The organism is Streptomyces sp. TLI_053 (genome assembly GCF_900105395.1).
Classification (GTDB): Bacteria; Actinomycetota; Actinomycetes; order Streptomycetales; family Streptomycetaceae; genus Kitasatospora.
Genome location: NZ_LT629775.1, coordinates 3,370,001 through 3,831,373, shown reverse-complemented (window position 1 = coordinate 3,831,373; position 461,373 = coordinate 3,370,001). Strand labels below are relative to the sequence as shown.

355 protein-coding genes, 5 tRNA genes, 6 rRNA genes, 5 pseudogenes and 1 riboswitch (2 of these 372 only partly in view) are annotated in these 461,373 nt (G+C 73.2%); of the genes and pseudogenes, 283 read left to right on the top strand and 88 right to left on the bottom strand.

Annotated elements, in window-relative coordinates; all coding sequences use genetic code 11:
- Positions 1–314 carry the start of a hypothetical protein gene (locus BLU95_RS15135; protein ID WP_093860470.1) on the bottom strand. 361 nt of this gene lie to the left of the window's left edge, so 314 of the gene's 675 nt are visible here — the first part of the coding sequence; its start codon is at positions 312–314; its stop codon lies off the left edge, out of view.
- Positions 315–456: 142 nt separating this feature from the next.
- Here BLU95_RS15135 and BLU95_RS15130 point away from each other — a divergent pair, with 142 nt between their 5' ends.
- Positions 457–1,005 carry a SigE family RNA polymerase sigma factor gene (locus BLU95_RS15130; RefSeq protein ID WP_093860469.1) on the top strand — a complete coding sequence of 183 codons (549 nt, stop codon included), beginning with the start codon at positions 457–459 and terminating at the stop codon, positions 1,003–1,005.
- 67 nt (positions 1,006–1,072) lie between these two features.
- Complete coding sequence (locus BLU95_RS15125; protein ID WP_093860468.1) at positions 1,073–2,050, top strand: hypothetical protein; 978 nt, start codon at positions 1,073–1,075, stop codon at positions 2,048–2,050.
- A 55-nt stretch (positions 2,051–2,105) separates the two neighbouring features.
- On the opposite strand, the gene glgB is transcribed toward BLU95_RS15125, so the two are convergent.
- From glgB to BLU95_RS15105, 4 genes are all read right to left on the bottom strand, one after another.
- Positions 2,106–4,586 (bottom strand): 1,4-alpha-glucan branching protein GlgB, encoded by a 2,481-nt coding sequence (gene glgB, locus BLU95_RS15120; RefSeq protein WP_231978579.1) that lies wholly within the window; start codon positions 4,584–4,586, stop codon positions 2,106–2,108.
- 180 nt (positions 4,587–4,766) lie between these two features.
- Complete coding sequence (locus BLU95_RS15115) at positions 4,767–6,257, bottom strand: maltokinase N-terminal cap-like domain-containing protein (protein WP_107452560.1); 1,491 nt, start codon at positions 6,255–6,257, stop codon at positions 4,767–4,769.
- 241 nt (positions 6,258–6,498) lie between these two features.
- On the bottom strand, positions 6,499–8,223 hold the full coding sequence (gene treS / locus BLU95_RS15110; protein ID WP_093860467.1) for a maltose alpha-D-glucosyltransferase: 1,725 nt from the start codon (positions 8,221–8,223) through the stop codon (positions 6,499–6,501).
- The gene (locus BLU95_RS15105) at positions 8,220–10,175 is read right to left on the bottom strand and encodes an alpha-1,4-glucan--maltose-1-phosphate maltosyltransferase (protein ID WP_093864890.1); all 1,956 of its coding nucleotides are present in this window, start codon (positions 10,173–10,175) and stop codon (positions 8,220–8,222) included. The genes treS and BLU95_RS15105 overlap by 4 nt, the downstream gene beginning before the upstream one ends.
- 1,038 nt (positions 10,176–11,213) lie before the next feature.
- On the opposite strand from BLU95_RS15105, the gene glgP reads away from it, so the two are divergent.
- Positions 11,214–13,877: an alpha-glucan family phosphorylase gene (gene glgP / locus BLU95_RS15100; protein WP_093860466.1), complete on the top strand. Its 2,664-nt coding sequence runs from the start codon at positions 11,214–11,216 to the stop codon at positions 13,875–13,877.
- Positions 13,878–13,956: 79 nt separating this feature from the next.
- Here the strand turns inward: glgP and BLU95_RS15095 are convergent, their stop codons facing one another.
- The 4 genes from BLU95_RS15095 to glgX form a co-directional block, all read right to left on the bottom strand.
- Positions 13,957–14,709 (bottom strand): class I SAM-dependent methyltransferase, encoded by a 753-nt coding sequence (locus BLU95_RS15095; RefSeq protein WP_093860465.1) that lies wholly within the window; start codon positions 14,707–14,709, stop codon positions 13,957–13,959.
- Positions 14,710–14,835: 126 nt separating this feature from the next.
- Complete coding sequence (locus BLU95_RS15090; RefSeq protein ID WP_093860464.1) at positions 14,836–16,689, bottom strand: ABC transporter ATP-binding protein; 1,854 nt, start codon at positions 16,687–16,689, stop codon at positions 14,836–14,838.
- Positions 16,686–18,545: an ABC transporter ATP-binding protein gene (locus BLU95_RS15085; RefSeq protein ID WP_093860463.1), complete on the bottom strand. Its 1,860-nt coding sequence runs from the start codon at positions 18,543–18,545 to the stop codon at positions 16,686–16,688. Before BLU95_RS15085 ends, BLU95_RS15090 begins: the two co-directional genes overlap by 4 nt.
- 128 nt (positions 18,546–18,673) lie before the next feature.
- Positions 18,674–20,929 (bottom strand): glycogen debranching protein GlgX, encoded by a 2,256-nt coding sequence (gene glgX, locus BLU95_RS15080; protein ID WP_093860462.1) that lies wholly within the window; start codon positions 20,927–20,929, stop codon positions 18,674–18,676.
- A gap of 221 nt (positions 20,930–21,150) precedes the next feature.
- Here glgX and BLU95_RS15075 point away from each other — a divergent pair, with 221 nt between their 5' ends.
- From BLU95_RS15075 to BLU95_RS15035, 9 genes are all read left to right on the top strand, one after another.
- Positions 21,151–22,584 (top strand): L,D-transpeptidase, encoded by a 1,434-nt coding sequence (locus BLU95_RS15075; protein WP_197698762.1) that lies wholly within the window; start codon positions 21,151–21,153, stop codon positions 22,582–22,584.
- Between the two features lie 185 nt (positions 22,585–22,769).
- A complete protein-coding gene (locus tag BLU95_RS15070; protein WP_231978578.1) occupies positions 22,770–24,056 on the top strand; it encodes a L,D-transpeptidase in 1,287 nt (428 codons plus the stop codon).
- 175 nt (positions 24,057–24,231) lie between these two features.
- The gene (locus BLU95_RS15065) at positions 24,232–25,500 is read left to right on the top strand and encodes a L,D-transpeptidase (protein WP_231978577.1); all 1,269 of its coding nucleotides are present in this window, start codon (positions 24,232–24,234) and stop codon (positions 25,498–25,500) included.
- A 178-nt stretch (positions 25,501–25,678) separates the two neighbouring features.
- Positions 25,679–26,176, top strand: coding sequence for an ATP-binding protein (locus BLU95_RS15060; RefSeq protein WP_231978576.1), 498 nt, complete (start codon positions 25,679–25,681; stop codon positions 26,174–26,176).
- 559 nt (positions 26,177–26,735) lie between these two features.
- On the top strand, positions 26,736–28,133 hold the full coding sequence (locus BLU95_RS15055; protein WP_093860458.1) for an AAA family ATPase: 1,398 nt from the start codon (positions 26,736–26,738) through the stop codon (positions 28,131–28,133).
- On the top strand, positions 28,130–28,876 hold the full coding sequence (locus tag BLU95_RS15050; RefSeq protein ID WP_093860457.1) for an HNH endonuclease family protein: 747 nt from the start codon (positions 28,130–28,132) through the stop codon (positions 28,874–28,876). Before BLU95_RS15055 ends, BLU95_RS15050 begins: the two co-directional genes overlap by 4 nt.
- A gap of 122 nt (positions 28,877–28,998) precedes the next feature.
- A complete protein-coding gene (locus tag BLU95_RS15045) occupies positions 28,999–29,469 on the top strand; it encodes a VOC family protein (protein ID WP_093860456.1) in 471 nt (156 codons plus the stop codon).
- Positions 29,470–29,579: 110 nt separating this feature from the next.
- The gene (locus tag BLU95_RS15040) at positions 29,580–29,849 is read left to right on the top strand and encodes a hypothetical protein (protein ID WP_093860455.1); all 270 of its coding nucleotides are present in this window, start codon (positions 29,580–29,582) and stop codon (positions 29,847–29,849) included.
- Positions 29,846–30,175: a hypothetical protein gene (locus tag BLU95_RS15035; RefSeq protein ID WP_093860454.1), complete on the top strand. Its 330-nt coding sequence runs from the start codon at positions 29,846–29,848 to the stop codon at positions 30,173–30,175. Before BLU95_RS15040 ends, BLU95_RS15035 begins: the two co-directional genes overlap by 4 nt.
- A 58-nt stretch (positions 30,176–30,233) precedes the next feature.
- Here the strand turns inward: BLU95_RS15035 and BLU95_RS15030 are convergent, their stop codons facing one another.
- The 4 genes from BLU95_RS15030 to gcvT all read right to left on the bottom strand — a co-directional run bounded on the left by BLU95_RS15030 (position 30,234) and on the right by gcvT (position 34,733).
- Positions 30,234–31,601 carry an L-serine ammonia-lyase gene (locus BLU95_RS15030; protein ID WP_093860453.1) on the bottom strand — a complete coding sequence of 456 codons (1,368 nt, stop codon included), beginning with the start codon at positions 31,599–31,601 and terminating at the stop codon, positions 30,234–30,236.
- 190 nt (positions 31,602–31,791) lie between these two features.
- Positions 31,792–33,060 (bottom strand): serine hydroxymethyltransferase, encoded by a 1,269-nt coding sequence (glyA, locus tag BLU95_RS15025; protein WP_093860452.1) that lies wholly within the window; start codon positions 33,058–33,060, stop codon positions 31,792–31,794.
- 80 nt (positions 33,061–33,140) lie between these two features.
- The gene (gene gcvH, locus BLU95_RS15020) at positions 33,141–33,524 is read right to left on the bottom strand and encodes a glycine cleavage system protein GcvH (RefSeq protein ID WP_093860451.1); all 384 of its coding nucleotides are present in this window, start codon (positions 33,522–33,524) and stop codon (positions 33,141–33,143) included.
- Positions 33,525–33,611: 87 nt separating this feature from the next.
- Positions 33,612–34,733 (bottom strand): glycine cleavage system aminomethyltransferase GcvT, encoded by a 1,122-nt coding sequence (gene gcvT, locus BLU95_RS15015; RefSeq protein ID WP_093860450.1) that lies wholly within the window; start codon positions 34,731–34,733, stop codon positions 33,612–33,614.
- Between the two features lie 218 nt (positions 34,734–34,951).
- Positions 34,952–35,058: riboswitch (glycine riboswitch) on the bottom strand.
- Between the two features lie 196 nt (positions 35,059–35,254).
- On the opposite strand from gcvT, the gene BLU95_RS15010 reads away from it, so the two are divergent.
- The 8 genes from BLU95_RS15010 (at position 35,255) to BLU95_RS14975 (ending at position 44,455) form a co-directional block, all read left to right on the top strand.
- Positions 35,255–36,049, top strand: a complete 795-nt coding sequence (locus BLU95_RS15010; RefSeq protein ID WP_093860449.1) for an enhanced serine sensitivity protein SseB C-terminal domain-containing protein — start codon at positions 35,255–35,257, stop codon at positions 36,047–36,049.
- Positions 36,050–36,223: 174 nt separating this feature from the next.
- Positions 36,224–37,171, top strand: a complete 948-nt coding sequence (locus BLU95_RS15005; protein ID WP_093860448.1) for an enhanced serine sensitivity protein SseB — start codon at positions 36,224–36,226, stop codon at positions 37,169–37,171.
- Positions 37,172–37,646: 475 nt separating this feature from the next.
- Positions 37,647–38,636 (top strand): ABC transporter permease, encoded by a 990-nt coding sequence (locus BLU95_RS15000; protein ID WP_093864889.1) that lies wholly within the window; start codon positions 37,647–37,649, stop codon positions 38,634–38,636.
- Positions 38,637–38,692: 56 nt separating this feature from the next.
- Complete coding sequence (locus BLU95_RS14995) at positions 38,693–40,471, top strand: ABC transporter substrate-binding protein (protein WP_093860447.1); 1,779 nt, start codon at positions 38,693–38,695, stop codon at positions 40,469–40,471.
- Between the two features lie 101 nt (positions 40,472–40,572).
- Positions 40,573–41,583, top strand: coding sequence for an ABC transporter permease (locus BLU95_RS14990; RefSeq protein WP_030392717.1), 1,011 nt, complete (start codon positions 40,573–40,575; stop codon positions 41,581–41,583).
- Positions 41,580–42,653 carry an ABC transporter ATP-binding protein gene (locus BLU95_RS14985; RefSeq protein WP_093860446.1) on the top strand — a complete coding sequence of 358 codons (1,074 nt, stop codon included), beginning with the start codon at positions 41,580–41,582 and terminating at the stop codon, positions 42,651–42,653. The genes BLU95_RS14990 and BLU95_RS14985 overlap by 4 nt, the downstream gene beginning before the upstream one ends.
- 34 nt (positions 42,654–42,687) lie before the next feature.
- On the top strand, positions 42,688–43,752 hold the full coding sequence (locus BLU95_RS14980) for an ABC transporter ATP-binding protein (protein WP_093860445.1): 1,065 nt from the start codon (positions 42,688–42,690) through the stop codon (positions 43,750–43,752).
- A 43-nt stretch (positions 43,753–43,795) separates the two neighbouring features.
- Entirely contained in the window at positions 43,796–44,455 is a 660-nt protein-coding gene (locus BLU95_RS14975) for a trimeric intracellular cation channel family protein (protein ID WP_093860444.1), read from the top strand.
- Here BLU95_RS14975 and BLU95_RS14970 read toward each other — a convergent pair.
- The gene (locus BLU95_RS14970; protein WP_093860443.1) at positions 44,391–45,146 is read right to left on the bottom strand and encodes an IclR family transcriptional regulator; all 756 of its coding nucleotides are present in this window, start codon (positions 45,144–45,146) and stop codon (positions 44,391–44,393) included. The genes BLU95_RS14975 and BLU95_RS14970 overlap by 65 nt on opposite strands.
- Positions 45,147–45,482: 336 nt before the next feature.
- Between BLU95_RS14970 and BLU95_RS14965 the strand changes: the two genes are divergently transcribed.
- On the top strand, positions 45,483–46,664 hold the full coding sequence (locus tag BLU95_RS14965; RefSeq protein WP_093860442.1) for a cysteine desulfurase family protein: 1,182 nt from the start codon (positions 45,483–45,485) through the stop codon (positions 46,662–46,664).
- A gap of 63 nt (positions 46,665–46,727) precedes the next feature.
- Complete coding sequence (gene mnmA / locus BLU95_RS14960) at positions 46,728–47,867, top strand: tRNA 2-thiouridine(34) synthase MnmA (protein WP_173862055.1); 1,140 nt, start codon at positions 46,728–46,730, stop codon at positions 47,865–47,867.
- A gap of 55 nt (positions 47,868–47,922) precedes the next feature.
- Here mnmA and BLU95_RS42270 read toward each other — a convergent pair whose 3' ends face one another.
- The 3 genes from BLU95_RS42270 to BLU95_RS14950 all read right to left on the bottom strand — a co-directional run bounded on the left by BLU95_RS42270 (position 47,923) and on the right by BLU95_RS14950 (position 49,453).
- Positions 47,923–48,075, bottom strand: coding sequence for a hypothetical protein (locus BLU95_RS42270; RefSeq protein WP_159424889.1), 153 nt, complete (start codon positions 48,073–48,075; stop codon positions 47,923–47,925).
- The gene (locus BLU95_RS14955; protein ID WP_093860441.1) at positions 48,072–48,512 is read right to left on the bottom strand and encodes an ATP-binding protein; all 441 of its coding nucleotides are present in this window, start codon (positions 48,510–48,512) and stop codon (positions 48,072–48,074) included. The genes BLU95_RS42270 and BLU95_RS14955 overlap by 4 nt, the downstream gene beginning before the upstream one ends.
- A gap of 161 nt (positions 48,513–48,673) precedes the next feature.
- The gene (locus BLU95_RS14950) at positions 48,674–49,453 is read right to left on the bottom strand and encodes a GntR family transcriptional regulator (RefSeq protein ID WP_093860440.1); all 780 of its coding nucleotides are present in this window, start codon (positions 49,451–49,453) and stop codon (positions 48,674–48,676) included.
- Positions 49,454–49,470: 17 nt separating this feature from the next.
- Here BLU95_RS14950 and BLU95_RS14945 point away from each other — a divergent pair, with 17 nt between their 5' ends.
- The 27 genes and pseudogenes from BLU95_RS14945 (at position 49,471) to cimA (ending at position 89,948) form a co-directional block, all read left to right on the top strand.
- Positions 49,471–49,935, top strand: a complete 465-nt coding sequence (locus BLU95_RS14945; protein ID WP_093860439.1) for an NUDIX hydrolase — start codon at positions 49,471–49,473, stop codon at positions 49,933–49,935.
- Between the two features lie 15 nt (positions 49,936–49,950).
- A complete protein-coding gene (locus BLU95_RS14940; RefSeq protein WP_093860438.1) occupies positions 49,951–50,520 on the top strand; it encodes a Uma2 family endonuclease in 570 nt (189 codons plus the stop codon).
- Positions 50,521–50,565: 45 nt separating this feature from the next.
- On the top strand, positions 50,566–51,090 hold the full coding sequence (locus BLU95_RS14935) for an LOG family protein (protein WP_093860437.1): 525 nt from the start codon (positions 50,566–50,568) through the stop codon (positions 51,088–51,090).
- Between the two features lie 13 nt (positions 51,091–51,103).
- The gene (locus BLU95_RS14930) at positions 51,104–51,793 is read left to right on the top strand and encodes an SDR family oxidoreductase (RefSeq protein WP_093860436.1); all 690 of its coding nucleotides are present in this window, start codon (positions 51,104–51,106) and stop codon (positions 51,791–51,793) included.
- 164 nt (positions 51,794–51,957) lie between these two features.
- Positions 51,958–53,265 carry a hypothetical protein gene (locus BLU95_RS14925; RefSeq protein ID WP_093860435.1) on the top strand — a complete coding sequence of 436 codons (1,308 nt, stop codon included), beginning with the start codon at positions 51,958–51,960 and terminating at the stop codon, positions 53,263–53,265.
- Positions 53,266–53,474: 209 nt separating this feature from the next.
- On the top strand, positions 53,475–55,835 hold the full coding sequence (locus BLU95_RS14920; RefSeq protein ID WP_159424888.1) for a hypothetical protein: 2,361 nt from the start codon (positions 53,475–53,477) through the stop codon (positions 55,833–55,835).
- 184 nt (positions 55,836–56,019) lie between these two features.
- Entirely contained in the window at positions 56,020–58,356 is a 2,337-nt protein-coding gene (locus BLU95_RS14915) for a right-handed parallel beta-helix repeat-containing protein (RefSeq protein WP_093860433.1), read from the top strand.
- 111 nt (positions 58,357–58,467) lie between these two features.
- Positions 58,468–59,496, top strand: a complete 1,029-nt coding sequence (locus BLU95_RS14910) for a methionine synthase (protein ID WP_231978575.1) — start codon at positions 58,468–58,470, stop codon at positions 59,494–59,496.
- A gap of 24 nt (positions 59,497–59,520) precedes the next feature.
- Positions 59,521–61,971: an NAD-dependent DNA ligase LigA gene (gene ligA, locus BLU95_RS14905; RefSeq protein ID WP_093864886.1), complete on the top strand. Its 2,451-nt coding sequence runs from the start codon at positions 59,521–59,523 to the stop codon at positions 61,969–61,971.
- A 374-nt stretch (positions 61,972–62,345) separates the two neighbouring features.
- A pseudogene (locus BLU95_RS14900) lies at positions 62,346–63,998 on the top strand (putative bifunctional diguanylate cyclase/phosphodiesterase); the annotation flags it as partial.
- Between the two features lie 187 nt (positions 63,999–64,185).
- A complete protein-coding gene (gene gatC / locus BLU95_RS14895) occupies positions 64,186–64,482 on the top strand; it encodes an Asp-tRNA(Asn)/Glu-tRNA(Gln) amidotransferase subunit GatC (RefSeq protein WP_030302932.1) in 297 nt (98 codons plus the stop codon).
- 3 nt (positions 64,483–64,485) lie between these two features.
- Positions 64,486–65,979: an Asp-tRNA(Asn)/Glu-tRNA(Gln) amidotransferase subunit GatA gene (gene gatA / locus BLU95_RS14890; RefSeq protein ID WP_093860431.1), complete on the top strand. Its 1,494-nt coding sequence runs from the start codon at positions 64,486–64,488 to the stop codon at positions 65,977–65,979.
- The gene (locus BLU95_RS14885) at positions 65,976–66,236 is read left to right on the top strand and encodes a hypothetical protein (protein WP_369826134.1); all 261 of its coding nucleotides are present in this window, start codon (positions 65,976–65,978) and stop codon (positions 66,234–66,236) included. The genes gatA and BLU95_RS14885 overlap by 4 nt, the downstream gene beginning before the upstream one ends.
- Positions 66,237–66,317: 81 nt before the next feature.
- Positions 66,318–67,826, top strand: a complete 1,509-nt coding sequence (gene gatB, locus BLU95_RS14880) for an Asp-tRNA(Asn)/Glu-tRNA(Gln) amidotransferase subunit GatB (RefSeq protein WP_093860430.1) — start codon at positions 66,318–66,320, stop codon at positions 67,824–67,826.
- A gap of 233 nt (positions 67,827–68,059) precedes the next feature.
- Positions 68,060–68,221, top strand: coding sequence for a hypothetical protein (locus BLU95_RS42265; protein WP_159424887.1), 162 nt, complete (start codon positions 68,060–68,062; stop codon positions 68,219–68,221).
- A gap of 131 nt (positions 68,222–68,352) precedes the next feature.
- Positions 68,353–71,388 carry a helix-turn-helix transcriptional regulator gene (locus BLU95_RS14875; RefSeq protein ID WP_231978574.1) on the top strand — a complete coding sequence of 1,012 codons (3,036 nt, stop codon included), beginning with the start codon at positions 68,353–68,355 and terminating at the stop codon, positions 71,386–71,388.
- Between the two features lie 638 nt (positions 71,389–72,026).
- Positions 72,027–74,915 (top strand): putative bifunctional diguanylate cyclase/phosphodiesterase, encoded by a 2,889-nt coding sequence (locus BLU95_RS14870; RefSeq protein WP_231978573.1) that lies wholly within the window; start codon positions 72,027–72,029, stop codon positions 74,913–74,915.
- A 310-nt stretch (positions 74,916–75,225) separates the two neighbouring features.
- Positions 75,226–77,079 (top strand): acetolactate synthase large subunit, encoded by a 1,854-nt coding sequence (locus tag BLU95_RS14865; RefSeq protein ID WP_093860428.1) that lies wholly within the window; start codon positions 75,226–75,228, stop codon positions 77,077–77,079.
- A 35-nt stretch (positions 77,080–77,114) separates the two neighbouring features.
- On the top strand, positions 77,115–77,639 hold the full coding sequence (gene ilvN, locus BLU95_RS14860) for an acetolactate synthase small subunit (RefSeq protein WP_030392698.1): 525 nt from the start codon (positions 77,115–77,117) through the stop codon (positions 77,637–77,639).
- Between the two features lie 136 nt (positions 77,640–77,775).
- Positions 77,776–78,774, top strand: coding sequence for a ketol-acid reductoisomerase (gene ilvC / locus BLU95_RS14855; RefSeq protein WP_093860427.1), 999 nt, complete (start codon positions 77,776–77,778; stop codon positions 78,772–78,774).
- Positions 78,775–79,029: 255 nt separating this feature from the next.
- A complete protein-coding gene (serA, locus tag BLU95_RS14850) occupies positions 79,030–80,613 on the top strand; it encodes a phosphoglycerate dehydrogenase (protein ID WP_093860426.1) in 1,584 nt (527 codons plus the stop codon).
- A gap of 318 nt (positions 80,614–80,931) precedes the next feature.
- Positions 80,932–81,090: a hypothetical protein gene (locus BLU95_RS43020; protein WP_173862054.1), complete on the top strand. Its 159-nt coding sequence runs from the start codon at positions 80,932–80,934 to the stop codon at positions 81,088–81,090.
- Positions 81,091–81,356: 266 nt separating this feature from the next.
- A complete protein-coding gene (locus BLU95_RS14845) occupies positions 81,357–84,758 on the top strand; it encodes a S8 family serine peptidase (protein ID WP_093860425.1) in 3,402 nt (1,133 codons plus the stop codon).
- A gap of 88 nt (positions 84,759–84,846) precedes the next feature.
- On the top strand, positions 84,847–85,416 hold the full coding sequence (locus BLU95_RS14840) for a Uma2 family endonuclease (protein ID WP_093860424.1): 570 nt from the start codon (positions 84,847–84,849) through the stop codon (positions 85,414–85,416).
- A gap of 77 nt (positions 85,417–85,493) precedes the next feature.
- Complete coding sequence (locus tag BLU95_RS14835; protein WP_093860423.1) at positions 85,494–86,531, top strand: 3-isopropylmalate dehydrogenase; 1,038 nt, start codon at positions 85,494–85,496, stop codon at positions 86,529–86,531.
- Between the two features lie 219 nt (positions 86,532–86,750).
- Positions 86,751–87,863, top strand: coding sequence for a branched-chain amino acid aminotransferase (locus tag BLU95_RS14830; RefSeq protein WP_093860422.1), 1,113 nt, complete (start codon positions 86,751–86,753; stop codon positions 87,861–87,863).
- A gap of 441 nt (positions 87,864–88,304) precedes the next feature.
- A complete protein-coding gene (gene cimA / locus BLU95_RS14825; protein WP_093860421.1) occupies positions 88,305–89,948 on the top strand; it encodes a citramalate synthase in 1,644 nt (547 codons plus the stop codon).
- Between the two features lie 78 nt (positions 89,949–90,026).
- Here the strand turns inward: cimA and BLU95_RS14820 are convergent, their stop codons facing one another.
- From BLU95_RS14820 to BLU95_RS14785, 8 genes are all read right to left on the bottom strand, one after another.
- Complete coding sequence (locus tag BLU95_RS14820; RefSeq protein ID WP_045944348.1) at positions 90,027–90,611, bottom strand: GTP-binding protein; 585 nt, start codon at positions 90,609–90,611, stop codon at positions 90,027–90,029.
- A complete protein-coding gene (locus BLU95_RS14815; protein WP_093860420.1) occupies positions 90,592–91,326 on the bottom strand; it encodes a DUF742 domain-containing protein in 735 nt (244 codons plus the stop codon). The genes BLU95_RS14820 and BLU95_RS14815 overlap by 20 nt, the downstream gene beginning before the upstream one ends.
- A gap of 161 nt (positions 91,327–91,487) precedes the next feature.
- Entirely contained in the window at positions 91,488–91,901 is a 414-nt protein-coding gene (locus BLU95_RS14810) for a roadblock/LC7 domain-containing protein (RefSeq protein WP_043468791.1), read from the bottom strand.
- Between the two features lie 10 nt (positions 91,902–91,911).
- Positions 91,912–95,358 (bottom strand): nitrate- and nitrite sensing domain-containing protein, encoded by a 3,447-nt coding sequence (locus tag BLU95_RS14805; RefSeq protein WP_231978572.1) that lies wholly within the window; start codon positions 95,356–95,358, stop codon positions 91,912–91,914.
- 404 nt (positions 95,359–95,762) lie between these two features.
- Positions 95,763–96,347, bottom strand: a complete 585-nt coding sequence (locus tag BLU95_RS14800) for a GTP-binding protein (RefSeq protein ID WP_093860418.1) — start codon at positions 96,345–96,347, stop codon at positions 95,763–95,765.
- Positions 96,328–96,753 (bottom strand): DUF742 domain-containing protein, encoded by a 426-nt coding sequence (locus BLU95_RS14795; protein WP_030396694.1) that lies wholly within the window; start codon positions 96,751–96,753, stop codon positions 96,328–96,330. The genes BLU95_RS14800 and BLU95_RS14795 overlap by 20 nt, the downstream gene beginning before the upstream one ends.
- 161 nt (positions 96,754–96,914) lie before the next feature.
- On the bottom strand, positions 96,915–97,328 hold the full coding sequence (locus BLU95_RS14790) for a roadblock/LC7 domain-containing protein (protein WP_043468791.1): 414 nt from the start codon (positions 97,326–97,328) through the stop codon (positions 96,915–96,917).
- Positions 97,329–97,338: 10 nt separating this feature from the next.
- Positions 97,339–101,250: a nitrate- and nitrite sensing domain-containing protein gene (locus tag BLU95_RS14785; protein WP_231978571.1), complete on the bottom strand. Its 3,912-nt coding sequence runs from the start codon at positions 101,248–101,250 to the stop codon at positions 97,339–97,341.
- A gap of 624 nt (positions 101,251–101,874) precedes the next feature.
- Between BLU95_RS14785 and BLU95_RS14780 the strand changes: the two genes are divergently transcribed.
- From BLU95_RS14780 to BLU95_RS14750, 7 genes are all read left to right on the top strand, one after another.
- The gene (locus BLU95_RS14780) at positions 101,875–102,096 is read left to right on the top strand and encodes a hypothetical protein (protein WP_093860417.1); all 222 of its coding nucleotides are present in this window, start codon (positions 101,875–101,877) and stop codon (positions 102,094–102,096) included.
- Between the two features lie 228 nt (positions 102,097–102,324).
- Positions 102,325–103,125 (top strand): fumarylacetoacetate hydrolase family protein, encoded by an 801-nt coding sequence (locus BLU95_RS14775; RefSeq protein WP_093860416.1) that lies wholly within the window; start codon positions 102,325–102,327, stop codon positions 103,123–103,125.
- A gap of 230 nt (positions 103,126–103,355) precedes the next feature.
- Positions 103,356–103,427: transfer RNA gene (locus BLU95_RS14770), tRNA-Gln, on the top strand.
- Between the two features lie 39 nt (positions 103,428–103,466).
- Positions 103,467–103,539: transfer RNA gene (locus BLU95_RS14765), tRNA-Glu, on the top strand.
- 27 nt (positions 103,540–103,566) lie between these two features.
- Positions 103,567–103,639 (top strand) — tRNA-Glu (locus tag BLU95_RS14760).
- A gap of 26 nt (positions 103,640–103,665) precedes the next feature.
- Positions 103,666–103,738 (top strand) — tRNA-Glu (locus BLU95_RS14755).
- A gap of 48 nt (positions 103,739–103,786) precedes the next feature.
- Positions 103,787–103,861, top strand: a tRNA-Gln gene (locus BLU95_RS14750).
- Positions 103,862–104,059: 198 nt separating this feature from the next.
- On the opposite strand, the gene BLU95_RS14745 is transcribed toward BLU95_RS14750, so the two are convergent.
- A complete protein-coding gene (locus BLU95_RS14745) occupies positions 104,060–104,773 on the bottom strand; it encodes an IclR family transcriptional regulator (RefSeq protein WP_030306825.1) in 714 nt (237 codons plus the stop codon).
- Positions 104,774–105,004: 231 nt separating this feature from the next.
- Here BLU95_RS14745 and leuC point away from each other — a divergent pair, with 231 nt between their 5' ends.
- The 4 genes from leuC (at position 105,005) to BLU95_RS14725 (ending at position 108,443) form a co-directional block, all read left to right on the top strand.
- The gene (leuC, locus tag BLU95_RS14740) at positions 105,005–106,426 is read left to right on the top strand and encodes a 3-isopropylmalate dehydratase large subunit (RefSeq protein WP_093860415.1); all 1,422 of its coding nucleotides are present in this window, start codon (positions 105,005–105,007) and stop codon (positions 106,424–106,426) included.
- A 5-nt stretch (positions 106,427–106,431) separates the two neighbouring features.
- A complete protein-coding gene (leuD, locus tag BLU95_RS14735) occupies positions 106,432–107,028 on the top strand; it encodes a 3-isopropylmalate dehydratase small subunit (RefSeq protein WP_093860414.1) in 597 nt (198 codons plus the stop codon).
- A gap of 184 nt (positions 107,029–107,212) precedes the next feature.
- The gene (locus BLU95_RS45840) at positions 107,213–107,560 is read left to right on the top strand and encodes an SCO5555 family protein (protein ID WP_400753583.1); all 348 of its coding nucleotides are present in this window, start codon (positions 107,213–107,215) and stop codon (positions 107,558–107,560) included.
- Positions 107,561–107,693: 133 nt separating this feature from the next.
- Positions 107,694–108,443, top strand: a complete 750-nt coding sequence (locus BLU95_RS14725; protein WP_093860413.1) for an HU family DNA-binding protein — start codon at positions 107,694–107,696, stop codon at positions 108,441–108,443.
- Between the two features lie 170 nt (positions 108,444–108,613).
- Here BLU95_RS14725 and BLU95_RS14720 read toward each other — a convergent pair whose 3' ends face one another.
- On the bottom strand, positions 108,614–108,835 hold the full coding sequence (locus tag BLU95_RS14720) for a hypothetical protein (protein ID WP_093860412.1): 222 nt from the start codon (positions 108,833–108,835) through the stop codon (positions 108,614–108,616).
- Between the two features lie 43 nt (positions 108,836–108,878).
- Positions 108,879–109,598: a 2-phospho-L-lactate guanylyltransferase gene (gene cofC / locus BLU95_RS14715; protein ID WP_093860411.1), complete on the bottom strand. Its 720-nt coding sequence runs from the start codon at positions 109,596–109,598 to the stop codon at positions 108,879–108,881.
- A gap of 215 nt (positions 109,599–109,813) precedes the next feature.
- On the opposite strand from cofC, the gene BLU95_RS14710 reads away from it, so the two are divergent.
- From BLU95_RS14710 to BLU95_RS14700, 3 genes are all read left to right on the top strand, one after another.
- Entirely contained in the window at positions 109,814–110,638 is an 825-nt protein-coding gene (locus BLU95_RS14710; protein ID WP_093860410.1) for a lysophospholipid acyltransferase family protein, read from the top strand.
- Entirely contained in the window at positions 110,635–111,636 is a 1,002-nt protein-coding gene (locus BLU95_RS14705; RefSeq protein WP_093860409.1) for an NAD(P)H-dependent glycerol-3-phosphate dehydrogenase, read from the top strand. The genes BLU95_RS14710 and BLU95_RS14705 overlap by 4 nt, the downstream gene beginning before the upstream one ends.
- A gap of 88 nt (positions 111,637–111,724) precedes the next feature.
- Entirely contained in the window at positions 111,725–112,867 is a 1,143-nt protein-coding gene (locus BLU95_RS14700; protein ID WP_093860408.1) for a D-alanine--D-alanine ligase family protein, read from the top strand.
- Between the two features lie 98 nt (positions 112,868–112,965).
- Here BLU95_RS14700 and BLU95_RS14695 read toward each other — a convergent pair whose 3' ends face one another.
- Together BLU95_RS14695 and BLU95_RS14690 are read right to left on the bottom strand one after the other, a co-directional pair.
- On the bottom strand, positions 112,966–113,478 hold the full coding sequence (locus BLU95_RS14695) for a DUF3515 domain-containing protein (protein WP_093860407.1): 513 nt from the start codon (positions 113,476–113,478) through the stop codon (positions 112,966–112,968).
- Positions 113,479–113,497: 19 nt separating this feature from the next.
- The gene (locus BLU95_RS14690; protein ID WP_093860406.1) at positions 113,498–113,731 is read right to left on the bottom strand and encodes an Lrp/AsnC family transcriptional regulator; all 234 of its coding nucleotides are present in this window, start codon (positions 113,729–113,731) and stop codon (positions 113,498–113,500) included.
- Positions 113,732–113,946: 215 nt separating this feature from the next.
- Here BLU95_RS14690 and BLU95_RS14685 point away from each other — a divergent pair, with 215 nt between their 5' ends.
- The 3 genes from BLU95_RS14685 (at position 113,947) to thiD (ending at position 116,984) form a co-directional block, all read left to right on the top strand.
- Positions 113,947–114,912 carry a thiamine-phosphate kinase gene (locus BLU95_RS14685; protein ID WP_093860405.1) on the top strand — a complete coding sequence of 322 codons (966 nt, stop codon included), beginning with the start codon at positions 113,947–113,949 and terminating at the stop codon, positions 114,910–114,912.
- A gap of 230 nt (positions 114,913–115,142) precedes the next feature.
- Positions 115,143–116,168 carry a 6-phosphofructokinase gene (locus tag BLU95_RS14680; protein WP_093860404.1) on the top strand — a complete coding sequence of 342 codons (1,026 nt, stop codon included), beginning with the start codon at positions 115,143–115,145 and terminating at the stop codon, positions 116,166–116,168.
- Between the two features lie 18 nt (positions 116,169–116,186).
- Positions 116,187–116,984 (top strand): bifunctional hydroxymethylpyrimidine kinase/phosphomethylpyrimidine kinase, encoded by a 798-nt coding sequence (thiD, locus tag BLU95_RS14675; protein WP_093860403.1) that lies wholly within the window; start codon positions 116,187–116,189, stop codon positions 116,982–116,984.
- Between the two features lie 136 nt (positions 116,985–117,120).
- Here the strand turns inward: thiD and rpmB are convergent, their stop codons facing one another.
- Positions 117,121–117,306, bottom strand: coding sequence for a 50S ribosomal protein L28 (gene rpmB / locus BLU95_RS14670; protein ID WP_073813963.1), 186 nt, complete (start codon positions 117,304–117,306; stop codon positions 117,121–117,123).
- 283 nt (positions 117,307–117,589) lie between these two features.
- Between rpmB and BLU95_RS14665 the strand changes: the two genes are divergently transcribed.
- The 10 genes from BLU95_RS14665 (at position 117,590) to mutM (ending at position 127,679) form a co-directional block, all read left to right on the top strand.
- A complete protein-coding gene (locus BLU95_RS14665; RefSeq protein WP_231978570.1) occupies positions 117,590–119,221 on the top strand; it encodes a DAK2 domain-containing protein in 1,632 nt (543 codons plus the stop codon).
- A 52-nt stretch (positions 119,222–119,273) separates the two neighbouring features.
- Positions 119,274–121,508 carry an ATP-dependent DNA helicase RecG gene (gene recG, locus BLU95_RS14660; RefSeq protein ID WP_093860401.1) on the top strand — a complete coding sequence of 745 codons (2,235 nt, stop codon included), beginning with the start codon at positions 119,274–119,276 and terminating at the stop codon, positions 121,506–121,508.
- 223 nt (positions 121,509–121,731) lie between these two features.
- On the top strand, positions 121,732–122,265 hold the full coding sequence (locus tag BLU95_RS14655; RefSeq protein ID WP_030396714.1) for a hypothetical protein: 534 nt from the start codon (positions 121,732–121,734) through the stop codon (positions 122,263–122,265).
- Between the two features lie 128 nt (positions 122,266–122,393).
- Entirely contained in the window at positions 122,394–122,978 is a 585-nt protein-coding gene (gene rsmD, locus BLU95_RS14650) for a 16S rRNA (guanine(966)-N(2))-methyltransferase RsmD (protein WP_093860400.1), read from the top strand.
- 51 nt (positions 122,979–123,029) lie between these two features.
- Positions 123,030–123,521, top strand: coding sequence for a pantetheine-phosphate adenylyltransferase (coaD, locus tag BLU95_RS14645; protein ID WP_093860399.1), 492 nt, complete (start codon positions 123,030–123,032; stop codon positions 123,519–123,521).
- A 227-nt stretch (positions 123,522–123,748) separates the two neighbouring features.
- Positions 123,749–124,942 carry a hypothetical protein gene (locus tag BLU95_RS14640; RefSeq protein ID WP_093860398.1) on the top strand — a complete coding sequence of 398 codons (1,194 nt, stop codon included), beginning with the start codon at positions 123,749–123,751 and terminating at the stop codon, positions 124,940–124,942.
- A 171-nt stretch (positions 124,943–125,113) separates the two neighbouring features.
- Complete coding sequence (locus BLU95_RS14635; RefSeq protein ID WP_093860397.1) at positions 125,114–125,758, top strand: YceD family protein; 645 nt, start codon at positions 125,114–125,116, stop codon at positions 125,756–125,758.
- 2 nt (positions 125,759–125,760) lie between these two features.
- The gene (rpmF, locus tag BLU95_RS14630) at positions 125,761–125,934 is read left to right on the top strand and encodes a 50S ribosomal protein L32 (protein WP_030056747.1); all 174 of its coding nucleotides are present in this window, start codon (positions 125,761–125,763) and stop codon (positions 125,932–125,934) included.
- Between the two features lie 20 nt (positions 125,935–125,954).
- Entirely contained in the window at positions 125,955–126,743 is a 789-nt protein-coding gene (gene rnc, locus BLU95_RS14625) for a ribonuclease III (RefSeq protein ID WP_093860396.1), read from the top strand.
- A gap of 57 nt (positions 126,744–126,800) precedes the next feature.
- Complete coding sequence (mutM, locus tag BLU95_RS14620) at positions 126,801–127,679, top strand: bifunctional DNA-formamidopyrimidine glycosylase/DNA-(apurinic or apyrimidinic site) lyase (protein WP_093860395.1); 879 nt, start codon at positions 126,801–126,803, stop codon at positions 127,677–127,679.
- A 79-nt stretch (positions 127,680–127,758) separates the two neighbouring features.
- On the opposite strand, the gene BLU95_RS14615 is transcribed toward mutM, so the two are convergent.
- The gene (locus BLU95_RS14615) at positions 127,759–128,682 is read right to left on the bottom strand and encodes a DMT family protein (protein WP_093860394.1); all 924 of its coding nucleotides are present in this window, start codon (positions 128,680–128,682) and stop codon (positions 127,759–127,761) included.
- 310 nt (positions 128,683–128,992) lie between these two features.
- Here BLU95_RS14615 and BLU95_RS14610 point away from each other — a divergent pair, with 310 nt between their 5' ends.
- The 5 genes from BLU95_RS14610 (at position 128,993) to ftsY (ending at position 136,572) form a co-directional block, all read left to right on the top strand.
- Positions 128,993–130,357 carry a hypothetical protein gene (locus BLU95_RS14610; RefSeq protein ID WP_093860393.1) on the top strand — a complete coding sequence of 455 codons (1,365 nt, stop codon included), beginning with the start codon at positions 128,993–128,995 and terminating at the stop codon, positions 130,355–130,357.
- 121 nt (positions 130,358–130,478) lie between these two features.
- A complete protein-coding gene (locus BLU95_RS14605) occupies positions 130,479–130,778 on the top strand; it encodes an acylphosphatase (protein WP_093860392.1) in 300 nt (99 codons plus the stop codon).
- A 413-nt stretch (positions 130,779–131,191) separates the two neighbouring features.
- Entirely contained in the window at positions 131,192–131,395 is a 204-nt protein-coding gene (locus BLU95_RS14600) for a hypothetical protein (protein ID WP_093860391.1), read from the top strand.
- Between the two features lie 198 nt (positions 131,396–131,593).
- Positions 131,594–135,220 (top strand): chromosome segregation protein SMC, encoded by a 3,627-nt coding sequence (gene smc, locus BLU95_RS14595; RefSeq protein ID WP_093860390.1) that lies wholly within the window; start codon positions 131,594–131,596, stop codon positions 135,218–135,220.
- A gap of 155 nt (positions 135,221–135,375) precedes the next feature.
- Entirely contained in the window at positions 135,376–136,572 is a 1,197-nt protein-coding gene (ftsY, locus tag BLU95_RS14590; protein ID WP_093860389.1) for a signal recognition particle-docking protein FtsY, read from the top strand.
- A 199-nt stretch (positions 136,573–136,771) separates the two neighbouring features.
- Here the strand turns inward: ftsY and BLU95_RS14585 are convergent, their stop codons facing one another.
- On the bottom strand, positions 136,772–137,443 hold the full coding sequence (locus BLU95_RS14585) for a bifunctional DNA primase/polymerase (protein ID WP_093860388.1): 672 nt from the start codon (positions 137,441–137,443) through the stop codon (positions 136,772–136,774).
- A gap of 576 nt (positions 137,444–138,019) precedes the next feature.
- On the opposite strand from BLU95_RS14585, the gene nsdA reads away from it, so the two are divergent.
- The 7 genes from nsdA to ftsH all read left to right on the top strand — a co-directional run bounded on the left by nsdA (position 138,020) and on the right by ftsH (position 148,843).
- Complete coding sequence (nsdA, locus tag BLU95_RS14580) at positions 138,020–139,474, top strand: transcriptional repressor NsdA (protein ID WP_030396728.1); 1,455 nt, start codon at positions 138,020–138,022, stop codon at positions 139,472–139,474.
- 484 nt (positions 139,475–139,958) lie between these two features.
- Positions 139,959–141,332: an ammonium transporter gene (locus BLU95_RS14575; RefSeq protein WP_093860387.1), complete on the top strand. Its 1,374-nt coding sequence runs from the start codon at positions 139,959–139,961 to the stop codon at positions 141,330–141,332.
- Positions 141,329–141,667, top strand: coding sequence for a P-II family nitrogen regulator (locus BLU95_RS14570; RefSeq protein ID WP_093860386.1), 339 nt, complete (start codon positions 141,329–141,331; stop codon positions 141,665–141,667). Before BLU95_RS14575 ends, BLU95_RS14570 begins: the two co-directional genes overlap by 4 nt.
- Positions 141,668–141,824: 157 nt before the next feature.
- Positions 141,825–144,404: a [protein-PII] uridylyltransferase gene (locus BLU95_RS14565; RefSeq protein ID WP_093860385.1), complete on the top strand. Its 2,580-nt coding sequence runs from the start codon at positions 141,825–141,827 to the stop codon at positions 144,402–144,404.
- Between the two features lie 123 nt (positions 144,405–144,527).
- Complete coding sequence (gene ffh, locus BLU95_RS14560) at positions 144,528–146,093, top strand: signal recognition particle protein (protein WP_093860384.1); 1,566 nt, start codon at positions 144,528–144,530, stop codon at positions 146,091–146,093.
- A gap of 173 nt (positions 146,094–146,266) precedes the next feature.
- A complete protein-coding gene (locus BLU95_RS14555) occupies positions 146,267–146,806 on the top strand; it encodes a GNAT family N-acetyltransferase (protein ID WP_093860383.1) in 540 nt (179 codons plus the stop codon).
- Positions 146,807–146,923: 117 nt separating this feature from the next.
- The gene (gene ftsH / locus BLU95_RS14550) at positions 146,924–148,843 is read left to right on the top strand and encodes an ATP-dependent zinc metalloprotease FtsH (RefSeq protein ID WP_093860382.1); all 1,920 of its coding nucleotides are present in this window, start codon (positions 146,924–146,926) and stop codon (positions 148,841–148,843) included.
- Positions 148,844–149,023: 180 nt separating this feature from the next.
- Here ftsH and BLU95_RS14545 read toward each other — a convergent pair whose 3' ends face one another.
- Positions 149,024–149,824, bottom strand: a complete 801-nt coding sequence (locus BLU95_RS14545; protein WP_093860381.1) for a class I SAM-dependent methyltransferase — start codon at positions 149,822–149,824, stop codon at positions 149,024–149,026.
- A 220-nt stretch (positions 149,825–150,044) separates the two neighbouring features.
- Here BLU95_RS14545 and proS point away from each other — a divergent pair, with 220 nt between their 5' ends.
- From proS to BLU95_RS14455, 18 genes are all read left to right on the top strand, one after another.
- Positions 150,045–151,457 (top strand): proline--tRNA ligase, encoded by a 1,413-nt coding sequence (gene proS, locus BLU95_RS14540; protein WP_093860380.1) that lies wholly within the window; start codon positions 150,045–150,047, stop codon positions 151,455–151,457.
- A 511-nt stretch (positions 151,458–151,968) separates the two neighbouring features.
- Entirely contained in the window at positions 151,969–152,547 is a 579-nt protein-coding gene (locus tag BLU95_RS14535; protein WP_030306744.1) for a hypothetical protein, read from the top strand.
- 511 nt (positions 152,548–153,058) lie between these two features.
- Positions 153,059–153,481, top strand: a complete 423-nt coding sequence (gene rpsP / locus BLU95_RS14530; protein ID WP_030396738.1) for a 30S ribosomal protein S16 — start codon at positions 153,059–153,061, stop codon at positions 153,479–153,481.
- Between the two features lie 2 nt (positions 153,482–153,483).
- Positions 153,484–153,723 carry an RNA-binding protein gene (locus BLU95_RS14525; RefSeq protein WP_030056773.1) on the top strand — a complete coding sequence of 80 codons (240 nt, stop codon included), beginning with the start codon at positions 153,484–153,486 and terminating at the stop codon, positions 153,721–153,723.
- A 132-nt stretch (positions 153,724–153,855) separates the two neighbouring features.
- A complete protein-coding gene (gene rimM, locus BLU95_RS14520) occupies positions 153,856–154,479 on the top strand; it encodes a ribosome maturation factor RimM (RefSeq protein WP_093860379.1) in 624 nt (207 codons plus the stop codon).
- A 131-nt stretch (positions 154,480–154,610) separates the two neighbouring features.
- Positions 154,611–155,429 carry a tRNA (guanosine(37)-N1)-methyltransferase TrmD gene (gene trmD / locus BLU95_RS14515; RefSeq protein ID WP_093864883.1) on the top strand — a complete coding sequence of 273 codons (819 nt, stop codon included), beginning with the start codon at positions 154,611–154,613 and terminating at the stop codon, positions 155,427–155,429.
- 153 nt (positions 155,430–155,582) lie between these two features.
- Positions 155,583–155,933 (top strand): 50S ribosomal protein L19, encoded by a 351-nt coding sequence (rplS, locus tag BLU95_RS14510; RefSeq protein ID WP_030396741.1) that lies wholly within the window; start codon positions 155,583–155,585, stop codon positions 155,931–155,933.
- Positions 155,934–156,359: 426 nt separating this feature from the next.
- Positions 156,360–157,013, top strand: a complete 654-nt coding sequence (gene lepB / locus BLU95_RS14505) for a signal peptidase I (RefSeq protein ID WP_231978569.1) — start codon at positions 156,360–156,362, stop codon at positions 157,011–157,013.
- A gap of 160 nt (positions 157,014–157,173) precedes the next feature.
- Positions 157,174–158,022, top strand: coding sequence for a signal peptidase I (gene lepB / locus BLU95_RS14500; RefSeq protein ID WP_231978568.1), 849 nt, complete (start codon positions 157,174–157,176; stop codon positions 158,020–158,022).
- A 240-nt stretch (positions 158,023–158,262) separates the two neighbouring features.
- Positions 158,263–159,270, top strand: coding sequence for a signal peptidase I (lepB, locus tag BLU95_RS14495; protein ID WP_093860377.1), 1,008 nt, complete (start codon positions 158,263–158,265; stop codon positions 159,268–159,270).
- A 148-nt stretch (positions 159,271–159,418) separates the two neighbouring features.
- Positions 159,419–160,168 (top strand): signal peptidase I, encoded by a 750-nt coding sequence (lepB, locus tag BLU95_RS14490; RefSeq protein WP_093860376.1) that lies wholly within the window; start codon positions 159,419–159,421, stop codon positions 160,166–160,168.
- Positions 160,169–160,286: 118 nt separating this feature from the next.
- Positions 160,287–160,760, top strand: coding sequence for an NUDIX hydrolase (locus tag BLU95_RS14485; protein WP_093860375.1), 474 nt, complete (start codon positions 160,287–160,289; stop codon positions 160,758–160,760).
- Positions 160,761–160,815: 55 nt separating this feature from the next.
- Positions 160,816–161,142 (top strand): DUF2469 domain-containing protein, encoded by a 327-nt coding sequence (locus BLU95_RS14480; protein WP_030056781.1) that lies wholly within the window; start codon positions 160,816–160,818, stop codon positions 161,140–161,142.
- 408 nt (positions 161,143–161,550) lie between these two features.
- Positions 161,551–161,937 carry a YraN family protein gene (locus BLU95_RS44085; RefSeq protein WP_107452678.1) on the top strand — a complete coding sequence of 129 codons (387 nt, stop codon included), beginning with the start codon at positions 161,551–161,553 and terminating at the stop codon, positions 161,935–161,937.
- Complete coding sequence (locus BLU95_RS14470) at positions 161,938–163,698, top strand: YifB family Mg chelatase-like AAA ATPase (protein ID WP_093860374.1); 1,761 nt, start codon at positions 161,938–161,940, stop codon at positions 163,696–163,698. It abuts the gene before it with no gap.
- On the top strand, positions 163,695–164,879 hold the full coding sequence (gene dprA, locus BLU95_RS14465) for a DNA-processing protein DprA (protein ID WP_093860373.1): 1,185 nt from the start codon (positions 163,695–163,697) through the stop codon (positions 164,877–164,879). The genes BLU95_RS14470 and dprA overlap by 4 nt, the downstream gene beginning before the upstream one ends.
- 416 nt (positions 164,880–165,295) lie before the next feature.
- Positions 165,296–166,186, top strand: coding sequence for an RNA polymerase sigma factor WhiG (gene whiG / locus BLU95_RS14460; RefSeq protein ID WP_093864880.1), 891 nt, complete (start codon positions 165,296–165,298; stop codon positions 166,184–166,186).
- A 279-nt stretch (positions 166,187–166,465) separates the two neighbouring features.
- Positions 166,466–167,038 (top strand): TetR/AcrR family transcriptional regulator, encoded by a 573-nt coding sequence (locus BLU95_RS14455; protein WP_093860372.1) that lies wholly within the window; start codon positions 166,466–166,468, stop codon positions 167,036–167,038.
- A gap of 178 nt (positions 167,039–167,216) precedes the next feature.
- Here BLU95_RS14455 and BLU95_RS45560 read toward each other — a convergent pair.
- A pseudogene (locus BLU95_RS45560) lies at positions 167,217–167,504 on the bottom strand (hypothetical protein); the annotation flags it as partial.
- Positions 167,505–168,442: 938 nt separating this feature from the next.
- Between BLU95_RS45560 and rpsB the strand changes: the two are divergent.
- The 6 genes from rpsB to rlmN all read left to right on the top strand — a co-directional run bounded on the left by rpsB (position 168,443) and on the right by rlmN (position 174,715).
- Positions 168,443–169,339 carry a 30S ribosomal protein S2 gene (rpsB, locus tag BLU95_RS14445; RefSeq protein WP_093860371.1) on the top strand — a complete coding sequence of 299 codons (897 nt, stop codon included), beginning with the start codon at positions 168,443–168,445 and terminating at the stop codon, positions 169,337–169,339.
- Between the two features lie 129 nt (positions 169,340–169,468).
- Positions 169,469–170,308 (top strand): translation elongation factor Ts, encoded by an 840-nt coding sequence (gene tsf, locus BLU95_RS14440; protein WP_093860370.1) that lies wholly within the window; start codon positions 169,469–169,471, stop codon positions 170,306–170,308.
- A gap of 261 nt (positions 170,309–170,569) precedes the next feature.
- Positions 170,570–171,334, top strand: a complete 765-nt coding sequence (gene pyrH, locus BLU95_RS14435; RefSeq protein WP_030396754.1) for a UMP kinase — start codon at positions 170,570–170,572, stop codon at positions 171,332–171,334.
- Between the two features lie 97 nt (positions 171,335–171,431).
- Positions 171,432–171,989 (top strand): ribosome recycling factor, encoded by a 558-nt coding sequence (gene frr, locus BLU95_RS14430; RefSeq protein ID WP_030396755.1) that lies wholly within the window; start codon positions 171,432–171,434, stop codon positions 171,987–171,989.
- 344 nt (positions 171,990–172,333) lie between these two features.
- Positions 172,334–173,539 carry a phosphatidate cytidylyltransferase gene (locus BLU95_RS14425; RefSeq protein ID WP_231978567.1) on the top strand — a complete coding sequence of 402 codons (1,206 nt, stop codon included), beginning with the start codon at positions 172,334–172,336 and terminating at the stop codon, positions 173,537–173,539.
- Positions 173,540–173,614: 75 nt separating this feature from the next.
- Positions 173,615–174,715 carry a dual-specificity RNA methyltransferase RlmN gene (gene rlmN, locus BLU95_RS14420; protein WP_093860369.1) on the top strand — a complete coding sequence of 367 codons (1,101 nt, stop codon included), beginning with the start codon at positions 173,615–173,617 and terminating at the stop codon, positions 174,713–174,715.
- Between the two features lie 202 nt (positions 174,716–174,917).
- On the opposite strand, the gene BLU95_RS14415 is transcribed toward rlmN, so the two are convergent.
- From BLU95_RS14415 to BLU95_RS14400, 4 genes are all read right to left on the bottom strand, one after another.
- Positions 174,918–176,069, bottom strand: coding sequence for a hypothetical protein (locus BLU95_RS14415; protein ID WP_093860368.1), 1,152 nt, complete (start codon positions 176,067–176,069; stop codon positions 174,918–174,920).
- Positions 176,070–176,082: 13 nt separating this feature from the next.
- Positions 176,083–176,838 (bottom strand): ABC transporter ATP-binding protein, encoded by a 756-nt coding sequence (locus tag BLU95_RS14410; RefSeq protein ID WP_093860367.1) that lies wholly within the window; start codon positions 176,836–176,838, stop codon positions 176,083–176,085.
- 289 nt (positions 176,839–177,127) lie between these two features.
- Positions 177,128–178,522 (bottom strand): aspartate aminotransferase family protein, encoded by a 1,395-nt coding sequence (locus BLU95_RS14405; RefSeq protein WP_093860366.1) that lies wholly within the window; start codon positions 178,520–178,522, stop codon positions 177,128–177,130.
- The gene (locus BLU95_RS14400) at positions 178,519–178,992 is read right to left on the bottom strand and encodes an Lrp/AsnC family transcriptional regulator (RefSeq protein ID WP_030396761.1); all 474 of its coding nucleotides are present in this window, start codon (positions 178,990–178,992) and stop codon (positions 178,519–178,521) included. The genes BLU95_RS14405 and BLU95_RS14400 overlap by 4 nt, the downstream gene beginning before the upstream one ends.
- Before the next feature lie 270 nt (positions 178,993–179,262).
- On the opposite strand from BLU95_RS14400, the gene BLU95_RS14395 reads away from it, so the two are divergent.
- The 3 genes from BLU95_RS14395 to BLU95_RS14385 all read left to right on the top strand — a co-directional run bounded on the left by BLU95_RS14395 (position 179,263) and on the right by BLU95_RS14385 (position 183,554).
- The gene (locus BLU95_RS14395; RefSeq protein ID WP_093860365.1) at positions 179,263–180,738 is read left to right on the top strand and encodes a gamma-aminobutyraldehyde dehydrogenase; all 1,476 of its coding nucleotides are present in this window, start codon (positions 179,263–179,265) and stop codon (positions 180,736–180,738) included.
- Between the two features lie 171 nt (positions 180,739–180,909).
- Complete coding sequence (locus BLU95_RS14390) at positions 180,910–182,268, top strand: aspartate aminotransferase family protein (protein ID WP_093860364.1); 1,359 nt, start codon at positions 180,910–180,912, stop codon at positions 182,266–182,268.
- 68 nt (positions 182,269–182,336) lie between these two features.
- The gene (locus BLU95_RS14385) at positions 182,337–183,554 is read left to right on the top strand and encodes a polyamine ABC transporter substrate-binding protein (protein WP_093860363.1); all 1,218 of its coding nucleotides are present in this window, start codon (positions 182,337–182,339) and stop codon (positions 183,552–183,554) included.
- A 59-nt stretch (positions 183,555–183,613) separates the two neighbouring features.
- Here the strand turns inward: BLU95_RS14385 and BLU95_RS14380 are convergent, their stop codons facing one another.
- Positions 183,614–185,263 (bottom strand): PucR family transcriptional regulator, encoded by a 1,650-nt coding sequence (locus BLU95_RS14380; protein WP_093860362.1) that lies wholly within the window; start codon positions 185,261–185,263, stop codon positions 183,614–183,616.
- A 325-nt stretch (positions 185,264–185,588) separates the two neighbouring features.
- Here BLU95_RS14380 and BLU95_RS14375 point away from each other — a divergent pair, with 325 nt between their 5' ends.
- The 20 genes from BLU95_RS14375 (at position 185,589) to BLU95_RS14280 (ending at position 213,420) form a co-directional block, all read left to right on the top strand.
- Positions 185,589–187,100: a gamma-aminobutyraldehyde dehydrogenase gene (locus tag BLU95_RS14375; RefSeq protein ID WP_093864878.1), complete on the top strand. Its 1,512-nt coding sequence runs from the start codon at positions 185,589–185,591 to the stop codon at positions 187,098–187,100.
- Positions 187,101–187,152: 52 nt separating this feature from the next.
- On the top strand, positions 187,153–188,409 hold the full coding sequence (locus tag BLU95_RS14370) for a polyamine ABC transporter substrate-binding protein (protein ID WP_093860361.1): 1,257 nt from the start codon (positions 187,153–187,155) through the stop codon (positions 188,407–188,409).
- A gap of 38 nt (positions 188,410–188,447) precedes the next feature.
- The gene (locus BLU95_RS14365; protein ID WP_093860360.1) at positions 188,448–189,590 is read left to right on the top strand and encodes an ABC transporter ATP-binding protein; all 1,143 of its coding nucleotides are present in this window, start codon (positions 188,448–188,450) and stop codon (positions 189,588–189,590) included.
- The gene (locus BLU95_RS14360) at positions 189,587–190,531 is read left to right on the top strand and encodes an ABC transporter permease (RefSeq protein ID WP_093860359.1); all 945 of its coding nucleotides are present in this window, start codon (positions 189,587–189,589) and stop codon (positions 190,529–190,531) included. The genes BLU95_RS14365 and BLU95_RS14360 overlap by 4 nt, the downstream gene beginning before the upstream one ends.
- On the top strand, positions 190,531–191,334 hold the full coding sequence (locus BLU95_RS14355; RefSeq protein WP_093860358.1) for an ABC transporter permease: 804 nt from the start codon (positions 190,531–190,533) through the stop codon (positions 191,332–191,334). The genes BLU95_RS14360 and BLU95_RS14355 overlap by 1 nt, the downstream gene beginning before the upstream one ends.
- An 81-nt stretch (positions 191,335–191,415) precedes the next feature.
- Positions 191,416–192,810, top strand: a complete 1,395-nt coding sequence (locus tag BLU95_RS14350) for an NAD(P)/FAD-dependent oxidoreductase (protein WP_093860357.1) — start codon at positions 191,416–191,418, stop codon at positions 192,808–192,810.
- Between the two features lie 208 nt (positions 192,811–193,018).
- On the top strand, positions 193,019–193,450 hold the full coding sequence (locus tag BLU95_RS14345) for a bifunctional DNA primase/polymerase (protein ID WP_093860356.1): 432 nt from the start codon (positions 193,019–193,021) through the stop codon (positions 193,448–193,450).
- Between the two features lie 73 nt (positions 193,451–193,523).
- Complete coding sequence (locus BLU95_RS14340) at positions 193,524–194,384, top strand: nucleotidyl transferase AbiEii/AbiGii toxin family protein (protein ID WP_093860355.1); 861 nt, start codon at positions 193,524–193,526, stop codon at positions 194,382–194,384.
- A 171-nt stretch (positions 194,385–194,555) separates the two neighbouring features.
- The gene (locus BLU95_RS14335; RefSeq protein WP_093860354.1) at positions 194,556–196,079 is read left to right on the top strand and encodes a CoA-acylating methylmalonate-semialdehyde dehydrogenase; all 1,524 of its coding nucleotides are present in this window, start codon (positions 194,556–194,558) and stop codon (positions 196,077–196,079) included.
- Between the two features lie 678 nt (positions 196,080–196,757).
- Positions 196,758–198,281 (top strand): 16S ribosomal RNA (locus BLU95_RS14330).
- Between the two features lie 283 nt (positions 198,282–198,564).
- Positions 198,565–201,687, top strand: a 23S ribosomal RNA gene (locus BLU95_RS14325).
- Positions 201,688–201,773: 86 nt separating this feature from the next.
- A 5S ribosomal RNA gene (gene rrf / locus BLU95_RS14320) occupies positions 201,774–201,890 on the top strand.
- The 16S, 23S and 5S rRNA genes sit together here, the layout of an rRNA operon.
- A 285-nt stretch (positions 201,891–202,175) precedes the next feature.
- Positions 202,176–203,546 carry a sensor histidine kinase gene (locus tag BLU95_RS14315; RefSeq protein ID WP_231978566.1) on the top strand — a complete coding sequence of 457 codons (1,371 nt, stop codon included), beginning with the start codon at positions 202,176–202,178 and terminating at the stop codon, positions 203,544–203,546.
- On the top strand, positions 203,498–204,163 hold the full coding sequence (locus BLU95_RS14310) for a response regulator transcription factor (RefSeq protein ID WP_093860353.1): 666 nt from the start codon (positions 203,498–203,500) through the stop codon (positions 204,161–204,163). Before BLU95_RS14315 ends, BLU95_RS14310 begins: the two co-directional genes overlap by 49 nt.
- Positions 204,164–204,383: 220 nt before the next feature.
- The gene (locus BLU95_RS14305) at positions 204,384–206,069 is read left to right on the top strand and encodes a DUF2637 domain-containing protein (protein WP_093860352.1); all 1,686 of its coding nucleotides are present in this window, start codon (positions 204,384–204,386) and stop codon (positions 206,067–206,069) included.
- Between the two features lie 140 nt (positions 206,070–206,209).
- Positions 206,210–207,502, top strand: a complete 1,293-nt coding sequence (locus BLU95_RS14300; protein WP_093860351.1) for a DUF6986 family protein — start codon at positions 206,210–206,212, stop codon at positions 207,500–207,502.
- A gap of 137 nt (positions 207,503–207,639) precedes the next feature.
- On the top strand, positions 207,640–208,296 hold the full coding sequence (locus BLU95_RS14295) for a YigZ family protein (RefSeq protein WP_093860350.1): 657 nt from the start codon (positions 207,640–207,642) through the stop codon (positions 208,294–208,296).
- A 226-nt stretch (positions 208,297–208,522) separates the two neighbouring features.
- A complete protein-coding gene (locus tag BLU95_RS14290) occupies positions 208,523–210,472 on the top strand; it encodes a hypothetical protein (protein ID WP_159424886.1) in 1,950 nt (649 codons plus the stop codon).
- Positions 210,473–210,600: 128 nt separating this feature from the next.
- Positions 210,601–212,259, top strand: a complete 1,659-nt coding sequence (locus BLU95_RS14285) for a restriction endonuclease (RefSeq protein ID WP_093860348.1) — start codon at positions 210,601–210,603, stop codon at positions 212,257–212,259.
- 354 nt (positions 212,260–212,613) lie between these two features.
- The gene (locus BLU95_RS14280) at positions 212,614–213,420 is read left to right on the top strand and encodes a ZIP family metal transporter (protein WP_093864876.1); all 807 of its coding nucleotides are present in this window, start codon (positions 212,614–212,616) and stop codon (positions 213,418–213,420) included.
- A 90-nt stretch (positions 213,421–213,510) separates the two neighbouring features.
- Here the strand turns inward: BLU95_RS14280 and BLU95_RS14275 are convergent, their stop codons facing one another.
- On the bottom strand, positions 213,511–214,416 hold the full coding sequence (locus tag BLU95_RS14275; protein WP_093860347.1) for a LysR family transcriptional regulator: 906 nt from the start codon (positions 214,414–214,416) through the stop codon (positions 213,511–213,513).
- 111 nt (positions 214,417–214,527) lie between these two features.
- Here BLU95_RS14275 and BLU95_RS14270 point away from each other — a divergent pair, with 111 nt between their 5' ends.
- Positions 214,528–215,481 (top strand): EamA family transporter, encoded by a 954-nt coding sequence (locus BLU95_RS14270; RefSeq protein ID WP_231978761.1) that lies wholly within the window; start codon positions 214,528–214,530, stop codon positions 215,479–215,481.
- A gap of 124 nt (positions 215,482–215,605) precedes the next feature.
- Here the strand turns inward: BLU95_RS14270 and BLU95_RS44080 are convergent.
- A pseudogene (locus tag BLU95_RS44080) lies at positions 215,606–215,827 on the bottom strand (MarR family winged helix-turn-helix transcriptional regulator); the annotation flags it as partial.
- A gap of 315 nt (positions 215,828–216,142) precedes the next feature.
- Between BLU95_RS44080 and BLU95_RS14260 the strand changes: the two are divergent.
- A complete protein-coding gene (locus BLU95_RS14260; RefSeq protein ID WP_093860346.1) occupies positions 216,143–216,481 on the top strand; it encodes a DUF2218 domain-containing protein in 339 nt (112 codons plus the stop codon).
- Positions 216,482–216,527: 46 nt separating this feature from the next.
- Here the strand turns inward: BLU95_RS14260 and BLU95_RS14255 are convergent, their stop codons facing one another.
- Both BLU95_RS14255 and gabT read right to left on the bottom strand, forming a co-directional pair.
- Positions 216,528–217,181 (bottom strand): phosphatase PAP2 family protein, encoded by a 654-nt coding sequence (locus tag BLU95_RS14255; RefSeq protein WP_231978565.1) that lies wholly within the window; start codon positions 217,179–217,181, stop codon positions 216,528–216,530.
- A gap of 441 nt (positions 217,182–217,622) precedes the next feature.
- Complete coding sequence (gabT, locus tag BLU95_RS14250; protein WP_093860344.1) at positions 217,623–218,978, bottom strand: 4-aminobutyrate--2-oxoglutarate transaminase; 1,356 nt, start codon at positions 218,976–218,978, stop codon at positions 217,623–217,625.
- A gap of 240 nt (positions 218,979–219,218) precedes the next feature.
- Between gabT and BLU95_RS14245 the strand changes: the two genes are divergently transcribed.
- The 3 genes from BLU95_RS14245 (at position 219,219) to BLU95_RS14235 (ending at position 224,690) form a co-directional block, all read left to right on the top strand.
- Entirely contained in the window at positions 219,219–221,282 is a 2,064-nt protein-coding gene (locus tag BLU95_RS14245) for a hypothetical protein (RefSeq protein WP_093860343.1), read from the top strand.
- A gap of 150 nt (positions 221,283–221,432) precedes the next feature.
- On the top strand, positions 221,433–222,998 hold the full coding sequence (locus BLU95_RS14240) for a PucR family transcriptional regulator (protein ID WP_093860342.1): 1,566 nt from the start codon (positions 221,433–221,435) through the stop codon (positions 222,996–222,998).
- A gap of 249 nt (positions 222,999–223,247) precedes the next feature.
- On the top strand, positions 223,248–224,690 hold the full coding sequence (locus BLU95_RS14235; protein WP_093860341.1) for an aldehyde dehydrogenase family protein: 1,443 nt from the start codon (positions 223,248–223,250) through the stop codon (positions 224,688–224,690).
- 72 nt (positions 224,691–224,762) lie between these two features.
- Here the strand turns inward: BLU95_RS14235 and BLU95_RS14230 are convergent, their stop codons facing one another.
- The gene (locus BLU95_RS14230; protein ID WP_093860340.1) at positions 224,763–225,428 is read right to left on the bottom strand and encodes an NAD(P)H-binding protein; all 666 of its coding nucleotides are present in this window, start codon (positions 225,426–225,428) and stop codon (positions 224,763–224,765) included.
- A gap of 129 nt (positions 225,429–225,557) precedes the next feature.
- Here BLU95_RS14230 and dxr point away from each other — a divergent pair, with 129 nt between their 5' ends.
- From dxr to BLU95_RS14205, 5 genes are all read left to right on the top strand, one after another.
- Complete coding sequence (dxr, locus tag BLU95_RS14225) at positions 225,558–226,787, top strand: 1-deoxy-D-xylulose-5-phosphate reductoisomerase (RefSeq protein WP_093860339.1); 1,230 nt, start codon at positions 225,558–225,560, stop codon at positions 226,785–226,787.
- Positions 226,788–226,896: 109 nt separating this feature from the next.
- A complete protein-coding gene (locus tag BLU95_RS14220; protein ID WP_093860338.1) occupies positions 226,897–228,201 on the top strand; it encodes a M50 family metallopeptidase in 1,305 nt (434 codons plus the stop codon).
- 140 nt (positions 228,202–228,341) lie between these two features.
- The gene (gene ispG, locus BLU95_RS14215) at positions 228,342–229,502 is read left to right on the top strand and encodes a flavodoxin-dependent (E)-4-hydroxy-3-methylbut-2-enyl-diphosphate synthase (RefSeq protein ID WP_030397739.1); all 1,161 of its coding nucleotides are present in this window, start codon (positions 228,342–228,344) and stop codon (positions 229,500–229,502) included.
- A gap of 155 nt (positions 229,503–229,657) precedes the next feature.
- A complete protein-coding gene (locus BLU95_RS14210; protein ID WP_093860337.1) occupies positions 229,658–230,533 on the top strand; it encodes a GNAT family N-acetyltransferase in 876 nt (291 codons plus the stop codon).
- A gap of 113 nt (positions 230,534–230,646) precedes the next feature.
- A complete protein-coding gene (locus tag BLU95_RS14205) occupies positions 230,647–231,249 on the top strand; it encodes a GNAT family N-acetyltransferase (RefSeq protein ID WP_093864874.1) in 603 nt (200 codons plus the stop codon).
- Here the strand turns inward: BLU95_RS14205 and BLU95_RS14200 are convergent.
- Entirely contained in the window at positions 231,222–232,136 is a 915-nt protein-coding gene (locus tag BLU95_RS14200) for an aminoglycoside phosphotransferase family protein (RefSeq protein ID WP_093860336.1), read from the bottom strand. The two genes, BLU95_RS14205 and BLU95_RS14200, sit on opposite strands and share 28 nt — an antisense overlap.
- A gap of 99 nt (positions 232,137–232,235) precedes the next feature.
- On the bottom strand, positions 232,236–233,315 hold the full coding sequence (locus BLU95_RS45555) for a ferritin-like domain-containing protein (protein ID WP_093860335.1): 1,080 nt from the start codon (positions 233,313–233,315) through the stop codon (positions 232,236–232,238).
- A gap of 298 nt (positions 233,316–233,613) precedes the next feature.
- On the opposite strand from BLU95_RS45555, the gene rimP reads away from it, so the two are divergent.
- The 10 genes from rimP (at position 233,614) to BLU95_RS14145 (ending at position 247,208) form a co-directional block, all read left to right on the top strand.
- Positions 233,614–234,144: a ribosome maturation factor RimP gene (rimP, locus tag BLU95_RS14190; protein ID WP_093860334.1), complete on the top strand. Its 531-nt coding sequence runs from the start codon at positions 233,614–233,616 to the stop codon at positions 234,142–234,144.
- A 57-nt stretch (positions 234,145–234,201) separates the two neighbouring features.
- Positions 234,202–235,203, top strand: coding sequence for a transcription termination factor NusA (gene nusA, locus BLU95_RS14185; RefSeq protein WP_093860333.1), 1,002 nt, complete (start codon positions 234,202–234,204; stop codon positions 235,201–235,203).
- Positions 235,204–235,328: 125 nt separating this feature from the next.
- Complete coding sequence (locus tag BLU95_RS14180; RefSeq protein WP_043471274.1) at positions 235,329–235,574, top strand: YlxR family protein; 246 nt, start codon at positions 235,329–235,331, stop codon at positions 235,572–235,574.
- A gap of 212 nt (positions 235,575–235,786) precedes the next feature.
- Positions 235,787–238,975 carry a translation initiation factor IF-2 gene (gene infB, locus BLU95_RS14175; protein ID WP_093860332.1) on the top strand — a complete coding sequence of 1,063 codons (3,189 nt, stop codon included), beginning with the start codon at positions 235,787–235,789 and terminating at the stop codon, positions 238,973–238,975.
- 136 nt (positions 238,976–239,111) lie between these two features.
- Complete coding sequence (locus BLU95_RS14170; RefSeq protein ID WP_030397729.1) at positions 239,112–239,408, top strand: DUF503 domain-containing protein; 297 nt, start codon at positions 239,112–239,114, stop codon at positions 239,406–239,408.
- A gap of 154 nt (positions 239,409–239,562) precedes the next feature.
- Positions 239,563–240,006 carry a 30S ribosome-binding factor RbfA gene (rbfA, locus tag BLU95_RS14165; protein ID WP_093860331.1) on the top strand — a complete coding sequence of 148 codons (444 nt, stop codon included), beginning with the start codon at positions 239,563–239,565 and terminating at the stop codon, positions 240,004–240,006.
- 2 nt (positions 240,007–240,008) lie between these two features.
- Entirely contained in the window at positions 240,009–241,121 is a 1,113-nt protein-coding gene (locus BLU95_RS14160; protein WP_093860330.1) for a DHH family phosphoesterase, read from the top strand.
- Between the two features lie 126 nt (positions 241,122–241,247).
- Positions 241,248–242,177 carry a tRNA pseudouridine(55) synthase TruB gene (gene truB / locus BLU95_RS14155; RefSeq protein ID WP_093860329.1) on the top strand — a complete coding sequence of 310 codons (930 nt, stop codon included), beginning with the start codon at positions 241,248–241,250 and terminating at the stop codon, positions 242,175–242,177.
- Between the two features lie 244 nt (positions 242,178–242,421).
- On the top strand, positions 242,422–246,165 hold the full coding sequence (locus BLU95_RS41485) for a hypothetical protein (protein WP_107452555.1): 3,744 nt from the start codon (positions 242,422–242,424) through the stop codon (positions 246,163–246,165).
- A gap of 65 nt (positions 246,166–246,230) precedes the next feature.
- Positions 246,231–247,208, top strand: coding sequence for a bifunctional riboflavin kinase/FAD synthetase (locus tag BLU95_RS14145; protein WP_093860328.1), 978 nt, complete (start codon positions 246,231–246,233; stop codon positions 247,206–247,208).
- A 149-nt stretch (positions 247,209–247,357) separates the two neighbouring features.
- On the opposite strand, the gene BLU95_RS14140 is transcribed toward BLU95_RS14145, so the two are convergent.
- From BLU95_RS14140 to eccE, 3 genes are all read right to left on the bottom strand, one after another.
- Positions 247,358–249,700: a MinD/ParA family ATP-binding protein gene (locus tag BLU95_RS14140; RefSeq protein ID WP_093860327.1), complete on the bottom strand. Its 2,343-nt coding sequence runs from the start codon at positions 249,698–249,700 to the stop codon at positions 247,358–247,360.
- Positions 249,701–249,851: 151 nt separating this feature from the next.
- On the bottom strand, positions 249,852–250,625 hold the full coding sequence (locus BLU95_RS14135) for a hypothetical protein (protein WP_231978564.1): 774 nt from the start codon (positions 250,623–250,625) through the stop codon (positions 249,852–249,854).
- The gene (gene eccE / locus BLU95_RS14130; protein ID WP_093860326.1) at positions 250,625–252,022 is read right to left on the bottom strand and encodes a type VII secretion protein EccE; all 1,398 of its coding nucleotides are present in this window, start codon (positions 252,020–252,022) and stop codon (positions 250,625–250,627) included. Before eccE ends, BLU95_RS14135 begins: the two co-directional genes overlap by 1 nt.
- A gap of 169 nt (positions 252,023–252,191) precedes the next feature.
- Between eccE and BLU95_RS14125 the strand changes: the two genes are divergently transcribed.
- The 4 genes from BLU95_RS14125 (at position 252,192) to mycP (ending at position 256,084) form a co-directional block, all read left to right on the top strand.
- Positions 252,192–253,880, top strand: coding sequence for a type VII secretion protein EccB (locus BLU95_RS14125; RefSeq protein ID WP_093860325.1), 1,689 nt, complete (start codon positions 252,192–252,194; stop codon positions 253,878–253,880).
- A gap of 206 nt (positions 253,881–254,086) precedes the next feature.
- Positions 254,087–254,389 (top strand): WXG100 family type VII secretion target, encoded by a 303-nt coding sequence (locus tag BLU95_RS14120; protein WP_093860324.1) that lies wholly within the window; start codon positions 254,087–254,089, stop codon positions 254,387–254,389.
- Between the two features lie 77 nt (positions 254,390–254,466).
- Positions 254,467–254,760, top strand: a complete 294-nt coding sequence (locus BLU95_RS14115) for a WXG100 family type VII secretion target (protein ID WP_093860323.1) — start codon at positions 254,467–254,469, stop codon at positions 254,758–254,760.
- Positions 254,761–254,848: 88 nt separating this feature from the next.
- A complete protein-coding gene (gene mycP / locus BLU95_RS14110; RefSeq protein WP_093860322.1) occupies positions 254,849–256,084 on the top strand; it encodes a type VII secretion-associated serine protease mycosin in 1,236 nt (411 codons plus the stop codon).
- 101 nt (positions 256,085–256,185) lie between these two features.
- Here mycP and BLU95_RS14105 read toward each other — a convergent pair whose 3' ends face one another.
- Positions 256,186–257,598 carry an APC family permease gene (locus BLU95_RS14105; RefSeq protein ID WP_093860321.1) on the bottom strand — a complete coding sequence of 471 codons (1,413 nt, stop codon included), beginning with the start codon at positions 257,596–257,598 and terminating at the stop codon, positions 256,186–256,188.
- 473 nt (positions 257,599–258,071) lie between these two features.
- The gene (gene eccCa, locus BLU95_RS14100; RefSeq protein ID WP_093860320.1) at positions 258,072–262,022 is read right to left on the bottom strand and encodes a type VII secretion protein EccCa; all 3,951 of its coding nucleotides are present in this window, start codon (positions 262,020–262,022) and stop codon (positions 258,072–258,074) included.
- A 435-nt stretch (positions 262,023–262,457) separates the two neighbouring features.
- On the opposite strand from eccCa, the gene eccD reads away from it, so the two are divergent.
- The 12 genes from eccD to BLU95_RS14035 all read left to right on the top strand — a co-directional run bounded on the left by eccD (position 262,458) and on the right by BLU95_RS14035 (position 279,407).
- A complete protein-coding gene (gene eccD / locus BLU95_RS14095; protein ID WP_093860319.1) occupies positions 262,458–263,921 on the top strand; it encodes a type VII secretion integral membrane protein EccD in 1,464 nt (487 codons plus the stop codon).
- 185 nt (positions 263,922–264,106) lie between these two features.
- Complete coding sequence (rpsO, locus tag BLU95_RS14090) at positions 264,107–264,397, top strand: 30S ribosomal protein S15 (RefSeq protein ID WP_093860318.1); 291 nt, start codon at positions 264,107–264,109, stop codon at positions 264,395–264,397.
- Positions 264,398–264,860: 463 nt separating this feature from the next.
- Positions 264,861–267,068, top strand: coding sequence for a polyribonucleotide nucleotidyltransferase (locus BLU95_RS14085; RefSeq protein ID WP_093860317.1), 2,208 nt, complete (start codon positions 264,861–264,863; stop codon positions 267,066–267,068).
- Between the two features lie 69 nt (positions 267,069–267,137).
- On the top strand, positions 267,138–268,526 hold the full coding sequence (locus BLU95_RS14080; RefSeq protein WP_093860316.1) for a M16 family metallopeptidase: 1,389 nt from the start codon (positions 267,138–267,140) through the stop codon (positions 268,524–268,526).
- A gap of 14 nt (positions 268,527–268,540) precedes the next feature.
- Positions 268,541–269,287 (top strand): 4-hydroxy-tetrahydrodipicolinate reductase, encoded by a 747-nt coding sequence (dapB, locus tag BLU95_RS14075; protein ID WP_093860315.1) that lies wholly within the window; start codon positions 268,541–268,543, stop codon positions 269,285–269,287.
- A gap of 7 nt (positions 269,288–269,294) precedes the next feature.
- Positions 269,295–269,771 carry a hypothetical protein gene (locus tag BLU95_RS14070; protein WP_093860314.1) on the top strand — a complete coding sequence of 159 codons (477 nt, stop codon included), beginning with the start codon at positions 269,295–269,297 and terminating at the stop codon, positions 269,769–269,771.
- 349 nt (positions 269,772–270,120) lie between these two features.
- A complete protein-coding gene (gene dapA / locus BLU95_RS14065; protein WP_093860313.1) occupies positions 270,121–271,020 on the top strand; it encodes a 4-hydroxy-tetrahydrodipicolinate synthase in 900 nt (299 codons plus the stop codon).
- Between the two features lie 172 nt (positions 271,021–271,192).
- Complete coding sequence (locus BLU95_RS14060; protein WP_093860312.1) at positions 271,193–272,878, top strand: ribonuclease J; 1,686 nt, start codon at positions 271,193–271,195, stop codon at positions 272,876–272,878.
- 464 nt (positions 272,879–273,342) lie between these two features.
- A 16S ribosomal RNA gene (locus BLU95_RS14050) occupies positions 273,343–274,866 on the top strand.
- Positions 274,867–275,149: 283 nt separating this feature from the next.
- A 23S ribosomal RNA gene (locus BLU95_RS14045) occupies positions 275,150–278,272 on the top strand.
- An 86-nt stretch (positions 278,273–278,358) separates the two neighbouring features.
- Positions 278,359–278,475, top strand: a 5S ribosomal RNA gene (gene rrf / locus BLU95_RS14040).
- Between the two features lie 95 nt (positions 278,476–278,570).
- Positions 278,571–279,407, top strand: coding sequence for a phosphatase PAP2 family protein (locus BLU95_RS14035; RefSeq protein ID WP_093860310.1), 837 nt, complete (start codon positions 278,571–278,573; stop codon positions 279,405–279,407).
- Between the two features lie 69 nt (positions 279,408–279,476).
- Here the strand turns inward: BLU95_RS14035 and BLU95_RS14030 are convergent, their stop codons facing one another.
- Positions 279,477–280,040: an acetate uptake transporter gene (locus tag BLU95_RS14030; protein WP_079008255.1), complete on the bottom strand. Its 564-nt coding sequence runs from the start codon at positions 280,038–280,040 to the stop codon at positions 279,477–279,479.
- 331 nt (positions 280,041–280,371) lie between these two features.
- On the bottom strand, positions 280,372–282,930 hold the full coding sequence (locus BLU95_RS14025) for a SpoIIE family protein phosphatase (protein ID WP_093860309.1): 2,559 nt from the start codon (positions 282,928–282,930) through the stop codon (positions 280,372–280,374).
- Positions 282,931–283,345: 415 nt separating this feature from the next.
- On the opposite strand from BLU95_RS14025, the gene BLU95_RS14020 reads away from it, so the two are divergent.
- The 9 genes from BLU95_RS14020 (at position 283,346) to BLU95_RS13980 (ending at position 297,086) form a co-directional block, all read left to right on the top strand.
- Positions 283,346–288,070: a hybrid sensor histidine kinase/response regulator gene (locus BLU95_RS14020; protein WP_159424885.1), complete on the top strand. Its 4,725-nt coding sequence runs from the start codon at positions 283,346–283,348 to the stop codon at positions 288,068–288,070.
- A gap of 347 nt (positions 288,071–288,417) precedes the next feature.
- Entirely contained in the window at positions 288,418–289,053 is a 636-nt protein-coding gene (locus tag BLU95_RS14015; protein ID WP_030396687.1) for a response regulator, read from the top strand.
- A 157-nt stretch (positions 289,054–289,210) separates the two neighbouring features.
- Positions 289,211–291,910: a DNA translocase FtsK gene (locus BLU95_RS14010; RefSeq protein ID WP_093860308.1), complete on the top strand. Its 2,700-nt coding sequence runs from the start codon at positions 289,211–289,213 to the stop codon at positions 291,908–291,910.
- Between the two features lie 305 nt (positions 291,911–292,215).
- Positions 292,216–293,088 carry a helix-turn-helix domain-containing protein gene (locus tag BLU95_RS14005; protein ID WP_093860307.1) on the top strand — a complete coding sequence of 291 codons (873 nt, stop codon included), beginning with the start codon at positions 292,216–292,218 and terminating at the stop codon, positions 293,086–293,088.
- 96 nt (positions 293,089–293,184) lie between these two features.
- Entirely contained in the window at positions 293,185–294,657 is a 1,473-nt protein-coding gene (gene rimO / locus BLU95_RS14000; protein WP_093860306.1) for a 30S ribosomal protein S12 methylthiotransferase RimO, read from the top strand.
- Positions 294,654–295,292, top strand: a complete 639-nt coding sequence (gene pgsA / locus BLU95_RS13995) for a CDP-diacylglycerol--glycerol-3-phosphate 3-phosphatidyltransferase (protein ID WP_093860305.1) — start codon at positions 294,654–294,656, stop codon at positions 295,290–295,292. The genes rimO and pgsA overlap by 4 nt, the downstream gene beginning before the upstream one ends.
- Before the next feature lie 95 nt (positions 295,293–295,387).
- Positions 295,388–295,957, top strand: coding sequence for a CinA family protein (locus BLU95_RS13990; RefSeq protein WP_093860304.1), 570 nt, complete (start codon positions 295,388–295,390; stop codon positions 295,955–295,957).
- A 384-nt stretch (positions 295,958–296,341) separates the two neighbouring features.
- Positions 296,342–296,710 carry a helix-turn-helix domain-containing protein gene (locus BLU95_RS13985; protein WP_045940221.1) on the top strand — a complete coding sequence of 123 codons (369 nt, stop codon included), beginning with the start codon at positions 296,342–296,344 and terminating at the stop codon, positions 296,708–296,710.
- Positions 296,711–296,762: 52 nt separating this feature from the next.
- A complete protein-coding gene (locus tag BLU95_RS13980) occupies positions 296,763–297,086 on the top strand; it encodes a hypothetical protein (RefSeq protein ID WP_231978563.1) in 324 nt (107 codons plus the stop codon).
- 234 nt (positions 297,087–297,320) lie between these two features.
- On the opposite strand, the gene BLU95_RS13975 is transcribed toward BLU95_RS13980, so the two are convergent.
- The gene (locus tag BLU95_RS13975; protein WP_093860302.1) at positions 297,321–302,075 is read right to left on the bottom strand and encodes an Lhr family ATP-dependent helicase; all 4,755 of its coding nucleotides are present in this window, start codon (positions 302,073–302,075) and stop codon (positions 297,321–297,323) included.
- A 202-nt stretch (positions 302,076–302,277) separates the two neighbouring features.
- On the opposite strand from BLU95_RS13975, the pseudogene BLU95_RS13970 reads away from it, so the two are divergent.
- The 8 genes and pseudogenes from BLU95_RS13970 to rny form a co-directional block, all read left to right on the top strand.
- Positions 302,278–303,651: pseudogene (locus BLU95_RS13970) on the top strand (S8 family peptidase); the annotation flags it as partial.
- A gap of 116 nt (positions 303,652–303,767) precedes the next feature.
- On the top strand, positions 303,768–303,947 hold the full coding sequence (locus BLU95_RS45085) for a hypothetical protein (RefSeq protein WP_286158650.1): 180 nt from the start codon (positions 303,768–303,770) through the stop codon (positions 303,945–303,947).
- Between the two features lie 85 nt (positions 303,948–304,032).
- Positions 304,033–304,593, top strand: a complete 561-nt coding sequence (locus BLU95_RS13965; protein WP_093860301.1) for a GNAT family N-acetyltransferase — start codon at positions 304,033–304,035, stop codon at positions 304,591–304,593.
- 64 nt (positions 304,594–304,657) lie between these two features.
- A complete protein-coding gene (locus BLU95_RS13960) occupies positions 304,658–304,852 on the top strand; it encodes a DUF3046 domain-containing protein (RefSeq protein WP_093860300.1) in 195 nt (64 codons plus the stop codon).
- Positions 304,853–304,954: 102 nt separating this feature from the next.
- Entirely contained in the window at positions 304,955–306,244 is a 1,290-nt protein-coding gene (locus BLU95_RS13955) for an AI-2E family transporter (protein WP_231978562.1), read from the top strand.
- A gap of 154 nt (positions 306,245–306,398) precedes the next feature.
- Positions 306,399–307,517, top strand: coding sequence for a recombinase RecA (gene recA / locus BLU95_RS13950; RefSeq protein WP_093860298.1), 1,119 nt, complete (start codon positions 306,399–306,401; stop codon positions 307,515–307,517).
- A gap of 4 nt (positions 307,518–307,521) precedes the next feature.
- Positions 307,522–308,556, top strand: coding sequence for a regulatory protein RecX (locus tag BLU95_RS13945; RefSeq protein WP_353653561.1), 1,035 nt, complete (start codon positions 307,522–307,524; stop codon positions 308,554–308,556).
- A 270-nt stretch (positions 308,557–308,826) separates the two neighbouring features.
- Complete coding sequence (rny, locus tag BLU95_RS13940; protein ID WP_093860297.1) at positions 308,827–310,278, top strand: ribonuclease Y; 1,452 nt, start codon at positions 308,827–308,829, stop codon at positions 310,276–310,278.
- A 60-nt stretch (positions 310,279–310,338) separates the two neighbouring features.
- Here the strand turns inward: rny and BLU95_RS13935 are convergent, their stop codons facing one another.
- The 5 genes from BLU95_RS13935 to BLU95_RS13915 all read right to left on the bottom strand — a co-directional run bounded on the left by BLU95_RS13935 (position 310,339) and on the right by BLU95_RS13915 (position 315,745).
- Positions 310,339–312,219, bottom strand: a complete 1,881-nt coding sequence (locus BLU95_RS13935) for an FAD-dependent monooxygenase (protein ID WP_173862051.1) — start codon at positions 312,217–312,219, stop codon at positions 310,339–310,341.
- Between the two features lie 134 nt (positions 312,220–312,353).
- On the bottom strand, positions 312,354–313,205 hold the full coding sequence (locus BLU95_RS13930) for an amino acid ABC transporter permease (protein WP_093860296.1): 852 nt from the start codon (positions 313,203–313,205) through the stop codon (positions 312,354–312,356).
- Positions 313,202–313,855 (bottom strand): amino acid ABC transporter permease, encoded by a 654-nt coding sequence (locus BLU95_RS13925; protein ID WP_093860295.1) that lies wholly within the window; start codon positions 313,853–313,855, stop codon positions 313,202–313,204. The genes BLU95_RS13930 and BLU95_RS13925 overlap by 4 nt, the downstream gene beginning before the upstream one ends.
- 71 nt (positions 313,856–313,926) lie before the next feature.
- Complete coding sequence (locus tag BLU95_RS13920; protein ID WP_093860294.1) at positions 313,927–314,835, bottom strand: glutamate ABC transporter substrate-binding protein; 909 nt, start codon at positions 314,833–314,835, stop codon at positions 313,927–313,929.
- Positions 314,836–314,971: 136 nt separating this feature from the next.
- Entirely contained in the window at positions 314,972–315,745 is a 774-nt protein-coding gene (locus BLU95_RS13915; protein ID WP_093860293.1) for an amino acid ABC transporter ATP-binding protein, read from the bottom strand.
- 414 nt (positions 315,746–316,159) lie between these two features.
- Here BLU95_RS13915 and BLU95_RS13910 point away from each other — a divergent pair, with 414 nt between their 5' ends.
- Both BLU95_RS13910 and BLU95_RS13905 read left to right on the top strand, forming a co-directional pair.
- Positions 316,160–316,915, top strand: a complete 756-nt coding sequence (locus tag BLU95_RS13910; RefSeq protein WP_093860292.1) for a response regulator transcription factor — start codon at positions 316,160–316,162, stop codon at positions 316,913–316,915.
- Between the two features lie 6 nt (positions 316,916–316,921).
- Entirely contained in the window at positions 316,922–318,361 is a 1,440-nt protein-coding gene (locus BLU95_RS13905; protein ID WP_093860291.1) for a sensor histidine kinase, read from the top strand.
- 78 nt (positions 318,362–318,439) lie between these two features.
- Here BLU95_RS13905 and BLU95_RS13900 read toward each other — a convergent pair whose 3' ends face one another.
- Entirely contained in the window at positions 318,440–319,447 is a 1,008-nt protein-coding gene (locus tag BLU95_RS13900; RefSeq protein WP_093860290.1) for a TAXI family TRAP transporter solute-binding subunit, read from the bottom strand.
- 83 nt (positions 319,448–319,530) lie between these two features.
- Here BLU95_RS13900 and miaB point away from each other — a divergent pair, with 83 nt between their 5' ends.
- Both miaB and BLU95_RS13890 read left to right on the top strand, forming a co-directional pair.
- Positions 319,531–321,033: a tRNA (N6-isopentenyl adenosine(37)-C2)-methylthiotransferase MiaB gene (gene miaB / locus BLU95_RS13895; protein ID WP_286158630.1), complete on the top strand. Its 1,503-nt coding sequence runs from the start codon at positions 319,531–319,533 to the stop codon at positions 321,031–321,033.
- Positions 321,034–321,156: 123 nt separating this feature from the next.
- A complete protein-coding gene (locus tag BLU95_RS13890) occupies positions 321,157–321,855 on the top strand; it encodes a class III extradiol dioxygenase subunit B-like domain-containing protein (RefSeq protein ID WP_093864869.1) in 699 nt (232 codons plus the stop codon).
- Positions 321,856–321,879: 24 nt separating this feature from the next.
- On the opposite strand, the gene BLU95_RS13885 is transcribed toward BLU95_RS13890, so the two are convergent.
- Positions 321,880–322,215 carry an antitoxin gene (locus tag BLU95_RS13885; RefSeq protein WP_093860289.1) on the bottom strand — a complete coding sequence of 112 codons (336 nt, stop codon included), beginning with the start codon at positions 322,213–322,215 and terminating at the stop codon, positions 321,880–321,882.
- A 139-nt stretch (positions 322,216–322,354) separates the two neighbouring features.
- Here BLU95_RS13885 and miaA point away from each other — a divergent pair, with 139 nt between their 5' ends.
- The 5 genes from miaA (at position 322,355) to hflX (ending at position 329,417) form a co-directional block, all read left to right on the top strand.
- A complete protein-coding gene (miaA, locus tag BLU95_RS13880; RefSeq protein WP_231978561.1) occupies positions 322,355–323,314 on the top strand; it encodes a tRNA (adenosine(37)-N6)-dimethylallyltransferase MiaA in 960 nt (319 codons plus the stop codon).
- A 226-nt stretch (positions 323,315–323,540) separates the two neighbouring features.
- The gene (locus BLU95_RS13875; protein ID WP_197698759.1) at positions 323,541–324,089 is read left to right on the top strand and encodes a hypothetical protein; all 549 of its coding nucleotides are present in this window, start codon (positions 323,541–323,543) and stop codon (positions 324,087–324,089) included.
- Positions 324,090–324,194: 105 nt separating this feature from the next.
- Complete coding sequence (gene dapF, locus BLU95_RS13870; protein ID WP_093860287.1) at positions 324,195–325,106, top strand: diaminopimelate epimerase; 912 nt, start codon at positions 324,195–324,197, stop codon at positions 325,104–325,106.
- 214 nt (positions 325,107–325,320) lie between these two features.
- Complete coding sequence (locus tag BLU95_RS13865; RefSeq protein WP_093860286.1) at positions 325,321–327,801, top strand: RelA/SpoT family protein; 2,481 nt, start codon at positions 325,321–325,323, stop codon at positions 327,799–327,801.
- A 107-nt stretch (positions 327,802–327,908) separates the two neighbouring features.
- Complete coding sequence (hflX, locus tag BLU95_RS13860) at positions 327,909–329,417, top strand: GTPase HflX (protein WP_093860285.1); 1,509 nt, start codon at positions 327,909–327,911, stop codon at positions 329,415–329,417.
- A gap of 104 nt (positions 329,418–329,521) precedes the next feature.
- Here hflX and BLU95_RS13855 read toward each other — a convergent pair whose 3' ends face one another.
- Positions 329,522–330,709, bottom strand: a complete 1,188-nt coding sequence (locus BLU95_RS13855) for a trypsin-like serine peptidase (protein ID WP_093860284.1) — start codon at positions 330,707–330,709, stop codon at positions 329,522–329,524.
- A gap of 329 nt (positions 330,710–331,038) precedes the next feature.
- On the opposite strand from BLU95_RS13855, the gene BLU95_RS44075 reads away from it, so the two are divergent.
- Genes BLU95_RS44075 through BLU95_RS13830 form a run of 5 tightly spaced genes read left to right on the top strand, consistent with a single transcriptional unit; the run spans position 331,039 to position 338,964 of the window.
- On the top strand, positions 331,039–332,937 hold the full coding sequence (locus BLU95_RS44075; protein ID WP_159424884.1) for an IucA/IucC family protein: 1,899 nt from the start codon (positions 331,039–331,041) through the stop codon (positions 332,935–332,937).
- Entirely contained in the window at positions 332,934–333,536 is a 603-nt protein-coding gene (locus BLU95_RS44070) for a GNAT family N-acetyltransferase (protein ID WP_231978560.1), read from the top strand. Before BLU95_RS44075 ends, BLU95_RS44070 begins: the two co-directional genes overlap by 4 nt.
- A gap of 15 nt (positions 333,537–333,551) precedes the next feature.
- Positions 333,552–335,015, top strand: coding sequence for a lysine N(6)-hydroxylase/L-ornithine N(5)-oxygenase family protein (locus BLU95_RS13840; protein WP_093860282.1), 1,464 nt, complete (start codon positions 333,552–333,554; stop codon positions 335,013–335,015).
- Positions 334,993–336,819, top strand: coding sequence for an IucA/IucC family protein (locus BLU95_RS13835; protein ID WP_231978758.1), 1,827 nt, complete (start codon positions 334,993–334,995; stop codon positions 336,817–336,819). The genes BLU95_RS13840 and BLU95_RS13835 overlap by 23 nt, the downstream gene beginning before the upstream one ends.
- Positions 336,820–336,831: 12 nt before the next feature.
- Entirely contained in the window at positions 336,832–338,964 is a 2,133-nt protein-coding gene (locus tag BLU95_RS13830; protein ID WP_093860281.1) for an ATP-dependent DNA helicase, read from the top strand.
- 189 nt (positions 338,965–339,153) lie between these two features.
- Here BLU95_RS13830 and lexA read toward each other — a convergent pair whose 3' ends face one another.
- Positions 339,154–340,035, bottom strand: a complete 882-nt coding sequence (gene lexA, locus BLU95_RS13825; RefSeq protein ID WP_369826377.1) for a transcriptional repressor LexA — start codon at positions 340,033–340,035, stop codon at positions 339,154–339,156.
- A 345-nt stretch (positions 340,036–340,380) separates the two neighbouring features.
- Between lexA and nrdR the strand changes: the two genes are divergently transcribed.
- From nrdR to BLU95_RS13750, 15 genes are all read left to right on the top strand, one after another.
- Positions 340,381–340,878 (top strand): transcriptional regulator NrdR, encoded by a 498-nt coding sequence (gene nrdR / locus BLU95_RS13820; protein WP_030396649.1) that lies wholly within the window; start codon positions 340,381–340,383, stop codon positions 340,876–340,878.
- A gap of 202 nt (positions 340,879–341,080) precedes the next feature.
- On the top strand, positions 341,081–343,981 hold the full coding sequence (locus BLU95_RS13815) for a vitamin B12-dependent ribonucleotide reductase (protein ID WP_093860280.1): 2,901 nt from the start codon (positions 341,081–341,083) through the stop codon (positions 343,979–343,981).
- A gap of 135 nt (positions 343,982–344,116) precedes the next feature.
- Positions 344,117–344,356, top strand: a complete 240-nt coding sequence (locus tag BLU95_RS13810) for an RNA polymerase subunit sigma-70 (protein WP_093860279.1) — start codon at positions 344,117–344,119, stop codon at positions 344,354–344,356.
- A gap of 3 nt (positions 344,357–344,359) precedes the next feature.
- Entirely contained in the window at positions 344,360–344,914 is a 555-nt protein-coding gene (locus BLU95_RS13805; RefSeq protein WP_093860278.1) for a Clp protease N-terminal domain-containing protein, read from the top strand.
- 302 nt (positions 344,915–345,216) lie between these two features.
- Positions 345,217–346,926 carry an ATP-binding protein gene (locus tag BLU95_RS13800; RefSeq protein WP_093864866.1) on the top strand — a complete coding sequence of 570 codons (1,710 nt, stop codon included), beginning with the start codon at positions 345,217–345,219 and terminating at the stop codon, positions 346,924–346,926.
- The gene (locus BLU95_RS13795; protein ID WP_093860277.1) at positions 346,923–347,369 is read left to right on the top strand and encodes a roadblock/LC7 domain-containing protein; all 447 of its coding nucleotides are present in this window, start codon (positions 346,923–346,925) and stop codon (positions 347,367–347,369) included. The genes BLU95_RS13800 and BLU95_RS13795 overlap by 4 nt, the downstream gene beginning before the upstream one ends.
- Positions 347,366–347,755, top strand: a complete 390-nt coding sequence (locus tag BLU95_RS13790) for a DUF742 domain-containing protein (protein ID WP_093860276.1) — start codon at positions 347,366–347,368, stop codon at positions 347,753–347,755. Before BLU95_RS13795 ends, BLU95_RS13790 begins: the two co-directional genes overlap by 4 nt.
- Positions 347,736–348,401, top strand: coding sequence for a GTP-binding protein (locus tag BLU95_RS13785; protein WP_093860275.1), 666 nt, complete (start codon positions 347,736–347,738; stop codon positions 348,399–348,401). Before BLU95_RS13790 ends, BLU95_RS13785 begins: the two co-directional genes overlap by 20 nt.
- Positions 348,398–349,642 carry a cytochrome P450 gene (locus BLU95_RS13780; RefSeq protein ID WP_093860274.1) on the top strand — a complete coding sequence of 415 codons (1,245 nt, stop codon included), beginning with the start codon at positions 348,398–348,400 and terminating at the stop codon, positions 349,640–349,642. Before BLU95_RS13785 ends, BLU95_RS13780 begins: the two co-directional genes overlap by 4 nt.
- 189 nt (positions 349,643–349,831) lie before the next feature.
- Positions 349,832–351,043, top strand: a complete 1,212-nt coding sequence (locus BLU95_RS13775; RefSeq protein WP_093860273.1) for a cytochrome P450 family protein — start codon at positions 349,832–349,834, stop codon at positions 351,041–351,043.
- 227 nt (positions 351,044–351,270) lie between these two features.
- Positions 351,271–352,692 carry an ABC transporter substrate-binding protein gene (locus tag BLU95_RS13770; RefSeq protein WP_231978559.1) on the top strand — a complete coding sequence of 474 codons (1,422 nt, stop codon included), beginning with the start codon at positions 351,271–351,273 and terminating at the stop codon, positions 352,690–352,692.
- Between the two features lie 267 nt (positions 352,693–352,959).
- Positions 352,960–353,952, top strand: coding sequence for a carbohydrate ABC transporter permease (locus BLU95_RS13765; RefSeq protein WP_093860271.1), 993 nt, complete (start codon positions 352,960–352,962; stop codon positions 353,950–353,952).
- Positions 353,949–354,866, top strand: coding sequence for a carbohydrate ABC transporter permease (locus BLU95_RS13760; protein WP_093860270.1), 918 nt, complete (start codon positions 353,949–353,951; stop codon positions 354,864–354,866). Before BLU95_RS13765 ends, BLU95_RS13760 begins: the two co-directional genes overlap by 4 nt.
- A gap of 296 nt (positions 354,867–355,162) precedes the next feature.
- Positions 355,163–358,360: an Ig-like domain-containing domain gene (locus BLU95_RS13755; protein WP_093860269.1), complete on the top strand. Its 3,198-nt coding sequence runs from the start codon at positions 355,163–355,165 to the stop codon at positions 358,358–358,360.
- A 232-nt stretch (positions 358,361–358,592) separates the two neighbouring features.
- Complete coding sequence (locus tag BLU95_RS13750) at positions 358,593–360,353, top strand: DUF4153 domain-containing protein (protein ID WP_093860268.1); 1,761 nt, start codon at positions 358,593–358,595, stop codon at positions 360,351–360,353.
- Positions 360,354–360,519: 166 nt separating this feature from the next.
- Here the strand turns inward: BLU95_RS13750 and BLU95_RS13745 are convergent, their stop codons facing one another.
- Positions 360,520–362,067, bottom strand: coding sequence for an MFS transporter (locus tag BLU95_RS13745; RefSeq protein WP_400749995.1), 1,548 nt, complete (start codon positions 362,065–362,067; stop codon positions 360,520–360,522).
- A 158-nt stretch (positions 362,068–362,225) separates the two neighbouring features.
- On the opposite strand from BLU95_RS13745, the gene BLU95_RS13740 reads away from it, so the two are divergent.
- The 3 genes from BLU95_RS13740 (at position 362,226) to BLU95_RS13730 (ending at position 364,680) form a co-directional block, all read left to right on the top strand.
- On the top strand, positions 362,226–362,951 hold the full coding sequence (locus BLU95_RS13740) for a TetR/AcrR family transcriptional regulator (protein ID WP_231978558.1): 726 nt from the start codon (positions 362,226–362,228) through the stop codon (positions 362,949–362,951).
- Between the two features lie 207 nt (positions 362,952–363,158).
- Positions 363,159–363,869: a ribonuclease HII gene (gene rnhB, locus BLU95_RS13735; protein ID WP_093860266.1), complete on the top strand. Its 711-nt coding sequence runs from the start codon at positions 363,159–363,161 to the stop codon at positions 363,867–363,869.
- Positions 363,870–363,969: 100 nt separating this feature from the next.
- The gene (locus tag BLU95_RS13730) at positions 363,970–364,680 is read left to right on the top strand and encodes a hypothetical protein (protein ID WP_093860265.1); all 711 of its coding nucleotides are present in this window, start codon (positions 363,970–363,972) and stop codon (positions 364,678–364,680) included.
- A 375-nt stretch (positions 364,681–365,055) separates the two neighbouring features.
- On the opposite strand, the gene BLU95_RS13725 is transcribed toward BLU95_RS13730, so the two are convergent.
- Complete coding sequence (locus BLU95_RS13725) at positions 365,056–365,712, bottom strand: hypothetical protein (protein WP_231978756.1); 657 nt, start codon at positions 365,710–365,712, stop codon at positions 365,056–365,058.
- Positions 365,713–366,212: 500 nt separating this feature from the next.
- Entirely contained in the window at positions 366,213–368,420 is a 2,208-nt protein-coding gene (locus BLU95_RS13720; protein ID WP_502689839.1) for a RecQ family ATP-dependent DNA helicase, read from the bottom strand.
- A gap of 222 nt (positions 368,421–368,642) precedes the next feature.
- Here BLU95_RS13720 and BLU95_RS13715 point away from each other — a divergent pair, with 222 nt between their 5' ends.
- Positions 368,643–370,187 (top strand): DUF4192 domain-containing protein, encoded by a 1,545-nt coding sequence (locus BLU95_RS13715; RefSeq protein WP_093860263.1) that lies wholly within the window; start codon positions 368,643–368,645, stop codon positions 370,185–370,187.
- Positions 370,188–370,344: 157 nt separating this feature from the next.
- On the opposite strand, the gene BLU95_RS13710 is transcribed toward BLU95_RS13715, so the two are convergent.
- Positions 370,345–371,661: an alpha/beta fold hydrolase gene (locus tag BLU95_RS13710; RefSeq protein ID WP_093860262.1), complete on the bottom strand. Its 1,317-nt coding sequence runs from the start codon at positions 371,659–371,661 to the stop codon at positions 370,345–370,347.
- A gap of 689 nt (positions 371,662–372,350) precedes the next feature.
- Between BLU95_RS13710 and BLU95_RS13700 the strand changes: the two genes are divergently transcribed.
- The 7 genes from BLU95_RS13700 to BLU95_RS13670 all read left to right on the top strand — a co-directional run bounded on the left by BLU95_RS13700 (position 372,351) and on the right by BLU95_RS13670 (position 382,876).
- Positions 372,351–374,483 (top strand): amylo-alpha-1,6-glucosidase, encoded by a 2,133-nt coding sequence (locus BLU95_RS13700; protein ID WP_093864864.1) that lies wholly within the window; start codon positions 372,351–372,353, stop codon positions 374,481–374,483.
- A 160-nt stretch (positions 374,484–374,643) separates the two neighbouring features.
- Entirely contained in the window at positions 374,644–375,402 is a 759-nt protein-coding gene (locus BLU95_RS13695) for an NUDIX hydrolase (RefSeq protein ID WP_093864863.1), read from the top strand.
- Between the two features lie 299 nt (positions 375,403–375,701).
- Positions 375,702–377,435 carry an ATP-binding cassette domain-containing protein gene (locus BLU95_RS43285; protein ID WP_107452551.1) on the top strand — a complete coding sequence of 578 codons (1,734 nt, stop codon included), beginning with the start codon at positions 375,702–375,704 and terminating at the stop codon, positions 377,433–377,435.
- A 3-nt stretch (positions 377,436–377,438) separates the two neighbouring features.
- Positions 377,439–378,353 (top strand): hypothetical protein, encoded by a 915-nt coding sequence (locus BLU95_RS13685; RefSeq protein ID WP_159424883.1) that lies wholly within the window; start codon positions 377,439–377,441, stop codon positions 378,351–378,353.
- Positions 378,354–378,462: 109 nt separating this feature from the next.
- Entirely contained in the window at positions 378,463–379,395 is a 933-nt protein-coding gene (locus BLU95_RS13680) for a FadR/GntR family transcriptional regulator (protein ID WP_093860259.1), read from the top strand.
- Between the two features lie 713 nt (positions 379,396–380,108).
- Positions 380,109–381,755 (top strand): RNA polymerase sigma factor, encoded by a 1,647-nt coding sequence (locus BLU95_RS13675; RefSeq protein ID WP_286158629.1) that lies wholly within the window; start codon positions 380,109–380,111, stop codon positions 381,753–381,755.
- Positions 381,756–382,063: 308 nt separating this feature from the next.
- Complete coding sequence (locus tag BLU95_RS13670; protein ID WP_400750103.1) at positions 382,064–382,876, top strand: S1 family peptidase; 813 nt, start codon at positions 382,064–382,066, stop codon at positions 382,874–382,876.
- A 232-nt stretch (positions 382,877–383,108) separates the two neighbouring features.
- Here BLU95_RS13670 and BLU95_RS13665 read toward each other — a convergent pair whose 3' ends face one another.
- Positions 383,109–383,339, bottom strand: coding sequence for a DUF7455 domain-containing protein (locus tag BLU95_RS13665; RefSeq protein ID WP_030396621.1), 231 nt, complete (start codon positions 383,337–383,339; stop codon positions 383,109–383,111).
- Positions 383,340–383,887: 548 nt separating this feature from the next.
- On the opposite strand from BLU95_RS13665, the gene BLU95_RS13660 reads away from it, so the two are divergent.
- The 6 genes from BLU95_RS13660 (at position 383,888) to BLU95_RS13635 (ending at position 390,896) form a co-directional block, all read left to right on the top strand.
- Positions 383,888–385,999, top strand: a complete 2,112-nt coding sequence (locus BLU95_RS13660) for a DNA gyrase/topoisomerase IV subunit B (RefSeq protein WP_093860257.1) — start codon at positions 383,888–383,890, stop codon at positions 385,997–385,999.
- A 150-nt stretch (positions 386,000–386,149) separates the two neighbouring features.
- Entirely contained in the window at positions 386,150–386,635 is a 486-nt protein-coding gene (locus BLU95_RS13655; protein WP_093860256.1) for a DUF1453 family protein, read from the top strand.
- A gap of 30 nt (positions 386,636–386,665) precedes the next feature.
- Positions 386,666–387,832: a sensor histidine kinase gene (locus BLU95_RS13650; protein WP_093860255.1), complete on the top strand. Its 1,167-nt coding sequence runs from the start codon at positions 386,666–386,668 to the stop codon at positions 387,830–387,832.
- Positions 387,829–388,551, top strand: a complete 723-nt coding sequence (locus BLU95_RS13645) for a response regulator transcription factor (protein ID WP_093860254.1) — start codon at positions 387,829–387,831, stop codon at positions 388,549–388,551. Before BLU95_RS13650 ends, BLU95_RS13645 begins: the two co-directional genes overlap by 4 nt.
- A 201-nt stretch (positions 388,552–388,752) precedes the next feature.
- Complete coding sequence (locus BLU95_RS13640; protein ID WP_231978556.1) at positions 388,753–389,142, top strand: DUF485 domain-containing protein; 390 nt, start codon at positions 388,753–388,755, stop codon at positions 389,140–389,142.
- On the top strand, positions 389,139–390,896 hold the full coding sequence (locus BLU95_RS13635) for a solute symporter family protein (RefSeq protein WP_093860252.1): 1,758 nt from the start codon (positions 389,139–389,141) through the stop codon (positions 390,894–390,896). The genes BLU95_RS13640 and BLU95_RS13635 overlap by 4 nt, the downstream gene beginning before the upstream one ends.
- Positions 390,897–390,975: 79 nt before the next feature.
- Here the strand turns inward: BLU95_RS13635 and BLU95_RS13630 are convergent, their stop codons facing one another.
- Together BLU95_RS13630 and BLU95_RS13625 are read right to left on the bottom strand one after the other, a co-directional pair.
- Complete coding sequence (locus BLU95_RS13630) at positions 390,976–391,884, bottom strand: ferredoxin family protein (protein ID WP_093860251.1); 909 nt, start codon at positions 391,882–391,884, stop codon at positions 390,976–390,978.
- Between the two features lie 246 nt (positions 391,885–392,130).
- Complete coding sequence (locus BLU95_RS13625; protein WP_093860250.1) at positions 392,131–394,581, bottom strand: DNA gyrase/topoisomerase IV subunit A; 2,451 nt, start codon at positions 394,579–394,581, stop codon at positions 392,131–392,133.
- A gap of 263 nt (positions 394,582–394,844) precedes the next feature.
- On the opposite strand from BLU95_RS13625, the gene BLU95_RS13620 reads away from it, so the two are divergent.
- The 3 genes from BLU95_RS13620 to BLU95_RS13610 all read left to right on the top strand — a co-directional run bounded on the left by BLU95_RS13620 (position 394,845) and on the right by BLU95_RS13610 (position 399,157).
- The gene (locus BLU95_RS13620) at positions 394,845–396,203 is read left to right on the top strand and encodes a M16 family metallopeptidase (RefSeq protein WP_093860249.1); all 1,359 of its coding nucleotides are present in this window, start codon (positions 394,845–394,847) and stop codon (positions 396,201–396,203) included.
- Positions 396,204–396,223: 20 nt separating this feature from the next.
- Positions 396,224–397,591 carry a M16 family metallopeptidase gene (locus BLU95_RS13615; protein ID WP_093864861.1) on the top strand — a complete coding sequence of 456 codons (1,368 nt, stop codon included), beginning with the start codon at positions 396,224–396,226 and terminating at the stop codon, positions 397,589–397,591.
- 372 nt (positions 397,592–397,963) lie between these two features.
- Entirely contained in the window at positions 397,964–399,157 is a 1,194-nt protein-coding gene (locus BLU95_RS13610; protein WP_093860248.1) for an RtcB family protein, read from the top strand.
- A gap of 73 nt (positions 399,158–399,230) precedes the next feature.
- Here the strand turns inward: BLU95_RS13610 and BLU95_RS13605 are convergent, their stop codons facing one another.
- Entirely contained in the window at positions 399,231–399,668 is a 438-nt protein-coding gene (locus BLU95_RS13605) for a MarR family winged helix-turn-helix transcriptional regulator (RefSeq protein ID WP_231978555.1), read from the bottom strand.
- Between the two features lie 213 nt (positions 399,669–399,881).
- Between BLU95_RS13605 and BLU95_RS13600 the strand changes: the two genes are divergently transcribed.
- Positions 399,882–400,583 carry a DUF4386 domain-containing protein gene (locus BLU95_RS13600; protein WP_093860247.1) on the top strand — a complete coding sequence of 234 codons (702 nt, stop codon included), beginning with the start codon at positions 399,882–399,884 and terminating at the stop codon, positions 400,581–400,583.
- Positions 400,584–400,966: 383 nt separating this feature from the next.
- On the opposite strand, the gene BLU95_RS13595 is transcribed toward BLU95_RS13600, so the two are convergent.
- Positions 400,967–401,596, bottom strand: coding sequence for a TetR/AcrR family transcriptional regulator (locus tag BLU95_RS13595; protein ID WP_093860246.1), 630 nt, complete (start codon positions 401,594–401,596; stop codon positions 400,967–400,969).
- A gap of 169 nt (positions 401,597–401,765) precedes the next feature.
- Between BLU95_RS13595 and BLU95_RS13590 the strand changes: the two genes are divergently transcribed.
- Both BLU95_RS13590 and BLU95_RS13585 read left to right on the top strand, forming a co-directional pair.
- Positions 401,766–402,788, top strand: coding sequence for a medium chain dehydrogenase/reductase family protein (locus tag BLU95_RS13590; protein WP_093860245.1), 1,023 nt, complete (start codon positions 401,766–401,768; stop codon positions 402,786–402,788).
- Positions 402,789–402,988: 200 nt separating this feature from the next.
- Positions 402,989–403,258 carry a DUF6059 family protein gene (locus BLU95_RS13585; RefSeq protein ID WP_093860244.1) on the top strand — a complete coding sequence of 90 codons (270 nt, stop codon included), beginning with the start codon at positions 402,989–402,991 and terminating at the stop codon, positions 403,256–403,258.
- A 179-nt stretch (positions 403,259–403,437) separates the two neighbouring features.
- Here the strand turns inward: BLU95_RS13585 and BLU95_RS13580 are convergent, their stop codons facing one another.
- Positions 403,438–404,094 (bottom strand): response regulator, encoded by a 657-nt coding sequence (locus tag BLU95_RS13580; RefSeq protein ID WP_030396604.1) that lies wholly within the window; start codon positions 404,092–404,094, stop codon positions 403,438–403,440.
- A 132-nt stretch (positions 404,095–404,226) separates the two neighbouring features.
- Positions 404,227–405,126, bottom strand: a complete 900-nt coding sequence (locus BLU95_RS13575) for a sensor histidine kinase (protein ID WP_093860243.1) — start codon at positions 405,124–405,126, stop codon at positions 404,227–404,229.
- A 362-nt stretch (positions 405,127–405,488) separates the two neighbouring features.
- Between BLU95_RS13575 and BLU95_RS13570 the strand changes: the two genes are divergently transcribed.
- The 4 genes from BLU95_RS13570 to BLU95_RS13555 all read left to right on the top strand — a co-directional run bounded on the left by BLU95_RS13570 (position 405,489) and on the right by BLU95_RS13555 (position 408,889).
- Positions 405,489–406,475, top strand: coding sequence for a thiamine pyrophosphate-dependent dehydrogenase E1 component subunit alpha (locus BLU95_RS13570; protein ID WP_197698758.1), 987 nt, complete (start codon positions 405,489–405,491; stop codon positions 406,473–406,475).
- 22 nt (positions 406,476–406,497) lie between these two features.
- Positions 406,498–407,487 (top strand): alpha-ketoacid dehydrogenase subunit beta, encoded by a 990-nt coding sequence (locus BLU95_RS13565; protein WP_093860242.1) that lies wholly within the window; start codon positions 406,498–406,500, stop codon positions 407,485–407,487.
- Between the two features lie 71 nt (positions 407,488–407,558).
- Positions 407,559–408,065 (top strand): quercetin 2,3-dioxygenase, encoded by a 507-nt coding sequence (locus tag BLU95_RS13560; RefSeq protein WP_231978554.1) that lies wholly within the window; start codon positions 407,559–407,561, stop codon positions 408,063–408,065.
- Positions 408,066–408,250: 185 nt separating this feature from the next.
- Positions 408,251–408,889 carry a TetR/AcrR family transcriptional regulator gene (locus BLU95_RS13555; protein ID WP_093860241.1) on the top strand — a complete coding sequence of 213 codons (639 nt, stop codon included), beginning with the start codon at positions 408,251–408,253 and terminating at the stop codon, positions 408,887–408,889.
- Positions 408,890–409,091: 202 nt separating this feature from the next.
- Here BLU95_RS13555 and BLU95_RS13550 read toward each other — a convergent pair whose 3' ends face one another.
- The 4 genes from BLU95_RS13550 to BLU95_RS13535 all read right to left on the bottom strand — a co-directional run bounded on the left by BLU95_RS13550 (position 409,092) and on the right by BLU95_RS13535 (position 412,742).
- Positions 409,092–409,964 (bottom strand): LLM class flavin-dependent oxidoreductase, encoded by an 873-nt coding sequence (locus BLU95_RS13550; protein WP_093864858.1) that lies wholly within the window; start codon positions 409,962–409,964, stop codon positions 409,092–409,094.
- 5 nt (positions 409,965–409,969) lie between these two features.
- Positions 409,970–410,350: a SchA/CurD-like domain-containing protein gene (locus BLU95_RS13545; protein WP_030396597.1), complete on the bottom strand. Its 381-nt coding sequence runs from the start codon at positions 410,348–410,350 to the stop codon at positions 409,970–409,972.
- A 68-nt stretch (positions 410,351–410,418) separates the two neighbouring features.
- Entirely contained in the window at positions 410,419–411,156 is a 738-nt protein-coding gene (locus BLU95_RS13540; protein ID WP_286158648.1) for an SDR family NAD(P)-dependent oxidoreductase, read from the bottom strand.
- A gap of 446 nt (positions 411,157–411,602) precedes the next feature.
- Positions 411,603–412,742 (bottom strand): amidohydrolase family protein, encoded by a 1,140-nt coding sequence (locus tag BLU95_RS13535; protein WP_093860240.1) that lies wholly within the window; start codon positions 412,740–412,742, stop codon positions 411,603–411,605.
- 409 nt (positions 412,743–413,151) lie between these two features.
- Here BLU95_RS13535 and BLU95_RS13530 point away from each other — a divergent pair, with 409 nt between their 5' ends.
- The 13 genes from BLU95_RS13530 (at position 413,152) to BLU95_RS13470 (ending at position 423,275) form a co-directional block, all read left to right on the top strand.
- Positions 413,152–413,616 (top strand): anthrone oxygenase family protein, encoded by a 465-nt coding sequence (locus BLU95_RS13530; RefSeq protein WP_231978553.1) that lies wholly within the window; start codon positions 413,152–413,154, stop codon positions 413,614–413,616.
- Between the two features lie 148 nt (positions 413,617–413,764).
- Entirely contained in the window at positions 413,765–414,220 is a 456-nt protein-coding gene (locus BLU95_RS13525; RefSeq protein ID WP_030301382.1) for an ester cyclase, read from the top strand.
- A 111-nt stretch (positions 414,221–414,331) separates the two neighbouring features.
- The gene (locus tag BLU95_RS13520) at positions 414,332–414,664 is read left to right on the top strand and encodes a TcmI family type II polyketide cyclase (RefSeq protein ID WP_093860239.1); all 333 of its coding nucleotides are present in this window, start codon (positions 414,332–414,334) and stop codon (positions 414,662–414,664) included.
- Between the two features lie 109 nt (positions 414,665–414,773).
- Positions 414,774–415,043: an acyl carrier protein gene (locus tag BLU95_RS43280; protein WP_030301380.1), complete on the top strand. Its 270-nt coding sequence runs from the start codon at positions 414,774–414,776 to the stop codon at positions 415,041–415,043.
- Positions 415,044–415,046: 3 nt separating this feature from the next.
- Positions 415,047–415,529: an SRPBCC family protein gene (locus tag BLU95_RS43275; protein WP_030396591.1), complete on the top strand. Its 483-nt coding sequence runs from the start codon at positions 415,047–415,049 to the stop codon at positions 415,527–415,529.
- Between the two features lie 5 nt (positions 415,530–415,534).
- Entirely contained in the window at positions 415,535–415,963 is a 429-nt protein-coding gene (locus BLU95_RS13505) for a cupin domain-containing protein (RefSeq protein ID WP_045942344.1), read from the top strand.
- On the top strand, positions 415,960–417,246 hold the full coding sequence (locus BLU95_RS13500; RefSeq protein ID WP_093860238.1) for a beta-ketoacyl-[acyl-carrier-protein] synthase family protein: 1,287 nt from the start codon (positions 415,960–415,962) through the stop codon (positions 417,244–417,246). Before BLU95_RS13505 ends, BLU95_RS13500 begins: the two co-directional genes overlap by 4 nt.
- Complete coding sequence (locus BLU95_RS13495) at positions 417,243–418,478, top strand: beta-ketoacyl synthase N-terminal-like domain-containing protein (RefSeq protein ID WP_093860237.1); 1,236 nt, start codon at positions 417,243–417,245, stop codon at positions 418,476–418,478. The genes BLU95_RS13500 and BLU95_RS13495 overlap by 4 nt, the downstream gene beginning before the upstream one ends.
- 61 nt (positions 418,479–418,539) lie before the next feature.
- Positions 418,540–418,905 (top strand): antibiotic biosynthesis monooxygenase family protein, encoded by a 366-nt coding sequence (locus BLU95_RS13490; RefSeq protein ID WP_030396587.1) that lies wholly within the window; start codon positions 418,540–418,542, stop codon positions 418,903–418,905.
- A gap of 4 nt (positions 418,906–418,909) precedes the next feature.
- Positions 418,910–420,337, top strand: a complete 1,428-nt coding sequence (locus BLU95_RS13485) for an FAD-dependent oxidoreductase (protein ID WP_093860236.1) — start codon at positions 418,910–418,912, stop codon at positions 420,335–420,337.
- 132 nt (positions 420,338–420,469) lie between these two features.
- A complete protein-coding gene (locus BLU95_RS13480; RefSeq protein WP_030301365.1) occupies positions 420,470–420,868 on the top strand; it encodes a nuclear transport factor 2 family protein in 399 nt (132 codons plus the stop codon).
- Positions 420,869–420,900: 32 nt separating this feature from the next.
- A complete protein-coding gene (locus tag BLU95_RS13475; protein WP_093860235.1) occupies positions 420,901–422,079 on the top strand; it encodes an RCC1 domain-containing protein in 1,179 nt (392 codons plus the stop codon).
- 146 nt (positions 422,080–422,225) lie between these two features.
- Complete coding sequence (locus BLU95_RS13470) at positions 422,226–423,275, top strand: ArsR family transcriptional regulator (protein ID WP_093860234.1); 1,050 nt, start codon at positions 422,226–422,228, stop codon at positions 423,273–423,275.
- Between the two features lie 142 nt (positions 423,276–423,417).
- Here BLU95_RS13470 and BLU95_RS13465 read toward each other — a convergent pair whose 3' ends face one another.
- The gene (locus tag BLU95_RS13465; RefSeq protein WP_093860233.1) at positions 423,418–424,170 is read right to left on the bottom strand and encodes a GNAT family N-acetyltransferase; all 753 of its coding nucleotides are present in this window, start codon (positions 424,168–424,170) and stop codon (positions 423,418–423,420) included.
- A 172-nt stretch (positions 424,171–424,342) separates the two neighbouring features.
- Complete coding sequence (locus BLU95_RS13460; RefSeq protein WP_093860232.1) at positions 424,343–425,221, bottom strand: SDR family NAD(P)-dependent oxidoreductase; 879 nt, start codon at positions 425,219–425,221, stop codon at positions 424,343–424,345.
- A gap of 187 nt (positions 425,222–425,408) precedes the next feature.
- On the opposite strand from BLU95_RS13460, the gene BLU95_RS13455 reads away from it, so the two are divergent.
- From BLU95_RS13455 to BLU95_RS13405, 11 genes are all read left to right on the top strand, one after another.
- Entirely contained in the window at positions 425,409–427,115 is a 1,707-nt protein-coding gene (locus BLU95_RS13455; protein WP_286158628.1) for an MDR family MFS transporter, read from the top strand.
- Positions 427,116–427,418: 303 nt separating this feature from the next.
- The gene (locus BLU95_RS13450) at positions 427,419–428,393 is read left to right on the top strand and encodes an NAD(P)-dependent oxidoreductase (RefSeq protein ID WP_078896849.1); all 975 of its coding nucleotides are present in this window, start codon (positions 427,419–427,421) and stop codon (positions 428,391–428,393) included.
- A gap of 31 nt (positions 428,394–428,424) precedes the next feature.
- Positions 428,425–430,071, top strand: a complete 1,647-nt coding sequence (locus tag BLU95_RS13445; RefSeq protein ID WP_231978552.1) for an outer membrane protein assembly factor BamB family protein — start codon at positions 428,425–428,427, stop codon at positions 430,069–430,071.
- Positions 430,072–430,146: 75 nt separating this feature from the next.
- Entirely contained in the window at positions 430,147–430,776 is a 630-nt protein-coding gene (locus BLU95_RS13440; RefSeq protein ID WP_093860229.1) for an NAD(P)-dependent oxidoreductase, read from the top strand.
- A gap of 172 nt (positions 430,777–430,948) precedes the next feature.
- Positions 430,949–431,587: an NAD(P)-dependent oxidoreductase gene (locus BLU95_RS13435; protein WP_030396577.1), complete on the top strand. Its 639-nt coding sequence runs from the start codon at positions 430,949–430,951 to the stop codon at positions 431,585–431,587.
- Between the two features lie 291 nt (positions 431,588–431,878).
- Positions 431,879–432,547, top strand: a complete 669-nt coding sequence (locus tag BLU95_RS13430; RefSeq protein ID WP_231978551.1) for a DUF2269 domain-containing protein — start codon at positions 431,879–431,881, stop codon at positions 432,545–432,547.
- A 13-nt stretch (positions 432,548–432,560) separates the two neighbouring features.
- Entirely contained in the window at positions 432,561–433,784 is a 1,224-nt protein-coding gene (locus BLU95_RS13425) for a sensor histidine kinase (protein ID WP_093860228.1), read from the top strand.
- On the top strand, positions 433,781–434,446 hold the full coding sequence (locus BLU95_RS13420; protein ID WP_093860227.1) for a response regulator transcription factor: 666 nt from the start codon (positions 433,781–433,783) through the stop codon (positions 434,444–434,446). The genes BLU95_RS13425 and BLU95_RS13420 overlap by 4 nt, the downstream gene beginning before the upstream one ends.
- A 384-nt stretch (positions 434,447–434,830) precedes the next feature.
- Positions 434,831–435,040 (top strand): SHOCT domain-containing protein, encoded by a 210-nt coding sequence (locus BLU95_RS44060; protein WP_231978550.1) that lies wholly within the window; start codon positions 434,831–434,833, stop codon positions 435,038–435,040.
- Positions 435,041–435,078: 38 nt separating this feature from the next.
- Positions 435,079–435,831 (top strand): ABC transporter ATP-binding protein, encoded by a 753-nt coding sequence (locus tag BLU95_RS13410; protein ID WP_093864855.1) that lies wholly within the window; start codon positions 435,079–435,081, stop codon positions 435,829–435,831.
- 73 nt (positions 435,832–435,904) lie between these two features.
- Positions 435,905–438,475, top strand: coding sequence for an ABC transporter permease (locus BLU95_RS13405; protein WP_093860225.1), 2,571 nt, complete (start codon positions 435,905–435,907; stop codon positions 438,473–438,475).
- Between the two features lie 82 nt (positions 438,476–438,557).
- Here BLU95_RS13405 and BLU95_RS13400 read toward each other — a convergent pair whose 3' ends face one another.
- Positions 438,558–438,839, bottom strand: coding sequence for an HPr family phosphocarrier protein (locus BLU95_RS13400; RefSeq protein ID WP_030396570.1), 282 nt, complete (start codon positions 438,837–438,839; stop codon positions 438,558–438,560).
- Positions 438,840–439,068: 229 nt separating this feature from the next.
- On the opposite strand from BLU95_RS13400, the gene BLU95_RS13395 reads away from it, so the two are divergent.
- The 4 genes from BLU95_RS13395 to BLU95_RS13380 all read left to right on the top strand — a co-directional run bounded on the left by BLU95_RS13395 (position 439,069) and on the right by BLU95_RS13380 (position 444,682).
- A complete protein-coding gene (locus BLU95_RS13395; RefSeq protein WP_093860224.1) occupies positions 439,069–441,948 on the top strand; it encodes a bifunctional acetate--CoA ligase family protein/GNAT family N-acetyltransferase in 2,880 nt (959 codons plus the stop codon).
- 92 nt (positions 441,949–442,040) lie between these two features.
- Entirely contained in the window at positions 442,041–442,640 is a 600-nt protein-coding gene (locus tag BLU95_RS13390) for a DUF5998 family protein (protein ID WP_093860223.1), read from the top strand.
- Positions 442,641–442,807: 167 nt separating this feature from the next.
- A complete protein-coding gene (locus BLU95_RS13385; protein ID WP_093860222.1) occupies positions 442,808–443,992 on the top strand; it encodes an alkaline phosphatase family protein in 1,185 nt (394 codons plus the stop codon).
- Between the two features lie 33 nt (positions 443,993–444,025).
- The gene (locus BLU95_RS13380; protein ID WP_093860221.1) at positions 444,026–444,682 is read left to right on the top strand and encodes a thymidine kinase; all 657 of its coding nucleotides are present in this window, start codon (positions 444,026–444,028) and stop codon (positions 444,680–444,682) included.
- A 9-nt stretch (positions 444,683–444,691) separates the two neighbouring features.
- On the opposite strand, the gene BLU95_RS13375 is transcribed toward BLU95_RS13380, so the two are convergent.
- Positions 444,692–445,441 (bottom strand): VOC family protein, encoded by a 750-nt coding sequence (locus tag BLU95_RS13375; protein WP_093860220.1) that lies wholly within the window; start codon positions 445,439–445,441, stop codon positions 444,692–444,694.
- Between the two features lie 165 nt (positions 445,442–445,606).
- Here BLU95_RS13375 and BLU95_RS13370 point away from each other — a divergent pair, with 165 nt between their 5' ends.
- A complete protein-coding gene (locus BLU95_RS13370) occupies positions 445,607–446,467 on the top strand; it encodes a sulfurtransferase (RefSeq protein WP_093864854.1) in 861 nt (286 codons plus the stop codon).
- An 86-nt stretch (positions 446,468–446,553) separates the two neighbouring features.
- Here BLU95_RS13370 and sepH read toward each other — a convergent pair whose 3' ends face one another.
- On the bottom strand, positions 446,554–447,633 hold the full coding sequence (gene sepH / locus BLU95_RS13365; protein WP_093860219.1) for a septation protein SepH: 1,080 nt from the start codon (positions 447,631–447,633) through the stop codon (positions 446,554–446,556).
- 516 nt (positions 447,634–448,149) lie between these two features.
- On the opposite strand from sepH, the gene BLU95_RS13360 reads away from it, so the two are divergent.
- Positions 448,150–449,091, top strand: a complete 942-nt coding sequence (locus tag BLU95_RS13360) for a hypothetical protein (RefSeq protein ID WP_159424882.1) — start codon at positions 448,150–448,152, stop codon at positions 449,089–449,091.
- Here the strand turns inward: BLU95_RS13360 and BLU95_RS13355 are convergent.
- Both BLU95_RS13355 and BLU95_RS13350 read right to left on the bottom strand, forming a co-directional pair.
- The gene (locus tag BLU95_RS13355; RefSeq protein ID WP_093860217.1) at positions 449,088–450,410 is read right to left on the bottom strand and encodes a D-arabinono-1,4-lactone oxidase; all 1,323 of its coding nucleotides are present in this window, start codon (positions 450,408–450,410) and stop codon (positions 449,088–449,090) included. The genes BLU95_RS13360 and BLU95_RS13355 overlap by 4 nt on opposite strands.
- Positions 450,411–450,503: 93 nt before the next feature.
- The gene (locus tag BLU95_RS13350; RefSeq protein WP_093860216.1) at positions 450,504–451,760 is read right to left on the bottom strand and encodes an MFS transporter; all 1,257 of its coding nucleotides are present in this window, start codon (positions 451,758–451,760) and stop codon (positions 450,504–450,506) included.
- Between the two features lie 133 nt (positions 451,761–451,893).
- On the opposite strand from BLU95_RS13350, the pseudogene BLU95_RS13345 reads away from it, so the two are divergent.
- Both BLU95_RS13345 and BLU95_RS13340 read left to right on the top strand, forming a co-directional pair.
- Positions 451,894–453,035, top strand: a pseudogene (locus tag BLU95_RS13345) (ferrochelatase).
- Positions 453,036–453,089: 54 nt separating this feature from the next.
- On the top strand, positions 453,090–453,896 hold the full coding sequence (locus BLU95_RS13340) for an inositol monophosphatase family protein (RefSeq protein WP_093864853.1): 807 nt from the start codon (positions 453,090–453,092) through the stop codon (positions 453,894–453,896).
- Between the two features lie 225 nt (positions 453,897–454,121).
- Here the strand turns inward: BLU95_RS13340 and BLU95_RS13335 are convergent, their stop codons facing one another.
- A complete protein-coding gene (locus BLU95_RS13335) occupies positions 454,122–454,307 on the bottom strand; it encodes a hypothetical protein (protein WP_030301315.1) in 186 nt (61 codons plus the stop codon).
- A gap of 503 nt (positions 454,308–454,810) precedes the next feature.
- On the opposite strand from BLU95_RS13335, the gene BLU95_RS13330 reads away from it, so the two are divergent.
- From BLU95_RS13330 to BLU95_RS13315, 4 genes are all read left to right on the top strand, one after another.
- Positions 454,811–455,464, top strand: a complete 654-nt coding sequence (locus BLU95_RS13330; RefSeq protein ID WP_030396557.1) for a response regulator transcription factor — start codon at positions 454,811–454,813, stop codon at positions 455,462–455,464.
- Positions 455,465–455,520: 56 nt separating this feature from the next.
- Positions 455,521–456,840, top strand: a complete 1,320-nt coding sequence (locus BLU95_RS13325; RefSeq protein WP_093860215.1) for a sensor histidine kinase — start codon at positions 455,521–455,523, stop codon at positions 456,838–456,840.
- Between the two features lie 382 nt (positions 456,841–457,222).
- On the top strand, positions 457,223–458,131 hold the full coding sequence (locus BLU95_RS13320) for an acyl-ACP desaturase (protein WP_093864852.1): 909 nt from the start codon (positions 457,223–457,225) through the stop codon (positions 458,129–458,131).
- A 508-nt stretch (positions 458,132–458,639) separates the two neighbouring features.
- Positions 458,640–458,939 carry a DUF4193 domain-containing protein gene (locus BLU95_RS13315; protein WP_030396554.1) on the top strand — a complete coding sequence of 100 codons (300 nt, stop codon included), beginning with the start codon at positions 458,640–458,642 and terminating at the stop codon, positions 458,937–458,939.
- Positions 458,940–459,175: 236 nt separating this feature from the next.
- Here the strand turns inward: BLU95_RS13315 and BLU95_RS13310 are convergent, their stop codons facing one another.
- On the bottom strand, positions 459,176–459,625 hold the full coding sequence (locus BLU95_RS13310) for a DUF3093 domain-containing protein (RefSeq protein WP_400749871.1): 450 nt from the start codon (positions 459,623–459,625) through the stop codon (positions 459,176–459,178).
- Positions 459,626–459,740: 115 nt separating this feature from the next.
- Here BLU95_RS13310 and BLU95_RS13305 point away from each other — a divergent pair, with 115 nt between their 5' ends.
- The 3 genes from BLU95_RS13305 to BLU95_RS13295 all read left to right on the top strand — a co-directional run.
- Positions 459,741–460,358: a PaaI family thioesterase gene (locus BLU95_RS13305; RefSeq protein ID WP_231978753.1), complete on the top strand. Its 618-nt coding sequence runs from the start codon at positions 459,741–459,743 to the stop codon at positions 460,356–460,358.
- Complete coding sequence (gene dut / locus BLU95_RS13300) at positions 460,355–460,822, top strand: dUTP diphosphatase (protein WP_093860213.1); 468 nt, start codon at positions 460,355–460,357, stop codon at positions 460,820–460,822. Before BLU95_RS13305 ends, dut begins: the two co-directional genes overlap by 4 nt.
- 69 nt (positions 460,823–460,891) lie before the next feature.
- Positions 460,892–461,373: the 5' portion of a DUF3710 domain-containing protein gene (locus tag BLU95_RS13295; protein WP_093864850.1), read on the top strand. 322 nt of this gene lie beyond the right edge of the window; 482 of the gene's 804 nt are visible here — the first part of the coding sequence; it begins with the start codon at positions 460,892–460,894; its stop codon lies beyond the right edge, outside the window.

Sequence of the window (461,373 nt, the reverse complement as noted above, 5' to 3'; positions counted from 1 at the left end):
CCGAGCAGCGCGTGCGCCGCGGTCAGGGCGATCGCGGCGGTGGTCCGGCCGGACCCGCCGGCCGGCCGGTGGCCGCGCCGCAGGTGCTCGGCCAGGGCGCCGAGCAGCACGACCAGTCCGGCGGCGAGCGGATAGCCGGCCTGCGACTCCGCGACGGCCCGGCTGTGGAACCAGCCGTACTCCAGGCCCACCGGGACGACCGCCAACGCGGCCAGCCCCCCGGCGACCGCCGCCCCGACCGCCCTGGTCCGCGCCAGCACCGCCCAGCAGACCAGCGGCAGCAGCACGTACCCCCACCCCAGCACCGTCCCCACGAAGCTCCCCCCGGTCCCCACCGACGTCCCCGGCGGGGAGCCTAGCCGCGGGGCGGAGGGAATTCGGCGGGTGCCTGTAACGTGCCCGGCCGTCCGCAGGTCATTCAGGTGTAGGGGAAAACGAGGCAGGGGAGCCCGGCGGATGGCACGAGAGAGTCAGCTACGGACGAAGGCGGGCCGGGACGAGGACTTCCGGGCCTTCGCGACGGCGAGGACCCCGCACCTGTACCGCACCGCCTGCCTGCTCGCGGGCGGTGACACCCACCTGGCGGAGGACCTGGTCCAGGAGACGCTCGGGCGGATCTACGCCCAGTGGCACCGGACCTCCTGGTTCGCCCCGCGCGAGCGGATCGACAACCCGGCCGGCTACGCGCACACCGTGCTGGTCCGGGCCTTCCTGTCGCACCGCAGCCGGCGCAGCAGCGGCGAGCAGCCGGTCGACGCGGTTCCGGACACCGCCGCCAGGGAGGGCGACCCGGCGCTGCGGCTGGCGCTGGTCGACGCGCTCGCCCGGCTCTCGCCGCGCGACCGGGCGGTGCTGGTCCTGCGCTACTGGGAGGACCGCAGCGTCGAGCAGACCGCCGAGATCCTCCGCCGCAGCCCGGGCGCCGTGCGGACGCAGTCCGTCCGGGCGCTGGCCCGGATCCGGGCCGTGCTCGGCGACGACCTGCGCGCCCTCGCCGACCACTGAGCTCCCGCTCCACCTCCATCGACCGACCTTCATCGACCGACCGACCGACCCGAAACGGTGGTTCAGCATGCCCGCAGACCGGGACCTTCCCGAGACCGACACCCAGTACGAGCAGGACCTCTCCGCGGCGATGGCCCGGGCGGGGGAGACGTTCCACACCGAGCCCCTGCCGCTGGTCGACACCGGCTGGTCGTACGGGCGCCGACTGCGCCGCCGCCGGCGGGCGTCGGTGCTGGCCGGAGCCGCCGCGCTGGCCCTGGTCGGCGTCGGCGGGGTGGCGCTGGCCGGCCTGCCGGGCGGTGGCACCGGCCGGGTCGCGGCGGCGGGCGCACCGTCCGCCGGGGCGACCGCGGCGCCGGTGTCCGGCCAGGAGTTCCTCGACCTGTTCACGCCGCTGCTGCCGGCCGGGAACATCGTGAAGGTCGAGGAGGCGCGGGGGACGGAGAGCGGTACCCCGCAGCTCCGGCTGACCCACGACGACGGGCACGGCCTGGCGTACTACCTGTTCTGGATCACCGGCCCCTCGGTGATGCCCGATGACGCCAAGGGCTGCGCGTACGCCGACGGCCTCGATGTCTGCACCTCCGCCACCACGACGGACGGCTCGCAGTTGGTGGTCTACCAGGCCGGCACCCGGGACGGCGAGCCGGACGGGTCGAAGACCTGGTCCGCCTCCCTCTACAGCAAGAGCGGGTACCACCTCATGCTCCAGGAGTGGAACCGCAATCCGCTGGAGCCGGGGTCCGGCATCACCCGGGTCGACCCGCCGATGACGACCGGGCGGATCGCCGAGGTGGCGGCGGACGAGCGCTGGAAGACGGTCGCCGCCGCCATCCCGGAGCACCCCGTCATGCCGCAGCCGACCGGGGCGGACGGTGGGCTTGCGACGGTCCGGCCGATGAGCCCCTCCGACCTCGCCTCCCTCCGGGCAGCCGCGACCGGCCCGGGGAAGGAGGGCGCCGTACCCGCGCCGTCGCTCCCGTCGACGGAGGGGGCCCTCTCCGGCCCCCTGACCCTGCCCGCGTTCCCCCCGCCCGGCCCCTGACGCCGTCGGGCCGCCGCTCCGCACCACGGGGGCGGAGCGGCGGACCACCGGCGGCTCAGGCCGGGCGGAGCCAGACGGTCGACAGCGGCGGCAGCACCAGCTCGGCACTGCGCGGCTGGCCGTCCCACTCGACGGCCTCCGACTTCACCGGGTGGGAGTTGCCGATCCCGCTGCCGCCGTAGGCCGCGGCGTCGGTGTTGAGGGCCTCCTCCCACAGCTGGTCGCGGCCGTTCAGCTCGGGCAGGCCGACCCGGCGGCCGTGCCGCACCACGGGGGAGAAGTTGCAGACCGCGACCAGCGGTGTGCCGTCGGCGGCGTAGCGGACGAAGGAGAGCAGGTTGTCCTCGGCGGCGCCGCCGTCGAGCCAGCTGAAGCCGGCCGGGACGCTGTCCTGCTCCCACAGCGCCGGGGTCTCCAGGTAGCGCCCGTTGAGATCGGCCACGAGGCGGCGCACGCCGAGGTGGTCACGGTGGGCCGGCCACTGCTCGTCGAGCACCCACCACTGCGGGCCCTGCTCGTGGTCCCACTCGGCACCCTGGGCGAACTCCTGCCCCATGAAGAGGAGTTGCTTGCCGGGGTGGGCCCACATGAAGCCGAGGTAGGCGCGGTGGTTGGCGCGCTGCTGCCACCAGTCGCCGGGCATCTTGGAGACCAGCGCCTGCTTGCCGTGCACCACCTCGTCGTGGGAGATCGGCAGGACGTAGTTCTCCGACCAGGCGTACACCATCGAGAAGGTGATCTCGTTGTGGTGGAACCGCCGGTGCACCGGGTCCTTGCCCATGTAGACCAGCGAGTCGTGCATCCAGCCCATGTTCCACTTCAGGCCGAAGCCGAGACCGCCCCGGTCGGTGGGCCGGGTGACGCCGTCCCAGGCGGTGGACTCCTCGGCGACGGTGATCACGCCCGGGCAGCGCCGGTAGACGGTGGCGTTCATCTCCTGGAGGAAGGCGGCCGCGTCGAGGTTCTCCCGCCCGCCGTACTGGTTGGGGGTCCAGGCGCCGCCCTCGCGCGAGTAGTCGAGGTAGAGCATCGAGGCGACGGCGTCCACCCGCAGGCCGTCGACGTGGAACTCCTCGCACCAGTAGACCGCGTTGGCCACCAGGAAGTTGCGCACCTCGACCCGGCCGTAGTCGAACTCCAGGGTGCCCCAGTCCGGGTGCTCGGCGCGCAGCGGGTCGGCCGGCTCGTAGAGCGGCTCGCCGTCGAAGCGGGCCAGCGCGAAGTCGTCCTTGGGGAAGTGCGCGGGCACCCAGTCGACGATGACGCCGATGCCGTGCCGGTGCAGGGTGTCGACCAGGAAGCGGAAGTCGTCGGGGCCGCCGAGCCGGGAGGTGGGCGCGTAGTAGCCCGACACCTGGTAGCCCCAGGAGCCGCCGAAGGGGTGCTCCATCACCGGCATGAACTCCACGTGGGTGAAGTTCAACTCCTTCAGGTAGGCCGGGAGTTCGGCGGCGATCGCGCGGTAGTCGGTGAGGTCGGGCCGCCAGGACGCCAGGTGCAGCTCGTACACCGACATCGGGGCGCGGTGGTGCGCGGTGCGGGCCCGGCGGGCCATCCACTCGCCGTCCTGCCAGCGGTAGGAGGAGCTGGTGACGACCGAGGCGGTGCCGGGCGGCAGCTGCGCGGCCCGGGCCAGCGGGTCGGCCTTGTCGAGCACCCGGCCGTGCCGGGTGTGGATCTCGTACTTGTACTGGGCGCCCTCGCCGATGTCGGGGACGAAGAGCTCCCAGACGCCGGAGGAGCCGAGCGAGCGCATCGGGTGCCCGGTGCCGTTCCAGTGGTTGAAGTCGCCGATCAGCCGCACCCCGGCGGCGTTCGGCGCCCAGACCGCGAACGCGGTGCCGGTGACCCCGCCGACGGTGCGCACGTGCGAGCCGAGCGCCTGCCAGAGCTGCTCGTGCCGGCCCTCGGAGATGAGGTGCAGGTCGAGCTCGCCGAGGGTGGGCGGGGTGCGGTAGCCGTCGTGCTGGCGCAGCGGTTCGGAGCCCGGGTAGTCGACCAGCAGCCGGTAGTCGGGGGCCTCCGCGGCGGCCAGCAGACCGGTGAACAGGCCGCCCTGCTGGTGGGTGAGCTCGACGGAGCCCTGGTCGGTCTCCACCAGGACCCGGTCGGCGAACGGGCGGAGCACCCGGATCGCGGTGCCGCCGTTGACGGGGTGGGCACCGAGCAGGGCGTGCGGGTCGTGGTGCTGGCCGCCGACCAGCCGGTCCACCTCACCGGGCGGCAGCGGGGCCTCGGGCAGCCGCAGCGCCCCGGAGGTCACCGGGGCGGCGTCGCCGCCGGCCGGGGGCACGGGCGCGGCCGCGGGCGGCGGCACGGTCGCCGGAGCCGGAGCCGGAGCCGGAGCCGGAGCCGGGCCCGGAGCCGGGGCAGCAGGGACGGTCGCAGTCGGGGCGGTCGTGGCGGGGGCGGTCCCGGTGGGTTCCGACTCGGCCCGCCGGGCGGCCGCGGGTTCGCGCTTCGGGGCGTCCGGGCCGGCCAGGAAGGTGGCCGGCACGGTGCGGATGGTGCGGCCTGGCGGATCGAGCGGCGTCACGGCGAGGACCTCCTGGAGCGGGGCGCGGATTCGGGGGCGGGGCGGCGGAAGCGGGGCGGCGGCGGGCCCGTCGGCGCCGGGGCGGGGAGGGAGGGGCTCCGGCGGCGGAACGGGGGAGGAGGAGGGGGTGGCCCCCGGTGGGGCGGGGACCGGACCGGCCGAGCGAGGGGGAGCGGAGGGTCAGACCGTGAGGGCGAGCCGGTTGATGGCGGCCAGCGGGATCGGCAGCCAGCTGGGCCGGTGCCTGGCCTCGTAGACCACCTCGTACACCGCCTTGTCGATCTCCAGCGCGCGCATCAGCTCCGGCGACGCCGCCGGGTCGGTGCCGCCGCCCGCGGTGTAGCCGGCGCAGAAGGCGGTGCGGTTGCGCTGCGCCCAGGCGGCGGCGAGGTGCGCGAGTTCCGGGTCGGACGGCCCGCCGGCCAGCAGGTGGGCGGCGGCGTAGTCGAAGGAGCGGAGCATCGCGGCGACGTCCCGCAGAGCGGTCTGCGGTTCGCGCCGCTCGGCCACCGACTTGGCCGGCTCGCCCTCGAAGTCGAGCAGGACCCAGCCGTGCGGGGTGCGCATGGCCTGGCCGAGGTGCAGGTCGCCGTGGATCCGCTGGACCGCCAGGCCGTCCGGGTGGGCGTCGGCCATCTGGCCGAAGGCCGAGCGCAGCGCACCCCGGTAGCGCATCAGCCCCGGGACGGCGGCGACCGCGCTGTCCAGCCGGTCGGCCATCGCGGTGGCCAGCTGCCTGGTCTGCGCCCGGTCCAGCCGGGCGACCGGCATCGACCGGGAGAGCACCCGGTGCACCTCGGCGGTGGCGCGGCCGAGCCGGTGCGCCTCGATCGCGAAGTTGCCGGGGGAGGGGTCGCCCTTCAGCCGGCCGACCTGGTCGAGGGCGAGTTCCCAGCCGTCCTCGGCCTCCGGGAGGTAGCGCTGGAGCAGGCCGAGGGTGGCCGGCTCGGTGCGCTCCAGCCGGCTCTCGAACCAGGCGGCGACCCGGGGGATGCGGGTCGAACCGGCCCGGGAGAGCGCGAGCGAGAGTTCCAGGTCGGGGTTGGTGCCGGGGTGGACGCGGCGGAACAGCTTCAGGATGTACGAGGTGCCGTAGATGACGGAGCTGTTGGACTGCTCGGCGGTGGAGGCCCGCCCGGGCAGGTTGGTGGGCAGTCCGGAGCCGGGGGTGCGCCGGAACGACAGCGCGCCGAACCGGTCGCCGGTGGCCAGGTGCTCCAGCAGCCGCCCGGTGAGCTCCGGGTCGTGCACCGCGTCGAAGAGCGTGGCCCCGTCGTACGGGCCCTGGGTGAGGCGGCCGAGGACGGCGGCCGGCTCGATGCCGGCCGGGCCCTTCGAGCGGATGCCGAGCAGCAGTTGGTACAGGTCGCCGTGCGGCACGCCGGCGGTGGCGGCGTGTTCGACCCGGAGCAGCAGGTGCAGCAGGGCGGGGTCGCCGACCTGGAGGGGGGTGCCGACCACGGGGACGAGGCCGGTGATCGGCCGCCCCTTCCCGGCGTACCAGCGCTGGGTGGGTAGCCACTCGGCGATCAGCGGCAGCGCCGCCTGGACGAGTTCGCTCACCCCCAGGGCGGTCCTCCGGACCCCGGTACCCCGCGGGACGGCCGGCGCGGCGGAGCCGGCGGGGGCGTCCTGGTGCAGGGGGACTTGCGAACGGGAGGTTTCGGACATGACTCCCTTTCCCCGGAGGAGCTGGGCGGATCGCCCGACGGGTCTGGCCGGGTCCGTCAGTCTTCCGGATTGCGGCGGCGCGGCGGCGCGGCACGCGAGCGAGGGGCCCGGGTGTCACGCCTTCGTGTGGGTGGCCGTTGGGCTGTTCTCCGTACGCGGTGGTGCAGAGACGACCGGGGGCGCGGGGTACGAACTCGCGCCCCCGGAGGGTTCGGTGGGACCCGCGGCGGCTGCCGGATCGTTACTTCGGCCGCACGGTTCCGGTCGGCCGGGCGGGCCGGCGGAGCTGGAACCAGTAGAAGCCGTGCCCGGCCAGGGTGAGCAGGTACGGCCACTCGCCGATCGAGGGGAAGCGCACCCCGCCGATCAGCTCGACCGGATTCCGTCCGCCGTACCGCCGCAGGTCCAGTTCGGTCGGTTGCGCGAACCGCGAGAAGTTGTTCACGCACATGACCAGGTCCCCCTCGTACTCACGGACGAAGGCCAGCACCGCGGGGTTGCTGGAGGGCAGTTCGGTGTAGCTGCCGAGGCCGAACGCCGGGTTGAGCTTGCGGATCTCGATCATGCGACGCGTCCAGTGCAGCAGTGAGCTCGAACTGCTCTGCTGCGCTTCGACGTTGGTCACCTGATAGCCGTACACCGGATCCATGATGGGCGGCAGACTGAGCCTGCCCGGGTCGGCGGAGGAGAAACCCGCGTTGCGGTCCGGGGTCCACTGCATCGGGGTCCGGACGCCGTCCCGGTCGCCCAGCCAGATGTTGTCCCCCATGCCGATCTCGTCGCCGTAGTAGAGCACCGGCGAACCGGGCAGGGAGAGCAGCAGGGCGGTGAAGAGCTCGATCTGGTTGCGGTCGTTCTCCAGCAGCGGGGCGAGCCGCCGGCGGATGCCCACGTTGGCGCGCATCCGCGGGTCCTTGGCGTACTCCGCGTACATGTAGTCGCGCTCCTCGTCGGTGACCATCTCCAGGGTCAGCTCGTCGTGGTTGCGCAGGAAGATCCCCCACTGGCAGCCGTGCGGGATGTTGGGCGTCTTGGCGAGGATCTCCGAGACGGGGTAGCGGGACTCCCGGCGGACCGCCATGAAGATCCGCGGCATCACCGGGAAGTGGAACGCCATGTGGCACTCGTCGCCGCCGGAGGCGAAGTCGCCGAAGTAGTCGACGACGTCCTCCGGCCACTGGTTGGCCTCGGCGAGCAGCACGGTGTCCGGGTAGTCGGCGTCGATCTCCTTGCGGACCCGCTGCAGGAACTCGTGGGTCTCCGGGAGGTTCTCGCAGTTGGTCCCCTCCCGGGCGAACAGGTACGGCACCGCGTCCAGCCGGAACCCGTCGATGCCGAGGTCCAGCCAGAACCGCAGCCCGGCGATCATCTCGTCCTGGACCCGGGGGTTGTCGTAGTTGAGGTCGGGCTGGTGGGAGAAGAACCGGTGCCAGAAGTACTGCTTGCGCACCGGGTCGTAGGTCCAGTTGGAGGTCTCGGTGTCGACGAAGATGATCCGGGCGTCCGGGTACTGCTTGTCGTCGTCGGCCCACATGTAGAAGTCGCCGTACGGGCCGTCCGGGTCCTCCCGGGAGGCCTGGAACCAGGGGTGCTGGTCGCTGGTGTGGTTCATGACGAAGTCGATGACCACGCGCATGCCGCGGGCGTGCGCCGCGTCGACGAACTCCATGAAGTCGGCGAGGTCGCCGAACTCGGGCAGCACCGACTTGTAGTCGGACACGTCGTACCCGCCGTCGCGCAGCGGCGAGGCGAAGAACGGCGGCAGCCAGAGGCAGTCGACCCCGAGCCACTGCAGGTAGTCGAGTTTGGCGGTGAGCCCCTTGAGGTCTCCGACCCCGTCGCCGTTGCTGTCCTGGAAGGACCGCACCAGCACCTCGTAGAAGACCGCACGCTTGAACCACTCCGGGTCCAGGTTCTTCTTCGAGGTCTCGGGGAAGGTGTCGGGGACGGGCTCGTTGACTGTCACGCTGGGTTCCTCCGAACCGTGAGGAGGTGGGCCGGCTCGGCTGAGGGGTCGAGCCGGACGTAGTTGTGCCGGCCCCAGGTGTAGGCGGCGCCGGTGAGCTCGTCGTGGACCGCGTACGGCCCGTCCCCGTCCAGGGTGACGGTGGCCTCCTGGGCGTGGTGCGGATCCAGGTTGACCACGGTGATGAGGTGGTCGGTGAGGCCGTCGGGCGTCGGGGCGGTCTTGGAGTAGGCGAGCACCTGGTCGTTGTCGGTGGGGTGGAAGCGCAGTGAACGCAGCTGCTGGAGTGCCGGGTGACGGCGGCGCAGCCGGTTCAGGACGGTGAGCAGCGGGGCGAGGGTGTCGGTGCGGCTCCAGTCCCTGGGGCGCAGTTCGTACTTCTCCGAGTGCAGGTACTCCTCGGAACCGGGGTGGGCCGGCTCGTTCTCGTAGAGCTCGTAGCCGGCGTACACGCCGTAGCTGGGGGAGAGGGTGGCCGCCAGGACCGCGCGGATCGCGAAGGCGGCCCGGCCGCCGTCCTGGAGGTAGGCGTGCAGGATGTCCGGGGTGCTGGCGAAGAAGTTGGGGCGCATGTAGGCGGCCGCGTCGCCGGTGAGCTCGGTGAGGTACTCGGTGAGTTCGGCCTTGGTGTTGCGCCAGGTGAAGTACGTGTACGACTGGTGGAAACCGATCTTCCCCAGGGTGTGCATCATCGCCGGACGGGTGAAGGCCTCGGCGAGGAAGACCACGTCCGGGTCGGTGCGGGCGATGTCCGCGAGCACCCGCTCCCAGAAGACCACGGGTTTGGTGTGCGGGTTGTCGACCCGGAAGATCCGTACCCCGTGCGCCATCCAGAACCGGAGGACCCGGATCGTCTCCTTGACGATTCCGTCCATGTCCTGGTCGAAGTTGATCGGATAAATATCCTGATATTTCTTCGGAGGATTCTCGGCGTAGGCGATGGTGCCGTCCGCCCGGTGACTGAACCATTCCGGATGCTTGTTCACCCACGGGTGGTCCGGCGAACACTGGAGCGCGAAGTCCAGCGCGACCTCCAGGTGCAGCGCGGTGGCCTCGGCGACGAAGTGGTCGAAGTCCTCGATCGTGCCGAGGTCCGGGTGGACGGCGTCGTGGCCGCCCTCCGGCGAGCCGATCGCCCACGGCGAGCCGACGTCGTGCGGGCCGGCCGTCAGGCTGTTGTCCGGGCCCTTGCGGAAGGCGCGGCCGATCGGGTGGACCGGCGGCAGGTAGACCACGTCGAAGCCCATCGCGGCCACCGCGGGCAGCCGCTCGGCGGCGGTCCGCAGGGTGCCCGAGCGCGGCGGCTCCACCCCGGACGGGTCGACCACCGCGCCCTCGGAGCGGGGGAAGAACTCGTACCAGGAGCCGAACAGCGCCCGCTCCCGGTCCACCTGGAGCGGCACCGGCCGGGAGGCGCTCACCAGTTCGCGCAGCGGGAAGCGGCCCAGCAGCTCCTGCACCTCGGGGGCGAGCGCGGCGGCCAGCCGGGACAGCGGCGGCAGGGCCGGGTCGCGCAGCGCCTCGGCGGCCGCCAGCACCACCGCCCGGCCCTCCTTCTTCGGGACCCCGGCGGCCGCGCGTTCCAGCAGTTGCGCGCCCTCCTCCAGGACCAGCGCGGTGTCGATCCCGGCCGGCAGCTTGATCGCCGCGGCCTTGCGCCAGGTGGCCACCGGGTCCGACCACGCCTCGACCACGTACGACCAGCGGCCGGGGGCGGTCGGGGTGACGTGCGCGCCCCAGCGGTCGGAGCCCTCGGCCAGCTCGCGCATCGGCGTCCAGGGGCCGCCGCGGCCGCGCGGGTCGCGCAGCACCACATTGGCGGCGACCGCGTCGTGGCCCTCACGGAACACGGTCGCGGAGACCGGGAAGGACTCGCCCACCACCGCCTTGGCCGGGCGGCGGCCGGCGTCCACGAGGGGGCTGACGTCCAGGACGGGGATGCGGCCGATCACGGTGTCGCTCTCTGTCGTCTTGCGGGCGGTCTTGCGGGTGGTGGCGGGCTTCGCGCGGGCCCGGCCGGCGGCGGGGCGCGCGGTGGACGCCCCGGCGGGTGCGGCGCCCCCGGCCCGGCCGGTGGCGGGTTCGGAGGCGCTCGCGCCGCGGGCGGTGGTGCGCCCGCGCGGGGTCGCGGCCCCGGTCGGGCCGGAAGCGGTCCGGCTGTCCTCGGCCCCGGGTTGTCGGGCCGGCTCGTCCGGTCGCTCCGTACGGTCTGCCCCGGCACCCCGGGGTCCCGGCATCGCCGCGTCCGTCCGAGCGTCAGAATCCATCCGTCCGGCGGATTCCGCGACCGCTGCGTCGAGGGTGTCGGCCACCGGTGTGGACTGGTCCCGCGTGTCGCCGTGCATGCCAAACTCCTGCCCGAGATCGGCGGCAGCTCCCGCGGGCCGGCAGGGCCAGGGGAGTACCGGGAGGACTACTGGGTGGGGAGGACCTGCGACCGGAAGCCTGCCCGCGCCGCCGTTCCGGGCAACCTGCCCCGCTCCCGCCGAGCCCGTGGCGGAGGGCCCGAGAGCCCGCGCGCGTCCCGGCGCACGCCTCTCGGAGCGCGCCCCCGGAGGACCCGACCCACCCGTGAACGAGCGGGGTGATCGCGAGGACACGCGGCGGTCCGCGATGGGCGCCGAATGGACCAATCAGGATGACGAACGATCAACACGAAAAGGATTCGGACGTGCTGCTTCGCGGGGGAACGCCACCCGTCTCCGCACTCCCCGCAGCATCGACGACCGCGGTTCATCCTCGCACCGGTCGAGCGGATTCCGCACCGGTCCGGCCGGAGTTTCGGAGGTGATCGGGCGCGGGCCCGCCGGCGGAAATGGATCTGTTCCGCCGCGTTCACGTATTGGTGGCGCGGTGCCCCGGAAAGTGCGCCTCGTGCGCCCCCCGTGCAGTCCAATGCGCCGAATGCGATCTCATCAATAGGCCGAACGGATGTCGAATAGCCCAACTGACGCACCATCATGCCATCGGGCGAGGCTACGCTTCACGCCGTGAAGGCAATCCGCAGATTCACCGTCCGCACCGTCCTGCCCGAACAACTCCAGCCGTTGCACGAGCTGGCCCTCAACCTGCGCTGGTCCTGGCACCCCGAGACCCGGGACCTCTTCCGGTCCGTGGATCCGGACGTGTGGGCCGCGACGGGCGAGGACCCGGTGCGGCTGCTCGGGGAGGTCCCGGCCGCCCGGCTCGCCGCGCTCGCCGCCGACCGCAGGTTCCTGCGCCGGCTCGGCGACCTCGCCGACGACCTGCGGGAGTACCTGGCGGGCCCGCGCTGGTACCAGACGGCGGGGCAGCAGGCCGCCGCGCCGCCCCCCGCCGCCATCGCCTACTTCTCGCCCGAGTACGGCATCGCCGCCGCGCTGCCCCAGTACTCCGGCGGCCTCGGCATCCTCGCCGGCGACCACCTCAAGGCCGCCAGCGACCTCGGGGTCCCGATCATCGGTGTCGGGCTCTTCTACCGGCACGGCTACTTCCGGCAGTCCCTCGACCGGGACGGCTGGCAGCAGGAGCGCTACCCGCTGCTCGACCCGGACGAGCTGGCCGTCACCCTGCTGCGCGAGCCCGACGGCACGCCCAGCCGGGTCGACCTCGCCCTGCCCGGCGGCCGCACCCTGGCCGCGCACATCTGGAAGGCCCAGGTCGGCCGGGTCCCGCTGCTGCTGCTGGACTCCGGCATCGAGGCCAACTCGCCCGCCGAGCGCGACGTCACCGACCGCCTCTACGGCGGCGGCAGCGAGCACCGGCTGCTGCAGGAGATGCTGCTCGGCGTCGGCGGCGTCCGGGCCGTGCGCGCCTACCAGCGGCTCACCGGCCACCCCGCGCCCGAGGTCTTCCACACCAACGAGGGCCACGCCGGCTTCCTCGGCGTCGAGCGGATCCGCGAACTGGTCGCGGACGCCGGGCTCGACTTCGCGGCCGCCCTGGAGTCGGTCCGGGCCGGCACCCTCTTCACCACCCACACGCCCGTCCCGGCCGGCATCGACCGGTTCGACCGCGAGCTGGTGGCCCGGCACTTCGGCGGCGAGACCGCGCTCCCCGGCGTCCCGGTCGAGCAGGTGCTCGCGCTCGGCGCCGAGACCTGGCGCGGCGGCGACCCGAAGCTGTTCAACATGGCCGCCATGGGCCTGCGGCTGGCCCAGCGCGCCAACGGCGTCTCCACCCTGCACGGCGAGGTCAGCCGCTCGATGTTCAACGGCCTCTGGCCGGGCTTCGACGCCGCGGACGTGCCGATCACCTCGGTCACCAACGGCGTCCACGCGGCCACCTGGATCGACCCGGCGGTGGTCCGGCTCGGCGCCGCCGAGATCGGCGCCGACCGCGCCGAGGAGGCGATGACCACCGGCGAGACCAAGCGCTGGACCGGCCTCGAGCGGATCGGCAACACCGAGGTCTGGGACCTCCGCCGCACCCTGCGGGCCCAGCTGGTCGACGAGGTCCGCCGGCGGCTGCGCGCCTCCTGGCACCAGCGCGGGGCCGGCGAGGCCGAGCTCGGCTGGGTCGCCTCGGTGCTCGACCCGGACGTGCTCACCATCGGCTTCGCCCGCCGGGTGCCCTCCTACAAGCGGCTCACCCTGATGCTCCGCGACCCGGAGCGGCTGCGCGCGCTGCTGCTGCACCCGACCAGGCCGGTGCAGATCGTGGTGGCCGGCAAGGCCCACCCGGCCGACGACGGCGGCAAGCGGCTGATCCAGCAGATGGTGGCCTTCGCCGACGACCCCGCCGTCCGGCACCGGATCGTCTTCCTGCCGGACTACGACATGGCGATGGCCCGGCACCTCTACCCGGGCTGCGACGTCTGGCTGAACAACCCGCTCCGCCCGCTGGAGGCCTGCGGCACCTCCGGGATGAAGGCCGCGCTCAACGGCTGCCTCAACCTGTCGGTGCTGGACGGCTGGTGGGACGAGTGGTTCGACGGCCAGAACGGCTGGGCGATCCCCACCGCCGACACCGGCGACGGCGTGCTCGACCCGGACAGCCGGGAGGCCGAGCGGCGCGACGACATCGAGGCCGCCGCGCTCTACGACCTGATCGAGGACCAGGTCGCCACGCGCTTCTACGACCGGGGCTCGGACGGCCTGCCGCACCGGTGGATCGCGATGGTCCGGCACACCCTGGTCACCCTCGGGCCCAAGGTGCTGGCGGGCCGGATGGTCCGCGAGTACGTCGAACGGCTCTACGCCCCGGCCGCGCAGGCCCAGCGGGAGCTGGCCGGCGGCGGGGAGCACCGCGCCGCCCGCGAGCTGGCCGGGTGGAAGGCCCGGGTGCGGGAGGCCTGGCCGGCCGTGCGGGTGGAGCACGTCGAGGCGGACTGCCCGGACGAGGCGCAGGAGCTGGGCAGTGCCCTGGCGCTGCGGGTGCAGGTGACCCTGGGCCCGCTGGAGCCGGCCGACGTCGAGGTCCAGGTGGTCTCCGGCCGGGTGGACGAGTCGGACCGGATCTCGGACGCCTGCCTGCTCGCCCTCAAGCCGGTCGGCGGGCCCGACCTCGACGGGCGGACCAGGTACGAGGGCTCGCTGGAGCTCGGCCGCACCGGACCGTTCGGCTACACGGTGCGGGTGCTGCCCTCGCACCCCCGGCTGGCCTCGCCCGCCGAGCTCGGACTGGTGGCGCTGCCGCCGGAGGTGCCGGGCATGGACGCGGTCCTGCTGCGCTGAGCCCGCCGGGCGGGGTGCCGGCCCGGCCGGTGCCCCGCCCGACGGACGATCCGCCCGGCGGATCGTCCGTCGGGGCGCTTCAGCGGACGGCCGCCACCATGGCGTCGGTGACCGAGCGCCAGGCCACCCCGGCCTCGGCGAAGCCGGACGCCACCAGCCGCTCGGTGTGCCAGCCGGCCGGGTGGGACTCGCCGTCGGCGTGCGAGCCGTACAGCGCGTTGCGGGCGGCGACCTGGTCGGCGAGCAGCGGGTCGGCCGCGGCGGCGAGCCACCAGGACTCCCAGTCCAGGACGCCCTCGGCCTTCTCGCGCTCCTGCCGCCCGTGCCGCTGGGCCCGTTCGGCGGCGTTGAGCAGCGGGACCTCCGGGTCCGGCATGTGGTCGGCGTTGAGGAACACCCCGCCGGGGCGGACCAGGCCGGCCAGGTCGGTGTAGAGCCTGGCGAGGTCGGTGGCGGGAAGCCAGTGCAGGGCGGTGGCGGTCACCACCGCGTCGAACGGCCCCGGCGGGAGCGCGTCGGCCCACCGGGGGTCCTTGAGGTCGGCGGTCACCAGGCTGAACCGCTCGTCCTCGCCGAGCACGCCCCGGGCGATGGTCATCAGCGCCGGGTCCTGGTCGACGCCGACACTGGTGGCGCCGGGCAGCCGGGCGAACAGCCGCTCGGTGATGCTGCCGGTGCCGCAGGCGAGGTCGAGCACGCGCGGGGCCGGGCCGGTCACGGCCCCGACGAGGTCGATCATCACCCGGAACCGCTCCTCGCGGTCGGGCAGGTACCACTCCTGCTGCCGGTCCCAGCTGCGCTGCCACTGCTCCCAGTGCTGACGGTCGACCATGTTCGTTCCCCTTCGCGGACCCGGGGGCGGTAAGCCCTGGGGACGACCATAGACCCTTTCGGTAATGGACGAAAGGGTCTATGGACTATTACCCGCCGGGGGTGCGGCCGGGCCGCGGGCGGGGGGTCAGACCAGGCTGTCCCGCCAGGCCCGGTGCAACCGCGCGAAGCGCCCGGCGCCGTCGATCAGCTCCCGCGGGCTGCCGTCCTCCACGATCCGGCCCTGCTCCATCACCAGCACCCGGTCCGCGATCTCCACGGTGGAGAGGCGGTGGGCGATGATCACGGCCGTCCGTCCGGCCAGCACGGTGCGCATCGCCCGCTGCACCGCCTGCTCGCCGGGCACGTCCAGCGAGCTGGTGGCCTCGTCCAGGATCAGCACCGCCGGGTCGGCGAGCAGCGCGCGGGCGAAGGCCACCAGCTGCCGCTGGCCCGCCGAGATCCGCCCGCCGCGCTTGCGCACATCGGTGTCGTAGCCGTCCGGCAGCTCGGCGACGAAGGCGTGCGCCCCGATCGCCCGGGCCGCCTCCTCGACCTCGGCCCGGGTGGCGCCGGGCCGGCCGATCGCGATGTTCTCGGCGACGGTGCCGGAGAACAGGAAGGACTCCTGGGTCACCATCACCACCCCGCGCCGCAGCTCGGGACCGGCGAGGTCGCGCAGGTCCACCCCGTCCAGGGTGATCCGGCCCTCGGTCGGGTCGTAGAACCGGGCCAGCAGCTTGGCCACCGTCGACTTGCCGGCCCCGGTGGCGCCGACCACGGCGACGGTCTGCCCGGCGGGCAGCACCAGGTCGAACGGCGGCAGCACCTCCTTGCCGGTGCGGTACGCGAACTGCGTCTTCTCGAAGCGCACCTCCCGGCCCGTCACCGGGGTGGCCGGCAGCTGCTTCGGCTCCGTCGGCTCGGCGACGGTCGGTTCGTGGGCCAGCAGGCCGGCGATCTTCTCCAGCGCGGCGGCGGCCGACTGGTAGCTGTTCAGGAACATCGCCAGCTGGTCGATCGGGTCGAACAGCCGGCGCAGGTAGAGCACGAAGGCGGTCAGTACGCCCAGCTCGACGGCGCCGTCGGTGACCAGCCAGGCGCCCAGCAGCAGCACCCCGGTGGTCCACGCGTTGGCCGTCCCCCGGGAGAGGCCGACGTACCGGGCGATCTCCAGCAGGCCGTCCGCGGTGGCGGTGGCCGACTGCCGGTTCACCACGCCGAACGCCGCGTTGTTGGCCCGCTCGCGGCGGAAGGCCTTGACCGGGCGGATGCCGTTCATGGTCTCGGTGAAGCGGACGATCAGCGAGGCCGCGGCGGTGCGCGAGCGCCGGTAGACCCGGCGCGAGCGGCGGCGGAACGAGCGGGCGATCAGCCACAGCGGCAGGAAGGAGGCCAGTGAGGCCAGGCCGAGCCGCCAGTCCAGCACCAGCAGGACGACCGAGATGGAACAGACCGAGAGGAAGACCGTCAGCAGCTCCTGGAGGCCCTCCGAGAGCAGCTCGCGCAGCGCGTCCACGTCGCTGGTGGCGCGGGAGATGATCCGGCCGGAGGTGTAGCGCTCGTGGAAGTCCAGGCTGAGCCGCTGGGCGTGCCGGAAGATCCGCCCGCGCAGGTCCAGCAGGATGTCCTGGTTGACCCGGGCACTGATCTTGATGAAGGCCCACTGGAGCAGGGTGCCGAGCAGCGCGCAGCCCAGGTAGGCGACCACCACCGCGACCAGCGGCCCGGAGTCGTGCTCCCGCAGTGCGGGGATGCCCCGGTCCATCGCGAAGGCCACCAGCAGCGGTCCGGCCTGCAGCGCGGCCTGCTGGAGCAGGATCACCGCCATGGCGGTGGCGATCCGGCCCCGGTGCGGGCCGAGCAGCGAGCGCAGCAGCGCGCGCGGCGCGCCCGGTGGGACGGGGATGTCCTCCTCGTCGGCGGGCGGGGCGGGCAGCTCCTCCTGGTCCGGTGCGGCCGGGTCGGTGCGCGTGGCGGCGGGTTCGACGGTGGTGGTCATCGGGCGGTGCTCCCCTCGGGGACGAGGGCGGCCTCGCCCGACATCAGTTCGCGGTAGCGCGCCGAGTCGCGGAGCAGCTCCTGGTGGGTGCCGACGGCCTCGATCCGGCCCTCGGCGAGGACGGCGACCCGGTCGGCGAGCAGGACGGTGCTCGGCCGGTGCGCGACCACCAGAGCGGTGGTGGCGGCGAGGACCTGGCGCAGGGCGCGCTCGACCAGGGCCTCGGTGTGCACGTCCAGCGCCGACAGCGGGTCGTCGAGCACCAGGAAGGCCGGGTCGCCGACCACGGCCCGGGCCAGCGCGAGCCGCTGGCGCTGGCCGCCGGACAGGCTGAGGCCCTGCTCGCCGACCTCGGTGGCGACGCCCTCCGGCAGCTTCTCGACGAAGCCGGCCTGGGCGGTGGCGAGCGCGGTGCGCAGCCGCTCGTCGTCCGCGCCGGGGGCGCCCATCAGCACGTTCTCCCGGACGGTGGCGGAGAACAGGGTGGGCTCCTCGAAGGCGACCGCGACCAGCTCGCGCAGCCGGGTGCGGTCGAACTCGCGGATGTCCCGGCCGTCGAGGGTGATGCTGCCGCCGGTGGCCTCGTAGAGGCGCGGGAGCAGCGCGGTGAGCGTGGTCTTGCCGCTGCCGGTGGCACCGACCAGGGCCATCGTCTCGCCGCTGCGGATGTGCAGGTCGACGCCGCGGAGCAGGTCGGGGGTGCCGGCCGGGGCGTCGGGGTAGCGGAAGCGGACGCCGGTCAGCCGGATGCCGTCCTGGGTGTCGGCGGAACCTGCGGGGAGGCCGGCGGGGGACCCGTCGGCCTCCGCCTCGGGCTCGTCCAGCACCTCGAAGAAGCGGTCGGTGGCGGTGGCGGCCTCGTTGGCGTAGGCGAGCAGCCAGCCCAGCGACTCGACCGGCCAGCGCAGCGAGAGCGCGGTGGACAGGAAGGCGACCAGGGTGCCGGCGGACAACTGGTCCTGGGCGACCAGGTGGACGCCGACCGCGAGGGCGCAGCCGAGGGCCAGCTCGGGCAGGCCGACGATGACCGACCACAGGTTGGCGAGCAGCCCGGCCTTCCGCAGCTCGGTACGGCGCAGCTGCCGGGAGTGCTCGCGGAAACGTTCCGCCATCGAGCGGTGGCGGCCGAAGGCCTTGAGGATCCGGATGCCGAGCACGGACTCCTCGACCACGGTGGCGAGGTCGCCGTTCTGGTCCTGGGCGCGGCGGGCGGCGCCGGAGTAGCCGGCCTCGAAGCGGCGGGTGAGGATCAGCAGCGGGACGGCCGGGCCCAGCACGATCAGTGCCAGTCGCCAGTCCTGGGTGAACATCAGCGCGGTGCCGACCAGGAAGGTCACCGTGTTGACGATCAGGAAGACCAGCGGGAAGGCCAGGAACAGCCGCATGGTGTACATGTCGGAGGTGGCGCGGGAGAGCAGCTGGCCGGAGCCCCAGCGGTCGTGGAAGGACACCGGCAGCCGCTGGAGTTTGGCGAAGAGGTCGCCGCGCATCGCCGTCTCGACGCCGGACAGCGGCCGGGCCAGCACCACCCGGCGGGTGTAGAACAGGGCGGCCTCGGCGAGGCCGAGCACGAGCAGCAGTGCCGCCGGGGCCCAGAGGCCGTCGAGGTCGCGCTCGGCGATCGGGCCGTCCACGATCCGGCCGAGCACGGTCGGGACCATCAGGGCGCTGAGCGAGGCCAGCATCGCGGCGCTGACCGAGACGGCCAGCCGGGCGCGGATCGGGCGGACGTAGGGCCACAGGCGCAGCAGCGAGCGCACCGTCGACCGGCGGGGGGCGGGCGGCCCGCTGCCGGGCTCGGGGTCGGAGCCGGTCGCGGAGTCGGGGGCGGCGTCGGGGGCTTGGTTCTCGGCCATCGCGGTGAGGGTAGGCCGGGTACGCGTCATTTCTCATCCGGTTTTTCGGACCTGTCGTCGAGAACCGGCCAGCTTGGGCCGCCCGTCGGTGCCGGAGCGGATGCCGGCCCGGTCGGGGAACGGCCCGGTCAGGGAACGGCCCGGAGCAGGTGCAGGGCGCGGGCGCCGAGCGGGACCGGGTCGCCGGGGAGGTGCCGCCCGGCGGGCCCGCCGTCCGCCGCCGCCGTGTCGACCACGGTCTCGTAGCCGCTGCCGTCACCCGCCCGGGGAGTGCCGGGCAGGACGAAGGGGACCGGTTCGGGGCCGGCGTTGAGCAGCAGCAGGAAGCTGTCGTCGAGCAGCGGGCGGCCGCGGGTGTCCCGTTCCGACATCGCGGTGCCGGCCAGCAGCATGCCCACGGCGGCGGTCGGCGCGAACCAGTCGGCCTCTGTCATCTCCTTGCCGAGCGGGGTGAACCAGGCCAGGTCGGGCCGCCCGCCGGGGGCGGTGGCGCGGCCGGAGAAGAACGCCCGCTGCCGCAGCACCGGGTGGTCGCGCCGGAGCCGGACCAGCCGGGCGGTGAAGTCGTGCAGGCTCCGCCAGGCCGGGTCGTCCAGCAGCGACCAGTCCAGCCAGCTCACCTCGTTGTCCTGGCAGTAGGCGTTGTTGTTGCCGCCCTGGGTGCGGCCGAACTCGTCCCCCGCGGTGATCATCGGGACCCCGGCGGAGAGCAGCAGGGTGGCGGTGAGGTTGCGCAGCTGGCGCCGGCGCAGGGCGGTGACGGCGGGGTCGGCGCTCTCCCCCTCGGCGCCGTGGTTCCAGGACCGGTTGTCGTCGGTGCCGTCCCGGTTGGCCTCGCCGTTGGCCTCGTTGTGCTTGCGGTCGTAGGAGACGAGGTCGCGCAGGGTGAACCCGTCGTGCGCGGTCACGTAGTTGACGGAGGCGTACGGGCGGCGGCCGTCCCGCTGGTAGAGGTCGGAGGAGCCGGAGAGCCGGTAACCGAGCTCCCGGACGTCCGGGCGGGCGCCGCGCCAGAAGTCCCGCACGGTGTCGCGGTAGCGGTCGTTCCACTCGGCCCAGGGCGGCGGGAACCCGCCCACCTGGTAGCCGCCCGGGCCGACGTCCCAGGGTTCGGCGATCAGCTTCACCCGGCTGAGCAGCGGGTCCTGGGCCACCGCGGAGAGCAGCGGGTGCTCCATCGTGACGCCGCCGTCGGCGCCGCGGGCGAGGGTGGCGGCGAGGTCGAACCGGAAGCCGTCCACGCCCATCTCGTGCACCCAGTAGCGCAGCGAGTCGGTGATCAGCCGGACGACCTGGGGGCGACGGGTGTCCAGGCTGTTGCCGCAGCCGGTGTAGTCGGCGTAGCCGCGGGGGCGGTTGGGCGGCAGCCGGTAGTAGCCGGCGTTGTCAATGCCCCGCAGCAGCAGCGCGGGGCCGAGTTCGGCCCCGTCGGCGGTGTGGTTGTAGACGACGTCGAGGATCACCTCGATGCCGGCGGCGTGCAGGGCCCGGACCATCCGCTTGAACTCGCCGACCTGGCCGCCGCGCGAGCCGGCGGCGGAGTAGCCGGCGTGCGGGGCGAAGTAGCCGACCGTGTTGTAGCCCCAGTAGTTGACCAGGCCGCGGGCCTGGAGGTGGTCCTCGCTGACGTGGTGGTGGACCGGGAGCAGCTCGACCGCGGTGACGCCCAGACCGGTGAGGTGGGCGATCGCCGCCGGGTGGGCGAGTCCGGCGTAGGTACCGCGCAGCTCGGGCGGGACGTCGGGGTGGCGGCGGGTGAAGCCCCGCACGTGCAGCTCGTAGAGGACGGTCTCGGCCCAGGGGGTCTTCGGCCGGTGGTCGTCGGACCAGTCGTCGTCGTCCCGGACCACCACGGCTCTGGGCACGTACGGGGCGGAGTCGCGGTTGTCCCGGACGGTGTCGGCGACCTCGGCCTCGGGCCAGTTGCGGACGGCGGAGCAGACCGCGTCGTGCGCGGTGTAGCCGCCGTCGATCGCCCGGGCGTAGGGGTCGAGCAGCAGTTTGGCCGGGTTCCACCGGGCGCCGGTCCACGGGTCCCAGCGGCCGTGCACCCGGTAGCCGTACCGGGTGCCGGGCAGGACCCCGGGCACGAAGCCGTGCCAGGTGTGGGCGTCCTGCTCGGTGAGGCGCAGCCGGCTCTCCCGGCCGTCCTCGTCGAAGAGGCAGAGGTCGACGGCCTCGGCGCCGCCGGCCCAGAGCGCGAAGTTGGTGCCGGGGCGGCCGTCCGGGCCCGGGTGGAAGCGGGCGCCGAGCGGCAGCCGGCTGCCGGGCCAGGGCGGTGCGCCGTCCGGCCGCTCGCCGGGGTGTCCGTGCGCGCGGTGCCCGTTGACGGTCGCGGGGGCGTGCGCGCGCACGGCGGCCGCCGACTCCTGCCCTGACGCCATGGCGGTGCCCTCCCTGGCGGGGTGTCCCGGACCCCGTGCGGTGTCTCATTCCCTGATCGCACCGGACGGAAGCGGCTTAACACCGTGTTACCGGCGGATGGCGTCCGGGCGCGGCCGTGCCGCTGGGCCGTCGGAGTGGGTGCTTCCGGCGTGTCGGCGTGTCCTGCCGGGGCCGCCGTCGTTGTGCGGGGTATCGGACGGCTACGGCGGGAGGCCCCGGGATGCGGCCCCGAGGACGGATGTGGGCACGGCGGCTGGCGGCGGCGGTCTGCTGCCTGGCCGTGCTGGCCGGGTGCTCCGGCGGTGGCGGTGCGCCGGGGAGCACGAGCGCGGACGCCGTCCGGGCGGAGCCGTCCGGCCCGCCGCCGGTCTCCCGGGCGTCGATCACCGCGCTGCCGGCCGACGACACCCAGAACCTGCCGCCCGAGGGCCCGGTCCGGGTGAGCGTCGCCCAGGGCCGGCTGGTGTCCGTGCGGCTGGCGGACAGCCGGGGCGGCGAGGTGCCGGGATCGCTCTCCGCGGACGGCACCGGCTGGGCGCCGGACGGTCCGCTGCCGCTGGGCACGAAGTTCACCCTGGACGCGGTGGCCGAGGACGACCAGGGGCAGCGGGCGGTCCAGCACGCCGACTTCTCGACCATGGCCCGGGCGCACACCTTCGTCGCCTTCTTCACCCCCGAGGACGGCTCCACGGTCGGGGTGGGGATGCCGGTCTCGCTGCGGTTCAGCCGCCCGGTCACCGACCGGGCGGCGGTCGAGCGGGCGATCGCGGTGACCGCGGACCCGCCGGTGGAGGTGGCCGCGCACTGGTTCGGCGGCCAGCGGCTGGACTTCCGCCCCCGGGCGTACTGGGCACCCGGCACCAAGGTGGCGGTCGCGCTGCGGCTCAAGGACGTCCAGGGCGCCCCGGGCGAGTTCGGCACCCAGAACAAGGACGTCCGGTTCACCGTCGGCCGGCCGCAGGTCTCCACCGTCGACCTGGACGCCCACACCCTCACCGTCCGGGCCGGCCAGGGCGGCCGGGTGGTGCGCACCCTCAAGGTGTCCGGCGGGGACGCCAAGCACACGACCTACCGGGGCGTGCTGGTGGTGTCCGAGAAGTACCGGGTGACCAGGATGAACTCGCAGACCGTCGGGATGGGCGACGAGTACGACATCAAGGACGTGCCGCACGCGATGCGGCTGACCAACTCGGGCACCTTCGTGCACGGCAACTACTGGGCCGACCCGTCGGTGTTCGGCACCGCCAACACCAGCCACGGCTGCATCGGGCTGGCCGACGCCAAGGGCGGGACGAGCGGCGAGACGCCGGCGGGCTGGCTGTTCGAGCACACGATCCCGGGCGACGTGCTGGAGGTCAGGGCCTCGACGGGGGACACGGTGCCGCCGAGCAACGGACTGAACGGCTGGAACCTGCCCTGGGCGCAGTGGGTGGCCGGGAGCGCCCTGCAGCCGGGCGCGAGCCCCTCCGGTGCTCCGGCCGCCGGGCCGGGCGCCGCTGCGTCCCCGGTGGCGTCCCCGCCGGCATCGCCGAGCGCGTCGCAGGGTCCGTCGCCGACCGGGGCGCCGGGTCCGGTGCCGAGCCCTTCCCCGGGCCTCCCCCCGGGCGCTTCCCCGGCCGTCCCTCCGACTCCGTCCCCCGGTTCCAGGCGCTGACGACCGGGTGACGGCGGTGCGGACGATCTTCACGTCCGTTCACCGGCAGCCCTCCCAGGATTCACCCGATCGGCCCAGCTATCCTGCTTGCCGCGCCGAAGCCCGGCGCGGAAGACCGCCGGTCCGGTGCAACCCGTCCGGGCAGCAGCGCGTCCACAGTGATGGACACCGGGAGGGGAAAGACCGTGAAGCAGGTTAGGGCGGCCGACGCCGCGATACGTACCACTGTCACCAGCCGCCGTCTGCGCCGGAGCGCGGTGGCGTTGGCGATGGGCGGGGTGCTGCTGCTCACCGCGGCCTGCAACAGCGGGGGCGACGACAAGGCCGCCGGCGGGGGTGACGCGACCGCCACCGCTGGCGCCGCCGACGCCGGCGCCGCGGGCGGGGGGACGCCGGCGCCCGGCCAGACCTCCGCCGCGCCGAAGACCTCGGCCGCCGTGCTGAACGTCGAGCCCAAGGACGGCTCCCAGGACGTCGCCCCGGACGGCGCGCTCAAGGTCGGGGTGACCGGCGGCAAGCTCACCGCGGTCGAGGTGACCGACAAGGAGGGCAAGCCGGTCGCGGGTGCCATCGCCGCGGACGGCAGCGGCTGGAAGCCCAGCGCCCCGCTGGCCGTCGGCATGGCGTACAAGGTGAACGCCCAGGCCACCGACGCCGAGGGCCTGGTGGCCGCGTCGACCACCTCGTTCACCACGCTGACCCCGGCGAAGAAGATCTCCACCAACGACAACATCGCCGACAACGGGACCTACGGCGTCGGCATGATCGTCTCGGTGGTCTTCAACAAGGACGTCAAGAACAAGGACGCGGTCCTCCAGGGCATCACCTTCGAGGCCAGCGACGGCACCACCGTGAAGGGCCACTGGTTCGGCACCAAGCGGCTGGACTTCCGCCCCGAGAAGTACTGGAACCCGGGCACCAAGGTCGTCATCAAGTACCGCCTGAAGAACGTCGAGGTCTCGCCGGGCGTCTACGGCGACATCGACAAGGACGAGCCGTTCACCGTCGGCCGCTCCCAGGTCTCGGTGGCCGACTCGGCCACCCACCAGATGACGGTGACCCGGGGCGCCGAGAGCCACACCGTGCCGGTGACCCTGGGCGACGAGAAGAACCCCTCCTGGAACGGCACCATGGTGGTGATGTCCAAGGAGAAGGTCACCCGGATGAACTCGCAGACCGTCGGCCTCGGCGGCGAGTACGACATCCCGGACGTGCCGCACGCGATGCGGCTGACCAACTCGGGCACCTTCGTGCACGGCAACTACTGGGCCAACCCCTTCGGCAAGACCAACGCCAGCCACGGCTGCATCTCGATGCAGGACGAGAAGGGCGGCAGCGACGCCTCGGTGGCCGGCAAGTTCTTCAACGACTCGATGATCGGTGACGTGATCACCATCAAGAACTCCAAGGAGAAGGTCGTCTCCCCCGACAACGGCCTGGGCGGCTGGAACATCGCCTGGGCGAACTGGTAGTCGTACCCGCCGGTAGCCCCTGCCAGTCACGGAACGTCCACGACCGGCCCGACCCTCACTCGTTGGGGTCGGGCCGGTCGTGTTCTCGGTGCCGATGCCCCCCGAACGGCGCAACCTTTCCGGTGCACGGTGCGTGTAAATGTCGAACACCGTGACACGAACGAGGGGGACGACGGTGAAGTCGATACGCAAGGTGGTGGCCGCGGGGCTGGTCGGCGGGGCGCTGGTGCTGACCAGTGCCTGCGGGGGGAGCGGGGGCGGGACGGCCGCCAGGGCCGAGCTGGGGGCCGCCGGGACCGCGGGGGTCCCGGCGTCCGCCGCCCCGACCGGCGGGCAGGCGGCCGGGGCTCCGGCCGCCGGTGCCGCCGCCGGTACCGCCACCGCCGCTCCCAAGGTCTCGCAGGCCGTGGTGGAGATCCAGCCGAGGAGCGGCGCCGTGGACGTCGCCCCGGACGGTTCGCTCAAGGTCGCGGTGTCCGGCGGGAAGCTCACCACGGTCAAGGTGAGCGACCGGACCGGCAAGGAGGTGGCCGGCACCCTCGCCGCCGACGGGGCCAGCTGGAGCCCGTCCGGCCCGCTGGCGGTCGGTACCGCGTACCAGGTGAGCGCGCTGGCGGCGGACGCCGGCGGTGCGGTCGCCTCGGCCGACAGCAGCTTCACCACGCTGACGCCCGAGCGGGAGGCGAAGGCCGGCGACAACATCCAGGACAACGCCACCTACGGCGTCGGCATGATCGTCTCGGTCACCTTCGACAAGGACGTCAAGAACAAGGACGCGGTGGCCCGCGGCATCTCCTTCGAGACCAGCGACGGCACCGTGCTGAAGGGCCACTGGTTCGGCAGCCGCCGGCTGGACTTCCGTCCGGAGAAGTACTGGAACCCGGGCACCAAGGTGGTCGTGAAGTACCGGCTGAAGAGCGTGGAGATCGCGCCGGGCGTCTACGGGGGCGTCGACCGGGACGAGCCCTTCACTATCGGGCGATCCCAGGTTTCGACCGTTGACGCCAAGACGCACCGGATGACGGTGGTCCGGGACGGGCAGAGCTCGGTCGTGGAGATCACCTCCGGCTCGACCGAGCACCCGACCTGGAACGGCACCATGGTGGTGATGTCCAAGGAGGGCGTGGTGCGGATGCAGTCCAGCACCCTGCCCGGGATGACCGGCGCCCCCTACGACCTGCAGGTCCCGCACTCCATGCGGCTCACCGACACCGGCACCTACGTGCACGGCAACTACTGGAGCAACGCCTTCGGCGAGGACAACGTCAGCCACGGCTGCGTGGGTCTGAAGGACGTCAAGGGCGGCGGAGCGGCCACCTCGGCGGGGCAGTTCTACGACGGCTCGATCATCGGGGACGTGGTCACGGTGCAGAACTCCGCCCGCGGACAGGTCGCGCCGGACAACGGCCTCAGCGGCTGGAACATGGACTGGAGCGCCTGGTAGGCCTTCGGCGGGCCGGCGACCCGGGCCTTGCGAACGCGGGTTCGGGTTGCACCCGGCATATGCCGAAAGAGTAGTGATCGTTTGTTCATTGTCCGTACGCGGCCGCTTGCGTTCCGCAATGATGGGGCGCATGGCGGGTTGGGGCGAAACAGATCAGTCATCGATTCAGGGTTCCAGCTTGGTCGCCGAAGCGTCGTGGGGGTCGTTCCAGGACTCCCTGGCGGCGCTGGAACGGCTCAGCTGCGACGAGCTGGAGCGGCTGTACGCCGGCAGGCTGTGCGACCGGACGACGCCGGGCGAGGTGCGGCTCCCGTCCCGGCCGGAGACCGGGCCGGTGGCGCGCCGGCTGGTGCTCGCGGTCCTGGACGCCTGGGAGCTGCACCAGCACCTGGAGGTGTGCGAGTTACTCACCAGCGAGCTGGTCGCCAACGCCGTGCGGCACGCCGCGGGGCGGACGATCGGGCTCCAGGTGGTGCGCAAACCGGGCTGGCTCCGGGTCGAGGTGCGGGACTCCTCGCGGGCACTGCCCTGCATGATCCTGGCGGAGCCGCTGCCGGTCACCGAGCGCGGGCGCGGGCTCCAGGTGGTCGACGACCTGGCTGACCGGTGGGGTGCCGACCTGCTGCCGCGCGGCAAGGGCGTCTGGTTCGAGCTGAAGGTCCGCGAGCGGGTCTGAACCGCACCGCGCGGACGGTCGGGCCGAAAACACGCAGGGCCCCCGATATCGCCGTGGTCCGGCGGCTGGGGGCCCTTGCAAGTCATCGCGCGGCCAAGGGGGTGCGTGCCGTGCGATGGGTGTCGGCCGTGCCAGGTCGGGCGGGCCGAAGATCGGTTGTCCCCGACGGGCTCTGTCAACTGGTGACGCGCGCCGTCGGACAACACGACTATCGCATGGATCTCAGCATGTGGGCAAACCCGGTGGCTTCGAATGGAAGGTTTGTAACTTAGTTCACCTTCGGAATTTGCATAGGTTCACGTCGGCGCCTGAGATTATTCACGATTGCTCCCTGGGAGGAGCCGCGCTGTCGGCGATCCGCCCCAGGCCGCGGCCTCGCCGCTGCGGGGGGCGTTGGCGGGTCGGTGGGACCGGGTACTGTCGCGTGCATGCGCGCGGGGGACGGGGGAGTGGTGGGGGGTGGCGGACCTCGCCGCCCGGCGCCGACCCGCGCGTCTTCGTCCCCGGAACCGGGGACGCCCGCTCCACCCTGTGCACCGCGCCCGACGGAGATCGTTGAATGTACGTGAAGAGACTGACGATGAACGGGGTCCGCGGCTTCGACGGTCGGCGGAGAGTGGACCTCGACTTCACCCGCCCGGACGGCAGTTACGCGGGCTGGACGGTCCTGGCCGGGCGCAACGGGTCCGGCAAGACCACGCTGCTGCGTGCCATCGCACTCGCCTGGGCCGGGGAGCGGCTGGGCGTCCAGCTGGAGGACCGGCTGGAGGGGTGGCTCTCCGAGCGGGCCGACGCGGGGAGGATCGGACTGGAGATCCTGAGCGACCCGCTCTGGGACGCCGGCTCGCACGAGCCGCTGGTCGGGCGGTTGACCGTCCGCTGGTGGATGGGTCCGCGTTCGGCGGGCCCGACGCTCTTCGAGCCGGAGGTCGTGAAGAGGCTCGAGTTCGCGCGGGTGCGCTTCGAGGCGGACTCCGATCTCTTCGAGGAGATCCTGTGGTCCGGAGCCGACATCCCCGGGTGGTTCGTCGCGGCGTACGGGCCGTTCCGTCGGCTCTCCGGCGGTGATGCCGGTGCGCGCCGCACGGTCGACATGGACCGGATGCCGGACTTCTCCGCGAAGCAGAACGCCGTGCAGACCCTCTTCGGCGAGAAGTTCTCGCTCTCCGAAACGGCCAGTTGGCTGCTGCGCCTGCACACGGAGCGGCTGGAGGGGCGGCGGGACGCGGTCGAGCTCGTCGAGATGATCATCGCCCTGCTGCAGGACGGGCTGCTGCCGGACGGACACCGGGTCAGCAAGCTGGACGGCGGGGGGCTGTGGATCGAGAACGAGGAGACCGGCCGGACGGCGCCGCTCGCCCGGATGAGCGACGGCTACCGGACCGTGGTCGTTCTGGTGCTCGACATCATCCGCTCCATGTTCGAGGCGTACCCCTACCTGGGCGAGCGGGCGCTGGTCTACGAGAACGAGGTGCCGACGCTCCGCCACCCCGGGGTCGTGCTGATCGACGAGGTCGACGCCCACCTGCACGTCTCGTGGCAGCAGCGGATCGGTGAGTGGCTGAAGCGGCACTTCCCGCAGGTGCAGTTCATCGTCACCACGCACAGCCCCTACATCTGCCAGGCGGCCGACGCGAACGGCCTCATCAGGCTCCCCGGCCCCAGCGAGGAATCGGCGCCGTGCGTCGTCGAGGACGAGCTCTACCGCCGTGTCGTCCACGGCACGGGTGACGACGCCGTCATCTCGGACCTGTTCGGGCTGGACACGCCCTTCTCCCCGGAGTCGCAGGAACTCAGACGGGAGCTCGTGGGGCTGGAGAAGGCGCTGGTCCTCGGCCGGGCCACTGACGCGGACAAGCAGCGGCTCAGGGACCTCAAGGTGAGACTGGCCAGCTCGCCCGTCACCCGGGTCGACGAGATCTCCGCACGACTCCTCGGCGACGGTGACGCACGGTGATTCCGCTCCAGCGGGGCGACCTGCCTCCCGAGGTGGAATCGAGCCTGCACCGGCTGACCGCCGAGGTGATGGGCTCCGGCGACCGTCTCAGGACGGCGAAACTCGCCTGGAAGCGGGAGAGCTTCCGGCGGGACACCTATCCGCCGGTCCTGGAGTGCCTGCGGACGATGGCCCACGGCACCGACTGCTGCATGTACTGCGGGCACGACCTGGCCGACCAGATCGACCACTTCGTGCCGGTCGTGATCGACCCGGCGCGGACCTTCTCCTGGCCGAACCACCTGCTGGCGTGCGGCCCCTGCAACACCAGGTTCAAGAACCGGCTCTTCGAGGTCGACGAGGCCGGGCGGCCGCTCCTGATAGATCCCACGGCCGAGGACCCGTTCCGCCACCTCCACCTGGTGCTGAGCACCGGGGAGTACCTGGGCATCGACGACCGCGGCGACTACACGATCGCCACCGTCGGCCTCAACCGGGAGAAGCGGCCCGAGGCCAGGCGGCAGGCGATGGCGGTGACGGCGTTCGCGATCGAGAAGTGGTGGAGCGCGCGCACGGACGGGGACCGCGCCGCCGTGGACACCGCCGCGAGCGTCGTCCGGGGCCAGCCGTTCGCGGGCGTCTTCCAGTCCATGCTGCGGCAGGCCGTGCGGGCCGAGGCGGACCTGTTCTTCGAGGGCGTCCAGGGCCGGGAGCGGCTGCTGACCCTGCTCCGCGACCCGGTCCTCCGGAGCGCCTTCGCGTAGTGGGAAGCCGGGCGGGCCGACTTCCCACTGCCGATCATGCTTGACCTGAAGCCGACTTCAATTCCTACCGTGGTCCCGAGGCCGCCCGGCGCACCGCCGGGCGGCGACATCGAGGGGGATCCGTGACGACCACCACCGCCGACAACGTCGTGCCCGAGCGCTACCGCTACGCCGTCGTGCCGCACATCTTGGTCGAGGACGCCGCCGCGGCGATCGACTTCTACCGGCGGGCCTTCGGTGCCCGCCAGGACGTCCGGATCGACGCGCCGGGCGGCGGCGTGCTGCACGCGGAGATCAGCATCGGGGCGTCGGTCCTGATGCTGGGCGACGCCGGCGGGGACGGCGCGCCCTTCACCGCCCCGGCGGCCCTCGGCGGCACCAGCGTCGCCCTGCACGTCTACGTCCCGGACGTCGACGCCCTGACCGCGCGGGCCGAGGCCGCCGGCGCGGAGATCCTCCAGCCGCCGACGGACCAGTTCCACGGCGACCGCACCGCCGTGCTCAGGGACCCCTCGGGTCACCTGTGGATCTTCCTGACCCACCTGGAGGACCTCGCCCCCGAGGAACTCCACCGCCGCGTGCCCGCCGGCTGACCGGGCCGCGTGGGACCGCCCCCGCCCCGACACCGGGAGTGGCTACGGTGGAGGCCGGTCGGCGGGGAGTTCCGCTGCTGTCGCCGGCCGCCACCGCAGCAGGAGGACCGATGACCGCACGACCGGTCGAGCCGCACCGCCCGCACCCCCGCACCCAGGACGAGATCGGCGCCGCGCTGCCGCCGTCCCAGCGGATGGCGTTCTACCGCGACATGGGCTCGGCGGACGAGCACGAGATCGCCGGTGTGCTGCGCCGATGGCGCCTGCGGCTGGAGATCTACAGCGACCCCGCCACCGCTCGCGTCCACGCCGAGGTCCAGCAGGGCACGGCGCCGGGCCGGGCCCTCTCCGCAGTCCTGCGGGAGCACGGCCGCCCATGAGTGACTGGGACGATCCGTACGACGGCGACGAGGAGCACGACCCCATCGTGCTGTCCCCCCAGGTCGAGGCGGTGTTCGACTTCGCGGTGACGCCGCCGGACGTCGTCCCGGCACTCGCCGCGTTCCTGGTGGGCCTGCGCGAGGTGCTCGACGGCGGCCCGCACCCCGACCGTGCGGAGGCCGTTCCCGGACTTCCGGGCGCCTACTCGGCCCCGCTGGCCCGTGACCTCGGACTCGTTCAGTACCACGCGACCGACACCCCGTACGGGCCCGGTTTCTACGTCGCCCGGGTCGTGTGGACGGACGGCGCCTCCGGGGAGTTCTGAGGGCGAAACACCCGCGCCCCCGCCGGTGGGCGGGGGCGCGGGCGTCGGCGGGCCGGTGTCAGCACTCGATGACGTTGACGGCGAGGCCGCCGCGGGACGTCTCCTTGTACTTGATCTTCATGTCGGCGCCGGTCTCCTTCATGGTCTTGATCGCCTTGTCGAGGGAGACGTGGTGGCGGCCGTCGCCGCGCAGGGCCATCCGGGCGGCGGTGACGGCCTTGACCGAGGCCATGCCGTTGCGCTCGATGCAGGGGATCTGGACCAGGCCGCCGACCGGGTCGCAGGTGAGGCCGAGGTTGTGCTCGATGCCGATCTCGGCGGCGTTCTCGACCTGCTCGGGCGAACCGCCGAGGACCTCCGCGAGACCGCCGGCCGCCATCGAGCAGGCCGAGCCGACCTCGCCCTGGCAGCCGACCTCGGCGCCGGAGATGGAGGCGTTCTCCTTGAAGAGCATGCCGATCGCGCCCGCGGCGAGCAGGAAGCGGACGATGCCGTCGTCGTCCGCGCCGGGGATGAAGTTCAGGTAGTAGTGCAGGACGGCGGGGATGATGCCGGCCGCGCCGTTGGTCGGGGCGGTGACCACCCGGCGGCCGGAGGCGTTCTCCTCGTTGACCGCCATCGCGTAGAGGGTCACCCACTCCATCGCGTTGGCCGGGCCGATGCCCTCGGCACGCAGCGCACGGGCGCCGGAGGCGGCGCGGCGGCGCACCTTGAGGCCGCCGGGGAGTATCCCCTCGCGGGACATGCCGGCCCGGACGCACTCCTGCATGACCTGCCAGATCTCCAGCAGCCCGGTCCGGATCTCCTCCTCGCTGCGCCAGGCCTTCTCGTTCTCCAGCATCAGGCCGGAGATCGACAGGCCGGTCTCCCGGCTGAGCCGGAGCAGCTCGTCACCGGTGCGGAAGGGGTACTTCAGCACGGTGTCGTCGGGCTTGACCCGGTCCGCGCCGATCGCGTCCTCGTCCACGACGAAGCCGCCGCCGACCGAGTAGTAGGTCTTCTCCAGCACGGTGGAGCCGTCGGCCCGGTAGGCCCAGAGGGTCATGCCGTTGGCGTGGTACGGCAGCGAGCGCCGCCGGTGCAGCACCAGCTGGGTGTCCCGGTCGAAGTCGATGGCGTGCGTGCCGAGCAGGTTGAGCCGCTTCTCGGCGGTGATCCGCTCGACGTCGAGGTCGGCCCGGTCGACGTCCACGGTGCGCGGGGAGTAGCCCTCCAGGCCGAGCAGGACGGCCTTGGGGGTGCCGTGGCCGTGGCCGGTGGCGCCCAGCGAGCCGAACAGTTCGGCCCGGACGGCCGTCACCTCGTCCAGCAGGGCCTCGGACTTCAGGCGGCGGGCGAACATCCGGGCGGCGCGCATGGGGCCGACGGTGTGGGAACTGGACGGGCCGATGCCGATGGAGAAGAGGTCGAAGACGCTGATGGCCACGGAGTGACGTCCTTGTCTGGTCTCGTGGGTGGTGCCGGCAGGGAGGGAGGGACGGCAGTGGCGGAGGTGGTGGGTCGGGCGACCGACACGGGTCGGGGCACCGCGCGCACCTTCCAGTGTGCGCGGTGCCCCGGAATCCCCGGTGTCCGGGCGGCGTGAGCCCGGTCACCCGCGGCCGAACAGGAGGGACCTACAGGTTCGGGTACAGCGGGTACTTCTCGGCGAGGGCGGTGACCCGGGCCTTCAGGGCGTCGGCGACGGTCTCGTCGTAGGCCGGCTTCAGGGCCTCGGCGATGATGTCGGCGACCTCGCGGAAGTCCTCGGCGCCGAAGCCGCGGGTGGCGAGCGCCGGGGTGCCGATCCGCAGGCCGGAGGTGACCATCGGCGGGCGCGGGTCGTTCGGGATCGCGTTGCGGTTGACGGTGATGCCGACCTCGTGCAGCCGGTCCTCGGCCTGCTGGCCGTCGAGCTGGCTGTTGCGCAGGTCGACCAGGACCAGGTGGACGTCGGTGCCGCCGGACAGCACCGAGACGCCGGCCTCGGTGACGTCGGCCTGGAGCAGGCGCTCGGCCAGGATCCGGGCGCCGTCCAGGGTGCGCTGCTGGCGCTCCTTGAAGTCCTCGGAGGCGGCGACCTTGAAGGCGACGGCCTTGCCGGCGATGACGTGCTCGAGCGGGCCGCCCTGCTGGCCGGGGAAGACCGCGGAGTTGATCTTCTTGGCCCACTCGGCCTTGGAGAGGATGACGCCGCCGCGCGGGCCGCCCAGGGTCTTGTGGGTGGTGGTGGTGACCACGTCCGCGTACGGCACCGGGTTGGGGTGCAGGCCCGCGGCGACCAGGCCGGCGAAGTGGGCCATGTCGACCATCAGCAGCGCGTCGACCTCGTCGGCGATCCGGCGGAACGCGGCGAAGTCGAGCTGGCGCGGGTAGGCGGACCACCCGGCGATGATCAGCTTCGGCCGGTGCTCCTTGGCCAGGCGCTCGACCTCGGCCATGTCGACCTGACCGGTCTTGTCGTCCACGTGGTACGCGGCCACGTTGTAGAGCTTGCCGGAGAAGTTGATCTTCATGCCGTGGGTCAGGTGACCGCCGTGGGCCAGGGACAGGCCCAGGATGGTGTCGCCCGGCTGGATCAGCGCGAACATCGCGGCGGCGTTGGCCTGCGCGCCCGAGTGCGGCTGGACGTTGGCGTGCTCGGCGCCGAACAGGGCCTTGATCCGGTCGATCGCGATCTGCTCGACCACGTCGACGTGCTCGCAGCCGCCGTAGTAGCGGCGGCCGGGGTAGCCCTCGGCGTACTTGTTGGTCAGGACCGAGCCCTGGGCCTCCATGACCGCCACCGGGGCGAAGTTCTCGGAGGCGATCATCTCCAGGGTGGTCTGCTGGCGGTGCAGCTCGGCGTCGACCGCGGCGGCGATCTCCGGGTCGAGGGCGTGCAAGGACTGGTTCAGAACCGTCATGGTGGGGTCTTCCCGGGAGTGAGAGGGAGGAGGGCCGGCGGGCGGGGCGGCCGCCGCGGGCGGGCCGCCCCGGCGGTGGCTCAGGCCGAGGGGTTGGTGAGCTTGGTGTACTCGTCGGCGCTCAGCAGGGCGCCGGTCGACTCCACGCGGACCTTGAACAGCCAGCCGCCCTCGAACGGGTCGCTGTTGACCAGGCTGTTGTCGTCGGCGACGGCCTCGTTGACCTCGGTGATCTCGCCGGTGACGGGCGAGTACAGGTCGCTGACCGACTTGGTCGACTCCAGCTCGCCACAGGTCTCACCGGCGGTGACGGTGTCGCCGACCGCGGGCAGCTGCACGTAGACGATGTCGCCGAGGGCGTCCGCGGCGTGCTTGGTGATGCCGACCGTGGCGACCTCACCGGCCTCGGCGGTGGTCAGCCACTCGTGCTCCTCGGTGTACTGCAGGTGCTGGGGGTTGCTCATGGCGTCATTCTCCAGGATGGGAAGCGGGTACGACGAAGCGGCCCGAGGGGCGGACGAGCCTCGCGAGGGAAAGGTGGGGGAGCGGCGTCAGCGGGCGCGCTTGTAGAACGGCAGCGCCACGACCTGCACCGGCTCGTGCTTGCCGCGCACGTCCACCGCGACGGTGGTGCCCGGGGCGGCGTGGGCCGCGTCCACGTAGGCCATCGCGATCGGCTTCTCGAGGGTGGGGGAGGGCGCGCCGGAGGTGATCAGGCCGATCGGGGCGCCGTCGGTGGAGACCACGGTGTACTCGGCGCGCGGCACCCGCTTGCCCTCGGAGACCAGGCCGACCAGGACCCGCGGCGGGTTGGCCTCGGCCTCGGCGGCGGCCCGCTCCAGGGCCTTGCGGCCGACGAAGGCGCCCTCGTTGGTGGTCTTGTCGAAGCGCACCACCCGGCCGAGGCCGGCGTCGAACGGGGTCAGGTCGGTGGACAGCTCGTGGCCGTACAGCGGCATGCCGGCCTCCAGGCGCAGCGTGTCGCGGCAGGACAGGCCGCAGGGGATCAGGCCCCGGTCGGTGCCGGCGGCGGTCAGCGCCTGCCAGATCTGCTCGGCGTCGCCCGGGTTGCAGAAGATCTCGAAGCCGTCCTCGCCGGTGTAGCCGGTGCGGGCGAGCAGCACGTCGCGGCCGGCCACCTGGGCCGGGAGGATCGCGTAGTACTTCAGGCCGGGCAGGTCGGCCTCGGTGGTGTCGGCCAGGATCGCGGTGGACTCCGGGCCCTGGACGGCGATCAGCGCGTAGGCGTCGCGGTCGTCGGAGACGACGGCGTTGAAGCCCTTGGCGCGGGCGATCAGCTCGTCCAGCACCAGCTGGGCGTTGGAGGCGTTGGCGACGACCAGGAAGGCGTCCTCGCGCAGGCGGTAGACGATCAGGTCGTCCAGGATGCCGCCGTCCTCGGCGCAGATCATGGTGTAGCGGGCGCGCAGCACGCCGAGCGCGGAGACGAAGCCGACCAGGGCGTGGTCCAGCATCTCGCCGGCCTGCGGGCCGGTGACGGTGATCTCGCCCATGTGCGACAGGTCGAACAGGCCGGCCCTGGTGCGGACGGCGAGGTGCTCCTCGCGCTCGCTGCCGTAGCGCAGCGGCATGTCCCAGCCGGCGAAGTCGGTCATGGTGGCGCCGAGGGCGCGGTGCAGCGCGTCGAGCGCGGTGAGGCGGAGGGACGACATGGCCAGGAACTCCTCGGTCGGGGCACTCAGGGGTGCGCGCGCCGGGACCGGCCCTGCAGGGGGCGGCGGACCCTGCGCGCGGGCATGCGGCGGCTGGGTCTCCCCATCTGTCGTCGTACCTGAGAGCTTCACCGGCCACTGCCCTGTCAGAGGACAGCATGGCGGCTTGCACCGTGGGTGGGCGGACGGCAGGGCCGTGCACCGCTTTCCAGATCTGCCTAACCCGTGCGGTAGGGGGGCCTGAGAGATTCCGGGGAGGACTTGCTCCTTCGGCGCCGGCTGTGCCGCCAGGACGGGGCACTCCGGACTCTCCCGCGCGGGTTCGAGCGGCCGGTATGGAGTTGGAGGGCCTGGGTGGATGCCACCGCAGACGGGCACATCATGGCACGTCCGCACCGATGGCGGGAGAGGGGGCTGCCTCACACGTCCCTCCCCGTTCTCTGTCGCGTTCCGCGTCCCGCCGTGCCGCGCCCGGACGCTAGGCTGCGGGAATCGGCGAGCGGAGGGCGGTACAGGGGCGGATGGGCAACCCGGAGGAGCAGCAGGGCTGGGGCGGGGCGCGGTCGGCGCCGGCCGGCGGTGCGTGGCCGGCCAACGAGCTGGAGCAGGTGCTCACCGCTGCGCTCGGCGACCCGGGCGCGACCCCGCGGGTGATCGAGGTGCTGGCGCGCAGCCAGGTGTGGATCCCGCTGCCGTCCGGCGGCGACCCGCAGGGACGGGCGCTGGACCTGCCGACCCTGGAACTGGCCGGCGGCCCCTATGTCCCGGTGTTCTCCTCGCAGGAGGTGCTGCTCCAGCAGGCGCCGGGGATGGCGTTCGCGGTCGCCCCGGTCTGGGAGTTCGCCCGCGGCCTGCCGCTGGGCGTCGGCATCGCCGTCAACCCCGAGGCCCCGGTGGGCATCCCGGTCCCGCCGGAGGGCGTGGCCGAGCTGCGCCGCGGGCCGCGCGAGGACCGCTGGGAGGCCGCCCAGGACGCGCCGTCCGGGGGCCGGGTGGCGCTGCGCGAGCCGGTGCCGGGCGAGGACCCGGAGCTGTTCCTGGCCGCCTGCCGGGCCGAACTGGCACTGCTGCCCGGGGTGCTGACCGCCCGGCGGGCGCTGGCCAGCGTCGAGGGCGAGCCGACCGTGATGTTCGTGGGCGTCCAGCTGGACCCGGCGGCCCCGGCCGACCCGGGGGCGGTGAACGAGGCGCTGGGGCGCGCGCTGGGAACCGCGCCGCTGCCCGGTGGCGTCCATCTCGTACTGCTCGACCTCGCGGACGATCCGGTGGTCGAGTGGATGGTGAACCGGGTCGCGCCCTTCCACGTGCGGGGCTGAGCCGGTCCCCGGCCGTTCGTCCGGCGCCTGTCGGGCCGGGCACGGGCGGGGGAGCGGCGGGGGCCCTGGCACGTCGGCGTGGCGGTGGCCGACGGTGCCCCATAAGGTGCGTGCTGACGGCCGCCGGGCCGCCGGTGACGGACGAGGAACGAAGAGGCGCAACGAGGTGGGCGCATGAGTGCGGGATCGGTAGCTGGCGGTGCACCGGGGCCCTGGGGCCAGGCGCCCACCGGACGCCCGGATCCGGGCGCGCTGGAACGCGCCCTGCGCGAGGTGGCGCCGGAGCGCTACGAGGCCTACGAGACGATGCTGAACGCGCTCGCCGAGGGCCGGGTCTGGATGCTGCTGTGGCACGGGACGCCGGGCAGCGCCGACGCCCAGTACGGGAACATGGAGATCAGCGGCCACGGTTACGCGCCGGCCGTCACCTCGCCCGAGCAGCTGGCGGCGTCCGGCTGGGCGCGGGCGCACGAGGTGATCTCCGGCCGGGAGATCGCGGCGTCGCTGTACCGGACCCGCTGGGGGCTGTGGCTGAACCCGCACGCCCCGGGCGGCGGGGTCGGGGTGCCGTGGGCGGACCTGCGCCGGGTGGCGGCGGGCCTGGACCGGCTGCCGGCCGGTCCGCTGAAGCTGAGCGAGCCGCAGGTGCCGGCCCAGCAGTTCTTCGCGCTGCTGGAGCGGCAGGCGGCCGAGGTGCGGGCGGTGCGGGCGCTGCGCCGGGCCTGGGTGCGGCCGTCGGTGGGCGAGCCGTACCTCGCCATCGGTCTCGAGCTGTACGAGAGCTCGCCGCCCACGGTGGAGGCGGTGCGGGCGCTGATGCAGCGGGCGATCGCGGTCGCGCCGGAGGGTCTGGCGGTCTCGACGGTCGCGATGGCGGACGAGTTCGACCCGGTGGCGCTGTGGATGCGGGCGCACGCGCGCCCGTTCTACGACCGGGAGGCGGCCGGTCACGGCCGTCCGCAGACCGGCCCGTACCCGCCGGTGCCCCCGCCGCCGTACGCCTCGCAGCAGGGCCCCGCCCAGGGGCAGGGCTTCGGTTACGGCACCCGGCCGTCGGCTCCGGCCTGGCCGGGGCAGCAGCCTCCGCCGCAGCAGCCGTGGCCCGGCTACCCCGGTCGCTGATCGGGGCGGAGTCGCCGAATCCGGCCCCACGAAACCGGCTTGACACTCTGTCAGGCCGGTTTCGGCGTTTTTTCGGACGTTCTCCCCGAACCGGATGGAACACATCTTGACATGGCTGTTACAGCTGTGTGAAGAGGGATATGCCGATGGTCGTGGAGGTGCATGCACACAGATCACAGTTGGGCATCTGTCGGTGGTCAGGGCTGGCGTAAGCCAGTTCGGATGGCAGAGAGTTCTGCAACAGCCCGCCGCGCGTGGTTGGCGTCCCACAAGGGCGAACGCGCTGGCGGACCGCATGATCCACGTGACGCCCATCCCGCGTGGCAGCAGTACTGAGCCAGTCGTACCGCTGGAAAGACTCCGCTCCTGCACTTCCGCACGTCCGCACCCAAGCACGTCCGCACCAGCCGCGCCGCCGATCCCGGTGCCCGGCACCCGTGGGCCGGCCACCGTCGGCGAGGGGACCGAACTGACCATGACCGCACCCATCAAGACCGCCGGCAGCACACCGGAGGCAGACGCCGCCGCGAGCCCGGCCAAGAAGATCGAGGGCCGCTCGCTCGGCCGGATCGCCTGGACCCGCTTCAAGCGGGACAAGGCCGCCGTCGCCGGCGGCGTCGTGGTGATCCTGCTGATCCTGCTCGCCGTGCTGGCCAAGCCGATCGAATCGGCCTTCGGCCTCGACCCCGACGCCCTCAACCAGGACCTCCTGGACGCCGACCTCGGCGGTCTGCCGTTCGGCGACTGGGGCGGCATGAGCTGGGACCACCCGCTCGGCGTCGACCCGCTGCAGGGACGTGACCTGCTGACCCGCGTCATCGAGGGTTCCTGGGTCTCCCTGCTGGTCGCCTTCGGCGCGACCGTGCTGTCCAACACCATCGGCACCGTGCTCGGCATCATGGCCGGCTACTACGGCGGCTGGGTGGACACCCTGATCAGCCGGGTGATGGACGTCTTCCTCGCCTTCCCGCTGCTGCTGTTCGCGATCGCGATCTCGACCTCGCTGCAGGGCGGCGCGTTCGGCCTGCACGGCCTCCCGCTGCACATCATGGTGCTGATCTTCGTGATCGGCTTCTTCAACTGGCCCTACATGGGCCGGATCGTGCGCGGACAGACCCTCTCGCTGCGCGAGCGCGAGTTCGTCTACGCGGCCCGGAGCCTGGGTGCCCGCGGGCCGTTCATCCTCTTCAAGGAGCTGCTGCCCAACCTGGTCGGTCCGATCCTGGTCTACTCGACCCTGCTGATCCCGACCAACATCCTCTTCGAGGCCGGGCTGAGCTTCCTCGGCGTGGGCATCCAGCCCCCGCAGGCCTCCTGGGGCGGCATGCTCCAGGACGCGATCCGGTACTACCAGGTGGACCCCCAGTACATGGTGGTCCCCGGTGTGGCGATCTTCGTCACCGTACTCGCCTTCAACCTGCTCGGCGACGGGCTGCGTGACGCCCTCGATCCCAAGAGCAACTGACGCCGCGTCAGGATCCCTCGTTCGGCCAACACTTCCTCAAGGGGTTGATCTCACCCATGCGTAGGTCCCGTACCGTCGCGCTGACCGCCGCGGCCGCTGCCGCGGTCCTGGTCGTCACCGGCTGCTCGTCCGGCACGAAGAGCAGCGATGCCAAGTCCACCGCCTCCGGCTCCGCCACCGACGCCGCCGGCGGCTCCGGTGCCAACGCGGCCACCAAGGGCATCGTCAACGCCTCCGACAAGAAGGGCGGGACGGTGACCTTCGAGATGAAGGGCACCCCCGACTCGCTCGACCCCGGCAACACGTACTACGCGTACATCTACAACTTCTCGCGCCTGTACGGCCGTCCGCTCACCACCTTCCAGCCGGGCGCCGGCGAGGCGGGCAACAAGCTCGTCCCGGACCTCGCCGAGTCGCTCGGCCAGGTCAGCGCCGACGGCCTGAGCTGGACGTACAAGCTGCGCAAGGGCCTGAAGTACGACGACGGCACCCCGATCACCTCGAAGGACGTCAAGTACGCCGTCGAGCGCTCCAACTTCGCGCCGGACGTGAACTCCAACGGCCCGACGTACTTCAAGGAGCTGCTGGTCGACAACCCCACGCCGTACGAGGGTCCGTACAAGGACAAGACCGGCGACCTGAAGTCGATCGAGACCCCGGACGACACCACCATCGTCTTCCACCTGACGCACGCCTTCGCCGACTTCGACTACCTGGTCAGCGCCCCGCAGACGGTCCCGGTCCCGCAGGCCAAGGACACCGGCGCCGAGTACGTCAAGAAGATCGTCTCCTCCGGCTCCTTCAAGTTCGAGTCCTACGAGGACGGCAAGCAGGCCGTCCTGGTCCCGAACACCAACTGGGACCCGAGCACGGACCCGATCCGCAAGCAGCTGCCGGACAAGATCGTGCTCCGGATGAACATCGACCAGGCCACCATCGACAAGGACCTGCTGGCCGGCAACGCCCAGGTCGACCTGGTGGGTGGCGGTGTCGACCCGCAGACCCAGGCGCAGATCCTGCAGAACCCGAAGCTGAAGGCCAACACCGACAACGCCTACGGCGGCCGTCTGGTCTACATGGCCATCAACACCGATGTCGCGCCGTTCGACAACATCGAGTGCCGCAAGGCCGTCCAGTACGCGGTCGACAAGGTCTCGGTGCAGACCGCGCTCGGCGGCCCCGTCCGCGGCCAGGTCGCCAACACCGTGCTCCCGCCCGACATCCCGGGCCACCAGGACTTCAACGTCTGGGAGACCAAGGACAACAAGGGCGACGAGGCCAAGGCCAAGGCCGCTCTGAAGGCCTGCGGCAAGGACAGCATCACCACCGTGCTCTCGGCCCGCACCGAGCGCGCCACCGAGGTCGCCGCGGCCACCTCGATCCAGGCCGCGCTGAAGAAGGTCGGCATCAACGCCGAGATCCAGCAGTTCCCGCAGGGCAAGTACCTGGCCGACAGCGCCGGCGCTCCGAAGTTCGCCAAGGAGCACAACATCGGTCTGATGATGATGCAGTGGGGCGCCGACTGGCCGACCGGCTACGGCTTCCTGCAGCAGATCGTCGACGGCCGCGCGATCAAGGCCTCCGGCAACAGCAACCTGGCCTCGCTGAACGACCCCGCGGTCAACAAGCTGCTCGACGACGCCGCCACCAACCCGGACCGGGCGGCCCGCGAGAAGATCTACGGCGACATCGACAAGAAGGTCATGGAGGCCGCGGTCTACGTCCCGCTGACCGACTTCAAGGTCTTCCTGTACCGCCCGGACAACGCCACCAACCTCGCGTCCACGCCGGCCTTCTCGGGTGAGTACGACTACCTGAACATCGGCACCAAGTAAGAGCCTGGCTCTGCATCCCTGAAGGCAGGTGAAGGCAGCGGCAAAGCCCGCCGCCGTCCGGAGGATCCCGGACGGCGGCGGGCGGCCGGAGCCGACCAACTGTGTTTGCCTACATCATCCGCAGGATCCTCGCCGCCGCGGTGCTGCTGCTGGTCGTCAGCGCGGTCACCTTCGCGATCTTCTTCCTGCTCCCGCGCCTCGCCGGCGAGACGGTCGACCAGCTGGCCACCCAGTACATCGGGAAGAACCCCTCTCCCGACGCGATCGCGGCGGTCAAGAAGAACCTCGGCCTCGACCAGCCGCTGTACACCCAGTACTGGAACTTCCTCAAGGGGCTGGTCAGCGGCGCCGAATACAAGTTCGGCCCGGAACCGGCCACCTGCCACGTGCCCTGCTTCGGCTACTCCTTCAAGAACCACCTGGAGGTCTGGCCCGAACTGTCCAAGCGGATCCCGGTCACGCTGTCGCTCGCCATCGGCGCGGCCACGCTCTGGCTGGTCTCCGGCGTCGCCACCGGCGTCGTCTCCGCCCTCCGGCCGCGCTCGATCTTCGACCGGATCTCGATGGGCATCGCCCTCGCCGGCGTCTCGCTGCCGGTCTTCTTCACCGGCGCGCTGCTGCTCACGGTGTTCAGCTACGAGTGGCCGATCCTGGACAACCTGCAGTACGTCAACTTCACCGACGACCCGCTGATGTGGGCCCGCAACCTGATCCTGCCCTGGATCTCGCTGGCCTTCCTCTACTCCGCGCTCTACGCCCGGCTCACCCGCGCCGGAATGCTGGAGACGATGAGCGAGGACTACATCCGCACCGCCCGGGCCAAGGGCCTGGCCGAGCGCAAGGTCGTCACCCGGCACGGACTGCGCGCCGCGCTCACCCCGATCGTCACCATCTTCGGCATGGACCTCGGTCTGCTGCTCGGCGGTGCGCTGATCACCGAGCAGGTCTTCTCGCTCCAGGGCGTCGGCCAGTTCGCCGTCCAGGCGATCTCCGACAACGACCTGCCGAAGATCCTCGGCACCACGCTGCTCGCCGCGTTCTTCATCGTCCTCTGCAACCTCGTGGTTGACCTCCTGTACGCCGCTGTCGACCCCCGGGTGAGGCTGTCGTGACCGAGCTCCAGAAGACCCCGGCCGCCCGCGCGGCCGCCCCGGCCGGAGGGGACCCGTACCTCTCCGTCCGGGACCTGCGGATCCACTTCGACACCGACGACGGCCTGGTCCGCTCCGTCGACGGGGTCAGCTTCGACCTCGCCAAGGGCCGCACCCTCGGCATCGTCGGCGAGTCCGGCTCCGGCAAGTCCGTCACCTCGCTCGGCATCATGGGCCTGCACCGCTCCAAGCGGGCCCGGATCACCGGCGAGATCCGGCTCGACGGCGAGGACCTCGTCGCGGCCGGCCCGGACCGGGTCCGGGAGCTGCGCGGCCGGCAGATGGCGATGATCTTCCAGGACCCGCTGACCGCGATGCACCCCTACTACACGGTGGGGCAGCAGATCGTCGAGGCCTACCGGGTGCACCACCCGCAGGCGACCAAGAAGCAGGCCCGCGCCCGCGCCGTCGAGATGCTCGACCGGGTCGGCATCCCGCAGCCCGACCGCCGGGTCGACGACTACCCGCACCAGTTCTCCGGCGGCATGCGCCAGCGCGCCATGATCGCCATGGCCCTGGTCAACGACCCCTCGCTGCTGATCGCCGACGAGCCCACCACCGCCCTGGACGTCACCGTGCAGGCGCAGATCCTGGACCTCATCCGGGACCTCCAGGAGGAGTTCGGCTCGGCCGTCATCATCATCACCCACGACCTCGGGGTGGTCGCCGAGCTCGCCGACGACATCCTCGTCATGTACGGCGGCAAGTGCGTCGAGCGCGGTCCGGCCGAGACCCTCTTCGACTCGCCCGAACACCCCTACACCTGGGGCCTGCTGGGCTCGATGCCGCGCCTCGACCGGGAGCTCCAGGACCGGCTCGTCCCGGTCAGGGGCACCCCGCCCAGCCTGATCAACGTGCCGTCCGGCTGCGCCTTCCACCCGCGCTGCCCCTACGCGGAACTGACCGGCGGGCGCTCCACCGAGGAGACCCCGGGGCTCACCGAGGTCGCGCCCGGCCACCACGCGGCCTGCCACCTCGCGCTCTCCGAGCGGCACCGCATCTTCACCGAAGAGATCGCGCCCCGGCTGTGAGCCCGGACTCGTACCACCTTTCTGGAGAGAACCGATGACGGACACCCAGGCGGCGACCATCCCCGCGCCGGCGCCCGCCCCGGACCGGCAGCCGCTGCTCCGGGTGACCGGCCTGACCCGGCACTTCCCCATCCACAGCGGCCTGCTGCGGCGCCAGACCGGCGCCGTCCGGGCGGTCGACGGCATCGACTTCACGGTCAACGCCGGTGAGACCCTGGGCGTCGTCGGCGAGTCCGGCTGCGGCAAGTCGACGATGGGCCGGCTGGTCACCCGGCTCGACGAGCCGACCGGCGGGACGATCGAGTTCGAGGGCACCGACATCACCCACCTGGGCGTCGGGGCGATGCGGCCGCTGCGCCGCGACATCCAGATGATCTTCCAGGACCCGTACTCCTCGCTGAACCCGCGGCACACCGTCGGCACCATCGTCGGCGCGCCGTTCCGGCTGCAGAAGGCCGAGCCCGAGGGCGGGACCAAGAAGGCCGTGCAGGAGCTGCTGGAGCTGTGCGGGCTCAGCCCCGAGCACTACAACCGCTACCCGCACGAGTTCTCCGGCGGCCAGCGCCAGCGCATCGGCATCGCCCGGGCGCTCGCCCTGCGGCCCCGGATGATCGTCGCCGACGAGCCGGTCTCGGCCCTGGACGTCTCCATCCAGGCCCAGGTGGTCAACCTGCTCGACGACCTCCAGCGCGAGCTCGGCCTGACCTACCTGATCATCGCGCACGACCTCTCGGTGGTCCGGCACGTCTCCGACCGGGTCGCCGTGATGTACCTCGGCAAGATCGTCGAGATCGCCGACCGGGACTCGCTCTACAGCCGGCCGATGCACCCTTACACCACCGCGCTGATGTCGGCCGTCCCGGTGCCCGACCCGCGCCGGCGCCACAGCGCCGGGCGCGAGCGGATCCTGCTCAAGGGCGACGTGCCCTCGCCGATCAACCCGCCCAGCGGCTGCCGCTTCCGCACCCGCTGCTGGAAGGCCCAGGAGATCTGCGCGAGCCAGGAGCCGCCGCTCGTCGCGGCGACGGCCGGCCACCAGGTGGCCTGCCACTTCCCGGAGAACGCCGTCACCGCGGACGCTGCGGCGGCCTCCGCCTGACCGCGCGGTCGGAGGGGAGGCCCGGCCGGGTCACACTGGTGCGGTGACCTCGCAGATCTTCCCCTCCGACGTGCAGCAGTCGCTGGACCTCGTCGGTATCTTCGTCTTCGCCCTCTCCGGAGGGCTGCTCGCCGTTCGCAAGAACATGGACATCTTCGGCATCGCCGTCCTCGCCGAGGTCACCGCGCTCGGCGGCGGAGTGATGCGCGACCTCGTCATCGGCGCCACCCCGGTCGCCGCGTTCAGCAACCTCGGCTACTTCGTCACCCCGCTGCTCGCCGGACTGGTGGTCTTCTTCCTGCACCCCGAGGTCGAGCGGATCAACCGCGCCGTGCAGACCCTCGACGCGCTCGGCCTCGGCCTGTTCTGCGTCACCGGCACCGCCAAGGCGCACGACTACGGGCTCGGCGCGGTCTCCGCGGTCGCCCTCGGCATGGTGACCGCCGCCGGCGGCGGGGTGATGCGCGACGTCCTGGCCGGCGAACTCCCCTCGCTGCTGCGCTGGGACCGGGAGATCTACGCCGTGCCGGCCCTCGTCGGCGCCGCGCTGGTCGCCGTGCTGATCGCCCTCGACAGCCTCACCGCCGCCACCGGCACCGCCGCCGCGCTGACCGCGTTCGGCCTGCGGATGCTCGCGCTCAAGTACGGCTGGCGCGCGCCGCGGGCCTGGCACCGCAACGGTTCTCGCACCAGCGAGGAGTAGGCGAGCCGCCGTACGCCAGCGAGACCGCCTCCGCGGTGCAGAGCAGCTCCGGGACCAGCCGCAGCAGCTCGGCCGGCGTCATCCGGCCGACCGGCGCCGAGATCGCGCAGGCCGCGACCGCCCGCCCGTCGCTGCCCGCCACCGGCGCCGCCACACAGGTGACCGCCTCCCGGTGCTCGGCCGACTCGGCCGCCCAGCCCCGGCGGCGCACCGCCGCCAGGTCCTCGGCCAGGCCGTCCGCCGCCGGGCCGTCCGGCGGGAGTCCGGCCAGCAGTACCCGGCCCACCGCCGTCCCGGCGGCCGGCACCCGGCGCCCGATCCGGGTCGGCCGGCCAGGGTCGGTGCTCCAGCGGCCGGCCAGCTCGTCCAGGTACAGCACCTCGTCGTCCTCCAGCACCGCCAGCCGCACGGTACAGCCGCAGCGCTCGTTCAGCGCGGCCAGGTAGGGGGCGGCGACCTGCCGGACGTCGATCTCCTGGAGCGCCCGCTGGGCCAGCGACAGCACCCGGCCGCCCACCCGGTAACGGCGGTCGGACAGCCGGTGCACGAAGCCGTGCTCCTCCAGGGTGCGCAGCAGCCGCAGCGCGGTGGACTTGTGCACCCCGATCGAGGCGGCGGCCTGGTCCAGGGTCACCGGTCCGTCGCCGAGCGAGCCGAGCAGGGTCAGCGCCCGATCGACCGACTGCGACATGGTGCTCCCCGTTCCTGGTTCCGGCCGGGCCGCGGGGCAGGGGCCTTCGCGCCGGGTGGTGGTGGCGGTCGGGCCGCCTGCTGGTGGCCGTGGGGCCGCTCGCCGGTGGCCGTCGGGCCGCCTGCCGGTGGCGGTCGGGCCGCCTGCCGGTGGCCGTCGAGCCGCGCGGCGATGGCCGTCAGGCTAACCGTTCGGGGGCCGCGTCCCGTACCTGGGCTGCCCGGAGGGGCACCGGCCCGGTGACCGCCGTCCGGTGGCCGGATCGGTGCGGTGCGCCCGGCCGTGCCGGGTACGCCGGTCCGGTGCAGGCCGGAGGGCCACTACAATCGCATGGTTATGCCATACCTGGACCATGCGGCGACCACGCCGATGCTGCCCGAGGCGATCGCCGCGATGACGGCGCACCTGGGGGTCGTCGGCAACGCCTCCTCCCTGCACGCGGCCGGCCGCCGGGCCCGCCGGGTGGTCGAGGAGGCCCGCGAGTCGCTCGCCGAGTCGCTCGGCGCCCGGCCCAGCGAGATCGTGCTCACCGGCGGCGGCACCGAGTCCGACAACCTGGCGGTCAAGGGCCTGTACTGGGCCCGCCGCGGCGCCGACCCGGCCCGCACCCGGGTGCTGTGCAGCCCCGTCGAGCACCACGCGGTGCTGGACGCGGTGCACTGGCTCGCCGAGCACGAGGGCGCCACGGTCGACTACCTGCCGGTGGACGCGCTCGGTCGGGTGCACCCGGCGGCGCTGCGCGAGGCGATCGAACGCGACCCCGCCTCGGTGGCCCTGGTCACCGTCATGTGGGCCAACAACGAGGTCGGCACCGTCCAGCCGGTCGCCGAACTCGCCGCCGTCGCCTCGGAGTACGGCATCCCGATGCACGCCGACGCGGTGCAGGCGCTCGGCCAGGTGCCGGTCTCCTTCGCCGGTTCCGGGCTCACCGCGCTCACCGTCACCGGCCACAAGATCGGCGGCCCGTTCGGCATCGGCGCGCTGCTGCTGTCGCGCGGTGCCACGCCCGTCCCGCTGCTGCACGGCGGCGGCCAGGAGCGCGACGTCCGCTCCGGCACCCTCGACGCACCCGCCGCCGCCGGGTTCGCGGCCGCCGCGGCCATCGCCGTCGAACGCCGCGAGGAGCACGCCCTGGCCCTCGGCGCGCTGCGGGACGAACTGGTCGCGACCGTGCTCGCCGCCGTCCCCGACGCGGTGCTCAACGGCGACCCGGCGGGGGAGGGACGGCTGCCCGCCAACGCGCACTTCTCCTTCCCCGGCTGCGAGGGCGACGCGCTGCTGATGCTGCTCGACGCCCGCGGCATCGAGTGCTCCACCGGCTCGGCCTGCTCGGCCGGCGTCCCGCAGCCCAGCCACGTGCTGCTGGCGATGGGCGTCGACCCGCTGCTCGCCCGGGCCTCGCTGCGGTTCTCGCTCGGCCACACGTCCACCCGCGAGGACGTCACCGCCCTCGCGGAGGCCATCGCCCCGGCCGTCCAGCGCGCCCGCAACGCCGGTCTCGCGGCCGTCCGGCGCTGAGCCCGCCCCGGGGGAGAAGTCCCGGCGGAATGCCGGGCGGCACCACGTACGCTTGTTGTCATCATGACTGACTTCCCGGGTGCCCCCACCGCTCCGTCCACCACCGGCCGCCTGCGTGTGCTCGCCGCGATGTCCGGCGGGGTGGACTCCGCCGTCGCCGCCGCCCGCGCCGTCGAGGCCGGCCACGAGGTGACCGGCGTGCACCTGGCGCTGTCCAGCAACCCGCAGTCCTTCCGCACCGGCGCGCGCGGCTGCTGCACCCTCGAGGACTCCCGGGACGCCCGCCGCGCGGCCGACGTGATCGGCATCCCGTTCTACGTCTGGGACCTCGCCGAGCGCTTCCGCGAGGACGTCATCGACGACTTCGTGGCCGAGTACGCGGCCGGGCGCACCCCCAACCCGTGCCTGCGCTGCAACGAGAAGATCAAGTTCGCGGCGCTGCTGGACAAGGCGATCGCCCTCGGCTTCGACGCCGTCTGCACCGGCCACTACGCCCGGATCGTCGACCTGGCGGACGGCTCCCGCGAACTGCACCGGGCCGTCGACGCGGCCAAGGACCAGTCCTACGTGCTCGGCGTGCTCGACGCCGACCAGCTCGCCCACTCCCTCTTCCCGCTCGGCGACACCACCAAGGACGTCATCCGCGAGGAGGCCGAGCGGCGCGGCCTGGCCGTCGCCAAGAAGCCCGACTCGCACGACATCTGCTTCATCGCCGACGGCGACACCCAGGGCTTCCTGGCCCAGCACCTCGGCACCGCCACCGGCGACATCCTGGACGTCGACGGCACCAAGCTCGGCGAGCACGACGGCGCCTACGGCTTCACCATCGGCCAGCGCAAGGGCCTGCGGATCGGCCGCCCGGCCGCCGACGGCAAGCCGCGCTACGTGCTGGACATCTCCCCGGTGAACAACACCGTCACCGTCGGCCCGGTCGAGGGCCTCGACGTCACCGGCCTCACGGCCATCCGCCCGCGCTGGTGCGGCACCGAGCCGCTCGCCGACGGCCGCTACACCGCCCAGCTGCGCGCCCACGGCGAGGAGGTCCCGGTCAGCGCCTCGGTCACCGGCGACACCCTCCGCGTCGAGCTCGACACCCCCGCCCGCGGCATCGCCCCCGGCCAGGCCGTCGTCCTCTACGACGGCACCCGCGTCGTCGGCTCCGCCACCATCGCGACGACGCACCGCCCGGCCGTCAACGCCTGAGGCCGGGCGCCGTCCCTGACCGCCCGCGCCGCCGACCCGGCGACGCGGGCGGCGTTCAGCGGGAGCGGTTGACCAGTACCAGCGCCGCCACCGCAATGTGGAAGGCTGCCGCCACCGACACCCCGTACGCGGCCCAGACCTGGGCGGGATCGGGGCGGGGTGGCGCGTCGTCGGTGTCGGGGTCGTCGTCCGACGCCCGAGGGCTCATCGGGTGACCCTCAGGTCGGCGTGGACGACCTTTCCGGCGGGTTCGACGGTGGCGCCCCATCGGCCACCGGTCAGGCGGTCCACCAGGGCCAGGCCGCGGTGGCACTCCTCATCGGGGGAAGCGCGGATCAGCACCGGCAGAACACACGAGCCGTCGCGCACCGCGATCCGCACGGTCGCCTGCGAGACGTACCGGACCGTGACCGTCATCCGCTGCCGGCACCCGGTCTTCGCGGCATTGGTGACCAACTCGCTGCCGACCAGCTCGGCCACGTCGACCAGCCCGTCCAACCCCCATTCGGCGAACGTCGTTCGAAGGAACCGGCGGGCCTGACCGGCGGCTTCCGGGAGGTAGGGCAACAGCACTTCGGCCGGTGCCGGGAGCGAGTCCGGGGAGGCATCGGAAGACGCCTGGGTCTCCAACAGGACGTGCCGCATGGGAGCTCCAAGATGCGGGCCTTCGCAGGCCATCTCCTGTGAATGAGATTCTGCCATGCACTCATGTACATGAGTGCATGGCAGAAGAGTGCCCGACTCCTGTACATGAGTCAACCTGTCGCGAGACCCCTTCGCGACAGATTGACAGATGTGACTTCTCCTCAGTCCCGTGCGGGGAAGCGGTAGTCGAGGACGAACTGATCGGCGGCCATGACGGTGTCGCACACTTCGACCACCCGGCCGTCGGTGCGGAGGGCACTGCGAACGAGGTGGATCACCGGTGCGCCGGGGCTCAGCGCGAGCGCCTTGGCCTCCGCTTTGGTCGCGAGTCGGGCCCGCACGGATTCGGCGAACTCGGCGAGGGAGTGGCCGTGCTCTTCCAGGCGGGCATAGATGCCGCCTCCGCCCGGATTCTCGGCGAAGACCTCCGGGATGTCCTTGGCGACGTCCCACGGCAGATAGGAGACGGCCTCCTCCGTCGGTACCCCGTCCCGGAAGTACCGGCGCTTGCGGGCCAGCACCTGGGTGTCGGCGGGCAGGCCCAGGCGCTCGGCGATGTCCGGTGGCGCCGGAGTGGGTCCCACGAACAGCACGGCCACGGACGGGACGCCACCGGAGGTCTCCGCCTCCGCGAGGTAGGCGGCCTTGCCGGCCTTGCGGTGGGCGCGGCGGAAGCGGTCCGCGGACTTCCGTTGAACCGGTGGACGGGAGCGGACGAACGAGCCGCGGCCGTGGTGCGTCTCGATCAGCTGGGTCGTCCTGAGCTCGGCGATGGCCTTGCGCACCGTCCCGGACGCGACTCCGTACCGCAGCATGAGTTCGGCCTCACTGGGTACGGTCGCGCCGGGGGCAAGGACGCCGGAGGCGATCTGTGCGGCGAGATCGGCCGCGATCTGCAGGTACTTCGCGGTGGCCGACGAGGCCACGTCATCATTCGCCATAGTCCTTCAGGGCTCCTATTCTCCTGCACATGAGTAACAGCGCCGGGAAGCCTCGGTCAACGCCGCTCCACTCGGTGTCCGTCGCGGGGGTGGTGGTGCGGGAGGACGGCCGGGTACTGGCGATCCGGCGGGCCGACAACGGGACCTGGGAGCCGCCGGGCGGAGTGCTGGAGGTGACCGAGGCCGTCGAGGACGGCGTACGGCGCGAGGTGTTCGAGGAGACCGGGATCAAGGTCGGCGTCGAGCGGCTGACCGGTGTCTACAAGAACGTGAGCCGAGGAATCGTCGCCCTGGTGTTCCGTTGCCGCCCCGAGAGCGGGGGCGAGCGGCTCTCCGAGGAGTCGACCGCCGTCGACTGGCTCACGCCGGGCGAGGTCTCCGACCGGATGGCCGAGGTGTACGCCGTGCGCGTGCTGGACGCGCTGCGGGACGGTGCCGTACCGGCTGTCCGGGACCATGACGGGCGGCATCTGCTCGGCTGACGGGAGAAGGACGGCATGGGCTTGTTCGAGCAGCACCGGGACTTCGTGGCGGAGCTGGAGCGGACCGCACCCGACGGCGTCCGGATCGAGTGGTCCGGCGACAACCTGGTCGTGCAGGCGTCGCCGTCGAACATCCACCAGCTCAACCTCGCGCAGGTGCGGCGGCAGTTCGAGCGGCACGAACCCGAGGGGTACGTGCCGACCGAACGCGCTGTGATCGTCGCTCCCGACGGTTCGGTGGGGCGCGGTCCGGACCTCACCTACCTTCCGGTTGCCGTGCTCTCGGAGCCCGGCAACCGGGCCCCCGCCGCCGAGGCGCTGATCGCGGTGGAGGTGGTCTCCCCGTCGAACCCCGGCAACGACTGGATGGACAAGCTGCACGACTACGCCGTGGTGCGGATCCCGCTCTACCTGATCGTGGACCCGCGCGAAGGCACGGTGACGCTGTTCTCCGAACCCGACCACGACCGCTACCACACCCGCAGCGACCGGAAGTTCGGCGACGAGATCGGCATCCCGGAGCCGTTCGGCTTCACCCTGGGCCTTTCGGCGCTGGTGCCGTACGGGGACGGGTCCGCCCAGTAATCGAAATGAGCGCAGGCCCGGAGGCGTGATAGACCGGGGACCACTATGAACATCACTGTCTTCTGCTCCGCGTACTCGCTCGACGACCGCTACTCCCTTCCCGCCGCCGAATTCGCCCGACTGCTCGGGGAGGGCGGGCACACACTGGTGTGGGGCGGCTCCAACGCCGGGCTGATGGGCCTGCTCGCCGACGGGGTGAAGGACGCCGGGGGCCGGCTGGTCGGGATCTCGGTCGAGTTCCTGAAGCACAAGGCGTACGACGGGGCCGACGAGCTGATCACCACCGCCGACCTCGCCGAGCGCAAGGCGAAGCTGCTGGCGCGCGCGGACGCGGTCGTCGTCCTGGTCGGCGGCTTGGGCACCCTGGACGAGGTCACCGAGGTGCTGGAGCTGAAGAAGCACGCGCTGCACGACAAGCCGGTGGTGGTGCTGGACACCGAGGGTTTCTACGCGGGGCTGCGCACGCAACTGGAGCGGATGGACACCGAGGGCTTCCTGCCCCGTCCGCTGCCCGAGCTGATCACCTTCGCCGACACCCCGGCCCAGGTCTTCGAACAGCTCAAGGGCTGAGAGGATCACGGTCATGGCCTCTCATCTGATCACCGGTGCCGGCTCCGGCATCGGCGCCGTCCTCGCCGCCCGTCTCGCCGAGCGCGGGGACGAGCTCTGGCTGCTGGCCCGCGACGCCCGCCGGGCCGCCGAGCTGCGCGAGCGCTTCCCCGGGGCGCGGACCCTGGTCGGCGACCTCGCGGACCCGGCGAAGCTCTCCTGGGCCCTCGGGCACCAGACGCCGCCGGTCGAGCTGGACTCGCTGCTGCACGTGGCGGGCACGGTCGAGCTGGCCCCGGTCGGCGAGCTGCCGGTCAAGGCCTGGCAGGACACCCTGAACGTCAACCTGGTCGCCCCCGCCGAGCTGACCCGGCTGCTGCTGCCCTCGGTGCGGCTGGCCAAGGGCCACGTGGTGTTCGTCAACTCCGGTGCCGGGCTGCGGGCGAGCGCCGACTGGTCGGCGTACGCGGCCAGCAAGCACGGGCTGAAGGCCCTCGCCGACTCGCTGCGGCTGGAGGAGCACGGCAACGGCGTACGGGTCACCTCGGTCTACCCGGGCCGCACCGCCACCGCGATGCAGGTCAAGGTGCACCAACAGGAGGGCAAGGAGTACGACCCCGGCCAGTGGATCGAGCCGGAGTCGGTGGCGAAGGCGGTGCTGGCGGCGCTGGACGCCTCCCGGGACGCCGAGATCACCGACATCACGGTCCGTCCGGGCCGGTAGGGGCCCGCGATCGGGGCGCCGGAAAGTCCGGCGCCCCGATCTTCCGAGCGGTGCAACCACGACGGGGCGAGGGCCGTCCCTGGAGGTGTCCGTTCGTTCTCGGCCCTTCCGGGCACGGAGAATTGATGCATAGTCAGGCCATCGGCCTGTCGGGGGGATTTGAAATGTACAAGCTTCGTACCGCGCTGGCCGTCGGCGCGACACTGCTGGGCACGGTCGGCCTGCCGGTCGTCGGCACGGTCGGCGCGCACGCCGCGTCCGGCCCGCTCCAGGCCGACAGCACGGTGCAGGACCGCTCGGCGGCAGCCGCCACCGGCAGCGGCTACACGCCGGTCGGCCCGGTGCGGCTGCTGGACACCCGGGAGGGGACCGGGGTCCCGTCGGCGCTGGCCGTGGCACCGTGGGGGACGGTCGACCTGCCGGTCACGGGGGTGGCCGGGGTGCCGCTGGAGGGTGTGACGGCGGTGACGATGACCGTCACCGCGACCGATCCGACGCAGGACGGCAACCTCCTGGTGCGCCCGTTCGGCTACGTGTGGACGAACCCCTCCTCGCTGCTCGGCGAGGCGGAGACCACCTCCACCCTGAACTGGGCGGCGGGCCGGACGGTCCCGAACCAGGTGACGGTGGCGGTGAAGGACGGCAAGGTGTCGTTCGACAACCACTCCGGCGGGACGGTGCACGTGATCGCCGACCTGGTCGGCTACTACAGCGCCACGGGCGCCCTCTTCCACGCGCAGGAGCCGGTCCGGGTGCTGGACACCCGGGGGCCGGTCGGGGTGCCGCAGGCCCGGGCGGTGCCGGCCTTCGGCACGCTGGAGCTGCCGGTCGCGGGCGTGGCCGGGGTGCCGGCCACCGGGGTCACGGCCGTGACGATGAACGTGACGGTCACCGAGCCGGAGCAGGACGGCCATCTGACGGTCCACCCGCACGGCGACCCGGTGCCGGGCACCTCGAACCTCAACTGGACGGCGGGCCGGACCGTCGCCGGCCTGGTGACGGTGCCGGTGAAGGACGGCAAGGTGTCGTTCTACAACCACTCCGGCGGGACGGTGCAGGTGATCGCCGACCTGGCGGGCCACTACAGCGCCGACGGCGGCGCCGCCTTCTACCCCTACGGGCCGGCCCGGATCATGGACACCCGGAAGTCCTGGGGCCGCCCGCAGTACCGCAACGAGGGTGTCGTTCCGGCCTGGGGCACCCTGACCGTCGACGCCTCCTGGGGCAGCTCCGAGTCCGCGACGACCCTGAACGTCACGGTGACCGGGCCGGGCGCCGAAGGACACCTCAAGGTGTACCCGCAGACCAGCCCGCGCCCCGACACGTCCGCCCTCAACTTCGGCCCCGGCGACACGGTCGCCAACCAGGTCGTGGTCCCGACGAAGCAGGGCAGCAGCGTGACGACGTTCTTCAACGCCAGTGGCGCGCCGGTGCACATCGTGGTCGACCGCTACGGCACGTACCGCCCCTGACCGGTCCCACCTCGCCCCACCCCGCGGCCCCGGCGCCGAGCATCCCTGCTCGGCGCCGGGGCCGCCGCGTGACGGGGTGTCCGGGCGGAGCGCGGGCCCGCGTGGTTCGGGGGCGCCCGACTGTGGCATTATCCGTGCGTCCTCCGGGGCCGACCGGGGTCGGAGGGCAGGACACGGCACCGGACCACAGGTCCGTCAGGGGGAACTCCATGCCCAGACTTCGCACCACAACCAGCACCAGAACCAGGACCGGAACCAGCACCGGAACCAGAGCCCGCGCCGCGCTGGCCGTCGGCGTGACACTGCTCGGGACGCTCGGCCTCCCGGCCGTCGGCGCGGGCGGCGCGCAGGCGGCCGTCACCACGCTCTACGTCGACAACACCGCGGCCGGCTGCGCCGACGGCGGTCCCGGCAGCAAGAGCGTCCCCTACTGCCACATCGCCGCCGCGGCGGCGGTGGCCGGGCCGGGGCAGACGGTCGAGATCGCCAGGGGCCAGTACGAGGAGACCGATCTGACGGTCACCCGCTCCGGTACGGCCGGGGCACCGATCACCTTCCGCGGCCCGTCGCCGTACGAGCCGGGCTACGGCGGCAGCGCCGTGATCGGGTCCTCCGCCCACCCCGGGGGCGGCCTCACCGTCCGGGGCGCCCGCTACGTCGTGTTCGAGTACCTCGAGGTCGACGCGGCCGCCGGCCGGCCGGTCGTGCTGGCCGACGGGGCGCGGGACGTCTCGTTCACCGGGGTCAGCGGCACGGGCGGCACCGGCGTGCGGATCACCGGCGGCTCCGAGCGGGTGCGTTACGCCCGGGCCGGCCTCTGGGGCGCGCAGGGTGCGGCCGTCACGGTCGACGGCGGTTCGACCGGGACCGTCGTCAGTACCAACTACGTCGTCTCCAGCGTCGGTGAGGACCACCCGGCCGTCCTGGTCGACGGCGCACCGAACACCGTGGTGGTCGCCAACAGCACCCTCGGCTCCTGCTCCCCGGGCATCGTGCTGACCGGAGCCTCGGGCGGTGCCACGGTCGAGAACAACGCCGTGAACGCGGGGCGCGACATCGATTCGCCGTGCGACACCTGGAGCTACATGGCGACCGGCATCACGGTCGCCGCGAGCGCCGTCGCCGGGACGAAGGCGGACTACAACGTCGTCGACTCGCGCAGCGGCGGCACCCCCTACCGGTGGGCCGGCGCCGACTACGCCGACCAGCCGTCGTTCACGGCGGCCAGCGGCCAGGGCGCGCACGACTTCGTCTCGCCCACGACCTTCTGGCGCGGGCCGGACCGGCCGGTCAACCACCTGATCGACTCGGCCGACGAGAACGCCCCCGGCATGCTCCCCACCGACCGCCAGGGCAAGTCCCAGGTGGACGACCCGACGCTGCCCAACACCGGTACCGGCGGCGGCACCCGGGACCGGGGCGCGCAGGAGTACCTGACCGTGGGCAGCGCGTACACGCCGGCGGGCCCGGTGCGGCTGCTGGACACCCGGGAGGCGATCGGGGTCCCGTCCACGCAGGCGGTGCCGGCCGGGGGCACGCTCGACCTGCCGGTCACGGGGGTGGCCGGGGTCCCGGCGACCGGTGTCACCGCGGTGACGCTGACCGTGACGGCCACCGACCCCACCCAGGACGGCGACCTGACGGTGTACCCGCACGGCCAGGACCGGCCGGGCGTCTCCACCCTCAACTGGACGGGCGGCCGGACGGTGCCGAACCAGGTGACGGTGCCGGTGAAGGACGGCAAGGTGTCGTTCTGGAACCACTCGGGCGGCACGGTGCACCTGATCGCGGACCTGGCGGGCTACTACAGCCCGAAGGGTGACCTCTTCCACCAGCAGGGCCCGACCCGGCTGCTGGACACCCGGGCGCCGATCGGGGTCCCGTCGGCGCAGGCGGTGCCGGCCTTCGGCACGCTGGAGCTGCCGGTCGCCGGTGTGGCCGGGGTGCCGGCCACCGGGGCCACGGCGGTGACGATGAACGTGACGGTCACCGAGCCGGAGCAGGACGGCCATCTGACGGTCTACCCGCACGGCGGCGCCGCGCCGGAGACCTCGAACCTCAACTGGACGGCCGGCCGGACCGTCGCCAACCTGGTGACGGTGCCGGTGAAGGACGGCAAGGTGTCGTTCTACAACCGCTCCGGCGGCACGGTGCACCTGATCGCCGACCTGGCGGGCTACCACAGCGCCGAGGGCCGGGTCGCGTTCTACCCGGGCGGGCCGTCGCGGATCATGGACACCCGGCAGAGCTGGGGCCGTCCCTACTACCGCCCGGCGGGCACCGTCCCGGCCTGGGGTTCCCTGACCGTCTTCGTGAACGGCGGGAGCTACCCGGCCTCGGCGACCCTGAACATCACGGTGACCGAGCCGGGCGCCGCGGGCCACCTCACGGCGTACTCCGGCGTCGGACCGGTCCCGGACACCTCCACGCTCAACTTCGAGGCCGGGCAGACCGTCGCCAACCAGGCCGTGGTGCCGGTCAATCCGAGCGGCAACTCGGTCGTGCTGTACAACGCGAGCGACGCGCCGGCGCACTTCGTGGTCGACTCCAGCGGGACCGAGAGCTACTGACCGTCACCCGGTCCGCACCCTCCGGCGGCCCCGTACCGAGCTACCGCTCGGTACGGGGCCGCTGCCGCAAGATGCCTGATGACGCGTCGGCCACCCTGTGGAATGATCCGTACGCCCTCCACCTCCGCTCGGTGAGCAGGGCCGGAACCGCGGCCTCCGGCCGCGACTCACAGGGGGAATTCTCATGTCGAAAGACATCGCCAGATCCCGCACGCCCGGATCCCGCACGCCCGGATCCCGCACGCCCGGAACCCGCGCCGCGCTGGCCGTCGGCCTGACGCTGCTCGCGACGGTCGGGCTTCCCGCCGTCACGACGGGCGGCGCGTCCGCCGCCGCCGCAACGCTCTACGTCGACCGCGCGCCCGGCTGCAGCGACACCACCGGCGGCACCCAGGCCAGGCCGCTCTGCACCGTGGCGGCCGCCGCGGCCGTCGCGTCCGCCGGCCAGACGGTCGAGATCGCCTGGGGGACCTATCCCGAAGAGCTGGTGATCACGCGCTCCGGCCGCCAGGGTGCGCCCATCGTGTTCCGCGGTCGGCCCCATGACGTCAACTCGCAGAGCTCGGTGCTGATCGGCTCGGTGGAGGGCCCGTCGAACGGCCTCACCGTCCGCGGCGCCGAGTTCGTCGAGTTCGAGAACCTGGGCGTGCTCACCAACTCGCCGGCACCGAGCGTCACGGTCGACGGCGGGAACCGGGTGAAGTTCACCGCCGTCGGCGCGTACAACACCCTGCGGATCACCAACGGCTCCCGCCAGGTCACCTTCGCCCGCGGCGCCGCGAACGGCACCTCCGACAAGCCGGGCATCACCGTCGACGGCGGCTCCACCGGGACGGTACTGACCACCAACAGGGTCTCGACCGACGCCGCCCCGGCCTCGGTCCTGGTCGACGGCGCACCGGGCACGGTCGTCGTCAGCAACACGGTCCTCGCCGAGTGCACCACGGGCATCGCACTGGCCGGGGCCTCGGCCGGCGCGGTGGTCAAGAACAACGTGGTCGACACCGCGCGGGCCCAGGCCGATCGCTGCGCCGACACCGCCGCGGCCACCGGCATCGCCGTCGCCCCGACCGCGACCGCCGGCACCGCCGTCGACTACAACGTGGTCGACCCGCGCGGCGGCGGCTCGCCGTACCGCTGGGCCGACGCGGACTTCCCGACCCGGCCCGAGTTCACCGCCGCCAGCGGCCAGGGCGCGCACGACTTCGTGGCGAAGATCTACGAGCCGCACAGCCCGGACGGCCCGCAGTCGGCGTCGATCGATTCGGCCGACGAGACGGCCCCCGGGATGCTCCCGGTGGACCAGACCGGTCAGGCCCCCGCGGACGACCCGACGGTGCGCAACACCGGCACCGGCAAGGGCTACCGCGACCGCGGCGCCGTCGAGAGCCACGACTTCGGCAGCGTCTTCACCCCTGCCGGCCCGACCCGGCTGCTGGACACCCGGGAGGCGGTCGGCGTCCCCGGCACCGAGGCCGTGCCGGCCTTCGGCCAGGTGGACCTCCAGGTCGCGGGTGTGGCCGGCATCCCGGCGAGCGGGGTGACGGCCGTGACGATGAACGTCACGGTGACCGGGCCGACCGAGAACGGCCACCTCCGGGTCTACCCGCACGGCGCGGAGCGCCCGGACACCTCCAACCTCAACTGGACGGCCGGACGGACCCTCGCCAACCAGGTGACCGTCCCGGTGAAGGACGGCAAGGTGTCGTTCTACAACCACTCCGGCGGCACCGTGCACGTGATCGCCGACCTGGCCGGCCACTACGGCGCCAAGGGCGACCTCTTCCACCCGCTCAGCCCGTCCCGGCTGCTGGACACCCGGGTGGGGGTCGGCGTCCCCGACTGGCAGGCCGTCCCGGCCTTCGGCCAGGTGGACCTCCAGGTCGCCGGCGAGGGCGGGGCGCCCCCGGAGGGCGTGACGGCCGTGACGATGAACGTCACGGTGACCGACCCGACCGAGGACGGCCACCTCCGGGTCTACCCGCACGGCACCGGGCTTCCGCAGAGTTCCAGCCTCAACTGGACCGCGGGCCGGACCGTCCCGAACCTGGTCACGGTGCCGGTGAAGGACGGCAAGGTGTCGTTCTACAACTCCTCCGGCGGCACCGTGCACGTGATCGCCGACCTGGCCGGCTACTACAGCGCCGAGGGCCGGCTGACCTTCACCCCGACCGGCCCGGGGCGGGTCATGGACACCCGCCAGGACTTCGGCACCGGTTGCTGCCCGCGCCCGGCCGGCACCGTCGGGGCCTTCGACGCGCTGGACGTCGAGATCGTCGCGCCGAACATCGCCGCGGCGACCCTCAACGTCACCGTCACCGAGCCCGGCACCGACGGCCACCTGACCGTCTACCCGGGCAACGAGCTCATGCCGGCCGTCTCCAACCTCAACTTCCAGGCCGGGGAGACCGTCGCCAACCAGGTGGTGGTGAAGGTGAACGAGGGCCGCATCACCGTCCGCAACGCGAGCGCCGCACCCGTCCACATCATCGTGGACCTGTTCGGGATCCAGACCTACTGACCCGGGCGTCCCGGCGGCACCCGCCGCCGGGACCCGGTGCCACGGCCCCGCCACCGAGCCCCGCGCCCGGTGCCGGGGCCGTCGGCGTTCCCGACCCCATAGGCTTCCGCCGTGAGCAACGGACTTCCCTTCCCCGACCTGGTCGGCGCCGCCACCGGCGTCGGATCGCTGCCCGGCACCGACGCCCGGGAGGCCGCCAGGACCTCCACCGGCGCGCTGGAGCACCTGCCGTTCCTCCCCGAACTCCCCGCCCGGGGGCCGGGCGCCGACATGATCGGCCGTTCCGCCGGGCTGCTGGTAGAGCTGTTCGCGCAGACCGAGCCGAGCGGCTGGCGCTTCGCCGACCGTCCGGGCCGGGACACCCGGCGGGCGCACTCCTGGCTCGGCGAGGACCTCGACGCGCTGGAGGAGTTCACCCAGGGGTACACCGGCGCGCTGAAGGTGCAGGCGGTGGGGCCGTGGACGCTGGCCGCCTCGATCGAGCTCAAGTACGGCGAGAAGGCGCTCGCCGATCCCGGCGCCTGCCGGGACATCGCCGGTTCGCTCACCGAGGGCCTGCGCCGCCACCTCGCCGAGGTCCGCCGCCGGGTGCCGGGCGCGGAGGTGGTGCTCCAGCTGGACGAGCCCTCGCTGCCCGCCGTGCTGGCCGGCGAGGTGCGGACGGCGAGTGGCTTCCAGCGGCTGCGCTCCGTCGACCGGCAGCTCGCCGAGGAGGCCCTGCGGGACGTGATCGGCGCCCTGGACGCGCCCGTGGTGGTGCACTGCTGCGCGCCCCGGGTGCCGCTGCCGCTGCTGCGCCGGGCCGGGGTCGCCGGTGTCTCGCTGGACTTCTCGCTGCTGACCGAGCGTGAGGACGAGGAGCTCGGGGAGACGGTCGAGGCCGGCACCATGATCCTCGCGGGTGTCGTCCCGTCCACCGAGCGGGCGCTCGCTCAATCAACGGCACTGTCGGACCCGGCCGGTAGTGTCCAGGGTGTCAGGGCGTTGTGGCGCAGGCTCGGGTTCGCCCCCGAGCTGCTCGGCCGCCGTGTACTGGTGACGCCCACCTGCGGGCTGGCCGGGGCCTCCCCGGACCACGCGCGTCGGGCGCTGTCACTCAGTGTGAACGCGGCCAGGAGCCTGGTGGACAACCCGGAATGAGAGATTGACGGAGGGCTTGCGGTGGTGGCTGTCGAGGGCTGGGAGGACGTTCCGGCGGAGGTGCGCAAGCGGCACGCCGAGCTGGCCGCCGAGATCACGGACCACCGGGCCCGTTACTACGAGCAGGACGCGCCGGTCGTCAGCGACGCCGAATTCGACGCGCTGATGCGCGAGCTGGAGGGGCTGGAGGCGGAGCACCCCGCCCTGGTCACCCCGGAGTCGCCCTCGCAGCGGGTCGGCGGCGCGCCGACCCTGCTGTTCGCCCCGGTCGAGCACCGCGAACGGTTGCTCAGCCTGGACAACGCGATGGACGACGAGGAGCTCGCCGCCTGGGCCGAGCGGGTCGCCGCCGAGCTGGCCGGGATCGAGTACCACTACCTGTGCGAGCTGAAGGTGGACGGCCTGGCCGTCAACCTCACCTACGAGAACGGCCGGTTGACGCAGGCGGCGACCCGGGGCGACGGCCGGGTCGGCGAGGACATCACCGCCAACGTCCGCACCATCGAGGAGATCCCGCACCGGCTGACCGGCGAGGACGTGCCCGAGCTGGTCGAGATCCGGGGCGAGGTCTACTTCCCGACCGAGGCGTTCGAGGCGCTCAACGCCTCCTTCGCGGAGGAGAACGAGCGCCGCCGGCTGGAGAACGAGGAGCGCGCCAAGGAGGGCAAGCGGCCCCGGGCGATGATCCGGCTGTTCATGAACCCGAGGAACGCCGCGGCCGGCTCGCTGCGCCAGAAGGACCCGCTGATCACCGCCTCCCGCCCGCTGCGGATGGTGGTGCACGGCATCGGTGCCAGGGTCGGCTTCGACATCGACAACCAGTCGCACGCCTACGACCTGCTGCGCGGCTGGGGCCTGCCGACCGCGCGGCACAACCGGGTGGTCGGCACGCTGGCGGAGGTGCGGGAGTTCGTCGCGCACTTCGGCGAGCAGCGGCACTCGGTCGAGCACGAGATCGACGGTGTGGTGGTCAAGGTGGACGAGATCGCCCTGCAGGGCCGGCTCGGCTCCACCTCGAAGTCCCCGCGCTGGGCGATCGCCTGGAAGTACCCGCCGGAGGAGGTCACCGGGAAGCTCGCCGCGATCAAGGTCGGGATCGGCCGCACCGGCCGGGCCACCCCGTACGCGGTGCTGGCCGAGCCGGTGAAGGTGGCCGGTTCGATGGTGCAGTACGCGACCCTGCACAACCAGGACGTGGTCAAGGCCAAGGACGTCCTGCTCGGCGACACCGTGGTGCTGCGCAAGGCCGGTGACGTGATCCCGGAGATCCTCGGACCGGTGTACGACCTGCGGGACGGCACCGAAGAGGCGTTCGTGATGCCCTCGCACTGCCCCGAGTGCGGCACCGGCCTGCGGCCGATGGCGGAGGGGGACATCGACCTGCGCTGCCCCAACGCCCAGTACTGCCCGGCCCAGATCCGGGAGCGGATCGCCTTCCTCGGCGGGCGCTCGGCGCTGGACATCGAGGGCCTCGGTTATGTCGCCGCCACCGCGCTGACCCAGCCGCTGGAGCCGGTCGAGGCGCCTGTGGGGAACGAGGGCGACATCTTCGGTCTGACGGTGGAGCGGCTGCTGCCGATCAAGGTGCTGGTGCGCGACCAGAAGACCGGTATGCCGAAGCTGGACGACGAGACCGGCGAGGAGAAGGAGGTGTTCTTCTTCGCCACCACCGCCGGTGCGCCGAAGAAGAACACCGGGCTGATGCTGGAGAACATCGAGAAGGCCAAGGACCGCCCGCTCTGGCGCTTCCTCAACGGCCTCTCGATCCGGCACGTCGGCCCGGTCGCCGCCCAGGACCTGGCCCGCGAGTTCCGCGACCTGGACGCGATCTTCGCGGCGAGCGAGGAGCGGCTGGCCGCCACCGAGGGGGTCGGCGCGGGCACCGCGCGTTCGATCGTCGAGTGGTACCAGGTGGACTGGCACCGGGAGATCGTCGAGAAGTGGCGTGCCGCCGGGGTCCGCTTCACCGAGGAGGCCGCCGAGGAGGAGGGCGAGCGCCCGCTGGAGGGGCTGACCGTCGTCGTCACCGGCACCCTGGCCGGGCACACCCGGGACGGCGCCAAGGAGGCGCTGACCTCGCGGGGTGCGAAGGTGACCGGTTCGGTGTCGAAGAAGACCCACTTCGTGGTCGCGGGCGACAATCCCGGGTCCAAGTACGACAAGGCCGTTCAGCTGGGGCTGCCGGTCCTCGACGACGCGGGCTTCACGATCCTGCTGGAGCAGGGGTCGGCCGCCGCCCGGGTCCACCTGGGGCTGCCGGCGGAGCCGCCGGAGGAGCCGGCGAAGAAGGCGCCGGCCCGGAAGAAGGCCGCCGCCAGGAGCACTGCCGAGGACGCCGGGGACACCGCCGGGGACACCGCCGGGGGTGAGGCGGCGGACGCCGGGGCCGCCGTCGCGGCGAAGGATCCCGAGGTGGGGGCACCGGCCGGCGCCGAGGCCGCCGCGGCGCCCGTCGAGGAGGGCGCCGCGGGCTGACCCCGCGCGCGGAAGCCCCGAATCCGGCTTGTTATCGTCCTGATGCAACGTCATCGGGTGCCGCACAGTGATAGCGGGCATCGTGACACTGTGCGGCACCCAGCGCGGTGGCGTATGTCCGGTTGTCCGAAAGTCTGCCCGTCGGGTGAAGCCGCGCATACCCTGGAGCGCAACAGAGTGTCAGCAGGGGTGGGGGTACCGGCCGAGCCGGACTCCGCGGGGCCGATCCATGCCTGGCAGGCTGCCGGCACCGGTGCGGTGCCTCACCGCTAGGCGGCCTGACGGGGCGGGCCCGACGGAGGACTGGGCTTATGGATCGTACGACCGGCGGTGCGCCCACACGCCCGCCGCAGGGGGTGGCGGGAGCGGTCCTGCTGCTCGGCGTGCTGCTGGCCGGCGCCGCGCCGCTCATCCCGCTGGCCGTGCTGGTCTACCGCTACGAGGCGGAGCTGCTGCCACTCTTCGCGGTGCCGCTGGCCGTCCTGGTCGCGGCCTGGCGGATCGCCCGCGACCGGGCGCGCGACCAGCTCACCGACCCGCTGACCGATCTGCCCAACCGCCAGGCGTTACTCCTCGCCGCCCAGGAGTCGATCGCCGAGCACACCGAGGGTTACAGCGTCGGACTGATCCTGCTCGACCTCGATCGCTTCCGGTCGCTCAACGACACCCTCGGTCATACCGCCGGCGACCGGCTGCTCGTCCACATCGCCCGCCGGCTGCACCGGGCGCTGCGCTCCGGCGGGGCCGCCGGCAGCGCCACCCGCGAGTCCATCGACGACGTCTTCGCCGGGCTCCCCCGGCACTACCGCGGCCGCCCGATGGTGGCCCGGATGGGCGGCGACGAGTTCGCCGTCCTGCTGCCCGGCATCGGCTGCCCGGACTCGCTGGAGAAGGTGGCCAAGGCGCTGATCGCCGAACTCGCCGCCCCGATCCGCCTGGACGGACTGCTGCTGGTGCTGGAGGCCAGCGCGGGCGTCTGCGTCTTCCCCCAACACGCCCAGGACGCCGAGTCGCTGCTGCGCCGCGCCGATGTGGCGATGGGGCACGCGCAGCGCGGCCGCACCTCGGTCGAGCAGTACGACGAGGCCCAGGACGCCGACACCCCGTACCGGATCGGACTGCTGGGCGACCTGCGGCGGGCCCTGGAGACCGGCGAGGTCCAGCTGCACTACCAGCCCAAGGTGGCCTTCGACGGCCGGGTGGTCGGCCTGGAGGCGCTGCTGCGCTGGGAGCGCCCCGGCCAGGGCCGGGTCTCCCCGGACGAGTTCGTGGGCCTCGCCGAGTCCAGCGGGCTGATGCCCCGGCTGACCGACTACGTGCTGGAGGCCGCCGTCGGTCAGCTCGCCCAGTGGCGCGAGCAGGGCCTCCAGGTCCAGGTCGCGGTGAACGTCTCGCCACGCGACGTGCTCAACCCCGGCTTCGCCCAGCGGGTCGCCGGCCACCTCGTCCGCCACCAGGTGCCCGCCCACGCGCTCCAGCTGGAGATCACCGAGCGGCTGCTGCTGGACGACTCCCGCCGGGCCGCCGACACCCTGGCGGAGCTGCGCGGCTACGGGGTCGGGATGTCCCTGGACGACTTCGGGACCGGCCACTCCTCGCTGGTGCGGCTGCGCAGCCTGCCGGTCGGCGAGCTGAAGATCGACCGCTCCTTCGTCTCCCGGATGGCCACCGACGACCACGACGCTGCGGTGGTCCGCTGCTCGGTCGAGCTGGCCCACTCGCTCGGCCTGACCGTGGTCGCCGAGGGGGTCGAGGACGACGAGACCTGGGAGCGGCTGAACTGCATGGGCGTGGACGCGGTGCAGGGCTGGCTGGTGTCGGCGGCGCTGCCGGCCGAGCAGGCCACCGCCTGGCTGCGGGTGCACCGCACCGGCGCCCCGCCGGTGGAACGGCTCGGCTCCGGCGCCGACCGGCTGCCGCCCGCGATCCAGCCCGTCCTGCCGCCGGTGATCCAGGCGGCGCAAGCGGCGAAGCTGGAGATCCAGGCGCCCAAGCAGCAGAGTTGGGCGCCGACCCGCCCGCAGTGAGGGTGCCGCGCGGCGAGGGTGACCGGCCCCCGCCGCCGGTCGTTGGCCGGTGGTGGCACCGTGCCCCATAGGATGGGGACCACAGACCACGAGGACGGGAGCGCCGGACCGGCCGCTTCCGGCCCGGGCCCGGCGCCGCCGGAAGGCGGATCCGGGCCTCACCAGAACTCACCCTGAGGATCGCTGCATGCCTGGCATCACGCGCGAGGAGGTCGCCCACCTCGCTCGGCTGTCGCGTCTTGAGTTGCAGGCCGAAGAGTTGGACCACTTCGCCGAGCAGCTGGACGTGATCATCGGCGCGGTCGCCCGCGTTTCCGAGGTCGCCGGACAGGACGTCCCGCCCACCTCCCACCCGCTGCCGCTGACCAACGTCATGCGCGCGGACGAGGTCCGGCCGTCGCTCACCCCGGACCAGGCACTGGCCGGGGCCCCGGCCGCCGAGGAGCAGCGTTTCCGTGTGCCCCAGATCCTCGGGGAGGACTGACCGATGACCGAGCTCATCCGTTACACCGCGGCCGAGACCGCCGCCGCCGTCGCCAAGGGCGAGGTGTCCGCCGTCGAGGTGGCCCAGGCGCACCTGGACCGCATCGGGGCCGTCGACAAGAAGGTCAACGCCTTCCTGCACGTCGACACCGAGGGCGCGCTGAGTGCCGCCCGGGCCGTCGACGAGAAGCGCGCCAAGGGCGAGGAGCTGGGCCCGCTGGCCGGCGTCCCGCTGGCGCTGAAGGACGTCTTCACCACCAAGGGCGTGCCGACCACCTGCGGTTCGAAGATCCTCGAGGGCTGGATCCCGCCGTACGACGCCACCCTGACCACGCGTCTCAAGGACGCCGGTGTGGTGATCCTCGGCAAGACCAACATGGACGAGTTCGCGATGGGCTCCTCCACCGAGAACTCCGCCTACGGCCCGACCGGCAACCCGTGGGACCTCTCCCGGATCCCCGGCGGCTCCGGCGGCGGTTCGGCCGCCGCGCTTGCCGCCTTCGAGGCGCCGCTCGCGATCGGCACCGACACCGGCGGCTCGATCCGCCAGCCCGGCGCCGTCACCGGCACCGTCGGCGTGAAGCCGACCTACGGCTCGGTGTCGCGCTACGGCCTGGTGGCCTTCTCCAGCAGCCTGGACCAGGGCGGCCCGTGCGCCCGCACCGTGCTGGACGCGGCGCTGCTGCATGAGGCGATCGCCGGTCACGACCCGCTGGACTCCACCTCGATCGACGCCCCGGTCCCGGCCGTGGTCGAGGCCGCGAAGCTGCGCGACGTGCGCGGCATGCGGATCGGCGTGGTGAAGGAGTTCTCCGGCGAGGGCTACCAGGACGGCGTGATGCAGCGCTTCCAGGAGTCCGTGGAGCTGCTGCGCGAGCTGGGCGCCGAGGTCGTCGAGGTCTCCTGCCCGTCCTTCACCCTGGCGCTGCCGGCGTACTACCTGATCGCCCCGAGCGAGGCCTCGTCCAACCTGGCCCGCTTCGACGCGATGCGCTACGGCCTGCGGGTCGGCGACGACGGTTCCCGCTCGGCCGAGGAGGTCACCGCGCTGACCCGCGAGGCCGGTTTCGGCCCCGAGGTGAAGCGCCGCATCATCCTGGGCACCTACGCGCTGTCCTCGGGCTACTACGACGCCTACTACGGCTCGGCCCAGAAGGTGCGGACGCTGATCTCCCGCGACTTCGACGCCGCCTTCGCGGGCGTGGACGTGCTGGTCTCGCCGACCACGCCGACCACCGCCTTCCCGATCGGCGAGCGTGCCGACGACCCGATGGCGATGTATCTGGCCGACCTCTGCACGATTCCGTCCAACCTTGCGGGCAACGCGGCCATGTCGCTGCCGGTCGGCCTGGCCCCGGAGGACAATCTCCCGGTCGGCCTGCAGATCATCGCACCCGCGATGGCGGACGACCGCCTGTACCGCGTGGGCGGCGCCGTCGAGGCCGCACTCAACGACAAGTGGGGGCACACCCTGCTGGAGGAGGCACCGGCACTGTGAGCAAGATCGAGAACGCCAAGGCGCAGTCGGCATCGCTGAAGGGGTGGAAGCACTCCAAGCCCGGGCTCTGGCTGTCCATCGGCACCAGCGCCTTCGGCGCGGTCTCCATCGTCAAGGACGTCCGCAAGGCCCGCGGCGAGAGCGACACCCTCAAGCTGGTCAACGCCCTGGTCGGCGCCGCCGCCCTGGTCACCGGCACCGCCCTGCTGGTCCGTGAGCTGCGTCGCCTCGGCGACGACGACGTCCTGCTGGGCTGACCCAGCCCGTGAGGCCCCGGCCTGCACCCGAGGTGCAGGCCGGGCCCGCACCACCGAAGACTTTTTAGTGAAGGGGACGCTGTGAGCGTCAAGAACCTGGTCTCCTACGAGGACGCGCTCGCGTCGTTCGACCCGGTGATGGGCCTGGAGGTCCACGTCGAGCTGGGCACCAAGACCAAGATGTTCTGCGGTTGCTCGACCGAGCTGGGTGCCGAGCCGAACAGCCAGGTCTGCCCGACCTGTCTGGGCCTGCCGGGCTCGCTGCCGGTCGTCAACGCGGTCGGCGTGGAGTCGGCGGTCAAGATCGGCCTGGCGCTGAACTGCGAGATCGCCGAGTGGTGCCGGTTCGCGCGGAAGAACTACTTCTACCCGGACATGCCGAAGAACTTCCAGACCTCGCAGTACGACGAGCCGATCGCCTTCAACGGCTACCTCGACGTGCAGCTGGAGGACGGCTCGACCTTCCGGGTGGAGATCGAGCGCGCCCACATGGAGGAGGACACCGGCAAGTCCAGCCACGTCGGCGGCGCGACCGGCCGGATCCACGGCGCGACCCACTCGCTGCTGGACTACAACCGGGCCGGCATCCCGCTGATCGAGATCGTCACCAAGCCGATCGAGGGCGCCGGCGAGCGCGCCCCCGAGGTCGCCCGCGCGTACGTCGCCGAGCTGCGCGAGGTCATCCGTTCGCTGGGCGTCTCCGAGGCCCGGATGGATAAGGGCCAGATGCGCTGCGACGTCAACCTGTCGCTGCGTCCGAACGGCACCGAGACCTTCGGCACCCGCTCGGAGACCAAGAACGTCAACTCGCTGCGCAGCGTGGAGCGGGCCGCCCGGTTCGAGATCCAGCGGCACGCCACGGTGCTGACCGACGGCGGCACGATCGTCCAGGAGACCCGGCACTTCCACGAGGAGGACGGCAGCACCACCGCCGGCCGGATCAAGGACAACGCCGAGGACTACCGGTACTTCCCGGAGCCGGACCTGGTGCCGATCGCGCCGGCCCGCGCCTGGGTGGAGGAGCTGCGGGCCGCGCTGCCCGAGCTGCCCCGGGTGCGCCGGGCCCGGCTGCAGGCCGAGTGGGGCCTGACCGACAAGGACATGCAGTCGGTGCTGAACGCCGGCGCCGTCGAGCCGATCCAGGAGACCATCGCCGCCGGCGCCCCGGCCGACCAGGCCCGCAAGTGGTGGATGGGCGAGCTGGCCCGTCGGGCCAACGAGACCGGCACCGAGCTGGCCGAGCAGCCGATCACCCCGGCGCAGGTCGCCCGGGTCGCCGCGCTGGTCGCCGAGGGCAAGCTGAACGACAAGCTGGCCCGCCAGGTCATCGAGGCCGTGCTGGCCGGCGAGGGCGAGCCGGACGCGGTCGTCGAGCAGCGCGGCCTGGCCGTGGTCTCGGACGACTCCGCGCTCGGTGCCGCCGTGGACCAGGCCATCGCCGAGAACGAGGCGATCGCCGCCAAGATCCGCGACGGCAAGGTCGCCGCGGTCGGCGCACTGGTCGGCGCGGTCATGAAGACCACCCGCGGTCAGGCCGACGCGGCCCGGGTCAAGGATCTGATCCTGGAGAAGCTGGGCGTTTCTGCCTGAGGTTTCCAAGGCGTCTTAGGCGTCTAAGGCGCTCTAAGGGCTGCTTAGAGCCCTGAGGCCCGGTCTTACCCTCCACGGGGGGTGGGGCCGGGCCTCTGCCGTACCCGGGACCCCCGGCCTAAGGCGGCCGGGGCCCGGAACATCCGGCAGGCTGCCGATGCGGCCCACCCCCCTGGGAGAGGAATCTTTACCTCAGAACGAGAGAGACACCGGAACCCACGAGGGGAAACACCGTGATCGAGTACGAGCTCATCAAGCAGCAGGAACTGGAACTCCGGGCCCTGGCCCAGCACGAGCGTCTGGTCCGCGAGGCGAAGGGAGCCAAGCGCACCGGCCGGCGCCCGAACGTCGGCTTCCGCTTCCAGCGGCGCGCCGTCCGTCCGCGCGAATGCTGACGGACCGGCACCGAGGTGCCGAGCAGGGACCGGAAGGGGAGGCGACACGGGGGTGCGCCTCCCCTTCCGGGCGTCCGGGGGGCGGGATAACCCCTCGGAGCGCGGCCGACCTCTGTGGCATGCTCGCCTCCATGCAGCAGATATCGGTGAGTCCCGTCTTCGTCGGCCGCGATCCGGAACTCACCGTCCTGCTGGATGCCGTGCGCCGGGCCGGGGACGGCCGGCCGCAGACCGTGCTGATCGGCGGCGAGGCCGGCGTCGGCAAGACCCGGCTGCTGGAGGAGTTCCTCCGCCAGGCCTGCCTGGACGGCGTCGTCACCACCGTCGGCGGCTGCCTGGAGATCGGCGCCGAGGGGCTGCCCTACGCGCCGCTGGCCACCGCGCTGCGCCGGCTGCACCGGAGCCTGGGCGCCGAACTGGAGGCGGCCGCGGCCGGGATGGAGGGCCACCTCGCCCGGCTGCTGCCGGACTTCGGCGAGGCCGACGGCGAACCCAACGACGAGTACGGACGAGCCCGGCTGTTCGAGCACACCGCGAGGTTGTTCGAACGGCTCGGCACGGACCGTACCCTCGTGCTCGCCGTCGAGGACCTCCACTGGTCCGACCGCTCCACCCGGGAGCTGCTGGCCTACCTGGTCCGCACCCTGCACCGGTCCCGGGTGCTGCTGGTCGCCACCTACCGCAGCGACGACCTGCACCGCCGCCACCCGCTGCGGCCGTTCCTGGCCGAGCTGGAGCGGCTGCGCACCGTGCAGCGGGCCGAACTGGAGCGGTTCGGGCCCGGCGAGGTGGCCGCGCAGCTGGCCGGCATCCTCGGCACCGCCGCCCCGGACCGGGAGCTGGTCGACCGGATCCACCGCCGCTCCGAGGGCAACCCCTTCTTCGTCGAGGAACTCGCCACCGCCTTTCGCGAGGGCTGCTCGGCCGGGCTCACCGACTCGCTCCGGGACATGCTGCTGGTCCGGGTCGAGGCGCTGGACGAGCAGACCCAGCGGGTGCTGCGGATCGCCGCCGAGGGCGGCTCCTACGTCGAGCACGCCCTGCTCGCCGCCGTCCTGGAGGACGAGGAGGAGCTGATCGACTCGCTCCGGGTCGCGGTCGGCGCCAACATCCTGCGCCCGGACACCGACGGCGACGGCTACCGGTTCCGGCACGCGCTGGTCCGCGAGGCGGTCTCGGACGACCTGCTGCCGGGCGAGCGGCACCGGATCAACCGGCGCTTCGCCGCCGCGCTGGAGGCCGATCCGCACCTGGTCGGCTCCGACGTGCGCCCCGCCCGGCTGGCCAACTACTGGTACCACGCGCACCACCCGGCCCGGGCCCTGCCGACCGCCCTGGAGGCCGCCAGGGCCGCCCGCCGCCGCAACGCCTTCGCCGAGCAGCTCCGGATGCTGGAACGGGCCCTGGAGCTCTGGGACGAGGTCCCGGAGGACGTGCTGGCGGACACCCTGCGCCCGCACGACTGGGCCGAGACCTACCCGCCCTGCTCCTGCGACGTGGAGCGGCACGACGAGCACTGCGACCGGCTCTGCCTGATCGACGTGCTGGCCGAGGCGGTGGTCGCGGCCCGCCGCAGCGGGGACCGCGAGCGAGGGCTGAGCCTGGCCAAGCGGGCGCTCAAGCTGGTAGACGAGACCGAGCACCCGGCCCGCGCCGCCTGGTTCCGGATCAACCGGGCCCGGATGCTCGGCCACCTGCGCCGCTCCGGCGACGAGGAGGAGATCGCGTACGCGCACCGGCTGGTCGAGCACCTGCCGCCGTCCGCCGTCCAGGCCGAGGTGTTCGCCCTCGGCGCCGGCAGCGGGATGCTCTCCAACCCCCGGCCCGAGCTGGTCGAACTCGCCGAGCGGGCGGTCCGGATCGCCCGCGAGGTGGGCGCCGACGCGGTCGAGCAGCACGCCCTGATGACGCTCGGCGGGCTGCGCAACGACCTCGACTCCGACCCGGAGACCGCGGTCGCCCAGCTCACCGCCGCGGTCGAGGCCACCCGGCGGATCGGCGCCCCCGACGTCCTGCTGCGCGGCATCAACAACCTGTCCTCGATGCAGCGCGGGCTCGGCCGGGCCGAGGAGGCGGCGGCGCTCGCCCGGGAGGGCCTGGAGTCGGCCCGGGGCAACGGCCTCCAGCGCAACATCGGCACCATCCTGACCGGGAACCTCGCCGAGGCGCTGATGGACCTCGGGCGGATCGACGAGGCCGAGCAGGTGCTCGCCGAGTGCCACCTGATCGGTGTGACCGGCACCCACGCCGAGTTCCTGGACCGGATGCGCGGCGAACTCGCCCTGCTCCGCGGCGACCTGCCCACCGCCGCCGCGATGCTGGCGCAGGCCAGGGCGGCCAACCGGATCGGCCAGCTCCAGCACTCCGTCCCGATCGCGCGGCTGGCGCTGCGGGTCGCGGTCGGGGCCGGCCGCCCGTTGGACGCCCGCGCGGAGCTGATCGCCGCCCTGGACGAGGACCTCCGCTGCGGTTACCTCGCCGACCTCTATCCGCTGCTGGTGGACGGTGCCGCCGCCGAGGCGGACAGCCGGGGCCTGCCCGAGGCCGACCGGGGCCGGGCCGCGGTGCTGGCCAGGATCGCCTCGACGGCGGCCGGGCTGACCCCGACCGTGCCGCTGCACCACGGCTGGGCCCGGCTGCTGGAGGCCGAACTGGCCCGCGCCGAGGGGGCGGACACCCCGGAGCAGTGGGCCGTCGCGGTCGCGGCGCTGCGCCCGACCGGGCTGCCGTACCCGCTGGCGGCCGCGCTGCTGCGGGCCGGCGAGGCCGAGGTGCTGGCCGGACGCCGCGAGTCCGGCGCCGAACTCCTGCGCGAGGCCCGGGAACTGGCGTCCGCCCGGTCCGACGCCGGACTGCGGGCCGAGATCGACGCGCTGGCCGCACGGGCCGGGCTCCCGCTCGTCGCGGACCGCCCGGCGCCCGCTCCGGCGCTGCCGGCCGGTGGATCCCTCGGCCTCACCCCCCGTGAGCGGGACGTGCTCCGATTGCTCGCCCGGGGGCGCACCAACCGGCAGATCGCCGAGGAACTGTACATCTCGCCGAAGACCGCGAGCGTGCACGTGTCCAACATCCTCGGCAAGCTCGCGGTGGCCGGCCGGGGCGAGGCGGCCGCGCTGGCCCACCGGCTGCGGCTGTTCCCGGAGGACCTCGCCCCGGCCGCCGGCTGACGGCCCGTCCGCCGCTCGCCCCCGGACGTTCCCGTCCGCCGCCCGCCCCGGGCGCGGCCGTGACGGCCGGTGCCCGGCGGGCGCTGCCGCGTGCTCCTGTGCGCGCTGCGTGAGCCCCCTTGTGCGCGCCCCTGTCAACCGGACCGATTCGGCGGAACCGGACGCAATTCCCCACCCCCGGGCCATTACTCTAAGTTGAGTGTGCGTGTCATTGAGTGACCGGAGTGGTGTAGGGTCCCGAACGGGAACATCGGTGTGGCGGGACGGCCGGCAGGCCCCCCGCCCCCTGGGTCACCGCCCTGCCGGGGCGCCAGGCCACCGCGCACGGCCACCTGGCGCGCGGCCGGTGGTCCGTGACCGGGGCGCGAGGCCCCGGGCCGGAGGGGGAGAGGCCGAGTGAGCTCCACCGACGCGGTGCTGCCCGGAGCCGGACGGCCCCAGGCGCCGGACGCCGTCCTGCCCGCAGACGGTCCGCCGCGACCGGGTCCGCCGCGACCGGGTCCGCCGAGGCGGGGCCGCCCCCGCGCGGCGCCCGCGCGGGCGGGCCGCCCCCGTACCGCCCGGCCGGCGGTGGCACGAGACCGGGGCCGCTCCGGCGGGCGCTCTGCAGCCGCAAGCTGCCGGGCGCCGTCCTCGGCGTGCTCTGCCTCGCGTACGCCCTCGGTGCCGCGCTCGGCTGGGGCTCGCGCCAGGTCGCCGTCTTCATGGGCGACTTCGGCCTGGCGGCGGCCGCGCTCGCCGCCGCGCTCTCCTGTCTCGCCTACGGCTGTACGGTGGGCGGCCACGCCCGCCCGGCCTGGCTGCTGTTCGGCCTGTCCTCGCTCATGGTCGCCTTCGGCAACGGCACCTGGGGCTGGTACGAGCTGGTCGAGCGGACCCAGCTGCCGCCCAACTCGCTGGCCGAGTACGCCTTCCTGCTGTTCGCCCCGCTGGCCATCACCGGCGTCCTGGTGCTGGCCCAGCGCCCCCGCACCGCCGCCGGCTGGCTCTGCCTGCTGCTGGACGGCTGGCTGGTGGCCGGCTCGCTGTTCACCCTCAGCTGGAGCCTCGCCCTCGGCCGGACCGCCGCCGGCGAGGACGGCTCCCCCATGCGGCTGGCCCTCAACCTGGCCTACCCGGTGCTGGACATCCTGCTCGTCTCACTGGTCGTCGGCCTGCGCTTCGGCGGCCGGGACGGCAACCGCGCCGCCGTCCACACCGCCATGGTCGGCCTCGCCGTCACCGTGCTCTGCGACGCCCTGTTCACCTCGCCCGAGCTGCGCAGCAGCTACCACTCCGGCGAACTGCTGGACGCCGGCTGGTTCGCCGGCAGTCTGCTGCTGGCCTGGGCCCCGTGGTCCCCGCGCTGGCGTCGCCCGCTGCGCGAGCACCCGGCGCTCGGCGGAATGCCCCGCCGCCGGGTCGCCACCACCTTCAGCGCGCTCACCCCCTACGCCGCGGCCGCCGTCTGCACCGCCGGGATCCTCTACAACGCCCTCGGCGGGCGCTCGCTGGACCGGGTGGTGGCCTCGGCGGCCTGCACCGTCGGCCTGGCGCTGATCCTGCGCCAGGGCATCATGCTGCTCGACAACCTCTCGCTGGCCCAGGAGCTCGCCCACAAGGAGGCGCACTTCCGCTCCCTGGTGCAGGGCTCCAGCGACGTCATCATGATCGCCGGCGCCAACGGCGTGCTCTCCTACGTCTCCCCGGCCGCGCTCGGCGTCTACGGGCGCGACCCGGAGGAACTCGTCGGCGGCAACCTGCTCGACCTCATCCACCCCGAGGACGTCGACCGGGTCCTGCTGGAGGTCCGCCGTTTCCTGGCCCGGGGGCGGCTGGTCGCCCACCGCGACCCGGGCGCCGAGCCGCTGCCCGCGGCCCGGGTGGAGTGCCGGATCGGCTCCGGCGGCGGCGAGTGGCTGCACGTCGAGTCGACCGTCGACCGGTACCGCGACGGCCTGATCCTGAACAGCCGCGACGTCACCGAACGGGTGATGCTGCAGGCCCAGTTGCAGCACAACGCGTTCCACGACCCGCTCACCGACCTGCCCAACCGGGCGCTGTTCACCCAGCGGCTGCGGGCCGCCCTGGCCGCCCGCGGTCCGCAGGACGAGGCGGGCTCCGGGGTCGCCGTGCTCTTCCTCGACCTGGACGGCTTCAAGGCGGTCAACGACACCGCCGGCCACCAGGTCGGCGACGAACTGCTGGTCCAGGCCGCCCGCCGGCTCCAGGGCGCCGTCCGCTGCGGGGACACCGTGGCCCGCTTCGGCGGCGACGAGTTCGCCACCCTGGTCTGCGGCCCGCTCGGCCGGCTCCAGGTCCAGGAGCTCGCCGAACGGCTGCGCGCCGCGCTCTCCGAGCCCTACTGGATCGGCGGCAGCGAACTCAGCGTCGCCGCCAGCATCGGGATCGCCTTCGGCACCCCGGAACGCGGTCCGGCCGCCGACCCGCGCGCCGCCGCCGACGAGCTGATGCGCAACGCCGACCTCGCGATGTACCGCGCCAAGTCCGAGGGCAAGGGCCGGGTGATGCTCTACACCCCGGCCATGCGCGCCGACCTGGAGCGCCGCACCGAACTGGACGAACGGCTCCGCGCGGCCGTCCGCGAGGGCGGCTTCACCCTGCTCCACCAGCCCGTGGTGGACCTCGGCACCGGGGCGGTCACCGCCGTCGAGGCGCAGGCCCGCTGGCGCTCCGCGCAGGGTCTGCTGCTCACCCCCGCCGAGTTCCTGCGCTCCACCGAGCCGGGCGACGCCGCCGCGCGGTTCTCCCGCTGGTTGGTCCGCGAGGCGGTGACCGCCGCCGCGCTCCGCCGCGGTGTGCCCGCCCGGGGCCGCGCCGTCCCGCCGCCGGTCCCGGTGTCGGTCCGGCTGTCGGCCGAGCGGCTCTGCGCGCCCGGCCTCTACGAGGCGGTGGTCGCGGCCCTGCGGGACAGCGGACTGCCCGGCGGCCAGCTGATCGTCGAGGTGGCCCGGACCGGCCCGGACGACCTGGCGGACGAGCTCGGGCGCCGGCTCGACGCGCTGCGCCGGCTCGGCGTCGGCACCGCGCTGGCCGGCTTCGGAGCCGGCCGGGGCTCGCTCGGCACACTGGTCCGGCTCCCCTTCGACGCCCTCAAGCTGGACCGCTCGCTGGTCCAGGACCTGGGCGAGTCCGCGCTCGCCCGGACGCTCGCCGGGCACGCCCTGCGGCTCGGCCGGGACCTCGGGCTGGTCACCGCCGCCGAGGGCGTCGACCTGCCGCGCCAGGTGGCCGTGCTGCAGGAGCTGGGCTGCCGCCAGGTGCAGGGTTCGGCGTTCTCCGCGCCGCTGGACGAGGTCCGGCTCCGGCGCGAGCTGGCCCGCCGTGCGTACCCGGTGCCGAGGCCGCTCGGACCGCTGCCCGCGCGGCGCGCCTTCCTGGCCGCGGACACCCGGACGAGTGGCCGCGGCGAGGCCGCCGCGGGGCGTGCCGTGCCCCACCACAACGGCTCCGACCTGCCTGAACGCCCGGCCGTGGCGGGCCCGGGAGTCGGTCCGCATGGCGAGACGGCCGTCCCACCTGCTTGACAGCCGACCCTTGACGGGAGGAAGGTCGTTGCCATGCGCACCCGAATTCTCGTACTTGGCGGGCGCGTCGGCTGAGCGGGCCCTGCCCCGTTCGTGACAGACCGACGCGCCACCCCTCGCATGCCCTTGGGCACGAGGGGTTTTTTGTTGCACCGACGCTGTTCCACCACCGCAAGACCCCTGGCCCCGTGGCCCCGCGAAAGGGACGATTGGGGCAGAGCCGGCGATCGGCCCGCAAGCGGGACCCCACCCTCGACCCCCCGGGGCCCGCAAACCACCGGGCCGGCCAGAACCGAGAAGAGACAGGCAGATGACCGAGCACGCCGCATCCCCCCGCCGCGGGGACACCCCGGCCGCCCACGCTCCCGCTCCTCAGCACGTCGTCGAGACCATGACCGGCGCCCAGTCGCTCATCCGCTCGCTGGAGGCCGTCGGTGCGGACACCGTCTTCGGTATCCCGGGCGGGGCCATCCTTCCCGCGTACGACCCGCTGATGGACTCCACCAAGGTGCGCCACATCCTGGTCCGTCACGAGCAGGGCGCCGGCCACGCCGCCACCGGCTACGCGCAGGCCACCGGCCGGGTCGGCGTCTGCATGGCGACCTCCGGTCCGGGTGCGACCAACCTGGTCACCCCGATCGCCGACGCCTACATGGACTCGGTGCCGATCGTCGCCATCACCGGCCAGGTCACCTCCAAGGCGATCGGCACGGACGCCTTCCAGGAGGCCGACATCTGCGGCATCACGATGCCGATCACCAAGCACAACTACCTGGTCACCGACCCGGCCGAGATCCCCCGGGTGATCGCCGAGGCGTTCCACATCGCCGCCACCGGCCGCCCCGGACCGGTCCTGGTCGACATCGCCAAGGACGCCCTGCAGGCCACCACCACCTTCCGCTGGCCGGTCGAGACCTCGCTGCCCGGCTACCGCCCGGTGACCAAGCCGCACGCCAAGCAGATCCGCGAAGCGGCCAAGATGCTGGTCACCGCCAAGCGCCCGGTCCTGTACGTCGGCGGCGGCGTCGTCAAGGCCGGCGCCACGGCCGAGCTGCGCATCCTGGCCGAGCTGACCGGCGCCCCGGTCGTCACCACCCTGATGGCGCTCGGCGCCTTCCCGGACAGCCACCCGCAGCACCTGGGCATGCCCGGCATGCACGGCTCCGTCCCGGCCGTCACCGCGCTCCAGAAGGCCGACCTGCTCTTCACCCTCGGCGCCCGCTTCGACGACCGGGTCACCGGCAAGCTGGACAGCTTCGCGCCGTACGCCAAGGTCGTCCACGCGGACATCGACCCAGCCGAGATCGGCAAGAACCGCCCGGCGGACGTGCCGATCGTCGGTGACGCCCGCGAGGTGCTGGCCGACCTGATCGTCGCCGTCCAGGCCGAGTTCGACGCCGGCCACAAGGGCGACTACGGCGACTGGTGGGAGCGGCTCGACGAGTGGAAGACCACCTACCCGGTCGGCTACGAGCCCGCCCCCGGCGGCGAGCTCTCCCCGCAGCAGGTGATCGAGCGGATCGGCCGGCTGGTCGGCCCGGACGCCGTCTACGCGGCGGGCGTCGGCCAGCACCAGATGTGGAGCTCGCAGTTCATCCGGTTCGAGAAGCCGGGCACCTGGCTCAACTCCGGCGGCGCCGGGACCATGGGCTACGCGGTGCCGGCCGCGATGGGCGCCAAGGCCGGCCGGCCGGAGGCCGCGGTCTGGGCGATCGACGGCGACGGCTGCTTCCAGATGACCAACCAGGAGCTGGTCACCTGCGCCCTGAACGACATCCCGATCAAGGTCGCGGTCATCAACAACGGCTCGCTGGGCATGGTCCGGCAGTGGCAGACGCTGTTCTACAACCAGCGCTACTCCAACACCGTGCTGCACGCCGGCCCGGGCCACGACGGCATCGAGCCGCCGGCCCAGGGCACCCGGATCCCCGACTTCGTCCTGCTCGCCGAGGCGATGGGCTGCGTCGGTCTGCGCTGCGAGCGCCCCGAGGACCTCGACGCGGTGATCAAGCAGGCGATGGAGATCGACGACCGCCCGGTGGTCATCGACTTCATCGTCCACCAGGACGCCATGGTCTGGCCGATGGTCGCGGCCGGCACCAGCAACGACGAGATCCAGTTCGCCCGCGGCGTCCGTCCCGACTTCGGCGACGACCTCGACTGAGCCCCTTCCGGAACGACCAAGGGAACCCACGACCCATGTCCAAGCACACCCTCTCCGTCCTGGTCGAGAACAAGCCCGGCGTGCTCGCCCGGATCGCCGCGCTGTTCTCCCGTCGGGGCTTCAACATCGACTCCCTCGCCGTCGGCCCGACCGAGCACCCGGACATCTCCCGGATGACCATCGTGGTCAACGTCGAGGACCTCCCGTTGGAACAGGTCACCAAGCAGCTCAACAAGCTCGTCAACGTGATAAAGATCGTCGAACTCGACCAGTCCGCTGCGATCCAGCGGGAACTGGTCCTGGTGAAGGTCCGCGCCGACAACGACACCCGGTCGCAGATCGTCGAGATCGTCCAGCTGTTCCGCGCCAAGACGGTCGACGTGTCCCCGGACGCGGTGACCATCGAGGCCACCGGCAGCTCGGACAAGCTGGAGGCCATGCTCCGGATGCTGGAGCCCTACGGCATCAAGGAGTTGGTCCAGTCCGGCCTGGTCGCCATCGGGCGCGGCGCCCGTTCGATCACGGACCGCTCGCTGCGCGCCCTCGACCGCAGCGCCTAGGACCCGACCGGTCCTCGCCCTTCCGGGACGCGCCGCCGTCTCAAACCCTGAAGCACCGCCCCACCCCGACGCCGGATCCGCATACGGTAGGAACCACCGCAGACCCGGCAAACCACTCGCAAGGAGATGTGCCCCCGTGGCCGAGCTGTTCTACGAAGACGACGCCGACCTGTCCATCATCCAGGGCCGCAAGGTCGCGGTCATCGGCTACGGCAGCCAGGGCCACGCCCACGCGCTGTCCCTGCGCGACTCGGGCGCGGACGTCCGGGTCGGCCTGAAGCCGGAGTCCAAGTCCCGTGCCAAGGCCGAGGAGGCCGGCCTGCGCGTGGTCACCCCCGCCGAGGCCGCGGCCGAGGCCGACGTCATCATGATCCTGGTGCCGGACCCGATCCAGGCGGACGTCTACGAGGCCGACATCGCCCCGCACCTGAAGGCCGGCGACGCCCTGTTCTTCGGCCACGGCCTGAACATCCGCTTCGGCTTCATCAAGCCCCCGGCCGACGTCGACGTCTGCATGGTCGCTCCGAAGGGCCCGGGCCACCTGGTCCGCCGCCAGTACGAGGAGGGCCGCGGCGTCCCCGCGATCGTCGCGGTCGAGCAGGACGCCTCCGGCAAGGCCTTCGACCTGGCGCTGTCCTACGCCAAGGGCCTGGGCGCCACCAAGGCCGGCGTCATCAAGACCACCTTCACCGAGGAGACCGAGACCGACCTGTTCGGTGAGCAGGCCGTCCTCTGCGGTGGCACCGCCGCCCTGGTGAAGGCCGGTTTCGAGACCCTGGTCGAGGCCGGTTACCAGCCGGAGATCGCCTACTTCGAGTGCCTGCACGAGCTGAAGCTCATCGTCGACCTGATGTACGAGGGCGGCCTGGAGAAGATGCGCTGGTCGGTCTCCGAGACCGCCGAGTGGGGCGACTACGTCACCGGCCCGCGGATCATCACCGCCGACACCAAGGCCGAGATGAAGAAGGTCCTCACCGAGATCCAGGACGGCACCTTCGCCAACACCTGGATCGCCGAGTACAAGGCCGGTCTGCCCAAGTACAACGAGTACAAGAAGGCCGACGAGGACCACCTGCTGGAGACCACCGGCAAGAAGCTCCGCAAGCTGATGAGCTGGGTCAAGGAAGAGGCGTAAGGCCTCGGGGGAGCCCTCGCGGGTTTGTATCCCCCTTGTACAACAAGGCGGCTCCCGTCCGGGTGATTTTGCCGGACGGGAGCAGCCTGGTACCCAGCCCGTCGATACACTTCCGAGTGCGCGTCAGGCCCACAGCGTCGTGCGTCTAGCTACGCGGCATGCCACCTTCCCCCCGCCCGGCAAGGCCACCCTCGTGCCCGGATCCGGGGAGAACCGGACAGTTAAGGACACACTGTCGTGAGCGCTGCTACACCTGTGAAATCTGGCGTCGTACTGATCGCCGAAGAGCTGTCGCCCGCCACCGTCGACGCCCTCGGCCCGGACTTCGAGATCCGGCACTGCAACGGTGCGGACCGCACCGAGCTGCTGACCGCCATCGCGGACGTGGACGCCGTCCTGGTCCGCTCCGCCACCAAGGTCGACGCCGAGGCGCTGGCCGCGGCCCGCAGGCTCAAGGTGGTCGCCCGCGCCGGCGTCGGCCTCGACAATGTGGACGTCTCCGCCGCCACCAAGGCCGGCGTCATGGTCGTGAACGCGCCGACCTCCAACATCGTCACCGCCGCCGAACTCGCCTGCGGCCTGCTGATCTCCGTCGCCCGCAACATCGCGCCGGCCAACGCCGCGCTCAAGGGCGGCGAGTGGAAGCGCAACAAGTACACCGGCGTCGAGCTCAGCGAGAAGGTCCTCGGCGTGGTCGGCCTCGGCCGGATCGGCGTCCTGGTCGCCCAGCGGATGTCCGCGTTCGGCATGAAGATCGTCGCGTACGACCCCTACATCCAGGCCGCCCGCGCCGCGCAGATGGGCGTCAAGCTGGTCTCGCTGGAGGAGCTGCTGGAGGTCTCGGACTTCATCACCGTCCACCTCCCGAAGACCCCGGAGACCATCGGCCTGATCGGCGACGAGGCGCTGCACAAGGTCAAGCCGACGGTGCGGATCGTCAACGCCGCCCGCGGCGGCATCGTCGACGAGGCGGCGCTGCTCAGCGCCCTGCGCGACGGCCGGGTGGCCGGCGCCGGTCTGGACGTGTACGCCAAGGAGCCGTGCACCGACTCGCCGCTGTTCGCCCTCGACAACGTGGTGGCCACCCCGCACCTGGGCGCCTCCACCGACGAGGCCCAGGAGAAGGCCGGCATCGCCGTCGCGAAGTCGGTCCGCCTGGCGCTGGCCGGCGAGCTGGTGCCGGACGCGGTCAACGTCCAGGGCGGCGTGATCGCCGAGGACGTCCGGCCGGGCCTGCCGCTGGCCGAGAAGCTCGGCCGGATCTTCACCGCGCTGGCGGGCGAGGTCGCCGTCCGGCTCGACGTCGAGGTGCGCGGCGAGATCACCCAGCACGACGTCAAGGTGCTCGAACTGTCCGCCCTCAAGGGTGTGTTCGAGGACGTCGTGGCGGAGACGGTGTCCTACGTCAACGCCCCGCTGTTCGCCCAGGAGCGCGGTGTCGAGGTGCGGCTGACCACCTCCAGCGAGAGCCCCGAGCACCGCAACGTCATCACCGTGCGCGGCACCCTCGCGGACGGCGAGGAGATCGCCATCTCCGGCACGCTGGCCGGCCCCAAGCAGGTCCAGAAGATCGTCGGTGTGGACGCCTTCGACGTGGACGTGGCGCTCACCGACCACATGGCCTTCTTCAAGTACGAGGACCGGCCCGGCGTGGTCGGCGTCCTCGGCCGCCACCTCGGCGACGCCGGCATCAACATCGCCGGCATGCAGGTCGCCCGCGACGGCAGCGGCGCGCTCGCCTCCCTCACCGTGGACAGCGAGATCCCGCAGGAGGTGCTGGCGGCGATCGCGGCCGAGATCGGTGCCCGCTTCGCGCGTTCGGTCGACCTCGGCGCCTGATCCCGCACCACCCCGCACCACCCCGCACCGCTTCTGACCAGGGCCCGGACCGCCGTTCGCACGGTGGTCCGGGCCCTGGCGCGTTCCTCCGGGTGACGCCCGTCTCAGATAGTAGGAAATCCAAGTATTCGTGCAGACACCGCCGTGCGCGGGTCGTACCGTGGAGTCAGCCGCACGGTGTGCCGCCCCTGCAGCCAGGGCGTCCGGCCCGTGCGCGCGTCCGCACCCGATGGGCGGGAGACCCCTGCCCGGTGTACCCCCCTCCTCCCCACCGCCGCGTCCGTCCCCACGGCGCGTATCGAACCAAGGAGCCCCGGTATGCCCCCGACCGCCGACCGCCACGCCGCTTCCGCCCCCGCCGCCCCGCAGACCCGCGCCCCCCGCCGCCGCCGGGCCGTCGAGCCGAACCCCTTCGCCGCCGCCGCGCTCCAGCGGGCGCTGGACCGCCGCGACAACGGCGGCGCGACCGGTCACTGACCGGCCGCCACTGACCGGCGGCCCCCTGGCGGCCGGCTCCGACGGGCCGCCTCCGGCCCGTTCGGCGTTCATCCGCCGAATGGGCCGGACGGACTGACGGAGGGTCACCCCCAGGAGTGCAAGTTGCCGCCGTTCGGTGGAAGTTGCTCGCCCCGACCGGCGCGATATTCCTAATTTGGGGCCCCCGGAAGGGTGATCGACGGCCGCGCGGGCGGGCGTCAGCGGCACCGGATGCGGATCAGTTCCCCCGGCCGGGGGAGAGGACCATGCGCCATCCCGTCGTCCGCCGACCGCTTGCCCGGCTCGGCCTGACGCTCACCCTGCTCGCCGGACCGGCCCTGCTCACCGGGGCCGCCCCGGCCACCGGCAGCCCGCCGACGTCCCCGGCATCACCGTCGGCCCCGCCGGGCCGCTCCGCCGCCGGACCCGTCGCCGTCCTGCTGGAACTCGCCACCGAACCGGTCGCCCCCGCCTGGCGCCGGGCCGGGGACGAGGCCCGGCGCGGCCGGCGCTCCCCGGAGGCCGTCCGCGGCGAGGCGGCCCGGGCCGGCGCCGCCCAGCGGACCCGCGCCTCCACGGCGCTGGACCGCCTGGCCGCCGCCGTCCACGAAGCCGTCCCCGCCGCCCGGGAGCTCTACCGCACCCGCACCCTGGTCACCGGGCTCGCCGTCAACGCCCCCGCCGACCGGCTGCCCGCGCTGCGCACCCTGCCCGGGGTCGCGGCCGTGCACCCGATCGTCCGCAAGCGGCGGGACAACGCCCACTCGGTGCCGGTCACCGGCGCGCCCGAGGTCTGGACCGGCGGCTCCTCCGACGGCGGCCCGGACGGCGGTGACACCGGCCGGGGCGTGCGGATCGGCATCGCGGACAGCGGCATCGACTACACCCACGCCGACTTCGGCGGTCCCGGCACCGAGGAGGCGTTCCGCTCGGTCGACGGGGCGAAGCCCGCGCCGGCCGGACTCTTCCCGAGCGCCAAGGTGTCCGGCGGCCGCGACCTGGTCGGCGACGACTACCAGCCCGATCCGTCCTCCCCGCACTACCAGCCCGAGCCGCACCCGGACGAGAACCCGATCGACTGCGTCCGCAACGGCCACGGCACCCATGTGGCCGGCACCGCCGCCGGCCTCGGCGTCACCACCGACGGACAGCCCTACCGGGGCCCCTACCGGCCCGGCCTGGACCCGGGCGGCTTCCGGGTCGGCCCCGGTGCCGCGCCCGGCGCCCAGCTGTACGCGATCCGGGTGTTCGGCTGCGACGGCTCCACCGACCAGCTCGGCGAGGCCCTCGACCTGGCCGCCGACCCGGACGGCGACGGCGACCCGAGCGACCGGCTCGACGTCCTCAACCTCTCGCTCGGCAGCCGCTTCGGCGCCACCGACGACGCCGACGCCCTCGCCGTCGACCGGCTCGCCGCGCTCGGCACCGTGGTGGTCGCCGCCGCCGGCAACGAGGGCGACGTGTACGCCATCGGCGGCAGCCCCGGCACCGCCGCCAGGGCGCTCGCGGTCGCCGCCTCGGTCGACCCGCACAGTGACGCCGACGGCCTCACCGTGCTCGACCCGCAGCCGCTCGCCGGGGTCGTGCCGGCCCACTGGAGCGCCCGCTACCAGGACTGGTCCACCGCCGACGTGGCCGGGGAGCTCGCCCTGCCCGCCGACCAGCGGGACGGCTGCACGGCCTTCTCCGAGGCCGACCGGAAGCGGATCGCCGGGCGGATCGCCGTGCTCGCCTGGAGCACCCGGGAGTCCGAGCGCGCCTGCGGCTCGGGCCCGCGCGCCGACCACGTCGCCGAGGCCGGGGCCCTCGGCGCCCTGCTCGCCGCCGACGACGACCACCTCGCCGAGATCGCCGGCAACGACCGGGTCCCGCTGGCCCTGCTCGCCCGTGCCGACGGCGAACGGCTCCGCGCGGGCGCCGCCGCCGGCCCGGTCCGCGTCCGCCTCGCCGCGCCCGGCAACCCGCTGCACGGTGTCGTCGCCCAGGACCAGCCGCAGCGGCTCGACACCCTCACCGACTTCACCTCCCGCGGCATCGGGGTGCCCGGGGTGGTCAAGCCGGACCTCGCCGCCCCCGGCGAGACCATCTGGTCGGCCCGGGTCGGCAGCGGCACCGGCGGCCAGCGCGAGGACGGCACCTCGATGGCCACCCCGCACGCCGCCGGCCTGGCCGCGCTGGTCCGCGCGGCCCACCCCGGCTGGACCGTCGAGCAGGTCAAGGCCGCGCTGATGAACACCGCCGGGGACACCTGGCTCGGCGACGGCGGCACCGGCCCGGTCTACGGGCCCGAGCGCACCGGCGCCGGCCGGGCCGCCGTCGACCGGGCCGTCCGCACCCCGGCCGTCGCCTACGCGGCGGGGGAGGGCGCGGTGGAGGGCGCCGTCGGCGTCTCCTTCGGCCCGGTCGCCGTCACCGGGCCGCTGGCCCAGGTGCGCGAGGTCGAGGTCCGCAACCTGTCCGCCGCCCCGGTCGCCTACCGGACCGGCTACGCGGCCGCCACCGAACTGCCCGGCGCCCGTTTCGAGCTCGCGCCCGACCGGGTCGAGCTGCCGCCCGGCGGCACCGCCCGGGTCCGGGTCACCCTGAGCGTGCCCGGCGCGCTCGGCCGCGCCCCGGACCCGACGATCGCCACCGTCCAGGGCGGCCGGGCCCGCAGCTACCGGGGCGAGCTCTCCGGCCGGCTGCTGCTGACCCCGGACGACCCGGCCGTCCCCGGTCTGCGGGTGCCGCTGTTCGCGGCCCCCCGCCCGGCCACCGACCTGGCCGCCACCGCCCCGGTCCGCACCACCCGCTCCGGGGCCGTGGTCGCGTTCACCGGCACCGACGCGCCCGGTGACGCGCCCGGCCTGCTCAGCGCCTTCGCGCTCGGCGGGGAGGGCACCCGCTGGGCGGACTGCCCGCCGGACAGCGGGGCGGCCGTCGGGCCCGGCGCGGGCTTCGTGCCGGAGGGCAGCACCGAGGAGGCCGAGCACCTGAGGGACGTCTGCGTGGAGCGCCCCGGCGACCGCGCGGCCGACCTGAGGGCCGTCGGCGCCGCCACCGACGCGCCCACCGTCGCCGGGGACCCGCTCGCCGAGGGCCGGCTCTACCTCGGCGCCCAGGTGTGGGCCCCGGCCGCCACCCCGGTCGGGCTGTTCGGCGTCCGGGCCTCGCTGGACACCGACGGCGACGGCGTCACCGACGTGGTGGTCCGGGCCGACCGGATGCGCGGCAGCGACGTCCTGGTGGCCCGGACGGTGGACGCCCGCACCGGCGCCGAACTCGACGTCCAGCCGCTGAACGCCCGCTGGGGGGACACCGACACCGCGCTGCTGGACTCCGACACGGTGGTGCTGCCGGTCCGGCTCTCCGCCCTCCCGGGCGTCCGGGCCGGGCACAGCACGGTCCACTACGCGGTGTGGACCGGCCTGGCCGGCGCCGGGCGGGACCCGGCCGACGCCTTCTCCGCGATCGGCCTGCGCGGCACCCGTCCCACCCTCGCCGTGGACGTCCTGCACCCCGCCGTCGACATCCGCACCGGCCCCGGCGGCCCCACCGCCCTGGCCGCCCCCGTCCACGCCGCCACCCTGCTGGACATCCGCCGCACCGACGGCGACCGCTCCCGGGTGCTGCTGCTCCACCACCTCAACCCGGAGGGCCGCCGCAGCCAGATCCTGACCCTGCCGTGACCCCGGGGGAGCGTGCGGCACCGGCCGCACGCTCCCCCGTTCGGGAGAAAGGCCGAACCAGACCGCGCCCGTTCGCGAAGCTGGAGCGATGGAGGCTCTCTCGGAGCAGTACCCGGTTTGGCTCCGCCCACCGATCGAGGGGCACACCGCCGACAGCCTCGACCGGCTGCCCGACCTTCCACCGCACACCGAATTGTTGTTCGGCGGCCTGGTCTTCAGCGCGCCCCAGACCCGCTTCCACGCGCGGACGGTCGGAGACCTGGACCGGCACTTGGACGAACAGGTGCCGGAGGGTTGGGAGGTCTGGTGCCGTATGGGGCTGAAGCTGGACCACCGCAACCGCCCGGAGCCCGACGTGATGGTCGTCGACCTCGCCGCGGACACCGGGCCCGATCAGACCTTCTGCCACGCGAAGGACGTCCTGCTCGTCGTCGAGGTCGTCTCCCAGGAGTCCGGGGAGCGCGACCGCGAAGTCAAGCCGCGCAAGTACGCCGCCGCCGGCATCCCCCACTTCTGGCGGGTCGAGTGCGACGAGGGGCGGCCCGTGGTCCACACCTACGAGATCGACCCGGCCACCGGGCTCTACGGGCTGACCGGGATCCACCACAAGCAGCTGAAGGTGGACCGGCCGTTTCCGGTCGACATCGATCTCACCTGATCCGTTCCGATCGGGGCCGCTGTCCGGATGGTGGACGCCGGATGTCAGGCTCTGGGACATCGGCGTAGCCTCCGAACATGTCTCGCACGATTCGTCTCGCAGTAGTCCCCGGTGACGGTATCGGCCAGGAAGTGGTGGCCGAGGGCCTCAAGGTCCTGGAGGCTGCGCTTCCCGCCGATGTGAAGCTGGAGAGCACCGAGTTCGACCTCGGCGCCCGGCGCTACCACCGGACCGGTGAGACCCTCCCGGACAGCGTCCTGGCGGAGCTCAAGGCCCACGACGCGATCCTGCTCGGCGCCATCGGCGACCCGAGCGTGCCGTCCGGTGTGCTGGAGCGGGGGCTGCTGCTGAAGCTGCGGTTCGCCTTCGACCACCACATCAACCTCCGGCCGGGTCGGCTCTTCCCGGGCGTGAAGTCGCCGCTGGCCGGCGAGCCGGAGATCGACTTCGTGGTCGTCCGCGAGGGCACCGAGGGCCCGTACGTCGGCAACGGCGGCTCGCTGCGCACCGGTACCGAGCAGGAGGTGGCCACCGAGGTCAGCCTCAACACCGCCTTCGGCATCGAGCGCGTGGTGCGCGACGCCTACCGCCGGGCGCAGGCGCGCCCGCGCAAGAAGCTCACCCTGGTGCACAAGAACAACGTGCTGGTGCACGCCGGCCACCTGTGGACCCGGATCTTCGAGCAGGTCGGCACCGAGTTCCCCGAGGTCACCACCGACTACCTGCACGTCGACGCGGCGACCATCTTCTTCGTCACCCAGCCCGAGCGGTTCGACGTCATCGTGACCGACAACCTGTTCGGCGACATCCTGACCGACCTGGCCGCCGCCGTCACCGGCGGGATCGGCCTGGCCGCCAGCGGCAACATCAACCCGAGCGGCGCCTTCCCGTCGATGTTCGAGCCCGTGCACGGCTCGGCCCCGGACATCGCCGGCCAGGGCAAGGCCGACCCGACCGCCACCGTGCTGTCGGTCGCCATGCTGCTCGACCACCTCGGGTACGCCGCCGAGGCCGCCCGGATCGAGGCCGCGGTCGCCGCGGACCTCACCGAGCGCACCGGCACCCGTACCACCTCCCAGGTCGGCGACGCGCTCGCCGCCCGAGTATCCGCCTAGGAGGCCGGGACCCCGACAAACGGTGTTCCGGCCCGGTGGGCCGGACCCCATAACGGCAGCTTGCGGTTCTCCAAGGAGTCCGCGACTGTTCGGCACGGCCCTCTGGATGCGAGTATCGACAGTGGGCCGTGCCGTCGTGCGTCCGTACCGGAGCGTGAGTCCGGGACGAGCACCGGCGGAGGCGGCCCTGACCAACCCCACGGTGAAGGACACACAGCCATGAGCACGCCCACCCAGGCGCCCATCACGTTCGACCTCAAGCCCTCCGCGCACCCGCTGCCCCAGGCGGAGCGCGAGGCCCGGCTGGCCAACCCGGGCTTCGGGCGCGTGTTCACCGACCACATGGTCACCATCCGCTGGACCGAGGGCGTGGGCTGGCACGACGCCCAGCTGGCGCCCTACGCGCCGATCGAGATGGACCCGGCCAACATGACCCTGCACTACGGCCAGGCGATCTTCGAGGGCCTCAAGGCCTACCGCCAGGCGGACGGCTCGATCGCGACCTTCCGCCCGGAGGCCAACGCGCAGCGCTTCCAGGCCTCGGCCCGCCGGCTGGCGATGCCGGAGCTGCCGGTCGAGGCCTTCGTCGAGGCCGTCGAGCTGCTGGTCCAGCAGGAGCAGGCCTGGGTCCCGAACGAGCCGGAGCAGAGCCTCTACCTGCGGCCGTTCATGTTCGCCACCGAGGTCGGCCTGGGTGTCCGGCCCGCCAACTCCTACCTCTTCATGATCATTGCCTCCCCGGCCGGCGCCTACTTCCCGGGCGGCGTCAAGCCGGTCTCGGTCTGGCTCTCCGAGGACTACGTGCGCGCCGCCCCGGGCGGCACCGGTGCCGCCAAGTGCGCCGGCAACTACGCCGCCTCGCTGGTCGCCCAGGCCGAGGCCGCCGCGAAGGGCTGCGACCAGGTCGTCTGGCTCGATGCCGCCGAGCACCGGTGGATCGAGGAGATGGGCGGCATGAACCTCTACTTCGTGTTCGGCGAGGGCGAGGACGCCCGGATCGTCACCCCCGAGCTGTCCGGCGCCCTGCTGCCCGGCATCACCCGTGACTCGCTGCTGCAGCTCGCCGGCGACCTCGGTTACGCGGTCGAGGAGCGGAAGATCTCCACCGAGGAGTGGAAGCGGGGCAACGCCGACGGCACCCTGACCGAGGTCTTCGCCTGCGGCACCGCCGCCGTGATCACCCCGGTCGGCTCGGTGAAGTCCCGCGGCGGCGACTGGACCGTCGGTGCCGGCGAGCCCGGCCCGGTCACCATGGAGCTGCGCCGCTCCCTGCTCGCGATCCAGGGCGGCCAGGCCCCCGACACCCACGGCTGGCTGCACCGGATCGTCTGATCCCCCCGCTCCGGGCGGGCCGCTCCTGCGGCCCGCCCGGCCGCTCCGGCCCGGCCCGGTCACCCGGGGCCCGGCCGCCGTGACCCGCTCGTCGTGACCCGCCCGCCCCGGCGCGCTCGTTCCGGATGCCGAGACGGGCGGGCCGCGGCGCGGACGATGTGCCAGACTGCCGACGTGTCCTCGCTTTCGCTGATTATTAGCAGCAGGCGCGCCGGTCCGCAGTGACCGCTTCCGCACCACCCGATGCGGAGCGACCACCAGCGTCCAGACCCGCGCGCAGACCTCTCGCACCCGCGAGGGGTCTTTTTGTTTCCCCCGGACCGGCCGGAGCCCCCACAAGGGGCCGAGGGACACCGGGTGCGCGCGGGATGCTGGACAGTGGAGCCGGAATCAGAACCGGCAGAGCAGTAGACGGACCTCCCGGAACGGAGACCCAGGGTCATGACCCAGGCGAGCAACCTCCCCGACGACGCCTTCCACGTTTTCGACACCACCCTGCGCGACGGCGCCCAGCGCGAGGGCATCAACCTCACGGTGGCCGACAAGCTCGCCATCGCGCGGCACCTGGACGAGTTCGGCGTCGGCTTCATCGAGGGCGGCTGGCCCGGAGCCAACCCCCGGGACACCGAGTTCTTCGCCCGCGCCGCCGAGGAGCTCGACCTCCGGCACGCCCGGCTGGTCGCCTTCGGCGCCACCCGGCGGGCCGGCGGCAGCGCCGCGGACGACCCGCAGCTGGCCGCCCTGGTCAACTCCGGCGCACCGGTGATCACCCTGGTCGCCAAGTCCCACGACCGGCACGTCGAACTGGCGCTGCGCACCACCCTGGACGAGAACCTGGAGATGGTCCGGGACAGCGTCGCCCACCTGCGGGCGCAGGGACGCCGGGTCTTCATCGACTGCGAGCACTTCTTCGACGGCTACCGGGCGAACCGGGACTACGCCCTGGCCGTGGTCCGCACCGCCCACGAGGCCGGCGCCGAGGTGGTGGTGCTCTGCGACACCAACGGCGGGATGCTGCCCTCCGGCGTGCGCGACACCGTCGCCGACGTGCTCGCCGCGACCGGCGCCCGGCTCGGCATCCACGCCCAGGACGACACCGGCTGCGCCGTCGCCAACACCCTGGCGGCGGTCGAGGCCGGCGCCACCCACGTCCAGTGCACCGCCAACGGCTACGGCGAGCGGGTCGGCAACGCCAACCTCTTCCCGGTGGTCGGCGCGCTGGAGCTGAAGTGCGACCGCCGGGTGCTGCCGCCCGGCAGCCTCGCCGAGATGACCCGGATCTCGCACGCGATCGCCGAGGTGGTCAACCTCGCCCCCTCCACCCACCAGCCCTACGTCGGCTTCTCGGCCTTCGCGCACAAGGCCGGACTGCACGCCTCGGCGATCAAGGTCGACCCGGACCTCTACCAGCACATCGACCCGGAGACGGTCGGCAACACCATGCGGATGCTGGTCTCCGACATGGCCGGCCGCGCCTCCGTTGAGCTCAAGGGCAAGGAGCTCGGCTACGACCTCTCCACCGACCGGGACCTGGCCGGCCGGGTGGTGGCCAGGGTCAAGGAGCAGGAGAACCTCGGCTACACCTACGAGTCCGCCGACGCCTCCTTCGAGCTGCTGCTGCGCGACGAGGTGCGCGGCAGCCGCGAGCGCTACTTCGCCCTGGAGTCCTGGCGCACCATCAGCGAGCAGGGCCCGGGCGGCAGCGCAGGCAACGAGGCGACGGTCAAGCTGTGGGCCAAGGGTGAGCGGATGCTCGCCACCGGCGAGGGCAACGGCCCGGTCGACGCGCTGGACAAGGCGCTGCGCACCGCGCTGGAGCGGATCTACCCGCAGCTGGCCAAGCTGGAGCTGGTGGACTACAAGGTCCGCATCCTGGAGGGCCAGCACGGCACCGGCTCCAAGACCCGGGTGCTCATCGAGACCACCGACGGCACCGCCACCTGGTCCACGGTCGGGGTGGCCGACAACGTGGTCGCCGCCTCCTGGCTGGGGCTGGAGGACGCCTACACCTACGGACTGCTGCGGGCCGGACTGGAGCCGGACGCGGCCCAGGGCCGGGGACCGGTCAGCGGCCCGCCGCGCTGACACGACGGTGCGGCCCGGGGACCGGAGGGTCCGCGGGCCGCACCGTGCGGCCGTGCGCCGTGGAACGGTGCCCCGGGGTCACCGCAGCCGGGCGAGGAGGGCGTGTTCGACGAGGGTGATGAGGGCGCTCTTGGCGCTGTCGCGGCGTCGGGCGTCCAGCGTGATGACGGGTGTTTCGGTGCTGAGCTGGAGGGCTTCGCGGACTTCGTCGGGGGTGTGGGGCTGGTGTCCGTCGAAGCCGTTGAGGGCGACGACGAAGGGGAGTCCGCTGTTCTCGAAGTAGTCGAGGGCGGGGAAGCAGTCGGCGAGGCGGCGGGTGTCGACGAGGACGACGGCGCCGATGGCTCCGCGGACGAGGTCGTCCCACATGAACCAGAAGCGGTCCTGTCCGGGGGTGCCGAACAGGTAGAGGATGAGGTCCTCGTCGAGGGTGATGCGGCCGAAGTCCATGGCGACGGTGGTGGTCGTCTTGCCGGAGACGTGGCTGAGGTCGTCGATGCCGGCGGAGGCGCTGGTCATGACGGCTTCGGTGCGCAGGGGGTTGATCTCGGAGACGGCGCCGACGAGCGTGGTCTTGCCGACGCCGAAGCCGCCTGCGACGACGATCTTCGCGGAGGTGGTCGCGCGGGTGGGGGCGGCCGCGTTAGAGCTTGCGAAGTCCACTGAGGACCCTTTCGAGCAGCGTGACGTCGGGCTGGTTTCCGGTTTCGCCGCCGGAAGCGGGCTGGTGGATGGCGACGAGGCCGGCCTCGGCCAGGTCGGCCACGAGGATCCGGGCCACTCCCAGGGGAAGGGAGAGCAGCGCCGAGACCTCGGCCACGGACTTCACCTCGGTGCACAGGGTGCAGATCCGCTGGTGTTCCGGCAGCAGGGTGGCCAGTCGCTGCGGATCCACGTCGGCGGAGACGAGCGCCTCCAGGGCGAGCTCGTACCGGGGCCGGGTCCGTCCGCCGGTCATCGCGAACGGGCGGATCAGCGGGCCGCTGTCCGGCTCGTCCTCGTAGTCGTCGTACCCGGACCGGGACGGTCCGCCGGGCTGCTGCCCGGCCGACTGCCCGGCAGCCGGTCCGCGACCGGGGAGGTGGCCGGACTGCTGCCCGCCCGCCCCGCCCGGATATCCGGCCGGAGGAGCGTCGTACGAGGGCTGGGGCTGGGTGTACTGGTCGTACTGCCCCGGCGGGTACGGCTGGCCGTAGGCCGGCTGTCCGTAGGGACGGCCGTGCTGCTGGCCGTGCTGCTGGCTTTGCTGCTGCTGGCCGGGGAGCGGCTGGCCGTACTGCTGACCGTGGCCGACGACGCCGGGTGTTCCGAAGGCGTCGTGGCCCGTGCCAGGGTACGGAACGCCGTACTGGCCGCTGCGGTCGTCGGGCGGTGTCACGGTTCCTCTCCTCACAAGGTGCGGCGGTGCGGTGCGAGCTCGGGCACGAGTCCTGAGCCAGTGGTGCGAAGGCCGTACAACGTCCGAACCCGAGCCCGCCGAAGCGGGCCCGGGACGGACGTGGAGGTGCTTCGAATACCTGGACGGTATCCGACGAACCGTCAGTGCAGGAGACTGCCCTGGAGTTCTGCGCGGAGTGCGGGGGTGAGGACCGCGCCGGCGCGGTCGACGAGGAGGGCCATCTCGTAGCCGACCAGGCCGATGTCGGAGTCGGGGGCGGCGAGGACGGCAAGGGCGGAGCCGTCGCTGACGGCCATCAGGAAGAGGAAGCCCCGCTCCATCTCGACCACGGTCTGGTTGACCTCGCCGCCCTCGAAGATCCGGCTGGCGCCGGTGGTGAGGGAGGTGAGGCCGGAGGCGACGGCGGCGAGCTGGTCCGCGCGGTCGCGGGGGAAACCCTCGGACATGCACAGCAGGAGGCCGTCCGCGGAGACCACCACCGTGTGCGACACCCCGGGGGTGTTGTCCACGAAATTGGTGATCAGCCAGTTCAGGTTCTGTGCGGCCTGGCTCATCTGACTCAACTCAACGCTCCTGGTGGTTCGAGCCGCCGAAGAGATCGGTGCTGCGATTCTGCTGTCCGTTGCCGGACGGGTCTACCTGATCGGGGTCGATCCGGAAGCTTCCGGTACTGCCGGCGTTGCGGCCCTGCTCGACGCCGCGGCGCAGGTTGGTGAGACGGCCGCGGACCTCCTCGGGTGCGCGGGACACCTGCGGACCGTCCTGCGGGGTGGGCTGGGCGTTGCCCGGCACCAGGTTCTGCTTGGGCACGCGCCGGGGCAGGCCGGCCTGGGTGGTGCCGCTGGAGGAGGGCTCACGGAGCTTCTCCGCCCGCTGCCAGTCGCCGTCGTTGGGCGACTGCCAGCTCTGGCCGCCGGCCGCGGTCGGGCCGGTGGGCCCGTAGCCGCCGAGGGCGGACACGTCGTGGCCGCCGCGGGGCTCGGCCGGGGCGGCCGAGGTGTCCTTGGCGCCGGCGAACCAGTTGGGGGTCTCGCCGCTCTCCTGCGGGCCGGACGGGAACCCGCCGCCGGCCAGCTGCTGGCCGGGGCGGCGCTGCGGCAGCCCGGACGGCAGGGTGGCCGGGCCATTGTCGGCGGCGGCGGCCGGGAGGGCCGGCTGCTCCGGGGTGTACGGGTGGCCCGCGGGGGCCTCCCCGGCCCGGTCGGCGTAGTGCTCCCCGGCGTAGCCGGAGCGGTCGTAGCCGTCGCCCTGGGCGTACTCGTCCTGCTGCCCGTACCCGTCCTGACGGCCGTACTGGTCGTAGCCCTGCTGCGGGTACTGGTCGTAGCCGTCCTGCTGGTAACCGTCCTGCTGGTAACCGGCGTCCTGGCCGTACTCGTCCTGCTGGTAGCCGTACTGGTCGTCGGCGTAGCCGGACTGCTCGTAGCCCTGCTGCGGGTACTGCGCGTCCTGGCCGTAGTCCTCGTCGTTGCGACGGCCGTACGCCGGGTACTCGTCCTCGACCTCGGCGTCCAGCACCGGCCGGTCGCCCTCCGGGCCGGACTCCAGCGCGGCGCGGCGGACCTGGTCCAGGCGCTGCGAGCGCTGGACGGCCTCCAGGGCCGGGCTGAAGCCGCTGGAACCGGTGCCGTTGTGGCCGGTGAGGTGGTCGTCGAAGCCGAGTTCGGCGGCGCTGCGGGCCTGGTTCCGCTCGGGGGCCCACTCGGCGGCCGGCTCCTGGTCGGCGAAGATCCGGGAGACCGTGAACTGCTCCTCGGGCTCCGGCGCCGCGGCCATCTGGGTCAGGAACGGCGGCAGCATGACCAGCGAGGTGGTGCCCGCGGACTCGCCGGAGGGGCGGAGCTGGACGCGGACGTCGTGCCGCTGGGACAGCCGGCCGACCACGAACAGGCCCATGCGGCGCGAGATCGTGGCGTCCACCGTGGGCGGCTCGGCCAGCTTCTCGTTGATCTCCGCGAAGTCCTCGGCGGTGAGGCCGATGCCCTTGTCGTGGATCTCGACCAGCACCCGGCCGTCGGGCAGGCGGGTCGCGTTGACCAGCACCCGGGTCTGCGGGCTGGAGAAGGTGGTGGCGTTCTCGAGCAGCTCGGCGAGCAGGTGGACGAGGTCGGTCACGGCGGCGCCGACGACCTCGGCCTCGGGGATGCCGGAGAGCTCGACGCGCTCGTACTGCTCCACCTCGGAGGCGGCGGCGCGCAGGACGTCGACCAGCGGGACCGGGGTGTTCCAGCGGCGGCCGGCCTCCTCGCCCGCGAGGACGAGCAGGTTCTCACCGTTGCGGCGCATTCGGGTCGCGAGGTGGTCCAGCTTGAAGAGGTTCTCCAGCTGGTCCGGGTCGGCCTCGTTGTTCTCCAGGTCCGTGATCAGCGCCAGCTGGCGCTGGATGAGGCTCTGGCTGCGGCGCGACAGGTTGGTGAAGATCGCGTTGACGTTGCCTCGCAGCAGGGCCTGCTCGGCGGCGAGCGCGACCGCCTGCCGGTGGACCTGGTCGAAGGCCCGGGCGACCTCGCCGATCTCGTCCTTGCCGTACAGCGGGATCGGGACGACGTTGGTGTCCACCCGCTCCGGGTCGGTCTTGGAGAGCTTCTCGACCAGCTCGGGCAGGCGGTGGTCGGCGATGTCGAGCGCGGCGCTGCGCAGGGTGCGCATGCCGAGGATCATCGAGCGGGCCACGTAGCCGGTGAGCACACCGGCGAGGACCAGCGCGACGATGACGATCAGCGAGTTGAGGATGGCGTCGAAGCGCGCGTTGTCGCGCAGGTCGGCGGCGTCGGCGAGCACGTCGTCCAGCAGCACGACCTCGGTGGCGCGGAGGCTGGAGATGTGGGTGTTGGCGGCCTGGTTCCAGTTCTCCGGGGTGAGGCCGGCGTCCTTGGCCTCCTTGTACGCCCGGTCGGCCACCTCGCGGCCCTGCGACTGCCCGTTGGCGGCGGCCTGGGTGTAGGCGGCACCGATGTTGAGCAGGCCGCCCATGGTCGGGGCGCTGCCGTTGGGCATCCGGTACGCGGTCCGCTGGTCGGCGTTGGCCTGGGCGACCTGGGCGTCGGCGTACTTCTTGGCGTCCTCGGGGGCGCTGCCGGTGTTGAACTCGGAGAGCGCGGTCTGCTCGAGGCGCTGGGCGACCAGCAGCTGCTGGATCAGGTCGACGTTCTCGTAGCGGGTGGTCTTCTGGGCGGCGATGCCGACCAGGAGCTGCAGCATGAGGGCGCGCTGGGTCGAGGCGGAGGCCTTGGCCAGCGACATCGCGTAGATCGAGCGGCCCTTGCTGGTGAGGTTGCTGGAGCCGAGGCCGACCGAGTTGTCGTAGGCGAGCAGCGGGGCGAACATCACCGAGTAGGCGCTGACGGTCGCGGAGGCGAACAGCGTGTCGCTGTAGGCGGTGGCGCGCAGCTGCGGCAGGAAGACGACCATCTGCTGGAACGCGTCGTGGCGCCGGGGGAGCTCGCCGGACTTGTCGCTCGCCTCGTAGGCCGCGTTGTACGACTTGAGGGCGGCGTCGGTGGTCGAGCGCGCCTTGGTGACGTCGTTGTTCGGGTCCTGCTTGGTGATCAGGGGTATGAGCGTCTTGTCGCGCTCGCTCTCCAGTGCCTCGGAGAGCTCGGTGGCGGCCTTGGCGAGGGCCGCGGTGCGCTGGGCGCGGTCGGCCTTGACGAAGCCGTCGATCGAGGTGTTGACGCGGAGGCCGCCGAAGACCAGGGCGATGATGACCGGGATCAGCAGAATCGCGATCAGACGGGCCGGCACGCGCCAGTTGCGCGGCCGCACGAAGTCGTACCGGCTGCTCTTCGGTCCGGCGGTGTCCGCGCCCTGACCGCTGCCGGACCCGAGGACCGGGGCGCCCGTGGGGCGGTCCTTCCCGGTGCCGGGCGGCTGCGGTGCCGGGGCGGCCTGGGGCCGCTCCTCGGTCGGGGTGAACGCCGAGAACCCGCCGGGTTCCGGTGCCGTGCCGTTCGGCTCGCTCTGGCGGGGCTCGGAGCGCCGCTGCGGGGCGACCTGCTGCTTACGCCTCACTCGACAACTACCTCTCGGCCGACAGGCGGCCATGGATCAATCCAGCGCTACCCCCGGTGGCCGCGGCTCCGGGGAGCGGAGCGACAGCCGTACGGGATCCAGGGGTAGCTGGAATTTCAGCACGTGCAGGGATGGGGGACAAACAGCTGCTGGTGGGCGCTGTGTGCGGTGCAATTTAGGACATTCGCCGACAACTTGGAGCAAAACTGTGGTCTTCTGGCGCTGAGTGACGCTGATTCGCTACAAACAGTCATTGTTGATCACGAAATGCCTACCGAACTGTTATCCGCTGCTTATGCGAGGGTCTTGCGCGTGGCGCCCGGGCGACACCTCCCCGCAAGCGAACGTGCCCCGGCACCCCGTCGGTGCGACGGGGTGCCGGGGCCGCCGACCTGGGACCGCGCTCAGCGGAGCCGGGCGAGGAGGGCGTGTTCGACGAGGGTGATGAGGGCGCTCTTGGCGCTGTCGCGGCGTCGGGCGTCCAGGGTGACGACGGGGGTTTCGGTGCTGAGCTGGAGGGCTTCGCGGACTTCGTCGGGGGTGTGGGGCTGGTGTCCGTCGAAGCCGTTGAGGGCGACGACGAAGGGGAGTCCGCTGTTCTCGAAGTAGTCGAGGGCGGGGAAGCAGTCGGCGAGGCGGCGGGTGTCGACGAGGACGACGGCGCCGATGGCTCCGCGGACGAGGTCGTCCCACATGAACCAGAAGCGGTCCTGTCCGGGGGTGCCGAACAGGTAGAGGATGAGGTCCTCGTCGAGGGTGATGCGGCCGAAGTCCATGGCGACGGTGGTGGTCGTCTTGCCGGAGACGTGGCTGAGGTCGTCGATGCCGGCGGAGGCGCTGGTCATGACGGCTTCGGTGCGCAGGGGGTTGATCTCGGAGACGGCGCCGACGAGCGTGGTCTTGCCGACGCCGAAGCCGCCTGCGACGACGATCTTCGCGGAGGTGGTCGCGCGGGTGGGGGCGGCCGCGTTAGAGCTTGCGAAGTCCACTGAGGACCCTTTCGAGCAGCGTGACGTCGGGCGTTCCGCCCGACTCGCCCGCGGCGGCGGGCTGGTGGATGGCGACGAGACCGGCCTCGGCCAGGTCGGCCACGAGGATCCGGGCGACACCGAGCGGGACACCGGCGAGCGCGGAGATCTCCGCGATGGACTTGACCTCCCGGCAGAGGTTGACGATCCGGGCGTGCTCGGGCAGCAGGCCACCGGTCCGCTCGGCGGAGCCGGTGGTCGAGATCAGGGCCTCGATCGCGAGCTGGTACCGCGGTCGGGTGCGGCCACCGGTCATCGCGTACGGGCGGACCAGCGGCTGCTGCTCGTAGCCGTCGGACTGCTGCCCGCCGTAGCCGCTGCCGTACCCGTTGCCGTACGAGCCGGCGGGATTCGAAGGCGGGGTCATGGGTCCTCCTTGTGCTGCAGCCTGGGGCAGCCGGTTCCAGCTGGGGCGATGCCAGCTGAGGCGAAATCAGCTGCCTGAGGGTAGCTGAGGGTGGAACGCCGGGTCCGGTCGGGTCGGACCCGGCGGGGAGGTGGGACGGTGGAAGTACCGCTCAGGGCGACTCAGTGCAGGAGACTGCCCTGGAGTTCTGCGCGGAGTGCGGGGGTGAGGACCGCGCCGGCGCGGTCGACGAGGAGGGCCATCTCGTAGCCGACCAGGCCGATGTCGGAGTCGGGGGCGGCGAGGACGGCGAGGGCGGAGCCGTCGCTGACGGCCATCAGGAAGAGGAAGCCCCGCTCCATCTCGACCACGGTCTGGTTGACCTCGCCGCCCTCGAAGATCCGGCTGGCGCCGGTGGTGAGGGAGGTGAGGCCGGAGGCGACGGCGGCGAGCTGGTCCGCGCGGTCGCGGGGGAAACCCTCGGACATGCACAGCAGGAGGCCGTCCGCGGAGACCACCACCGTGTGCGACACCCCGGGGGTGTTGTCCACGAAATTGGTGATCAGCCAGTTCAGGTTCTGTGCGGCCTGGCTCATCTGATTCAACTCAACGCTCCTGATGATCTGCGGCGTTGCCGTCGGTCCGGCCTCCGAAGCTATCGAACCCGGCCTGCTGGGCACCATGGTGGGAACCGGCCGGATTGGCCGGCGGCTGACCCGCGGCCTGCTCGGCACCCGCCCGGCGGCCCTGCTGGATGCCGCGGCGCAGGTTGGTCAGGCGGCCGCGGACCTCCTCGGGCGCCCGGGACACCTGCGGACCCGTCATCGGGGACGACTCGGCGGTCCCGGAGACCAGGTTGGCCTGAGGGGTGCGCCGGGGCAGGCCCGACATGGTGACCCCGCTGGTCGAGGGCTCGCGGACCTGCTCGGCCCGGCGCCAGCGCTCGTCGTTGGCGGACGGGCGCCACGGCGCGTCGCCGGGCTGCTGCTGGCCCGGGGCCTGCTGCTGGGCCTGCTGCTGGGGCGCCTGCTGCTCGGGCCGCGACTGCGGGGCCTGGGCCTGCGGTGCCTGCTGCTGCGGTGCCTGGCGCTGGGCCTGCGGCTGCTGGGCCTGCTGCTGGGGCTGCCGCTGCTGCGGCGCCTGCTGCTGCGGGCCCTGCGGTCGCTGCGGCCGGCCCTGGGGGGCCTGTCGGCCGCCGTCCTGGGCCGGGAAGCCCGGGGCCGTGGTGCCGGGACGGCGCGGCTGGTACGCCTGCTCGCCCGGGCGGCCCTCCTCGCGGTACCAGCCCTGCTCGGCCGGCGCCCCGCCCTCGGACGGGCCGGACGGCAGCGCCATCGGCTCCTGCCGCACGGGCGGCTGTGCCGCCTGCTGCTGCGGGGCCTGCGGCGGCTGGACGTTCCGCTCCGGACGGCCCGGGTTCGGCACGCTCGGCAGCACCGGCTCGACCAGGCCGAGGCCCAGCGGGTCGCGCGGGTCGATGTCACTGGCCTCGAACCGGGGCCGGGCGAGCTGCTGGGTGCTCTCCGCCGAGGAGGGGTCGGCCGCCGGCAGCGGCTGGGGCTGCTGGGCCTGCGGCAGCGGCTGCTGCCGGCCCGGCTGCGGGCGGTCGCCCTGGGCGGGCTGCTGCGGACGGCCGCCCTGGCCCTGCTGCGGGCCCTGCTGCGGCCGGCCCTGCGGACCGGGACGGCCCTGGCCGGGGCGCTGGCGCTGCGGCAGCCCGTCCTGCGGGCGCTCGCCGGGGCGGGCACCCTGCGGTGCCGGCGCGCCGGGACGGCCCGACTGGTCGGCCCAGCCGTGCTGCGGCTGCTCGCCGCCGCGGGCGGCGGGGGCACCGGCGCCCTGCGGACGCTCCTGGCCGGGACGGCGTGCCCCCGGACCGCTCTGCTGCGGGCCGCCCTGCTGGGGGCCGTTCTGCTGCGGACCGTTCTGCTGGGGACCCTGCGGGCCCTGGGGGCCGCCGGGCTGCCGCTCGCGACGGGGCAGACCACCGGGCGCGCCCTGCGGCGGCCCCTGCCGGCCGGGGGAGCGCTGCGGGAGGCCGCCCTGCTGGTTCGGGGTGCCCTGCTGCGGCGGGGTCTGCCGGCCCGGAGCCGGTCGGCCCTGGCCGGCACCCGGCTGGTTCGGGGCCTGCTGGCCGGGACCCTGCTGGGTGGGAGTGGCCGGACGACCGGCCTGCGGCGGGTTCTCCCGCAGCGACTGGCCGATCTGGCGGGTCGGCAGACCGCCGGCCGGGGCGCCCGGGGCACCCTGGCCGCCGGACGGGCCGGGACCGCCCTGGCCGAGCTGCGGCCGGCCCTGCGGAGCGCCGCCCGCCGGAGCCTGGCCGAGCGCGGCCCGGTCGCCGCCGCGGCCGCCCTGGCCGGCCGGCATCTGGCGCTGCTGGCGCGGCGTCGGGGCGACCCCGCGCTGCTGCTTGGGCTGCTGCCCGCCGCCGGGGCGACCGGCGCCGCGACGGTCGGCGGAGTTGGTGACGTCCACCGGGAGCATGACCAGCGCGGTGGTGCCACCGGAGTCGCTGGGACGGAGCTGGATGCGGATGCCGTGTCGCAGGGACAGGCGGCCGACCACGAAGAGGCCCATGCGGCGGGAGACGGAGACGTCCACCGTCGGCGGGTTGGCGAGGCGCTCGTTGATCTCGGCCAGGTCGTCCGGGCTGAGACCGATACCGGTGTCGTGGATCTCGACCAGCACCCGGCCGTCCGGCAGGGCGTGGCCGGTGACCCGGACCCGGGTCTGCGGGCTGGAGAACGAGGTGGCGTTCTCGAGCAGCTCGGCGAGCAGGTGGACGAGGTCGTTGACGACGCGGCCGGCGACCTCGGCCGACGGCACGGCGGCGAGCTCGATGCGCTCGTACTGCTCCACCTCGGAGGCGGCGGCGCGGAGCACGTCGACCAGCGGGACGGGGCGGGTCCAGCGGCGGCCCGGGTCCTCACCGGCGAGGACGAGGAGGTTTTCGCCGTTGCGGCGCATACGGGTCGCGAGGTGGTCCAGCTTGAAGAGGTTGGCCAGCTGGTCCGGGTCCGCCTCGCGGCTCTCCAGCTCGGAGATGAGCGACAGCTGGCGCTGGATGAGGCCCTGGCTGCGGCGCGAGAGGTTGGTGAACATCGCGTTGATGTTGCCGCGGAGGAGGGCCTGCTCGGCGGCGAGGCGGACGGCCTCGCTGTGCACCATGTCGAAGGCGTGGGCCACGTGGCCGATCTCGTCCGCGGAGTCGACGCCGACGGGTTCGACGGCGACGTCGACGTCGTGCGGGTCGGTCTCGGAGAGCGTCTTGACCAGCTCGGGCAGTCGCCGCTCGGCGACGTCCTCGGCCGCGGACTGGAGCCGGGTCAGCGAGCGCACCATCGAGCGGGCGATCAGACCGGCGCCACCGAGGGCGACGAGCAGCACCAGCGCGACGGCGGCACCGATGATCAGGGCTTCGGTGTCGGCCTGGGACTGGAGTTCCTGGGCCTTTCCGTCGAGGTCCTCGATGAGCTTGGACTCGATCCGGCGCTCGGCGGCGATCTTGGCGGTGGACTGCTCGTACCAGTCCTTGTAGCTGACGACCTCGCTCTGGTGGATACCGCTCTGCTGCAGGATCGAGCGGGCGTAGCGGTCGGCCGCGGCGACGACCGAGTTGTAGCTCAGCTGGCCGCGCAGGTTGTCCAGGTCGTGCGAGGTGTAGATGTTGTTGAAGCCGGTCAGCGCGTTGTCGTAGGACGACTTCAGCCGGATACCGAAGGACTCGTCGCTCAGGCTGAGGTCGGGGCCGCCCGGGTTGGCGAGCGCGGCGCTGATCAGCGCGCGCTGCTGCGAGGTGGAGTTCTTGGCGAGCGAGAACTGCTGCAGGGCGCGGGTCGCGCGGACCAGCTCGCGGTTGTTGGACGCGAGCGCGATGTCCTGGGTGATCGACAGCAGGTCGCGGATGATCACGTCGTAGGCGGTGATCGTCGCCTGGATGTTCTGGTTGTTCTGGTACGGGTTGCCACGCGCGTCGGAGACCGAGTTCAGGTCCTTGCGGATCTGGAAGAGCAGGGCCTTCCCGCCGGAGAGCTCGAGGTTCTCGAACTTGTCGGCGGACGCGGTGAAGGTGCGGCTGAGGTCGTCGGTGACCTTGCGTGCGGCGACGATGTCGTCGTCCAGCGGCGCGTTGGGCTTGTTGGTCATCGGCCCCGCGCTGACGTCCCGCTCGTTCTGCAGGGCGTTGGCGAGGTCGGTCGCCTTCTTGGCCAGGTCGGAGAGGTTGGCCATCTGGGCCAGCTGCTGCGAGGTCTCGAGCGAGGTCTGGATGCGCAGGCCACCGAGGACCAGCGCGACCATGACCGGGAGCGCGAGCAGCGCGATCAGCTTGCTGCGGATCCGCCAGTTGCGCATGGCGAGCCGGCTCATGCCCTTGGCCCGGCGCCGGGTCAGCGAGGACCGGAGCTTGCCGCGGGCCGACTTCCGCTCCGCGCCCTCCTCCTCGGGCCGCCCGATCACGTCGGGCGCCGGTTCGGCCGGACCGCCGGGGGCCGCCGCCGGCTGGGGGGCTGCCACCGGCTCACGCGACTCAGGGTCACCCGCGCCGCCGCTACCCCTTTTGAAACGTCCCTGCACTGGCGTCGCAACCTCTGGACCGGGCGTCCCGCCGCGTCGCCGCGGCCTGGACGGTGTGGAGTTTCCATCCGCACCCCGGCCGGTCCGGGAGAGCGGGTCACCGGGGTGGAGTACTCCCTACCCACGGTCCGTGGCATTCCAGCACAGCCGGGGAATCCCAACAAGGGCGAGCGGGGCACATCGGGCGGCACTACCGAACGCGCGCGGAATCTCACGGTCTGTACGGCAACCGGACCTGAATACCGCATTTTTCGGACACTCGTCAGATACATGCCAAGCAGAGCCGAGATCAACCTGATGCACGGCGCTTCGGGTATGACCGATATATCCGATATGCCGGTAAAAACTGATGCAGCGACATGTCGGATATAGGCATTATGTTCCGTGATTTGTGACGAAAATCACAGATGAATGTGTAGCTTTGGTCACGGTGCCTGTGGAAAGAGATCCGTAACCTTGCGGTATCCGGAGCACGGCCCCGATCAGCCTGCCCAGAATCCTCCCGAATCACTCAGGCCGGGGCCGATCTCGGTCGCCCGGCCACGACCTTGAGGTGCTGACGAGATGTCCCAGGCGAATAAGGCCGCCGAGTCCACGCTGTCCGCCGTCTCCACCGCGAACCCGCGCCGGACGACGCTGGCCTCGGTCGAGGACTTCGGCCAGATCCCCGGCGCCCGCGGGCCCGAGGCCGCCGTGACCTACCCGACCGACCTGCCCACCTCCACCGCCAACCCGCGACGCACCCGGCTGATGGTCGCTCCGGTGGTGAACGTCCCGCAGGACTGAAGCGTTCCGCATACGCCCCGAAGGGCCCCGCCACCCGGTGGCGGGGCCCTTCGCGTACCCGGGCGTCCCCGCCGGCGCCCGGACACCCCGGGCCGGCGGAGCGGCCGGTCCGGGGCCCGCGCGATAGCCTGGGCGGCGATTGAGCGGGGCCGGGTCCGAGGTGGGACCGGCCTCCACCAGCGCCCGGGCGCGCCCCGGGCGGCCGACGACGCGAGGGGTGCCCGAGCCGTGCGCATTGCCAGGTTTTCCGTCCGGGAAGGGAGCCCTGCCGCCGGCAGCGTCTCCTTCGGTGTGGTCGAGGGGGACCCGGCGCGGCCCGAGTCGCTGGTGGTCCACGGGCTGGCGGGCCACCCGTTCGGCCAGCCCCGGCCGACCGGTGAGAGCTACCGCTTCCAGGACGTCAGGCTGCTGAGCCCGATCCTGCCCAACAAGATCGTCGCGGTCGGCCGCAACTACGCCGCGCACGCCGCCGAGCTGGGCAACGCCGTCCCGGACGTCCCGCTCACCTTCTTCAAGCCCTCGACCTCGGTGATCGGGCCGACCGAGAGCATCGCCTACCCGCCGTTCTCCTCGGACGTCCAGCACGAGGCGGAACTGGCCGTGGTGATCGGCCGGATGTGCCGGGAGGTGCCGCTGGAGCGGGTCCCCGAGGTGATCCTCGGTTACACCTGCGCCAACGACGTCACCGCCCGCGACGTCCAGCAGCGCGAGGGCCAGTGGGCCCGCGCCAAGGGCTTCGACACCGCCTGCCCGCTCGGCCCCTGGATCGAGACCGACCTCGACCCCTCCGACCTCGCCGTCACCTGCACGGTCAACGGCGAGCTCCGGCAGACCGGCCGCACCTCCCTGATGGTCCGCTCGGTCGCCGAGCTGATCGTCCACATCTCCGAGGCGATGACGCTGCTGCCCGGCGACGTCGTCCTCACCGGCACCCCCGCCGGCGTGGGCCCGATCCAGGTCGGCGACGAGGTCGCGGTCACCGTCGAGGGCATCGGCACCCTCGCCAACAAGGTGGTCGAGCGCGCCTAGCGGCACCCTCGCGGACCCGGCCCCGGTGCCGGGTCCGCGGCGCCCCCGGAGGTCACCGGACGGCCCCCTTCCCGCTGCCTGGGGTTATCGATTTTGGAGCCGGGGCGGACGTCGGGTAATGTTCTTTCTGCGCCGCCCGGGAGGGCAACGACGAGGGAGTCAAAGCCCCCGCCGGAGCCGAGCGGGAGGCGCAAGCCCGAGATGCTCCCCCGACGGGGGTTCAACTCTGGTGGGGTATGGTGTAATTGGCAGCACGAGTGATTCTGGTTCATTTAGTCTAGGTTCGAGTCCTGGTACCCCAGCGCAGTACCCGCGGTCCACACCGCGACAAGTGAAGACAAGCCCCCGTTGTGTAGCGGCCTAGCACGCTGCCCTCTCACGGCAGTAGCGCCGGTTCGAATCCGGTCGGGGGTACTGGTCCCGCAAGGGACCGCCTGGAAAGCCCCCGTTGTGTAGCGGCCTAGCACGCTGCCCTCTCACGGCAGTAGCGCCGGTTCGAATCCGGTCGGGGGTACTGATTCCGCAAGGAATCGCCAGGATGCCCCCGTTGTGTAGCGGCCTAGCACGCTGCCCTCTCACGGCAGTAGCGCCGGTTCGAATCCGGTCGGGGGTACTGAAGCAGGAAGCCGATGGGGTTGCTCATCGGCTGATTGCTTTGTGTTGGGGTATGGTGTAATTGGCAGCACGAGTGATTCTGGTTCATTTAGTCTAGGTTCGAGTCCTGGTACCCCAGCCAGAAAAGAAAGGCCCCGGTCCCCGGGGTCTTTTTTGATTTCCCGGCCCTCCGGAATCCACCGGGAATCCACGGCGGTCCTCGACGGCAGTCCTCGTCCGAAGGGCCCCGCTCGACAACGAGCGGGGCCCTTCGCGGTTCGTGGGTGGGGGAGCGTGGGGGAACGCGGGGCGGTGCGGGGGTGGGTGGGGGACGGGCGGGTCAGCTGCGGCGCAGGGCCTCGGTGAGCCGGTTGGCGGCCTCGATGATGGCCTGGGCGTGCAGCCGCCCGGGGTGGCGGGTGAGGCGCTCGATCGGCCCGGAGACCGAGACGGCGGCCACGACGCGGTTGGAGGGGCCGCGGACCGGCGCGGAGACGGAGGCGACGCCCGGCTCCCGCTCGCCGATCGACTGGGCCCAGCCGCGCCGCCGGACCCCGCTCAGCGCGGTGGCGGTGAACCGGGCGCCCTGCAGGCCGCGGTGCAGCCGCTCGGGCTCCTCCCAGGCCAGCAGGACCTGGGCGGCCGAGCCGGCCTTCATCGGCAGGGTGCTGCCGACCGGGACGGTGTCCCGCAGACCGGAGAGCCGCTCGGCGGCCGCGACACAGATCCGCATCTCGCCCTGACGGCGGTAGAGCTGTGCGCTCTCGCCGGTGACGTCGCGCAGGTGGGTCAGGACCGGGCCCGCGGTGGCGAGCAGCCGGTCCTCGCCCGCCGCGGCGGAGAGTTCGGACAGCCGCGGGCCGAGGATGAACCGGCCCTGCATGTCCCTGGTGACCAGACGGTGGTGTTCGAGTGCGACGGCGAGTCTGTGGGCCGTGGGGCGCGCCAGACCGGTGGCGGCGACCAGCCCCGCCAACGTGGCGGGGCCCGACTCCAGTGCGCTCAGCACCAGAGCGGCCTTGTCGAGCACGCCGACGCCGCTAGAGTTGTCCATGCGCTAAGACTGCAGTCTCATTCCGCGAGACGCAAGTTCAATCTTCTGCGAAAAGCGCCACTCTGGATGCAGCAGCCCGGGAGACATCCAGGATGCGACCCCGCCGAGGTGTCCGCATCGTGGACACCGATCCGGTGTGCAGGTCGCTCGTCACGTGCCGCACCGGGCCGCGACAGCTTCGACCTCGACGACACGAGAAGGCCGGCAACGCGGCCGGCTGGAGGGATTCCGATGGGACGGACACTCGCAGAGAAGGTCTGGGACGACCACGTCGTGCGGCGCGCGGAGGGCGAGCCCGACCTGCTCTTCATCGACCTGCACCTGCTCCACGAGGTGACCAGCCCGCAGGCCTTCGACGGCCTCCGGCTGGCCGGGCGCACGGTCCGCCGCACCGATCTCACGATCGCCACCGAGGACCACAACACCCCGACCCTGGACATCGACAAGCCGATCGCCGACCCGGTCTCCCGCGTCCAGCTGGAGACCCTGCGCAAGAACGCGGCCGAGTTCGGCGTCCGGATCCACTCCCTGGGCGACATCGAGCAGGGCGTCGTGCACGTCGTCGGCCCCCAGCTGGGCCTGACCCAGCCCGGCACGACCGTGGTCTGCGGCGATTCCCACACCTCCACCCACGGCGCGTTCGGCGCCCTGGCGTTCGGCATCGGCACCAGCCAGGTCGAGCACGTGCTCGCCACCCAGACGCTGCCGCTGGCCCCGTTCCGGACCATGGCGATCACCGTCGAGGGCGAACTGCCCGAGGGCGTCACCGCCAAGGACCTCATCCTGGCGATCATCACCCGGATCGGCACCGGCGGCGGCCAGGGCTACGTCCTGGAGTACCGGGGTTCGGCGATCCGCGGCCTCTCCATGGAGGCCCGGATGACCATCTGCAACATGTCCATCGAGGCGGGTGCCCGGGCCGGCATGATCGCCCCGGACGAGACCACCTTCGCCTACCTCGAGGGCCGTCCGCACGCGCCGCAGGGCGAGGACTGGGACGCCGCCGTCGAGTACTGGCGGACCCTGGTCACCGACGAGGACGCGGTCTTCGACCACGAGATCTTCATCGACGCCGCCGAGCTGACCCCCTTCGTCACCTGGGGCACCAACCCCGGCCAGGGCGCCCCGCTCGGCGCCTCGGTGCCGGACCCGGCCTCCTTCGCCGACCCGCAGGAGCGGATCGCCGCCGAGAACGCCCTCGCCTACATGGGGCTGGAGGCCGGCACCCCGCTGCGCGAGGTCGCGGTCGACGCGGTCTTCGTCGGCTCCTGCACCAACGGCCGGATCGAGGACCTGCGCGCCGCCGCCGATCTGCTGCGCGGCCGCCGGATCGCCGACGGCGTGCGGATGCTGGTCGTCCCGGGCTCCGTCCGGGTCGCCCTCCAGGCCGTCGAGGAGGGGCTGGACAAGGTGTTCACCGCGGCCGGCGCCGAATGGCGGCACGCGGGCTGCTCGATGTGCCTGGGCATGAACCCGGACCAGCTCGCCCCCGGCGAGCGCTGCGCCTCGACCTCGAACCGCAACTTCGAGGGCCGCCAGGGCAAGGGCGGCCGCACCCACCTGGTCTCGCCCCAGGTCGCCGCCGCGACCGCCGTCCTGGGCCGCCTCGCGGCCCCCGCCGATCTGGCGTCCAGCGCCGCCGTGGAGGTCTGAGCAGCATGGAGAAGTTCACCACCCACACCGGGCGGGCCGTGCCGCTGCGCCGCAGCAACGTCGACACGGACCAGATCATCCCCGCCCATTGGCTGAAGAAGGTCACCCGTTCCGGTTTCGAGGACGGTCTGTTCGAGGCCTGGCGCCGGGACGAGTCGTTCGTTCTCAACCGGCCCGAGCGGCAGGGTGCCACCGTCCTGGTGGCCGGCCCCGAGTTCGGCACCGGCTCCTCCCGCGAGCACGCCGTCTGGGCCCTGCAGAACTACGGCTTCCACGCCGTGATCTCCTCGCGCTTCGCCGACATCTTCCGCGGCAACTCGCTGAAGAACGGCCTGCTCACCGTGGTCCTCCCGCAGGAGACCGTGGAGCGGCTCTGGGAGCTGACCGAGGCGGACCCGACCGCCCCCGTCACGGTCGACCTGGAGGCCCGCGAGGTGCGGGCCGAGGGCATCACCGCGCCGTTCGAACTGGACGACAACCTCCGGTGGCGGCTGCTCAACGGCCTGGACGACATCAGCATCACGCTGCGGAACGAGGCCGACATCGCGGCCTTCGAGGCGAGCCGTCCGGCGTTCAAGCCGCGCACCCTGCCGGCGGCCTGACCGCCCGTTCTGAACAAGCATTCTGACGATCCGCCGGATGGCCCGCCTCCCCCCTCGGGGGGGCGGGCCATCCGGCGTTCCGGGGCGGGAGTTGTGCCCGCCCGCGGGCCCCGGATTGACGATTCGGTTTTGCGGCGGAGGGCCCCGCGCATGCACAACTGCGCGTAGATGGCACAATCAGTGCATGCACCGGCACCATGAACCTCCGTACGCGGGCGGCGAACCCGCGTCACCGGAGTCCACGGGCCGGGGATCCGAACGCCGAATTGACGATCGGCCGGACGCCGCCACCTCAGCTGCTGAGGGGCCGGACGACCCGGAAGTCGCAGCGCTCTTCGCGCTTGTGGCCGAGCGGTTGAAGCAAGCTCACGACCGCGTGCATGCGCTGAACGTGTCTGCCGATGCAAAGACCGCTCTCACCCGTCAACTGCTCATCGTCACCGAGGCCGCCAAGCGCGATCTTCCGGAGGCGGCGCGGCGGTTGAGTCGCTTTGTGCAGGACCTCGACGAGGGGCGCCCGCCCGTCGTCTGAGGTCGCCGACGCGCAAATCCATTGCGACACTAGGGTGATTCGCGCGTTTGGTAATTGAAAGTCCGCAGATACATACCTAACGTGCGAAATGAACGGATGGAATCATCCGGCGCCCGTTTCTGAAGGGGAAGACGTGAACAAGGCTCAGCTTGTCGAAGCGGTGGCCGAGCAGCTGGGCGGTCGCAAGGCTGCCGCAGAGGCCGTCGACGCAGTGCTCGACACCATGGTGCGCGCCGTCGTGGCCGGCGACCGTGTTTCGGTCACCGGTTTCGGCACCTTCGAGAAGGTGGAGCGCTCCGCGCGCTTCGCCCGCAACCCGCAGACCGGCGAGAAGGTCAAGGTCAAGAAGACCTCGGTGCCCCGCTTCCGTCCGGGCCAGGGCTTCAAGGACCTGGTCAGCGGCGCCAAGAAGCTGCCGAAGGAAGGCCCCTCGGTGAAGAAGGCGCCCAAGGGCTCCCTCACCCCGGGCAAGAGCGGTGTCGCCGCCACCCCGGCCGCCAAGCGTGCCGCCACCAAGCGCGCCGCCACGGCCGCTGCCGCCGCCGCTGCCGCCACCCCGGCGAAGAAGGCCGCTGCCAAGAAGACGGCCACCAAGGCGACCGCCACCAAGGCGACCGCGACCAAGGCCGCCGCCACCAAGACGGCCGCCACCAAGAAGACGGCCGCCGTCAAGAAGGCCACCACCACCGCCGCCGCGAAGAAGACCACCGCGACCGCGACCAAGAAGGCGACCACCACGGCCGCCAAGAAGGCGACCACCGCCGCCGCCGCGAAGAAGACCACCGCGACCGCCAAGAAGGCGACCGCCACGGCCAAGAAGACGGCGCCGGCGAAGAAGACCGCCACCCGCAAGACCACCGCGCGCAAGACCACCGCCAAGTAGTCGGTGCGCGTCGTCGTCGGACGGCCTTCGCGAGCCGTGGCGCCGCCCTCCTCCGGGAATTCCCGGCAGGGTGGTGCCACGGCTTTTCGCTTTTCCGGGATTTCCCCCCGCGACCGCCGCGAGCACGGCTCCCGGTGGCTCGGCGCCTCCTGAGGGCGCCGCCGCCCCGGTCAGTCCGCGGCCGGGTCCGGGAAGGTCTGCAGCGTCAGGAAGACCACCCGCCGGGCCTCACCGGCGCCCTCGGTGCGGATCCGCACCCGCTGGCCCGGGCGCAGCAGCCGCAGCCCGCCGGCGTCGAAGGCGGCCGCGTCGAACGGCACCGGGGTCCCGTCGTCGAGCAGCACGGAGCCGGCCCGGGTGGCGGGGTCGAAGGTGAACGCGGTGGCCTGCATGCCAGCAGCATAGCGAGGGGCACCGACAGTCCCCGGCGGTGCCTCAGCCGGGCAGCGGCGCGCCGGACCGGGGTTGCCGCGGCAGGTACCCGAGCCGGGTGGCCAGGGCCCGGGTGTGCGGCCCCACGCCGAGCACCAGCGCCTCGGCCAGGTCCTCGCCGGTGTCGACGTCCCGGCGGACCGACTCCACGCCGGACAGCCGCAGTTCGCGGGCGCCGCCGGCCGCGTGCCGGGCGCGCGAGCCGTCCCCGAACGCGGGGTCGAGCGGACTGCCCGGGGCGCAGGCCAACAGGGTGGTGCCCAGCCCGGGAGCGTCCGGCAGGAAGGCGCGGCCGGTCGCCGGGACGGCGGCCAGCACCCGGTCCAGCTCGGCCGCGCGCAGGGCCGGAAGGTCCGCCGAGAGGGCGGCCACCGGCGCGTGGGGCGCGAGCACCAGCGCGGCCGCCGCGCCGTGCGCCAGGGCCTGGTTGAGGCCGCCGCCGGGCTCGTCGTCGACCACCAGGGCGCCGAGCGCGGCCAGCCGCGCCCCGGCCCCGGCGTCCCGGGTGACCACCAGCACCCGGCCGGTCCCCGGTGCGGCCAGCGCGGCCGCGACGGTGTCCAGGGCGAACGAGAGTGCGAGGTCGGGGCGGTGCGGGCCGGCGAACGGCGCCAGCCGGGACTTGGCCCCGGCGAGCCGCTTGAGCGGCACCACCAGCGACCAGTCGGCGGCGGGTGCGGCGGGCGTGACGGGCCTGCCTGGGCGTACGGTGTCCTGGGTCATCGGCGTCATTGTGACGCCGGTCCCGGAGCCCTCGCCAGGCCGTCCGAACTGTGCGGACGTGCGTTTGATCACGCCCGCCGGACGTCCGGGCGGGGTTGCTCGACAGCCGCCGAGCGGTCGGGCGACACTGTTCCGCCGCCCGCGCCCCGAGCGGGCGGCGGATGGCGAGATCGACCGCGGCACCCCACGTGCCGCACGAATGAGGAGGATCTGGGGTGGCCCGCCGCTCGTACGCCAGCTTCGGCAACGCCGACTACGGCTTCTGGTACCGCTTCGCGGCCGTGCTGGTGAAGCCGGTGACCACCGCGCTGGTCAAGCCCGACTGGCGGGGCTGGGAGCACCTGCCGAAGCGGGGCGGCTTCATCGCCGCGGTCAACCACAACTCGATCATCGACCCGGTCGTGTACGCGCACTGGCAGTACAACAGCGGGCGGCCGCCGCGGATCCTCGGCAAGTCCTCGCTGTTCTCGGTCCCGTTCATCGGGTTCATGCTCCGCAAGACCGGCCAGATCCCGGTGTTCCGCGAGTCGACCGACGCGGCACAGGCCTTCCGGTCCGCCATCGACGCGGTCAACAGCGGCCAGTGCGTGCAGTTCTACCCGGAGGGAACGCTCACCCGGGATCCGGACCTGTGGCCGATGACCGGCAAGAGCGGGGTCGCCCGGGTGGCGCTGATGACCGGCGCGCCGGTCGTCCCGGTGGCCCACTGGGGCGCCCACGAGATCATCCCGCCGTACGGCCGGGGCGGCGCGGGCAGGAGCAGGTTCAACCTGTTCCCGCGCCACCGGGTGGTCGTGGCGGCCGGACCGGCCGTCGACCTGAGCAAGTACCAGGGGCAGGAGCTGACCGCCCAGGTGCTCAGGGACGCCACCGAGGACATCATGACGGCGATCACCGCCGTGCTGGCCGACATCCGCGGCGAGGAACCGCCCGCGGAGCGGTACGACATGCGGGAGGCGGCCCGGCTCCGGGCCGCCGCCGCGGCCCGCCGCGAGGGCGGCGGCCGTGGCACCGACGAGGCAGGGAAGGAAGCCAAGTGACCCGCTGCGCCGTGTTCGGCACCGGTTCCTGGGGCACCGCGTTCGCGATGGTGCTCGCCGACGCCGGCTGCGAGGTGGCCCTCTGGGGGCGCCGCCAGGAGCTGGCGGACGCCGTCAACGCCACCCACAGCAACCCGGACTACCTGCCCGGGGTCCGGCTGCCGGACACCGTCCGGGCCACCACCGACCCCGCCGAGGCGCTGGCCGGCGCGGACTTCGCGGTGCTGGTGGTGCCCTCGCAGACGCTGCGCGAGAACCTCGCCGCCTGGGCGCCGCTGCTGGAGCCGCAGACCGTCCTGGTCAGCCTGATGAAGGGCATCGAGCTCGGCACCGCGAAGCGGATGAGCGAGGTCGTCGGCGAGGTCGCCGCGGTCGGCCAGGAGCGGATCGCGGTGGTCAGCGGGCCCAACCTGGCCCGGGAGATCGCCAACCGGCAGCCCGCCGCCAGTGTGGTGGCCTGTACCGACGAGGCGGTCGCCAAGCGGCTCCAGTCGGCCTGCCACACGCCGTACTTCCGGCCGTACACCAACACCGACGTGATCGGCTGCGAGCTGGGCGGGGCGGTCAAGAACGTGATCGGCCTGGCGGTCGGCATGGCCGACGGCATGGGCCTCGGCGACAACACCAAGGCGACCCTGATCACCCGGGGTCTGGCCGAGACCACCCGGCTCGGGCTGGCGCTCGGCGCCGACCCGTACACCTTCGCCGGCCTGGCCGGCATGGGCGACCTGGTGGCGACCTGCTCCTCGCCGCTCTCCCGCAACCACACCTTCGGCACCAACCTGGGCCGGGGCATGTCGCTGGCCGAGACCATCGCGGCCACCCGGCAGACCGCGGAGGGCGTCAAGTCCTGCGAATCGGTGCTCGACCTGGCCCGGCGCAACGGCGTCGACATGCCGATCGTCGAGGCGGTGGTGGACGTCGTGCACAACGGGCGGCCCACCCAGGAGGCGCTGCGGGCGCTGATGTCCCGCTCGGCCAAGCCCGAACGGCGCTGACGGGCCGGTGCCCGGCCGGGCACCGGCCCGGGCCCGGTCGGGTCGGTCACCGGCCCGAAACCCGCCTCGGGGTACCCTCTGTCGCGATATGAGCATCGAACAGACCTCCCAGAACCCGTCCGCGAAGCCGCGGGTCGCCGTCGTGTTCGGCGGCCGCAGCTCCGAGCACGCCATCTCGGTCTCCACCGCGGGCAGCGTGCTGAGGGCGATCGACCGCGACAAGTACGAGGTGCTGCCGATCGGCATCACCCACGAGGGCCGCTGGGCGCTGGCCAGCGACGAGCCGGCCCGGATGGCGATCACCGACGGCCGGCTGCCGGACGTCGAGCACGTCGCCGAGTCCACCGAGGGCCGGGTCGCGCTGCCGGTCGACCCGGGCAGCCGCGAGGTGGTCTGGAGCGAGCCCGGTGCCGCCCCCAAGGCGCTCGGCGAGGTGGACGTGGTCTTCCCGCTGCTGCACGGCCCCTGGGGCGAGGACGGCACGCTGCAGGGCCTGCTGGAGCTCTCGGGCGTGCCGTACGTCGGCAACGGCGTGCTGGCCAGCGCGGCGGGCATGGACAAGGAGTTCACCAAGCGCCTGCTGGCCTCGCACGGCCTAGGCGTCGGGCGGTACACCGTGGTCCGCCCGCGCGAGTGGGAGACCGAGGAGGGCCGGGCCGCGGTGCGCGAGCGGGTGGCCGGTCTCGGTCTGCCGCTGTTCGTGAAGCCCTGCCGGGCCGGCTCGAGCATCGGCATCAGCAAGGTCAAGGACCTCTCCGACCTCGACGCCGCGATCGAGGAGGCGCGTCGCCACGACCCCAAGCTGATCATCGAGGCGGGTGTCTCCGGCCGTGAGCTGGAGTGCGCGGTGCTGGAGTTCGAGGACGGCCCGCGGGCGAGCGTCCCGGCCGAGGTGCTGGTCGGCGGCGGCTACGAGTTCTACGACTTCGAGGCCAAGTACATCGACTCCTCCGAGGTCCGGATCCCGGCCGAGCTCACCGACGGGGAGACCGCCGAGATCCGCCGCCAGGCGATCGAGGCCTTCGAGGCGCTCGGCTGCGAGGGCCTGGCCCGGGTGGACTTCTTCCTGCTGGACGACGGCAGCTGGATGGTCAACGAGGTCAACACGATGCCCGGCTTCACCCCGATCTCGGCCTACCCGAAGATGTGGGAGGCGAGCGGGATGTCGTACCCGGAGCTGGTGGACCGGCTGCTGCAGGCGGCCCTGCGCCGCTCGACCGGCCTGCGGTAGCCCCGCGCGGACGGTGCGACGGGGCGGTCCCGGGACGCCGGGGCCGCCCGCGTGCGGGCCGCTGCCCGTGCGGGCCGGTCCCGTCCCGTCCGGCCGGGTCAGGGGATGTTGGCGGCGACCACGGGGGAGAGCGCGGCGACCACGTCCATCGGGTTGGCGAACGAGCCCTTGGGCACGGTGAGCTCCACGTAGGCCTTGCGCATCGTGACGGTGTAGCGGTAGCCGCCGTCCCCCAGCTCCTGCGGCCACCAGGTCACGTCGTTGATCATCGGCGAGACGTCCTTGGCGGCGGGGCCGTTCAGGGCCTCGGGCCGGTCCACGCCGCAGCGCAGCACCACCTTCGGCGAGCTGTCCCAGGCGGCCAGGAACGGCGAGGCGGGGGTCGGGTCCTTGCGGGGGTGGCCGAACAGCTCCTGGGGGAGCGCCTCGGCGAGCGCCCGGCAGTAGCCGGCGGCCCGGGGGGCCGGGTTCGGCGTCTCGATCTTCTCGGGCGTGCTCCAGCTGCCGACCAGCACCACGACGGTGCAGGCGAGCGCGGTCGGCACCGCCAGCCACCGGACGGGGGCCGGCAGTGCCGCCAGGAAGCGGGGGACGCGGAGTTCTCGGGTCACCCGCCGATGGTATGCGGCCCTACAGGTGGACCACGGGACAGGTCAGGGTGCGGGTGATGCCCTCGACCTGCTGGACCTTGGCGACGACCAGCCGGCCGAGGTCGTCCACGGTGCCGGCCTCGGCCCGGACGATCACGTCGTACGGTCCGGTGACGTCCTCGGCCTGCAGGACACCGGGGATCTTGGCGATGGACTCGGCGACGGCGCTGGCCTTGCCGACCTCGGTCTGAATCAGGATGTAGGCCTGTACCACGGGGACCTCCGGGCGGCTGGGTACGGGGATCGCGGCCGTGCTCGCCCGCTCGGGCGTCGGGTGGCGAACGGGTTCACGGCAGACTGATCACCACGCTACCCCCCGGTGGGCCGGGGAGGGGAGACCTCTGCGCCGTCGGAGGGCGTACGCTGCGCGCGAGGCGGCGTGGCCGCGGAACGTAGGCGCCCGACCGGGCGCGACCGGGAGGACGGCAGATGCAGGGGACCGTGGGCGAGCTCGGCGAGTTCGGACTCATCAGGGAGCTGACCGCCCGGGTGCCGCTCACCGACGCGGTCGACCTCGGCCCGGGCGACGACGCCGCCGTGGTGAAGGCCCCGGACGGCCGGGTGGTGGCGACCACCGATGTGCTCATCGAGAACCGGCACTTCCGCCGGGACTGGTCCACCGCGTACGACGTGGGCCGCAAGGCGGCGGCGCAGAACCTCGCCGACGTGGCCGCGATGGGCGCGGTGCCGACCGCGATCCTGCTCGGCCTGGTCGCGCCGGCGGACCTGCCGACCACCTGGGCCACCGAGCTGATGGACGGGCTGCGCGACGAGTGCCAGGTGGCCGGCGCGACGGTGGTCGGCGGTGACGTGGTGCGCGGGGACACCATCACGCTCGCCATCACGGCGCTCGGGGACCTTCAGGGGCGCGCGCCGGTGACGCGCGCCGGTGCCCAGGTCGGCGACGTGGTGGCGGTCACCGGCTGGCTCGGCTGGTCGGCGGCGGGTCTGACGGTGCTGCAGCGGGGCTTCCGTTCGCCGCGGGCCTTCGTCGAGGCCCACCGCCGCCCCGAGCCGCCGTACCACGCGGGGCCGTCCGGCGCGGAGCTCGGCGCCACCGCGATGATCGACGTGAGCGACGGGCTGGTGGCCGACCTCGGGCACGTGGCGCTGGCGAGCGGGGTGGACATCGACCTGCGGGCGGCCGACTTCGACGTGCCCGCGCAGATGGCGGACATCGGCCAGGCGGTCGGGGTCGACCCGCTGGTGTGGGTGCTGTCCGGGGGGGAGGACCACGCGATCGTGGCGACCTTCCCGCGCGGGGTCCAACTGCCCGCCCGCTGGCGGGTGGTGGGCGAGGTCGTCGGCCGTTCGCGGGCGGCCAGGGGCGGCCGGGTGACGGTGGACGGCGAGGCCTGGGACCGGGTCGGCGGCTGGGACCACTTCTCGGAGTGACCGGTCCGGGGCCGTGGGCCGGGAACGGGGCGGCGGAGGCCGGTGGTTGACGCCCGGCCGGGGTGCCGCGGGGGCGCGCGACGGGGGCGCGCGACGCTCCCGGGCGCTCGTGCGAACCGGCCCCCGGCGGGGTGAGTGCGTAGGCTTGACCCACAGCCCGGCCACCCGTTCTGACATGAGTGGTCTGGACCACTGTGGTCTGAACCACTTGGAGCGGGAGAGCCACCGGCATGCGCATCGGAGTCCTGACCAGCGGCGGCGACTGCCCCGGCCTGAACGCGGTGATCCGCTCCGTGGTGCACCGCGGCACCGATGTGCACGGCGACGAGATCGTCGGCATCGAGGACGGCTTCCTCGGGCTGATCGAGGGCCGCACCCGCCCGGTCTCGCACGACGACGTCACCGGTCTGCTCACCCTCGGCGGTACCGTCCTCGGCTCGGCCCGGGTGCAGCGCGAGCGGATCGCCTGGGCGGTGGAGAACGCCAAGACCCTCGCCCGGGACATCGGCATCGACGCGCTGATCGCGATCGGCGGCGAGGGCACCCTCACCGCCGCCCGGCTGTTCAGCGAGGCCGGACTCCCGGTGGTCGGCGTCCCGAAGACCATCGACAACGACATCGACGCCACCGACGTCACCTTCGGCTTCGACACCGCCGTGCACGTCGCGACCGAGGCGATCGACCGGCTCAAGACCACCGCGGAATCGCACCAGCGGGTGATGGTCGTCGAGCTGATGGGGCGGCACACCGGCTGGATCACCCTCACGGCCGGCATGGCGGGCGGTGCGCACGGGATCCTGATCCCCGAGAAGCCGTTCGACATCGAGGGGGTGGCCCGGATGGTCGAGGACCGCTTCGCCCGGGGCAAGAAGTTCGCCATCATCGCGGTCGCCGAGGGGGCCTCCCCGATGCCCGGCACCATGCGCTTCGACCACGGCGAGGTCGACCGGTTCGGGCACCGCACCTTCGGCGGGATCGGCAACCGCCTCGCCCACGAACTGGAGAACCTGCTCGGCAAGGAGGCCCGCCCGGTCATCCTCGGCCACGTCCAGCGCGGCGGCACCCCGACCGCCCGCGACCGCGTCCTCGCCACCCGCTTCGGCTGGCACGCCGTGGAGGCCGTCCACCGGGGCGAGTTCGGCCACTTCACCGCGCTGCGCCGGGGCGACATCCGGCTGGTGCCGATCGCCGACGCGGTGACCCGGCTCAAGACCGTCCCCGAGGAACGCTGGGCGGAGTCGGAGGCCGTGCTCTGACCGCGTAGGTTGGGGGCCATGTCCTCCACCGCACCCCCTCGCGTGCTCACCGTCGCCGGCTCCGACTCCGGCGGCGGCGCCGGCATCCAGGCCGACCTCAAGGCGATGCTCGCCCTCGGCGTCCACGGGATGAGCGTCGTCACCGCCGTCACCGCGCAGAACTCGCTCGGCGTCCAGGGCTACTGGGAGCTGCCGGCCGAGGCGGTCCGGGCCCAGTTCCGCAGTGTGGTCGACGACATCGGCGTCCAGGCCGTGAAGACCGGCATGCTCGCCTCGATCGAGCTGGTCGAGACCGTCTCGGAGCTGCTCGCCGGCGTCGGCGCCCCGGTCGTGGTGGACCCGGTGGGCGTCTCCAAGCACGGCGACGCGCTGCTCGCCGCCGAGGCCGTCGCCACCGTCCGGGAGCGGCTGCTGCCGGTCGCCACCCTCGCCACGCCCAACCTGCACGAGGTGACGCAGCTCACCGGCCGGACGGTCGAGCGCGAGGGCGAGATGCTGGACGCCGCCAAGGCGCTGCTCGACCTCGGGCCGCGCTGGGTGCTGGTCAAGGGCGGGCACCTGGAGGGAGAGGCGGCCGACCTGCTGTACGGGGGCGCGGGGGAGGAGTACTGGTACCGGGCGCCGCGCTACGACAACCGGCACACCCACGGCACCGGCTGCACCCTGGCCAGCGCGATCGCGTCGGGCCTGGCCAAGGGCGAGGAGCTGCCGGCGGCGGTGGCCTCGGCCAAGGAGTACATCACCGGCGCGATCGCCGGCGGCTTCGCGCTCGGCGCCGGCATCGGCCCGGTGGACCACGCCTGGCGGTGGCGCTAGCCGCCGCCCCCGGACATGCCTGTGGGCGGGCCCGAGGGCCCGCCCACATCAGGTCGGTCGGATACCGGAACAACAGAAAGCCGGTTCACCCGGGGATGAACCGACTCACTGGAGGACCGGCATACCGGTCTGCGCGTCAGCGCGAGACCTTACCGGCCTTGATGCACGAGGTGCAGACGTTGAGCCGCTTCGGCGTCCGCCCAACCACAGCGCGCACCGTCTGGATGTTGGGGTTCCAGCGACGGGGGGTACGGCGGTGCGAGTGGGAGATGCTGTTGCCGAAGCCCGGCCCCTTGCCGCAGACGTCGCAGTTGGCAGCCACAGGAGTCACTCCAAGACTTCAGATCATTTACGTGAGACAACCCGCCGGACCAGCGGAGCACTCACGTGAACCGAACCGGACCAAGGGGAGAGCCCGGAATTGTTCCAGGCAACCGGAAGAGCATACAACGCTTGCTTCCGTTCGACGAAACTACCATGACCGGCCGGGTGATCGCTCCGGCCGCCGTGTCCGCCGCCGCCGTCCGGGCCCCGATAACCTGCCCGTACCACCCCTCGCCGTTCACCCTCAGGCCATCACGGCGTCCCACTCCGGAGGAGACCTGGTGCTGCACACGCTCGACGCCCCGGCCGTGCGCAGCTGGTGCCAACTGGCGCTGCGGGCGCTCGGCCAGGCCCGCGAGGAGATCGACGCACTCAACGTCTACCCCGTCCCGGACGGCGACACCGGCACCAACCTGTACCTGACCGTGGAGTCCGCCGCCGCCGCGGTCGAGAGCCGCTTCGCCGAACCGGGCACCGGTCCGGCGCCCGGCCTGGCGGAGACCGCCCGGGCGATGGCCCGCGGCGCCCTCGTCGGCGCCCGCGGCAACTCCGGCGTGATCCTCGCCCAGTGGCTGCGCGGCACCGCCGAGACCCTCGCCCAGGGCGGCGGCGCCGACCAGCTGCGGGCCGCCCTCCAGCGGGCCGCCGACTCCGCCTACCAGGCGGTCGCCGAACCGGTCGAGGGCACCCTGCTGACCGTCGCCCGGATCGCCGCCCGGGAGGCCGCCCGGGCCGGCGACGGCCTCGGCCAGGTCGCCGAGGCCGCCCACCGGGCCGCCCGGGAGGCCCTGCGGCACACCCCCCAGCAGCTCGCCGTGCTCGCCGAGAACGGCGTGGTGGACGCCGGCGGCCGGGGCCTGGTCGCCGTCCTCGGGGCGCTCGCCGACGCGGTCGCCGGCCACCAGCCGATGGGCCCGGTCGCGCTGCGCGACGACCTCCGGCCGCTGGGCGGCTGCGAGCTCCACGTGCGCCCGCCCGGCCCCGGCCACCCCGCCTTCGAGGTGATCTACCTGCTGGACGCGCCCGACGAGGCGCTGCCCGCGCTGCGCGAACGGCTCGCCGGGCTCGGGGACTCGCTGGTGGTCGGCGGCGGCGACGGCCTGTGGAACGTGCACGTCCACGTCGACGACGCGGGCGCCGCCGTCGAGGCCGGGCTCGGGGCCGGGCGCCCGCACCAGATCCGGATCACCCACTTCGCCGAGGCCGCCGCCCGTTCCGGTGCCGCGGCCGGCCGGGACGAGCCCGAGCGGCCGGCCCGCGCGGTGCTGTCGGTGGTCTCCGGCGCGGGCCTCGCCGAACTCTGCGAGCAGGCCGGCGCGGTCGTGCTGCACGCCGAGCCCGGCCGCCCGCCGGCCAGCGCCGAACTCACCGCCGCCGTGCGCCGCGCCGCCGCCCGCGAGGTGGTGCTGCTGCTCAACGACCCCGAGCTGCGGGCCGCCGCCGGGGCCGCCGCCGACCAGCTGCGCGAGGAGGGGGTGCGGATCGCGGTGCTGCCCACCCGCTCGCCGGTCCAGGGACTGGCCGCGCTCGCCGTGCACGAGGCCGGCCGGCGCTTCGACGAGGACGTGGTCGCGATGACCTCGGCGGCCGGTGCCACCCGGTACGCCGAACTGGCCGTTGCCGAGGGCGAGTCCTGGACCATGGCCGGGGTCTGCCAGGCCGGTGACGTGCTCGGGCTGATCGACGGGGACGTCGCGGTGATCGGAGCCGGACTGGCCGCGGTCGGCGCGAGCGTGCTGGACCGGATGCTCGGCGGCGGCGGCGAGCTGGTCACCCTGATCCTCGGCGAGAACGCCCCCGAGGGTCTCGCCGAGCAGCTGGTCGCCCACGCCCGGCACAGCCGTCCGGAGGTGGACGCGGTGGTCTTCCACGGTGGCCAGGAGTCGGCGCCGCTGCTCATCGGCGTCGAGTGACCGGGCGGTGTGCGGGCCGCAATGTCGGTCCGGTGGTGTAGACAGGGGCCTGATGGGCGCTCTCGATGAACCACTGACCAAGCTCGTCGGCGACCGGACCGCCAAGGTGCTCGCCGACAGTCTCAAGCTGCGCACGGTCGGGGACCTGCTGCACCACTATCCGCGCCGCTACGTCGAGCGGGGCCAGCTCACCAGTCTGGACGAGCTGGAGGTCGACGAGCACGTCACCGTGCTGGCGCGGATCGACAAGGTCACCCTGATCCCGTTCCGCGGCCGCAAGGGCGACCGGCTGGAGGTGGTGGTCACCGACGGCCGCAGCCGGCTCACGCTGGTCTTCTTCAACCAGGGCTGGCGGCAGAAGGAGCTGCGACCGGGCACCCAGGGCCTGTTCGCGGGCAAGGTCGGGGTGTTCAACCGGGCCCGCCAGCTGGCCTCCCCCGACTACCAGCTGCTCGACGACACGGACGGCGACGGCGCCGCGGCCAGGTTCGCCGGCCGGCTGATCCCGGTCTACCCGGCCAGTGCCCAGATGCCCAGCTGGAAGCTCGCGCTCTGCGTGGAGACGGCGCTCACCAAGCACGTGTCCGACGTCGGAGAGCCGCTGCCCGCCGAACTCCGCGAGCGGCACGGCCTGATCGCGCTGCCCGAGGCGCTCGAGCTGATCCACCGCCCGCGGAGCCAGGCCGACCGCGAGCGCGCCCAGGAGCGGCTCCGCTGGGACGAGGCCTTCGTCCTCCAGGTCGCCCTCGCCCGGCGCCGGGCCGCCGACTCCGCGCTGCCCGCCAAACCGCGGGTGCCTCGCCCCGGCGGCCTGCTGGACGCCTTCGACGCCCGGCTGCCGTTCACCCTCACCGAGGGCCAGCGGAAGGTCTCCGCCGAGATCGCCGCCGACCTGGCGGGCGAGCACCCCATGCACCGGCTGCTCCAGGGCGAGGTCGGCTCCGGGAAGACCCTCGTGGCGCTGCGGGCCATGCTGGCCGTGGTCGACGCGGGCGGGCAGGCGGTGCTGCTCGCGCCCACCGAGGTGCTGGCCCAGCAGCACCACCGGTCGATCGTGGAGATGATGGGCGACCTCGCCGAGGGCGGCCTGCTCGGCGGCTCCGACCTGGGCACCCGGGTCGCGCTGCTCACCGGGTCGATGGGGGTGCCGGCCCGGCGGCAGGTGCTGCTCGACATGGCCTGCGGGGACGCCGGCATCGCGATCGGCACCCACGCCCTGATCGAGGACAAGGTGCAGTTCCAGGACCTCGGCCTGGTCGTGGTCGACGAGCAGCACCGGTTCGGCGTCGAGCAGCGGGACGCGCTGCGGGCCAAGGGCGAGCAGCCGCCGCACCTGCTGGTGATGACGGCCACCCCGATCCCGCGCACGGTCGCGATGACCGTCTTCGGGGACCTCGAGACCTCGGTCCTGGACCAGCTGCCGGCCGGGCGCTCGCCCATCTCCACCCATGTGGTGCCGGCCGTGGAGAAGCCCAACTTCCTGACCCGGGCCTGGGAGCGGGTCCGCGAGGAGGTGGCCAAGGGCCACCAGGCGTACGTGGTCTGCCCCCGGATCGGCGACGAGGAGCCGGAGCCGGCGAAGGGCGCCAAGCGCGGGCGGCGGCCGGTGGAGGACCTCGAGGAGCTGCTCGACGACGCGCCGGACGAGGGCGCGGCGGCCGACGGCGACCGGCGGCCCCCGCTGTCCGTGGTGGAGACCACCGCCAAGCTGGTGGCGGGCCCGCTGGCCGGGCTGCGGGTGGAGATCCTGCACGGCCGCCTGGCACCGGAGGCCAAGGACGAGGTGATGCGCCGGTTCGCGGCCGGCCAGGTGGACGTCCTGGTCGCCACCACGGTGATCGAGGTCGGCGTCAACGTGCCGAACTCCACCGCGATGGTGATCATGGACGCGGACCGGTTCGGCGTCTCCCAGCTGCACCAGCTGCGCGGCCGGGTCGGGCGCGGGTCCGCCCCCGGGCTCTGCCTGCTGGTCACCGACATGCCGGCGGCCGGCCCCGCCCGGGCCCGGCTGGACGCGGTGGCGGACACCCTGGACGGCTTCCGGCTGTCCCGGATCGACCTCGAACAGCGCCGCGAGGGCGATGTGCTGGGCCAGGCGCAGTCCGGGGTGAAGTCCTCGCTCAAGGTGCTCTCGGTGCTGGAGGACGAGGAGGTCATCGTGACCGCCCGGGCCGAGGCCACCCGGCTGGTCGCCGAGGACCCGGACCTCACCGCCCATCCGGACCTGCGCACGGCCCTGGCCAGCCTGCTGGACGAGGACCGCGCGGCCTACATGGAGAAGGGCTGACCGGTCCGGGGAAGGGCAGCCCGGTCCGGGGGACGCCCGACCGGCCCGAGGGACGCCCGACCGGCCCGGGGGACGTCGGCCCGGCCCAGGGCCTGCCCGGCCCGCCCGGTCCGCCCGCCGGGCCCTCGGCCGGGCCCGATTGTCAGACCCCCGGGAGAGAATGAAGGTGTTCGGGACGCACCCCCAAGGTGCGTTCCCGGCACGACACTTGGGGGTTTAGCCAATGGCATTCCGTCATCTCAACGAGCTCCCGCTGGGCGACAAGGTCTTCCGGATCGAACTCGCCAGCGACGACGACCGCGAGGTCACCCTCACCCTGGCCGGCTGGCGCGAGGGGGCCGCCGCCACCCCGCTCGCCTCCGGCAAGCTGCGGCTCCCGGTCGAGGACGTCGCCTCGCTGCGGATCGCCCTCAACCGCGCCCTCCGGGCCCTTGCGATCGTCGCCGACGTCTCCGAGCCCATCCCCGACCGCGACGTGCTGCGCGAGCTCTACCCCGGCCACGGCGCCCCCTGGGTGCCGCAGCACGAGGAGGAGCTGGTCCGGCGCTTCCACGAGAGCGAGACCGTCGCCCGGATCGCCGCCCGCTTCGGCCGCACGCCCGACTCCGTCCGCACCAAGCTCCGCGAGCTCGGCCACGACCCGCGCCGCCCCGAGTACTGCCCGCCCGACGGCTGCCTGTCCTGGTCCCGCTACGCCTCGCCGTCGCTGCTCGGCGCCGCCGCCCCGGACCGGGCGGCCGGCTCCGAGGCGAGCTGACCCGACCGGGGGCGGGAACAGGGGGGTAGCGGCGGAGGGGCGTCCCGTGCGGGCGCCCCTTCGGCGTGAGCGGAGGGCGGTGATCGGGATAGCGTGGTCGGGCAGCGACGAAAGGACCCTCCACCACCATGACCCGCGTGATCGCCGGGGCGGCCGGCGGCCGCCGACTGGCCGTACCGCCCGGCCGGGGCACCCGGCCGACCTCCGACAAGGCCCGCGAGGCGATGTTCTCCACCCTGGAGGCGCTGCGCGGCACCCTGCACGGCGCCCGGATGCTGGACCTGTTCGGCGGATCGGGCGCGGTCGGCCTGGAGGCGCTCTCGCGCGGCGCGGCACACGTCCTGCTGGTCGAGGCGGACGCCCAGGCGGCCCGGGTGATCCGGGAGAACGTCCGGACGGTCGGCCTGCCGGGCGCGCTGGTGCAGGCGGCCAGGGCCGAGAAGGTCGTCGCCGGGCCGGCCCCGGAGGAGCCGTACGACCTGGTCTTCCTCGACCCGCCGTACGCGGTGACCGACGACGAGGTCCGGGAGATGCTGATCACACTGTCGGCCGGGGGCTGGCTCGCGGAGGACGTACTCGTCACCGTGGAGCGCAGCACCCGCGGTGGTGCGTTCGGCTGGCCGGAGGGTTTCGAGGAGCTGCGCTCCCGTCGCTACGGCGAGGGCACGCTCTGGTACGGTCGCGCCGCCGACGAGACCCGCGACCACCCCTAGCGGGCCCGGGCCCGCAGCATTCACGTCACCCCACGAGGGAGCACACACGCCATGCGCCGCGCCGTCTGCCCCGGGTCCTTCGACCCGATCACCAACGGTCACCTCGACATCATCGAGCGGGCCTCGAAGCTGTACGACGTGGTGCACGTCGCGGTCGCGATCAACCGCAACAAGCAGGGCATGTTCTCCATCGAGGAGCGGATCGCGCTGATCGAGGAGACCACCGCCCAGTACGGGAACATCGTGGTCGAGTCGCACCTCGGCCTGCTGGTGGACTTCTGCCGGGAGCGGGACATCCCGGCCATCGTCAAGGGCCTGCGGGCGGTCAGCGACTTCGACTACGAGCTGCAGATGGCTCAGATGAACCACGGTCTGACCGGTGTCGAGACGCTCTTCGTACCGACCTCGCCGACGTACAGCTTCCTCTCCTCGACCCTGGTGAAGGAGGTCGCCTCCTACGGCGGCGACGTCTCGCACCTGCTCCCGGAGACGGTGCACCGCCGGCTGGTCGAGCGGATCGCCGAGCGGCGCGCCGAGCGGTAGGGAGCGGCCCGGCGGACGGCGGGCGGTGACCGGTCCGCAGTGACCGGCCGTCCGTTTCTGCCGGTTCGTCACGGTATGCCCGGCAGGGGGGTGAGGCAGCCCGGTCCGGGCGTTGTGAGCTCGCCCGGCGCTGGCCGTACAGTCTGTATTCCTGCCCTGCGGTGACGTCCACCGCGCCGGGCGCTGCCTCCGCCGGACCTCGGCGGCACACGGAAAGACGAATCCCCGTGGACGTGCAGAACAAGGTCGACGAGATCGTGGCGGCCGTCGAGAACGCCCGCTCGATGCCCATGTCGGCCTCCTGCGTGGTGAACCGTGCCGAGCTGATCAGTCTGCTCCAGGAGCTCAGGTCGGCCCTGCCGGCCGAGCTGGCCCAGGCCCGGTCGGTGGTGGCCGACCACGACTCGATGGTCGCCGGCGCCCAGGCCGAGGCCGACCGGATCATCCAGGGCGCGCACGCCGAGCGCGGTTCGCTGATCTCCGACACCGAGGTGGTCCGGCGAGCCCAGTCCGAGGCGGACCGGATCCTCGCCGAGGCCCGCGCCGAGGTCGACACCAAGCGCACCGAGGCCGACGACTACGTGGACAGCAAGCTGGCCAACTTCGAGGTCGTGCTCACCAAGACGCTCGGCGCGGTCGGCCGCGGCCGCACCAAGCTGCGCGGCGACGGCAGTGTCTTCGAGGTCGAGTACGAGGCCGAGGCCGACGGCGAGGAGTTCCGGCCGCAGCGGATCAGCCCCAGCCCCGAGGTCGACGAGTACGTCGATGTGAAGCTCGCCACCCTGGAGAACGTGCTCAGCGCGACCCTGGAGGCGGTCGGCAAGGGCCGCGACAAGCTGCTCGGCAAGCGGCCGATCGACGAGCTGGGCGCCTACCTGGCCGCCGCCGACGAGGCGCAGCAGGCCAAGGAGCGCGCCGAGGCGGTCGCGGCGGGCTTCGCCGGGGAGGCGGACGGCAGCGAGCTGGCCTGGTACCGCGAGGAGGTGCCGCAGCAGCAGACCTGGCCGGAGCAGACCCCGGCCGCGGCCGGCTGGCAGGCGCCGGGCGCGGACCAGTACGCGGTGGCCCAGCAGGGCGGCGCCCAGTACGCCGAGGTGTACGGCGGCGGCTTCGATCCGGCCGCCGGCCAGGGCGCGGACCCCTACGGCGGCCAGTGGGGCCACCAGGGCCCGGAGACCGGCGGGTACCAGCAGCAGCACCACGGCTATCCCGACGCCCAGCAGGCCGGCTACGGGTACCCGGCCCAGCAGCAGGGCTACGAGCAGCAGCAGTACGGCGGGGGCGGCTACGACTACCCGCAGCAGCCGGGCAACCCGCCGGCGCCGGTGCCGCAGCAGAACCAGGCCGGACTGGACGAGACCAGCTTCTTCGACACCAGCATGATCGACATGACCCGGCTGCGGGAGCTCGGCGGCCGGTAGCACGGTGCGCGCCCGGCTCCCGGCCCCCGCGGCCGGGAGCGAAGTTGGGCCTGGCGGGAGACTCGGGTAGTCTGACCACTCCGGCCTCTCCGTGTCGGGCCGCAGGTCTGCCCGCGAACCGCCCGACGAGCAGCGCCGCGCACCAGATCCCCCTCAGGAAGTCAGGACATCTTGAACCGCCTCGACCACCGCGACCCCCTCGTGTTCGACACGCACGAGCTGGGCCGTCGTCCGGGTGCGCTGCGCAAGGTGTCCCGCACCCTGGAGGCCCCCGAGGGCCTGGGGATCATCGATGTGATCGGCGTTCCGGAGAAGAGCGGGATCGAGCTGGAGCTCCGCCTGGAGTCCGTGGTCGAGGGCGTGCTGGTCACCGGCACCGCCGGGACCGTGGTCGAGGGCGAGTGCGTCCGGTGCCTGGAGCCGGTCGAGTTCGACCTCGACGTGGACTTCCAGGAGCTGTACTACTACCCGGAGTCCGACGAGCGCCACCGCGCCCGGACCTCCGGGGCCGAGGACCTCGACGAGGACTCGGAAGACGAGACTTACCGCCTGGAGGGCGATTTCTTCGACCTCCAGCCGGTGCTGCGTGACGCGGTGGTGCTCGCACTGCCGCTGCAGCCGGTGTGCCAGGAAGACTGCCTGGGCCTGTGCTCCGAGTGCGGAGCGCGCCTGAGCGACGACCCGGCGCACCACCACGATGCCGCCGACCCCCGGTGGGCGGCTCTGCAGGGACTCTCCGCCGCCCCCGGCGACGAGGGTGACGGAACCAAGAACAGCGGTACCCGTGAGGGTCTCGCCGAGAACCAGGAGAAGTAGCCGTGGCTGTTCCGAAGCGGAAGATGTCGCGCAGCAACACGCGCCACCGCCGTTCCAACTGGAAGGCCGTTGTCCCGGCCCTCGTGGCGTGCGACCGCTGCCACGAGCCGAAGCTGGGCCACATCGCGTGCCCCAGCTGCGGCACGTACAACCGTCGCCAGGTCCTCTCGGTCTGATCGGCGGGGTGTACGGATCGATGTCGGACGGTAACTCTTCCCGCAAGGCGACCAGCGCACCGAAGTCTCCTTCGGGCGGTGGGAAGGCCGGCGGGCCGGCTTCGACCGAATACGACGTCCTGGAAGGGCGCCTCGGGTACACGCTCGAGCGCGCCCTTCTGGTGCGTGCCCTGACCCACCGCTCGTACGCGTACGAGAACGGTGGCCTGCCCACCAACGAGCGCCTGGAGTTCCTCGGCGACTCGGTGCTGGGCCTCGTGGTGACCGACACCCTCTACCGCGTCCACCCGGACGTCCCCGAGGGCACGCTCGCCAAGCTGCGCGCCGCGGTGGTCAACTCGCGCGCGCTCGCCGATGTCGGCCGGGGTCTGGACCTCGGTGTGTTCATCCGGCTCGGCAAGGGCGAGGAGGGCACCGGCGGCCGCGACAAGTCGTCGATCCTCGCCGACACGGTCGAGGCGGTCATCGGCGCGGTCTACCTGGACCAGGGCCTGGACGCCGCCACCGAGTTCGTCCACCGCCTGTTCGACCCGCTGATCGAGGAGTCCTCTCAGCTGGGCGCGGGCCTGGACTGGAAGACCAGCCTCCAGGAGCTCACCGCCTCGGTGGGCATCGGAGTGCCCGAGTACGTGGTCGAGGAGTCCGGTCCGGACCACGAGAAGACTTTCACCGCGGCGGCCCGGGTGGCCGGCGAGGACTTCGGCAGCGGCGTCGGCCGCTCCAAGAAGGAAGCCGAGCAGAAGGCCGCCGAGAGCGCCTGGCGCGCGATCAAGGAGAAGCACGCCGACCGGCTGCCGAGCGGCGCCTGAGCACGCAGTAGCCTTCCTCCTGCAGAGCCGAGTCCGTTCCGCAGGAGGCGTGTTCCCGTGCCCGAACTTCCCGAGGTCGAGGTCGTCCGCCGAGGTCTGGCGAACTGGGTCGCCGGGCGGACGGTCGCCGGAGTCGACGTCCTGCACCCGCGCGCGGTCCGCCGCCAGCCGGCCGGTGCGGCGGACTTCGCGGCCCGGCTGACCGGGGCCACCTTCGGCGCCGCGCAGCGCCGGGGCAAGTACCTCTGGGTGCCGCTGGCCGGCCGGGGGCAGGGGTTCTCGATGATCGGCCACCTCGGAATGAGCGGCCAACTGCTCGTCCAGGACCCGGTCGTGCCGGACGAGAAGCATCTGCGGGTCCGGCTCCGGTTCACCGACGGCGGGCGCGAGCTGCGCTTCGTCGACCAGCGGACCTTCGGCGGGCTGGCGGTCGAGGAGGCCGAGGACGACGATCCCGAGGGCACCCCGGTCTCCATCGCGCACATCGCCCGTGACCCGCTCGACGTCCGGTTCGACGACGCGGTCTTCGTCGCGGCGCTGCGCGCCCGGCGCACCACGGTCAAGCGGGCGCTGCTGGACCAGACGCTGATCAGCGGGGTCGGCAACATCTACGCCGACGAGGCGCTGTGGCGCTCCCGGCTGCACTACGACCGGCCCTCCGCGACGCTCACCCGGCCGCAGGCGGCGCTGCTGCTGGCCAACGCCCGCGAGGTGATGACGGCGGCGCTGGCGGTCGGCGGCACCAGCTTCGACAGCCTGTACGTCAACGTGAACGGCGAGAGCGGCTACTTCTCCCGGGACCTGGACGCCTACGGCCGGGAGAACGAGCCCTGCCGCCGTTGCGGCACCGCGATCCGGCGGGCCGCCTGGATGAACCGGTCCAGTTACTTCTGCCCCCGCTGCCAGCGCGTGCCGCGGCTGCGCGACGGGGGCTGATCCGGCGGTCGCCGGACGGGAGGGAGACGGCAGAGGGGCGGCGGGCCACCGGCCCGCCGCCCCTCCACCGGTTCCGGCCTCAGCGGTCGGCGAGTTCGGGCCGGGCCGGTTCGCCGTCGGGGAGGCCGCCGTGGGTGTCCTGGCCGAAGTAGGCGACACCGACCGCCGAGACCACCGCCAGCACGAAGCCGGCCACGCCCAGCCAGCCCAGCCCGGCCTTGGTGGAGTCGCCGAGCCACAGCACGCCGACCGCGCCCGGCAGCACCGTCTCACCGACCACCAGGGCGGCCGTGGCGCCGTTCACCGAACCGATCTGCAGGGCCACGGTGTGCACGTACATACCGCCGATGCCGCCGACCAGGATCGCGTACAGCGCCGGGTCGGAGAGCAGGCTGCCGAGGTCGAAGGGCTCGACCCCGTTCAGGATCCGCACACCGACGCCGAGCGCGCCGAAGCCGAGGCCGGAGAGCAGACCGGCCACGATCGCGCCGTTGGCGCCCATCCGGCGCACCAGCAGCGCGCCGCCCACCAGCAGCACGGTGGTGACCACCAGCAGCCACCAGTGGAAGGACATCTCGGCGTGGTGCCCGCCCTCCGGGCCGGCCGAGACGGCGAGCAGGACCAGCGCCGAGCAGAGCACGCCGATCGAGGCCCACTCCAGCTGCTTGAGCCGGATGCCGAGCAGCTTGATCGACAGCACCGCGGTGATCACCAGGTTGGCGCTGACGATGGTCTGGGAGAGGAAGAGCGGCAGCAGCCGGGCGGCCAGCGCGCCGAGCCCGAAGCCGATGAAGTCCAGCACCGTGCCGAGGATGAACTCCCAGGTCACAGCGGCCTTGGCGGTGGAGGAGAGGCTCGGCCCGCCGTGCGCGGTGGTGCCGGTGGCGTCGCCGCCCTTGGCGGCCTCCTCGCGGGCGGAGCGCCGGGACCCCACGGCCTGCAGGACCGAACCGGTGCCGTAGCAGGCGGAGGCCGCCACAGCGGTGACGAGGCCGATGATCACACGTGCTCCGATCAGGAGGGGTGGGGCAGGACGGTCGGGAGGTGGTCATGGGGTGACCGTTCGGCCACCACTATGCCTGGTCGCGCGGTGCGGTCGGGACGCTCCGGGACGGGCTCCGCGCCCGCCGGGACACGCCGGTGGTACGACCGGGCCGGTGGCCGGGTTCCCGCCGGTGCCGCGGTTCCGGGGCTGCCGCGGAAAGATCATCCCGTGGAAGGGGGCCCACCCCGGCGGACGGTGGGGGTGCCGGGCCGCCCCGTACCCGGCCGGTATGCCCGGTCGGGGGACCGGTCGCGGTAGCGTCGGTGCCATGAGAACCCTTGCTCGACGACGTTCCCGGGGCGCCGGGCCGCTGGCCCTGGTGGCGGCGCTGCTCGGGCTGCTGCTCCTGCTGGCGCCGGCCGCCTCGGCGGCGGGCGGCCTCGACGACGCGGCCGCCGCGCTCAAGCAGGGCCGGGTGTACGTCGACCCGGCGATGGCGGGCCGGTTCGGCCAGGGCCAGGCCGACGCGCTGACCGAGAAGATCCGCAAGGCGGACAAGCCGATCTTCGTGGCGGTGGTCCCGGCGGCCGACCCGTACGGCGCCTCGACCGTCTTCGACGACCTGCGCACCAAGGTCGGCATCACCGGCGCCTACGCGATCTGGCGCGGCGACCAGTTCCAGGCCCGCTCGGACAAGGGCGCGCTGCCCACCGCCGCCGCCCAGCGGATCGCCGGCGCGGCCTTCCGCGCGCACCCCGGCGACATCGACGCCACCCTCAACGACTTCGTGGACACCGCCGCCCCGCAGGTGAAGGGGCACGGGGTGAACAGTGCGGCGGGCGGTGTCTCCGCCGCCGCGATCGCCGTCCCGCTGGCCCTGCTGGCGCTGGCCGGCACCGGGGTCTTCCTGCTGTTCCGCCGCTCCAAGCGGCGCAAGGAGGAGCAGCGCCGGGCCGAACTGGCCCAGGTCCGCCGGGTGGTGGACGAGGACATCACCGCCTACGGCGAGGAGCTGGACCGACTGGACTTCGTCCCGTCCGCGCCGGACGCCGACGACGTGCAGCGCGGTGACTACACCCACGCGCTGGACTCCTACGAGCGGGCCAAGCTGCTGATGGACGCGGCCAAGGGGCCGGAGGACGTCAAGCCGGTCTCCGAGGCGCTGGAGGACGGCCGGTTCGCGCTGGCCACCCTGGCCGCCCGGCGGGACGGGCACCCGCTGCCCGAGCGGCGTCCCCCGTGCTTCTTCGACCCCCGGCACGGCCCGTCGGTGAAGGACGCCGACTGGGCCCCGGCGGGCGGCGCCGCCCGTGCCGTCCCGGTCTGCCGGGCGGACGCGGACCGGCTGGCGGCCGGACAGGACCCGGACATCCGGACCGTGCCGACCGAGCACGGGCCGCAGCCGTACTGGAACGCCGGCCCGGCGTACGGCCCCTGGGCCGGCGGGTACTTCGGCGGCTTCGGCGGCGGTCTGCTGCCCGGTCTGCTGGTCGGCACCATGCTCGGCTCGATGATGGCCACCCCGGCGTACGCGTACGGCCCGGCGGACGCCGGCGCCGGCTACGAGGGCGGGGACCAGTCCGGTGCCGACTTCGACTCCTCCGACTTCGGCGGCGGCTTCGACGGCGGTGGCGGGGACTTCGGCGGCGGTGGCGACTTCGGTGGCGGCGGGGACTTCGGCGGGGGCTTCTGACCCGGCCGCCCCGCGCCGCCCGTTCGCGCCGCCCCGCCCGGTCCCAGGACCGGGCGGGGCGGCGTCGTCGCACCGGCTCCGCCGTGACGCGGGCCGCCGCCGCGGCGGATAGGGTCGGGGCATGCACGGTCGCGACGCCCACAGTGACGAGCCGGTCCGCGTCACCGCCTGGGTGCGCGGCAAGGTGCAGCAGGTCGGCTTCCGCTGGTGGACCAGGGCGCGGGCGCTGGAGATCGGACTGACCGGCTACGCCGGCAACCTCGGCGACGGCCGGGTGCAGGTGGTGGCCGAGGGGCTCGCCCCGGACTGCGAGCGACTGCTCGCGCTGCTCAGGGGCCCGGACACGCCCGGCCGGGTCAGCGGGGTGACCGAGATCTGGACCGCCGTCGGACCCGGGTACGGGACCTTCGAGATCCGCTGAGAAACCGCGTCGGCGGAGGCCCGGGCCGGTCGATCGAAAACGATCGTCAACCGGCGGTGTCGTACGGTTGCCATCCGGGCAGACTCGTGGTTGACTCCGCATCGAACGATGATCCACGAGCATGTGGTGGACCCCCCTTCGGAGCCGCCGGGCGTGATGACACCGCCAGGCAGGTGACAGGGGCGCGGTAGCGTGCGGTGATCGTGTTGACCCGTACCGTCTTTGGTGAGACGCTGGAAACCCGCGCACACGACCGCGTTATCCCGGTAGGTGCATGCCCCCGTGAGCCCAGCTCACGGTGGTTGTGCCGTAGTGCCCAGCCAGCACTGCCGGTGCACGCCGCGCGTGCGTCCCCCTTCCCCCTAGACCTGTACCGTTCCGGTTCGGTCACTCAGCGTGGAGGACCATTCATCATGGCAAAGGCGCTTCTCGGGTACGTCGGCGGCCCCGACCCGCGAATGCTCTCCGAGATGCGACGGCTGCAGCAGCGCGTCCAGGATCTCGAAGCCGAGCTCATCAGGATGCAGGCTGTGAACGACGCACTCACCGCTGTCGCCGGCGAGCACTCGTTGCTCAACAGCATCGACCTGGATCAGCGGGAGCCGGCTCTCACCTGAGTCCCGCCCGATCTCCCGGTCGACGCCGCTGTGCACTGAGCCGCCCCGAAAGGGACGCAGCTTGCAAGGGACGCCCCGTGTGGCGTCCCTTCGTCGTGTCCGGCCGCGATCGCCGCAGGTCCCGGAGGGGCGGGCGGATACAGTCGCTCGCGGGGCCCCGCCCAGGGCCCGGCGAGCGAGGGGCGAGGAGAGCGGCGCGTGCACCTGAAGAGTCTGACGCTGCGCGGGTTCAAGTCCTTCGCCTCCGCCACCACCCTGCGCTTCGAGCCCGGCATCACCTGCGTGGTCGGGCCGAACGGCTCCGGCAAGTCCAACGTCGTCGACGCGCTCTCCTGGGTGATGGGCGAGCAGGGCGCCAAGTCGCTGCGCGGCGGCAAGATGGAGGACGTCATCTTCGCCGGGACCAGCGGGCGCGCCCCGCTCGGCCGGGCCGAGGTCAGCCTCACCATCGACAACACCGACGGCGCGCTGCCGATCGAGTACGCCGAAGTGACCATCACCCGGACGATGTTCCGCAACGGCGGCAGCGAGTACGCGCTCAACGGCGACACCTGCCGGCTGCTGGACATCCAGGAACTGCTCTCCGACTCCGGTATCGGCCGCGAGATGCACGTCATCGTCGGGCAGGGCCGGCTCGACTCCGTCCTGCAGGCCGACCCGATGGGCCGGCGCGCCTTCATCGAGGAGGCGGCCGGCGTACTCAAGCACCGCAAGCGCAAGGAGAAGGCGCTGCGGAAGCTCGACGCGATGCAGGTCAACCTCAACCGGGTCCAGGACCTGGTGGCCGAACTCCGGCGCCAGCTCGGCCCGCTCGGCCGACAGGCCCGGATCGCCCGCCGGGCCGCCGGGATCCAGGCCGACCTGCGCGACGCCCGGCTGCGGCTGCTCGCCGACGACCTGCTCGCCCTGCGCCGGGCGGTCGAGGCGGAGATCGCCGACGAACTGGCCCTGCGGCTGCGCCGTTCCACCGTCGAGCAGGAACTCGGCCGGGCGATCCAGCGCGAGGCCGTGCTGGAGGCGCAGGTCCAGCAGCTCGGCCCCGGCCTGGAGGCCGCCCGGCAGACCTGGTACCGGCTCTCCGCCCTCGCCGAACGCACCCGCGGCACCGTCGGACTGGCCGGGGCGAAGGCCCGGCACGCGGCCGCCGACGGGCAGCCCGAGGAGCGGCGCGGCCGGGACCCGGAGGAGCTCGAGCGCGAGGCCGGGCGGGTCAGGGAGGAAGAGGCCGCGCTGGCCGAGGCCCTGGAACAGGCCCGGGAGGCACTGGACGAGGCGGTCGACACCAAGGCCGGACTGGAGCGCGACCTGGCCGCCGAGGAACGCCGGCTCAAGGACGCCGCCCGGGCCATCGCCGACCGCCGTGAGGGACTGGCCCGGCTCCAGGGGCAGGCCGCCGCCGCCCGCTCCAAGGCCGCCGCGGCCGAGGCCGAGATCGGCCGGCTCGCCGAGGCCCGGGACGAGGCGCTGCAACGCGCCGGGGCGGCCCAGGAGGAGTACGAGGAACTGAGGGCCAGGGTCGACGCCGAGGCCGAGGACGGCGAACTGGCCGACACCGCGTACGAGGAGGCCGGGGAACTGCTCGCCGCCGTCGAGCGCGAGCTCGCCGCGGCGCGTGAGGAGGCCGCCGTCGCCGAGCGCGAGCGAGCCGCGCTGACCGCCCGGCACGACGCGCTCGCGCTCGGCCTGCGCCGCAAGGACGGCAGCGGCGCGCTGCTCGCCGCCGGGGACCGGCTCACCGGACTGCTCGGCCCGGCCGCCGGACTGCTGAGGATCGCCCCGGGCCACGAGACCGCCGTCGCGGCCGCGCTCGGCGCCGCCGCCGACGCGGTGGCCGTCGACTCGCCCGGCGCCGCCGCCGAGGCTCTGCGGCTGCTGCGCGAGCAGGACGCCGGCCGGGCCGCGCTGCTGATCGCCGGCGCCCCCCGGTCCGGAGCCGGGGCGGGGGAGTCGCCGGCGGGGGAGTTGCCGCCCGGCGCCCGCTGGGCCGTGGACCTGGTCGACGGGCCGCCCGGGCTGCTGCCCGCCGTCGGCCTCCTGCTGGCCGGGATCGCCGTGGTGGACACGCTCGACCGGGCGCTTCGGCTGGTCGCCGCGCACCCCGCGCTGAGCGCGGTCACCGCCGAGGGCGACCGGCTCGGCGCCGCCTTCGCCCACGGTGGCTCCGGCGCCGCGCCCAGCCTGCTGGAGACCCGGGCGGCGGTGGACGAGGCCGCCCGGGCGATCGCCGAACTCGACGTCCGCTGCGCCGAGTCGGCCGAACGGCTGGCCGAACTCACCGAACGGCGACGCGAGTCGGCCGCCGCCACGGAGCAACTCGCCCTCCGGCGCAGGCAGCTGGAGCGCGCGCGGGCCGAGGTGGCGGGCACCCTCGGCCGGCTCGGCGGACAGGCCAGGGCCGCCGCCGGCGAGGCCGAACGGCTGACCGCCGCCGCCGGCCGCGCCGAGGAGGGGCTGGACCGGCTGCTCACCACCGCCGAGGAGCTGGCCGAACGGCTGGCGGTGGCCGAGGAGACCGCCGCCGACGGGGAGGACGAGCCGGACGCCGCCGAGCAGCAGCGGCTGGCCGGGGCCGCAGCCTCGGCCCGGGCGACCGAACTGGAGGCCCGGCTCGCGGTGCGCACCCACGAGGAGCGGGTCCGCGCCCTGGCCGGGCGGGCCGACCAGCTGGACCGGGCCGCCCGCGCCGAGCGCGAGGCGCGCACCCGGGCCGCCGAACGCCGCCGCCGGGCCGAGCAGGACGCCGCCGTCGCCGTCGCGGTCGCCGAGGGCGCCCGGCAACTGCTCGCCTGCCTGGAGGTGTCGCTGGCCCGCGCGGACGCCGAACGGGCCGCGATCGAGCAGGCCAGGGCGGCCCGCGAGGCGGAGCTGCGGGAGCACCGCGAGCACGGCCGCGAACTCAAGGACGAGCTGGACAAGTTGGTCGACGCCGGGCACCGCGACGAGGTGCTGCGGGCGGAGAAGCGGCTGCGGATCGAGCAGTTGGAGAGCCGCGCGCTGGAGGAGTTCGGCATCGAGGGCGGCGAACTGCTGGACTCCTACGGGCCCGACCGGCCGGTCCCGCCCTCGGCCCCGGAGGAGGGGCAGGAGCCGGGCGAGCCCCGTCCGTACGTCCGGGCCGAGCAGGAGAAGCGGCTGCGCACGGCCGAGCGGGCGTACCAGCAGCTGGGCAAGGTCAACCCGCTGGCGCTGGAGGAGTTCTCCGCCCTCGAGGAGCGCCACCGGTTCCTCGGCGAGCAGTTGGACGACCTCAAGCGCGGGCGGCGCGATCTGCTGGACATCGTCAAGGACGTCGACCAGCGGGTCGAGCAGCTGTTCACCGCCGCGTACCACGACACCGCCGCGCAGTTCGAGGGCGTGTTCTCCCGGCTGTTCCCGGGCGGCGAGGGGCGGTTGGTGCTGACCGACCCGGACTCCATGCTCACCACCGGGGTCGAGGTGGAGGCCCGCCCGCCCGGCAAGAAGGTCAAGCGGCTCTCGCTGCTCTCCGGCGGCGAGCGCTCGCTCACCGCGGTGGCGCTGCTGGTCTCGATCTTCAAGGCCAGGCCCAGCCCCTTCTACGTGATGGACGAGGTGGAGGCGGCGCTGGACGAGACCAACCTGCGCCGGCTGATCGGGATCATGGAGGAGCTGCGGGAGAGTTCCCAGCTCATCGTGATCACCCACCAGAAGCTGACCATGGAGTCCGCCGATGCGCTCTACGGCGTGACCATGAAGGGCGACGGCATCTCGCAGGTGATCAGCCAGCGGCTGCGGGACGACCGGAAGGAGCCGCGGACCCGGCGCGCGGCCGACCCGGTGGCGGAGCCGGCGGCGGTCCCCTCCTGAGCCGGCGGCGGTCCCGTCCTGAGCCGGCGGTGACCGGCCGGTGATCGGGCGGAGGGGCGCGCGGCGGTCCGTTCCCGGCCCGTTCCCGATCCGTTCCTGATCCGCCCGGCCGCCTGCGGTCCGCGCGGACCGGCGTCACGGATACTGGGGGGGTTATGGAATACGTGATTCTTGCCGTAGTCATCGCGGTGGTCGCCGTCGGCGCGATCGCCGGACTCGTCGTTTCCGGCAGACGACGCCAGCAGCTGCCCCCGAAGTCGCAGGCGCCGGTCATCACGGCGCCCCCGACCCCGCGCGAGCCCGCCGTCGGCGAGGAGGCCGCGCCACCCACCGAGGAACCGCGCCGCACCGTCGAGGAGGTGGAGCTCCCGGCCGCCCCCGAGGAGGAGGCGCCCGCCGAGCCGGCGGCCCCCTCCGTCGAGGTCCCCGAGCCCACCGCCGGCCGCCTGGTCCGGCTGCGCTCGCGGCTCTCCCGCTCGCAGAACTCGCTGGGCAAGGGGCTGCTCTCGCTGCTCTCCCGCGAGCACCTCGACGAGGACACCTGGGAGGAGATCGAGGACACCCTGCTGACCGCCGACGTCGGCGTGGCCCCCACCCAGGAGCTGGTCGAGCGGCTGCGCACCCGGGTGAAGGTGCTCGGCACCCGCAGCCCGGACGAGCTGCGTGCCCTGCTGCGGGAGGAACTGGTCGAGCTGATCGGCAAGGACGCCGACCGCACCGTCCGTTCCACCAAGCACGAGGAGGGCCCCGCGGTCGTCCTCGTGGTCGGCGTCAACGGCGTCGGCAAGACCACCACCACCGGCAAGCTGGCCCGGGTGCTGGTCGCCGACGGCCGCAGCGTGGTGCTCGGCGCGGCCGACACCTTCCGCGCCGCCGCCGCGGACCAGCTGCAGACCTGGGGCGAGCGCGTCGGCGCCCGCACGGTGCGCGGCCCCGAGGGCGGTGACCCGGCCTCGGTCGCCTTCGACGCGGTCAAGGAGGGCATCGCCGAGGGTGTGGACACCGTGCTGGTGGACACCGCCGGCCGCCTGCACACCAAGACCGGTCTGATGGACGAGCTGGGCAAGGTCAAGCGGGTCGTCGAGAAGCACGGCCCGGTGGACGAGGTGCTGCTGGTGCTGGACGCCACCACCGGCCAGAACGGGCTGGTCCAGGCCCGGGTCTTCGCCGAGGTGGTCGACATCACCGGCATCGTGCTGACCAAGCTGGACGGCACCGCCAAGGGCGGCATCGTGATCGCGGTCCAGCGGGAGCTGGGCGTGCCGGTCAAGCTGATCGGTCTGGGCGAGGGCGCCGACGACCTGGCGCCGTTCGAGCCGGGCGCGTTCGTGGACGCGCTGATCGGGGACTGAGGACCGTCGGTCCACCGATGAAGGGTCCGCCCCCGCGAGGGGCGGGCCCTTCGGCGTTCCCGGCCCTGCCCCGAGCGGCCGGCCGACCCACACACCCGGCCCGCGTGCTTCGACCCCGGACGGCCCGCGCTTCGACCCCGGCCGGCCCCGGACCCGCCCCGGCCGACCCCGGTCCCGCCAGAGCGGGCGAAGATCCGGCTCAGGCGATCCAGGCCGGTTCGGGCGTGCGCTCACGGCCGCGGTGGCAGGCGTAGGCGAGGGTGCCCAGCAGCAGTCGGGCCTCGGGCGGGCAGCCCGCGTTGTCCCGGGTCGGCCGGCGCAGCCAGCGGACCGGGCCGAGGCCGGCCAGCACGGTGGGCGGCGCGGCGACGTAGCTGCCCTCGCCGTGGCAGGTGAGGTCGAGCGCGGCGTCGTCCCAGCCCATCCGGTAGAGCAGGTCCGGCAGCCGGAGCGCGGTACCGGCCGCGACCAGGAACTGCAGCCGTCCGGTGGGCGCGGCGAGCACCGGCCCGACCTGGGTGCCCATCCGCTCCAGCCGGACCAGTGCCTGGAGGCCGGCCTGCTCGGGCACGTCCAGGACGTCGAAGGCGCGGCCGGTGGGGAACAGCACCGAGGCGTCCGCGCCGGGGCCGGCGGCCGGGCCGGCTCCGGGCACGGGGTGCAGGCCGGGGGCGGCGCAGCGCGGGGTGCCGCAGTGGCAGCGCTCCGGGGTGCCGGCGGCGCGGGCCGGCTCGCCGACGACGACGGCCCAGCCCCACCGGCCGGTGTACTCCGCGGCCGCCTGGCTCGTGGTGACGCGGGTGCGACGGCGCGCGCCCAGCGGTGCCAGCCGCAGGCTCCCCAGTCGAAGTTCGCCGAACAGGTTGTCCATGCCTCCCCCAACAGGTTCTGGTTGCCGATGGTTACGGGACGGTGACTTTGTGTTGATTGTCCGTTGCGTGGTGCGTTGTGCGGTGACGGCGCGCAGCGCCCGGTGTGCGCCAGTTGCGAGAGTGTGCCTCGGGCGCCGCCTTGTGGCGGGCGGTACGGATGCCGGATCGTCTTGTGCGCGGGGCGGCCGGTGATCGGTGCGGGTGGCGAAAACCCCTGTGGCGGCGGCGGTTCGCCCGAAGGGCCGGATATCCGTGGGGACTTGGCGGCCCGCATATGCCGGACCGTCGGGACCTCCTAGTGAACCGTCTGTCGACACGCTTCGGTTCACTCCTGGGGGTGGCGAAAGGTGGCGTTTCGCCAGGGCCGCTCCCCGGGGCAGTACGCGGGGCGTTACGTTCAGCACACGGACCTCGTCAGGGGGCCGCTCCGGGCCCTGGGGAGCCGGGAGTTGGGGAACTGACGGTTCGTCTGCGACGGCAGCGCCGCAGTTCGGTCACGGCACGGCTGGCAAGAGCCCGCAACCGTCGGGCGGTCACGATCGGGGCCCCGCGGGGGCCGGGCGGGATGGGGACCCATGGCAGAGAAGCAACCCAACGAGAAGCTGACCACGTGGTTCGCCCGCAGCGGCTGGTCCAAGGGGGAGTTGGCCCGCCAGGTCAACCGCCGGGCCAGGCAGATCGGCGCCCACCACGTTTCCACCGACACCTCGAGGGTGCGCCGCTGGCTGGACGGCGAGCAGCCCAGGGAACCCATCCCCAAGATCATGTCGGAGCTGTTCTCCGAGCGGTTCGGCTCGGTGGTCTCGATCGAGGACCTCGGCCTGCGCGCCGCCGTTCCGGTCTCCACCGTCGGCGGCGGCGTCGACCTGCCGTGGAGCGCCCCGCAGACCGTCCAGTTGATCAGTGACTACTCCCGCAGCGACCTCATGCTCAACCGGCGCGGCTTCCTGGGTACCTCGCTCGCCCTGACCGCCGGCGCCGCCCTGATCGAGCCGATGCAGCGCTGGCTGGCCCCCGGCCCGAACGGCGCCCCGACGCCGATCCTGGCCGCGGCCAACGGCGGAGAGCCGTTCACCGGGCGGCTCTCCGAGCCCGAGCTGGAACTGCTGGAGCAGACCACGGTCATGTTCCGCCAGTGGGACGCCCAGAACGGCGGCGGCCTGCGCCGCAAGGCCGTGGTCGGCCAGCTGCACGAGGTCACCGACCTGCTCCAGGAGACCTACCCGGAGCAGACCACCCGGCGGCTGTTCCGGCTCACCGCCGAGCTCGCCCACCTGGCGGGCTGGATGTCCTACGACGTCGGCATGCACCCGAGTGCGCAGAAGTACTACGTCCTGGCGCTGCACGCCGCCAAGGAGGCCGGGGACCGCCCGTTCGGCGCCCTGATCCTCACCGACATGAGCCGGCAGATGATCCACCTCAACCGGGGCGAGGACGCGCTGGAGCTGATCCACCTCGCCCAGTACGGCAGCCGGGACACCGCCACCCCGCGCCAGCAGTCCCTGCTGTACGCGATGGAGGCGCGCGCGTACGCCACCATCGGCGAGGTGAACCGGTGCGCCCGGGCGGTCCGGCTGGCCGAGGACACCTTCACCGACATCCGGGAGGGCGACGCCGACCCGGACTGGCTGAAGTTCTTCTCGCCGGCCGAGCTGAACGCCGAGAACGCGCACTCCTTCCGCGACCTCGCCTACCACTCCGACAACGGCGCGCTCTACGCCTCGATGTCCGCGCCGGTGATGGAGCGCGCCGTCGACCTGTTCCGGCAGGACGGCGACCACGTCCGCTCCTACGCCTTCAACCTGGTCGGCATGGCCAGCGTGCACCTGCTCCAGAACGAGCCGGAGCAGGCGGCGGTCTTCGCCGAGCAGGCGGTGGACATCGCCACCAAGGTCCGCTCCGAGCGGCTCAACTCCCGGGTGCGCAAGACCACCGAGGCCGCCTCGTCCCGCTACCGGGGCGTGGACGCGGTCAGCCGGCTGAAGGAGCGGGTGGTGCAGGACATCCCGGAGTACGTCTCGGTGGTCTGAGCCGACACCGGTCCGGCCCCGGCTTCCTGCCTCCGACCCAGGCTCGCCCCCGCCCCGCCCCGCCCACGTGCCCGTGCCGGGCCCGACCCGCCGACCGTGCCGTCCGCCGACGGCACGGTCGGTGTCGTTCGGCGGCGTTCCGCGCCGCTCGGTGTCGTGCGGTGTCGTGCGGTGCCGTGTCGCTCGTGCCGTCCCCGCGCCGTGCCGTGCCGTGCCGTCCCCGCGCCGTGCCGTGCCGTGTCGTCCCGCTCCGTGCCGCCCCCGGTACACCCCGTGCGGGGCGGCCGTACGGTAACCCCTCCGGCCCCGTGACACGGCCGGGGTTCACGCGGGTGTAACCCCGCCGTCGCCCTCGTCACGGTGGTGAAACAACCGGCGGCATCGGCCGAAACCGGCCTTCGGCACGCTCCTCCTCAACGCCGACGCCCCGGTGCACGGGACAGGAACCCGGGTGCGGATCGGCTTCCAGTCAGGAGGTACGCCGATGCCGGACGGCTTCAGCGCGGGTGACACCGCCTTCGTACTCGTCAGTGCGGCCCTGGTCATGGTGATGACCCCGGGGCTGGCCTTCTTCTACGGGGGGATGGTCCGGGCCAAGAGCACACTGAACATGCTGGCGATGAGCTTCCTCTCACTGGGCATCGTCAGCGTGCTGTGGGTCCTCTACGGGTACTCGCTCAGCTTCGGGCCCGACGCGGGCGCCGGTCTGATCGGGAACCTGGACTTCCTGGGGATGGACGGCATCGGCCTCGACGACCTCGCCGGGACGATCCCGGTGACGGCCTTCTCCGCCTTCCAGCTGATGTTCGCCGTGATCACTCCGGCCCTGATCAGCGGGGCGGTGGCGGACCGCGCCAAGTTCACCGCCTGGGGCCTGTTCGTGGCGCTCTGGGTCACCGTGGTCTACTTCCCGGTCGCGCACTGGGTGTTCTTCTTCGACGGCGGGAACGGCGGCTGGCTCGGCGACCGCAACGGCGTGATCGACTTCGCCGGCGGGACGGCCGTCCACATCAACGCCGGTGTCGCGGGCCTGGCGCTGTGCCTGGTGCTCGGCCGGCGGATCGGCTTCCGCAAGGACCCGATGCGCCCGCACTCGCTGCCGCTGGTGATGCTCGGCTCCGGGCTGCTGTGGTTCGGCTGGTTCGGCTTCAACGCCGGCTCGGCGCTGGCCGCCAACGGCGTCGCGGCGATGGCGCTGATCAACACCCAGGTCGCCACCGGCGCCGCGCTGATCGGCTGGCTGGTCTACGAGAAGCTGCGGCACGGCGCCTTCACCACCCTGGGTGCCGCGTCCGGCGCGGTGGCCGGCCTGGTGGCCATCACCCCCGCCTGCGGCTCGGTCTCCCCGCTCGGCGCGGTGGCGATCGGACTGGTCGCCGGAGCCGCCTGCGCGGCCGCGATCAGCCTCAAGTACCGCTTCGGCTTCGACGACTCGCTCGACGTGGTCGGCGTGCACGCGGTCGGCGGGGCGATCGGCTCGCTGCTGGTGGGCCTCTTCGCCACCGGGACGGTCGGCCAGAGTGCCAAGGGGCTCTTCTACGGCGGCGGGTTCGAGCAGCTGGGCAAGCAGGCGATGGGCGTGGCGGTCGTCGCGGTCTACTCCTTCGTGCTCTCCTGGCTGCTGGCCAAGGCGATCGACCGGACGATCGGGTTCCGGGTCTCCGAGGAGGTCGAGGTGGCCGGTATCGACCAGGCCGAGCACGCCGAGTCCGCGTACGACTTCAGTGCCCTCGGTTCGGGCCTGGGCCGGTCCTCGGTCGCCCCGGCGCCCGCGACCGCCGTACCCGCCGCCACCGCCACTGCCGCCGCCACCGCCGTGGCCCGGAGCACCGAGAAGACCGAGGTGGACGCCCGATGAAGCTCATCACCGCCGTCATCAAGCCCCACCGCCTGGACGAGGTGAAGGCCGCCCTGCAGTCCTTCGGCGTGCACGGCCTGACCGTCTCCGAGGCGAGCGGCTACGGCCGTCAGCGCGGCCACACCGAGGTCTACCGGGGTGCGGAGTACACCGTGGACCTGGTGCCCAAGGTGAGAGTCGAGGTCCTGGCCGAGGACGAGGACGCCGAGCAGCTCATCGACGTCCTGGTCGAGGCGGCCAGGACCGGGAAGATCGGCGACGGCAAGGTGTGGACCGTCCCGGTCGACACCGCGGTCCGGGTCCGCACCGGCGAACGCGGCCCCGACGCCCTGTAGGGCCTCCCCGGCCGCCCGGCGCCTCTCCGGCGCCCTGCCCGACAGCCCCTTCCGCGGGCCTGCGACCCCCCACGGTCGCAGGCCCGCCGACGGCGTTCCGGCGCCCGCACGACCGACCCGCACGACCGACCCGCACGACCACGGACGGGGACTTCAGATGGACTCCCACACCGACGACTCCCGCACCGGCGACTCCCGCACCGGCGACTCCCGCACCGGCAACTCCCGCACCGGCAACTCCCACACCGACGACTCCCGCACCGGCGACTCCCACCCTGGCCAGGCCGGACCGGCCGACCCCGCCGCCGCTCGGGCCGCGCTGCTCGCCGCCCCCGGACCCGGCGGCCGGGCCCGGCGCGCCGAACTGTCCGCGCGCACCGACGACTGGCTGGCCGCCCTGTTCGCCTCGGCCGGCGCCCCGGCCGGGACCGCCGTGGTCGCGGTCGGCGGTTACGGGCGCGGCGAGCTCTCCCCGCGCAGCGACCTCGACGTGCTGCTGCTGCACGAGGGCCGACTGGACCCCGCCCTGCCCGAGCGGCTCTGGTACCCGGTCTGGGACTCCGGCGCGGCCCTGGACCACGCCGTCCGCACTCCGGCCGAGGCCCGGGCGGTGGCGGCCGCCGACCTCAAGGCGCAGCTCGGCCTGCTGGACGCCCGGCACGTCGCGGGCGACCCGGCGCTCACCGCCGCACTGCGCTCCACCGTGCTCGCCGACTGGCGGGCGGGCGCGGTGCGGCGGCTGCCGGAGCTGCGCGAGCTGGCCCGGGAGCGGGCCGAGCGGCACGGCGAGCTGTCCTTCCTGCTGGAGCCCGACCTCAAGGAGGCCAGGGGCGGGCTGCGGGACGTGGTCGCGCTGGACGCGATCGCCGCGAGCTGGCTGGCGGACGCGCCCCGGGAGGGCCTGGACGCGGCCGCGCTCCGGCTGGCCGACGTGCGCGACGCGCTCCACCTGGCCACCGGGCGGGCCACCGATCGGCTGGCCCTGCAGGACCAGGACCAGGTCGCCGAGCGGCTCGGCGTGCTGGACGCGGACACCCTGCTGCGACAGGTCTACGAGGCGGCCAGGACGGTCGCCTACGCCGCGGACGTCACCTGGCGGGCGGTGGACCGGGTGCTGGCCGCCCGCTCGGGCCGGGGCCGCCGTCCGCACCGGCGCGGGTTCCCGTTCGCCGGTGCGTTCGGCGGCGCGTCCGGCGGTGCGTCCGGCGCGGCGCGGCGCGGCGCCGGTGCGGTGGCCCGGGGCGCGGTGGAGCGCCGGCCGCTCGCCGAGGGCGTCGTCGAGCAGGACGGCGAGGCGGTGCTCGCCCAGGGCGCCCGCCCGGCCGTCGACCCGGTGCTGCCGCTGCGGGTCGCGGCGGCGGCCGCGCAGAACGGGCTCGCCGTCTCCCACGCGACGGTGCGCCGGCTGGCCGCCGAGTGCCGTCCGCTGCCGGTGCCCTGGCCGGACGAGGCGCGCGAGCAGCTGGTCACCCTGCTCGGCGCCGGCGAGGCCTGTCTGCCGGTCTGGGAGGCACTGGAGGCGGAGGGGCTGATCACCAGGATGCTGCCGGACTGGGAGCGGGTCCGCTGCCGGCCGCAGCGCAACGCCGTGCACCGCTGGACCGTGGACCGGCACCTGGTGGAGACCGCGGTGCGGGCGGCCGCGATGACCCGCCGGGTGGCCCGGCCGGACCTGCTGCTGGTCGCCGCGCTGCTGCACGACCTCGGCAAGGGCTGGCCCGGTGACCACAGCGAGGCGGGTGAGGTGATCGTCCGCGACGTGGCCGCCCGGATGGGCTTCGACCCGGAGTCGGTGGAGACCCTCGCGGTGCTGGTCCGCCACCACCTGACCCTGGTGGACACCGCGACCCGGCGTGATCCGGACGACCCGGCCACCGTCGAGGCGGTCACCAAGGTGGTCACCACGCTGCCCCGGCTGGAGCTGCTGCGGGCGCTGACCGAGGCGGACGCGCTGGCCACCGGTCCGGCCGCGTGGAGCGGCTGGCGGGCCTCGCTGGTGGACGGGCTGACCGCCCGGGCCGCCGCCCGGCTGGCGGGGGACGCCGTCCCGGGCCCGGAGCCGGCCGCCGCGCCGACCGCCGAGCAGGAGCGGCTCGCGGTGGAGGCGGCCAGGACCGGCGGACCGGCGCTCTCCCTGCTGGCCCAGGCCGGGGCGGACGCGGCGGGCACCGAGCCGATGGGTGTGCGGCTGCTGCTGGCCGTCCCGGACCGGCCGGGGCTGCTCGGCACCGTCGCCGGGGTGCTGGCCCTGCACCGGCTGGCGGTCCGCTCGGCGGGGCTGCGGGAGCTGGACCCGATCGGCGCGGGGCCGGTGCTGCTGCTGTCCTGGACGGTGGCGGCGGAGTTCGGCGAGCTGCCGGAGGCGGCGCGGCTGCGGGCCGATCTGCGCCGGGCCCTGGACGGCTCGCTGGACGTCGCGCGCCGGCTGGCCGAGCGGGACGCGGCGGCCCCGCGCCGGCGGGGGATCCCGACGCCGCCGCCGGTGGTCGCGGTGGCGCCCCCGGTCGCCTCGGCGAACGCCACGGTGCTGGAGGTGCGCGCCCACGACGCCCCCGGGCTGCTGCACCGGATCGGCCGGGCCCTGGACGGCGCGGGGGTGCGGGTGCGGACGGCGCACGTCTCCACCCTGGGCGCGGACGTCGTCGACGCCTTCTACCTGACCGACGCGGCGGGCCGTCCGCTGTCCGCCCGGCGGGCCGGGGAGGTGGCCGCGGCGGTGCGCGAGGCCCTGGGCTGACCGGCTCCTCCGGGGGGTTCCGGAGTCCCGCCGAACCCGGGTGGAGACCGTCCGTGGACCGGCCGGATACCCTTGGGGGCGACGACCGTACTCAGACCGATGCCGTAGAGGACCCGCGACGACGTGTTCGACACCCTTTCCGATCGCCTCGCAGCGACGTTCAAGAACCTCCGGGGCAAGGGCCGCCTGAGCGAGGCGGACATCGACGCCACCACCCGCGAGATCCGCATCGCGCTGCTGGAGGCGGATGTCGCGCTGCCGGTCGTCCGGGCCTTCATCAAGCGGGTGAAGGAGCGCGCGCTCGGCGCCGAGGTCTCCGGTGCGCTGAACCCGGCGCAGCAGATCATCAAGATCGTCAACGAGGAGCTCGTCGCCATTCTCGGCGGCGAGACCCGCCGGGTGCGGTTCGCCAAGAGCGGCCCGACGGTGATCATGCTCGCGGGCCTCCAGGGTGCCGGCAAGACGACCCTCGCGGGCAAGCTCGGCCACTGGCTGAAGAAGCAGAAGCACACCCCGCTGCTGGTCGCCTGCGACCTCCAGCGCCCCAACGCCGTCAACCAGCTGCAGGTCGTCGCCGACCGCGCGGGCGTCGCGTTCTACGGGCCGCAGCCGGGCAACGGCGTCGGCGACCCGGTCCAGGTGGCCCGGGACTCGATCGAGTACGCCAAGCAGAAGCAGTACGACGTCGTCGTCGTCGACACCGCCGGCCGCCTCGGCATCGACGCCGAGCTCATGCAGCAGGCCGCCGACATCCGGGCCGCGGTGAACCCGGACGAGGTCCTGTTCGTCGTCGACGCCATGATCGGCCAGGACGCGGTCACCACCGCGCAGGCCTTCCTCGACGGTGTCGACTTCACCGGTGTGGTGCTCTCCAAGCTCGACGGCGACGCCCGCGGCGGTGCCGCGCTCTCGGTCGCGCACGTCACCGGCCGCCAGATCATGTTCGCCTCCAACGGCGAGAAGGTCGACGACTTCGACGCCTTCCACCCGGACCGGATGGCCTCGCGCATCCTGGGCATGGGTGACGTCCTCTCGCTGATCGAGAAGGCCGAGCAGACCTTCTCGCAGGCCGAGGCCGAGAAGATCGCCGCCAAGCTGCGCGGCGGCCCGAAGGCCTTCACGCTGGACGACTTCCTGTCGCAGCTGGAGCAGGTCCAGAAGATGGGCTCGATCTCCAAGCTGCTGGGGATGCTGCCCGGGATGGGCCAGATCCGCGACCAGATCAACAACATCGACGACAAGGACGTCAACCGCGTCGGCGCCATCATCAAGTCGATGACCCCGACCGAGCGGGCCGAGCCGGAGCTGATCAACGGCTCGCGCCGGGCCCGTATCGCCAAGGGTTCGGGTGTCCAGGTCGGCGAGGTGAAGAACCTGGTCGAGCGGTTCTTCGAGGCCCGCAAGATGATGTCGGCGATGGCCTCCGGCAAGGGCGTCCCCGGTATGCCGGGCATCCCGGGCATGGGTGGCGGCGGCAAGAAGAGCACCAAGAAGGCCCCGGCCGCCAAGGGCAAGCGCAAGAGCGGCAACCCGCTGAAGCGGGCGCAGGAGGAGGCCGCGGCCGCCGAGCGCCGCGCGCTCGGCCCCGGTGCCGACCAGGCGCCCGCCCAGGGCGGCGCGTTCGGTCTCGGCGCGGGCAAGGGCCCGGCCGACTTCGAGCTGCCCAAGGAGTTCAAGGACCTGCTGTAGTCCTGACCCGGTCCTGACCCGGTCCCGCTGCCCGCGGGTCCCGGGGCGAACGGCCCGCCGTCCCGGTCTTCCCGGGGAGGTGGGCCGTTCGCATGCCCGATGGCCCGCCGTCCCGGTCTTTCCGCGGAGGTGGGCCGTTCGCATGCCCGATGGTCATTCGAGATGATGGTCCGATGCGAGTAGCGATCAGGGCCCCGCGGGCCGGGGACGAGGTGGCGTACGCCGAGGCGGTCCGGCGGTCCGCCGAGCACATCGGCCGGTGGAACCCGGTCGAGCCGGACGCCCTGCCGGACCTGCTGGAGCGCCAGGGGCCGGGGCTGCGGACCTTCCTGATCATCGACCTGGAGACCGGCGGGCTGGTCGGCAAGGTCAATGTGGCCAACATCGTGATGGGCCGCTTCTGCAACGGCTCGCTGGGCTACGACTCGTTCCTGCCGTTCGCCGGCACCGGGCGGATGACCGAGGGCCTGCGGCTGGTGCTGGACACCTGCTTCGCCGGGCACCCGGAGGGCGGGCTGGGGCTGCACCGGCTGGAGATCAACGTCCAGCCGGACAACGGGCGGTCGATCGCGCTCGCCAAGCGGCTGGGCTTCCGGCACGAGGGGTTCACGCCGCGGATGCTGTTCCTCCAGGGGGGCTGGCGGGACCACGAGCGGTTCGCGCTGACCTCGGAGGAATGGCCCGGGTCGGCCGCGGCGGACGAGCGGGGCTGACGGCGGGGCTGAGGGCGGGGCTCGCAGCGGGGCTCACGGCGGGGCGGCCGGGCGGGGGCGGGCCGGGAGCGGCGTTGCGGTTGGAGGCTCCGAGCAGATGTCCGTATTGTCCGATGGGTGACTGATCCCGTGCCGCCGCGCCAGACCCCCGACCAGCCGTGGCGTTCCGAGGGCGCCCCGCCCCCGCCGCCCCCGCGCCGCAGGATGCCCGGCGGCTGGATCGGCCTCGTCCTGACCGCGCTCGTGGTGTTCCTGATCAGCGATCTGCTGCTGTCCTTCTTCGGCCCCGGCGGCGCCACCACGATCTCCTACACCGAGTTCAACAACCAGCTGAACAAGGGCAACGTCACCAAGATCTACTCCAAGGGCGACTCGATCGAGGGCACCCTCAAGAACGCCGAGCCGAAGCCGGACGGCGGCAAGGGGACGTACACCGAGTTCGACACCCAGCGGCCGGTCTTCGCCGGGGACAACCTCTGGACCACCCTCCAGCAGCAGGGCGTCGAGGTCACCGCCTCGCCCGTCGTCCAGCAGCGCAGCTTCCTCGCCAACCTGCTGATCTCGCTGGCCCCGATGCTGCTGCTGATCCTGGTCTGGGTGCTGCTCGCCCGCCGGATGGCCGGGGGCCTCGGCGCCGGCGCGCTCGGCCGCAAGGCCCCGCCCAAGCCGGTCACCGCCGAGGCCGGCCGACGGACCACCTTCGCCGACGTGGCCGGCATCGACGAGGTCGAGGCCGAACTCAGCGAGGTGGTCGACTTCCTGAAGAACCCGCAGCAGTACCGCCGGCTCGGCGCCAAGATGCCGCGCGGCGTCCTGCTCAGCGGCCCGCCCGGCACCGGCAAGACCCTGTTGGCCCGGGCCGTCGCGGGCGAGGCGGACGTGCCGTTCTTCTCGGCCTCCGCCTCCGAGTTCATCGAGATGATCGTCGGCGTCGGCGCCAGCCGGGTGCGCGAACTCTTCGCCGAGGCCCGCAAGGTCGCCCCGGCGATCGTCTTCATCGACGAGATCGACACCATCGGCCGGCAGCGCGGCAGCGGCGGCGGGATGGGCGGCCACGACGAGCGCGAGCAGACGCTCAACCAGATCCTCACCGAGATGGACGGCTTCAGCGGCTCCGAGGGCGTCATCGTCATCGCCGCCACCAACCGGGCGGACGTGCTCGACCCGGCCCTGCTGCGTCCCGGCCGCTTCGACCGGCGGATCACGGTCAGCCCGCCGGACCGCGACGGCCGCGCGGCCATCCTGCGGATCCACTCCCGGCACGTCCCGCTGGCCGGGGACGCCGACCTGAACCAGCTGGCCAAGGTGACGCCCGGCATGACCGGCGCCGAACTGGCCAACCTGGTCAACGAGGCCGCGCTGCTGGCGGTCAAGCGCCGCCAGGACTCGGTGAACGAGCGCGACCTCTCGGACGCGCTGGAGAAGGTCCAGCTGGGCGCCGTCCGGCCGCTGGTGATGCCGCAGGCCGAACGCGAGCGGACGGCGTACCACGAGAGCGGCCACGCCCTGCTCGGCATGCTCCAGCCGGGCGCGGACCCGGTCCGAAAGATCACCATCGTGCCGCGCGGCCGCGCCCTCGGGGTCACCCTGTCCACCCCGGAGACCGACCGGTACTCCTACACCGAGCCCTACCTGCGCGGCCGGATCATCGGCGCGCTCGGCGGGATGGCGGCCGAGCAGGTGGTCTACGGGGTCATCACCACCGGGGCGGAGAGCGATCTGGAGCAGGTCACCAACATCGCCCGCGGCATGGCCGGCCGGTGGGGCATGAGCGAGCGGGTCGGCCGGCTCACCGCCGTGCCGTCCGACCCGCAGGGGGCGTACGGGCTCTCGGCCGCGCCGACCACGCTGGACGCGGTGGACGAGGAGGCCCGGCGGATCGTCGCGGAGTGCTACGACGAGGCGGTGCGGCTGCTGACCGAGCAGCGGGACCGGCTGGACGCGTTGTCGGCGGCGCTGCTGGAGGCCGAGACGCTGGACGAGGAGGCGGCGTACCGGGCGGCGGGGGTGCCCCGGAAGACGCTCGACCAGGCCTGAGCCGCCGGTCCCCGGCCCCGGACGGAGGGGCGTGCGTCAGGGTGACGCGCGCCCCTCCGTCGTCGCCGTGCTGCGGTCGGTGCGGCTGCGGTCGGTGTGGTGGTCGGTGGTCGGTGCGGCTGCGGTCGGTGTGGTGGCCGGCGGCCGGTGGTGGTGCTCGGTGCGGCGGCGGGATCGCTGTCAGCGGGGCCGTTCGGCGATCAGATAGCGGAAGACGTTCGCCATCCGCACCGTCCCGTCCGGCCGCAGGTGGGGCTGCAGCGCCTCCTCCAGCTCCTTCGCGACCAGCGGCGCCCCGGAGAACTCCGCCGCCGCGTCGTACAGCCCGGTCGAGAGCAGCCCGCGCACGGCACTGTCCAGGTCCGGGTAGGCGAACGGGCAACCGACCCGCCCGCCGCCGGCCGGGCGCAGGCCGGTCCCGGCGAGCAGGTCCTCCAGCGCCCCGGGCGGGCTCAGCTCGAACGGGTCGCGCGCGCCGCTGCGCCTGGCCATCCGCCGGGCGACGTCCAGGACGGCCGCGCTCTCGCAGCGCTCCCTGGGGCCCCAGGCGGCCAGCACCACGTGCCCGCCGGGCAGGACCAGCCGGGCCGCCGCCGCGACCGTCCGGCGCGGTTCGCCCGCCGGTGGCGGCTGCTCGAAAACGGTGACCAGCGAATAGGCCGAGCGGGCGACGTCCGCGGTCGGCCGGTGACCCGCGCCGACCCGCAGACCGCGTCCGGCGGCCAGCGCGCGCAGCTCGCCGTCCCGCTCCAGACCGGCCACCTGGGCACCCCGTCCGGCCGCCAGCAGCAGGGCGAGACCGGAGCGGCAGCCCAGGCCCAGCAGGCTGGTTGCCGGACCCACCTCCAGCCGGTCGTGGACGGCCTCGTAGAGCGGTACCAGCATCCGTTCCTGGATCTCCGCCCAGTCCCGGGCCCGGGCGTTGTCCCGCCCGGTGCCGACGGGTCCTGCGGTCGTACCGATCACCCCAGCTGAAGCCATCGCGGCCTCCCATCCGGTCCTTCGACGTGCTGCTCCGAACCCCCCTCGACGTCCCGCCCCACTCCAGCGAACAGCGGCTCGGGCGCGGCGTCCAGAGGGGTGCGGGGTGGTGCGCGCGCGTCGGGGGCGTGCGCCCCGGTGCGGGACACCGACGGCAGGGCCCGGACGGCGGCCCGGAACGGATTCGAAGTCGGGGCCCCGCTCCCCGTACGATTCGCCCATGGCTAAGGCACCCGTTCTCACCCCCCAGGCGGAAGACTTCCCGCGCTGGTACCAGGACCTCATCAACAAGGCCGAGCTGGCCGACAACGGTCCGGTGCGCGGCACCATGGTCATCCGACCGTACGGCTACGGCCTGTGGGAGCGGATGCAGCAGGAGATGGACGCCCGGATCAAGAAGGCGGGTGCCCAGAACGCCTACTTCCCGATGTTCATCCCGCAGTCGTACCTGACCAAGGAGGCCGAGCACGTCGAGGGCTTCGCCCCCGAGCTCGCGGTGGTCACCCACGGCGGCGGCAAGCAGCTGGACGAGCCGGTCGTCGTCCGGCCGACCTCCGAGACCATCATCAACGAGTACTTCTCGAAGTGGGTGCAGAGCCACCGCGACCTGCCCCTGCTGATCAACCAGTGGGCCAATGTGGTCCGTTGGGAGCTGCGTCCGCGGGTGTTCCTGCGCACCACCGAGTTCCTCTGGCAGGAGGGCCACACGGCCCACGCCACGTACGAGGACGCTCGTGACTACGCCTCGATGATCCACACCCAGGTCTACGGCGACTTCATGACCAACGTGCTCGGCATCGACGTCGTGCTCGGCCGCAAGACCGCCAAGGAGCGGTTCGCGGGCGCCATCAACACCCTCACCCTCGAGGGCATGATGGGCGACGGCAAGGCGCTGCAGATGGGCACCAGCCACGAGCTGGGCCAGAACTTCGCCAAGGCGTTCAACACCACCTACCAGCTGCAGGGTGCCGAGCGCGAGCACGTCTGGCAGACCTCCTGGGGCGTCTCGACCCGCATGGTCGGCGGCCTGATCATGTCCCACGGCGACGACAACGGCCTGCGCGTCCCGCCGCGGCTCGCCGCGGTCCAGGCCGTCGTGCTCGCCATCAAGGGTGACGACGCGGTGATCGCCAAGGTCCGCGAGATCGGCGCCGCGCTGGAGGCCGCCGGCATCCGGGTGGTCGTCGACGACCGTACCGACACCCCGTTCGGCCGCCGCGCCGTCGACTGGGAGCTCAAGGGCGTTCCGCTGCGGATCGAGGTCGGCCCGCGCGACCTGGAGAACGGCACGGCCATGCTGGCCCGCCGGATCCCGGGCGGCAAGGAGCCGGTCTCGATCGACTCGCTGGCGGCGATCCTCCCGGGCATCCTCGACGAGGACCAGGCCCTGCTGCTGCGTCAGTCGCGCGAGCGCCGCGAGGCCCGCACGGTGGACGTCGCCAACCTCGACGAGGCGGTCGAGGCCGCCGCCACCGGCTGGGGCCGGATCTCCTGGGCCGAGCTGGGCCCGGAGGGCGAGGCCAAGCTGGCCGAGCAGGGCGTCTCGGTCCGCTGCATCGTGGCCGCCGACGGCTCGGTGCCGCAGACGGACGACCAGGACGGCAACATCGCGATTGTCGCGCGCGCCTACTGACCGTTCGGTGGCTCCGGCGGCAGTTCGGCGGTGGCTTCCGGGACGGTGCCCCGGGCGGTGTCCGGAGGTGGTGTCCGCGGCGCTTCCCGTGCGCGAAGGATGTTGCCGTAAAACGACACCGGGCGCCGCGTTCTGACGGTTCTCGACCTGTCCGACAGGAAATTCGAACGTCCGATGAGCGGTGTTGTTCCACGGATGTCTCACCTGTCGACATCCCTACTGGTCGGTCAACTGCCGGTATTAACGGAATAGCGGTACGGTGTACGGCCCGTGGCCCTGTCAACTCGACAGGATCACGGGCCGTACGTCCTGGGGGCGACAGCCCGTCCCCGGGCGGAATTGACGAGGCGCCCGTCGAGCTCGACGGGGCCCGAACCTGTAGGGGGTTGGTCTTGCGTCAGATCCGGAACGCGCATTTCGCGCGAGGTCGCACATTCCTGAGAGTTTCCTGGGAAATCCCGGGGAACGGGAACACGCGGAACATCGGCTCCTGCTCCATCGTTGGTCTAGCGTGAGCACGACACAGCCCCTCGTTCTCGCGGCCGAACTGGCCGCCGCCTGGAGTGACATCCAGGCCTACCACCAGGACCTCCCCGACCTCGCCTCGCCCGAGGCGCTGATCGGCGAGTCCTCCTCGGCCTGTGGCACCCGGCTCGGTTTCGAGCGGCTGCTCCACGAGGCTGCCCACGGTCTGGCCGCGGCCCGGGACATCCGGGACACCTCGCGCGCAGGCCGCTACCACAATCGGCGCTTCCTGCTCCTGGCCTCCGAGCTGGGCCTGGCGCACCCGGTCGAACCGCACGCCAGTAGCGGCTTCTCCCAGGTGACCATGCTCAAGGAGACCCGCGAGCGGTACGCCGAGACCATCGAACGCCTGGATCGCGCCCTCGGCGCGCACCAGGAGGCGGTGGCCGGCGAGGGTGCCTCGCGCGCCTTCCGCGGCCCGGCGGCCCGGCACGGCTCCTCCGGGGGCGGCGTCCGGGTGAAGGCGGTCTGCGGCTGCGGTCGCAACGTCCGGGTCGTTCCCTCGGTTCTCGCCCAGGCGTCCATCGTCTGCGGCGCGTGCCAGCAGCCGTTCAAGATCGCGTAACGCGGGTCGCGTCACGCGGGTGCCGCAACGCGGGGCGCGGGGCTCGGGTCGGGTGACCAGGGCCACGTGGTTCACGTGGTTGCGCGGTTCGGAAAGGTCCGGGATCCGGGGACACCCGGGGCCCGGGGAAGCGGAAGAGCCGGCCGGCGACTGTGCGGGCAGTGGTCCGGCCGCAACGACGAACGGTGGCCGTAGGGGATCCGCAGGGGGTCTGCGGATGTCCGCGGGCGACCGGCCGAACACCGGCCGGTGGTCCGGAGGCGGTCCACCGTGATCCGCCAGGGAGGTGCGCCGCGAAGGCGCACGTGTTGGGCTGACCGGGAGCGGGGGCTCCCGGTCGACCTGTTTTCGGGGGTAGGGCGCCCTTGTGGCAGAATGGACCGCTGAGTACCCGGCAGCCGGGCAGGACCCCTCTCTCCTACGGCTGGCGTGTCCCTTGAACGGCCCACCACGCAACCCCACGCGAGGGCAGGGCCGCTCACCCACGTCAACACCAGGAGAATCCACTCCCGTGGCAGTCAAGATCAAGCTCAAGCGTCTCGGCAAGATTCGCTCCCCGCACTACCGCATCATCGTCGCCGACGCCCGCACCAAGCGTGACGGCCGCGCGATCGAGGAGATCGGCCTCTACCAGCCGACCTACAACCCCTCGAAGATCGAGGTCGACAGCGACCGCGCCCAGTACTGGCTGTCCGTCGGCGCCCAGCCGACCGAGCCCGTGCTCGCGATCCTGAAGCTGACCGGCGACTGGCAGAAGTTCAAGGGCCTGCCGGCCCCGGCGCCGCTGCTGGTTGCCGAGCCGAAGGTCGAGGACTTCTCGCACCTGTTCGCGAAGGCCGTCGCCGGCTTCGAGGACGCCACCACCGGTGTCGCCATCACCCCGAAGGCCAAGAAGTCGGACAAGGCCGAGGCCGACGCCGACGCCGAGGCCTGAGCGTGATCGAGGATGCCCTCGACCACTTGGTGAAGGGCATTGTCGAGCACCCCGACGAGGTGCAGGTGCGCTCGCGCAACCTGCGTCGGGGCAACACCATCGAGGTGCGGGTGCACCCCGATGACCTCGGCAAGGTGATCGGCCGGGGCGGTCGTACGGCTCGTGCTCTGCGCACGGTCGTCGGTGCCCTCGGCGGTCGCAACGTCCGGGTCGACCTGGTCGACGTGGACAACATTCGCTGATCCGGCTGCTCGTTCAGCCGTCAGGGTTTCGAGGCCGGCCGGGACGCATGTCGTCCCGGTCGGCTTTCGCCGTTCCGGCGGCAATTCCGTAACTCCGCAACTCCGCAGCACTCATCCAGGAGAACGATCACCGTGCAGCTCGTCGTCGGCAAGATCGGCCGCGCCCACGGCATCAAGGGGGACGTCAGCGTCGAGGTCCGCACCGACGAGCCCGAGCTCCGGCTCGGGCCCGGCGCCGTCCTGTTCACCGACCCCGCCTCGGCGGGTCCGCTGACCGTCGAGTCCGGCAAGGTCCACAGCGGCAGGCTGCTGCTGCGGTTCGCCGGGGTCAAGGACCGCAACGCCGCCGAGGAGCTGCGGGGCACGATCCTGATCGCCGAGGTGGATCCGGAGGAGCGTCCGGACGACCCGGAGGAGTACTACGACCACCAGCTGATCGGTCTGGACGTGGTCCTGCTCGACGGCACCCTGGTCGGTGAGCTCACCGAGGTGGTCCACCTGCCGTACCAGGACCTGCTCACGGTGCGGAAGCCGGACGGCACGGAGGCGCTGGTGCCCTTCGTCAGCCGGATCGTGCCGACCATCGACCTGGAGAACCAGCGCGCGGTGATCGACCCGCCGGTCGGGCTGATCGACCTCGGGCAGGCCGAGGTCGCCGGCGGCGTCGCGGCCGGTGACAAGGCCGGTGACGACGTCGCCGACGGGGCGGACGCCGCGGCGGGGACCGACGCCGGTGACGCGGAGGAGTCGCGGTGAGCACCGAGGAAGGCGCGGACGTCGTCACGGAGGCTGTGACGGCGGCCGCGACGGCGGGCGTGACGGCCGACGCGGGGGAGCCCGCGGCGGTGTCCGGGGAATCCGCCGCGCGGGCCTCCGTGCGGGACGGGATGCGGATCGACGTCGTGTCGATCTTCCCCGAGTACCTGGAGCCGCTGAACATCTCGCTGGTCGGCAAGGCCCGTGCGCGCGGCCAGCTCGACGTGCACGTCCACGACCTTCGGGGCTGGACGCACGACGTGCACCGGACCGTCGACGACAGCCCCTACGGCGGCGGCCCCGGCATGGTGATGAAGCCCGAGCCGTGGGGCGAGGCCCTGGACGCGGTGCTCGGTCAGGGGCCGGAGGGCGAGGTGCCGACCCTGGTGGTGCCGACCCCCAGCGGCCGCCCGTTCACCCAGGAACTCGCGCAGGAGCTGGCCGGCCGACCCTGGCTGGCGTTCACCCCGGCCCGGTACGAGGGCATCGACCGGCGGGTCATCGAGGAGGCGGCCACCCGGATGCCGGTGGTCGAGGCATCGATCGGCGACTACGTGCTGGCCGGCGGCGAGGTCGCGGTGCTGGTCATGGTCGAGGCGATCGCCCGGCTGCTGCCCGGCGTGCTCGGCAACGCCGAGTCCCACCGGGACGACTCCTTCGCGCCCGGCGCGATGGCCGACCTGCTGGAGGGGCCCGTCTACACCAAGCCCGCCGAGTGGCGCGGCCGCACGGTGCCGGACATCCTGCTGAGCGGGAACCACGGCCGGATCGCCCGCTGGCGTCGCGAGCAGGCGTTCGCCCGCACGCTGGCGAACCGGGCGGACCTGGTGGCGCGCTGGCGGCACGCGGACTTCGACAAGAAGGACCGCGAGGCGCTCAGCCTGCTCGGCCTGGCCTGGGACGAGCACCACGGCCGATTTCGGTCCGTGGCCGATGGTGTGGAAGAATAGGCCGCTGCTGTCTGTCGCTGGGCTCCTCCCGTAGGAGTCACGTGGTCCGTCGCCCCCGCCACGGGGGGCTCGTCGGTAACCGGTGCGGCCCGCAGTTACCCCATTTGTGACGACTTCCGTGGGCGGCCCGTGGCGCCTGCGATGGAGAGCAACATGAGCAACAAGCTCGCTGCTGTCGACGCGGCCTCGCTGCGTAGCGACATTCCGGCCTTCCGCGCCGGTGACACCCTGAAGGTTCACGTCCGGGTCATCGAGGGCAACCGCTCCCGTGTCCAGGTCTTCCAGGGCGTCGTCATCCGCCGTCACGGCGCCGGCATCGGTGAGACCTTCACCGTTCGCAAGGTCAGCTTCAACGTCGGTGTCGAGCGCACCTTCCCGGTGCACACCCCGATCGTCGAGAAGATCGAGGTCGTGACCCGCGGTGCGGTTCGCCGCGCCAAGCTGTACTACCTGCGTGACCTCCGCGGCAAGGCCGCGAAGATCAAGGAGAAGCGCGACCGCTGATCCACCGGCCCCCGGCACCGCCGGGGGATCGGGATCGCTCTGGGGGGCCGGACCGCCGCACGGTAGGCTCTGCCCCCGATGAGCACGCACGAACCACCCGCGGACCGCGACGGCTGTCCCGCACCCACCGGTGCGGACTCGCCGACGCGGTCCGCGGTCGTTTCCGCACCCGGCGCCGGGGATCCGTCCGGTGTCGGGCAAGGGTCCAGCACCGGGGATGCGTCCGGTGGGCGAGCGTCCGGTGCCGCTGGGGTGCTCGACCGGGGGAGGCAGGACGGTCCGGGTGCCGCGGATCGGACGGACGCCTCGGAAGCCCCGGAGGCCCCGGACGCCTCGGAAACCCCGGACGAGCCGGTCGGCGAGGACGGTGCGGCTGCTTCGGAGGAGGCCGCGGAGAGGGGTGAGCGCTCGCGCTCGCGTGAGCTGTTGCTGCTCACCGGCATCTGCCTGTTCGTCCTGCTGCTGGTCAACGCCTTCGTGGCGCGCCCGTTCTCGGTGCCCTCCGGATCGATGGAGAACACCCTGCGCCCGGGTGATCGCCTGATCGTGAGCAAGCTGTCCTACGCCTTCGGCGGCCATCCGCGCCGCGGCGACGTGGTGGTCTTCGACGGCACCGGCTCCTTTCTGCGCAAGCCCCTCGAACCCGCCGGCTTCGGGACCTCGCTGCGCTCCTTCGGCCGGGAGATCGGACTGGTCCCGGCCGGTGACTCCGTCTACGTGAAGCGGGTCGTCGGTATCGGTGGCGACCGCGTCACCAGCGCCGGACCGGGCCACCCGATCACCGTCAACGGCGTGCCGCTCGACGAGTCGGGTCTCCTTTTCCCGGGGGACGAGCCGTCCAGTGTGGCCTTCGACGTGGTGGTGCCCCCCGGCAAGCTCTGGGTGATGGGCGACCACCGCAGCGACTCCCGCGACTCCCGCGACCACCTCGGCGAACCGGGGGGCGGTTTCGTCCCGGAGTCCAAGGTGATCGGGCGGGCCGCCTGGGTGGTCTACCCGGTCGGACACTGGGCCGACCTGGACCGGCCGGACGCCTACGCCGCCGCAGAAGGGACGGGCGGTCATGGGGAGCAGGGGTAGGGGGCGGCTCGCCGACCGCCCGGACACCGGCTCCGGGCCCTCGGCCGGTGTCGGTGCCGCCTCCGGCCCCGGCACCGGGACGGTGAGCGGGACCCGGACGGAGGCCGGGCCCGGGGAGGCCCTCGGACGGTCGGATCCTGCCGGGACGGCCGATGTCCCGGTGGTGCGCGGCCGTGCCGAGCGCCGCCGCACCGCCCGCAGGGCGGCCCGTCGCCGCAGCCGCTCGCGGCTGCGGGAGATTCCGCTGGTCGTCGTGGTCGCACTGATCGTGGCTCTGGTGATGAAGACCTTTCTGGTGCAGGTCTTCGTGATCCCCTCGGGATCGATGGAGCAGACGATTCTGATCGGGGACCGGGTACTGGTCGACAAGCTCACTCCCTGGTTCGGTGCCGAGCCGGAGCGCGGCGAGGTCGTGGTGTTCAAGGACCCGGGCGGCTGGCTGGAGAACCAGCACGGGGCGTCGACGGACGGTGTGCTCCTGCACGGGGCCAAGCAGGTGCTGACCTTCGTCGGGCTGCTGCCCTCCGACAACGAGCAGGACCTCATCAAGCGGGTGATCGGGGTCGGCGGCGACACGGTCGAGTGCTGCGACGAGCAGGGCAGGATCCTGCTCAACGGCAAGCCGCTGGAGGAGCCCTACCTGGCCCCGGGCAACCCGCCGTCGCGACAGCCGTTCAAGGTGAAGGTGCCGGCGGGGCGGCTCTGGGTGATGGGCGACCACCGGGACGTCTCCGCCGACTCCCGTTTCCACATGGGCAATCCGGGACAGGGCACGATTCCGGTGAGCGGGGTGCTGGGGCGGGCGTTCATGATTGCCTGGCCGGTCGGGCGGGTCCATCAACTTGATGTGCCGGTTTCACTCTCCTCGGTGGCACGCGCCGCGCCGGACCCCGGAACTGCGCGGAACGTGGTGGGTGTTGGCCCGATCCCTGAGGAACCTCCGCTCGTTATGGGTGTGTTGGGCATCCTTCCGCTCGTCGGCCGCCGGGTGGGACGACCCGGGCGGTAGGCCCGGCCGGGCCGGTGGACGGTCGGAACGCGCGCGTGGGACCGCGAGCCGGATGCCCGGGAGTGATAGAGAAGTGCTGGGTGCGGCCGTTGCGACGAGCCGCGCCCGAGGGCTGTGCCGGTGTCGGAGACCCCCGCAGGGGCGGTTCCGGCGGGCGCGGCCGATCGTGGAACGTGGTGCCCGCTGTGCGGCACTGTGAGCGCGGACGCGCAGGCGTCCGCACAGCAGGGAGGAGACGTTGTGGGGGATTTGGTGATCGGCGCCCGCTCAGGTGCCGGAGAGCCCGAGGGCTCCGGCGGCCGGGCGGCCCGGTCCGCGGAGGCCGCGGCGCCTTCGGCCTCGGCCGAGGAGGCGGCGGCCCAGTCCGCGGACGAGCACGGCGACGGCACGGACGACGCCTCGAAGCCCACCCCGGACAACGCTGAGCCGGCGGGCGGTACCGAGGATCAGCCGGAACGGAAGGAGCGGAAGCCGCGGTCCTTCTGGAAGGAACTGCCGATCCTCATCGGCATCGCCCTCGTGCTGGCGCTCGTGATCAAGACGTTCTTCGTCCAGGCGTTCTCCATTCCGTCGGAGTCGATGCAGAACACGCTCCAGGTGGGTGACCGGGTCCTGGTGGACAAGCTCACCCCGTGGTTCGGTGCCGAGCCGGAGCGCGGCGAGGTCGTGGTGTTCCACGACCCGGGCGGCTGGCTGGCGGACGAGCCGACCAACGAGAGCAGTAACTCCTTCGTCCGGGGCGTTCAGAACGTGCTGAGCTTCGTCGGTCTGATGCCGTCCGACAACGAGAAGGACCTCATCAAGCGTGTCATCGCGGTCGGCGGGGACACCGTCGAGTGCGAGGGCGAGGGCCCGGTGAAGGTCAACGGGATCGCGCTCGACGAGCCCTACGTCTATCCCGGCAACACCCCCTGCGGGACCAAGCCGTTCGGTCCGGTGAAGGTGCCGGACGGTCGGATCTGGGTGATGGGTGACCATCGCGCGGACTCGCTCGACTCGCGCTTCCACATGGACCAGCCGGGTGGCGGGACCGTCCCGGTGGACGACGTGATCGGGCGTGCCTTCGTGGTGGCGTGGCCGATCAACCACTGGTCGACGCTGCCGGTGCCGGACACCTTCGACCAGAAGGGGCTGGCGGCGGCTGCCCTGCCCGCCGTTCCGGCCGCGGCCGGTGCCGTGGGCGCCGTCGCGCTGCTCCCGCTGGTCCGTCGGCGGTGGAACGGGACGGGCCGCGACGACCGGTCCTGACGACGACCGGGGGCGCCCGGGTCTTGCGCGGGCCGTGGTACCGACGAGTAATCTGCTCGGACGTGCCACGGCCCGCCGGGTTTTCCACCCGTCGTCCCGGCGCGGTGCTGTGGGCGTTTCCGGGTCGGTCTGGGGTTGGACGGTTTCGATGAGCAGTGTCGTGGAACGCTCGGCCGACAGTCCGCCGGCTGCCGCCCGCCGTCGGCGTCGACCCGCGGCCGTGGTCCAGGGCGTACTGCTCGGCCTCGGGCTGGCCCTGCTGATCGGCGGCTTCGCGGTGATCGCCGTGAGCTACCGGCCCTACAGCATTCCGACCGCCTCGATGGCGCCCACCCTCCAGGCCCAGGACACCGTCCTGGCCAGGAAGTCCGACGGCTCGGACGTCGGTCGCGGTGACGTGGTCGTCTTCCGCGACCGGGCCTGGGGCGGCGAGCTCATGGTCAAGCGCGTGGTCGCGGTGGGAGGGGACACCGTCGCGGTCGGAGAGGGCGACCGCCGGCTGACCGTTAACGGCAAGCCGGTGGACGAGCCCTACCTCGCCGGGACGGGTGCCCAGGGAGCCTCCTTCAGTGTGGAGGTGCCGCCCGGCCGGCTCTTCCTGCTCGGCGACAACCGGCTCGGCTCGCTCGACTCCCGGGTCCACCTGGAGACGGACGGCGGGACCGTCCCGGCCACCGAGGTGCAGGCCAGGGTGGAGGCCACCGTGCTGCCGTTCGGCCGGATGGCGCTGCTGGGCGGCACCTCGGCGTTCGAGGCGATCGACGGCCGCCGGCCGGCTGCCCCGGGACCGCTGGAGCCCGCGTTCTGGGCGAGCATTGTAGGCGCGGCGACGATCGTCGTGACCTCGGCGGTGGGGGGTGCGGCGGGTCTGGTGCGCCGCCGTCGCCGCGCCGCCTGATCCGGACCGGCGCCGCCCGCGCCGGGACCGCTCTGCCGAACCTCGCCCCGGAGGACCGCACCGGGTGGCAGGATCGGGGGAACGACCGGGGCGGACGGAGGGAGCGTGGAGGCTCGTCATGGCGGCACAGCGGCGCAGGGCCTCGCGGATCCTGCTGCTCGACGGGCAGGACCGACTGCTGCTCTTCCACGGCTCGGACCCGGCGACGCCCGGCGTCACCTGGTGGTTCACCCCCGGCGGAGGACTGGAGCAGGGGGAGAACGTCCGGGACGCCGCCGAGCGGGAGCTCGTGGAGGAGACCGGCTTGCACGGTGTGGAGCTCGGTCCGGTGGTCGCGTACGGCAATGCTTCGTTCTCCTATCGGGGGCAGCGCTTCGAGCAGGAACAGTGGTTCCACCTGGCCCGGACGACACGGACGGTGCTGGACCACTCGGGCATGGGCGAGGACGAACACGCCCAGTTGCTCGCGGCGCGCTGGTGGACGGTCGAGGAATTGCGGTCCACCTCCGAGACGGTCTATCCGTTCGGACTGGTGGACTTTCTGGAGCGGCTGTTGACCGAGGGGCCGCCGGTCGCCCCGGTACGGCTCTGAGGGTGAGTGCGGTGGTCCACAATGGGTGGACGTGACAAGTTGAGGGGACGCCTGGATGAGTGCCGAAGATCTCGAAAAGTACGAGACCGAGATGGAGCTCAAGCTCTACCGGGAGTACCGGGACGTCGTCGGCCTGTTCAAGTACGTGATCGAGACCGAGCGACGGTTCTACCTCACCAACGACTACGAGCTGCAGGTGCACTCGGTGCAGGGTGAGGTCTTCTTCGAGGTGTCGATGGCGGATGCGTGGGTCTGGGACATGTACCGGCCGGCCCGGTTCGTCCGCAAGGTCCGGGTGCTGACCTTCAAGGACGTGAACATCGAGGAACTCGCGAAGAGCGATCTGGAGCTGCCCTCGGACGAGTCCGGCTTCGGGAACTGACGTTGGACCGCCCGGTCCCCGGATGTCCAGGGGAATTTCGGATATTCCGGAATTCTCACTCCCGTGGGTGACAGGAGTTATCCACAGGCCCGGGTTTTCCACAGGAAATAACAACCCCATGGTCCGCGTCCGGACCGCACGGCAGCCTCCCCGTCGGAGGTGGTCACCGTGCAGGACATCGAGCGCGCCACGCGCCAGCAGACCGCGAAGGCCCGACGGGGCGGGCAGCCACGCCGACGGGCGGCGCCCGCCCCGGCGGGCGGCCCGCTCCCGCAGGCCGACCAGGGATCCGTCGCGCCCGCGTCCGCCCCGGCCGAGCCCGCCCCGCCCGTAGCGGCGCCGTCCGCGCCCGGCGGCGCCGGAGCGGGGCGGCTCGGCAACACCGGCCTCGGCCGCTACGGCGAACGCGTGGCGGCCCGCCGGCTCGCCGAGCAGGGGCTGCACATCCTCGACCGCAACTGGCGGTGCGTCGAGGGCGAGCTGGACATCGTCGCCCTCGACGGCGACACGGTGGCGGTCTGCGAGGTCAAGACCCGCTCCGAGCGGAGCTTCCAGCAGCCGACCGAGGCCATCGACCCCATCAAGGCGGAGCGGCTGCGCCGCCTGGCCGAGCGCTGGATGTCCGAGCGCTGGCCCGGCCACTTCGCCCGGCTGGCGGGCCCCGGGTACCGGCCCGGCTCCACCGACCCGCCGTGGGCGCCCGTTCCGCCGGGCGGTGTCCGGATCGACCTCGTCGCGGTCATCAACCGGGTCCGCGGCGCGGCCACGGTCGACCACCTGCGGGGGGCGGTCTAGATGGCCTTCGCCCGGACGTGTTCCGTGGCCCTGGTCGGGGTCGACGGGGTGATCGTCGAGGTCCAGGCCGACCTGGAGCCCGGGGTGGCGGCGTTCACCCTGGTCGGCCTGCCCGACAAGGCGCTCTCCGAGGCCCGCGACCGGGTTCGCGCCGCGGTCGTCAACAGCGGCGAGGCCTGGCCGCAGCGCAAACTGACCGTAGGACTGAGCCCGGCGTCGGTGCCCAAGAGCGGCAGCGGCTTCGACCTCGCCGTGGCCTGCGCCGTACTGGCCGCGGCCGAGCGGCTCGACCCCTCCGCGATCGCCGACCTGCTGCTCATCGGTGAGCTGGGGCTGGACGGGCGGGTGCGCCCGGTCCGCGGGGTGCTCCCCTCGGTGCTGGCGGCCGCCGACGCCGGTTACGAGCGGGTGGTGGTCGCGGATCAGACGGCCGCCGAGGCCGAGCTGGTCCCCGGAGTGAGCGTCATCGGCGTGCGCAGCCTGCGCCAGCTGATCGCGGTGCTCAGCGGAGCCCCCGAGCCGGAGGAGCCGCCCGACCGGCTCGCCGGACGGCCGGACCCGTTGATGGCGGGTCTCATGCTCCCCAGCGCCGGGGTGCGCGGCCTGCCCGACGAGGCGGCCGCCCGGATGGACCTCGCGGACGTGGCCGGACAGTACGAGGCCCGCCGGGCCCTGGAGATCGCCGCCGCGGGTGGTCACCACCTCTACCTCAAGGGTCCGCCGGGCGCGGGCAAGACGATGCTGGCGGAGCGACTGCCGGCGCTGCTCCCGAGGCTGACCCAGAAGGAAGCGCTGGAGGTCACCGCGGTCCACTCCGTCGCGGGGCTGCTCCCGGCGGGTCGGCCGCTGATCGACCGCGCGCCCTACTGCTCCCCGCACCACTCGACCACCATGCCCGCCATCGTCGGCGGTGGCAGCGGTCTGCCGAGACCGGGTGCGGTCTCGCTGGCCCACCGTGGGGTCCTGTTCCTCGACGAGGCGCCCGAGTTCCCGGTCCGGGTCCTGGACGCACTGCGCCAACCGCTCGAAGCCGGCGAGGTGGTGATCGCGCGGTCCGCCGGATCGCTCCGGCTGCCCGCTCGCTTCCTGCTCTGCCTGGCGGCCAACCCCTGTCCGTGCGGGCGCCACTCGCGGCGGGGCGAGGGGTGCGAGTGCACGCCCGCCATGGTCAGCCGCTACCAGGGCAGGCTGTCCGGCCCGCTGCTCGACCGGGTCGACCTCCAGGTCCAGGTCGCCCCGGTGACCAGGGCCGAACTGATGCAGCGCGACACCTCGGCGGAGACCACCGAGGTCGTTGCCGCCCGCGTGCTGGCGGCGCGGGAGCGCGCGGCGGCCAGGCTCGCGGCCACACCGTGGCGGACCAACGCCGAAGTCCCCGGGCACGAGCTGCGGACCCGCTGGCAACTGGCGCCGGGCGCGCTCAACGACGCCGCGCGCCAGCTGGAGCGGGGCCTGTTGACCGCCCGGGGCCTGGACCGGGTGCTGCGGGTCGCCTGGACCGTCGCGGACCTCGCCGGCCGGGACCGCCCCGAACAGCGCGACATCCGGACGGCCCTCGTACTGCGCACGGGCGTGGAACAGGGGCTCCCACTGACGGAGCAGTTCTTCCGCAGTCCGGATTCCACCGCGGACGGTCCGGACGCCCGGGCCGGACGCCGTCCCACTCGCCCCCGGCCCGCCCGCCGGCCGCCCGATCCCACCTCCACCGAGAAGCCCGAGAACCCCGAGAAGCCCGAGAACCCCGAGGAGAGCGGCACATGAGCCTCACCGCGAACGACCTCCCCCAGCGCCCGCCCCCCGAGCCGGGAGCCGTCCCGGAGCCCGGGCCGGAGCGCCTCGCCAGGGCGGCGCTGAGCCGGCTCGCCGAACCGGGGGACGCCACGCTCGGCCGCTGGCTCGCCCGCCTCGACGCCCTGGACGTCGTACAGGCGATCCGGAGCGGCGCCCCGGCCGAGCAACTCGGCGTGGACACCGCCAGGCTGGCGGCCTACCGGGCCCGGACGGCAGGACTCGATCCGGTCGCCGATCTGGAGCGGGTGCGCGCAGCCGGCGGACGCTTCGTCATTCCGGGCGACACCGAGTGGCCGAGCCAGCTGGACGACCTCGGAGCGGGCCGTCCTACCGGGCTCTGGGTGGTCGGGACGGGCTCGCTGCGCCTGCTCGCCCTGCGATCGGTCGCGGTGGTCGGGGCCCGGGCCTGCACGGCGTACGGTGCGCACGTCGCGGGGGACCTCGCCGCACAGCTCGCCGAACGCGGCTGGGTGGTCGTGTCCGGCGGCGCCTACGGGATCGACGCGGCCGCCCACCGGGGCGCGCTGGCGGTCGGCGCTCCGACGGTCGGTGTCCTGGCCTGCGGGGTGGACGTGGCCTACCCGCGGGGCAACACCGTGCTGATCCGCCGGATCGCCGAACAGGGACTGCTGGTGAGCGAGCTTCCGCCGGGGGAGCACCCGACCAGGTTCCGGTTCGTGCTGCGCAACCGGGTGATCGCGGCGCTGACCCGCGGCACGGTGGTGGTCGAGGCGGCGCTGCGCAGCGGGGCGCTCAGCACCGCCCGACGCGCCCGTGACCTCAACCGGCACACCATGGGTGTGCCCGGGCCGGTCACCTCGGAGCTCTCCGCCGGGGTGCACGCACTGGTCCGCAGCGGCGCGGCCACGGTCGTGACCGACGCGGCCGAGATCGTCGAACTGATCGGGGCGATCGGCGAGGACCTGGCGCCGCAGCGCAGTGGGCCGGTGCTGCCCAGGGACCTCCTGGAGCCGGAGGCGGCACAGGTCCTGGAGGCCGTGCCGGCCACGGCCGAGGGTGCGCCCGTGGAGCGGTTGGCCCGGCAGTCGGGACTTCCGCCGGACGAGGTGCTCCAGCGGCTCTACGAGCTGGGATCGCTCGGCCACGTCGAGCGCCACGGCGCGCACTGGCGTCTGGTGCGGAGGAGGTGACGGCCCGTCCGGACGAGGGCGGCGGATCGGCCCGGAGGGACCGGTGGGGCGCGGCGTCAGGAGGACACGCGCCCGAGGGGCGACCGGGAGGAGGACGGGGAAGGGCGCGGAGTTGACGGTGCGGACCGGCCGGGCGGGGCCGGCATCCGGTTCGTCCACCTCCGGTGCCCGGGTGGGGCGACACGAACGCCACCGGATCGGGGGACGACCGAGTGGCGGTAGCACTCTGCAGCGAGTCGGTCACGCTACGCTCGCCATGCCTTCCCTATCAGCACATGACTCGGCAGAACGGCGCAGACCAACGTATGCCCACACACATTCCCGGACACCGAGTGACCGGTGGCGCCCGGTCCTCGGGAGGGCCGCGCACCGAGCGGCGGACCGCGACCGAGTACCCGTCCAAGTCCACGGGTGGGATGGGGGCCCTGGCGCGGCAGGGTGGCCGTCCGGCGCTCACCGGGGCGCACGACGACCGCCCGGACGCGCCCGGCGCTCCCGCCGGCGCGTCCGCCCCCGCGTCCGCGGAAGCGCCGGCTCCCCGTCGGGAGCGCACGGCGCTCGAAGAACTCTGGCGCGCCTACAAGGAGACGGCCGATCAGCGGCTGCGGGAGCAGCTGATCCTGCACTACTCGCCGCTCGTCAAGTACGTGGCGGGCCGGGTGGGGGTCGGTCTGCCGTCCAATGTCGAGCAGGCCGACTTCGTCTCCTCCGGTGTTTTCGGGCTGATCGACGCGATCGAGAAGTTCGACATCGAGCGAGCCATCAAGTTCGAGACCTACGCGATCAGCCGGATCCGCGGCGCGATCATCGACGAGCTGCGTGCGCTGGACTGGATCCCGCGCTCGGTGCGGCAGAAGGCCAAGGCGGTCGAGCGCACCTACGCGACACTCGAGGCCCGGCTGCGGCGGACGCCCACCGAGCCCGAGGTCGCGGCCGAAATGGGCATCGCGATCGAGGACCTGCACACCATCTTCAGCCAGCTCTCGCTCGCCAACGTGGTCGCGCTCGACGAGCTGCTCCACCCGGTCGGCGACGGCGGCGACCGGCTGAGCCTGATGGAGACGCTGGAGGACCACGGGGCGGACGACCCGGTCGAGGTGGCCGAGGACCGGGAGCTGCGCCGGCTGCTGGCGCAGGCGGTCAACACCCTTCCCGAACGGGAGAAGACCGTGGTGACGCTCTACTACTACGAGGGACTCACGCTCGCGGAGATCGGCCAGGTCCTCGGGGTGACCGAGAGCAGGGTCAGCCAGATCCACACCAAGTCGGTGCTTCAGCTGCGCGCCAAGCTGTCGGACATCCGGTAGCCGAACACCCCCGGCCGGACTCTCTCCGGCCGAACACCCTCCGGTCGCCCCCGGTCGACTCCCGGTCGGCCCCGGCCGAAAACCGCCCCCGGCCGGAGGCTCCTCGGCCGAACGCCCCGGCGGGGCGTCGAGCGGACCGGTCGGTGCGCCGCGTACGCCGGGTTCGCACGCCGCACCCCGGAACGCATCCCTCCGTATTCGTTGCGGTGCGCGGCACCGTACCGGTGCGATGTAGGGCTCCGTACAGTGGAGGGCGTGCCGAAGATCCGAGCAGCCAGTGTGGCCGAGCATCGCCAGATGCAGCGGGCAGCCCTCCTCGATGCTGCCCGCAGTCTCCTCACCGAGGGAGGCATGGAAGCCCTGACCTTTCCCGCGCTCGCGGTGCGCACCGGCCTCGCGCGTTCCTCGGTGTACGAGTACTTCCGCTCCCGCGGGGCGGTGGTGGAGGCGCTCTGCGAGGTGGACTTCCCACTGTGGGCCGCCGAGATCGAGGCCGGGATGGCGAGCCGGGACACCGCCGCCGAACGGATCGAGGCGTACGTCCGGAGCCAGCTCGCGCTGGCCGCCGACCCGCGCCACCGCGCGGTCGCGGCGATCTCCGCACTGGAGCTGGACGACGCGGCCCGGGAACGCATCCGGGCCGCGCACGGGACGCTGGTCGGGCTGGTGGTCCAGGCCCTCGACGACCTCGGCCACGAGCAGCCCCGGCTGGCGGCCGCGCTGCTGCAGGGCATCGTCGAGGCGGCGGTGCGGCAGGCGGAGCACCGGGCAGCGGGTGGCCGGGCCGAGAGTCCCGAGGTGATCGCGGACGCCGCCGTCGCCCTCGCCCTGCACGGCCTCGGCCGGAGCTGAAGCGCGACGTCCCGAGCACGGTGCGCGGCCCGGCCGGGGGGACGGGTGCGGCGGCGACCCGGTCCGCCGGGCGGTCGAGCGGAAGCAGCCGGGCGCGGCCGGTCCCGAACAGGGCCGGTGGGTCCAGGTAGCGCTCTCCGCGCAGCAGACCCCAGTGCAGGCAGGGGCCGGCGGCGCAGTGGCCGTCCCCGGGTGCGAGCCGTCCGATCACCTGTCCGGCCGCCACGGCGGTGCCCGCGGTGAGGACACCCACCACCGGTAGATAGGTGCTCCGCAGCGGAGGAGTCGACGGGGCTGACGGAGCCGCGGACGCCGCGGATCCCGTCGGCGTGTGGGTGACCGTGACGACCGGCCGTCCGGCCACCGGCCCGGCGAACGTCACCACCCCCGGCGCCGCGGCGCGAACCTCCGCACCGGCGGTGGCGGCCAGGTCGACGCCCCGGTGGCCCGCGCCCCACGGTCGCACGGGCGGCTCGAATCGGCCGATCACGGCACCCGGCCCCCCGCCCGGCCCGTCCACCGGCCACCACCGCCCGCTCCCGCTCGTCCCGCTCCCGCTCGTCCCGCTCCCGCTCGTCCCGCTCCCGCTCGTCCCGCTCCCGCTCGTCCCGCTCCCCTCGCTGGTCCTGGTGGCTCCGGGAGCGACCACGACCCCGTCCTCCCTGCCCGCGGCGTGCCCCAGCGCCCCGGGCGGGCCGCCGGTCAGCAGGGCGACCAGCACCACCGGCAGGAGCGAGAGCACCCACCGCCTCGCCTCCGCCCACGCCCTGCTGCCTCTCCCGCCCGGAGCCGCGTCCAGACCTGCGTCCACGTCCGCACCCGTGCTGACACCCACACCTGTACTCACACCCACACCCACACCCACCGTCCCCGCCACCGACAGTCGTGCCGCCGAGGCTCCCCGGGCCGGCCGTCCCGGGCCACCCCGGGCCCGTTTCCTGTGGACAACCGGCCCCTGGGGACAATGGCCGTCCCTCCAACGGGTGGACCCCGACAGGTGCACGGGGGCCCAACACGGCCGCCCGGGGCCCCGGACCTGGCCGGTCCCCCGCCCGCCCGGCTTTCACGGAGTCGCTCGGCGCTCGGCGCTTCCCGTACACTTCACACGCGACCCGGTCCGCCGGGTCGACTTCGCACGCCCCGCCACCGGTGGTCGGACAGCGGCTCAGCCGCCGCCCCCGCCAGGTGCGAGTGCCGCTCGGTCCGCCGAGCCCGACCGGTCCCAGGGCCGCCGGGGGAAGCGGCTCGGCACGTTCGGGGCGTCAGGCGTGGCTGTCACCTGGCCGCCACGGACAAAACCGAGCCTGACCCGGCCGTTCGCACCAGCCGAACGGGAAGCGCCATCTCGCGCGTCCCGTGACGCCGCTGCGCCGGAGCCGGGCGTAACACCTGAGGAGCACGGCTATGGCCGTCGTCACGATGCGGGAGCTGCTGGAGAGCGGCGTCCACTTCGGTCACCAGACCCGCCGCTGGAACCCGAAGATGAAGCGCTTCATCATCACCGAGCGCAACGGCATCTACATCATCGACCTCCTGCAGTCGCTGAACTACATCGACCGCGCCTTCGAGTTCATCAAGGAGACCGTTGCCCACGGCGGCAGCGTCCTCTTCGTCGGCACGAAGAAGCAGGCCCAGGAGGCCATCGCCGAGCAGGCCACCCGCGTGGGCATGCCCTACGTGAACCAGCGCTGGCTCGGCGGCATGCTGACCAACTTCTCGACCGTCTACAAGCGCCTGCAGCGCCTCAAGGAGCTGGGCGAGCTGGACTTCTCGGACGTGGCCGGCTCCGGCCTCACCAAGAAGGAGCTCCTGGTCCTCCAGCGCGAGCACGACAAGCTGGAGAAGACCCTCGGCGGTATCCGTGACATGCAGCGCGTTCCCAGCGCTGTCTGGATCGTGGACACCAAGAAGGAGCACATCGCGGTCGGCGAGGCCCGGAAGCTCAACATCCCGGTCGTCGCCATCCTCGACACCAACTGCGACCCCGACGAGGTCGACTACAAGATCCCGGGCAACGACGACGCGATCCGCTCCGTCACCCTGCTGACCCGTGTGATCGCCGACGCCGTCGCCGAGGGCCTCAAGTCCCGCGCGGGTGTCGCCAAGGGCGACGTCAAGGCCGAGCCGGGTGCCGACCAGCCGCTCGCCGACTGGGAGAAGGACATCCTGGAGGGCGAGAAGAAGGCTGAGGAGGCTCCCGCCGCCGACGCCGCCGAGGCTGCTCCGGCCGCCGAGGCCGCCGCCGTCGAGGCCCCGGTCACCGAGGCCCCCGCCGCCGAGGCTCCGGCCGAGCAGGCCTGACGTACCAAGGGTGAGGGGCACCCGCCGGTACGACACCGGTCGGTGCCCCTCTCTCCCGCGCCGGGGCCGAACCATCGGCCCCGGCGCTACTCCACGCAGACACGCGAGACGCGAGAAGAGATTCACACCATGGCGAACTTCACCGCCGCGGACGTCAAGAAGCTCCGTGAGCTCACCGGCGCCGGCATGATGGACTGCAAGAAGGCCCTGGACGAGGCCGAGGGCAACGTCGAGAAGGCCGTCGAGCTTCTGCGCATCAAGGGCCAGAAGGGCGTTGCCAAGCGTGAGGGCCGCGACGCCTCCAACGGTGCCGTCGCCGCGCTGATCGCCGAGGACAAGAAGTCCGGCGTCCTGGTCGAGCTCAACTGCGAGACCGACTTCGTCGCCAAGGGTGACAACTTCGTCCAGGTCGCCGACGCGATCGCCGCCCACGTCGCCAAGAGCGCCCCGGCCGACCTGGACGCCGCCCTGGCGTCCGAGATCGAGGCCGGCAAGACCGTCCAGCAGTTCGTGGACGAGGCCAACGCGACCCTGGGCGAGAAGATCGTCTTCCGCCGCTTCGCGCAGTTCGACGGCGACGGCTTCGTCGCTGTCTACCTGCACAAGACCAGCCCCGACCTCCCGCCGGCCGTCGGCGTCCTGGTCGAGCTGGACAAGGAGAACGCCGAGGTCGCCAAGGACGTCGCGCAGCACATCGCCGCCTTCGCGCCGAAGTACCTGTCCCGCGAGGACATCCCGGCCGAGGACATCGAGAACGAGCGCCGCGTCGCCGAGGCCACCGCTCGCGAGGAGGGCAAGCCGGAGGCCGCCCTGCCGAAGATCGTCGAGGGTCGCGTCACCGGCTTCGTGAAGGAGAACTCCGTCCTGGAGCAGGCCTTCGCGAAGGACAACAAGAAGACCGTCGCCAAGGTCCTCGAGGAGAACGGCGTCGCCCTCAAGCGCTTCGCCCGCTTCCGCGTCGGCGCCTGAGCCACGTTCCACCGGTCCCCCCGGCCGTAGGCTGGGAACCGCCCCCGCCCGCTGACCAGGGCTACGGGGAACGCGCCGTACGGGCTCACCCAGCGCCATCCGTTCACGGGCGAGCCGCGTCGGCGACATGAACGACGAGGAGGCCATTGCCGTGCAGGACACCGAACCGGTTCCCGCGGCAGTGGCCTCCTCGCGTGTACGCGCAGGCCGGGCACCCGCACACCCGCGTCTGTGAACCAGTAGGTGCAGAAGGAGAAGTCCATGCAGGAGACGCAGGAGACCGCGCGGGAGATCCAGGACGGCACGCGCCGCCGGGTAATGCTGAAGCTGTCCGGTGAAGCGTTCGCCGGCGGCGGCGGGCTCGGCGTCGATCCGGACGTCGTGCACGCGATCGCCCGCGAGATCGCCACGGTCGTCCGCGCGGGCACCGAGGTCGCCGTGGTGATCGGCGGCGGCAACTTCTTCCGCGGCGCCGAGCTCCAGGTCCGCGGTATGGACCGGGCCCGCTCGGACTACATGGGCATGCTCGGCACGGTCATGAACTGCCTGGCGCTCCAGGACTTCCTGGTCAAGGAGGGCATCGAGACCCGGGTCCAGACCGCCATCACGATGGGCCAGGTCGCCGAGCCGTACCTGCCGCTGCGCGCCGTCCGGCACCTGGAGAAGGGCCGTGTGGTGATCTTCGGCGCCGGTATGGGCATGCCCTACTTCTCCACCGACACCACGGCCGTCCAGCGGGCGCTGGAGATCCACGCCGATGTGCTGCTGATGGGCAAGAACGGCGTGGACGGCGTCTACGACTCCGACCCCCGCACCAACCCGGACGCGGTCAAGTTCGACGCGCTGGAGTACTCCGAGGTCATCGCGCGCGACCTCAAGGTGGCCGACCTCACCGCGATCACGCTCTGCAAGGACAACAACCTTCCGATGCTGGTCTTCGAGCTGCTCGCGGAGGGCAATATCGCGCGTGCGGTGAAGAGTGAGAAGATCGGCACACTCATCAGCCAGGATTCTGTCCGGGCCTGAGCAGTAACCAGCCGTACCGGACGGCGCCGCCGCCGCGAGGCTCCGGCGCCCGACCCCGGTCGGGACACCAGCAGATGAACCGGACAGGGAGATCACAGTGATCGAAGAGACCCTCCTCGACGCCGAGGAGAAGATGGAGAAGGCCGTCGCCCACGCCAAGGACGACTTCGCCGCCATCCGCACCGGCCGCGCGCACCCGGCGATGTTCGCCAAGATCGTCGCGGAGTACTACGGCGCCGTGACGCCGATCAACCAGCTGGCGTCCTTCTCCGTGCCGGAGCCCCGGATGGCGGTCGTCTCGCCGTTCGACAAGACCGCGCTGAAGGCGATCGAGCAGGCGATCCGCGACTCCGACCTGGGTGTCAACCCGTCGAACGACGGCTCCATCATCCGGGTCGTGCTCCCCGAGCTGACCGAGGAGCGCCGCCGGGAGTTCATCAAGGTCGCCCGCGGCAAGGGCGAGGACGCCAAGGTCTCGATCCGCGCCGTCCGCCGCAAGGCCAAGGACGCGATCGACAAGCTGGTCAAGGACGGCGAGATCGGCGAGGACGACGGCCGTCGCGCCGAGAAGGAGCTCGACGACACCACGGCCAAGTACGTGGCCACCGTCGACGAGCTGCTGAAGCACAAGGAAGCCGAGCTGCTCGAGGTCTGATGAACGACGCCCCTGACGCCCCTGGCTATTGGGGCACGTCCGACCAGCAGTACCAGCCGTACCGTCCGTACGAGCCTGCGCAGGCCCCCGGCACGCCTGCGCAGGCCCCCGGCGCACCCGCTGCCCCCGGCCCGTCCGGCGCACCCGCCGCTGGCGGGTACCCGGCGCAGCCGCAGCACGGGCAGTACGACCGGCCGGGCCAGTACGACCGGCCCGGCCAGTACGACCGACCCGGGCAGCATGACCGGCCCGGGCAGTACGGCTCGGGTGACCCCGGCCACCGAACGGGTCACTCCCAGCAGCCTCCGGTGTACTGGGACCCCGACGCGGAGGAGACTCAGGTCATGCCTCCCGTTCCGGCCGAACCGGGCCCGCAGCCCGCAGCCCCGTCCGGGCCCGACCCCGCCGAGGGGCCGTCCCGCGAGACGGGCCGGCTGAGCGGACCGCTGTTCCGCGACGAGCAGCCCGGGGCGGTGGAGCCTGGCGCGTCGGAGACGGTCGTGCTGCGCGCGATCACCGACGACGCCCGGTCCGCTCCGGTCGGCGGGCCCCACCCGGGCACCGCCGCGGCGTACCCGGGGCCGTCGGCGCCGCAGACGCCGCCGGTCGCGGCGGGTCGTCCCGGCATGCCGGGCGGACCGGCGGCGGGGCAGCCGTTCCTCGTGCCGTCGTCCCACCCAGGGCAGGAGACACCCGTGGCCCAGCCCGATCCGCAGCCTCAGCCGGCGCAGCGCAAGCAGCGCGGCGGCCGCAACCTCCAGGCCGCGATAGGCGTGGGCGTCGGCCTCGGCGCGGTCATCGTCGCCTCGCTCTTCGTCGTCAAGGCCCTGTTCCTGGTCGTGGTGATCGCGGCGGTGTCGGTCGGCATCTGGGAGCTGACCAGTCGGCTGGCCGAGCGCAAGGAGATCAAGGCGCCGCTGGTCCCGCTGGTCGCGGGCGGCATCGCGATGGTCGCCACCGGCTACTGGTCGGGGATCCAGTGGGCGGCCGCCTCGCTCGCGCTCACCGGTCTCGCGGTGATGGTCTGGCGGATGGCCGAGCCGCCGGAGAACTACCTGCGGGACATAACGGCGGGCATCTTCACCGCCTTCTACGTCCCCTTCCTCGCCACCTTCGTGGCGATGATGCTGGCGGCCGACGACGGTCCGCAGCGGATCGTGCTGTTCCTGATCGTCACGGTGTGCAGTGACACCGGCGCCTACGCGGTGGGCTACAAGTTCGGCCGGACCAAGCTGGCGCCGACGATCAGCCCGGGCAAGACCCGGGAGGGACTGGCCGGCGGCATCGGCCTGTCGATGCTGGCGGGCGCGCTGCTGATGGAGCTGATCATCGACGGCGGCAGCTGGTGGCAGGGCCTGATCCTGGGCGGCTGCGCGGCGGTCACCGCGACCCTGGGCGACCTGGGTGAGTCGATGATCAAGCGTGACCTCGGGATCAAGGACATGGGCACCCTGCTGCCCGGTCACGGCGGCATCATGGACCGGCTGGACTCGCTGCTGCCGACCGCCCCGGTGGTCTGGCTGCTGCTGGCGGCCTTCGTGGGCAGCTGAGGCGACCCGCCCCGGCCCCGGGCCCCGGACGCACGGCGTCCGGGGCCCTCGCGCGTCTGCGACACTGGAACAACCATGCCTAAGCCCGGAGAACTCACCTTTGTCGCGCCGCGCGGCGCCAAGCCCCCGCGACACCTCGCCGACCTGAGCCCCGCCGAGCGCAAGGAGGCCGTCGCCGAGCTGGGCGAGCAGCCGTTCCGCGCGAAGCAGCTCTCCAACCACTACTTCGGCCGGATGTCGAACGACCCGGCGAGCTGGACGGACATCCCCGCCGCCAGCCGGGAGAAGCTCACCGACAGCCTGCTGCCGGAGCTGATGTCGGTCCTGCGGCACGTGTCCTGCGACGACGACACCACCCGCAAGACGCTCTGGAAGCTGTTCGACGGCACGCTCGTCGAGTCGGTACTGATGCGCTACCCGGACCGGGTCACCATGTGCATCAGCTCCCAGGCGGGCTGCGGCATGAACTGCCCGTTCTGCGCCACCGGCCAGGCCGGGCTGACCCGCAACCTGTCGACGGCCGAGATCGTCGAGCAGATCGCCGCCGGGATGCGCTCGCTGAGGAGCGGGGAGATCCCCGGCGGCGAGGCCCGGCTGTCCAATGTGGTGTTCATGGGCATGGGCGAGCCGCTGGCCAACTACAAGCGGGTGCTGGCCTCGATCCGCCGGCTGACCGACCCGGCGCCGGACGGCTTCGGCCTGTCCCAGCGCGGCATCACGGTCTCGACCGTCGGCCTGGTCCCGGCGATGTACCGGTTCGCCGACGAGGGCCTCAGCTGCCGTCTGGCGCTGTCGCTGCACGCTCCGGACGACGAGCTCCGGGACGAGCTGGTGCCGGTCAACACCCGCTGGAAGGTCGCCGAGGTGCTGGACGCGGCGTGGAACTACGCCGAGAAGTCCGGTCGCCGGATCTCCATCGAGTACGCGTTGATCAAGGACATCAACGACCAGGCGTGGCGGGCGGACCTGCTCGGCCGGCTGATCAAGAACCACCGGGTGCACGTCAACCTGATCCCGCTGAACCCCACCCCGGGCTCCAAGTGGACGGCCTCGCGTCCCGAGGACGAGCGGGAGTTCGTCCGTCGGCTGCAGTCGCACGGTGTGCCGACGACCGTCCGCGACACCCGCGGTCAGGAGATCGACGGCGCCTGCGGCCAGCTCGCGGCGGCGGGCTGATCAACGGCGGGTTGATCAACGGCGGACTGATCGCACGACGAGCCGATCGAGCGACGATCTGACCGAGCGACGATCTGATCAGCGATGAGCCCGACCGGCGACGAGCCGATCGAGCAGAGCCGGACGACCGGCCCAGCGACGCGGAAGGGCCCGGCCACCGGCCGGGCCCTTCCGCGTCGCCCGGAGGCGCCGCCCCGTCGGCTCAGCGCAGTCCGGCCGCGGCCAGGGCCGCCGTGGCCCCGCCGGTGACCAGCAGGACCGTGCCCGTCATCAGGGTCCGCAGCACGACCGCGCCGAACAGCAGCCGGGGCGCCGCCCCGAGCCGCAGCAGCGCCTCGGCGACACCCCGGCGGGCGGTGCGCAGCTCGGCCAGCCGGACCACCACCGCCCCGGCGGTGCAGCCCAGTACCAGCCCGGCCTCGATCGCGGGCAGCACATCGGCGCTGCCGGGTTCGCCCAGCCAGTAGCGGACGGTGGTGAGCACCATCGCGAGCGCCAGGGCGAGGACGGCCAGCGGCGCCCCGAGCCGGCGGGCCTGGGCGGTGAGGCCCCGGCCGGCGAGCAGTCGCAGCGGGGTGGGCCGCCCGAGCGCCAGCAGCCGCCCGGCCCAGCCGAGCAGCGGGCCGGTGAGCAGGGCGAGGCCGACCGCGGAGGCGATCCACCCGCCCAGCGCGGCGGTGCTGGTGCTGCCGAGTCCGGCCGGCAGGTGGATCGGACGGCCGTCGGCGGCGGCGCCGGGGCGCAGCGCGATCAGTTCCAGGGCGAGGCCGATGACGGCGAGGCCGATCGGCAGGGCGATCCGCCACGGGCCGAACCCGGTCGGCTCGGTGCCGGAGCGGCCGGGCAGGGTCTCGGCGGGCCGGACGGCCCCGGCCGCGGCGAGTCCGGCGGTCAGCGGCACGAGGGCGAGCAGGGTGACCGGCGCGGCGGCGGGGAGGGCGACGCCCATGCCCAGTTCGTCGGCGAGGGCCGGGCCGGCGATGTCGTTGCGCAGGACCAGGAAGAGCAGCAGGGTGAGTCCGGCGCCGGCCCCGCAGGCGAGCGCGACCTCGCCGGCGATCAGCGCGCGGATCCGGCCGGCCCCGGCGCCGGCCGTGGTGAGCCCGGTGATCCGGTCGGCCCGCCGGGCGGGCACGGCGCGGGCGGCGACGGCCGCGAACCAGGCGACCGCGGCCAGCGGGGGCAGGCACCAGAGCAGCCGGACGAGCGCGTCGTGGCCGTCGGTGGGGCCGCTCATCGCCCGGCCGAGGGCGCGCAGCAGGAAGGCGGCGACGACCGCGCCGGCCAGCGCGGTCAGCAGCCAGCGGCCGAGGTCGAGGACCCGGTAGCCCCGGGCCAGGCGGAGATAGAACACGGCGTCGACTCTTTCAGCGGCCGGCGGCCGGGACGGCGGTGGCCCCGGCGGTGCCGGGGGCGGCGATGCCGCGCGGCACGGGCGTGGCGGGGCCGGTCAGGCGGCCGTCGAGGAGGGCGACGGCGCGGTCCGCGTACCGGACGAGCTCGGGGTCGTGGGTGGCCAGCACGAGGGTGAGCTGGTGGGAGCGGGCCGCGCTGGTCAGTATCCGCAGGACCTGTTCGGCGGTCTCGCGGTGCAGCGGGGCGGTGGGGTCGTCGGCGAAGACGACCGGCGGGAGCGGTGCGAGGGCGCGGGCGACGGCGATCCGCTGGCGCTGGCCCTGGACCAGCCGTTCCGGCCGGACCTTGGCGAGGTCGCCGATGTCCAGGCGTTCCAGCCACTCGTCGGCGGCGGTGTAGGCGGCCTTGCCGCCGGCGCCGGCCAGCAGCAGGGGCAGGGCGACGTTCTCCCGGGCGGTCAGTTCGGGGACCAGGTGCGGTTCGGAGCCGACGAAGCCGAAACGGTCGCGGCGCAGCCGTTCACGGCCGGCCCGGCCGAGGGTGTGGACGGGGGAGCTGTTGAACCAGACCTCGCCCTCGTCGACCGGGAGCAGGGCGGAGAGGCAGCCGAGCAGGGTGCTCTTGCCGGAGCCGCGCGGGCCGGTGACGGCGAGGACCTCGCCCTCCCGGACCCCGAGCGAGACGCCGCGCAGCGCGGGGGTGCCGTGGTGGGACTTGACGATCCCCCGGGCCCACAGCACGTCGTTGTCAGGAGGGGCCGCTGACATGAGGTTCCATCCTGGGTGGCCGCAGGGATATGACAGTCGTCAGATTAGAACGATCGGGCCTGGGCGCGGTTGCGGCACACTGGCCCATCCGGGGCAAATCGCCCGCAATCAGGCGTGTTTGATCGACGGACCGATGGCGGAACGGCTGGGAACCGCCGTCGGGGAGGTGTCGGAGCGGTGCCGGGAGCGGCGGCGGCGCGGTGCGGGGGCGGCGCCGGGAACGTCGCAGGGCGGCCCCGCCGAAGCGGGACCGCCCTGTGACTGAGGGTGGGGAGGAAAGTCCGAGGGGTCAGAGCTTCGCCCACGCGTCGGTGAGGCTGGTCCGCAGGATCTGCTCGATCTCGTCGAAGGTCGACTGGTCGGAGATCAGCGGCGGGGCCAGCTGGACGACCGGGTCGCCACGGTCGTCGGCGCGGCAGTACAGGCCGTTGTCGAAGAGCGCCTTCGACAGGAAGCCGTAGAGCACGCGCTCGACCTCGTCGTCGTTGAACGACTCCTTGGTGACCTTGTCCTTCACGAGCTCGATGCCGTAGAAGTAGCCGTTGCCGCGGACGTCGCCGACGATCGGCAGGTCACGCAGCTTGCTGAGGGTGCCCAGGAAGTTGGCCTCGTTGTCGAGGACGTGCTGGTTCAGGCCCTCGCGCTCGAAGATGTCGAGGTTGGCCAGCGCCACCGCGGAGGAGACCGGGTGGCCGCCGAAGGTGTAGCCGTGCAGGAAGGTGTTGTCACCCTTGTAGAACGGCTCGGCGAGGCGGTCCGAGATGATCGTGGCGCCGATCGGGGAGTAGCCCGAGGTCATGCCCTTGGCGCAGGTGATCATGTCGGGCTGGTAGCCGAACTTGTCGGCGCCGAACATGGTGCCGAGGCGGCCGAAGGCGCAGATGACCTCGTCCGAGACCAGCAGCACGTCGTGGCGGTCGCAGATCTCGCGCAGGCGCTGGAAGTACCCGGGCGGCGGCGGGAAGCAGCCACCGGCGTTCTGCACCGGCTCGACGAAGACGGCAGCGACGGTGTCGGCGCCCTCGTTGAGGATCGCGACCTCGATCTCGTCGGCGCACCAGCGGCCGTAGGCCTCGGGGTCGACCGTGCCGTCGGGGCCGGCCAGGAAGGCCGGGGCGCGGTAGATGTTGGTGTTCGGGGCCTTGTGGGTGCCCGGCACCAGCGGCTCGAACGGGGCCTTCAGGCCCGGCAGGCCGGTGATGGACAGGGCGCCCTGCGGGGTGCCGTGGTAGGCGACGGCCCGCGAGATGACCTTGTACTTGGTCGGCTTGCCGGTCAGCTTGAAGTACTGCTTGGCAAGCTTCCAGGCGGTCTCGACGGCCTCGCCGCCACCGGTGGAGAAGAAGACCTTGTTCAGGTCGCCCGGGGCGTAGTTGGCCAGGCGCTCGGCCAGCTCGACGGCCTTCGGGTGGGCGTAGCTCCACACCGGGAAGAAGGCGAGCTCCTTGGCCTGCTTGGCGGCGGCCTCGGCGAGCTCCTCGCGGCCGTGGCCGGCCTGGACGACGAACAGGCCGGCGAGGCCGTCGAGGTACTTGCGTCCCTTGTCGTCCCAGACGTAGGTGCCCTCGCCCTTGACGATCGTCGGCACGGGGGAGTTCTCGTACGACGACATGCGGGTGAAGTGCATCCACAGGTGGTCGTAGGCGGTCTTGGAAAGGTCCTTCTGCGCCGGGTCGGCTGTCATCGGGTGCCCCAGGTGTAGGTCTGTTTCCGGAGCTTCAGGTAAACGAAGCTCTCGGTGCTCCGCACGCCGGGAAGCGCGCGGATGCGCTTGTTGATCATTTCGAGCAGGTGCTCGTCGTCCTCGCAGACCAGTTCGGCCAGGAGGTCGAACGAGCCGGCGGTGCAGACGACGTAGTCGACCTCGTCGAGGGCGGCCAGCGCGTCGGCGACGGGATCGATGTCTCCTTCGACCCGGATTCCGACCATCGCCTGGCGGGTGAAGCCGACGGTGAGCGGGTCCGTGACGGCGACGATCTGCATCACGCCCTGGTCGAGCAGCTTCTGGACGCGCTGTCGCACTGCCGCCTCGGACAGGCCGACGGCCTTGCCGATGGCGGCGTACGGGCGGCGCCCGTCCTCCTGGAGCTGCTCGATGATCGCCTTGGAGGCGGCGTCGAGGGGAACGCTGGCGTTCCGGTCGCGGTTGGCCACGCCGCCACTGTGCCCGATCGGTCTCGTGTTCGCAAGCGCGGCAGCTGCTGATTTCGTCGAGATCTTGGAAAACGCATGCGGATTTCATCGTCGATGCGCGATCGGCCTGTCGATAACGGCAGCCTTGCGGCTACCCTGGCTACGGTACGCGCGCGGCTCCGCTGTGCCACGCGCATTCCGCCAACCAGTGGACCGCGGCACGACCGGCGCGGCCACTCGGCGCCCGCCGTCGGCCCCGGCGGCCGACGTACCATGGCGCCGGATTCTGCAATGCCGCAGGCCGAGACCGAGGAGAGACCCGTGAGCGACCTTCGCACGCTGCGCAACTACATCAACGGTGAGTTCGTCGATGCGGCCGACGGCCGCACGCTCGACATCGTCGACCCCACCACCGGCGAGGTCTACGCGACGTCCCCGCTGTCGGGCGCCTCCGACGTCGATGCCGCCATGGACGCCGCGGCGGCCGCGTTCCCGGCCTGGCGGGACTCCACCCCGAGCACCCGGCAGAAGCTGCTGCTGAAGATCGCCGACGCGGTCGAGGCGCGTGCCGACGAGATCGTCGACGCCGAGGTCCGCAACACCGGCAAGCCGCGCGCGCTGACCCTCTCCGAGGAGATCGGTCCGATGGTGGACCAGATCCGCTTCTTCGCCGGTGCCGCCCGCCTGCTGGAGGGCAAGTCCGCCGGTGAGTACATGGACGGCATGACCTCGATCGTCCGCCGCGAGCCGGTCGGCGTCTGTGCCCAGGTGGCGCCGTGGAACTACCCGATGATGATGGCCGTCTGGAAGTTCGCCCCGGCCATCGCCGCCGGCAACACCGTGGTGCTGAAGCCCTCCGACACCACCCCGGCCTCCACCGTGCTGCTGGCCGAGATCATCGGCGGCATCCTCAAGGACCTGGAGCTCCCGGCCGGCGTCTTCAACGTCATCTGCGGCGACCGTGAGACCGGCCGCCTGATGGTCGAGCACCGGACCCCGGCGATGGCCTCCATCACCGGCTCGGTGCGCGCCGGCATCCAGGTCGCCGAGTCGGCCTCCAAGGACGTCAAGCGCGTCCACCTGGAGCTGGGCGGCAAGGCCCCGGTCGTGGTCTTCGAGGACGCCGACATCGCCGAGGCCGTCGAGGGCATCTCGGTGGCGGGCTTCTTCAACGCCGGCCAGGACTGCACCGCCGCCACCCGCGTGCTGGTGCACGAGTCGATCCACGACGCCTTCGTCGAGGCGCTGGCCAAGGCCGCCGCCGAGACCAAGACCGGTGGTGTGGACGACGAGGACGTGCTCTACGGCCCGCTGAACAACGCCAACCAGCTGAAGCAGGTCTCCGGCTTCGTCGAGCGCCTGCCGGAGCACGCCAAGGTCGAGGCCGGCGGCCACCGGGTCGGCGACAAGGGCTACTTCTACGCCCCGACCGTCGTCTCCGGCCTGAAGCAGGACGACGAGATCATCCAGAACGAGGTCTTCGGCCCGGTCATCACCGTGCAGAAGTTCTCCGACGAGGAGCAGGCCGTCGACTACGCCAACGGCGTCGAGTTCGCGCTGGCCTCCTCGGTCTGGACCAAGGACCACGCCCGCGCCATGCGGATGTCCCGCCGCCTGGACTTCGGCTGCGTGTGGATCAACACCCACATCCCGCTGGTCGCCGAGATGCCGCACGGCGGCTTCAAGAAGTCCGGCTACGGCAAGGACCTCTCCTCCTACGGCTTCGAGGACTACACCCGCGTCAAGCACGTGATGACCGCCATCTGAGCGAGCACCACCACCGGCACACGGTCCGACCGGACGACGATCGTGTGATCCGACCATGGGCCCGGGTCCCCGCGACCCGGGCCCTGTGCCTTTGCACCCTGTCGGCCGTTGCGGCGACCGGCTGACAGGATGGCTCTCCACTTCGGTACGACGAGTCCCTAGCCTTGCCGCATGAGCATCCCCACCGCCGACTCGGCCGCCGGCCAGGCCGTCAAGGCCGCCGACCGCGCGCACGTCTTCCACTCGTGGTCCGCCCAGGCGCTGATCGACCCCCTCGCGGTGGCCGGCGCCGAGGGCTCGTACTTCTGGGACTACGACGGCAACCGCTACCTGGACTTCTCCTCGCAGCTGGTCAACACCAACATCGGGCACCAGCACCCGAAGGTGGTCGCGGCCATCCAAGAGCAGGCGGCGAAGCTCTGCACCATCGCCCCCGGCTTCGCGGTGGAGGCGCGCAGCGAGGCCGCCCGGCTGATCGCCGAGCGCACCCCCGGCGACCTGGACAAGATCTTCTTCACCAACGGCGGCGCCGAGGCCAACGAGAACGCCATCCGGCTGGCCCGGCTGCACACCGGCCGGCAGAAGGTGCTCTCCACCTACCGCTCGTACCACGGCGCCACCGCCAACGCGATCGCCCTCACCGGCGACCCGCGCCGCTGGGCCAGCGAGACCGGTGTCTCCGGCATCGTGCACTTCTGGGGCCCGTACGCCTACCGCAGCAACTTCCACGCCGAGAACGAGGCGCAGGAGTGCGAGCGCGCGCTGGCCCACCTCGAGCAGGTCGTCGCCTTCGAGGGCCCCGGCACCGTCGCCGCCGTCATCCTGGAGACCGTGGTCGGCACCGCCGGCATCCTGGTCCCGCCGCCCGGCTACCTGGCCGGCGTCCGGGAGATCTGCGACCGCTACGGCATCGTCCTCATCCTCGACGAGGTGATGGCCGGCTTCGGCCGCACCGGCGAGTGGTTCGCCGCCGACCACTGGGGCGTCACCCCGGACCTGCTGACCTTCGCCAAGGGCGTCAACTCGGGCTACGTGCCGCTGGGCGGCGTGGCGATCAGCGCGGAGATCGCCGCCACCTTCGCGGAGCGGCCCTTCCCCGGCGGGCTCACCTACTCCGGCCACCCGCTGGCCTGCGCCTCGGCCGTCGCCACCATCAACACCATGGCGGAGGAGGGAATCGTCGAGAACGCCAAGCACATCGGCGAGACCGTGCTCGGCCCCGGCCTGCGCGAGCTGGCGGAGCGCCACCCGTCCATCGGCGAGGTGCGCGGACTCGGTGTCTTCTGGGCGCTCGACCTGGTGAAGGACCGCGCCACCCGCGAGCCGCTGGTGCCGTACAACGCGGCCGGCGCCGCCAACGCGCCGATCGCCGAGCTGGCCGCCGCGTGCAAGCGGCGCGGGCTGTGGCCGTTCGTCAACATGAACCGCTTCCACGTCGTTCCGCCGTGCACGGTGACGGAGGAGGAGGCGAAGGCCGGTCTCGCCGTTCTCGACGAGGTGCTGTCGCTGGCCGACGCGCACACCGTCTGACTCTCACCGACAGGACGGCCCCGGGCGCCCTCGCGTCCGGGGCCGTCTCCCGCTCCGGAGGCTCCACCATGCCCAGCACCACCCCGACCCACCGCCCGAGCGGCCTCCACGGTCCGGCCCGGCGCCGTCCGACCCGCCGCCGGGTGCTCGGCACCGGCGCCGGACTGCTCGGGGCGGCCGCCCTGACCGGCTGCGGCATCCCGTCCGCCTACGTGGACGAGGACCGCCGCTCCGCCCCCGACCGCTCGGAGGGCGAGAAGCGGCTGGGCTTCTCCAACTGGACCCAGTACATCGACACCGACGACGACGGCGGGCGCCCGACCCTGGACGCCTTCACCGAGCGGACCGGCATCAAGGTCACCTACACCGAGGACATCAACGACAACGACGAGTTCTTCGGCAAGATGGGCCCGGTGCTCACCCAGGGCACCGACCCGGGCCGCGACCTGATGGTCGTCAGCGACTGGATGGCCGGCCGGTACGTCTCGCTCGGCTGGGTGCAGGCCATGGACCGGGCCAACCTGCCCAACGTCGCGGCGCAGCTGGACCCGCAGCTGGCCGACCCGGCCTTCGACCCCGGGCGCCGGCGCAGCGTGCCCTGGCAGTCCGGGATCACCGGCATCGCCTACAACCGCAAGGAGCTCGGCCGGGAGATCAGGTCCGTCGCCGACCTCTGGGCACCCGACCTGAAGGGCCGGGTCACCCTGTTCGCCGGGCTGGACGAGGCGCTCGGCCTGCTCATGCTGGCCCAGGGCGCCGACATCTCGGCCTTCACCGAGGACCAGGCCCGGCAGGCGATGGACCTGGTGCAGCGGATGGTCGACAGCCGGCACGTGCGCCGGTTCACCGGCAACGACTACACCAGCGACCTGGCCTCCGGCGCGGCGCTGGCCTGCCAGGCGTACTCCGGTGACGCCGTCCAGCTCACCGCCGAGAACCCGGACATCGCGTTCGTGGTGCCCGAGGAGGGCGGCGAGCTGTGGGCGGAGAGTCTGATGATCCCCAACCGGGCCGGTCACAAGCACAACGCCGAGCTGCTGATCGACCACTACTACCAGCCCGAGGTGGCCGCCGAGCTGGCGGCCGCGGTGCAGTACATCTGCCCCGTTCCGGCCGCCCGCGAGGTGCTGGCGGCCAGCGGGGACCGGGAGAAGGCGGAGCTCGCGGAGCACCCGCTGCTCTTCCCGACCGAGGAGATGCGGGCCCGGCTGCACACCATGCGTGACGTGAACTCCGCGGAGCGGCCCGCGCTGCACAAGGTCTGGACCCGCATCACCGGCGTCTAGCGGCCCTTTCCGGGGCCCGCCCCGCTCCCGCGTCCCCCGGGGCGGGGCGGGGAGCGGGCTCAGCGGCGGACGGCGTCCAGCGCGAGCAGCGCGACGTGCAGCGAGAGGCAGGACTCGACCTGGTCGAGGTCGACCCCGAGGATCCGTTCGACCTTGTGCAGCCGGTCGTAGAAGGACGGCCGGGACAGGTGCGCGGCGTCCGCCGCCGCGGACTTGTTCCGGCCCTGCTCCAGGTAGATCCGCAGCATCTGCACCAGCTGGCCGTTGTGCTCGGCGTCGAAGGCGAGCAGCGGCCCCAGCTCCCGTTCGACGTAGGTCTGCAGCCGGGCGTCGTCCCGCAGCAGGTGCAGCAGTCCGCGCAGCCGCACGTCGGGCAGCCGGTAGTAGGACGCGGCCCGGCCGCCGGGCGCGTCGTGCAGCGCCGCGTCGGCGACCTGGGTGGCCTCCAGCAGGGTGCGCCGGGCGTCGCGGACCGAGCCGACCGAGGAACCGACCGCGACCACCGGCTCCGGCGCGGCGGCGTCCCGGGCCGCCTCGGCGGCCAGCCGGCGCAGCGCCGCGGCGAAGGCGTCCAGCGCGGCGTGTTCGTCCTGCTGCGGGCCGAGCGTGATCAGCACGCCGACACCCTCGTCGTCCAGGGCCCCGACCAGGGCGGACAGCCGGCAGGCGCGGACGGCGCTCGCCGCGAGCTCGGTGAAGTCGCGCAGCCTGGCCTGGGCCTCCAGCGCGGCCGGGATCGGTCCGCGCCGCTGCCGGAGCACCGCGCCGACCAGTCGCCGGCCCTCCAGCGGGACACCGAGCGCCTGGGCGCGCAGGGCCACCTCGGAGACCGTCAGCGCATGGGTGAGGATCCCGGAGAGCAGCGTGCGGTGGGTCTGCCGCTCCAGGCTCTCCCGGTCGCGGACCACCAGCCGGTTGAGGGCCAGCGCGGAGGCGCCGCGCTCCAGCAGCATGGTGAACGGGTGCGGGCCGCCCTCCGGCCGCGGACCGGGCTCCTGCATCAGCACCAGCCGCCCCCAGTCCTGGCCGCGGGCGCCCACCGCGGTGACCAGCCAGCCGCTGCGCGGGTCGTACCCGGTGCGCCCGGGCGGGCGGACCCCGCGCGAGCGGCGCTCCCAGTCCTCCAGCAGCTCGGCCTCGGGCCGGCCGGCGGACTCGTGGGTCAGCACCTGGTGGGCGAGGTTCTCCAGGACGACCGGCGCTCCCGCTATCCGGGACACCTGGCGGACCACCTCGGCCGGTTCGGCGCCCTCCACGACCAGCTCGTTGAACACCTGGTGGATCGCCTCGGAGGTGCGCAGCTGCTCCAGCTGGGCGTTGACCACCAGGGCGTGCACGGCCTCGGTGACCGAGACGAAGCGCAGTTCGCGGCGGAGTGCGATCAGCGGCAGTCCGCGCTGCTCGGCGGCGTGCACCAGGGCGCGCGGCAGGCTGTCGAAGTAGCGCCGGCCGTACTCGATGACCAGTCCGGCCACACCGATGTCGGCGAGCTCGCGCACGTACCGGGCCAGGCCCTCGCGGTCCTCGGGCAGGGCGATGCCGGTGCTCAGCACCAGTTCCCCGCCCTGCAGCATGCCGGCGACGTCGGGCAGCTCGCTGACGTGGACCCAGCGGACCGGGCGTTCCAGGTGGTCGGCTCCGGCCACCACCTGGGGGAGGCCGCGGCGCATCACCTCCAGGTCGAGCACACGGGCGACGGTGGGGAGCATCGCGGGCCTCCAGGGTTCAGAGTGTCAGGGAAATCATCCATCGCGGCGACGACCTGTTGCCCTGCCCGAAGCCTTGCACCTTGTAAGGCGCTTTCCGTCGAGGTTGTCGCAGTGCTCCTTGTCACGCCCCGGCGCCAGCAGGCATGGTCAGCGGGTCGACCGTGACGGATCCGGCCCTGTGGCCGGAACCCGGCGCCACGAGCGCGACGACCGGCCTGCCGGCCACGCCCCGGTCCGCCCCCGCGCCCGCCCCCACGGCGGCGCCGGCGGGACGGCCCGGGACCGCCGTCCGGCCGGTCGCACCACCGGAACCTGGAGGAACCAGATGGACCTGACCGACTTCGGCGCGGGCGCGCAGTACATCGCGGGCCGGCAGAGCCGGGGGAGCGGTGACGCTTTCCAGGTCGTCAACCCGGCCGACGGCAGCGTCGTCGAGGAGTTCTCGCTGGCCTCCACCGGACAGGTCGACGAGGCCGTGGCCGCCGCCCGGGCCGCGCTGCCGGAGTGGGCCGGTGCCACCCCCGGTGCCCGTTCCGAGGCGCTCACCCGGCTGGCCGCCGTGCTCACCGACGCGGCGGCCGACCTCGCCCGGGTGGAGACCGCGCAGACCGGCAAGCCGATCAAGCTCTCCACCGAGTTCGACGTCCCCGGCACCATCGACAACGCGGCCTTCTTCGCCGGGGCCGCCCGCAACCTCGAGGGCAAGGCGGCCGGCGAGTACTCCGGCGACCACACCTCCTACGTGCGGCGCGAGGCGATCGGCGTGGTCGGTTCGATCTCGCCCTGGAACTACCCGCTCCAGATGGCCGCCTGGAAGGTCCTCCCGGCGATCGCGGCCGGCAACACCATCGTCCTCAAGCCCGCCGAGCTGACCCCGCTGACCTCGCTGATGTTCGCCTGGGCCTGCACCCTGGCCGGCATCCCGGACGGCGTGGTCAACGTGGTCACCGGCGCGGGCCGGGTCGCGGGCGAGCACCTGGTGTCGCACCCGGACGTCGCGATGGTCTCCTTCACCGGCTCGACCCCGGTCGGCAGGCGGGTCGCCGAACTCGCCACCGCGACCGTCAAGCGCACCCACCTGGAGCTCGGCGGCAAGGCCCCGTTCGTGGTCTTCGACGACGCCGACCTCGACGCCGCCGTGCACGGCGCCGTCGCCGCCTCCCTGATCAACAGCGGCCAGGACTGCACCGCCGCCACCCGCGCCTACGTCCAGCGCCCGCTCTACGACGCCTTCGTGGCCGGCGTGGCCGAGCTGTACGAGGGGATCCGGCTGGGCGACCCGCTGGACCCGCGCACCGACCTCGGCCCGCTGGTCTCCTTCACCCACCGCGACCGGGTGGCCGGCTTCGTCGAGCGCGCCCGCGGCTACGCGACGGTGGTCACCGGAGGCGCGGCCCCCGCGACGGGCCACGACGGCACCGACCTCACCCGCGGCGCCTACTACCGCCCCACCCTGATCACCGGCGCCGCCCAGGACAGCGAGGTCGTCCAGGGCGAGATCTTCGGCCCGGTGCTGGTGGTCCTGCCCTTCGACAGCGACGACGAGGGACTGCGGCTGGCCAACGACACCCCCTACGGCCTGGCCGCCTCCGCCTGGACGGGCAACGTCCACCGCTCGCTGCGGGCCACCCGCGAGCTGGCGGCCGGCTGCGTCTGGGTCAACGACCACATCCCGATCATCAGCGAGATGCCGCACGGCGGCTACAAGTCCTCCGGCTACGGCAAGGACATGTCGCAGTACTCGCTGGACGAGTACACCCAGGTCAAGCACGTCATGTTCGACACCACCGCGGTCGCCCGCAAGGACTGGCACCGCACCGTCTTCGGAGACAGATAACCCGGACCGGGGTGCCCCCCACACCCCTCTTCGCCCCCAGGAGGCCCGTCCCATGGCGTTCAACGAGCTCACCGACGGACTGTCGGAACCGGTCCGCAAGGCCTGGGAACGCAGTCTGAGCAGTGGCCGGGCCGCTCTCGGCCGCCGCGCGGTGCTGCGCGCCGCCGCCCTGACCGCCGGTGCGGCCGGCCTCGCGGCCTGCGGCATCCCGCCCGCCGGGAACACCGGCGGCACGGGCGACTCCACCGCGAACGCCGCCAAGGACCTCTCGGACAGCGAGAAGGAGGTGAACTTCTCCAACTGGCCGCTCTACGTCGACACCGACGAGAACGACAAGGAGAAGCACGGCACCCTGGAGGCCTTCACCGCCGCCACCGGCATCAAGGTCAAGTACACCGAGGACGTCAACGACAACGTCGAGTTCTTCGGCAAGGTCAAGCCGCAGCTCGCCGCGGGCCAGGACACCGGCCGCGACCTGATGGTGCTGACCGACTGGATGGCCGCCCGGATGATCCGCCTCGGCTGGGCGCAGAAGCTCGACCCGGCCAACGTCACCACCGCCATCACCAACGTCGAGTCCCGCTTCCGGGCCCCCGACTGGGACCCGGGCCGCCTGTACAGCTACCCGTGGGCCGGCATCCAGGTCGTCATCGCCTACAACCGCAAGGCCACCAAGGGGAAGGAGGTCAGCAGCGTCGCCCAGCTGCTGGAGGACCCCGACCTCAAGGGCCGGGTGACCTTCCTCTCCGAGATGCGCGACAGCATCGGCATCACCCTCCTCGACATGGGCAAGGACCCGGCGAACTTCACCGCCGACGACTACGCCGCCGCGGTCGCCCGGCTGCAGAAGGCGGTCGACAACAAGCAGATCCGCCGCTTCACCGGCAACGACTACGGCCAGGAGCTCTCCTCCGGGGACATCGCTGCCTGCGTCGCCTGGGGCGGCGACCTGATCCAGCTGCGGGCCGACAACCCTGACATCGAGTTCGTCGTCCCCGAGAAGGGCTTCGTGACCAGCACCGACAACCTGCTGGTGCCGGCCAGGGCCCAGCACAAGACGAACGCCGAGAAGCTGATCGACTTCTACTACCGGCCGAAGATCGCGGCGCAGCTGACCGCAGGCATCGGCTACGTCTCCGCCGTCACCGGGATGAAGGAGGAGCTGGCCGCGATCGCCCCCGACAGCGCGGCCAACCCGCTGGTCGTCCCCACTCCCGAGATGGCGGCCAGGGCGCACGTCTTCCGGACCCTCACCGAGACCGAGGAGAGCGACTTCGAGGAGAAGTTCTCCAAGCTCATCGGCGCCTGACCCCCACTGACGGCAGCGAACCCAGAGAGACACCATCCATGACAGAGCAGCAGAGCCCCGCGGCCGTCGGCGGCGACGTCCGGCTCACCGGCATCGGCAAGACCTACGGCTCCTTCACCGCCGTGCACCCGCTGGACCTGACCGTCCCCCAGGGCTCCTTCTTCGCCCTGCTCGGCGCGTCCGGCTGCGGCAAGACCACCACCCTGCGGATGATCGCCGGCCTGGAGGAGCCGACCAGCGGCACCGTCCTGATCGGCGGCCAGGACGTCACCGCCCTGCCCCCGTACAAGCGGCCGGTGAACACCGTCTTCCAGAGCTACGCGCTCTTCCCGCACCTCGACATATTCGAGAACGTCGCCTTCGGTCTGCGCCGGCGCGGCCGCAAGGACGTCAAGAAGCAGGTCGAGGACATGCTCGAACTCGTCGAGCTCGGCCAGTACGCCCGGCGCAAGCCGCACCAGCTCTCCGGCGGCCAGCAGCAGCGCGTCGCCGTCGCCCGCGCGCTCATCAACCACCCCCAGGTGCTGCTCCTCGACGAGCCGCTCGGCGCCCTCGACCTCAAGCTCCGCCGCCAGATGCAGCTGGAGCTCAAGCGGATCCAGACCGAGGTCGGCATCACCTTCGTGCACGTCACCCACGACCAGGAGGAGGCCATGACCATGGCCGACACCATCGCGGTGATGAACGGCGGCCGGGTCGAGCAGCTCGGCGCGCCCGCCGACCTCTACGAGAACCCCGCCACCACCTTCGTGGCCAACTTCCTCGGCCAGTCCAACCTGCTGCCCGCCGACGTCACCGGCGGCGCCGGCGAGGACCTGCTGCTCACCGCCGGCGGCGCCCGGCTCACCGTGCCCCGGGCCCGCTGCGCCACCGAGGCCAAGCGGGTCCACCTCGGCGTCCGCCCGGAGAAGATCACCATCGAGCACGGCTCCGCCGAGGTCGCCGAGGGCCGCAACCGGCTGGCCGGCACCGTCGTCGACTCCAGCTTCATCGGTGTCTCCACCCAGTACCTGGTGCGCACCGACGGCGGCCAGGAGGTCACCGTCTTCGAGCAGAACATGGAGCGCGACGCCCGGGTCGTCCCCGGTGCCCCGGTCGTCCTGCACTGGAACCCGGCCCACTCCTTCGCCCTCGACGCCGCGCAGGCGATCGACGCGGGCACCGGGGAGGCGGCGGCATGACCACCACCACCGAAGCCGCCCCGCCACAGGCGATACCCCCCGACAGCGGCCCGGCCACCGGCTCCGCACCGAAGCCCCGGCGCAAGCTCACGCCTTACTGGCTGCTGCTGCCCGGCGTCGCCTGGCTGGTCGTCTTCTTCGCGGTGCCGATGCTCTACCAGGGCTCCACCTCGCTGCAGACCGGCTCGCTCGAGGACGGCTTCCGCGTCACCTGGCACCTCGCCACGTACTGGGACGCCCTGGCCGAGTACAAGTGGCACTTCGTCCGCTCGTTCGGCTACGCCGCCACGGCCACCCTGCTCTGCCTCGCCATCGGCTACCCGCTCGCCTACACGATCGCCTTCAAGGCGAGCAAGCGCTGGCGCAGCGTGCTGCTGATCCTGGTCATCGCGCCGTTCTTCACCAGCTTCCTGATCCGCACGCTGGCCTGGAAGACGATCCTCTCGGACGGCGGCCCCGTGGTCGGGGTGCTCAACACCCTGCACGTCCTGGACGTCACGAGCGCGATCGGCCTCACCTCCGGCGACCGCGTGCTGGCCACCCCGCTCGCCGTGGTCTGCGGTCTCACCTACAACTTCCTGCCGTTCATGATCCTGCCGCTGTACACCTCGCTGGAGCGGATCGACCCGCGCCTGCACGAGGCTGCCGGGGACCTCTACGCCCGCCCGTTCACCACCTTCCGCAAGGTCACCTTCCCGATCTCGCTCCCCGGTGTGGTCGCGGGCACCCTGCTCACCTTCATCCCGGCCTCCGGCGACTACATCAACGCCCAGCTGCTGGGCTCGCCGAGCGAGCAGATGGTCGGCAACGGCATCCAGAAGCAGTTCCTGAACGTGCTCGACTACCCCACGGCCGCCGCGCTCAGCTTCATCCTGATGGCCCTGATCCTGGGCATGGTGACGGTCTACATGCGCAAGGCCGGGACGGAGGAACTGGTCTGATGTCCCGACTCTTCACATGGATCCGGGCGCACCTGGTGGTGCTGGCGGGCCTGCTGGCCCTCGCCTACCTGGTGCTGCCCAACCTGGTGGTCCTCGCCTTCTCGTTCAACAAGCCGGTCGGCAAGTTCAACTACGAGTGGAACGAGTTCTCCACCGACGCCTGGACCGACCCCTGCGGCGTCGCCGACATGTGCCAGTCGCTCTCGCTGAGCCTCCAGGTCGCGGTGCTCGCCACCGTCGGCGCCACCGTGCTCGGCACCATGGTCGCCTTCGCGCTGGCCCGCTACCGCTTCCGCGGCCGCTCCGCCACCACCGCGATGATCTTCCTGCCGATGGCGATGCCCGAGGTGGTGATGGCCGCCTCGCTCGGCACGCTCTTCCTCAACATGCGCATCCCGTTCGGCTTCACCACCATCCTCATCGCGCACATCATGTTCTGCCTGAGCTTCGTGGTGACGGCGGTCAAGGCACGCGTGATGAGCATGGACCCGCGGCTCGAACAGGCCGCCCAGGACCTCTACGCCACCCCGGTGCAGACCTTCCTGCGGGTCACCCTGCCCCTCGCCGCCCCGGGCATCGCGGCCGGCGCGCTGCTCAGCTTCGCGCTCTCCTTCGACGACTTCATCATCACCCAGTTCAACTCGGGCCCGACCACGGTCACCTTCCCGATGTTCGTCTGGGGCGCCTCGCAGCGCGGCATCCCGGTGCAGGTGAACGTCATCGGCACCGCGATGTTCATCGCCGCCGTCGGTCTCACCGTGGGCGGACAGTGGCTCGGGAACCGCCGGAAGGCGACCGCCTGACCACCCCGGCCGCCGTCCCGGCGTACCGTCGGGACGGCGGCCGATCATCACCATCGATGTGCAGAAAGTGGCTGATAATGCATGGACTCCGCCCGCGCGCTCAGTGACGCCAGGCCCACCCCCTTCTGGCTCGAGGACCCGGGACGGCCGACGGCGCAGCCCGCCCTGGTCGGCGACGCCCACTGCGACCTCCTGGTCGTCGGCGGCGGCTACTCCGGCCTCTGGACCGCCCTCGTCGCCAAGGAGCGCGACCCCTCCCTGGACGTCGTCCTGGTCGAGGGGCAGGAAGTGGGCTGGGCCGCGTCCGGGCGCAACGGCGGATTCTGCGCGGCCAGCCTGACCCACGGCTTCGGCAACGGCCTGCAGCGCTGGCCCGCCGAGCTCGGCCGGCTGGAGCGCCTCGGCGCCGACAACCTCGACGGCATCGAGGCCACCCTCACCCGCTACGGCATCGACGCCGAGTGGGAGCGCACCGGCGAGATCGACATCGCCACCCAGCCGCACCAGCTCGACGAGCTGCACGAGGTCGCCGAGGCCGTCGCCCAGTACGGCCTCGACGTCACCGTGCTCGACCGCGACGAGCTGCGCGCCCAGGTCGACTCGCCGACCTTCCTCGGGGGGATCTGGGACAAGGAGGGCGTGGCCATGGTCCACCCCGCCAAGCTCGCCTGGGGCCTCAAGCAGGCCTGCCTCGGCCTGGGCGTGCGGATCTTCGAGCACACCCCGGCCGAAGCCCTGCGCGAGCACGGCGCCGGCATGGCCGTCCGCACCCCTTACGGCCGGATCTTCGCCGGCAAGGTCGCGCTCGGCACCAACGCCTTCCCCTCCCTGGTCAAGCGCGTCCGTCCGTTCATCGTCCCGGTGTACGACTACGCGCTGATGACCGAGCCGCTCACCGACGAGCAGCTGGCCGCGATCGGCTGGAAGGGCCGGCAGGGCCTCAGCGACAGCGCCAACAAGTTCCACTACTTCCGGCTCTCCGCGGACAACCGGATCCTCTGGGGCGGGTACGACGCCGTCTACCACTTCGGCGGGCACGTCCGGCACGAGTACGACCAGCGGCCGGAGACCTTCCGCACCCTCGCCCGGAACTTCTTCACCTGCTTCCCGCAGCTGGAGGGCGTCCGCTTCACCAACGCGTGGGGCGGCGCGATCGACACCTGCAGCAGGTTCTCCGCGTTCTTCGACACCGCCTACCGGGGCCGGGTCGCCTACGCCGCCGGCTACACCGGCCTCGGCGTCGGTGCCACCCGGTTCGGCGCCGAGGTCATGCTCGACCTGCTCTCCGGCGAGCGCACCGAGCGCACCGAACTGGAGATGGTGCGGCGCAAGCCGCTGCCCTTCCCGCCCGAGCCGGTCCGCTGGGCCGGCATCGGGATCACCACCCGCTCGCTGGAGCGCGCCGACCGCACCGGCGGGGAGCGCAACCTGTGGCTGCGCACCCTCGACAAGCTGGGGCTCGGCTTCGACAGCTGACCTGGACGCGGGTCCGGTCCGGTGCGGATCCCGGCCGGAGCCGCGGGCCGCGGCCTTGTGCCGGACCCTTGTGTCGGACTCGTGTGCCGGACTCGTGTGCCGGACCCGTGTAAGGGAGACCCGCCGTTCGCCTCTCGAAGGTGACGGCGGGTCTCCGCATGCCCCGCCGCGCCATCGAACACACCGACGCGCAGAGCGGGGACAGCACATGGAGACCACGGCACTCGACTGGCTGGCCCAGGCCGCGCCGGACCCGCAGGCCTTCCGGGCCCAGTGGGAACGCTCCGGCCTCGGCCTGGTCCTGCTCCCGGCCGGGCGGTACTGGGACGTCCTCTCGGTACCCGGCAGGCTCGGCCGCCCGGTCGTCGAACTCCTCGGCACCGGCTCCTGCGGACCGGTCCTGGCCGACTTCGGCGAGGAGCACATCGGCTTCCTGGTGCCCGCCGGCACCGCCGCCCGCTGGATCGGCACCGGCGTGCGGTGCGCCGGGGAGGGCACCTGGATCGTCGTCCCCCACCCCGAGCGGCGGGGCCGGGGCGTGCGCTGGCTCGTCCCACCCGACGGGTCCGGACGGCTCAACGACCCCGTGCTCCTGGAACTCGCCCTGCACGAGGCGGCGGCCGGGCTCGGCGACTGGTGACCGGCCCGGCCCGGCCGGCCCTACGGCCCCCGGGCCGGGCGCGCCGGAGGGGACGGCGCGCCAGACTGGAGGGGTGACCACAGCCGCGGACGCCGTCGACCCCGCCCTCCACCCGGGCGCGGCCCAGCTGCGCCTCGTCGACCTGGCCAGGCCCGTGTGCGAGCGCCACGGCCTCGCCCTCGCCGGTGGGCACGCCCTGCGCGCCCACGGCGTCGCGGCCTGCGACCAGGACGGGATCACCCTGGTCGCCGACGGGACCGCCGACCTGCCCCGGGCCGCCGCCGAGCTGGCGCACGCCTACCGGACGGCGGGCGGCGTGGTGGCCCAGCGTCCGGGCACGCCCCGGCTGGAACAGCTCTCCGTCGGGCTGACCCTGGGCGGGCGGGCGCACACCGTGGAACTGCGCAAGGAACCGCTGGCCCACCGCCCGGTCCAGCTCGACCTCGGCGGCCCCGGCCCCGCGAGCCCTGATCCCGACGGTGCCGGTCCCGGCGGCTCCGGTCCCGGCACTCCGCTCGTCGTGGCTACGGTCGCGCTGGAGGACGCCGCCGCCCTCACCACCGCGCTGCTGGTCGACCGGGCCCTGCCCCGGGACCTGATCGACGTGCACGCCCTTACCGCCTGCTACCGGGAAGGCGAACTGCTCGCGCTGGCCACCGCGCTGGACGCCGAGTTCCAGCCCACCGCGCTCGCCGAACGGCTGGAGACCCTGGCCGAGGCCGCCGACGGGCGGTTCCGGGCCCGCGGCCTGCCCGCCGGGGAGGTCGACGCGCTGAAGCGATGGGCGCTGGCCTGGGCCCAGGACCTCAGGCTGGACCTGCTGGAGACCCAGGAGGCCGCGGACGGCCTGCACGACCCGTACCTGGAGGACGTGGAAGCCCGGGAGGACCAGGTGGGCGAGGGCCTCGGACCGGGTCGGCAGTACGACCTGTAAGGCTGAATCCGCAATCCCCGTCAGCCTGTTCGTTGAGGCGGCGTCGACCGCGCAGCAGACTGGAGGAGTGAGCGCGGTAGCCCCGTGACCTCGCCGCCCCGTCCCGTGCGGGCGGCGTCACACAAGGGACCGGTGGCGCAAGGCCGCCCGGACTTCGGAGGCAGACGGACCTTGAGCAAGCACATCACCCACTGGATCGGCGGCCGCCCGGTCGCCACCGCCGGTGCCGCGCCCCGTCGCGGTGACATCTTCGACCCGGCCACCGGCCAGGTCACGGGTCACGTCGACTTCGCGGACGTCGCGGACGTCGACCAGGCGGTGGCCGCCGCCGCCTCGGCCTTCACCGAGTGGCGCACCGCCTCGATCGCCAAGCGCACCACGGTGCTCTTCGCCTTTCGCGAGCTGCTCAACGCCCGCAAGGACGAGCTGGCGTCGATCATCGTCGCCGAGCACGGCAAGGTGCACTCGGACGCGCTCGGCGAGATCGCCCGCGGTCTCGAGGTCGTCGAGTACGCCTGCGGCATCCCGCAGCTGCTCAAGGGCGGCTTCACCGAGCAGGCGTCCACCGGCATCGATGTCTACTCGATCCGCCAGCCGCTCGGTCCGGTCGCGATCATCTCGCCGTTCAACTTCCCGGCCATGGTGCCGATGTGGTTCTTCCCGATCGCCGTCGCCGCCGGCAACACCGTGGTGCTCAAGCCGTCCGAGAAGGACCCGTCCGCCGCGAACTTCCTCGCCGAGCTGTGGAAGGAGGCCGGCCTGCCGGACGGCGTCTTCAACGTCGTGCACGGTGACAAGGTCGCGGTCGACCGGCTGCTGGAGCACCCCGACATCAAGTCGGTCAGCTTCGTGGGCTCCACCCCGATCGCCCGCTACGTCTACGAGACCGGCACCCGCTACGGCAAGCGCGTCCAGGCCCTCGGCGGCGCCAAGAACCACATGCTGGTCCTGCCGGACGCCGACCTCGACCTGAGCGCCGACGCCGCCGTCAACGCTGGCTTCGGCGCGGCCGGCGAGCGCTGCATGGCGGTCTCCGTCCTGGTCGCGGTCGACCCGATCGGCGACGAGCTGGTCGAGAAGATCAAGCAGCGGGTCGCCACCCTCACCGTGGGCCCCGGCTGCAACGGCGAGTCCGAGATGGGCCCGCTGGTCACCGGCCAGCACCGGGACAAGGTCACCTCCTACGTGGAGTCCGGCCTCGCCGACGGCGCCGAGCTGGCCGTCGACGGCCGCAAGCACGAGATCACCGCCGAGGACCGCAACGGTTCGCCGACCGCGGACGGCTTCTGGCTCGGCCCCACCCTGTTCGACCACGTCAAGCCCGGCATGTCCGTCTACAACGACGAGATCTTCGGCCCGGTCCTGTCCGTGGTCCGGGTCGCCTCCTACGAGGAGGGCCTGGCCCTCATCAACGCGAACCCGTACGGCAACGGCACCGCCATCTTCACCAACGACGGCGGCGCGGCCCGGCGCTTCCAGTACGAGGTCGAGGTCGGCATGGTCGGCATCAACGTGCCGATCCCGGTCCCGGTCGCCTACTACTCCTTCGGCGGCTGGAAGGCCTCGCTGTTCGGCGACGCCCACGCCTACGGCCAGGACGGCGTCCAGTTCTTCACCCGCGGCAAGGCGGTCACCCAGCGCTGGCTGGACCCCTCGCACGGTGGCATCAACCTGGGCTTCCCGACCAACGACTGATCCGGCCGGGCTCCCCGCCCGCCTCCGCCCCGAGTCCGGCCAGCTCCGCAGGCCGGCCCGCACCCGTGCGGGCCGGCCTGCGCGTTGTCCCGGGAGTTTGCCGGGCGTTTGCCTTCGGCCGCGAACCGGCGTAGTGTTCTCTAGTCGCTCGACAGGGAGCACCGGACACGCAGCAGCGCGGACGGTCCCGGGGCGGCCAATCCTCGAAACACCACTTCCAGAACCGACTGAGCTGCGCCATGCCTTTTGGCTTTCGCGGCGAGGGTTTGTTTTGTTGTGCTCATTTTTGATGATTGCGGCCGGATTCGCTTTTCGGAGCGGGGATCGGCTAGAGTTTGAAACGTCGGACGGGGCGTCAAGCCGCAGAAGACACCAGCGAGTTGGGTGAAGGAAGCGCCGGGAACGGCACGGAAAACATCTGATAAGCTGGGAACACGAAAGAACGAAGCGCCCGGAGGGCCGGTGTGAAAGCCGCCCGAAGGAAGTGTCCGTTCCTTGAGAACTCAACAGCGTGCCAAAAGTCAACGCCAGATATGTTGACATCCCCGGCCTCAGGGTTTCCTGGGGTTGGAGATTCCTTTTGAAGTAAACACTAGCGAGGACGCAGTGCGCGGGGCCGCCCTATTCCGGTGGTTGCCGTGCCGCTCGACGCGAGTGCCGCTCGATTACGAGCAGACATTCACGGAGAGTTTGATCCTGGCTCAGGACGAACGCTGGCGGCGTGCTTAACACATGCAAGTCGAACGGTGAAGCCCTTCGGGGTGGATCAGTGGCGAACGGGTGAGTAACACGTGGGCAATCTGCCCTGCACTCTGGGACAAGCCCTGGAAACGGGGTCTAATACCGGATATGACCCGGGACCGCATGGTCCTGGGTGTAAAGCTCCGGCGGTGCAGGATGAGCCCGCGGCCTATCAGCTTGTTGGTGGGGTAATGGCCTACCAAGGCGACGACGGGTAGCCGGCCTGAGAGGGCGACCGGCCACACTGGGACTGAGACACGGCCCAGACTCCTACGGGAGGCAGCAGTGGGGAATATTGCACAATGGGCGAAAGCCTGATGCAGCGACGCCGCGTGAGGGACGACGGCCTTCGGGTTGTAAACCTCTTTCAGCAGGGAAGAAGCGCAAGTGACGGTACCTGCAGAAGAAGCACCGGCTAACTACGTGCCAGCAGCCGCGGTAATACGTAGGGTGCGAGCGTTGTCCGGAATTATTGGGCGTAAAGAGCTCGTAGGCGGCCTGTCGCGTCGGATGTGAAAGCCCGGGGCTCAACCCCGGGTCTGCATTCGATACGGGCAGGCTGGAGTGTGGTAGGGGAGATCGGAATTCCTGGTGTAGCGGTGAAATGCGCAGATATCAGGAGGAACACCGGTGGCGAAGGCGGATCTCTGGGCCATTACTGACGCTGAGGAGCGAAAGCGTGGGGAGCGAACAGGATTAGATACCCTGGTAGTCCACGCCGTAAACGTTGGGAACTAGGTGTTGGCGACATTCCACGTCGTCGGTGCCGCAGCTAACGCATTAAGTTCCCCGCCTGGGGAGTACGGCCGCAAGGCTAAAACTCAAAGGAATTGACGGGGGCCCGCACAAGCAGCGGAGCATGTGGCTTAATTCGACGCAACGCGAAGAACCTTACCAAGGCTTGACATATGCCGGAAACGTCCAGAGATGGGCGCCCCCTTGTGGTCGGTATACAGGTGGTGCATGGTTGTCGTCAGCTCGTGTCGTGAGATGTTGGGTTAAGTCCCGCAACGAGCGCAACCCTTGTTCTGTGTTGCCAGCATGCCTTTCGGGGTGATGGGGACTCACAGGAGACTGCCGGGGTCAACTCGGAGGAAGGTGGGGACGACGTCAAATCATCATGCCCCTTATGTCTTGGGCTGCACACGTGCTACAATGGTCGGTACAAAGGGCTGCGATGCCGCGAGGCGGAGCGAATCCCAAAAAGCCGGCCTCAGTTCGGATTGGGGTCTGCAACTCGACCCCATGAAGTTGGAGTTGCTAGTAATCGCAGATCAGCATGCTGCGGTGAATACGTTCCCGGGCCTTGTACACACCGCCCGTCACGTCACGAAAGTCGGTAACACCCGAAGCCGGTGGCCTAACCCGTAAGGGGAGGAGCCGTCGAAGGTGGGACCAGCGATTGGGACGAAGTCGTAACAAGGTAGCCGTACCGGAAGGTGCGGCTGGATCACCTCCTTTCTAAGGAGCAATGTGCCGCTTGCAGGCGAATGTTCTGCACGGTCGCTCATGGGTGGAACGTTGACTATTCGGCACACTGGGCAAGGGCCCTGTTAGTACTGCTTCGGCGTGGAAAACAGAGTTCTGGCTGGTGTGTCGGGCACGTTGTTGGGTCCTGAGGGAACGGCCGTCATGGTCGTTGCTTCAGTGATGCCGGTCTCATGTGCGGCAGCCTGCTTGCGGGTTGTCGGGTATGAGGGACTGGTCGTTGTTTGAGAACTGCACAGTGGACGCGAGCATCTGTGGCCAAGTTTTTAAGGGCGCACGGTGGATGCCTTGGCACCAGGAACCGATGAAGGACGTGGGAGGCCACGATAGTCCCCGGGGAGCCGTCAACCAGGCTTTGATCCGGGGGTTTCCGAATGGGGAAACCCGGCAGTCGTCATGGGCTGTCACCCATACCTGAACACATAGGGTATGTGGAGGGAACGCGGGGAAGTGAAACATCTCAGTACCCGCAGGAAGAGAAAACAACCGTGATTCCGGGAGTAGTGGCGAGCGAAACCGGATGAGGCTAAACCGTGATGGTGTGAGACCCGGCAGGGGTTGCCATCACGGGGTCGTGGGATTTTTCTTGACCGGTCTGCCGGCCGGTCGGCGAGTCAGAAACCGTATGGATAGCCGAAGGACATGCGAAAGGTCCGGCGTAGAGGGTAAGACCCCCGTAGGCGAAATCTGTACGGCTCGTTTGAGAAACTCCCAAGTAGCACGGGGCCCGAGAAATCCCGTGTGAATCTGGCGGGACCACCCGCTAAGCCTAAATATTCCCTGGTGACCGATAGCGGATAGTACCGTGAGGGAATGGTGAAAAGTACCGCGGGAGCGGAGTGAAATAGTACCTGAAACCGTGTGCCTACAAGCCGTGGGAGCGTCGGACATGCAGCTTGCTGTGTGTCTCGTGACTGCGTGCCTTTTGAAGAATGAGCCTGCGAGTTTGCGGTGTGTAGCGAGGTTAACCCGTGTGGGGTAGCCGTAGCGAAAGCGAGTCCGAACAGGGCGATAGAGTTGCATGCCCAAGACCCGAAGCGGAGTGATCTAGCCATGGGCAGGTTGAAGCGGAGGTAAGACTTCGTGGAGGACCGAACCCACCAGGGTTGAAAACCTGGGGGATGACCTGTGGTTAGGGGTGAAAGGCCAATCAAACTCCGTGATAGCTGGTTCTCCCCGAAATGCATTTAGGTGCAGCGTCACGTGTTTCTTGCCGGAGGTAGAGCACTGGATAGGCGATGGGCCTCACCGGGTTACTGACCTTAGCCAAACTCCGAATGCCGGTAAGTGAGAGCGTGGCAGTGAGACTGTGGGGGATAAGCTCCATGGTCGAGAGGGAAACAGCCCAGAACACCGACTAAGGTCCCTAAGCGTGTGCTAAGTGGGAAAGGATGTGGAGTCGCAGAGACAACCAGGAGGTTGGCTTAGAAGCAGCCACCCTTGAAAGAGTGCGTAATAGCTCACTGGTCAAGTGATTCCGCGCCGACAATGTAGCGGGGCTCAAGCACATCACCGAAGTCGTGTCATTGCAGCATATAGGGCCAACGCCTGCTGTGATGGGTAGGGGAGCGTCGTGTGCCGGGTGAAGCGGCGGTGGAAACCAGTCGTGGACGGTATACGAGTGAGAATGCAGGCATGAGTAGCGATACAAGAGTGGGAAACTCTTGCGCCGATTGACCAAGGGTTCCTGGGTCAAGCTGATCTGCCCAGGGTAAGTCGGGACCTAAGGCGAGGCCGACAGGCGTAGTCGATGGACAACGGGTTGATATTCCCGTACCCGCTTTGAAGCGCCAACGCTGAACCAGGTGATGCTAAAGCCGTGAAGCCGGCCCGGAGTCTTCGGACAATGGGACGTGGTGGAGCCGCTGAACCAAGTCTGTACTAGGTGAGCGATGGGGTGACGCAGGAAGGTAGTCCAGCCCGGGCGGTGGTTGTCCCGGGGTAAGGGTGTAGGCCGAGTGATAGGCAAATCCGTCACTCATTGAGGCTGAGACCTGATGCCGAGCCGATTGTGGTGAAGTGGATGATCCTATGCTGTCGAGAAAAGCCTCTAGCGAGTTTCATGGCGGCCCGTACCCCAAACCGACTCAGGTGGTCAGGTAGAGAATACCGAGGCGTTCGGGTGAACTATGGTTAAGGAACTCGGCAAAATGCCCCCGTAACTTCGGGAGAAGGGGGGCCATTCCTGGTGACGGCACTTGCTGCCAGAGCTGGGGGTGGCCGCAGAGACCAGCGAGAAGCGACTGTTTACTAAAAACACAGGTCCGTGCGAAGCCGTAAGGCGATGTATACGGACTGACGCCTGCCCGGTGCTGGAACGTTAAGGGGACCGGTTAGCTCTGATTCGTCGGGGCGAAGCTGAGAACTTAAGCGCCAGTAAACGGCGGTGGTAACTATAACCATCCTAAGGTAGCGAAATTCCTTGTCGGGTAAGTTCCGACCTGCACGAATGGCGTAACGACTTCTCGACTGTCTCAACCATAGGCCCGGTGAAATTGCATTACGAGTAAAGATGCTCGTTTCGCGCAGCAGGACGGAAAGACCCCGGGACCTTTACTATAGCTTGATATTGGTGTTCGGTTCGGCTTGTGTAGGATAGGTGGGAGACTTTGAAGCCGTGACGCCAGTCATGGTGGAGTCGTCGTTGAAATACCACTCTGGTCGTGCTGGATGTCTAACCTGGGTCCGTGATCCGGATCAGGGACAGTGTCTGGTGGGTAGTTTAACTGGGGCGGTTGCCTCCTAAAGAGTAACGGAGGCGCCCAAAGGTTCCCTCAGCCTGGTTGGCAATCAGGTGTTGAGTGTAAGTGCACAAGGGAGCTTGACTGTGAGACTGACGGGTCGAGCAGGGACGAAAGTCGGGACTAGTGATCCGGCGGTGGCTTGTGGAAGCGCCGTCGCTCAACGGATAAAAGGTACCCCGGGGATAACAGGCTGATCTTCCCCAAGAGTCCATATCGACGGGATGGTTTGGCACCTCGATGTCGGCTCGTCGCATCCTGGGGCTGGAGTAGGTCCCAAGGGTTGGGCTGTTCGCCCATTAAAGCGGTACGCGAGCTGGGTTTAGAACGTCGTGAGACAGTTCGGTCCCTATCCGCTGTGCGCGTAGGAGTGTTGAGAAGGGCTGTCCCTAGTACGAGAGGACCGGGACGGACGAACCTCTGGTGTGCCAGTTGTCCTGCCAAGGGCATGGCTGGTTGGCTACGTTCGGGAGGGATAACCGCTGAAAGCATCTAAGCGGGAAGCCTGCTTCGAGATGAGCACTCCCACCTCCTTGAGAGGGTAAGGCTCCCAGTAGACGACTGGGTTGATAGGCCGGATATGGAAGCCCTGTGAGGGGTGGAGTTGACCGGTACTAATAGGCCGAGGGCTTGTCCTCAGTTGCTCGCGTCCACTGTGTTGTTCTGAAACAACGACCCCCGGTTCCTGGCCAGGAACCGGGTGCGGTCGACAGTTTCATAGTGTTTCGGTGGTCATAGCGTGAGGGAAACGCCCGGTTACATTCCGAACCCGGAAGCTAAGCCTCACAGCGCCGATGGTACTGCAGGGGGGACCCTGTGGGAGAGTAGGACGCCGCCGAACAATCATTGTGAAGAACCCCCGTCGGGAAACCGGCGGGGGTTCTTTGCGTTGCGCCCGAATTGCTGTGCACAGCTTTCGCCGGCTCCCGGCCGATCCGGTCCCGCGGGGGCAGGGGCCCGCGCGGGGTGGACCTAGGACCACCCCGAATTCGGGTGGGACGGCCAGTGCCGACGGCACGGCCTCCGGGGACACTGGACGAGGAGGATCGGGGCCGGCCTGCGGCGTCGGCATCAGCAATCAGGAGTTGGCGTGGCAACAGAGAGTCGGATCAGCGGAGGCGGTGCCGTGCGAGCCCAGACCGAGGCAGCACTCGCCGCAGGCGGCCGCGGGCTGGCCCGGTTGTCCCTCCTGGTGCTCGGTGCGGTGCCGGTCGTGGTGGTGCCCGTGTTCGGGTGCTTCTTCGCCGGCGCGACGGCCGCCTGGCTGCTCGACGGCTACTACCCGGCGGTGTTCGTCGCACTGATCGCCGCCGTGGGCGCGGGTCTGGCGCTGGCCGGTCTGTTCGTTCGGCCGACCGCGACCCGGACGCGCGGGCAGCTCAACCGCTGGTACGGGACCAGGCTGCAGGCGGTGTACAGCCCCAGGCCGCCGCTGGAGGAGGACGCCCGCGGTCACTGGTGGACGGGCTGGTCCTACCACCGCTCCCACAACGTCGCCCGGCTCGCGCAGATACTCCACTGGGCCGCGAGGGACGCCGTGACGCGGCGCGAGATGCTCTGGCTGGTGGTGAGCCCCCTGCTGGCGACCGCGCTGGGACTGGTGGTGCTGGGCGTCCTGGGCGGTGGTGCGGCATTCCTGGTCGTCGCGGTGCGCGGCGACGGGCCGGTGGGTTCGCGCGGTGCCGCGACCGTGTTCCTCTCGGCCCTGCTCGGGCTCGGGATGCTCGCTCTGGGCACGCTGCTGGCCCCGTACGCGGTACGCGGGTACGCGGAGGTGGCCCGCCGGGTGCTGGACAAGGACGGTCGGACCTCGCACGCCCAGCTGACCCGGCGGGTCGCTGAGCTGACCGAGACCCGGGCCGACGCGGTCGGCACCCAGGCGGCCGAGCTGCGACGGATCGAGCGGGACCTGCACGACGGCGCCCAGGCGCGGCTGGTCGCGATCGGGATGACGCTGGGCACGATCGAGCACCTGATGGAGACCGATCCGGCGGCGGCGCGCGAGTTGCTGTCCGAGGCCCGGCAGTCCTCGGCGCGGGCGCTCCAGGAGCTGCGCGACCTGGTCCGGGGCATCCACCCGCCGGTGCTGGCGGAGCGCGGGCTGGGTGACGCGGTCCGCGCGCTCGCGCTGGACTGCGCGCTGCCGACCGAGGTGTACGTGAGCCTGCCGGACCGGCCGCCGGCGCCGGTGGAGGCCACGGCGTACTTCAGCATCTGCGAGCTGCTGGCCAACGCGGCCAAGCACTCGGGCGCGGAGCAGGTGTGGGTGGACATCCTGTACCGGGCCGGCCGGCTGCGGGTCACGGTGACGGACGACGGGATGGGGGTCGCGGATCCCACCAGGGGGACCGGGCTTCGGGGGATCGAGCGGCGATTGGGTACCTTCGACGGTGTCCTCGCCATCGACAGTACGTCGGGCGGTCCGACCACCATCACCCTGGAGCTGCCGTGCGAGTTGTCCTCGCCGAGGACCTTTACCTCCTTCGAGAAGGTCTGATCCGACTGCTGGAGGCGCACGGTTTCACGATCGCCGCAGCGGTCGAGACCGGTCCGGAGCTGCAGGAGGCTCTGCTGACGCACCGTCCGGACGTCGCGGTGGTCGACGTCCGGCTGCCGCCGACCCTGACCGACGAGGGGCTCCAGGCGGCGCTCAGGGCCCGTCGGGAGATTCCCGGCCTGCCGGTGCTGGTGCTGTCCCAGCACGTCCAGCAGCTCTACGCGCGGGAGTTGCTGGCGGACGGCACGGGCGGGATCGGGTACCTGCTGAAGGACCGGGTCTTCAACGCCGACCAGTTCATCGACGCGGTCCGCCGGGTGGCGGCCGGCGGTACGGCGATGGACCCGGACGTCATCGCCAAGCTGATGCAGAGCACCTCGCGCCGTTCGGGGCCGTTGCAGCGGCTGTCGCCGCGCGAACGGGAGGTGCTGGAGCTGATGGCGGAGGGGTGTTCGAACTCGGCGATCGCCGCCCGGCTGTCGGTGAGCGACGGCGCGGTGGCCAAGCACATCGCCAACATCTTCACCAAGCTCGAACTCGCCCCGGCCGAGGACGCGAACCGCCGGGTCATGGCGGTGCTGGCCTACCTCAACGGCACGGCGGCGCAGCCGTCCTGACCGGACGCCCGTTCCCCGGCTCCGCGGGGCGGGGAGCCGGGGAACGGCGGTGGCCGGTCGCGGTGACGGTGCGGGCTGCGGGAACGCTGGGACAGGTGTACGAGTAAACTCCGGTGGGCCGAGCCCGGAGGTCGCTCAGCCGTCCGGCGCCCCGACAAGCGGGAACCGGCAGCCGAGGCAGCGAACGGCCGCAGCCGACATCCAGGGGTTGATAGACGTAATGGCACGCCCATCGCTCACCAAGGCCCACCGCAGCCTGCTCGGCCTGGTGGCCGCCGGTGCCTGCATCATCTCCGGTATCGGCTTCGCCGGCTCGTACAACGCGGTGCGGGAGCTGGCCGAGCAGAAGGGCTTCGGCGCCTTCTCCTACGCGTTCCCGATCGGCGTGGACGCGGGCATCGTGGTCCTGCTCGCGCTGGACCTGGTGCTCACCTGGCTGCGCATACCCTTCCCGGCGCTGCGGCAGACCGCCTGGCTGCTGACCGTCGCGACGATCGCCTTCAACGCGGCCGCCTCCTGGGGCGACCCGCTCGGGATGGGCATGCACGCCGTCATCCCGCTGCTGTTCGTCGTCGTGGTCGAGGCCTCCCGGCACGCGGTCGGGCGGATCGCGGCGATCACCGCGGACCGGCACATGGAGTCGGTCCGGATGATGCGCTGGCTGCTCTCGCCGGTGCCCACCTTCCGGCTCTGGCGGCGGATGAAGCTCTGGGAGCTGCGCTCCTACGACGAGGTCGTACGGCTGGAGCAGAACCGGCTGGTCTACCGGGCCCAGCTGCGGTTCCGCTACGGCCGCGGCTGGCGCCGGTCGGCGCCGATCCAGGCGCTGCTGCCGCTCAAGCTGGCCAAGTACGGGGTGCCGCTGGACCCGTCGGTGTTCGACCGGATGGACGAGGACGCCCGGGTGGCCCGGGAGGAGAAGGAGGCCCGCGAGGTCGAGGCGGCGGCCAGGGCCGAGGCGGCCCTCGCCGCGCAGGAGGCCCGCGCGCTGCAGGAGAGCCGTGCGGCGGCGGCTCTGGTGCCGGCCGGGCAGTCCGCGCGGGCCGGGGTCGAGGGGCAGGACGCCGCACGGCAGCAGCAGCCGGTCCGGGTCGACCGTTCCGTCCAGGCCGTTCCGCGGGCGCAGGGCCCGGCGCAGAGCCGGCCGCAGCCGCTGCCGCAGTCCCAGGGGCCGGTCCGCCCGGAGCCGGAGGCGGAGCCGTTGGGCCAGCCCGAGCCCGCTCCCGCCGAGGTGCTCGCCAAGCTCGCCGCCGTGCGGCTGCGGGACGCCCAGGAGCCGGCCGGCGGGGCGCAGCAGGCCCCGGTGCCGCAGGAGGAGGAGCTGAACGTCTGGACCGAGCGGGCCGTGCGGACCACCGGGCACCCCAGCGACGCCGCGCCGGGCGGGCGGGTGCCCGGCCAGGTCTCGCCGTGGTTCAAGCCGCCGCGCCCGACCGACCCCGAGCAGCCGGAGGCCGCGGAGCAGCAGGCCGCCGTTGGCGGTGCCGGTGCCGGGTACGTGGCGCTTCCCTCGGCGGAGGAGGGCTTCGCCGAGCGGGGCGAGGCCGAGCAGGGCTTCGCCGAGCGGGCTCACGCGGATCAGGCTCACGCGGATCAGGCTCACGCGGAGCAGGGCTACGCCGAGGCCGCGGAGCAGGCGCCGGAGTTCGTCGAGCGCGCGCAGCGCCCGATCGGTCCCGCGCCGCGCCCGGGCTCGTACCGGCTCGACCCCGAGCAGGCGTTCGAGGCGCTGGTGAGCTACATCGACACCTTCGAGCACGAGCCGGACCCGCAGCGGCTGGCCGCCTGGCTGACCAAGAAGTACGGCGTGGTCGGCAGCCGTCCCGACGGTTCGGTCCACCCCAAGGACGTCGAGGCGCTCTACCCGGAGCTGCGGGACCGCTACGCCACCTCCGGCCGGGACTGACCCGGGCCCGCGGCCGTGGCGCCCGCGGCGCCGGCCGGCCATTGACGCCCGTTCCCGGCCCGTCTACCTTCGCATCAACAAACTGTTGAAGCGCTGGCCTGGCACGGGCCCCGCGCGCATGCTTGCGTGAGGAGTGACGGATGTCGCAGGTCGAGACGGGCGCTACCGGGCCGACGGGCGGGGCGGGATTCTCCGCCGCCGCCAGGTCCGCCGTGGACGCGCTGCTGGCGCCGGTCGACGCCGAGCTGGCCCACCGCTTCCCGGGCGACCCGGGCACCCGCCAGCCGGTCCACACCGTTTACGTGCCGGCCGACGCCTTTGCCGCCGACACCGTGCGGACCTGGGGCCGGCAGGCACTGGAGGCCTTCGACACCCACGCCGGCACCCCCGCAGAGCTCGCCCGCGCGCTCGGCGTGGCGGACGACGGGCTGCTCGCCGAGGTGCACCGCCGGGTCCGGGCCAAGCTGGAGCGCGAGCCGGTCGAGGACCTGCGGATCGACTTCGAGGACGGCTACGGCCCGCGGCCCGACGCGGAGGAGGACGCGGCGGCGGTCCGGGCCGCCGAACTGCTCGCCGCCGCGGTCGCCGACGGCAGCGCTCCGCCGTACCTCGGCATCCGGATCAAGTGCCTGGAGGCGGCCGTCCGGGACCGCGGCATCCGCACCCTGGAGCTGTTCCTCGGCACCCTGCTGGCGCACGGCGGACTGCCCGACGGGCTGGTGCTCACCCTGCCCAAGGTGACCTACGCCGAGCAGGTCACCGCACTGGCCGGGCTGCTGGCGGACTTCGAGCGCGGCGCCGGGCTGCCGGCGGGCCGGCTCCGTTTCGAGATCCAGATCGAGACCACCCAGGCGATCCTCGGCCCGGACGGCCGGGCCACCGTCGCCCGGATGATAGCGGCGGCCGAGGGGCGGGCCACCGGTCTGCACTACGGCACCTTCGACTACAGCGCTGCCTGCGGGGTCGCCGCCGCCCACCAGAGCATGGACCACCCGGCCGCCGACCACGCCAAGGCGGTGATGCAGGTCGCGGCCGCCGGGACCGGGGTGCGGCTCTCCGACGGTTCCACCAATGTGATCCCGACCGGTACCACCGCCCAGGTGCACGCGGCGTGGAAGCTCCACCACGATCTGGTCCGCCGTTCGCTCGCCCGTGCCTACTACCAGGGCTGGGACATGCACCCGGCGCACCTGCCGACCCGCTACGTCGCCGTCTACTCCTTCTACCGGGAGGGCCTGGCCCCCGCCGCCGCCCGGCTGGCCGCGTACGTGGCCAAGGCGGGCGGGGACGTCATGGACGAGCCGGCGACCGCCCGGGCGCTCAGCGGCTACCTGCTGCGCGGGCTCGACTGCGGTGCGGTCGACCTGGCCGAGGTGCAGGCGGCGACCGGTCTGGACCGGTCCCGGCTGGACGCGCTCGCGGGCCGCGGCTGAGCGCCGCCCGGCCGCCCGCCCCTCGGGGCCGGTCGGTGGGGCACGCCGTAGGCTGACGGGGCGGTCCGCGGGCGAGCTGTCGTCCCGCCCGGGCCGCACCGTCCGCCCCTCGTCGCCTCCGGGAGAACCGCCGCGCCATGCCCGCCACACCGGAGCCGACCCCCAGGCCGTACCTGACCGTCCGGAGCGCGGGCACCCACGAGATCGAGATCAAGAAGTCCCGGTTCATCTGCCACCTCGCCCGGGTCGCCGACGAGGACGAGGCCCAGGCGTTCATCGCGGGCATCCGCAAGCAGTACTGGGACGCCCGGCACAACTGCACCGCCTTCGTGGTCGGCGAGGAGCAGCGCCGCGAACGCTCCAGCGACGACGGCGAGCCGGGCGGGACGGCGGGCGTGCCGATGCTGGAGGTGCTGCGCCGGCGCGGGGTGACCGACACGGTGGCGGTGGTGACCCGCTACTTCGGTGGCATCAAGCTCGGTGCCGGCGGCCTGGTGCGTGCCTACGGGAGCGCGGTGTCGGAGGCGCTGGACGAGCTGGGGCTGCTGGAGCGGCGGCCGGTCGCGCTGCTCGCGGTGACGGTCGACCACGCCCGGGCCGGGCGGGTGGAGAACGACCTGCGGGCGGCCGGATTCACGGTCCGCGACCTGGCGTACGAGGCGTCCGGGGTGCGGATCGAGGTGGGGGTGCCGGAACCGGAGGTCGCGGCGTTCCACACCTGGCTGGCCGAGGCGACCGGCGGGACGGCGACCGGGGTGGCGGCGGGCCGGACCCACGTCGAGGTGCCGGTCTGATCGGACGGCGTCCGCGCGGCCGGTCCCGGGACGGGGCCGGGAGCCATGCAGATTCTCGCCCCGCGCGACAGCCGGCTCGAGCAGATTCACCCGAATGTAGTGACGTGGCCCGGAGTTGGAACTTCCGCTCCGGGCCATGGCGTTTCCTGGGCACAGGTCCGGCGAACCGGACCAAAGACCCATCGATGGAGGACACGGGACCCCACCGCCCCACGGAGGTATGCGCATGACCTCGGAACGTTCCTCGTCGCCGCCCGCCCGAGCCGGACTCCCCGGCCCCGGAGGCCCTGCGGCGCCCTACCGGATGACCGTCACCACCGCCCTCCCGTACGCCGACGCCCTCGCCCTGGCCGACCAGCACCTCGCCGCCTGGCTGAAACGCGAGGGGTGCGAGGAACCCCCGCCCGCGCTGCTCGGGCCGCCGCCCGCGCCGTCCACCGCGCTGTCGGCCGCGCCGCCCGCCCCGCGCGACCCGGCCGCGCCGCTCCGGGCCGGGGCCGCCTCCCCCTACGCCGAGCGGTTCCGGCTCGGTGACCGGGTCCTGCTGGACCGCGACGGGGGTCCGCTCCCGGCCGGTCCCGGTGGCCCGAGCAGCCCCGGGGAGCCGGCCGGTCCGAGCGGTCCGAGCGGTCCCGGGGGCCGCTACGACCGCCGCCGGGTCCGCACCCCCGCCCCGCACGGCACCGACCACCTGACCCTCACCCTGGCGGCCGGGCCCACCGGCCCGACCTGGCTCCGGCTGGAGGCCGCCACCCGCACCACCGACAGCGCCGTACGGACACCCGGCCGGGTACCGGTCCCCGAACCGGTCCGCACCCTGCTGCCGCTGCTGGACGCCGCCGACGGCCCGGCCGCCGTGCTCGCCGCGCCCCGGATGCTCACCGCGGCCGAGGTCGACGGCCTGGTCGACGAGCTCTGCGACCCGGACCGCCGGATGCCCGCCGTGGTGGCCAGCGTCCCGGCCGGCCTCGACGCCGGAGCATGGCTCGCCGGAACGGTCGCCCCGCTCTGCGAGCACCTGCCGGGACTCGCCACCCTGTACGTCCTGGACGCCGAGGCGCGCACCAGGTTCAACGTCGCCCTGGAGTTCCACGCCGTCTACGGCGGGGCGGTCCGCACCTATCTGCCCGAGGTCGACCCGGCCTCCCGGCGGGACGGCCGCCGGCACCCGGTGCTGGCCCGCCACCGGATCGAGGAGGACCCGCGGCGCGCGGCCGTCCTGCTGTCCCGCGAACCGCGCCGGCTCGCCGCCGAACGGACGGCGCCGGCGACACTGGCGGCCGTGCCCCCGCCGCGGGTGCCGGCCGCGGTGCCCGTGCTCGCGGCTCCGGTGGCCGTCCCCGCCGACCGGACGGACCGGTCGGCCGAGCACGAGCGGGGCACCCGCCCGGGCCACGCCCCGTATCCCGCCCACCCCGCGCGTCACGAGGGCCGCCGGGAGCGCCGTCGCGAGCGGCCCCAGCCGAAGGCCCTCACGGCGGGCGGCCCGCTTCCCGGCCGGACGGCCGGCCCGGCGGCGGGGCGCGGATCCGCCGGTCGGCTCTGCACCGCATCCGGCGCCGGAGCGGTGCCGGCCCCGGCGACGCTGATGCTCCCGGCCCCACCGGCCCCGCCCCGGCCCGTGCTGCCCGTTCCCGCCCGTCGGGCCGGGCGGCGGCGCACCGGACCGGCCGGCGGCCACGGCGGGATCCCGCTCACCTTCACCGAGCTGATGGACCGGCTCGGCGAGTTCCCGCTGCTCACCTTCACCGGCGACCAGAAGGCCGCGCTCGCCCTCGACGAGCTGCGCTGCGCCGGAGGGGGCTGGGCCCGGCTCACCTGGGACGGTCTGACCGCGCTCCAGGAGTACGCCGAGGCGGCGGTCCGCGGCCGGGCGGGCGGCGACTTCAAGCAGTGGTGCGAACGGACCCCGGCCGGCTGCCACCGCTTCCCGCCCCGCAAGGCGGTGCGCGGCGAGTCGCGCACCGTGTACAGCCACGCCAAGTGGAAGCGCGAGCGGATGCTCCCGGTGCCGGAGTGCGTGGACGCGTCCAGACGCGCCTTCATGGGGGCGCACCTGCGGATCGGCGGCGGCCGCACCGCACCCCGGCTGCACTACCTGGACGACTGTTCGGGCAGTGGCCGGATCTATGTCGGCTACATCGGACTGCACCTGACCAACACCCGGACCAACTGAGAGGCTTGGCTGACCGGTGCGCCCGTTCGGTGGACAATGTCCGGAAGCGGGGCGGACCCCCGGTTCGCCGCCGAGGGCTGCCGACCGCCCCGGGCAGGCGCCGGACGAGCATGGGGGAACGACCACCGATGCAGTACTCAGCAGACGGCCAGTCCGACGGTGCTGTCACGGCCCCCCAACCGGGCTTCCTCGCCTCCGTGTTCCGCGACCTCGGGGTGGAGGAGCCGGTCGTGGACGACCCGTCCGGCCGCCCCCCGGACGCCGCGGGCGGGCCGTCGTCCCCGGGGCGGCCGGCCCCCGAACCACTCGGCGCGGGCGGCGACGAGGAGGTCGCCGCCCACGCCAGGGCGGCCGCGCTCACCCACCACCGCACGCTCACCGTCCAGGCCGAGCACGAGCGGCTGGCCGACCTGCTCCGGCGCTCCGCCCTGCCGGTCTCGGCCATGGACTTCGAGAGCCAGCTGCGCCACTACGAACCGCGCCCCTATCCGGACGGCGCGCCGCCCGCGGCGGCCGGCCCGGACCCGGAGCCGCGCTGGGAGGACTACGCGCCCGCCGAACCGCCGGCGGCCGACCCCGACGGACCCCCGGTCCGCCGACTGCTCGACTCCGACTACCAGCGCGGACTGGCCAAGGCCCGGCTGACCCACCAGCGGGCCCTGCGCGAGTGGCGCACCCGGCAGGCCGAGGCCGACAGCCCCGCCGCCGACGAGTCCCGGCGCGCCCACGACGAGACCGAGCAGGCCCGGGCCCGGGCGGTGCGCGAGTACAACGACTCCCTGGAGGAGTGCCGCCGGGCCTACCGGCAGGCCGAGCCGGCCGCCGTCGAGTCCCTGCTGGAACGGGCCCTCGCCGCCGCCGAGACCAACACCCGGGACCTGCCCGCGCCCTGCCGCGCCGTCTACCGGCCGCTGACCCGCACCGCCGTGCTGGACCTCGACCTGCCGCCGCTGGACGTCGTGCCCTCGCTGACCGGTTACCGGCTCGCCCCGGACGGGGAGGCACTCCCGGTGCCGCGCCCGCCGGCCGACCGGGCCTCCGACTATCTGCGGCTGGTCGCCCGACTGGCCCTGCGCGCACTGCAGGCCGCCGACGCCGTCGACACCGACGAGATCCTCGCCGGCGTCGTGCTCAACGGCTGGCTGCGCGAGTCCGGCGACGCCGGGCCGCTCTGCCTGGTGAGCGTCGACGCGGACCGCGACGCGCTGGCCCGCACCAGGCTGCTGCCGCCCACCGACCCCGAGGACGAGCCCGACGGGGAGGGTGTCTACGCGGACGCCGAGCAGGACGAGGCACTGGTCCGGCTGCGCCAGCTCGACGCCGCCGTCAGCCCCGACCCGTACGGCCGGGCGGGCGTCGAACCGGCCGCGCGGGCGGCGGCCACCGTCCCGGCGGCGCCGGACCTCTCGGCGAACGAGTTCGCCCAGCTGGTCCGCGAGCTGCTCACCCGGGGCGGGCTCGGGCAGTGGAGCGTACGGCTGCGCGGCCCGGTCGGGCTGGTGGCCACCGGTGAGGGGCCGGTCGGCAGCGCGCTGCCCGGCCGCTGGGTGGTGTGGGCGTCCCGGGGCGAGGGCGCGGTGGGGGAGGAGGAGATCCGGACCCTGGCGGAGGCGGTGCGCGAGGAGTCGGCCGAACGCGGGCTGCGGCTGACCACCGGCCGTTTCACCGACGGGGCGCTCGACCTCACCGCCGAGGACGGGCACCGGCACATCCACCTGGTCGACGGCGACGGCGTCCGCGAGCTGACGCACACCCATCTCGGACTGTCGCTCGCCGCCGGACACTGAGTCGCGCGGGCCCGGACACCGAGCCGCGCGGGCCCGGACACGGGGCGACCGCGGAGGCGGCCGGGACCGGCCCGCGTCCCGACGGGGTCCGGGAGGCCGGGAATCCACTACGGTGGTCGGCCCGGAGCGGGTACCGTCGGCCGGCCCCGACGGCCTCACCCGTCGGCCTCACCCCGACGGCTTGCCCGGCGGGCGACGGCGCGCGGGGTGTCCGACGCTGGGGGACACGGCCGGCCGGCACCGGCCGAAGGCCGGCCCGGGGACGGGCGGGACACGGGGGAGACGAGTGAACGGACGGACCGTCACGGTGGAGCAGCGGTGACCGCGGTCCTGGTGGCCGCGGGGGCGTTCCTGATGACGCTGATCGGCGGCTGGGTCGCCCAGCGCACCGGCGACCGCCGGCACCTGGTGCTCGGCTTCGCCGCCGGGCTGATGCTCGGGGTGGTCGCCTTCGACCTCCTCCCGGAGGCGCTGCACCAGGCGCCCGAGGAGGTCCACGGGGTGCCGCAGGCGCTGCTGATGTTCGCCGCCGGCTTCCTCACCATCCACATCGTCGAGCGGGCGGTCGCGATCCACCGCGGCCACGAGGAGGAGTACGCCGAGCACAGTCACGGCCAGCACCACAGCCACGGCCGTCCGTCCGAGCAGGGGCGGTCGCCCGACCAGGACCGGGGCCACCACCACGGCCACGCCCACGGTCGCTCCCGGCAGGACGCCGAAAGGCACCAGGGAGTGGGACTGACGGCCGCGATGGCACTGGTCGGCCACAGCGTCATGGACGGCTTCGCGATCGGCGCGGCCTTCCAGGCGGGGACGACGGTCGGCACGGTGGTGGCGATCGCGGTGGTCGCGCACGACTTCGCCGACGGCTTCAACACGTACACGATCACCCGGCTCTACGGGAACAACAAGCGGCGGGCGCTGGCCCTGCTGGCGGCCGACGCGCTGGCGCCGGTCACCGGTGCCGCGATCACCCTGCTGTTCACCATCTCCGAGCACCTGCTCGGGCTGTACCTGGGGTTCTTCGCCGGATTCCTGCTCTATCTGGCGACCTCCGACATCCTCCCCGAGGCACACAGTCCGCACCCCTCGCGCACCACCCTGCTCTGCACGCTCGCCGGGGTCGGCTTCATGTGGCTGGTGATCGGCTTCGCCTCCTGACGGCGGGCCGCGACGGGGTGGGCCGAGACGGGGCGGCCGGACGGGGGCGTCCGCCGGGCGTCGGGCCGGGACGTCCGCCGTCCGCCCGGGTCAGTCGCCCCGGGCGTCCCAGCGGGCCCGCATCGCGTCCAGCGCCTCGGTGATCGCCGGCCGCCGCGAGGCCTGGGAGCGCCAGAGCGCGAACACCCGCCGGGCCGGTTCCGGCGCCACCGTCCGGGCCACCACCTCCGGCGGCAGCGTGCCCCGGCCCAGCCTGGGCACCAGCCCGATGCCGAGACCGGCCCCGATCAGGGCGATCTGGGTCTCGAACTCGCCGACCCGGTAGTGCACGTCCGGCTCCTCGCCGGCCTCGCGCAGCGTCCGTACCAGCCAGTCGTGGCAGATGTTGCCCGGCGGCACGCTCGTCCAGCGCTGCCCGCGCAGCCGGCCCACCGGCACCACCGGGAGCTCCGCCAGCGGATGGCCGACCGGCAGCAGCAGATCCACCGGGTCCGGCCCGAGGTCCATCCGGTCGAGCCCCTCCTGCACCGGCAGCGGCACCGTCGGCCAGTCCTGGACGAGCGCCAGGTCGACCTCGCCGCGCGCCACCAGCTCGGCCGCCGGGTACGGGTCGCTCTCCAGCAGCCGCACGTCCAGCTCCGGGCAGCGCTCGCGCAGATCGGCCAGCACCCCCGGCATCAGTCCGCGCGCGCCGGTCGCGAAGGCGGCCACCAGCAGCCGTCCGACCGCCTGGCCGCGCTGCTCCTCCAGGCGCACCTCGGCCCGCTCCACCAGCCCCAGCACCGTCTGCGCCGTACCCGCCAGCTCGCGCGCCGCGTCGGTCAGCACCACGCCCCGGCCCTGCCGCTCCAGCAGCACCGTCCTGGTCTCCCGCTCCAGCTTGGCGATCTGCTGGGAGACGGCGGAGGGCGTGAAACCGAGGGCCGCGGCCGCCCCGCCGACCGAGCCGTGGACGGCCACCGCGTGCAGCGCCCGCAGGCGCCCCAGATCCATCATGCAGCAATGCTAAAGCGTTGCCTTCAGAACTCATCGCTGGTGCTGCACGGTCCCGGCGGCCATCCTCGTGCCATGAGCACCTCCCCGCAGGCCGCCCCGGGCGGCGGCAGCATGAGTCCGCGTCACATCGGCCTGGCCGTCCTGGTGGCCGCCGTCTGGGGCCTCAACTTCGTCCTCATCCACGTCGGGCTGCAGAACTTCCCGCCGCTGCTGTTCTGCGCCCTGCGGTTCGCGGTGGTCGCCGTTCCGGCGATCTTCTTCGTGGGACGGCCGAAGGTCGCCCTGCGCTGGGTGCTCGCGGTCGGGGTGGTGCTCGGGGTGGTCAAGTTCGGTCTGCTCTTCCTGGGCATGCACGCCGGGATGCCGGCCGGCCTCTCCTCGCTGGTGCTCCAGGGGCAGGCGGTGTTCACCGCGCTGTTCGCCGGCGCGCTGCTGGGCGAGCGTCCCGGTGCCCAGCGGCTCACCGGACTGGGTGTCGCCTTCGCGGGCATCGGGCTGAGCGCGCTCGACCACGGCCTCGGCGGGCCGCTGGGCGCCTTCGCCCTGGTCGTCCTGGCCGCGGCCGCCTGGGGGCTGTCCAACGTGCTGACCCGCAAGGCCGCCCCGCCGGACGCGCTGCGCTGGATGGTCTGGGTCAGCGCGGTGCCGCCGCTGCCGCTGCTCGGCCTCTCGCTGCTGGTCGAGGGCCCGGCGGCGGACCTGCGCGCGCTGCGCGGGATCGACCTCGCCGGGCTCGGCGCGATCGGCTACGTCGGGCTGGTCTCCACCCTGTTCGGCTTCGTCGCCTGGAGCTACCTGCTGCGCAGCTACGACGCCACCGCCGTGGCGCCCTACTCGCTGCTGGTGCCGGTGTTCGGGATGTCCTCGGCCTGGCTGCTGCTCGGCGAGTCGGTCGGCCCGGTGGCCGCCGTCGCCGCCCTGCTGGTGATCGCCGGGATCGGGATCACCGCGCTGCGCCCGGGGGCGGTGTCCGGCGCGGCGCGGCGGTGGGTGCGACGGTTGCCGCGTAGGCGGCCTCCGCGCTCCGCAGCGCTCGCAGCAGCGCGTCCTGGTCGGCGGGGCTGACCGCGCCGAAGTACTCCTGGGAGACCTCGTAGCGGACCTGGCCGATCCGCTCCACCGCCGAGCGGCCGGCCGGGGTCAGCAGGATCCGCACGGCCCGGCGGTCGGCCGGGTCCGGGGTCCGTTCCACCAGACCGGCCTCCTCCAGCGCGTCGACCACCGTGGTGGCCGAGCGGGGGGCGATGTGCAGCCGGTCGGCCAGGTCGCTGAGGCGCATCGCGCGGTCGGGGAGCTCGCAGCCCGGGGCGTGCGCGAGGGTGCGCAGGGCGCGACCCTGGCCGGGGGTGATGCCGTAGGGCTCCAGCCGCTCGCTGGTGAGCCGGCGGATCCGTTTGATCGCCCGGGTCATCGCGTCGGCCAGTTCGGCGGCGGTGTCCTGTTCGGTGCCGCCGGGTTCGGTGCCGCCCGGTGCGGGGGTGGCCGGTGCCGCGCTGCCCTGTTCGGCGCTGCCGGGGGTGCCGGGCGTGCCGCTGCCGGGGGAGGAGCCCGCCGCGTCGTCGGTCGGCGTGGTGGTCATGGGCGGCTCTCCTCGGCAGGTGTTCGACCAAGGGTATCGGCCGCTCCGGGGGCGCCCGGAAAAATGTTGAGTAAGACTCAGTATCTGGGTTAGCGTAGGCGACGAGTGAGGGCACCCTAAGTTCCCTCCCCTGATCCTGGAGGGCCCGTGCCCCGCTCCGAAGCCCGCGTCGCCACCGACCGTTCCGCCCGCTACGCCAAGCAGCTCGCCGCCCACATGGGCCGCAAGATCAAGGCCGACTGGTCCGAGGAGACCGGCCACGGCACCCTCGTCTTCGGTGCTGGCACCGCCACGCTGGAGGCCACCCCCGACGCGCTGCTGCTCGCCGTCGAGGGCGAGACCGAGAACCTGCCCGGACTGGAGGACGTCGTCGGCCGCCACCTGGTCCGCTTCGGCGCCCGCGACGAACTGGTCGTCGAGTGGCGCCGCGACAACGGCGAGGCCGGCCACGTCCACCGCAACGACGAGGAGCCGGCCGAGGGCTGATCCCCGGGCGGCGCGGCCCGGCGTCCACGGCCCGGGGCCCGGAGCCTCAGTGCTCCGGGCGCCTCTGCCGCGGCGACGGGCGGCCGGTGAGCGGCCACCGGGCCAGCGTCCACAGGACCAGGCCGCCCAGGCACCAGCTGGCCACCACGTCCAGCAGCCAGTGGTAGTCGCTCCACACCAGCCCCAGCCCGACGCCCACGGCCAGCAGCGTCGCCGCGGCGGCGAGCGCCCGCCGCCCGCGCGGCGCGGCCGTCCGCGCCAGCAGCAGGGCCGCCACCCCGTACCCGAGCGTGGCGGTCGCGGTGTGGCCGGACGGGTACCAGCCCCACTGGTCCGCCGCCAGCGGCAGCCCGAACGGGCCCGGCCGGGCGAACCAGGCCTTCGCCGGCACCACCAGCAGCGGAATCAGCCCGGCCGTCAGCACCGCCACCGGCACCGGCAGCCACCAGCGCGCGAATCCCGCCCGGAACTCCCGTCCGGCCGCGACCGCCCCGCCGAGCAGCAGCACCGGTACCGCCACCGAGCCGCCGCCCAGGTCGGAGAACGCCTTGCCGAGGTGGTTGAGCAGAGTGCTGTGCAGTGCGTGCCGGGTCTCCCGGACCGCGTGCCGGGCCCAGTGGTCCAGCTCCAGCAGCGGTCCGTCCACGGCGACCTGCCAGGACACCAGCAGGAGTGCCAGGACCAGGAGCGCCGGCACCACCGGCCGGGCCAGGACGCGAGGCAGCCGCCCCGGAGCAGGGGGGAGAGCTCCGGGGCGGCTCTGATGATCGCCGTTCCGTGCGTCCCGGGGGGTGTGGGCCGGACGGTCGGTCGATCGGCTTTCGGTGTGTACCGCCCCCGGGGGGACGGCCTGGTTGTCCTCGCGGCCCTCGCGCGCGGCCGCCCCCTGGGGCGACCTCGCGGACGGCTCCGCCCATGGCTGGGGCTCGCTGTCCATCTGTGATGACACTACGTCAAGGTCCTTGCACGGCCGAGGAGCTTCAGCGATTCCGCACACCATCTTCACCGTCCGCGCCGGAGGCATCACGCCGGGTTCGAAACCCAACGGCCCGCGGGGACGGAGGTCCCCGCGGGCCGTTCGGCGCTGTCCGGACATCCCTCCGGCGGGTCTTCGGGCGCGGCCCCGGGGCCGCGGGCCGGATCAGACGGTGGCGAAGGCGCCCTCGATGATGTCCAGGCCCTCGTTCAGCAGGTGCTCCGGCATGACCAGCGGCGGCAGGAAGCGCAGCACGTTGCCGTAGGTGCCAGCGGTCAGCACGACCAGGCCCTCGGCGTGGCAGGCCTTGGCGATGGCCGCGGTGGCCTCCGGGTTCGGCTCCTTGCCGCCCGGCTTCACCAGCTCGACGGCGATCATCGCGCCGCGGCCGCGGACCTCGCCGACGCGGACCCTGTCGGAGTCGGCGAACTTCTCCTGGATCGCCCGCAGGCGGCCCAGCATGATCTCGCCGATCCGCTGCGCCTTGCCGTTGAGGTCCAGCTCCTTCATGGTCTCGATGGAACCCAGCGCGGCCGCGCAGGCCACCGGGTTGCCGCCGTAGGTGCCGCCCAGGCCACCGGCGTGCGCGGCGTCCATGATCTCGGCGCGGCCGGTCACCGCGGCCAGCGGCAGACCGCCGGCGATGCCCTTGGCGGTGGTGATGAGGTCCGGGACGATGCCCTCGTCGTCACAGGCGAACCACTGGCCGGTGCGGCAGAAGCCGGTCTGGATCTCGTCCGCGACGAAGACGATGCCGTTGGCCTTCGCGTACTCGACGATGGCCGGCAGGAAGCCCTTGGCCGGCTCGATGAAGCCGCCCTCGCCCTGGATCGGCTCGATGACGATCGCGGCGACGTTCTCGGCGCCGATCTGCTTGTTGATGTTGTCGATCGCCTGCGCGGCGGCCTCGGCGGCGCAGTTCTCGGCACCGGTCAGCCAGCGGTAGGGGTAGGCCACCGGCACCCGGTGGACCTCGGGGGCGAACGGACCGAAGCCCTGCTTGTACGGCATGTTCTTCGCCGTCATGCCCATGGTGAGGTTGGTGCGGCCGTGGTAGCCGTGGTCGAACACCACGACGGCGGTGCGCTTGGTGTACGCGCGGGCGATCTTCACCGCGTTCTCGACCGCCTCGGCGCCCGAGTTGAACAGCGCGGTGCGCTTGTCGTGGTCGCCCGGGGTCAGCTCGTTGAGCTGCTCGGCGACGGCGACGTAGCCCTCGTACGGGGTCACCATGAAACAGGTGTGCGTGAAGGCGGCGAGCTGCTCGGAGGCCTTGGAGACCACGGCCTCGGCGCTGTTGCCGACGTTGGTCACGGCGATGCCGGAGCCGAAGTCGATCAGCGAGTTGCCGTCCACGTCCTCCAGCACGCCGCCGTTGGCGCGGGACACGTACACCGGCAGGGTGGTGCCGACGCCGGCCGCCACCGCACCCAGCTTGCGGGCCTGCAGCTCCTGCGACTTCGGACCGGGGATCGCGGTGACCAGGCGGCGCTCCTGCGGGAGCGGCGTTGCGGCGCTCATGGGTTTCTCCAGACTTCTCGGCTCGGTAGTTCGCAGGCTACGGGGGCGTTCCCCGGGCAGGCATGCGCCACTCGGTAGCACTGGGCCGTCCGACTTGTCCGGGGCGGCCAGCCCGGGCGGAGCCGTTACCGGGAGGCCCCGCTCCACTACATTGAGCGCGGGCGTGTCGCCGGGGCGGTGGCATGGGTATGGGCGGCACCGACGGCGGTCGGGCCGGCGGGCGAGGGAACGGGGCCGTAGATGGGACTGGACGGGGCACGCAGCCACGACGAGCGGACCACCGCCACCCCCCGCACTCCGATGCCGAACCCGCGCCCCCCGGCCCGGGTGCCCTTCGACCTCGCCGCCTGGGCCTCGGCCCCGCGCCCCGAGGCGGATCCGGGTGTGTTCCGCCAGGAGCACCGGCAGCTCGACCCCGACCGGGCCGAGGCCGCCAAGGTCCCCACCTGGCCGCTGCTGCTGCGGGCGGGGCTGAACGCGGTGGTGGGGTGGCTGGCGTACGTCTACGGCGTCGAGGTGGCCAAGTACGGGACGACGCTCATCGGCGTACTGCCCACACGTTCGGCGTTCGTCGCGATCTCGGTCGTCCTGACCCTCAATGTGCTGGTCGCCGGCATCGTCATCAAGGTCTTCGGCCGGATGGGCCGCTGGCCGGAGGTGTGGCGGAGGTACGCCCTGCCGCTGCTGTCGCGGACGGTCACGGAGGAGGCGCCGGCCACCGAGGAGGAGCAGTCGGAGGCGGCCCGGCAGCGGGATCCGTGGTCGGTGCTCCGGCAGGGCGGGGCCGCCGTCGCGGCCGGGCGGCTGGACGGCGAGGCGGTCGGGGACGTCGACTACGTGCGGATCCGGCGGGCCTGGGAGTCGGCCCAGGCCGATCCGGCCTTCCTGCCGGCCTTCGTCGAGCAGGTGTCGCTGCGCGGCGCCGCCGCGTTCGCGCACCCCTCGGAGGCGCGCGAGCTGCCGGGCCGGGCGGAGCGGCACGACCTGCTGCTGGGCCAGGTGCGGCTCGGCACCGCGCAGGACGTGCCCAAGAACCCGCTGTCCCACCGGTCGGCCGGCTTCGCGCTGGACCCGGTGGTGCTGGGCACCTCGCTGCTGGCCGTGGGCCCGGCCGGGACCGGCAAGACGGCGCGGCTGGCCCGCCCGGTGGCCGAGGCGCTGTGCCTGCAGGCGCTGGCCGGGACGGCGTGCGCGGTGGTGATCGGGGCGGCCGACGCCGACCTGGGGCCGGACGCCTGGTACGACGTGGTGATCGCCCCGGGCGACCCCGCGTCCCGCTACGGGCTCGACCTGTACGGCGCGGCCCAGGACCCGGACGAGGCGGCGGCCCGGCTGGCCGAGGCGCTGCTGCCGGACGAGCTGACGGCACGCGCCGAGACCGCCCGGACGGCCCTGCAGCAGATGGTCGGCCCGTTCCACGCCGCGTTCGGCCGCTACCCGGGCGTGCGCGAGCTGCGGGCGCTGCTCGCCGGTGAGCCGGAGTCGCTGGAGGCCCTGGTGAAGGGGCTGCGGGCGGCGGAGCGGCTGGGCTCCTTCGAGCGCGACCTCGCGCACCGGGAGCACCAGCGCGGCCGGGCGGACGACCCGGGGGCGCTGCTGGCGGACCGGCTGGCGCTGCTGGACCGGCCGGCCTTCGAGGGGGCGTTCACGACCGACGGCACCGGCCGGCCGCCGTTCGCGATGCGGGTGCTCGACCATCCGCTGCGGGTGCGGGTGAAGCTGCCGGAGCGCAGCCACCCGGAGGCGGCGCGGATGCTCTCGCGCCTGCTGGTGGGGCAGTTCGTGCAGGCTGCCGGGTCGCGCGGGGACCGCTCGCTGTTCGCGGGCCTGGTGGTGGACGACGCCTCGGCGGCGCTGGACGCCGGGATCGTGCGCGGTCTGCAGCGGCTGCGCGGGGCGAACGCCGGGGTGTTGCTGCTGCTGCGCACCCTGGTGGACCTGCCGGAGGCGCTGCGGGCGCCGCTGTTCGGGGCGGTGGGCTGCCGGGCGGCGTTCCCGGGCATCGCGCCGTGGGACGGGCGGCTGTTCTCGGAGGCCTGGGGCACCCATCTGGTCCGGGAGACGGCGGTCACGCTGGCCCCGGACACCTCGGGCGGGATCGTGCGGCGGGCCGGGCGGCTGGGGCGCAAGGCGCTGTCGGGGACGACGGCGCAGACGGAGTCGGTGACCACCCGGGAGGTGGAGCGGCTGCGCTGGTCGCCGTCGGACCTGGCGCACGCCCTGCCGGCGGGGCACGCGGTGGTCTCGCTGACGGCGGTGTCGGGGGAGCAGGTGCCGCCGCTGCTGGTGGACCTCCGGGGCTGAGACGGGCCGCCGAAGCTCGCCTTCGAGGTGGATTCGGCAGTGCCGGTTGTCCGGAGCGTCCATAATGAGAGGTAGGGGTTCCCCCTGGACTCCCGGCTCTCTCCCCGCCCGGCCGCAATGGCGCGGTCGCGTCGCTCCCCCGAAGGTGCCATGCCCCCCACACTTGCCTCCGTCGTCCGCAACACCTCGCTCCATCTGACGGTCCTCGCCGGTGCGGACCATTTGGAGCGGCCGGTCCGCTGGGTGCACACCAGTGAGCTGGACGACCCGACGCCCTTCCTCGAAGGTGGCGAGCTGCTGCTCACCACCGGTATCAAGCTGGGCCGCACGGCCGCCCGGCTGCAGGCCTACGTGCACCGGTTGGCCGACGCGGGGGTGGTCGGGCTGGGGCTCGGGGTGGGGCTGTCGCACACGGAGGTGCCGCAGCCGCTGGTGGACGCGGCGGCGCAGCGCGGGCTGCCGTTGCTGCGGGTGCCGGAGCCGACGCCGTTCATCGCGATCAGCAAGGTGGTGTCGGCGGCGCTGGCGGCCGAACAGTACGAGGCGGTGACGACCAGCTTCGAGGCGCAGGAGGAGCTGACCCGGGCCGCGCTGGGCAAGGACGGCACGACGGCGGTGGTGCGCCGACTGGCGGCCCGGCTGGGTGGTTGGGCGGCGCTGTACGACGGTTCGGGCGCGCTCTCGGTGGTGGCGCCGGACTGGGCGGCGCGGCGGGCGGGGCGGCTGGCGGCGGAGGTGGACCGGCTGCGGCGGCGTCCGGCGCCGTCGAGTGCCGCGCTGCAGGGCCGGGCGCCGGGGATAGACACGGCGGACGAGGACTACGTGGTGGTCCAGTCGCTGGGGGCGGACCGGCGGGCGCGCGGGTTCCTGGCGGTGGGCACCGAGGACCGGATCACGCCGACCGAGCGCTATGTGCTGAACGCGGCGGTGGCGCTGCTGACGCTGACCCTGGAGCGGTCGCGGGAGCTGCGGCAGGCCGAGGAGCGGATGGGCGCGGCGCTGCTGCGGATGGTGCTGGCCGGTGAGGTGGCGACGGCGCGGCAGGTGGCGGCGGGCCTGTTCGGCGGGCTGCCGGAGGGCACGGTCCGGGTGCTGGTGGCCGGGGCGGGCCAGGGGGTGGACGCCGGGGAGTCGCTGGGCGAGCTGGGCGACCGGGCCGAGCAGGCGGGATCCCGGGTCGGCGAGAAGCTGCTGGTGGCGCGGGAGGAAGGCACGCACGGGCCGCGGCTGATGGTGCTGGCGCTGGACAACGGCGCGGTGCACCGGGCGTGCCTGGGCGTGGTGGAGGAGCACGAGGGCCTCTCGCTGGGCATCTCGGCGCCGGCCGCGCTGGAGGACGCCGGGACGGCGTACGCGCAGGCGGAGCGGGCGCTGGCGGTGGCGCTGCGCGGTGGGCGCCGCTCGGTGGACCACGAGGAGGTCGGTGCGGGCTCGCTGCTGCCGCTGCTCGGGGAGGACGCCGTGACGGCCTTCGCCGAGGGGCTGCTGCGACCGTTGCGGGAGCACGACCGGACGGCGCGCGGCGATCTGGTGGCCTCGCTGCGGGCGTGGCTGTCGCGGCACGGGCAGTGGGACGCGGCGGCGGCCGATCTCGGGGTGCACCGGCACACTCTGCGGTACCGGATGCGGCGGGTCGAGGAGCTGCTGGGGCGGTCGCTGGACGACACGGACGTCCGGATGGAGCTCTGGCTCGCGCTGCGCTCGGGCGAGGAGTAGGCCCGGCCCTGCCGCCCTGCCGCCCTGCCGCCCTGCCGCCCTGCGGCTCTCCCGTCCTGCCGCCCTCGGCCCAACTGCTCTGCCGCTCTCCCTCCGTCCCGCCCTTTCGTCCGGCTGGACGCGGTGGAGTGGCCGCGCGGGCGAACGCTACTCCGTGTCCAACCCGGTCGGTGCGCCGCCCGCCCTACCCTCGATTGCGGCTCCACCTCCGTGGGGTCCTGACGACGACGAGGAGAGGCCGGTACCACGGTGACCACCACGTACGATTTCTGGCTGGCCGGCCGCCGGGCGAGCGGCGATGCCGACTTCGAGGTGCACAACAGCTGGGACGGCCGCCTGGTCGGCAAGGTGAGCATCCCCACCGAGGCGCAGGTCGAGGAGGCCCTGGAGGCCGCCGTCGCCGCGCTGCCGGTGTTCGCCGCGACCCCGGCGCACGTGCGTTCCGCCGCTCTGGACCACGTGGCCCGGCGGCTGGCCGAGCGCACCGAGGAGATCGCCCGACTGATCACCGCGGAGAACGGCAAGCCGATCAAGTGGGCCCGCGGCGAGGTCGGCCGTGCCGTCTCGGTGTTCCGCTGGGCCGCCGAGGAGGCCCGCCGGACCAACGGCGAGACCATGCGGCTGGACACCGACCCGGGCGGCGTGGGCCGTTTCGCGCTGGTGCGCCGCTTCCCGCGCGGCGTGGTGCTGGGCATCGCCCCGTTCAACTTCCCGCTGAACCTGGTCGCCCACAAGGTCGCCCCGGCGATCGCGGTCGGCGCGCCGATCATCCTCAAGCCGGCTCCGGCGACCCCGCTGTCGGCCATGGTGCTGGGCGAGATCCTGGCCGAGACCGACCTGCCTGCCGGTTCCTGGAGCGTCCTGCCGGTCCCGAACGACCGGATGCCGGCCCTGGTGCAGGACCCGCGGCTGCCGGTGATCTCCTTCACCGGTTCGGACAAGGTCGGCTACCAGATCATGGACTCGGTGCCGCGCAAGCACACCACCCTGGAGCTGGGCGGCAACGCCGCGGCCGTGGTGCTCGCCGACTGGTCCTCCGAGGCGGACCTGGACTGGGCGGCCACCCGGATCGCGATGTTCGCCAACTACCAGGGCGGCCAGTCCTGCATCTCGGTGCAGCGGGTGATCGCCGACGCCTCGGTCTACGACGCGCTGCTGGAGAAGGTCGTCGCCAAGGTGGGCGACCAGGTCACCGGTGACCCGAACGACGACGCCACGGACGTCGGCCCGCTGGTCGACGAGAACGCGGCGAAGCGGGTCGAGGCCTGGGTGGACGACGCGGTCGCCAAGGGCGCGAAGCTGCTCGCCGGCGGCACCCGCGAGGGCGCGACCTACGCCCCGACCGTGCTGGCCGAGCTGCCGGCGGACGCGATCCTGGCCACCTGCGAGGTGTTCGGCCCGGTGCTGTCGCTGCACCGGGTGGACGGTGTGGACGAGGCCTTCGCCGCCGTCAACGACTCGCCGTTCGGCCTGCAGGCGGGCGTGTTCACGCACGACCTGCAGACCGCCTTCCGGGCCCACCGGGAGCTGGAGGTCGGCGGCGTGATCATCGGCGACGCGCCGTCCTACCGCGCCGACCAGATGCCGTACGGCGGCGTCAAGGACTCCGGCGTCGGCCGTGAGGGCGTCAAGTACGCGATGGACGACTACACCGTCGAGAAGGTCATGGTCCTCAGCGGCCTGGACCTCTGAGACACCTGCTGACGAAGGGCCCGGCCGCCGCGCGGTCGGGCCCTTCGGCGTACCCGGGGTGCCGGGGGGCGCTCAGCCGCGCCCGGCGACGGCCGCGACGGCCTCGGCGACGGTGGCGTCGCCGGCGACCAGGTCCAGGGTCTTCCCGGCGGTGCCGGGTTCGTGCAGCAGCGCGGCCAGCACGGCGGCGACGTCCCGCCGGTCCACGGCGCCGCGCGGGAGGCCGGGTGCGAGCCGGACCAGCCCGGTGCCGGGTCCGTCGGTGAGGCGGCCGGGGCGCAGCACCGTCCAGTCCAGGCCGGGGCGGGCCCGGACGGCGTCGTCGGCGGCGCCCTTGGCCCGCAGATAGGTCTGGAAGCCCTCGTCGGCGGGGTACTCGGCCCGGGCGTCGGCACCCATCGAGGAGACGATCAGGTAGCGGCGGACACCGGCGAGTTCGGCGGCGTCGGCGAGCAGGACGGCGGCGTCCCGGTCGACGGTGAGCTTGCGGGCGGCGCCGCTGCCCGGTCCGGCGCCGGCGGCGAACACCACGGCGTCGGCGCCGTCGAGCAGCCGGGCGAGTTCCGGCGCGGTGGCGGCCTCCAGGTCGAGCAGCAGCGGTTCGGCGCCGGCGGCGACGAGGTCCTCGGCGTGTTCGGGGCGGCGGATGATTCCGGCGGGCCGGTCGCCCCGGTCGGCGAGCAGCCGTTCCAGTCGGAGGGCGATCTGTCCGTGGCCCCCGGCGATGACGATGCGCATGGCTCCGACGGTAGCCCGGGGCGGGGGCGCCGTCCTGGGGAAGCGGTGCGGTGGGTCCGGGGAAGCGGCGCGGTGGATCGGGGGAACCCGTGGTGCGGGGGAGGGGGCCGGGCAGGCCACAATGGGCGCATGACTTCGCTCGCCCACCCGCAGCTGCGGTTCACCCCCGAGGTGACCGACCCCTCCGGCCCCCGGGAGCTGGTGATCCTCGGCTCCACCGGTTCGATCGGCACCCAGGCCGTCGACGTGGTCCTCCGCAATCCCGACCGGTTCCGGGTGGTGGCCCTGTCGGCCGCCGGCGGCCGGGTCGAGCTGCTCGCCGAGCAGGCGGTCCGGCTGGGCGTGCGCGCCGTGGCGGTGGCCGATCCGGCGGCCGAGCCGGCGCTGCGCGAGGCGCTGGCGGCGAAGGCCGCGGGCGGTCCGCTGCCGACCGTGCTGGCGGGTCCGGACGCGGCGACCGAGCTGGCGGCGACGGAGTGCCACTCGGTGCTGAACGGCATCACCGGGTCGATCGGGCTGGGCCCGACGCTGGCGGCGCTGCGGGCCGGCCGGGTGCTGGTGCTGGCCAACAAGGAGTCGCTGATCGTCGGCGGCCCGCTGGTGAAGGCGGTGGCGCGGCCGGGGCAGATCGTCCCGGTGGACTCCGAGCACGCCGCGCTGTTCCAGGCGCTGGCCGGTGGCACCCGGGCCGAGGTCCGCAAGCTGGTGGTGACCGCCAGCGGCGGCCCGTTCCGCGGCCGCGGCCGGGCGGAGCTGGCCGGGGTGACCCCCGCCGACGCGCTGGCGCACCCGACCTGGGCGATGGGACCGGTCGTCACGATCAACTCGGCCACCCTGGTGAACAAGGGCCTGGAGGTGATCGAGGCGCACCTGCTCTACGACGTGCCGTTCGACCGGATCGAGGTCGTGGTCCATCCGCAGTCGGTCGTGCACTCGATGGTGGAGTTCACGGACGGTTCGACGCTGGCGCAGGCGAGTCCGCCGGACATGCGGATGCCGATCGCGCTCGGCCTGGGCTGGCCGGACCGGGTCCCGGACGCGGCTCCGGGCTGCGACTGGACGAAGGCCGCGACCTGGGAGTTCTTCCCGCTGGACGACGAGGCCTTCCCGGCGGTCGAGCTGGCCCGCGAGGTCGGCACCCTGGGCGGTACCTGCCCGGCCGTGTTCAACGCCGCGAACGAGGAGTGCGTGGAGGCCTTCCTGAAGGGCCGCCTCGCCTTCACCGGGATCGTGGACACTGTGGCGAAGGTCGTCGCCGAGCACGGTGCGCCGGCCGGGGGAACTTCGCTGACGGTGGAGGACGTCCTGCACGCGGAGGACTGGGCGCGCGCCCAGGCCCGCGAGCTGGCGGCGGGCTGACGGTCCGCCCGCACGGGCGGTACCACCGGGGCGGGGCCGTCCGGACGGCCCCGCCCGGAGGACCGGTACGACGACAGGACGATCGGAGCGGAATGACGGAGGCGCAGCGGTGGCAACGGTGATGACGGTGGTCGGCATCCTGGTCTTCGTACTGGGACTGCTCTTCTCGATCGCCTGGCACGAGCTCGGCCACCTCTCCACGGCCAAGCTGTTCGGCATTCGGGTGCCGCAGTACATGGTCGGCTTCGGGCCGACGGTCTGGTCGCGGAAGAAGGGCGAGACCGAGTACGGCCTCAAGGCGGTCCCCCTGGGCGGGTACATCCGGATGATCGGGATGTTCCCGCCCGGTGCGGACGGGCGGATCACCCAGCGCTCGACCTCGCCCTGGCGGTCCATGATCGAGGACGCCCGGGAGGCCTCCTACGAGGAGGTGAAGGAGGGCGACGAGTCCCGGCTGTTCTACACGCGCAAGCCGTGGAAGCGCGTGATCGTCATGTTCGCCGGGCCGTTCATGAACCTGCTGCTCTCGTTCGGGCTCTTCCTGACCGTGATGATGGGCTTCGGCGTCTCGATGGCGGTGCCGACCATCGGCACCGTCTCGGAGTGCGTGGTCAAGGCCGGACAGGCGACCGACACCTGCCCGGCGGACGCCCCGGCGGCGCCCGCCTTCCAGGCCGGGCTGAAGCCGGGCGACCGGGTGGTGTCCTTCGACGGCGACCGGATCGGCAGCTACGAGCAGCTCCAGGGCGACATCCGGAAGTCGGCCGGCAAGCGGGTCGAGCTGGTGGTCGAGCGCGACGGGCAGCGGGTGACCCTCGAGCCGACGATCGCCGTCAACGACGTGCAGAAGTACGACGCCGAGGGCCTGCCGGTCAAGGGCGAGACGGTGCGGGCCGGCTTCCTCGGCTTCACCCCGACCACGGGCGTGGTCCGGCTCGGCCTCGGCCAGTCCGTCGACCGGATGTACGACATGGCGGAGAACGGCGTGGAGTCGCTGGCCGCGCTGCCCGGCAAGATCCCCGGACTGTGGCACTCGGTGGTCGACGGCACCCCGCGCGAGATGGACTCCCCGATCGGCATGGTCGGCGCGGCCAGGGTGAGCGGCGAGGTGTTCTCGCTGGACATCCCCGGCAGCCAGCGGGTCGCCTACTTCGTGAACCTGCTCGCCGGGATCAACCTCTCGTTGTTCCTGTTCAACATGCTGCCGCTGCTGCCGCTGGACGGCGGCCACATCGCGGGCGCGGTCTGGGAGTCGGTCCGCCGCCGGTTCGCACGCCTGTTCCGCCGCCCCGACCCCGGTCCGTTCGACGTGGCCCGGCTGATGCCGCTCGCGTACGTGGTGGCCAGCGTCTTCATCGGCTTCACCCTGCTGGTGCTGGTCGCCGACCTGGTCAACCCGGTCAAGATCAGTTAGAGCGACCGGCCGGTGGGTGCGCGGGCGCCCGTTCCCGTGCCGTACCGTTGGAACCCGGGCGCGCGATCGTCGGCGCGCCCGGGTTCGGTCGTCCCAGCGGCCGGGCCGACCACACATCGACCCCGGGGAACCCTGCGCACATGACCGCGATCTCGCTCGGTATTCCGTCCCTGCCGCTCAAGCCGCTCGCCAAGCGCCGGGTCTCCCGTCAGATCATGGTCGGCAACGTGCCGGTCGGCGGCGACGCCCCCGTCTCGGTGCAGTCCATGACCACCACGCTGACCTCGGACATCAACGCCACCCTGCAGCAGATCGCGGAACTCACCGCCTCCGGCTGCCAGATCGTGCGGGTCGCCGTCCCCTCCCAGGACGACGCGGACGCGCTGCCGATCATCGCGAAGAAGTCGCAGATCCCGGTGATCGCCGACATCCACTTCCAGCCGAAGTACGTCTTCGCCGCGATCGACGCCGGCTGCGCCGCGGTCCGGGTCAACCCGGGCAACATCAAGGCGTTCGACGACAAGGTCGGCGAGATCGCCAAGGCCGCCAAGGGCGCCGGGGTGCCGATCCGGATCGGCGTCAACGCCGGTTCGCTCGACAAGCGCCTGCTGGAGAAGTACGGCCGGGCCACCCCCGAGGCGCTGGTGGAGTCCGCGCTGTGGGAGTGCTCGCTGTTCGAGGAGCACGACTTCCGCGACATCAAGATCTCGGTCAAGCACAACGACCCGGTCGTGATGATCAACGCCTACCGCCAGCTCGCCGCCGCCTGCGACTACCCGCTGCACCTCGGCGTCACCGAGGCCGGCCCCGCCTTCCAGGGCACCATCAAGTCCGCGGTCGCCTTCGGCGCGCTGCTGGCCGAGGGCATCGGCGACACCATCCGGGTCTCGCTGAGCGCCCCGCCGGCCGAGGAGATCAAGGTCGGCAACCAGATCCTGGAGTCGCTCGGCCTGCGCCAGCGCGGTCTGGAGATCGTCTCCTGCCCGTCCTGCGGCCGCGCCCAGGTGGACGTCTACAAGCTCGCCGAGGAGGTCACGGCCGGCCTGGAGGGCATGAACGTGCCGCTGCGCGTCGCGGTCATGGGCTGCGTCGTCAACGGCCCGGGCGAGGCCCGCGAGGCCGACCTCGGGGTCGCCTCCGGCAACGGCAAGGGTCAGATCTTCGTCAAGGGCGAGGTCATCAAGACCGTCCCCGAGTCCAAGATCGTGGAGACCCTGATCGAGGAGGCGTTCAAGATCGCCGAGCAGATGGAGTCGGAGGGCGTCGAGTCCGGCGCGCCGACCGTCACCGCCGGCGAGTGACCCACCCCGGTGTCGGGTAGGTCCGCGCTGTTCTTCCGGAAGCGGGGCCGTCCGTGCGCGGACGGCCCCGCGGCCGTGCCCGGGTGGGGGCAGGGAGTAGGGTGCGGCCACCGTCGTCTCAGTAAGGTGCTGTCTCGATGCTCGATCGAGGTGTGATGCTCCCCAGCTCGTTCCAGGCCGCCCGCGCCCTGGCGACCACCCGCGTGCTGGAACCGCCGGACCTCGCCGACGCCCTCGCCGTGCTCCACCGCGACCCCGTCGCGAACGCCTTCGTGGCCACCCGGGTGGAGGCCGTCGGCCTCGACCCCTGGCGGCTCGGCGGCGAGATGTGGGGCTGGTACGACGAGCACGGCGAACTCGACGCGCTCTGCTACGCCGGCGCCAACCTCGTCCTGGTGGACGCCGGTCCGCAGGCCGTCCAGGCCTTCGCCGAACGCGCCCGCCGACAGGGGCGCCGCTGCTCCTCCATCGTGGGCCCGGCCGGGCCCACGTCGGCCCTGTGGGCGCTGCTGGAGCGCAGCTGGGGGCCCGCCCGCGAAGTCAGGGCGCACCAGCCGCTGCTCGCCACCACGGTGCCGTCCGCCGAGATCGCCCCGGACCCGCGGGTGCGGCGGGTGCGGCGGGACGAGGTCGACATCCTGATGCCGGCCTGCGTGGCGATGTTCACCGAGGAGGTCGGGGTCTCCCCGCTGGCCGGTGACGGCGGGCTGCTGTACCAGGCCCGGGTCGCCGAACTCGTCACCACCGGAAGGTCGTTCGCCCGCTTCGGCGAGGACGGCGAGGTCGTGTTCAAGGCCGAGATCGGGGCCGTCACCGAGGGCGCCTGCCAGATCCAGGGGGTCTGGGTCGCGCCCGGGCACCGGGGGCAGGGCATCTCCGAGACCGGGATGGCCGCGGTGCTGGAGGTCGCGCTGCGCGAGGTCGCGCCGGTGGTCTCGCTGTACGTCAACGACTACAACCTGCGGGCGCGGGCCTCCTACCGGCGGGTGGGGTTCCGGGAGGTCGGGGCGTTCATGAGCGTGCTGTTCTGACGCCGGACCGGCAGCCGGGCGCCGGGTTGCCGGTGCGGGCCGCGTGGCGGGTGGGCGGGGGGTAACGTCCGGGGCATGGAACGGGTGACTGGGGTGATGGCGGGGTGACCGGGGTGACTGGGCCGGCCGGAGTGACCGGGCCGGCCGGGGTGCGGATCGAGGCGATCGACCTCGCGGCATGGGCCCCGCAGGCGCTCGACGTCCAGGCGGTGGCCTTCGGGCTCACCCCCGAGGAGGTCATGGTCCGGCTCCACATCGTCGGACGGCACGCCCAGCAGCCCGGGGTGATCGCGCTCGGGGCGGTGAGCGGCGGCCGGCTGGTCGGCTTCGGGTACGGGATGCCGAACCGGCGCGACCACTGGTGGAGCACGGTGATCGAGCCCTACCTCGTCGCCCGCGGGCACGGGGCCTGGCTGGACGGCGTCTTCGCCGTCACCGAACTGCACGTGCTGCCGGAGTTCCAGGGGCGCGGCGTCGGCTCGGCGCTGATCCGCACGCTGACCGCGCGCTCGGGGGCGGACCGCAGCATCCTCTCCGCGATCGACGCCGAGACACCGGCCCGGCGGCTCTACCGCTCGCTGGGCTACCGGGACCTCGCGCGGGCCGTGCACTTCCCGAACACCGAGCGGCGCTACGCGGTGATGGGGGCTCCGCTGCCGTTGCGCGGCGCGGGCGGCGCGGACGCGGTTCAGAGCGCGCCGGCGAACTCCAGGTAGAGCTCGGCGTCGGGGCGGCGGCCCTCGGCGAGGGCGGCGCCGGCGAGGTCGACGGCGCGGACCAGGGTCCAGCCGCGGAGCCGGTCCCGGTCCACCTCCAGGGCCTCGGCGAGCTGGTGCAGCCGACGCCGGACGGCGGCCGGCAGACCGGGGGAGCCGACCAGGGTGTCGGCGCGGTCCAGGGCGAGGCGGGCCAGGTCGTAGGCGCGTTCGCCGACCAGCGGCCGGGGGTCGATCGCGAGCCAGGGCGCGCGGTCGGCGGCGAGCACGTTGCCGTGGTGGAAGTCGCCGTGCAGCAGGAACTCCTCGGCGGCGGAGGCGGCGAGGGCGGCGGCCGTCTCCTGCGCCTCGGCGAGCAGCGGTCCGGCCTCGGCCGGGAGCTCCGGGACAGTGCCGGCGGGCGCCGGGGCGGGGAGGCCGGGGAAGGCGTGCTCCGGGGGGACGGGGGTCCAGAGCCGGTGGAGCAGGCTGGTGGCCTCCAGCATGGCCTTGGGCTCGGCGAGGGAGCGCAGCGGGATCCCGCCGTGCAGGCGCTCCAGGAGGAGGACGGTCGTCCCGGGGTCGGGGGCCGCCGTGCCGAGGAGCAGGACGGCGCCGCGGCCGGCCCAGAGGGTGAGGGCCTCGGCCTCGTGGGCGGTGGCGGGGGTGCGGAGGGAGACCTTGAGGACGGCCGGAGCGAGGTCGTCGTCGCGGTGCACAAGGGCGACCAGGGCGAGCGAGCCGCCGGGGTCCAGGACGCGGTCCAGGGTCAGGCGCAGCCGGGCGAGTTCGGCGGTGACCAGGGCCGGGAGGGCGGCCAGCCAGCGGTCCGCCTCCCCGGGGCGGACGGCGGCCACGCCCCGCGCGAGCCGGTCGGGGACGGTGATCTGCCCTGGTGCTGCCGACATGCCGGCCTTTCGGTAGCGGTTCCCCCGTGGTGGTACGCCTCCATTGTCGGTGATGGGAGGGCCGGGGGCCGCTGGGGCGGAGCGCGGACCGGGCCCCGGCTACGGGGTGGGGGTACCCGTTCCGGCGGCGGTGGGGGTACTCGTTCCGGCGGGGGTGTCGGTGATGCCGGGGAAGGCGGTGGGGGCGGCGCCCCACTGGTGGGCGCGGAGCGCGGATTCGCGCAGGGCGTCGGCGGCCAGCGGCCGCTGGGGGGTGGGAACGGCGGCGACCAGATCGGCGTAGACCGTGGTCAGGCGGGTTTCCAGATGGGCGGCGAGGCGGCCGGCGGAGGCCGCGTCGGCGACCGGGAAGGGCAGCTGGTAGCCGGCGGCCGCCGGGTCGGGAGTGGCACCGGCGCCGGTGAGCAGGCGCTGCCAGGCGTCACGGCGGGCCTGGTGGGCGGCCAGGGAGGTGCGGGCCGCGGTGCGCTGCCCGTCGTCGGTGAGGCGGGCGCCGACCACGCCGTAGCCGTAGACGGCGGCGTGCTCGGCGCCGAGGGCGGCCTGGAAGGGGGCGGCCGTGGCGTCGGCCGACGCGGAGGCGGTGGTGGACGCGGACGGCGGGACGGAGGCGGACGGCGCCGGGGCGGCGGCCGCGGCCGGGGCGGCGTCGCCGAGGGCCACGGCGTGCAGGACCCCGGCCGCGGAGACCGAGGCCAGCAGGCGGGCGAGCGCCGGGGAGGCGGCGCCCAGGTCGGCCAGCCGGGCCTGGGCGGTCTGGCGTTCGAGCGAGGCCAGCGCGGCGGTGGTGGGCACGGCGGCGGCCGTCGTGGCCGGGGTGGCACCGGGCGCGGCGGTGCCCGACGTCCCGGTGCCCGACGTCCCGGCGCCGGGGGTGCCGGTGCCGGTGGAGGACGTCGGCGCCGGGGTGGCGGTGTCCAGGGCCGCGCGGTGGCGGGCGACGTCCTCGCGCAGCGGCTGGAGCTGGGGGGCCTGCGGGAGCAGGGCGTCGTAGGCCGCCAGCAGGGTGTCGGTGGCGTCCAGGGCGCGTCGGCGGACCGGCTCGTCGGGGTCGGGGCGGCTGTGGTCGCCCGCCGGGCGGCCGGGGTCCCGGTGGGGTGCGTCGGTGCACGCGGTCAGCGCTGCGCCGGTGAGGAGCAGCCCGAGGGCCAGGAAGGTCCGTCGGCCGGTCGGCTGCATGGGTGTCACTCCGGGGGCGGGTACGGGAGGACGGCCTGCCCTCGCTGGCGTGAATGATTACAGAATCCTCACCTGCGTGGGTCCGGATTGCCCTCCCGGCGGGCGCGGGCGGCCCGTGTGAGCTTGCTCGCACCGGGCCGGGCGCCCCCGGCGCCGCCGGGGGCGGAATCGGTGGTTGGGCGGTTCACCGGCTAGGCTTTGGGCCGAGCTGCCGCGACCCGGCCGCGCGCCGGAACGGCGCCGGTGGGTGCGGTGCGACCTTCCGACAACAGCAGACGCGGCCGAGGAGTCCACCCGGATGAGCACCACCCACATCGACCGGCTGCGTGCGTTGCTGGAGCCGCTGGCCGCGCAGTCGGGCCTGGACCTGGAGGACGTCAAGGTCACCCAGGCGGGCAGCCGCCGCCAGGTGCAGATCGACGTGGACGCCGACGGCGGCGTGGACCTGGACACCGTCGCCGAGTTCAGCCGGGTGGTCGGCGAGGCCCTGGACGCGTCGGACGTGATGGGTTCCGGCGCGTACGTGCTGGAGGTCGGTTCGCCGGGCGCGGAGCGTCCGCTGGAGCTGCCCCGGCACTGGATCCGGGCCGAGGGCCGGCTGGCCGCCGTCCACCTGGTCGACGGCGGGGAGATCGTCGCCCGGGTGCTCGCGGCCGACGAGGACGGCGCACTGGTCGAGGTGCAGCCGGTCAAGGGCCGCGGCCGGGCCAAGGAGCGCCGGCTGGAGTACGCCGAGGTCGCCCGGGCCCGGGTCCAGGTCGAATTCAACCGCAAGGACGACGAGCAGCTCGACGAGCTGCTCGAAGACGGTGACGACGGTGCGGAGTGACGACCTGCGCACCGACCGCACCGTGAAGAACGTGACGAAAGACGAGGAGGCGTAGCCGTGGACATCGACATGAGTGCCCTGCGCACGCTGGTCAGCGAGAAGAACATCCCCTTCGGCCTCGTGGTCGAGTCGATCGAGTCGGCCCTCCTCACCGCGTACCACCGCACCGAGGGCTCGCGCCGCCGCGCCCGGGTCGAGCTGGACCGCAAGTCCGGCCATGTGACGGTCTGGGCCACCGAGGACGCGTCGGAGCTGGACGAGGGCGTCGAGCCGAAGGAGTTCGACGACACCCCGAGCGGCTTCGGCCGGATCGCCTCCAGCATCGGCATGCAGGTCATGATGCAGCGGCTGCGCGACGCCGCCGACGACCAGACCTTCGGCGAGTACGCGGGCAAGGAGGGCGACATCGTCACCGGTGTCGTCCAGCAGGGCAACGACCCGAAGAACGTGCTGGTCGACATCGGCAAGCTCGAGGCCATCCTGCCGCCGCAGGAGCAGGTCCCGGGCGAGGACTACCGGCACGGCACCCGGCTGAAGTGCTACGTGGTGGCCGTGCGCCGGGGCGTCCGCGGGGCGTCGGTGACGCTGTCGCGCACCCACCCCAACCTGGTCCGCAAGCTGTTCGCGCTGGAGGTCCCGGAGATCGCGGACGGCAGCGTCGAGATCGCCGCGATCGCCCGTGAGGCCGGCCACCGGACGAAGATCGCGGTCTGGTCGCGCCGCCAGGGGCTGAACGCCAAGGGCGCCTGCATCGGCCCGATGGGCGCCCGGGTGCGCGCGGTGATGGGCGAGCTGCACGGCGAGAAGATCGACATCGTCGACTGGTCGGAGGACCCGCGCGAGATGGTCGCCGCCGCGCTGTCCCCCGCCCGGGTGACGAGTGTGGAGATCGTCGACCTGGCGCAGCGCTCCGCACGGGTGATCGTGCCGGACTACCAGCTGTCGCTGGCGATCGGCAAGGAGGGGCAGAACGCCCGTCTGGCCGCCCGCCTCACGGGCTGGCGGATCGACATCCGGCCGGACACCGAGGGCGCCGAGCCGCAGGCCCCGGCCGAGTAGTCGTTGTCGTCGGAGCCCCCCGCCGTTCCCCCGGAATCGGCGGGGCGGCGCCATGTCCCTCCGGAGGGGTAGACTTGCCTTCGTCTGGCCGGACGCATGTCCGAGCACGCCCGGAACGCACCTGCGTGGGCTGCCGCAAGCGCGCGGCCAAGCACCAGCTGTTGCGTGTCACGGCGGTCGAGGGCGTCTGCGTCCCCGATCCACGTGGCGCACTGCCGGGCCGGGGAGCGCATCTGCACCCCGAACCGGCCTGTCTCGACCTCGCGGTCCGCCGACGGGCGTTCCCCCGGGCCTTCCGGCTCCAGGGCGCGCTCGACACCGAGCGGCTCCGCGGGTTCATCGAGGAGCGGGTGAGCGACAGCTCCCCGTGACAGCGCGCCGCTAGCGCGGCGGAGAACCACCGCAACAAGCACGGCGCACGGGCAGCCGTACGTCGTGCCACCAGTCAGGTACCTCGCGATGTGGAAGTAGGTCGAGATTGCGATGAGCACTCGATGAGTACGCGATGAGTACGCGATGGGTACGCCCATGAAGTAGCGACAGTCCGGCGGACGAGACCCCCGGACTCATAGACAGGAGTGAAGTGGCTAAGGTCCGGGTTTACGAGCTCGCCAAGGAGCTCGGTTTGGAGAGCAAGGCCGTGATGGCCAAGCTCACCGAGCTGGGTGAGTTCGTCCGTTCGGCGTCCTCGACGATCGAGGCGCCGGTCGTGCGCAAGTTGACTGACGCGCTTGGCGTTGCCCCCACCGGTGGTGGCTCTGCTGCCAAGCCGGGCCCGCGGAAGCCCGCGGCGCCCCAGCCCTCGGCCGGTCCGGCCGCGGGCGCACCCAAGCCGGGTGCTCCGACCCCGGGTCCGCGCCCCAGCGCGACCCCCGGTCCCCGTCCGACCCCTGCGGCCGCGGCCCCCGCGGCTCCGGCCGCGCCCGCCGCCGCTGCCGCGCCCCGGCCGGCCGGTGCTCCGGCACCGGGCCCGCGCCCGGCGCCGCGTCCCGCGGCTGCGGCCCCGGCCGCTCCGGCGGCCGAGTTCTCCTCCCCGGCCCCGGTCTCCGGTGACGCCGAGGCCGCGCGTCCGGCCGCCCAGGCCCCGCGTTCCGCCGGCCCCGCCGCCGGTGCTCCGGCCGCCGGCAGCGGTGCCCGTCCGGGCCCGCGTCCGGCCGGTCCGCGTCCGGGCAACAACCCGTTCACCTCGGGCAGCGCCACCGGCATGGCCCGCCCCGGCGACCGTCGTCCCGGCGCGCCGGGCGCGCGTCCGGGTGCTCCGGCCGGCCAGGGCGGCGACCGTCCCCGTCCGGGCGGCGACCGTCCGCGTCCGGGTGGCCAGGGTGCTCCGGGTGCCGGTGCTCCCCGTCCGGGTGGCGACCGTCCCCGTCCCGGTGGCGACCGTCCGCGTCCGGGTGGCCAGGGTGCTCCGGGTGCCGGTGCTCCCCGTCCGGGTGGCGACCGTCCCCGTCCCGGCGGCCAGGGCGCCCCGGGCGCCGGTGGCCCCGGTGCCGGTGCTCCGCGTCCCGACGGCATGCCCCGTCCGGCCGGCCCGCGTCCGACCCCGTCGGGCATGCCGCGACCGAACCCGGGCATGATGCCGCAGCGTCCGGCCGGTCCGGGCCCGCGTCCCGGCCCGGGTGGCCGTGGTCCGGGTGGCCCCGGTGGCCGTCCGGGTGGTCCGGGTGCCGGCGGCGCCCGTCCGGGCTTCCAGGGCCGTCCGGCCGGTCCGGGCTCGCGTCCGGCCGGTGGCGGCTTCGGCGGCCCCCGTCCCGGTGGCGGTGCCCCCGGCGGTGGCGGTGGCTTCGGTCCGCGTCCGGGTGGCTTCGGCGGCCGTCCCGGTGGCCCGGGTGCCCGTGGTGGCACGCAGGGTGCCTTCGGCCGCGGCCCCGGTGGCCGTCCGGCCCGTGGTCGCAAGTCGAAGCGGGCGAAGCGCCAGGAGTACGAGGCCATGCAGGCCCCGTCCGTCGGCGGTGTGATGCTGCCTCGCGGCAACGGCCAGACCGTTCGCCTGTCGAGCGGCGCCTCGCTGATGGACTTCGCGGAGAAGATCAACGCCAACCCGGCCGCGCTCGTCTCCGTGATGTTCAACCTCGGTGAGATGGTCACCGCGACGCAGTCGGTCTCCGACGCGACGCTGCAGCTGCTGGCCGACGAGATGGGCTTCCAGCTCGAGATCGTCAGCCGGGACGACGAGGACCGCGAGCTGCTGGAGTCGTTCGACATCGACTTCGGTGCCAACGAGGGCGACGAGGACCAGCTGGCCCCGCGCCCGCCGGTCGTCACCGTCATGGGTCACGTCGACCACGGTAAGACCCGCCTGCTGGACGCCATCCGCAAGTCCAACGTGGTGGCCGGCGAGGCCGGTGGCATCACCCAGCACATCGGTGCGTACCAGGTGGTCACCGAGGTGAACGGCGAGTCCCGCCCGATCACCTTCCTCGACACCCCGGGTCACGAGGCGTTCTCCGCCATGCGTGCCCGTGGTGCCAAGTCCACCGACATCGCGATCCTGGTGGTCGCGGCCAACGACGGTGTCATGCCGCAGACGGTCGAGGCGCTCAACCACGCCAAGGCCGCGGGTGTGCCGATCGTGGTCGCCGTCAACAAGATCGACGTCGAGGGCGCCGACCCGACGAAGGTCCGCGGTCAGCTGACCGAGTTCGGTCTGGTGGCCGAGGAGTACGGCGGCGACACCATGTTCGTCGACATCTCCGCGCGCCAGGGCCTCAACATCGAGCAGCTGCTGGAGGCCGTGGTCCTGACCGCGGACGCCTCGCTCGACCTGCGGGCCAACCCCGAGCAGGACGCGCAGGGTATCGCCATCGAGGCCCACCTCGACAAGGGTCGCGGTGCCATGGCGACCGTCCTCGTGCAGCGCGGTACCCTCCGCGTCGGCGACTCGATCGTGGTCGGCGACGCCTACGGCCGCGTCCGCGCGATGCTGGACGAGAACGGCAACAGCCTCGCCGAGGCCGGCCCGTCCCGCCCGGTGCTGCTGCTCGGTCTGACCTCGGTGCCCCGCGCCGGCGACAGCTTCATCGTCGTCGACGAGGACCGCACCGCCCGCCAGATCGCCGAGAAGCGCTCGGCCCGCGACCGCAACGCCGCCTTCGCGCAGCGTCGGGTCCGGGTGTCCCTGGAGGACCTGGACAAGGCCATCGCCGCCGGCTCCATCGAGCAGCTCAACCTCATCATCAAGGGTGACGTCTCCGGTTCGGTGGAAGCCCTCGAGGACGCCCTCGTCAAGCTGGACGTGGGCGAGGAGGTCGAGCTCCGGGTCCTGCACCGCGGTGTGGGTGCCATCACCGAGTCCGACGTGGACCTGGCGATGGGCTCGGACGCCATCATCATCGGCTTCAACGTGCGTGCCGAAGGCCGTGCGCGCGCTGCCGCCGACAAGGAAGGCGTGGACGTCCGGTACTACTCGGTCATCTACCAGGCGATCGAGGAGATCGAGAACGCCCTCAAGGGCAAGCTCAAGCCGGAGTACGAGGAGGTGCGCCTCGGCGCCGCGGAGATCCGCGAGGTCTTCCGCTCCTCCAAGTTCGGCAACATCGCCGGTGTCCTGGTCCGCGACGGCATCATCCGCCGCAACACCAAGGCCCGCCTGCTGCGCGACGGCAAGGTCGTGGCGGAGAGCCTCACCATCGAGGGTCTGCGTCGCTTCAAGGACGACGCGACCGAGGTCCGCGAGGGCTTCGAGGCCGGTGTGACCCTGGGGTCGTTCAACGACATCAAGGTCGACGACATCATCGAGACCTACGAGATGCGCGAGAAGCCGCGCGCGTAAGCGAGTGGCTGCCGGGGCCGGTCGACGGGTGGTATTTCCGTCGACCGGCCCCGGTCCTGCTGTGTAGGGTCCGGGGAGCGGTCCCGTTCGGGAACCGCTCCCCGAGGCCTTCCAGGTCGGCTCTGACCTGTCACACATGTTCGTGGGAACACTCACCTTCGACCTGCTGCTGGGCGACGTCCACTCGCTCAAGGAGAAGCGGTCGATCGTGCGGCCCATCGTGGCCGAACTGCAGCGCAAGTACAGCGTGTGCGCTGCCGAGACCGGGAACCAGGATCTGCACCGCCGGGCCGAGATCGGTCTCGCGGTGGTGTCCGGCGAAGCCGGGTACGTCACCGAGATCCTGGACAGCTGTGAGCGGTTGGTCGCCGGCCGCCCCGAGGTTCAGCTGCTCTCCGCCAGGAGGCGCTACCACAACGACGACGACGAATGAGAACTGTGGAAGCGGACGGCGCGAGTCGCCGTTCTCACACAGATCAGGACCGAGAGCGCCCACAAGGCTGGGCGCGGGCCGGTACTTTGGGGCAGGGGCCCCGATGGGCGAGCAGCAACGCCCGAGTACCCGGCCCACTGCACGAGGAGGCAACGTGACCGACACCGCAAGGGCGCGCAAGCTCGCCGACCGCATCCAGGTGGTCGTCGCCCAGACCCTGGAGCGCCGGATCAAGGACCCGCGACTCGGGTTCGTGACCATCACGGACGCCCGGGTGACCGGGGACCTGCGCGAGGCCACCGTCTTCTACACGGTCTTCGGCGACGACACCGAGCGCGAGGCCACGGCCGCCGCGCTGGAGAGCGCCAAGGGCGTGCTCCGCTCCGAGGTCGGCAAGCAGACCGGGGTGCGCTTCACCCCGACGCTGACCTTCGTCGCGGACGCCCTGCCGGAGAACGCCAGGAACATCGACGACCTGCTCGACCGGGCCCGGGCCATCGACGCCGCGGTGCGCACCAGCGCCGCGGGCGCGACCTTCGCCGGCGACGCGGACCCGTACAAGGTTCCGGCGTCCGAGCGTGACGACGAGGACGAGTAGTCATGGCGGGTGAGCCGGCGGCGGCCGGTTCGGCAGCCGGTACCGGTTCGACCACGGGGGCATCCTCCACCGACACGGTGGAGGGTGCCCTCGCGGTGCTTCCGGGGCCGCGCGCCGAGGAGAGCGGGTTCGAGCTGCTGTGGCAGCAGGTGGTCGCCGAGATCGGCCGGGCCCGCTCGATCGACCTGATCTGCCACATCTGCCCGGACGGCGACGCGCTCGGCTCCGCGCTGGCGGCCGGGCTGGCCCTGAAGGGCCTCGGCAAGGAGGTCCGGGTCTCGTTCGGCGACGATCCGCAGATCGTCCCCGAGTCGCTGGCCTTCCTGCCCGGCCAGGAGCTGATCGTGCCGGCCTCGGCGGTGCCCGACGTCCCCGAGCTGGTGCTCTGCTTCGACGTCGCCGCGGAGAGCCGGCTGGGCCTCCTGCACGACAAGGCCTTCGCGGCCCCGGTGCTGGTCGTCCTCGACCACCACGCCTCCAATCCCGGGTTCGGTACCCACCAGCTGATCGACCCGGAGGCCCCGGCCACCGCCGTGCTGGTGGACGAGCTGCTGCGCCGGCTGGGCGTCGAGCTGGACCAGTCCCTGGCCACCTGCCTGTACACCGGTGTGGCGACCGACACCGGCTCGTTCCGGTACCGGGCGACCACGCCCGCGACCCACGAGCTGGCCGGGCGGCTGCTGGCCACCGGCATCCGGCACGACCTCATCTCGCGGCAGTTGTGGGACACCTCCTCCTTCGGCTACCTCAAGGTGCTGGCGGGCGCGCTCGACCGGGCCGTCTACGAGCCGGACGCGGCGGAGGGCCTCGGCCTGGTGTGGACCTGGGTGCCGTACCAGGAGCTGGTGCTGTTCAGCGTGACCGTCGAGGAGATCGAGGGTCTGATCGACATCCTGCGCCGCCCGGCCGAGGCCGAGGTGGCGCTGGTGCTCAAGCAGGACCCGGACGGCACCCTGCGCGGCTCCTCCCGTTCCAAGGGGGCGGTGGACGTCGCGGCCGCCTGCGCCGAACTGGGCGGCGGCGGTCACGTCTACGCGGCCGGATTCTCCGCCCGGGAGGACGTGGACACGGTGGTGCGGCGGTTCCGCACCGCGCTGCGGGTCCGCCGGGACTGATCCGTCCGCGCCCCGCCGGCCGCCGTCGGCCGCCGGTCGTGCTGCGTGGTCGGCGGGGGCGTGCGGTCGGTAGGTTGGCAGCCTGTGGTTGATCGTTTTGTACAGGGCTTTGACAGAAAGAACTCGATGAAGCGCAAAGGCACCGGTCCGGACGGCCTGGTCATCGTCGACAAGCCGGAGGGCATCACCTCGCACGGGGTGGTCGCGAAGCTGCGGTGGCTGGCCGGGACGCGGAAGGTCGGCCACGCCGGCACCCTCGACCCGATGGCCACCGGCGTACTGGTGATCGGGGTCGAGCGGGCCACCCGGCTGCTCGGCCATCTGATGCTCACCGCCAAGACCTACGAGGCGACCGTCCGGCTCGGCCAGACCACCGTCACCGACGACCGGGAGGGCGAGGTCACCGCCTCGACCCCGGCCGACGGGGTGACCGAGGAGGCCGTCGCCGCCGGCGTCGCGGCGCTCACCGGCGAGATCATGCAGGTCCCGTCCAAGGTCAGTGCGATCAAGATCGACGGCAAGCGTTCCTACGCCCGGGTGCGCGAGGGCGAGGACTTCGAGCTGGCCGCCCGGCCGACCACCGTCCACTCCTTCACCGTGCACGAGCGGCGCGCCGCGGTCGCGGAGGACGGCACGCCGGTGGTCGACCTGGACGTCACCGTGGAGTGCTCCTCCGGTACCTACATCCGGGCGCTGGCCCGGGACCTCGGTGCCGGGCTCGGCGTCGGCGGGCACCTGACCGCGCTGCGGCGCACCAGGGTCGGGCCGTACGGGGTCGAGTCGGCGCACACCCTGGAGCAGCTGGAGGCCTCGGTGACCGGCGACGCGGCCACCGGGCTGGACGTGCTGCCGATCGCCGCCGCGGCGGCGGCCGCCTTCCCGCGCTGGGACCTCGACGCCGACCAGGCGAAGCAGCTGTCCCACGGTGCCCGGCTGAAGGCCCCGGGCATGGGCGTGGACGGGCCGATCGCGGTGTTCGGGCCGGACGGCACCTTCCTGGCGCTGGTGGAGGAGCAGGCCGGCCAGGCCCGGCCGGTCGCCGTTTTCGTCGGCTGAACCGCGTGGTGCCCGCGCTGCACCGGGCCTGAACCGGGCCTGAATCAGGGTGGCCTGGGGCGGCACGGGGGCGTCGTCGGGGGGAAGTTCACCCGCGCGGGGGAGCGCGCGAGGTGAACCACGGTCGTGAACGGCGTGGGCGCGGTCGGTCCGCGCCCACGGCGGGCAGGCTCCCCCGCGGCGCGCAGGTCGCCGCGACGCGTCCACTCCAGGGCCGGCCGGCCCTGCGGGGAGGGCTGCGGGCATGCCGGGACTACTGGGCTTCAGGGGCTTGCCGGGGGAGGACGACGGCACGGCGGCGGGTGACCCCGGCCGCCGGCTGCTGCGGATCCACGACCGGGACGGACGGCCGCGGGGGCTGGGCTTCGTGCTCGACCCGCTGGGCACCGTCCTCACCGCGCACGAGACGGTGGCCGGGCTCGACGGGATCGTCCTGCATCTCTTCGGGGGCCAGACCAGGGTCCTCGGCCCGGACCACGTCCGGCCGCTGCCCGGGCAGGGGCTGGCCCTGCTGCGCACCGACACGGTCGGTGGGCTGCCGGTGCCGCCGCTGCCCGTCGCCCCGCCGCCGGCGGCCGGGGACGGCACCGTGCTGCTGGTGCCCGTCCCGGTGCGGGGCGAGGGGCGCGCGGACGGGCGGACGGTACTGCTGCGCTGCGGCCTCGCGGCGGGGCACCCGCCGGCCGACTGCGTCCGTCCGGCCGGCGGTGTGCTGCTGCTGGACGTGCCCTCGGCGGCCGACGCCGCGGTCGTCCCGGCCGGGGCACCGGTGCTGGACGCCGCGAGCGGCACGGTGGTCGCCGTGGTCGCGCCCGGTCTGCGGCCCCCGGGGCGGCCGGGGCCTCCCACCGCCGTTCCGGTGACGGCCGACCGGGTGGACGTGCCGGAACTCGCCGAGGCGCTGGCGCGCAATGCGGCCCGGGTGCCCGCGTACGGGGGCGCGCTCAACCTGGCCGGGGTGCTGCGACTGTCCGCCGCCCAGCTGGCCGCGGCGGGGGCCGGGCCGGACCGGGTCGCGGCGCTGGCGGCCGACCGGGTGGACCGGCCGGACGGGCTCGCGGAGTGGGCCGACCTGCTGGTGGACGGCCCCTCCTCGGGCGACAGCCGTTCCGGGCCGGGGGGAGCGCCGGGGGTCGGGGTGGTGGCGCTGGTGGGGGCGGCCGGTACCGGCCGCAGCACCGAGGCGGCGGCCGTCGCCGTGCGGCGCGGGGACGGCGACGGCCCCCGGCCCACGGTGTGGCTGCGCGGCGCGGACCTCCGGCCGGGGGACGCCTCGCTCGCCGGCGCGGTGGAGCGGGCGCTGGGGTCGGCCTCGGCGCGGCTGGGGGTGCCGGCGCCGGCCGGCCCCGGGGCGGTGGCCGCGCTCTGCGCGGCGGCCGGGCGGCCGCTGCTGGTGGTGCTGGACGGTCCGGAGGAGTCGCCGGTACCGCTGGACGCCGACTGGTTGCGGGCCTCGGCGTGCTGGCTGGCGGCGGGCGGGGCCCGGCTGCTGACCGCCTGCGGGGAGGAGGCCTGGGAGCGACTGGCACCGGGCGGGGCCGAGGGCGAGTTCCTGGTGCCGGTCGGAACGTCTGTCGGCCCGCCCGCCGGAGCGCCGGCGGGTGGCCGGGGGTCCGGTGCGGGCGCCGTCCGGGTGGTGGTGCGGCGCCTGGGGCCGCTGCCCGCCGAGGCGGCGGAGCGGGTGCGGCGGCGCTACGGGGTGCCGCCCGGTTGGCCGGCGGCCGGGGACGCCGGGCACCCACTGGCGGTCCGGCTGGCCGGGGAGCTCTGGGCGGAGGGGCTGCGCGGGGAGCCGGTGGACCGCGCCGGGCTGTTCGCCGCCCACCTTGACCTGCGCTGCCTGGGAGTGGCCCAGCGGCTCGCCGAGGACGGTCGCCCCCGGCGGCCGGGAGCCCACCGCCGGGGCGCCGTCCGGCCCGCCGGGGTCTCCGCCGGGCGGGTGCGCCGGACGGCGGCGGCGGTGGCCGGCCGGGTGCACGAGGCGGCGCGGCGGATGCTGGGCGCCGAGCAGGGCGGTCTGCCGAGGGCCGCGTTCGAGGAACTGTTCCCGGTGGCGGGCGGCTGGGCGACGGCGGTGCTGGCGGAGGGGCTGTTCGTACCGGCCGGCCCCGGCTACCGGTTCGCGCACGGGGAGTTCGCCGACTGGCTGCAGGGTCTGCACCTGGACCTGGACGCCGCGCTGCGGCTGCTGCTCGGCGAGGCCGAGGACACGCCCCCCGGTCCCGGTGGGGGCCCGCCCGCCGGGATCCGGACCGTGCCGCGGCACCGGATCGGCCCGGTGGTCGCCGCACTGCGGCGGATCGGCGCCACCTGGGGTGCCCCGGCGCTGGATCCGTGGCTGCACCGGATCTGGCGGGCCGTGGATCTGCGCCCGGCGGGCAGCGAACCCGGCTGGTGGGCCGGGCGGTTGCTGGTCGCCGGTCTGGCCGACGGTCCGGACCTCGCCGAACACCGGCCGCTGCTGGAGCAGTTGGCCGAACGGATCGTCGAACGGGCGGCCGCCGCGGGTGGGTTCGAACGGCTCCCGGCAGAGGGTCTGGGCCGGTTCGGGCCGTCCTTCTGGGCCGGTCTCGGGCTGCCCTCGGAGCTCGAACTCGGTCTGCTCCGGCGATTGGTGGCCGCCGACGGGCCGGAGCGGCCGTTCCTGGCCGCGGTGACCGGCCGGCTGCGGGCCGATCCGCAGGGGGTGCTGCCGCTGCTCTGCGGGTGGTTCGACGACTCGCGCGGTCTGCCGGCCCGCCCCGGGAGCACCGTCGCCGACCTCGTGCACGACCTGCTGTTCGCGCACCGGGCCCTGGCCCTGGACGAGTTGACCGAGGTACTGGCCGGAGCCGCCCACGCGAGGGCGGACGCGCTGCTCGCCGTCCTGGCCGTCGAGGAGCCCTCGGCGCTCTGCCGGGCGGTCGACCGCTGGAGCCACGACCCCCGGCCCGAACGGCATGTGGCCGCCGCGGTGCACGCGCTGCACACGGCCCCGTACGCCCGCGGTGCCGGGCCGGAGCTGCTGCGGTTCACCGCGCTGGCCCTGCTGGCCCGGGAGGAGGAGCCGGCCCTGCACGGTGCCGCGCTGGCCCTGCTGCTGCGGGAGCCGGGGAGCCGGGCCGTCCATCTCCCGGCGGCGCTCGCCGTGTACCGGGGCGGTGAGGACCGCTTCCTGGGCCCGCGGGCGCTGGCACCGGCGCTGGAGAGCGACCCGGAGCCGGTGCTGGCCGCGCTGGCCGACCGCCTGGGCGGGCCCGGGGCGGCGGCGCGGCCGGCCGCGCCGGTGGCCGGAACGCTGCGGGTGCTCGCGGACGCCCGGGCGCCGCTGGCCGCCCGGCGGGGTGCCGAGTTCGCCGCCCGGCTGCTGCGGGAACGGCCGGAGCTGGCCGGGCCGGTCGCCGTCGACTACCTCGGCCGCCGGCTGGCGCGCGGCGCGGTCGGGGGTGCGGTCGCCCGGCTGGAGCTGCGGGTGCTGCTGAGCGGGGCCCTGGCGGCCCGTGCGGCGGCGGTCCGCCGGCCGTTCGCCGAGGTGCTGTCCCGTCCGGTGCCCGACCCGGTGGCGGACGCGCTGCGCTGCGAGCTGCTGGACACCCTGCTGGCCACCGAGGGGGACCCGGAGGTGCTGGCCGCCGCCCTGGCGGGGCTGGCCGAGCACTGCGCGGCGGAGCGGCCGGCCCGGGCCCGGGCGGTGGTGGTCAGGGCGGCGGCGGCGTTGCCGGGCGCGGACGGGCTGCTGGTGCGGTGCGCCGGCCGGTCGGCGGCGTTCGCCGCGCTGCTGGCGCGCTGGCCGGAGGACGAACGGCCGGCCCGTCCGGTGGGGCCGAGGCTGGACCGGTTGCGCGCCCTGGTCGCGGCCGGCCGGGACCCGAGGGACGCGGCCGCGGAGGCCGAGCGGACCGGCGGGGCCGGGGCCGCCCGGCCGCCGGGCGGCGGAGTCCCGCACCAGGTGGTTCGGCCAACCTGCCTTCCGGTGCCGAACTCCGGACAGGCGCATGGCACGCTATAGGGGTTCGGGTTTTGAGCGTTTGAGCGTACAGAAGGTACGCGCCGTAGGGAACAAGGAGCGGTCAGGTGCAGCGCTGGCGTGGCCTGGAGGAGATCCCCGCCGACTGGGGACGCAGCGTCGTCACCATCGGCTCGTTCGACGGGGTGCACCGCGGACACCAGCTGATCATCAACCGGGTGGTCGAGCGCGCCCGCGAGCGGGGGGTGCGCTCGGTGGTGGTCACCTTCGACCCGCACCCCAGCGAGGTGGTCCGTCCCGGGACCCACCCGCCGCTGCTCGCCCCGCAGCCGCGCCGGGCGGAGCTGATCGAGGAGCTGGGCGTCGACGCCGTGCTGGTGCTGCCGTTCACCACCGAGTTCTCCAAGGAGTCGCCGGAGGAGTTCTTCCGGCAGGTGCTGGTGGACGCGCTGCACGCCTGCCTGGTGGTCGAGGGGCCGAACTTCCGCTTCGGCCACCGCGCGGCCGGGAACGTCGCCCTGCTGGCCGAACTGGGCCGGGCGGCGGACTGCGGCGTCGAGGTGGTCGACCTCCAGGTGCGCGGCACCGTCGGCGACGGCGAGCCGTTCTCGTCGACCCTGACCCGCCGGCTGGTGGCGTCCGGTGACGTGGCCGGGGCGGCGGAGGTGCTGGGCCGTCCGCACCGGGTGGAGGGCGAGGTGGTGCGGGGCGCGCAGCGCGGCCGTGAGATGGGCTACCCGACCGCCAATGTGGACACCGTCCCGCACAGCGCGATCCCGGCCGACGGCGTGTACGCGGGCTGGCTGATCGCGGGACAGGACGGGACCCTCCTGCCCGAGGGCGGGCAGGGCGGGCGGATGCCGGCCGCGATCTCGGTGGGCACCAACCCGACCTTCGACAACACCGCGCGCACCGTGGAGGCGTACGCCATCGACCGGGTCGGCCTGGACCTCTACGGGCTGCACGTGGCGGTGGAGTTCCTGGTGTACCTGCGGGGGATGGAGAAGTTCGACTCCGTCGAGGCGCTGCTGGAGCGGATGGCCGACGACGTGAAGCGGGCCCGGGAGTTGACCGAGGCCGGCTGACGGCCACGGGCCACGGGCCACCGGCCGACGGACTCGGGCCGGCGGACGTGTGACCGGTACCGCCGCGCCGGACGGCCTGCGGAGCGTACGCGAGAGCCCGCCGACCACGGAGGTCGGCGGGCTCTCGGCGTTCGTCGCCGCTGCTACTGCTACTGCTGCGGCGCGGGCGGCGGCGGGTAGCCGTAGCCGGGCGGCGGCGGGGGCGGCTGGTGGCCCTCCTCGGGCTGGGGGTGGCCGTAGCCGCCGCCGGCCGGCGGGGCGGGCGGCTGCTGCCACTCGGGCGCCGGCGGCTGCGGCTGGGCGCTCTGCTGCGGCGGGTAGCCGTAGCCGGGCGGGGGCGGCGGGACCTGCCCGGGCTGCGGCGCCCACGGCGTGCCGGGCGCGGGCTGGGGGGCGTGCTGGCCGGGCTGCGGCGGCTGGGCGTAGGGGTACGGCTGGCCGTACGGGGGCTGGCCCTGGGGTCCGGGCTGGGGCTGCGGGTAGCCCGGCGCCGGCGACTGCGGCTGGACCTGCTGCTGCCAGCCGTTCTGCTGGGCGGCCTGCTGGGCGCGGACGATGTCCTCGCCGACCAGGGTGGCCAGCTCGAAGTAGGCCTCGCGGACCTTGGGCCGCATCATGTCGAGGTTGACCTCGGCGCCGGCCGCCAGGCTCTCGTCGAACGGCACCACGACCACGCCGCGGCAGCGGGTCTGGAAGTGCGCGACGATGTCCTCGACCTTGATCATCTTTGCGGTCTCGCGGACCCCGGAGACCACCGTGATCGACCGTTGCACCAGATCGGCGTAACCGTGCGCGGAGAGCCAGTCCAGGGTGGTGGAGGCGGACGAGGCGCCGTCCACGCTGGGCGTGGAGACGATGATCAGCTGATCGGCGAGGTCCAGCACCCCGCGCATCGCGCTGTACAGCAGACCGGTCCCGGAGTCGGTCAGGATGATCGGGTACTGGCGGCCCAGCACGTCGATGACCTGGCGGTAGTCCGAGTCGTTGAAGGTGGTCGACACGGCCGGGTCGACGTCGTTCGCCAGGATCTCCAGACCGGAGTGGAGGTCCTGCGAGGTGAACTGACGGATGTCCATGTAGCTGCGCAGGTGCGGGATGGCCGTCACCAGGTCGCGGATGGTCGCGCCGGTCTGCCGCTTGACCCGGCGGCCGAGCGTGCCGGCGTCCGGGTTGGCGTCGATCGCGATCACCTTGTCCTGGCGCTCGCTGGCCAGGGTGGCCCCCAGGGCGGTGGTGGTCGTGGTCTTGCCCACGCCGCCCTTGAGGCTGATCACCGCGATCCGGTAGCAGCTGAGCACCGGTGTGCGGATGATCTCCAGTCGGCGGGCCTTCTCGGCGGCCGCGGCCTTGCCGCCGAACTGGAACCGCGGCTGCTGCCGCTGCTGCTTCGGCTGGCTGCGCAGCAGCCGGTCCGAGGACAGCTCGACGGCGGCGGTGTAGCCGAGCGGCGCGCCGTGCGCGGTCTGCTGCGGGGCGCCGGCCTGCTGGAACGCGGCGGGCGCGGCCGGCGGCTGGCCCCACTGCGGGGCGTTCGGCTGGGGCTGCCCGGGCTGCTGGTAGGCGGCGGGCTGCGGCCAGCCGCCGGCGCGCGGGTCGGCCCCGGCGGGCGGCGCGGCCGGTCCGGGCTGCGGCTGCTGGGGCTGGGCCTGCGGCGGGACGGCCTGCTGGGGCTGGCCGGGCTGGGACTGCTGGGCCTGTTGGGCGGCTGCCCAAGCGGCGGCCTGCGGGTCCGGTGCGAAGGCCTGCGGGTCCGGTGCGAAGGGCTGGGGGTCCTGGACGAACGGCTGGGGGGCCGACGGGAAGGCCTGCGGCTCCTGGGCGAACGGCTGGGGCGGTGCCGCGGCGAAGGGCTGCTGCGGTGCGGCCGGGTACGGCTGGGGTGCCGGGGCGGCCGGCGGCTGGGCGGGGCCGGACAGCGGGGTGGACGGGTCGGCCGGCGGCCAACCGGGCATGGGGGCCGGAGCCGGAGCCGGGACAGGCGCCGGAGCCGGCGCGGCCGGGGCGGTCGGCGGCACCGCGAAGGGCTCGGCGGGGACACCCTCGACCGGTGCCGGCACCTGAGCCGCCACCGGTGCGGCAGCCTCGCCCGGCTGCGGCTGCGGCTGCGGCTGCGGCTGCGGCTGCGGCTGCGGGTACGTCGAAGGCTGCACCGGAGGCTGCGGCTGCGACGGCGCGAGCTGCTGCACCGGCGGCTGGGCCGCGACCGGCGGCGCCACGGCCTCCGGTGCGGGCACGCCGACGGGCGCGGGCGAAGGCGCAGGAGCGGGCACGGGTACGGCCGCGGGCGCGGCCGCAGGGACCGGCGCGGCCGCCGGAGCGGCCGCACCGCCCGGACCCGGCGTCACCCCGGCGCCCGGCGCGGCCGCCGGAGCGCCCGCGGTGTCCGTCTGCACGTACCAGGACGGGGGAGTGTAATCGGGCGCGTCGGACCAGTCGTCGTCGTCCTCCGCCGCGTTGTCGCCGACGTAGACGCCGTCCCGATCGCTGCTCACCTAGGGCTCCCTCGTGTTCGCCGCCGCAAGTTCGCGGTGCCGTTGCCGTCCCACAGCCTAGGCCGTGAGCCACCCCCGGCTGAAGGCGGTGTCTCATCTCCGACCGGGCCGCACACGGGCCGTACACAGGCTCCGACCGGGTCCGCGCGGATCAGTCGAGGCGACGCGGGCCGCCCAGGACCTGCCGTTCCGCCGGCCCGGTGACCACGCGGACGTACTGACGGCTCATCCGGGTCGTCCACAGCGTCAGGTCGTCCGGGAGCGACGGCAGGGCGGCGGTCTCGGCCGGTCCGAGCGAGAGCACCCGGCCGATCAGCTCGGCCTCCTCCGGCATCACCCGCTGCACCCCGACCAGATCGGCCGCGTTGAGCACCCGGGAGGCGTTCGGCCCCAGGTGCGGCACCACCGTCAGGATCGTCTGCCAGGGCGTGGCGGAGAGCCGGCTGCGCGGCGGGCGGGCGCCGAGGTCGCGCACCACGAGCACCGGCGAGGTGACCGAGGCGCCCTGCGGGCCGAGCCGGCCGGGCTGGTGGACCGTCACGCACGGCTGCCCGCCGCCCGCGGCCTGCGCCATCGGCCCCCAGAGCTGGCCGCGGGCCGTCTCGACGGCGATCCGCGCGCCGGTGGCGGCCGCCCGCAGCGCGATGACCTGCGCCGTCCAGAGGCCGCCGACCAGCACCAGGTCGTAGGAGCTGGGCCGGAACAGGCCGAGTACGGCGGGCCGGGAGCGGTGCACGTCCTCGCCGATCAGCACGCCGTCGTCGCCGACCGGGAAGGACAGTGCGTCGAGCTCGGCGAGGGTGAGCACGTGCTTCTCCCGGCGCGGGCCGCGCAGCCCGAAGCCCGGCAGCAGCCGGCGCCCGGTCCGGGGCGCCGGCTCCGCGCCGGCCCTCGGCGCGGGGGCGGGATAGAACTGCTGCGCCATCAGGAAGCACCTCCCAGCGGCAGGGTGGCGAGCACGCCGGGTGCCTGCTCCAGGTCGAGCCGGACCAGGCCGAGCCCGGCGCTCTGGGCCCGGGCCTCCAGCTGCCGGCCGAGTTCGACGGCCTCGCTCTCGCTGCGTTCGGTGACCCGGACGTGGCCGCTGAGGGTGACCGAGCCGCCGGTGCCGTGACCGGCGGTCAGGCTGAAGGTGCTGGCCAGTGCGGGCGCGCCGGTGACCAGGTTCACCAGATCGGGGACGGCGATCCGGCCGGGGGCGCCGCCGGGGCGGCCCAGCTGCGGCCAGCGGGAGATCCAGTAGGTGCTGTGCCAGCGGTCGTCGACCCGCCAGAACCGGTTGGTCTCCTGGGTGCGCCGCCCGCTGCCGCCGCCGCTGCCGGTGCCCTGCCGGACCGTCGTGGCCAGCGGGTTGACGCAGGTGGAGATGGCGAGGGCGGCGATCAGCTCGCGCTCGTCGAGCACGGTGACGTCGAACCCGGCGCTGTTCAGCCGCCCGGCCAGCTGGTCGGTGACCCGCTGGAGCGCCTTGCGGGCGCCCGCCTCGCCGCCGCCCCGGGCGCGCACCGCGGTGGCGGCCCGCTCCGGGTCGAGCTTGAGCGCGACCCAGGTGAGCCGCAGCGCGGGGGTGGCGGTGCCGTCGGCGAGCTCCCGGTAGGCGCGGGCGGCCAGCGACTGCTCGGGCAGGTGCGGCGCGGGCGCCGGCTGGGTGTGCTGGACGAGCTGGACCGACTCCAGGGCGATGTCGTCGACCCGCAGCGCCGAGCAGACCACGTCCAGCGGCAGCGGCCGGGCGGTGCGGTCCGGACGCAGCGGCAGGTCCTTGGCCTGGACGAGCAGGACGGCGCTGAGGAAGGTGCCGTCGCCGACCATGCCGGTCTCCCGGCGCACCGGACGGCCGCCGAGGTCGGCCTCGGTCGCGTGCGTGCAGGTGCGCAGCGCGGGTTCGAGTTCCAGGGCGGGCGCGAGCGCCGGGTCGGTGCCGGGCGGCGGCAGGTGGGCGCGGGCCCGCTTGCGGCGGGCCTTGAGCGCGGCGCGCACCCGCAGCGCTTCGGGCAGGGTGCGGCCGCGCAGCGGTACCAGTGCCAGTGCGACCAGGGCGAGGGCGACCGCGCCGAAGCCGGCGGCGACCGGCCTGCTGATCGTCCAGCCGACCGCGACCAGGGCCACCGCGACCTCGACCAGCACGAGTTGCTGGAGCCTCAGCCGGCTGCCGAGCAGTCCGGGCCGGGGGTGGACGCGGACCGTGACCGGCCCCCGGGGTCCGTCGGCACGGCCCGGGGCGGGGGAGCCCGCGGTGTCGGTCCCGTCGCGCCGGGCGGAGCGGCGCGCACCACTGGCCCGTGATGTGCTCCGGCGCCCCGGTGCGGTCTGGTTCGGCATCCCCCGAGTGCCCCTCTCTGGTCGGTTGTCGCGGCCCGGCTGGCCGGTGCGTGAACCGTACCCGTACCGTACTCACCGTCTGCTGCCGCATCGTAGAGGGTTCGAGCCCGTTCTCGCCCGGTGGGTGGCAGGCCACGGGGAGCAGGGTCCGACAGGGGAGACGACGAGCATGGCATCGCGCCGGGACGAGCTGAACGCCTACACCTTCGCCCGCAAGCGCACGGTCGGAGCCTTCCTGCTGCCCGGCGGCGGGGGGAGCGACGAGGACGCGCCGCGCCCGGTGAAGGCGATCCTGCCGAGCGTCCTGGTGGGGGCACTGGTGATCGGCGGTTTCGGTCTGTGGGGGGTGTTCAAGCCGAGCGCGCCGGTCGGCTGGGACGAGGGCAAGTACATCGTCCAGGGCAAGCAGAGCACCACCCGCTACGTGGTGCTGGTCGACCCGGACGGGAAGACCAAGCGGCTGCACCAGGTGCTGAACATGGCCTCGGCGCGGCTGGTGCTGCCGGTGGACAGCAAGGTGGTGGTGGTCGACGACGGCGTGCTGGACCGCTATCCCAACCACGGCCCGACGATCGGCATCCCGTACGCGCCGGACAAGCTGCCCAGCAAGGAGAACGCGAGCCGGCCGATGAAGTGGTCGGTCTGCGACCGGCCGGGCGACGACCAGGGGAGCACGGTCGACCAGGCGGTGTTCGTGGCGGGCGGCGCCGACGCGGACGTGCTCGGGGCGAAGGACCGGATGCTGGACGTCGGCCAGGCGCTGCTGGTGCAGCAGGCGGACGACCCGCAGGTGACCGCCTCCGGTCCGGCCGCGGGCCAGGGGAAGCTGAAGGTCTTCCTGGTGGACAGCAAGGGCCGCCGGCACGCGATCGGCGGACCGGAGGACTCCGACACCACCCGCTCGCAGCTGATGTGGGCCGTCTTCGGGTCCATGGCCGTCCCTCAGAAGGTGAAGAAGGACTGGCTGGACACCCTGGCGCCGGGCAGCGACATCGTCTTCCCCCGGATCGACGGACTGGTCCCGGACACCAGGACGGCCAACTCCTCGGTGCCGCTGCAGAACCCGGAGGACCGCAAGATCGGCCGGCTGGTGCGGTTCGGCGAGAAGCACTACGTGGTGGGGAAGAGCCAGCTGCTGCTGGTCAGCCAGTTCCAGGCGGAGCTGATCCGGCAGAACCCGCTGCTGCAGCCGCTGTACAACCAGGACGCCAACAAGAGCCCGCGGATCGACGACCTCACCCCGGCCGAGCACGCCACCGTCAACAGCAGTGTGCCGCTGATGGCCGAGGGCGCCGCGGACTGGCCCACCCGGACGGGTGCGCCGGCCAACTCCTGGCAGGCGCCGAAGGACGCCCGGGCGGTGGTCTGCAGCACCTTCGACGGGGTCGCGGAGGACGGCCGGACGCCGCGGCGCAGCGTCTGGGCCGGGACCGAGTACCCGGTGCGGTACGGCAACGGCACGTCGACCGCGCACGTGACACCGGGTCACGGCCTGTTCTACCGCGCGCTGGACAACGCCGCGGACGGCTCCGGCACGGACTTCCTGATCACCGAGACCGGTCTGCGGTACGCGGTGCCGGCGAGCAGCGAGGGCGGCAAGGGCGGCCAGAGCGCGCCGCCGGCCCAGCCCGGCCAGCCGTCCGGGCCGGCGCCCGCGCAGCCCGGTGCGCCGAAGGCGCCGTCCGGCCAGTCGGCCACCCCGTCCGGCCCGCCGCAGCCCGAGGAGCTGGGCGGCAACCAGGCCCGGCTGGGCTACCAGGGGCTGCAGCCGGCGCCGGTGCCGCAGCAGTGGTCGAACCTGGTGCCGGTCGGTCCCGCGCTCAACGCCAGGAGCGCGGCCCAGCAGCAGAACGCCTAGCACCGGGGCGAGGTCCGGTCGGGCCTCGCCCCGCTGCCCGCAAAGGAATTGGCCACGATGTCATGGCTTGGTAACCGACCGTCGCCCGGTGTTGGGCGAGCTGCGTGTGCCGACTACAGTGCTGCAGGACATCACACCGGTGGTGCCCGGGGGGCCGGGAACGACCCCTTCGGACTCAAGGTCTGTCTCATGGGGGACGGTAGAGCATGGGTCAGTTCAAGACGACCGCTCAGGAGATGCTGGCTTTCGCCAAGCACATGGACGAGGTCATCAACCAGATCAACACCGAGATCAACGGTCTCAACAACCTGGTGGGTTCGATCACCGGTGGTTGGCAGGGCCAGGCCGCGCAGGCGTACACCAACCTCCAGGGTCAGTTCAACACGGACGCCCAGGAGCTGAACAAGTCGCTGCGCGCCATCAAGGACGCGATCGAGCTCACGACCCAGAAGTACTCGCAGGCGGACGCCGACCAGCAGGCGGTCTTCGGCGCCGCGGCCACGTCCTGATCCTCAGCTCTGTCCGTTCACCCGGCGGCGCACCCCTCGGCTGACGGGGTGCCTCGCAGCCTCGACTAGGAGACATCGTGGCCGAACACATTCTGGTCAACTTCGAGACCATCAAGAACGCCAGCTCCGAGGTCCGTCGGACCGCGGGGACCATCAAGGCCCAGCTCGAGGAGCTGAAGGCCGGGGTCACCAAGATCTCCGGCAGCTGGGAGGGCGCCGCCCAGCAGGGCTACCGGGCCCACCAGACCAAGTGGGACCAGCGCGCCGAGCACCTCCAGGAGGTCCTGGAGAAGATCGCCAAGTCCCTGGACAGCGCGGCCCAGAGCTACCAGAACACCGAGAACCGCAACGCCACCCTCTGGACCGGCTGACGGTCCACGGCCCCGTTTCACGCGCCGAAGGGCGGGTGCCCCGCGCGGGCACCCGCCTTTGGCACGACCGCACGACCAGGTGGACGAGATGAGGGGTGGCAGGGTGCCGGTGGCCAGGTACCGGACGGCGGCCGCGGCGGCGGCCGCGCTCGCACTGCTCGGCGGCCCGCTGGCGGTGCCGGCGGCGGCCGAGGGGCCGGGCGTCTCGGCGTCGGGGGAGTGCGGCAAGAACGCCCAGAACGTGCAGGCCGTGCCGTGGTCGCTCCAGCGGATGGTGCTGGACGAGCTCTGGCAGGGCGGCGCGACCACCGGCGCGGGCGTCCTGGTCGCGGTCATCGACACCGGGGTGGACGACCAGAACCCGCAGCTGGCCGACAAGGTCCTCGACGGCGGTTCGCTGCTGAAGGACAAGGAGGGCAAGCGGGTCGAGGGTGGTGGCAAGGACGACCTGGTCGGCCACGGCACCAAGGTGGCCGGCATCATCGCGGCCTCCCGCAGCGACCGGACCGGTTTCGTCGGCATCGCCCCGGGCGCCACCGTGCTGTCCATCCGGCAGAACGACGCCGAGGGCAACGGCGACGTGCACTCGCTGGTGGACGCCGTCAACTCGGCCGTCGCCCAGGGGGCCAAGGTCATCAACATCTCGCAGGACGTGCGCGGCGCGGCCGACACCCGCTTCGTCGGCTACGAGGAGCTGAAGGCGGCGGTCGACAACGCGGAGAACCGGGGCGTGGTGGTGGTCGCCTCCTCCGGCAACGACGGCAAGAAGGGCGACACCTTCCCGGCGGCCTTCCGCACGGTGCTCGCCGTCGGCGCCTCCGACCGCAACAACGAGCGCACCTACTTCTCCCAGTACGGCGATTTCGTGGACGTCGCGGCCCCGGGCGTCGACATGCTCTCCACCGTCCCGCGCGGCGGGCAGTGCGTGGACAACGGCACCAGCTTCGCCGCGCCGTACGTGGCCGGGCTGGCGGCGCTGCTGGTCGGCGCGCACAAGGACTGGCGGCCGAGCCAGGTGCGCGCCTGGATCGAGCAGACCGCGCAGCGCACCGACCACAAGGCGAACGAGTACATCGGCTGGGGCGTGGTCGACCCGGTGAAGGCCGTCACCACCGCGCCCGCGGCGCCGCCGGACAAGCCGGCCGAGGACCCGCCGGTGCAGCTGGCATCGGCCCCGATCGTGCCCCGCCCGCTCGGCCTCGGCGAGACCCAGGCCGACCGCGACGGCCGGACCGCGACCTATGTCCTGGGTGCGGGGGCGCTGCTGGTCGCCCTGCTGATCGGCGGCGGCATCGTGCTGCGCGACCACCGCCGGCGCCCCTGACCCGTGCCCGGACCGCCGGGCGGCGAGCGGACGCGGCAGTGCCCCGGGCCAGGGGGAGCCCGGGGCACTGCCGTGTGGGGGAGGGGTGGGGGTCCGGTGGGTCAGGCCTGCTGGTCCTCGGGGACGGTGATCACCCAGCGGGTGTCCTGCCGCGGGCGCAGGTAGAGCAGCCAGTAGAGGGTGGCGACGGCGGTGATGCCGCCGGTCCACAGCAGCGGCACGGTGTCCAGCTGGGTGATCACGTAGACCAGCACCGCGATCAGCGCCACCGGGACGGCCGGCCACAGCGGCATCCGCCAGGCGGCGGCGTGCTTGTGCTGGTTGCGGCGGGAGAGCAGGGCGGCGATCGCGACCAGCAGGTACATCCCGGTGACGGCGACGCCGGTGATCTCGCTCAGCAGCTCGCCCTTGACGAAGCAGAGCGCGGCGCCCGGGAGGCCGACGGCCAGGGTGGCGACCCACGGGGAGCCGAACCGGCCCAGGGTGCCGAAGGCCTTGTTGACCGGGCCGGGCCACGCCTTGTCGCGGGCCGAGGCGAACAGCACCCGGGAGTTCTGGATGACCATGACGATGCCGGCGTTGATGATGGCCAGCGCGACGCAGAGGCTGATGAAGGTGCCGACGGCCGAGTTGCTCCAGGCGGTGACCATGCCGGAGATGTCGCCGGAGCTCAGGGTGGCGAGGTCGGGGGCGCCCATGGTGATGGCGGCGACCGGGACCAGGATGACGGCGGCGGAGATCGCCAGCGTCCACAGCACGGTGCGGGAGACGTTGCGGCGCGGGTTCTCCAGCTCCTCGGAGAGGTAGACGGCGGTGGAGAAGCCCTGGGTGATGAAGAGCGCGATGCCGAGGGCGCCGATGATCGCGCCGATGCTCACCGTGGTGGTGACGCCGTCCTCGCCGGTGACCACGCCGTGCAGCATGCTGGGGGCGCCGCTGTTGGCGTGGGCGAAGCCGAGCACGGAGACGACGCCGGCCGCGATGACCTCCAGCACCAGGAAGACGCCGGTGATCCAGGCGTTGGCGCGCAGGTCCAGCAGGCCGGCCAGGGTGGCGGCGAGCATCACCGCGGCGCCGGCCAGCGGCTTGTCGACGTGCAGGACGGGTGCCAGGTAGTCGGCGGTGCCGAGGGCGATGACCGAGGGGACGATCATCACCACGATCAGCGAGAGCACGAACACCAGCCAGCCGGCCAGCCGTCCGGCCAGGGTGCCGACCATGGCGTACTCGCCGCCGGCGCTGGGGATCAGGGTGCCGAGCTCGGAGTAGCAGAAGGCGACCGCGATGCAGAGCACCGAGCCGATCGCGATGGCCAGCGCGGTGGCGCTGCCGATGCTGGAGAACAGCTCCGGGACGATCACGAAGAGGGTGGAGGCCGGGGTGACGCAGGACAGCGTGAGCAGTGTGCCGCCCACGACGCCGATCGAACGCTTGAGCGTCTGCGGGGCGGCGGGGGTGCCCGTGCCGGCCGGGGCGGTGGCCGCGGCGGTCGGTGGGCGAAGCGTGTCGGTCATCGGGGCATCCGATCGGCTCTGTGCGGTCCTGGGGAGGGAGCGGTATCGCCTCCGCTGGCTGGTCTGCTCGGTTCTGGTCCTGTCGCTCCCGGGCCGCCATGGAACCTTGGCCGTATCGATCGCGTCAATGCCGGAATCGCTTCGGAATCCGTTGTCACTGTGCGCATAAACATGCGATCTGATGATCACTTATCGTCATCACTATGCATGTCCGACTTGTTACTTTCGCCACAACACACTTGAATCCAAGGTGAACGTGGTGTTGCGCGCCCCAATCAAAGGTCTTGACCAGATGCGGAGGCAGGTCGACCGGAAGCCGCCGGGTCGCCGGGCCCACCGCCGGCCGGGTACGGGAACCGCAGGCCTCCGGCGGAAAGATCTAGGTAACGTTTCGGAACCTGGACGTCGGAAGGGGTCGGACCCCCGAGGATCCGACCCCTTCCGACACGCTCCGTGACCACCGTGCCCCGCCGCTACGGCGCCGGCAGCCAGCCCGTCTGCACCATCTGCCCGCTGGTCACCCGGCGCGAGACGAACACGCCCCGGCCCGGTGGCAGCGCCTGCGGCTTGACGTTGCCCAGCAGTGGGCCCTCGTCCCGGTTGCCGGACAGCAGCACGCCCTGCCCGCCCAGCTCCCGCATCCGCTGCATGAACGGCTCGTACAGCGAGCGCCCGGCACCGCCGGCGCTGCGCGCGACGACCACCCGCAGCCCGATGTCGCGCGCGAACGGCAGGAACTCGGCCAGCGCGGCCAGCGGATTGCCCGAGGAGGTCGCCACCAGCTCGTAGTCGTCCACCACCACGAACATGTCCTTGCCGCTGTACCAGCTGCGGTTGCGCAGCTGCTCCGCGGTCACGTCGGGACCGGGCAGTCGGCGCGCGCAGGCCCCGCGCAGCATCTCCACCACGGAACTCATGGCCGGCTGCGCGGCGGCGTACTCGACCAGGTACTCCGGCGGGACCACGCCGAGCAGCGCGCGCCGGTAGTCGCCGACCACGATCCCCGCCTGGTCCGGGGTGTACCGCTCGGTGATCTGCTTGACCAGCATCCGCAGCAGCGCGGACTTCCCGGACTCGGTGTCGCCGAACACGATGAACAGCGGGTCGGTCTCGAAGTTGACGAAGGCCGGTGCCAGTTCCGCCTCGTCGACGCCGAAGGCGACACCCCGCTCCGGGTGCTCGAAGCCCTTCGGCAGCGACTGCCCGTCCAGCACCGTCGGCAGCATCCGCACCTGCGGCGCGCGCGGACCGGTCCAGGCCCCGGCGACCGCCCGGACCAGCCCGGCCACACCGTCCTGCAGGTCCTCCACCGAACCGGAGCCGTCCAGCCGGGGCAGACCGGTGAGGAAGTGCAGCCGGTCCGCGGTGACGCCCCGGCCCGGTACGGCCGGTACGGCCTGGGCCACCCGGCGGTCCACCTCGGACTCCATCGCGTCGCCGAGCTTCAGCTCGCTCCGGTTCTGCAGCAGGTCCTTGAGTGCCGGGCGGACCTCGGCGTACCGGGTCGCGGTGACGATCAGGTGGACGCCGTAGCCGAGGCCCCGCTGGGCGATGTCGCCGATGACCGGCTCCAGCGCCTCGAACTCCTGCTTGAAGGTGTTCCAGCCGTCGACCACCAGGAAGACGTCGCCGAACCGCTCGTCGGGCAGCGCGCCGGCGGCCCGGCGGGCCCGGTAGGTGCCGATGGAGTCGATCCCGGTGCTGCGGAAGAGCTCCTCGCGCCGGTTGAGCACTCCGTGCACCTCGGAGACCGTGCGGCGGACCTTCTCCGCGTCCAGCCGCCCGGCCACCCCGCCGACGTGCGGCAGGTCCTGGAGCGACTGGAAGCCGCCACCGCCGAAGTCCAGCAGGTAGAACTGCACCTCCAACGGCGTGTGGGTGAGCGCGAACGAGGCCACCGTGGTGCGGATCATGGTCGACTTGCCGGAGCGCGGGCCGCCGACCACCAGTCCGTGGCCGGCCGCGCCCGCGTAGTCCTGGTCGAGGATGTCGCGCTTCTGGTCGCGCGGCTTGTCGACGATCCCGACCGGCACCCGCAGCCGGCCCAGCGTGCCCGACTGCGGTGCGGTCAGCCCGCGCTCGGCGGTCGCCTGCAGCGGCGGCAGCAGCTGGTCCACGCTCGGCGGCGCGTCCAGCGGCGGCTGCCACACCTGGTGCGCGGCCGGGCCCTGGCCCGCCATCCGCTGCACGAACACGTCCAGCACGGTGTCCGCCAGGGCGTCGTCCTGCTCCTCGACCAGCGGCTCGACCTCCTCCTGCACCAGCGGCTCGGTCACCGGCACCTCGGCCGCGGTGAACCGCACCGGCCGCGCGGACACCAGCCGGCCGCCGGTCGACCGCTGCTGCCCCGGTGCCCGGTAGGCGCCGGAGACGTAGGCGGCCTTGAACCGTTCCATCACGTCGGTGCCGAACTTCAGGTAGCCGACACCCGGTACCGGCGGCAGGTGGTAGGCGTCCGGGACACCGATCGCCGCCCGCGACTCGGCCGCCGAGAAGGTGCGCAGACCGATCCGGTAGGAGAGATAGGTGTCCAGGCCGCGCAGCTTGCCCTCCTCGAGACGCTGCGAGGCCAGCAGCAGATGCACCCCGAGGGACCGGCCGATCCGGCCGATCTGGATGAACATGTCGATGAAGTCGGGCTTGGCGGTGAGGAGTTCGGAGAACTCGTCGATGATCAGCACCAGCGAGGGCAGCGGGTCCAGCGCCGCGCCGGCCGCCCGGGCCCGCTCGTACTCGTGGATGTTCGCGTAGTTGCCCGCCCGGTGCAGCAGCTCCTGGCGCCGGTTGAGCTCGCCCTCGATGGCGTCCCGCATCCGGTCGACCAGGGTGAGCTGGCCCTCCAGGTTGGTGATCACCGCCGAGGTGTGCGGCATGTCCGCCATGCCCGCGAAGGTGGCGCCGCCCTTGAAGTCGGCGAGCACGAAGTTCAGCGTCTCCGAGGAGTGCGTCATCGCCAGCGCCAGGACCAGGGTGCGCAGCAGCTCGGACTTGCCGGAGCCGGTCGCGCCGACGCAGAGGCCGTGCGGGCCCATGCCCTCCAGCGCGGCCTCCTTGAGGTCCAGGTACACGTGCTCGCCGCCGGCCCCGACGCCGATCGGCACCCGCAGCCGCTCGTGCTGCGCCCGCTGCCGCCAGCTGCGGGTCACGTCGAAGGAGCCCGGGTCGCCGGAGTTCATCAGATCGGTGAAGTCCAGGTTGGACAGCAGCGGCTCGTCGTCGCCGCCGGCCGAGGCCCGGTACGGCGCCAGCTGCCGGGCCAGCGCCTCGGACTGCCAGGCGCCGAGGCTGTCCGGCTTGCCGGTGTACGTGGCACCCGAGGCGGAGCGCAGCACCAGCGCGTCCGGCGAGACGGTGACGATCAGGTGCCCGCTCGGCTCGTCCAGGTCACCCGGGACCACCTCGACGATGGTCACCCCGTGCACGCCCTCGGCGCCCGCCAGCAGCGAGTCGTGCGGCACCGAGGCACCGTCCATGACGACCACGATGTGCGGCTGGTCGGCGGCCGGGGCGGCGTCCCGGACGAACCGCTGCCGGCCGGCCAGCTCGTCCTGGAGCAGCAGCTCCAGGTCGCCGAGCCCGGTGGCGATCAGCCGGCGGGAGCCGGCGCCGTCGTTCTCCTTGCGGTGCTGGTTGTGCGGGAGCCACTTGGTCCACTCCCACTCGTCCACCGCGCCGGGCGCCGCGGCGACCGTGATCAGCAGGTCGTCCGGCGAGTGCAGGGTGGTCAGCTGGGCGATCATCGCCCGGACGTTCCCGTACACGGTGTCCGGGTCGCCGCAGACCGTGATGTGGTAGAAGGCGCGCAGCGAGATCGCCAGCGGCAGGTCCTGCAGGGTGCCGTGGGCGTTCAGGAAGGTCCGCATCGCGGCCGCCGAGAGCGGCTCCAGCTCGTCCATCGGCGCGGTCTGCGGTGCGACCAGCGGGGTGGACAGCTGCACCGGCCCGCGGCCGACCCTGATCTGCGCGAAGTCGGCGTCACCGGCCCGCCGCTCCCACAGGCGCCGGCCGTCGGCGACGATCGACCAGAGCTGGTCCGGCTCGGGATTCAGGAACAGCTGCGCGCCGCGCTGGCGCTCGGCGGTCCGGCGGACCTGGCGGCGCATCTGCTGGAGGTACTTGAGGTAGTCGCGCCGCTCGTCCGCGGTGGCCGTGGAGCCGCCCTTGCGGGCCCGGACGATCTGGGCGAGCGCCATGCCGACCGTCGAGACGATCATCAGACCGCCCATGATCTTCATCGGGGCCTGGGCTCCGGGGGCGAAGAAGAACACCGCCGAACCGCCCATGCCGAGCATCGGCAGGATGCTCATCACCCAGTCCTCGCCGCCCGAGCGGGGCAGTTCGGGCGGGGGCACCAGCTCCACCGGCTCGTCCGGCACCGCGGGCGGATAGGCCCGGGGCGGCCGCTTGACCATGATCACGCCCATGCGCGTCCCACCCCCCGACCACGAACGCTTCGCAAGATCACTACGGCATCAGCCCTCACGCAACAGGATCCGTACGGGTGAGGACGCCCCGTATGACGCCGCCCCCGCTCCGCCGACCGCAGGCATCCGGGGAGGAGCGCGCCGCCCCCGCCGCCCTGCGCAGGGGCCGATCCTACTGGGGCCCGCTCCCACGGCCCCGCCCGCCCTCCGCGGGGCCGGGCACGAACCGAGCGGGTAGGGTAACGCCGCGCCAACTCGTGGCCGCGCCCGGCCGGTTCCGCCCGGCGGGCGCCCGCGCGAGGGCCGGACCGGCCGGCCGCCGGTGCCGCGCCGGCACCGTGGGGCGGCGGCACCGCGCACCGGTGCCGAGCACCCGTCACCGAACACCGTCATCAAGGGGGAGCGCCCAGTGCGTCGAGCGAACGAGGTGCGGGCATGACGACGCCCGCGACCACCGGCTTCTGCCGGGTCACCGTCGTCGCGCCGGACAGCCGGATCGACGTCGCCCTGCCCGAGGACGTCCCGCTCGCGGACGTGTACCCCGAGGTACTGCGACTGTCCGGCCAGACCCAGCCCGACGGCGTTCCCACCGGCTTCCACCTGGTCCGCCGCGACGGCACCGTGCTCGACGGCGGACGCTCGCTCGCCGCCCAGCAGGTGCGCGACGGCGACCTGCTCAACCTGCGCCCGTTCGCCGAATCACTGCCGCCCGCCGTCTACGACGACGTCGCCGACGCGATCGCCACCGCCGGCGAGACCGACCGCCGGTTCTGGGGCCCCGAGCTGATGCGCGCCTTCGGCCTCGTCGGCGCCGGTGTGCTGCTCACCCTGCTCGGCTTCGCGCTCTGGTTCGCCGACCTGCGCCACGACATGCACGGCCTGCCCGGCGTGCTCTCCGGCGTCGTCGCGGTGGTGCTCACCGCCCTCGCCGGCGTCCGCGCCCGGGTCTACCGGGACGCCTGGGCCGGCCTCGCGCTCGGCCTCGGCGCCCTGCCGCACGCCCTGATCGCCGGCAGCGGCATCCTCGCGCCGACCGGCGGCCCGCTGGACGGCCCCGGCCGGCTCCAGTTCCTGACCGGCTGCGTCACCGTCCTGGTCGTCGCCGTCCTGCTGGTCGGCCTGCTCCCGGAGAAGGACTCCCTCTTCGTGGCCGCCGCCTTCCTGGCCGCGGCCGGCGCGCTCGCCACCTTCGCCGCCGTCCTGCTGCCGGGCACCCCGGCCCACCACATCGCCGCCGTCACCGGCGTCGCAGCCGTCGCCGTGATCGGCTTCCTGCCCGGCCTGTCCGCCCGCTTCGCCCGGCTGCCGGTCGGCTACAGCGCCCCCGGCCAGACCCGCGCCCGGGGCCGCGACCACGACGAGGACGCCGCCCGCGCCGAGCTGGTCCAGTACGAGCGGATCGCCCACCAGGCCCGCCGCGGCCACGAGGTGCTGGTCGGCCTGGTCGGCGGCTGCGCCGCGGTGGTCGTCGGTTCCTGCGCGGTGCTCGGCTTCACCGACCGGACCTTCCCCGAGCTGCTGGCCCTCGTCCTCGGACTGGCCGCCATGCTCCGGGCCCGGCTGTTCCGCTACAGCGCCCAGGTCCTCGCCCTCACCGTCGCCGGCCTGCTCGGCCTGTCCCTGCTGATCGTCGGACTCTCCCTGCACACCCCGCAGTTCGTGCTGCGGGTCGGCCTCGGCTCCACCGACGCCGATCTGCGCACCGTCTGGCTGACCGCCTCGATCGCCTTCGGCGCCGCCGTGCTCACCGCGATCGCCCTGGTGGTGCCGCGGCTCGGCGTCTCCCCCTTCTGGGGGCGCGTCCTGGACCTGGTCGACAGCCTCACCCTGATGTCGCTGGTCCCGCTGGTGCTGGCCGTGCTCGACGTCTACCGGCTGGTCCGCGGCGCCACCGGCTGATCCGCGCACCGGGGCCGCCGGCCGTCGGCGTCGGCGGCACTGGTACGCTTGGCCTCCGAGCGCAGCCGTGTGTCCGTTCCCGGGTGGGACGACGCCCGTCGGCAGCGCCCGTACACGACACCGAGTTCTCGCAGAGTCCTGTGCCGTAGACCAGGAACGCTCGGTATCACCTCGAAGGAGTTGCAGTGGCTCTCGCCTCTGACATCAAGAAGCAGATCATCGCCGAGTTCGGCCAGAAGGAGGGCGACACCGGCTCCCCCGAGGTCCAGGTCGCCATGCTCTCCCGCCGCATCTCGGACCTGACCGAGCACCTCAAGGCCCACAAGCACGACCACCACTCGCGTCGTGGCCTGCTGATCCTGGTCGGCCAGCGTCGCCGTCTGCTGCAGTACCTGGCCAAGAAGGACATCGAGCGTTTCCGTACGCTCGTCGACCGCCTGGGCATCCGCCGCGGTGCCGCCGGCGGCGCCCGCTGAGAACGCCGCTCGGGGCGGCTCCCCACACCGGGGAGCCGCCCCTCGCGCGTATGCCGCGACCGGTGAGCCGGGCGTCCACCACGGCGCCCGCGCCCCCCGGCCGGGGATAACAACTCGCGCGCACCTCCCCAGGTGGCCGAGGATTGCACCGTAGGGTTGTGGGCATGCCGGTGATGGCGCCGAAAGCGCGCCACCGGGCAGCAGGACCCGAACCCCCCGCGGGACGAAGGCTTCAAACGGAAGCCGCCCGCATCCGAGAGAGCGTCCAGACGCGGACCGCCCGTCCGAATCCGGCCGGCCGAGAGGCGCCGGTCCTCGGTAGTGGCCGCCGGAGGCCCCGCAGACCGAAGCGGGGACCGCCGGAGGCTTCGATCGAAGACCGGCCCGGACCGTCCAGGGTCAGCACGCAGGCGAATACGCGGGGACGCTCTCCCGGAGACGTACGAAAGAGGAGATCTTCCAGGTGGAAGAGAACGTGTTCTACGCCGAGGCCGTGATCGACAACGGTTCCTTCGGCACCCGTACCATCCGCTTCGAGACCGGCCGTCTGGCCCGTCAGGCCGCCGGCTCCGCCGTGGCCTACCTGGACGACGACACCATGGTGCTGTCGGCCACCAGCGCGTCCAAGCAGCCGAAGGAGCACTTCGACTTCTTCCCGCTGACCGTGGACGTCGAGGAGCGGATGTACGCCGCGGGCCGGATCCCCGGCTCGTTCTTCCGTCGCGAGGGCCGGCCCTCCGAGGACGCGATCCTCACCTGCCGCCTGATCGACCGCCCGCTGCGCCCGTCCTTCGTCAAGGGCCTGCGCAACGAGATCCAGGTCGTCGTCACCGTGATGGCGCTCAACCCGGACCACCTGTACGACGTGGTGGCCATCAACGCCGCCTCCGCCTCCACCCAGCTGGCGGGCCTGCCGTTCTCCGGCCCGATCGGTGGCGTCCGCGTCGCGCTGATCAACGGCCAGTGGGTGGCCTTCCCGACCCACAGCGAGCTGGAGTCGGCCGTCTTCGACATGGTCGTCGCCGGTCGCGTCCTGCCGGACGGCGACGTCGCGATCATGATGGTCGAGGCCGAGGCCACCGACAAGACCATCAAGCTGGTCGAGGGTGGCGCCGACGCGCCGACCGAGGAGATCGTCGCCGCCGGTCTGGACGCCGCCAAGCCGTTCATCAAGGTCCTCTGCGCCGCCCAGGCCCAGCTGGCCGCCCAGGCCGCGAAGCCGACCGGCGAGTTCCCGGTCTTCCTGGACTACCAGGACGACGTGCTCGCCGCGCTGACCGCCGCCGTCAAGGACGAGCTGGCGCAGGCCCTCACCATCGCGGGCAAGCAGGAGCGCAACAACGAGCTGGACCGCGTCAAGGCGCTGGCCGCCGAGAAGCTGCTGCCCGAGTTCGAGGGCCGCGAGAAGGAGATCAGCGCCGCCTACAACGCGCTGACCAAGAAGACCGTCCGCGAGCGCGTCATCAAGGACAAGGTCCGCATCGACGGCCGCGGTGTCACCGACATCCGCACCCTGGCCGCCGAGGTCGAGGCCATCCCGCGGGTGCACGGTTCGGCCCTGTTCGAGCGCGGCGAGACCCAGATCCTGGGTGTCACCACGCTGAACATGCTCCGCATGGAGCAGCAGCTCGACACGCTCTCCCCGGAGACGCGTCGCCGCTACATGCACAACTACAACTTCCCGCCGTACTCGGTCGGCGAGACCGGCCGCGTCGGTTCGCCGAAGCGCCGCGAGATCGGCCACGGCGCGCTCGCCGAGCGGGCGATCCTGCCGGTGCTGCCCTCCCGCGAGGACTTCCCGTACGCCATCCGCCAGGTCTCCGAGGCGCTCGGCTCCAACGGCTCCACCTCGATGGGCTCGGTCTGCGCCTCGACCATGTCGCTGCTGAACGCCGGTGTGCCGCTGAAGGCCGCCGTCGCCGGTATCGCCATGGGTCTGATCTCGCAGGAGATCGACGGCGAGACCCACTACGTGACCCTCACCGACATCCTCGGTGCCGAGGACGCGTACGGCGACATGGACTTCAAGGTCGCCGGTACCCGCAACTTCATCACCGCGCTGCAGCTGGACACCAAGCTCAACGGCATCCCGGCGTCGGTGCTGGCCGCCGCGCTGAAGCAGGCCCGCGACGCCCGCCTGCACATCCTCGACGTGATGAACGAGGCCATCGACTCCCCGGACGAGATGTCGCCGAACGCGCCGCGCATCATCACCATCAAGATCCCGGTGGACAAGATCGGTGAGGTCATCGGCCCCAAGGGCAAGATGATCAACCAGATCCAGGAGGACACCGGCGCCGAGATCACGATCGAGGACGACGGCACCATCTACATCGGTGCCGCCGACGGCCCGGCCGCCGAGGCCGCCCGCACCACGATCAACCAGATCGCCAACCCGACCATGCCGGAGGTCGGCGAGCGCTACCTGGGCACCGTGGTCAAGACCACGACCTTCGGTGCCTTCGTCTCGCTCATGCCGGGCAAGGACGGTCTGCTGCACATCTCGCAGATCCGCAAGCTCGCCGGTGGCAAGCGCGTGGAGAACGTCGAGGACATCCTCGGCGTCGGCGCCAAGGTGCAGGTCGAGATCGCCGAGATCGACCCGCGCGGCAAGCTCTCGCTGATCCCGGTCGTCGAGGGCGAGGAGAACGGCGAGGCCGCTTCCGAGTGAAGCGCCGCTAGCTGATCCCGCGGCCCGCACGCCCCCAGCGGCGTGCGGGCCGCACCCTGTTGTCCCCCCATGCTTCGACGGATTGCTTTCTACGGAGGTACCCCCGTGGCTCTGGCCTCGGCGGCGACGCAGCGCCCCGGCACGACCCGAACCCTGCTGAAGGGCGCGGACGGTGCCGGAACCGTGCGCCGCACCGTCCTTCCCGGCGGCCTGCGCGTCGTCACCGAGACCCTGCCGACGGTGCGCTCCGCGACCTTCGGCATCTGGGTCGGAGTCGGTTCCCGGGACGAGACCCCCCAGCTCAACGGTGCTACGCACTACCTGGAGCACCTGCTCTTCAAGGGCACCGAGCGGCGCAGCGCGCTGGACATCTCGGCCGCCCTGGACGCGGTCGGCGGTGAGATGAACGCCTTCACCGCCAAGGAGAACACCTGCTACTACGCGCGGGTGCTCGACACCGACCTGCCGCTGGCCATCGACGTGGTCTGCGACATGCTCACCGGCTCGCTGATCCGCCCCGAGGACGTCGAGGCCGAACGCGGCGTCATCCTCGAGGAGATGGCGATGGCCGAGGACGACCCGGGCGACGTCGTGCACGACCTCTTCGCCAAGGTGATCTTCGGCAGCGGCCCGCTCGGCCGCCCGATCCTCGGCACCCAGGAGACCGTCCGGGCGCTCACCCGCGACCAGATCGCGAACTTCTTCCACCGCCGCTACCGGCCCGAGCACCTCGTGATCGCGGCGGCCGGCAACCTGGACCACCGCAAGGTCGTCCGCCAGGTCGAGCGGGCCTTCGCACCGCTGCTCGCCAAGTCCGAGGCCGCCCCCGCCGAGGCCCGCCGCGGCGTCAAGGCGGTGCGCACCGCCGGCCGGGTCGAGGTGCTCAACCGCTCCACCGAGCAGGCCCACCTGGTGCTGGGCGTGCCCGGGGTGCCGCGGCACGACGAGCGCCGCTGGGCGATGGGCGTGCTCAACGCGGCCCTCGGCGGCGGGATGAGCTCGCGGCTGTTCCAGGAGGTGCGGGAGAAGCGCGGCCTGGCGTACTCGGTGTACTCCTACTCCTCCTCGTACGCCGACAGCGGCCTGTTCGGCATCTACGCCGGCTGCCAGCCCAAGCGGGTCGAGGAGGTGCTGCGGATCTGCCGCGAGGAGCTCGCCAAGGTGGTCGCCGAGGGCATCACCGAGGAGGAGCTGCGGCGGGCGATCGGCCAGATCTCCGGCTCCACCGTGCTCGGCATGGAGGACACCGGCTCGCTGATGAACCGGATCGGCAAGGCCGAGCTGAGCTACGGCCACCACCTCTCGGTGGACGACATGCTGGCGCGGATAGCCGCGGTGACCCTGGACGACGTGCACGAGGTCGCCCGTGATGTGCTGGGGGCGTACCGGCCCTCGCTCGCGCTGATCGGCCCGATCACCGACAAGCGGGCCGCCAAGCTGGCCGACCTGCTGGCCTGAAGGGACTACTCACCATGACGCTGCGAGTCGCTGTGATCGGCGCCCGGGGCCGGATCGGCTCGGAGGCCGTCAAGGCCGTCGAGGCCGCCCCGGACCTCGAACTGGTCGCCACCCTCGGCCGGGGTTCGGAGCTCTCCGAGCTGACCGGCGCCGGGGCGCAGGTGGTGGTCGAACTGACCCATCCCGACTCGGTGATGGGCAACCTCGACCACTGCCTGTCGCACGGCATCCACGTGGTCACCGGCACCACCGGCTGGACCGAGGAGCGCCTGGCCACCGTCCGGGGGCAGCTCGCCGCCGCGCCGGAGCTGGGCCTGCTGATCGCGCCGAACTTCTCCATCGGCGCCGTGCTCGGCATGAAGTTCGCGCAGGCCGCGGCCAGGTACTTCGAGTCGGTCGAGGTCGTCGAGCTGCACCACGACCACAAGGCGGACGCCCCCAGCGGCACCGCCACCCGCACCGCCCAGCTGATCGCCGCCGCCCGGGCCGAGGCCGGCCGGGCGCCGCAGCAGGACCCGACCACGCACGGTCTGCCCGGCGCCCGGGGCGCCGACGTCGACGGGGTGCCGGTGCACTCGGTGCGGCTGCGCGGTCTGCTCGCCCACCAGCAGGTGATGTTCGGCGACGACGGCGAGACCCTCACCATCCGGCACGACTCGCTGCACCACAGCAGCTTCATGCCGGGCATCCTGCTCGGTGTGCGCAAGGTCGTGGAGACGCCCGGGCTCACCCTGGGCCTCGAGCACTTCCTGGACCTGTGAGCCCGGAATGACCTCCCGTACCGGCTTCTTCGTCCTCTCCGGAGTCCTGGCCCTGGTCGCGCTGATCTGCGTCGGCGAGGGTGTGCAACTGATCGCCACCGGCAAGCCGCTGGGCATCGGGCTGGGCCTGTGCGCCTTCGTCATCCCGGTCGTCGGCCTCTGGTTCCTGCGCCAGACGGTCCGCTTCGGACGGGACAGCGAGCGGCTCGCCCGCGAGCTGGAGGCCGAGGGCGGTCTGCCGGTCGACGAGCTGGAGCGCACCGACGGCGGGCGGATCGACCGCGGCTCGGCCGACGCGGTGTTCGCCCGCCGCAAGGCCGAGGCCGAGGCCGCCCCGGGCGACTGGCGGGTCTTCTTCCGACTCGCGGTGGCCTACGCCGACGCCGGCGACGTGCCGCGCGCCCGCAGGACCATGCAGCACGCGATCCGGCTGCACCGCGGTACCGGTGCCGCCGCCGACGAGCCCGCGAGCAGCAACGCTTGAGCGCCGCCGCGGCGGCCCCCGGGCGGTGGGCGGAGCTCGTGCCGCTCACCCGTGCGGCCTTCGGGAAGCACCGCCGTGTCGCACCCTGACCTGCGACGACGAGCATCCGGGGGGAGTGCCGGGCATGTCTGGATTGCGGCATTTCTGACCTCTCCCTAGGCTCGTGAACACGGATTCCGGTGCTGCTTGAACCCCCGAGCACGCAGCACCGGAATCCCATGTTTCCGCTGCTGGAACCGGTTCCGCGGGGGCCGTACCGGGACGATCCCGGACCGTTCCGCAGGCACGGCCGTCCGAACCGTGGACCGGCCTGGGTGTCGCCCCACCGCCTACGAGTAGTTTTGGACACATGGCTCCGACCTCCACCCCCCAGACGCCCTTCGGCCGGGTCCTGACCGCGATGGTGACACCGTTCACCGCCGACGGCGGCCTCGACCTCGACGGCGCCCAGCGCCTCGCCGCGCACCTCGTCGACTCCGGCAACGACGGCCTCGTCGTCAACGGCACCACCGGCGAGTCCCCGACCACCACTGACGCCGAGAAGGCCCAGCTCGTCCGCGCCGTGGTGGAGGCGGTCGGCGACCGGGCCCACGTGGTGGCCGGCGTCGGCACCAACGACACGCACCACAGCGTCGAGCTGGCCCGGCAGGCCGCAGCCGCCGGCGCGCACGGCCTGCTGTCGGTGACGCCGTACTACAGCAAGCCCCCGCAGGAGGGTCTGTACCGGCACACGGTGCGGATCGCCGACGCCACCGAACTCCCTGTCATGCTGTACGACATCCCGGGCCGCAGCGGCGTCGCGCTGAGCCACGAGACGCTGGTCCGGCTGGGCGAGCACCCGCGGATCGTGGCCAACAAGGACGCCAAGGGCGACCTGGGTGCCGCGTCCTGGGCGATCGCCCGCTCCGGCCTCGCCTGGTACTCCGGCGACGACATCCTCAACCTGCCGCTGCTGTCGGTCGGGGCGGTGGGTGTGGTGAGCGTGGTCGGGCACGTGGTCGCCGGAGAGCTGCGGACCATGGTCGAGGCCCACCTGGCCGGCGATGTGGCCAAGGCCACGGCGGTCCACCAGCGCCTGCTGCCGGTGTTCACCGGTATCTTCCGCACCCAGGGTGTCATTCTCACCAAGGCCGCGCTGGACCTCCGGGGTCTGCCGGCCGGGCCGCTGCGGCTGCCCCTGATCGGCGCGACTCCGGAGGAGATCGCGCAACTGAAGAAGGATCTCGCCGACGGCGGGGTAGACCTGTAACAGACGAAGACGTGCGCGCCCCGGCTCGCCGGACCCTCACGGGCCCGCCGCTGGACCGGACCGAAGGCGCGAGAGCACAGACCTGGTAGGAAAAACCGACACGGAGAACGCACGCCATATGTCTCACGGGGGAGGACCCCGGACATATGGCGTGCGTCGTGAGGAGAGTCTTTTGAGCCACCCGCATCCCGAACTCGGCACGCCGCCGGCCCTCAAGGCGGGCGCCCTGCGCATCACCCCGCTCGGCGGTCTCGGTGAGATCGGCCGCAACATGACGGTCTTCGAATACGGGGACCGCATTCTCATCGTCGACTGCGGTGTCCTCTTCCCCGAGGACGAGCAGCCCGGCGTCGACCTGATCCTCCCGGACTTCACCTACATCCGGGACCGCCTGGACAAGATCGACGGCATCGTCCTCACGCACGGCCACGAGGACCACATTGGCGCCGTCCCGTTCCTGCTCCGGGAGAACCCGGACATCCCGCTGATCGGGTCGAAGCTCACCCTGGCGCTCATCGAGGCCAAGCTCGCCGAGCACCGCATCCGTCCGTACGTGCTGGAGGTCGCCGAGGGCGACCGCGAGCGGATCGGCCCCTTCGACTGCCAGTTCATCGCGGTCAACCACTCCATCCCGGACGCGCTGGCCGTCGCCGTGCGCACGCCCGCCGGCATGGTCGTCGCCACCGGTGACTTCAAGATGGACCAGCTGCCGCTCGACGGCCGGCTGACCGACCTGCCGGCCTTCGCCAAGCTGGCGGAGGAGGGCATGGACCTGCTGCTGGTGGACTCCACCAACGCCGAGGTCCCCGGCTTCATCCCGTCCGAGCGGGACATCTCGGCCGCGCTGCGCAATGTCTTCGCGAGCGCCGAGAAGCGCATCATCGTGGCCTCCTTCGCGAGCCACGTGCACCGCATCCAGCAGGTGCTGGACGCCGCTCACGAGTACAAGCGCAAGGTCGCCTTCGTCGGCCGCTCGATGGTCCGCAACATGGGCATCGCGCGCGACCTCGGGTACCTGAAGGTCCCCGGCAACATGATCGTCGACGTCAAGCAGCTGGACGACCTGCCGGACAAGGACGTCGTGCTGATCTGTACCGGTTCGCAGGGCGAGCCGATGGCCGCGCTGTCCCGGATGGCCAACCGTGACCACCAGATCCGCATCGTCGAGGGCGACACCGTCGTCCTCGCCTCCTCGCTGATCCCCGGCAACGAGACCGCCATCTACCGGGTGATCAACGGCCTGACCCGCTGGGGCGCCAAGGTCGTCCACAAGGGCAACGCCAAGGTGCACGTCTCGGGCCACGCCTCGGCCGGCGAGCTGCTGTACTTCTTCAACATCTGCAGGCCGCGCAACCTCATGCCCGTGCACGGCGAGTGGCGCCACCTGCGGGCGGCGGCCGATCTCGGCATCGCCACCGGCGTTCCGCGCAACCGCGTGGTCATCGCCGAGGACGGCGTCTGCGTCGACCTGGAGAAGGGTGTCGCCCGCATCGTCGGCAAGGTGCAGGCCGGCTACGTCTACGTGGACGGCTCCTCGGTCGGCGACATCACCGAGGCCTCGCTCAAGGACCGCCGGATCCTCGGCGAGGAGGGCTTCATCTCCTGCTTCGTCGTGGTGGACTCCACCAACGGCAAGATCGTCGGCGGCCCGAGCATCCAGGCGCGGGGTTCCGGCATCGACGACGCCGCATTCGTGCCGGTGGCGGCCAAGCTCCAGGAGGCGCTCGACCGCTCGGCGGGCGACGGCGTGCTGGAGATCCGTCAGGTCCAGCAGCTGGTGCGCCGGACCCTCGGCAAGTGGGTCGCGGACAACTACCGCCGCCGGCCGATGATCCTGCCGGTCGTCGTCGAGGTGTGAGTCCGGGCGTGATTTGACGTGGGGCAACCCGGTGCGTAATGTTCTCCGGGTTGCCCCACGGGACGGCCCCCAGTCGAAGTCCTCGAAATGAAATTCGAGAACGGAGCGGGAAAACGGCCCGAGAAACTCTGATAGAGTTCGGGAGTGCCGAAAGGCCAGAGCAGATTCGATGAATGAAACTCCGGAAAACGGAGCGGAAAACATCTGATAAGCTTGAAACACGAAAGAACGAAGCGCCCGGAGGGCCGGTGTGAAAGCCGCCTGAAGGAAGTGTCCGTTCCTTGAGAACTCAACAGCGTGCCAAAAGTCAACGCCAGATATGTTGACATCCCCGGCCTCAGGGTTTCCTGGGGTTGGAGATTCCTTTTGAAGTAAACACTAGCGAGGACGCAGTGCGCGGGGCCGCCCTATTCCGGTGGTTGCCGTGCCGCTCGACGCGAGTGCCGCTCGATTACGAGCAGACATTCACGGAGAGTTTGATCCTGGCTCAGGACGAACGCTGGCGGCGTGCTTAACACATGCAAGTCGAACGGTGAAGCCCTTCGGGGTGGATCAGTGGCGAACGGGTGAGTAACACGTGGGCAATCTGCCCTGCACTCTGGGACAAGCCCTGGAAACGGGGTCTAATACCGGATATGACCCGGGACCGCATGGTCCTGGGTGTAAAGCTCCGGCGGTGCAGGATGAGCCCGCGGCCTATCAGCTTGTTGGTGGGGTAATGGCCTACCAAGGCGACGACGGGTAGCCGGCCTGAGAGGGCGACCGGCCACACTGGGACTGAGACACGGCCCAGACTCCTACGGGAGGCAGCAGTGGGGAATATTGCACAATGGGCGAAAGCCTGATGCAGCGACGCCGCGTGAGGGACGACGGCCTTCGGGTTGTAAACCTCTTTCAGCAGGGAAGAAGCGCAAGTGACGGTACCTGCAGAAGAAGCACCGGCTAACTACGTGCCAGCAGCCGCGGTAATACGTAGGGTGCGAGCGTTGTCCGGAATTATTGGGCGTAAAGAGCTCGTAGGCGGCCTGTCGCGTCGGATGTGAAAGCCCGGGGCTCAACCCCGGGTCTGCATTCGATACGGGCAGGCTGGAGTGTGGTAGGGGAGATCGGAATTCCTGGTGTAGCGGTGAAATGCGCAGATATCAGGAGGAACACCGGTGGCGAAGGCGGATCTCTGGGCCATTACTGACGCTGAGGAGCGAAAGCGTGGGGAGCGAACAGGATTAGATACCCTGGTAGTCCACGCCGTAAACGTTGGGAACTAGGTGTTGGCGACATTCCACGTCGTCGGTGCCGCAGCTAACGCATTAAGTTCCCCGCCTGGGGAGTACGGCCGCAAGGCTAAAACTCAAAGGAATTGACGGGGGCCCGCACAAGCAGCGGAGCATGTGGCTTAATTCGACGCAACGCGAAGAACCTTACCAAGGCTTGACATATGCCGGAAACGTCCAGAGATGGGCGCCCCCTTGTGGTCGGTATACAGGTGGTGCATGGTTGTCGTCAGCTCGTGTCGTGAGATGTTGGGTTAAGTCCCGCAACGAGCGCAACCCTTGTTCTGTGTTGCCAGCATGCCTTTCGGGGTGATGGGGACTCACAGGAGACTGCCGGGGTCAACTCGGAGGAAGGTGGGGACGACGTCAAATCATCATGCCCCTTATGTCTTGGGCTGCACACGTGCTACAATGGTCGGTACAAAGGGCTGCGATGCCGCGAGGCGGAGCGAATCCCAAAAAGCCGGCCTCAGTTCGGATTGGGGTCTGCAACTCGACCCCATGAAGTTGGAGTTGCTAGTAATCGCAGATCAGCATGCTGCGGTGAATACGTTCCCGGGCCTTGTACACACCGCCCGTCACGTCACGAAAGTCGGTAACACCCGAAGCCGGTGGCCTAACCCGTAAGGGGAGGAGCCGTCGAAGGTGGGACCAGCGATTGGGACGAAGTCGTAACAAGGTAGCCGTACCGGAAGGTGCGGCTGGATCACCTCCTTTCTAAGGAGCAATGTGCCGCTTGCAGGCGAATGTTCTGCACGGTCGCTCATGGGTGGAACGTTGACTATTCGGCACACTGGGCAAGGGCCCTGTTAGTACTGCTTCGGCGTGGAAAACAGAGTTCTGGCTGGTGTGTCGGGCACGTTGTTGGGTCCTGAGGGAACGGCCGTCATGGTCGTTGCTTCAGTGATGCCGGTCTCATGTGCGGCAGCCTGCTTGCGGGTTGTCGGGTATGAGGGACTGGTCGTTGTTTGAGAACTGCACAGTGGACGCGAGCATCTGTGGCCAAGTTTTTAAGGGCGCACGGTGGATGCCTTGGCACCAGGAACCGATGAAGGACGTGGGAGGCCACGATAGTCCCCGGGGAGCCGTCAACCAGGCTTTGATCCGGGGGTTTCCGAATGGGGAAACCCGGCAGTCGTCATGGGCTGTCACCCATACCTGAACACATAGGGTATGTGGAGGGAACGCGGGGAAGTGAAACATCTCAGTACCCGCAGGAAGAGAAAACAACCGTGATTCCGGGAGTAGTGGCGAGCGAAACCGGATGAGGCTAAACCGTGATGGTGTGAGACCCGGCAGGGGTTGCCGTCACGGGGTCGTGGGATTTTTCTTGACCGGTCTGCCGGCCGGTCGGCGAGTCAGAAACCGTATGGATAGCCGAAGGACATGCGAAAGGTCCGGCGTAGAGGGTAAGACCCCCGTAGGCGAAATCTGTACGGCTCGTTTGAGAAACTCCCAAGTAGCACGGGGCCCGAGAAATCCCGTGTGAATCTGGCGGGACCACCCGCTAAGCCTAAATATTCCCTGGTGACCGATAGCGGATAGTACCGTGAGGGAATGGTGAAAAGTACCGCGGGAGCGGAGTGAAATAGTACCTGAAACCGTGTGCCTACAAGCCGTGGGAGCGTCGGACATGCAGCTTGCTGTGTGTCTCGTGACTGCGTGCCTTTTGAAGAATGAGCCTGCGAGTTTGCGGTGTGTAGCGAGGTTAACCCGTGTGGGGTAGCCGTAGCGAAAGCGAGTCCGAACAGGGCGATAGAGTTGCATGCCCAAGACCCGAAGCGGAGTGATCTAGCCATGGGCAGGTTGAAGCGGAGGTAAGACTTCGTGGAGGACCGAACCCACCAGGGTTGAAAACCTGGGGGATGACCTGTGGTTAGGGGTGAAAGGCCAATCAAACTCCGTGATAGCTGGTTCTCCCCGAAATGCATTTAGGTGCAGCGTCACGTGTTTCTTGCCGGAGGTAGAGCACTGGATAGGCGATGGGCCTCACCGGGTTACTGACCTTAGCCAAACTCCGAATGCCGGTAAGTGAGAGCGTGGCAGTGAGACTGTGGGGGATAAGCTCCATGGTCGAGAGGGAAACAGCCCAGAACACCGACTAAGGTCCCTAAGCGTGTGCTAAGTGGGAAAGGATGTGGAGTCGCAGAGACAACCAGGAGGTTGGCTTAGAAGCAGCCACCCTTGAAAGAGTGCGTAATAGCTCACTGGTCAAGTGATTCCGCGCCGACAATGTAGCGGGGCTCAAGCACATCACCGAAGTCGTGTCATTGCAGCATATAGGGCCAACGCCTGCTGTGATGGGTAGGGGAGCGTCGTGTGCCGGGTGAAGCGGCGGTGGAAACCAGTCGTGGACGGTATACGAGTGAGAATGCAGGCATGAGTAGCGATACAAGAGTGGGAAACTCTTGCGCCGATTGACCAAGGGTTCCTGGGTCAAGCTGATCTGCCCAGGGTAAGTCGGGACCTAAGGCGAGGCCGACAGGCGTAGTCGATGGACAACGGGTTGATATTCCCGTACCCGCTTTGAAGCGCCAACGCTGAACCAGGTGATGCTAAAGCCGTGAAGCCGGCCCGGAGTCTTCGGACAATGGGACGTGGTGGAGCCGCTGAACCAAGTCTGTACTAGGTGAGCGATGGGGTGACGCAGGAAGGTAGTCCAGCCCGGGCGGTGGTTGTCCCGGGGTAAGGGTGTAGGCCGAGTGATAGGCAAATCCGTCACTCATTGAGGCTGAGACCTGATGCCGAGCCGATTGTGGTGAAGTGGATGATCCTATGCTGTCGAGAAAAGCCTCTAGCGAGTTTCATGGCGGCCCGTACCCCAAACCGACTCAGGTGGTCAGGTAGAGAATACCGAGGCGTTCGGGTGAACTATGGTTAAGGAACTCGGCAAAATGCCCCCGTAACTTCGGGAGAAGGGGGGCCATTCCTGGTGACGGCACTTGCTGCCAGAGCTGGGGGTGGCCGCAGAGACCAGCGAGAAGCGACTGTTTACTAAAAACACAGGTCCGTGCGAAGCCGTAAGGCGATGTATACGGACTGACGCCTGCCCGGTGCTGGAACGTTAAGGGGACCGGTTAGCTCTGATTCGTCGGGGCGAAGCTGAGAACTTAAGCGCCAGTAAACGGCGGTGGTAACTATAACCATCCTAAGGTAGCGAAATTCCTTGTCGGGTAAGTTCCGACCTGCACGAATGGCGTAACGACTTCTCGACTGTCTCAACCATAGGCCCGGTGAAATTGCATTACGAGTAAAGATGCTCGTTTCGCGCAGCAGGACGGAAAGACCCCGGGACCTTTACTATAGCTTGATATTGGTGTTCGGTTCGGCTTGTGTAGGATAGGTGGGAGACTTTGAAGCCGTGACGCCAGTCATGGTGGAGTCGTCGTTGAAATACCACTCTGGTCGTGCTGGATGTCTAACCTGGGTCCGTGATCCGGATCAGGGACAGTGTCTGGTGGGTAGTTTAACTGGGGCGGTTGCCTCCTAAAGAGTAACGGAGGCGCCCAAAGGTTCCCTCAGCCTGGTTGGCAATCAGGTGTTGAGTGTAAGTGCACAAGGGAGCTTGACTGTGAGACTGACGGGTCGAGCAGGGACGAAAGTCGGGACTAGTGATCCGGCGGTGGCTTGTGGAAGCGCCGTCGCTCAACGGATAAAAGGTACCCCGGGGATAACAGGCTGATCTTCCCCAAGAGTCCATATCGACGGGATGGTTTGGCACCTCGATGTCGGCTCGTCGCATCCTGGGGCTGGAGTAGGTCCCAAGGGTTGGGCTGTTCGCCCATTAAAGCGGTACGCGAGCTGGGTTTAGAACGTCGTGAGACAGTTCGGTCCCTATCCGCTGTGCGCGTAGGAGTGTTGAGAAGGGCTGTCCCTAGTACGAGAGGACCGGGACGGACGAACCTCTGGTGTGCCAGTTGTCCTGCCAAGGGCATGGCTGGTTGGCTACGTTCGGGAGGGATAACCGCTGAAAGCATCTAAGCGGGAAGCCTGCTTCGAGATGAGCACTCCCACCTCCTTGAGAGGGTAAGGCTCCCAGTAGACGACTGGGTTGATAGGCCGGATATGGAAGCCCTGTGAGGGGTGGAGTTGACCGGTACTAATAGGCCGAGGGCTTGTCCTCAGTTGCTCGCGTCCACTGTGTTGTTCTGAAACAACGACCCCCGGTTCCTGGCCAGGAACCGGGTGCGGTTGACAGTTTCATAGTGTTTCGGTGGTCATAGCGTGAGGGAAACGCCCGGTTACATTCCGAACCCGGAAGCTAAGCCTCACAGCGCCGATGGTACTGCAGGGGGGACCCTGTGGGAGAGTAGGACGCCGCCGAACAATCATTCCAAAAAGACCCCCTCCGGTTCAGGAGGGGGTCTTTTTGCGTTAACGTCTCCCCACCACGTCCGAGCTCGGTGGAGAGGCACGAACCGTTGCAGAACCTGACGCTTACCTGGCAGTCCGCCGGGGGTACCGCGGCCGTGCTCTACGGGGGCTCGTACGTGGCGGCCCGGGTGCGGCGGCCCGGTGTCTCGACGGTCCTGCGGGAGGCCGGCACCCTGCTCGCGCTGTTCGCGCTCTGGCAGCTGGTCGGGCGCCTCTCGCTGATGAGCACCGAACACGCCCTGGACCGGGCCCGCTGGATCCACGGAACCGAGCTGGCGGTCGGACTGCCCGACGAGGCCTCCTGGCAGGCCGCGGTGACGCCGTACCCGGTGCTGGTGAAGCTGGCGAACTACTACTACGCGTCCATGCACTTCACCGTGATGATCGCGGTGCTGGTCTGGGTCTTCCTCAGACACCGGGAGCGGTACGCCTGGGTGCGGACCACGGTGGTGATCACGACGGCGGTCTGCCTGGCCGTCCAGTTCATTCCGGTGGCGCCGCCCCGGATGCTGCCGGAGAAGGGGTTCGTCGACGTCGCGGCGGAGTACGGGCAGTCCGTCTACGGCGGTGGGGTCGGCGGGCTGGTGCAGGCCGCGCAGCTGTCGGCGATGCCGTCCGTCCATGTGGCGTGGTGCGTGCTGGTGGCGGTCGCGGTGGTGCGGGTCTCGCGGAGCCCGCTGCGGTGGTTGATGGTGCTGCACCCGGTGCTGACCGTCGCGGTCGTGGTGGTGACGGCCAACCACTTCTGGGCGGACGGCCTGGTCGCGGTGGCGATCCTGCTGCTGGCGTACGCGGCACAGAGCGGCTACGCGCGGTGGCGGGCGCGGGCCGCGGCGGACGTCCGGTCGGAAGCAGGACGGGACAGGGTTGGCGCCCGCGGCTGAGCGGACGCGCGGCATGCCGGTGGGCCGGGCCCCGTGGGGGGAGGGTCCGGCCCACCGGTGCACCCGCCGTTACTTGACCGGCAGGGCGTCACGGCCCCACGCGCTGTTGGTCAGCGACGCGGTGGCCCAGTACCAGGCCGCCAGCCCGGAGGCCGCGGCGATCCAGCCGGCCGCCTTGGCGAGGCCGCCGGAGGTGTTGAAGGTGGCGATCGCGGAGAGGAACAGCGAGACCGTCAGCAGGCCGTAGATCGCGCGGCTGAACAGTCCTGCGTTCCAACTGGCCGCGGTCAGGGTGAGTGCGAGCAGGGCCCACAGCAGCAGGAACAGGCCGGCCGCGTTCTTGCCGGCACCGGAGGCGGTGGACCAGGTGGCCCAGAAGGCACCGAGGCTGGTGAAAGCCGTCCCGGTGAAGCCTTCGCCGCCGCGGAGCTGCCAGAGTCCGGCGACGAACAGGGTGATGCCGCCGAGGATGTGGGCGAGATGGGCCGAGTTCGCCGCGGCTGTGCCGCTGAACAGGCCGGTCGAGAGAACGCCGTAGGCGAGGAGGGTCAGGCCGAGCGCGAGGTAACCGAGGTTACCCGCGTCGGCGCCGGTGGAGCGGGCGTTCAGTGCCCCGGTAGCTTCATTGCTCACCGGAGGCTCCTTTCACTCATGGGCGCGCGCGAGGGCGCAGTGAACGCGGGTGAGTTTCGATGAGGTGAAGGCGCGCGACCGCGCCGGGCGCGCACGGCTGGAGCGTGCGACGGCTGCGGTCAGAAAGCTGGGCCAGCGAGAGAGCCGCTGGTCACGTCCCCTCCGGGGGATTCCCCGGTGAGATCGGTGTACCCACGGTGAGCGGGCTTGTACCCTTGTGAATCGCACATTTTGTGTCGCCGGCCCGTCGCGGATCGTTCAGGCTGCGACAGCCGGGCGGACAGGGCCGGTCCGACGGTCCCGGTGCGACGGCCCCGGTGCGGGGTCGGGCTCAGCCGGTCCGCTGGGTGGGCACCCGCAGGGTGAGGATGGCCATGTCGTCGGACGGCGGCTCGGGGGCGAAGCGTTCGACCGCCCGCTGCACGCGCAGCGCGACCGCCCCGGCGGTGAGGCCGGTACAGCCGGTGAGCACCTCGGCGAGACCGTCGTCGCCCAGCATCCGCCGGCCCTCGCGGCGTTCGGTGACGCCGTCGGTGACGCAGAGCAGGACCTCGCCGGGGTGGAGCACCAGGTGCTCCGCGGTGAGGTCGAGCTCGTCCATGACGCCGAGCAGCGGCTGCGGGGTGGCGGCGCGGTCGACCCGGCCGTCGGTGCGCAGCCGCAGGGGCAGCGGATGGCCGGCGCAGACCATGGAGAGCTCGGTGCTGCCGTCGGGGCGGGGGGTCAGTTCGCCGTAGAGCAGGGTGAGGAAGCGGCTGCGCGAACCCTCGTCCAGGATGGCGGTGTTGAGCCTGCTGAGGACCTGTGGCGCGTCCAGGCCCTCGCGGGCGAGCAGCCGCAGCGAGTGCCGGGCGAGGCCGGTCACCGAGGCGGCCTCGGGACCGGTGCCGCAGACGTCGCCGATGGCGAAGCCGTAGGTGCCCTCGCGGATCGGGAAGAGGTCGTAGAAGTCGCCGCCGACCTCGTTGCCCTCGCCCGCGGCCTGGTAGTAGACGTCCACCTCGACGCCCGGGATGTCGGGCAGGTCCGGCGGCAGCAGGCTGCGCTGCAGGGCCTGGCTGGTGGCGGTGCGCTCGGAGTAGAGCCGGGAGTTGTCCAGGGCGAGGGCGGCCCGGCGGGAGAGGTCCTCGGCGAGTTCCAGGACCTCCTGACGGAACCGGACGCCGGCGGGGGTGCCGAGGGCGAGCAGGCCGATCACCCGGTTGCGGGCGGTCAGCGGCAGGACGACGGTCTCGCCGAGGAGGCCGCCGAGGCCGGGCTCGTCGGCGAAGCCGCTGCCGTCGGCGGTCTCGGTGGGGCCGGCCCAGAAGCGGGCGCCGTGGGTGGGGCCGGTGTCCGGGACGGTGGTCTTGTCGAGCAGGGCGCGCAGCGGGTCGATCCGGTCCTCGTCCTCGTGCAGGACGAAGGCCAGCGAGGCGGGGGCGCCGTGGTCGCCGTTGGTGTAGACGGCGCACCAGGAGGCGAGGGTGGGGACGGCCATCTGCGCCATCAGGGCCAGCGTCTGCTCGTGTTCGAGGGTGCCGGCCAGCAGGTCGGAGGCCTCGACCAGGAAGGACAGCGAGCCGCGGCGCAGCCGTTCGAGCTCGGTGAGGCGGGTGGACTCGACGGCGAGCGCGAGCCGGTCGGCGGCGGACTGCAGCCGCAGCGCGTCCTCGTTGTCGTAGCGGCCGGGGGCGGCGGTGGCGATGCCGAGCGAGCCGATCAGGCGGCCCTCGACCTTGAGCGGGACGGTGAGCAGGGAGCGCAGCGCGCTGTCGTCCAGGACGCTCGGGCCGGTGGGCCGGGTGGTGAGGTCCTCGTGGACGGAGGGCAGGCGGGGCGAGTCGTAGCGGTTGCCGGTGTCGACCGGGAAGCGGGTGTGCGGTCGGACCGCGGAGGGCAGGCCGGTGGTGGCGCGGAGCTCGAACTCGGTCTCGTCCTCGGTGGTGAGCAGCAGGTAGGCGGCGTCGGCGTCGAGCAGGTCGCGGGCGCGTTCGACGGTGTGCTGCAGCAGGGTGTCGAGGTCCTCGCCGCTGCCGAGTCCGGCCAGCAGGTCGAGCCGGGGCGCCGCTTCGGCGCGGTCGCCGGGCAGGGCCCGGGCGGGGGAGCGCAGGACGGCGCGCTCGTCGTCGAGGACCAGCAGGCAGAGCGTGGACGGGGTGCCGTCGGTGTCGCGCAGGCGGACCTGGACGCCGTAGACGTCGGTGGTGGTGCCGTCGGCGCGGCGCAGCGCGTAGCCGCCCTCCCAGCGGGCGAGCCGCAGGGTGGCGGCGAGGCCGAGACCGGCCTCGGCGGGCTGCGGCCAGACGGCGAGGTCGGCCCAGGGGCGGCCGAGCACGGTGTCGGCGGGGTGCTGGAAGAGCGCCTCGGCGTCGGGGTTCCAGGCGAGCACCCGGCCGTCGTCGTCGAGCTGGACGACGGCGACGTGCACCGGGCCGCTGCTGCGGGGCAGTTCGCCGCCGGGGGTGGCGGGCAGCGCGTAGCGGGTGCCGGCGGTGTGCGCGGGCAGCGCGAGCCGGAACCAGACGGTCTTGCGGCCGGAGCCGTACTCGACGCCCCAGCGTTCGGCGAGGGCGGCGCACATCAGCAGTCCGCGGCCGCCCTCGCCGTCGGCGTCGGCGTAGTGGTCGGAGGCGGTGGTCGGTACGTCGGCGAAGGTGGGCAGGCCGCGTTCGGGGTGGTGGTCGGTGACCTCGATCCGGACCGTGCCGTCCTCGCGCAGGCAGCAGACCTCGGCGGCGGTGCCGGCGTGCACGACGGCGTTGGTGACGAGTTCGCTGACCAGGACCACGGCGTCGTCGACGACCTCGGGCAGGCCCCAGCCCAGCAGCGCGTCCCGCACGAAGGCGCGGGCGGCGGAGGCCGACCGGCCCACGGGTTCGAAGGTGGCGGCTGCGCGCGCGGTGACCACGTTGCCACGTCTCCTCTGCTCTGGCCCTGACTGCCCGGGGGTGCGGCCTCGACTCCCGGTGCGTGCCGGCGGGTGGCGGCGACGCTGGGGCGGGTCGGTGGCCCGGTGCAGCGCTCCACCCTACTTTCCGCTTGGTTCCCCGTGGGGGCGGGGCGCCGAAACAGGCACCGGAGGGTGATTCTGCCCACCTGTTTGGGACCGGGCCGGTACCAACCGAGCGCAACCGGTCTTGTACCGGGCGCGAGTGCTGCCAGACTGGGGGGTCCGCGATGTCCGTTCGGAGCAGTACGGTCGTCGCGGGTTCCGGTGGACCCGAGGGGCCCGCCGGGACGTACACCGGGACGGTTCCCGGCGGCGGGCCCCGGCGGGGCGCGGCCGCGGGGGCCCGGACAGTTCACGATCTGGGAGGGGCCCGTTGAGTTCGGCCACCAAGGACGCAACCGGTACGACGCCGCCCGCTCAGCGTGGCGGGCGGTCCGGGGCCGCGCCGCGGAGCGCGGCCGGCCGACGTGCCAACCACAACCGCGGCGCCGAGCCGGCCGAGCTGCGCAAGCTGCTGGCCGCGCTGACGGCGATGCGGGACGGAAACTTCCGGCGCCGGCTGACGGTGCCCGGGGACGGACCGCTGGCGGAGATCGCCGCGGTGTTCAACGAGGTGGCGGAGCGCAACCAGCACCTGACGGGCGAGCTGGCCCGGGTGCGCCGCGCGGTGGGCCGCGAGGGCCGGCTGAACGAGCGGCTGGAGACCGGGGCCGGCGAGGGCGCCTGGATGGCGGCGGTCGACAACTGCAACGCCCTGATCGACGACCTGGCGCGGCCGATGGCCGAGGTGGGCCGGGTGCTGAGCTCGATCGCCGAGGGCGACCTGGACCAGAAGATGGAGCTGCGCTCGCTGCACAGCAACGGGGTGAGCCACCCGCTGCGCGGCGAGTACCTGAAGATCGGCCGCACCGTCAACGGGCTGGTGGACCAGCTGTCGGAGTTCACCGACGAGGTGACCCGGGTGGCCCGCGAGGTGGGCACCGAGGGCAAGCTGGGCGGCCAGGCGAAGGTGCGCAGCGTCTCCGGCAGCTGGAAGGACCTCGCGGACTCGGTCAACACCATGGCCGGGCGGCTGACCGCGCAGGTGCGCAACATCGCGCAGGTGACCACCGCGGTGGCCAAGGGCGACCTCTCCCGCAAGGTGACGGTCGAGGTGGCCGGCGAGATGCTGGAGCTGAAGAACACCGTCAACACGATGGTGGACCAGCTGAACGGCTTCGCGGCCCAGGTGACCAGGGTGGCCCGGGACGTGGGTACCGAGGGCCGGCTGGGCGGCCAGGCGCAGGTGCCGGGTGTCGCCGGGGTCTGGCGGGACCTCACCGATTCGGTGAACTTCATGGCGGACAACCTGACGGGTCAGGTCCGCAGCATCGCCCAGGTGACCACGGCGGTGGCGCGCGGCGACCTGTCGCAGAAGATCGAGGTGGACGCCCGCGGGGAGATCCTGGAGCTGAAGAACACCATCAACACGATGGTGGACCAGCTGTCGGGCTTCGCCGAGCAGGTGACCCGGGTGGCCCGCCAGGTGGGTACCGAGGGGCGGCTCGGCGGTCAGGCGCAGGTGCCGTGGGCGGCCGGGGTCTGGCGGGACCTCACCGACAACGTCAACTTCATGGCGAACAACCTCACCGACCAGGTGCGGAACATCGCCCAGGTGACCACGGCCGTCGCCCGGGGCGACCTGTCGCAGAAGATCCAGGTGGACGCCCGCGGGGAGATCCTGGAGCTGAAGAACACCATCAACACGATGGTGGACCAGCTGTCCGCCTTCGCGGACGAGGTGACCAGGGTGGCCCGGGACGTCGGCACCGAGGGGATCCTCGGCGGTCAGGCGAGTGTGCCGGGGGTGTCCGGTACCTGGAAGGACCTCACCAACAGCGTCAACCTGATGGCCAACAACCTGACCAGCCAGGTCCGCAACATCGCCGAGGTGACCACCGCGGTGGCCCGCGGGGACGTCTCGAAGAAGATCACCGTCGACGCCCGGGGCGAGATCCTGGAGCTGGTCACCACCGTGAACACCATGGTGGACCAGTTGTCGGCGTTCGCCGACGAGGTGACCCGGGTGGCGCGCGAGGTGGGCACCGAGGGCAACCTCGGCGGTCAGGCCAGGGTGCGCGGGGTGTCGGGCATCTGGAAGGACCTGACCGACAACGTCAACTTCATGGCCTCGAACCTCACCAGCCAGGTGCGGAACATCGCCGAGGTGGCGACGGCGGTGGCCTCCGGGGACCTCTCCAAGAAGATCACCATCGAGGCGCAGGGCGAGGTCGCGGCGCTGGCCGGGACGCTCAACACGATGGTCGACCAGTTGTCCGCCTTCGCGGTGGAGGTCACCCGGGTGGCCCGTGAGGTGGGCACCGACGGCATCCTGGGCGGCCAGGCGGGGGTGCCGGGCGTGGCCGGCATCTGGAAGGACCTGACCGACAACGTCAACCTGATGGCGAACAACCTGACCGGTCAGGTGCGGAACATCGCGCTGGTGATCACGGCGGTGGCCAAGGGCGACCTGTCGCAGAAGATCGACGTCGACGCGCGCGGCGAGATCCTGGAGCTCAAGACCAGCATCAACACCATGGTGGACCAGCTGTCGGCGTTCGCCGACGAGGTCACCCGGGTGGCCCGCGAGGTGGGTACCGACGGGCGGCTCGGTGGCCAGGCCAGGGTGCCCGGGGTGGACGGCACCTGGCAGGACCTCACCGAGTCCGTCAACGAGCTGGCGAACAACCTCACCCGGCAGGTGCGCGCGATCGCGCAGGTCGCCACCGCGGTGACCCGGGGCGACCTGTCGCTGCGGATCGACGTGGACGCCGCCGGCGAGCTCGACGAGCTCAAGGACAACATCAACCAGATGATCGCCAACCTGCGCGAGACCACTCGCACCAACCAGGAGCAGGACTGGCTGAAGACCAATCTGGCCCGGATCTCCGGTCTGCTCCAGGGCCGGCGCGATCTGGAGGCGGTGGCCTCGCTGATCATGACCGAGCTCACCCCGGTGGTCTCGGCCCAGCACGGCGCCTTCTTCCTCGCCCAGCCGGCCGGCCGCACCGCCGAGCTGATCACCGAGGACGACGACGAGAACGACACCGTGCTGCGGCTGATCGGCAGCTACGGCTACCAGCGCCGGGCGATGCCGACCACCTTCCACCCCGGTGAGTCGCTGATCGGCCAGGCCGCGGTGGAGAAGCGGGCGATCATCCTCAAGGAGGCGCCGCCCGGGTACCTGAAGATCGCCTCCGGTCTGGGCGAGGCCTCGCCGGCCCACATCGTGGTGCTGCCGGTGCTGTTCGAGGGCCGGCTGCTGGGGGTGATCGAGCTGGCCACCTTCAGCTCCTTCACCACCGTCGCGCTGGACTTCCTGAACCAGATCGCCGACCTCATCGGCGTCACCGTCAACACCATCAGCGTCAACACCAAGACCGAGGGCCTGCTGCTGGAGTCCCAGCGGCTGACCGCGGAACTCTCGATGCGGTCGGCGGAGTTGGAGGCGCGCCAGGAGGAACTGGAGCGCACCAACGAGGAGTTGCAGGAGAAGGCCGAGCAACTCGCGCAGCAGAACCGCGACATCGAGATCAAGAACAGCGAGATCGAGGAGGCGCGGCAGGTCCTGGAGGAGCGCGCCGAACAGCTCGCGCTGGCCTCCCGGTACAAGAGCGAGTTCCTCGCCAACATGTCGCACGAGCTGCGCACCCCGCTGAACTCGCTGCTGATCCTGGCCAAGCTGCTCTCCGACAACAACGAGGGCAACCTCTCGCCCAAGCAGGTCGAGTTCGCCGACACCATCCACGGCGCCGGGTCCGACCTGCTCCAGCTGATCAACGACATCCTCGACCTGTCCAAGGTGGAGGCGGGCAAGATGGACGTCCGGCCGGCCCGGATCGCCCTGGTCCAGCTGGTCGACTACGTCGAGGCGACCTTCCAGCCGGTCGCGCTGGACAAGAACCTGGAGTTCGAGGTGCGGGTCTCGCCGGCCCTGCCGGTCACCCTGCACACCGACGAGCAGCGGCTCCAGCAGGTGCTGCGCAACCTCATCTCCAACGCGGTGAAGTTCACCGACACCGGGGCCGTGGACTTCTCGATCAGCCCGGCGGGCGGGGGCGTGCCGCAGCACGTGCGCGAGCAGCTGCTCGAGGCGGGCGCGATCGAGGGCCCGGACGACCCGCTGATCGCCTTCACCGTGTCGGACACCGGGATCGGCATCCCGGGCGACAAGCTGCGGGAGATCTTCGAGCCGTTCCGGCAGGCCGACGGCACCACCAGCCGCAAGTACGGCGGCACCGGCCTCGGGCTGTCGATCAGCCGGGAGATCGCCCGGCTGCTCGGCGGCGAGATCCACGCCGAGAGCGAACTGGGCAAGGGCTCGACCTTCACCCTCTACCTGCCGCTGCGCACCGAGGCCCCGGGCGCCGGAGGCCAGGGGCCGGGCCTGCCCGCGCTGCGCGCCTCGGTCGGGGTGACCCCGGTCGGGACGCCGGTGCCGGTGGGGGAGAACCCGGCCGAGCACTGGGCCCAGGAGGTGCGCGAGCTGGTCGAGGTCCGCCGCCGGGGCGCGGTCGAGCGCCGCCGCGGCGCGACCCCGGAGGTGCCGTCCGCCGGGGGCCGGTCCGCCCCGGCCCGGCCCGGCGGCCTCCGGCCGGCCGAGGGGCGTCCGGCCGAGGGTCGCGCCGCGGAGACCTCCCCGGCGGTCCGGCCCGCCGGGCGCGGCGACATCCGGTTCGACGGCGAGCAGGTGCTGATCGTCGACGACGACGTGCGCAACGTCTTCGCCCTCACCAGCGTGCTGGAGCAGCACGGCCTGACCGTGCTGTACGCGGAGAACGGCCGTGAGGGCATCGAGATGCTGGAGCAGCACGAGAACGTGGCGCTGGTCCTGATGGACATCATGATGCCGGAGATGGACGGCTACGCGACCACCGAGGCGATCCGGCGGATGCCCCAGTTCGCCGGTCTGCCGATCATCGCGCTGACCGCCAAGGCGATGAAGGGCGACAAGGAGAAGTCCCTGGCGGCCGGCGCCACCGACCACATCACCAAGCCGGTGGAGACCGACCACCTGCTGTCGGTGATGCACGAGTGGCTCACCCTCCGGAAGTCCTGACCGCCGGGTGTCCGGGGCCCACCGCGCCCCGGCGGCGGCCGAGTTCGGCCCGTTCGAATGGCGGGGGCGTGAATCCCGGAGTACGCTCCGGGGTTCACGCCGGTGGGTGGGCGGTTTGCTGGCGGGGAGGGTCGGGAACCGGGTAGGGTCACCGATCGTTGCGAACAGTGACCGAGTGACGACTCGCTGGTGAGCGTACGCCGGTGCACTGGCTGCGCACCGCTCCGGATCCGGACGCGACGGAGCGATGTGCCGGGCGAGGGGGTGCGGCTAGCATGACCGGGGTAGTGGTGGGCAGTACGCGGGTGCCTTCCCCAGGTAGGCAGGCGACAGGAGGGCGCGTCGTAATGCAGAAGGCGAAGATCCTCCTGGTCGACGACCGGCCGGAGAACCTCCTGGCACTGGAGGCGATCCTCTCGGCGCTGGACCAGACGCTGGTACGGGCCGCCTCCGGCGAGGAGGCGCTCAAGGCGCTGCTCACCGACGATTTCGCGGTGATCCTGCTGGACGTCCAGATGCCGGGCATGGACGGTTTCGAGACCGCCGCCCACATCAAGCGCCGCGAGCGCACCCGGGACATCCCGATCATCTTCCTGACCGCGATCAACCACGGGCCGCACCACACCTTCCGCGGTTACGCGGCCGGCGCGGTCGACTACATCTCGAAGCCCTTCGACCCCTGGGTGCTGCGCGCCAAGGTCTCGGTCTTCGTCGATCTCTACATGAAGAACTGCCAGCTGAAGGAGCAGGCCGCGCTGCTGCGGCTGCAGCTGGAGGCGACCGGCGCCGAGCCCGCCATCGGCGGAGCGCTGCTCGGCGAGCTGTCGGCCCGGCTGGCCGCCGTCGAGGAGCAGGCCGAGTCGCTGACCAAGCAGCTGGACGGCACCGAGGACGGCGGGGTGGCGGCCACCGCGGCGCACCTGGAGCGCAAGCTGACCGGGCTGCGGCGGGCGCTGGACGCGCTGCGCCCCGGTACCGACTGAGGCCCGCCGGGCCCAGGCCCGGAGGCGGCCGACCGGCCCGTCGGCGCTCGCCCGTCCGGGTGAACCCGACCGGCGTGACGGTGTGTCGGCGACACGTCCGGGCACCCCGGACGGACGACATGGGCACAGCTCGCCTGCCCCGGTAGGCTGCTGACCCATGGCCACACGCACGCCCGGAAGCGCGGCACGCAACCCGAGTCCGGGACCGTCCAAGAAGGCCGCGGCGAAGGCTCCGGCCAAGCCGCCCGCGAAGAAGGCGGCCGCCAAGAAGGCGGCCCCGGCGAAGAAGGCGGCGGCCAAGCAGGCCCCGCCGCCGCCCCCGCCCCGGCCGATACTCTTCCGGGCCGTGCGCGCCGTCTGGCTCGGCGCGGCGCACGGCGTCGGCGCGGTCTTCCGCGGCTTCGGCGACGGCGCGAAGAACCTCGACCCGGCGCACCGCAAGGACGGCATTGGCCTGCTGCTGTTCGCGCTGGCCCTGGTGACCGCCGCCGGTACCTGGTTCAGCCCGCAGGGCTGGCTGGGCGAGGCGGCCACCAACGTGGTCTCCGGCCTGTTCGGCCGGCTCGACGTGCTGGTTCCCTTCCTGCTGGCCGCGGTGGCGGTCCGGCTGCTGCGCCACCCCGAGCTGCCGGAGGCCAACGGGCGGATCATGATCGGCCTGAGCACCCTGCTGGTCGGGGTGCTCGGCCTGGTCCACATCGGCTGCGGCGCGCCCGTGATGGGCAGTGGCGCGACCCGGATAAGGACCGCCGGCGGGATCATCGGCTGGGCCGCGTCCACCCCGATGATGGCCGCCGCCGGGCCGGCCCTCGCGGTGCCCCTGCTCCTGCTGCTCGCCTTCTTCGGACTGCTGGTCACCACCGCCACCCCGGTGAACCGGATCCCGGAGCGGATCCGCGCGGCCGGCGTCCGGCTCGGCGTGGTCGAGGCCGCCGCGCAGGACACCGGGACGGAGGGGCGCACGCCGGAGCGCGAGCTCTCGCACGAGCCGCCGGAGGACGCCGACCCCTCGGCCCTGCCCTTCACCGTGGACACCGACGGTGACGATCCGACGGACGAGGTGGCCGCCCGCCGACGCCGCCGCAGGCGCAGGCCGGATCCGGCCGAGGCACCCGCCGACGAGCCGGACATGTTCTCCAAGGAGGCCCTGGACCCGTACGCCACCCGGGACATCGCCGCCGGCGCCGCCGCCGACCTGGACGGCGCACTGGTCTACGGGGTGCCCGCCTCCTCGGCGGTGGCGGACATGATGCACCAGGTGCAGGACCGCACCGCACCGCCGGAGGAGCCCGCCGTCCCGGCCGCCAGGACCGGCGGTGCCGGCCCCGGCGCCCCCGAGGAGCACGGCCCGGCACCCGTCCGGATGGAGCAGCTCAGGCTCGACGAGGGCGAGGGCCCCGGCTACGCGCTGCCCCCGCTCGACCTGCTGGAGCGCGGCGGTCCGGCCAAGGCCCGCAGCGCCCTCAACGACGAGGTGGTGGCCCAGCTCGCCGGGACCTTCGGCGAGTTCAAGGTGGACGCCAGGGTGACCGGCTTCACCCGCGGCCCGACGGTCACCCGCTACGAGGTCGAGCTCGGCCCGGCCGTCAAGGTCGAGCGGATCACCGCGCTGGCCAAGAACATCGCCTACGCGGTGGCCAGCCCGGACGTGCGGATCATCAGCCCGATCCCGGGCAAGTCCGCGGTCGGCATCGAGATCCCCAACCGGGACCGGGAGATGGTCAACCTCGGCGACCTGCTGCGCTCGCGCACCGCCGCCGAGGACACCCACCCGATGGTCGTCGGCATGGGCAAGGACGTCGAGGGCCACACCGTGATGGCCAACCTCGCCAAGATGCCGCACATCCTGGTGGCCGGTGCGACCGGCGCGGGCAAGTCGTCCTGCATCAACTGCCTGATCACCTCGATCCTCGCCCGGGCCACTCCGGACGAGGTGCGGATGGTGCTGGTCGACCCCAAGCGGGTCGAGCTGACCGCCTACGAGGGCATCCCGCACCTCGTCACGCCGATCATCACCAACCCGAAGAAGGCCGCCGAGGCCCTCCAGTGGGTGGTCCGCGAGATGGACCTGCGCTACGACGACCTCGCCGCGTTCGGTTTCCGCCACGTGGACGACTTCAACGCGGCGGTCCGGGCCGGCACCGTCACGCCGCCGCTCGGCAGCGAGCGCGAGCTGACCCCGTACCCGTACCTGCTGGTGATCGTCGACGAGCTGGCGGACCTGATGATGGTCGCGCCGCGCGACGTCGAGGACTCGGTGGTCCGGATCACCCAGCTCGCCCGCGCGGCCGGCATCCACCTGGTGCTGGCCACCCAGCGTCCCTCGGTGGACGTGGTCACCGGTCTGATCAAGGCCAATGTGCCGTCCCGGCTGGCCTTCGCCACCTCGGCGATGGCCGACTCCCGGGTCATCCTGGACCAGCCCGGCGCGGAGAAGCTGATCGGCAAGGGCGACGCGCTGTTCCTCCCGATGGGGGCGAGCAAGCCGATCCGGATGCAGGGCGCGTTCGTCACCGAGGCCGAGATCGCCGCGGTGGTGAAGCACTGCAAGGAGCAGTCCGCGGTCGCCTACCGCGCGGACGTGACGGTCGGCGGCGGCCCGAAGAAGGAGATCGACGAGGAGATCGGCGACGACCTGGAGCTGCTGATCCAGGCGGCCGAGCTGGTCGTCTCCACCCAGTTCGGCTCCACCTCGATGCTGCAGCGCAAGCTGCGGGTCGGCTTCGCGAAGGCGGGCCGGCTGATGGACCTGATGGAGTCGCGCGGCATCGTCGGGCCCAGCGAGGGCTCCAAGGCCCGCGACGTGCTGGTGCAGCCGGACGAGCTGGACGGGGTGATCGTCGCCATCCGCGGCTGAGGCGCCGCGGCGGCCGGAGGGCGTCGCGCCGGGGCCCGGAGGAGTGTTCACCCGTTCGGACCGGGGTAGGCGGCGGGTGCGGAACCGATCGGGTGCGGACGGCGTCCCACGGGCAACGGACGATGCGCCGCCCCGGTGCGCGGGCCCCGGGGACGGCGGCCCGCGCACCGACGGACAGTCAGTGCACGCCCGGCCCCCGGCCGGGGCGGGCGGACGCATTCGGGCCTGTTCCGCTTGAGAAACGATCCGCTCGCGCCCCTAGACTGTTCCCCAGCAGGTGGCCAACCGCTCGAAAGGCGTGCACCGTGACCATCGGCAAGTCCCCCGACCGCGAGAACGCCCCGTCGTCCGCGCTGCCCTCCGGCACCGCGGAACAGGCGGCCGATGCGCCGAGCATCGGCCGGGTGCTGTCCGCCGCCCGGATCGACGCCGGGCTCACGGTGGATCAGGTGAGCAGTGCCACCCGCGTGCGGGTGCCGATCGTGCACGCCATCGAGGAGGACGACTTCGGTCGCTGCGGTGGTGACTTCTACGCCCGCGGCCACATCCGCGCGATCGCCCAGCTGGTCCGCGTCGACGGCGAGGCCCTGGTGGCCCGCTACGACGCCGCGCACGGCGGCTCCCCGGCCTCCAAGCGGCCCACCGAGCTGATCGAGAGCGGTCCGATCAAGGTCCCCGGGCGCGGCCGCCCGAACTGGACGGCGGCCATGGTCGCCGCCATCGTCGCGGTCGTCGGGGTGATCGGCTTCAACCTGGTGAGCGGCAAGTCCGGCGTCGGCACCACCGGCTCCGCCAGCGCCCCGCTGCCCTCGGGCTCCGGCACCGGTTCGGTCGCCCCGGTGGCCCCGGCGCCCACCCCGACGGTCCAGCCGCCCGCGCCGGCGCCCAGCGCCGCCGCGATCGCCGCCGTCCCGGCCGACAAGGTCACCGTGAAGCTGGTCGCCGAGAAGGACACCAGCTGGGTCTCGGCGGTGGACGGCACCGGGAAGTCGCTGTTCCAGAACAACATCGCCGAAGGTCAGGACCAGACCTTCACCGACCCCAAGCAGATCAAGCTGGTGATCGGCAACGCCGGCGCCGTGCACGTGTACGTCAACGGCAAGGACCTCGGTCCGGCGGGCAAGAACGGCCAGGTGGTGCACGTCACGTACACCCCCGGCGACCCGCAGGCGGGCTGATGACGAGGGGCGTCCGACCGGTCGGGAACCCGGCCGGAGCCAACGCGTGGCCTCCGGGGCGAACGGCTTCGGCGGCCGCGCGTTAATCTTGGCCCTATGCCTGATCGCCGTACTGTCGCCCTTGTCACGCTCGGATGCGCCCGCAACGAGGTGGACTCCGAGGAACTCGCCGGGCGACTGGAGGCCGACGGCTGGTTGCTCGTGGACGACGCAGCCGAAGCCGACGTCGCCGTCGTCAACACCTGTGGCTTCGTCGAGGCCGCCAAGAAGGACTCCGTCGACGCCCTCCTGGAGGCCAACGACCTCAAGGGTCACGGCCGCACCCAGGCGGTCGTCGCGGTCGGCTGCATGGCCGAGCGCTACGGCAAGGAGCTGGCCGACGCGCTGCCCGAGGCCGACGGTGTGCTCGGCTTCGACGACTACTCGGACATCTCCGACCGTCTGCAGACCATCCTGTCCGGCGGCCACCACGCCCCGCACCTGCCGCGCGACCGCCGCAAGCTGCTCCCGCTGAGTCCCGTCGAGCGCCAGGCCGCCGCCACCGAGGTGGCCCTGCCCGGTCACGGTGCCCCCGAGGACCTGCCGGAGGGCCTCGCGCCCGCCTCCGGGCCGCGCACCCTGCGCAAGCGCCTGGACGACAACCCGGTCGCCTCCGTCAAGCTCGCCTCCGGCTGCGACCGGCGCTGCTCGTTCTGCGCCATCCCGGCCTTCCGGGGCTCGTTCATCTCCCGCCGCCCCTCGGACGTGCTGCACGAGGCCCAGTGGCTCGCCGGGGAGGGCGTCCGCGAGGTCGTCCTGGTCAGCGAGAACAACACCTCGTACGGCAAGGACCTCGGCGACATCCGACTGCTGGAGACGCTGCTCGGCGAGGTCGCCTCGGTCGAGGGGGTGGAGCGCGTCCGGGTGTCCTACCTCCAGCCGGCCGAGATGCGCCCCGGGCTGATCGACGCCATGACCGGCACCGCGGACGTGGTGCCCTACTTCGACCTGTCGTTCCAGCACTCCGCGCCGGCCGTGCTGCGGCGGATGCGGCGCTTCGGCTCCACCGACCAGTTCCTCGAGCTGCTCGGCTCCATCCGCGGCAAGGCCCCGCAGGCCGGTGCCCGCTCCAACTTCATCGTCGGCTTCCCCGGCGAGACCGAGGCGGACTTCGCCGAGCTGGAGCGCTTCGTGACCCACGCCGGGCTGGACGCGATCGGCGTCTTCGGCTACTCCGACGAGGAGGGCACCGAGGCGGCCGGCTACGACGGCAAGCTGCCGGAGGACGTGGTCGCCGACCGGCTCAACCGGCTCACCCGGCTCGCCGAGGAGATGACCGCCCAGCGCGCCGAGCAGCGGATCGGCACCGAGGTCGAGGTGCTGGTCGAGTCGGTCGACGGGGACGTGGTCGAGGGCCGTGCCGCCCACCAGGCCCCCGAGACGGACGGTCTCACCACTCTGCTCGGGGTCGAGGACGCCGAGGTCGGGCAGTTCTACCGGGCCCGGGTGGTCGCCAGCGAGGGCGTCGACCTGGTCGCCGAGGCGCTGGAGCAGGTGCGGGTCCGCCGGGCGCCCGGAGCCGGGGAATGACCCAGGGGCCAGGCGCCCCGGCCGCGGCCCACCCGGGCAGACCGGCGGCCGTGGCGCCGCCGGCGCCGGGGATCTGGAACATCGCGAACATGCTGACCATGGTCCGGCTGCTGCTGGTCCCGGTCTTCGTCGCCCTGCTGTTCGCCGACGGCGGGCACGACCCCAAGTGGCGCTCGGTGGCCTGGGCCTCCTTCGCGGTCGCGATGATCACCGATCTCTTCGACGGCGAGCTGGCCCGGCGCAAGGGCCTGGTCACCGACTTCGGCAAGATCGCCGATCCGATCGCGGACAAGACGATCATGGGCGCGGCGCTGATCGGGCTCTCGGTGCTGGGGGACCTTCCCTGGTGGATCACCGTGGTGATCCTGGCCCGCGAGCTCGGCATCACGCTGATGCGGTTCTGGGTGATCCGCTTCGGCGTGATCCCCGCCAGCCGGGGCGGCAAGATCAAGACGCTCACCCAGGGCATCGCGGTCGGCATGTACGTGCTGGAGCTGGACGGCTGGCTGGCCACCGCCAGGGCACTGCTGATGGGGGTCGCGGTCCTGCTGACCGTCGGCACCGCGCTGGACTACGTGGGGCAGGCACTGCGGCTCCGCCGGGAGGGTCTGGCCGCGCGGCGCACGACCGGGTGAAACCCGGGGCGAAGCGGCCCCCCGACGGCCCCCCGGGCCCACAATGACGGGTACTCCGGGGTGGGCCCGGGGGAACGCGAGGGAGGGACGTCGGGATGAGCGGCGGAGCCGGTGCGGTCGATTCCGGTGCGGTGGGTGACGGGCCGGTCGTTGACGGGCCGGCCGACTTCGGGCCGGTCGATTTCGGACTGGCCGAGCGGGTGCACGCCGGGCTGCGGGCGGAGGGCGGCACGGTGGCCGTCGCGGAGTCGCTGACCGGCGGACTGCTGGCGGCCGCGCTGGTGGACGTCCCGGGGGCCTCCGCGACCTTCCGGGGCTCGGTGACCGCGTACGCGACCGAGCTGAAGGCCACGGTGCTCGGGGTCGACGAGGGACTGCTGGCGGTCCACGGCCCGGTCCACCCGGTGGTGGCCCGGCAGATGGCCGAAGGCGTGCGGAAGCTGCTCGGCGCCACCTACGGGATCGCGACCACCGGAGTGGCCGGCCCTGACCCCCAGGACGGGCAGCCGGTCGGCACGGTACACCTCGCGGTGGCCGGCCCGGGGGGAAGTCTGGTCAGTTCGCCACGGTTGTCGGGGGAGCGTGCCACAATCCGTCACAGGGCGGTGACCGCCGCTCTGGAGCTGCTCGCCGGGCGGCTCCTGTCCGGTACGCCCACGCACTGAGCGTCGTCCGCACCGTCGTCACCGTGCCTCCGACCGTCCACGCACCATCCCCGGCCCGGCCCTCGCCGCCGGCCGCTCGCAGGATCTCCACCGAACCGGGATCCGGCGAACTGGCGTGCGGGCATCGGACAACTGCAGGATCGTGTTACATCGGAGGCCCTGGTTGGGCAGAAACCAGGTGGCGAACGAGTGGCGCGGCGGTGACCCGGTGCCGCCCGGAGGGTACGACGGGGTGCCCATCGGCCCGGGCGCGACACCGAAACAGGGGAGGGGACAGCCTTGCAGCCCAGAGTGAACACGACCATGGTCCCCGCACGCGAAGCGGGCAAGGCGGTACGGTGGGGGCGTGACATCTCGATCCGCAGTCCGAGGAGGGAGGCACCGATGATCCTGCTCCGTCGCCTACTGGGCGATGTACTGCGTCGGCAGCGCCAGCGCCAGGGCCGCACACTCCGCGAGGTGTCGGCGGCCGCCAGGGTTTCGCTCGGATACCTCTCCGAGGTCGAGCGGGGACAGAAGGAGGCCTCCTCGGAGCTGCTCTCCGCCATCTGCGACGCACTCGACGTCCGGATGTCCGAGGTCATGCGCGAGGTCAGCGACGAACTGTCGCTCGCCGAACTTGCGGCGATGGCCACCCTCTCCGAAGGTGAACTGCTGAGGCCGGTGCTCGAACCGGTGCCGCTGCCGGCCCCCGGTGCCGACCGGGCGAACATGTCGCCCAAGGCCGCCGCGATGGACGTGGTCGCCGCCTGACCCGGCCTCGGAGCGGGCCGTCTGCGGCCCGGGTCGAGCGAAGGAGGCGGTCGTGCGGAATGCGGCGGCGATGCGTGCCGGGGCCCGAATACGGCTCCGGTGGGCGCGGTCACGGCGGCTCCCGGCGGTGCTGGCCCTCCTGACGGTCCTGGCCGTCGGGTCCGGCTGGTGGCTGTCGGCGGGCGTCGGGCGGCTGCCCGACGGGGCGATGCTGGGGCTGCTGGCGGCCGGAGGCTGGGGCCTCGGGCTGATCCCGGTCCACGCCGACCGGTGGTCCACCGGCCCCTCGCGGCGCCGGACGGCTGAGCCGGTCGGACCAGCGGAGGCCGAGTCTCCGATCGGGTGGGACCGGACGAGGTCGGGCCCGGCCGGGTGAGACCCGGCGAGATCCGGTGAGACCCGGTGAACAGAGCGCGGACGAGGGCCGCGGGACGTCGACGTCCCGCGGCCCTCGTTCTGTGTCCGCAGGGGCCCGGTGGACCGGCGCGCGGCGGGCCGCCGCTCCTGCGGCGGGTGCTTTTCGGCCGCTTCCGGGTGCTTTCCGGTCCCCTTGCGCCGACGCCGTCGGCCCGTCAGCCCGTCGACGCCGCCGACACCGTCGGTGCCGCGCTCAGGGGCGCAGCCGCAGACCGCGCGGTGTGGGGTGGAAGCCCGCCTCCTCCAGGGCGGCACCGAGCGCCGAGCCGAGGGCGGGCTCGCCGTTGGCCCGTTCGACGGTCACGCTGCCCAGCGCCCCGGCCCGGGCCGCCCCGGCCAGCGCGGCCGCCGCGGCGGCGAGTGTCGCAGCGTCCTCCGGCCAGGCCAGCAGGGACTTGCCGCCGCGCTCGACGTACAGGCACAGCTCGCCGTCGACCAGGACCACCAGGGCGCCGGCCTTCCGGCCGGGCCGGTGCGCCTTGCCCGCGGTCTCGGCCGCCCCGGTGGGCGGCTCGGGCCACGGCAGCGCGGCCCCGTAGGCGTTGGCCGGATCGGCGGCGGCCAGGACCAGGGCCTGCGGGGGCTCGGCGGCGGGGGCGGCCGGCCACTCCGCGCCCCGGGCCCGCTCCAGCCGTCCGTTGACCGAGCGCAGCCGGTCGGCGGCGCCCTCCATGGCGAACTGGGCGCCGCCCAGCCCCTCGACGAAGTAGCCCCGGCGGGCCCGGCCGCGCTCCTCCATGGCGGAGAGCACCCGGTAGACCCCGGCGAAGCCGCCCGGGACCCGCTCCGCGACCACCGTGCCCCGGGTGAGCAGACCGTGCCGGTCCAGCAGGCCCTGGGCCTGGGCGGTGGCCCGGAGGGTGGGGTCGGTGGTGAACGGGGGCAGCAGCGACCAGCGGCCGCCCACCGTCGGCGGGCCGCTGCGCAGGGCTCCGCCGAGCCGGCCGTGGGCCCGGCCGGCACCGCCGTAGCGGCCGCGCGGGGTGGCCCGGGGTGCCCGGTGCGCGGTGGCTCCGGCCGTTCGCCCGGATCCGAGCAGGGCCCGCAGCGGGGCCAGGGTGTCGTTGCTGACGTAGCCGGCCCAGACGAGGTCCCACAGGGCCTCGACGATCTCGGGCTCGGGTGTCTCCGGGAGGTGGGCGACCAGTTGGCGGAAGAACAGCCCGTAGCCGCCGGCCAGTGCCTCCAGCAGGGCGGTGTGGACCGGGGTGACGGTGGGCGGGACCGGCTCGGGCCGCAGCAGCTGGGCGTTCTCGGCCAGGTGCAGGCTGATCCAGCCGTCCTTGCCGGGGAGCGCGCCCGCGCCGACCCAGCCGACCTCGCCGGCCGCCGTCAGCTCGTCGAGCAGGCCGGGGGAGTAGTCGCTCAGCCGGGCCGGGAGGATCAGCTTCTCCAGCGCCGAGGCGGGCAGGGCGGCCCCCTGGAGCTGCTCGACCACCCGGAGCAGGCCGTCCGGTCCGCGCAGCCGGTGGCCGGCCAGGTGCTGCCACTGCGGCAGGAAGGCGGCCAGCGCGCGGGGCGGGACGGGTTCGACCTCCTGGCGCAGGGCCGCCAGCGAACGGCGGCGCAGTCGGCGCAGCACCTCGGCGTCGCACCACTCGACCGCGCCGGGGTGCCCCTCGGCGGGGGCGGCGTGCGGAGCTTCCGGACCGGGGCGGTGGGTGCCGGGCGGGCGGAACTCGCCCTGGACCAGGCGGCCGGTGGCGGTGAGCCGGTGCAGGGTGCCGGTGACCACGGCGGTGCCGAGGCCGAAGCGGGCGGCGGCCTCGGCGGCGGTGAACGGGCCGTGGGTGCGGGCGTGCCGGGCGAGCAGGTCGCCGAGCGGGTCCTTGACCGGTTCGGTGAAGGCCTCCGGGACGCCGACCGGGAGCGGGGTGCCGAGGGCGTCGCGCAGCCGGCCGGCGTCCTCGACGGCGGCCCAGCGCAGCTCGCCGGCGATCCGGACCTGGATCACCCGGCGGGCGGCCTCGAGTTCGAGGGCCAGGAGCGGTTCGGCGCCGCGGTCGGTCAGCTCGGCCTCGCTGAGCGGGCCGAGCAGGCGCAGCGCGTCGGCGACCCCCTCGGCGTGCTTGATCCGGCGCTCCGGGGTGAGCCGCTGGAGCTCGGCCTCCAGCTCGGCGAGGACGTCCGGGTCGAGCAGCTCCCGCAGCTCGGCCTGGCCGAGGAGTTCGGACAGCAGCCGGGAGTCGAGCGAGAGGGCGGCGGCGCGGCGCTCGGCGAGCGGGGAGTCGCCCTCGTAGAGGAACTGCGCGACGTAGCCGAAGAGCAGTGAGCGGGCGAACGGGGAGGGCTCGGGGGTGGTGACCTCGACCAGGCGGACGGCCCGGGACTCGAGGTCGCCCATCAGCTCGACCAGGCCGGGGACGTCGAAGACGTCCTGGAGGCACTCGCGGACGGCCTCCAGGACGATCGGGAAGGAGCCGTACTCGGCGGCGACCTCCAGCAGCTGGGCGGCGCGCCGGCGCTGCTGCCAGAGCGGGGTGCGCTTGCCGGGGTTGCGACGGGGGAGCAGCAGGGCGCGGCCGGCGCACTCGCGGAAGCGGGAGGCGAACAGGGCGGAGCCGCCGACCTGGTCGGTGACCAACTGCTCGATCTCCTGCGGGTCGAACAGGGCGGCGTCGGCGCCGACCGGGGCGTCGTCGGAGACCGGTCCGGTGGCGGTGCCCGCGGCGGTGGCGGGGCCGCCGAAGTCGAAGTCGGGCGAGAGCAGGTCGGCGTCGGGCAGCCGGAGCACGATGCCGTCGTCCGCGTGCATGACCTGCGGGTCGAGACCGTGCTTCTCGCGCAGCCGGGCGGCCAGGGCGAGCGCCCACGGGGCGTGCACCTGGGCGCCGAACGGGGAGTGGACGACGATCCGCCAGTCCCCCAGCTCGTCGCGGAAGCGCTCGACCACGATGGTGCGGTCGTCGGGGAGGTGGCCGCAGGCGGCGCGCTGCTCGGTGAGGTAGTCGAGCAGGTTGGCGGCGGCCCAGTCGTCCAGGCCGGCCCGCTTCAGCCGCTCGGTGGCGGCCGCCGGGTCGAGTGCGCCGAGTTCGCGGGTGAAGGCGCCTAGGGCGCGGCCGAGTTCGAGCGGGCGGCCGAGGGTGTCGCCCTTCCAGAACGGCAGCCGGCCGGGGATCCCGGGGGCCGGGGTGACCAGCACCTTGTCGTGGGTGATGTCCTCGATCCGCCAGGAGGTGGTGCCGAGGGTGAAGACGTCGCCGACCCGGGACTCGTAGACCATCTCCTCGTCCAGCTCGCCGACCCGGCGCCCGCCGGCGCCCTTCCGGTCGTCGGTGCCGGCGATGAAGACGCCGAACAGGCCCCGGTCGGGGATGGTGCCGCCGGAGGTGACGGCGAGCCGCTGGGCGCCGGGGCGGCCGGTGACCGTGCCGGCCACCCGGTCCCAGACCAGGCGGGGGCGCAGCTCGGCGAAGGCGTCGGAGGGGTAGCGGCCGGCCAGCATGTCGAGCACCGCGTCGAAGGCGGACTGCGGCAGGGTCGCGAACGGTGCGGCCCGGCGGACCAGCGTGAGCAGGTCGTCGACCTGCCAGGTGTCCATCCCGGTCATCGCGACCAGCTGCTGCGCGAGGACGTCGAGCGGGTTGCGCGGGATGCGCAGCGCCTCGATCCGGCCGGCCCGCATCCGCTCGGTGACCACGGCGGACTGGACGAGGTCGCCCCGGTACTTGGGGAAGACGACGCCGGTGGAGACGGCGCCGACCTGGTGGCCGGCCCGCCCGACCCGCTGCAGGCCGGAGGCGACCGAGGGCGGGGACTCGACCTGGACCACCAGCTCGACGGCGCCCATGTCGATGCCGAGCTCCAGGCTGGAGGTGGCGACCACGGCGGGCAGCCGCCCGGCCTTGAGCTCCTCCTCGACCAGGGCGCGCTGCTCCTTGGAGACCGAGCCGTGGTGGGCCCGGGCGATCACCGGCGGGGCGCCGCGGGCGGCGCCGGAGCCGCCCATCAGCAGGGCGGGGGCGTGCGCCTCCGGCGGCGGGGTACCGCCGGCCCGCTCCAGGGCGATCTCGTTCAGCCGGTTGCAGAGCCGCTCGGCGAGGCGGCGGGAGTTGGCGAAGACGATGGTCGAGCGGTGGGCCTGGACGAGGTCGACGATCCGCTCCTCGACGTGCGGCCAGATCGAGGCTTTCCGCTGCGGGTCCTCGGCACCGGCGGCGCCGGTCGAGGGCGCGGCGGGCAGGTCGTCGAGGTCCGGGACGGGGACCACCACGGAGAGGTCGAACTCCTTGGCGGCGGGCGGCTGGACCACCTCGGCGCCGCGCCCGGGGCTGAGGAAGCGGGCGACCTCCTCGACCGGGCGGACGGTGGCGGACAGGCCGATCCGGCGGGCCGGGCGGTCGAGCAGCTCGTCCAGCCGTTCCAGGGAGAGGGCGAGGTGGGCGCCGCGCTTGGTGCCGGCCACGGCGTGCACCTCGTCCAGGATCACCGTGTCCACGCCGCGCAGGGCCTCCCGGGCGGCGGAGGTGAGCAGCAGGAAGAGCGATTCGGGGGTGGTGATCAGGATGTCCGGCGGGTGGGTGGCGAAGCGCCGGCGGTCGGCGGCGGGGGTGTCGCCGGAGCGGATGCCCACCTGGACCTCCGGCTCGGGCAGGCCGAGCCGGACGGCGGCCTGGCGCAGGCCGGCCAGCGGTGCGCGGAGGTTGCGCTCGACGTCCACCGCGAGGGCCTTGAGCGGGGAGATGTAGAGGACCCGGCAGCGGCGGCCCGGCTCGGCCGGGGGCGGGGTGCTGCTGAGCCGGTCCAGCGCGGACAGGAAGGCCGCGAGGGTCTTGCCGGAGCCGGTGGGGGCGACCACGAGCACGTCGGTGTCCCGGCCGATGGCGTGCCAGGCCTCGGCCTGGGCGGCGGTCGGCGCGGAGAAGGCGCCCGTGAACCAGGCCCGGGTGGCCGGGGCGAAGCCGGCCAGCGGGTCGGCCGGGGGCGGGGTCGGGTGCTCGGTCGCCATCCCCCCATGGTGCCGGGTGGCACTGACAACGCGGGCCGGGCGGCGGTGGCCGGGTGGCCGTTCGGGGCAATCGGGAAGGCGAGTCGGACAAACCGACCATATGGTGATGATTCTTACCACCGTGATGCTTCTGTGATGATCAGCCCTCCGGTGGCCGGCCGGCTCCGGCACGGCCGCCGGGCCGACGAGCGGAGACCGTGCCATGGCGCAGGCGGACCCGTCCGGCCGCGGCGGTCCTCTCCCGGGCCCCGGTCCTCTCCCCGCTCCCGGCGCGGGACCGGCCCCCGGGGCGGGCCCGGCGCCCGTGCCCGTCCGGGCGGCCGGCCCCGGCAGGCCGGTCCGGCACCGCACCCGGGGGCCGCTCCGGGTCCTGCTCGCGATGCTGCTGACCGCGCTGGTCGTCGGCGGCGCCGTGCCCTACGTCGCCGGGCCGGGCCGCGCCTTCCTCAGCTACCTGGTGCTGGCGGAGCGGGCCGACGCCGACGGGGCCGCGCGCGCGGCCGCCGAGGCCCGGGCGGCCGGGGGACAGGTGGTCCAGGAGTACCCGCAGATCGGGGCGGTGCTCGCGTACGCCGGCGGGGGCTTCGCGGAGAAGGTCCGGGGCCGGCCGGGAGTGGCCGCGGTCGGGGCCAGCCGCACCTCGCCGGTACCCGGGCCGCCCCGGCCGCTGGACGGCGCCGGCGACTTCCGGGCCGGGACGGACCCGGCGGCCGGCGACCGGGCCGGTGGCGACCGGGCACCGTCCGGGCGCGCCGGGGACGGCGGGGGCGGCGGGGACGGCGGGGACGACGCCACCGCCACCGTGCCGGACCCGGGCGAGCAGGACGCCTGGAACCTCGCGCTGCTCGGCGCCGCCCCCGCCGCCGCCGCGGACGCCACCCCCGATCTGCTGCGCGGCGCCGGCACCCCGGCCGCCGACGCCCTGCGCCGGGTGCTGGTCGCCGTCCTCGACTCCGGCGTCGACGACACCCACCCCGATCTGCGCGCCGCCGTGGACCCGAGGAGCTCCGCCTCCTGCGCCGACGGCCGCCCCGACGCCAGGACCGGCGCCTGGCGCCCGGACGCCGGGGTGGGCGAGAGCGGCCACGGCACCCATGTCGCCGGGATCGTCGGTGCGGCCAGGGACGGCCGGGGCGTCAGCGGGGTCGCGCCCGGTGTGCGGATCGCCGCCGTCCGGCTGCTCGGTCCGCTCGGCCAGTACTACGCCGAGAACATCGTCTGCGGCATGCTCTGGGCCGCCGACCACGGCGCCCGGGCGATCAACAACAGCTACTTCGCCGACCCGTGGAAGTACAACTGCCCCGAGGACCCCGACCAGGCCGCGCTGACCGCCGCCGTCGGCCGGGCCGTCGAGTACGCCCGGGCGAAGGGCGCGGTGGTGGTCGCCTCGGCGGGCAACGACGCGCAGGACCTCGGCGCGCCCCGCACCGACGAGCGCAGCCCGAACGACCGCACGACCGGTCCGCCGCAGTCCCGCCACGTCGGCCCCGAGTGCGTCCGGCTGCCCGGCGAACTGCCCGGCGTGGTCACGGTGACCGCCGTCGACCGGGACGGCCGCCCGTCCGCGTACACCAACTACGGGCGCGGCCACGTCTCGCTGGCCGCCCCCGGCGGGGACCCGGACGGCGGCGCCCGGGGGCGGTGGTCTCCGACTGGCCCGGGGGCCGGTACGCCGCGCTGGCCGGCACCTCGATGGCCGCCGCGCACGTCACCGGCGCGGTCGCGGTGGCCGCCGCGCTGCACCCGGACTGGGGCTCCGACCGGCTGGCAGCCCTGCTCGCCGCGGACGCGGCGGCCGCCTGCCCGCCCGGGCCGCACGTCTGCGGGGACCACGAGTTCTACGGCGCCGGGGCGCTGGCGCTGCCGCACTGAGCCGCGGCCGCGCCGGGGTGGCGCGGGGCCGGAGGGCCGCGGAAAACCGGGTGACGGCGCGGGGCCGGCGGGCGAGGATCACGGGATGGACACCTTCCTCACCACCGAGCGGCTGGTACTGCGCCGCTTCACCGACACCGACGTGGACGCCCTGGTGGAACTGGACGCCGACCCGGAGGTGACCCGCTACCTCACCGGCGGCCGGCCCACCCCGCGGGCGGTGGTCGAGGACACTCTGCTGCCGCTGTACTTCGACCACTACCGGCGGTTCGGCGACCTCGGCTGGTGGGCCGCCGAGGAGCGGGAGGGCGGCGCCTTCCTCGGCTGGTTCGAGTTCCGGTCGCTCGACGGCGACCGCGCCGAGGTCGAGCTGGGCTACCGGCTGCGCCGCGCGGCCTGGGGGCGGGGCTACGCCACCGAGGGCTCCCGGGCGCTGGTCCGACGGGGCTTCACCGGGCTGGGCGTGGAGCGGGTGGTGGCGTACACGATGGCGGTCAACAGCGGGTCCCGGCGGGTGATGGAGAAGGCCGGGCTCTCGTACGTGCGCACCTTCCACGAGGACTACCCGGAGACGATCGCGGGCAGTGAGCACGGCGAGGTCGAGTACGCGCTGACGGCTGCCGACTGGCGGGCCCGAGCGGCCTGAGCGGCCCGGGCACCGGGTGCCGGGAGCCCGGACCGGCGGGCGGGCGGTCCGGGATACTGGGGGCATGAGGCTGACGGAGTTCTGGCGGCGAATGTACGAGCACTTCGGCGAGGCGTACGCGGAGTCCTTCGCGAGCGACCACGTGATGAGCGAGCTGGGCGGGCGGACCGTCCGGCAGGCCCTGGACGCGGGCCAGGAGGCCAAGGATGTTTGGCGGGTCGTCTGCGAGACCCAGGGAGTGTCCGGCGTGCTCCGCTGACCCCGGCCCGCGCGGGGGACCGGGCCCGACCGGCCCCCGCTCCGCTCCGCGAACCCTCCGGCAGTGCTCGAACGTTCGTCGGGCATGGGTCAAACTGTGCGGGTGGCAAGCAGTGCAGAACAGCCGAATCCGGACAGGTCGGCGCAGGTCGCCGACGAGGCCGCGGGCCCTCCGCCCGCCTCCCCGCCGGGCCCGCCCGAGGAGCCGACCGGACCCCGGACCGCGGGTGACGGTCTCTGGGGTTCCGGCATGCCGCGCTGGCTGCCGCGGGCGATGGTGCTCGCACTGGTCCTGGTCGGGGTGTTCCAGCTCGCCGACTGGGCCTTCCACCAGCTGATCGACCTCTTCGTGATGCTGCTGGTCTCGTTCTTCCTCTCGCTGGCGCTGGAGCCGGCGGTGGACCGGATGGCGGCCCGCGGCGTGCGCCGGGGCATCGGCACCTTCCTGGTCTTCGTCGCGGTGGCGATCGCCGTGGCCGGATTCCTGACCGCGCTCGGGACCCTGCTGGTCGACCAGGTCGCGAAGATCGCGGGTGACCTGCCCCACCTGCTGGACAACCTGATCGACTGGGTCAACCGCACCTTCCACCAGGACCTCTCGCTGGACGAGCTGCAGAAGAAGCTGCTCAAGGACTCCGGCGCGATCGAGAACTACGCCCAGCAGGCCGCGGACAACGTCTGGGGCGTCTCCTCGACCCTGATCGGCGGGCTCTTCCAGGCCTTCACGGTCGGCCTCTTCACCTTCTACTTCACCGCCGACGGGCCCCGGGTGCGGCGGACCGTCTGTTCGATGCTGCCGCCCGCCAAGCAGGCGGAGGTGCTGCGGGCCTGGGAGATCGCCCTCGCCAAGACCGGCGGCTACCTCTACTCGCGGGCCCTGCTCGCGGTGGTGTCGGCCCTCGCGCACTGGGTGATGTTCGCGCTGCTGGACCTGCCCTACGCGGCCGCGCTCGCGGTCTGGGTCGGCGTCATGTCGCAGTTCGTGCCGACCATCGGCACCTATCTCGCCGGGGCGCTGCCGGTGCTGGTGGCGCTCACCACCCCGCAGCCGGTGGACGCGCTCTGGGTGCTGGCCTTCGTGGTGGTCTACCAGCAGATCGAGAACTACCTGCTGCATCCGCGGATCACCGCGCGGACGGTCGACGTGCACCCGGCGGTGGCGTTCGGCGCGGTGATCGCGGGCGCGGCGCTGCTGGGCGCGGTCGGCGCGCTGATCGCGATCCCGGCGGCGGCCACCCTGCAGGGCTTCGTCGGGACGTACGTGCGCCGCTACGAGGTGGCCACGGACCCGCGGATCGACCGGGGCGAGCAGCGCCGGCACCGCCGGGAGCTGCGCCGGGAGGCGGCCCGGCGGCTGCGGCGGATGGTCGGCGGGGACTCCGGGCGGAAGTAGTCCGAACGGCTCCGGCTTGATTCGAACACTTGTTCTTTGTACTCTCCGGCGCAGAGTTTTCCCCAGGCAGAGCCCGGTCGGGGCCGATTGTCAGTGGAAGGCGCTAGCGTCGAGGACGATGAAGCGCACAGCACAGAACCCGAGGGTGGAAGCCATGGCAGGTACGGACCGCGAGAAGGCTCTTGAGACGGCGCTCGCCCAGATCGAGCGCCAGTTCGGCAAGGGCTCGGTGATGCGCCTCGGCGAGAAGGCGAACGAGCCGATCGAGGTGATCTCCACTGGTTCCACCGCCCTGGACGTCGCGCTCGGGGTCGGCGGCATCCCGCGCGGCCGGGTGGTCGAGATCTACGGTCCCGAGTCCTCCGGCAAGACCACGCTGACGCTGCACCTGGCGGCCAACGCCCAGAAGGCCGGCGGCACGGTCGCCTTCGTCGACGCGGAGCACGCGCTCGACCCGGAGTACGCCAAGAAGCTCGGCGTGGACACCGACGCTCTGCTGGTCAGCCAGCCGGACACCGGCGAGCAGGCGCTGGAGATCACCGACATGCTGATCCGCTCCGGCGCGATCGACCTGGTGATCATCGACTCGGTGGCGGCGCTCGTGCCGCGGGCCGAGATCGAGGGCGAGATGGGCGACTCCCACGTCGGTCTGCAGGCCCGCCTGATGAGCCAGGCGCTGCGGAAGATCGCCGGTGCGCTGAACCAGTCGAACACCACCGCGGTCTTCATCAACCAGCTGCGCGAGAAGATCGGCGTCATGTTCGGCTCGCCGGAGACCACGACCGGTGGCCGGGCGCTGAAGTTCTACGCCTCGGTCCGGCTGGACATCCGCCGGATCGAGACCCTGAAGGACGGCACCGAGGCGGTCGGCAACCGCACCCGGGTCAAGGTCGTCAAGAACAAGGTCGCCGCGCCGTTCAAGCAGGCCGAGTTCGACATCCTCTACGGCGTGGGCATCAGCCGCGAGGGCGGCCTGATCGACATGGGCGTGGAGCACGGCTTCATCCGCAAGTCGGGCGCCTGGTACACCTACGAGGGCGACCAGCTCGGCCAGGGCAAGGAGAACGCCCGCAACTTCCTGCGGGACAACCCGCAGCTGGCCGACGAGATCGAGCGGAAGCTCAAGAGCAAGCTGGGCATCGGCCCGAAGGTGGAGGAGCCGGCCGAGGGCGAGGCGGCGGGTGGCGCCGAGGGCGCGGCCAAGCCGATCACCGCGACCGCCGCCAAGACGGCAGCGGCGAAGAAGACGACGGCGGCGGCCGCCAAGGCCTGAGTCGTTGACGCAGCACAGTGGGCCGGTCGGCCCCGAGGAGTCCGCAGAGGACGACGACTACGGGCCGCCGGACTGGTTCGCGGCTGTCGCGGGTCCAGGGGCCGAGTCGCCGGCCCGGCGGCGGGTCCGGGCGGAATCGGTCTGGGACCCGGCATGGTCGCCGGAGCCCGCGCCGGAGCGGGCCCGCGCGGTGAAGCGTCCGGCGGCCCGTCCGGCGGACGTGGACGGGCTGGGGCTGGTCCAGGCCTCCGAGCTGCCCGCGGGGCGGCGCCGACGGCGCTCGGCGCTGGAGGCCGAGAGCGGCCCGGCCGTCCGGAGCGAGCGGGACGGCCGGGGCGAGGGAGCGGGGTCGGCCGGTCACGGGGGTGCGGCCGACCTCGCTCCGGAGTTCCCGGACGAACCTCCCGCGCGGCGGTCCGGCCGTACCCGGAGGGCCGCCGCTCCCGGGGGCCGGGAGCACGACGGCGCGGAGCGTGCTCCGGGCCGTCGCGGAGCGGGCCGCGGTGCCCGGACCGAGGAGCCGGCCGATCCCGAGAGCCGGGCGCGGGACATCTGCCTGCGGCTGCTCACGGGTGCGGCCAAGAGCCGCAAGCAGCTCGCCGACGCCCTGCGCAAGCGGGAGATCCCGGACGAGGTCGCCGAGGAGGTGCTGACCCGGCTGGAGGAGGTCGGGCTGATCGACGACGCGGCCTTCGCCCGGGCCTGGGTGGAGTCCCGGCACAGCGTCCGCGGACTCTCCCGGCGTGCGCTGGCACAGGAGCTGCGGACCAAGGGCATCTCCGGTGACCTCGCCGAACAGGCCCTGGCCCAGCTCGACCACGACGACGAGGCCGAGGCGGCCCGGGCCCTGGTCGACCGGCGGCTGCGGGCCACCCGGGGCCTGGAGCGGCAGACCCGCACCCGCCGACTGGTCGGGCTGCTCGCCCGGCGCGGTTACTCCGAGGGCCTGGCCTTCCGGGTGGTCCGCGACGCCCTGGACGCGGAGGGCGCCGAGGACGAGGACGAGTACGGCGACGAGGGCGACGGCTACGAGGACTGAGTCCGGCCCGGCTGCTCCTGAGGGCTCCGCTCGGTGAGGCCGGTCGGGTCGGCCCGGTCCGCCCCGAGTGTTACCGGAGGGTTGGTCAACTGCCTGGCCAGTCTTGACCGTTTCGTAACCCGCGCTTAGCCTCGCACTCAGTGCGGGAGCACGTCGACCGTTCCTCGGCCGCCCCGGCCGTACGCCCGGCCATGCCTGTGACCGGGCGGTTCCGGGCGGCCGCGCGGTGGTCCCGGGCGGTGTGCCGCGGCGGGACGGGGAGTGGGCAGCATGAGGATCGCGGTGAGCGCCGGATCGGCCGCTTCCCTTGCGGCGGCCGTCCTGCTGGTGGTCCTGGCGACAGCGTGGCTACTGGTCCGGCGGTCGAGGGTCGCGCGTCGTCGCGCCGCCGCGGCGGCCGAACGGGCCCGGCAGCAGACCGAGCAGCGGGCCGACCGGCTGCGGGCCGAACTCGACCGGCGCGAGGAGCGGCTGGCCGGGGAGTTCGACCGGCTCCGTACCCGCGAGGACGAACTCGCCCAGCGCTCGGCCGCGTTGGCCCGCGCCTCGGCGGAGGCCGGGGAACTCCTCCGGCGCCGGGCGGTCGAGCTGGAGCGGACCGCCGGGCTCTCCGCCGCCGAGGCCCGCGCCGAACTCGTCCGGGAGGCCGAGTCGGAGGCCCGCCGGGAGGCGGCGGTCGCCGTCCGGGAGATCGAGCGCGCCGCCCGCGAGGAGGGCGAGCAGCGGGCCCGGGGCATCCTGGCCGGGGCGATCCAGCGGCTGGCGGCGGAACAGACCGCCGAGACCGCGGTGTCGGTGTTCCGGTTGCCCAACGAGGAGATGAAGGGCCGGGTGATCGGGCGCGAGGGCCGCAACATCCGGACCTTCGAGGCCGTCACCGGCGTCAATCTGATCATCGACGACACCCCCTCGGTGGTGCAGCTCTCCTGCTTCGACCCGGTCCGCCGGGAGACTGCCCGGCTCACCCTGGAGCACCTGGTGGAGGACGGCCGGATCCACCCTCTGCGGATCGAGCACGAGCACGAGCGCAGCCGGGTCGAGGTCGAGCGCCGCTGTGTGCGGGCCGGTGAGGACGCGCTGCTCGCCGTCCGGGTCGGCGCCATGGACCCGGAGCTGGTCCGGACCCTCGGCACCCTGCGCTACCGGGCCTCGTACGGGCAGAACGTGCTCGGCCACCTGGTGGAGTCGGCGCACCTGGCCGGGATGATGGCCGCCGAACTCGGGGTGGACCCGGAGCCGGTGCGGCGCGCGGCGCTGCTGCACGACATCGGCAAGGCGCTGACCCACGAGGTCGAGGGCAGCCACGCGGCGATCGGCGCCGACCTGGCCCGGCGGTTCGGCGAGTCGGCGGACGTGGTGCACGCGATCGCCGCGCACCACGGGGAGGTGGAGCCCCGCACGGTGGAGGCGGTGCTCACCCAGGCCGCCGACGCCTGCTCGGGCGCGCGGCCGGGGGCCCGCAAGGAGTCGCTGGAGGCGTACGTGCGGCGGCTGGAGCGGTTGGAGGAGATCGCCCGGGCGCACGACGGCGTGGCCACCGTCTACGCGATGCAGGCCGGCCGGGAGGTGCGGGTGATGGTCCGGCCGGAGGTGGTGGACGACCTCGGGGCGCAGGTGATCGCCCGCGAGGTCGCCAAGCAGGTCGCCGAGGAGCTGACCTATCCGGGCCAGATTCGGGTCACCGTGGTCCGCGAGAGCCGGGCGACCGAGGTGGCCCGGTAGCCGACCGGGTGGATCCGGCGGTCGGGCCGTCCGGCCGCCGGGCCCGGTCGGGCCGCCCGGTCAGCGCCCGGACGGGCGGACCGGCGGGGCCTGCTCGGCGGTCGGGGCGGCGGTCGGCGTGGTGGCCGGAGCAGCGGTGACCGGGCCGGTGGCCGTGGCGCCGGTGGCCGTGGTGCCGCCGGCTGTGGCACCGGTGGCCGCGGCAGCGGGAGACGCGGTACCGGCGGCCGTGGCGCCGGGTCCCGCCGGCTCCGGGGCCGGTGCCTCCTGGTCGGGCCCGCCGGTGAGCGAGGCCGGACCGCCCCTGGCCCCGTCGGCCAGCGCCTGGAGGTCCTCCGCCGCCGCACCCTGGGTCACCCCGACCAGATGGCCGTCGGGCCGGATCAGCAGCACGGTGTGCGGGCCGGCGCCCGGATAGGCCTCGGTGACCAGGACCTCGGCGGGCACCGGCAGCGCGGCGGCGACCTCGGCCAGCCGGGGCATCAGCCCGGCGCCCAGCCAGCGCTCCGCGGACCACACGGCGGTGCCGGGCGCGACCAGCAGCAGCAGGAAGCCCGCCCCGAGCCGGGAGTGCAACCGGTCCGGGGTGCCGTCGGTGGCCAGTACCGGCAGGTCGGGGACGAGTACCCCGGGGGCGGTGGCGGGCAGCAGCTCGCTGAGCGAGGTGGTGCTGCGGGCGCCCCGCTGGACCGGGACCCGCCCGGGCACGCCGGAGGGGGCGGCCGGATAGGCGGGGGCGCCGCCGAACCGCCCGGTGCCGAGGTGCCCGTCGGCGAGCATCGGCGCGTGCTTGCGGAAGGAGCCGGTGAGCAGCGAGCGCCGGGTCTGGGCCCAGCCGCGCAGCGGGCGCAGCAGTGGCATGGCCTGGTCGACGGCGCGCAGCCGGGCGCCGACCGCGCCGCGGCGTTCGGCCTCGTAACCGTCGAGCAGGGAGCCGCCGGGCTGCGGGCCGCCCGCGTGGAGATGCCAGGCGAGGGCGAGCCGCCAGGCCAGGTTGTCGGCGTCGCGCAGACCGTCGGTGAGGTTCTGCATGCCGAGCGCGCCGTGCAGATGGGCGGCGTCGCCGGCCAGGAAGCAGCGGCCGACCCGGAACCGGGCGGCCAGCCGCTGCTGGGCGGTGTGGTCGGCGGCGGCGAGCAGGTCGAACTTCGGGAGCTCGCCGCACCAGCCGGTGAGGGTGGCGGAGACCCTGGTGAGCAGGGTGTCGCCGGTGACGATGCCGGGCCAGGTGGCGTGCGGGTCGACCGGTTCGGTGGGGGCCGGCCGGCCCGGGGGGAGCCGCCAGTCGAGGCGCCAGACGCCGTCCGGCAGCGGGCGGGCGGTGGCTTCGCGGTCGCCGCGCCACGGCGGCTCGCGGTGCAGCCGGGGTTCGGTGAACGGCAGGTCGACCCGGACGGTGGCGATCGCGCTGCGGTCGACGGCGGGCCGCCCGGGGAAGCGGACCTTCAGCAGCTTGCGGACGGCCGAGCGGGCGCCGTCGCAGCCGACCAGGTGGCTGCCGCGCCACCAGGTCTCGGTGCCGTCCTGCGGGTTGCGGGTGAGCACGCTGACGCCGTCCCGGTCCTGTTCGAGCCGGGTGACCCGGTTCAGCGGGACCAGTCCGACCAGCGGGCTGCCGGTGAGGGCGTCGCGGAGGCCGCGCTGGAGGCGGTGCTGGGGCAGGTGCAGCACGGGGGTGTCGGCGAGGTCGATCCGGAGCACCTCCTGGCGGCGGCGCCAGACGGCGAAGGCGTCCCAGCGGGCGGCGTCGGAGGCCGCCCGGGTGTAGCCGATCCGGGTCAGGAAGGCGGCGGTGTCGGCGCCGAGGACGACGCTGCGCGGGCTCTCGGGGCAGAGGCCGGAGCCCTCGTCGAGGACGACGGTCGGCACCTCGTGCCGGGCCAGGGCGAGGGCCAGGGCCAGGCCGACCGGCCCGGCCCCGACCACGATCACCGGGTCCATGCCGGTCCCTCCGGGCCCGGGCGGGCGCCGTGGATCTCGGAGCACGGACCGGCCGTCAGCCTGCCGTCATATGCCGCGTGGATGCTCCCGGATGGTGTCACGAAGAGCAATGCAACAGTTCACCTGCGTGTCCGTCAAGCAGCAGCTGAAGTGCGCCGGTTCGCGCCGCGTCGGCCACGTGCCTCGATCCACCGGGCGAGCGCGGTGAGCAGGAGGCACATCGCGATGTACACGGGGCCGATCACCAGGACCACGGGGATGTAGGGGAAGCCCGCGGCGTTGAGCGGCTGGGTGGCGATGGCCTTCCCCACGAAGAGCAGCTCGTGGTAGGTGATGATGGCGCCCAGCGAGGTGTCCTTGAGGGTGACGACCAGCTGGCCGATCATCGTGGGCAGCATCGAGCGGACCGCCTGCGGGACCAGGATGGTGGTCATCACCTGGGTCTTGCGCATGCCGAGCGCGAACGCCGCCTCGCCCTGGCCGCGCGGCACCGCGTTGACGCCGCTGCGGATGATCTCGGCCTGGACCGAGCCGTTGTAGAGGGTGAGGCCGAGTACCAGGGCCCACATCGGCTCCTTGGCGAAGAAGCCGTAGTAGAGCGCGACGATCAGGATCAGCAGGGGCATCGCCCGGAAGAACTGGACCACCGAGACGCAGACCCAGCGCACCGGCCGGTGGTCGGAGAGCTGCCCGGCCGCCAGCAGCGCGCCCAGCACCAGCGAGAACACCGCCGCCAGCCCGAAGGCCTTCAGGGTCGCGACCAGGCCGTCGACGATCCGCTGCTGGATGGTCGTGTACTGGAAGGCGTCCCAGAGGCCGGCCTCGAACTGGCCGTTGTCGTTCAGCGTGATGAAGACGTACCAGGCCAGGCCGGCGATGCCGAGCAGCGAGAGCACCCCGAAGATCCGGTTGCGGTTGCGCGCCCTCGGCCCGGGGGCGTCGTAGAGGACGCTGGCCGTCGCGGAGCGGGTGAAGAGGTTGCTCATCGGGCCACCGCCAGTCGGGACTCCAGGAAACGGAACAGCAGGGCGACGGCGGCACTGATCAGCAGGTAGGCGCAGGCGACCCAGAAGAAGATCGCGAAGATCGAGTAGCCGTCCCCGTCGGAGAAGCCCTGCTGGACGCTGTACAGCTCGCCGACGCTGAACGCGCCGGCGATCGCCGAGTTCCTCGGCAGCGCGATGAAGACGCTGCTCATCGGGGCCAGCACCGTCCTGGCCGCCTGCGGCAGGACGATCTGGGTCAGGGTCTGGCCGAAGGTCAGGCCGAGGCTGCGGGCCGCCTCGGCCTGACCGATCGGGACCGTGTTGATGCCCGAGCGCAGCACCTCGCAGACGAACGCCGCGGTGTAGCTGCCGAGCGCCAGCACCGCGAACACGAGGTGGCTGAAGTGCACCCCGAGCGGCGGCAGGCCGAAGGTCACGGCGAAGAACAGCACGGTCAGCGGGGTGTTGCGGAAGATCGTCACCCAGCCGGTGCCGAAGGCACGGAGGACGGGGACGGGGGAGACCCGGAAGGCCGCCAGCAGGGTGCCCAGCAGCAGGGCGAGCAGCGCGCTGAGCGCGCTCAGCTCGATCGTCTGCAGGAAGCCGTCGCGGAACAGCGCGAAGTTGCCGTTCTCGAACAGGAAGCCCATCCGGCGGCCCTCCTCTCAGGGTTCGGTGATGAAGGGGAGCGGTGGCCCGGTGGCCCGGTGCCCCGGGTGGATCAGTAGCGGTCGAGCGCCGGCGGCTGCGGGGCGGCGGCGCCGGAGAGCCCGAGGGTGGCGTCGTAGGCCTTCTTCCAGTCGCCGTTGTCCTGGTGGGCCTTGAGCGCGTCGCTGATCGCGTCGCGCAGCGCCTTGTCGTCCTTGCCCAGGCCGACGCCGTAGTTCTCCTTGGTGAACGGCTGGCCGACCACCTTGAGCTTGGGCGAGTACTTCGAGGCGTAGCCCTTGAGGATGGCGTCGTCCGTGGTGACCGCGTCCACCTCGCCCGACATCAGCTTCTCGACGCAGGCCGAGTAGGTGTCGAACTGGGTGATCTTCGGCGAGTACTTCTCGATGTTCTTGATCGAGGTGGAGCCGGTGGCGGTGCAGACGTTCTTGCCGTTGAGCGAGTCCGGGCCGGTGATCGCGGTGTTGTCGGACTTCACCAGCAGGTCCTGGCCGGCGACGTAGTACGGGCCGGCGAAGGAGACGGTCTTCTTGCGCTCGTCGTTGATGCTGTAGGTGCCGACGTAGAAGTCGATCTGGCCCTTGGAGATGGCCGGCTCGCGCTGCGAGGAGACCAGGGTCTGCCACTTGATCTGCTGCGGGGTGAAGCCGAGGTCCGCGGCGACCATCTTGGCGATCTCGATGTCGAAGCCGCTGCGGTCGCCGCTGGCGAGGTCCTCCCAGCCGAGGAACGGCTGGTCGGACTTGGCGCCGATGATCAGCTGGCCGCGCTTCCTGGCCTCGGCCAGCACGGCCGAGTCGACCTTGACGTCGGTCTTCACGGTGTAGGTGGGCAGCGCGGGGGCGGCGCTGCCGCCGGACGAGGTGTTGGCGGCGCCGGGCGTGCCGTCCTTGCCGCAGGCGGCGGTGGCGGTGAGCGCGATGGCGCAGAGCGCGACGGCGAAGGTGCGACGAGTCCTCATGAGGGCAGTTCTCCTCGGGCTTGGCCACGGGTCGACCGGGCTCTGGCGAAGGGTGCGGTACGGGTGGGGGCCCGGCGGGCGGGAGGGTCGGGCGCGCGGTGGCGCCCGCCGCCGGCCGGGGGTCCGGACCGGGGGATCAGTGGTGCAGGATCTTGGAGAGGAAGTCCTTGGCGCGCTCGGAGCGCGGTGCGGTGAAGAACGCCTCGGGGGTGTTCTGCTCGACGATCCGGCCGTCCGCCATGAACAGCACCCGGTTGGCGGCGGAGCGGGCGAAGCCCATCTCGTGGGTGACGACGACCATCGTCATGCCGTCGGCGGCCAGCTGGCGCATGACCTCCAGCACCTCGTTGATCATCTCGGGGTCGAGTGCCGAGGTGGGCTCGTCGAAGAGCATCACCTTGGGGTTCATCGCCAGCGCCCGGGCGATCGCGACGCGCTGCTGCTGGCCGCCGGACAGCTGGGCCGGGTACTTCGACGCCTGGGCGCCGACGCCGACCCGCTCCAGCAGTTCCTCGGCGGTCCGCACGGCCTGGTCCTTGGCGATGCCGCGGACCTTCACCTGGCCGAGGACCACGTTCTCCAGCACGGTCTTGTGGGCGAACAGGTTGAAGCTCTGGAAGACCATGCCGACCTCGGCCCGCAGCCGGGCCAGCTCCCGGCCCTCGGCGGGCAGCGGGCGGCCGTCGATGGTGATCGTGCCGGAGTCGACGGTCTCCAGCCGGTTGATCGTCCGGCACAGCGTGGACTTGCCGGAGCCGGAGGGGCCGATCAGGACGACCACCTCGCCCTGCTTGATCTCCAGGTCGATGTCCTGGAGGACGTGCAGCGCACCGAAGTGCTTGTTGACGTTGCGCAGGACCACCAGGGGAGCGGCGTCGGCGCGGGAGTCCTGGTCGAGGCTCGTGCTCATCGGGCCTGCTCCCTCGGGTCGGCCCGTGGGTGCGAACTCCCTTGGGCGGCAATGGTGGTAGGAATCCGAGAGCCGCAGCCGGCGGAGCCGCGGCCCTCGGTGGGGCGACCATAGGAGCCCTGACGGCGCCACGTCAGCCGATCTGAGTGGAATTTGAGGATCACGATCCGGACACACGCCCGGCGGACGCTGTTCACCTGGGCCCGGCAGGGGCACAGTGACAGCGTCCGGAGGTCGCGGGGGCGTGATCGCGGAGCCCCGGCGGTGGCGGACGGCCGTCGGCCGAGCCTGGCGTCCGGACGTCCGCTGGCCCATACTGCGCAGAACCGGGACCTGCCCGGCAGGGGCCGTGACGATCGCACGGCGACCGAGGGACACCCCCCGGCAAACCGTCCGGGAGAGGAGGAGAGAACCATGCGACTGCTGCTCGTCGAGGACGACGAACGCGTGGCCGCCGCGCTGGTCGCGGTCCTGGGCCGGCACGGCTTCCAGGTCCGGCACGCCCGCAGCGGGCACGAGGCCCTGGACGCCCTGGTGCCGGACGGCAACGAGCCGTACCGGGTGGTCCTGCTCGACCTCGGGCTGCCCGACCGGGACGGCTTCGAGGTCTGCAGCCGGATCCGGGCCGGCAGCGGCGTACCGGTGATCATGGTGACCGCGCGGGCCGACATACGCTCCCGGATCCACGGCCTCAACCTGGGCGCCGACGACTACGTCACCAAGCCCTACGACATGGGCGAGCTGCTCGCCCGGATCCACGCCGTCGCCCGCCGCGGCGCCGCGCCCGCCGCCGCCACCGCGCCCGCCCCGGACGCCGTCCCGCAGCAGCGCGGCCCGCTGGAGTCCCGCGGCATCGTGATCGACCGCGAGCGCCGCCGGGTCAGCGTCGACGGCCGGGACGTGCCGCTCACCCGCAAGGAGTTCGACCTGCTGGCGCTGCTCGCCCAGAGCCCCGGCGTGGTCTACCGCCGCGAGCAGATATTCAGCGAGGTCTGGCGCAGCGGCTGGGAGGGCAACGGCCGCACCCTGGAGGTGCACATCGGCTCGCTGCGCACCAAGCTCGCCCTGCCCGGCCTGGTCGAGGCCGTCCGCGGCGTGGGCTACCGGCTGATCCCGGAATGCCCAGCGCCCGCCGCCGACAGCCCGCCCCCGGCCCGCGCGGAGCACTGACCGCACGTGCGCACCCGCCTCCTCGGCATCCTGATCGCGCTGATGCTCTGTGTGCTCGCCGCGCTCGGAATGCCGCTCGCCGCGGCGTTCGCGGCCGCCGAACAGAGCCGGGTGGTGGTCGACCGCCTGGACGACGCCGCCCGGTTCGCCCAGGACCTGCCGACCTCCGGCGTCTCCGGCCTCGAGTCGGCGCTCAAGGGCGACCCCCGGCCCGCCCCCGGCGACCTCAGCCGCCGCCACGCGCTGGACGCCGAGGTGGTGCGCTACCACGAGCTGTACGGGGTGCGGATCGGCATCTTCCAGCGCGACGGCGTACCGATCGCGGTGGCCCCGGCCGACTGGCGGGTGCCCGCCAGCGGCTGGGCCGACCAGGCCTTCCAGGAGGCGCTCGACGGCCGGCGCAGCCACAACCCGCCGCAGGTCTGGCCGTGGACCCCGGACCGGACGCTCACCGTCGCCACCCCGGTGGTCCGCGACGGCGACGTGGTCGCGGTGGTGCTCAGCGACTCCCCGACCGGTGCGCTGCGCACCCGGGTCCTGCGCCAGTGGCTGGTCATCGGGGCCGGGGAGGCCGCCGCGATGATCGTCGCCGTGCTGCTCGCGGCCCGGCTGACCGAATGGGTGCTGCGCCCGGTCCGCACCCTGGACCGGGCCACCCACGACATCGCCACCGGCCGGATGAACGCCAGGGTGGCGCCGGGCGGCGGACCGCCCGAGCTGCAGCGGCTCGCCCGCTCGTTCAACGAGATGGCCGACCACGTGGTGCTCGCCCTGGACCAGCAGAAGGCCTTCGTCGCCGACGCCTCGCACCAGCTGCGCAATCCGCTGGCGGCACTGCTGCTGCGGGTCGAGGTGCTGGGTCTGGAGCTGCCCGAGGGCCACGACGAGGAGCTCGGCGGGGTCCGCGAGGAGGGCGTCCGGCTGGCCCGGGTACTGGACGACCTGCTCGGGCTGGCCACCGCCGAGCACGCCCGCCCCGAACCCGAGCCCACCGACCTGGCCGTGCTCACCCTGGCCCGGGTGGACGCCTGGCGTCCGCTGGCCGGGCAGCGCGGGATCGAGCTGGTCTGGGAGGGCCCGGCACTGGCGCTCGGCCTGGCCGACCCGATCGGCTTCGGCAGCGCGCTGGACGCGGTGGTCGACAACGCGCTCAAGTTCGGCCCGCCCGGCAGCCGGGTGCGGGTGCTGGTCGCGGTGCGCCGCGAGGAGGTCGCGGTGACCGTCTCGGACCAGGGGCCGGGCCTCACCGAGGAGGAGCTGGCCCGGGCCGGCGACCGCTTCTGGCGCAGCACCCGCCACCAGAACGTGGACGGCTCGGGTCTCGGCCTGTCGATCGCCACCACCCTGCTCCAGGCCGCCGGCGGCTCGCTCACGTTCGGCACCGCCGTCCCGCACGGCCTCGCCGTGACCCTCGCCGTCCCCCGCGCCGCCGACAAGCGCGGCTGAGGGGCGGGGCGCCGGGGCCGGACCCGGTCCGGCCCGGGGGTCAGGGCCCGGCCCGCGGACCGGGGTCCGGCCCGAGGGTCAGGGCTTGACCGAGCGGTAGTAGCGGGCGGCACCCTCGTGCAGCGGGAGCGGGTCGGTGTAGACGGCGGTGCGCAGGTCGACCAGCTGGGCGGCGTGGACCTGGGCGCCGATCTGGTCGCGGCTGTCGATCACGGCGCGGGTGATGCCCTGGACCAGGTCGTCGTCCACGTCGGCGCGGGTGATCAGCAGGTTGGGCACGGCGACGGTGGCGACCGCGTCCTGGGGCTCGGCGTTGGGGTAGGTGCCCTTGGGCATGGTGGCCGCCCGGTAGGCGTCGGTGCCGCCGCCCTCGACCTTGTGGACCGACTCGGCCAGGTCGCCCAGCGGCACGATCCGGATCCGGACGTGCTCGGACAGGTCGGTGAGCGCGCTGGTCGGCAGGCCGCCGGACCAGAAGAAGGCGTCCACCTCCCCGCGCCGCAACCCGTCGGCGGCGTCGCCGATGCCCAGCGGGGCCTGGACGATGTCGTGGTCCGGGTCCAGCCCGGCCGCGGCCAGCAGCCGCCGGGTGACCAGGTTGACGCCCGAGAGCGGCTGGCCGACGCCGACCCGCAGGCCCTTGAGGTCGGAGGCCCGGCGCACCGGGGAGTCGGCCGGCACGATCAGCTGCAGGTAGTCGTCGTAGAGCCGGGCGATGGCCCGCAGCTTCTCCCGGCCGGGGCCGGTGTACTGGGCCACGGCGTCCGCGGTGGCTATCGCGAAGTCGTCCCGGCCGGAGGTGACCCGGCGGAGGTTGTCGATCGAGCCCTCGGAGTTGTCGAGCTCCAGCCGGACCCCGGGCATCGCCCTGGCCAGCTGGGCGTCCAGCAGCTGTCCGTACCGGTCGTACACCCCGCGCTGGACACCGGTGGCCAGGCGGGTCTCGCCGCGCGGGTAGCCGGGGGAGCGGCTCTCCGACAGCCACCAGCCGCCCAGGCCGGCCAGCACCAGGACGAGCGCCGCCACGATCCGCCACAGCGGTCGGCGCGCGGCGGTGCCGAGTCGGGAGGAGGTGCGGGAGGCCATGGAGGGATAGTGCCAGGCGCCCGCGGCGAACGGGAGGGGGAAGCGCGGGGAAGCACGGCGGGCGCTGCCCGTACCCTGGTCGGGTGAGCGGTGACAGCGGATCCAAGAGCTACAAGGTCGTCACGTACGGCTGCCAGATGAACGTCCACGACTCGGAGCGGCTCTCCGGGTTGCTGGAGGACGCCGGGTACGTCAAGGCGGGCCAGGAGGGCGACCCCGACCTGGTGGTCTTCAACACCTGCGCGGTGCGGGAGAACGCCGACAACAAGCTGTACGGCAACCTCGGACAGCTGGCCCCGGTCAAGACCCGCCACAAGGGCATGCAGATCGCCGTCGGCGGCTGCCTGGCCCAGAAGGACCGGGACACCATCGTCGCCAAGGCCCCCTGGGTCGACGTGGTGTTCGGCACCCACAACATCGGCCACCTGCCGGCGCTGCTGGAGCGGGCCGCGGTCGAGCGCAAGGCCCAGGTCGAGATCCTGGAGTCCCTGGAGACCTTCCCCTCCACCCTGCCCACCCGCCGGGAGTCCGCGTACGCCGCCTGGGTCGCGATCTCGGTCGGCTGCAACAACACCTGCACCTTCTGCATCGTCCCCGCGCTGCGCGGCAAGGAGGAGGACCGCCGGCCCGGCGACGTCCTCGCCGAGATCGAGGCGCTGGTCGGCGAGGGCGTCATCGAGGTGACCCTGCTCGGCCAGAACGTCAACGCCTACGGCTCCGACCTGGGCGACCGCGAGGCGTTCTCCAAGCTGCTGCGCGCCGCCGGGCAGATCGAGGGCCTGGAGCGGATCCGCTTCACCTCGCCGCACCCGCGCGACTTCACGGACGACGTGATCGCCGCTATGGCCGAGACCCCGAACGTGATGCACCAGCTGCACATGCCGCTGCAGTCGGGCTCGGACCGGGTCCTCAAGGCGATGCGCCGCTCCTACCGGCAGGACCGCTTCCTGGGCATCATCCGCAAGGTGCGGGAGGCGATGCCGGACGCCGCCATCTCCACCGACATCATCGTGGGCTTCCCCGGCGAGACCGAGGAGGACTTCGAGGAGACCATGAAGGTCGTCCGCGAGGCCCGCTTCACCAACGCCTTCACCTTCCAGTACTCCAAGCGCCCGGGAACCCCGGCCGCCGAGATGGACGAGCAGGTCCCGAAGGCGGTCGTCCAGGCCCGCTACGACCGGCTGATCGCGCTCCAGGAGGAGATCTCCTGGGACGAGAACAAGAAGCAGGTCGGCCGTGTCCTGGAGATCCTGGTCGCCGAGGGCGAGGGCAAGAAGGACGACCGGACCGACCGGCTCTCCGGCCGCGCCCCGGACAACCGGCTGGTGCACTTCACCCGGCCCGCCGAGCCGGTCCGGCCGGGCGACACGGTCACCGTGGAGATCACCTACGCCGCCCCGCACCACCTGCTGGCCGAGGGGCCGACGCTCGCGGTGCGGCGGACCCGGGCCGGCGACGCCTGGGAGAAGCGCAAGGGCGCGGCCGCGGCCAAGCCGGCCGGCGTGATGCTGGGGCTGCCGTCGATCGGTGCCCCGAAGGCGCTGCCGCTCGCCGCCCCGGCCGGGGGCGCCTGCTGCGGGGACTGACCCGGCACCGGCCGGCCCGGGAGGGCGGTCGGACCTTCGCCCGGTACCGGACGGCCCGGGGGACCCGCACGGTCCCCCGGGCCGTCCGGCGTTCCCGGCGGGTCAACCCCTAGAGTGATCCACATGCTGGTTGCCGCCGCCGTGTGCCCCTGTCCGCCGCTGCTCGTCCCGGAGGTCGCCGCCGGGGCCTCGGCCGAGCTCGAGCCGCTGCGCGCGGCCTGCGACGAGGCGCTAGGGGTGGTGCTCGCGGCCGGGCCGGACCTGCTCGTCGTCGTCGGCACCGGTCCGGAGGCCGAGGTCTGGACCGAGGGCGGGGCCGGGTCCTTCCACCGGTACGGCGTGCCGGTGGTGGCCGCGCTGCCGGGCGGCCGGGCCGAGGGCCCCGAGCTGTCGCCCGCGCTGACCGTCGGCGCCTGGCTGCTGGGCCGGGCCGGGGCCACCCTGCCGACGCACGCCTGCGCGGTGCCCGCCGACGCGCCCGCGGACCGGATGCTCGGACTCGGCCAGGGCCTGGCCGGGCTGGCCGACCGGGTCGGGCTGCTGGTGATGGGCGACGGCAGTGCCTGCCGCTCGCTGAAGGCGCCCGGCTACCTGGACGAGCGGGCCGAGGGCTACGACGCGGCGCTGGCGCGGGCGCTGGGCACGGCGGACACGGCCGCGCTGGCGGCGCTGGACCCGGGCCTGGCGGCCGAGCTGAAGGCCGAGGGCCGGGCGCCCTGGCAGGTGCTGGCCGGCGCCGCCGAGGGCGCCGGCCTCACCGCGCGGCTGGGTTACCAGGACGCGCCGTACGGGGTCGGGTACCTGGTCGCCTCCTGGAGCTGAGCCCCGGGCCGGGCCCGGGGGCGGTCAGCCGGTGGGGCCGGGCGCTCCGCCGTTCGGGCTGCCGTTCGGGCCGCCCGGGACAGTGCCGGTGCCTCCGGCGTCCGGAGCGCTCCCGGTGTTCGGAGCGCTCCCGGTGCTCCCGGTGCCCTCGGGCTTGTGGGCGAAGTCGTCCACGGCGGTCCTGGCCTTGCTGGTGCCGTGCTCGATCTTCTCGCTGTACTTGCCCTTGGTGGCCTTGTCGATCGCGCCGCCCGCCTTGTCCACCGCGCTCCCGATCTGGTCGCTGTGCTTGCCGGCGAACTCGCTGGCCTTCTCCTTGAGCTCCCCGGCCTTGCCCTTGAGGTTGTCCATCAGACCCATGGCGCCTCACCCTTCGTTCGCTGTCTCTCTCACAACGTCCGTCACGCCCGAACCGTTCGCAACGGGACGGAAAGGACGAAAACGGGGGTCCGAACGGGGGGCCGGTCGGTCGGCCGCCGTTCTTTGGCAGACTTGTCCGGTGAGCAGCTCCACTACTGTCCCGCCCGGCCGCCCCCGTGTCGTCTCGGTCGTCGGCGCGACCGCCGCCGGCAAGTCCGACCTGGCCGTGGCCCTGGCCCGCGCCCTCGGCGGCGAAGTGATCAACACCGACTCCATGCAGCTCTACCGGGGCATGGACATCGGCACCGCCAAGCTCACCGCGGCGGAGCGGGGCGGGATCCCGCACCACCTGATGGACGTCTGGGACGTCACCGAGGCCGCCAGCGTCGCCGAGTACCAGCGGCTGGCCCGGGCCGAGATCGACCGGCTGCTCGCGGCCGGCCGCACCCCCGTCCTGGTGGGCGGCTCCGGTCTGTACGTGCGGGCGGCGATCGACGAGATGGAGTTCCCGGGCACCGACCCGGAGGTCCGGGCCCGGCTGGAGGCGGAGCTGGAGCAGCTCGGCCCGTACGCGCTGCACGGCCGGCTGGCCGCGCTGGACCCGGCGGCGGCCGAGGCCATCCTCACCGGCAACGGCCGGCGGATCGTCCGGGCGCTGGAGGTCATCGAGATCACCGGGCAGCCGTTCACCGCGAACCTGCCGAGCAACACCGCCGTGTACGACGCGGTGCAGATCGGCGTCGCGGTGCCGCGGCCCGAGCTGGACGAGCGGATCACCCTGCGGGTGGACCGGATGTGGCGGGACGGGCTTCTCGACGAGGTGCGGGCGCTGGAGCGGATCGGACTGCGCGAGGGGCGGACGGCCTCCCGGGCGCTCGGCTACCAGCAGGTGCTGGACCACTTCGCCGGGACCTGCACGGAGGACGAGGCCCGGGCCGAGACCGTCCGGGCGACCAAGCGCTTCGCCCGGCGGCAGGAGTCCTGGTTCCGCCGGGACGACCGGATCCACTGGCTCTCCCGGCCGGCCGGGACCGACCCGGCCGAGCTGCTCGACCGTTCGCTGGGGCTGATCGATCGTCAGGAAACGGCCGCCCGGTAGGCGGTTTCCGGCCATCCGGCGGTGCAGTTGCGCGGGCAGAGGGCCGTGCAGCACGGCCCGGCGGTCACGACCGGATCACGTGATGGCCACGGATCACCCGACGACCCCGGTCAGGCCCGGAACGCCACCCTGGACATGCCATCATCGAGGTCATAAGGGTCGGCCCGGGCGGGCCGATCGGCCAGGCCGCGAGTCGCACTCGTGTCGAACTGTCAGGGGAGGCCGCGTGTCCACGGGTACCGGCCCCGAAACCGGCCAGGGCGCGGGACGTTCCGCGAACGGCGCAGCCGTCGGCGGCGGTGCCGCGGCGCAGACCGCCGATCTCGACTCCTCCACGCTGCCGGACCTGCCGGTGCTGGCCGGACTGGACATGCCCACCTCGTACGCCCTCGCGCTGCCGGCACTGGACACCAGTGCCCCCGCCGGCGCGGTGCACGAGCGGGAGATCCGGCCGCGCCGCCGGCTCCGTTGGTGGCAGACCCTGCCGATAGCCCTGCTGGCCACCGCCGGGTCGCTGATGTTCGCCTTCCCGCTGGCCTTCGGCTCGGCCGGGGCCGGTTCGGCGATGATCGGGATGCTCGGCCTGCTGCTGACCGCCGCCTCGCTCGGCTGGGGGGCGATGGCCGCCCGGCACGCCGGTTACAAGTGGCCCGGACTGCCGCGCCGCGGCACCGGCGAGCGGGCCGGGTGGCGGGCGATCGTGATCTACACCCTGATCGTGCTGGCCGCCTGCGCGCTGGCCCTGTGGCGGGTCGTCCGGCTCTCCGGCCGGTAGCCGGCGGGCGGTCCGGCAGCCGACGGCCGGTTCGGTAGCCGACGGGCGGTCCGCCGGACGGAACCGGACGGCGGGCGTCCGGCGCCCCTCGGTACCATCGGGAGGGTGACCGCAACCTCCGCGCAGCCCGTCGGCCTCCCCTTCCTCAAGGGGCACGGCACCCAGAACGACTTCGTCATCGTCCCCGACCCGGACGGCCGGCTGACCATCGGCCCCGAGGCCGTCGCCGCGCTGTGCGACCGCCGCGCCGGCATCGGCGGGGACGGCCTGCTGCGCGTGGTGCGCTCCGCCGCCGACCCGGCCGCGGCTGACCAGGCCGACCGGGCCGAGTGGTTCATGGACTACCGCAACGCGGACGGTTCGATCGGCGAGATGTGCGGCAACGGCGTCCGGGTCTTCGCCCGCTACCTGGTCGAGGCCGGACTGGCCGAGCCGGGCGAGCTACCGGTGGCCACCCGGGCCGGACTGCGCACCGTGCGGGTGGCGGCGGACGCCGCGGACGGCACGCCCGGGGAGATCACCGTGGACATGGGCCGCGCCGCGCTGCCCGGACCGGACGGGATCGCGGTGGCGGTCGGCGGGCGCAGCTGGCCAGCCCTGAACGTCAACATGGGCAATCCGCACGCGGTCGCGTTCGTCGAGAGCCTGGACCACGCCGGCGAGCTGCGGACGGCGCCGGCGACCAGCCCCGAGGGCGCCTACCCGGAGGGTGTCAACGTCGAGTTCGTGGTGGACCGGGGGCCCCGGCACGTCGCGATGCGGGTGCACGAGCGCGGCTCCGGCGAGACCCTCTCCTGCGGCACCGGCGCCTGCGCCGTCGCGGTGGCCGCCGCCCGGCGGGACGGCCTGGACCCGGCGGTCACCGGCGCCGCCGTGACCTACGTGGTCGACGTGCTGGGCGGCCGGCTGACGATCACCGAGCACCCGGACGGCCGGGTGGAGAAGACCGGACCCGCGACGATCGTCGCCCGCGGCGAGCTGGACCCGTCCTGGACGGCGCTGCTCGGCGGCGTCTGACCGTCCCTCACGAGCGGTGCGCGCGGCCCGGGGTGTCTTCTCCGGGTCGCGCGGCCGTCGACGAACGCGTTTGCCCAATTCGTATCGGATCGAATCCCCCCGTTCGGGTGACAGGGATGACGGACGGGAAGCGGGGCATCGCGGAACGTGCTCTGCTCGGTAGCATGGACCACCGGGTCGGCCCACGCCCCCGGTACCGCTGCCGGAGGTGCCGATGACCATCGAAGCCGGGCAGCCCCTGGCGGGGCAGCCGACGTCCGCACGGCAAGCCGGGCCGCCCAGACGGCCGCTCGGCGGACTGGGCCGGGCCGCGCTCGGACGCGCCGGGCGCGCCGCGCTGCTGGCCACCGGCCGCCCACCGGTGCCGGACGCCCTCGAACCGCTGGTCCAGGCCCACCGGCGGCACCATCCGCAGGCCGACCTCGGCCTCCTCGGCCGCGCCTACCGGCTGGCCGAGGAGAGCCACCGGGGCCAGAAGCGGAAGAGCGGCGAGCCGTACATCACCCACCCGCTGGCCGTCACCATGATCCTGGCCCAACTGGGCGCCGGCACCACCACCTTGGTCGCCTCGCTGCTCCACGACACCGTGGAGGACACCGAGTTGACGCTGGAGCAGGTCGCCGGGGGGTTCGGTCCCGAAGTCGCCTATCTGGTCGACGGGGTGACCAAACTGGAGAAGGTCGACTTCGGGGCGGCGGCGGAGGCGGAGACCTTCCGCAAGATGCTGGTCGCCACCGGGGACGACGTCCGGGTGATGGTGATCAAGCTCGCCGACCGGCTGCACAACATGCGGACCATCCGGCACATGAAGCCGGCCAGTCAGGTGCGGATCGCCAAGGTCACCCGGGACGTGCTGATCCCGCTGGCCGAGCGGCTCGGCATCCAGGTGCTGAAGGCGGAGCTGGAGGACATCGTCTTCGCCACCCTGCACCCGGAGGAGCACGCCCGCACCCGTGCCCTGCTGGCCCGGCACGAGGACGGCCCGGACACCCTGCTGGCGCCGTTCGCCGGCGTGCTGGGCCGTCAGCTCGCCGAGGCCGGGGTCGCCGCCGAGGTGACCGTCCGGCCCCGGCACTGCGTCTCGCTGCACCGGGTGCTGCTCAAGCGGGACGCCGCCCCGGGGCGGGACGGCCGGCCGCAGGAGCCGCAGCCCGCCGACTTCGGGCGGCTGCTGGTGGTGGTCGAGGAGAACGCCGACTGCTACGCCGTGCTCGGTGAGCTGCACACCTGCTGGACGCCGCTGCCGGGCGAGTTCAAGGACTTCGTCGCCGCGCCCAAGTTCAACCTCTACCAGTCGCTGCACACCGCGGTGGCGCTGGCCGGCGGCGAGGTGGTCGAGGTGCTGGTGCGCACCCGCCGGATGCACGAGGTGGCCGAGACCGGGGTGGTGGCGCTCGGCGACCCCCGGCAGCCCGCGCGCGGCGGCGAGCAGGCCCCCGACGAGCTGGACCGCACCGACCCGGCCCGGCCGGGCTGGCTCTCCCGGCTGCTGGAGTGGCAGCAGGAGACCCCGGACCCGGACGCCTTCTGGTCCGCGCTGACCGCGGACCTCGCCGGTGACCGCGAGATCACCGCGGTCACCGAGCTCGGTGAGACGCTCCAGCTCCGGGCCGGGGCGACCTGCGTGGACGCCGCCTACCTGCTGGGCGAGGAGACCGGGCACCGATGTATCGGGGCGCGGGTGAACGGGCGGCTGGTGGCGCTCTCCACGGTGCTCCAGGACGGCGACCGGGTGGCCATCCTCACCGACGGCTCGGACACGGCCGACGGCCCCCACGGGCCGGACGGCGCCGACCGGCCGGACGGCGCTGACGGCCCCGACGGCCCCGGGGGGGCCGGGCGCTCCGCCGCTCCGGCCGGCCGGCGCCGCTCCGAGCCCTCCGGCCCCGCCCCCGAGTGGCTCGCGCACGCCCGCACCCCGGCCGCCAGGATCGCCATCGAACGCTGGCTCGCCGACCATCCGGCCCGCCGCCCGGTGGTCCGCACCGGCCCCTCGCCGAGCCAGCCCGCGCCGCCCGCGCACCCCGTCGCCGCCGGCCGTCCCGCCGTCCCGGTCACCGCGGCCGGCCGTCCGGGCGCGCCGGTCCGGCTGGCCCGCTGCTGCACCCCGGTGCCGCCGGACGCGATCGTCGGCTACCCGATCCGCGGCGGCGCGGTCGCCGTGCACCGGACCGCCTGTCCGGCCGGGGAGCGGATGCGGGCCGACGGGCGCGGCGCGCTGGACGTCGACTGGCGCCCCGGCGGCGCCCCGCCGGCCGGCTACCGGGCCACCCTGCGGGCCGAGGCGCTGAACCGGCCCCGGCTGCTCGCCGACCTCACCGCCGCGATCTCGGGGGAGGGCGTCGGCATCGTCTCGGCCGAGGTCGAGCCGCCGCAGGAGCTGCGGGTCCGGCACACCTACACCGTCGAGCTGCCGGACCCGGCCGCGCTGGCCGCGGTGCTGCGGGCCATGCTGCGGGTGTCAGGGGTGTACGACGTGGAGCGGCCGCACGCCCCGCCCGGCGGCGGCCCCGGCCGGGCCCCGGCCGTCCCGCCCGGCCCGGCGGTCCGTCCGGCGGGCGACCCGGCGGCGCCGGAGGTAAATGCGGATGACCCGTCCGCGCCCGGCGTGCGACCATCATGGGGAATTCACGGCCGGACCGCGGCGTTCTCGGGGCAGAGGAGTCCCAGCCCGAACCGCGGCCCCGAGGGGTAGCTCGCACCTCGCCCGAGTGGTAGTCGGGGCGGCAGCCGGGCAGACTCCCGGCACGACCGTCCGTACGGTCGCGCACAGGCCACCCGTTCCAGCAGCCGAAGGACAGAATGACCTCCACGTTCGACACCCGCGACCAGACCGACGCCGCGCGCCGCATCGACGGTCTGCGGGCGGAAGCCCTCATGGACGAGGACCTCGCGGCCATCGACGAGGACCACGGCCACCACTACGACGGCGACCAGTACGACCGCAGCGAGCGCGCCGCGCTCCGCCGTGTCGCCGGCCTCTCCACCGAGCTCGAGGACGTCACCGAGGTCGAGTACCGCCAGCTCCGCCTGGAGCGCGTGGTGCTCGTCGGGGTCTGGACCGACGGCACCCTGGAGGAGGCGGAGAACTCGATGGCCGAGCTCGCCGCACTGGCCGAGACGGCCGGCTCCGAGGTGCTGGACGGCGTGATCCAGCGCCGTGACAAGCCCGACGCGGCCACCTACATCGGTTCCGGCAAGGCCAAGGACCTGCGCGACATCGTCGCCGCCAGCGGCGCCGACACCGTGGTCTGCGACGGTGAGCTCACCCCGGGCCAGCTGATCCACCTGGAGGACGTGGTCAAGGTCAAGGTCGTCGACCGGACGGCCCTGATCCTGGACATCTTCGCCCAGCACGCCAAGTCCCGCGAGGGCAAGGCTCAGGTCTCGCTCGCGCAGATGCAGTACATGCTGCCGCGACTGCGCGGCTGGGGCCAGTCGCTCTCCCGGCAGATGGGCGGTGGTGGCTCCGGCTCGTCCGGCGGCGGCATGGCCACCCGTGGACCGGGTGAGACCAAGATCGAGACCGACCGGCGCCGGATCCGGGAGAAGATGGCGAAGCTCCGCAAGGAGATCGCCGACATGAAGAAGGGTCGCGACACCAAGCGCCAGGAGCGCAAGCGCCACCAGGTGCCGTCCGTGGCCATCGCCGGTTACACCAACGCCGGCAAGTCCTCCCTGCTCAACCGGCTCACCGGCGCGGGCGTGCTGGTGGAGAACTCGCTGTTCGCCACCCTCGACCCGACCGTGCGCCGGGCGCAGACGCCGAGCGGCCGGGTCTACACCCTGGCCGACACCGTCGGCTTCGTCCGGCACCTGCCGCACCACCTGGTCGAGGCGTTCCGCTCCACCATGGAGGAGGTCGCCGACGCCGACCTCATCCTGCACGTGGTGGACGGCTCGCACCCCGAGCCGGAGACGCAGCTGGCCGCCGTCCGCGAGGTGGTCGTCTCGGTCGACGCGCAGAACGTGCCGGAGATCGTGGTGATCAACAAGGCCGACGCCGCCGACCCGCTGGTGCTGCAGCGGCTGCTGCGCCGCGAGCCGCACGCCATCGTGGTGTCGGCCCGCACCGGCGTCGGCATCGAGGAACTGCTCGCGCTCATCGACGACGAGCTGCCGCGGCCGGCGGTCGAGGTGCACGCGCTCGTCCCGTACACCCAGGGCGCGCTGGTGTCCCGGGTGCACGCCGAGGGCGAGCTGCTCGGTGCCGAGCACACCGGCGAGGGCACCCTGCTGCACGCCAAGGTGCCGGCCGAGCTGGCCGCCGAGCTGGAGCCCTTCGCGGTGGCGCTGACGCCGCAGGGCTGATCCGGCCCGCGCGAACGCGAACGGCCCCGGTCCCCCCCTCCTCGCGGAAGGGGGCCGGGGCCGTCGGCGTGTCCGGGCCGGTCCGGCCGGCGGCCGGGCCGGGGCTACTTCTTCCTGGCGATCCAGTCCAGCGCCTGCTTGGCGACCGTCTCCAGGTACGGCCCGCTCAGCGAGGTGTGGTCCTGGGTGCCGATCGAGGTGTTGGAGACCAGCGCCAGCTTGCCGTCCGGCATCGGCGCGAACCAGCCGCCGCCGCTGGAGCCCTGGGTCATGTTGCAGCCGATGGTGAGCATCGACGGGCGCTTCGGGTCGAAGGAGAGCCGGGTCGGCTTCCCGCCCTCGCACTTGTACAGCTCCTGGCCGTCGAACGGCTTGTACAGCGGGTAGCCGACGGCGGTGGCGGTGACCTTGTCGCGTGGGGCGTCGAACCAGACCGGCACGGCCCCGCCGACGGTCTCCTCCAGCGACTTGCCGGTGTCGTTCTGGTTGCCCACCCGCATGATCGCGAAGTCGTACTGGTTCGCCGCGTCACCGGTACCGCCGCCCTCGACCAGCCACTGCGGCGAGGTCACCACGTCCTTGGCCCACCAGGTGCCGAGCGGCGCCAGTTCGGTCAGCGGGGCCTTCTTGCCGCCGCTGGAGGCACCCGAGTTGTTGTAGGCGGGGACGAACACCAGGTCCTTGAAGTAGTTGCCGCCCTTGCCGGGGTGGACGCAGTGGCCGGCCGTCCAGACCAGATTGCTCTTGCCCGGGTGCGCCGGGTCCTGGACCACGGTGGCCGAGCAGTTGCCCCGGCCGCCCTCGGCGGAGAAGAAGACCTTCCCGGACGGCTGCTTGGTGTACGGACGCGGCACCGGCACGGCCTTGACCGTCGCGGGCTCCGGGTCGGTGACCCCGGCGTCGTCGGCGGGCTTGGCGGTGGGCGGCGCCGGGTCGGCCGGCTTGGAGTCGCCCATCTTGTCCGGGTTCCAGAAGTCCTTGACGATCGGGTTGTTGAAGACGTGCTTGGACGCCCAGTTGTCCCAGTCCTCGAACTTCCACCGGGTCAGGTCGTCCCAGCTCTTCGGCAGGCCCTCCAGCAGGCTGGTCGGGATGCCGGTGGGCAGGGTGATGCCGCCGATCACGCCACTGCCGCCCCCCGCGGCGGTGGTGGAGGCGGAGGCGCCCGCCGAGGGCGGCGGGGCGGCGGTTCCCCCGCCGCCCGAAGGCCCGTCGGGGCCGCAGGCGGTGACGGCGAGCAGGGTCCCCGCGGCGAGGACGGCGGCCGCGGCGGACCGGTGGATCGCTGGCATGAGTGCTGTCCCCCTGGTGGTTCGGTGTGGGCGGCGGGCCGCCGTCCTGGAGTCTGCCACTGGCCACCAGGACGGCGCCGGGCGGCCCCCGGTTGCGCTTCCCGGTGGGTGGTCACCGATCTGTGACGCGGGGGCCGTCGGCTCGTTGGCACTGGGGGCCCGCTCCCCGCCGAATGGTGAACCTTCACCGGTCTTCACCCGGACGAGTGAAGCGCTCTTGTGATCAACCGTCAGGGATAGGTAACCCTTACCTGACGCGACGGTGCGAGCGCCCGCCGGATTCCTCCACCCCACGCGCGTCGGCACTCCACGCGCACCAAGGAGCAGCATTGAGCACCGCCCTCACCGGAGCCCCACCCGACACCCCGGCCGGCCGGCCAGGCCCCGCGGCCCCGGCCGCCGCCGGCACCGTTCCCACCGCCGTTCCCACCGCCGCCGGCACCGTTCCCGCCGCCGCCCCGGCGGTGTCCGACCGGCTGCTCCACCCGGACCCCGCCGTCGCCGCCGAACAGGCCGGCGTGGAGGCCCTGCTGCGCTGCTGGGCCCGCGAGACCGGAGCCGCGCCCGGCCCGGACGGACACCTGCGGATCGCCGTCCTCGGCGGCGCCGCCCGGCTCTCCGCCCCCGTCCGGCACTGGTCGCCGGCCGGCTGGCACCGGTTCGGCCCGGCCACCCTCGGGGCCGGCGCGGCGGAGGACCTCCACGAGGCCCCGGTGGACGCCGTCACCGCCGCCGCCCTGCTCGCCGCCGCGGCCGCCGACCGGCCCGACCCCGGGCAGATCGCCGACCTCGCCGCGCGGGTCGCCGACTCGGTGGTCCGCACCGCCGACATCCTCGCCCACCACCGCTCCGGCACCGCCCCGGCGCCCGGCGGACCCGAGCGCTCCGCGTTCCTCGCCACCGAGCAGTCCCTGCTGCTCGGCCACCCGCTGCACCCCACCCCCAAGAGCCGCGACGGCCTCGGCCCCGCCCAGAGCGCCGCCTACTCGCCCGAACTGCACGGCTCCTTCCAACTGCACTGGTACGCCGTCGACCGCGAACTGCTCGCCGCCGGCTCCGCCCTCACCGAGGGCGCCGACCGGATCACCGCCCAGCTGCTCGGCGACCCCGCCCTGCTGCCGCCCGGCACCGCCGCCCTGCCGCTGCACCCCTGGCAGGCCCGCGAACTGGCCCACCGCCCGGCCGTCGCCGCCCTGCTCGCCGAGGGCCGGCTGCACGACCTCGGCCCGTCCGGCGCCGCCTGGTACCCGACCTCCTCGGTGCGCACCGTCTACCGGCCCGGCACCCCCTGGATGCTGAAGCTCTCGCTCGGCCTGCGGATCACCAACTCCCGCCGGGAGAACCTCCGCAAGGAGCTCCACCGGGGCCTGGAGATGCACCGGCTGCTGGAGAGCGGCCTCGGCGCCGAGTGGCGGGCCGCCCACCCCGGCTTCGACATCGTCCGCGACCCCGCCTGGATCGGCGTCGACCACCCCGGTCTCGGCGACCCCGGCGGCTTCGACACCGTGCTGCGCGCCCAGCCCTTCGCCCCCGGCGACCGCGCCCACTGCGTGGCCGGTCTGGTCGCCGAGCGGCCCCACCCGGCGGGGACCGGCGAGGAGGCCGGGCGCGTCCCGTCCCGGCTCGGCGACCTGCTCCGGACGCTCGCCGCCCGCACCGGACGGCCGCTGCCCACCGTGGCGGCCGAATGGTTCCTGCGCTACCTGGACGCCGTCGTCCTGCCCGTGCTCTGGCTGGACGGACAGGCCGGCATCGCGCTGGAGGCGCACCAGCAGAACAGCCTCGTCCTGCTCGACGCCGACGGCTGGCCCAACGGCGGCCGCTACCGCGACAACCAGGGCTACTACTACCGGCGGAGCGCCACCGACCGGCTCACCGCCCGGCTGCCCGGCCTCGGCGCGCGCAGCGACACCTTCCTCGACGACCCGGTGATCGACCACCACTTCGCCTACTACCTGGGCATCAACCACGTCCTCGGCCTGGTCGGCGCCCTCGGCTCGCAGCGCCTCGCCGACGAGGCCGTGCTGCTGGCCGCACTCCGGAGCTTCCTGACCGGGCCCGCCGCCCGGGCCACCGGCTCCGTGCTCCCGGGCCTGCTGCTCGACGCCCCGACGCTGCCCTGCAAGGCCAATCTGCTCACCCGGATCCAGGGCCTGGACGAGCTGGTGGGGCCGGTCGCCACCCAGTCCGTCTACATCGAGCTGCCCAACCCGGTGGCGGGCGCGTGAGCGGGCCGGCGGCCGGGACGGCCGGCACCGGCCGCGCGGCGGACGATCCCGCCGGATGGGGCGCGATGACCACCGTCGCCGGGGAGTTCCGGCTCCGCCGGGTCCGGCTCCCTGCCGACCTCGGCCTGCTCACCCGCTGGATGAACGACCCCGACGTGGCCGCGTTCTGGGAACTCGCCGGCCCGTCCGCCGTGACCGAACGGCACCTGCGCCGCCAGCTCGACGGCGACGGCAGCAGCCTGCCCTGCCTAGGACTGCTCGACGACACCCCGATGAGCTACTGGGAGGTCTACCGCGCCGACCTCGACCCGCTCGCCGCGCACTACCCGGCCCGGCCGCACGACGCCGGACTGCACCTGCTGCTCGGGCCCGCCGCCAGCCGCGGCCGGGGCCTCGGCACCGCCCTGCTCGCGGCCCTGGCCGACCGGGTGCTGCGCGAGCGCCCGCGCTGCGAACGGGTGGTCGCCGAGCCGGACGTCCGCAACCGGCGTTCCGTCCGCGCCTTCCGGCGGGCCGGCTTCCGGCTCGCCGCCGAACTCGACCTGCCCGACAAGCGGGCCGCCCTGATGATCCGCGACCGCACCCCGCACCCCGCCTAGGACAGCACCCGACTCATGGACACCCCAGCCTCCCCGTCCGGACCGTACGACCTGCTCGGCATCGGCATCGGCCCCTTCAACCTCTCGCTCGCCGCGCTCGCCGAGCCCGTCCCCGGGCTGCGCACCCTCTTCTGCGACCGGCGCCCGGAGTTCCGCTGGCACCCCGGGATGCTCGTCGACGGCGCGCGGATGCAGGTGCCGTTCCTCGCCGACCTGGTGTCCCTGGTCGACCCGACCAGCCCCTGGTCCTTCCTCAACCACCTGCGGGAGGAGGAGCGGCTGTTCCCGTTCTACTTCACCGAGCGCTTCCAGCTCACCCGCCGCGAGTACGACCACTACTGCCGCTGGGCCGCCGAACGGCTCGCCAACTGCCGCTTCGGCACCGAGGTCACTGCCCTGCACTGGACCGGCGACCGCTACCGCGCCGAGCTGCGCGAACCCGCCACCGGCCGGGAGCACACCGTCGAGGCGCGCAACGTCGTGCTCGGCGTCGGCACCCTGCCCGTCCGCCCCGCGGCCTTCGCCGCGCTCGACGGCCACCCGGGCGTCTTCCACTCCGCCGACTACCTCGACCGGCGCGACGGACTGGCCGGTGCCCGGGACGTCACCGTGGTCGGCAGCGGGCAGTCCGGCGCCGAGATCTTCCTCGACCTGCTGCGCCGCCACGACGGCGACGGCGTGCGACTGCGCTGGCTCACCCGCACCCGGGCGCTCGCGCCGATGGAGTACTCCAAACTCGGCCTGGAGCACTTCACCCCCGACTACACCCGGTACTTCCACGGCCTGCCCGGAGCCGTCCGCGACCACCTGGTCGAGGCCCAGTGGCAGCTCCACAAGGCCGCCTCCGCCGAGACCCTCGCCGAGATCCACGACCAGCTGTACGAACGCACCGTCGGCCGGCCGGTCGGCGCGGCGCCGGTCGAGATCACGCCCGGCACCGAGGTCACCGAGGCGCGGCCCGGCCCCTGCGGCGGGCTCGAACTCGACTGCCGGCACACCGACTCCGGTACCGCGCACCTGGTGCGCACCGACGCCGTGGTGCTCGCCACCGGTTACCGGGCGGCCGGACCGGCCGCCCTGGAACCGCTCGCCCACCTGATCGACCGCGACCCGGCCGGCCGCTACCGGGTCGACCTCGACCACCGGGTGGCCACCCGACCGGAGGTCACCGGCGGGCTGTACGTGCAGAACGGCGAGCTGCACACCCACGGGGTGGGCACTCCCGACCTGGGGCTCGGCGCCCACCGGGCCGCGGTGATCCTCAACGCCGTCACCGGGCGGACCGTCCACCGGCTGCCCCGGCGCACCGCCTGGACCGGCTTCGCGCCGCCCGCGCCGCCCGCCCCGGCCTCCGCGCCGCCCGCCCCGACGACCGCGGGGGCCCGTCCGGCCGCCGAGGCCGCCCCCGCCTCCTCCCTTCCCGCTTCCAGCCTCCCCCGACCCCAGGAGCCGACCCGTGCCGCAACCGCCGGCCGCTGAACCGCCGCTGTACCTGCCGCCGCAGCTCACCGCCGGCCATTGGCAGCGGGCCGGCCGCGCGCTGCTCGCCAAGATGCTCGGCGAGTTCGCCTACGAGGAACTCCTCGCCCCGACCGGGACCGGGGAACCGGACGGCTGGACGCTCGCCCTGCCCGGGGCCGAGTACCGCTTCACCGCCCGGCGCGGCGCCTACGGGAGCTGGCTCGTCGACCCCGGATCCGTCCACTGCGACGACCCGGCGGGCCTCGACCCGCTGCGCTTCCTGGTCCACGCCCGGCACGTCCTCGGGCTGCGCGGCGACACCACCGGCCACCTGCTGCGCGAGCTCACCGCGACCCTGATCGCCGACGCCCACCTGCTGGCCACCGGCCTGACCGCCGCCGAACTCGCCGACCTCGGCCACACCGAGCTGGAGGGCCGGCAGGGCGGCCACCCGTGGATCGTCCCCAACAAGGGCCGGATCGGCTTCTCCGCCGCCGACGCCGCGCGCTGGGCCCCCGAGGCCCGCACCCCGCGCCCGCTGCCCTGGATCGCGGTGCACCGCCGGCTCGCCGAGTACCGGGGCGTGGCCGGCCTCGCCGACGCCGAGCTGCTGTACCGCCGGGAGCTCGACGACCCGGCCGCGCTCCGTGCCCCGCTCGGCGCCGCCGCCGACGACTACCTGCTGCTGCCGGTGCACCCGTGGCAGTGGGACGAGACCGTGGTGCCGCTGTTCGCCCCGTGGATCGCCTCCGGCGAGATCGTGCCGCTCGGCACCGACGGCGACCTGCGGCTGCCCCAGCAGTCGATCCGCTCGTTCTTCAACGAGAGCCACCCCGAGCGCTGCACCGTCAAACTGCCGCTGGCCGTCCTCAACACCCTGGTCTGGCGCGGCCTGCCCACCGAACGCACCCTCGCCGCGCCCGCCGTCACCGCCTGGATCCACGGGCTGCGCGACGCCGACCCCTTCCTGCGCGAGGAGTGCCGGGTGGTGCTGCTCGGCGAGATCGCCTCGGTCACCGTCGACCACCCGGTCTACCGCGACCTGCCCGAGGCCCCCTACCAGTACAAGGAGTTGCTCGGCGCGATCTGGCGGGAGCCGCTCGGCCCGGCCCTGGCGCCCGGCGAGCGCGGCCGCACCCTGGCCGCCCTGCTCCAGACCGGACGCGACGGACGGCCGCTGGCCGCCGAACTGGTCGCCCGCTCCGGGCTCGCCCCCGCCGAGTGGACCGGCCGGCTGTTCGCCGCGATGCTGCCGCCGCTGCTGCACTTCCTCTACCGCTACGGGCTGGTGTTCTCCCCGCACGGTGAGAACGCCGTCCTGGTCTTCGACGAGCGGGACGTGCCGGTCCGGCTGGCGGTCAAGGACTTCGTCGACGACGTCAACCTCAGCGACCAGGACCTGCCGGAACTGCGCGACCTGCCCGCCGAGGTGGACGCGGTGCTGCTGCGCGAGGACCCGCAGGGCCTGTGCCAGTTCCTGCACTCCGGGCTGTTCATCGGCGTGTACCGCTATCTGGCACCGCTGCTGGAGGCCGGGACCGGCCTCGCCGAGGCGGAGTTCTGGGCGCTGCTGCGCGCCGAGATCCACCGCTACCAGGGGCGCTTCCCGGAACTGGCCGAACGGTTCGCGCTGTTCGACCTGTTCCGGCCCCGGATCGACCGGCTCTGCCTGAACCGCAACCGGCTGCTGCTGGACGGCTACGGCGACCGCCCGCACCGGCCGCACGCCGCCCGGCACGGCACCGTGCCCAACCCGCTCGCCGCGGACGGTACGGGCCGGGTGCCCCGCCGACGGGACCGGATTGTCACCCCTGCCCCGTAGGCTGGGTGGGTCATGACGAACGACTCCGAATCCCAGCTCCCCGCCGAGGACGCCGACGAGGCCGGGAGCGTCGCGGACGCCCCGGCGGAGGCCGTCCCCCGCGCCCGTGTCCCCGAGCTGCTGCACGCCGCGGTGGCCTCCGTCGGCGGCGTCGAGCGCCCCGGACAGCTCCGGATGGCCGAGGCCGTCGCGGACGCCGTCGACCACGGCGAGCACCTGTTGGTGCAGGCCGGCACCGGTACCGGCAAGTCCCTCGCCTACCTGGTGCCGGCGCTCGCCCACGGGGACCGCGTGGTGGTCGCCACCGCGACCCTGGCGCTCCAGCGCCAGCTGGTCGAGCGGGACCTTCCGCGCACCGTGGAGGCGCTGCACCCGGTGCTGCGGCGCCGTCCGCTGTTCGCGATGCTCAAGGGCCGCTCCAACTACCTGTGCCTGCACCGGGCCAACGAGGGCACCCCGAGTGACGAGGGCGAGGGCCTGTTCGACCCGGTCGAGGCGCTGGGCGGGCCGGCCGGCAAGCTCGGCAAGGAGGTGCTCCGGCTGCGCGACTGGGCGGACGAGACGGAGACCGGCGACCGGGACGACATGACCCCCGGCGTCTCCGACCGGGCCTGGGCCCAGCTCGCGGTCACCTCCAAGGAGTGCCTGGGCGCGACCCGCTGCGCGTACGGCCAGGAGTGCTTCGCGGAGAAGGCCCGGGAGCGGGCCAAGCTCGCCGACGTCGTCGTCACCAACCACGCGATGCTCGCGATCGACGCGATCGAGGGTGCTCCGGTGCTGCCCGAGCACGGGCTGCTGATCATCGACGAGGCGCACGAGCTGGTCAACCGGGTCACCGGGGCGGCCACCGCCGAGCTGACCGTCGGCGCGGTGAACCGGACGGTCAAGCGGGCCGCCCGGCTCGCCAACGAGAAGGCCGTGGACGCGCTGCAGGCCGCCGCCGAGAACTACCACGGCCTGATGGAGACCGCCCAGCCCGGCCGGGTGGAGGAGCTGCCCGAGTACCTCGCCTACGCCGTGACGGCGATCCGGGACGCCTCCCGGCAGGTGATCACCTCGCTCGGCGAGACCAGGGACAAGGGGCTCAGCGACGAGGACGCCGTGCGCAAGCAGGCGATGGCCGCCGCGGAGTCCCTGCACGAGACCGCCGACCGGCTGCTCCAGGACTCCGAGTACGACGTGGTCTGGATCGAGCGCAGCGACCGCTACGGGCTGGGCACCGCCTCGCTGCGGGTCGCCCCGCTGAGCGTCTCCGGGCTGCTGCGGGAGGGCCTGTACAAGGAGCGCGCGGTGGTGCTCACCTCGGCCACCCTCAAGCTCGGCGGGGACTTCACCGGCGTGGCCGCCTCGGTGGGCCTGCCGTCCGACGCCCGGCTGCCGGACGTCCGCACGCCCGGCGACAACCCGGAGGCGGCGGGCGAGGGCATGGGCGACGAGCCGGTGCCGCACTGGCGGGGGATCGATGTCGGCTCGCCGTTCAAGTACTCCAAGCAGGGCATCCTCTATGTCGCCAGGCATCTGGCCGATCCCGGGCGCGATCCCGAACGGCCGGACATGCTGGACGAGTTGGCCGATCTGATCGGTGCGGCCGGCGGGCGGACGCTGGGGCTGTTCTCCTCGATGCGGGGGGCGCAGACGGCCGCCGAGGCGATGCGGGAGCGGCTGGACCAGCGGATCCTGCTTCAGGGCGAGGACACCCTGGGCGAGTTGATCCGTGAGTTCGCCTCGGACGCGAGCACCTGCCTGTTCGGCACCCTGTCGCTCTGGCAGGGCGTGGACGTGCCCGGTTCGGCCTGCCAGCTGGTGGTGATGGACCGGATCCCGTTCCCGAGGCCGGACGACCCGCTGATGAGCGCCCGGCAGAAGGACGTCGAACAGCGCGGCGGGAACGGCTTCATGGCCGTCGCGGCCACCCATGCGGCGTTGCTGATGGCGCAGGGTGCGGGGCGGCTGGTGCGTGCGGCCGAGGACCGGGGCGTGGTGGCGGTGCTCGACCCGCGGGTGGAGACCAAGCGGTACGGCGGCTTCTTCCGGTCCTCGATGCCGGAGTTCTGGTACACCACGGACCGCAACCAGGTGCGCCGCTCGCTGGCGGCGATCGACGAATCGGCGGCGCCGGTCCGGCCGGTGCCGAAGCGGGGCTGATCCGGGCCGACGGGCCGGGACAGGTCGGGACAGGCCGGAGGGGCTCCACGCGAGGTGTGCGGGGAGCCCCTTCCTGTGGGTCCGGGCGGGGCGGCGGCTCGTGGACGCCGGGTGCTTCCGGCTCCGTCCGGCTGGTTCCGGGTGGTTCCGAGGGTTCCGGCTTCTTCCGGTACGGCGGAGCCGGTGCGGTCAGAGCCGGCGGAGGACGGCCACGACCTTGCCCAGGATGGTCGCGTTGTCGCCGTTGATCGGCTCGTACGCGGGGTTGTGCGGCATCAGCCAGATCCGGCCGTCCTCGCGCTTGAGGCGCTTGACGGTGGCCTCGCCGTCGATCATCGCGGCCACGATGTCGCCGTTCTCGGCGACCGGCTGGCGGCGGACGGTGACCCAGTCGCCGTCGCAGATGGCCGCCTCGATCATCGAGTCACCGCGCACGGTGAGCGCGAACAGTTCGCCCTCGCCGACCAGTTGCCGCGGCAGCGGGAAGACGTCCTCGACGGTCTGCTCGGCCAGGATCGGCCCACCGGCGGCGATCCGGCCGACCAGCGGCACGTAGGAGGTGGACGGGCGGCCGGCCGTCTCTGCGGTGTTCGGCCGGGCCACCTCGACGCCGCGGACCTCGTAGGCGCGCGGGCGGTGCGGGTCCCGCCGCAGGAAGCCCTTGCGCTCCAGGGCCATCAGCTGATGGGCCACCGAGGAGGTGCTGGACAGGCCGACGGCCTGGCCGATCTCGCGCATGGACGGCGGGTAGCCCCGGCGCTGCACGGAGTCCCTGATGACCTCGATCACCCGGCGCTGGCGCTCGGTGAGGCCGGCCTCGTCGGTCCGGATCCCGGGCGGGCGGCCCGGCGCGGAACGGGTCGGCGCCGGGTGGGCGTCGTCCAGGGCGGGGGAGTGTTCGATGGGCTGGTCCGGAACACGCCCGACCCCGGAAATGCCCGGGCCCAGGGGGCGATGGTCCTCGCTGCGGTCCATGCTGATGTCCACGCTCTGCTGATTCGTGGTGCGCTGCCCCACCTTGAGCTGGGAGTGATCCTGCACCGGGATGGTGTTGCTTTCGACGGCGTTCACGGCTGCCCCTCTCGACGGCTGTCCTCTCCTTTTTCCAGCCCAACGCACCTCGTATCGAAAGGTTGCGCCAAACACACGTTCGAGTGAATTATTCGGGAGTTGGCTGACTCGATCAAGGCTTTGTTGTACATCGATTAAATGTTCGATCGGAAATCGGCTCCGAGGGTATCGCGCGCGGCGACACGCCAGCACCCCTCCTTCGCTCCGAAACCTAGATGTAGTGGCTACAGTCCTCTCCGTGGCCCAGTACTTGTGGTCGAGGCCTCAAGATCGGGTTGCTCGCAGGGCCCTGGGATCGCATAGACTCGACCAAGTCCGCACGTCCTGCCAAGGAGGGATCCTCAGGTGCACTGCCCCTTCTGCCGGCACTCCGACAGCCGCGTCGTCGACAGCCGGACCACCGAGGACGGCAGCTGCATCCGCCGCCGCCGGCAGTGCCCGGACTGCGGTCGCCGATTCACCACGGTGGAGACGGCAGCCCTGATGGTCATCAAGCGCAGCGGCGTCACCGAGCCGTTCTCCCGGGAGAAGGTCATCTCCGGAGTCCGCAAGGCCTGCCAGGGCCGCCCGGTCACCGAGGACGCCCTCGCCCAGCTCGGCCAGCGGGTCGAGGAGTGCGTGCGGGCCACCGGCAACGCCGAGCTCACCACCCACGACGTCGGGCTCGCCATACTCGGCCCGCTCAAGGAACTCGACGTCGTCGCGTTCCTGCGCTTCGCCAGCGTCTACCAGGCGTACGACGGACTGGAAGACTTCGAGGCCGCCATCGCGGAGCTCCGCGCCGAGCAGCCCGCCACCGAGGCCGACGGCGCCTGCGTGCCCGTCGCCGCCGCCGCGCCCTAGCCGGCCCGGCCCCTTTCCGGGGTCGGCGCAACTCCTTCGGTCCCCCGGGGCCGACGTGTGCCCGAAAACGGCGCACAGACCATGACAAAACGTGCGCGGTGGGTGAAGATCCCTGCCTGCCGCACACCGGAAGAGCGAACCAGCCGTGCCCGGACTTTTCGGTGCACTTCGGGCGTTTGCCCAACCAGGAGGAGGAACAGAAGTGACAGACACCACGAGCGGTTCCGCACGCGGGTCGAAGTCCGACCGGACCGCGGGCAAGGGTGCCGGCAAGGCTCCCAAGGGCGGCCTGCGGATCGAGCGCATCTACACCACCCCTGGCGTGCACCCGTACGACAAGGTCCGCTGGGAGCGGCGCGACGTCGTCATGACCAACTGGCGTGACGGCTCGATCAACTTCGAGCAGCACGGCGTCGAGTTCCCCGACTTCTGGTCGGTCAACGCGGTCAACATCGTCACCTCCAAGTACTTCCGCGGCGCCCTCGGTACCCCGCAGCGCGAGTGGAGCCTCAAGCAGATCATCGACCGCGTGGTGCTCACCTACCGCGCCGCCGGCGAGAAGAACGGCTACTTCGCCACCCCGGACGACGCCGAGGTCTTCGAGCACGAGCTGACCCACGCCCTCCTCCACCAGGTGTTCAGCTTCAACTCGCCGGTCTGGTTCAACGTCGGCACCAAGCAGCCCCAGCAGGTCTCGGCCTGCTTCATCCTGTCCGTCGACGACTCCATGGAGTCGATCCTCGACTGGTACAAGGAAGAGGGCATGATCTTCAAGGGCGGCTCCGGCGCCGGCCTCAACCTCTCCCGGATCCGGTCCTCCAAGGAGCTGCTCTCCTCCGGCGGCAACGCCTCCGGCCCGGTCTCCTTCATGCGCGGCGCCGACGCCTCCGCCGGCACCATCAAGTCCGGTGGCGCCACCCGCCGCGCGGCCAAGATGGTCGTGCTCGACGTCGACCACCCGGACGTCGAGGCCTTCATCGAGACCAAGGTGAAGGAGGAGGAGAAGATCCGCGCCCTGCGCGACGCGGGCTTCGACATGGACCTCGGCGGCGACGACATCGCCTCCGTCCAGTACCAGAACGCCAACAACTCCGTCCGCGTCAACGACGAATTCATGACCGCCGTCGAGAACGGCACCGGATTCGGCCTGCGCGCCCGGATGACCGGCGAGGTCATCGAGACCGTCGACGCGAAGAAGCTCTTCCGCAAGATGGCCGAGGCCGCCTGGGCCTGCGCCGACCCCGGCATCCAGTACGACTCCACCATCAACCAGTGGCACACCTGCCCGGAGTCCGGCCGGATCAACGCGTCCAACCCCTGCTCCGAGTACATGCACCTGGACAACTCCAGCTGCAACCTCGCCTCGCTCAACCTGATGAAGTTCCTCCGCGACGACGACTCGTTCGACGCCGGGAGCTTCGCCAAGGTCGTCGAGCTGGTCATCACCGCGATGGACATCTCCATCTGCTTCGCCGACTTCCCCACCGAGAAGATCGGCGAGACCACCCGCGCGTTCCGCCAGCTCGGCATCGGCTACGCCAACCTCGGCGCCCTGCTGATGGCCACCGGCCACGCCTACGACAGCGAGGGCGGCCGCGCCCTGGCCGGCGCCATCACCTCCCTGATGACCGGCACCGCCTACCGCCGGGGCGCCGAACTCGCCGGTGTGGTCGGCCCGTACGACGGCTACGCCCGCAACGCGGCCCCGCACCAGCGGGTCATGAAGCAGCACGCGGACGCCTCGAAGGCCGGCGTGTCCTTCGACGAGCTGGACGCCCCGGTCTGGACCGCCGCCACCGCGACCTGGGACGAGGTCCTGCGGATCGGCGCGCAGAACGGCTTCCGCAACGCCCAGGCCTCGGTGCTCGCCCCGACCGGCACCATCGGTCTGATGATGGACTGCGACACCACCGGCGTGGAGCCCGACCTCGCGCTAGTCAAGTTCAAGAAGCTCGTCGGCGGCGGCTCGATGCAGATCGTCAACGGCACCGTCCCGCGCGCCCTCAAGCGCCTGGGCTACCAGGACGAGCAGATCGAGGCGGTCGTCGCCCACATCGCCGAGCACGGCAACGTGGTGGACGCGCCGGGTCTGAAGCGCGAGCACTACGAGGTGTTCGACTGCGCGATGGGTGAGCGGGTCATCTCGGCCATGGGCCACGTCCGGATGATGGCCGCGATCCAGCCGTGGATCTCGGGTGCCATCTCCAAGACGGTCAACATGCCGGAGACTGCCACCGTCGAGGAGATCGAGGAGATCTACTTCGAGGCGTGGAAGCTCGGCGTCAAGGCCCTGGCAATTTATCGCGACAACTGCAAGGTCGGCCAGCCGCTCTCGGCCAAGAAGAAGGACTCCGAGGCCAAGACCGAGCAGGCCGCAGCCCCCGCCGCGGTCGAGAAGGTCGTCGAGTACCGCCCGGTCCGCAAGCGCCTGCCCAAGGGCCGCCCGGGCATCACCACCTCCTTCACGGTCGGTGGCGCCGAGGGCTACATGACCGCCAACTCCTACCCGGACGACGGCCTCGGCGAGGTCTTCCTGAAGATGTCCAAGCAGGGCTCGACCCTCGCGGGCATGATGGACGCCTTCTCCATCGCCGTCTCGGTGGGCCTGCAGTACGGCGTCCCGCTGGAGACCTACGTCTCGAAGTTCACCAACATGCGCTTCGAGCCGGCCGGTCTGACCGACGACCCGGACCTGCGCATGGCGCAGTCGATCGTCGACTACATCTTCCGCCGCCTGGCGCTGGACTTCCTGCCGTTCGAGACCCGTTCGGCGCTCGGCATCCACTCGGTCGAGGAGCGTCAGCGCCACCTGGAGACGGGCTCCTACGAGCCGCTGGAGGCGGACGAGGAGCTGGACACCGAGACGCTCGCGCAGTCCGCCCCGGTGGCCGCGAAGCCGGTCGCCGTCCCGGCTCCGGCCCCGGTCGCCGCCCCGACGCCCAAGGCCGCCCCGGCCCAGGCCCACAACTCCACCGAGCTGATGGAGATCCAGCTGGGCATGAACGCCGACGCGCCGCTCTGCTTCTCCTGCGGCACCAAGATGCGCCGCGCGGGCAGCTGCTACCTCTGCGAAGGCTGCGGCTCCACCAGCGGCTGCAGCTGAGCGCAGCCGCCGCCTCCCGAGTGAGGTGAGCCGGTACTGAAGGCGGGGCGAGGACAGCGATGTCCTCGCCCCGCCTTTTCGGCTTTTCTGTCAACTTTGGTTGACATCTCATCGCCGTCAACCTAGGTTGACAGTATGAACGAGAGCGGAGAACTGGCGGCCGCGGCGGCCAGTCGGGATCCGGCCGTGGGGCTCCGGGCGGTCCGGGCGTTGCGGGACCTGGCGGACCGGCTGGAGGGGTTGCAGGTCGGCAGCGCGCGGGACCAGGGCTGGTCGTGGCAGGACATCGCGGTCTGCCTCGGGGTGACCAGGCAGGCGGTGCACAAGAAGTACGCGCGGCGCGACGCCGGTGGAAGCGGGAAGGACGGGGACTGAGCGATGTTCGAGCGATTCACCGAGGAGGCCCGGCGGGCGGTCGGGCAGGCGGGGCGCGAGTCGGCGGAGCTGGGGCACGGGCACGTCGGGACCGAGCACCTGCTGCTGGCGGTCCTGGCCGAGCCGGCGGACCCGGCGGCCCGGGTGCTGATCGAGGCCGGGCTCGACCACGCGGAGGCCCGGCGGGCCGTCGGTCGGCTGCTCGGGACGGGTGGCGACGCGCAGGCACTGGCCTCGATCGGGGTGGACCTGGAGGCGGTGCGCGAGGCGGTGGAGTCCGTGTTCGGGGCGGGGGCGCTGGACTCCCCGCCGCAGCCGGAACCGAGGCGGCGGGGGTGGTTCCGCGCCGAGGGTCGGAGCCCGTTCACCGCGCCGGCGCGCAAGGCGGTGGAACTGTCGCTGCGCGAGTCGCTGCGGATGAAGTCCGGGCACATCGCGGTCGGCCACCTCCTGCTCGGGGTGCTCCTTGAGGGGGAGGGGCTCGGGGCGCGGGTCGTCGCCGGCCACGGGCTGGACCTCGCCGAGGTGCGACGTGCGGTCGAGGTGGCGATGGAGTGAGGGGATGGAGGTGGATCGGTATACGGAGCGTGGCCGGAAGAGACTGACCGTCAACTTACCGTTTGAGCACATCGTCTGAATGGATATGATCGGCCGACTGCGTGAACCGAAACACCGCCCGGAGACGTTCCACGACGTCGGCCGGGCGGTCGCGCATTTGCCCGACTTCTGCCGAGGACACCGCACCGATGACAGAAACCACCAGCCCCGACGGTGGGCCCACCCGTCGATCCGACGTGCGCACCAGGGCCGTTGTGGCGGCCGCCGCCCTGCTGGCGGCGGTGGCCGGGCCGGTCGGGGTGATGCGGGCCTTCGACGCCGGGCAGCCGCTGACCGCGGCCGCCGTCGCGGCGGTCACCGTGCTCTGGCTGATAGCCGTCCGGCAGGCCGGCAGCGCCACCGAACGGGCCCGCCGGCTGGAGCTGGAACTGGGCCGGTGGGAGGGCGAGTCGATGACCGCCCTCGTGGTCGCCGGCGCCGCCAGGCAGAGCGAGACCGCCGCCAAGGCACGGGCCGGCGCCGCCGAGGCCGAGCGCGACGAGGCCAGGGCGGAGCTCGCCCGGGCCGAGCAGGAGGTCGCCGCCGCCCGCGCGGAGGCGACCGGGGCCCGGGAACGGGCCGAGGCGGAGCGCGCCGAGCGGGCCGCCGTGGACCGGATCGCCGACGAGGTGCTGCCCGTCCTCGTGGCGCGGCTGCGGAGCGGCGCGACCGTGGACGCCGCCCTGGCCGCGCACCGCGACCACCCGCAGCGTCCGCTGCTGCGCGCCGTGGCGGAGGAGATCGGCCGCGGCGAGCGGCAGCGGGCCGCCGCCCTGGCGGTCTGCGCCACCGCGGCCGGCCGGGTGCAGGCCCTGGCCACGAGCATGCACGCGGAACTGCGCGAGATGCAGCACCGGCACGACGAGGAGGTCCTCGGCGATCTGCTGCGGCTGGACCACTCGACCGCCCAGGCGGGCCGGATGGCCGACAGCATCGCGGTGCTGACCGGCGCCCGTTCGGGCCGTCGCTGGGGCCGGCCGATCCCGGTGGAGTCGGTGCTGCGCGGCGCCCTCGGCCGGATCGGCGCCTACCAGCGGGTCAGGCTGCACAACGCGAGCACGGCGGCGGTCGCCGGGTTCGCCGCCGAGGGTGTGATGCACGCGCTCGCCGAACTGCTGGACAACGCGACCACGTTCTCCGCGCCGCCGGCCGAGGTGCACGTGTACGTCGAGGAGGTGCCGGCCGGCCTGGTCGTCACCGTCGAGGACAGCGGCCTGGGACTGAGCGACAGTTGGCTGCGACGCGCCGAACGGGCCGTCTCCGCCGAGTCGCTGGACCTCACCACGCTGTCGGCGGGTACCCGGATCGGACTCGCGGTGGTCGGCGTGCTGGCGCGCAAGCACGGGCTGCAGATCTCCTTCCGCCCGTCGGCGCGGGGCGGCACCGGGGTGGTGGTGCTGATTCCGCAGCAGTTGGTCACGCATCCCGCGACGGTGCCGGCCCCCTTGCCCGCGCCGGTCGAGCGCGTGGTCGAGCGGGCGGTCGGTACGGGGCCGCGCCCCGCGCTCACTCCCGCCCGTCCGGCGCCCGCCGCGCCGGTCGCGCCCGCCGCTACGGTGGCCGGTCCGCCCGCCGAACCGGCGCCCGCCGCGCCCGCCGTCACCGACAGCGGTCTGCCGCAGCGCCGTCGAGGCCGGACCATGGCCGCCGCCTCCCCGGCGACGGCTCCCGCCGAGCGGCCCGCCCGTCCCGACGGGGCGACGGCGGCCGCCAGGCTGGGCGCCTTCCGCCGGGCCGCCCTGCCCGCAGCCACTGCCGCGCCTGCTGCCGCCGCGGCCGTTCTCGCCGCGGCCGTGCCTGTTGCGGCCGCGTCCGCCGCCGCCGCGCCCGCCGTCGGCGCCCCGAACCCCGCGCCCGCCGGTGCCCCCGCACCGGCCGAGGGCGCCGTACCGGTCCAGGACACCCCGGGCGCGCGGTCCGCCGCGGACCCCGCGTCCGACGCCTCCCCCGTCACCGAGAAGGACTTCCGATGAGCAGTGCCACCGACCGCGACCTCGACTGGCTGCTGGAAAACCTGCTGACCAACACCCCCGGCACCCGGCACGCCCTGGTGCTGTCCGCCGACGGCCTCAAGCTGTGCCACACCTCCGGCCTCGGCAACGACCGGGCCGACCAGCTCGCCGCGATCGCCTCCGGTCTGCAGAGCCTGGCGCACGGCGCGTCGATCGAGTTCGGCGACGGCACCGGCGGTGTGCGGCAGTCGATGACCGAGTTCCACGGCGGAGTGCTGTGCATCGTGGCCGCCGGTGAGGGTGCCCACCTCGCCGTGGTCACGGACGAGGACGCCGACGTGGGTGTGGTCGGCCACAACATGCACGGGCTGATCGAGCAGATCGGCGTCCACCTCAGCGCGCCGGCCCGGGAGGGCGCGGTCGGGGCGGACGGCCCGGTGACCGACGGGAGCGCCCGGGCATGAGCGGGCGCGGGGGGAACACCGACGGGCGGCCGGTCCGGCCGGGCCGGGACGACGACCCGGACCGCCTCTACACCATCACCCGGGGCCGCAGCCGGGCCCCGGAGAACGCGTTCGACCTGGTCACGCTGATCGTCGCCGAGCGGGAGCCGGCGTCGGGCATGCAGTCGGAGCACGCGCGCATCCTGCGGATGTGCGAGGCGCCGACCGCCGTGGTGGAGGTCGCCGCGGAGCTGGCGCTGCCGGTGTCGGTGGTGAAGATCCTCCTCGGCGACCTGCTGGAGGCCGGGTCGATCACCGCCCGCCACCCCCGGTTCGCCCCCAACAAGGCCCGGCTGCCCGATCTCGACACGCTGAAGCAGGTACTGCATGGACTCCAACGGCTCTGAGGGCCGGGACCCGCGGCCGAGCGGGCGGACACCGCTGCGCCGCACCGCCGACAACGCGCTGAAGATCGTCGTGGTCGGCGGCTTCGGCGTGGGCAAGACCACCCTGGTCGGCGCGGTCAGCGAGATCCGTCCGCTGAACACCGAGGAGACCCTGACCAGCGCCGGGGAGGGGATCGACGATCCCACCGGCGCCTGGGGCAAGCGGTCGACCACGGTCGCCTTCGACTTCGGCCGGATCACCCTCTCCGCGAGCCAGGTGCTGTACCTGTTCGGCGCACCGGGGCAGGAGCGGTTCTGGTTCCTCTGGGACCGGCTGTTCTCCGGCGCCCTGGGGGCCGTCGTGCTGGTGGACACCCGGCGGCTGGCGGACTCCTGGTACGCCATCGACCGGCTGGAGCACCACGGCACGCCCTTCGTCGTCGCCCGCAACAACTTCGGCGACCCGACCCACACCCTGGACCAGGTCCGGGAGGCGCTCGACCTGCCGCCCGAGGTGCCGTTGTTGGACTGCGACGCCCGGGACCGGGAGTCCGGCAAGCAGGTGCTGATCGAGCTGGTCCGCCACCTGACCGCCCGGGTCGAGGCCGAGACGGCGGGCACCCCCGCCTCCGCCGCCGCCCCCGTCCTTGAGGAGAGCACCCCGTGACCGAGCCCGCCGCCACCCCGCCGCCGGGCTGCCCGGCCCACGCCGGCGCCACCCCGTTGTACGGGCCGCGCTTCCAGACCGACCCCTCCCAGGTCTACCGGGAGATGCGGGCCGGGCACGGTCCGGTCGCGCCGGTCGAACTGGCCGGCGGGGTGCCGGCCTGGCTGGTGATCGGCTACCGCGAGCTCCAGTTGGTCACCGGCCAGCCGCAGCTGTTCGGCCGGGACTCCACCCGCTGGAGCGGCTGGGCGACCGTCGCCGAGGACTGGCCGCTCAAGCCGATGATGGCGCCGGTGCCGTCGATCCTCTACGCCGAGGGCGAGGAGCACGTCCGGCGTTCGGCGGCGGTCACCGACGCGCTGGCCGCCGTCGACCCGTACGAGCTGCGCAAGCACTGCGAGGAGCTGGCGGACCGGCTGATCGACGGGTTCGCCGGCCGCGGCGAGGCGGACCTGGTCGCCGAGTACGCCCACCGGCTGCCGCTGCTGGTGCTCTGCCGGGTGCTCGGGCTGAGCGAGGAGCAGGCCCCGGTGCTCATCGAGGGCCTGCTGACCATGCTGGACGGCGGCCCCGACGCGCCGGCCGGTGCGCAGCGGCTGCTCGCCGTGATGCTGGAGCTGGTCGAGGAGAAGGCGGCGCACCCGGGGGACGACGTCGCCTCGCGGATGCTGGCGCACCCGGCGGGTCTCAACCACGACGAGATCATGCGGGACCTGCGGGTGATGCTGATCGCCGGTCACCAGCCGACCTCGTACTGGATGTCCAACGCGCTGCGGCTGATGCTCACCGACGAGCGGTTCGCCGCCTCGTTGTCGGGCGGTCGGCGCAGCATCAGCCAGGCGCTGAACGAGGCGCTGTGGGAGGACACCCCGACGCAGATCTTCGCGGGCCGCTGGGCGACCAGGGACACCCAGTTGGGCGGGCAGCGGATCGCCGCCGGGGACATGCTGCTGCTGGGTTTCGCGGGGGCCAACGCGGACCCCTCGGTGCGGCAGTCGGACGGGCGGCCGGCCGAGGGCAACCGGGCGTACCTGAGCTACTCGTACGGCGAGCACGGCTGTCCGTTCCCGGCCCAGGAGGCGGCCGAGGTGATCGCGACGACGGCGGTCGAGGTGCTGCTGGACCGGCTGCCGGACCTGCGGCTGGCGGTGGCCGAGCACGCGTTGGTGTGGCGGCCGTCGGCCTGGGTGCGCGGGCTGGTGGCGCTGCCGGTGTCGTTCGCCCCGGGATACGCGGGCTGAGTCCGCTTCCCGGCGCGGGCCGGGTCCGGGCCGGGGCCGGCAGCTTCCGCGGCCGACCTGGTCCGCGGCCGGCCTGGTCCGCGGCCGGCCTGGTCCGGATCCCGGCCCGGGTCCGGCCCGGGATCCGGGAGCCCCGGTGGTGCCGGGGTCGCTGTACCGCTTCACCAGAACCGAAGGAGTGCTGTAGCCATGACCGCCCCCGCCCCGTTCGTCCTCGACCCGCTGGCCCGCGACAACGCCGCCGAGGGCGCGCTGCTGCGCGCCGCCGGTCCGGTGGTGCCGGTGGAGCTGCCCGGTGGCGTGTCCGCCTGGGCCGTGACCCGGCACGCGCCCGCCCGTGAGCTGCTGACCGATGCCCGGCTGGTGAAGGACGCCCGGCACTGGGCGGCGTTCCAGCGCGGCGAGGTGCCGAAGACGTGGCCGTTGATCGGTCTGGCGGTGCCCGGTCCGAGCATGGTGACCACCGACGGCGCGGAGCACCGGCGGCTGCGGGCGCTGGTGGCGCACGCGTTCACCCCGCGCCAGGTGGAGCTGATGCGTCCGCGGGTGGAGGAGATCACCCGGGACCTGCTGGACACCCTGGCGGCGGGGGAGCCGGTGGTGGACCTCAAGTCCGCCTTCGCGTTCCCGCTGCCGATGACGGTGATCTGCTCGCTGCTCGGTGTCCCGGAGTCGGAGCACGCGCTGCTGCGCGACCTCTACGAGCGGTTCTTCGGCGCCCGCCCGAATCCGGAGGGCATCCAGGCGACCATCGCCGGGCTGAACGCCTTCGTCAACGGGGTGGTGGCGCAGCGCCGTTCGGCCCCCGGCGAGGATCTGGCGAGCGTGCTGCTGCAGGCCGACACCGAGGGCGGTGCGCTGACCGACGCGGAGGCGGCGGCCACCCTGCGGGTGATCATCGCGGCGGGTCACGAGACCACGGTGAACCTCATCGGCAACGCGGTTCGGGCGCTTCTTGCCCATCCGGACCAGCTGGCGCTGGTGCGGGCGGGCAAGGTCGGCTGGGACGCGGTGGTGGAGGAGTCGCTCCGCTGGACGCCGCCGACCAGCAACTTCCTGTTCCGGTTCACCACCGAGGAGGTGGCGGTGGGCGACACGGTGATTCCGGCCGGGGAGCCGGTGCTGGTGTCCTACAACGCGATCGGCCGGGACCCGGCGCAGCACGGGGTGACGGCCGAGGTGTTCGACGTGACCCGGGACCCGATCCGGCACGTGTCGTTCGGTCACGGCCCGCACGTCTGCCCGGGGTCGCCGCTGGCCCGGCTGGAGGCGGGGATCGCGCTGCCGGCGCTGTTCGAGCGCTTCCCGGGGCTGTCGTTGGCGGTGCCGGACGAGGAGCTGCGGCCGAGCGGCTCGCTGGTGGTGAACGCGCTGAAGGAGCTGCCGGTCCGGCTGTTCTGACGGTCGGGGCGGCCGGTCGGCGGGCCCCGTGGGTGCCCGGCGGCCCGGGTCACAACTGGGGCACGCGGTGGTGAAGGGCGTGCCCGGACCTTGGCGGCAGGTCCCGGCTGCGTTACCGTCGTCGGATCGGCCGGCCGCCGCGTCCATGTCGAACGTCGAACTCCGGTACAGCGCAATGCCGTTCTGTCGCACAGCCGAGCGTTCACGCCCCGGCGAGGAGGACCGCGTTGACTTCCACCCCGACCGTGCCGTCCATCACCGTGCCGCCCCCGTTCTCCGCCCGCCGTCGTCGTCGTCGCCGTCCGGTGGCGGCGGTCGCCCTGCTGGCCGTCGCGGCCCTGACCGCGGCCTGTTCCAACAGCACCGACAGTTCGGGAGGTTCGGGTGGGGGCGGGGGCCAGACCCTGTCCGGCGACTGCGCCCGCTACCAGCCCTACGCCGGCCACGCGGGCACCACGGTGACGGTGTTCGCCTCGATCCTCAGCCCCGAGTCGGACAATCTGGAGAAGTCCTGGGCCGACTTCGCCCGGTGCACCGGTATCCGGATCAGTTACGAGGGCAGCAACGACTTCGAGTCCCAGCTGCCGGTGCGGGTGAGCGGCGGCAACGCCCCGGACTTCGCGATCATCCCCCAGCCCGGTCTGCTCGCGCAGATGGTCAAGAGCGGCAAGGTGGTCAAGCCGCCGCAGCAGACCGTGGCGAACCAGGAGAAGTGGAGCCCGGTCTGGAAGACCTACGGCTCGGTCAACGGCACCTTCTACGCGGCGCCGATGAGCGCCAACATGAAGTCCCTGGTCTGGTACTCGCCCAAGACCTTCAAGCAGGCCGGTTACGAGGTCCCGAAGACCTGGGCCGATCTGATGGCGCTCAGCGACCGGATCGCCAAGGCGGGCGGCGGCGCCAAGCCGTGGTGCGGCGGCATCGCCTCCGGCACGGCCACCGGCTGGCCGGCCACCGACTGGCTGGAGGAGGTGGTCCTCGGCACGTACGGCGGCGAGGTCTACGACCAGTGGGTGAACCACCAGGTGAAGTTCTCCGACCCGAAGATCGCCACGGCGATGCGGACGGTCGCCGACTGGATGCAGAACCCGGCCTGGGTCAACGGCGGCTACGGTGACGTGAAGTCGATCGCCACCACGACCTTCCAGGACGCCGGCACGCCGATCCTCACCGGCAAGTGCCTGATGCTGCAGCAGGCTTCGTTCTACAAGGCGCAGTGGCCCAAGGACACGAAGATCGGCCCGGACGGCGACATCTTCGCCTTCCACCTGCCGGCGGTGAACCCCTCGGTGCCCAACCCGGTCGAGGGCGGCGGCGAGTTCCTCACCGCGTTCGCGAGCCGGCCCGAGGTGCAGGCGGTGCAGAACTACCTGTCCAGCTCGGACTGGGCGAGCAGCCGGGTGAAGGCCGCGACCGGGTGGGTTTCGGCCAATCAGGGTGTGGACAAGAGCCTGTACACCGATCCGATCGACCGGATCTCCGCCGACGCGCTGACCGACCCGGCGGCGACCTTCCGGTTCGACGGTTCGGACCTCATGCCGGCCGCGGTCGGTGCCGGGCAGGAGTGGAAGTCGCTCACCGCCTGGTTCGCCGAGGGGCAGTCGATCCAGAAGACCGCCGCGGACATCGACGCCGCCTGGCCGCAGTAGCGGCGCGCGTCGCAGGACCACCTGCCGAAGGGCGGTGCGGGGCCACCCACCCGCACCGCCCGCCCCCTCCGCTTCCGGCTGCCTCCCGGTCCGGCGCGTTCGTGGCCGTGGTCCGTCGCGTACGCCGTTCGGTGCGGCCGGGTCCCGGGACGTCGGCTGCCCGGTTCCCCTGCTTCTGGTTTCCCCGCTTCCCGGTAACCCCGCTCCCCGGTAACCCCGCTTCCCGGTAACCCCGTTCCGCCTCCCGTTGGGAAAGGACGTGACGCCATGTCCCTCGCCGCCGGTGCCTGGGGCGACGCGATGGTCAAGTTCGGCAACGGCCTCGGTGCGATCGCCGGCTTCCTCGGCATCCTGTTGCTGGTCTTCCTGGTCGCCGGCCGCGCCTCCGGCCGGATCGCCCGCCCGCTGGCCGTGCTGGTGCTGCTCGGCCCGGCGGTGGTCCTGCTGCTGCTCGGCCTGGTCGCGCCGCTGGTCCGCACCGTCTACCTGAGCCTGTACAGCGACGACAGCAGCCGCTTCGTCGGCGGCGAGAACTTCGGCTGGGCCCTCACCACCGACTCGGTGCGCGAGGTGCTGGTCAACACGCTGCTCTGGCTGGTGATCGCCCCGCTGGCGGCGACCGGGCTCGGGCTCGTGCTGGCCCTGCTGGTGGACCGGATGCGCGGCCAGGCGGTCTACAAGTCGCTGATCTTCATGCCGATGGCGATCTCCCTGGTCGGCGCCTCGATCATCTTCAAGTTCGTCTACGAGTCGCGGGACCACTCGCAGCGGCAGATCGGCCTGCTCAGTCAGCTGGCGATCTGGCTGGGCTGGGACGACCCGCCGAACTGGATGCTCGCCCAGCCGCTCAACACCTTCCTGCTGATGGCCGTCATGGTGTGGGTGCAGACCGGCTTCGCCATGGTGGTGCTGTCGGCGGCGATCAAGGCGATCCCGGACGAGGTCACCGAGGCGGCCCGGCTGGACGGCGCCCAGGGGCTGCGGCTCTTCCGGCACATCACCGTGCCGATGATCCGCACCACGGTGGTGGTGGTGCTGACCACGGTGATGATCACCACGCTGAAGGCCTTCGACATCGTCCGCACCATGACCGGAGGCAACTTCGGCACCCAGGTGCTGGCCAACGAGATGTACTCGCAGTCCTTCGTCCAGTTCAACACCGGACGGGGCAGCGCGCTGGCGGTGATCCTCTTCCTCGCGGTGCTGCCACTGGTGGCCTACAACATCCTCCAGCTGCGCAAGGAGCGTGCGGTCCGATGAGCGTACGGCGGGACGGCGGCGCCGTCCGGAAGGCCTTCTCCGCACCGCTGGCCTCGGTGTTCGTGATCGTGGTGACGGTGCTGTGGACCGTGCCCACCCTGGGGCTGCTGGTCACCTCGCTGCGTCCGAAACGGGACGTCACCGCGGACGGCTGGTGGAACGCCCTGCTCCACCCGGACCTCGGGCTGGACAACTACCACACCGTGCTGTTCGAGGGCGGCTCCGGCGTCTCCACCGGTCTGATGCCCTTCCTGGTGAACTCGCTGGCGATCAGCGTCCCGGCCACGCTCTTCCCGCTGGCGCTGGCGGCGATGGCCGCCTACGCGCTGGCCTGGGTGCGGTTCCGGGGCAGCGACACCCTGTTCTTCGTGGTCTTCGCGCTCCAGGTGGTGCCGCTGCAGATGGCGCTGATCCCGCTGCTCCAGCTGTTCTCGGGCGGTGCGCACCTGGGCTCGCTGACGCTGCTGCCGGCGCTCGACCTCAAGGGCACCTACGCGCCGGTGTGGCTGGCGCACACCATGTTCGCGCTGCCGCTGGCGATCTTCCTGCTGCACAACTTCATCGCCCAGCTTCCCCGTGACCTGATGGAGGCGGCGGTGGTGGACGGCGCCTCGCACTTCAAGATTTTCCGTTCGATCGTGCTGCCGCTCTGCACGCCCGCGCTGGCCTCGTTCGCGATCTTCCAGTTCCTCTGGGTCTGGAACGACCTGCTGGTGGCGCTCACCTTCGCCGGTGGCACCCCGGAGGTGGCGCCGATGACGGTCCGACTGGCGCAGCTGTCCGGGTCCTTCGGCGGGCGGTGGGAGCTGCTGACGGCGGGGGCGTTCCTGTCCATCGTGATTCCGCTGGCGGTGTTCTTCGCGCTCCAGCGCTACTTCGTGCGCGGGCTGCTGGCCGGTTCGGTCAAGGGCTGACACCGTTCCGCCCGTTCAGCCCGGCCAGCCGTTCTGCTCGGTCGGCCTGATTCGCCTGGTCGCCCGTTCCGCCCGGCCGCCCGTTCCGCCCGGTCGGCCTGATTCGCCTGGTCGCCCGTTCCGCCCGGCCGCCTGTTCCGCCCGGTCGACCTGTTCGCCCGCTGCCCGGTGCTGCCCGCGGGAACGTCAGGGTTCAGGCCGTTCCATGGCGAATGTGACGATTTCGTGGACACGATCGGTGGGTTGCCGGTACACCGTTAGGGGCTGGTCGGCCGAGATGACACAGGGGGGCGGTCATGGCAGACACGGGCACACGCCTGGGCGGGCGCACGGACAGACACGGTGGCGGTCGGAGCGCCGGGCGCGCGGGAGGACGGTGGTGGCGCCGGGCCGGAGTCCTGCTGGCCGCCCTGACCACGGCGGCGGCGGTGGTGGCCGGGCCGGGCGCGCCCCCGGCGGAGGCCGTCACGGCGACGCTCGGCAGTACGGCGGTCGGCACCGCCACCGACACGGCCGACTCCAACTACCTCAACGCCTCGCGGTACGTGACCGGTTCGGCCGGCGGAACGGTCAGCAGCGTCTCGGTGTACGTGGACGGCGTGGACGCCGCGCCCAACAACCGCTTCCAGACCGCGATCTATCAGGACAACGGCGGCAGCCCGGGCGCCCTGCTGGCGAGCAGCGCGACCGCCACCCTCACCGGACCGGGCTGGAACACCGTCCCGTTGACGGCGAGCCTGACCGCCAACACGCCGTACTGGCTGGCCTACAACACCAACGGCTCCGGTCCGGCGGTCAACAACCTGCGCTACAGCCCGGGCGGCACCAGCGTGTACGGCAACGGCGGCCTGGCGTTCGGCAACTGGCCGGCCACCGCGGGCGCGGTCACCAGCAGCGGGCTGAGCTTCTCGATCTACGCCACCTACACCACCGAGGCGGCCCCGCCGCCCCCGCCGCCCGGAGCGGGCCCGGGCGCCGAGGGCCCGATCCTGCTGGTCACCAGCCAGGCCAATCCGTACACCCGGTACCTGGCCGAGATCCTCAAGGCCGAGGGCCTGAACGCCTACCGCCAGGTGGACGTCTCGGCCGTGACCGCGTCGGTGCTCGCCTCCGCCGACGTGGTGCTGCTCGGCGAGATGCCGCTCACCGCCGCCCAGGCCGCGCTGTTCACCAACTGGACCAACGGTGGCGGCGAACTGGTCGCGATGCGCCCGGACCGGCAGCTCGCGCCGCTGTTCGGGCTCACCCCGGCCACCGGCACCCGCGCCGACGCCTGCCTCAAGGTGAACACCGGCGCCGCGCCCGGCGCCGGGATCACCGGTGACACCATGGGCTACCACGGCCCCGCGGACCTCTACACGCTGAACGGCGCCACCGCCGTCGCCACGCTGTACAGCGACTCCGCGACCGCGACCGCCAACCCGGCGGTCAGCCTGCGCACGGCCGGCAGCGGCCGCGCCGCCGCGTTCAGCTACGACCTCGCGAAGTCGGTGGTGCAGACCCGGCAGGGCAACGCCGCCTGGGCCGGCCAGCAGCGCGACGGCGTCGATGGCTACGAGGCCAGCGAGATGTTCTTCGGCACCGGCGGCCAGCCCGACTGGAACGACCTGGACAAGGCGCTGATCCCGATCGCCGACGAGCAGCAGCGGCTGCTCGCCAACCTGCTCACCCAGCTCGCCTCCACCGACCGGCCGCTGCCGCGCTTCTGGTACTTCCCGCGCGACGTCAAGGCCGTGGTGGTGATGACCGGGGACGACCACGGCGTGGGCGGCACGGCCGGCCGCTGGGACGGCTACATCGCGCAGAGCCCGCCCGGCTGCTCGGTCGCCGACTGGGAGTGCGTCCGCGGTTCCTCCTACATCTACACGGACGACCCGCTCACCCCGGCCCAGGCGAAGGCGTACAGCGACCAGGGCTTCGAGGTCGGCGTGCACGTCAGCACCAACTGCCGCCCCTGGGGCAGCACCTCCGTCCTGCAGGGCTACTACCGGGACCAGCTGGCGGCCTGGCGGGCCAAGTACCCGAACCTGCCGAACCCGTCGAGCAGCCGCACCCACTGCGTGGAGTGGGACGACTGGGCCACCCAGGCGAGGACCAAGCTCGCCAACGGGATCCGGCTGGACACCGACTACTACTTCTACCCGTCGAACTTCACCCAGGACCGGCCCGGCTACTTCAACGGCACGGCGCAGATCATGCGCTTCGCCGACACCGACGGCAGCGTGATCGACGAGTACCAGGCCACCACCCAGCTCACCGACGAGTCCGGCCAGTCGTACCCCGGCACCGTCGACACCCTGCTCGACGCCGCGTACGGGGCCAAGGGCTACTACGCGGCGCTGACCGCCAACATCCACACCGACTTCGCCGCCTCCGCGGCCTCGGACGCGGTCGTCGCCGCCGCCAAGGCGCACGGCGCCCCGGTGGTCTCCGGCCGGCAGATGCTCACCTGGCTGGACGGGCGCAACGCCTCGGCCTTCACCGGGCTGGCCTGGAACGGGAGCACGCTGACCTTCGGCATCACCGGCGGGGCCAACGGACTGCGCGCCATGCTGCCGGTCGACGCGGCCGCCGGGACGCTGACCGGGATCACCTCGGGCGGCCACCCGGTGCCGTACCGGGTCGAGACGGTCAAGGGCATCGCCTACGCGTTCTTCGACGGCGCGGTCGGCTCGTACAGCGCGAGCTACGGGCAGGACACCACCGCGCCCACGGTGATCGGCACCAACCCGGCCGGCGCCGCAGCCGGGGTGGCCCCGGGCACGGCGGTGCGGTTCTCCTTCAACGAGCCGCTGGACCCGGCGAGCGTCGGCGGCGGGTCCGTCACCCTGCGGACCACGGCCGGCGGGGCGGCGGTCGCGGGGTCGGTGGCCCATGACGCGGCGGCGAACGGGGTGGTGTTCACGCCGGCCGCCCCGCTGGCGCTCACGACCGGGTACACCGCGACCGTCCAGGGCGTCCGGGACCGGTCCGGGAACGCCCTGGCCGCCCCGTACACGTTCTCCTTCACCACCGGGGGAGCGGAGCCCCGGACGATCGGGAACACGGCCGTGGGGTCGCTGGTCGACGACACCGACTCCAACCACCTGAACGGCAGCCGGGTGACCACCGGGGCCGATCCGGCGGCGCTCACCGCGCTGAGCGTGCACGTCGGGCCGATCGCCGCGGCGCCCAACAACCGGTACCAGTTGGCCGTCTACACCGACGCGGGGGGCTCGCCGGGCACGCTGGTGGCCGCCACGGCCTCGGGCACGCTGACCGCCAACGCGTGGAACTCGCTGCCGGTGAACCTCACCCTGAGCGCCAACACCTCGTACTGGTTCGTCTACAACACCAACGGCACCAGCACCACGGTGAACAACATGAACTACTCGACCGGCACCGCCGGGCAGGGGGCGTACAGCAACACGGTGGTGCCGTTCGGGACCTGGCCGGCGGACTTCGGGCCCGCGGTGAAGGACTCCTTCCGCTACTCGCTCTACGGGACGTACTGACGCCGGCGCGCTTCGTCCGCGGCTCCTCCCGGTACCTCCCCGGCTTCGGGCCGGGCTCTGTCACAGGGGTGCGACAGAGCCCGGCCCGGTGTTTTTGAACCTGTTCAGAATGGTCTACAGTCGGCTTCGGCCGTGGTGCCCGGTGTTCCCGCCGGTGTGGTTCCGCGTGCTCGTCGGCGGACCGCCCGGAGGGTGGATTCCGCGTTCCCACCCGACCATTGAGGGGGATCCCATGTCCGGATTCAGCATGCCCGCCGCGGACGGAGTGCCGCCCCGGCCCGGTGCCGGCGGTACTGGCGCCGGGGAGGGGGCGGGGGCCGGAGGCGGTGCCGGTGCGCCGGTGGCCGGTCCTGCCGGGGCCTTCGGTCCTGCCGGCGGTCACGGGCCGGGCGGTTACGGGCCCGGTGGTTACGGCGCCGGTGGTTACGGCCCCGGTGCTGCTCCCGGTGCCGGTCCGTACCGGGCGCCCGGCACCCCCGCGCCGCAGCCGTTCCAGTGGCTGCGGCCCAGCGACCCGGAGCGGAAGGCCCCGGCCACCGGCCGGACGGTGCTGGCGGCGGTGCTCGCCGGTCTGCTCAGCTCCTGGCTGCTGATCGACGGACTGGGCGTCAATCTGCTGCTCTGCGCCGCGGTCGTCACGGTCGGTGCCGGGGTCGCCGCCCGGGCCGCCGGTCGTCGGCCGAGGGTGTGGACGGTGCTGTGGAGCGCGCTCGCGCTCGCCCTGCTCGCCGTTCCGGCGCTGTACGAGGCCGACTGGCCGGTGCTGCTGAGCACGGCCTCGGCGGTGGCCCTCGCCTCCCTCGCACTGCACGGCGGACGGCGCTGGACCGGTGTCCTGCTCGCGCTGCCGGGCCTGCTCTGGCAGCTCGTGCCCGGCCTGGTGTGGGCCGGCCGGACCCTGCGCGGCCGTCGTGTCGCCGAGCGGAGCCAGGTGGTCCCGGTGCTCAAGGGCGTGCTGGTGGCGGTGGTGCTGCTGACCGTCTTCGGCGCCCTGTTCGCCGGAGCGGACGCGGCCATGGCGAACGTCCTGGAGAGCCTCGTCCCCAGCCTGGACCTCGGTGAGATCCCGGCTCGCGCGGCCCTGTTCGCGCTCGGTCTGGCGACCGCCCTGGGCTTCGCCCACATCGCGGCGGGTCCGCGGCGCTGGGACCGCACGGAGGTCCGGCCGGGCCGTGCCCGGGGCCGGCTGGAGTGGGCCCTGCCGCTGGCCGCGCTGAACCTCATGTTCGGCGCCTTCGTGGTGCTCCAGGCGGTGGTGGTGCTCGGCGGCGCAGAGGCGATCCTCGAGCGCACCGGGATGAGCCGCTCCGAGTACGCCCGGCAGGGCTTCTGGCAGCTGCTGGTGGTCACCGTGCTGACCCTGGTGGTCGTCGCGCTCGCCAGGCGCTGGGCGCCGCGCGGGACGGAGGCCGACCGCCGGCTGGTGCGGCTGCTGCTCGGCGCGCTCTGCCTGCTGACCCTGGTGGTGGTGGCCTCGGCGCTGGGGCGGATGTGGTTCTACGTGGACGCCTCCGGCCTGACCACCCTCCGGCTCTGGGTGCTGGCGGTCGAACTCTGGCTGGGCGTGGTGTTCGTGCTGCTGATCGTGGCGGGCCTGACCCCGTCGGCGGGCTGGCTGCCGCGTGCGGCGGTGCTGAGCGCGGCGGCGGCCGCCGCCGTCTACGGGCTGATGGGGCCGGACGCGATGGTCGCGGAGCACAACGTGGCCCGGTTCGAGCGGACCGGGCAGATCGATCTGCGCAACGTCCGCCACCTCTCGGCGGACGCCGCTCCGACCCTGGACCGGCTGCCCGGTGACTACCGGACCTGTGCGCTGAGCCTGCTGGCGTACAACCTGCGGACGAAGGGCGACGCGCCCTGGTACGCCACCAGTCTGGCCGAGTCGCGGGCGCACGGGATCCTGGCCGAACGGCCGATGCCGGAGCACTACTCGTACGCGGAGGACGCCTGCGACCGGGTGGGCATGAACCGCGACTACGCCTTCGAGGGCTGAGCGCGGGGGTCCGGGGCCGGGGGGCCGGGGCGGGGCCGGGGCGGGGGGTCTGGGGCGGGGTCGGGGTGCGTCGGGGGTGGGGGATGCGAGGGGGCCGGTCGGGAGTGTGCTCCCGACCGGCCCCTGCGGTGTTGCGTCCGGTGCGCCCGCCGAGGCGGGGTCCGGGTCAGTGCATGGCGACGCCGGCCGCGTCCGAGGGCAGGTCGGAGGCCTTCGCCTTGATGGCGACGACCGCGATCACGAAGGCCAGGCCCGCCATCACGGCACCGACGACGAAGCCGTGCGAGATGCCCTGCGCGAGCACCTCGTTGGCGGCGCCGGTGCCCTTCGGGAACTCCTGCTTCTCCAGCAGCCAGGCCTTCTGCTCCGGGGTGGCCGTAGCCATGAAACCGGGCAGCTGGACCTTGGCCTCGGCGGTGGCGTAGTGCGCGAACACCGTGGTCAGGATCGACAGGCCGAGCGAACCGCCGATCTGCTGCATCGAGTTCAGCAGGCCGGAGGCGGCGCCGGTCTCCTGGCCGGAGACGCCCGCGACGGAGAGCAGCATGACCGGGACGAAGACCAGGCCCATGCCGAACCCGAAGACCACGGTGGGGCCGAGGATGCCGTCCACGTAGCCGCTGTCCGCGTTCATGAAGGTCAGCCAGGTGAGTCCGACGGTGACGAGCAGCGCGCCGCCCGCCATGAACGGCTTCGGGCCGTACTTGGCCTGCAGGGTGGACGCCAGCTGGGCGGCCACGATGATCGAGGCGCTGATCGGCATGAAGGCGAAGCCGGCCTTGAGCGGGCTGTAGTCCAGCGGGCCCTGCACGAAGAGCGTGATGTAGAAGAAGATGCCGAACATGGCGGCGGCGATGCAGAGCATCATCACCAGGCCGCCGGTGCGGTTCCGGTCCGCGAACAGCTTCAGCGGGGTGATCGGCTGCGCCGTGCGGGTCTCGATGACCACGAACGCGGCCACCAGTACGACGCCGGCGGCGAAGGAGCCGAGCGTCACCGGGTCCGTCCAGCCGTCGGACGCGGCGCGGATGAAGCCGTACACCAGGCTGACCAGGCCGAGCGTCGAGGTGAGTGCGCCCGGCAGGTCGAACTTGCCCGGGTGGCGCTCCGACTCGGCGATGTAGCGCGGCGCGGCGAGCGCGATCAGGACGGCGATCGGCACGTTGACGAAGAAGACCCAGCGCCAGTCGAGGTACTCGGTCAGCAGGCCGCCGGCCAGCAGGCCGATCGCGGCACCCGAACCGGCCACCGCGGAGAACACGCCGAAGGCCCGGTTGCGTTCGGGCCCCTCGTCGAAGTTGGTGGCGATCAGGGCGAAGGCCGTCGGCGAGCAGATCGCGCCGCCGATGCCCTGGAGCGCGCGGGCGGCCAGCAGCATGCCGCCGTCCTGCGCGAAGCCGCCGAGCAGCGAGGCCAGCCCGAACAGCAGCGTGCCGGCGATGAAGACCCGGCGTCGGCCGAGGATGTCGCCCGCGCGTCCGCCGAGCAGCAGCAGGCCGCCGAAGGTGAGCGTGTAGGCGTTGATCACCCACGAGAGGTTGGTGGTGGAGAACTCCAGCGCGTCCCGGATCTGCGGCAGCGCGATGTTCACGATGGTGGCGTCGAGCACCACCATCAGCTGCGTGGCCGCGATGACGGCGAGGGTGATGCCCTTGTTCGGGCCGTGCCCGCTGCGCGTCGGAGAGTTCTTGCTGAGTGTGTTGGAGATAGCCAAGTTGATGCCCCCTGCTGGCTACTGCTTCGTATGCTGCGGACCCTGGGGTCCGGCCCGGCCCGTCGGCGTCCCGCGGACTATGAAGGAACGGTATCGTTCACTACTGTGGACGATAGCGTCGGCGAGATTATGAACGCAAGCGTTCCTTAGGGTTGGTGATGATGGATCAATTGGTGCGGCGCCAGGCGAAGGAACGCTCGGCCGATCGGCAGGCCCCCCGGGTCGAGGCGGAGCGCACGCTCGAGCCCACGCGGGGCCCCTGTCCGGTCCAGGCCGTGGCCGAGGCGCTGACCAGGCCGGCGCGGCGGCGCGGGCGGGAGCTGGAGGCGGCGATCTTCGAAGCGACGCTCGATCAGCTCACCTCCGGCGGGTTCGCACGGCTGACGATGGAAGGGGTCGCCGGTGCCGCGCGCACCGGAAAGGCCGCGCTGTACCGGCGGTGGGCATCCAAGGTGGAACTCGTCATCGACGCCCTGGACTCCACTCTCCCACGCCCCACCGACACCCCGGACCTCGGGTCCGCCCGCGAGGAACTGCGGCACCTGGTCGAGAGTTTCGCCTCGGTGGCCCGCTCCCGCGCGGGCGGCGCCGTGACCGCGGTGATGGCCGAGTTGGACCACGAACAGGCCCAGCTCTTCAAGGACTTCATCGCCCAGCGGATGATCGAGCCCACCAAGGGCGTGATCCTGGACATCCTCCGCCGGGGCGCCGAACGCGGCGACGTCCGGCCGGACGCGGCCACCCCGCTGGTCGCCGACGTCGTCCCGGCGATGCTGCTGTACCGGGTGAAGGTCTGCGGGCGCCAGGTCGGGTCCGAGTTCGTCGACCAGCTGGTGGACGAGGTCCTCGTCCCGCTGATCCGGGTCCCTCCGGTCCGGAGCTGAGGGGACGGCCCGCTCCCGGGCCCGGGGGCGGGCCTCCGGCGCGGCCCGGGTGGGGTGCTCGGTCGGGCTCGGGCTCGGGCTCGGGACGGGGTGGGGACGGGGTGGGGACCGGGCCCCGGGGCGGGAGTGGGGTCGGGCCCGGGCCCGGGGCGGGGGTGTGGGCGGGTGGCTTAGGCTGGAGGCCGACCAGCTGAACGGACCCCCCTCATGCCCATCGTCCCGCCGACGCACTCCGTCGAGCGCTCGTTGCGCCGGTCCGGCGCCAAGATCGTGGTCGGCCTCGACGAGGTCGGGCGTGGTGCCTGGGCCGGTCCGGTCACCGTGGGCGCGGCCGTCACCGGCCTGCGCCGGCCTCCCGAGGGGCTGACCGATTCCAAGCTGCTCACCCAGCTCCGCCGTGAGGCGCTCGCACCCGTCCTCGCCGACTGGGTTTCCGCCTACGCCCTCGGTCACGCCTCCGCCGCGGAGTGCGACGAGCTCGGGATGACGGCCGCGCTGCGACTGGCCGCCGTGCGCGCGCTGGAGGCACTGCCGGTGGAGCCGGACGCGGTGATCCTGGACGGCAAGCACGACTACCTCGGCGGCCCCTGGCAGGTGCGCACGGTGATCAAGGGCGACCAGTCGTGCATCTGCGTGGCCGCCGCCTCCGTGCTCGCCAAGGTCCACCGCGACGGCATGATGGCCGAACTCGGCGAGGAGCACCCCGAGTACGCCTTCGCCGACAACGCCGGTTACCCCTCCCCGGTCCACCGGGCCGCACTGGAGGAGCTCGGGCCGACCGAGCACCACCGCCTCTCCTGGTCCTATCTGGACGCGCTGCCCGAGTGGCGCCATCTGAAGCGGACCCGGACGGTGCCCGGCCCCGCCGGGACGGTCTCCGCGGAGTCCGCCGGGGAGCAGCTCGCGCTCGGTTTCTGACGCTACGTCTGGATATTTCGACCGCGGACCGTAGGGATCGAGGTGCCCAATGGGTGGGGCGCCCGTGCGCGTTCGACCGGCATTTGATAGATATCCGGGTATGCCTGTCTTCCCCGAGGAGCCGGAGATCAACGAGAGCCTCCCGGGCCCCGGCGTTCCCAGTCCCCGCGAGTCGGACGCACAAGCCCTCCACGCGCCGTCCACCGGCGGCGCGACCCCCGTCGTACCGTCGGCCGCCGGCCCCGCGCCGGTCCAGGTGCCGGGGCCCCGCCCCGCACCGCCGCGGGCGGCGCGGCCGCGTTCGACGAGCGCGCGTGCGGACCGTCCGGGGCCGTCGCCGCGGCCGAGCCCGATCCCCAAGCCCGGTCCTCGACCCGCGCCGCAACCGGCGCCGGTCGAGGTACGGCACGTCCCCGCCAGCAGGGCGGCGGCGCTGGACCGCGCCGACGAGACCGTCGACCTGCTGCTGGACGCCGGCCGTGAGCCCGGCGCCGTCCTGGTGCTGACCGTCGGTGCGGCGCACCCGTGGCAGCAGCACGAACTCTCCTTCGGCGAGGAGCGCTACTGGGCGCAACTCACCGAGGGCGGCGACGTCTTCTACGCCGACGCGGAGCTGACCCGCCCGGTCCGCCGACCGGTGGTCGTACTGGTCGTCAACGGCGGTTCGGCCGCACGTGCCGCGTCGGCGTACGCCAAGGCACTGCGGTACGCGGAGGAACTGCTGGTGGTCTGCGGCGGCACCGACCCGGCGGTCGCCGGTACGGCGCTCGCCGTCGCCGGCGCACCCGGACCGCGCGTTCTGCCCGCCTGACGCCCGCGCCCGGATCCGCGACCCGCGGGGGCCCCTAGGCCCTCGCGGCTCCGGTCTTCCGGCCCGGTCGACCGCTCTGCCGGCGGCTCTGCCCGGCCCTGTGCCGTGCCCTCCTCCCCGTCCGTTCCGTCCCGGCCCGGCGCCCCGTGGGTGCCGGGCTTCGGCATGTCCGGGACCGGGGACCGCAGGACCTGCAGTCCCCGGGGCCCTGGCGCCCCGGGGCTGCCGCGGAAGGGCGGTGCGGGAGGGCGGTGCGGTAAGGCGTGCGGAAGGGCAAGGGGTGCCGGGCCGCTCGACCGGCCGGCGGCGGCGCCGCATCCGGTGCGTACCGGACCGGCGTCCGCCGTCACGGACCGCGGACGGGTGGCCGTCCGGTCAGCGGGTGCCGGTGCGCCGGGCCGGCTCGATCGCCGTGACCCGGGCGGGCGTCCACGGGCGGTCGCCCTGGCGGGACCGCTGGGGCCGTTCGCCGCGCTGCGGCCGTTCGGTCGCCGGCCGCAGGGGCCGCTGGCCGTGCGATCCCTCCAGCGCGGTGCGCGGTGGCAGCTCGGTCACCGTGTGGACCGGACCTTCCGTCCACGAACCCGCGTGCGGATTGCGGCCGCTCCGTCCGTCCCCGAGGATCTGCCAGCCGGCGGGGGTCAGCGCCACGTACGCTCCGCAGCGCAGCCCGTGCAGGGTGGCGGCGTCCCGCAGGGCCCACATCCACGCGCCGTCCTGCTCCGTCCAGCCGGCCGCGCCCTCCCGGCAGCGCAGCAGTACGGCCGTCCGGGCCGGGCTGGGCAGGCGCAGGTCGTGCGGGGTGACCTGGCGCAGGTGGGCGAGGATCGCGTTGCGGTGCTGCCAGCCGTCCGCATCGTGCGGCCAGGGGGCGAAGGAGGCCGAGGCGGTCACCCGGTGCTCGGGGTCCAGGACGGCGACCACGACCGTGCCCGGCGGCGGCAGGTGCCGCTGGTGCAGCTCCAGCACGAAGTCGCGGGGCTCGCGGAGCAGCGGGATCCCCGAGTCCGCCCAGGTCTCCAGGTCGAGCATCCGTCTGGGCGACGAGCTCCGGGCGAGGGGATACTGACCTCGGTCGATGCCGCTGATCACGATCCTCCTTCCCGACCCACGGGCGCGCGGGTGCATGCGTACGCCGAAGGCACCGTCCATGGGACTGGGCTCCGGGTACGGTCCAATTCTCAGGGTAGGAGGGGTGGAGCGGCAATGATGAAATGATGAACGCCGCCCGAAAGCCAACGTTCTGCCGGATATATTCCACGGTCGCGCGAAACCGGCCAGGACGCCTCCGGGCCGCGATCCGGCCGTGTCGCAGCGCACTCCGAAGCAGGTCCGACACCTTCGTTCCTCCTTTCCCGTGATCGTCTCCCGTTGGTCCGTCCGGTCGATCGCCGCTTTCGGCGCCGCCGCCGGTCCGTTCCCGTGCTGTTCCCGGCCTCCCGCCGTACCCCGCTCGCCGGCTGCTCCGCTCCCGGCACCGGACCCGGGGTGGAGCAGGTACGGAGCCGGGAGCGCCGCGTCGGCGCCCTCCGTCAGCCCTGGACCGCCAGGACGAGCGGCAGCACGGCGCTCGCCCCGGCCCGGCGCAGCAACCGGGCGGCCACGGTGACCGTCCACCCGGAGTCGACCAGGTCGTCCACCAGCAGTACCGGTCCGCCGGCGGCCGCCAGTGCCGCGGCCAGCTCCGGCGGCAGGGTGAGCGCGCCGGCCACCGAGTTCAGCCGCTGGGCGCTGTTGCTGCGCGAGCCGTGCGGCGGTTGGCCGGTCGCGTACTCGATCCGCCCGAGCAACGGCATCCGCCCGATCTCGGCGATCCTGGCGCCGAGGCTGCCGACGAGCTGGGGCCTGGAGGAGGAGGCCATGGTGACCACACCGACCGGCCGGTCCAGCCGGCCGCCGTCGGCCGCCTCCGGGCCGGCCCAGCCGCCCGGCCCGCGCGCCCAGTCGGCCAGCACGGTGACCAGCGCGTCCACCGCCTCACCGGGGACCGGCCCGTCCGGGGCCTGGTCGGCGAGCAGGGACCGCAGCCGGTTGCCCCAGCCGATGTCCGAGAGCCGGCCGAGTGCCCGGCCCGACTCGGCCTGCTCCCCGGCCGGGATACGGCCCTTGAGCGGGACGCCCAGGGCGTCCATGCCGGTGGGCCAGAGCCGCCGCGGCTCGAAACCGACGCCGGGGCGGCCCAGCGCGGCCCGGGCCGACTCCAGCGCCTGGGCCGAGACCTCGGGCCCGTGCAGCGGCCCGGCGCAGTTGTCGCACCGCCCGCACGGCACGGCCTCCTCGTCGTCCAGCTGGCGGCGCAGGAACTCCATCCGGCAGCCGCCGCCGGTCGCGTACTCGCGCATCGCCCGCTGCTCGGCCTCCCGGGAGGCGGCCACCTTGGCGTAGCGGGCGCTGTCGTACTCCCAGCTCCGGCCGGTGGCCGTCCAGCCGCCCTTGACCCGGCGGACGGCGCCGTCCACGTCGAGCACCTTGAGCATGGTCTCCAGCCGGGCGCGGCGGAGGTCCACCCGGGGCTCCAGCGCGGCGGTGGAGAGCGGCCGGCCGGCCTCGGCCAGCGCGTCGATGGTGCGGCGGACCTGCTCCTCGGGCGGGAAGGCCAGCGAGGCGAAGTAGCGCCAGATCGCCTCGTCCTCGCGGCCGGGCAGCAGCAGCACCTCCGCCCGGTCGACGCCGCGCCCGGCCCGGCCGACCTGCTGGTAGTAGGCGATCGGGGAGCTGGGCGAGCCGAGGTGGACCACGAAGCCGAGGTCGGGCTTGTCGAAGCCCATGCCGAGGGCGGAGGTGGCGACCAGCGCCTTGACCCGGTTGGCCAGCAGGTCGGCCTCGGCGGTGCGGCGCTCGGCGTCCTCGGTGCGGCCCGAGTAGGAGGCCACCGCGAAGCCCCGCTCGCGCAGGAAGGCCGTCACCTCGTCGGCGGCGGCGACCGTGAGGGTGTAGACGATGCCGGAGCCGGGCAGCCGGTCGAGGTGGTCGGCGAGCCAGGCCAGCCGGTGCGCCGGATCGGGCAGGGTCAGCACACCGAGGGTGAGGCTCTCGCGGTCGAGCGGGCCGCGCAGCACCAGGGCGTGCTCGTCGCCGGCGCCGGTGCCGAGCTGCTCGGCGACGTCGGCCGTGACCCGGGCGTTGGCCGTGGCGGTGGTGGCCAGTACCGGGACTCCGGGGGTGAGCTCGGCGAGCATGGTGCGCAGCCGGCGGTAGTCGGGCCGGAAGTCGTGGCCCCAGTCGGAGATGCAGTGGGCCTCGTCGACCACCAGCAGGCCGGTGGAGGCGGCGAGCTTGGGCAGCACGTGGTCGCGGAAGTCGGGGTTGTTCAGCCGCTCGGGGCTGACCAGCAGGACGTCGACGGCCCCGGCGGCGACCTCGGCCTGGACGGCGTCCCACTCGTCGGTGTTGGCGGAGTTGATGGTGCGGGCGTGGATGCCGGCCCTGGCGGCCGAGTCGACCTGGTTGCGCATCAGGGCGAGCAGCGGCGAGACGATCACCGTCGGTCCGGCGCCCCGGGCACGCAGCAGGGAGGTGGCGATGAAGTAGACGGCGGACTTGCCCCAGCCGGTGCGCTGCACCACCAGGGCCCGGCGGTGGTCGACCACCAGGGCCTCGATGGCCGTCCACTGGTCCTCGCGCAGGGTCGCGCCGGGGCCGGCCAGCTCGCGCAGGACGGCCTCGGCCCGGGCCCGGACCTCGGCCCGGTCGGCGGTGGTGGCGGTGGTGTGGGTCTTCGGCTGCTCCATGGCGTCCATGAAACCCCGAGGGACCGACAGCGGGCGAACGGCGATGGGCGAGGAGCGGGCGAAGTCCGGAGGTATTTCATCCGTTCTTCTGCTGAACGGCCGTCATTTTTCCCTCGGGCGAGTGGCGCGGCCGTACGCCGAACGAGGGAGGAGTTATTCACAGGCCGGGTTTATCCACAGATTCCGAAGAATTTTCCGAGGGTCCCGGGAAATTGGGACAGCCTTCGGGCCATGACCGACGCACACATCGCGCTTCCCTTCGGCGAGGGCCCCGGTGGCCGTTCGCTCACCATGCGGGGCCCGGCCGACATGGCCGAGGCGCTGCCCTACCTCCTCGGCTTCTTCCCGGACGACAGCATCGTCGCCGTCGGGCTGCAGCCGCCCGGCCTGCACCAGGGCGGGGTGATCCGGCTGGACATCCCCGAGTCCGCGGCCGAGTGGCCGTCCGCCGCTGAGGAGACGGCCGCCCTCATGGTCCGGCTCTCCGAGCGGCAGGACCAGCGGCCGGTCCAGGTGCTCCTCTACCTCTGCCAGGACCCGGCCGTGCGGGGGCCGGGCCGGGAGCACGGCCCGCCGGTGGCGGAGCGGCTGAGGCCGCTCGCCGAGCGCTTGCGGCAGTCCTTCGAGAGCCGCGGCGTGCGGGTCAAGGAGTCGCTCTGCGTCTCGGGGGGCCGCTGGTGGTCCTACCTCTGCACCCGGGAGGGCTGCTGCGCGCCGGGGGGACACCCGGTCCGGCGCGAGCCCGGGCCCGGCCCGGTCGCGGTCGCGGCGACCGTCGCCGGTCTGGCGCCGCGCGGCAGTCGCAAGGAGATCCTGGCCGGGCTGGCCCCGATCGGCCCGCCCGGGGCGGAGTCCGCGCGGGCGGCGCTGGCCCGGGCCGGGGCCGGACCGGGAGCCGCTCCGGGCGGGCGGCGGCCGCTCGACCGGCGGGAGGGCGCCCGGCTGGTCGACGCGGCCGTCGCCGAGTTCGTGGCCGGGGCGGCCTCGCTCGACGACGACCGGGCGGCCCGGTTGCTGCTGGCGCTGCAGGACCGGGTCCTGCGGGACCGCGCCGCCGAGTACGCCCGGCCGGCCGAGCTCGCGGCCGCCCGGCGGCTGTGGGCCTTCCTGGCCACCCGCTGCGTCGCGCCCCACGAGCGTCTCGCCGCCCCGCCGCTCACCCTGCTGGCCTGGGTGTCGTGGGTCGCGGGGGACGCCGCGACCGCGCGGGTGGTGCTCGGCCACACGCTCCGCCGGGCCCCCGGCTACCTGCTCGCGCAGTTGCTCTACGAGTCGATGAACGGCGGGTTCGCGCCGGAGGTGCTGCTGGCGAGCATCGAGGAGGAGCGCCACCGCCGCACCGAGCGGGAGCGGGCGGAGGCCGAGGCCGCGGAGGAGGCTCCGGAGTCGTCCCCCGGGCCGGACCTCGGTGGTGCGCCCGGTTCCGCTCCCGGACCCGACCGGGCGGGCGGAGACGGTGCGGAGCCCGGGCCCGGGGGCGCGGCGGCGGGAGCTCCGGCGCGGGGGAAGGCCCGCCGGGGCCGACGGCGGCGCGGTCGCCCGGTGGCGGGCTCGCCGCCCGTCGAGACCCCGCCGGGGTCCGCCGCCCCCGCTTCCGACACCGCCGACCGGGCGGAGCCGCCCGGCAGCCCGGCCGGACCGGACGGTGTCGGGCGGGGCGAGCTCTGCCGGGCACGGGTCCCCGGTCCGGCGCGCGGGGCGGCGGCCGTCCTGCCCGGGGTCCCCGGGCGCCGGGGCACGGGCGCAGCGCAGCGGGGGCAGCACCGTGCGCGATGACCTCCGGGGCGGCCCGGCCTGGGCGGTCGAACGCCGCCCCCGCCGCCGCACCACCGGCCCGGCGCCGGGGCGGTTCCCCGGCCGTCCGGCCGGCCGCCCCGACCGTCGGCCCGACGGCCGGCCGGGGAACCGCCGGGCGGCCCGGGGTGCGGGCGCGCTACACCTCGCCGCGTGCCATCGCGATCAGCCGGTCCAGTACCTTGCCCCCGCTGACCCGGAGGCCGTCGTGCTCCCACTCGTTGGTGATCCAGGTCCGCACCCCCCGCACGGCTCGCGCGGTCTCCAGCGAGTCGGCGGTGTCGACGTACATGTCGTCGTGGTACACCGCCGCGAACACCGGCACCTCGTTGGCGGCGAGCACGGCCGGGTCGTACAGGTCCGGCCAGTCGGTGCGGGCGGCGAGCAGTTCGGCGGTCTCCTTCAGCGGGCGCAGCGCCGGGTCGGTGTCGAACAGCCAGGGGTAGATCATCTCCCCGGTGAACAGCACCGGCGCACCCGACTCCAGCGCGGCGCGGGCGTCGAACTCCGGGAACTCCGCGCGCACCCGCTCGGCCGCCCAGGCGGTCCCGGCCGGGTCCACCGATCGCTGGCCGTAGATCGACTCGTGCAGGACGGCGTAGAGCGGGCCCTGGGCGAAGGACAGCTGCGCCTGGACGCCGGCGAGGAAGGTGTCGGAGAGCTCGGGGCCTTCCACACCCTCCACCCAGGCCTCCTCGAGCAGGTAGTGGAGGGTGCCGGAGCCGCTGCCGGTGCCGAGCAGCATCCCGAGGGCCTGGAACGCCTCGACAGTGAGCAGCCCGCCGTCGGGCAGGGTGGCCGGGGTCCCGGCGAGGTGCCCGGCGATCCGCCGCACCGCGTCGACGTCCTGCGGGAACCGCGCGTAGTGGTCCTCGTTCTTGCCGACGACCCGCGGGTACGCGGCCCGGTAGACGTCGGCGGCGGAGCTGCGCAGACCGGCCAGGCCGCCGGTGACGAAAGCCCGGTCCAGTCCCTCGGGAGCGATCGAGAGGTAGGTGAGGGTGCAGAAGCCGCCGAAGCTCTGACCGAGCACGCTCCAGCGGCGGTCCCCGCCGAGCAGCCGGCGGCGGATCAGTTCGGCGTCCCGCACGATCGAGTCGGCGCGGAAGTGCGCCAGGTACTCGGCCTGTTCCTTGGCCCCGCCCCGCCGGGCCAGCGTCTGCCGGGTCGCGGGCGTGGACCGCCCGGTGCCGCGCTGGTCGAGCAGGAGCACCCGGTGGTCGTCGAGCGCGCGCTCCAGCCAGCCGTCCCGGCCGAGCGGCCGGCCGGCCTTGCCCCCCGGTCCGCCCTGGAGGAAGAGCAGCCAGGGCAGGTCGGTGTCCCCGGTCCGGCCCGAGGCCACCACCTCGCGGGCGTACACCTCGATCTGCTCGCCCTGCGGGGCGGCGTGGTCGAGCGGCACCTGGAAGACGTGGTCGGTGAAGGCAATCCCGGGCAGCCGGCTGGCGGTCGACATACAACTCCTCGGTCTCTGCTGGTCACAGCGGTCGCGTCGGCTCCGCCCGGGGTTGCCGGTGGCGGCGCCGCGACCCCCGCACCGTATCCTGGCCGCGGCCCGGGGCCGCCTCCGGCGGCGGCCGCCCGCGACCGCCCACCCGGCGGACCGTGCGGCCGGGCCGGGACCACGGATCGGCGGCCCCGGCGGGCAGCGCGCGGTCGCGGCGCACCGGGCGGGCCTCGGACGCCCGGCGGGCGTGACCTGTGACCGGTGTCCGGCGTTGACCCCGGGGGCCCTGCGCCCGGGCGTCACCGCCCCGGACGGGGCGGACCGGGACCCGACCCGGCACCGGTGACGGCGCCGCCGGACGGGGTGCGGAACGGGCCTCGGTCCGGCCGTCGCCGGGGCAGGACGGGGCACCGGTTCCGGGGCCGGCGGCGGAGTGCGGTCGGACCGTCGGGCCCGACCGGGCAACGGGGAGGCGGGGGCCTCCGGGCGCGAGAACGCCCGGGGACCAACGACGCGGGACGGGTACCGACCGGGTACCCGGCACCGCATGGCACGGCCCGGCACCGGGTACGGCCAGACACGGCACAGACCGGCGGGGGTTCCGCCGGTCCGGAACCAGCACGCGATCGAGCATGCTCGCGGCCCATCGGCCTGACCGGCCACCGGACCGCCGAGGGGAGGAGAGTCCGGTGACCGCGATGAGGCCGCCACAGGCCGCACCGGCCGAGAGTGTGGTCGGCGCGCCGAGACCGGCGGGCCGGCCGGACCAGGCCCACCCGGCCGGTCCAGGTGGTCCGGCCAGGTCCGCGCCCCCGCGCCCGCAGCCGGCCGCGGTCCACCACGCGGTGCTGTGTGTGAAGGCGCCGGCGATGGCCGCCTCGGACTCCGACGGCCAGCTGCGCGGGCACGGCCTGCACGGCTTCTACCGCTCCGGCGTCCGAGTGGTGGCCCGGATGGAGCTGCGGCTCGGCGGGATCGAACCGCTCCCGCTCCAGGGCACCCTGACCACGGCGGCCCAGGCCCGGTTCCTGGGGGCCGTCCGCCTCCCCGGCGACCTCGACCCGGACCCGGCGCTCACCGTCGAGCGGCTGCGGCACGCCGACGGCGTGGAGACCGTCACCGTGCGCAACGCCGGTGGCCGTCCGGCCCGCCTGCCGCTGGAGATCGCGCTCGCCACCGATCTCGGTCCGGTCGCCGAGATCGCCGCCGGCCACCGCTCCCCGGACCTGCCCGGCCAGGTCCAGTCCGCGGGGCTGCGCTGGGCGGGGCCGACGCACAGCGCCACGGTCAGTGCCCAGCCGTCGCCGCACGCCGTGCTGGCCGGCGCCGGTGTGCTGCGCTGGGACCTCGACGTCCAGCCGGGCGCGCGCTGGTCGGTCGAACTCCGGGCCGAGCTGGAGAGCACGGTGCCCGCCCCGCGCCCGCCCGGCGGTCGCGGCCCCGGTGTCCCGCTGCCCTGGGCCGAGCCCGAGGTGCGCTGCGACGACCCGCGGGTGGCCCTGCTGGTGTCGCGCTCCCTGGACTCCCTGGGGGGTCTGCTGTTCGCCGACCCGGACCGGCCGACCGACCTGTACCTGGCCTCCGGCGCGCCCTGGCGCTTCGGCCTGGCCCCGGCCGACGCGCTCTGGGCGGCCCGGCTGACCCTGCCGCTCGGCACCCGGCTGGCCGCCGGCACCCTGCGCGCCCTGGCCCGTCGTCAGCAGCAGTCCGCCGCCGGGGCGGGCGGGCCCGGTCAGGGCGGCCGTCGCCCGGACGGGCTGCTGCCCGGCGCGCTGCGGCACGGCGGTCCCGAGCTGCCGCCGACCTGCACCGCCACCGAGGCCACCCTGCTGTTCGTGACCGTGCTGGCCGAGGCCTGGCGGTGGGGCCTGCCCCGGGCGGAGGTCGCCGAACTCCTCCCGGCCGCCGAGCGGGCGCTCGGCGCGCTGCGCGAGGGCCTGGTGGACGGCTTCGTCACCGACCTGAGCCGCCCGGCCGAGGAGCGCGCCGCCCACCCGGTGCCGGCCAGGGCCGAGGTCCAGGCCCAGGCGCACCGGGCGGCCCTGCACGGGGCCGACCTGCTGGCGGCCTTCGGCCGGCCCGGCGCCGAGGAGTGGCAGGGCTGGGCGGCCGCCCTGCGCGGCCGGTTCCGCGAGCGGTTCTGGCTGGACGACCTGTCCGGCGGGCGCCCGGCCGCCGGGCTCGCCCCGGGCGGGCAGCCGCTGCCCGCGGTGGCCGCCTCCCTGGTCCACCTGTTCGACCCCGGCCTCGCCGCCGACGGCGGCCGCCACGAGACCCTGCTGGACCGCGAGCAGACCAGGCTGCTCGCCCAGCGGCTGGCGGCGCCCGAGCTGGACAGCGGCTGGGGGCTGCGCACGCTCAGCGCCAAGTCCCCCCGGTTCAACCCGCTCGGCCACCGCAGCGGGGCGGTGCGCGTCCACGAGACCGCGCTCGCGGTCGCCGGGCTCGCCGAGGCCGGCCACGAGAACGAGGCGGGGGCGCTGCTGGAGGGGCTGCTCGCGGCGGCGGCCCACTTCGAGGGACGGCTGCCCGAGATGTACGCGGGGGAGCAGTGGACGCCCGGCTCCCCGCCGGTCCCGCATCCGGGAGCCTGCCGGCCGGCCGCGGTCTCGTCCGCCGGGGCCGCGCACGCGGTGTTCGCGCTCGCCGGGGTCCGGCCGGACGTCCCCGGTGGTCGGGTGCTGGTCCGCCCGGCCAGCACCGCGCCGCTCGGGGAGCTGGAGCTGACCGGACTGCGGGTCGCCGGTGAGCCCTTCTCGGTACGGGTCAGCCGGATCGGCGTGGCGATGGTCGAGGAGGCGTCCGCGGAACTCCAGCTGGTGGCCCGCTGACGTCGCCACTCCCACCGCTGGCGCCCCCGGCCCGGCCCGGCCCGGCCCGCACCGGGCCGGCGCGGCGGAGGGCCGGGGCCGCAGGGTCGCGGGGGCGGTCGCAGCACGGTCCGTACGCGGGCCTGTGCTTATCGTCAGAGAGACGACTATGATCGTCGCCATGTCGCGTTATGACCCGTCGGCCTTCCCCCCGTTCGCAGTCACGGTCGACCTGGTCGTGCTGACGGTGCGCGAGCACGCGCTCTGTGCCCTGCTGGTCCGCCGGGGCGAGCCGCCCTACCAGGGCTACTGGGCACTGCCGGGCGGTTTCGTCCGCCCCGACGAGGGCCTCGCCGAGGCGGCCTCGCGGGAGCTGGCCGAGGAGACCGGCCTGCGGGCCCCCACCGCTCCCGGGCACGACGCGGCCGGGCCCGGTGCCGCCGGCGCCCACCTGGAACAGCTCGCCACCTACGGACACCCCCAGCGCGACCCGCGGATGCGGGTGGTCAGCGTGGCCTACCTGGTGCTCGCGCCCGACCTGCCGACCCCGCGCGCGGGCGGCGACGCCAGCGGCGCCCGGTGGGCCCCGGTCACCGAACTCCTCGGGCCGGACGGCGCCGACGGTGTCCCGCTCGCCTTCGACCACGGGCTGATCCTGGCGGACGGGGTGGAACGCGCCCGTTCCAAGATCGAGTACTCCTCGCTGGCGACGGCGTTCTGTGCGACCGAGTTCACCGTCGGCGAGCTGCGCCGTGTCTACGAGGCGGTGTGGGGCGTGGTGCTGGACCCGCGGAACTTCCACCGCAAGGTCACCGGGACCCCGGGCTTCCTGCTGCCCTCCGGTGGTACCACGACGCGCCAGGGCGGGCGCCCGGCCCAGCTGTTCACCTCCGGCGGGGCCAGTGTGCTCAATCCGCCGATGCTGCGTCCGGAGTCCTGAGCCGCCCGCTCGTCGCGGGGCCGGCCGCGGTCCCCGGTGGGGCCGGACACCCAGCCGGACGCCACCCCGGCCCCTGTTGCTCCTCGTCGGCCCCGGCCCGGCCCGCCGCGGACGGTGCGTCTCGGTCGCAGGATCGGATTGTCCCCTGATCGGGTGAGGTGTGCGGGCGGTCGGCCCGTGGCGCTCCCGCAATGCCCGGAATCTCCACCACGGCCCCCTAATGTGCTGGCGCGGAACCGTGCGGGTGCGACCCGGCGCGCCGCGGACCAGGTCGGCCGAGGGCATGGGAGCAGCCAGCGATGATCCAGATCACCGGACTGACCAAGGTGCACCGGGGAGGAGGCCCCCCGGTGCTGCTGGACCTGACCTTCGAGGCCCGCCCGGGCGCGGTGACGGCCCTGCTGGGCCCCGAGGGGGCCGGCAAGTCGACCGCGCTGCGGCTGATGCTGGAACTCGAACGGGGCCGGGGAGTCACCCTCTTCGACGGTCGCACCTACCGTCGGCTGCGCCGGCCGGAGCGCGAGGTCGGGGTGCTCCTGTCGGGACCGGGCGACGCCTCCGGGGCGGCCGACCTCGCCGGACACCCCGGCCGGAAGGCCCGGGGGCACCTCAGGATGCTGGCCGCCGCGGTCGGCGCGCCCGCCCGGCGGGCGGACGAACTCCTGGAGCGGACCAGGCTCGCGGCCGTCGCCGAGCAGCGCCTGCGCACCTACTCACCGGGCATGCACCGGCGGCTCGCCCTGGCGGCCGCGCTGCTCGGCGAGCCCGGAACGCTGCTCCTGGACGCGCCCACCGAAGGGCTCTCGCCGCGCAATGTGGAGTGGTTCCACGCCTTCCTGCGGTCCTTCGCCGCGGACGGGGGCACGGTCCTGGTCACCACCCGCACCCCGCAGGAGGCCTCGCAGCTGGCCGACCGGGTGGTGACCCTGGACCGGGGACGGATGGCGGCGGACCAGTCGGTGACGGACTTCCGGCGCACCCGGCTCAGCCCGGAGGTCGCGGTGCGGGGTCCTCAGATGGCCCGGCTCGCCGATCTGCTGGCCGGTCAGGGGGCGCAGGTCCGGCGGGACGGGGGGACCGAGCTCGCGGTGTCCGGCGTCGGCCGGACCGAGATCGGTGAACTCGCCTACCGCCACGGCATCCTGTTGCACGAACTCGCCGACCGGGTCGTCGAGCGGCCGGCCCCCCGGGCGGACCTGCGGGTGGTCGCGAGCGGCCCGGGCCGCCCCCGGACGCCCCGAGAAGCAGATGCCCCGGTCGCCCCGGCGGCGCCGACGGACGCGCCGGCGCCCGAGGACGCGGTGACGACCGAGCAGGTCGAGCAGGTCGAACAGGCCGGGCGGGCCAGGCAGGCAGAGCAGGCAGAGCGGGCCGGAGAGGCCGACCGGACGCTGGCGATGCCGGTGGCGCGGCCCCGGGTGACGGCCGCCGCCCGGGACCTGGAGCCCGCACCCACCCTCGCCCTGCCGGTCGCGGCGCCCCCGGCCGGTGGCTCGTCGGCCGTGGCCGCGTCCGCCGCGCCGGGTCCCCGCCGCGGCGCCCGGGCCGTCACCCGGCAGGCGGCCGAAGCGGCCGGGGCGACCGGGGCGACCGGGGTCCTCGACAGGGCCGGCGGGACCGGGACCGGAGGGACCGCCCGACGCGGCGGCGGGCGGCGGGAGGACGAGACCTCGCCGGTCGTAGCGGTGGACCGGCTCTTCCGCGAGGGACTGACCGGCCTGGCACGCTCGGCGGTGGCCCCCGTTCCCGCGTCGAAGGCCGAGGCCCACGAGCACCCGGGGAAGGCGGCCGACGGACTGCTGAGCGACGACACCGTCCGCCTGGGCCGCGTCACCCGCTCGCAGTCCGACCGGGCCGAGCGGCCCGCGCCCGACCGGTCGGCCTCAGCGGATGCGGACCCGGCCGGGACGGATCCGACCGGGCCCGTCGTCCCCGTCACCGCTGACCCCACCGCCTCTTCCGGCCCCACTGGCCCTTCTGGCCCCTCAAGCCCCTCCGGCCCCTCCGGCCCTTCCGACCTTCGGAGCGAGTGAACCGTGCGAGTTCTGGCTTATGAGCTGCGCCGGGTGCGCGGCCTGCGTTCGACCTGGCTGCTGCTCGGGCTCGTGGTGCTCTGCGACGCCGTGGTCGCCGGCGTGCTGGCGGGCCAGGTGGGGGACCGGACCCTCGGCGGCGCGGCCGCGGTGCGGCTGCTGACGGCGGCGGTGCCGCTGGTGCCGCTGCCGTTCGCGGCGCTGGGCGCCGGCGTGCTGGGCGCGCTCGCGTACGGCCACGAGGTGCGGCACCGGGGGCTGGCCGCCTCGCAGGTGTCCTACCCGCGCCGGGTCCGGCTGCTGACGGCCAAGCTGGCGGTGACCGGTGCCCTCGCGGCGCTGCTCGCCCTGGTCACGCTGCTGGTCGACGCGGTGACCGTGCACTTCGCGCTGCCCGCCGGGGTGACGGTGGCGGCCTGGTCGGACCACGCCGCGCTGTCCGTCCGGGTCGCGGAGGCGCTGGCCCCGTCCGGTCCCGGCGGGCTCGACGTGCTGCCGACGGTGGCGGCGCCGCTGGCCCTGCTGGCCGGCCAGGGGGCGCCGACGGCGCTGCTGGCCTTCGTGCTGCTGGTGGTCGTGGCGGGCTGGACCGGGGTCCTGACCGCCGCGCTGACCCGCAGTGCTACCGCCGGGGTACTGCTGCTCTGCGCGCTGCCGCCACTGCTGGAGTCCGTCGTGGCGCTGGTGCTGCGGCAGAGCGGGAAGCCCTGGCCGGCCCGGGCGGCGGAACTGCTGCCGTTCCCGTCGGGGATCGAGTGGGCGTACGGATGGGTGTACGGCGGGGTCGGCCGGGCGGCGAGGGGCGTGTCCTCGGCTCCGGCCCTGACCGATCCGGCGCTGCTGGCCGCCGTGGCGACGCCGGTACTGGTGTTGCTGCTGGTCACCCTGGTGGTGCAGGCCCGGCGCCGGGCGTTCTGAACCGGCGGCGGCCCGGGGCGGTTCGCGAAGATCGACCAAGGGTGACCGTAATGAGTGGTTCGCCCTGATAAGAAGTCAATTATCCAGTCACGGGCGATCACCCTTTCGTGTGCTTTTCACGAGAATTCTCAAGCTGTGCCCGCCGATCGCCGACAAAGGAGCTGTGAGTACCCTTGCGCACCCCACCATGACCCCCGCCCGTTCCGCCGATGGGGCCATTCCCGGCTCCGCCGACCTGGACCGCTACTCCTACGCCGACCGGCCCGTCCCGCCGGCCCCTCGCTGGGAGGGCGCCGAGTCGGACCTCGCCCGGGTCGGCCGCAAGACCACCAGCAGCCGGGGCCGAGGCCTGCACGGCCAGCTGGTCCAGCAGTTGGGCCAGATGATCGTCTCCGGCGACCTCGGCGCCGACCGCCCGCTCGTCCCGGAGGAGATCGGCCAGCGGTTCGAGGTCTCCCGCACCGTCGTCCGCGAGTCGCTGCGCGTGCTGGAGGCCAAGGGCCTGGTCAGCGCCCGCCCCAACGTCGGCACCCGGGTCCGTCCGGTCAGCGACTGGAACCTCCTGGACCCGGACATCATCGAGTGGCGCGCCTTCGGCCCGCAGCGCGACGAGCAGCGCCGGGAGCTGTTCGAGCTGCGCTGGGCGATCGAGCCGCTGGCCTCCCGGTTGGCCTCCGGCCACGGCCGGGAGGACGTCCAGCAGCGGCTGGCCGAGCTGATCGAGATCCTGGGTCACGCCTGCGCCCAGGCGGACCTCGCCACCTACGCCCGGGCCGACGCCGAGCTGCACGTGCTCATCCTGCAGCTCGCCGGCAACCGGATGCTGGAGCACCTCTCCGGGATCGTCGCCTGCGCGCTCCAGGTGTCCGGCGGGCCGGCCACCGCCTGCGAGCGGCCCTCGGAGGCCTCGGTCGGGATGCACGCCCGACTGGTGGAGGCGCTCGGTTCCGGCGACGGCAGTGCCGCCGAGAACACGATGCGGGCGCTGCTCACCGTCCACCCCGAGATCGAGCCGTCCGTTCCGGCGCCCCGGGAGCACTGAGCGGACCGTTCGGCGACCGCACACCGCCGCCCCGTCCCGCGACCCGCTCCCGACCCGCTCCCGACCCGCCCCGTCGTGGTCCGACGCCCGCGACTCCTCCGCGGCCTCCCGAATTCCCCCTCCCGACCCCGGCCCCCCGGCTGCCGCCACGGTGCGGCCGGGGGGTCTCCGCACGTCCGGGGCCGCGCGGAGCGCAGGTGCGGCACGGTCGCACGGAGCGGAGGGACGGAGGGGGCGGAGGAAACGGAGGAAACGGAAGGCGAAAAGGAGACGGAGGGGGCGGAAGGGGTCTCCCGGCGGCGGTCCGGCGGCGGTCCGGCGTCGGTCCGGCGGTGGTTCGAGGGGGGTTCGGAACCGGTCCGCACCCGCCGAACAGCAGAATGGCGTGTCCATGGTGAATGGTTCGGTCGCGGGTGGGGGATGATGGAGGTCGGCCCCGGGCCGCGGCCGCCCACCGGTGTGACCCGCGACACGAAGGCCATGCGTAACACTTGACGAGCAGCAGCGATGTCTCCTGAGCGGGAGCAGCTCCGGAATAGTCCAACGTGTCAGAATGCTGTGTTGGTCCGCGGCGCTGCTGCCGTCCTGCAAACCCAGACCTCAAACCCGAGTCGGTCGGAATCGACACCGCGTGCCCGACGCGCGATCTCCTTCCCCGCCCGCTCGGGCGGCCGGTACGGGTTCGAGTCCACTCATCGTCCGAGAGGTTGTTCGTGTCGGCCAGCACATCCCGTTCGCTTCCCCCCGAGATCGCCGAGTCCGCGGCTCTGCTGGCGCTCATCGAGCGGGGCAAGGCCCAGGGGCAGATCGCCGGTGACGACGTACGCCAGGCGTTCGAGGCGGACCAGATCCCGGTCACCAAGTGGAAGAACGTCATGCGCAGCCTCAACCAGGTTCTGATTGAGGAGGGGGTGGACCTCATGGTCAGCGCGGCCGAACCGGCCGGCGCCAAGCGCAAGAGCGTTGCTGCCAAGAGCCCCGCCAAGCGCACCGCGACCAAGGCGGTCACCACCCGGAACCCGGCCGCTCCGTCGGCCCCGACCAAGCCGCCCGTGCGCATCGCGCCCGGTGCGCCCGTCTCCACGCCGACGGTCGCGGCCGCCGCCGCGCCGGTCAGCACCGTGTCTGCCGAGATCACCGTCGAGGGGGCGACCGTCGGCACCGAGGTGAAGGCGGCCGTCGCCAAGAAGGCCGTGGCCAAGAAGGCCGTCGCCAAGAAGACCGCGGCGCCGGCCAAGAAGGCCGCCGCCAAGAAGACCACCACCGCCAAGACCGCGGGCAAGGCCGGCGAGGAGGAGGCCCTCGGCGAGGAGGAGATCCTCGAGGACGTCGCCCTGCCCGGTGACAAGCCCGCCGCCGAGGGCGACGCCCCGGAGGAGGAGTCGGAGGGCTTCGTCCTCTCCGACGACGACGAGGACGACGCCCCGGCCCAGCAGGTCGCCGTCGCCGGTGCCACCGCCGACCCGGTCAAGGACTACCTGAAGCAGATCGGCAAGGTCCCGCTGCTCAACGCCGAGCAGGAGGTCGAGCTCGCCAAGCGGATCGAGGCCGGCCTGTTCGCCGAGGACAAGCTCTCGGCCGCCGACAAGCTCGCTCCCAAGCTCAAGCGCGAGCTGGAGATCATCGCCGAGGACGGCCGCCGGGCCAAGAACCACCTGCTGGAGGCCAACCTCCGCCTGGTGGTCTCGCTGGCCAAGCGCTACACCGGTCGCGGCATGCTCTTCCTGGACCTCATCCAGGAGGGCAACCTCGGTCTGATCCGTGCGGTCGAGAAGTTCGACTACACCAAGGGCTACAAGTTCTCCACCTACGCGACCTGGTGGATCCGCCAGGCGATCACCCGAGCGATGGCCGACCAGGCCCGCACCATCCGTATCCCGGTGCACATGGTCGAGGTCATCAACAAGCTGGCCCGCGTCCAGCGCCAGATGCTCCAGGACCTGGGCCGCGAGCCCACCCCGGAGGAGCTGGCCAAGGAACTCGACATGACCCCCGAGAAGGTCATCGAGGTCCAGAAGTACGGTCGCGAGCCCATCTCGCTGCACACCCCGCTCGGCGAGGACGGCGACAGCGAGTTCGGTGACCTCATCGAGGACTCCGAGGCGGTCGTCCCGGCCGACGCGGTCTCCTTCACCCTGCTCCAGGAGCAGCTGCACTCGGTCCTGGACACCCTGTCCGAGCGCGAGGCGGGCGTGGTCTCGATGCGCTTCGGCCTGACGGACGGTCAGCCGAAGACGCTCGACGAGATCGGCAAGGTGTACGGGGTCACCCGTGAGCGCATCCGCCAGATCGAGTCGAAGACCATGTCCAAGCTGCGTCACCCGTCGCGCTCCCAGGTGCTGCGCGACTACCTGGACTGATCGACGGTTCGGCACCAACGGTCCGACCGGAAGGCCCGGGGCTTCGCGCTCCGGGCCTTCCGGCTGTTCGGGAGGGGTGGACGTCACCGTCCGGGTGGCCGTTGTCGCTCGTCCGGGTGGCGGTGCGCCGCCGAGCGGTCGCGGAACGTGGCCGGTCACCTACGCTGTGCCGGTTGCCTGCTGCCGAGCCACCTGGAGACACGGTGCCGCCCACCCCGGACCGTCCGGACCGCGCCGACCTGCCGACCGGCGCCTCCCGCGCCCGCCGCTCCGCCGTCCGTCCGCCCCGCCACCGCCGGGCCGCCGTGCTGACACTGCTGGCCGCGCTGCCCGCGCCGCTGCTGGTCCTCGGCCCGGCCACCGCCGCCACCGCGCAGGCCCGGCCGCAGGGGCGGATCGTCGGCGGAACGACCGAGAGCACGGGCGACCACCCGTGGATGGTGGCCCTGGCCAGCCGGCAGCAGTTCGGCTCCGGCCGCTCGGGCCAGTTCTGCGGCGGTGCGCTGGTCACCCCCACCAAGGTGGTGACCGCGGCGCACTGCTTCTACGACGAGTCCGGCGGGCACCAGGTGGACCGGCCCGGGCTGCGGGTCGTGGTCGGCCGGGACGACCTGGGCGGACGACTGGGCCAGGAGGTGGAGGTGCGGGAGGTCCGGATCCACCCCGACTACTCCTTCACCACCAATATGAACGATGTGGCGGTGGTCACCCTCGCCGAGGCGCAGCGGGGCCGGCCGGTGATCGACCTGGTCGGCCAGGGCGAGACCGAGCCGTACCGTGCGGGGACCCTCGCCCGCGTCTACGGCTGGGGGGACACCACCGGCCACGGCGACTACTCGTCCCGGCTGCGGGGTGTGGATGTGCCGATCATCGCGGACCACACCTGCGAGCAGGCCTACCCGGGCGGCCGGGACGGGCGTTTCGACGCCCGGGGCATGGTGTGCGCGGGTGAGGAGCAGGGCGGGAGGGACGCCTGCCAGGGCGACAGCGGCGGGCCGCTGGTGGTCGCGGGCCGGCTCGCGGGGCTGGTGTCCTGGGGGACGGGCTGCGCCGAGGCCGCCCACCCGGGCGTCTACACCCGGATCGCCTCGGTCTCCGACGCCGTCCGCTCCCTGCTGTAGCCGATCGGGCACGGGCCGCCGCCCGATCGGGCGGCCCCGGGGAGCGGCCCGGCCGGGGCCGAACGGTCCGGGGCCGGGCGGTGCGGGAGCCGGTGCTCCGGAGGCGGGCGGACCGGGAACGACGAAGCCGGGCGGCCGGCCCCCGGAGGGGCGGTCGCCCGGCTCACCCGGTCACACGCGGTGTGCGACCGGACACAGCTCGACGTCGGTCTGCTGCTGCTGGCGCTCGGGATCAGCGCTCGTCGTCGTTGGCCGTGGCGGCAGTGGTGCCGAGGCGGTTGCTCTCGTCCTGTATCTCCACGGCGATCTTCTTGAGCTCCGGCTCGAACTTCCGGCCGTGGTGGGCGCAGAAGAGCAGCTCTCCACCGCTGGCGAGTACGACGCGCAGGTAGGCCTGGGCGCCGCAGCGGTCGCAGCGGTCAGCCGCGGTGAGCGGGCTCGCAGGGGTCAGAACAGTAGTCACGTCGCCTCTTCTCTAGCTCGACGAGCTGTCGTACCAGGGTCAACATCCAACCAGGCCGAAAACGTTCCCGCTCGTGGCTTTTCTTCTCTGAGGATTCTGCTGTGTTGATGAGGACGTGCCCCGGGGGCCGGTGGTTCATGCGTACCGGATCCCAGGATCCGCCCGCGGCTCGAACGCCCGATCGGAACCGGGTGCGGGAGTCCGCGTAGCATAATCCTCTGCTGGGTTGGAGCATAAGCCCCGTCCCGGGCCCCGGTAGCCTGCATAACGGCAGTTCCGGAGCCTGTGCCCGGCCCCACGGTCCGCCAGGACCGGTGGTACCGGGAGGAGATGGAGCCCCGGCGTCCCGAATCCGGCACGGCTCTTGTTCGCGGAGCGCGTACAAGCTGCGCGGGACCGGCCTGCCGTGCTGTGCACCCAGCGGAGGGGTGCGCACACGGAGGGGAGCGGCTGTCGGTGCGGTGTGCTGCACTGGCGGACGCTCCGGACCTGTCCGGATGTGCCCCGATGTGACCGATGAGACAGAACTTCACCGAGGAGAGTGCCGCGTGAGTGCCGAAACGACCGTGCCGTCCGCTCTGCTGGCCGGCGACGACGGTTCCAACTACACCGCTCGGCACCTGCTCGTCCTGGAGGGTCTGGAGGCGGTCCGCAAGCGTCCCGGCATGTACATCGGCTCGACCGACAGTCGTGGCCTGATGCACTGCCTCTGGGAGATCATTGACAACTCGGTGGACGAGGCGCTGGGCGGCTACTGCGACCGGATCGAGGTCGTCCTGCACGAGGACTCCTCGGTCGAGGTCCGCGACAACGGACGCGGCATCCCGGTGGACGTCGAGCCCAAGACCGGGCTGTCCGGCGTCGAGGTCGTGATGACCAAGCTGCACGCCGGCGGCAAGTTCGGCGGCGGCTCCTACGCGGCCTCCGGCGGTCTGCACGGCGTCGGCGCCTCCGTGGTCAACGCGCTCTCGGCCCGGCTCGACGTCGAGGTCGACCGCAGCGGCCACACCCACGCGATCAGCTTCCGGCGCGGCACCCCCGGCATCTTCACCGAGGCCGGCCCGGACGCCCCGTTCGAGGCGGCCAACGGCCTCAGCCGGGCCCGCAAGGTGCCCAAGACCCGCACCGGCACCCGCATCCGGTACTGGGCGGACCGGCAGATCTTCCTCAAGGACGCCAAGCTCTCGCTGGAGCACCTGCACAACCGGGCCCGGCAGACCGCCTTCCTGGTCCCCGGCCTGACCATTCTCGTGCGTGACGAGCGGCTCACCGAGAGCGAGCAGATCGACGAGAGCACCTTCCACTTCGACGGCGGCATCGCCGAGTTCTGCGAGTTCCTGGCGCCGGACAAGCCGATCAGCGACGTGCTGCGGCTGCACGGCGAGGGCACCTTCAAGGAGACCGTGCCCGTCCTGGACGAGCTCGGGCACATGACGCCGACCGAGGTCACCCGGCAGCTCGGCGTGGACATCGCGCTCCGCTGGGGCACCGGTTACGACACCACGCTGCGCTCCTTCGTCAACATCATCGCCACCCCCAAGGGCGGTACCCACGTCACCGGCTTCGAGCGCTCGCTGGCCAAGACCGTCAACGAGGTGCTGCGGGCCACCAAGCTGCTGCGGGTCGCCGAGGACGACGTCACCAAGGACGACGCCACCGAGGGACTCACCGCCGTGGTCACCGTCCGGCTGGCCGAGCCGCAGTTCGAGGGCCAGACCAAGGAGGTGCTCGGCACCTCGGCGGCCAACCGGATCGTCGCGGCCGTCGTCGCCAAGGAGCTCAAGACCTTCCTCACCTCCGGCAAGCGGGACGAGAAGGTCCAGGCCCGGGCGGTGCTGGAGAAGGTCGTGGCCGCCGCCCGCACCCGGGTCGCCGCCCGCCAGCACAAGGAGGCCCAGCGCCGGAAGACCGCGCTGGAGACCAGCTCGCTGCCGGCGAAGCTGGCCGACTGCCGCAGCGACGACGTCGACCGCAGCGAACTCTTCATCGTCGAGGGCGACTCCGCGCTCGGCACCGCCAAGCTGGCCCGCAACTCCGAGTTCCAGGCCCTGCTGCCGATCCGGGGCAAGATCCTCAACGTGCAGAAGGCGTCCGTGAGCGACATGCTCAAGAACACCGAGTGCGCGGCGATCATCCAGGTGATAGGGGCCGGCTCGGGCCGCACCTTCGACATCGACCAGGCCCGGTACGGCCGGGTCATCTTCATGGCCGACGCCGATGTCGACGGCTCGCACATCCGCTGCCTGCTGCTGACCCTGTTCCAGCGGTACATGCGGCCCATGGTCGAGCAGGGCCGGGTCTTCGCGGCCGTGCCGCCGCTGCACCGGATCGAGCTCACCAACCCCAAGCGCGGCCAGGAGAAGTACCACTACACCTACTCGGACGCCGAGCTGCGCTCCACCCTGCTGGAGTTCCAGCGCAAGAACCTGCGCTGGAAGGACCCGGTCCAGCGGTACAAGGGCCTCGGCGAGATGGACGCCGACCAGCTGGCCGAGACCACCATGGACCCGCGCCACCGCACGCTGCGCCGGATCAACCTGGGCGACCTGGACCAGGCCGAGAAGGTCTTCGACCTGCTGATGGGCAACGACGTGGCGCCGCGCAAGGAGTTCATCGTGGACTCGGCGGCCACCCTGGACCGTTCGCGCATCGACGCCTGAGCGCGTCGCCGGAAGGGGCCCTCCACCCGTGGGTGGAGGGCCCCTCCGTGTCGGTTCCACCCGCCGTCCACCCCGGCGCCGATCAGCCGCGGGCGGCGGATCCGTAGCGTCGGAGAGGTCGCACAGAGCCTTCCCGGACGGAGAACCCCGATGCCCACCCTGGTCGACGCCGCTCTCGTGGTGGTGGTGATGGTGCTCGTGCTCCGCCGCCAGATGCGCCCCCGGCGCCTGGACACCGACCGCCGCTCCTGGGTGCTGCCGCTGGTCCTCGCCGCCGTCGCGCTGCGGGATCCGCAGCTGATCGACCGGCGGGACACCGGCTGGTCGGTCGTCCTGCTCGGCTGCGGGGTGGTCGCGGTGCTGGCGGCCGGCTCGGTGTGGGGCTGGACCGTCCGGCTGTGGCGGGACGCGGACGGGGCGCTCTGGGCCCAGGGCACCCGGGCCACGCTGGCCGCCTGGGGCGGGATGATCGCGATCAGGATCGGCCTGTTCGGGCTCGGGGCGGCGCTGCACCTGCGGCAGTCGGGCAGCGCGCTGCTGCTGGGCCTGGCGGTGCTGCTGCTGGTCCGTTCGCTCGTGGTGCACTGGAGGGCGCGGGCCCTGGTGCCCACGGGGCGGGTCACCCTGACGTCCTGACCACCGCAGTGCGCACGAGGAGGCACCACCTTGGTCGAGGTCGACCGGTTCTGGACCCGCTGGCCGTCCCGGGAGGGGCTGGAGCGCGACGCAGACAGCCGCCCCCGGCGGATCCTCGCCGGGCTCGGCCGGCTCGCGCTGCTGACCACCGTCTGCTGGGGGACCTTCTCGGACGGCCGGTACTCCGGCTGGGCGGTGGCGGCCGAGGTCGCCGGGCTGGTCGCGGCGGTCGCGCTCGCCGCCGGCTTCCTGCACGTCTGCCGGGAGCAGCGCCCGGCACCGGCGTACGCGCTGGCGGCCGCACTGTCCGCGACCGCCTGGCTGGCCAACGCGGGGCACGCCTACCTGCTCGCCGACGTGCTCTGGTACGGGCTGGCGGTGACCGCGCTGATCCGGCTGCCGCCGGGGCCGGCGCTGCTCACCGCCGGGGCCTCGCTCGGCTCCTACGCGGCGGTCAGCTGGGCGGGCGCCCTGAGCATCACGGCCACCTGCGGCGGACTGCTGCTGCTCGGCTACCTGTTGCGGCTGGACGTCGAGGCGCGCGGCACGGCGCGGCGGCTGCTGGTCCAGGAACGGGCCGCGCGGGCCGCCGAGGCGGAGAGCGCGGCGCTCGCCGAACGGGCCAGGATCGCCCGGGAGATCCACGACGTGCTGGCGCACAGCCTCTCCGCCCAGCTGGTGCACCTGGAGGCGGCCCGGCTGATGCTGGACGCGGGCACCGACCGGGAGCGGGTCCGGGAGCGGGTGGTGGCCGCCCGGCGGATGGCGCAGGACGGGCTGGCCGAGACCCGGCAGGCGCTGTCGGCGCTGCGCGGCGAGTTCACGCCGGTCGGCGACTACCTGGTGGAGCTGACCGGGCGGGAGCGGGCGGACTTCCGGGTGGCCGGGATGCCGCGTCCGCTGGCCGCCGAGGTGGGGCTCGCGGTCCGGCGCACCGCGCAGGAGGCTCTGACCAACGTGCGCAAACACGCCCCCGGCGCGCGCTGCACCGTCGAGCTGCGCTATCTGCCCGAGGACGTGGAGCTGGAGGTGCGGGACGGGGCCGCGGGGCGCGCGGGAGCGCCGGGCGAGCTGGCGGCGAGCGGTGGCGGGTACGGTCTGCTGGGGATGCGCGAACGCGCTGAACTGCTCGGCGGCAGCCTGCTGGCGGGCCCGTACGAGGGAGGATGGCGCGTGCTGCTGCGAGTGCCGGCATGACGGGGCCGGCGGTGACCAGGGTGCTGGTCGCGGACGACCAGACCGTGGTCCGGGAGGGCATCGTGATGCTGCTCGGGCTGCTGCCGGGGATCGAGGTGGTCGGTGCGGCGGCGGACGGCGAGGAGGCGGTCGCGCTGGTCGCGCGGCACCGTCCGGACGTGGTGCTGATGGACCTGCGGATGCCGCGCTGCGACGGCGTCGAGGCGACCCGGCGGATCCGGGCCGGGTACCCGGGCACCGAGGTCGTGGTGCTCACCACCTATGCCGACGACGAGTCGCTGTTCCCGGCCCTTCAGGCGGGGGCGCGGGGGTACCTGACCAAGGACGCGGGCGGCGAGGAGATCGCCCGGGCGATCGCGGACGTCCGCTCGGGGGCGGCGGGGCTCTCGCCGCAGGTGCAACTGCGGCTGCTGGAGCGGCTGTCGGGGGAGCCGGGCGCGGTCGGCGCGGTCGGCCCGGTGCCGACCGGCCAGTCGTCCGGTCAGTCCTCCGGTCGGGCGGGCGCGGAGCCGCCGGACGGGCTGACCGCGCGGGAGGCGGAGGTGCTGGGGCTGATCGCGGAGGGCCTCTCCAACTCCGAGATCGCCCGTCGGCTGTACGTCAGTCCGGCGACCGTGAAGACCCACATCAACAACCTGTTCGCCAAGACCGGCGTGCGGGACCGGGCGCAAGCGGTCGCGTACGCCTTCCGAAACGGAATCACCGGGTCGCCGCAGTAGTCGGATGAGCGTCTGTCGGATCATCGATCACCTCATCGAGTGAACGTATCTGCGTTGGGAGTTTGGGGAGTTGGGGCGACCCCATGATGGTTCGGGTCACAACCCCCCGGTCCAGGAGCAGCCGTGCCACAACCGCAGACGAGAAGTCCAGAGCCGGGCGGACAACTGGACTGGTGGGCCTCGGCACCGGCATCACCACCGGTGCCGGCCCCGACGCACCCGGCACCGCCCGCACCGTCGGCCGGGGCCGACGCCGGGGACGGATCCCCGGACGACGCCAGCACCGAGGTCTACCGCTCCGTGCAGAACAGCCTGGCCTTCCAGCGGATCCGGCACAGCTACCGGTCCTTCGTCTTCCCGGTCAGCGGTGTGTTCCTCGCCTGGTACCTGCTGTACGTCGCCGCCCAGGCCGCGGCCCCCGGGCTGATGCGCGCCCCGGTCGCCGGGCCGGTCAACGTGGCCTGGCTGCTCGGCCTGCTGCAGTTCGCCACGACCTTCCTGCTGACCTGGCTCTACGCCCGCAACGCCCGCACCCAGCGCGACCGGGCCGCCCTGTCGCTCCGCTGGGACACCCAGGACCAGTTGCGATGAGGACCGCCACCCCGCCCCCCGTGGCCCCCGCCGGCGACCACCACGACCTGGCCGTGGTGCTGTTCGCCGTCATCGTCCTGGTCACCCTCGGGATCACCTTCTGGGCCGGCCGCCGCCGAGGCGGCGGCGCCGACGACTTCTACGCCGGCGGCCGCGACTTCACGCCGCTGCAGAACGGCTTCGCACTCTCCGGCGACTACCTCTCCGCCGCCTCCTTCCTCGGCGTCGCCGGGCTGATCGCGCTGTTCGGGTACGACGGCGTGCTCTACAGCATCGGCTTCCTGGTCGCCTGGCTGGTGGTCCTGATGCTGGTCGCCGAGCTGGTCAGGAACGCCGGTCGGTACACCCTGGCCGACGTGCTGGCGCTGCGGCTGCGCCGCCGCAAGGTCCGGGCCGCGGCCGGCGGTGCCAGCGTCGTGGTGACGCTGTTCTACCTGGTCGCCCAGATGGTCGGCGCGGGCAGTCTGGTCGCCCTGCTGCTCGGCACCAACAGTGCCGAGGCCAGGACCTGGACCATCGTGGCGGTGGGCGGTCTGATGATCGTCTACGTCACGGTCGGCGGGATGCGGGCCACCACCTGGATCCAGATCGTCAAGGCGTTCCTGCTGGTCGCCGGCTCGGTACTGCTGACCGTACTGCTGCTGCTGCGCTTCCACGGCGACGTCGCCGAGCTGATGCGGCAGGCGGCCCAGCACAGCGGCGCCGGCCGGCGCTACCTGGAGCCCGGGCTGAAGTACGGCAAGAGCTTCACCAGCCGGCTGGACTTCTTCAGCCTCGGCCTCGCCCTGGTGCTCGGCACCGCGGGCCTGCCGCACATCCTGTCCCGCTTCTACACCGTGCCCACCGCCCGGGCCGCCCGGCGCTCGACGATGTGGGCGATCGGGCTGGTCGGCGGCTTCTACCTGATGGCCATCGCGCTGGGCCTCGGCGCCACCGCGCTGGTCGGTTCCGCGGAGGTCCGGCACGCCAACGCGGCGGGCAACACCGCCGTCCCGCTGCTCGCCCTGGTGCTGGGCGGCGGCAACGGCTCCACCGGTGGGGTGGTGCTGTTCGCGGTGATCTCGGCGATCGCCTTCGCCACCATCCTCGCCGTGGTCGCCGGGCTCACCCTGGCCTCCTCGGCGGCCTTCGCCCACGACATCTGGGCCGGCGCCTGGCGGGGACGCCCGCGCCGCGGCGGCCGCGGGGTGCGGGGGGCGCGCGGCCGACGGGCGCTCGTCCCGGCCTCCCGGCGGGCGCGGGGCGGTACGGAAGCCGCGACCGGAACGGCGGCGGAGCGGACGGAGGACGGGTCGCCGGCCACCACCGAGCGCCAGGAGGTGCTGGTCGCCCGGATCGCGGCGGTCGGGATCGGCGCGGTGGCGATCGTGCTGAGCCTCTTCGCGCAGCAGCTGAACGTCGCCTTCCTGGTCGGCCTGGCCTTCGCCGTGGCCGCCTCCGCCAATCTGCCGGTGCTGCTCTACAGCCTGTTCTGGCGGCGGTTCACCCCGCGCGGAGCGGTCTGGTCGGTGTACGGCGGGCTGATCCCGGCGGTGGTGCTGGTGACCTTCTCGCCGGTCGTGTCCGGTACCAAGGTGGCGCTCTTCCCCGGGGTGGACTTCCACTGGTTCCCGCTGGAGAACCCGGGCCTCGTCTCCATCCCGCTCGGCTTCCTGGCCGGGTGGATCGGCACCCTCACCTCGCCCGAGCCGGCCGATCCGGACCGGTACGCCGAGCTGGAGGTCCGCTCCCTGACCGGGGCCGGGGCCGCCTGACGGCGACGCGGAGGAACGGCCACGACCCCCGGCGGAACTCAGCCGGGGGTCGTGGCCGTTCCTCCGCCTCCCGGACCGGTCAGAGCTCGCGCAGGGAGGTGACCTCCATCCGGGACGGCGTGCCCGCCGCCTTGCCGCAGCTCTCGGGCCGGGCCGGCTCGCTGACGTCCTCGGCCACCTCGACCTCCCAGGACCGGCCGTCCTCGTGCCGGACGCAGACCCGCCAGCGGCCCGTGCCGTCGGCCCGCTGGGTCAGGGTCAGCGCGTCCGCCCGGGTCTCGCCGGTGACCAGCCGCACGGCCTGGTCCGCGGCCTGGCCCGGCCGGTCCCAGCCGGAGCAGCCGCGCGACCACTCCGGCGCCATGTGGCCGGCCGCCGTGGCCGCCAGCACCTCCTTGGCCGACTCGGCGGTCAGCCGCCCGTAGGTGTAGCCGTACGGCAGGACCAGCATCGTGGGGGAGAAGCGGTGGCCGCCCAGGTGCGTCACCTCCCACACCTCGCTGTGCCCGGCGGCGACCAGCTCGGCCGCCAAGGGCCGGCCCAGCAGGGCGCAGCAACGGTCCCGGCGGCCGTTGGTGCACACCAGGGCGATCGGGCCGCCGACGTGGGCGGTGCCGAAGCCGCCGTGCTCGCCGGCGCCCAGCGCGGTGAAGTCCAGGGCGAGCAGTTCGGCCGGGTCCGCGACCTGGCCCCGGCGGACCCAGCCGCGGCCGGGGGTCGGGACGGTGTGCGCCACGACCACCTCGTGCCGGGCGGTCGGCAGGCAGTCCGCGTGCCGGCCGGGGCGGCGGATCAGCGCGACCCGGACGCCGGTTCCCGCGGTCGCGGCGTCCAGCGCGCGGCCGGTCTCCGGGTCCAGGTGGCTCTGGCCGAGCGCCTTGGCCCCCCACGGGCCGGCCTGTTCGACCAGCAGCCAGGTGGTGGCGGTCGCGGCGGTGGCGGCCAGCGGCTCCGACAGTTCACGCGACAGCGTCGCACAGGTGCTCACGGCGGTAAGGCTACCCTTGCCGGTCGTTCGCGGCCCGGCCGACCGCGTCGGTGCGGCGGGCCGGTGCGGGCCGGTCGGGGGCGGGTCGGCCGCCGGTGGCGGGTGCGGGCCGGTGCGGGCGGGTACGGGCGCCGGTGGCCGGGGCGGGAGCCCCGTGCCGCCGGGGCGGGAGCCCGGTGCCGCCGGGAACGCCCGGAGGGGCGCCGACCGACCGGTCGGCGCCCCTCCGGGCGTGACGGGCCGCCCCTAGACGGGGCCGGCCACGGTGCTGATCGGGCTGCTCACCGGGGTGCCGGAGCCGTCCCGGCGCGGGTCGCGCTCCGGCAGGTCGACCGGCGCGCCCTTGGGCCCGGCGGCGCGGGCGGGAGCGGGGCCGGCCCAGGCGAAGGCGAGCGCGTCCTCGCCGCGCAGGAAGCGCTGGCAGCGCACCCCGCCGGTGGCCCGGCCCTTGCGCGGGTACTGCTCGAAGGGGGTGACCTTCCAGCTGGACTGGGCCTCGCCGGTGAGGGTTCCGGCGGCGCCGGCCACCGAGACGACCACCGCGTCGACGGCCGGGTCGACGGCGGTGAAGGAGAGCACCCGGGCGCCGTCGGACAGCTTGACGCCGGCCATGCCGCCGGCCGGACGGCCCTGCGGGCGGACCTGCCCGGCGGGGTAACGCAGCAACTGGGCGTCGGAGGTGATGAAGACGAGGTCCTCCTCGCCGGTGCGCAGCTCGACCGCGCCGATCACCTCGTCGCCCTCCTTGAGCCCGATCACCTCGAACTCGTCCTTGTTGGCGGGCCATTCGGGCACCACCCGCTTGACGACGCCCTGGAGGGTGCCCAGCGCCAGGCCGGGGGAGGACTCGTCCAGCGTGGTCAGCGCGAGCACCCGCTCGTCGTCCTCCAGCCGGAGGAACTCGCCGACGAGCGCGCCGCCGGCCAGCGTCGGCGACGGGGTGGGCGGCAGCGCCGGAAGGTCGATGACCGGCAGCCGCAGGACCCGGCCGGCCGAGGTGACCACACCGATGTCGGCGCGGGCGGTGGTCGGCACCGCGGAGACGATCACGTCGTGCTTGGCGCGCTTCTCCGACACCTCGAACGGCTCGCCGTCGGCGGTGCGGGCGAGCAGGCCGGTGGAGGAGAGCAGCACCCGGCACGGGTCGTCCGCGACCTCCAGCGGAACGGTCAGCGAGGCGGCCGGAGCGGCCCCGGCCTCCAGCAGGACGGTGCGCCGCTCGGTGCCGAACTGCTTGGCGACGGCGCCGAGTTCGCCGGAGACCACGCTGCGCAGCCTGCTGTCGGACTCCAGGATCTCGGTCAGCTCGGCGATCTCCGAGTTGAGCTTGGCCTGCTCCTGCTCCAGCTCGACCCGGTCGAAACGGGTGAGCCGGCGCAGCGGGGTGTCGAGGATGTAGGCGGTCTGCGTCTCGCTCAGCGAGAAGCGCTCGATCAGGCGCTCCTTGGCCTGGGCCGCGTTGTCGCTCGAGCGGATGAGGGCGATGACCTCGTCGATGTCGACCAGGGCGACCAGCAGGCCCTCGACCAGGTGCAGCCGCTCCTGGCGCTTGCGGCGGCGGAAGTCGCTGCGCCGCCGGACCACCTCGAAGCGGTGGTCGACGTAGACCTCCAGCAGCTCCTTGAGGCCGAGGGTGAGCGGCTGGCCGTCGACCAGCGCCACGTTGTTGATGCCGAAGGTCTCCTCCATCGGCGTCAGCTTGTAGAGCTGCTCCAGCAGGGCCTCGGGAACGAAGCCGTTCTTGACCTCGATCACGAGGCGAAGGCCGTGCTCGCGGTCGGTGAGGTCCTTGACGTCCGCGATGCCCTGGAGCTTCTTCGCGTTGACGAGGTCCTTGATCTTGGAGATGACCTTCTCCGGGCCGACGTTGTACGGCAGCTCGGTGACCACGATGCCCTTGCGGCGGGCGCTGACGGCCTCGATGGTCGTGGTGGCGCGGATCTTGAAGGTGCCGCGGCCGGACTCGTAGGCGTCCCTGATGCCGGAGAGGCCGACGATCCGTCCGCCGGTGGGCAGGTCGGGGCCGGGGACGAACCGCATCAGGGTGTCGAGGTCGGCGGCCGGGTGCTTGATCAGGTGCCGGGCGGCGGCGACGACCTCGGAGAGGTTGTGCGGCGGCATGTTGGTGGCCATGCCGACCGCGATCCCGGTGGCGCCGTTGACCAGCAGGTTGGGGAAGGCCGCCGGGAGGGCCAGCGGTTCCTGCTCGCTGCCGTCGTAGTTGGGGCCGAAGTCGACGGTCTCCTCGTGGATCGACTCGACCATCGCCATCGAGGCGGCGGTGAGCCGCGACTCGGTGTAGCGCATCGCGGCCGGCGGGTCGTCGTTGCCGAGCGAGCCGAAGTTGCCGTGGCCGTCGATCAGCGGCAGCCGCATCGAGAACGGCTGGGCCATCCGGACGACCGAGTCGTAGATGGAGGCGTCGCCGTGCGGGTGCAGCCGGCCCATCACCTCGCCGACCAGGCGGGCGCACTTGACGTGGCCGCGCTCCGGGCGCAGGCCCATCTCGTTGGCCTGGTACAGGATGCGGCGGTGCACCGGCTTGAGGCCGTCCCGCGCGTCCGGGAGGGCCCGGGAGTAGATGACGGAGTAGGCGTACTCGAGGAACGAGCCCTGCATCTCGTCCACGACGTCGACGTCGAGGATGCGCTCCTCGAAGTCTCCGGGGGGCGGGGTCTGCGAACTGCGGCGGGCCATCGCGGCGGGGCTCCCTTACGTCTCGCTTGCTTCTCGTCCACGTCTCGTCGGCGCGGTCTCGCCGGGCTGTCGGCGGTGTTGTCAACAGGGCTCGGCGCCCCCATTGTGGACCCTCCCGCCGACAGTCCCGGCCAGCGCCCCTCTTCCGCCCCTGGCGAACGCCCTGTCCGCGCGGACACATCCGCGCCGCTCGCGCGTTGCACCACAATGGGGGACGCCACACGAACACCCCCCGACGTCGACGACGGGAAGGACCCGAGCGCATGGCCAACCCGGCCCCCGCCTCCGAGCAGCGAGGCATCGCCATCACCGAGCACCGCCTGGCCAATGGCCTGCGCGTCGTCCTCTCCGAGGACCACCTGACCCCGGTGGCCGCGGTCTGCCTCTGGTACGACGTGGGCTCCCGGCACGAGGTGAAGGGCCGCACCGGGCTGGCCCACCTGTTCGAGCACCTGATGTTCCAGGGGTCCGCCAACGTGTCCAACAACGGGCACTTCGAGCTCGTCCAGGGCGCCGGCGGCTCGCTCAACGGCACCACGAGCTTCGAGCGCACCAACTACTTCGAGACCATGCCGGCCCACCAGTTGGAGCTCGCGCTCTGGCTGGAGGCGGACCGGATGGGCTCGCTGCTGGCCGCCCTCGACGACGCGTCGATGGAGAACCAGCGCGACGTGGTGAAGAACGAGCGCCGCCAGCGGTACGACAACGTGCCCTACGGGACCGCGTTCGAGCGGCTCACCGCGCTGTCGTTCCCGGACGGCCACCCGTACCACCACACCCCGATCGGCTCGATGGCCGACCTGGACGCGGCCACCCTGGAGGACGCCCGGGCGTTCTTCCGCACGTACTACGCGCCCAACAACGCGGTGCTCTCGGTGGTCGGCGACATCGACCCGGAGCAGACGATCGCCTGGGTGGAGAAGTACTTCGGCAGCATCCCCGCGCACGACGGCAAGCAGCCGCCGCGCGACGGCGCCCTGCCGGAGAGCATCGGCCGGGAGATCCGCGAGCTGATCCGCGAGGACGTGCCCTCCCGCGCGCTGATGGCCGCCTACCGGCTGCCGCACGACGGTACCCGCGAGGCGGACGCCGCCGACCTGGCGCTGACCGTCCTCGGCAGCGGCGAGTCGAGCCGGCTGTACAACCGGCTGGTCCGCCGGGACCGCACCGCCGTCGCCGCGGGCTTCGGCCTGCTGCGGCTGTCCGGCGCGCCGAGCCTGGGCTGGCTGGACGTCAAGACCTCGGGCGACGCCACCGTCGAGCAGATCGAGGCGGCCGTCGACGAGGAGCTGGCCCGGTTCGCGGCCGAGGGCCCGACCGCGGCCGAACTGGAGCGCGCCCAGGCGCAGATCGAGCGCGAGTGGCTGGACCGGCTCACCACGGTGGCCGGCCGCGCCGACGAACTCTGCCGCTACGCCGTGCTGTTCGGCGACCCGAAGCTGCTGAACGACGCCCTGCCGAAGGTCCTCGACATCACCGCCGAGGAGGTGCGGGCCGTCGCCGCGGCCCGGCTGCACCCGCAGAACCGGGCGGTCCTGGTGTACGAGCCGACCACGGCCGAGGACACCGCCGCCGACACCGCTGCCACCGCCGAGACCGACGAGGAGGGCGCCGCCGTATGAGCACCGAGTACGTCCCCGCCATGACCTTCCACCCGCAGCCCCAGCCCGGCACCCCCACCCCGTGGGCGTTCCCGGCGCCGGAGCGTGCCGCGCTCGGCAACGGCATCACGGTGCTGCACTGCCACCGCCCCGGCCAGCAGCTGGTGGCCGTCGACGTGCTGGTCGACGCCCCGCTCGCCGCCGAGCCGGAGGGCCTGGACGGCGTCGCCTCGATCCTGGCCCGGGCGCTCAGCGAGGGCACCGACACGCTGACCGCCGAGGAGTTCGCGGCCGAGCTGGAGCGGGCCGGCGCGACCCTGGACGCGCACGCCGACCACCCGTGCATCCGGGTCTCCCTGGAGGTCCCGGCCTCCCGGCTGGCCCGCGGCCTGGACCTGCTGGCCGCCGCGCTGGGCAGCCCGGCGCTGCCGGAGGACGAGATCGAGCGGCTGGTCGCCAACCGGCTGGACGAGATCGTGCACGAGCAGGCCAACCCGGCCCGGCGGGCCGCCAAGGCGCTGTACGCCTCGCTGTTCGACGCCGCCGACCGGCTCTCCCGCCCGCGCGGCGGCAGCGCCGAGACGGTCAAGACCATCGACCGGGCCGCCGTCCGGGCCTTCTACGAGGGGCACGTGCGTCCCGCCACCACCACGGTGGTGGTGGTCGGCGACCTCACCGGCACCGATCTGCCGGCCCTGCTGGAGTCCACCCTCGGCGCCTGGAAGGGCACCCCGGCTGCGCCCGCCGCGCACGCCCCGGTGACCGGTGACGACACCGGCCGGGTGATCATCGTGGACCGGCCCGGCTCGGTGCAGACCCAGCTGCTGATCGGGCGGATCGGCCCGGACCGGCACGACCCGGCCTGGGCCGCGCAGATCCTCGGCACCTACTGCCTGGGCGGCACCCTCACCTCCCGGCTGGACCGGGTGCTGCGGGAGGAGAAGGGCTACACCTACGGCGTGCGGGCCTTCGCGCAGCCGCTGCGCTCGGCCCCGGACGGCAGCGGGCGCGCCATGCTGGCGATCAGCGGCTCGGTGGACACCGCCTCCACCGCCCCGGCGCTGGCCGACACCTGGACCATCCTGCGCACGCTGGCCGCGGAGGGGCTCACCGACGCGGAGCGCGAGGAGGCGGTGCAGTTCCTGGTCGGCGTGGCGCCGCTGAAGTACGAGACGGCGGGTTCGGTGGCCGGCACCCTGGCCGACCAGGTCGAGCAGCACCTGGCCGACGACTTCCAGGCGGAGGTCTACCGGCAGCTGGCCGAGCTGTCGACCGCCGCCGCCACCGAGGCCGTGGTGAGCGCCTTCCCGCCGGACCGGCTGGTGACGGTACTGGTCGGTGACGCCTCGGCGTTCGCGGACCAGGTGCGCGAGCTGGGCATCGGTGAGGTGACCGTGATCGGGGCCTGACGGTGACCGTGGTCGGGGTCTGATCCCGGCACCCGGTCCGGCAGCGGACCCCGAGGGCCCGGTGGAGCGTCGCGACGCTCCACCGGGCCCTTTCGCGTGCCGACGTTAATTCCCTTGCCGAGGTGGCGCGGTGCGTGGGTAGATGTTCCCGGCAACCGGTGCACACACGGAGAGGAGGCGGTCACCATGCGGGTCGAGCCCTATCGACAGTGCTCCCCGAGACTGTCCTCCCGATGCCCCTTCGCGGTCTGAGCACCGCTCCCGCGTCGGCCGTGCGCCGCCGCCCCCACTGACGTCCCCCGCACCGCGCCGGGTCCTTCGCGCGGCACCCGCCTACGCTTGAACCGTCCGACCCCAGGAGGTCGTTGAACCATGTCGTACACCGAGGTACCCGGCGTCCGGACTCCGATCCGGATGTGGACCGACCCGGCCACCGTCGAGGGCCAGGCCATGCAGCAGCTGCGCAACATCAGTTCGCTGCCCTGGCTGCACGGGCTCGCCGTGATGCCCGACGTCCACCTGGGCAAGGGGGCGACCGTGGGGTCGGTGATCGCCATGCGCGGCGCCGTCTGCCCGGCCGCCGTCGGCGTGGACATCGGCTGCGGGATGAGCGCGGTGAAGACCTCGCTCACCGCGAAGGACCTGCCGGACGACCTGTCGCGGCTGCGTTCGCAGATCGAGCGGACCATCCCGGTCGGGCGAGGTCTGCACTCCGACCCGGTCGACCCGGGCAAGCTGCACGGTGTCCCGACCGGTGGCTGGGACGACTTCTGGCAGCGGTTCGACGGGATCGCGTCCGAGGTGAAGTGGCGTCGGGGCCGGGCGGCCCAGCAGATGGCGACGCTCGGCGGCGGCAACCACTTCATCGAGGTGTGCGTCGACGACACCGGCGCGGTCTGGCTGATGCTGCACTCGGGTTCGCGCAACATCGGCAAGGAGCTGGCGGAGCACCACATGGACGTGGCCCGGTCGCTGCCGCACAACCAGGGCCTGATCGACCGTGACCTCGCGGTGTTCGTCGCGGACACCCCGCAGATGGCCGCGTACCGGCAGGACCTCTTCTGGGCGCAGGAGTACGCCAAGCACAACCGGGCGCTGATGATGGCACTGTTCCAGGGCGTGGTCCGGCGCGAGTTCCCGCGGGCGAAGGTCGCCTTCGACGAGGTGATCAGCTGCCACCACAACTACGTCGCGGAGGAGCGCTACGACGGCGTCGACCTGCTGGTCACCCGCAAGGGTGCGATCCGGGCCGGGGCCGGTGACTACGGGATCATCCCGGGCTCGATGGGCACCGGGTCGTACATCGTGCGCGGGCTGGGCAACGAGGCGTCGTTCAACTCGGCCTCGCACGGCGCCGGCCGGAAGATGAGCCGCACCGCCGCGAAGAAGCGGTTCAGCACCAGCGACCTGGTCGAGCAGACCGCGGGCGTGGAGTGCCGCAAGGACGCCGGGGTGGTGGACGAGATCCCGGGCGCCTACAAGTCGATCGAGAAGGTGATCGAGCAGCAGCGGGACCTCGTCGAGGTCGTGGCGCACCTGAAGCAGGTGGTCTGCGTCAAGGGCTGAGCGCCCTCCGGCGCCCGTCGTTCGAAGCCCCCGGCCCTCGGCCGGGGGCTTTCGCGCGCCCCGACCCGGCGGCTCAGACGCTGTCGCGCCGGGGGTTCAGCCGCCGGTAGCCGGGGTGCACCCCGGCGGTGAGCTGCTGCGCCTCGGCGATCCGGCGCAGCAGTCCGGCCAGGGCGATACGTTCCTGCGGGTCGAGGCCGGTGCAGAGCGCCTCCTCGTGGGCGAGCGCCGCTTCGGCGAGCCCGCGCATCGCCTCCTCGCCCTTGGGTGCGAGGTAGAGGTCCTGGAACCGGCGGTCCTTGGGATTGCGGCGGCGCTCGACCAGTCCGCGTTCCTCGATGGCGTCGATGAAGGCCACGAACCGGCTCGGCGACATGCCGAGCCGCCGCGCGAGTTCCTGCTGGTGCTGGCCGGGAGCCAGGCTGACCGCCCGGAGCAGACCCGCCTGGGCCGGGGTGAGATCCAGCTCGGCGACCCGCCGGGCGAAGGCCTGCGAGGCGTGCTCACCCAACTGGGACAGCAGAAATGCGACTTGGGCTCCCTGCGGTCCCGGATGGGGCGACGGGGCGCGGTCGGGAGATTCGGTCATGGAAACACGATACCAGTGGACAATGATGTCCCCGGGTGAACTATTCTGGACAAGGAACTACCGGCGTCGGTGTCGACCCGTCCGTCGTCGGCCTCCGGACCACCCATCGACCCGTTCTCGACTGGAGTGCCCCTCATGACCACGACATCTGCGGTGCCGGCCGCCTCCGCCCGGCGACAGCAGTCAGGTCCCCCCTTGCTGCTGCCCGCCGTGGCGTTCGCGGCACTGATGGTGGTGTCCATCGTGCTGGCCCGGCAGACCCCGCTGCCCACCGACTCGGCGGCCGACACCCTCGCCTACTACAAGGACCACGCGACCGCCGCCAAGGTGTCCGGGACGCTGCAGTTCGGCGCCTCGGTGCCGCTCGCGGTCTGGGCCGCGATCGTCTACCAGCGGCTGCGCCGCCTGGGCGTCACCGCCCCCGGTCCCGGCATCGCGCTGGTGTCCGGGGTGCTCGCCTCCGGCTCGATGGCGCTGTGCGGCCTCACCGTCTGGGTCGCCTCCCGCTCCGGGGACCTCGGCGACGCCTCGCTGGCCCGCTCGCTGGCCGATCTCACCTTCGCCTCCGGCGGGCCCGGGCACGTGGTGCCGTTCGCCGTGATGCTGGCCGGGGTGGCCGTGCCGATGCTGCTGCTGGGCTTCGGGCCGAAGGGCTTCGCCTGGGCCGGCCTGGTGCTCGCCGGGATCGGCGTGCTGGGCACGCTGGCCCTGCTCTCCACCAGCCTCGGCTTCTTCCTGCCGATCGCCCGCTTCGGCGGCCTGATCTGGCTCATCGCGGCCAGCGTGATCCTGCCCAAGCAGCGTCCGCGCCGCACGGCCGAGGTCGACCCGGCCTGACCGGGTGCCCGGTTGTTCCGACTGCTCCGGCGCGGTGACGGCCCGGACCCCCCGTTGGTGGTGCTCCGGGGGTGGGGCCGTCCCGGTCGGGGGCGGGCGGCGGGGCGCGGCGCCGGGAGGCGCGGCGGACCGGTCGCTACCGAGCGGGCCGCAGGGCTCGTGAGGAAAAGGGAGGGCGGCGCGGCGGTGTCCTGGGGAGGAAGGCCGCCGCGCCGCCTACCGTCGTTCGGCGACCGGAGGGGGGTCGCCGGCCGGCGGTTCGGTGCGTCGGTGCGGGGGTGCGGTGCGGTCCGGGGGCGGACACGCGTGATGCGGACGTGGTGCGGGTGAAAGGGGTCCGCTGGACGGACCCGTGAGTCGTGGGCGGGGGAGCCGCCCGGCTGTCAGGCCGCCGCGAGACGGCGGTCGAGAACGGCGAGAATCAGTTCCTCGACGCGGCGGGCGACCGGATCGCTCTCGCCGCCCGGGCCGGCCAGCAGGTCGAAGGTCTCGAAGCTGGTCAGCATGAACAGCATCTCCACCAGTTCGTCGAGCCCGGCCTCGTCGATCTCGGCGCCCCGGTCGGCGAGCAGCCGGTTCAGGACCACCTGGAGGCCGCCGCGCCGCCGCTCGCTGCGGCTCTGCAGCGCGGTGTCGAGCTCCGGGTCGAGGATCCCCAGACCGCGCAGCCGGCGCAGGGCGACCCGGCCGGAGGCGTAGAAGCCGTTCAGCACGTCGAGCAGCGCGGTGAGCGCCTCGCGGCCGCTGGGGGCCATGAACGCCGCGGGCATCCTGGCCATCCCGCCGCGCTGGGCCAGATCGTCGAAGAGTGCCTCCAGCAGGCCGGTCTTCGAGTCGAACTGGTAGTAGACGGTCATCCGCGCCACTCCGGCGGTCTTGGCGACGGCGTCCATGCTGAACGAGGCCGGGCCCTTCTCCCCGGTGAGCAGCTCGCAGGCCGCCTCCAGAATGCGGGTGCGGGTCTGTTCGGCGGCTACCTGGCGTTGGCCGGCTCGGTACTGGCGTGGGCTCATGGGCTGTTGACGTCTCCTGAGGCGGGTGCTATCACATTCATTGTACACTCAGTCTATATAAAAATACGGGGGCAGGGAACGGTGCGGCGGAGCTCGCCTCCCGCACCCGCCCCCCGCAGAGGACCGGCGCCACTCCCGTCACGACATCCCCCATACTGCGGAGGCCACGATGAGGTACCGCCATGTGAGTGTGCCGAGGCTCGGCGGAGCCGAGGTCCTGAGGCTGTCCAGCGACGAACTCCCGGCACCGGCCGTCGGCCAGGTCCGGGTCCGGGTGCTCGCCGCCGGAGTCTCCTACGGTGACATTCTGCTCCGTGCCGGCGTGATCCCCGGCGGGCCCAAGCGGCCCTTCACCCCCGGATACGACCTGGTGGGGGTGGTGGACCAGGTCGGACCGGGCACCAGGGCGCCCGAACCGGGCACCCGGGTGGTCGCGTTGGTGCGCAGCGGCGGCTACGCGGAGTACGCGCTGGTGGCCGCCAACCGGCTGGTTCCGCTGCCCGAGGGCGTCGACCCGGTGGAGGCCTCGGCGCTCGCGCTGAACTACTTCATCGCCCAGCAGATGCTGCACCGGGTGGCCGAGGTCCGGCAGGGCGGCACCGTCCTGGTGCACGGGGCGTCCGGCGGCGTCGGCACCGCCTTCCTGGAGCTGGCCGCGCTCGCCGGGGTCACCGTCTACGGCACCTGCTCCGCCGCCCGGGCCGACCAGGTGCGGGCGCTCGGCGGCCGCCCGATCGACCGGGACACCGAGGACTTCCGCCGGGTGGTGCGCGGCCTGCCGGGCGGCGCGGTGGACGCGGTGTTCGACCCGGTCGGCGGCCCGCACTTCCTCCGCTCGTACCAGGCGGTGCGGCGCGGCGGCGTGATGGTCGGCTTCGGCCAGAACGCCGCGCTGCGCGGCAACCAGCGGGACCTGCTGACCGGCGCCCAGGGCTTCCTGGGCGGCATCGTGCTGCCGAAGCTGATCCCGGACGGCAGGCGGACGCTGTTCTACAACGCCTGGAGCCTGGAGAAGTCCCACCCGGCCGCGTACCAGCAGGACCTCGCGACCGTGCTGGAACTGCTGCAGAAGGGCCTGGTCAAGCCGCGGGTGGGCCGCACCATGCCGCTGGAGGAGGCGGCGGACGCGCACCGGGCGATGGAGACCGCCGCGATCACCGGGAAGATCGTGCTCGTCCCGGCCGCGGACTGACCGAAGGGGCGCGCCTCCAGGGCACGGGGCGCGCCCGGGTCGCCGTACTCCTGTCCCCGGTCGGGAGGGCGGCGGCCGGGGACGGGGCAGGAAAGGTTCCCAGCGTGTTGGGGATTCCCGACCCATGACGGTGGGACGGCCGGTCCGCAGGATGGCGGTAGCACCGCTTCCCCCGTCGCCGTCCTGCCGGAGGCCCCCCGATGCGTACCGCCCTGCGCCGTGCCCACCGCCGTCTGCTGCTGCGCCGCTGGATGCGGCGGGGCGGCCGCTACCTGGCGGACGGGCTGATCTGGCTCGGTCTGGCGATGGGGGCGATGACCTCGCCCTCCGCCCTGCCGGGGGCGCGGAAGCCGGAGGACGTGCTGCCTCCGGTGGGGGTGCCGGAGTGGCACCCGGAACGGACCTCGGCGCCGGTCGAGCCGCTGAGCCGGCGCGAGGAGGAGCTCTGGGCGCAGCTGCTGGACCGCTGACCGGCCCCCCGGGGGGCCTGCCCCGGGCCTGCCCCGGGCCCGTTCCGCCGTCCGGTCCGGATCCGTGAGCGACCGGCGGGGCCGGCCGTCCGGCCTGGTCCGAACGGCGTGGCCGGGCCGTCCGGTCCGGTCCGAACGGCCCGCCCGGCCCGGGCGGAGGTCTCCTCCGGAGCGGGCGGCTAGCTGCCGAGCCCGGCCCGCCGGGCCCGGACGGCCGCCTCGGCGCGGTCGGCCACCTGGAGCTTGCTGAAGATCCGGGAGAGGTAGTTGCGCACCGTCTTCATCGAGAGCCCGAACTCATTGGCGATGTGCGCGTTGTTGCGGCCGTCGGCCAGCATGGTCAGCACCGCCATCTCCCGGGGGGTCAGGTCGGGGAACGGCTCGCGCTCCGGAGCCGGCCGCCGGACCTGGGCCAGCAGGTGGGCGGCGGCCTCCGGGCCGAACAGCGCCCCGCCCTGGCTGACCGCGGTGATCGCCCGGCGGACGTCGTCCAGACCGGCCCCCTTGACCAGGTAGCCCCGTGCGCCCGCACGGACCGCCGCGACGATGGAGTCGTCGTTGTCGTCGGCCGTCAGCATCACCACCGCCACCCGGGGGTGGCGGGCGAGCAGGGTCCGGGTCGCCTCGATGCCGTCGGTGCCGGGCATGCTGATGTCCATCAGGACGACGTCCGGCGCGAGCCGTTCCACCGCGGAGAGCACGTCGGCCCCGCTGGAGGCCTCGCCCACCACCGTCAGTGAGTCGATCCGGTCGAGGAGTTGGCGCAAACCCGCCCGGAACAGCTCATGGTCGTCGACGACCAGGATGCGGAGGTTTCGAGGTACGGCCGGATCCATGGGGGCTCCTAAGGGGAGGGTGAGGGAACACGGTCAACTCGGTGGGCGCACGGGGTCGCAGGGAAACGGCACGGGTCGGTCGGGCACGGAGGCCGTGGCCGCCGGGGCGGGGGAGAGCGGACGAGGGGCCGGTCAGTCGACCCGGTGGGAGCCGTCGACGAGCGCCGAGTGCGGCAGTCGGACCCGGACCACCGTGCCGTGCGGGGCCCTGGTCCCGATCGAGAAAAAGCCGCCGAGTTCTCTGGTGCGCAGGCACATCGAAGGAAGTCCGATTCCGCCGACCGCATCGCCGGAAATGCCGATCCCATCGTCCTCGATGGAAAGGACGAGGCCTTCCGGGCCGATCGACGCGGAGATCCTGCAGAGCGATGCCCCGGCATGCCGGACGACATTGGCGACAGCCTCGCCGGAGATGTTCTTCAATTCTTTCTGGACACGTGTCGGAAAATCGTCCAGGACGGCCGGGAGCTCGGTGACGACCCGTAGCCGGCCGGCCCCGGCCTCCTCGAAGGCGCGGGCCTGCCGGTGCAGGAACTGGCGCAGTGTGCCGGTGCCGGCGACGGTCCGGGGCTCGGAGGTGTCGAGGTCCCGGATCACCTGCCGGACGTCCGCGATCGCGGTGCTGACATCCTCCCGGGCCTGGGCCAGGAGGGCCGGGGCCTGGTCGGCGTCGCCGGTCAGGTCGAGGCCGGCGAGTTCCATGCGCATGTGCAGGGCGGCCAGCCTGGGGGCCAGGGAGTCGTGCAACTCCCTGCGGACACGGCGGCGTTCGTCGAGTCGGGCGGCGGCCGCCGGACAGTCGGACTCCGCTTCGTCGACCGGCGTGCCGGCCGGCCGGGGGCGTGGCTGAGCCGGTGGCAGGCCGGCTGCGCCGAGGCCGGTGACCAGCCCGAGCAGGGTGTTCACCAGCCGACCGATCCGGTCGGAGGTGTTCCGTTCACCGCGCGTAGCGAGCGCTCCGACGCCGCTCGCGGCCAGGTTGGTCGGTCTTCGGTCGGCCCTGCCGGAGGATTTTAGTATCTGGTCCAGCATGGTTCCTGAGATCCCCCCGTCGCTCGCGTCTTACCCACTGTGCACGGGCGTTCCTGGCGCGGGGAAATGGAATTCCTAGGGCATGTCCGAAAACAGGCACGGCGGACCTCGGAGTACCGGTCCGTCGTTCGTTTCCATGCCGTGATCCCAATCCACCCGGGACAAGACCTTAGGGGCGTGGTTGCGCAGGGCGCAAGGGTGGGAGGGGCGGGTGGGGGAGGGGGCGGTGACGGATTCGGACACTTGGTTGCACCCATGTGAGTGAGCACTTACCCTCATGGAGTCGGGCCACGAGCGAGACCGGCGAACGAGGCGCACGGCGCCCCGCCGGCCGTCCCCCGGAGAGCCGAGGAGGCGACCCCATGGGCACATCCCGCACCACCGATCTGACCGTTGATCAGATCGTCGAGATCTACCGCACGATGAGTGTGATCCGGGCCTTCGAGGACCGTCTGCACGGACTGGCGAAGAGCCTCCCCGGCGCGGTCCACCTCTACAGCGGGCAGGAGGCCGTCGCAGCCGGTGTCTGCGCGGCCCTCGCCCCGGACGACTACCTCGCCAGCACCCACCGCGGTCACGGTCACGCGATCGCCAAGGGCTGCGACGTCGAGGCGATGATGAAGGAGTTGCACGGCCGCCCGGACGGGATCTGCGGCGGCAAGGGCGGCTCGATGCACATCGCGGACTTCGACCGCGGCATGCTCGGCGCCAACGGCCTGGCTGGCGGCGGTGTCCCGCTCGCCTGCGGGGCCGCACTGACGGCGCGTCAGCAGGGCACCGGCCAGGTGTCGGTGGCCTTCACCGGCGACGGCGGCGCCAACCAGGGCGCCGTCCTGGAGAGCCTGGTGCTGGCCCGGATGCTCGACCTGCCGGTGATCTTCGCGATCGAGAACAACGGCTACGCCCAGGCGACCCCGGCCGCCGCGCACTTCTCCGGCACCGACATGGCCCAGCGCGCGGCCGGCTTCGGGATCCCCGGGGCGGTGGTGGACGGCTACGACGTGATCGCCGTGCACGCCGCCACCGCCGAGGCGGTGCGGCGCGCCCGGGCCGGCGAGGGCCCGACCGTGCTGGAGTTCCGGGCCGAGCGCTTCCACGGCCACATGGAGCTCTGGGACGACCAGTCCTACCGGCCGGACGCCGACCCGGAGCGGCTGCGCACCGAGTCCGACCCGCTGCTGCTGCTCCGCTCCCGGATCGCCGACGGCAGCGTCGCCGGACCCGCCGCCTTCGAGCTGGACCGGATCGACCGGGACGCGACCGCTCTGGTCGAGGCCGCCGTCACGGCCGCCTCGGAGCCCTTCACGGCCGACCCGCGCACCCTGCTCGACCACGTCTACACCCGCTGACCCGCTCCGAGGAGGGAGTCCCATGCGCACGATCACCTACCAGCAGGCCATCGGCGAGGCGCTGGCGCAGCAGATGCGCTTCGATCGCTCGGTGGTCCTGATGGGCGAGGACAGCACCAACGCCTGGGGCCCGACCAAGGGCCTCCACCTGGAGTTCCCGGACCGGGTGCTCGACATGCCGATCACCGAGGCGGCCTTCGTCGGTGCCGCGGTCGGCGCCGCCGCGACCGGGCTGCGGCCGGTGGTCGACCTGCTGTTCGTCGACTTCGCCACCGTCGCCTTCGACCAGATCGCCAACCAGGCCGCCAAGCTGCGCTACATGGCCGGCGGCCGGATCTCGGTGCCGCTGGTGCTGCGCGCGATGTGGGGCACCGGCCTGCGCCGCGGCGCCCAGCACTCGCAGGCGCTGCACCCGCTCTTCGTCCACCTGCCCGGCCTCAAGGTGGTCGCGCCGTCCAACGCGTACGACGCCAAGGGGCTGATGGCGCAGGCGCTGGTGGACGACGACCCGGTGCTGTTCCTGGAGCACAAGATGCTCTACTTCGTGCCCGGCGGCGTGCCCGAGGAGCCGTACGCGATCCCCTTCGGCTCGGCCAAGGTGGTCCGGCCCGGCACCGACTGCACGGTGGTCGCGATCGGCCGGATGGTGTCGGTCGCGCTCGCCGCGGCCGAGCAACTGGCCGCCGAGGGCGTGCAGATCGAGGTGATCGACCCCCGGACGCTGTCGCCGCTGGACACCTCGACCATCTACGGCAGCGTCGAGCGGACCGGCCGGCTGGTCGTGGTGGACGAGGCGCACCCGCGCTGCAGTCTGGCCACCGACATCGCCGCCCAGGTCGCGCAGGACCGTTTCGCCGCCCTGCGCGGGCCGGTCAGGATGGTCACCGGGCCGCACGCGCCGGTGCCGTTCAGCCCCGAGCTGGAGGACGCCTTCGCCCCCGGCCCGGACCAGGTGGCCGCCGCCGTGCGCGCCACCGGCCTGGTGAAGGACGCGGCCGTACAGCCGCGCTGACGATCGATCAGTTTCCGTACCGCTGTGCTGCCGGGCCCCGGACGAGGGCCCGCCGACCGAGGAGGAACCGAGTGACGTCCCAACCGTTCGTGAAGCAGCCCGACGAGGGCCGCGCCATCTGGCACGTGGGCGCGCTGCTCCAGTTCAAGGCGACCGGCGCCGAGACCAACGGGCAGTTCTGGCTCGCCGAGCAGCTCTCCCCGGCGGGTTACGCCTCGCCGGTCCACCTGCACACCCGCGAGGACGAGTTCTTCATCGTCCAGGAGGGTGAGATGGTGCTGCGGATCGGCGACGACGAGCACAAGGTCGGTCCGGGCGCCACGGTCTTCGCGCCGCGCGGCATCGCGCACCAGTACCGGGTGGAGACCGAGGGCACCCGCTTCCTGGTGCTGGGCACCCCGGCCGGCTTCGAGGAGTGGTTCTTCAGGACCGGCGAGCCGGCCACCAGCCTCGAGCTGCCGCCGCCGCTCCAGGGCCCGCCGGACTTCGCCCGGCTGCTCGGCGAGCTGGCGCCGCTCGGGGTGCAGCTGGTCGGGCCGCCGCCCGGCGTCGGCGGGCCCGCCGGGCCGCCCCGCTGAGCGGAGCCACCGCTGAAGCATGTCTCGCCGGCCCCGGCGCCCCTCGTGGGCGGCGGGGCCGGCGCGCCGTTCGGGGCGCCCGGCGAAATCGGTGAGCGGGTACTCACCTGCACGCTATCCTTCGGGTGCCCCTCCGCAGCCGCGGCCCGCTCGGAAGCCGGCCGCCCCGTCCCTTCGGAGCCTTCATGAGTATGCGCGAGCAGATCGTCGACGCCGCCGAGCGGGTGATCCGTGACCTCGGCATGGCCCGCTGCACCACCAAGGAGATCGCCGAGGTGGCGGGCTGTTCCGAGGGCACCATCTACCGGCACTTCCGGAGCAAGGAGGACGTCTTCCTGGCCGTCCTCGCCGAGCGGCTGCCGGGCCTGCTGCCGGTGCTGCGGGCGCTGCCGGAGGAGATCGGCAGCGAGGGCGAGGTGCGGGCGTCCCTCCAGCAGGTGGCGGAGGAGGCGCTCGCGTTCTACCGCGCGTCGATGCCGATGCTGCTGTCCGTCTTCGCCGAGCCCAAGCTGCTCGACCGCCACCGGGAGTGGATGCAGGCCAACAACGCCGGGCCGCACCGGGCCGTCGAGCTGCTGGCCGACTACCTGCGCCGGGCCCAGCGGGCCGATCTGGTCAGCGGGGACGCGGATCCGGTGGCGGCGTCCCAGCTCCTGCTGGGCGCCTGCTACCTGGCCGCCTACGGGGGCGTGTTCGCCGCCCCGGGCACCGGGTCGGAGCCGCTGCGGGAGGCGGAGGCCTTCGTCCGGCAGCTCTGGCGGACGCTGGCCCCGGCCGCCCGGTCGGCGCCGGCGCCGGCGCGGGGGCGTGCCAAGGCCCGCTGAACCACCGGAGTGCGGAACGGCCCGTCGCCCGGCGAGAACCGCCGCGCGACGGGCTTCCGCATGCCCGGGCCCGTCACCGCCCGAGGACCGTCGCCTCCCGGGGACCGTCGCCGCCCGGACCCGCCCGGAAGCGTGGACCCGGGACAACGGGGAGGGGCGGACGGCCCGCGGCCGTCCGCCCCTCCCCGTGCCCCCGCGGTGCTCAGCCCTGGAGGCCCAGCACCTGGGCCGCCGCCTCGACCTGGCCGAGGTCCCCGGCACAGGGCATCAGCAACAGCTCGTCGCAGCCCGACTCGGCGTACTTGCCGACCAGTCCGCGCAGCTTGCCGGGGTTGTCGGCCGCGCCGCGCAGGATGTGCTCGACGAACGGCCCGGCGTCGCGGTAGTACGACCGCAGGTAGCCCTCGGTGTGCTTGGTGCCGTCCGCGCCGAGCGCGAAGTAGGCGAGCGCCACCAGCCGGGGCGCCCCTTCCCGGCCCTCGGCCGCCCACTGCTCGCGCAGCGCCTGGGCGCCCTGCGCGAACATGATCGGTCCGGTGCCGCCGCCGATCCACCCGTCGCCCAGCCGGGCCGCCCGGGCCAGCGCGGCCGGGGAGTGCCCGCCGAGGATCAGCTCCGGCCCGTTCGGCCGGATCGGAGCCGGTCCGACCGAGGGCTCCCGGCCGGACTGCGCGTCGGCCCAGTGCCGCCGCAGCTCGGCCACCTGGGTGCCGGTCCGGGCACCGCGGCCGGCCTTCTCCACCTGGCCGACCTCGAAGTCGTCCGGACGCGAGCCGACCGCCATGCCGAGGGTGAGCCGGCCGCCGGAGAGCCGGTCCACGGTGGCCGCCTGCTTGGCCAGCAGCGCGGTGTTGTTGCGCAGCGGGGAGATCAGGATGCTGGTCGCCAGGCCGATCCGCTCGGTCACCGCGGCGGCCGCGGCCAGCGTGGTGAGCGGTTCCCAACTGGTGTGCACCAGACGGTCGATGGTGCCGAGAGTGGAGTAGCCGGCCTGTTCGGCGAGCCGGGCCCAGGCGACCACGTCGGCGCCGGCCGCACCGGCCAGCGAGGTGGGGAGTCCGATTCCGATCTTCATCGGGTTCACTCGCCTTCGAGCGGCTGGTCGTGGCGGCGGGAGAGCACGTTCTCCATCGAGGCCAGCCGGAAGAACGCCTGCGCGCCCTCGCGGCTGGTCATGTCGCGCGGGACGGCGAGGTGCTTCTCCAGCTCGCGCTCGAACTCGCGGACGGCGGGCTGCTGGCTCATGTGCGCGGCGACCAGCGGCAGCGGGCCCTCGATCTCGATCACCCGGACGGCCAGTTCCTTGCCGACGAAGGCCTGGGTGCCGAGGAGCTTGCCGACCACGGTGCCGTCGGGGCTCTTGACGTCGAAGTCCGGGCGGCCGCTCTTGCGGAACAGGTCCTTGACGATGTCCTCGCTGCCCGGAAGCAGCGGGTAGTACAGCGCGTGCCACGTGCTCATGGTCGTCTCCTGGGTTCTCCGGGCCGGGCTCGGCCCGTCGGTGGGTGTGGGGCGGTGCGGGCGGGGTCTCACTGGCTGGTGGTGACGCCGCCGTCCACGTACAGCACCTGGCCGCTGATGAAGCCGGCCCGCGGCGAGGCGAGGAAGGTGACCGCGTCGGCCACCTCGTGCAGTTCGGCGGTGCGGCCGAGCGGGATCCGGCCGAGCACCATCCGCATGAACTCCGGGTTGCTCGCGTTCTCCTGGACGAAGTCGGTGCGGACGAAGCCGGGGGCGACCGCGTTGACCGCGATCCCGTGCCGGCCCCATTCCGAGGCCAGCTGCTTGACCAGCAGGTCCAGGCCGGCCTTGCTGGCGCCGTACGCGCTGAAGCCGCGCCGGGCGCCGAACTTGCCGCGCACCGAGGAGAGATGGACGATCCGGCCACCGCCGGCCGCGATCATCGCCCGGCCGACCGACTGGGAGAGCCAGAAGGCGCCCAGCAGGTTGGTGTCGACGATGGTGCGCCAGTCCTCCTCGGAGATGTCCTCGGCGCCGACGGTGACCAGCGCGCTGGCGCAGTTCACCAGGACGTCGACGCCGCCCCAGTCGGCGGTCACGGCCGCCACCAGCCGGTCCACGTCGGCGCGGTCGGCGACGTCCACGGCGTGCGGCACCACGGTGCCGCCGCGGGCGGCCAGCGGCGCGAGCCGTTCGGCGGTCTCCTCGGCCTTCTTCAGCGAACGGCCGGCCACCGCGACCCGGGCGCCCTGGGCGGCGAGGTCCTCGGCGACGGCGGCACCGATGCTGCCGTAGCCGCCGACCAGCAGGACCCGGCTGCCGAGGAACTCCCGGTCGGCGGGGACGCGTTCGGGCGCGGGCCGGGGCGGGGCGGCGAAGCCGGGGGGCGGTCCGCCGACGCCCGGCGGGGGTCCGCCGACGCCGGGGGGCGGTCCGCCGAATCCGGGCGGGGGGCCTCCGAATCCCGGCGGAGGTCCGCCGGGGCCCGGAGGCGGCCCGCCCGCCCCCGGGGTGGCCCGCCGAAGCCAGGGGGCGGTCCGCCGCCCGGGCGTCCGCCGGGCGGCCCGGACGGTGGGGTCGGTGCGGCTGCCGTCATGACAGCACCTCCCTGTCGCGTGTCGGTGGTGCGGGGAATCCGACGGGGCGTCGGATCGGGGGACGCCGGGGGTGGTGATGAGTCCGGGCCCGGTGCTGTCCGGGTCCGCTCGGCCGGCGTCGGGTCCGGTCCCGCCCGGTGCGGGCGGGACCGGGTTCAGGTGGCGTCGGGTGCGCCGGGCAGGCCGAACAGCCCGGCGGCGTTGTCGTGCCGGATCCGCGCGACGTCGGCCGGATCCAGGCCGAGCCCGTTCAGCCGGTTCAGCGAGGCGTCCAGCGGCGCGCTCATCGGCGGGGAGTCGGTGCCGAACATGACGTTGCCGGCCCCGAAGGCGTCGACGGCGGCGGCCACGGCCCGCAGGCTCGGGGTCGCGGTGTCGACGTAGACCCGGCGCAGGGCCTCGGCCAGCGGCGGCACGGCGGGCCCGGCCGGCGCGGCGCCCGGTCCCCCCGGTCCACCGGACCCCGGTCCGCCCGGTCCCCCCGGTCCACCGGGCCCACCGGTCCCCGGTCCGCCGGGACCGCCCGGGCCACCGGCACCGGGACCGCCGACCCCCGGCGGAGGCCCGCCGGGAACGCCGGCCGGAGGCCCGCCGGGCGGCCCGCCCGGGGCCCCGCCCGGCCGGCCGAAGGTGACCGGCATCCGCCGGGCCAGCTCCAGCCGCTCCAGCAGCAGCGGCAGCCCGCCGCCGCAGACCGGGGCGACGATCCGCAGGTCCGGGTACTTCTCCAGCCACCCGGCGAACAGCACCGCGGCCGTCCCCAGCGTGACGTCGCACGGCCGGGCGATCTGCTCGACCAGCCGCAGGTCGTCGAGCTCCCCGGCCCCGGCCGGTTCGGCCGGCGGGTGCAGCATCACCGGGGTGCGGTACTGCGCGGCCATCGCGAAGAAGGCGTCGGCCTGCGGGGTGTCCAGGAACCGGCCCTCGATGCTGGAGTTGACCATCAGCCCGACGAATTCGTCCTGCTCCAACCGCTTCGCGGCGGCGGCGAGTTCGGCGTCGGATCCGAGCGGGTTGGTGTAGACGTAGCCGCGCAGTGCCGCGGGCCGGGCCCGGACCTGCTCGCCCAGCCAGTCGTGGAAGCGTTCGAGGGTGTCCAGCGGCTGGCGGTAGTTGTCCAGCCCGGGCGTGCGCACCATGGTGCCCGCGCCGACGGGACTGCCGACCAGGGACATGGTGATCCCGGCCGCCGCCTTGAGCTCCACCATGCCGTCGACGTCGACGAGGCTCGGCGGCATGGGGAAGCGGCGGAAGAGTTCGGGCGACGTGATGTGGCCGTGCACATCGATCGTCATCGGCTCGGCACCTCCTGGGATGTCCGCCGGCCGGTCGGCGCGGCGGGGTGGTCGCGGGCCCTGGGCGCTCAGTGAGTGAGTGCCCGCTCGCACCGTAGGGTGCGTCCGGTGGGCGCGTCAACACGGCCCGGAATCCGGGAGGTTGGTGCAACGAACCGGCTGGGCGGACGGCCCGGAACGGCCGGGACGCGGTCCGTGACGGCCGGGGCGACGTCCCAGCCCGGTGGAGACGGATGCCTCCTGACACTGGGACCACCCGGCGGCAAGGATGAGGCGGCGGGGCAGCCCCGGGGGCCGAGATGCCCCGGCCCCCGGGGTCCCGTGTCTCTCGCATCGGGCGACCCCGCCCCGGTCTGCCGCATCGACGCGGCGGACATTCCGCGATCCCGGATCGATTCGAGGAATCGATATGAAGGACATGAAGGATAATTCGGACGTCTGGTTGGTTACCTCGTCCAGCGTTCAGCTCGGCACGCTCTGGATCATGAAGACCTCGATCCTGCCGATGCTCAACTCCCTGCCCTACGACCGGTACGTCAACACCTGCCAGCTGATCGACATGCACGTGTTCCACCCGATCGCCTTCTGGAACGGCCTGGCCACCGCCGCTGTCGGCGCCACCAAGGCCGTCCGGTCGGAGAGCAAGGTGGCCAAGGTGCTGTACGCGGCCGGCACCGTCGGCATGGCGACCGTCGCGGTCGCCTCCGAGGGCGTCAACCGGCCGATCTGGCGCCAGATCGAGCGCTGGAGCCCGTACCGCGACACCGATGCCGCGTGGCGCGGCAAGCGCCGCCGCTGGCACCTGGCGCACGAGACCCGGACCATGGGCGCGATCGGCGCGGCGGCCTGCTTCGTGCTCGCCTCGCTCATCTGACCGGCCCGCTCCCCGCACCTCGCGCTGCGGCGCGCACCGGCCGGCTCCCGGAGCCTCCCCGTTTCCCGGGCCGGCCGTCGCCCCACGCCCACCCGGACCGCCCTCGGCCGTGTTTCGGCCGGGGTCGTCCGCCGAGCAAAGGACTGTCATGACCTCGTCCAGCGAGAGCGTGGTGGAGGCCAACAAGGCCCTCATCCGCAACCTGACCGAGCGGGCGTTCAACGACGGCGACCTCTCCGCCATCGGTGACCGCTTCGCCGAGGACTACGTGGTGCACGCCCCCGGCCTGCCCCCGATGCCCCCCGGCCCGGACTCCTTCCGGGAGGCCGTGCTGCTCTGGCGCAACGCCTTCCCGGACGTCCACGTGACCGTGGAGGACGTGGCCGGCGACGGTGACCGGGTCTACGCCCGGTTCACCACCCGCGGCACCCACCAGGGGCAGCTGTTCGACATCCCGCCGACCGGCAAGCCGGTCACCGTGCACGAGATGTCCTGCCACCGGATCGTCGACGGCCGCGTCGTCGAGTCCTGGATCGGCGACAACGTGCCCCGGATCCTGCTCGACATCGGCGCCATCCAGCCGGTCGGCCGCCCGCAGCACTGAAGCCGCGGCGCCGGACCGAGGCACCGAACGCCGGCCCGGAAGAGCCCGCGCGAGTCGGTGGGTCCGAGAGTCCGAGAGTCCGAGAGAGCCCGTACCCCGAGGGGAGCCCGCATGCACCGCACACTGATCATCGCCCGGATGCTGCCCGGCGCGGAGGGCGACGTCGCCCGCGTGTTCGGTGAGTCCGACCAGACCGAACTTCCGCGTCTCGCCGGCGTCACCCACCGCTCGCTGTACAAGCTCGGCGATGCCTACGTCCACCTGCTGGAGACCGACGACCCGGGTCAGGAGGCGGTCGACGCCGCCCGCCGCCACCCGGAGTTCGCCCGGGTCAGCGAACGGCTCACCCCGTTCATCTCCCCCTACCTGCCCACCTGGCGTTCGCCGCAGGACGCGGTCGCCCAGTGCTTCTACACCTGGGAGTCCGGCACCGGCGGTCGGTGAGCCCGCCCTCCGCCGGCGGCGCCGGCCGAACGGGGACCCGTTCACCCCGTACGGCCGCGCCGCGAGGCCCAGGAGCAGTCCCTACACCGGAGAAACGAGAGGCAGCACCATGACCGACCACCAGGCCGGCGGGACGACCACTGTCGTCACCGCGGAGGAGATCGAGAACGTCCTCATCACCAGCGCCGGCGCGGCGCCGGACGTGTTCGAGGGCTCCCGGCACGTCCCCCTGGAGGAGCTCGGCCTCGACTCGCTGGCCGTGCTCGAGCTGGAGGCGGTGATCGCCGACCGTTACGGCCTGAAGGTCCCGGACGGCGCCGTCGCCCTCAGCGTCGACCAGATCGTCGCCGAGCTGCAGACCGCCGGGGCGGTGGGCTGAGCGATGGCCGGACACACCGAGAACAGCATCGTCATCCAGGCCCCGCTCAAGCTCGTCTGGGACGTCACCAACGACGTCGCCGGCTGGCCGCAGCTTTTCACCGAGTACGCGTCCGCCGAGATCGTCGAGCGCCGCGGCGAGACCGTCCGGTTCCGGCTCACCATGCACCCGGACGAGGAGGGCCGGATCTGGAGCTGGGTCAGCGACCGCACCGTCAACGTCGCCGACCGCACCGTCCACGCCCACCGGGTGGAGACCGGCCCGTTCGCCTACATGCAGATCCACTGGCGCTACGAGGAGCTGCCCGAGGGCGGCGTCCGGATGACCTGGATCCAGGACTTCTCCATGAAGCCCGTCGCCCCGGTCGACGACCAGGGCATGACCGAGCGGCTGAACATCAACTCGCCCGTGCAGCTGGAGATCATCCGGCAGAAGGTCGAGGCCCTCGCCGCCGGTTCCACCGCCGTCCCCGCCGAGAAGGAGTGAGCGCCGTGGCCGCCAGGAACATCCGCATCATTTCCGCCGACGACGTCCCCGCCAACCGCAAGCGCGGCGGCGAGACCCGCGCGGTGCTCTCGCCCGCCACCTGCGGCGCGACCTCCGGCTTCATGGGGACCGCGCGGCTCCAGCCGGGCGAGCGGATCACCGAGCACTACCACCCGTACAGCGAGGAGTTCCTGCTGCTCGTCCGCGGCGAGCTGACCCTCGACCTGGACGACAAGCCGTTCGAGCTGTTCGCCGGCCAGGGCGTGCTGATCCCCAAGGACATCCGCCACCGGCTGCGCAACACCGGTTCCGAGGAGGCCTTCGCGGTCTTCCACCTCGGCCCGCTGGCGCCGTCCCCCGAGCTCGGCCACGTCGACACCGAGGACGGCCCGGGCACCAAGGCCGAGGGCCACATAGTGCTGGGGGAGCGATGACCGCTTCCCCGTCCACGGGTGACCGCCGCGTCGTGGTCACCGGGATCGGCGTGGTGGCCCCCGGCGGCACCACCCGCGAGACCTTCTGGGAACTGATCACCTCGGGCCGCACCGCGACCCGTCGGATCTCCGCCTTCGACCCCTCGGCGTTCCGCTCGCAGATCGCCGCCGAGGCCGACTTCGACCCCGTCGCCGCCGGCCTCACCCCGCTCGAGCTGCGCCGGGCCGACCGCTACGTGCAGTTCGCGCTGGCCGCCTCCCAGGAGGCGGTGCTCGACGCCGGTCTCGAGCTCGACGAGCGCACCCGGGAAGCCACCGGTGTGGTGCTCGGCTCGGCGGTCGGCGGCACCATCGTCCTGGAGGACGAGTTCGTCGTCGCCAGTGACTCCGGCCGCAACTGGCTGGTCGACCCCGACGTGACGAGCCCGTTCCTCTACCAGGGACTGATCCCGAGCAGCCTGGCCGCCGACGTGGCCGTCCGGCACGGGGCGCACGGCCCGGCGGTGGTCGTCTCCACCGGCTGCACCTCCGGCATCGACGCCATCGGCCACGCCTACCAGCTGCTGGTGGACGGCGAGGCCGAGGTGATGATCACCGGCGCCTCGGACTCCCCGATCTCCCCGGTCACCGTCGCCTCCTTCGACGCCATCAAGGCCACCACCCCGGACAACGACGACCCGGCGCACGCCTCCCGGCCGTTCGACCGGGACCGGCACGGCTTCGTGCTGGGCGAGGGTTGCGCGGTGCTCGTCCTGGAGGAGCTGGAGCACGCCCGCCGGCGCGGCGCCCGGATCTACTGCGAGGTGGTCGGCTACGCCAACCGCGGCAACGCCTTCCACATGACCGGTCTGCGCCCGGACGGCCTGGAGATGTCCGAGGCGATCACCGAGACGCTGCGCCAGTCCCGGCTGAACCCCGAGGACATCGGCTACATCAGCGCCCACGGCTCCGGCACCCGCCAGAACGACCGGCACGAGACCGGCGCCTTCAAGCGCTCGCTCGGCCACGCCGCCTACGGGGTGCCGATCAGCTCGATCAAGTCGATGGTCGGCCACTCGCTGGGCGCGATCGGCGCGATCGAGATGGCCGCCTGCGCGCTGGCCGTCGACCGCGGGGTCGTCCCGCCGACCGCCAACTGGCAGAACCGCGACCCCGAGTGCGACCTCGACTACACGCCCAACACCGCCCGCGAGGTGCGGGTCGGCGCGGCGCTCTCGGTCGGCAGCGGCTTCGGCGGCTTCCAGTCCGCGATGCTCTTCGCCAAGCTGGGGAGGGGCCGATGAGCGCACGACGTGCCGTCATCACCGGCATCGGCGTGGTCGCGCCGAGCGGCATCGGCAGCGAGGCGCACTGGAAGTCGGTCTGCGGCGGCGAGAGCCGGATCGCTCCGATCACGCTCTTCGACGCCGGCCCGTACGAGACCACGCTGGCCGGCGAGGTCCCGGACTTCGACGTCAACCGGTACGTCGAGCGCCGGCTCCAGGTGCAGACCGACCGGTGGACCCACCTCGCCTACGCGGCGGCCGAACTGGCCTTCGGCGAGGCCGAGCTGGACCCGGCCACGGTCGAGCCGTACAAGCTGTCGGTGGCGCTCGCCAGCTCCTCCGGCGGCAACCAGTTCGGTCAGCGCGAGCTCCAGCGGCTCTGGCAGCCGGACACCTCGCGGACCGTCGGCGCCTACCAGTCGATCGCCTGGTTCTACGCCGCGACCGTCGGGCAGCTGGCCATCAAGCACCAGGCCAAGGGCCCGTCCAGCGTCCTCGTCTCGGAGGGCGCCGGCGGCCTGGACTCGCTGGCCCACGCCGCCCGGCTGGTCCGCCGGGGCGCCGACGTGGTGCTCGCGGGCGGCACCGAGGCTCCGCTCGGCCCGTACGCGCTCGCCTGCCAGCAGCGCAGCGGCCGGCTCTACACCGGCTCCGACCCGGCCGAGGCCTACCTGCCGTTCGACGAGCGGGCGGCCGGCTTCGTCCCGGGCGAGGGCGGGGTGGTCTTCGTGGTCGAGGACCTCGAGCACGCGCTCGCCCGCGGCGCCCGGATCCGGGCCGAGATCGCCGGCTGGTCCGCCACCCAGGACGCCGTCGCCTCCAGCCGGACCGGCTCCGGCTCGGTCCGCCAGTACGCCCGGGCGCTCGGCACCGCGGTCGAACGGGCCGGCCTCGCCCCGGGGGACGTCGACGTGACCTTCCCGGACGCGGTGGGCCTGCCCGCCTACGACCGCACCGAGGCCGAGGCGCTGCGCGCGGTCTTCGGCGACACCGGCCCGGCCGCCGTCACCACCCAGAAGCCGCTCACCGGCCGGCTCTACCAGGGCGGCAGCGCCCTGGACGCGGCCACCGCGGTGCTCGCCATGGACAACGGCCTGATCCCGCCCTCGGCGGGCCCGGCCCGTCCGGCGGACGGCTGCGACCTGGCCTTCGTCCGCGAGGAGCAGGCCGCCGAGGTGCGCACCGCGCTGATCGGCGCCCGCGGTTTCGACGGCTTCAACAGCGCCGTCCTGCTGCGCGCGCACTCCTGACACCCACGAGCCGTACGCAGCACGACCACCCACGAGCACCACGACCCGGAAGGAGACCGTCATGCCGGTCGACGAGGGCGCGGCACAGGGCCGCGTGCTCTTCCTCATCACCGTCAAGGAGGAGCGCCGGGAGGACTTCCTCAAGGCGTACGAGCAGATCCGCCACCTGGTCGCCGAGGGCGTCCCCGGACACGTGCGCGACCAGGTCTGCCAGTCCTCCACCGACCCGGAGCAGTGGCTGATCACCAGCGAGTGGCGCTCGCTGGACGACTTCGTCGCCTGGGAGCGGACCGAGGAGCACCGGGACCTGGTGCGCCCGATGCGCGAGTGCTTCAGCGACGCGAAGTCCATCCGCTTCCACATCAAGGCCGAGACCTCGCGGGACACCCCGAAGGCGGGCCTTTCCACTCCTACCACCGCGGGGTGAGGTCATGACACGGACTCTGATCATCGGCGGCAGCGTCGCCGGCCTGGTGGCCGCGCTGGCGTTCGCCGACCTGGGGCACGACGTCACCGTGCTGGAGCGGGACGCCAACGAGGCCCCCGACAGCGTCGACGAGGCGCACGGCGACTGGCAGCGGCCGACCGTGCCGCAGCTCCACCACTCGCACGCCTTCGGCTCGCTCGGCACCAACCTGCTGCGCGAGCGGCTGCCCTCCGTCTACCAGGCGCTGGTCGCGGCCGGCGTGCGGGAGATCGAGCTCGGCAAGGCCATGCCGCCGACCCTGGCCGACAAGACGCCGCACCCGGCCGACGCCGAGCTGCGGATGCTCGGCAGCCGACGGACCACCTTCGAGCTGGTCCTGCGCCAGGAGGCGCTGCGCAAGCCCGGCATCTCGCTGCGCCGGGGCGAGACGGTCCGCGGTCTGACCGTCGCCGACCGCGGCCCGGCCCGGGTGACCGGTGTGGTCACCAAGGACGGCCGCACCATCGCCGCCGATCTGGTGATCGACGCCAGCGGCCGCCGCTCGCAGGGCCACGAGTGGCTGCGCGAGCACGGCCTGGCCGAGCCGGAACTCGTCGCGCAGAGCGCCGACATCACCTACTACACCCGCTACTACCGCGCGCACGGCCCGCGCCCGGTCGGTCCGCTCAACCGGGGCTTCGGCGCCGGCGGGCTCTGGGACCACTACACCGGTGTGATGTTCCTCGGCGACAACAACACCTTCGCCATCTCGTTCGGCATCCTGCCGGACGACACCGAGCTGAAGCAGATGCGGGCCGAGGACGTCTTCACCGCCGTGGTCCGGGCCACCCCGCTGCTCGCCCCCTGGGTGTCCCCGGAGGCCTCCGACCCGATCTCGCCGGTGCACGCGATGGCGGGCCTGGACAACTCGCTGAAGCTGTACGGGCAGGACGCCCAGCCGGTGCCCGGCTTCCTCCCGGTCGCCGACGCCGTCTGCACCACCAACCCGGCGTTCGGCCGCGGCGTCTCGCTGGCCATCGCCCATGTGCTCGGCCTGGCCGACCTGGTGCGCGAGCACCCGGAGCCGGACGCCGAGCAGGCCGCGCTGGCGGCCGGCCTGGCCGGGCGGACCTTCCGGCCGTGGTTCGAGGACGCCGTCCGCAACGACGCGGGCCGCGCCCGGCTCTGGCGGGCCACCGTGGCCGGCCAGCAGCTGCCGCCGCTGCCGCCGGACGTGCTCACCTTCGGCACCGTCGCCGAGGCGGCCGGCACCGACGAGGTGGTCTGGCGCCGGCTGGTCCGCACCATGATGTCGCTCGACAACCCGGCCGGCCTGTACGAGGACGAGGAGATCCGGCTGCGGGTCAAGCAGGCGGTCGCGGGCGGCCCCCCGCCGTTCCCCGCCCCGGACCGGCAGACCCTGGTCGACATCGTCCGTCGCGCCGCCAACTGACGATCCGTCACAACCGCGTCGAGCGAAGCCGGTTCCACCGCGTCGAGGGACGCCGGTCCGCACCGTGCCGAGCGACGCCGCTCCACCGCACGGCCCCGCATCGCACCGTCGTACAGCCACAGGAGGAAAGTCATGAAGGTCGTCGACCACCCCAACGCCAAGCTCATGGAAGCGGTGTACGCCGCGTTCACCGTGGGCGACGTGCAGAAGGCGGCCAGCTACTGGACCAAGGACTGCGTGCACTACTACCCGGGCACCAGCGAGCTGTCCGGCGCGCACGAGGGCATCGAGTCCGCACTGGCCTTCGCCGGCCGGATGTTCGAGATCTGCCAGGGCCGGATCACGATGGAGATCCACGAGATCGGCGCGAGCGACTCGTTCGCCTTCGCCACCGTCTTCACCCGGTACGAGCGTGAGGGCAAGAGCCTGGAGATGCCCTTCGTCAACGTCGCGCGGATCCAGGACGGCCTGATCGCCGAGTTCTGGACCTACCCCGAGGACCAGTACGCCGTCGACCAGTTCTGGGCCTGACCGCCCCCCGACTATTGAGAGGTCGCATCATCATGGCAGGCATCATCAGCAGCTGGGGTGACAACACCAACGGCCAGCTCGGCGACGGCGGGACGGTCAACCGGACCACCGCGCAGGACATCAAGGGCCTGGAGAACGTGGTCAAGGTGGCGGCCGGCAGCGGCCACGCCCTCGCCCTGACCGGCGACGGCGAGCTCTGGGGCTTCGGCCGCAACGCCTTCGGCCAGCTCGGCGACGGCTCCACCGAGAACCAGGCCACCCCGGTCCGCACCGTCGGCCTGCCCGGCCGGGTCCGCTCGGTCGGCGCCGGCGGCGGCCACACCGCCGCCCTGCTGGAGGACGGCACCGTCTGGGCCTGGGGCGCCGGCTTCTTCTGCGCCCTCGGCGAGGCCAACTTCGGTGTGCAGCCGGTCCCGGTCCGGGTCGACGGCCTGGAGGACGTGGTCGAGCTCGCGGTCGGCGGCGCGCACAACCTCGCGCTCAAGGCCGACGGCACCGTCTGGTCCTGGGGCCGCGACGACCGCGGCCAGCTGGGCGACGGTCCCGGTTCGACCCGCGAGGGCCGGATCGTCCGTTCCTACATGACCGCCTCCTTCGACTGCCGGCCGCGCCCGGCCGTGATCGAGAACCTGGAGCCGGCCGTCAGGCTGAGCGCCGGCGGCGGTCACAGCATGGTCGTGCACGCCGACGGCACCGCCTCGGTCTGGGGCTTCAACGACCGCGGCCAGCTCGGCGACGGCACCACCGAGGACCGCGCCGCCCCGCAGAAGGTCGCGGGCCTGCGCTCGGTCACCCAGCTGGTCGGCGCCTACCACCACACGGTGGCGCTGCTGGCCGACGGCACCGTCTGGGCCTGGGGCCTCAACGACGGCGGCCAGCTCGGCGACGGCACCACGGCCGACCGCGCGGTGCCGGCCCCGGTGCCGGGCCTGACCGGCGTCAAGGCCGTTTCCGTCAGCGGCGGCGGCACCGACGCGGCCCCCGGAAACGGCGGGCACGCGCTGGCGCTGCTGGCCGACGGCTCGGTGCAGGGCTGGGGCTGGAACAACTGGGGCCAGCTGGCCGCCGGCCAGGTCCAGATCGTTCCCACCCCGTCCCGGATCGCGCTGTCCGGCCCGGCCATCGGCATCGCGGCCGGCGGTGAGATCCCGCCGACCAACAAGTTCATGGCCAACCCCGGCGGTGGCTTCGCCTTCGCCCTGCTGGGCTGAGCCCCGGCCTTGCGCAACCGCCGGGCGGCCCGGCCCGTCCGGGCCGCCCGGTGCGGGGCCGTCCGGCCCGTCCACCCATGACCGCTGACCTCGGGCCGGGGGCGCCGTCCGCCCCCGCCCCGGTCCCCGCAGGGAGGCCTCACCCCATGACCGCCGTTCCCCAGACCGCCCCTGCTTCGGCCGGCGCGGTGTTCCTCTCCGAATTGATGTTCCCGTCGACCCCGCGCTGCCTGGCGCTGGCCGCCGAGTTCAGGCTCGCCGAGCTGCTGGCCGAGGGCCCGCTGCCGGTGGCCGACCTCGCCGAGCGCGCCGGAGTGACCGCCGGCCCGCTGGCCAAGGTGCTCGCGCTGCTCACCGAGGACGGCGTGTTCGAGGAGGTCGAGCCCGGCGTCTTCGCCAACACCGAGCTCTCCGAACTGCTCCGTCCCGGCGTGCCCGGTTCGATGGACGCGATGGCCCGGATGGTCGGCGCCGAGTGGCTCTGGGCCTCCTGGGGCGCGCTGGACCACAGCCTGGCCACCGGGAAGCCCGGTTTCGAGAAGGTGCACGGCACCGCACTCTGGCCCTGGCTGCAGAAGAACCCGTCCGCCGCGGCGACGTTCAACCAGGCGATGACGGACTTCACCGACGCGCTCTCCGACGCCCTGGTGTCGGCGTACCCCGAGTTCGCCGAGGCCGGCGCGGTCTGCGACCTCGGTGGCGGGCAGGGCACCTACCTGGCCGCGATCCTGCACAAGTACGACTCCCTCGCCCGCGGCGTGCTGGCCGACCTGCCGAGCGTCATCGAGCAGGCCAGGACCCAGCCCGACGTCGCCAAGCTGGCCGAGCAGGGCCGGCTGGACTTCGAGCCGGTCGACTTCTTCGCCGGGGTCCCGGCCGGCATCGGCGCCTACGTCACCAAGCAGGTCTGGCACTCGTGGCCGGACGAGGCGCTGGTCCGGTTGCTGCGCAAGTGCCGGGAGGCCTCGCCGGGCGCCCGCTTCGTCGCGGCGGAGCTGGTGCACCGCGAGGGCGTGCCGAGGTTCGTGAAGAACTTCGACCTGGTCATGCTGGTCACCATGAGCGGCGAGGTCCGCACCGAGGAGCAGTTCGCCGAGGTCTTCCGGCGCGGCGGCTACCGGCTCAACCGGGTGGTGTCCACCGGGACGGCCTTCGCACTGCTCGAGGCCGTGCCGGACCCCGACCCGCTGGACTGACCGGACGCTCGGGACGGCCCGGGGGAGAATTCCTCCGGGCCGTCCCGGAGAATTTCCGACGTATTGCGAGAGGGCCCGGATCCGACATCGGATCCGGGCCCGCGGTTTTCCCTCCGGGTATTTCCCGGAGGGATTGCGCCACTCAGTCGAACCGGAATTCCGACAGGCCGCCGCGGGACCGGTAGCCGAGCGAGCCGAACAGCCCCTGGACCGTGTCGTTGCCCTCGGCGGTGACCGCCATGCCGAACAGCCCCTCGGCCCGCACCTCGGTCGAGGACTCGACGAGCAGCGCCCGGGCGTACCCGCCGCGCCGGACGTCGGGCTTCGAGTAGAGCGGGCCGTAGCGGACCACGCCCGCGACGGCGGCGGTCCGGCCGAGGATCGCGACGGGTTCGCCGTCGAGCTCCCAGACCCGCAGCAGGCCGCCGGCGATCTGGCCCCGGACGGAGCGCGAGGCCATCTCCCGGCTGAGTCCGGCGCCGTGCGCGGCCTCCAGGCACCAGTCGGTGAACAGCTCCGCCTCCTCCTCGCGGGCGGCCCTGGACTGCCCGTCCGGGGCCGGCCGGCCGTCGGTGGTGACCGCGCCGTCCAGGCACAGCATCCGCTCGCGGCGATCGGCCCGGACCGGCCGGCCGGTGGCCTCGGACCAGGCCGCGGCGAACGCGGCGGCCGCCGCGTCCGGCCCGATCACGCCGGGCAGGAGGTCGGGCCCGGCGCCCAGTTCGGCGCCGAGCGCGGCCGCGGCGGCCGCCGGCATCCCGCTCAGCACGACCAGGTGCGGCGCCGTGAACGCCGCGACGCCGACCACCGGCGCCGTGTCCGAGGCCGGGTCCTCGACCCGGCTCCAGGCTATCGGCGGGGCGGTCGGCGGGCGGAATTTCGCGCCGGCCAGCATGGTCAGCAGGATGGAATTCTCGACGGGGTTGCCGGCAATCCACCCACCGGTTTCCGAGATGAACTCTTCGGTGTTCCTCGTGGTTTTTACGAACATATCGAAAAAATAGCCGGAGGGTGGATTGCTGGCAATGGCACGAGTGGCGAACGGGCCCCGGTGCGTCCGGTTCCGGTCAGTTCGCGCCGGGACGCCCGGCGCCCGGCCCGCCCTGAGCGCCGGGACCGCCCTGGCCGCCCTGAGCGCCGGGACCGCCCTGGCCGCCGCCGGGCCGCCCCATCGTCCCGGCGGTGACGCCGGCCGTCATGCCGCCCTCCAGCCCGAACAGCGAGCCGGTGACGAAGCTGGCCGCGTCGCTGCCGAGGAAGACCACCGCGTGGGCGACCTCCTCCTCGGTCGCGATCCGCCCCAGGGCGGTGGCCGCGCCCGCCCGCTCCAGCGCGCCCGGCTGCCCGCCGACCCGCTGGCGGAAGTCCTCGGTGTCGACCGGACCGGTGATCAGCGCGTTGACCCGGATGCCCGCCGGGCCGGCCTCCAGCGCGGTGGCCCGGGTCAGGCCGACCACACCGTGCTTGGCCGCGGTGTACGCGCCCAGGCCGAAGGCGGTGCCCTGGACACCGGCGGTGGAGGCGTTGTTGATGATGCTGCCGCCGCCGCTCGCCCGCATGGCGGCGATCTCGTGCTTCAGCGAGTGGTAGGTGCCGACGAGGTTGACCGCGATCACCGCGGCGAAGGCGTCCGCCGGGACCCGGTCCAGCGGGCCGAAGGCCCCGCCGCCGCCGGCGTTGTTGAAGGCGATGTCGAGGCGACCGTGTCGCTCGACCGTGGTACCCACCAGGCGGGCGACGTCATCCTCGACGGTGACATCGGCGGCGACGAAGTCCGCCTGCCCGCCCTTCTCCCGGATCCGCTCCACCACGGCGTTGCCCAGCTCGGCCCGGCGGCCGGAGACCACGACGTGCGCCCCGGCGGTGGCCAGCGCCAGTGCGGCGGCGGCCCCCATGCCCGAGGTAGAACCGGTCACGAGCGCGATCTTCCCCTGGAGTTGGCTCATCGTTAGCTGCCCTTCCGGGCGGCCGCGGCCGCCCTTGACGTTGGCTCTTGACGGCTTATTTTGATTGTATAGTCTATACGAATTCAAGCTCGGAGCAAGGTCTCCGAGCCGGCGGACGCCTCTCAAGGAGTACCCAATGAGCGCCCCGTACGCTGCACCCGCCCCGGAAGTGCCACGTAAAACCTTCTTGACGATCTTTGCCGCCCTGGTGCTTGCCATGTTCCTGGCAGCCCTGGACCAGACGATCGTGGCGACGGCCCTGCCGACCATCGCCGGTGACCTCGGCGGCGTGACCCACCTGGCGTGGGTCATCACCGCCTACATGCTGGCCGCCACCGCGGCCACGCCGCTCTGGGGCAAGCTGGGCGACCTCTACGGCCGCAAGCTGATGTTCCAGTCGGCGATCACGATCTTCCTGCTCGGCTCGGCGCTGTCCGGCCTGTCCGCCAACATCGGCCAGCTGATCGGCTTCCGCACCCTCCAGGGTCTCGGTGCCGGTGGTCTGATGGCGCTGGCCATGGCCCTGATCGCCGAGCTGGTGCCGCCCCGCGAGCGCGGCAAGTGGCAGGGCTACGCGCAGTCCTGCTTCGTGATCGCCGGTGTGGTCGGCCCGCTGATCGGCGGCGCCTTCGTCGACCACCTGTCCTGGCCGTGGATCTTCTACATCAACCTGCCGATCGGCGCGGTCGCGCTGCTGGTCGTCAGCTCGGTGCTGAAGCTGCCGGTCAACAAGCAGAAGAAGCAGCTCGACTACCTCGGTTCGGCGCTGCTCAGCTCCGCCATCGTCGCGATCCTGCTGGTCTCGGTCTGGGCCGGCGACCAGTACTCGTGGGGCTCGGTCCAGATCATCGGCCTGCTGGTGCTCGCCGCGGTGCTGCTGGTCGGCTTCGTCCTGCAGGAGAAGCGGGCCAGCGAGCCGGTCGTCCCGCTGGAGCTGTTCAAGGACCCGGTCATCCTGGTGGCCACCGTCGGCCTCTTCCTCGCCTCGATCTCGCTCTTCGTGGCGACCGTCTACACCCCGCTCTTCCTCCAGGTCGCCAACGGGGACACCGCCACCGAGTCCGGCCTGCTGCTGGTCCCGCTGATGATCGCGACCGTGGTCAGCCTGACCGTCTCGGGCAAGGTCGTCGCGGCGACCGGCAAGTACAAGATGTTCCCGATCGCGGGTCTGCTGATCATGGCGGTCGGCCTGTACCTGATGTCGACCCTCAAGGCCGACTCGTCCCAGGTGGCCGCGGGCGGCTTCCTGGCGGTCTTCGGCATCGGCTTCGGTCTGGTCACCCAGGTGCTCATCGCGGCGGTCCAGAACTCCGTCGAGATGCGCCAGCTGGGTGTGGCGACCGCCGCGGCGAACTTCTTCCGCTCGCTCGGTGGCGCCATGGGTGTGACCGTCTTCGGTGCCATCCTCAACGCCCAGCTGCGCGACCAGCTGCCGAAGAAGGTCCCGGCCGAGGCGCTGGCGCGGCTCGGCACGGACGGTCTGCTGACCTCGCCGGCCAAGGTCCGGGCGCAGGCGCCCGAGGTGCGCGACGGCGTGGCCTCGGCGCTGGCCGAGTCGCTGCACACGGTCTACCTGATCGGCATGATCATCGCGCTGCTCGGCGCCCTGGTCGTGGTCTTCCTCAAGGAGCGTCCGATGCGGGCGCCGATGGGCGCGCCCGGTGGCAAGGGCCAGGGCGGCCAGGGCGGCCCCGGCGGCCAGCAGCAGGGCCAGGGCGGCGGCCAGTGGCAGGGCCAGGGAGGCCAGGGAGGCGGCCAGGGACAGGGTGCTCCCGCCGGTGGCGGCCAGTGGCAGGGCCAGGGCCAGGGCGCCCCGGCCGGCCAGGGTGGCCAGGGCGGTCAGCCCGGGCACGCCGGTCCCGCGGGCGGACGACCGGAGACCGCGGCCGGCTGACGGCCGCCGCTCCGCCCGGTCGACCGACCGGCGTCCGCCCCGACAGCCCCTCCTCCCCCACCGTTACCCCCGGCGGTGGGGGAGGAGGCTTGTCCGGGGCCTGAACTGATAGCACGTCAGCATCGGATACGGCTCGAAACGGACGCCGAAAGCCGTCGCGGAGTGAGTGTTCACCCGCTAGGCTGGACGGGCAGTCGGCACCCCGGCCGCGGTGGGGCGGGGTGTCTGGCACGGCCTTCCCCGCCGCACTCCGAGCGCCGGGAGTACCGGCGCGACCAGCCCACCAGGAAGCGGGTCGACTCCATGGCCGACATACCCAGCCGGCGGCGTGCACTCTCCCGGGACCTCCCGCCCGCCGCCGCCCCCGGCATACCCCCGGCGACCAGGATCGGTGTCATCGGTCTCGGCGTCATGGGCGGCGGCATGGCCTCCCGCCTGCTCGACCAGGGCCACCGGATCGTGGTCCACAACCGCACCCCCGAGCGCGCCGCCCCGTTCGCCGCCCGCGGCGCCGTGGTCGCCGCCACCCCGGCCGAACTGGCCTCGCAGGTGGACGTGGTGCTGCTCAGCCTGGCCTCCGAGGCCGCCGTCGAGGAGCAGCTGTTCGGCGCCGGCGGGGTGCTGGAGACGCTGCCCGCCCACGGCATCGTGATGGACACCAGCACCGTCTCCCCGGACTTCGCCCGGTCGGTGGCCGAGCGGGTCGCCGGCCGCGGCCGCAGCGCCGTGGACGCCTGCATCATCGGCAACGGCCAGCACGCCAAGGACGGCGAACTGCGCTTCATGGTCGGCGGGTCCGCGGAGACCTTCGAGCGGCTGAGCGCCGTACTGGAGCCGCTCGCCAAGGAGATCCGCCACCTCGGCCCGAGCGGCCTCGGCGCCACCGCCAAGGTGATGCTGAATGTGCTGATGGGCGTCGAGATGCAGGTGCTCGCCGAGTCGGTGACGCTGGCCCAGCGGGCCGGCATCGACCGCGAGCTGGCCCTCTCGATGATCAGCGAGAGCGGCTTCAGCTCGCCCGTGATGAAGTACAAGGCCGGTGTGATGCGCCGCCGGGCCTACGGCGAGCCGCAGTTCCGGCTCGACCTGATGCGAAAGGACCTCCGGCTGGCCACCGCCGAGGCCGGGCGCCTCGGTGTCGCGACCCCGGTCTGCGACGCCACCCACGAAACCCTCGTCGCCGCCGCCGAGGCGGGCCTCGGCGAGCTGGACTGCGCCGCCGTGCTCTCCCATGCGGAGGTCACCGCCGGGCTTCCCGGCACCCCGGACCGTACGTGAACCACGCGCCCTCACCGAGGAGTTGATCCACGTGTCCCAGTCCCAGCCCCAGCCGAGACGGTCCCGGGCGGCCGGTTTCGGCACCGCCCTGGTGGCCCTGTTGACCGCCCTCGTCCTGCTCGCCGCCACCAACGGCGCGGGCGCCGAGGACACCGAGTCCCGCCCCCGCCCCCCGGCGAACTGGAGCAGCTGGCAGTTCGACCAGGCCGGCAGCCGGTTCAACGGCCAGGAGAGCCGGATCACCCCGGCCACCGTCGGCAACCTCGGCCTCAAGTGGGCCTTCGGCCACGAGAAGGTCCAGGGCGTCTACCTCGGCAGCCAGCCCGCCGTGGCGGACGGCACCCTCTACGTCGGCGGTGCCGAGGGCACCTTCCACGCCATGGACGCCAGGACCGGCGCGGCGCGCTGGACCTTCGACGTCACGCCGGTGGCCGGCGCCCACTCGGCCACCAACCCGGACCCGGTCCGCAGCAGCCCGGCCGTCGAGGGCAACACCGTCTACTTCGGTGACAACCGCGGCTACCTGTACGCGCTCGACCGCCGCACCGGCGCCCTTCGCTGGTCGCTGAAGCTGGACACCCACCCGCAGGCCCAGATCACCAGCTCGCCGCTGGTCTACAACGGCCAGGTCTACGTGGGTGTGTCCAGCAAGGAGTCCGGTGCCACCTTCGACCTGACCTACCCGTGCTGCACCTTCCGCGGCTCGGTGGTCGCCGTCAACGCGTACACCGGACAGCTGAGCTGGCGGCACTGGACCACCCCGCAGCCGCAGCAGGTCGGCACCTGGCCCAACGGCGCGGCCCGCTACGAGCCCTCCGGCGTCGCCGTGTGGAGCTCCCCGGTGGTCGACCGGGAGACCGGCACCATCTACGTCGGCACCGGCCAGAACTACACCGGCGCGGCCGGCGACACCGACTCGGTGCTCGCCCTGGACGCCCGCAACGGCAACGTGCGCTGGCGGTCCCAGGAGGTCTTCCCGGACACCTTCACCGTCGCCTGCGGCATCCCCGGCGCCGACGCCTACTGCCCCAGCAAGGCCAACGGCACCGATCACGACTGGGACTTCGGCGCCAGCGCCAACGTCTTCAGCATCGGCCACCGCCGGGTGATCGGCATCGGCCAGAAGAACGGCGTCTACCACGTCTACGACGCGCTGACCGGCGCCAAGGTCTGGGACCGCGCGGTGGTCGCCGACCCCAACACCAAGGGCGGCAGCTCCGGCATCCAGTGGGGCACCAGCTACGACGGCACCCGGCTCTACGTCGCGACCTGGTTCGCCAACCCGGGCACCCTGTACGCGCTCGACCCGGCGACCGGGGCGATCCTCTGGCAGACCGAGAGCCCGGCCGACGGGTGCCAGTGGGGCGGCGCGGCCGCCAACCCCGAGCTGTGCCAGCGGGCCTTCACCCCGGCGGTGACCGCCACCCGGGGCCTGGTCTACGAGGGCGGCGCCGACGGCAAGATGCGCGTCTTCTCGGCCACCACCGGCGCCGTGCTCTGGCAGTACGACGTGGTCCGCGACTTCACCACGGTCAACGGTGTGCCGGGGCACGGCACGGCGCTCTCCGGTGGCGGCGGCGCGGTGGTCGCGGACGGCATGCTCTACGTCCAGGCCGCGTACTACCCGCAGTACCCGAGCAATGCGGGCGGCGTTCTGCTCGCCTTTTCCCTACCGTAGGACCAGTCGGCGTAGCGAAGGTCAACTCACGGCCGGCGGCACCCAGTTGCCGCCGGCCCCGGCAAGGAGGAAATTATGGAGATCGTCGTGGTGGGAGCGGCCGGTCGGACCGGGCGGCTGCTCGTCGAGAAGGCCCTGGAGAACAAGCACAGCGTCACCGCGCTGCTGCGCGACCCGGCGAAGCTGCCGATCGAGCACGAGCGGCTGAGCAAGGTCCGCGCGGACGTGTTCGACGTGGACTCGCTGACCGGCCCGCTGGCCGGCAAGGAGGCCGTGGTGATCGCGCTGGGGGTGACCACCCGCACCACGACCACGGTGTTCTCCGAGGGTGCGCGCAACGTCATCGCCGCCGCCCGGGCGGGCGGGGTGCGCCGGCTGGTGACCATGTCCTCGGCCGGTCTGGAGACCAAGCACCTGCCGGCGATGCAGCGCTTCGTCGCCGAGTTCGTGGTGGACCGGGTGTACCGGAACATCCACCTCGACCTGGCCCGGATGGAGGACGAGGTCGAGGCCAGCCCGCTGGACTGGACGATCGTCCGGGTGCCGATGCTGACCGACGGTCCGGCCACTCCCAACTACCAGGCGGTGGTGGGCGGCCACATCGCGAAGGCGTCGCGCATCGCACGGGCGAACGTGGCCGACTACATCGTCACCCATCTGGATGACACGGCCACCTACGGCCGGCGCGTCGAGGTGGCCAACTGATGACCCCCGGCGGGGGCCGGCCCGCCCGCGGCACGTCCGCGGCGCGGGCCGGCCGCGCGCCGGCCACCGGCCGGGCACCCGCCGCCGGGGCCGACCGGGGCTGACCGGGGCCGACCCGGGCCGTCCAAGGCCGTCCAAGGCCGATCGAGGCCGATCGAGGGGGAAACGCACCGTGAACATCGTCGTCTTCGGCGCGACCGGTGGCACCGGCCGCCACTTCCTGGAGCTGGCCGCCGAGGCCGGGCACTCCACCGTCGCCTTCGCCCGCGACCCGCTGGCCCTGGCCGACGCCCGCCCCAGCACCATCCGGCAGGGCGACGTGCTCGACCCGGACGCGGTGGCCCGCGCCGTGGAGGGCGCGGACGCGGTGGTCTCCGCGCTCGGCATCGGCTACAGCCGGGCCGCCACCACGGTCTACTCGGCCGGCACCGACCACATCCTCAAGGCCATGCGCGCCACCGGCGTCTCCCGGGTCGTGTGCGTCTCCACCACCAGCATGAGCCCGGTGCCCTGGCGCGCCGCCCCGTTCCAACGGGCCCTCACCTCCTGGGTGCTGCACCCGATGCTCCGTCGGCCGTACGCCGACATGGCGCGAATGGAGCGGTTCCTGCTGGAGGACACCGAGCTGGACTGGACGCTGGTCCGGGCCGCCCGGCTCACCGGCGGCCGGGCCCGGGGCCGCTACCGCACGGCGGTCGGCCGGCGGCTGCCCGGGGCCTGGTCGATATCCCGCGCCGACCTCGCGCACTACCTGCTCGCCGCGCTCCAGGAGCCGGCCGCGCGGCGCGAGGTCGTGGAGATCGCCTACTGACCGCCCGTCCGCCGCCCGTCCGCCGTCCGTCCGGAGCCCGTCCGGAACCCCGCGCGCAGCCCGTCCGCCGAACGATCCCGGCCGTCGGCCGTCCGCACCTCGCGCCGTTCGTACTCAACGGGCGGTACGGCCGGCTACTCCCGCCGTGCGATGCCCCGCCCACCCCGGCCGGGCAGAGTAGGGGGTGATCCCGTGGATCACCCAAGCCGTGGGCCGGCGGCCGTACACCATCCACCCGGTGGCCGCCGGCCCGTGGCCCGCGTCGCCCCTCGCCCTCCGGAGCACAAGCCGATGCCCACACCTCCTGGTCCGCCCGCCGCCGACACCCCCGAGGCCCCGACGGCCCCCGCCGGGCCCCCGGCCGACCGTGCCGACCGGCTGGAGCCCCCGGCCGGTCTCGCCGGGCGCCTGCGGCTGCCCAAGCACGCCCGCCGGGTCTGGCTGACCGTGCACGTCGCCTGCTCGGTCGGCTGGCTCGGCCTGACCGCCGGTGTGCTCGCCCTCGGTATCGCCGGCCGCTTCTCCGACAACCCGGACACCGTGCGCGCCGCCTACCTGGCGCAGGAGATCTTCGCCGACTGGCTGCTGATCCCGATCAGCCTGCTCTCGTTGCTCTCCGGAGTGCTGCTGTCCCTCGGCACCACCTGGGGCCTGCTCCGCTACCGCTGGGTCGCCACCAAGTTCTGGCTCACCCTGGCCGCCACCCTGGCCTCGATCTTCGCCCTGCGCGCCTTCATCCACGACGCGGCCGGCCAGGTCGCGGCCGGCACCGTACCGCCGGACGGCCGGGCCCCGCACGTGCTGGTGATCGCCCCCTCGGTGGCCCTGACCATCTACCTGACCGCCACCGTGCTGTCCGTGGTCAAGCCCTGGGGCATGACCGCGCGGGGCAAGCGCCTGGCCGCCGAGGCCCGCGCCGCGCGCGTCAACCGGGCCGCGGGCGCGGCGCCGGGGCGGTGACCGTTACCCGTTCATGAGCACCGACCACGTGAGCACAGGCCACGACCCCTATCCCGGACCGCCGTGGACCAGACCCTCCTGGACCAGGCTCTCCGCCGTCCTGGTGGCCCTGGTCCAGGTGGTCGGCTCCACCGCCGCCGCCCGCCAGCAGACCGACCGGGCCGCGCTCGACGCGGTCGGCTACGCGCTGCTGCTGCTCGGGCCCGCCCTGCTGCTCCTGCGCGACCGCTTCCCCGGCCCGGTGGTGGCCGGCGTCACCGCCGTCACCATCGGCTACCTGCTGGCCGGCTACCCGTACGGCCCGGTGTTCTTCAGCCTCGCCGTCGCCGTCTACGGCGCGCTCGCCCGGGGCCGCCGGTGGTGGGCCTGGATCTCCCTCGGCGCCGGCTACCTGATCCATCTGGCCAGCTCCCACCTGCTGCCGCACGGCTGGCAGCGTGCCCCCGGGCCCGGCCCGAGCTGGTGGCAGGAGGCCGGGGCGGCGGCCTGGCTGCTGCTGATCCTGGCCGGCGCCGAGATCATGCGCTCGCGCGGCGAGCAGCTCGCCGCCCGCCGGCTGGCCCGGCGGCAGGCCGAGGAGAACCGCGCCGCCGAGGAGCGGCTGCGGATGGCCCGCGAACTCCACGACATCCTGGCGCACTCCATCTCGGTGATCCACCTCCAGGCCGGGGTGGCGCTGGAGCTCATCGACGAGCACCCGGACCAGGTGCGGGCCGCGCTGACCGTGATCAAGGCGACCAGCAAGGAGGCGCTGGGCGAGGTGCGCCAGGTGCTCGGCACCCTGCGGGGCCCGGACGGCCAGGCCCCGCGCACCCCCGCCCCCGGCCTGGCCCGGCTGCCCGAACTCGTGACCCAGGCCGGCCACGCCGGGCTCGCCGTCACGGTCGACACGGTCGGGACCGCCCGGCCGCTCCCCGCCCAGGTGGAGCTGGCCGCGTTCCGGATCGTCCAGGAGGCGCTCACCAACGTCATCCGCCATTCGGCCGCGCGGAGCGCCACGGTTCTGATGGACTGGTCCTCCCCGGCGGGGCTGCTGCTCCGGGTGGACGATCCGGGCCCGGCCGCCGGCGGTGACGGCGGTGGTTCCGGCAACGGCCTGGTGGGCATGCGCGAGCGGGCCGCGGCCTTCGCGGGCGAGCTGACCACCGGCCCGCACGGCGGCGGCTTCCGGGTCCGGGCCTGGCTGCCCGACCCCGCGGGGCCGGGCGCGGCGAGCGAGGGGAAGCGGACGGAATGATCCGAGTACTGCTGGCGGACGACCAGGTCCTGGTCCGGGCGGGCTTCCGGGCCCTGCTCGACGCCCAGCCCGACATCGAGGTGGTCGGCGAGGCGGACGACGGCGCGGCGGCCGTCCGGCTGGTGGAGGAGCTGCGGCCGGACGTCGTGCTGATGGACATCCGGATGCCCGGCACCGACGGCCTGGAGGCCACCCGCCTGATCTGCTCCCGCCCCGAGCTCTCCGCCGTCCGGGTGGTGGTGCTGACCACCTTCGAGATGGACGAGTACATCTTCGAGGCGCTGCGGCTGGGCGCGGCCGGCTTCCTCGCCAAGGACACCGAACCGGCCGACCTGCTGCGCGCCGTCCGGGTCGCCGCGGTCGGCGACTCGCTGCTCTCCCCGGGCGTGACCCGCCGGGTGATCGACGAGTTCGCCAGCCGCTCCCGGGAGCCCTCCGTCGGCGGGCAGCTGCTGGACGCCCTCACCGACCGGGAGCGCGAGGTGCTCACCCTGGTCGGCATGGGCCTGAGCAACGACGACATCGCCCGCCGCCTGGTGGTCAGCCCGCTCACCGCGAAGACCCACGTCAGCCGCGCCATGGTGAAGCTCGGCGTCCGCGACCGCGCCCAGCTGGTCGTCCTCGCCTACGAGTCCGGCCTGGTCCGCCCCGGCTGGCTCTGAAGCCCGCCCCGGAAGGCCCGGGAGCAGCCCGCGCCCCGGGGCGTACTCCCGGTGTCGTACCCGCGGTGCCGCTCCCCGGAGGACGCGGCGGACCCCCCTTCGGCGAGAAGCTCGTGGTGGCCTCGGAGACCGTCCGGGGCCGGCGCGGCCCCCGTCCGAACGTGCGGGGCACACCGAGGAGTTGACCGACATGCAGAGCACCGCACTGCTCGCCGACGCTTACTGCCGGGAGGGCTGGGGTCCCTGGAACGGGGGCGGCCCCGGTCCGTGGTTCCTGCTCTTCCCGCTGTTCTGGCTGATCGTCCTGGTCACCGTGTTCACCGTCTTCCGCCGCCGCGGCTTCGGCCGGCGCGGGCCGTGGGGCCCGCCGTGGGCCGGCGGCCAGTGGGGCGGCCCCTGGGGCGGCGGCCCGGGCTGGCGCGGCGGACCCCCTGGGCCGGCGGCGGCACCGAGGCCCCGCTGGCCAGCCTGGCCCGCCGGTACGCCGACGGCGAGATCACCGAGGAGGAGTACCGCACCCGGCGGGACACCCTGCTGGAGCACCTCCAGGGCGGCCCGGACGACAGCAAGCCGGGTCAGGGCGGTACCAAGTGACCACCTCGCCGACCCTCGAACTGGTCGGGACCGACCGGATGGCCGCCCGGGTGGCCGACGCGGTCAAGGTCTACGGCATCGGCCGCACCGAGGTGCGCGCCCTGGACCACGTGACCGTCGGCTTCCCGGCCGGCCGGCTCACCGCGATCATGGGCCCGTCCGGCTCCGGCAAGTCCACCCTGCTGCACTGCGCGGCGGGGCTGGACCGGCTGACCGCCGGCACCGCGATGATCGGTGACACCGAGCTGGAGAACCTCAACGACCGCAGGCTGACCCTGCTGCGCCGGGAGCGGATCGGCTTCGTCTTCCAGTCCTTCAACCTGGTTCCGGTGCTGACCGCCCGGGAGAACATCACGCTGCCGGTCGACCTGGCCGGCGGCGAGGTGGACCGGGAGTGGGTGGAGACCCTGATCGACGCGGTCGGCCTGCGGGAACGGCTGGAGCACCGGCCGACCGAGCTGTCGGGCGGCCAGCAGCAGCGGGTCGCGCTGGCCCGGGCGCTGGCCGGCCGTCCGGAGGTGGTCTTCGCGGACGAGCCGACCGGCAATCTGGACTCCCGGACGGGCGCCGAGGTGCTGGAGCTGATGCGCCGCGCGGTGGACGAGATGGGCCAGACGGTGGTCATGGTCACCCACGACCCGACCGCCGCCGGTTACGCGGACGAGGTGGTGTTCCTCGCCGACGGCCGGCTGGTGGACCGGATGGAGCGGCCCACCCCGGCCGGGGTGCTGGACCGGATGAAGGACTTCGACCGTGCCCCCGCGGCGGGCCGGGGAGGCGCGGGGTCATGAGCGAGCGGAGCGAGCGAATCATCGTGGGGTGCGCATTGGGCGAAGCGCCTGCCGAGCGCCGCGAGGTGGACGCATGAGCAGTACCACCGCCACCCTTCGGATCAGTCTGCGCTCGCTGGCCGCGCACAAGCGCCGGCTGGCCGGGACGTTCACCGCGATCCTGCTCGGGGTGAGCTTCCTGACCGGCACCCTGGTGCTCGGCGACACCCTGCGCGGGAGCTTCGACTCCCTCTTCGCCGATGCCAACCGCGGCACCGACGCGGTGGTGCGCAGCGCCGACGTGATGGACACCGAGAACACCTTCGGCGGCGTCCGCGCCCCGGTGGACCTCGCGCTGGCGGACCAGCTGCGCCAGGTGCCCGGGGTCGCGGCGGCCGAGCCGGCCATCCAGGGCTCCGGCCAGCTGATCGGCAAGAACGGCAAGGCGGTGGGCGGCCAGGGGCCGCCCACGCTGGCCGGTTACTGGCAGCCGGACAGCGGGCTCAACCCGTACCGGCTGGCCGAGGGCCGGGCGCCGCAGCAGCCGGGGGAGGCGGTGATCAACCGGGGCGCGGCCAAGGCCGGCGGGCTGGGCATCGGCGACTCGACCATCCTGCGCGCCCCCGACCCGGTGCCGGTGACGATCGTCGGCATCGCGACCTTCGGCGCCTCGGCCGACGGCATGGGCCAGAACACCTACACCGGGCTGACCCTGGCGGACGCCGAGCGCTACCTGACCCCGAAGGGGCAGGGCCAGGCCACCTCGATCCAGTTCCGGGCCGAGGGCGGCGTCTCCCAGCAGGAGCTGGTGAAGGCGCTGACGGCGAAGCTGCCGGCCGGGCTGGAGGCGGTGACCGGGACGAAGGTCTCGGAGGAGGCCACCGCGCAGGTGTCCAGCCGCTTCCTGACCATGTTCACCACCCTGCTGCTGGTCTTCGCGGGCATCGCGCTGCTGGTGGCGACCTTCACCATCCACAACACCTTCGCCATCGTGGTGGCGCAGCGCACCAGGGAGAACGCACTGCTCCGGGCACTGGGCGCGGCCCGCGGCCAGGTACTGGGGGCGACCCTGGCGGAGGCGGTGGTGGTCGGGCTGGCGGCCTCGGCGGCCGGAGTGCTCGGCGGGATCGGGATCGCGGCCGGGCTGACGTCGCTGTTCAAGGTGATCGGCTTCAGCCTGCCGACCGGCAGCCTGGTGATCGGCGCCGTCTCGGTGGCCCTGCCGCTGCTGGTGGGCACGGTCACGGCGGTCGGCTCGGCGGTCGCGCCGGCGGTGCGGGCGGGCCGGACGGCCCCGCTGGCCGCGATGCGGGCGGTGGCGGTGGACGGCGCGGCCGACGGCCGGGCCGGCCGGGTCCGCTGGACCGCCGGCGCGCTGATGGTCGCGGCCGGGGTGGCCGCCACGGTGGTCGGCGCCACGGACGGCCCCTCGGTGGGGCTGACCGCGGGCGGGGCGGTGGCGACGCTGCTCGGTGTGGTGGTGCTCGGTCCGGTCTTCGCGACCTTCGTGGTGCGGGTGCTGGGCGCGCCGCTGCCGAGGCTGCGCGGCATGCCGGGTGTGCTGGCGCAGCGCAACGCGACCCGCAATCCGAAGCGGACGGCCGCGACGGCCAGCGCGCTGATGGTCGGGGTCACGGTCGTCTCGCTGTTCACCGTCTTCGGCGCCTCGATCAAGGCGACCATGGACGACACGGTGAGCCGGACCTTCGCCGGGGACCTCGCGGTCTCCACCGGCGGCTTCCGGGCGGGGGCGCTCAGCCCGAAGCTGGCGGACGCGGTGGCCGCCCTGCCGGAGGTGCGGCAGAGCGTGGGCCTGGGCCGGGGTGTGGCGCGGGTGGACGGCCACGGCCGGACCCTGGACGTCACCGACCCGGCCCGGCTGGCCGGGATCGTGGACCTCGGCCGGGTGGACGGTTCGCTCCAGCTGGGCACCGACGGCCTGGCGGTGTCCCGGTCCGAGGCGGAGAAGCAGGGCTGGCAGGTGGGCACGACCGTGCCGGTGCGGTTCAGCGACGGCACCGAGACGCCGTTCACGGTGAGGGCGCTGTACCAGGGCAGTGAGCTGGCCGGCGACTACCTGGTCACCCGGGAGGCGTGGGCCCCGCACAAGGGCCAGGACTCCGACTCGCTGGTGGCGGTGGCGCTCAAGGACGGGGTCTCGCTGTCGGCCGGCAAGGCGGCGGTGACGGCGGCGGCGGTGCCGTTCGGCGACCCGAAGGTGCAGACCCGGGCGGAGTACGCGAAGGACTCGGCCTCGGTGGTCGACATCATGCTCTCGGTGGTCTACGCACTGCTGGCGCTGGCGGTGCTGATCGCGCTGCTGGGGATCGCCAACACGCTGACCCTGGCGGTGCACGAGCGGACCAGGGAGCTGGGCCTGCTGCGGGCGGTCGGCCAGACCCGGAGCCAGCTGCGCGCGATGGTGCGCTGGGAGTCGGTGCTGGTGGCGCTGTTCGGCACGATCGGCGGCCTGGGCCTGGGGGCGTTCCTGGGCTGGGCGCTGGTCCGGGCGGCGGACACCGAGGGGACGGGCAGCTTCGCCGTCCCGCCGCTCCAGCTGTCCGTGGTGCTGGTGGCCGGGCTGGTGGCGGGTGCGGTGGCCGGTCTGCGGCCGGCCCGCCGGGCGGCCCGGCTGGACATCCTGCGGGCGATCGCGGCGGGCTGACGGCCGCCGCCGCGCACACCGGAGCCCGGGCCCCCCGACCAACGGGGCCCGGGCTCCGGACGTGTGCGCGGTGCCGCGGGGCTCAGGCCGCCGCGGGCAGCTCGTCCAGGCCCTGCTGGACCAGCGCGGCCAGGCGGTCCAGGGCCTCGTCGGCGCCCTCGGCGTCGGAGGCCAGGACGACCTCGTCGCCGCCCTGCGCGCCGAGCGCCAGCAGGCCGAGCATGGAGCCGGCGTTGACCGGGTTGCCGCCCGGCTTGGTGATGGTGATCGGCACGCCGGTGGCCGCGACGGCCTTGACGAAGACGGAGGCGGGACGGGCGTGCAGGCCCTCGGCCCAACCGATGGTGACGCGGCGCTCGGCCATGAGACGTGCCTTTCCGGTGAAGCTGGTCATGGCCGCGATGGGGGGAACGGCCATGTTGTCTAGACCAGTGTTGCACGCAGCCGACCCCTGCGAGTCGCCGCGTTCGGGAGTTGTGATTGTTTCTTTCAGAGCCATAAACGGCGCATAATCCCCGTTCAGAGGCCCTGCCCACCCTGCCGTGAACGCACGCCCGGCGCCATTCGGCCCGCCGCCGGATAACCTGACGATCGTGGACGACTCCGCGGCACCGCACCCCGAGCAGGACCCGACGCCCGCCCGGACGGAGGCCCGCCACGACCACGGCCCGACCGGCCCGGACTACCCGCAGCACTGGGAGGCCGACGTCCTGCTGCGCGACGGCGGCACCGCCCGGATCCGCCCGATCACCCCGGCGGACGCGGGCCGTCTGGTCGAGTTCTACGAACAGGTGTCGGACCAGTCCAAGTACTTCCGCTTCTTCGCGCCCTACCCCCGGCTCTCCGCCAAGGACGTCCGGCGCTTCACCCACCACGACTTCGTCCACCGGGTCGGCCTCGCCGTCGTCGTCCGCGACCGCTTCATCGCCACCGTCCGCTACGACCGGATCGACGCCGACGGCCGCCCCTCGGAGACCGGCACCGACGCCGAGGTCGCCTTCCTGGTCCAGGACGCCCACCAGGGCCGGGGCGTCGCCTCCGCCCTGCTGGAGCACATCGCCGCGGTCGCCCAGGAACGCGGCATCCGTCGCTTCCAGGCCGAGGTGCTGCCGGAGAACCGCAAGATGGTGAAGGTCTTCACCGACGCCGGCTACGTCCAGCGCCGCAGCTTCGCCGACGGCGTGGTCCACCTGGAGTTCGACCTCGAACCCACCGCCGCCTCGCTCGCCGTCATGCGGGCCCGCGAGCACCGCGCCGAGGCGCGCTCCGTCCAGCGGCTGCTCACCCCGCGCTCGGTGGCCGTGATCGGCACCTCCCGCAACCCGCAGACCGTCGGCCGGACGCTGCTGCGCGACCTGCTCGGCGGTTTCGCCGCCGCCGACCGCCCGGTGTACGCGGTGAACCGCAGCGCCCCGCCCGGCACCGAACTCGACGGCCTCCCGGTGCACCGCTCGATCCTGGAGATCCCCGGCCCGGTCGACCTCGCCGTGATCGCCGTGCCCGCCCCGGCCGTGCCCCAGGCGGTCGCCGAGTGCGGCGCGCACGGCGTCCAGGGCCTGGTGGTGGTCACCGCCGGCTACGCCGAGACCGGCCCCGAGGGCCGCGACCGCCAGCGCGCCCTGGTCCGCCAGGCCCGGGCGGCCGGCATGCGGGTGATCGGCCCCAACGCCTTCGGCCTGATCTCCACCGACCCGGAGCACCCGCTGAACGCCTCGCTCGCCCCGGTGCTGCCCGCCCGGGGCGCCTTCGGCGTCTTCTGCCAGTCCGGCGCGATCGGCGTCGCCCTGCTGGAGGCCGGCCACCGGCGCGGCCTCGGGGTCTCCTCCTTCGCCTCGGTCGGCAACCGCGCCGACGTCTCCGGCAACGACTTCCTCCAGTACTGGGCCGAGGACCCGGCCACCGAGGTCGTCCTGCTCTACCTGGAGTCCTTCGGCAACCCCCGCAAGTTCACCCGGATCGCCCGCCGGCTCGCCCAGGCCAAGCCGGTGGTCGTGGTGAAGGGCGCCCGCCACACCGGCAGCCTGCCGCCCGGCCACGCCGTCCCGGCCACCGCGACCGGCCTGCGGGACGCCACCGTCGACGCCCTCTTCCAGCAGGCCGGCGTCACCCGGGTGGAGACCATCACCGAGCTGTACGACACCGGCGACCTGCTCGCCCACCAGCCGCTGCCGCCCGGCGACCGGGTCGCGGTGGTCGGCAACTCCGACTCCCTCGGCCTGCTCACCCACGACGCCTGCCTCTCCGCCGGCCTGCGCCCGCGCACCCCCGTCGACCTCACCACCGCCGCCACCGGTGAGAACTTCCGGATCGCCCTGGACACCGCGCTCACCGATCCCGGGGTGGACGCGGTGATCGCCGTCGCCATCCCGCCGATCGGCAGCCAGTCCTGGGGCGCCCGCCCGGCCGGCCGCCCCGCCGGCCCGGACGGTCCCGGGGCCGGCCCCGAGGTGGGGTCCGACGATCCGGAGATCGCCGCCGCCCTGCTCGCCGCCGGCGAGCGCGCCCGGGCCGCCGGCAAGCCGCTGCTCCTCGCCCACCTGGCCCTGACCGACCTGCCGGACCGGCTGCGCCCCGGTGGCATCCCCTCCTACCCCGCCCCCGAGCGGGCGGTCCGGGCCCTCGCGCACGCCGTCCACTACGCCGACTGGCGCCGCCGGATGGCCGAGGCCGAGGAGACCGCCAGGGTCCCCGAGCTCGAGGGCATCGACGAGGCGGGCGCCCGCGCCCTGGTCGACGCCGCGCTCGCCACCCGCCCCGCGGTCGCCGCCCGCACCCAGCCCGGCGGGGCGCGGATCACCCTGCCCGACCCCGAGGCGGCCGCGCTGCTCGGCCGCTACGGCATCGACGTCTCGCCGACCCTGCCCGCCCCGGACGAGGAGAGCGCGGTGCGGGCCGCCGCGGCCCTCGGCTACCCGGTCGCGCTCAAGGCCACCGCCCCGCACCTGCGCCACCGCCCCGACCTCGGCAGCGTCCGGCTCGACCTGACCGGTGAGGCCGGACTGCGGCACGCGCACCGCGAGCTGGACGAGCTGCTCGGCGGCGCCGCCCAGGCCGCGCTGGTGGTCCAGCGGCTCGCCCCCCGCGGCGTGGACACCGTGATCGGCGCCACCGTCGACCCGGCGGTCGGCGCGATCCTGTCCTTCGGTCTGGCCGGCGCCCCCGCCGAACTGCTGGGCGACGTCGCCCACCGACTGGTTCCGGCCACCGACCAGGACGTCGCCTCGCTCGTCCGCGAGGTGCGGGCGGCCCCGCTGCTGTTCGGCTGGCGGGGCGCCGAGGCGGTCGACACCGACGCCCTGGAGGAACTGCTGCTGCGGGTGTCCCGGCTGGTGGACGACCTGCCCGAGGTCGCCTCGGTCGACCTCGAACCGGTGGTCGTCGCCCCGCACGGACTGGCGATCCTGGGGGCGCGCGTACGCATCGCGCCCCTGCCGGTCCGCAGTCTGGGCCCGCGCGCCATGAGCACGCTGTAACCTTCCTTGGTTGCGTCCGGACCCGGGCGCCGTTGTCCGAAGCTCGGCGCCGCACCGCCCGCTTCGTCGGCGGACCATGCCAGGATGGAGTTATGGCGAAGACCGGTACCACCACCACACAGGACCTGCGTTCCGCGATCGAGCGCAGCGGCTACTACCCGGCCCTGGTGTCCGAGGCGGTCGAGTCCGCGGTGGGTCCCGAGCCGATCAGCTCCTACCTGGTGCACCAGGAGACCACCTTCGACGCCAACGAGGTGCGTCGGCACGTCACCGTCCTGGTCCTGACCCCGACCCGTTTCGTGGTCAGCCACACCGACGAGCAGACCGGGGACGGGAGCAGCCCCGCCGTCCCGCTCGCCACCACCTCCACCGAGAGCGTCCGGCTGGACCGGATCAACTCCGTGGTGGTCAGCCGGATGGTCGCCAACCCGGAGACCTACACCCCGGGCACGCTGCCCCGCGAGGTGGTGCTGACCATCGGCTGGGGCGCGGTCCAGCGGCTCGACCTCGAACCGGCCGGCTGCTCCGACCCGAACTGCGAGGCGGACCACGGCTACACCGGCTCCGCCACCGCCGACGACCTCTCCCTGCGGGTCAGCGAGGCCGGCGACGGACCGGAGACGGTGGCCCAGGCCCTGGTCTTCGCCCGTGCCCTCTCCGAGGCGACCGTCACCAGCGGCCCCCGGGTCTGACCCCGCCCCGGACGAGCCGCACAGACCCGCGCCGACCCGCCCCCACCGCGCCGACCGGCGCCGACCCGCACGGTCGCGCGCCGACCGCCGCCGACCCGCCGCCGTCCGGACACCGCCCGCCACGGGTCCGGACCGCGCCGGCCAGCCAGGAAGCCACCCCCGCCACCATGCCCTTCGCCCCCGACGGCCACGACGCCTTCGAGCTCCTCGACCCCGCCACCGCGCCCGCGCCGCCCTACGGCAGCGGCTCGCTCTGCGATCTGCTGCCCTCGGTGGCGGCCGGCCTCGGCGTGCCCGGCTTCGGCGCCGCGCTGCCGCTCGCGCCCGCCGACCGGGCGGTGGTCTTCCTGGTCGACGGCCTCGGGTGGGAGCTGCTGCTGCGCCATCCCGAGTACGCGCCGTTCCTCTCCTCGCTGACGGCCGGCTCGCTCGGCGGCACCGGCCGCCCGCTGACGGCGGGTTTCCCGTCCACCACCGCCACCTCGCTGGCCTCGGTCGGCACCGGCACCCCGCCCGGTCTGCACGGCCTGGCCGGCTACACGGTGGCGGTGCCCGGCGCCGGGCACCTGATGAACCAGCTGCGCTGGCAGCCGCCGACCGATCCGGCCGGCTGGCAGCCGTACCCCACCGTCTTCCAGCAGGTGCACGCCGCCGGGGTGGCCACCGCCCAGGTGTCCTCCCCGCTGTTCGCGCAGACCCCGCTCACCCGGGTCGCGCTCTCCGGCGGCACCTTCCTCGGCCGCACCACCGGCGAGGAGCGGATGGACCGGGCCGCCGCCTGGCTCGCCGAGCACGACCGCGCGCTCGTCTACACGTACGTCAGCGAACTCGACGGCGCGGGCCACCGCTTCGGGGTGGACTCGGACGAGTGGCGGATGACCCTGGACGCGGTCGACCGGCTGGCCCGCCGGCTCGCCGAACAGCTGCCCCCGCGCTCGGTCATGTACGTCACCGCCGACCACGGCATGATCGACATCGCCCCCGAGGACCGGATCGACTTCGACGAGGACTGGGAGCTCGGCGCCGGCGTCGCGCTGCTCGGCGGCGAGGGCCGCGCCCGCCACGTCTACGCCGTCCCCGGAGCCGCCGCCGACGTCCACACGGTCTGGAGCGAGGTGCTCGGCGACCGGATGTGGGTGGCCACCAGGGACCAGGCGATCGAGGCCGGCTGGTTCGGCCCCGCGGTGGACGACCGGGTCTACCACCGGATCGGCGACGTGGTCGCCGCCGCCCGCGACGACATCGCCGTCGTCGCCTCCCGCAACGAGCCCGGCGAGTCCGCGATGATCGGCCTGCACGGTTCGATGACCCCGGTCGAGCAGTTCGTGCCGCTGCTCGAATTCCGCCGCTGAACTCCCCCGACCTGAAAGGCCCTCGCACCACCCATGGCTGAACTGGTGTTCTTCTCCGGCACGATGGACTGCGGGAAGTCGACCCTCGCGCTCCAGATGGACCACAACCACGCCGCCCGCGGCCGGCAGGGGATCATCCTCACCCGCAACGACCGGGCCGGTGCGGCCACCATCTCCAGCCGGCTCGGTCTGCGCGCCGACGCGGTCGAGGTGGCCGACGAGTTCGACTTCCACGCCCATGTCGTGCACCGGCTCTCGGCCGGCGGCCGGGTGGACTACCTGATCTGCGACGAGGCCCAGTTCTTCGACCCCGCGCAGATCGACCAGCTCGCCCGGGTGGTCGACGAACTCGACATCGACGTCTTCACCTTCGGCATCACCACGGACTTCCGCACCCGGCTCTTCCCCGGCTCCCAGCGGCTGATCGAACTCGCCGACCGGGTCGAGGTGCTCCAGGTCGAGGCGCTCTGCTGGTGCGGAGCCCGGGCCACCCACAACGCCCGTACCGTCGGCGGGGTCATGGTGGTCGAGGGCGCGCAGGTCGTCATCGGCGACATCTCCGTGCGCGAGGACGAGGTCGGCTACGAGGTGCTCTGCCGCCGGCACCACCGCCGTCGGCTGACCGCGGCCACCGCCCGCGCCGCCGTGCTCTCCCCGGACGTGCTCCCCTTCGAGGAACAGCAGGCCTGAGCCGCGCCGTCAGCCGGCCTGCAGGACCGAGAAGTGCCCGCCGCGCGGGTCCGCCAGCCGGGCCGCCCGGCCGCGCGGCGTCCCCTGCGGTTCCACCAGCACCCGGCCGCCCAGCTCGACCGCCCGGCGGGCCGTCAGATCGACGTCGGACACCGCGAAGTGGGTGCGCCAGCGCGGCGGGTGGCCGCGCAGCTCGGCGCCGTGCCGGATCCCGGCCACCGGCCGGCCGCCGACCAGCAGGGCCGACCCGCCCTCGGCCTCGGCCACCGGCACCCCGAGCACCGCGCGGTAGAACACGGCCGCGCCCTCCGCGTCCGGGGTGAGCAGCTCGGCCCAGGCCGGTCCGCCCGGCCCCGGCCCGCTCTCCCGGCCGAGGTGCTCCTCGCCCTGCCAGAGCCCGAACACCGCGCCGGAGACGTCGGCCGCGATCGCCAGTCGCCCGGCCCGCTCGGCCTGGAGCGGTCCGACCGCGACCGTGCCGCCGCACTCCCGCACCAACTGGGCCGCGCGGTCCGCGTCGTCCACCGCGAAGTAGCTGGTCCACTGCACCGGGAAGCCGGCCACCGCGGACAGCCCGAGCCCGGCCACCGGCTCCTCGCCGAGCCGGGCCCGGACGTACTCGCCGAGCTGGGCCGGTCCCGGGGCGAAGGTCCAGCCGAGCAGTTCGCCGTAGAAGGCCCGGGCGCCGGGCAGGTCGTCGGTCATCAGGCTGACCCAGCACGGGGTGCCCTGGGCCAGCCGGAGTGTCAGCGCGGGCATGACAGGTCTCCTCAACGGGCGGTCGGCGCACGAAACGGCGCAGTGAGGGTGATGCTTCCACCGTGGCGCTCGTCGAACCCTCGGGCCGCGCGGAAAGTCCGGCAAAGAGCGCACAAAGAGCGCCACCCCGCCGGGGCGCTCCGGTCCTGCGCCAGAATGACCGCCATGACCACCCTTCACGATGACTCCCCGCTGGTGTCGGTGACCGGTTTGCGGGAGTCGCTCGACTCCGGGCGCCCGCCGATCCTGCTCGATGTGCGCTGGCAGCTCGGCGGTCCGCCCGGCATCGAGGACTACACCGCCGGCCATCTGCCCGGCGCCCGTTTCGTCGCCCTCGGCACCGACCTCGCCGCCCCGGCCGGCCCGCCCGGGCGCGGCGGCCGCCATCCGCTGCCCGACCCGGAGGAGTTCGGCGCCGCGCTGCGCCGCCTCGGCGTCTCGGCCGACCGCCCGGTGGTGGTCTACGACGGCGCCACCTCGCTGGCCGCCGCCCGCGCCTGGTGGCTGCTGCGCTGGGCCGGCCACCCGGACGTCCGGGTGCTGGACGGCGGCTTCGCGGCCTGGCAGGAGGCCGGCCTGCCGGTCACCACCGAGGTGCCGCCCGCCGGGGACGGTGACTTCAAGCCGGTCCCGGGGCAGCTGCCGGTGGTCGACGCGGACGGCGCCGCCGCCTGGGCCCGGGAGGCGCTGCTGCTGGACGCCCGGGCGGGGGAGCGCTACCGGGGCGAGACCGAGCCGATCGACCCGCGCGCCGGCCACATCCCCGGCGCGGTCTCCGCGCCGACCACCGAGAACGTCGGTCCGGACGGCCGCTTCCGCCCGGCCGCCGAACTCGCCGCCCGGTTCCGGGATCTGGGCGCGGGGGAGCGGGGCACCGCCGTCTACTGCGGCTCCGGGGTGACGGCCGCGCACCAGATCCTGGCGCTCGCGGTGGCCGGGCTGCCGGCCACCCTCTACCCGGGCTCGTGGAGCGAGTGGTCCAGTGACGCGGCCCGCCCGGTCGCCGTCACCGACCAGCCCGGCTGAGCCCGCCGACGCCGAAGGCGCGGACGACCGGGTCGTCCGCGCCTTCGCACCGCTCTGCCGCGCCGCGGTCCTGCCGCCCCGCGGTGCTACTCCTGCTTCTTGCGCCGGCTGCCGAAGACGATCTCGTCCCAGCTCGGCACGGTGGCCCGGCGCCCGGGCCGCACACCGTCGGCCTCGGCCTGACGGTCGGTGGTGCCGACCAGCCGCTCCCGGTGCGGTGCCACCGCCCGGGGCATCAGGATGTCCGCGTACGCCGAACCCGCGCCGACCGCCGGGGCGGCGGCCGCGGGCTCCGCGACCTCCTCCTCGGCCACCTCGGCGGGCACCGGCTCGATCGGCGGCGGCGCGCCGACCGCGAGGTCGCCGCGGAAGGCGGGCACCACGTCCAGCAGGCTGGTCAGCGAGTCCCGGGACTCGGCCGTCGCCTCACGGGACTCCCGCACCTCGCGGGCCGACATGATCCGGTCCGCCGAGGGCCGGTCGATCATCGGGCGCAGCGGCCGGTCGTGGGGGAGTCGGGCGATCCGCGGGATGAACGGGAAGACCGAATCGTCCTCGCGCTCGACCGACTCGCCGATCAGCGCGCGGGCCTCGTCGTCGTTGGGCTGCACCAGCCGCCGGGGCGGGTCGTACGTCCAGGCCGCACTGCGGCCCTCGCCGTCGGCCCGGTAGGAGAGGATGACCTCCCAGGTGCCGTCGTCGCGCCGCCAGGAGTCCCAGCGCTCGGTCTCCTTCTCGGCGCCGCGCAGCGCCAGCCGCTCGGAGACCGCCTCGCCCAGCTGCGGGCCGGGGGCCTCGCCGTGCCGGCGGATCGCGGTCTTCCGGGCCCGCTCGGCCATGAAGGCGCGCTCGGCCAGCACCGGACCCTCGAAGCGGCGGACCCGGTCGACGGAGATGCCGGCGGCCTGGGCGACCTCCTCGGCGGAGGCACCGGCTCGTATCCGCGCCTGGATGTCCCGGGGGCGGAGGTGGCTCTCGACCTCGATCTCGATCTGGCCGAGGCGCGGCCGGTCACCACGGATGGCGGCCCGCAGCCGCTCGTCGATGGGGAGGGTGTACTCGGTGCTGTCGGCAGCCTTGAGCACCAGCCGTGTGCCGTCGTTGCTGACGGCCACAACCCGCAGTTCGGGCACGCTTACCTCCCGGGTGGTGCCTGCCGACGTCACCTGCGTCGCTGCTCCCGTACTGAGTGTGGCCTGCCCACTCGCGACTGGCCACAACCTTGCTGAGTTCCCCGGCGTGTCGGGCTTACGCCCGGCCACACCGCTGTGGCACGGTTGCCTTTTTGCCACGTCATCCGTCGACGTCGCGCCTGGGTGCCCCGACCGTCCTCGCACGTGGAGTGACGCGACGATCCGGGACCGGTGTCGCCGTGCGCGCCTGCGCCACCACTCCTTGTCAAGCTGCCGGTTGATGGGCAGTCGACAAGTCGACCTGGGCTCAGGCTTTACGAACAGTACTCCATTCGTGGCATCCGAAGGGGCGGCTCGCCGCTCAAGTCTCCCGCGATTCACGGGAATCTCAAGAGCACACGACCCCAATGGCCGAGGATCGACCGATGAACGGTGATCATCTTCACATATATCTCTCGCGGAGAACCGCATTTTCGACCCTTGTGTCCTTCTTTGGGCAGGATGGAGTGACTTGTTCGAAGGACAGTCGTACTGACGCGAGGGATGTCGATGCCGGAGCAGAAGCCCGAACGGGGCGCGGCGGAGGAAGGTCGCAGGCGAATTGATCTGAGTGCGACTCAGGTCGCCGCCAGCGCGCTGGCCACCGTGGTGGGGGCGGTGCTGGCGTCCGAACTCGGGGTGTACGGAACCATTCTCGGCGCGGCGGTGGTGAGTATCGGCGCGACCACCGGCGGGGCGCTGTTCCAGCACCTCTTCCGGCGCACCGGCGAGCAGCTGCGCGGCGCGGTCGACCGCGCCGCCGGTCCGGGGCAGCTCGCGAACGGTCTGCGGCAGGCGCCGGAGCCGGACCGGGCCGACCCGGTCCCGCCGCCCGGTCCGGACGGGTGGAGCGCGCCGAGACTGCTCCGGGCGCGGCGCCGGCGGAGCCGGTGGACGTACGCGGCCGTCTCGGCCCTGGTGTTCACGGTCGCGATGGTGCCGATCCTCGCCTTCGAGCTGGCGACCGGCCGACCGGTGTCGGCGACGGTCCAGGGCGAGTCGGGCACCGGCACCTCGCTGGGCGGCCGGGTCGACCGGAAGCCGCCGGGCGACGCGCCGCCCTCCGGGCCGGCGGCCGTGCCCTCGCCCTCCGCGGGCCGGGACGGCGGCGCCTCCGGCCGGCCGGCCCCCGGTGCCCGTCCGGGCGAGGACGGCGAGGGGCCGTCCTCCGCCCCGACGGCCTCCCCGTCCTCCGGCGCCCCGGGCGGTTCCGGCGCCACGCCGTCCGCGCCGGCCTCGGGCTCCCCCTCGGCCCGCCCCTCCGGCGAGCCCTCCGCCCCGGCCACGTCCCCGGCGCCGTCCGGCGGCGGGAGCGCCTCCGCGAAGCCGTCCGGCGGCGCGGTCCCGAAGCCCCCGGACCCGACCACCGCCGTCGTCCCCCCGCCGGCGGCCCCGGACCCGGCGACCACGCCCCGGGCCCCCCAGGTGCCGCCGGCACCCCAGGCGTCCTAGGCGCCCAGTACCCGGCGCAGGTAGTCGTTGCCGAAGCGGCGGTCCGGGTCGAGCTCGTCGCGCAGCGCGGTGAAGTCCGCGAAGCGCGGGTAGACCCCGGCGAGGTACTCGGCGTCCCGGGTGTGCAGCTTGCCCCAGTGCGGCCGGCCGCCGTGTTCGGTCATCAGCCGCTCCACCGCCGTGAAGTAGCCCTGCTCCGCGGTGCCCCGGTACAGGTGGACGGCGATGTAGGCGGTGTCCCGGCCGTGGGCGGTGGAGAGCCAGACCTCGTCGGCCGGGGCGAACCGCACCTCGACCGGGAAGCTGATCCGCCAGCGGGACCGCTCGACCAAGGCCCGCAGCTCGCGCAGCACCTCGCCCACCGAGGCACGCGGCACCGCGTACTCCATCTCGACGAAGCGCACCTTGCGGGGGCTGGTGAAGACCCGGTGGGCGGTGTCGGTGTAGCTGCGGTCCGACCAGGCCCGGCTGGCCAGCGCGGCGATCGTCGGCACCGAGGCGGGGAAGCGGCGCCCGACCCGGCAGGCGCCCTCCCAGACGGTGTTGGAGAGGAAGTCGTCCTCCAGCCACTCCTTGAACCGGGGCAGCGGAGCGGCCGGCCCCTGGCTGCGGTTGTTGCGCTTGGTGGAGCAGCGGTCGGTGTGCGGGAACCAGTAGAACTCGAAGTGCTCGTTGACGGCGGTGAGGTCGTCCAGCCGGTGCAGCACCTCGTCGAAGCGCATCGGCTGCTCGTGCGCGGTGAGCAGGAAGGCCGGTTCGACGGCGAGGGTGAGCGCGGTGATCACGCCGAGCGCGCCGAGGCCGAGCCGGGCGGCCTCGAACAGCTCCGGGTCCGCGGCGGGGGAGCAGTGCCGGACGCTTCCGTCGGCGAGCACGATCTCCAGCCCGCGGATCTGGGCGGCCAGCGACCCGGAGTCCCGGCCGGTGCCGTGGGTGCCGGTGCTGGTGGCGCCGGCCACGGTCTGCACCTCGATGTCGCCCATGTTGGTGAGCGAGAGGCCCGCGGCGGCGAGCAGCCGGTTGAGCCGGTGCAGCGGCAGTCCGGCCTCGACGGTGACGGTGCCGTTCTCGTGGTCGATCCCGCGGACGGCGGTCAGCCCGTGCGGGCGGACCAGGACGCCGTTGCCGGCGGAGGCGATCGCGGTGAAGGAGTGGCCGGAACCGACCGCCTTGACGGTCTCGCCCCGGTCGGCGGCGCGCAGGATCTCCTTGGCCAGTTCCTCCGCACTGCCGGGGGTGACCACCCGCGCGGGCACGGTGCTCTGGTTGCCCGCCCAGTTGGTCCAGCGGGTGCGGGCAGCGGTACTGGCCTGGGGCATTGCGGCGCCTCCTGCTCCGTGGCCGAACGGGCTTCGGCTCACCTCGTTCCCTACCCGCGGGTAGGCCGCGGGTAGGGAGGAGGGTAAGTCAGGTCAGCGTCCGAGGTCCACGGTTTCGGTGGACGCGGGGCTGCCCGGTTCGGCGTCCAGCCCGGCCCGCAGCCGCTTGAGTCCGGCCGCCGCCGTCAGGACGCCGAACAGCCCGGCGGTCAGCGGGACCCAGTAACCGGCCGCTGCCCCCGCGGCGTCGATCGTCCAGCCGCCGACCGAGGAACCGATCGCGACGCCGATCGCCAGCCCGGTGGTCGTCCAGGTCATGCCCTCGGTCAGCTGGGCGGGCGGCACCAGCCGCTCGACCAGGGCCATCGCGGTGATCAGGGTGGGGGAGATGGCGATGCCCGCGATCAGCAGCGCGCCGCCGACCGCGACCAGGCCGCCCACCCCGCTCACCGCCTCGGCGACCAGCAGCAGCGGCACCATGCTGACCGCCATGAAGACCACCCCGCCGAAGAAGCGGCTCGCCATCGACCCGGTGAGCTTCAGGGTGCCGAACACGAAGCCGGCCACGCAGGAGCCGAGCGCCCAGAGCGCCAGGATCACGCTGGCGAGCGCCTTGTGGCCCTGGGCCTCGGCGTAGGCGACGGTGACCACCTCGACCGAGCCGAAGATCGCCCCGGTGGCGACGAAGGTCAGCACCAGGACGACCAGGCCGCCGTTCAGGATCGCGCTGCGGCCGGTGTGGGCGTGCGCGGGATGCAGCGGCGGCTCGGTCCGCCGCTGCGCGGTGAACAGGGCGATGCCGACGGCGAGGAAGACCCCGGCGAGCAGGACGCCCGCCTCCGGGAAGACCGCGGTGGCCAGTCCGATCGACAGGATCGGGCCGACGATGAAGCAGACCTCGTCGACCACCGCCTCGAAGGAGTAGGCGGTGTGCAGCTTCGGCGCCTCGTCCCGGTACAGGTGCGCCCAGCGCGCACGGACCATCGCGCCGGTGCTGGGCATCCCGCCCATGCCGACCGCGAAGACGAACAGCGTCCAGGTCGGCGCCGAGAAGTGGGCGCACAGCAGCAGTCCGGTCGCGGCGGCGATCGTGATGACGGTCGCCGGCACGGCGACCCGGCGCTGCCCGTGCCGGTCCACCAGCCAGGAGACCATCGGCCCCAGGATCGCCGCCGAGACCGCCAGCGTCGCCGACACCAGGCCCGCGATGCCGTACGAGCCCCTCAGCTGGGAGAGCATGGTGACGATGCCGATGCCGGTCATCGAGATCGGCAACCTGGCGATGAAGCCGCTGGACGAGAAGGCCAGAGTGCCGGGGGCGGCGAATATCTGGCGGTAGCTGGACAGCACGGGAGCTCCGCAAATCGGGGGTAAGGGACGAGGCTGGTCTCAACAGCTTACGAACCTTGGCAATCGGTATTTTCCGGACACCGGGCGCCGTCCCGGCGTCGGCCCCGGGGCCCACAGTGGCAGGATCGGTCCCATGTCCGACGTGCGCAACACCTCCCTCACCGGCGCCGCCCCGTACGACGCCCTGCTGCTGCTCTCCTTCGGCGGGCCCGAGGCCCCGAGGACGTCGTGCCGTTCCTGGAGAACGTCACCCGCGGCCGGGGGATCCCCAAGGAACGGCTCCGGGAAGTGGGCAAGCACTACTTCCTGTTCGGCGGCGTCAGCCCGATCAACGAGCAGAACCGCGACCTGCTGGCCGCGCTGCGCAAGGACTTCGCCGAGCACGGCCTCGACCTGCCGGTGTACTGGGGCAACCGGAACTGGGCGCCCTACCTGGTCGACACCCTGCGCGAGCTGGCCGCCGACGGGCACCGCCGGATCGCCGTCCTCGCCACCAGCGCCTACGCCGGCTACTCCGGCTGCCGCCAGTACCGGGAGAACCTCGCCGACGCGCTGGCCGCCCTGGCCGCCGAGGGACTGCCGGAACTCCGGGTCGACAAGCTGCGGCACTTCTACAACCACCCCGGCTTCGTCGAGCCGATGACCGAGGCCACCCTGGCCGCCCTGGACCGGCTGCCCGAGCGGACCAGGGCCGGCGCCCGGCTGGCGTTCACCACCCACTCGATCCCCGACACCATGGCCGAGACCTCCGGCGCCCCGGACGACCCGGCCCGGGGCCGCCCGGGCGGTGCCTACGTCGCCCAGCACCTGGACGTCGCCCGGCTGGTCGCCGCCGCGGTCGCCGCTCGCACCGGCGTCGCGGACCGCCGCTGGGAGCTGGTCTTCCAGAGCCGCAGCGGCGCCCCGCACATCCCGTGGCTGGAGCCCGACATCTGCGACCACCTCGAGGCGCAGCACGCCGACGGCGCCCCGGCCGTGGTGATGGTCCCGATCGGCTTCGTCTCCGACCACATGGAGGTCAAGTACGACCTCGACACCGAGGCGACGGCCAGGGCGGCCGAACTGGGCCTGCCGGTCGCCCGGGCCGCCACCGTCGGGGCCGACCCCCGGTTCACCGCCGCCGTCCGCGAGCTCGTCCTGGAGCGGGCCGCCGCCGAGCGCGGCGAGCCGGTGTCCCGCTGCGCCCTGGGCGCGCTCGGGCCCAGCCACGACGTCTGCGCGGTGGCCTGCTGCCCCAACCCGCGCGCGCCCCGCCCGGCCGCCGCCGAGCGCTGAGCGCCCGGTCCCGTTCCGAACCGTCCCGGAGGAGAACCCGTGTCCAGCCCCGCCGTGCCCGACCCCGCCCTGCTCGACGAGCTGCTCGACGTCGCCCTGGACGCCGCCCGCCGGGCCGGGGCGCTGCTGCTCGACGGCCGGCCCGCCGACCTCGGTGTGGCCGGCACCAAGAGCAGCCCGGTCGACGTGGTGACCGAGATGGACCTGGCCTCGGAGAAACTCGTCCTGGAGTTGATCACGGCCCGCCGGCCCGAGGACGGCTACCTCGGCGAGGAGGGCGCGGAGCGGCCCGGCACCAGCGGTGTGCGCTGGGTCGTCGATCCGCTCGACGGCACGGTCAACTATTTGTACGGGCTGCCCTCCTGGGCGGTCAGCGTGGCCGCCGAGCTGGACGGGCACGCCGTGGTCGGGGTGGTGTACGCCCCGGCGCGCGGCGAGCTCTTCCACGCCGTGATCGGTCGCGGGGCCCACCGGGACGGACAGCCGCTCTCCACCCGCCCGGCGCCGCCGTGGGGCCAGGCACTGATCGGCACCGGCTTCGCCTACGTCCGCGAGGTGCGGGTGCGGCAGGCCGAGGTGGTGCTCGCCCTGATGCCGGAGGTGCGCGACATCCGGCGGGCCGGCGCCGCGGCCGTGGACCTCTGCGACGTCGCGGCGGGCCGGTTGGACGGCTACTACGAGCGCGGGCTGGCCCCCTGGGACCGGGCGGCGGGCTGCCTGATCGCGGCCGAGGCCGGCGCCCTGGTCGGCGGCCGCCCCGGGCACGGCCCGGACGGCGAGCTGACCGTGGCCGCCGCGCCCGGGGTGTACGAGCCGCTCCAGGAGCGACTGGCCGCCCTGCGGGCCTGGGCCGACCGGTAGGGCGTCTCTGCACCTTCCCGCCGGATGTCGCGACGCGAACGTGCAGACGCGCCCCGACGCCACCGGGCCCGCCCGCGCGACGGCGGGCGGGCCCGGTGGCGGTTCCGGCCACGAGGGGCAGCGAAGAGCCCTGACATACGGGGGATGCCAGGGCCTGGGTTTTCGCACGGCCCCCGTAGGGCCGCTGGTGCCGGAGGTCCGGCGACGGGTCGGGCGGTCGGAGGATCAGGCGGCGGTGCGGTGGCGCTCCAGCACCGTGTCCACGCCGTGCTCGGCGGCGAGACGGCGCAGATCGTCCAGCTCGGACTGTTCCACCTCGGCGAGGAACTCGTCCCCGGCCTCGATCGCGCGGTGCAGGTCCTGCTCGGCGTTGGCGATGCGCTGCAGGATTCCGGCGGTGAAGGCGTCCATACGGGCCCCCTTACTGTGTCGGACGTGCACGGTCGTGCGCCCCCTGCCCCAGGTGTGCGGTAGCCAACGGAAGCGTCCGATCCGGTTCGGTGAAGATGTCCGGTCGGGCGCGGAGACGGCCCTCGGCCGCTCCCGTGACGCCCCGAGCCCCAGGGCCGGCGCGGATGAACGCACGGCGGGTGGGTGCGATCGGCTCAGAAACCGGATCGCGGGTGTGCAGCTGTCCTCCCCGCCCCCGGGGCGGGGAAACCTCCTGCCGCGAGAAAGTTGCCCGCGTCACAGTCCAACCGGACTGTTCCCGCCACGAACCCCTGTGCGAACCCCTGTGCGGACCCCGGCCGCGGACCCCCCGTCGCGGAACCGCCGCGCGCCCGGCACCGTCCGGCGGCGGACCTGCCTCCGGGGCAGCTTATCGCTGCTTTACCGCAGGACCAGGCAGGATGGAGGCACCGTCGGAGCCGTGCGTCCGCCTCCGGGGCCGGCCTGGAGAAGGGACAACGACCGTGCGGGTTCTCGTCGTCGAGGACGAGCAGCTGCTCGCCGAGGCAGTCGCCACGGGTCTGCGCCGCGAGGCGATGGCCGTCGACGTGGTGTACGACGGGGAGGCCGCGCTCCAGCGCATCGCGGTCAACGACTACGACGTGGTCGTCCTCGACCGCGACCTGCCGCTGGTCCACGGCGACGACGTCTGCCGCAGTGTGGTCGAGCAGGGCCTCGCCACCCGGGTGATCATGCTGACCGCCTCCGGCGACATCAGCGACCGGGTCGAGGGCCTCGAGATCGGGGCGGACGACTACCTTCCGAAGCCGTTCGCCTTCAGCGAACTCGTCGCCCGGGTCCGCGCCCTGGGCCGCCGCGCCACCGTCCCGCTGCCCCCGATCCTGGAACGGGCCGGCATCTCGGTCGACCCGGGCCGTCGCGAGGTCATCAGGGACGGCCGCCCGGTCCAGCTCGCCCCCAAGGAATTCGCCGTCCTGGAGGTCCTGATGCGGGCCGGCGGCGCCGTCGTCTCTGCCGAGCAGTTGCTCGAGAAGGCCTGGGACGAGCACACCGACCCGTTCACCAACGTCGTGCGCGTCACCGTGATGACCCTGCGCCGCAAGCTCGGCGACCCGCCGGTGATCGTCACCGTGCCCGGGTCCGGCTACCGGATCTGACCGGACCCGCCCCCACCCCGCGCCCGCCCCCCGGCGGACGCCCCGAGAGGACCATCATGACCACCCCGCCCTCGGCCGGCGGGCCCTCCGGCGCGCCCTCCGGCGGGCGCGCCGTGCCCGGCCGGCCCGTCCCGCCCAAGCCCTCCCAGCCGCCCCGCGCGCCCCGGCTGCACCAGCCCGAGAGCTACGTGCCCGGTGACGGCATGCTCGCCTGGCTGCCCTTCCGCCCGACCATCCGGATCCGGCTCACCCTGCTCTACGGCGGGATGTTCCTGATGGCCGGGGTGGCGCTGCTGCTGCTGATGTACGTCTTCGTCCGGCAGGGCTTCCGCGACAGCCAGGTGCCGAACATCTCGATCCACTCCGACGTGCCGTTCACCTTCATCACCCCGGACGGGCAGCAGGTGTCGGCCCAGGGCTTCAACAACTGGCTGGACGCCTTCCAGCTGAACCAGGCCAACACCGCGCTGAACACCCTGCTGCGCAAGACCCTCACCATGCTGGTCTGCCTGGCCGCGATCGCCTTCGCGGCCGGCTACGCGATGGCCGGCCGGGTGCTGCGCCCGCTCGGCCGGATCACCCGCACCGCCCGTGAGGTCGCCTCCTCCGACCTGCACCGGCGGATCGAGCTGGACGGCCCGGACGACGAGCTCAAGGAGCTCGCGGACACCTTCGACGACATGCTGGAGCGGCTGGACCGGTCCTTCGACTCCCAGCGCCGCTTCGTCGCCAACGCCTCGCACGAGCTCCGCACCCCGCTCGCGATCAACCGGACCCTGCTCGAGGTCCAGCTCTCCGACCCGGCCGCCTCGGCCGACCTCCAGCAGCTCGGCAAGACCCTGCTGGCCACCAACGAGCGCAGCGAGCAGCTGGTCGAGGGCCTGCTGCTGCTCGCCCGTAGCGACAACGAGCTGACCGACCGCCGTCCGGTGGAGCTGTCCGAGGCGGCCACCCGGGCGCTGGAGCAGACCCGCTCCGAGGCCGCCAAACGGGAGGTCGACCTGCGCGCCACGCTGCACCCGGCGATGGTCGCGGGCAACGGCATCCTGCTGGAGCGGATCGCGCTCAACCTGCTCCAGAACGCCGTCCGCTACAACTCCCCGGACGGCTGGGTGGAGATCACCACCGCCCCGGTCCCCGGCGGCGGCGAGCTGGTGGTCTCCAACACCGGCCCGGTGGTGCCCGGCTACGAGCTGGAGCACATCTTCGAGCCGTTCCGCCGGGTCAAGGGCGCCGACCGCACCCGCAGCGACAAGGGGGTCGGCCTCGGCCTCTCGATCGTCCGCTCGGTGGTCCGGGCGCACAACGGCACCATCGAGGCGACCCCGCGCGCCGGCGGCGGCCTCACCATGCGCGTGCGCATCCCCGGTATCTAGCGGGCGCTCCCGGCACCCCTCCCGCACAGAGGCCGCACCGGGCAGCTCCCGGAGCCGCCACGACCCCTTCACGGCCCTTCTCGGGCCCGTCCGCCGCCCAGCCCGGGCCAGCTCCGTGCGCGGACCGTTCCCAGCCGCCCCCGCCAGGCATGTCAAGACGACATAAGCCCTGGCGGGGGCGGCTTGTCTTTTCCGGCCCGGGCAACTTACGGTGTCGTAACCTACGCAACCGTAAGTGCGGTTGCCCCCAGTACTCCGGTGTGCCCGTCCAACGCGCTCCTCCGGCGCGTGACCTCCCCCAGGAGCCAGACCCGTGACCATCGCCCCCGTGCAGCGCAGCGCCTCGCTCGGTTCGAGCGCCTGGACCGACGCGCGACTGATCATGGCCCTCGAAGAGGTCGTCGAGAAGGAGCTCGAGCGCCACCTCAAGGTCGCCAAGGAGTGGATGCCGCACGAGTTCGTGCCCTGGAGCCGCGGGCGCGACTTCCCCGGCGTGCTGGGCGGCGAGGCCTGGGAGCCCGGCGACTCCAAGGTGACCCCGCTCGGCCGGGTCTCGCTGGTGGTCAACCTGCTCACCGAGGACAACCTCCCGAGCTACCACCACGAGATCGCGACCATGTTCGGCCGCGAGGGCGCCTGGGGGACGTGGGTCCACCGCTGGACGGCGGAGGAGGGGCGGCACGGCATAGCCATCCGCGACTACCTGCTCACCACCCGGGCCGTCGACCCGGACGAGCTGGAGCGGGCGCGGATGTCCCACATGGCCGAGGGCTTCGTGTCCGACAACGCGCACAGCATGCTGCAGTCGGTCGCCTACGTGGCCTTCCAGGAGCTCGCGACCCGCATCTCGCACCGCAACACCGGCCACTACGCCGGCTGCCCGCTGGCGGACCAGCTGCTCGCGAAGATCGCCAACGACGAGAACCTGCACATGGTCTTCTACCGGAACCTGCTGAAGGCCGCCCTGGAGATCGCCCCCGACCAGGCCATGCGGGCGATCGCCGACGTGGTGACCGACTTCCGGATGCCCGGCCACGGCATCCCCGGCTTCGAGCGGGCCGCCGCGCAGATCGCCCTCGGCGGCGTCTACAACCTCCGCATCCACCACGACGACGTGCTGCAGCCCGTGCTGCGCCACCTCAAGGTGATGGAGATCGGCGGACTCGGCCCCGAGGGCCTGCGGGCCCAGGAGGAGCTCGGCGTCTTCCTCGGCGGGCTGGACGCCCAGGCGACCAAGTTCGACGAGCGGCAGGCGGCCCGGCTGGCGCGCATCGCGGCCCGGCAGCAGTAGGCCGGGCGGCGGGTGCCCGTCCGGACGCTCCGGCGGGCACCGCGGCAGACGTACTGGCTTGGGCGGATTTTCCATGGTTTGCCCAGCCCGGAGCCTAACGTGACCAAGGTCACACCGTGTCGCTCCGGGGGATCGGGCAACCCCGGAGAGTGATCATCGTTCGGGCCCCCGCGATTGCCGTCCGTGACCGGAACGGCGATCGGACGCGGGGCGAAGGATCGGCTCCCCGCCCTGGTGGGCAAGGGAATTGGCGGGCGCGCGGGGGACCTTCGCTTACGGAGTGTGTCTGCCGGGCGCTCGCCGACCCGCTCCGGCGATGGCCCTGCGTGAGGCTCCGGGAGCCCAAGTGGATCATCCCGGCGGACCCCCGGCCGGGTGTCGATTGAGTAACAGGGCTTGAAGTAAGGCAAAATCTCCGCCTCGGGTCGGGCACAAGACCGACCCCCCATGCGTTACGTGCGCTGGAGATACCGCACACACCGCACAACCCGGAGGGGGAGAGCGAAATATGGCTACCGACTACGACACCCCACGCAAGACCGACGACGAGCTCAACGAAGACAGCATCGAGGAGCTCAAGGCCCGCAGGAACGACAAGGGCGGCAACGCGGTCGACGTCGACGAGTTCGAGGCGGCCGAGGGCATGGAGCTCCCCGGCGCGGACCTCTCGAACGAGGAACTCTCCGTCCGGGTGCTGCCGCGGCAGGCCGACGAGTTCACCTGCATGAGCTGCTTCCTGGTCCACCACCGCAGCCAGCTGTACAGCGAGAAGAACGGCAACCCGATCTGCCGGGACTGCGGCGCCTGAGGACCAGGGCGTCATGACTCGGGCCTCGCGGTGTCCGCGAGACCGGTGCGACGCCCCTTCCGGCCCCGGGCAGCGGGGCCGGACGGCAGCTCCGGCGTCCGTCCCGACGGACGCACCAGTCGTACGGGCGGACGGAAGCGCGTCTCCCGGAGACGCCGAGGGACGGTACCGCGAGGCGGTACCGTCCCTCTCCGTCTGTTCCGGCCGGGGCCGGGCGTCGGCCCCGCGGGCCCCGCTCAGGCGCGGGCGTTCCGGCGGGCCTCTTCCAGGGCCTCGGCGAGCTTCATCGGCGAGCGGGTGGAGAGGTAGAGGTAGGGCGTCGGGTCGGTCGGATCGCTGACCTCGACCCGGAGCGCGGTCGGCACGTAGCTGCGCAGCAGCATGAAGGCCCGCGGGTCGGCCTTGGGGCCGCGCCAGGCCGCGGCCTCGGCCGGACCGAGCGCGTGGGCGGCGCCGAGGGCGTCCACCGGGATCCGGGCCGGGCCGGCCACCAGGGAGCCCTGGACCACCCGGATCCGGGCGGAGCCGTAACTGCTGATCGCGGCGGCGCCGGCGGCGATGCCGACCACCAGCCCGACCAGGGCGCCCACCGCGCTGATCCGCAGCAGGATCAGGGCGAGCGTGAGGCCGATCAGGACCGGGAACAGCCACCAGGAGCGCGGCGCGGTGAGGCGTTCGTCGTACATGCCCCCCATTGTGGGCGTCGATACACCGGGCTCCCGACGCAACCCCCGCTCCCGGCACGGCTACCGGTCGGTAGGGTTGGGCGCCGTGACCGGTTCGACTGCCCCCACCGCGCCCCTGACCCCCGCCGCCCCCAGCGAGTCCGCGGCCCCGGCCCACCCGGCGTCGCCCGCGACGCCCCCGCCGGAGGCCGTCCTCCCGCCGCGCGCGCCCGAGGCCCCGGCCCCCGGCACCCGCCTCGGCTCCCACTACGAGCACTGCTTCGGCTGCGGCCCGCAGCACCCCGGCGGACTGCGGATCGACGCGGTCGCCGGGACCGGCCTCGACGTCACCGCCGAGTTCACCGTCCGCCCGGAGCACCAGGGCGGCCCCGGGCTGGCCCACGGCGGCCTGCTCACCACGGCCATGGACGAGACCCTCGGCACCCTCAACTGGCTGCTGCACGTCCCCGCCGTCACCGGCCGGCTGGAGACCGACTTCCTCTCCCCGGTGCCGGTCGGCTCCACGCTGCACCTGCGGGCCTGGATCACCGGCGCGCACGGCCGGAAGATCTACAGTGCCGCCGAGGCGCGGATCGGTGGGCCCGACGGCCCGGTCGCCGTGCGCGCACGGGCACTCTTCATCCAGGTGAAGCTGGAACACTTCACCAAGCACGGTCGTCCCGAGGACATCGAGAAGGTCCTCGACGACCCGGACCTGATGCAGCGCGCCCGAACCTTTGAGGTGAACCCTTGAGCACCACCCCCCGCGAGCCCCTCGACGTCCTGATCCGCCGGCTCGACCCCGAGCTGCCGCTGCCCGAGTACGCGCAGCCCGGCGACGCGGGCGCCGACCTGCGGACCACCGTGGACGCGGAGTTGGCCCCCGGTGAGCGCGCGGTGCTGCCCACCGGCATCGCCATCGCGTTGCCCGACGGCTACGCGGCGTTCGTCCACCCCCGGTCCGGACTGGCAGCTCGTTGCGGTGTTGCTCTGGTGAACGCCCCAGGGACGGTCGATGCCGGGTACCGTGGAGAGATCAAGGTGATCGTCGTCAATCTGGATCCGCGCGAGGCCGTCAGCTTCCGCCGAGGGGACCGGATCGCCCAGCTGGTCGTCCAGCAGGTCGAGAAGGCCCGCTTCCACGAAGTGGCCGAGCTGCCGGGGTCGGCACGGGCCGAGGGCGGGTTCGGGTCGACCGGTGGCCACGCCGCGGTCTAGGCTGCCCGCGGCCTCGCAGGAAGCCGAGCAGGTATTCGCATCGGTCTTGGACCGGGAAGGACAGTGACCGTGTTCCGTCGTCGCCAGAAGAGCGAGGACGCTGTCGAGCAGCTCGCCGACGACGCCATCAGCGCCGACGAGACGGCCGATGACGTCGAAGGTTCCGCCGAGAGCGAGAACGTGACCGAGCTGGACCCGACGGACCGGGTCGGCCTGCCGCCGGCTCCGCGTCCGGACGGTCCGTGGGACCACTCCGAGCTGGAGAACCCGGAGGAGGGCCGCGTCGACCTCGGCGGCCTGCTGGTCCCCGGTGTCGAGGGCATGGAGCTCCGGGTCGAGGTGGCCGGCGACTCGATCGTGGCCGCGACCCTGGTCCTCGGCAGCAGCGCCATCCAGCTCCAGGCCTTCGCGGCCCCCAAGTCGGAGGGCATCTGGGGCGAGGTCCGTGAGGAGATCGCCAACGGCATCACCTCGCAGGGCGGCCTCGTCGAGGAGGAGGAGGGCCCGCTGGGCTGGCACCTCCGCGCCCAGGTCCCGGTGCAGCTGCCGGA

Coding starts and splice junctions, on each gene's coding strand:
- BLU95_RS15130 (WP_093860469.1), top strand. CDS start 457: ATGGCACGAGAGAGTCAGCTACGGACGAAGGCGGGCCGGGACGAGGAC.
- BLU95_RS15125 (WP_093860468.1), top strand. CDS start 1,073: ATGCCCGCAGACCGGGACCTTCCCGAGACCGACACCCAGTACGAGCAG.
- BLU95_RS15115 (WP_107452560.1), bottom strand. CDS start 6,257: ATGTCCGAAACCTCCCGTTCGCAAGTCCCCCTGCACCAGGACGCCCCC.
- BLU95_RS15095 (WP_093860465.1), bottom strand. CDS start 14,709: ATGGTCGACCGTCAGCACTGGGAGCAGTGGCAGCGCAGCTGGGACCGG.
- BLU95_RS15090 (WP_093860464.1), bottom strand. CDS start 16,689: ATGACCACCACCGTCGAACCCGCCGCCACGCGCACCGACCCGGCCGCA.
- BLU95_RS15085 (WP_093860463.1), bottom strand. CDS start 18,545: ATGGCCGAGAACCAAGCCCCCGACGCCGCCCCCGACTCCGCGACCGGC.
- glgX (WP_093860462.1), bottom strand. CDS start 20,929: ATGGCGTCAGGGCAGGAGTCGGCGGCCGCCGTGCGCGCGCACGCCCCC.
- BLU95_RS15075 (WP_197698762.1), top strand. CDS start 21,151: ATGCGGCCCCGAGGACGGATGTGGGCACGGCGGCTGGCGGCGGCGGTC.
- BLU95_RS15055 (WP_093860458.1), top strand. CDS start 26,736: ATGTACGTGAAGAGACTGACGATGAACGGGGTCCGCGGCTTCGACGGT.
- BLU95_RS15040 (WP_093860455.1), top strand. CDS start 29,580: ATGACCGCACGACCGGTCGAGCCGCACCGCCCGCACCCCCGCACCCAG.
- BLU95_RS15035 (WP_093860454.1), top strand. CDS start 29,846: ATGAGTGACTGGGACGATCCGTACGACGGCGACGAGGAGCACGACCCC.
- glyA (WP_093860452.1), bottom strand. CDS start 33,060: ATGACGGTTCTGAACCAGTCCTTGCACGCCCTCGACCCGGAGATCGCC.
- gcvH (WP_093860451.1), bottom strand. CDS start 33,524: ATGAGCAACCCCCAGCACCTGCAGTACACCGAGGAGCACGAGTGGCTG.
- gcvT (WP_093860450.1), bottom strand. CDS start 34,733: ATGTCGTCCCTCCGCCTCACCGCGCTCGACGCGCTGCACCGCGCCCTC.
- BLU95_RS15010 (WP_093860449.1), top strand. CDS start 35,255: ATGGGCAACCCGGAGGAGCAGCAGGGCTGGGGCGGGGCGCGGTCGGCG.
- BLU95_RS15005 (WP_093860448.1), top strand. CDS start 36,224: ATGAGTGCGGGATCGGTAGCTGGCGGTGCACCGGGGCCCTGGGGCCAG.
- BLU95_RS15000 (WP_093864889.1), top strand. CDS start 37,647: ATGACCGCACCCATCAAGACCGCCGGCAGCACACCGGAGGCAGACGCC.
- BLU95_RS14995 (WP_093860447.1), top strand. CDS start 38,693: ATGCGTAGGTCCCGTACCGTCGCGCTGACCGCCGCGGCCGCTGCCGCG.
- BLU95_RS14980 (WP_093860445.1), top strand. CDS start 42,688: ATGACGGACACCCAGGCGGCGACCATCCCCGCGCCGGCGCCCGCCCCG.
- BLU95_RS14970 (WP_093860443.1), bottom strand. CDS start 45,146: ATGTCGCAGTCGGTCGATCGGGCGCTGACCCTGCTCGGCTCGCTCGGC.
- BLU95_RS14965 (WP_093860442.1), top strand. CDS start 45,483: ATGCCATACCTGGACCATGCGGCGACCACGCCGATGCTGCCCGAGGCG.
- mnmA (WP_173862055.1), top strand. CDS start 46,728: ATGACTGACTTCCCGGGTGCCCCCACCGCTCCGTCCACCACCGGCCGC.
- BLU95_RS42270 (WP_159424889.1), bottom strand. CDS start 48,075: ATGAGCCCTCGGGCGTCGGACGACGACCCCGACACCGACGACGCGCCA.
- BLU95_RS14955 (WP_093860441.1), bottom strand. CDS start 48,512: ATGCGGCACGTCCTGTTGGAGACCCAGGCGTCTTCCGATGCCTCCCCG.
- BLU95_RS14950 (WP_093860440.1), bottom strand. CDS start 49,453: ATGGCGAATGATGACGTGGCCTCGTCGGCCACCGCGAAGTACCTGCAG.
- BLU95_RS14940 (WP_093860438.1), top strand. CDS start 49,951: ATGGGCTTGTTCGAGCAGCACCGGGACTTCGTGGCGGAGCTGGAGCGG.
- BLU95_RS14935 (WP_093860437.1), top strand. CDS start 50,566: ATGAACATCACTGTCTTCTGCTCCGCGTACTCGCTCGACGACCGCTAC.
- BLU95_RS14930 (WP_093860436.1), top strand. CDS start 51,104: ATGGCCTCTCATCTGATCACCGGTGCCGGCTCCGGCATCGGCGCCGTC.
- BLU95_RS14925 (WP_093860435.1), top strand. CDS start 51,958: ATGTACAAGCTTCGTACCGCGCTGGCCGTCGGCGCGACACTGCTGGGC.
- BLU95_RS14920 (WP_159424888.1), top strand. CDS start 53,475: ATGCCCAGACTTCGCACCACAACCAGCACCAGAACCAGGACCGGAACC.
- BLU95_RS14915 (WP_093860433.1), top strand. CDS start 56,020: ATGTCGAAAGACATCGCCAGATCCCGCACGCCCGGATCCCGCACGCCC.
- gatC (WP_030302932.1), top strand. CDS start 64,186: ATGCCTGGCATCACGCGCGAGGAGGTCGCCCACCTCGCTCGGCTGTCG.
- gatA (WP_093860431.1), top strand. CDS start 64,486: ATGACCGAGCTCATCCGTTACACCGCGGCCGAGACCGCCGCCGCCGTC.
- BLU95_RS14875 (WP_231978574.1), top strand. CDS start 68,353: ATGCAGCAGATATCGGTGAGTCCCGTCTTCGTCGGCCGCGATCCGGAA.
- BLU95_RS14865 (WP_093860428.1), top strand. CDS start 75,226: ATGACCGAGCACGCCGCATCCCCCCGCCGCGGGGACACCCCGGCCGCC.
- ilvN (WP_030392698.1), top strand. CDS start 77,115: ATGTCCAAGCACACCCTCTCCGTCCTGGTCGAGAACAAGCCCGGCGTG.
- BLU95_RS43020 (WP_173862054.1), top strand. CDS start 80,932: ATGCCCCCGACCGCCGACCGCCACGCCGCTTCCGCCCCCGCCGCCCCG.
- BLU95_RS14845 (WP_093860425.1), top strand. CDS start 81,357: ATGCGCCATCCCGTCGTCCGCCGACCGCTTGCCCGGCTCGGCCTGACG.
- BLU95_RS14840 (WP_093860424.1), top strand. CDS start 84,847: ATGGAGGCTCTCTCGGAGCAGTACCCGGTTTGGCTCCGCCCACCGATC.
- BLU95_RS14835 (WP_093860423.1), top strand. CDS start 85,494: ATGTCTCGCACGATTCGTCTCGCAGTAGTCCCCGGTGACGGTATCGGC.
- BLU95_RS14830 (WP_093860422.1), top strand. CDS start 86,751: ATGAGCACGCCCACCCAGGCGCCCATCACGTTCGACCTCAAGCCCTCC.
- cimA (WP_093860421.1), top strand. CDS start 88,305: ATGACCCAGGCGAGCAACCTCCCCGACGACGCCTTCCACGTTTTCGAC.
- BLU95_RS14810 (WP_043468791.1), bottom strand. CDS start 91,901: ATGAGCCAGGCCGCACAGAACCTGAACTGGCTGATCACCAATTTCGTG.
- BLU95_RS14795 (WP_030396694.1), bottom strand. CDS start 96,753: ATGACCCCGCCTTCGAATCCCGCCGGCTCGTACGGCAACGGGTACGGC.
- BLU95_RS14790 (WP_043468791.1), bottom strand. CDS start 97,328: ATGAGCCAGGCCGCACAGAACCTGAACTGGCTGATCACCAATTTCGTG.
- BLU95_RS14780 (WP_093860417.1), top strand. CDS start 101,875: ATGTCCCAGGCGAATAAGGCCGCCGAGTCCACGCTGTCCGCCGTCTCC.
- BLU95_RS14745 (WP_030306825.1), bottom strand. CDS start 104,773: ATGGACAACTCTAGCGGCGTCGGCGTGCTCGACAAGGCCGCTCTGGTG.
- leuC (WP_093860415.1), top strand. CDS start 105,005: ATGGGACGGACACTCGCAGAGAAGGTCTGGGACGACCACGTCGTGCGG.
- leuD (WP_093860414.1), top strand. CDS start 106,432: ATGGAGAAGTTCACCACCCACACCGGGCGGGCCGTGCCGCTGCGCCGC.
- BLU95_RS45840 (WP_400753583.1), top strand. CDS start 107,213: ATGCACCGGCACCATGAACCTCCGTACGCGGGCGGCGAACCCGCGTCA.
- BLU95_RS14720 (WP_093860412.1), bottom strand. CDS start 108,835: ATGCAGGCCACCGCGTTCACCTTCGACCCCGCCACCCGGGCCGGCTCC.
- cofC (WP_093860411.1), bottom strand. CDS start 109,598: ATGACCCAGGACACCGTACGCCCAGGCAGGCCCGTCACGCCCGCCGCA.
- BLU95_RS14700 (WP_093860408.1), top strand. CDS start 111,725: ATGAGCATCGAACAGACCTCCCAGAACCCGTCCGCGAAGCCGCGGGTC.
- BLU95_RS14685 (WP_093860405.1), top strand. CDS start 113,947: ATGCAGGGGACCGTGGGCGAGCTCGGCGAGTTCGGACTCATCAGGGAG.
- BLU95_RS14680 (WP_093860404.1), top strand. CDS start 115,143: ATGCGCATCGGAGTCCTGACCAGCGGCGGCGACTGCCCCGGCCTGAAC.
- thiD (WP_093860403.1), top strand. CDS start 116,187: ATGTCCTCCACCGCACCCCCTCGCGTGCTCACCGTCGCCGGCTCCGAC.
- recG (WP_093860401.1), top strand. CDS start 119,274: ATGGGCGCTCTCGATGAACCACTGACCAAGCTCGTCGGCGACCGGACC.
- BLU95_RS14655 (WP_030396714.1), top strand. CDS start 121,732: ATGGCATTCCGTCATCTCAACGAGCTCCCGCTGGGCGACAAGGTCTTC.
- rsmD (WP_093860400.1), top strand. CDS start 122,394: ATGACCCGCGTGATCGCCGGGGCGGCCGGCGGCCGCCGACTGGCCGTA.
- coaD (WP_093860399.1), top strand. CDS start 123,030: ATGCGCCGCGCCGTCTGCCCCGGGTCCTTCGACCCGATCACCAACGGT.
- rnc (WP_093860396.1), top strand. CDS start 125,955: ATGTCGGACGGTAACTCTTCCCGCAAGGCGACCAGCGCACCGAAGTCT.
- BLU95_RS14610 (WP_093860393.1), top strand. CDS start 128,993: ATGAGAACCCTTGCTCGACGACGTTCCCGGGGCGCCGGGCCGCTGGCC.
- BLU95_RS14605 (WP_093860392.1), top strand. CDS start 130,479: ATGCACGGTCGCGACGCCCACAGTGACGAGCCGGTCCGCGTCACCGCC.
- BLU95_RS14600 (WP_093860391.1), top strand. CDS start 131,192: ATGGCAAAGGCGCTTCTCGGGTACGTCGGCGGCCCCGACCCGCGAATG.
- ftsY (WP_093860389.1), top strand. CDS start 135,376: ATGGAATACGTGATTCTTGCCGTAGTCATCGCGGTGGTCGCCGTCGGC.
- BLU95_RS14585 (WP_093860388.1), bottom strand. CDS start 137,443: ATGGACAACCTGTTCGGCGAACTTCGACTGGGGAGCCTGCGGCTGGCA.
- nsdA (WP_030396728.1), top strand. CDS start 138,020: ATGGCAGAGAAGCAACCCAACGAGAAGCTGACCACGTGGTTCGCCCGC.
- BLU95_RS14575 (WP_093860387.1), top strand. CDS start 139,959: ATGCCGGACGGCTTCAGCGCGGGTGACACCGCCTTCGTACTCGTCAGT.
- BLU95_RS14570 (WP_093860386.1), top strand. CDS start 141,329: ATGAAGCTCATCACCGCCGTCATCAAGCCCCACCGCCTGGACGAGGTG.
- BLU95_RS14565 (WP_093860385.1), top strand. CDS start 141,825: ATGGACTCCCACACCGACGACTCCCGCACCGGCGACTCCCGCACCGGC.
- BLU95_RS14555 (WP_093860383.1), top strand. CDS start 146,267: ATGCGAGTAGCGATCAGGGCCCCGCGGGCCGGGGACGAGGTGGCGTAC.
- BLU95_RS14545 (WP_093860381.1), bottom strand. CDS start 149,824: ATGGCTTCAGCTGGGGTGATCGGTACGACCGCAGGACCCGTCGGCACC.
- proS (WP_093860380.1), top strand. CDS start 150,045: ATGGCTAAGGCACCCGTTCTCACCCCCCAGGCGGAAGACTTCCCGCGC.
- trmD (WP_093864883.1), top strand. CDS start 154,611: ATGCGGATCGACGTCGTGTCGATCTTCCCCGAGTACCTGGAGCCGCTG.
- rplS (WP_030396741.1), top strand. CDS start 155,583: ATGAGCAACAAGCTCGCTGCTGTCGACGCGGCCTCGCTGCGTAGCGAC.
- lepB (WP_093860376.1), top strand. CDS start 159,419: ATGAGCAGTGTCGTGGAACGCTCGGCCGACAGTCCGCCGGCTGCCGCC.
- BLU95_RS14485 (WP_093860375.1), top strand. CDS start 160,287: ATGGCGGCACAGCGGCGCAGGGCCTCGCGGATCCTGCTGCTCGACGGG.
- BLU95_RS14480 (WP_030056781.1), top strand. CDS start 160,816: ATGAGTGCCGAAGATCTCGAAAAGTACGAGACCGAGATGGAGCTCAAG.
- BLU95_RS14470 (WP_093860374.1), top strand. CDS start 161,938: ATGGCCTTCGCCCGGACGTGTTCCGTGGCCCTGGTCGGGGTCGACGGG.
- dprA (WP_093860373.1), top strand. CDS start 163,695: ATGAGCCTCACCGCGAACGACCTCCCCCAGCGCCCGCCCCCCGAGCCG.
- whiG (WP_093864880.1), top strand. CDS start 165,296: ATGGGGGCCCTGGCGCGGCAGGGTGGCCGTCCGGCGCTCACCGGGGCG.
- rpsB (WP_093860371.1), top strand. CDS start 168,443: ATGGCCGTCGTCACGATGCGGGAGCTGCTGGAGAGCGGCGTCCACTTC.
- tsf (WP_093860370.1), top strand. CDS start 169,469: ATGGCGAACTTCACCGCCGCGGACGTCAAGAAGCTCCGTGAGCTCACC.
- pyrH (WP_030396754.1), top strand. CDS start 170,570: ATGCAGGAGACGCAGGAGACCGCGCGGGAGATCCAGGACGGCACGCGC.
- BLU95_RS14425 (WP_231978567.1), top strand. CDS start 172,334: ATGCCTCCCGTTCCGGCCGAACCGGGCCCGCAGCCCGCAGCCCCGTCC.
- rlmN (WP_093860369.1), top strand. CDS start 173,615: ATGCCTAAGCCCGGAGAACTCACCTTTGTCGCGCCGCGCGGCGCCAAG.
- BLU95_RS14410 (WP_093860367.1), bottom strand. CDS start 176,838: ATGTCAGCGGCCCCTCCTGACAACGACGTGCTGTGGGCCCGGGGGATC.
- BLU95_RS14405 (WP_093860366.1), bottom strand. CDS start 178,522: ATGACAGCCGACCCGGCGCAGAAGGACCTTTCCAAGACCGCCTACGAC.
- BLU95_RS14395 (WP_093860365.1), top strand. CDS start 179,263: ATGCCGCAGGCCGAGACCGAGGAGAGACCCGTGAGCGACCTTCGCACG.
- BLU95_RS14390 (WP_093860364.1), top strand. CDS start 180,910: ATGAGCATCCCCACCGCCGACTCGGCCGCCGGCCAGGCCGTCAAGGCC.
- BLU95_RS14385 (WP_093860363.1), top strand. CDS start 182,337: ATGCCCAGCACCACCCCGACCCACCGCCCGAGCGGCCTCCACGGTCCG.
- BLU95_RS14380 (WP_093860362.1), bottom strand. CDS start 185,263: ATGCTCCCCACCGTCGCCCGTGTGCTCGACCTGGAGGTGATGCGCCGC.
- BLU95_RS14375 (WP_093864878.1), top strand. CDS start 185,589: ATGGACCTGACCGACTTCGGCGCGGGCGCGCAGTACATCGCGGGCCGG.
- BLU95_RS14370 (WP_093860361.1), top strand. CDS start 187,153: ATGGCGTTCAACGAGCTCACCGACGGACTGTCGGAACCGGTCCGCAAG.
- BLU95_RS14365 (WP_093860360.1), top strand. CDS start 188,448: ATGACAGAGCAGCAGAGCCCCGCGGCCGTCGGCGGCGACGTCCGGCTC.
- BLU95_RS14360 (WP_093860359.1), top strand. CDS start 189,587: ATGACCACCACCACCGAAGCCGCCCCGCCACAGGCGATACCCCCCGAC.
- BLU95_RS14355 (WP_093860358.1), top strand. CDS start 190,531: ATGTCCCGACTCTTCACATGGATCCGGGCGCACCTGGTGGTGCTGGCG.
- BLU95_RS14350 (WP_093860357.1), top strand. CDS start 191,416: ATGGACTCCGCCCGCGCGCTCAGTGACGCCAGGCCCACCCCCTTCTGG.
- BLU95_RS14345 (WP_093860356.1), top strand. CDS start 193,019: ATGGAGACCACGGCACTCGACTGGCTGGCCCAGGCCGCGCCGGACCCG.
- BLU95_RS14305 (WP_093860352.1), top strand. CDS start 204,384: ATGGCACGCCCATCGCTCACCAAGGCCCACCGCAGCCTGCTCGGCCTG.
- BLU95_RS14300 (WP_093860351.1), top strand. CDS start 206,210: ATGTCGCAGGTCGAGACGGGCGCTACCGGGCCGACGGGCGGGGCGGGA.
- BLU95_RS14295 (WP_093860350.1), top strand. CDS start 207,640: ATGCCCGCCACACCGGAGCCGACCCCCAGGCCGTACCTGACCGTCCGG.
- BLU95_RS14290 (WP_159424886.1), top strand. CDS start 208,523: ATGACCTCGGAACGTTCCTCGTCGCCGCCCGCCCGAGCCGGACTCCCC.
- BLU95_RS14285 (WP_093860348.1), top strand. CDS start 210,601: ATGCAGTACTCAGCAGACGGCCAGTCCGACGGTGCTGTCACGGCCCCC.
- BLU95_RS14280 (WP_093864876.1), top strand. CDS start 212,614: ATGACGCTGATCGGCGGCTGGGTCGCCCAGCGCACCGGCGACCGCCGG.
- BLU95_RS14275 (WP_093860347.1), bottom strand. CDS start 214,416: ATGATGGATCTGGGGCGCCTGCGGGCGCTGCACGCGGTGGCCGTCCAC.
- BLU95_RS14270 (WP_231978761.1), top strand. CDS start 214,528: ATGAGTCCGCGTCACATCGGCCTGGCCGTCCTGGTGGCCGCCGTCTGG.
- gabT (WP_093860344.1), bottom strand. CDS start 218,978: ATGAGCGCCGCAACGCCGCTCCCGCAGGAGCGCCGCCTGGTCACCGCG.
- BLU95_RS14245 (WP_093860343.1), top strand. CDS start 219,219: ATGGGACTGGACGGGGCACGCAGCCACGACGAGCGGACCACCGCCACC.
- BLU95_RS14240 (WP_093860342.1), top strand. CDS start 221,433: ATGCCCCCCACACTTGCCTCCGTCGTCCGCAACACCTCGCTCCATCTG.
- BLU95_RS14230 (WP_093860340.1), bottom strand. CDS start 225,428: ATGCGCATCGTCATCGCCGGGGGCCACGGACAGATCGCCCTCCGACTG.
- dxr (WP_093860339.1), top strand. CDS start 225,558: ATGACTTCGCTCGCCCACCCGCAGCTGCGGTTCACCCCCGAGGTGACC.
- ispG (WP_030397739.1), top strand. CDS start 228,342: ATGACCGCGATCTCGCTCGGTATTCCGTCCCTGCCGCTCAAGCCGCTC.
- BLU95_RS14210 (WP_093860337.1), top strand. CDS start 229,658: ATGCTCCCCAGCTCGTTCCAGGCCGCCCGCGCCCTGGCGACCACCCGC.
- BLU95_RS14200 (WP_093860336.1), bottom strand. CDS start 232,136: ATGTCGGCAGCACCAGGGCAGATCACCGTCCCCGACCGGCTCGCGCGG.
- BLU95_RS45555 (WP_093860335.1), bottom strand. CDS start 233,315: ATGCAGCCGACCGGCCGACGGACCTTCCTGGCCCTCGGGCTGCTCCTC.
- rimP (WP_093860334.1), top strand. CDS start 233,614: ATGAGCACCACCCACATCGACCGGCTGCGTGCGTTGCTGGAGCCGCTG.
- BLU95_RS14170 (WP_030397729.1), top strand. CDS start 239,112: ATGTTCGTGGGAACACTCACCTTCGACCTGCTGCTGGGCGACGTCCAC.
- BLU95_RS14160 (WP_093860330.1), top strand. CDS start 240,009: ATGGCGGGTGAGCCGGCGGCGGCCGGTTCGGCAGCCGGTACCGGTTCG.
- truB (WP_093860329.1), top strand. CDS start 241,248: ATGAAGCGCAAAGGCACCGGTCCGGACGGCCTGGTCATCGTCGACAAG.
- BLU95_RS41485 (WP_107452555.1), top strand. CDS start 242,422: ATGCCGGGACTACTGGGCTTCAGGGGCTTGCCGGGGGAGGACGACGGC.
- BLU95_RS14135 (WP_231978564.1), bottom strand. CDS start 250,625: ATGGCGCAGCAGTTCTATCCCGCCCCCGCGCCGAGGGCCGGCGCGGAG.
- eccE (WP_093860326.1), bottom strand. CDS start 252,022: ATGCCGAACCAGACCGCACCGGGGCGCCGGAGCACATCACGGGCCAGT.
- BLU95_RS14125 (WP_093860325.1), top strand. CDS start 252,192: ATGGCATCGCGCCGGGACGAGCTGAACGCCTACACCTTCGCCCGCAAG.
- BLU95_RS14120 (WP_093860324.1), top strand. CDS start 254,087: ATGGGTCAGTTCAAGACGACCGCTCAGGAGATGCTGGCTTTCGCCAAG.
- mycP (WP_093860322.1), top strand. CDS start 254,849: ATGAGGGGTGGCAGGGTGCCGGTGGCCAGGTACCGGACGGCGGCCGCG.
- BLU95_RS14105 (WP_093860321.1), bottom strand. CDS start 257,598: ATGACCGACACGCTTCGCCCACCGACCGCCGCGGCCACCGCCCCGGCC.
- eccCa (WP_093860320.1), bottom strand. CDS start 262,022: ATGGGCGTGATCATGGTCAAGCGGCCGCCCCGGGCCTATCCGCCCGCG.
- eccD (WP_093860319.1), top strand. CDS start 262,458: ATGACGACGCCCGCGACCACCGGCTTCTGCCGGGTCACCGTCGTCGCG.
- BLU95_RS14080 (WP_093860316.1), top strand. CDS start 267,138: ATGCTTCGACGGATTGCTTTCTACGGAGGTACCCCCGTGGCTCTGGCC.
- dapB (WP_093860315.1), top strand. CDS start 268,541: ATGACGCTGCGAGTCGCTGTGATCGGCGCCCGGGGCCGGATCGGCTCG.
- BLU95_RS14070 (WP_093860314.1), top strand. CDS start 269,295: ATGACCTCCCGTACCGGCTTCTTCGTCCTCTCCGGAGTCCTGGCCCTG.
- dapA (WP_093860313.1), top strand. CDS start 270,121: ATGGCTCCGACCTCCACCCCCCAGACGCCCTTCGGCCGGGTCCTGACC.
- BLU95_RS14015 (WP_030396687.1), top strand. CDS start 288,418: ATGCAGAAGGCGAAGATCCTCCTGGTCGACGACCGGCCGGAGAACCTC.
- BLU95_RS14010 (WP_093860308.1), top strand. CDS start 289,211: ATGGCCACACGCACGCCCGGAAGCGCGGCACGCAACCCGAGTCCGGGA.
- rimO (WP_093860306.1), top strand. CDS start 293,185: ATGCCTGATCGCCGTACTGTCGCCCTTGTCACGCTCGGATGCGCCCGC.
- pgsA (WP_093860305.1), top strand. CDS start 294,654: ATGACCCAGGGGCCAGGCGCCCCGGCCGCGGCCCACCCGGGCAGACCG.
- BLU95_RS13990 (WP_093860304.1), top strand. CDS start 295,388: ATGAGCGGCGGAGCCGGTGCGGTCGATTCCGGTGCGGTGGGTGACGGG.
- BLU95_RS13985 (WP_045940221.1), top strand. CDS start 296,342: ATGATCCTGCTCCGTCGCCTACTGGGCGATGTACTGCGTCGGCAGCGC.
- BLU95_RS13975 (WP_093860302.1), bottom strand. CDS start 302,075: ATGGCGACCGAGCACCCGACCCCGCCCCCGGCCGACCCGCTGGCCGGC.
- BLU95_RS45085 (WP_286158650.1), top strand. CDS start 303,768: ATGGCCGCCGCGCACGTCACCGGCGCGGTCGCGGTGGCCGCCGCGCTG.
- BLU95_RS13965 (WP_093860301.1), top strand. CDS start 304,033: ATGGACACCTTCCTCACCACCGAGCGGCTGGTACTGCGCCGCTTCACC.
- BLU95_RS13960 (WP_093860300.1), top strand. CDS start 304,658: ATGAGGCTGACGGAGTTCTGGCGGCGAATGTACGAGCACTTCGGCGAG.
- recA (WP_093860298.1), top strand. CDS start 306,399: ATGGCAGGTACGGACCGCGAGAAGGCTCTTGAGACGGCGCTCGCCCAG.
- rny (WP_093860297.1), top strand. CDS start 308,827: ATGAGGATCGCGGTGAGCGCCGGATCGGCCGCTTCCCTTGCGGCGGCC.
- BLU95_RS13935 (WP_173862051.1), bottom strand. CDS start 312,219: ATGGACCCGGTGATCGTGGTCGGGGCCGGGCCGGTCGGCCTGGCCCTG.
- BLU95_RS13930 (WP_093860296.1), bottom strand. CDS start 313,205: ATGAGCAACCTCTTCACCCGCTCCGCGACGGCCAGCGTCCTCTACGAC.
- BLU95_RS13925 (WP_093860295.1), bottom strand. CDS start 313,855: ATGGGCTTCCTGTTCGAGAACGGCAACTTCGCGCTGTTCCGCGACGGC.
- BLU95_RS13920 (WP_093860294.1), bottom strand. CDS start 314,835: ATGAGGACTCGTCGCACCTTCGCCGTCGCGCTCTGCGCCATCGCGCTC.
- BLU95_RS13915 (WP_093860293.1), bottom strand. CDS start 315,745: ATGAGCACGAGCCTCGACCAGGACTCCCGCGCCGACGCCGCTCCCCTG.
- BLU95_RS13910 (WP_093860292.1), top strand. CDS start 316,160: ATGCGACTGCTGCTCGTCGAGGACGACGAACGCGTGGCCGCCGCGCTG.
- BLU95_RS13900 (WP_093860290.1), bottom strand. CDS start 319,447: ATGGCCTCCCGCACCTCCTCCCGACTCGGCACCGCCGCGCGCCGACCG.
- BLU95_RS13890 (WP_093864869.1), top strand. CDS start 321,157: ATGCTGGTTGCCGCCGCCGTGTGCCCCTGTCCGCCGCTGCTCGTCCCG.
- BLU95_RS13885 (WP_093860289.1), bottom strand. CDS start 322,215: ATGGGTCTGATGGACAACCTCAAGGGCAAGGCCGGGGAGCTCAAGGAG.
- BLU95_RS13865 (WP_093860286.1), top strand. CDS start 325,321: ATGACCATCGAAGCCGGGCAGCCCCTGGCGGGGCAGCCGACGTCCGCA.
- hflX (WP_093860285.1), top strand. CDS start 327,909: ATGACCTCCACGTTCGACACCCGCGACCAGACCGACGCCGCGCGCCGC.
- BLU95_RS13855 (WP_093860284.1), bottom strand. CDS start 330,709: ATGCCAGCGATCCACCGGTCCGCCGCGGCCGCCGTCCTCGCCGCGGGG.
- BLU95_RS13840 (WP_093860282.1), top strand. CDS start 333,552: ATGGACACCCCAGCCTCCCCGTCCGGACCGTACGACCTGCTCGGCATC.
- BLU95_RS13830 (WP_093860281.1), top strand. CDS start 336,832: ATGACGAACGACTCCGAATCCCAGCTCCCCGCCGAGGACGCCGACGAG.
- BLU95_RS13810 (WP_093860279.1), top strand. CDS start 344,117: ATGAACGAGAGCGGAGAACTGGCGGCCGCGGCGGCCAGTCGGGATCCG.
- BLU95_RS13805 (WP_093860278.1), top strand. CDS start 344,360: ATGTTCGAGCGATTCACCGAGGAGGCCCGGCGGGCGGTCGGGCAGGCG.
- BLU95_RS13800 (WP_093864866.1), top strand. CDS start 345,217: ATGCGGGCCTTCGACGCCGGGCAGCCGCTGACCGCGGCCGCCGTCGCG.
- BLU95_RS13795 (WP_093860277.1), top strand. CDS start 346,923: ATGAGCAGTGCCACCGACCGCGACCTCGACTGGCTGCTGGAAAACCTG.
- BLU95_RS13790 (WP_093860276.1), top strand. CDS start 347,366: ATGAGCGGGCGCGGGGGGAACACCGACGGGCGGCCGGTCCGGCCGGGC.
- BLU95_RS13785 (WP_093860275.1), top strand. CDS start 347,736: ATGGACTCCAACGGCTCTGAGGGCCGGGACCCGCGGCCGAGCGGGCGG.
- BLU95_RS13775 (WP_093860273.1), top strand. CDS start 349,832: ATGACCGCCCCCGCCCCGTTCGTCCTCGACCCGCTGGCCCGCGACAAC.
- BLU95_RS13765 (WP_093860271.1), top strand. CDS start 352,960: ATGTCCCTCGCCGCCGGTGCCTGGGGCGACGCGATGGTCAAGTTCGGC.
- BLU95_RS13760 (WP_093860270.1), top strand. CDS start 353,949: ATGAGCGTACGGCGGGACGGCGGCGCCGTCCGGAAGGCCTTCTCCGCA.
- BLU95_RS13755 (WP_093860269.1), top strand. CDS start 355,163: ATGGCAGACACGGGCACACGCCTGGGCGGGCGCACGGACAGACACGGT.
- BLU95_RS13750 (WP_093860268.1), top strand. CDS start 358,593: ATGTCCGGATTCAGCATGCCCGCCGCGGACGGAGTGCCGCCCCGGCCC.
- BLU95_RS13740 (WP_231978558.1), top strand. CDS start 362,226: ATGATGGATCAATTGGTGCGGCGCCAGGCGAAGGAACGCTCGGCCGAT.
- rnhB (WP_093860266.1), top strand. CDS start 363,159: ATGCCCATCGTCCCGCCGACGCACTCCGTCGAGCGCTCGTTGCGCCGG.
- BLU95_RS13730 (WP_093860265.1), top strand. CDS start 363,970: ATGCCTGTCTTCCCCGAGGAGCCGGAGATCAACGAGAGCCTCCCGGGC.
- BLU95_RS13725 (WP_231978756.1), bottom strand. CDS start 365,712: ATGCTCGACCTGGAGACCTGGGCGGACTCGGGGATCCCGCTGCTCCGC.
- BLU95_RS13720 (WP_502689839.1), bottom strand. CDS start 368,420: ATGGACGCCATGGAGCAGCCGAAGACCCACACCACCGCCACCACCGCC.
- BLU95_RS13715 (WP_093860263.1), top strand. CDS start 368,643: ATGACCGACGCACACATCGCGCTTCCCTTCGGCGAGGGCCCCGGTGGC.
- BLU95_RS13710 (WP_093860262.1), bottom strand. CDS start 371,661: ATGTCGACCGCCAGCCGGCTGCCCGGGATTGCCTTCACCGACCACGTC.
- BLU95_RS13700 (WP_093864864.1), top strand. CDS start 372,351: ATGAGGCCGCCACAGGCCGCACCGGCCGAGAGTGTGGTCGGCGCGCCG.
- BLU95_RS13695 (WP_093864863.1), top strand. CDS start 374,644: ATGTCGCGTTATGACCCGTCGGCCTTCCCCCCGTTCGCAGTCACGGTC.
- BLU95_RS43285 (WP_107452551.1), top strand. CDS start 375,702: ATGATCCAGATCACCGGACTGACCAAGGTGCACCGGGGAGGAGGCCCC.
- BLU95_RS13655 (WP_093860256.1), top strand. CDS start 386,150: ATGCCCACCCTGGTCGACGCCGCTCTCGTGGTGGTGGTGATGGTGCTC.
- BLU95_RS13645 (WP_093860254.1), top strand. CDS start 387,829: ATGACGGGGCCGGCGGTGACCAGGGTGCTGGTCGCGGACGACCAGACC.
- BLU95_RS13635 (WP_093860252.1), top strand. CDS start 389,139: ATGAGGACCGCCACCCCGCCCCCCGTGGCCCCCGCCGGCGACCACCAC.
- BLU95_RS13625 (WP_093860250.1), bottom strand. CDS start 394,581: ATGGCCCGCCGCAGTTCGCAGACCCCGCCCCCCGGAGACTTCGAGGAG.
- BLU95_RS13620 (WP_093860249.1), top strand. CDS start 394,845: ATGGCCAACCCGGCCCCCGCCTCCGAGCAGCGAGGCATCGCCATCACC.
- BLU95_RS13615 (WP_093864861.1), top strand. CDS start 396,224: ATGACCTTCCACCCGCAGCCCCAGCCCGGCACCCCCACCCCGTGGGCG.
- BLU95_RS13610 (WP_093860248.1), top strand. CDS start 397,964: ATGTCGTACACCGAGGTACCCGGCGTCCGGACTCCGATCCGGATGTGG.
- BLU95_RS13600 (WP_093860247.1), top strand. CDS start 399,882: ATGACCACGACATCTGCGGTGCCGGCCGCCTCCGCCCGGCGACAGCAG.
- BLU95_RS13595 (WP_093860246.1), bottom strand. CDS start 401,596: ATGAGCCCACGCCAGTACCGAGCCGGCCAACGCCAGGTAGCCGCCGAA.
- BLU95_RS13590 (WP_093860245.1), top strand. CDS start 401,766: ATGAGGTACCGCCATGTGAGTGTGCCGAGGCTCGGCGGAGCCGAGGTC.
- BLU95_RS13585 (WP_093860244.1), top strand. CDS start 402,989: ATGCGTACCGCCCTGCGCCGTGCCCACCGCCGTCTGCTGCTGCGCCGC.
- BLU95_RS13580 (WP_030396604.1), bottom strand. CDS start 404,094: ATGGATCCGGCCGTACCTCGAAACCTCCGCATCCTGGTCGTCGACGAC.
- BLU95_RS13575 (WP_093860243.1), bottom strand. CDS start 405,126: ATGCTGGACCAGATACTAAAATCCTCCGGCAGGGCCGACCGAAGACCG.
- BLU95_RS13570 (WP_197698758.1), top strand. CDS start 405,489: ATGGGCACATCCCGCACCACCGATCTGACCGTTGATCAGATCGTCGAG.
- BLU95_RS13565 (WP_093860242.1), top strand. CDS start 406,498: ATGCGCACGATCACCTACCAGCAGGCCATCGGCGAGGCGCTGGCGCAG.
- BLU95_RS13555 (WP_093860241.1), top strand. CDS start 408,251: ATGAGTATGCGCGAGCAGATCGTCGACGCCGCCGAGCGGGTGATCCGT.
- BLU95_RS13550 (WP_093864858.1), bottom strand. CDS start 409,964: ATGAAGATCGGAATCGGACTCCCCACCTCGCTGGCCGGTGCGGCCGGC.
- BLU95_RS13545 (WP_030396597.1), bottom strand. CDS start 410,350: ATGAGCACGTGGCACGCGCTGTACTACCCGCTGCTTCCGGGCAGCGAG.
- BLU95_RS13535 (WP_093860240.1), bottom strand. CDS start 412,742: ATGACGATCGATGTGCACGGCCACATCACGTCGCCCGAACTCTTCCGC.
- BLU95_RS13530 (WP_231978553.1), top strand. CDS start 413,152: ATGAAGGACATGAAGGATAATTCGGACGTCTGGTTGGTTACCTCGTCC.
- BLU95_RS13525 (WP_030301382.1), top strand. CDS start 413,765: ATGACCTCGTCCAGCGAGAGCGTGGTGGAGGCCAACAAGGCCCTCATC.
- BLU95_RS13520 (WP_093860239.1), top strand. CDS start 414,332: ATGCACCGCACACTGATCATCGCCCGGATGCTGCCCGGCGCGGAGGGC.
- BLU95_RS43280 (WP_030301380.1), top strand. CDS start 414,774: ATGACCGACCACCAGGCCGGCGGGACGACCACTGTCGTCACCGCGGAG.
- BLU95_RS43275 (WP_030396591.1), top strand. CDS start 415,047: ATGGCCGGACACACCGAGAACAGCATCGTCATCCAGGCCCCGCTCAAG.
- BLU95_RS13500 (WP_093860238.1), top strand. CDS start 415,960: ATGACCGCTTCCCCGTCCACGGGTGACCGCCGCGTCGTGGTCACCGGG.
- BLU95_RS13495 (WP_093860237.1), top strand. CDS start 417,243: ATGAGCGCACGACGTGCCGTCATCACCGGCATCGGCGTGGTCGCGCCG.
- BLU95_RS13490 (WP_030396587.1), top strand. CDS start 418,540: ATGCCGGTCGACGAGGGCGCGGCACAGGGCCGCGTGCTCTTCCTCATC.
- BLU95_RS13485 (WP_093860236.1), top strand. CDS start 418,910: ATGACACGGACTCTGATCATCGGCGGCAGCGTCGCCGGCCTGGTGGCC.
- BLU95_RS13480 (WP_030301365.1), top strand. CDS start 420,470: ATGAAGGTCGTCGACCACCCCAACGCCAAGCTCATGGAAGCGGTGTAC.
- BLU95_RS13475 (WP_093860235.1), top strand. CDS start 420,901: ATGGCAGGCATCATCAGCAGCTGGGGTGACAACACCAACGGCCAGCTC.
- BLU95_RS13470 (WP_093860234.1), top strand. CDS start 422,226: ATGACCGCCGTTCCCCAGACCGCCCCTGCTTCGGCCGGCGCGGTGTTC.
- BLU95_RS13465 (WP_093860233.1), bottom strand. CDS start 424,170: ATGCTGGCCGGCGCGAAATTCCGCCCGCCGACCGCCCCGCCGATAGCC.
- BLU95_RS13460 (WP_093860232.1), bottom strand. CDS start 425,221: ATGAGCCAACTCCAGGGGAAGATCGCGCTCGTGACCGGTTCTACCTCG.
- BLU95_RS13450 (WP_078896849.1), top strand. CDS start 427,419: ATGGCCGACATACCCAGCCGGCGGCGTGCACTCTCCCGGGACCTCCCG.
- BLU95_RS13440 (WP_093860229.1), top strand. CDS start 430,147: ATGGAGATCGTCGTGGTGGGAGCGGCCGGTCGGACCGGGCGGCTGCTC.
- BLU95_RS13430 (WP_231978551.1), top strand. CDS start 431,879: ATGCCCACACCTCCTGGTCCGCCCGCCGCCGACACCCCCGAGGCCCCG.
- BLU95_RS13425 (WP_093860228.1), top strand. CDS start 432,561: ATGAGCACCGACCACGTGAGCACAGGCCACGACCCCTATCCCGGACCG.
- BLU95_RS13420 (WP_093860227.1), top strand. CDS start 433,781: ATGATCCGAGTACTGCTGGCGGACGACCAGGTCCTGGTCCGGGCGGGC.
- BLU95_RS13410 (WP_093864855.1), top strand. CDS start 435,079: ATGGCCGCCCGGGTGGCCGACGCGGTCAAGGTCTACGGCATCGGCCGC.
- BLU95_RS13405 (WP_093860225.1), top strand. CDS start 435,905: ATGAGCAGTACCACCGCCACCCTTCGGATCAGTCTGCGCTCGCTGGCC.
- BLU95_RS13400 (WP_030396570.1), bottom strand. CDS start 438,839: ATGGCCGAGCGCCGCGTCACCATCGGTTGGGCCGAGGGCCTGCACGCC.
- BLU95_RS13390 (WP_093860223.1), top strand. CDS start 442,041: ATGGCGAAGACCGGTACCACCACCACACAGGACCTGCGTTCCGCGATC.
- BLU95_RS13385 (WP_093860222.1), top strand. CDS start 442,808: ATGCCCTTCGCCCCCGACGGCCACGACGCCTTCGAGCTCCTCGACCCC.
- BLU95_RS13380 (WP_093860221.1), top strand. CDS start 444,026: ATGGCTGAACTGGTGTTCTTCTCCGGCACGATGGACTGCGGGAAGTCG.
- BLU95_RS13375 (WP_093860220.1), bottom strand. CDS start 445,441: ATGCCCGCGCTGACACTCCGGCTGGCCCAGGGCACCCCGTGCTGGGTC.
- BLU95_RS13370 (WP_093864854.1), top strand. CDS start 445,607: ATGACCACCCTTCACGATGACTCCCCGCTGGTGTCGGTGACCGGTTTG.
- BLU95_RS13360 (WP_159424882.1), top strand. CDS start 448,150: ATGCCGGAGCAGAAGCCCGAACGGGGCGCGGCGGAGGAAGGTCGCAGG.
- BLU95_RS13355 (WP_093860217.1), bottom strand. CDS start 450,410: ATGCCCCAGGCCAGTACCGCTGCCCGCACCCGCTGGACCAACTGGGCG.
- BLU95_RS13335 (WP_030301315.1), bottom strand. CDS start 454,307: ATGGACGCCTTCACCGCCGGAATCCTGCAGCGCATCGCCAACGCCGAG.
- BLU95_RS13325 (WP_093860215.1), top strand. CDS start 455,521: ATGACCACCCCGCCCTCGGCCGGCGGGCCCTCCGGCGCGCCCTCCGGC.
- BLU95_RS13320 (WP_093864852.1), top strand. CDS start 457,223: ATGGCCCTCGAAGAGGTCGTCGAGAAGGAGCTCGAGCGCCACCTCAAG.
- BLU95_RS13315 (WP_030396554.1), top strand. CDS start 458,640: ATGGCTACCGACTACGACACCCCACGCAAGACCGACGACGAGCTCAAC.
- BLU95_RS13310 (WP_400749871.1), bottom strand. CDS start 459,625: ATGTACGACGAACGCCTCACCGCGCCGCGCTCCTGGTGGCTGTTCCCG.